A 458,811-nucleotide genomic window follows, 5' to 3' on the forward strand; every position below is an offset into this window, starting at 1 on the left:
GTACGACTCCAAGTTCGATCCTGGTGCCGGCGCGCCTGCCGTCATCGTCACCAATGCCGATCAGACGGACGCGGTCATCGCGGCCGTGAGCGGTGTGGACGGGGTGTCGACGGATCCCGGCGCGGTGTGCCCGCAGGTCGATGTCGAGAAGCTGTCTGCACTCGTCAAGTCCAATCCGGCCGCGGTGGCGTCGGCGGCCGGGCAGGGGTGCGCACCCGACTTCCTCACGGCCGCACCGATCGACGGCCGCATGGTCGTCAACGTGACGCTCGCGGACTCGTACGATTCCCCGGAAGCCCTCGAGACGGTGAAGCGACTGCGCGACGCAGCGCACGCCGTGCCCGGTGCCGATGCGCTCGTCGGTGGCAGCACGGCAACCACTCTCGACGTGCAGACGGCGTCGGTGCACGACCGGAACCTGATCATCCCGATCGTTCTCGTCGTCATCTTCGTCGTGCTGGCCCTCCTGCTCCGGGCCCTGCTCACGCCCATCATCCTCATCGCCACCGTGGTCCTGTCGTTCGCAGCCACCCTCGGGGTGTGCGGACTCTTCTTCACCCACGTCTTCCATTTCGCGAATGCAGATCCGGCGTTCCCCCTGTTCGCGTTCGTGTTCCTCGTGGCGCTCGGCATCGACTACAACATCTTCCTGATGACCCGGGTCCGCGAGGAAACCGAGGAACACGGCACCAAATCCGGTGTGCTGCGTGGATTGGCAGTGACCGGTGGCGTCATCACGTCGGCCGGTGTCGTGCTCGCCGCGACGTTCGCGGTGCTGGGTGTGCTGCCCCTGGTGTTCCTCGCCGAGGTCGGTTTCGCGGTCGCGTTCGGTGTGCTGCTCGACACGATCATCGTGCGCAGCATCCTCGTCCCGGCGCTCTCCCACGACATCGGCAAGAAGATCTGGTGGCCGTCGGCGCTGGCGAAAGCAAAGGATTAATACGCTTCGTCCGTCCACAGGTGGAACAGCGCGTAGGCCCGCCACGGCCGCCACGGCTCGGCCAGTTCCGCTGCCTGCCTGCCGGTCCTGACCCCCAGCGCGCGCTTGAGGACGAGGTCGTCGGGTGTGAACGCATCCGGGTCGGCCAGCACCCGCACCGTCAGATAGTCCGCCGTCCACGGACCGATGCCGGGCAGTGCGAGCAGACCGGCCCGGAATTCGGCCGGGTCGGTGTCCGCGCCGAGACTCAGACCGTCGGACGCCGCCTCGGCCAGCGCGAGCACCGTCCTGGCCCGGGCGCCGGTGAGGCCGAGGGTCGAGCGCAACTGTTCGGGTGAGAGCACCGCTAGCGTCTCCGGTTCGGGGAACGCGAAGAATCCGTCGTGGACCGGCCGGCCGTATGCGTGCACGAGCCGGCTGCCGAACGTCCGGGCCGCTGCCAGCGAAACCTGTTGTCCGAGAACAGTCAGAACGGCCGTCTCGAACCCGTCCACGCTCCCCAGGCGCCGCAGACCCGGACGCAGCGCCACCAGCGGAGCCAGTTGCGGATGATGGCTCAACGCGGCGTCGATCGGCAGCGGATCCGTGTCGAGGTCGAGCCAGCGCCGGACCGCGGCTGTCACAGCCTCGACGTCTCCGGGATCCGCCGGTGTCAGGTGCGCCTCGACGTACCCGTCGGCGGGACGGACGACGACGGACACCAGAGCGGGCCCGTGCGGACCGTTCACCACCCGGGTGTGTGTTCCGTCGGGGTCGTGTCGCTCGAGTCCGGACACGGTGTGGGCGCGGAGCGCGCGCCACAGCGGCGCATGGGTGAACGGACCCCGGTAGGGCAGTTGCACTCTCATGCGTCCTCGAGTCCCGTCACCCGCAGTGTGATGTTCAGTCGGCCCGTTGTCAGCCCACAGGCCGGATCACTCGTGCCGGGAAACACTTTCGGCACTCCGTGATACGCGAACCGGGACTCGCCACCGAACACGAAGAGGTCGCCCGACAGCAACTCGACGTCGGTGTACGGCTTGGTGCGGGTGGTGGTGTTGCCGAAGCGGAATGTGCACGTGTCGCCGATGCTCAACGACACGACGGCCGCATCGGACCGCTCCTCCTTGTCCTGGTGCATGCCCATCTTCGCGGTGTCGTCGTAGAAGTTGATCAGCGCGGCGTCGGGTGTGTACCCGTCGGCGGGCTGCCCGTAGGCCTCGCTCACCGCCCGCCGGCCGAGTTCGACCAGCCAGCCGGGCACCGGCGCGACGCGGCCACCGCCCGCGTCCTCGGCGGTGCGCGAGTAGGAATACGGTTTCCAGTGCCAGCCTAGGCACACGGTCTGCACCGACATGCGATGCCCCGTCGGCAGTTGCGCGGCCCGCATCGGGACCGGTGCGGTGGCCCAGCGCCGGCATTCGGCCACCAGGTGGCGTTGCGCGGCCGGCGTGAGCCAGTCGGGTACGTGGACGGCGCCGGGCGCCACCTCGGTTCGGGGGCGGGGTATCAAGGCGGACATCACGGTCACTCGGCGTCGTGCAGGACCAGGCCGAGGGTTCGGCGGGTGCCGCGCCGAACGGTGCTGACACCGTGCCGTACCGGTCCCGTCGACCAACCGCGGGTCGAGCGCACGGGTCTGTCCCTGGTGGTGAAGATCAGCGCGTGCCCCTGCTGCAGCGTCGTCACCGTGCCCCGGGACTGGGCGCGGGGCCGCTGCTCGACGAGCATGAACTCGCCGCCCTCGTGGTCCACTCCCGGACGGTCGAGGCCGATCACCACCTGCAACGGGAACACGAGGTCACCGTAGAGGTCGCGGTGCAGCGCGTTCCAGTCGTTCGCGCGGTAGCTGAGCAGGATGGGTGTCGCTCGTTTCTGGCCGGCGTCGTGGCACATGTCCAGCCATTCGCCGAGGGTGTCCGGCCACGGCGAGGGATGCCTCAGCTTGGCGGCCCAGTCCCGTGCCACGGGAAGCAGTTTCGGGTAGAAGGCGGCGCGGAGTTCGGCCACGACCTCCGGTAGCGGGTAGTCGAAGTACCGGTACTGTCCCGAGCCGAAACGGTGCCGGGCCATGTCGACGGTGGACCGGAAACGCTCGACCTCCTCGTACATGTCCGCGATCTGCCCGCATTCCGCGGCGGTCAGGATCTGCTCCGATTGCGCGCATCCGGCGGCATCGGTCTCGGCGTGGAGACCCTGCCAATCCAGGTCGTTCACGCGTTGCGTCAAAATGGTCATGCCGCTGCCTCCAATGTCAGCAGGATCGACTTGGCCTCCGGCCCACCCGCGTACTGCCCCATGCTGCCGTCACTGCGGACCACCCGGTGGCAGGGAACCACGACGGGGAGCGGGTTGAGCGCGCAGGCGGTTCCGACCGCGCGCACAGCTTTCGGACTGCCTGCGGCCGCCGCGACCGCGGCGTAACTCGCGGTGTGCCCGTAGTCGATCTCGGGAAGATGGTGGAGAACCTCGAGCCGAAATCCCTTGGACAGCCTGAAGTCCAGCGGGATGTCGAAACTCGTGCGCTCGCCGAGGAAGTATTCGTCGATCTCGTGGGCCACCCTGTCGAGTCGGGCGGGTGCGCGCAGGATCCGGGGGCTGATCTGCTCGGCGAGGGTCTGCAGTACGGCGTCGTGATCCTGGCTGGGGAAGGCGACCCGCACCAGCCCGCGATCGGTGGCGGCGAGCAGGAGCGAACCGACGGGGGTGTCGAGTGTCCGGTACGCGACGTCGAGGAGACCTGCCTCGGCGGCGAGGGCGGCGAGCCGCTCACGCAGTTTCTGCTCGACCGCGGAGTCCGACGTGGACAGGGCGTAGACGATGTCGGGGATGTTCATGTGATGTCTCCACTCACAGAGATCGAGAGGGTCTTGCGTAGCGCCGCAATGCCGTCGGCGGCCGCCCGCCGCGACGCGTCCGGGGAGTTGCCGAGGATCACCGCGATCTCGGTGTACGGCAGCCCGGCCAGGTAGTGATACGCCACCGCAGCCCGCTGCTTCATCGGCAGGGCGCCGACCGAGTTCCACAACTCGGCGTCGTGACCGCCGGGAAGTCCGCGGTCGGTGGTCTGCTCGGGAAGCTCGTCGGTGGGGACGGGCCGCCGGTCACGCGCACGTATGTGGTCGAGCGCTTTCCGGTGCGCGATCGTCACCAGCCATGCTTCGACGTTGCTCCCGGGACGCAGGTCGGGGTACGCCCGCATCGCGGCGATGAACGTCTCCGACCAGGCGTCCTCGGCGTCCACCGGACCGACCACGGCCCGGCAGACCCGCAGCACCGTCGGGCCGTGCTCGGCCACGACGTCTTCGAACGGTTTCAGGGTCATCGGCTCAGCCGGACGCCCGTTCCGCTTCGCGTTCGAGCAGGAACCGTTTGCGGTCGAGCCCGCCCGCGTACCCCGTCAGGCTGCCGTTGCTCCCGATGACGCGGTGGCACGGAACGATGATGCTGATCGGATTTCTGCCGTTCGCCGCCGCCACCGCACGAACCGCGGTCGGGGTGCCGAGGGAGTCGGCCAGCTGACCGTACGTCCACGTCTCGCCGTACGGGATGGTGCGCAGGGCGTCCCACACTCGTTGCTGGAACAGGGTGCCACGCGCGGCGAGCGGGACGGTGAACTCGGTTCGCCTGCCGTCGAAGTATTCGGTGAGCTGGGTGATGGCCTCGTCGAAACCTGCGGTGTCGCGTTCCCCGAACGTAGCGGGATTGGGCTGATGCCGGTGTTCGACCATGTAGATGCCGCTCAGCACCCCGTCGACGCTCACCAGCGTCAGGGGGCCGATCGGTGAATCGATGACTGTGTGTGCTGCTCGGTCGGCATTCACGGTGCCAATCCTTCCAGGTGTACGGGCCTCTGAAAGGTAGACGTCTGCCACGACCGAAACGTGAGGTGCGAAAAGCATCAGGCAGGATGGGCCGATGGCTCTCGTACAACTCGGCACCCGCGACCTGGTGCGTACCGTCACCGGGATCGTCCGGTGGTCGGCGGACACCGCTGAACTCGTCGTCTCCCTTCCCGGCCGGATCGGCACCCTTCTGGACCAGGTCGAAGTGCTGATTGCACGCATCGAGGCGATCAGCGACGGCGCCGAGATCGCCGTGTCGAGGGCGAACGCGGTGGCGGAATCGGCGGCGACCGTCGTCTCCACCGCCGACCACGCGTCCGCGTCGGCGCAGACCCTCATCGGCCTGTACGAGCCGCTGGCGACGAAGGCCGCCCCACTGGCACAGCGGTTCGTCGACGACCTCACCGAGGAGGAGATTCACGCCGCGATCGGGTTGGTGAACCACCTGCCCGAGCTGACCCTCCGCATGGAGGGGCTGCTGCCGATCCTGGCCACCCTCGACACCGTGTCGCCGGAGATCCACCAACTCCTCGAGGAGGTCCAGGGCGTGCGCCAGGCGATCCAGGGCGTCCCCGGGTTCAAGTTCTTCCGCAAGCGCGGCGAGGCCCAGGAGGACGAGGACTACGCGCGGTAGCCGTCCGTTCCGGCGCGTCCCACGACGATCTTCGGGACCACCGCGCGCGACGACAGCCGCAGCAGGGCGTCGACGAGTTCGACGATGTCGTCGACCTCGATCATCGCCTCGGGCGGGATCGTGTCGTGGATCCACGCGGACATGTCGGTGTCGACGTACGCCGGGGCGAGCGCGGTCGCGGAGACGCCGTTGCCCGACTCCTCCACGTTCAGCGTCTCGGTGAGGGAGATCAGCGCGGCCTTGGTCGCCCCGTAGACGGCGAGCCCCGCCTCGGCGTACACGCCGGTGATCGATGCCAGGGCCACGACCTTGGACCCGCGCCCCGGGTTCTCCGCCGCACCGGTCCGGAGCAGCGGCAGCGACTGCTGCAACAGGCTGAACGGCGCCCGCAGGTTGACTCCGAGGCTCTTGTCGAATCGGCTCAGTGGGAACTCGCCGATGGGGCCCGCGGTTCCGACCCCGGCATTGAGTACCAGCGCGTTCAGCGAACCGTAGGCGTCGGCGTGCGCCTCGACGACGCGTCCCGCGGATTCCTCGTCAGCGAGGTCACCGGCGACCACGACGACGTCCTTCGCGCCTGCGGTCCGCAGGTCGGCGGCCACGGACTCGAGCCGATCACGATCGCGGGCGGTGATCGTCAGTCCGTACCCCTGTTCGGCGAGACGGGTGGCGATGCCGAGTCCGATACCACGTGAGGCACCGGTGATCAGTGCGGTGCGACTCATACGGTCTGTCCTTTCAGGGCGCGCAGGCCGGCCGCGATGAATTCGGGCACCGCGTCGCCCGCCTTGTCGAACCCCTCACCGACGGTGGCGCCGACACGGTAGCGGTGGTTGATGCCCTCGGCGATGACGGCGAGTTTGAAGTTCGCGAGCGCCAGGTAGAAGTTCCAGTGGACCAGTTCGCGCCCCGACGCCACGGTGTAACGCTGCGCGAGGTCGTCGGCCGACGGCAGTCGCGGGCTCGTCCAGGCCGCCGGTTCGCCGAGCACCAGGTCGAGAGCCGGATGCCGGTAGACGCACATCAGGGCGACATCGGTGAGGGGGTCGCCGAGGGTCGACAGTTCCCAGTCCACGACCGCCGCGACGGTGCTCACGTCGCCGGACGCGAGGATGGTGTTGTCGATGCGGTAGTCGCCGTGCACGATCGACGACTCCGACTGCTGCGGAATCGATTCGACCAGCGCGGCATGCAGGCGGTCGACGTCCGCGGAGTCCGTCGTCTTCACCCGCCCCCACTGACTCGCCCACAATTTGACCTGCCGGGCCACGTACCCGTCCGGGCGGCCGAGCTCGCCCAGGCCGACGGCGTCGTAGTCGACGTTGTGCAACGCACCGAGCACACGGACCAGTTCGTCGGTGCACGAGTCGATGTCGTCGCCGGACAGCGCCTCGAGATCCGACTTGGTCCGGATCACCTGACCCGTCACATGTTCCACCACCGTGAACGGCGCGCCCATCACACTGTCGTCCTCGCACAGTGCGACGGTGGCGGCCACCGGGACGTCGGTGCCCTGCAGCGCCGACGTGATGCGGAACTCGCGGGCAACGTCGTGCGCCGACGGTGTGAGCCCCGCGGTGGGCGGCCTTCGCAGCACCCACCGCGAGGAGTCGTCGAAGATGGCGTACGTGAGGTTGGACTTGCCGCCGGCGATCAGGTCGGCCCGCAAGTCACCGTCGAGAGGAACGCCCGACTCGGACAGGAACTTGCGCAGCGCAACGAGATCGAGCCCCCGATGTTCGCTCATGCGCCCGCCTCCCGCGCGGCCTTCTTCGCGGCACCCACGACACGCTTGGCGATGGCCCAGCGGTGCACCTCGGACGGTCCGTCGTAGACGCGGAACGGTCGCACCTCGCGGGACAGCCGGGCGAGGGGCAGGTCGCCGGACACGCCGAGACCGCCGCACATCTGGATGGAGCGGTCGACGATCCGGAAGATGGCCTCCGATGCGTAGGTCTTGGCGATGGACGTGGAGTTGCTCGCGTGGCCGCCCTGATCGAGTTCCCAGCATGCCCGCGTCAACAGCGCCCGGCTGGCGGCGATGTCGATCTCGTTGTCCGCGACCATCTTCTGGACCATGCCCAGATCGCCCAGCTTGCCTCCGAAACCGTCACGTTGCGCGACGTGTGCCACGGCGACGTCGTGGCCGCGGCGCGCCGCACCGAGCCAGCGCATGACGTGTGTCATCCGGGCGGGCCCGAGCCGGACCTGGGCGTAGGCGAATCCCTGGTCCACCTCGCCGAGAACCCCGCTGTCGGGGACGAACAGATCCTCGAAGAACACCTCGCAGTGCCCACCGATCATCGCCCGGTCGAGGGTGTCGATGTGGCGTCCCACCCTCAGCCCCTCGGCGTCGGCCGGTGTGAGGAACATCGTGGCGCCGCCGCGGTCGCCGGGCACGCCGGAGGTGCGGGCGAAGATGATGAAGAATCCCGCGCCGTCGGCGCCGGTGATGAAGTACTTGTGGCCGTTGATCTTCCACCCGCCCGGCACCTTCTCGGCGCGCGTGGTCAGCGCCGAGGGGTCGGAGCCGGCTCCGGGCGACGGCTCGGTCATGGCGAACGCCGACCGCATGTCGCCGTGCGCCAACGGGGCGAGGAACCGCTCCTTCTGCTCCGGGCTGGCGATGTGCGCGAGCATGTGGACGTTGCCTTCGTCAGGTGCCCCGATGTTCAGGGCCGTCGGACCGAACAGCGAATAGCCCGCAGCCTCGAAGACGGGCGCGCGATCGGTCATGTTCAGGCCGTGCCCGCCGTACTCGACGGGTGCGTGCGGGGCGAAGACTCCGGCGTCCTTGGCTGCCTTCTGCAGCTCCACGCGCAGGGTGTCGCCACCGGCAGCTGTGATGTCGCCGCCGTGCTCGTCCTCGATGGGCAGCACGACTTCGCGGATGAACGCCTCGGTCTTCTCGACGAGCGCGGTCACCTCGGGTGCGTAGGACAGATCGATCGCCACAACTACCTCCAGTCAGTACGACGACTCCGGTACCGACCGATCACTCGCTCGGTCGAAGTCGTCCCCGACAATTCCACACCTTCGAAGGCCGGTCAAGACTCAGCCGGACGCGCCGACCGTGCTCCTCGCGATCGCCAGGTACCGCTCGACCAGTTCGTCGGGCGACAGCGGCCCGTCCTCCCGGTACCAGGTGGACACCGCGACACACATCGTGACGACGGCGCGGCTCGCGTCCTCCGGGAACGGCGTCCGGAACAGCCCGGCCGCCACCCCCTCGCGGACGATGTCGTCCAGCATCTCCTGCTGCTCGTCGCGCAGCGCGATGTACGCCTTCCGGCTCTCCGGTTCCATGCTCCGCGTCTCCCGGGACGCGACGAACGCCTGCTCGCGCCGGTACATGTGGAACCGCAGCAACGACTCGACGACCGCGTCGAACCGCTCGCCCGGTGTCGGGCCCGCCTCGGCCACCGCCGCGTGGCTGCGATCGAGGAGTTCGCGCATCACCGCGTTCGTCAACCCCACCAGCAGCGCCTGCTTGGAGGGGTAGTGATGATAGAGACCGGGGACCGACAGACCGGCGCGGGACGCGATCTCACGGATCGACGCGCCGTCGTACCCCTTCTCGACGAACGCCGCCAGCGCCGCGGCCAGAACCTTGGACAAGCCCTGGTCGGTGTACTCACGCCAGGAACTGCCGCGCTGGGTGCCCTCTACCGTCATGGGTCCTACGGTAGAACAGGCACCCGCCGCTCCCCTGCTGCGGTCGCGGGAGTTGACTAGAGTCGAACGAGGTCGCCCAGATCGACAGCCTTCTCCGACAGAGAGCCAGGGACCACCTGATGATCCACGTCCGCCACTCCGCGATCGCAGCCGTGCCCATCCATGTGGCGTTCGCGTACATCGACGATTACCGGACGGTCCCCGACTGGATGTTCGGAGTCTCGGAGTTCCGTCCGATCGGGGAATTCGACCAGGGGATGGAGTCGACATTCGACGCCGCGATCCACATCGGCCCCAGCACGCTGCGGTCCCGGTTAGAGGTCACCGAGTGGGAACAGGACCGGGTCATCACCCTGGCGTCGCTCGACGGCGCCGCCAACTCCTCTACCTGGGAGTTCACCGCTCACGGTGAGGACAAGACCGAGATCAGCGTGGACTTCGCGTACAAACTCCCCGGCGGTCTCGCCGGCAAGGCCCTCGGCCTCATCGTCGAACCGTTCGTCGAAACGGCCGTGAAGAACACCGAGGTGACCTTGCGGCACAACCTCGAGGAGCTGTACGCGAAGCGCAACCGCTAGCGTCCGGGCAGGAAAGCCAGCCGTCCGACCGTTGTCCCCTCGCCGAGTCTCGCGATGCCGTCCGCGACGTCGGTGAGTCCGAGCCGCTCGCTGATCATCGGCTTGATCTCGCCTGCCGCGGCCATCCTCGTCAGCTCGTCGTGGCACTCCCGGATCGCAGCGGGGTTGTAGGCGTTGTACAGCCCCCAGTGCAGCCCGATGATCGAGTAGTTCTTGATCAGCGCATGGTTCAGCCCGGGCGACGGGATGGTGCCACTCGCGAACCCGATCACAATGATGCGACCCTCGAACGCGATGCACTTGGTCGACTTCGTGTAGGAGTCGCCGCCCACCGGATCGAACACGACGTCGGCACCGCGGCCGTCCGTGAAGTCCTTCACGGCCTGGACGAAGTCCTCGCTGTGCCGGTCGAGCACGAGGTCGGCTCCGAGTTCCCGCGTATACGCCGCCTTCTCGGGTCCGCCGACGACGCCGATCACCTTGGCGCCTGCCGCCTTACCCAGCTGCACGGCCGCGCTGCCCACACCACCTGCCGCAGCATGCACGAGCAGCGTTTCGCCGGGCTGGATCTGCGTCCTGCGGTGCAGCGCAAACCATCCCGTCTGGTAGCCGATCGACAGCGCCGACGCCTCGGCGTCGTCGAGGGCCTCCGGAGCGGGGAACGCGGTGGCCGAGGACATGACGGCCAGCTCGGCGAACCCGCCGTTCGGCAGGCTCGGCATGCCGATCACCCGGTCGCCGACGGCGAACTCGGTGACACCCTCACCCAGGCCCACCACCTCGCCGCACAGCTCCACACCGGGAGTGAACGGAAGCGGCGGCTTGATCTGGTACTCGCCGCGGCACAACAGCACATCCGGGAAGTTGGCGGCCGCCGAGAGCACCTTGACCAGCAACTCGCCGGGCTTCGGTTCGAGGTCGGGGACGTCCTCGAACGTCAGAACGTCCCGCGGCTGGCCCAATTCGTGTACACGCCACGCCTTCATCGATCAGTCCTTCGGTCCACCGGCGACGTAGACGACCTGACCCGACACGAATCCGGCGCCCTCGCTCACGAAGAACGATGCGGTGTGCGCGATGTCCTCGGGCTGCCCGACGCGGTTCACGGGGATCTGCGACGCCGCGGCCTTCTTGAAGTCCTCGAATCCGACACCCACCCGCTCGGCGGTCGCGGCGGTCATCTCGGTCTCGATGAAGCCGGGCGCGATCGCGTTCGCGGTGACACCGAACTTGCCGAGCTCGAATGCCAGCGTCTTGGTGAAGCCCTGCATGCCCGCCTTGGCGGCGGAGTAGTTGACCTGCCCGCGGTTACCGAGCGCCGAGGTGCTCGAAAGGTTCACGATGCGCCCGAACTTGGCGTCCACCATGTACTTCTGCACGGCCCGCGACATCAGGAACGCACCACGCAGGTGCACGTTCATCACGGCGTCCCAGTCGTCGACGGTCATCTTGAACAGCAGGTTGTCGCGGGTGATCCCGGCGTTGTTGATCAGGATCGTCGGGGCGCCCAGTTCGGTCGCCACCCGCTCGACTGCCGCAGCGACCGACTCCTCGTCGGCGACATTCGCGCCCACGGCCAGCGCTTTTCCGCCGGCGGACGTGATCGCGTCGACGGTGCCGGCACATGCGGACTCGTCGAGGTCGAGGACGGCGACCGCGTAGCCGTCCTCGGCCAGCCGCTTCGCGACGGCGGCGCCGATTCCCCGGGCCGATCCGGTGACGATGGCGGTTCTACGTTCCTGGCTCACTTGTTTCCTCCATGCTGGTTGTTCTCGGTCTTCGTGCGGTATTTACGCAGTTCTCTTCTCGCGATGGACATCTTGTGGACCTCGTCCGGTCCGTCCGCGAGACGCAATGCCCTCAGATGGGCGTACATCATGGCGAGGGGGAAGTCGTCGGTCACGCCGGCCCCACCGTGCACCTGAATCGCCCGATCCACAATCTCGAGCGCAATATTCGGAGCCGCCACCTTGATCGCCGCGATCTCCGTCCGCGCCTCCTTGTTCCCCACCGTATCCATCAGATACGCCGCCTTCAGCGTCAACAACCGAATCATCTCGATCTCGATCCGCGCCTCCGCAATCCAATCCTGAACATTCGCATTCTCACTGACCGGCTTACCGAACGTCACCCGCGACGACGCCCGACGACACATCAACTCCAACGCCCGCTCCGCCATCCCGATCGCCCGCATGCAATGGTGAATCCGACCCGGACCCAGGCGCGCCTGCGAAATCGCGAAACCCTCCCCCTCCCCCTTCAGCACATCCTCGACCGGAACCCGCACATCCGCGAAATCGATCTCCGCATGCCCCTCACGATCCTGATACCCGAACACCGGCAACCCCCGCATCACCGTCACCCCCGGCGCATCGATCGGCACCACCATCATCGACTGCTGCCGATGCGGCGCCGCCGACGGATCCGTCTTCCCCATCACGATCAACACCCGGCAATTACGATGCAACGCATTCGACGCAAACCACTTCCGCCCGTTCAGCACATACTCGTCACCGTCCCGGACCATCGACAACTCCACATTCGTCGCATCCGAACTCGCCACCGCCGGCTCCGTCATCGCGAACGCCGACGCCATCGTCCCCTCCAGCAACGGCGTCAGATACTTCTCCTTGTGCTCGGCCGTACCGAACAACTCCAGCACCTCCATATTGCCCGTATCCGGCGCATTACAATTGCACGCCTCCGACGCAATATGACTGCGCCCCATGATCTCCGCCAACGGCGCATACTCGAGATTCGTCAACCCCGCACCCGTCCCCGGATGCGGATGAAACAGATTCCACAACCCCCGCCGCCGCGCCTCCGCCTTCAACTCCTCCAACACCGGCGGCTGGAAATGCGGATCCCCCGACTCCCGCATCTGCTCCTCGTACACCGCCTCCGCCGGATACACATGCGAATCCATGAACTCCAGCAGATCGGTCTGCAACTGCTGGGCGCGATCGGATAGGTCGAACAGCGACATGCGGGCTCCTCGTGCGGTCGGGTCAGGACGGCTGGGCGAGGAGCGAGGCCTGGTAGCGGCGCATTCCCCGGATCCATCGGTCGTAGTCGGCGCCCTTGTGCCGGTACATCTCCAGCACTTCGGGGTGCGGAAGGATCAGGAACTGTTCGGCTTCCATTGCGGCGAGCACACATTCGGCCACCTCGGACGCTTCGAGAACCGTACCCGCGGTGGTGACGGCGCGTGCGGCAGTGGCCGACAGGGCGGCGTCGTCGGTGAGCAGCTTGGTGTTGACGCCCATCGGGCACAGGCAGCTGACACGGACGCCCTTGTCGCCGTACGTGACGGACAGCCATTCGGCGAATCCGACGGCCGCATGTTTGGTCACCGAGTAGGGGGCGGAACCGATCTGGGTGAGTAGCCCGGCGGCCGAGGCCGTGCTGACGAAGTACCCCTCGCCGCGCTCGATCCAGCCGGGGACCAGCCGGCGTGCCGCCCGGATGTGCGCTCGGACGTTCACGTCGAGGGCGAGGTCCCACACCGCGTCGTCGGGTTCGAGATCCTCCCCCGCCGCGACGCCCGCATTGGCGAAGTAGAGGTCGACGGCGCCGAAAGCCTTCTCCGCAGCGTCGATGACCGAGCCGATCTGTGCGTCGTCGGACGCGTCGGCACCGCGGGCGATCGAGGCCCCTGGACGCGTCGCGTTGATCCGGTCCGACACTGCCTGGGCCGATGCGGCATCGAGATCGGTGACGACGACCCTGGCCCCCTCGGCGGCGAGCCGCTCCGCGAGTGCGCCGCCGATTCCACCTCCGCCACCGGTGACGATGGCGACCTTCTGCGCAACCTGCACGAGATTCCTCCTCGAGGGGACACGGATGTGATCCCAGTCTTCCACAGAAATCACCTGAATCCGGTGTCGGATTCAGTTTCGTTGACCTGGGTGCCCCACGCCCTCACGCCGTCGGGTGGCGCTCAGCTCCGCTCGGGGAACCTCAGCCCGTTTGCCCAGATGCGCGTCGTGGTGAACACGACGTCGTCGAAGTCGACGGGAGTGCCGTCGGTCCCATTCACGCTGGCCACGAACACGTTGTAGGCCAACCGGCTGACCATCCCCGACAACGCACGCGACGCCAGCATCGGGTCGAGTTCCTTGTCGGCGATGCCCCGCGCCTGCAGTTCCGCGATGCCCCGCGCGTTCCGCGCGATGAACGCGTCGGCCCGCTGACGCCGCAGGTCCGCGAACGCCGGGTCGATGTGCGCGACCTGCTCGAGCAGCCCCATCAGCTTGGCGTTACGCCGGTAGGCCTCCAGGTAGGCGCGGTTACTCGCCTCCAGGACGGCGTACGGGTCGTCGGTGTCCTGCACCCGCTTCATGCCCGGGTGCATCATGTCTTCCTGCGCCACCTCGAGCACAGCGGCGAACACCTGCTCCTTATTGTCGAAGTAGGTGTAGAACGACCCCGTCGAGCAGTTGGCTTCCTTCGTGATGTCGGTGAGCCGGGCATCGAGGTACCCGGACCGCTCGAACACCGTCCGCGCGGCCGCCACCAACGCCGCGCGCGTGCGTGCACCACGCGGTGTCGCCGGAGGCTCCCGCAACAGATCGGTGGCCGCCATCGACGGGGCGGGCTGGTCGTCCCACTCTTCATGGACGGTGCGCGTGGTCATTTCCTACTTATACGCCAGCACCGCAGCCCCGCCCAACCCGACGCTCAGGTGATGGTGATGCCGCCGTCCACCGCGATCGTCTGACCGGTGACGTACGCGGCAGCGTCCGAAGCGAGCCAGACGACGGTCGCGGCGAGCTCCTCCGGGTCACCGAGGCGACCGAGAACGAGCCGCGATTTCATCGATTCGAGGTACCCGTCCTGGTACTGGTCCGTCATCTCCGTCTCGAAGAATCCGGGAGCGATCGCATTCACCCGGATGCCCTTGCGGGCACCCCACTGCTGCGCCAGGTCGCGGGTGAGACCGATGACCCCGGCCTTGCTCGCGGCGTACGCGGCCTGCGGAAGTCCCGCGGTGGTGAGACCGAGCACGCTCGCGATGTTCACGATCGCGCTGCCCGGCTTCATGACCTTCCCCGCCGCCTGCGCGGCCCAGTAGGAACCGTTCAGGTTGATGTCGACGACCTGCCGGAACTGCTCCGGCGTCTCCCGCGTCGCGGGGACTGCCGTACCGACGCCGGCATTGTTGACGAGCACGTCCACCCGGCCGAACTTCTCCATGGCCGCGTCGATCATGTTCTGCGCCTGAGCCGGGTCTGCGATATCCGTCGCAACGCACAGCGCCTGACGTCCGGCGGCCCGCACCAGTTCGGCGGTCTTCTCGAGACGGTCGGTGCGGCGCGCCGCCAGCACCACATCGGCGCCGGCCTCCGCCGCGGCCTGCGCGAACGCCACCCCGAGACCCGACGACGCACCGGTCACGACGACCACCCGATCGGTCAAGCTGAACTTGTCGAGAACGGACATACGAAGCGACTCCTTTGTCGTCGGGCTACGGGGTACGGTTTCAGAGGCCGAGGTCGCGACCGATCAGTTCCTTCATGATCTCGTTGGAACCGGCCCAGATCTTGGTGACACGGGCGTCCATCCATGCACGGGCGGCACGGTACTCGGTCATGAATCCGTAGCCACCGTGCAGCTGCACGCAGTGGTCGAGGACCTCGTTCTGCACCTGAGCAGTCCACCACTTCGCCTTGGCGGCGTCCACTGCGGTGAGCTCACCGTCGGCGTGTGCGGCGACGCAGTTGTCGACGTAGGCCTGGGTGACCTCGACACGGGTGACAAGGTCCGCGAGGAGGAACTTGTTCCACTGGAGCGAGCCGATTGGCTGGCCGAATGCCTTGCGGTCCTTGGCGTACTGGATCGTCTCCTCGAGGATCGGCGCGGCGTGCGCGATGTTCGAGACGGCGGCGCCGACACGCTCCTGCGGCAGCATCTCCATCATGTGGATGAATCCGCGGTCGATCTCACCGATGATGTTCGTCGACGGCACACGCACGTTCTCGAAGAACAGCTCGGCGGTGTCCGACTCGTGCTGGCCGACCTTGTCGAGCTTGCGGCCGCGCTCGAAGCCCTCCATGCCCGTCTCGACGGCGAACAGGGTGATGCCCTTGGACTTCTTCTCGGGACTGGTGCGCGCCGCGACGATCACCAGGTCGGCGTTGTAGCCGTTGGTGATGAACGTCTTGGAACCGTTGATGATCCAGTCGTCGCCGTCCTTGACCGCAGTGGTCTTGAGCGAGGCGAGGTCGGAACCACCGGAAGGCTCGGTCATGCCGATCGCGGTGAGCAGTTCACCGGTGCAGAACTTGGGTAGCCAACGCTGCTTCTGCTCCTCGGTCGTGAGCTGCACGAGGTACGGCGCAACGACGTCGGCGTGAATGCCGAAGCTCGACGACACGGCGGCACTTGCCCGCGAAAGCTCCTCGGCGAGAACCGCATTGAACCGGTAGTCGCCGGCCTCGCTTCCGCCGTATGCCTCGGGGACCTCGAGGCCGAGGAATCCGTTGCGGCCCGCTTCGAGCCAGATCTCGCGGTCGATGAAGCGTTGCTCGATGAGCTTGTCGGCCACCGGCAGGAGGTTGCGGTTCACGAACTCCCGGGCCGATTCGCGGAATGCCTCGTGATCGGGGCCGTACAGGGTGCGTCGCATGACCGCTCCTTTGTCGAAATCCAGCTGACTGTGTCCACGCTTTCCAGCATGTAAGCGTGTGCTTATTTTCTAAGCGCTTGCTTATACTGAGGGTGCGGCGCGGTATTGTCAACAGCCGCGCAGCCGAGGATGGAGAAAGACATGAGCGAATCACCGAACCAGGTGATCAGCCCTTCCAAGGCTGCCGCCCGCATCCGCGCCGCAGCCGTCGACGCGTTCGCGACCAGCGGTTACGGGGGCACCACCACCCGCGAGATCGCCGCCCGCCTCGAGATGAGCCCCGCCGCGATGTACCCGCACTACCGATCCAAGGAAGAGCTGCTCTTCGCGATCAGTTACGAAGGCCACACCGCAGCGCTCGACGTTGTCGTGAGTGCAGACCTCCCCGACGAGGCGCCCTCCATCAGGCTGCAGGCGCTGATCGGCGCATTCGCGAGCTGGCAGGCCACGCACCACGCACAGGCTCGCGTCGTGCAGTACGAACTCAACGCCCTCACGCCCGAGCACTACCGCGACGTGGTCAAACTGCGCCGCGACATCACCCACATCGTCCGCGCCGTCGTCGACGCAGGGGCCGCATCCGGCGAATTCACGGTCCCCGACGGCGAAGGCGTCACCCTCGCCCTCATGTCTCTGTGCGTCGACATCTGCCGCTGGTTCCCGGCCGGCGCCTACACCGAGCCCGAGGCCGTCGCAGACCTCTACGCCGACCTCGCCATGCGCATGGTGGGTGCCGGCTAGGTATTGCCAAGGTCCCGTGGGGTCGGCTAATGTAGAACATACGTGGCGCTCCTGAGGTTTGTGTGGGCGTCATTTCTGCTGTTCAGGGTGGGTTGTGTTGTTGGACGCAGTGGTCGGCGAGTTGCCGGTGAAATGAGGGACGCGCACGTGTTGGGTCTCTAGATTTCGGGGTTCCTACACCAACCTCAACCCGGAGGACCGCTACACGTGCGCGTCAGTACTGCATTTAACCGTCTGCTTCAAATCCCCGGTGCATCGGTGTCGGATGTGTCGATCACAGACGACTCCGTCGAGGTCACCCTCAGGCTCGCAGCACGCCGTGTGAAGTGCCCATGCGGCTACACGAGCGCCGCAGCCTACGACCACGCGCCGCGGCGCTGGCGCCATCTCGACTTCGGCCGCCACAAGGTGTGGTTGAAGTATCCGATCCGACGGATCGAGTGCCCGACCTGCGGCGTCCGGACCGAGGACATTCCGTGGGCGCGTCCGACAGCACGGCATACACGCGACTTCGAGGACATGGTGCTGTGGTTGGTCACCCGCACCGATCGGACCTCGGTGTCGACCTTGATGCGCTGTGCATGGCGAACGGTCACCTCCATCGTCACGCGGGCGGTCGATGCGTTGATCGACTCGCGCAGGCTCGAGAATTTGTATCGAATCGGAGTCGACGAAATCTGCTACCGACATCCGCACAAGTACCTCACCATCGTCGGCGATCACGACACCGGCAAGGTCGTCTACATCACCGAGGGCCGAGGCCGAGACTCGTTTTCGGAGTTCTTCGAGCAACAGTCGGCGAAGGAGCGCGACAAGGTGCAGGTGGTGTCGATGGACGGCTCTCCCGCCTTCCGAGCCGCCGCAGAGGATCACGTCCCGCGGGCTCGTCAGTGTATGGACCCCTTTCACGTGATGCAGTGGGTGAACCGAGCATTGGATCGTGTGTTCTCCGACGCGGCGTCTGTTCGCCGGACCTTGTCGATGCAAGCCCCGGAATGGCGTCAAGCTCGCACAGTGTTGCGGCTCGGTAAGAATCGGCTCACCAAGAAACACAAGTCGTTGCTGCGGACGGTGACCGCAGCCGATACCGAGGTCGGGACAGCGTGGCGTCTGAAGGAGCAGTTCCGCGATCTCTACCGCAAGATCGCGCCCCGGAACGCTGCACGGTATCTACGGCGGTGGATCGAAGAAGCGCGGTCCTGCGGGATCGATGCGTTCGTACAACTGGCGCGCATGATCGACAAGAAATCCGAGCAAATCTGTGCAGCAATCGAGTTGGGGATATCCAATGCCCTTATCGAGGGGATCAACTCGAAGATCAGACTGATCAATGCCCGCGGTTACGGTCATCATTCAGCAAAATCACTCACGGCGATGATCTATCTCAATCTCGGCGGAATCGAGGTAAAACTGCCCACACAAACGTAAGGAGGGGCACATACGTTCGATTCGGGGGAATCGACGGCAGCCGGGGGGTCGGGGTGGATTCAGCAGCGGTGAACGCGTTTCTGGCCGAATTGCCGAAACTCGACCTGGATATCGACGATGCGACGCGCATCGACGTACTTCGCACACTCGAAGAGGTGAAAGCCGCCTGTGCGGGCGTGCAAGCCCGGGTGACCGCAGACCTCGACGCCTCCATCCGCACCGCACGAGCAGACCGCCAAGTGCCGGTCGCACATCGAGGGCGCGGTATCGCCAACCAGGTGGCGTTGGCGCGACGGGACTCACCGTTTCGAGGTGGCCGTCATCTCGGCATGGCCACCGCTCTTGTCCACGAGATGCCCCGCACCTTGGCACTGCTCGAACGAGGGGTCCTCAGCGAGTGGCGGGCAACGATCCTCGTCCGCGAAACCGCGTGCCTCACCCGAGAAGACCGCACCGCACTCGATTACCTGCTGTGCGCCGACCCGGCAACATTGGACGGGCTCGGCGACCAGGCGGTGTGCGCGAAAGTTCGCGCGGCCGCCGCCGAAGTCGACGCCGAGGCCATGGTGCGACGGGCCCGCAAGGCGGTATCGGACAGGAGGGTTACCTCCCGTCCCGCACCGGACACCATGGCGTACGTCAGCGCCCTACTGCCGGTGGCACAAGGGGTCGCGGTGCACGCGACTCTCACCCGTGACGCCGATTCCATCCTCGCCGCCGGTGACGAGCGCACGCGGTCGCAGATCATGGCCGACCTCCTCGTCTCCCGAGTGACCGGCGCGCCCCACACCGCGACGGCACCTCCGATCACCGTCAACCTCGTGATCTCCGACCGCGCGCTCCTCGACCGAGGGTCCGAACCCGCCTACGTGCAGGGGTACGGTCCCGTCCCCGCGGCACTGGCAGGGCACTGGATACATGAGGCAGTCCAGGCCACGATCGATCCGGAAACCGGGAACGAGGCACGGGTGACTCTGCGCCGCCTGTACGCGAACCCGCACTCCGGAGCCCTGACCGCAACCGAGTCCCAGGCCCGCCGCTTCCCCGCCGGGTTGGCGAGGATGATCGATCTGCGCGATCGAACGTGCCGGACACCATGGTGCGATGCGCCGATCCGGCATCACGACCACATCCAACCCCGCGAATACGAGGGCCCGACCACCGCACACAACGGCGCCGGCCTGTGCGCGGCCTGCAACTACGCCAAACAAGGCGCAGGATGGAACGCCAGGCCCCACCAACTGCCCGGCGGACTGCACAAAATCGAGATCTGCACCCCCACCGGACATCGGTACCGATCAACCGAACCACCACTACCGAAACCGTTGCCGCTCCGTGAGGTTCAGATCAGCTCACCAGTGGAACGCATCCTCATCGAATACCTCCACGCGGCCTGAACATCGGGGCGCTGCGCACTAGACCGAGTGACACACCTGTGCGGTAGCATCTCCGCACGCGGCCGTGGGGGTCCTGTCGAGTACTGGGGGGATGGGGATGAGCAAAACACTGCGTCTGGAAGATGACGCAATCCAACGATGCGTGGGCATCTGCAACACGATGATTGAGCAGCTCGATGACGCGCTCAAGAAGTCCAGAGCGCTAAGCAACGTCACAGGCTTCGGCGGCTTCGACTCCGCGATTCAGCTGCAATCGCGATATGAGGAGAAGCTGAACGGGGGCAACGGGTCTGGCTCGGTAGTCGAGCGCCTGGACCAGTTTCGGAAAGTTATCGAAGTAATGCGCGACACATTCATCGCGGGTGGCGAGGAGTTCGCAGATGCCGATAGCGCGATTAGCCACGCCTTGGGCACAATTGAAGGGGAAGTCAATCGATGAGCCGTGTCATCGCATGCACAGGGTCGGTATTGGCACTCGCCTTCTTAGCTGGGTGCGGTTCGCATCCAGCGGACGGCCAATCGAGCCCCGATAGTGCATCTACCCCAACAACACGTATACCCAGGCATGTAGATCAGTCCGATCGCCCACCAGTGTCGTTCGACCCTTGCCTAGACGTCCCGGATGAAACGCTGGTAACGGCTGGATACGATCCCACGAGCGAAATAAACGTCGACTTCACACCTGATTCTTACACGTTCCTCGGATGCAGTTACGACACGCAGCAACGCCGCTACGGTTTGAATGTTCTGTCAGGAAATATCTCCTTCGCCGAGGAGCGAGAGAAAACCAATGAATACGCAACCCCGACCGAGATTAATGGGCGGCCAGCGCTTTTAAAATGGGAAGCCAACAAACCAAACGCGTGCGCAGTCTCGATCGAAACCTCGTATGGAGTGCTCATTCTTGACCGCAGTGTTTTCCAAGGGCACGGAGTTGACGCGCCTGAGGCCGAGTGGTGCGCGGGGCTGGAGGACACCGCCCGCATCATTGAGCCGCTCATTCCGAAGGGGGCCTGACCATGGCACCGAAGGACCCGCTCGCTCCCTTCTTCGATGCCGTGCTGCCGAATGGCGCCGGCGATCAACACCGCAGCAAGCTGCAGAGGTCGGCGGAGCAACTTGGATCGGATGCGATCGATCCGCCTTATATCACCGCGATGGAGAGCTTCGAGGGCTGGCAGCACTCGGATATTTATGCGAAGACTCAGGATATGGATCCGAGCATCATCGGGGATCTCGCTCAAGCTTGCCATGCCATCGTCGGCTCCCTACCTATCGGGTTCGGGTTTGCCCTGCTCAAGAACACGATTGCCGAAAAGTGGGAGGGCGCTGCCGCCGACGCGGCGCTCGCGGCGACGGATACCCTTGCGGGCGCGAGTGACCAATTGACCTCGGGGGTTCAAGCAATTGGCGTGAAGCTCGACATTCTCAGCAGTGCTGCGCAGGATGTGAAAAACAGCATTCCAGCACCGACGTCTGAGCAACCGCTGAGCCTTCTCCCCCTGACACCCACCGCCGCCGAAGCACAGGAAGCAGCGCGGGATGCGACGAGGGAAGAGGCCATTCGGAAGCTGCAGAACATCTACGTCCCGAACTACCAGGACGTCGGCACGAACGTGCCGGTCCTCCCGGCACCACACTCACCCAACGGCAAGATCGATTCCGTCGACCCGAATGTCACTGTGCCGAGCTCAGGCAGTCCCGGTTCGAACCCCTGGGGCACAGCCGACAGCAATACTTCTTCCGCTTGGGGCGAGGGCGATTCGTCGGCGGACGGGGAGAACCCCGCGGACGGGGATTCCGCAGTGGATGATGCCGCGGCCACGTCGGCGGCGAATGCCGAAGCCGCTGCCAATCAGGGCGCCGGGGCTGGATCCGGCTCGGCCGCACAGACTGCGGCCGCGAATGCGCAGAATGCGGCCGGCGCGGGTTCGCAGTCGGGTACGGGCGCGGGCGCCGCGGGTTATGGCGGCGGACTCGTCGGAGGTTCACGGTCCGGTGCCGGCGGATCGGGTGTCGGGGGTTCGGCGTCGAGCGCGCGCCGGAAGAATGACAAGCGCGATTTCGAGTCCACCTCGAGCGGTGTGGTTCCGGGTGGCCCGATCCTGTCCGGTGGTGCCGCGACCGGCGCAGGAGCGGCTGCCGCTGCTGCCGCGGCGACTCCGGTGAAACCGAGCATGAGTCGACCCGGAATGGGTATGGCACCCGGGATGATGGGTGCACCCGGCCGAGCAGGCGGCAACGGCGATGGTGACACGGAGCATCAGACGCCGAGCTACCTGATCACCGTCGACAACGGCAACGAACTGATCGGCACACTCGACCCCGTCGCACCCCCGGTGATCGGCGCATGAACTGGCGGCTGACGTCAGCCCAATTCATGTGCCTTTGGGAGGCAACCGATCTCGACCGGATGCCGTACCCGCTGCAGTACCGGTCCGCGGCCACGACGGAAGACCAGTATGCCGTCCAGCAACGCGAGCTGGAGCAGTGGCGGACTGCGCTCGACGAACCGAAAATGATTGCCGCGATCCAGGCGCTCCGGGACCCGCACCTGTCCATCACGGTGTTCGCCCCCTCCCCCGAACTCGACTCGGGGCTTCGCCGGAGGGGCAGCATCCGTGGCCGGGTCGCCGTCGTCGCCGAACAGCTGCGCGGGGCACCGGGCCGCGGCGACATCCGGATCGACGCAGGTACCGAGGGCGTCGACTGGCTGACCACCCAACTCCTGAAAGACCTGCCCGGCTGCGCGCCCGGACGGACCCCGTCCCTGACCGCGCACCCCGACGACCTCGAGAACCGAAGCAGCGGTACTTCCGTCCTGCAGAACGCCCGAGCCTCCGACGGCACTCTCCTGCGAAGGATCGTGGGCCGACCGCGGACCGGAATCGGATACATCTGCATCCGGGGTGCTCGCAGCGGGCTCGACGAGCCCGTTCTGGGTGAACTGACGTGGATCGACGTCGAAGCGGACGGCCGGTACCTCTATCACCAGGACGACCGTGTTCACCTGCGGTCCGCGACAGTCCGGTTGGTTCGCGACGAGCTGTCGAAACGCGTGTCGGCGGCCCTCGCCAACCCTTCGCCGACCCGCAACTGAGCGTTACCCTTGTCCCATGACCGATCGGGACAGGGACGGGACGGGGAAACCCCTCAACGCACGCCCCCGCGATGAACTCGGCCGACCCCTGCCGCACGACGCCGAGGGTGTACCGCGTATCCCCGACGACCTGCGGTTACCGCCCGACGAGGCGATCACCGAGGCTCAGCGGCTCCTCGACCACGGCATGCCGTTCCATGCACACGAGATCCTCGAGGGTACGTGGAAGATCGCCCCCGAGGACGAGCGGGAACTGTGGCAGGGGCTCGCCCAGCTCGCGGTGGGTCTCACCCATCTGATGCGGGGCAACAAGACGGGCGCGCGGTCACTGCTGCGCCAAGGCCACGACCGGATCCGGCATTACGAGGTGGAGGCGCCGCACGGCCTCGACATCGCCGGCCTCCTGACGTGGTCGGAACACCTCACGGACGAGATCGATCGCGTCGACCCGCTGCCGGCGACGCCCGTACCCCGATTGAGAATCCCCTGATGACTCTGCTTCCCATGTTCCCGCTGGGCTCGACGATGCTGCCCGGTCAGCAGCTCCCCCTCCACGTCTTCGAACCCCGCTACCAGGAGCTGGTCCGCGACTGCCTGGACGCACCGGACGGTCCCCGCTTCGGTGTCGTTCTCATTGCCCGCGGCAACGAGGTGGGCGGCGGCGACATCCGCCACGATGTCGGCACTATCGCGCGGATCGAGTCGCACGCGTCGATCGGCGAGGGGCGGTACGAGCTGTTCTGCCGCACGGAGGAACGGATCAAGGTGTCGAAGTGGTTGCCCGACAACCCGTATCCGATCGCCGAGGTCGATGTGTGGCCGGACGAGAACACCGGCACCCAGACAGCGGACTACGAATTCCCCTCCCTCATCGAGAGACTCGAATTCCTGTACGGCCTCCTCCGCCGTCTCGCGACGGAAACCGGCAACGTTCCGCCCGACGTTCCCGTCATCGGCGGTTTCCGCGGGTCGCTCGGCACGAGGCTCTACGAGATCGCCACCTACATTCCGATGGGGGACGCCGACCGCCTGCAGATCCTCGCGGCTGCGGGCGCGGACGAACGCCTGCGGGAGGTGTCCGAGGCGATCGAGAACGCCATCGAAATGGTCCAGTTCCGGCTGATGTGACCTAGCCCTCCCCGGGGTTGGTCAAGAGCACTCCGGGAAGGGTGTAGTGTTGTCAATGCAACGCGGGGTGGAGCAGCTCGGTAGCTCGCTGGGCTCATAACCCAGAGGTCGCAGGTTCAAATCCTGTCCCCGCTACCAGTGGAAACGGCTCCGGAGATTCAATTCTCCGGAGCCGTTTTTCGTTGTTCCACATCCTCCAGGACTAGAACGTATTCTCGTACGTGAGGCCTCAGGAGGGACAGTGCAGCTCGCCGACGTCGATCTCTACAACCCGGACACCTTCGCGAAGGGCGTGCCCCACGAGATGTTCGCCGTGTTGCGGCGGGAGGCCCCGGTCTACCGGCACCTCGACGAGCGCGGCGACCCGTTCTGGTGCGTTACCCGGCACGCCGACATCGTGACGGTGAACCGGGACGCCGAGACCTATTCGTCGTGGCGGGGCGCCACCTACATCGACGACCTGAGCCCGGACGACCTGGCGGGCCAGCAGTTGATGATGCTGAACATGGACCCACCGGACCACACGGCGCTGCGGAAGATCGTGAGCAAAGGTTTCACGCCCCGCCGCATCGGCCAACTGCACGAGATTCTCGCGCGGCGGGCCACGACCATCGTCGACGCGGTGATCGAGCGCGGCGAGTGCGACTTCGTCGTCGATGTCGCGTCCGAACTCCCGCTTCAGGCGATCGCCGATTTCCTGGGCGTGCCTCAGGAGGATCGCAAGCTGATCTTCGACCTGACGAATCAGATGATCGGCTCGTCCGATCCGGAATTCCATCTCGAGGACGGTCAGGAACGCGCGGCGGCGGCCCAGATGTTCGCGTACAGCCTGGAGATGTTCGAGGACCGCAAGAAACACCCCCGCGACGACATCGCGACAGCTCTCATCCAGGCCGATGTGCACGGCGAGAAGCTGGGCGAACTGGATTTCAACATGTTCTTCATGCTCCTCGCGGTCGCGGGTAACGAGACTACCCGCAACGCCATCTCACACACCCAGTTGGCGCTGATGGAGCATCCCGAGGAGCGCAGGAAGGTGCTCGAAGATCCGTCCAAGCTCGACGCTCTGATCGAGGAGGGGTTGCGCTGGGCCACACCGGTCATGCAGTTCCGCCGGACAGCAACCACGGACACCGTGCTGCACGACGTCGAGATCTCCGAGGGCGACCGGGTGGTCATCTGGCACATGTCGGGGAACCGGGACGAGGCGGTGTTCGACGACCCCTACACGTTCGACATCGACCGACCCACCGGCCACTACTCCCAGCACATTGCGTTCGGCGGCGGCGGTCACCATTTCTGCCTCGGCGCCAACCTTGCTCGCGCGGAGATGAAGGTGATGCTGAGCGAGATTCTGCGTCGCATGCCCGATATGGAACAGACCGCACCGGCGCAGCGCCTGCGCTCCAACTTCATCAACGGGCTCAAGCACATGCCGGTGACGTTCACGCCCTCGTCCCTCTGAGCGGAGCGCCGCCTTTCCTGACAGCCTGGTCGGGTGAACAACGTCGACGCAGTGGTCATCGGATCCGGTCCCAACGGACTCGTCGCGGCCGCGACCCTGGCAGATGCGGGCTGGGATGTGGCGGTCAGTGGAGGCGCAGCCGACGCCCGGCGGTGCGGTGAGGTCGGCGGAACTCGTCCCCGGATTCACGTCGGACCTGTTCAGCGTGTTCCATCCCCTGTCCACCGTGTCGCCGGTGCTCCGCGGTCTCGATCTCGAGTCGCACGGACTGCGCTGGAGTCACGCGCCCCGCGCGCTCGGGCAAGCCCGCTCGGCCGCCGGCGAGGACGCGCCGGTGATCCATCCTGACCCCGCGGACACGGCCGCCGACCTCGAACGCCGTCAACCTGGTGACGGTGCCGCGTGGTCGGCGCGCCGAGGACGCGGGCGCGCACTTCCACTCGGCGACGCCGTGACCGGGATCGACGTTCGATCGGGTCGCGCCGTGGGGGTGCGGACGGCGTCGGGTGTCCGCTACACGGCACGTCGGGCGGTGATCGCCGACGTCTCTGCGCCCGCACTGTACGGGTCGCTGCTTCCGGACCACGCCGTCCCCGCCTGCGTGCGGGCCGACCTCGAGCACTTCGAGTGGGACACGCCCGTCCTGAAGGTCAATTACGCCTTGTCGCAGAAGATTCCGTGGCGTTCGCCCAGCCTGAGCGGTGCGGGCACCGTCTACCTGGGTGCCGACGACAACGGACTCGTCCGCTGGATGGCCGACCTGACCACCGGCACCGTCCAGGCCAGCCCGTTCCTGCTGTTCGGACAGATGACGACCGCGGATCCCCCAGGTCGGCGGAGGGCACCGAAAGCGCCTGGGCGTATACGCATCTACCGCGCGACATCACCGACGACGCGTCCGCCGACCTGCTGGCCGCACGAGTCGACGAGGTCCTCGAGGCGCATGCACCGGGTTTCTCGGAGCGGGTCGTCGGACGGGTCGTCCAGCGCCCGTCGGATCTCGAGGCGGCCGACGCGAATCTCGTGGGTGGCGCCGTCAACGGCGGGACGGCGCAACTCCATCAGCAGCTGGTCTTCCGCCCGGGGCCGGGCACGTCCCGTTCGGAGACCGCGCCGCGCTCGGCGAGGACGGACCGCGCGGGTGGCTGCGGTGGCGCACGTCGCGCGCCGTGATCGACCTGTTGTCGACGGGACCGATACCCTAGTTTGTCGCGTGTCGGGGTACCTCACCGTGCAATGATCTGAGTCGTCGAATTCGGACCACGAAGGGGCATCATGCAGCATCGAGAATCATCCTTCGCCGGCGTCGGCGGAATTCCCATCGTCTACGACGTGTGGCTCCCCGAGCGGCGCCCGCGCGGCGTGCTGGTTCTGTGCCACGGCTTCGGCGAGCATGCCCGGCGGTACGACCATGTGATCGAACGGCTCGGGGAACTCGACCTCGCGATCTACGCGCCCGACCACCGTGGGCACGGGCGGTCGGGCGGCAAACGGGTCCATCTGAAGGACTGGACCGAGTTCACCGACGACCTGCACCAGTTGTTCGGCATCGCGTCGACGGACTGGCCCGGCACCGACCGGTTTCTCCTCGGGCACAGCATGGGCGGTTCCATCGCGCTGACCTACGCACTCGACCACCAGCAGGACCTGAAGGCACTCATGCTGTCCGGGCCTGCGGTCGACGTGACGAGCGGCACGCCGCGCATCGTGGTGGAGATCGGCAAGCTGGTGGGTCGCTTCCTTCCCGGAGTGCCCGTCGAGTCGCTCGACGCGAAGTTGGTCTCCCGCGATCCTGCGGTCGTGTCGGCCTACGAGGAGGATCCCCTCGTCCACCACGGGAAGGTGCCTGCCGGGATTGCGCGCGGGATGATCCTCGCCGCCGAACGGTTGCCGGAACGTCTGCCGTCGCTGACGATTCCCCTGCTTCTCCAGCACGGCCAGGACGACGGACTCGCGAGTGTGCACGGCACGGAACTGATCGCGGAGTACGTCGGTTCGGAGGATCTCACGGTGGAGATCTACGAAAACCTGTTCCACGAGGTGTTCAACGAACCGGAGAACGAGGAGGTACTCGACGACCTCGTCGAGTGGTTGCGGCCGCGCGTGCAGGCCTGACTTCGTCGGGGGTGTTCTGCACCCGTGGACGATGGATGCCAGGATGGGCTGATGAAACGTCACGTCAGCGCCACTCTCGATATCGAGGTCACCGACGCCACCAGTCTCGAATTCAAGATCGCGGTGGCCCGGACCCCGGGTTCGGAGTTGTCGGAATCGTTGACGTTCACCCTCGACGGTAACCGTGTCGAGGCACGAGAGATGGTGGCGGAGCACGGTACTCGTGTCCACCTCCTGGACAGTGCTCCCGGCTCGCTGCGCGTCGAGTACTCGGCTTCGGTTGTGGGTAAGGCCGATTCGCCTCCGGTCACCGACTACGACCTGTCGAAGTATCTGCGCCCGAGCCGATATGCGGAGGCGGACAAGTTCTTCGGTTTCACCGGCGGCGAATTCAATCTGTCCAAGCCGCAGCCGGAACTACTGCAGGACATCACCTCGTGGGTGGGATCGCGACTGCTGTACCAGGCGGGTTCGAGCAGATCCACCGACAGCGCCGTCGACACGATGCTGTCCGGGGCGGGCGTGTGCCGTGACTTCGCCCACCTCACGGTGGCGCTTCTGCGGGCCGTCACCATTCCGGCGAGGCTGGTGGCCGTGTATGCGCCGGGGTGCGATCCGATGGACTTCCATGCTGTCGTCGAGGCGTTCGTCGATGACGAATGGCGTGTGGTCGACGCGACCCGACTGGCTCCGCGTTCGGCACTCCTGCGGATCGCGACAGGTCGCGACGCCGCGGACACCGCGTTCCTGGACAATCACGGAGGGGCGATCACGCTCGAGAACACCGTGGTGACCGCTGTCGTCGACGGCGAGTTCCCGTATGACGACTATGCGACACCCACCTCGCTGACCTGACGGGTCAGGTTGCGTCCGAAAGCTTTTCGGTGAGCACGCCCACCTGAATCTTCTTGGCGTCGGCGTGCACCTCACGGCCGGCGTCGGTGACGTCGACGAACACGCCTCGCCGGTCCGCCTCGCACAGCGCCCTCGCGACCAGGCCCGCCTTTTCCAGCCGGGCCACGCTCCGGGACAGGGCGCTGGGGCTGAGGTACATCTCGGCCGCGAGGTCCTGCATCCTGGGTCGCTCGCAGGTGGCGTCCATGAGTCGATCGAGCGTCTCGAAATCGCTCATGCTCAGGCCGTGGGCGTGTTGCATCTCACGATCCAACTCGCAGGCGATGGAGTTGTATCTGCTCGCGAGCAGCCGCCACGTGCCGCGCAGGTCTGCTTCAGAGCTCATGTCCCGCACCCTAGCGCGCGTACGCAAAAGGTGCAAGCGAATTAAATGCAAACGAAATTAGTGCTTGCGCATTGATTGCACGTGCATCTACATTCTCCCTGTGACTATCAGCGACGCCACCCCGGACCTCGCCATCTCGTCGGGCGCCACCGCGACCCCGTCGACCGACCAGGCCTGGACACCCCGCCTCTGGGGCGTCCTGGCCGTGCTGTGCCTCGTCATGTTCCTCGACGGTCTCGACGTCTCGATGGTGGGTGTTGCGTTGCCCTCCATCGGAACCGAGCTGGGGCTGTCCACCACCTCGCTCCAATGGATCATCAACGGATACGTACTCGGATTCGGTGGTCTGCTGCTGCTGGGCGGACGCACTGCCGACCTCCTCGGCCGCCGCCGGGTCTTCCTCATCGCACTCACCGTGTTCGCGATCGCGTCCCTGGTCGGCGGACTCGTCGACAACGGCACGCTGCTGATCGCGAGCCGCTTCGTGAAAGGACTCGCCGCGGCGTTCACCGCACCGACCGCGATGTCCATCCTCACCACCACGTTCAAGGAGGGGCCCGCCCGCAACCGGGCGCTGTCGATCTTCTCCGTCTTCGGAGCCAGCGGCTACTCGTCCGGCCTGATCCTGGGCGGACTGCTGACCAGCGCCGGGTGGCGCTGGACCTTCCTGATGCCGGTGCCTTTCGCGGTCCTCGCCCTGGTCGCGGGCGCCGTCCTGATCCCCCGCGACCGCGCCGCCGACAACGGCGGACACGACATCGTGGGCGCCGCCACGCTGGTGTCGGGAATGCTGCTCGCCGTCTACACCGTGGTGTCGGCACCGGCCCGCGGCTGGGCCGATCCGCTCACGCTGGGCTCGTTCGCACTGGCCGCGGCCCTGCTGGCGTCGTTCTTCGTCGTGGAGAACCGGGTGGCGCACCCGTTGGTGCGTCTGAGCATCCTCCGCGTCGGCTCGATCGTGCGGGCGAACCTCAGCATCGTCGCACTGTTCGGCTCCTACCTGAGCTTCCAGTTCATGATGACCATCTTCCTGCAGTCGGCGCTCGGATGGTCGCCACTGGAGATGGCGCTGGGCCTCCTGCCCGCCGGCATCATCGTGGCCTTCGGATCGCCGTTCGTCGGGCGCCTGATCGACGCGTTCGGCACGGCACGCATGATCATCGCGGCACTGACCTCGTTGAGCCTGGGCTACCTGTGGTTCCTCTTCGCAGGGAGCGACCAGCCCCACTACGCGGTCGCGATCCTGCCGAGCGTGCTGCTGCTGGGCGTCGGTTTCGCACTGGGCTTCACGTCGATCATGGCCCAGGCCACGTCGGGCGTCGACGACTCCGAGCAGGGGTTGGCGTCGGGCCTCGTGCAGACGTCCGCGCAGGTCGGTGCCGCACTCGTGCTGGCACTCACCACCGCACTCGTCACCGCCGGCTCGCACACGGCCACGGGTATCAGTGGCACCGGGTTCCACCAGTTCCACTCCGGCCTCGTACTCGTCACGGGAGTCGCGTTGCTGGGACTGCTGATCACGCTGTCACCGCTGCTGCGCAGGGTGCTCAACCCCGCGTGAGGCCCGAACGGCAGAACGGGTGGGCACAGGCCCACCCGTTCTGCCGTTCACGTCGTTCAGGCCGAGTGCCGCTTCGAGTCCGTGAGCGCGCGGGACGCGAAGTCGACGGTGAGTCCGATAATCGTGCGACTCTCCCGCAGCACCTTGCCGATCACCGGGAACGCGTGGATCTGCCCACTCCAGATGTGGGTCTCGATCTGCCGCCCCTCCCGATCGAACCTGTCCGTGATGATCTCGACGTCGGGCCGCATGATCTCGTATTCGGCGGCGGTGAGGAAGACCGGCGGGAACAGCGCCGGATCCGCGTTCACCGGAGACTGGGCGCCCGGAATCTGATCGGGCCCGGCCAGCCAGCGATCCTTCAGCTTGGCCACCTGCGACATCGGCAGGTACGCGTCGCGTTTCATGAAATCGGGGTCGTGATCCTCGAGGTCGAGGTTGAGCAGCGGGGAGTACCCGATGACGGCCGCCGGGCGGGTGAGGCCCCGCAACGCTGCAACTTCCGCGACCTTCATCGCGAGATATCCGCCCGCCGAGTCCCCCGCGACGATCACCCTGCTGGGGTCGTCGCAGACCTTCAGCACCTCGGTGTACGCGGTCATGGCGTCCACCAGCGACGCACCGATCGCACCCTTGGGAAGTTGCCGGTACTCGACCGAGACGACGGGCGCACCCGAACGTGCGGCGAGCAGTCCGCATAGTGCCCGGTGGGTGGCGAGCCCGCAGAACACGAATCCGCCGCCGTGGAAGTAGAGGATGGTGGCGCCGTCCATCGACATGATCGTGGGGCGCGGATGGGTGATCTTCTCGCACGGCACCCCGCCGAGCGAGATCGCCTCGATGTCGAGGCCCTTCGGCTTGGGAAGCCGGTCGATGAGCTCGTCGAGGGTCGCCAGCAGTTCGATGCCGCGGTCCGTAGTCGGCCATATCGTGAACAGCGGTTTGACGAAAGCCCTGGCAAACCAGAACGTCATGCGCGCCCGGCGACTGACATCCCAGTGCCACACGATCGATTCACGCGTTCGCATACTGCCCTCCGTTGTATCGGACGCTTGTCCAGCCAAGTGGACACCCTAGGGCGATCCGGAGAGAAACGCACCCGAAACTCCTCACGTCCGCTCCCCGAGACCCCCCGCCACGGTAAGTCGAAGTCGCCCGTTGCCGAGCGACTTCGACCGATTTCGTCCGATTGCCCGAGGTTCACCGACCCAGTCGCTGCTCCAGCCGAGCGATGATCTCGGTCGCCACCTGGGTGGGCGATCCGCCCACGTCCACCACGATCGCATCCTCGTCCGGTTCGATCGGTTCGAGCGTCGAGATCTGTGTGTCCAGCAACGACGGGGGCATGAAGTGGTCGAGCCGGGCGGTCAGCCGTTCCCCGATCTGCGCCCGCGACCCGGCGAGATGCACGAAGACGACGTTGTCGCCCCGCAACACGTCGCGGTAGCTGCGCTTCAGCGCCGAGCAGGTGATGACCCCGGGAAGACCGTTCTCGGTGTGTTCCCGAATCCACCCCGCGACGACATCGAGCCACGGCCAGCGGTCCTCGTCGGTCAACGGCTGCCCCGACGCCATCTTCGCGACATTCGCGGGTGGGTGCAGGGCGTCTCCCTCCTGCAGGTCCCAGCCCATGGCGCCGGCGATGATTCCCGCGACCGTCGACTTCCCGGACCCCGACACCCCCATGAGCACCAGGACCGGGTCTACGGTCTGCGGCGTGCGTCCTGCAGGTTCGCGCGTACTCACGTGCATCTCACCAACCTCACTCGACATTTCTCAGCCCCCTTTAGATGAATACGCTCAGTGCGAGGACCCCGGCGAGACCGGTGACGGAGATGATGCATTCCATCACCGTCCACGTCTTCAGGTTCTGTACCACCGTGACGCCGAGGTATTCCTTCACCAGCCAGAATCCCGCGTCGTTGACGTGCGACAGGAACAGCGAGCCGGAGCCGATCGCCAGCACCATCAGCGACACGTGCGTCGAGGTCAGTTCGGCGGCGACGGGCGCGAGGATGCCGGACGCGGTGACCGTCGCGACGGTGGCCGATCCGGTGGCGACGCGGATGAGCACGGCCACGAGCCAGGCGAGGAACAGAACGGGCAGGGCGCTGTCCTTGATCGCGTCGGCGATCACATCGGCGATGCCGGTGTCGATCAGGACCTGCTTGAATCCGCCGCCGGCGCCGACGATGAGGAGGATTCCGGCGATCGGGGGCAGCGAACTCTCCAGCGAGACGGCGATGGCCTTGCGGTCCATGCCGCCACCGCGGCCGAGAAGCGCCATCCCGGCGAGCACCGCGAGCCCGAGGGCCACGACCGGTGTACCGAGGAAGTCGAGCAGCGCCTTCGCGGGCGACTCCGAGTCGGCGGCGATGACGTCGGCGATCGCCTTGCCCAGCATCAGGACGACAGGCAGCAGGATCGCGGACAGGGTGGCCGCGAAGCTGGGCCGGCGACGCTCGGCGGCAGCCTCGGCGCCTTCCCGGTCTTCGACGGTCACGTAGAGCTCGGGGACGGGGACGTCCACCCAGCGTGCCGCCAGCTTGCTGAACAGCGGTCCGGCGATGACGACGGTGGGGATCGCGACGAGGACGCCGAGCGCGAGGGTGAGTCCGAGGTTGGCGTTCAGGGCCGCCACCGCGACCAGGGGCCCGGGGTGCGGCGGAACGAGACCGTGCATGGCCGACAGACCTGCCAGCGTGGGAATCGCGATCCGCATCAGCGACAGTCCCGAACGCCGCGCGACCAGGATGATGACGGGCATCAGCAGCACGAGGCCGATCTCGAAGAACATCGGCAGGCCGATCACTGCGCCGACCAGCGCCATCATCCACGGCAGCGTCCGCGGACCTGCCCGTCCGACGAGGGTGTCGACGACGCGGTCGGCGCCACCGGAATCGGCGAGCAGCTTGCCGAACATGGCACCGAATCCGATGAGGATTCCGACGCTGCCCATCGTGGCCCCGAAGCCCTCGACGAAAGACTTCACCGAGTCTTGCCCGCCCAGACCTGCGGCGATACCGACGCCGACGGCGCCGATCGACAGCGCGAGGAACGGGTGGAGTTTGAGCCAGGTGATCAGCGCGATGATGACGGCGACGCCGACGACGGCAGCCGTGATCAGCCGCGCGTCGTGGCCGGCACTGTCGGCCGCTGCGAGTAGTGACGCGGTACTCATTCTGTTGCTCCAGGGAGATCGGTGATGGAATGACCCTTGTTCGTGACTCAAATCACTCTGCCTCATAAACCATATGATTTCAAGGCTGTACTCGATTAAGTACTACTTAGAGTCAGTATCGCGCGCCAACGTGTGTTCAATGGGGGCAACCGTGGGAACATCGGCGGATGACCAACGCAGACGGCGGCGAGTACCGGCAGTTGCACGAAACGGTGCTCGATCGGCTGGGGAGCGACATCGTGGCCGGTGTCGTCGCACCCGGCACCCGGATCTCCGCCGACGACGTGGTCACCCAGTACTCCGTCTCCCGCACCGTCGTCCGCGAAGTGGTCCGCGTCCTCGAATCCCTCGGACTGCTGGCCGTCCGACGGCGCGTCGGGATCACCGTCCTGGGCGAGGAGCACTGGAATTCACTGGATCCGAGCGTGATTCGGTGGAAACTGGCCGGCCCGCAGCGGTTCGAACAGCTGTCGAGCCTGAGCGAGCTGCGATCGGGTATCGAACCGCTCGCCGCGCGTCTCGCGGCGACACGGGCGACGCCGGAACAGTGCGGGGCGCTGACCGCCGCCGTCATCGGAATGTCGTCGACGTCCCGCGCCGCGGACACGGACGCCTACCTGGCCCACGACTCCGACTTTCACCGCACACTGCTGACTGCGTCGGGGAATCCGCTGTTGCGTGCGATGTCGCAGATCGTCGTGGAAGTGCTCGAGGGCCGCACCCGGCACTCACTGATGCCGCACGTCGCCGAGACGGAAGCAATCCGCCTGCACGGCGTCGTGGCGTCGTCTATTCAGATGGGCGACGCCGACGCGGCGGAGACGGCCATGCGCGCCATCGTCAGCGAATCCGCGACGGCGGTCGAGCAGATGAAGGACGAAGAAGACACCCGCGAGTGAGGTACTCGCGGGTGTCTCCTGCGCTGCGCGGTAGGTCTTACGCGACCGAATCCGAATGCATGGCTTCGAGTTCCACGCCCTTCGTCTCCTTGACCCAGCGCAACACGAAGACGAGGGACAGCACCGCGCACACCGCGTAGAAGCCGTACGAAATTCCCAGCGAGAAGTCCTTCATGGACGGGAACGTCACGGTGATCAGCCAGTTCGCTGCCCACTGGGCGCCCGCGGCGAGCGACAGGGCGGCGGCCCGGATGCGGTTGGGGAACGCCTCGCCGAGCAGGACCCACACCACGGGGCCCCACGACATTCCGAAGGCCACCACGAAGAGGTTGGCGGCGACGAGGGCGATCGGACCCTGCAGTCCGGTCAGCTGCGGCGTCGTGACGCCGTCCACCACGGTGGTGGACGCGGTGCCGAAGATGAACGCCATGGTCGCGAGTGTCACAGCCATACCGGCGGAGCCGATGATCAGCAGCGGTCGCCGGCCCACCCGGTCGATGTAGGCGATGGCGATGAGGGTGGTGGCGATGTTGACCACCGACGTAATGACCGTGATCTGCAGTGAGCTGCCCTCGTCGAAGCCGACGGCCTGCCACAGGACGCTGGAGTAGTAGAAGATCACGTTGATACCGACGAACTGCTGAAAGACGGAGAGTCCGATACCGATCCACACGATCGGCATAAGGCCGAACGCGGAGCCCTTCAGATCACGGATCGACGGTTGCGTCTCCCGGGCCAGCGTCGAGCGAATGCTCTCGATCTTGAGGTCCAGACCCTTCTCGCCGAGCAGGACCGCGAGGATGCCGCGGGCCTCACCGAGGCGGCCCTGGGCGATCAGGTAGCGGGGAGATTCGGGAATCGTCAGCGACAGCAGTCCGTAGGCCAGTGCGGGTACGCACATCGCGAGGAACATCCAGCGCCAGGCCTCGAGCCCGAACCAGAGTTCTTCCTGCGACCCGCCGGCGATGGCCGCGAGAGCGTAGTCGACCAGGAGCGAGACGAAGATGCCCGTGACGATCGCGAGTTGCTGCAGCGACCCGAGACGTCCACGCACCCGGGCGGGCGAGATCTCGGCGATGTAGGCGGGTGCGATGACCGAGGCCAGACCCACACCGATGCCGCCGACGATTCGGAACGTCACCAGCATCTCGACGTTGGCCGCGAATCCGGTGCCGATGGCGCTCAGCAGGAACATCACCGCGGCGGCCCGCATGGTGACGAGGCGTCCGTACCGGTCGGCGATCCGCCCGGCCAGCATCGCTCCCGCCGCGGCGCCCAGCAGTGCCGAGGCGATCGCGAATCCGAGGAGAGCGGAATCGACCTGGAACTTGCCCTCGATCGCCGACACCGCGCCGTTGATGACTGCGCTGTCGTAGCCGAACAGCAACCCGCCGAGTGCGGCGACCACCGCGATACGGACGGGAACCGAAGTGCCCTCTGCTGTGTCGCCGGGCGATTCCGCGCCGGGCAACAGGACGTTTTCAGTCATGGGACTCCTCGTGAGCAAGGGGGTGATCGGGTCTCGGATCGAGCCGAGGCCTGCGTGAGAGCGCATTCGTTGTGGTGCGGAACACAGTAGGCAACGAAACGGGGAACCGTCAAGATGTGAACACAAACAGACGAGTGTCACGGTATAAATGTTCACGAATGAACTCGCTTGCCGTGACGAGCGCAGAGTTCACCCCACAAACTGGTGGGAGACTTCAGCGGCGAACGGTCAGGCCGGAAGCGCGGATCGCAGACCCAGCGCGACGGCGCCGAGCACCTGCGCCCGGGGGCCGAGTTCGGCGACGCGGATGTCCAGGGAGCGAACTGCGCTGGGCACCGCGTAGCGGCCGACGACCTCGCGCATCGGCCCGAGCAGCAGTTCACCGGCCAGCGCGAGTTCGCCGCCGATGACGAGCCGTTCGGGATTGACGAGGTTGCACAGACTCGCCGCCGCGACCCCGACGTGCCGCCCCGTGTCGGCGAGCACCCGGATGCAGGCGGCGTCTCCGCCCTCGGCCATCGCGACGATGTCGGCGATGGTGAGATCGGGGCCGCGACTCGGTGCGAGCAGCCCGATCACGACGTGCGAGGCGACGAGGGTCTCGAGGCAGCCGCGGTTGCCGCAGCGGCAGACCTGACCGAACTCGTCGAGTGTCAGGTGGCCGATTTCGCCTGCGGTGCCGCCTCTTCCGCGGTACAGCCGGCCGTCGAGGACGAGCCCGGCTCCCACACCGTCGGACAGTTTGATGTAGGCGAGATCGGTTGTCCCCCGGCCCGCTCCCCACATGTGTTCGGCGAGCACGCCGAGGTTCGCGTCGTTGTCGACGTGCACCGCGGTGCCGAGATACTCCGACGCGATGGCCGCCGCGTCGACACCGACCCACCCCGGGAGGATCGACGGGCCGCCGACCTCGCCGGTGTCGGTCTCGAGCGGCGCGGGCAGACCCATGCCGACCGCGAGGACGGACGAACGGTCGCAGCCGAGTCGATCGAGGGCCGCGTCGAGAAGAGCGCCCGCCAGCACCACGCCGTCCTCGGCGCGGTGCCCCGCACCGAGTTCGACGCGCTCCTCGGCGAGCACCTGGTGTGCCATGTCGGCGACGGCCACGGTGAGGTGCCGGTGCCCGAAGTCGATCCCGACCGCGAGCCCCATCTTGCGGGTCAGTCTCACCGCGCGGCCCCGCTGGCCGGGGTGGTCGCCGCCCGGCACGGCAACCATCCCGGCCGCGGTCAATTCCTTGACCATGTTGGACACGGTGGCGGGAGCCAACCCGGTGCGACGCGCGATCTCCGCCTGGGTGAGCTCACCCGACGTCTGGAGTGCGCGGACCACACGGTGCTGGTTGGCGGACTTCAGCGAGGACTGAGAACCCGGCCTCTGAGAGTCACCGTTGTCACTGTCGCGCACGAATTCACCGTACCGCGCCGCTTCTCCTGCTATCGGGCGAGTGCCGCCGCCTCACGCGCGAGGCCGCTGATCCGGTCCCAGTCCTTCTGCTTCACGGCATCGGCGGGCGTGAGCCAGGATCCGCCGACGCAACCGACGTTGGGCAGCGACAGGTAGTCGCCGACGTTCGACGTCGAGATGCCGCCGGTGGGGCAGAATCGTGCCGCCGGAACGGGTGAGTGGATCGAGCCGAGGAACTTCGCGCCACCCGACGCCTCGGCGGGGAAGAACTTGAGTTCGCGGTAGCCGTGCTCGAGCAGGAAGAGGACCTCGGAGACGGTGGCCGCGCCCGGGAGGTGCGGCAGTCCGGTGTCCGTCATGGCCTTCAGCAGAGTTTCGGTGCTACCCGGCGAGACCAGGAACTGTGCTCCCGCGTCGGAGGCCTGCGCAGCCTGCACCGGTTCCACGATGGTGCCCGCGCCGACGCAGATCTCCGGCACCTCGCTCGCGATCGCCTTGATGGCGTCGAGGGCACACGGCGTGCGCAGGGTCAGTTCGATCATCGGGATGCCGCCGGCCACCAGCGCGCGAGCCACCGGCACCGCGTCGCCGAGGTCGTCCACGACGACGACGGGGATGACCGGGACGCGGTCGAGGAGGGAGGGGCTGTTCGTCACTGAAATTTCTCCTTAGACGGGTTGGGGGTGGAAAACGCTGGCGCCCTGGGTCGCCGGTCCGACAGCGGCGCGCAGACCCGCGAAGAGTTCGCGCCCCGTGCCGACCCATTCGTCGGCACCCAGTGCACGACCGGTCGCCGGGCGGGCGGCCAGTTCCTCGTCGTCGAGGTGCACGTTCACGGATCCGGTGACGGCGTCGACGGTGAGGACGTCGCCGTCCCGCACACGCGCGAGCGGTCCGTCGGCGGCCGCCTCGGGGGTGAGGTGGATGGCCGCGGGGACCTTTCCGGAGGCGCCGGACATCCGGCCGTCGGTGACCAGCGCGACCTTCCGGCCCTGGTCCTGCAGAACGCCGAGCACCGGGGTGAGCTTGTGCAATTCGGGCATGCCGTTGGCGCGTGGGCCCTGGTACCGGAGTACGGCCACGAAATCGCCGGTCAACGTGCCCGCCTCGAACGCGGCGAGGAAGTCGAGCTGATCGTCGAAGACCTTGGCCGGAGCGGTCACCACGCGGTGATCCGGGTGGACGGCGGACGTCTTCATCACGCACGAACCCAGGTTTCCGGTGAGCATCTTGAGCCCGCCGTTGACGTCGAACGGATCTTCCGGTCCGCGCAACACGTTGGTGTCGAGGCTGATTCGTGTGCCCGGCTGCCATTCGACGCCTTCGCCCGACAGCTTCGGTTCCTCGGTGTAGCGGCGGAGCCCGGGGCCGACGACGGTCTTCACGTCCTCGTGCAGCAGTCCCGCGTCCAGCATCGAGGACACGACGTAGCCGAGTCCGCCGGCCGCGTGGAAGTGGTTCACGTCGGCCGAGCCGTTGGGGTAGATCCGGGCGAGCAGCGGCACCACCGCGGACAACTCGGACAGGTCGTCCCACGTGAGCGTGATTCCGGCGGCGCGGGCGATCGCCACGAGGTGCATCGTGTGGTTGGTCGAACCGCCGGTGGCGAGCAGCGCCACGCAACCGTTGACCACGGCCTTCTCGTCGACGACCTCGCCGACCGGCGTGTATTCCTCGCCGAGTGCGGTGAGACCGGTGACGCGCCTTCCTGCCTCCGACGTCAGTGCGTCACGCAGCGGGGTACCGGGGTTCACGAAGCTCGATCCGGGCAGGTGCAGGCCCATGACCTCCATGAGGAGCTGATTGGAGTTGGCCGTGCCGAAGAACGTGCACGTGCCTGCGCCGTGGTAACTCGCCGCCTCCGCGTCGAGCAGCTCCTCGCGTTCGGCCTTGCCCTCCGCGTACAACTGCCGCACACGCGACTTCTCGTTGTTGGGCAGACCGGACGTCATCGGCCCGGCCGGGACGAAGATCGTCGGTAGGTGACCGAAACCCAGTGCGCCGATGAGCATCCCCGGCACGATCTTGTCGCACACACCGAGCATGAGGGCGCCGTCGAACATGTCGTGGGACAGTCCGATCGCCGTCGCCATCGCGATGACGTCGCGGCTGAACAGCGACAGCTGCATGCCGTCGCGGCCCTGGGTGATGCCGTCGCACATCGCGGGGACACCGCCGGCGAACTGGGCGATGCCACCGGCCTCCATGACCGCGGCCTTCAGCTGCCGCGGGAAGTGTTCGAACGGCTGGTGCGCCGACAGCATGTCGTTGTACGACGAGACGATCGCGATGTTGGGCTTGACGAAGCTGCGCAGCGCCTTCTTGTCGGCCGGGCCGGATGCGGCGAAGCCGTGCGCGAGGTTTGCGCAGGCCAGCTTGCCGCGCGCCGGGCCGCGGTCGCCCGCCGCCCGGATGCGGTTCAGGTAGACCGTGCGCTCGGGTTTGCTGCGTTCGATGATGCGTTCGGTGACGGCGGCGAGGACGGGGTGCACGTCGGCCGTCGGTGTGGGTGCGTCGGTCATGCGGTGACTCCTTCGTGCCAGGCGCGGCCGTCGCGCTCGATCAGGGTGGTCGCGTCGGTGGGTCCGTTGGTGCCCGCCGGGTAGCGGCGCGGGGCGCGCTCGGACTTCTCCCAGCCGACGAGGATCTGCTCGACCCACTCCCAGGCGGCCTCGACCTCGTCGCGGCGCATGAACAGGGTCGGGTTACCCCGGACCACGTCCATCAGCAGCCGCTCGTAGGCGTCGGGCGACGGACGCTTGAACGTTTCGATGTAGTTGAGGTCCAACGACACGGGCTTGAGCCGGATACCGCCGGGGCCGGGTTCCTTCGCCGTCATGTGCAACCGCATGCCCTCGTGAGGCTGCAACTGGATCACCAGGCGGTTGGGTTCGCTGTGGCCCTCGCTGCCGGGGAACATGGGGTGCGGAACGGGCTTGAACTGCACCACGATCTCCGAGCAGCGCCGGTCCATGCGCTTGCCGGTGCGCAGGTAGAACGGCACGCCGGCCCAACGCCAGTTCTGGATCTCGGCCTTGACGGCGATGAACGTCTCGGTGGTGCTCGCCGGGTTCTCGACGTCCTCCTGGTATCCGGGGACGGCGATCCCGTCGGCCAGGCCGGGGCCGTACTGGCCTGCGACGGTGCAGCGTTCGACGTCCTGCGGGCTCATCGGCTTGAGGGCCTGGAGGACCTTGAGCTTCTCGTCTCGCACGGTCTCGCGGTCGACGTAGGTGGGCGGTTCCATCGCGACGAGGCAGAGCATCTGCAGGAGGTGGTTCTGCAGCATGTCGCGCAGGGCACCCGCCGACTCGTAGTAGCCGCCGCGACTGCCGACTCCGAGCGACTCGGCGACGTTGATCTGCACGTGGTCGATCGACGAGGAGTTCCACAGCGGTTCGAGGAACGTGTTGGCGAATCGCGTGACCAGAAGGTTCTGGACGCTCTCCTTGCCGAGATAGTGGTCGATGCGGAAGATCTGCGATTCCTCGAACACGGCGCCGACTGCGTCGTTGACGGCGCGGGCCGAGGCGAGGTCGTGTCCGATCGGCTTCTCCAGCACGACGCGGGACTGTGCGTCGGCGAGACCGTTCAGGGCGAGGTTGTCACAGATCGGCCCGAACAGTCCGGGAGCGCAGGCCAGATAGAAGACCCGGATCGCCCCTTCCCGCGCGGCGAGGCACTCGCTGAGGCCCGCCCAGTTCTCGGGGTCCCCGGCGTCGACGGAGACGTATTCGAGGCGATTGAGAAATCGCTCACAGGTGTCCGAATCCAGCTGATCGCCGGAGACGAACCGCGCGAGTTCTCCTCGCACCTTGTCGCGGTAGCCGTCGGTGTCGAGACCGGCTCGCGAGGCACCGATCACGCGGGTTTCTGCGGGCAGCTGGCCGTCCCTGTCGCGCAGGTAGAGCGCAGGAAGCAGCTTACGAACCGCCAGGTCGCCGGTCCCGCCGAACACGACGAAATCGCACGGTTCCACGGTGGTCGCTGGTGACATGTCATCTCCCTCTGAAAGCCGGATGTGTGGGCCGTCACAGACGACAGTAGGCGACCTTTGGCTTTCGATCAATACAGACTTACGTATTTCTGAGAACAAAGATCACGGCCTTACGTTGTCAGACGCGTGTCCGGTTGGTTGAATGGCCTGCATGCGGACGCCTCGCTCGACGACCTCCCCGGCGACGGGTGGCGACGTCTTCGCCCTCATTCGCGCAGGGCAAGCAACGACGCGCACGGAGATCGGCACCCTCACCGGCCTCTCCCGCACCGCGGTCGCGGCGCGGGTTTCCTCGCTGCAGGCGTCGGGGCTCGTCGTCGAACGCGAGGAGGGCGTCTCGACCGGGGGTCGCCCGCCGGTGAAGCTCTCGTTTCACGTTCAGGCCGGTGTCGTGCTGTCGGCGGCCATCGGCCGGAGCCGCACCCAGCTGGCCATCTGCGACCTCGCGGGCGACGTCATCGTCGCCGAGGACGTGGAGCAGGAGATCGGCACCAGCCCGGCCGAGCTGATGCCCGTCATCGCGCAACGCCTCATCGCGCTGCGCGAGAGTCTGGGCGAGACCGCGGGACGGACGGTCGGGATCGGGATCAGCCTCCCCGGCACCGTCGACACCGAACGCGGGTGCAGCCTGAACTCCCCCATGATGTCGGGCTGGGACGGCGTCCCCCTCCAGCCGTTCCTCGCCGACGTCACCGACGCACCCGTCTTCGTCGACAACGACGCCAACGTCATGGTCCTGGCGGAACGGCGCGGAGAACGCCGCGACTTCGCCGACATGCTGCTCATCAAGGCGTCGACCGGCCTGGGCGCGGGACTCGTGTCCGGCGGCGTTCTCCAGCGGGGCGCCCTCGGCGCGGCGGGCGAGATCGGGCACACGAAAACCGCAGCGGCACAAGGAGTGGTGTGCCGCTGCGGTGATGTGGGGTGTATCGAGGCCGTGGCCGGCGGGTGGGCGCTGGTCCGCAATCTGCAGGAGCAGGGACGCGAAGTCACCCACATCCGCGACGTCATCACCCTCGCCCTGGCCGGGGACGCCGAGGCCCGGCGGATGATCCGTGAGAGCGGACGGCAGATCGGCGAAGTGCTGTCGGGCGCGATCAACCTCCTCAACCCGGAGGTCGTGATCGTCGGCGGCGACATGGCGCAGGCCTACGACACGTTCGTCGCGGGGCTACGCGAAACCCTCTACGGCAACGCGATCGCCGTTGCCACCCAACAGCTTCAGATCCTCCCCTGGACGCACGGGGAACTGTCGGGAGTGGTCGGAAGCGCAACCATGGCGCTCGACCACGTCCTCAGCGTGCGCGCCGTCGATCGGCTACTCGCAGGCGCTCCGCGCCCGTGAGCGGTTGACGAGTCCAGAGACTCGCTGACCACACACGGGCCCGGAGGGCCTACTTGACGTCGGAACCGTGCCGGGTGAGCGGCATGATCTCGATCGTCATGTACGGGAACAGTGGAAGGTTCCACAGGATCTCGTGCAGTTCGTCGGCCGACTCGACGTCGAAGATGCTGATGTTGCTGTACTGGCCGACGATCCGCCAGATCTCGGGCCACTTGCCGGAGCGTTGGAGCTCCTGCGAGTACGCCTTCTCCTTGGCGATGGTCTCGTCCCGGACCTTCGGGTCGAGGTCACGGGGAATGGCGACGTCCATGCGGACGTGAAAGAGTGCCATCGGGTGGGTGTGCTCCTTAGTTCCTGGTCCAGGTCTTGACTGCGTCCATGTTCAGCTCGATTCCGAGGCCGGGTCCTTCGGGCAGGAACACCTGGCCTTCGGCGTAGCGGATCGGTTCCTGCAGCAACTCCTCACTGAACAGCAGCGGTCCGAACAGTTCGGTGCCGAAGTCGATGCCGGGTTCCGCGCACGCGAAGTGGATGGACGCCGCGGTTCCGATCGGGCCTTCGATGGACGTGGCTCCGTGGCAGGCGATTCCCGCTGCCTTGGCGATCGCGACCACCTCGCGGCTCTTCTTCAGTCCGCCGCATTTGGTGGTCTTGAGGGCGATGACGTCCGCGGCGCCGCGGCGTGCGACCTCGAGGGCGTCGTGCGGAGTCTGCACGCTCTCGTCCGCCATCACCGGGACGGGGACGAGGCGGTTGAGCTCGGCGAGGACCTCGAGCTGCTCACCTGGCGTGGGCTGCTCGATCAGTTCGACGCCGCCTTCGACGAGGCGGGGCACGTACTTCAGCGCGGTGAGCCTGTCCCAGCGGGCGTTGACGTCGATGCGGACGCCGGCCTTGCCCTGCAGAGCCTGCGCGATCTGGACCACCCGCGCAGTGTCGACGGCGGGATCGAGCGCACCCATCTTCAGCTTGAAACTGAAGTGCCGCTTCGACTCGACGAGACCGAGGGCCTCCTCGATGATCTCCTCGGCGGGTGCGGCGCCGAGGGCCCATGTGACGTCGACGCCCTTGCGGAAGGCGCCGCCGAGCAGCGTGTGCACGGGCACACCCAGGCTGCGGGCCCAGGCGTCGTGCAACGCGACGTCGACGGCGGCCTTCGCGAAACGTGCATTGGCGACGACTCGTTCGATGTCCGACATGATGCCGGTGATCTCGTCGACGCCCCGCCCCAGCAGCACCGGGACGATGTACTTCTCGACGATCGCCTGCATCGTCTCCACCGATTCGCCGCCCCACCACGGGCCGCCGGGGACGACGCCCTCGCCGTAGCCGGTCACGCCGCCCGCGGTGGTGACGGCGACGAGCAACAGCGGCTGCGCCGTCATCGACGTGGTGGCGAACTTGTGGGGACGCACCAACGGCACATCGAGGATCGTCGTTTCGATGGAAACGATCGACAGGTCGGTCATCGGATCACTTTCTCTACGGGTGGAACGGGTCACGCGGGGTCGAGCACGAAGTTGTAGGTGACGTGGTTCTTGCCGTCGTCACCGGTCTTCGGGTCGAGGATCAGTTCCGGCTTGGTCGCCGACGCGACGTCGCTGTCGATCCACTCGCCGCCCTTGAAGTACAGCTGCGTGGTCACCGATTCCTTGCCCGGTGCCGACACGATGAGGTGCAGGTGCGCGGGACGCCACGGGTGACCGTTCTGCGCCTCGATGAACTGACCGGTCGGGCCGTCGGTCGGGATCTGGTAAGGCGCCGGCTGGATCGTGGTGATCTCGTAGCGGCCCTCTTCGTCGGCGATGATGGTGCCGCGCAGGTTCCATTCGGGCAGGTGCGGGGCGAACTGCGAGTAGTAGCCGTCGTTGTCGGCGTGCCACAGTTCGACCTTGGCGCCCGCGAGGCCGTTGCCGTCCAGATCGGTGACCTGGCCGGAGAAGACGAGCGGGGTGATCTTCTCGTCCTCGGGACGCATGGGCAGGGTGCACTTCGACGGCAGTTCGGGGGAGTTCTCGATGTAGTACGGGCCCTCGATGCTGCCCTTGGTGCCCTTGCGGCTGCGGGCGAGAACCTCTTCGACGGAGTGCTCGATGAACACGTCGAGGAACAGCGGCCACTCGCCACCCTCGCCGACGTCGATCAGCCACTGCTTGAACACGCGGTACTCGGGGTAGGTGACGCCGTGCTTCAGGATCACGTCGTTGAGTGCGCCGAGCGCATCCTTGGCGATGGCCGCGAGCCGCTCCGGCGAGGTGTCGGCGGTGACGCGCTCGGCCTTGAACTTGTCGGTGGCGGCGGAGCCGGATCCGGCGGCGGTGGGGCTCTCGGTGGTGGTCATTTGTTTCTCCTTGGGCTGGGAGGGGATCGGATTGGGCTGATATCGAGTTTTGGGCGACGCGGTGGGTGTTCACGCGCCGGAGGCCTTGCATGTGTACGCTATGCGTACTAACATCACGCTGTGCGTACACCACTACTGTGCGCGCAGTCACATTGAAATGTCAACCCCGAGTCCGAATTTGCACACGAAGCGCTGGTGGAGGCCGCAATGACCGAGAGCGATCGCGATTACATCCAGAGCATCGAGCGCGGCTTCGCAGTGCTTCTCGCGTTCGACGCGCAGCGTCCGAACCCGACGCTCGCCGAACTCGCCACCGAAGCGGGACTGTCGCGCCCCGCGGTTCGCCGGATCCTGCTCACCCTGCAGAAGCTGGGGTACGTCGCCGGCTCGGGAGGCCGGTGGTCGCTCACTCCTCGCGTGCTCAGCATCGGACAGCACTACTCGGAGTCGCACGCACTGATCGAGGCCGCGATGCCCCGCCTGCTCGAGGTGGCCGAGAAGACCCAGGAGTCCGCGTCGCTCGGCGTGCTCGACGGCGCCGACGTGGTCTACGCGGCGCGCGTTCCCGTCCGCCGGATCATGAGCATCAACGTCTCCGTCGGCACCCGCGTCCCCGCCTACGCCACGTCCATGGGCCGTGCGCTCCTGGCCTGGGCCCCCGCGGATGTCGTCGAGCGGGTGGTCGCCGAGTCCACGTTCCAGAAACTCGGACCCGAGACCATCGGCACGGCAGCCGAACTCGAGCGGGAACTCGCCAAGGTCCGCGAGCAGGGGTTCGCCCTGACGTCCGAGGAGTTGGAGAAGGGTTTGATTTCGCTGGCCGCCCCCGTCCACGACGCGGGCGGCACAGTGGTCGGCGTGGTCGCGTGCTCCACGTCGTCCGCACGGAACACTCCGGCGCAGTTCCGGGAACAGGCCGTTCCCTGCGTCCTCGCCGCCGCGGCCGCCCTGAGCGCGGACATGGGTTTCGCCGGCTGACGGCGTCACGTCGGTCAGATCGGGTCGAGCACGAAGTCGCAGGAGACCTGTCCGCCGGCACCGAGGTCGACGGGCGACTCGACGGCGGACGCGACCACTTCTCGCGACGCGCCCGGGGTCGGCACCAGGCGTGTCTCGAGCGGCCGGAAGCCGCGCGCGTGCACGACGACGTTGACGTGTCCGATATCGGCTTCGCCTCGGGCGCTGGAGAATTCACATGGCGCGGGCTGCACGGTCGAGATGTCGAAGCGGCCCCCGGCGCACGTGACGACGATGCCGCGCAGGTTGTTGCGCAGAATTTCGACGGAGTACCCGGAGTAGCAACCGTCGGCGTCCGCGTGCCAGATCTCGAGCTCCGCCCCCGACAGCGGTTCGCCGTCGCGTGAGCGCACGATTCCCGCGATGCGGAGCGGAGTTCCCGGTTCGCCGGGAAGTGCCGCGAGGTTCGCCTTCCACGGCAGCACTCGCTGCGCGGGGAGGTAGAACTCCCGGTCGACGTGGTCGAGGCCTGCCTGGTCCACGTGAGGTGCGGTCGTCGTCGATGTCGAGGTCATCACCTGATCCGATCCTCTCGTACGCTGTGCGTACATTTAGAACGCTGTGCGGTCGATGTCGAGTGTGCGCGTGGTCACACGCATTCGTCAACCTCGGTCCGTTCACATCGCGGACGGGTCGGCCCGGTGCATCTGTGGGATAATTTCCCCGCCACCGGCGGACAACGACGTTTCGCCGTCCCCGGTTCGCGCCCTCGTGCCGGCCACGTCGAATTCCCGAGGATCACATCGATGACCACGCCTCCCCGCAGCATCACCCTCCGCTTCCTGGCCGCACCCACCGAGGTGGCGACGCTCGGAGGGGCCGTCCAAGGGGGCCGGATCCTCGAATGGATCGACAAGGCCGCCTACGCCTGCGCGGTCGGTTGGAGCGGGAGCTATTGCGTCACCGCCTACGTGGGAAACATCAAGTTCACCCGGTCCATCGAGTCGGGACACCTCGTCGAGGTCGAAGCCCGGCTCGTCCACACCGGGCGCTCCAGCATGCACATCCAGTGCACCGTGTCGTCGGCCGACCCGCGCACCGGACAGTTCACCGAGGCCAGCAACTGCCTGATCATCTTCGTCGCCGTCGACGATTCCGGTAAGCCGACGAGTGTGCCGCCGTGGCAGCCCGTCACCGCCACCGACCGCGCCGAGTCCGAGGAGGCGGTCATGCGAATCGGCCTGCGGGCCGACATCGAAGAGGCGATGAGCAAGCAGAACTACACCGACGCGGGCACCGCACCGGAATCGCTCACCCGTTTCCTCGCCGCGCCCACCGACGTCAACTGGGGCGGCAAGACGCACGGTGGAACCGTGATGCGCTGGATCGACGAGGCCGCCTACCTGTGCGGCACGTCGTGGAACGGCACGCCGTGCGTGTCCGTCTACGCCGGCGGGGTGCGCTTCTACCGCCCGATCCAGATCGGTCACGTCGTCGAGGTCGACGCCCGCCTGCTGCACACCGGTGCGCAGACCATGCACATCTCGGTGCACGTGCGGTCCGGCGACCCGCGCACCCGCGAAATGAACCTCACCACGCATTGCCTCACCGTCGTCGCCGCCGTCGACGAGGACGGCGCCGCGACGGCAGTGCAGCAGTGGGTGCCCCAGTCCGACGAGGACCGCAAGCTGGAGGCGCACGCCCGCGAACTCATCGCCCTCCGCGACCGGGCGCGAATCGGCGCCCTGGCGTAATCCGCCCGAGTAGCGTCACGGGAAACGGTCTACCCGCGGAAGGAGCGGGGGATGCCCGGGAACCGTCCACTCGACCCGCAGTTGTCCCGGCGGCGTGTGCTGCAGTGGGGAGCGGGAGCCGCACTCCTCGGGCTCACCGGGGCCTGCGCCCGCAGCGACGACACCGAGGCTGCGATCGGACCCGACTCCCCGGAGGTGCGCGCGTACGCCGAGTCCGAGGAACGCCGGTTTCCCGGCGGCAGACCGATCGCCTATGAACTCTCCGCGACGCAGTCCGACGTCGACATCGCAGGTACCCGCACCGCCGCATGGTTGTACAACACGCAACTGCCGGGCCCGATCCTGCGGGCCGACGTCGGGGACAGGGTCCAGGTGCGGTTTCGCAATCAGCTCCCGGATCCCACCACCGTGCACTGGCACGGGCTGGCCATCCGCAACGACATGGACGGGGTCCCGGACGTTACCCAGGCTCCGATACCGGCGGGCACAGAGTTCGTGTACGACTTCATCCCGCCCGACTCGGGCACGTACTGGTACCACACGCACGGCGACCTCCAGCGCGGCCGGGGGCTGTACGGGGCCCTGATCGTCGACGATCCCGCGGCACCCGCGAACTACGACGCCGAATTCGTGGTCGTGCTCTCCGACTGGTTGACCGACCGCACGCCGTCGCAGGTCTTCGACGAACTCCGCGGCGGGCGGATGACGTCCATGGCCGAGATGACGTCGCCCGTGCTCAGCGGCGACTCCGGCGACGTCCGGTACCCGGTGTACCTCCTGAACGGGAAACCACCCGGCGATCCGGCCGTCTTCACGGCACGGCCGGGGCAACGCGCCCGTATCCGGCTGATCAACGCGGGTGACGACACCGCGTTCCGGGTCGCGCTGGGTGGCCACCGGTTGACCGTCACGGATACGGACGGTTTCCCCGTCGAACCGGTCGACACCGACTCGGTGCTGATCGGCATGGGCGAGCGGTACGACGCCGTCGTCACCCTGCAGGACGGGGCGTTCCCGCTGGTTGCGGTCGCCGAGGGGAAGGGCGCGCAGGGATTCGCGGTGGTGCGCACCGGCGGTGGCGCGGCCCCCGACCCTGCCGTGGTGCCCCGCGAACTGGGCCCTCCCCCGCTCACCGTGGCCGACCTGCGGGCCACCGACGCCGTCCGGCTCCCCGTCGTCGACCCGGGTGTCACCCTGGAGGCGTCGCTCGGCGGCGACATGAAGCAGTACGTGTGGACGGTGAACGGCCGGGCTTATCCCGACCACACGCCGCTGACCGTCCACCGGGACCAGCGAGTGCGGCTGGTCTACACGAACCCCACGATGATGTTCCACCCCATGCACCTGCACGGGCACACGTTCGCCGTGGCCCGGCCGGACGGCTCCGGACCGCGGAAGGACACCGTGATCGTGCTTCCCGGGCAGACCGTCGCCGCCGACATCGACACGACCAACCCTGGTCGGTGGATCACGCACTGCCACAACGACTATCACCTTGCCGCCGGGATGGCGACGATCTTCTCCTACGTGAGCTGACGCCGCACCGTCAGCCCCGGAGCGCTTCCGAGGGCGCCACGCCGTACTTCCGGCGGTACGCCGCCGCGAACCGGCCCGTGTGGGTGAAACCCCAGCGCATCGCGACCTCGGCGACCGTCGACGAACCGTCCGCGCGCAGCAGGTCGTCGTGGACGCGTTCGAGCCGCACGTTCAGCAGGTAGTCGCGGGGGCTCACCCCGACGTACTCCTGGAATCCCTCCTGCAGGCGGCGGACCCCGACACCCGCGATCCCGGCCATCTCGGCCGCCGTCCACGCCCGCGCGGGGTCGGCGTGGATCTCGTCGATGACGCGCTTGACGATGCGCGGCCGGGTACCGGCACCGGCCGTCTCGTCGTCCGGGATCGCCGCCAGGACCAGTGCCGTGGTGACCGCCCCTGACAGTTGCTCGGCGACGAGCGGGTTCGTGTAGATGCCGCCCGACCGCAGCATCTGGTCGAGCAGTGACCGCACCAGGGCCAGCCAGCTGGCACCGTTCTCGCTGGTCAGGTCCAGCTGCGGGGGAAGTCGCAGCCCTGGCCGCGCCAGGATCCGCGCCATCTCGCGGTGCAGGTAGTCGCGGTCGACGCGCACGCCGATGATCGAGCAGTCCTTGCTCCAGTCGGTGATGAGCGTCGTCGTGTCGGGTGGGCATATCGTTCCCTCCCCGGGCACGGACGACACCTCGTGCTTGCCGGTCACCGATTCCAGATGTCCCGACAGCGGCACGTTGATCGCATACGCGCCAGGGTGGTCGGTTTGGATCGACACGTCGGCGCCCCAACCGATATGGGTGATCTTCACGGGCCCGAGTTCCACCGCCTCCGCGACGGTGTTGCCCGCGTTCGACCTGTTCAGCGGGGTCAGCCGGTGCGGGAAGTACACGTCCGACACCACGTGCGACGCTTCGTCCCAATCTTCGGGGCGAATCAGCTTGGACGCGGGCAGCATGGCACCAGTGTGACTACGGACACCTTCGATTGCAATTTTCGGCGTGATCCAAGTCACCGCGCAAAGCGGATCACCTCCGCGCTCAGCGGATCGACGCACCGTTCCCACGGTCGTACTTTCGTCCGTATCTCATCAGCGCCCCGGACAGGAAGGGAGGCTCCGACCATGGAGCAACGCGAACTCCGGAACATTTTCGGGCAGTTTGCCAGCGGAGTCACGGTCATCACGTGCGCCAACTCCGAGGGCCTGCCGCACGGAGCGACGGTCACCGCCTTCACCGCCGTCTCGATCGAGCCGAGACTGTGCCAGATCACCCTGACCCGAAAGTCCAAGGCCTGCAACTACTTGAGCAAGGCGCCGTTCGCTGTCAACATTCTCGCCGCCGACCAGGTGGACACCGCGATGCATTTCGCCGGGCGACCGCAGAACCCCGAACCCGTGTGGGCCGACGGACCGACCGCCCCCATCATCTGCGGTGCCGCCGCCACGTTGTCGTGCCGGCCGTGGGCCGAGTACGACGGCGGCGACCACATCATCTTCATCGGTGAGATCGTCGCGGCCGAATCCAGCGGCAAGGACCCGCTGCTTTTCTACCGGAGCACCTTCCACGACCTCGGCTCACCGTCCGCGTCGGCCGCGTGGAACGGATCGATGGACGATCCGAACAACGGCTGGTTCGACTCCACCACCTCCTTCACCCCATTCCATCTTCAGCCCGCCAACTGACCGCCCGATCCGAAAGGACATTCCATGACCACCACCGAAAATGCTCCCGAGACCGCGCTCGACCCGACGAAGGTCAACCCGGCCGCAGACTGCGAAGCCAACCGCACCGCCAACTTCGCGTCGCGCCCGATGACCGGCGACGAGTACATCGAGTCGTTGCGCGACGACCGCGAAATCTGGTTGCACGGCGAGCGTGTCGAGGACGTCACCACGCATCCGGCGTTCCGCAACCCCATCCGGATGACCGCACGCCTCTACGACTCGATGCACACCGGCGAACACGTCGACAAGGTCACCACCCCCACCGACACCGGCAACGGCGGCGTCACGATGCCGTTCTTCAAGGCACCGAAGTCCTCGGACGACCTGCTGAAGGAACGCGACGCCATCGCCACCTGGGCGCGCATGACGTACGGCTGGATGGGCCGGTCCCCCGATTACAAGGCCTCCTTCCTCGGCACCCTGCATGCCAACAAGGAGCTGTACTCCCCGTTCCAGGACAACGCAGAACGCTGGTACAAGGAATCGCAGGAAAAGGTTCTCTACTGGAACCACGCGATCATCAACCCGCCCGTCGACCGCCAGCTCCCGCCCGACGAGGTCGGCGACGTGTTCATGAAGGTGGAGAAGGAGACCGATGCCGGCCTCATCGTCAGTGGCGCCAAGGTCGTGGCCACCGGCTCGGCCATCACCAACTACAACTTCATCGCCCACTACGGCCTGCCGATCAAGAAGAAGGAATTCGCCCTCATCTGCACCGTCCCGATGGACGCACCGGGCGTGAAGCTGATCTGCCGGTCCTCGTTCACCCAGAACGCGGCCGTGATGGGCACCCCGTTCGACTACCCGCTGTCGAGCCGCATGGACGAGAACGACACCATCTTCATCTTCGACAAGGTGCTCGTACCGTGGGAGAACGTCTTCATGTACGGCGACGTCGACAAGATCAACGGCTTCTTCCCGCAGTCCGGATTCCTGCCCCGCTTCACGTTCCAGGGCTGCACCCGTCTCGCCGTGAAGCTCGACTTCATCGCCGGCATGCTGATGAAGGCCCTCGACGCCACCGGCGCGGGCGGTTTCCGCGGCGTGCAGACCCGCGTCGGTGAGGTCATCGGCTGGCGAAACCTGTTCTGGTCACTCACCGAATCGATGGCACGCAACCCCGAGCCGTGGATCGGCGACACCGTCATCCCCAAGCTCGAATACGGCCTCACGTACCGCATGTTCATGATTCAGGGCTACCCGCGGATCAAGGAGATCATCGAACAGGACGTCGCGTCCGGTCTGATCTACCTGCCCTCGAGCGCCCGCGACTTCAAGAGCCCCGACGTCCGCCCGTACCTCGACAAGTACGTCCGCGGCTCCGACGGCATGACCGCCGTCGAACGTGTCAAGATCATGAAGGCACTGTGGGATTCGATCGGCAGTGAGTTCGGCGGCCGGCACGAACTCTACGAGCGCAACTACTCCGGCAACCACGAAAACGTCAAGGCGGAACTGCTGTTCGCCGCCGAGAACCGTGGCGACGTCGCCTCCATGAAGGGCTTCGCCGAGCAGTGCTTGTCCGAATACGACCTCGACGGCTGGACGGTCCCCGACCTCATCGGCAACGACGACGTCTCGTACTTCGGCAACAAGTAACCGCACAGCCGCGCAATCCCCGTCAGAAGCGAATCAGCTCTGACGGGGATTTGCCGTATCGCCGGCGGTACGCGGCAGAGAACCGGCCCGCATGGGTGAACCCCCACCGGGCAGCGACTTCGGAGACCGTGACACCGGGTTCCAGTGCCCTCAGGTCGGCGTCGGCGCGACTCAGGCGGATGTCGAGGAGGCATTCCGACGGACTGCGCCCGACGTACTCGCGAAACCCTTCCTGCAACCGGCGGACGCTGGTACCCGCCAGCTCGGCCATGTCGGCTGCCGTCCAGGCGCGGGCCGGGTCGTCGTTGAGTCCGTCGAGCACTCGTTTGACGATTCGCGGTCGGGGTGCGCCGCCGCGCACCTCCTCGTCGGGCGTGACGGCCAGGATGAACGCCGAGGTGATCGCGCCGGCGAGCTGTGGGCCGACCACCGGGTTGGCCAGGAGGTCGGCCGGCTCCCGCAGTTGCGCGGTCAATGAGCGCACCAGACGAAACCAGCTGTGTCCCGGGGCCTCGGTGAGATCGATCTGCGACGGTAGGTGCAGCCCGGGCCGCAGGTCGGAGCCGAGGATCCGGTCAGCCTCCTGCTCGAGGTAGGCGCTGTCGAATTTGACGCCGAGCACCGAGCAGTCGCCGCTCCACCGGGTGATCAGGGTCGGCTCGTCCGCCCGGAAGACCGTGGCCTGACCGGGCCGAGACAGCACCGTGTCGCCCTGCGAACAGGACTCCAGCGAACCGGACAGCGGAATGTTGATCTCGTACGCATCCGGATAGTCGCACTCGATCGACACGTCGGCACCCCAGCCCAGCCTCCCGAGAGTGACGGGGCCGAGGTCAACGGTCCGCATCGACAGCTTCATCGCTCCGTTCGGCGACAAGTCGGTCAACGTGTGGGGAAAGTACGCACCGGCCACCGCCCTCGACGCCGCATCCCAGTCCTGGGTTTCGGTGATCGTCGATGCCATCGTCATGCACCTGCCTCACTGAAGAATCGTTCCGACCTCATTGAAACCGTGTCGTCACGCCTAGTCGAGGATAACTGAGACCGCAATCACAAGTAGTCGCGCAGATGGTCCAGAGACCGCGCAGAGTGGCTAGACCACCCTCCTGCGACGGCCTACCTTCTTCCTCACCCCGCTCACACAACGAAAGTTGTTTCCGAGCAGTTGCTTTGAATGAGGAGATTCAGATGACCGCCACCCTGTCTTGGATCGACGAGATCACGATGACGGAACTCGAGCGCAACCCGTACCCCGTCTACGAGCGGCTGCGCGCCGAGGCGCCGCTGGCCTACGTGCCGGTCCTCGGCTCGTTCGTCGCGACCACCGCCGACCTGTGCCGCACCATCGCCAACAGCCCCGACTTCGAGGGGATCATCACCAAAGCCGGCGGCCGCACGTTCGGTCACCCTGCGGTGATCGGCGTCAACGGCGAGATCCACCGCGATCTCCGCTCGATGGTCGACCCCGCACTGCAACCGTCGGAGGTGGACCGCTGGGTCGACGGACTCGTCCGCCCCATCGCGCGGCGCTACGTGGAGCAGTTCGAGAACGACGGCAAGGCCGATCTGGTCTCGCAGTACTGCGAACCCGTCAGCGTGCGCGCGCTCGGTGACCTCCTGGGGCTGAACGAGGTCAGCTCGGACACGTTGCGCGACTGGTTCCACCGGCTGTCGAACTCCTTCACCAATGCCGGAGTGGATGCGGACGGCGAGTTCACGAACCCGGAGGGATTCGTGCAGGGCGACGAGGCCAAGGCAGAGATCCGGGCCGTCGTCGATCCGCTCATCGACAAGTGGACCGTCCACCCCGACGACAGCGCCATCTCGCACTGGCTGCACGACGGCATGCCCGAAGGACAGGTCCGCGACCGCGAGTACATCTACCCCACGCTCTTCGTCTACCTGCTGGGCGCGATGCAGGAACCCGGGCACGGAATGGCATCGACACTCGTGGGCCTGTTCACCCGCCCCGAGCAGCTCGAGGCCGTCATCGACGAGCCTGCCCTGATTCCGCGGGCGATATCCGAGGGAATGCGCTGGACCTCCCCGATCTGGTCGGCCACGGCCCGCATCAGCACCAAGGACGTCACGCTCGGGGACGTGTTCCTTCCCGAAGGATCCGTGGTCCTGTTGTCCTACGGTTCGGCCAACCACGACACCGCCGTCTACGACGCCCCCTCCGACTACGACATGACGCGCCCTCCGCTCCCCCACCTGGCGTTCGGTTCCGGCAACCACGCGTGCGCGGGTATCTACTTCGCGAACCACGTCTGCCGCATCGGCCTGGAGGAGTTGTTCGAGGCGATCCCGAACCTCGAACGTGACTCCGGCGCGGACGTGGAGTTCTGGGGCTGGGGTTTCCGCGGCCCGACCGCCCTCCGGGCCACGTGGGAGGTGTAGCCGTGACCTTCACCGTTTCGGTCGCCGCGGACAGGGTGGAATGCCGCCCCGACCAGCCGATACTCGACGCTTTCCTCCGGGGCAGCGTGTGGATGCCGAACTCGTGCAACCAGGGCACGTGCGGAACGTGCAAGCTGCGGGTCGTGTCGGGATCGGTCGATCATGGGCGTTCGCCCGAGGACACGCTCACCCAGGCCGACCGCGAGCAGGGTTTCGCCCTGGCCTGCCAGGCCACACCGTGCAGTGACACCGTGGTGGAACGCCTGGACACGGCGCCGGCGGGCACCGTCCACGCCCTGCGGGACCTCATCGGCACCGTGAGTGCGATCGAGGACGTCGCCCGTGACACGCGGCGGGTTCTCGTCACGCTCGACAGCCCGCTCGAATTCTCCGCAGGGCAGTACGTCGAACTGCGAGTACCCGGCACCGACCACTGCCGCCAGTACTCGATGGCGAACACGCCGGGCGAGTCGAAACAGCTCGAGTTCCACATCCGCAGGCAACCGGGTGGAGTCGCGACGGACGGTTGGGTCTTCGGCACGCTGTCCGTCGGCGAGCGAGTCGAGATGACGGGGCCGCTCGGCGACTTCCGTCTCGATCCGGAGGACGAGGGTCCGATGATCCTGCTCGGCGGCGGAACCGGGCTTGCCCCGCTGAAATCGATGGTCCGCCAGGCACTCACGGTCACACCGGAACGCGCGATCCACCTCTATCACGGCGTGCGGGAAGCAGCCGACCTGTACGACGTCGACCTGTTTCGGGAGTGGGAACGCGCGCACCCGGGGTTCCGATACGTTCCGTGTCTGAGCGATTCGACGTGGTCCGGCCGGACGGGCTTCGTCACCGACGCGTTCGTGGAGGACTTCGACACCTGTCGCGGCTACTCCGGGTACCTGTGCGGGCCGCCGGCGATGGTCGACGCCGGAGTCAAGGCGTTCAAGCGCCGGCGCATGGCTCCTCGACGCATCTTCCGGGAGAAGTTCACGCCCGCCGCGTGACGACCGCACCCCGATGCGTACGCCGAGGCCCTCCGAGCCTCGGCGTACGCATGCCGGACACGTCCTAGTCAGTACTCGGTAAATGCCTAGTGTGATGCAGCGCACAGGCTGCAAGAGTGGAATTCATTGCCGGACCCGGGCGCCCTCGCAGGGCGCAAGCCCCCGGAGATCTTGGAGGATCCCATGACTGACACCCTGTACACAGCGCCGTCCGACGACGTGCGCGCCAAGCTGGCCGACGCGCTGATCGAGGACGCGGAAACCGGCCGCTACCAGGTGCGACGCAGCGTATTCACGGACGAGGACCTGTTCGAACTCGAGATGAAGCACATCTTCGAGGGCAACTGGATCTACCTGGCCCACGAAAGCCAGATCCCGAATGTCGGCGACTACTTCACCACGTACATGGGCCGCCAGCCGATCGTGATCTCCCGCAACAAGGAGGGCGAACTCAACGCCCTGGTGAACGCGTGCAGCCACCGCGGCGCCATGCTCTGCAGGCGCAAGACGGACAACCGGACCACGTTCACCTGCCCGTTCCACGGCTGGACGTTCAACAACTCCGGCAAGCTCCTCAAGGTCAAGGACCCGCGTGAGGCCGGCTACCCGGAACAGTTCAACAAGGACGGCTCCCACGACCTCACCAAGGTCGCGCGGTTCGAGAACTACCGCGGTTTCCTGTTCGGCAGCCTCAATGCCGACGTCCCGCCGCTCGAGGAGCACCTCGGTGACACCACGAAGATCATCGACATGATCGTCGACCAGTCGCCCGACGGCCTCGAGGTCCTGCGCGGTGCGTCCACCTACACCTACGACGGCAACTGGAAGCTGCAGACCGAGAACGGTGCCGACGGCTACCACGTGTCCGCCACCCACTGGAATTACGCCGCGACCACGTCGCGCCGGGAGTCGGGCGAGTCCACCAACGCCACGAAGGCGATGGACGCCGGCAAGTGGTCGAAGCAGCAGGGCGGATACTACTCGTTCGACAACGGTCACCTGCTGCTGTGGACCAAGTGGGCCGACCCCGCCAACCGTCCCCTCAACGAGCGTCGCGACGAACTCGTCGCCGAGTACGGCGAGGACCGCGCCGACTGGATGATCGGTGTGTCGCGCAACCTGTGCCTGTACCCGAACGTGTACCTGATGGACCAGTTCGGTTCGCAGATCCGGCATTTCCGTCCGATCTCCGTCGACAAGACCGAGGTCACCATCTACTGCATCGCCCCCAAGGGTGAGAGCCGCACGGCACGCGCCGCCCGCATCCGCCAGTACGAGGACTTCTTCAACGCCACCGGCATGGCCACCCCGGACGATCTCGAGGAGTTCCGCTCCTGCCAGAAGACGTACCAGGCCGGCGCCGCCCCGTTCAACGACCTGAGCCGCGGTGTCACCCACCAACTCCAGGGCCCCGACGAGGACGCGAAGAAGATCGGCATCAACCCCATCTCCAGCGGTGTGAAGACCGAGGACGAGGGCCTGTACCCGATCCAGCACGGCTACTGGGTGCAAGCGCTCACCAAGGCGCTCGACGCCGACGTTGCCGCGAACAACCGCTGAGGGAGACGAGAAACATGACCGCAGTAGCCGAAAGCACTGTCACCCAGCACGACATCGAACAGTTCCTCTACCGTGAGGCCCGCTACCTCGACGACCGCGAGTTCGAGAAGTGGATCGAGTGCTACCACCCCGCCTCCGAGTTCTGGATGCCGGCGTGGGCCGACGACGGTGAACTGACCACCGACCCGATGACCGAGATCTCCCTGATCTACTACGCCAACCGCGGTGGCATCGAGGACCGGGTGTTCCGCATCAAGACCGACCGGTCGAGCGCGACGAGCCTGCCGGAACCCCGCACCGGTCACAACATCTCGAACGTCGAGGTCATCGAGCGTCGCGGCGACGTCGTGGACGTCCGGTTCAACTGGTTCACGCTCTACTTCCGGTACAACACGGTCGACACGTACTTCGGGAATTCGTTCTACACCATCGATTTCTCCGGTGAGCAGCCTCTGATCCTGAAGAAGAAGGTCGTGCTCAAGAACGACTACATCCACCACGTGGTCGACATCTACCACATCTGAATTCTTCCCCATTCTTCGCGAATCGAGCTGTTTTCCATGACTTTCCAAGTTGCACTGAGTTTCGAGGACGGGATCACCCGCTTCATCAAGTGTGACGGCGACGAGACGGTCGCCGACGCGTCCTACCGCGCGCGCATCAACATTCCCCTCGACTGCCGAGACGGGGCGTGCGGCACCTGCAAGTCGCTCTGCGAATCCGGCACGTACGACGGCGGCGACTACATCGAGGAGGCGCTCACCGACGAAGAGGCGGAGCACGGTTACTGCCTTCCGTGCCAGATGATGCCGGAAAGCGATCTGGTACTGCAGATCCCGACCACGTCCGACGTCGCCAAGACCGCCGCGGGCACGTTCACGTCGACGGTCACGGAGATCCGCAAGTTCTCCGACACCACCATCGGGTTCACGATCGAGATCGCGAACCGGGACGACCTCGTCTTCCTCCCCGGCCAGTACGTGAACATCACCGTTCCCGGAACCGAAGCGACGCGCTCGTACTCGTTCAGCACCGGACCCACGTCGAAGGAACTGTCGTTCCTGGTCAAGATCACCGACGGCGGCCTGATGTCGGAGTACCTGCGCAGCCGCGCACAGGTCGGCGACACGCTCGAGTTCACCGGCCCGATGGGAAGCTTCTTCCTCCGCGAGCAGAAGCGTCGCGCCCTGCTGCTGGCCGGCGGCACCGGGCTGGCCCCGCTGCTGTCGATCCTCGACAAGATGCGCACCGACGCCGCCGACCACCCCGTGCACCTGGTCTACGGTGTCTCGTCCGACGCGGACCTGGTGGAACTGGACAAGCTCGAGGAATACACGAAGTCCCTGCCCCAGTTCACGTTCGACTACTGTGTGTCCGACCCGGCGAGCAGTGCGCCGAACAAGGGTTACGTCACCGGACTGTTCGAGCCCGCACACCTGAACGACGGCGATGTGGACGTGTACCTGTGCGGTCCGCCTCCCATGGTCGAGGCGGTGCGCGACCACCTGAAGTCGGAGGGCGTCACGCCGGCGAACTTCTACTTCGAGAAGTTCAACAACGCGGCGACGCCCAGTGGGTCCGAGGCGTCCGCACCGCCGGCGGCCGAGACGGTCGAGGCGGCCCCCGAGTACGAGATCGGCGAGGAACACCAGCCTCTGTCCGAGTCGGACGCACAGTTCGACGCCCGCATGGCGCTCGAACTCGGTGCGATGGAACTGACCATCGGCCGGATGACGCAGGAACAGCTGTCCGAGTACCGGATCCTCGCCGAGACCTCGTGCGAATCGATCGAGAACGACCACTTCACGGACGCCGGCGCGTTCACCGACACCAACGCCGCCTTCCACGAATTCCTGTTCCGGTGCACCGCCAACGACGTGCTCCTCGAGGCGTACAACCGCCTGGAGGTCACGCAGCTCATGACGAAGGTGCTCCGCACCGCGGACTGGGTGGACGAGCACATCCAGCACGACCACCTCGACATCGTCACCGCGTTCGAGAAGGGCGACCGGGCCGCCGCCCACGACCTGATCGTCAGCCACAGCGCGCACGCGAAGGCCACCATGTGCCGCGCCATCGAAAGGAGTGCCGTCGCATGAGCGGACTCGTCACTCCGCACCGCTTCGACGGCAAGGTCGTCGCGGTCACCGGCGCAGCGCAGGGCATCGGCCTGACGGTCGCGACCCGACTCGCGGCCGAGGGTGCGTCGCTGATCCTGATCGACCGGGCCGAAATCGTCCACGAGGTCGCGAAGGGGTTGCGCGAGAACGGCACCGACGCGCACAGCATCACCGCCGACCTGGAACAGTTCGCCGACGCCGAGGCGGCGATCGACGAGGCGCGGCAGCAGCACGGCCGGCTCGACGTACTGATCAACAACGTCGGCGGCACCATCTGGGCCAAGCCGTACGAGCACTACACGGCGGAGCAGATCCAGGCGGAGGTGCAGCGGTCGCTGTTCCCGACCCTGTGGACGTGCCGCGCCGTCCTCCCCCACCTGATCGCGCAGCAGTCGGGCACCATCGTCAACGTGTCCTCGGTGGCCACGCGGGGCGTCAACCGCGTGCCCTACGCGGCGTCGAAGGGCGGGGTCAACGCCCTCACCGCCTCCCTGGCTCTCGAAGCCGCGCAGTACGGAATCCGTGTGGTCGCCACCGCTCCCGGCGGCACCGAGGCGCCCGCTCGCCGTGTTCCCCGCGGTCCCGGCGCTGAGACCGACCAGGAAAAGGCCTGGTACCAGCAGATCGTCGACCAGACCGTCGACTCGTCCCTGCTGAAGCGGTACGGAACGCTGGACGAGCAGGCCGCGGCCATCGTCTTCCTGGCCTCCGACGAGGCCACCTATATCACCGGGACGGTGCTGCCCGTCGCCGGTGGCGACCTCGGCTAGCAGCCCACAGATCTCGACCGCCTCATCGGCGGGGCGCATTGCATCGTCTCGCCGTTGGGGCATTTCTTTAGCCGAATTCGATTGTGACACAGCGCACTTACGAGTACTACCCGGTTCCCCGTCACACCCACCGAGCGGAGATTACCATGAACCCATCCACCACCCCCGAAAGCTGGGCAAGTCCGAGACACCGTAGTGCCGTCACGTGGGTCGTCGCGATCGCCACGATCGCGATCATCTTCGACGGCTACGACCTGGTCGTGTACGGCACCATCCTCCCGACGTTGATGAACGATCCCGGCGAACTCGGGGAGATCTCCGCGCAGCAGGCCGGGGCGCTGGGCTCGTACGCGCTGATCGGGGTCATGGTGGGCGCACTGACGGCCGGCGCCGTCGGCGACTACCTCGGCCGGCGGCGCATGATGCTCGTCAACATCGTCTGGTTCTCCATCGGAATGGGACTCGCCGCGCTGGCCACCAATGTGACCATGTTCGGCCTGCTGCGATTCTTCACCGGCATCGGAGTCGGTGGCCTCGTCGCCACTGCCGGGGCGATGGTGGCGGAGTTCGCACCGCCCGGGAAGCGAAACCTGTACAACGCCATCGTCTACAGCGGCGTCCCCGCCGGCGGGGTGCTCGCCTCCCTCCTCGCGATCGTCCTGCGCGACACGATCGGCTGGCGCGGCCTCTTCTGGATCGGCGCACTGCCCATCGTGATCCTGCTTCCGCTGGCTCTCGTGAAGCTGCCCGAGTCGCCGAAGTGGCTCGTCGCCCGCGGCCACGAGGACAAGGCACGCCGCATCTCCGAACGCACCGGCATCCCGATGCCCGACGCCGACGAGATCGCCGCGGAACGGGCGTCGGTCGAGAAGGTCGGCTTCGCCGCACTCGCGACGCGCCGTTACGCCTGGGGCACTGCTCTTCTCGGAATGATGAGCTTCTCCGGTCTGCTGCTCACGTACGGACTCAACACGTGGCTTCCGAAGATCATGGAAGACGCCGGTTTCAACGCGAAGGGTTCGCTGTCGTTCCTGCTCGTCCTCAACGGCGGCGCGATCCTCGGCGGCCTGATTGCCTCCAAGGTCGCCGACGGCATCGGACCGCAACGCGTCGTCGCCACGACGTTCGGTCTCGCCGCGCTGGCCCTGATCCTGCTGACGCTCGGATTCCCGCTCCCGGTGCTCCTCGCGTCCGTCGCCGTCGCCGGAGTCGGCACCATCGGCACCCAGGTCCTGATCTACGGCTTCGTCTCCAACTATTACTCGACGTCCGCGCGCGGCGCCGGGGTGGCCTGGTGCGCCGGATTCGGCCGGCTGGGCGGCATCTTCGGCCCCCTGATCGGCGGAGCACTGATCAGCGCCGGAATCAGCAGCCAGGTGGCGTTCTACGTCTTCGCGGGCATCGCCGTCCTGGGCGGGATCGTGACATTCTTCGTTCCGCGCGCACGGGTCACCCGCGCTGCGCCGGCAGCCGCCTACTCCACCGTCCAGGTGTCGTGACCGGTCAGCAGTCGCTGCAGCGAGCCGTCGTCGACGGGGTCCTTCTCCTGCGCGATCTCGTTCTGCAGGCGCACCATGTCGTCGTACGTGTCCCGCGTGACGCTGCGGAACACACCGGTCACGGTGTGGGTGAGGTCCTGGTCGGAGAGCCTCGACAGTGCGTACGCGTAGTCGGGGTCGTCGGTGTGGGCGTCGTGCACGACGATGTCGTCCCGGTCGACGTCGGCGGTCGCAACCACCTTCAGACCGAAACCCGATCGGACGACGCAGTATTCGCCTGCTCCGCCGAAGACGATCGGCTCGCCGTGGGTCAGCGGGATGAGGCGCTGCTCGGAACCGTCCTTGCGTAGGACGTCGAACGAGCCGTCGTTGAAGATCGGGCAGTCCTGGTAGATCTCCACGAACGACGTGCCGCGGTGGGCCGCAGCCTGCCGCAGCACCTCCGTCAGCCCCTTGCGGTCCGAGTCCATGGCGCGGGCCGCGAAGGTGGCCTCGGCTCCCAGCGCGAGGGACAGTGTGTTGAACGGGTGGTCCACCGACCCCAGCGGAGTCGACTTGGTGACCTTGCCGACCTCCGACGTCGGCGAGTACTGCCCCTTGGTCAGTCCGTAGATCCTGTTGTTGAACAACAGGATCGTCATGTTGACGTTCCTCCGCAGGGCGTGGATGAGATGGTTGCCCCCGATCGACAGTGCGTCGCCGTCGCCGGTCACCACCCACACCGACAGGTCGGGGCGCGTCACCGCGAGACCCGTCGCGATGGCGGGCGCACGACCGTGGATCGAGTGCAGGCCGTACGTGTCCAGGTAGTACGGGAACCGGCTCGAGCATCCGATGCCGGAGACGAACATCAGATTCTCGCGTCGGAGTCCCAACTCCGGCAGGAAACTTCGGATCGTGGCGAGGATGACGTAATCGCCGCACCCCGGACACCAACGGACCTCCTGGTCCGTCGTGAAGTCCTTGGCCTTCTGCGGTTCGTCAGTCCTGGGCACGTGCGCGGTGGCGCTCAGGCCCAGATCCGCACCGACACGACTGATCATCCGTGTCACACCGATTCCTCCTGCCGGGGTCCGGTCGATCGGTAGGTAGCCGACGCGAGCGCGTCGGCGGTCTTCGCGAGCTCGTGCTCACGCAACGTTCCGGCCAGCGCGGAATCGATCACCTCGTGCAGTTCGTCGCCGAGGAAGGCGAGCCCCTGCACCTTGGTCACCGAGTGCACGTCGACGAGGAACCTCGAGCGGAGAATCATCGCGAGCTGGCCCAGATTCATCTCCGGTGCGACGACGGTCCCGTAGCTGCGCAGCACCGCACCGAGATTGGCGGGCAGCGGGTTGATGTTGCGCACGTGCACGTGGGCCACCTTCTTGCCCTCACGGCGAGCACGCCGGCAGGCCTCGCCGATGGGTCCGTACGAGCTGCCCCACCCGACGAGCAGCAGGTCGGCCTCACCCGACGGGTCGTCGACGACCGCGTCGGGAACGTCGATTCCGTCGATCTTGGCCTGGCGCAACCGCACCATGAGGTCGTGGTTGGCGGGATCGTAGGAGATGTCGCCGCTGCCGTCGGCCTTCTCGAGTCCGCCGATGCGGTGTTCGAGCCCGGGCGTTCCCGGTATCGCCATGGCACGGGCGAGCGTCTCCCGATCGCGGGCGTACGGTGCGAACTCGCCGTCCATCGGTGGTGCCGTGTCGCAGCCGGGGTCGATCCGGACCAGTTCGGACACGTCCGGGATGGCCCACGGTTCGCTGCCGTTGGCGATGGCGCCGTCCGACAGCAGTAGCACCGGTGTGCGGTACGTGAACGCGATCCGGGCGGCCTCGACCGCGGCATCGAAACAGTCCGCGGGTGAGCGCGGCGCGATCACGGCGACCGGAGACTCGCCGTTGCGCCCGTACATCGCCTGCAACAGGTCCGACTGTTCGGTCTTCGTCGGGAGCCCAGTGGACGGGCCACCGCGCTGGACATCGATGACGAGCAGCGGGACCTCCGTCATCACCGCCAGCCCGATGGCTTCGCTCTTCAACGCCAGTCCGGGTCCGGACGTGCTCGTCACGCCGAGCGCACCCCCGATCGACGCGCCCAGCGCCGCGCCGATTCCGGCGATCTCGTCCTCCGCCTGGAACGTGGTGACGCCGAGATTCCGGTGCTTGCTCAGCTCGTGCAAGATGTCCGATGCCGGGGTGATCGGATAGGTGCCGAGGAAGACGTCCCGAGACGCCAGCCGTCCCGCGGTCACCACCCCGTAGGCCAGGGCCGTGTTCCCGGTGACCTGGCGGTACGTGGCCGGTGGGAGCGTCGCCGCGGACACCTCGTAGGTGGTCGCGAAACTCTCCGTCGTCTCCCCGTAGTTCCACCCGGCCTTGAACGCGAGCAGGTTGCCCTCCGCGATCTGCGGCTTCGCTGCGAACTTGGTCTGCAGGAACCGCTCGATGCTGTGGGTGGGACGGTTGTACATCCACGACAGCAGTCCGAGCGCGAACATGTTCTTCGCCCGCTCGCCGTCCTTCCGGCTCAATCCGGCGGGTTCCACCGCGCCGACCGTCAACGTCGACATCGCTACCGGATGCACCACGTAGTCCTCGAGGGAGTCGTCGTCGAGGGGGCTCGTGGCGTATCCGACCTTCGCGAGATTCCGTTTGGTGAACTCGTCCGTGTTCACGATGATCATGCCGCCCCGCGGCAGATCGTCCAGGTTCGCCTTCAACGCCGCCGGATTCATGGCGACCAGGACGTCCGGGCGGTCGCCGGCGGTGAGGATGTCGTAGTCCGCGATCTGGATCTGGAACGACGACACCCCGGGGAGGGTGCCCTGAGGCGCCCGGATCTCGGCGGGGAAGTTGGGCTGGGTGGCGAGGTCGTTGCCGAACGCCGCCGCCTCAGACGTGAACCGGTCGCCGGTCAACTGCATGCCGTCGCCGGAGTCTCCGGCAAAGCGGATCGCCACCCGTTCCAGCTTCGTGGAGTTAACCTCCGTCGTCATGAATGCACCGAATCCTTCGACTCGTAGTCGTTCTGACCAGCAGCTTCTAACCTCACGGTACAAGCGTTCCCAGTTTTCGCCAGGAACACGCCGAAATCAGGCGTCGCGATACGGTGAGTGGTGTGAGTGACCCGGGGAACATCGAGCTCGTCGGGCGTTCCCGCGAACTCGCCGAACTAGAGTCGATCCTGCGTGAGGCGGGCGAGAACGCGCCCGTCGTCGTGGTCGTCGAAGGCGTGCCGGGCATCGGCAAGACCACTCTGGTGGAGCACTTCCTCGCGGCGCATCCCGACCTGCCGGCGTTCTCCGCGGTCTGCGCCCCGTGGGCGTCGGGCCATCCCTTCGGCGTCGCCGAACAGCTCCTCGGTGCGGCAGTCACGTCGAAGGACCCCCTGGACGTCGCCCGCGAACTCGTCGCGGCGGTGGATCCGCCTGCTGGTGACGCGCCGTTCGTCTTCGTGCTCGACGATGCGCACTGGGCAGACCTCGCCTCACTGCAGGCGCTGACCTCCGCCGTGCACCTGCTCGACCGACCGGCGATGATCGTCCTCGTCACGAATTCGGAACCTCCCGACGGTGTTCCTGCGGACGTCCTCGACCTCCTCGACCGGCATCGCAGGCATCGGCTCCACGTCCGTCCGCTCGACGCGTCCGACACCCGCAGACTTGCGAATACCCTTGCGCATATCGACCTTCCGGCCCCGGTGGCGCACCAGCTCGTTCAGCACACGGGCGGGAATCCGCGGCACCTCACGCAACTTCTGCAGGAAGTCGATCCCAGCGCGTGGAGCCAGTGGCAGCCGGTGCTCCCCGTACCCCGCACGTTCGCCGCGAAAGTGCAGTCACAACTGTCCGCGTGCTCGGCGCCTGCCCGGGCCCTCGTCGAATCGGCGGCGGTACTCGCCGGGGATCCCCGATTCGCCGACGCTGCCGCGCTCGCCGCCATCGAGAACCCGGTGGAAGCGCTCGACGAAATCCATCGGATCGGCCTCCTCACCGTCGGCGAGCATCGCGGCGTGACCGTGCTGACCTTCCCGTCGCCGCTGACCCGGGCCGCCGTCTACCGCAGCCTCGGGCCCATCCGGCTGCGTGACCTGCACGATCATGCCGCACGGATCGTCGAGGACGAGGGCAGGCGACTGGACCATCGCGCCGCAGCCGCCCCGTTCGCCGATCCGGCGCTCGCGGACGAACTGGACACCTACTCTGCGCAGAGGGCGACCGTCGGGGCGTGGTCGACCGTCGCGGACGCATTGATCAAGTCGAGCCGCCTCACCGCGGACCGCGGCGAACGCGAACAACGCCTCATCCGGGCCGTCGACGCTCTCGTCGGCGCCAGCAACCTTCCCCAGGCACTGGCCTTCGCGCCGGAGATCGAGAGCTTCCCCGAAAGTCCGTTACGCGACGCCGTACTCGGCTACCTCGCCATCCTCCGAGGACGACCCGCGGAAGCCGATCTGCTGCTCACCCAGTCGTGGACCGCATGCGACCCCGATACCGATCCGGCCACCGCCGCGCTGATCTGCCAGCGCCGCGTCCTGGACTCCCTCGTCCGCTGGCACGGACCGGACCTCGTCGAATGGGCCAGCCGGGCCGTAGCTCTCGTCGATCCGGGCGATCCGTCGGCCGTCGAATCCGCGGCGATCATGGGACTCGGACTCGCCGCCACGGGTCGGATCGTGGAGGCACGGGCCGCCTACGACACGCTGTCCGCGAAGATCGCCCTCGGTGCCCAATCCCAGCGCTTCGACATGGCCAGGGGCTGGCTCGACCTGGCGCTGGACGATCCCGAATCGGCGCGTCAGGAACTCGAGAGCGCCGTCCCCACGGCCTTCCGGATGGGCTCGACCCGCATCTCGTTGTGGGCGCAGGCCTGGCTGGCGCGAACGCAATTCGCCCTCGGTGACTGGAGCGGCGCGATCGCCACGGTCGACCGTGCGGCACACCAGCTCGAGGACGCCGCGCTCGACCTCGTCCGGCCCCTCGTGCACTGGACCGGCGCACAGACACACGCGCTGCGCGGAAACTGGCCCGCCGCGCAGGAGCACCTCCGCCTCGCGGCGGCGAGTTCGCACGACTACCCGATGATGTTCATTCCGTCCTCCCTGGCCCGCGCCCAGTGCGCCGAAGTGCAGGCCGACTACGCCGCCGTGATCAGGGCGCTCGAGCCTCTCACCCGCCTGCACCCACGGGAGGGCATCGACGAGCCCGGCTTCTGGCAGTGGCCCGACGTCTACGCGAACGCGCTCGTGATGGCCGGTCGCGTCGACGACGCAGATGCCTTCCTCACCCCGCACGAGGAACGCGCCTCGGAGCGCGGGCACCGGTCGGCGATGGCTCGTCTCGGTTATGCCCGCGGTCGCGTCGCCGGTGCGCGTGGCGACATCGATGCCGCCCGGGACGTGTTCGAGACGGCGTTGACGCACCTCGACACCCTTCCCCTCCCCTACGATCGGGCACGCGTGAACTTCGCGTACGGCCAGACTTTGCGCCGGGCAGGCAAGCGGCGTGAAGCGGACGCCGTCATGCAGGCTGCCCGGGAGGGATATTTCGCGCTCGGAGCCACGTCCTACGTGCAGCGGTGCGACCGCGAACTCAAGGCGGGCGGCCTCAACCTCAAACGCAGCCGGTTCACACTCGAGGAACTGACTCCGCAAGAGCGGGCCGTGACCGAACTCGTCGCCGGCGGAGCCAGCAACAAGGAGGCGGCCGGCGAACTGTTCCTGTCCGTCAAGACCGTGCAGTACCACCTCACCCGGGTCTACGCGAAGCTCGGCATCCGCTCGCGCAGCGAACTCGCGGCGCAGTTCCGCGAGCAGGACTGACAGCCGAGGTGACGGGAACCTAACCCGAGGGTGCCTGTTCCGGGCACCGCCGTCCGGCCAGGCTGGATCTCGACCGATGCAGCCGACCCGCCGGAGTACCGAAATGGATGACACGATCGACGCAGTCCAAGCCGACCGCGACCTGAAGAACAAACACCGCGCCATGTGGGCTCTCGGCGACTACCCCGCCCTGGCCACCGAGATCATCGCCGGCCTCGGGCCCGCCCTGGTCCGCGCAAGCCGGGTCAGGCCCGGTGACCGTGTTCTCGACGTCGCGGCAGGCTCAGGCAACGCCGCCATCCCCGCGGCGCTGTCCGGCGCGAGCGTCGTGGCCAGTGACCTCACCCCCGAACTGTTCGACGCCGGACGCCGCCGGGCCGCCGAACTCGGAGCCGAGGTGGAGTGGCGCGAGGCCGACGCCGAGGCCATGCCGTTCGCCGACAACGAGTTCGACACCGTGCTGTCGTGCGTCGGCGTCATGTTCGCCCCGCACCATCAGGCGAGCGCCGACGAACTCGTCCGCGTCTGCCGGCCGGGAGGAACGATCGGTCTACTCAGCTGGACACCCGAAGGCTTCATCGGCCAGATGTTCGCAACGATGAAACCGTATGCACCCCCGCCCCCTCCGGGCGCGCAGCCCCCGCCACTGTGGGGTCGCGAGGAACACGTCCGGGCATTGTTCGGCCATCGCGTCACCGACGTCGTGGCAACCCGGCACACCGTGCGCATCGATCAATTCCGGTCGCCGGAGGACTTCCGTGACTACTTCAAATCCCACTACGGTCCGACCATCGCCGTGTACCGGAACATCGCCGACGACCCCGCCCGGGTCGCCGCGCTGGATCACGAACTCGCCGACCTCGCACGCCGTTTCGACCACGGCACCGGCGGCACCGTGATGAACTGGGAGTACCTCCTCCTCACCGCACGGAAGTGGTAGCGAGGTCGACCACGATCGTGCTCTCGTTGCCCGGGTCTGCAGCGTCGTACCAGATCGTCGTCGTCTGACCGTCGACGACCGGTGCGTCGCTGCTGATCAGCATTTGCCGCCGGACCCAGCGCTGCACATTGTTCGCGTCGACGAACGTGAACGTCACGACTGTCAGGATCGTGCTCGGACCGAACGGGCGCGGCGTGAAGTCGCGATACCCCTTGCCCGTCACGGTCCCCACCGTCGGCGTTCCCGATCGCACCGTGCGTGCCGCTTCCCGTCGGCGTCGCCCGCGGCGGACGGAGGTCGCGGCAGCCAACGCCGTCAACACCGCACCGAACCCGAGAACAGCGGTCGTCGGACCGTACAGCAGACCTCCGCGACCGTACTTGACGCACATGCTGATCCAGCTGATCAGCCCGAGCAAGGTGAGCGGACAACCGACGAGGAACGCCCCCAACCTCTGCCAATGCAACCCGCCTGCAGCAAGAAAGGACAGTGCGTAACCGATCGCCGCGCCGGCGACGAACAACATCACCAGCACGGCCGCCGCCTTCTTCGCGGACGGACGCCGGCCGAGCTTGGTGGCACCCCGTCGGTCGGCCGGGTCGATGATGCTCACGGCTCGACGCCAGGTGTGGTGGCGATGAACTCGAGTGATGGCGCACCGGGCGGCCGCGTGACCGTCACGTCCATCCAGATGCTCTTGCGCCACTTCGACTCGACCCGCTGGGTCATCGCCCTCCCCCTCCACCCCGACCACGCACACGTTACCCAGTCGGCAACTTGGGTATTGCCCGGTCCGGACCGGGTTGCTAGAGTCGAACAAGTATTCGAACGACCTTGGGGGAGGTTGGTTGTGGGGGCATTACTTCTCGAGGAATTGCGCGCATTCACGGCGCGGTTGCAATGTGCCGAGGCGGCAAGTGGCGATGCGGGATTGGGCATCGATCTGCTCGACGCGATCGAGACGTTGAAATCGGTCGGGTGCGCGGCGCAGGAGGTGATCACCGACGACGTCGCCACGAGTATCCGCGCGGACCGCAAGGCTGCCGGGTTACCGCGGGCGGAGTGGGACCGCGGCATCGCCTCGCAGATTGCGTTGGCGCGCAGGGAATCCCCGAACCGCGGCGGCCGGCATCTGGGTTTTGCGCAGGCTCTGGTGCACGAGATGCCGCACACCCTGGCGATGTTGCAGACCGGCCGGCTGAACGAATGGCGAGCCACCCTGCTAGTGCGCGAAACAGCGTGCCTGTCCGCGGCCGATCGGGCGATCGCGGACCGCCGGTTGTGCTCGGACCCGGCCACACTCGACGGCGCCGGCGACCGCGGTCTGATCGCACGGGCGAAAGCATTGGCGGTGGAACTCGATGCCGCGGCGGTCGTGGCCCGGCATCGCAAAGCGGTGTCGGAGCGTCGGGTCACGACACGGCCGGCGCCGGACTCGATGGCCTACCTGAGCGTGCTGATGCCGGTCGAACAGGCGATCTGCCTGCAGGCCACGCTGGGACGGGACGCGGACAGTCTCATCGCGACCGGGAACAGCCGTGGCCGCACCCGCAATCAGCTGATGGTGGATCTGTTGTTCGACCGCGGCACCGGCCGGGCCGCTGCTAGTGGTGTTCCAGTGGCGGTGAATCTGGTGCTCTCGGACGAGACCCTGCTGGCGGGCGGGCACGAGGCGGCGCAGTTGCAGGGGCTCGGGCCGGTGCCGGCCGGGATCGCGCGGCAGCTGGTGGCCGACGCCATCGACAGTGACACCGAGACAGCATTGCGGCGGGTGTACGCGTGTCCTCAGTCGGGGGCGTTGACGGCGATGGAGTCGCAGTCGCGCACGTTCCCGAAGGGCCTGCGAAAGCTGATCGACCTGAGGGATCGGACGTGCCGCACCCCGTGGTGTGACGCGCCCATCCGGCACCACGACCACATCCGGTCACGCCGAAAGCACGGGGCGACCAGCGTGCACAACGGGTCCGGGCTGTGTGAGGCGTGCAATTATGCGAAGGAGGCACCGGGATGGACGGCCCGCCCGATACACCGCCCTGGCCGCACCCATCTCCTCGACCTGGGCACCCCGACCGGGCACCACTACCGGTCGGCGGCCCCGCCGCTCCCGGCCGCAGCGCGGCAGTCGGAGGTCGAGGCGATGCTCATCGCACACGTGCGTGCGTCGTGACAGCGCGATCATGCCTGGACGACGCCGACCACCGGGGCGTAATCACATGGCGGCAATGCCCGGCTGGTGTTGTCGAGGATGCTCCCGAAGACGACGAACACGATTGTGCCCCTGCCTGTCTCGAGGGTATTGGACAGCGTGACGATGTAATCGGCCGGCCGCTCCTGATACAGCGGCGCTCGCCCCGACTGCATGGTGGTGAGGTTCAGCCAGGCGACCTCGACGAGGTCGCCCTGCAGTGGCGACGACATTGCGGTGTTCATCCCGCTGAAGAAGACATTGACCTTCCCCGGCGGAATGACTGGGACAGGAAGGTTCTCGTCGACGGCGGGGCCTGCTATCGCGCGAGCTATACCGACCGAATCGTTCTGCTCACCGAAGCCTGCAGGGAGGCAGTCGGCAGCGGTGGTGTCGTACAGGAACGGTTGGGCTGCGCCCTCGACGAGATGAACCGATCGGGGGAAGTAGTTGTAGCGCGGTGTACCGGCGGCGACGCGCTCAATGGTGGTCGTGATCGACTGCGCGGTGCGAGTGCTGATCGGCATGGCGGCCGACTGGAGGGCGGCTCGCACTGCCGCCACGTCGCCGAGCGGCGGGGGCGCGGCGTGCGCTTCACCGGCTGCCATGGAAACGAGCACACCGACACACGCCGCAAGTCCTGCAATTCGTCCACGCATGAATGGATGTTAGCGGCCACCGGGACTTGCCGAATCAGCTTCGTGAACGCCCGGCAAGTGCCAGGCTTGAGGTCATGGACAGCATCAACTCGATGGGTGACCGGTAATGGCCCGCCCGGTACGCGTCGTCGTGCTCGGCGCCGGCTCGTGGGGGACAACGGTGGCAGGTCTCGCCGCCCACAACACACCGACTCTGCTGTGGGCGCGGAACTCGGATACGGCCGACGAGATCAACAACGAGCACCGCAACTCCCGCTACCTCGGCGACCGCCCGCTCCCCGACTCCATGCGCTCCACAGCCGACCTGGTCGAAGCGGCCCACGAGGCCGACGTTCTCGTGGTCGGGGTGCCGTCGCACGCGGTCCGCAGCACCCTCGCCCAGATCGCCAACGAGGTGCGGGCGTGGGTGCCGGTGCTGTCTCTGGCGAAGGGGCTGGAGCCGGGAACACGGCTGCGACCCACCGAGGTGATCGCCGAGTGCCTGCCCGGGCATCCGGTCGGGCTTCTCGCGGGCCCGAATATTGCGCGGGAGATCGTGGACGGACTGGCGGCCGCGTCGGTCGTTGCCACCCAGGACGTCCGGGTGGCCACCGCCTTGCAGCCGTTGTTCGCGTCCGCCGTGTTCCGGGTGTACCGGAACACCGATGTGCTGGGCTGCGAACTCGGCGGCGTGCTGAAGAACATCGTGGCCATCGCCTCGGGCATGGCCGACGGACTGGACGTCGGCGACAACACGCGCGCGATGGTCCTGGCGCGAGGGTTGGCCGAGATGACCCGGCTGGGTGAGGCGATGGGCGCGAACCCGCGGACGTTCGCGGGACTCACCGGGGTCGGAGACCTGATCGCCACCTGTATGAGCCCGAGTTCGCGTAACCGGCGGGTGGGCGAGTACATCGCCCGCGGCATGACGGTCGACGAGGCGGTCGCCAAGTTGGGGCAGGTGGCCGAGGGCGTGAAGACGGCCCCCACCGTGATGGAACTGGCCCGCGACTACAACGTGGAGATGCCCATTGCCGCCGAGGTCGAGGCGGTGGTCGCGGGTCGGCAGACGCCGGAAGGCGCCTATCGTGGCCTGCGGAAAGTCGCTGCCGGCGGAGAGCACGAGGTGGCGTGACGGCACAACTGCAACCGGAAGTAGCACTATCTAGACGTTTCTAAGCAATCTCCTAGAAAACTGGGGCAGACTCCTGAATGGAGGCACCCCAGCAAGCAGCGTCGTGCGGGGACGTATGCGTGAGAGAAGTCAGCGATGAGTTCACCGACCTCGGTTGGTCCCGGAGACTCGTCGGCGCGCGCGTTCCCCCTGTCACCCGCGCAAACGGGGATGTGGCTCGCACAGCACGTCGACCCCACGGTTCCGGTGTCGGTCGCCCAGTACGTCGACATCCACGGCGACCTGGACCGGGGCGTCCTGACAGACGCGTGTGTCCGAGCGGCCGCCGAGTTCGAGTCGTTTTTCCTGAAGGTCTCCGACATCGACGGGCAACCGCTGCAATGGGTGGACCCGAGCCTGGACGCCTCCGTCGGCTACCTCGACTTCCGGGACAAACCGGACCCGGAGGCGTCGGCGCACGCGTGGATGCGCACCGAGACCGCCGATCCGATCGACATCCAACGCGACCGTCTGACGGTCTCGTTCCTTCTCCATGTCGGACACGACCATTACTTCTGGTATTCGCGCGCCCATCACCTCGCGATGGACGGTTTCGGGTCCGTCACGATGCTCTACCGGATCGCCGCGCTCTACACCGCCGCGGTGCACGGACTGCCACCACCCGCGAGCAGTCCGGTCGGTCTGCGGCGCATCCACGAACTCGAGACCGACTACCGCACCTCCGCCCGCCGGGAATCCGACAGGGACTACTGGACCGAGACGATGCGTGGTGTCACCCACGCGAGCACCCTCGCGCGCGGCTCCGCGCCGGCGACCGCCGGTTCCCGGAACGTCGGCGGAACGTTGACCACCGAGGCCGTCGATCAACTCGAGAAGTGCGCGGCAGCGCACGGGGTCAACCCTGCGACGCTCACCGTCTGCGCGGTCGCGGGCTATCTGGCGCGAATGACCGGCGCCGACGACGTCACGCTCAGCCTGCCGGTGTCGGCCCGCACGACCGCGGCGCTACGCCGGTCCGGTGGCATGGTGTCCAACGTGGTGCCGCTGCGCATCACGTCCGCGGGAACGGGGACTGTCGGCGATCTGGTGTCCCGCACGCGCCTCGTGATGTCGGGTGCCCTACGACATCAGCGGTACCGGCACGAGGACATTCGCGCAGACCTGGGAAGCGCGGTGTCCGGGTCGCGACTGTTCGGCCCCGCCGTCAATATCATGCTGTTCCCCGAGGAGTTGGATCTCGGTTCGCTGCGCAGCCAATTGCATGTGCTGTCTTCGGGTCCGATCGAAGACCTCCTGGTGAATCTGTACCGGTACGGTCCCCGCGGACGTGTGCACCTCGATTTCAAAGCGAACCCGCGACTGTATTCGCAGGACGAGCTCGAGGGCCATCACACGAGATTCCTGCGGTACTTCCGGCACTTCCTCGACGCCGATGCCGCCCATCCGATCGGTGAACTCCCGGTCCTCACGGAGAACGAAACCGCGGCACTGGTCCCCTTCCCTGGGCCGCCCGACAGCGTGCCCGTCACGCTCGCCGACGTGTTCCGCGCCGCCGCCACACAGCATCCGGACGCGACCGCCGTCGTCACCGCCGGCAGCGAGATCACCTACCGCGAACTCGACGGACGATCGGATCGGATCGCTGCGACGCTGGCACGGCTGGGCGTCGGGTCCGGCGACGTCGTCGCGGTGGCTTTACCTCGGTCCTCCGGTCACGTCTGCGCGGTCTGGGCCGTCGCGAAGACGGGGGCGGCATTCCTTCCGGTGGATCCGACCTACCCGGTTTCCCGTGTTCGGCACATGCTCGGCGACTCCCACGCGGCAGTCGGGTTGACGTCCGCCGAATACACGAACACGCTGCCGGACAGCACCGAGTGGTTACTGCTCGACGAGTCGGGCGGCTCGAACGTCCACGATTTTCCCACGCCGACAATACGACTCGACGACGCCGCCTACCTCGTCTACACGTCCGGATCCACCGGAGTTCCCAAGGGAGTCGTGGTCACCCACCGCGGGATCGCCAATCTGGTCTCCGCGCAGCGCACCCGACTCGACCTCGACAGTGCGGCGAGAGTCCTGCATGTCGCATCGCCGAGCTTCGACGCCTCCGTCTTCGAGATGCTGATGGCCTTCGGCTCCGGCGCTGCGCTCGTCATCGCCCCACCCGCAGTGTTCGGTGGATCCCCTCTGGCGCGGCTGATGACCACCGAACGCGTCACACACGCGGTGATCACCCCGTCGGTCCTGGCGTCGATGGACCCCGGGGAGGTCGGAGGCCTGCGCACACTCGTAGTCGCCGGTGAGAAGTGTCCACCGGAACTGGTGTCTCGGTGGGCATCCCGATGCCGGATGATCGACGCGTACGGTCCGGCGGAGACCACCGTCATGGCGACCGTCAGCGAGCCCCTCGCCGAGCCGGGACCCGTCACCGTCGGCCGGCCGATCCGAGGAGCGAGGGCGGTGGTCCTCGACCACCGGCTCCGTCCGGTCCCCGTCGGAGTGGTCGGCGAGCTGTACGTCGCGGGGACCGCCCTGGCCCGCGGGTACCACCGCAACGCCCGGCAGACGTCGGAACGGTTCGTCGCCGACCCGTACGGACCACCGGGCACCCGCATGTACCGCACCGGCGACACGGTCCGCTGGACCTACGACCACGAACTCGAGTACCTCGGACGCAGCGACGAACAGGTGAACCTGCGGGGTCTGCGCGTCGAGCCCGGCGAGATCGACGCGACACTCCTCCGGTATCCGGCGGTTCGGTTCGCTGTCACCGTAATTCGCTCGCGGGGGGCCGGCGATCAACTCGTGTCGTACGTGGTGGGCGCCGACACCGTGACCGAGCAGGACTTGCTGTCGTTCCTCAGCACCGAGCTGCCACCGCATCTGGTGCCGGCCGCCGTCGTCGTGCTCCCCGACATTCCGTTGACCCCGTCGGGCAAGCTGGACCGCACTGCCCTCCCCGAGCACAGCCGCCGGTCACGCTCCCGGACCGCCCCCAGAAATGAGCGCGAACGTACACTCCACGCCCTGTACGCCGACATTCTCGGGACGTCCGCTTTCGGTGTGGACGAGTCGTTCTTCGCGCTCGGCGGCGACAGCATCATGGCCATCCAATTGGCTTCTCGCGCACGAAGTGCGGGAATCTCGTTCACTCCGCGCGACGTATTCGAGAATCGCACGATCTCCCGTCTCGGCCAAGTCGCGGGGGGCGCCTGCGACAGACCGGTCCTCGCGGAACTGCCCGGCGGCGGGGTCGGCGACCTGCCGCTCACCCCGGCGGCCCGATTCCTCCTCGACCGGGCGGGCGTCATCGACCGGTACGCACAGGCGGTGGTGGTGGAACTGCCACGCGCTATAGATCCCGACACGCTGGACAGTGTGATCGGCGCCGTCGTCGAACGGCACGACGCACTGCGCGCGCGCCTCGTGTGCGGCGCGGACGGCACGGCGTTCCTCACTGTGCGTCCGGCAGGCGCACCGCTGCCGGTGGGCACGATCCTGCGGGTCCCGCTGCCCGCCCATGCCGACCCGGCGCAGCGTACGCGGGACGAACACGAGGCCGCAGTCTGCCGGTTGAATCCTGCTGCGGGCGTAATGGTGCAGTGCGTCTGGCTCGATCCCGGGCCGGATGACACGACCCGCCGCGGGCGCCTCCTCCTCGTCGCCCATCACCTGGTGATCGACGGGGTCTCGTGGCGAATCCTGATCGGCGATCTCGCCGCAGCGTGGACGCAGGTGAAGGCGGGGGTACCGCCTACTCTGGCATCGATCGGCACATCCCTGCGCCGGTGGTCGCACGGCCTGGTCGAGGAGGCGCAGCGGCCGGGCCGCAGGTCCGAGCTGTCGTTCTGGCGTGAGATGACCGCGTACGAGGATTCGCCGCTCGGCTCCCGCCCACTCGACGCGGGGCGTGACGTGAATTCCACCGTGGATCGGGTCCACACGGAAGTCTCTGCGGACGTCACACACTCGTTGCTCACCGATCTCCCGGCCGCCTTCCGCTGTGAGGTCAACGACGCACTGCTCACCGCGCTCACCCTCGCCCTCGCGCAATGGCAGCGCCGCCGGGGACGACCGGCCACCGCGCCGGTGATCCGGCTCGAAGGGCACGGCCGCGAGGAAGCGGTGCTCCCCGGCGCCGACCTTTCCCGCACCGTCGGGTGGTTCACCAGTATCTTCCCGATCCGCCTCGACCTCGGGGACGTCGACCTGGACGACGCGTTCGCGGGCGGCCATGCCGCGAGCACCGCGATCAAGTTGGTCAAAGAACAGTTGCGTGCGGTGCCCGACAAGGGCATCGGCTACGGGCTGTTGCGGTATCCGGGGGGCGACCCCGGCCAGGTCGCCTTCAACTACCTCGGCCGGCTCGATACCGCGGAGACCGAACACGATTGGCGCCCCGTACGGGACGACGCCGCCGTGTTTTCGTCGGCGGAGCCGTCGATGCCGGTCACCGCGCTGATCGATATCACCGCGTTCACCGCCCGCGGCGTCCTCGACGCCACCTTCGCATACCCGACGGGTGCGATCGCGTCCGAGGACGTGCGGGCCCTGACCGATCTCTGGGAGCAGGCGCTGACAGCGCTCGCCGCGGTGCCGCGGTCTCCGCACGCCGGTGGGCTCACCCCGTCCGATCTGCCGCTCGTCGCCGTGGACCGCAACGACATCGACGAGTGGGAGCGTGACCGTCCGGGTCTGCTCGACGTGTGGCCGGTGACGCCGTTGCAGTCGGGCCTGCTGTTCCACGCAGCGCTCACGGGCACGGATGCCGATCCGTATGCGATGCAGGTGATCCTGAGCCTGTCCGGACACCTCGATCAGGATCGACTCCGGCGCGCATGCAGCGCCGTGCTGGCGGGGCACGCGAACCTGCGCACCGCGTTCGTGCGCGACAGTCGCGGCGTCCCGGTGCAACTCGTGCTCGACGACGTGCCGCTGCGGTGGCGGCAGATCGACCTCACGGACGTCACGGAGGATCCCGAGGACATCCTGCGCGACGACCGCACCACCCGATTCGACATGTCTGCCCCACCGCTGGTTCGGTTCACCCTGCTGTCGCGGGGGCCGACCCGTGCCGACCTGGCGATCACCGCCCACCACATCGTGCTGGACGGCTGGTCCATGCCGTTGCTGGTGCGCGAACTCTTCACCGCCTACCCACGCGACGACGTCCGCACCGAGTCACCGGATTCGAGCCCGTACCGCGACTACCTGGAATGGCTGACGGCGAAGGACACCGAGGCCTCGGCGCGGGCGTGGGTTGCGGCTCTCGACGGCATCACCGAGCCCGCCGTCGCGGCAGAGCCGACCCCCACCACGTCCGAGGCGGTGCTGGAGCTGAGCGAGGAGGGCACACGGAAGCTGACCGCGCGAGCGACCGAGGTGGGAGTCACGCTGAGCACGATCGTGCAGGCAGCCTGGGGAATCGTTCTCGGGCAGGCGACCGCCCGGGACGACGTCGTGATCGGCGCGACCGTCTCCGGCAGGCCCGCGGACGTCGCCGGGGTGGAGAGTGCGGTGGGATTGTTCGTCAACACCGTGCCCGTGCGGATCCCGCTGGACCCCGATATCGACACTGCCACGCTGGTCACCCGCCTGCAGGCCGACCACGTGCGCCTCCTGGAACATCACCATCTGGGCCTGGCGGATATCCAGCATGCAGTCGGCGTGGCGCCGCTGTTCGACACGCTGGTCGCGTTCGAGTCGTACCCCGTGGACCGCACCGCGCTGCCGGAACCCGTCGACGGACTCACGCTGGACGGGGTCCGCGCACACGATGCGTCGCACTACGCCGTGACGCTGGCGGTGACGGTGTCCCGGACCGTCCGGCTGACGGCGAAGTGCCGGTCACACCGGTACGACGAGAAAGCCCTGCTCGCCCGGGTCGGCCGCGTCCTCGAGTGCATCGGCAGGGATCCGCACGTCGTCCTCGGCGGGCTCGATCTCCTCGGCGATCAGGAGCGCGAGCGGGTGCTGCGCACCTGGAACGCGACGGATGCACCGGTCCCCTCGCAGACCCTGGTGGACCTGTTCGACGCGCAGGTCGAGCGTTCTCCGGAGGCCGTTGCGGTGATCTTCGGCCCGGATCGACTGACGTACGCGGAGTTCGACGCACGGGTGAATCGGCTCGCCCGGTATCTCGTCGCGAAGGGAATCGTACCGGAAACCGTCGTCGGTGTCGCGGTTTCCCGCTCGATTCAGCTTCTCGTCGCGCTGCACGCGGTACTGAAGGCCGGCGGTGCCTACCTGCCGATGGACCCCGAGCACCCACTCGGACGAACGGCGCTCGTCATCGACTCGGCCGCACCCGCGCTGGTCCTCACGTCCGGTTCCCACAATCGCGCGGTCCCACACGGAGTCGCCGTCGTGGATCTCGATCTGCTCGACCTCACCGGGTACGACGCCCGATCTATCACGAATTCCGAGAGACGCGCACCGCTGCATCCGGCGAACGCCGCGTACGTCATCTACACGTCCGGTTCCACGGGCCGGCCCAAGGGCGTGACGGTGACGCACGAGATGATGGTGAACCAGTTCCGCTGGGCGCAGACGCTCACGCCGCTCGACGGTTCCGATGCGGTACTCCACAAGACGCCTCTCACGTTCGACATTTCCGCGTGGGAACTTCTGTGGCCCTTGCACACCGGTGCGCGGGTGGTGATCGCCGCACCCGACGGCCACCGCGATCCCCGCTACCTCGCGCGGATGGTCGCGCAGGAGTCGATCACGACCCTCCATGTCGTGCCGTCGATGCTCGACGCCTTTCTGGAGCAGTGCGGGCCGCGGGAGCTCGCCCCGCTGCGCCGCGTGTACTCGGCGGGCGAGCCCCTGTCCGCGGCGACGGCATCGCGATTCGAGGAGCGCAGTGCCGCCGCGCTGTACAACTGGTACGGCCCGTGCGAGGCGGCGGCGGCGACCTCGGAGTCGTTGGACGGCAACGAGTTCGGCACCTCGGTCGCCATCGGCCGCCCCATTCACAACATACGTACGTATGTACTCGACAGCCGGCTCCGACCGGTGCCAGTCGGAACGAGGGGCGAGTTGTACCTCGCCGGTGCATACTTGGCGCGCGGGTATGCCGGACGTCCCGACCTGACGGCCGAACGCTTCGTCGCCGATCCCTTCGGCGAAACCGGTGGACGGATGTACCGCACCGGCGACGTGGTGCGGTGGAACGAGTCGGGCCGGCTCGAGTATCTCGGGCGCACCGACTTCCAGATCAAACTCCGCGGCCAACGCGTCGAACCCGGCGAGATCGAGTCCGCGCTCACGTCCGACCCGGCGGTGACCCACGCGGCGGTCACGGTGCACCGTGACGCGGAAGCGGGAGATCGGCTGATCGCCTATGTCGTGGCCGCGGACGGTGTGCCGCCGGACGAGCGCCGGATCGTCGACCGTCTCGCCGGTCTGCTCCCCGCCTACATGATTCCCTCCGCCGTCGTCCCGCTCCCGGCACTGCCACTCACCACCAGTGGAAAGCTGGATCGCGCCGCCCTACCGGAACCGGCGCCCGTCGCGTCCGCTTTCGACCCGCCCGCCACCCCCACCGAGGACGTGGTCGCGTTCGTGTTCGCGGAGGTCACCGGCACCGGCCGGGTGGGCAGGCACGACAACTTCTTTGCGGCGGGCGGAAACTCGCTGACCGCGGCGCAGGCCGTCGCCCGCGTCGGAGCGGCGCTGGGAACCTCCGTCGACATCCGCGCACTGTTCGACCACCCGACGGTCGCGGAACTGTCGGAGTATCTCGCGAACGGATCGCACCGGACCGGGCGGGCGCCCCTGGTCCCCCGCGCCCCGACCGCCCACGTGCCGCTGTCCCTGGCACAGCAGCGACTGTGGTTCCTGAACCGGCTCGACGGGCGCTCGGCCACCGACAGCATTCCCGTCGCGCTCCGCCTCACCGGCACGCTCGACGAATCGGCACTGTGCGCGGCGGTGGGTGACGTGATCGAACGGCACGAACCCCTCCGCACCGTCTATCCCGAGCACGACGGGATCCCCTGCCAGCAGGTTCTTCCCGCCTCCGCGGTGCCGCCGTGCACGGTGCGGACGACGACGGACCCGGTCGGCCGGGTCCGCGACCTGCTGTCGACCGGATTCGACCTCGCCACCGAACCCCCGTTTCGCACCGAACTTCTCGCGGTGAGCGCCGACGAGTGGGTGCTGGCCCTCGTCGTCCACCACATCAGTGCGGACGGGTTCTCGCTGGGACCGCTCGCCCGGGATGTGATGGCCGCATATCGCGCGCGGGCGCAGGGCAACTCGCCTGTCTGGACGCCCCTTCCCGTCCGCTACGCCGACTACGCCCTCTGGCAGCGTGAACTGCAGGACGGGCAACGCGGACTGGCGTATTGGACGCAGACCCTGTCCGGGCTGCCCGAGCTGCTCCCCCTGCCGTTCGTCCGTGGGCGCCCGTCCGTCGCGACGCACCGCGGCGCGAACGTGGAGTTCATTCTCGACGCCGAGATTCATCGGCGGATTCGTGCTCTCGCGCGTGCACACGACGCCACTCCGTTCATGGTGGTGCACACGGCGCTGGCCGTCCTCGCAGCCAGACTCGGCGACACGTCGGACATCGTCGTCGGCACGCCGATCGCGGGACGCGGGCCCCGCGCACTCGACGATCTCGTCGGGATGTTCGTCAACACACTGGTGCTACGGACAGACGTCCCGCTGCACACCACGTTCGCCGACACGCTCGGCCGCGTGCGGGACGTCGATCTGGCCGCGTACGCCCATGCGGACGTCTCGTTCGAGGAGGTTGTGGAGGCGGTCGCACCCGCTCGGTCCCGCGGTCGTAATCCGCTGTTCCAGCTGGCGCTCGCCTATCACAACACGGCGCCGGTCGTGATCGACCTGCCGGAGGTCTCCGCCACAATCGTCGAGATCGAGACGCACACCGCGAAATTCGACCTCCAGCTCACGGTCACCGAATCAGTGGACGACGCAGACGCCCCGGCACCACTGTCGTGTGTCTTCACCTACGCCACCGACTTGTTCGACGACGCCACGGTCTCGGGATTCGCGGACCGGTTCCAGCGGATTCTGCGGGCCGCGCTCGCACAGCCGTCCGTCGTGATCGGCGACATCGACGTGCGGGACCTCGCGGAGCAGCAGGCGCGGCATCACGGACCGCCCTCGGTGCCGCAGCGCACCCTGCCCGACCTGATGTCCGCCGCCGCCCGGCAGAACCCGGGGGGACCGGCGCTGACGGCGGACGGCCGGTCGATGGCGTATCGCGAACTCGACGCCGAATCGAATCGGCTCGCCCGCGCCCTGATGCGGCGCGGGGTGGGACCCGAGGCGTTCGTGGCCCTCGGGGTGCCGCGCTCGGTCCTGTCCGTCGTCTCCGTGTGGGCGGTCGCGAAGACGGGTGCCGCGTTCGTGCCCGTCGACCCGCACTACCCCGCCGCGCGGGTTCGGTATCTGATGGACGACTCCGGCGCCGTCCTCGGGCTGACCACCGCCGCGGACCGCGAGGCCCTGCCCGACGGTACCGACTGGCTGTTGCTCGACGACCCGGACTTCCGAACCGAATGTCGCGGATACTCGTCGGCCCCGGTCACCGATGCCGACCGTGCGCGGCCGCTGGATGCGCGCCACCCCGCGTACGTGATCTACACGTCCGGTTCGACGGGAAACCCCAAGGGAGTGGTGGTGACCCACACCGGTCTCGCCGACTTCACAGCGGAACAGCGGGAGCGGTATTCGGTGACGGCGTCGTCGCGCACGCTGCACGCTTCGTCTCCCAGCTTCGACGGCTCGGTGCTGGAGATACTGCTCGCGCTCGGTGCGGGCGCCTGCATGGTGCTCGCACCACCGGCAGTCCAGGCCGACGACCAACTCACGGACCTGCTGGCCCGCGAGCGGGTCAGCCACGTGTTCACCACGCCGACGGTTCTGGCGACGGTCGACCCGCGCGGCCTGCACGACCTCCGGGTCGTCGTGGCCGGCGGCGAACCCTGCCCACCGGAACTCGTCGCGGTGTGGGCGGCGCAGGAGCAGATGTACAACGGATACGGTCCGACCGAGACGACGGTCATGACGAGTATCAGCGATCCCATGGCGGCCGGCGGTCCGGTCACCATCGGCCGTCCGATCCGCGGCGCCGCCGTACTCCTGCTGGATTCGCGTCTGCACCCGGTTCCGACGGGAGTCGCCGGCGAACTCTACATCAGTGGTCCGGGCGTCGCCCGCGGCTACCATCGCAGGCCCGCGCTCACCGCCGCACGCTTCGTCGCCTCCCCGTTCGGCGCCTCCGGGGAGCGGATGTATCGGACGGGCGACGTGGGTCGATGGCGTCGCGACGGGTCGATCGAGTATCTGCACCGCAACGACTCGCAGATCGAACTGCGCGGCGTCCGAATCGAACTCGGCGAGATCGACGCCACCCTCCTCGCCCATCCGACCGTGCGATTCGCGGCGACGGATGTGCGTGAGCTGCGGGACGGCGTCGACGCACTCGTGTCGTACGTGGTCCCGGCACGGAACGAGACGGTCGATCCGGATCAGCTGATCCGCTTCGCGGCGACGCGTCTGCCGATGCCGCTGGTACCCGCGATCGTGGTCGTGGTAGACGCCGTCCCGCTCACCGTGAACGGGAAACTGGACCGCTCGGCGCTGCCCGACCCCGTTCCCGCGGCGACCGAATTCGAGGCCCCGCACACGCCCGCCGAACGGGTGGTGGCCACAGTGTTCGCCGAGGTGCTCGGGCTCGATCTCGTGGGTCGTGAGGCCAACTTCTTCGCGTTGGGCGGCAGTTCCCTGTCCGCCACGCGCGCCGCGTCCCGGATCGGTGCCGCACTGGAGACGACGGTGCCGGTGCGCGCGGTTTTCGACACGCCGACCGTCTCGGCGCTCGCGGCGTCCGTCACCGAGCAGACCGACGGCGCGACGCACGTCGCACTCACCGTGCGTCCGCGCCCGGCCCGTGTGCCGCTGTCGCCTGCGCAGCAACGACTGTGGTTCCTCGCCCGCCTCGCACCCGGCTCCCCCGAATACAACATCCCGATGGCATTGCGGCTGACCGGGGCACTCGACGTCGCCGCGCTCACCGCGGCCGTCGCGGACGTGATCAGCCGTCACGAACCGCTGCGCACCGTGTATCCCGACAAAGACGGCGTGGCGTACCAGCAGTTGATCCCGGTGTCGCGGGCCGCTCCCATACTCCGACCGATACCCGTGTCCCGCGGCGACGTCGCCGCGCGGGTTGCGACGTTCGCATCGAAGGGTTTCGCCCTGGGCGCCGAACCGCCGTTCCGCGCACGGCTGTTCGCCCCGGCCCCCGACGAATGGGTGCTCGCCATCATGGTCCATCACATCAGCACGGACGGATTCTCGGTGCCGGTGCTCGTCCGCGACGTGATGACCGCCTACGAGGCGCGGGTCTCGGGAGAGGCACCGCGGTGGGCCGACTTACCGGTCCAGTACACGGATTACACCCTGTGGCAGCACGAGCTGCTGGGCGACCGCGACGACCCGCAGTCCGTTGCCGCGCAGCAACTGTCGTACTGGAAGGACACGTTGTCGGGTGCGCCGGAACAGCTGTCCCTCCCTGCAGACCGACCGCATCCCGCCATTGCGTCGCACCGCGGCGGCACAGTCGAATTCGCGATTGACGACGCTCTCTATCGCGCGGTCGAGCACACCGCTACAGCCCTTGCCGTCACCCCCTTCATGATCGTGCACGCGGCATTCGCGGTGCTGCTCGCGAGACTCAGCGGATCCACCGACATCGTGATCGGCACTCCCGTCGCGGGACGCGGGGATCAGGCCCTCGACGACCTGGTGGGCATGTTCGTCAACAACCTGGTCCTGCGCACCGAGGTGATTCCCGCGGAAAGCTTCGCGGAACTACTCGGCCGGGTGCGAGAGGTCGACCTGGACGCGTTCGCGCACTCCACCGTTCCGTTCGAAACCGTGGTCGAGGTGCTCGATCCCGCCCGGTCACGTGCACGCAATCCACTGTTCCAGGTGGCCCTGGCGTTCCAGAATCTCGACCACACCCCGCTCACCCTGCCCGGACTGCGGGTGTCGGCGATGACGCCCCCTACCCGGTCGGCCCGATTCGACCTGCAACTCACCGTGACCGCCGATCCGGACCCATCGACGGAACGTACCCGGCATGCGGCGGTGTTCACGTACGCCACCGATCTATTCGACCACCACACCGTCGCGGACATCGGTGAACGGTTCATCCGGATGTTGAGCGAGGCCGTCGCACAACCGGATACGGCCGTCGGCGACCTCGCCCTCCTCGATCCGGACCCGGATGTCCCCACCGCGACGCCGTCCTCCGGCGAGACCCTCGTCGATCTGTTCGAGCGGCAGGTCGCCGCCGCACCCGACGCGATCGCCGTCGTCTCCGGAGACCGAACACTCACCTACCGTGAACTCGACGAGCAGGTCAATCGCCTGGCCCGGCACCTGATCGGCGCAGGCGTCGGCCCGGAGTCCATGGTGGGACTGGCGATTCGCCGCTCCGTCGACCTCCTCGTCGGAATGTATGCCGTCGCGACGGCGGGTGGGGCGTACGTGCCGATCGACCCCGATCAGCCCGGGCAGCGCAATGCCCAGGTCATCCGGTCGTCCGCCACGCGTGTCGTCCTCACCACCGAGCGCGATCGGTTCGACCTCTCCGACGTCCTGCCCGCCGAGACACGGCTCGTCGTCATCGACCGGGTGGACCTGTCCGGCGTCGATCCGTCGCCGATCTCCGACCTCGACCGGATCGCTCCCCTACTCGCTCAGCACCCCGCGTACGTGATCCACACGTCGGGATCGACGGGCACCCCCAAGGGGGTCGTCGTGACCCATGCTGCCGTCGTGAGCTTCCTCAGCTGGCGCCAGGACACCGACCCGCTCGGCGCGGACGACACGGTGATGCTCAAGTTGCAGTACACGTTCGACGCCTCGGTCCGCGAGTTCTGGTGGCCGCTGATCGCCGGTGCGCGGATGGTGATCGCTCGACCGGACGGCCACCGCGACCCGCGGCATCTCGCCGAGCTGATCGGACGGCACCGGGTGACCGCGGGATACTTCCTACCCCTGATGCTGGCCGAGATCCTCGCGATCCCCGAGGCGGACCTCACGTCTCTACGGCAGGTGTCCTGCGGCGGGGAGGTCCTGCCGCCCGGCACGGCACACAGTGTCCACGCGCGGTGCCCGGATGCCGTGCTGTACAACGAGTACGGCCCGACCGAGACGGCGGTCGCCGTGACCCGCACGGTCGTCGGCACGGAGGCCGCGACCGTCCCGATCGGTGTGCCGCAGAACGGCGTCGGCGTGCTCGTGCTGGATTCGCGACTGCATCCGGTGCCCATCGGCGTTCCGGGTGAGCTCTACCTGGCCGGTGCCCAGTTGGCGCGCGGCTATCTCGGGCAGCCGGGGGCGACAGCCGCCCGATTCCCCGCGAATCCGTGGGGACCGCCCGGTCAGCGGATGTACCGGACCGGCGACGTGGTGAGTCGCCGCAGAGACGGGACGATCGACTATCTCGGCCGGCGCGATCTCCAGGTGAAGATCCGCGGCCAGCGCGTCGAACTGGAGGAGATCGAGACGGCGCTGCGACGCCATGCCGCCGTCGCGCAGTCCGCGGCGGCCGTGTACGAATCAGCCGGCACGGGGGCCCGGCTGGTCGGCTACGTGGTGCCGCATCCGGACATGGTGGTGGACACCCGTGCCGTGTCGGCGGAACTGGCGCAGCGGCTGCCCCGGTACATGGTGCCCAACCAGATCGTGGTGCTGGGAGCGCTACCGTCCACACCCCACGGCAAGCTGGATCGGCGAGCACTTCCCGACCCGGGGGTGCCACGGGCGCAGCGGTTCCGTCCCCCGACGACCCGCACCGAGAAACTGGTCACCGCGGTATTCGCGGACGTTCTCGGTACGGGTCTGGTGGGACTGGACGACAATTTCTTCGAACTGGGCGGCAACTCCCTGTCCGCGACCAGGGCGGCGTCGCGGCTGCACACATCGACTCGCGTCGAGGTCCGGCTCGATTGGTTCTTCGCCGACGCGACCGCGGAGAGCATCGCCGCGCGAATCTCGTCGAGTTTCGCGGCGGCCTCCGCCGCCTCCGCCGGGCTCGGGGTGCTGCTGCCGCTGCATCCGGACGGCGGACGGGAGCCGCTGTTCTGCATCCATCCGGCCATCGGGTTGGCCTGGTGCTATGCGGGATTGGGTGCGCATCTCGGCCCGGACCGCCCGGTCTGGGGTGTGCAGTCGCCCGCCGTGACCGTGCCCGGCGAACGATTCGCGTCGATCACGCAGCGGGCCCATCGATACGTGGAGGAGATTCGCCGTGTGCAGCCAAGGGGGCCGTATCACCTGCTCGGGTACTCGGTGGGCGGCGTGATCGCGCACGCGATGGCCGTCGAGTTGCGCTCGCGCGGCGAGGAGGTCGGCGTGCTCGCGATGATCGACAGCTACGCGGCGGCGGAGCGGGACACCCCGGCACCGACACTGCCGGAACTGCTCACGGAATTCGGCGGCGGAGCGTCGGAGCACCTCGGGCCGGAGCAGCTGACCCGGTTGTACGAGGACTACGTCGACGTCGTCGACGCGGCCGCCGACTTCGTACCGGGACACTTCGACGGCGACCTGGTGTTCTTCGGCGCTGCCGGGAACGGATCCCAGCCCGCTCCGGCGAGCGAGACGTGGCGGCCGTGGATCGATGGGGACGTCATCGCGCACACCGTCGACCGCCCACACACGCGGATGACCGACCCGGAGGCACTGGCCGTCATCGGACCGATCCTCGCCGAATACCTCGCGGGCGCCTCAGCCACCGACGGGACGGAGAATCCACCACCCACCCAGCGCGAGACAGCTCAGCGTCACGAGTAGGGACAGACCCACCCAGACGATGCCGGGAACGCGGGTGAGTCGCGCCAGTTGATCCGCATCCGACTCCGGTGCTGCGCCGCGGGCGCGTTGCCGCTGCAGTTCGAGGACCGGGCGCGGCGCGGCGACGAGCATGAACAGGGTGATCAGATACGCCGCGGCCACCTGCTGGTCCTGCGTCCCGAACCACACGAGTCCGAACAGCAGCGCCCCGACCACGGTGAGGGAGAACAACCCGTACAGGTTCCGGACGAGGATCAGCATCGCGACGAGAGCCACGACACCGATCCACAGCACCGCGACCGCGTGCTGGGTGCCCAGCACCCAGGCCGCGCCGAGCCCCAGAACGGCGGGGCCCACGTAGCCCGCGAATGTCATGAGGACCACACCGAGCCCGGTCGGTTTGCCGGACGAGATGGCCACACCCGACGTGTCCGAGTGCAGCCGCACCCCCTTCAGGGTTCGGCCGAACAGCAGGGCGACCACCAGATGCGCGCCCTCGTGCACGATGGTCACCACGTTGCGGGTGAGTCGCCAGGCGTGCGGTTCGAGGACGAGTATCACCGCCACCACCGCCGTGACCTGAACGATCCAGGGAGCCGGCGCAGGGCTGACGGCGCTCATGCGCTCCCACAACGAGTGAATTCCATTCATCGGCGCCGAGTGTACGGCGACCGGCTGATCACTCCCTGCGTGCCAGCTGTGGAATCAATCCGCCCGCGAGCACGTCGTCGACCTGACGTGGGGACAGCCGATGACGCACCGGGATCTCCACGTCACGGGTCGAGTCGAACAGGGTCAGACGGGGGCCGGAACGAATGGCCTCCCGAACTCCGTCGAGGATCAGCACGTCGTCCTGCCGGATCGTGTCGTAGTCGTCCGGGTTCTCGAATTCGAGCGCGAGCACACCGAAGTTGGCGAGGTTCTGCCAGTGGATACGGGCGAACGAGGTGGCGATCACCGCGTGCAACCCGAGGTACCGAGGGGTGATCGCGGCATGCTCACGTGAGGACCCCTGCCCGTAGTTGTCGCCGCCGACGATGAAATGCCCGGTGGTCTTCGCCGTCTCCTCCGCGCGCGCCGGATAGGTCTCGTCGACCTGGGTGAACGTGAACCGGGCCAGCTTGGGAATGTTGGAGCGGAACGGCAGGGCCCGCGCCCCGGCCGGAGAGATCTCGTCGGTGGAGATGTTGTCACCGACCTTCAGAAGGACCGGTGCCTCGATGCGGTCGGGCAGGGGCGGAAACTCGGGCAGGGACGAGATGTTGGGTCCCTTCACGACTTCGACGTGCCGAGCCTCCTCTTCCGGCAGCGGAGCCACCAGCATGGCCGTGTTGACGGTGGCCTCGTCCGGAAGCGTGAGTTCCGGGTACGGCATCCCCACTTTCTCCGCCCAGTCCCGCGGGTCGGTGATCACCCCGGTGAGAGCCGACGCGGCCGCCGTCTCGGGTGAACACAGCCACACGGAGTCCTCGCGGGTGCCCGAACGCCCCGGGAAATTGCGGGGCATCGTCCGGAGTGAATTCCGGCCGGTCGCCGGCGCCTGGCCCATGCCGATACAGCCCATACACCCGGATTGATGAATTCGCGCGCCCGCCACGACGAGTTCGAGCGTGGCGCCCATCTTGGTCAGGTCGGAGAGGATCTCCCGCGAACTCGGATTGACGTCGAAGCTCACACTCGGGTCGGTCTGCCTCCCCGACACCATGGCCGCAGCGATCGCGAAGTCGCGCAGTCCGGGATTGGCGGACGACCCGATCACCACCTGGCTGACGTCCTCACCGGCAACCTCCCGGACGGGCACCACGTTTCCCGGCGACGACGGCTTCGCGATCAGCGGCTCGATCGTCGACAGGTCGAGGTGTTCGTGCACGTCGTACGCCGCGCCTGCGTCGGCGAGCAGTTCCACGAAGTCGTCTTCCCGGCCCTCGGCGCGCAGGAAATCACGGACGGCGTCGTCTGCGGGAAAGATGGATGTCGTGGCGCCCAGTTCGGCTCCCATGTTCGCGATGACGTGGCGATCCATCGCCGTCAACGTCGCGAGCCCCTCACCGTGGTATTCGATGATTCTGTTGAGCCCGCCCTTGACCCCGTGGCGGCGGAGCATCTCGAGGATGACGTCCTTCGCCGAACTCCAGTCGGGGAGCCTGCCGGTCAACTCCACACCCCAGATCTGCGGCATCCGCAGATGCAGGGGCTGACCCGCGATCGCCATGGCGACCTCGAGCCCCCCGACGCCGATCGCGAGCATGCCCAGCGATCCCGCCGCTGGTGTGTGCGAGTCGGACCCGACCATGGTCTTGCCGGGAACACCGAAGCGCAGCATGTGGGTGGGATGAGAGACCCCGTTGCCCGGCTTCGAGAACCACAGCCCGTACCGCAGGGCAGCCGTCCGGAGGAACTCGTGGTCCTCAGCGTTCTTCTCGTCGGCCTGCAGCAGATTGTGGTCGACGTACTGCGCGCTCAACTCGGTTTTGATGCGATCGAGGTGGAGCGCCTCGAGTTCCTGCATCACCAGGGTTCCGGTGGCGTCCTGGGTGAGGGTCTGGTCTATCCGGATCGAGATCTCCTCCCCCGGTTCCATCCGGCCGTCGAGGAGGTGCGCACCGATGACCTTGCGGGCGACAGTGTCCGACATTGCTGATCCCTTCGTCGTACCTCCAGGATGCGCCGGAGCCACGGCAACGGCCAGCGCCCGGAACACGTCCGGCACTCGACAGGACAATCTTTGGCTATCTAGGCAAATTCGTAGAGAAAGCTAGATTCCGCTAGTCGTTCTGCGCGCGCAGATACTTGCCGAAGTGCGGCACGGTGAATCCGATCGACCCGCGCTCGGCCGAATAGATCAGGCCCTTCTTGATCAGCCCGTCCCGCGCCGGTGACAGCGACGCGGGCTTGCGGCCGAGCTCGGACGCGATCGCCGACGTGGCGACCGGTCCGTCGTCCCCGGACAGGTCGGCCATCGCCCGCATGTACTCCCGCTCGGCAGGCGTCGCGCGCTCGTATCGCGATCCGAAGAACCCGACCGCGAGTTCCTCCTCCGCGGTCGGCGCGGCCACCCGCACGTCCTCCTCGGTGATCGGGCTGGCTGCGGCCACGTCCCACGTCGCCTTGCCGTAGGCCTGGACGAAATAGGGGTAGCCGTCCGCGGCGGCATACAACGCGTCGAGCGCCTCGTCCGTGAACTTCACGTCCTCCCGCTCGGCGGGCGCGATCAATGCCCGGTCCGCCGACACCCGGTCCAGCCGGTCGATGCGGTGGTAGCTGAACAGCCGCTCCGAGTAACTCTTGGACGCCGACAACACGGCGGGCAGGTGCGGCAGTCCTGCCCCGACCACGATCAGCGGCGCCGCGTCCTGGCTGAGTTCGTGGCACGCCCCGCACACCGCCGAGACGTCCGCGGCGCCGAGGTCCTGCATCTCGTCGATGAACAGTGCGATCCCGACCCCGACGTCGCGGGCCAGGGACGACGCGTCGAGCAGCAGTTCCACCAGGTCGATCTCGATGTCCCCGGAATCGGCGCGCCCCTTCACCGCGGGGGCGTCGATGCCCGGCTGCCACCGCTCCCGCATGCCCTTGTCGGCCGTCGCGCGCAGGGCGAACGACTTCAGGACGCCGAGGAACTCCTCCACCCGGTCGGGGTCGCGATGCGAACCCGCGATCTCCCGCACCGCCATGTGCAACGCCGACGACAGCGGCCTCCGCAGATCCTGATCCGGTCGGGCCTCGATCTTCCCCGTGCCCCACCGCCGCGAGATGGCGGCCGACCGCAGGTGGTTCAGCAGGACCGTCTTCCCGACGCCGCGCAGACCCGTCAGCATCACACTGCGTTCCGGGCGACCGCGCGCGATCCGTTCGAGCACCACGTCGAACGCGTCGAGCTGCCTGGTTCGGCCCGCGAGCTCCGGCGGGCGTTGCCCCGCGCCGGGCGCATAGGGGTTACGGACAGGGTCCATGGCCACGAAGGTAACAACCTCTGTTGGCGAATCTGCGCTCATCTAGCGCGTGTCCTAGATCCCGCTATGAAGTCGTAGCGGGGGTGGCGACTTCCGCACCCTTCGGTGCCTATCGACGATCGCGTGTTCCCCCGAGGCTGGATGCAGCCGCAGGAACAGGGAGAACACCATGATCGAATTGGACGCCAGAGCCGAGTTGGAACGACTCGCGCCGTACGCCGCGACGGGCGACGAAGACGCCGTCGAAGAGGTTCTCCGCATCGCGCACCCCCTCGTGCACCGCTACTGCACGAGCAGGCTCGAGTCGGTGGATCACCCGCACGCCACCGCCGACGACGTCACCCAGGATGTGTGCCTCGCGTTGATGAGCTCCCTACGGACATACGAGAACCAGGGGAAGTCGTTGCTGTCGTTCATCTTCGGCATCGCCGCGCACAAGGTGTCCGACGCGCGGCGCCGCGCCACCCGGTTGTCCGCACCGACCACCGCACGCGGCGCTGCCGCACATCACGTGGTGGACGTCGAGGACGGCCCCGAGCATCACGTCCTGCGCCGCGAACTGCGCGGCGAGATGGGCCAGCTCGTCGAGACCCTTCCGGTCCGGCACCAGCAGATCCTGTTCATGCGCGTCATCGTGGGAATGTCGGCCGAGCAGACCGCACGGGTCCTGGACACCACGCCGGGCGCCGTCCGCGTCGCCCAGCACCGGGCGCTGAGCCACCTGCGGGCGAGGATCGGGCACGGGCCTGCCCGCTGAGAGTTCCCGCCCCGTCGTTGCCAACTGCGAGGGCCGAGTGGTCCGATGGATTCATGAGCGCACCCGACACGGTCCTGGTCGCGATCGGAACGAAGAAGGGCCTGTGGCTGGCCACCAGCCGCGACCGCACCACCTGGACGTTGTCGGGCCCGCACTTCCTGATGAACGAGATTCCGAGTATCGGGATCGACACGCGGGCCGGCCGCACCCGCATTCTGGTCGGGGTCCGGTCCGAGCACTGGGGTCCCACCGTCGCGCACTCCGACGACCTGGGTGCCACCTGGACCGAACCGGACCACGGGGCCATCCGCTTCGGCGACGGTGACGGCGCCGCGCTCGAGCGGGTGTGGCAGCTCCGGCCCGACACGGACGACCGTCCGGGCGTCGTGTGGGCGGGATGCGAACCCATCTCGGTGTGGCGGTCGGTCGACGGCGGCGAGCATTTCGAGCTCGAACGCGGGCTGTGGGACCATCCGCACCGGCCGGAGTGGGGAGCCGGATACGGCGGCGCCGCAGCGCATTCCGTCGTCCCTCATCCGCAGGACGAGAACACGGTGCATGTCGCGATGAGCACCGGAGGTGTCTACCGCACCACGGACGGGGGCGCGTCCTGGGAGCCGCGCAACACCGGGATCACGGCCTACTTCCTGCCGGACCCGAACCCGGAGTTCGGCCAGTGCGTCCACAAGATCGCCCGCGACGCCTACGTTCCCGACCGGCTGTACGCCCAGAACCATCACGGCGTCTACCGTTCCGACGACAGCGGCGACACTTGGAAATCGATTGCGGACGGACTGCCGACGGACTTCGGCTTCGTGATGCTCACCCATCCCCGCCGCGAGGGAACCATCTGGGTCGTTCCGATCGAGGCGGACGGCAAACGGATCCCACCCGACGGCCGGCTGGCCGTATACCGGAGCGAGGACGCCGGGAACAGCTGGACCCGCCTCGACAGCGGACTGCCGGAACGCGACTACAACGTGGTGCTCCGCGACGCCGCCGCAGTGGACACCGCCGACCCGGTCGGCGTGTATTTCGGCACGCGCGGCGGCGAGGTCTACGGGAGCGCCGACGAGGGTGCCTCGTTCGGCACGGTCGCGGCGCATCTGCCCGACGTCCTGTGCGTGCGGGCCGCGGTGGTCGCATCATGAGCGAGGGAGTCACCGTGCGGGTTCCGCGGGCGCTGGCGTCGATCGTCGGCGGTGAACGCTCCGTGCACGTGCCCCTCGACGCCGCCTCGACGGTGTCCCACGTGCTCGACGTCCTCGCGGGCGAGTTCCCGATTCTCGGCCGCCGGATTCGCGACGAGACCGGCGCCCTGCGGCGGTACGTCAACGTCTACGTGGACGGCGAGGACGTCCGGCTCCTCGGCGGTGTCGGCACCGAGGTGACGCCCGGGCAGGAACTGCAGATTCTGCAGTCCGTGGCCGGCGGCTGAGCGCGACTACTCCGCCAGCTCCATCGCCACTGCCCGAGTGGGTGCTCCGTCGCCGGCCGCCAGGGCGATCGGCAGGAGGCTGAGGAGCGGGTCGGGGAAGTCGATCCGGTCGAGCCGACACAGATTCTCGCCGATCACTCCGCCGGCGTCGGCGATCAGATGGTGAACCGGGTATCCGGCGTCGGCGTGGTCCTCGTCCGGCGTCTCGTCGATGCTCGGGGCGTCCAGGCAGAACGTCCGCACTCCCCGGTCGAGCAGCAGTGTGCACGCCTCGGGGTCGAGGAACGGATGCGTGTAGTAGGCATCCGTTCCGTAGTGGCGAGACCACCCGGTATGGAACACGGCGATGTCGCCCGGCCCGACGTCGTCCGCCCGGGACATGATCAGTTCGCGGGTAATCCGCTGTCGCGCAACGAGCTCGCGCAGGTCGAACACGACGCCGCGGCCGACGAACAGGTCCGGTGCCAGCCGTTCGACGGTCGCGGCCCCCGCCTTCAGATGCGCCGGTGCGTCGACATGAGTCCCGGACTGCGAACCGATCCTGACGTCCAGCACGTTGTAGCCGTCGCGCTCGAGGGTGCAGTGCCGGATCAGCGTCGGCACCGGGTCGCCGGGATACACCTGCATGCCCGGCCCGATGGTGTGTGACAGATCCACGATTTTCCGCACGTGTGGCATCGCTCGATTGTCCGGCCTCGGGGTCACGCGTACCGCGATATGCTCGATGACGAGCGAAGAGGTGGTGGAATGACCGATTTTGACCCGCTCGCCACCCAGCGTGAGTCTGTGTCGAAAACCCTCATATCCGAGCTGTCCGCAGTCGGTCTCGAGGACGCCAGGGAGATCGGGCACGGTGGGTTCGGGGTGGTCTATCGGTGTGCGCAACCGGAACTCGATCGAACCGTGGCGGTCAAGGTCCTCACCGCGGCGCTCGACGCCGAGAACCTCGAGCGGTTCCTGCGGGAGCAGCGCGCCATGGGCCGGCTGAGCGGCCACCCGCACATCGTCAACATCATGCAGGTCGGGACGACCGACACCGGCCGTCCGTACATCGTGATGCAGTACCATCCCCACGATTCGCTGGACGCGCAGATCCGCAGGCGCGGGCCCATCCCCTGGAGCGACGCCCTGCGTGTCGGGGTGAAACTTGCCGGTGCGCTCGAAACCGCGCACCGGGTGGGCATCCTCCACCGGGACGTCAAACCTGGAAACATCCTCCTGACGGAGTACGGCGAACCGCAGCTCACCGATTTCGGGATCGCGCGGATGTCGGGGGCGTTCGAGACGACGGCGGGCACGGTCACCGGCTCCCCCGCGTTCACCGCTCCCGAGGTGCTGTCCGGGCGGACCCCGACCGCCGCCTCCGACGTGTACAGCCTCGGTGCGACCCTGTTCAGCGCGATCACCGGGCACGCCGCCTTCGAACGGCACAACGGCGAGGAGGTGATCGCGCAGTTCCTGCGCATCACCACCCAACCCGTCCCGGACCTGCGGACCGAGGGTTTCCCCGAGGACCTCAGCGCCGTGATCCAGCGGGCGATGTCCGGTAAACCGGAGGATCGCCCCGCGTCCGCCGCCGCGTTCGGGGACGAACTGCGGGAGGTCGAACGCCACCACGGATTGGCCGTGGACGAGATGGCGATGCCCGTCGACGCCGGGGTCCACCACGTCGAGGATTCCGCACACGGGGCCGTCTCGACCATCTCCGGTCCGTTCCGCACGTCCACGACGGGACGGGCGCGATACCCGTCGACGCCGCCGCCCGCGCCGGCCACCCGGTTCCGGCCGCCGGCCGCGACCCGTCAGCTCGTCGAGCGGAACCGGCTGATCGATTTGCTGCGGGCCGGACGCCGGCGCCTGCTGACCGTGATCCACGGCCCCACCGGATTCGGCAAGAGCACCCTGGCCGCCCAGTGGCGGAACGTCCTCGCCGACGAGGGAGTGGCCGTCGCGTGGCTCACCGTCGACAACGACGACGACAACGTGGTCTGGTTCGTCGCGCACCTCATCGAGGCGATCCGCCGCGTGCGTCCCAACCTGGCAAAGGAACTCGGCCAGGTCCTCGAGGAGCACGACGACGAGGCTGAACGCTACGTGCTCACCTCACTGGTCAACCAGATCCACGAGAGCGGCGAACGGATCGCCCTGATCATCGACGACTGGCAGCGCGTGTCCGAACCCGCGACGATCGCCGCCCTGGAGTTCCTCCTCGACAACGGGTGCCACCACCTGCAGGTCGTGGTGACGAGCCGAACCAGGGCCGGGTTGCCGATGAGCCGCATGCGCGTCAAGGACGAACTCGTCGAAATCGACTACTCGGAACTGCGTTTCGACGATTCCGAAGCCCGCTCGTTCCTCGTTGACCTCGGTGGCCTGCCCCTCGACAGCGAGGACGTCACCGAGCTCCGCGACTCCACCGACGGGTGGGTCGCGGCTCTCCAACTGGCGTCACTGTCGCTGCGCGGGCGAGCGGATCCCTCCGAGCTGATCGCCGGACTGTCCGGCCGTCACCACGCGATCGGCGAATTTCTCGCCGAGAACGTCCTCGACACCCTCGAACCCGAGATGCTCGACTTCCTGCTGGCCACCTCGATCACCGAGCGCACGTGTGGCGGCCTCGCCGGCGCCCTCGCACACACCGCGCGTGGGCAGGCGATGCTCGAGGCCGCCGAGGACCGGGACCTGTTTCTGCGCCACATCGACGACGAGCGAACGTGGTTCCGGTACCACACCCTGTTCGCGGAGTTCCTGCGCCGCCGGCTCGAACGCGACCAACCCGACCGCGTCCGGGAACTGCACCGCATCGCGTCCCGCTGGTTCTGCGACCACAGCCTGCTCCGCGAGGCCGTCGACCACGCAATCGCCGGCGGCGAAGAGCAACGCGCCGTGGAACTCGTCGAGGCCGACGGACTGATACTGCTCGAGCAGTCCCAGGCGGCGACGTTGTCGGCGGTGGTCGACAAGCTGCCACCGGCTCTCGTCGCCGCGAGTGCCCGGCTGCAGGTCACGACGGCGTGGGCGCATGCGATGGCGAACCGGACCATGGCCGCCGAACGCGCGCTCGAGCGAGCCGAATGGGCACTCGAACACAGCGGCGCGAGCGCGAGCGACACGGCGGATCTGCGGGCGGAGGCGGGCGTCGTCCGTGCGGTCGCCGAACTGCGCAACGACCGCAGCGACCGGATCGACGAACTCGCCGCCGACTGCCTGGCGCGGCCGGAGGCCATGTCCCCGTGGGTGGTGTGCGCCGCTTTCAACGTCACGACGTTCGCCGCCGTGTACCGGTTCGACTTCGCGGAGGTGCGCAGGATCCAGGAGGTGGCCCGGCCCTACTACGAGCGGAACACCGGACCGCACAACGTCGTTCACGGTCAGAGCTATCTGGGTGTCGCATCCTACGAGCAGCTCGACATCGACGACGCCGTCGACCGTTTCCGGCGGGCCCGCCGAGCCGGGCGGAAACTGGGCGGGCCGCGAGCGCCATCCGCCCGGCTCGCGGGGTCGCTGCTCGGTGAGGTGCTCTACGAACGCGGGGACGTCGAAGAAGCCGAACGACTCCTCGACGACGGTTACACCCTCGCCGTCGAGACCGGTGGGGTGGACTTCAAGGTCGCCCGCTTCGTCACCGGTGCTCACGTCAAGGCGCTGCGGGGTGACCGTGAGGAGGCGACGACACGCCTGCACGCCGGACTCGAGGTGGCCGAGACCTACTCCCTCGCCCGCCTGCGGGCCCGCATCGAGAACGAACGCCGGCGGCTCGGCATCACCCCGCATCCCTCGCTGGGGGCTCCGGACCCGATCCGGCACGAAGACCGGCGGCGCCCGGTGTCGGGCATCGACGAGATCGTCGCGCAGGTCGAGGAGACCACCGCGATTCGGATGCTGCTCGCCACCGGGGCGCGCGAAAACATCGAGCTGGCGTGCACCTGGGCGCAGGAGTGGACCGATCGGCTGGCCGGCACCGGCCGCAACCGCGCCCACCTGCTGGCCGAACGCCTCCGGGTGGCGTGCCTCGCCGCCGCGGGCCGCGACGACGAGGCGAAGCAGGCCCTCGCCTCCATCGCCTCCATCTGCGCGGCACGTGGACTCCACCGCGTGCTTCCCGACGGTGGACCCTTCGTCGTCGCGCTGGTCGCGGATCTGCGGGCCGATCAGCTGGCCGGAGAGTGGCGGCCGGACTGGGCGACGGTGCCCTCCGACTTTCTCGAGGAGCTACAGAACGCGACGTCTCCGTACACGATGTGACCCGCGGTCAGGCGGCGCCCATGTCTGCCGATCGCCAGTGCTCGGGGCGGAGGTAGATCGCGACCTGTTCGCCGAGTTCGGCCCGGGCGAAGTCGAGGTAGGCGTCGACCTTCTCCGGCGCGAGGTAGCGCTCGGTGATCTCCCGCAACTGGGCGTCGGTTCCCGGGACAGTGCGCGCCACGGCGCCCTCGACGGAGACGTACCGGACGGTGGGGTCGACTCGCTCGACCATCATGGTGAATCGCCCGGCCGCCTCGATGAGGCGCGCCTTCTCCGAACCGGCGCCGGTCAGTACCCACAGATCACCGCCCGCGGCGTACTGATACCAGATCGGGACCGTCAGAGGTCCGCGGCTCTCACCGGCGGAAACCGACAGCGCCGCGATGTGCGGCTCGGACAGGAACTGTTCGCGCTCGGACACAGACAATGGCATGACCCCGACGATAGGAGCCACCACCAACAGATTCCGGGGCCCCGCACCGGCGCGGCGAACCGATTGAATGGAACCTGGCGGTTCGAAACGGTTAGATGGGACGTGAGGTTCCGGACAGTGCAGCGTCGTACGTCGAGGTGAACGGAGACACAGATGCCAGGCCCAGTCGCGAGATTGGCACCACAAGCAGTCCTCACTCCGCCCAGCGCCGCCTCCCTCTTCCTGGTGCTCGTCGCCGGGGACTCCGACGACGACCGCGCGACGGTGTGCGACGTGATCTCCGGGATCGACGGACCGCTCAAGGCGGTGGGATTCCGCGAACTCGCCGGTTCCCTGTCCTGCGTGGTCGGTGTCGGTGCGCAGTTCTGGGACCGCGTGAGCGCGTCGTCGAAGCCGGCGCACCTGCATCCGTTCGTCCCGCTGTCCGGGCCGGTCCACAGCGCGCCCTCCACGCCGGGTGACCTCCTGTTCCACATCAAGGCCGCCCGCAAGGATCTGTGCTTCGAACTGGGCCGCCAGATCGTCTCCGCGCTGGGCTCCGCCGCCACCGTGGTCGACGAGGTGCACGGCTTCCGCTATTTCGACTCCCGCGACCTCCTCGGATTCGTCGACGGCACCGAGAATCCCACCGACGACGACGCCGCGGACTCCGCCCTGATCGGCGACGAGGACCCCGACTTCCGGGGCGGCAGTTACGTGATCGTGCAGAAGTACCTGCACGACATGAGCGCGTGGAACACGCTGAGCACCGAGGAACAGGAACGGGTCATCGGGCGCACCAAGCTCGAGAACGTCGAACTCGACGACGACGCCCAGCCCAGCAATTCGCACGTCACCCTCAACACCATCGTCGACGACGACGGCGTCGAACACGACATCCTCCGCGACAACATGGCATTCGGCAGCCTCGGCGAGGCGGAATACGGCACCTACTTCATCGGGTACGCCAAGGACCCCGCCGTCACCGAGCTGATGTTGCGACGCATGTTTCTCGGCGAGCCGCCCGGCAACTACGACCGCGTCCTCGACTTCTCCACGGCGGCCACCGGCACATTGTTCTTCGTGCCGAGCCGGGACGTGCTCGAATCGCTCGGCGACGAGCCGGCCGGCGCGGAGTCGGCACCCGAAGACCCGGTCGAGCCCGCCGCGGCCGGCCCGTACGACCTGTCCCTGAAAATCGGTGGTCTCAAAGGAGTATCGCAATGAGTGATTCGAGCAATCTGCACCGCAACCTGGCACCCGTCACCGAGGTTGCCTGGCAGCAGATCGGCGAAGAGGCCGCCCGCACGTTCAAGCGCCACGTCGCCGGTCGACGCGTCGTCGACGTCGCGGGACCGTTCGGATACTCCTACTCGGCCCACAACCTCGGCCGGGTCACCCCGATCAAGACGTCGGACAGCAGGATCCGGGCGCAGCAGCGGCAGGTGAACCCGCTCGTCGAACTCCGATTCCCGTTCACCCTCAGCCGGGCCGAGGTCGACGACGTCGCCCGGGGTTCCCTCGACTCCGACTGGCAACCCGTCAAGGACGCCGCGAAGGCCGTCGCGTTCGCGGAAGACCAGTCGATCTTCCAGGGATTCGACGAGGCGGGCATCCGCGGTCTCGGTCCGTCCAGCGACAACCCGGTTCTCAGTCTGCCGGAGGATCCGCTGCTCATCCCCGACGCTGTCGCGTCCGCGTTGTCGGCGCTGCGACTCGCCGGTGTCGAGGGACCGTATTCGGTGGTACTCGACGCCGACGCGTACACCGCGGTCAGCGAGACCCGCGACGAGGGACATCCCGTGTTCCACCACCTGCGCGACCTGGTCGCCGGCGACATCATCTGGGCGCCCGCCATCAGCGGCGGATACGTGCTGTCCACTCGCGGCGGCGACAACCAGCTGACCCTCGGCACGGACCTGTCGATCGGCTACGACAGCCACACCGCCACCGACGTCACGCTCTACCTCGAAGAGACGTTCACGTTCGCCTCGCTCACCGCGGAGGCGGCGGTCGTCCTCGCACGCTGACGCACGCCGGGGTCGTCAGCCGCCGAACAGCAGGTACAGCCCACCGAAGGTGTACGTCACCATCGTGAACAGCAGTGCCAGCTGCCCGGTCAGCTGATGACCCCGGGGCAGGACCCGTACGGATTTGTCGTGTGCCGCAATCACTCCGAGGACGTGACCGGCAAGGACGCACAGCACCTTGATCGACGCCGTCGCGGCCGGATGCTCGGACAGGACGTACCAGACCTCCGCGTCGCCGAGTCCCAGTGGGTTCCATCCCCGACCCATCGGATCGGCCAGCAGGATCACCGTCGCCTGCCCCTTCTCCACCAGATACGTCAGGTAGTGGGCGAAGACGTAGCCGATGATGATCGGGATCAGCGAATGCGACAGCAGCCCCGGGAGGGCGGCGCGCTGCTCCGGCCGTAATCCACCCGCGGCCCGCGAAGCCACCCAGAACGACACCCCGACGAAGCCGACGAACACCAGCAGCCCGGCCGTGCGCGCGAGAGTCGCGCCGATCGGGGAACCGATTCCGTCCACCAGCCGCGCCCACCACGGGAACGCCGAGAAACTGTCGAAGGCCGTGGATCCCAGCAGCGTTGCCATCAGCGCGACGGAGCCGGCACGAACGGGCATCGACCCCAGGTGGTCCAGCGGATTGCGCAGCACGATCCGGCCGTCGTGTCGATCCCGGCTCAGTGGAGACAACCGCGACGCCAGCGTGCTGTACACCTCGAACGGATCGCCCCGCTCACACCAGCGCTCACCGCAGGTGAAGGCCCCGGCCGTCGTGACCACGACGTACACCAGCAGCCAGGTACGTACGGCGGCAACGGAACCCGGGTCGCCGGAGGCGAGCTCGAGCCAGACGAAGGCGAACAGTCCCGCGACCGCGGGCCAGTACCCCCACGAGTTGCGGTACCGCGCAGTGCCTTCGGCCGGGGAGCGCCCGCTCACCGCGCACACCGATCGGTGAAGCGTGCGGACCGGGGAGAACACTCGCCACACCGGTCCGAACGCCAGCGACACCGCAACCAGCCCCACCCAGAGCAGCACGTAGAACACGCCCGGCAGGGCATTCGCCGAGGACTCCGAGGGTCCGAAGAACGCCGCGAGCGCCACCCACACCGCGAACACCACACCGAACGCCGCCAGCACGTTCCGCGTGATCGGCGCGTCGGCGAACCGCGTCACCCAGCCGGGCAATCGGCGCCCGGGACTGTCCGGGTCCAGTTTCGGTGTGCGCCAGGCGAACACCAGGACCACGAAGGACACGGTGAGCGCCCAGCTCGCCCCGATCAGCGCATACGTGAACGGGATCGGAAGGTCGGTGGATCCGCCGAGGCCGTGCGCGAGAACAACGGTCATGGACGCACGAGCAGGGTGGCCACCGTCTTACCCGTGTCGTGCAATTCCACCGCCACCTGGCCCGGAACGTCCACGGAGAACTGGGTTTCCTGGGTTCCGGGGTGAATCTCGAACGAATGCTCCGGCACGGCGTGCACGTGCAGTTCGTCGTCGGCGTCGCTCTCGATCCGCACGGTGACGGTCTCCCCCACCGCGGCCTCGATGCGCTCGTTGCTCGGTGTGACCGAGCCTGCGTCGATCACGACGTCGATCACGACACCGTCGTCCGTTGCCGGCGTGTCGTTGTCGCCTCCACAGCCCGACACCAGGGCGACGACGACAGCAGGTACCACGACAACTCCGGCCAACCGCCTGATCACCTAATTCTCCTCGTCTTTCTCACTCGGGCCGTGTTTCGCGCTCTCGGCATTCTCGGCCGCTTCCGCCTTGCGGTCCCGGACCGCCAGGTAGATGACCAGGCCTGCCACCAGGAACGCAGGGACGAACGCGGGAATCGCCAGCAGCACCGAGTGATCGGCGAGGTAGACGACGTCCGGGTCGGTCACCGGATTCATGTCACCGTCACGTCCTCGCGGGTGCCGGTGGCCGCCTGCCCCTGCGTGTACTTGCTGATCCGGCCCGCTCCCCAGGCCAGCGCGGTGATCAGCGCAAGAGTGCACAGGAGTACGACCAGCGACGCGGCACCGAACAGCCAGGTCGGGTGATCGAAGTTCCGTTCCCGCTGCAGGATGGTGATCTCCGGGACGAAGTCGCGGGTCGAGGATGCGACGGCGGGGAGTTCCTCGGCGCCGATGCCCGGATCGCTGGGCAGGTAGATCGGGACGGCCGTCATCGTGCGCCCGTCCTGCACGCGCAGCAACGTCTTCCACGTTCCGTGGACCGGCACCGGTTCGTGTGTCCGGTAGGTGCCGGGCCCGGTGCGTTCGAGTCGGTCGACCGTGAATCCGTTGCCCAGTCCGGTGCCGCCCTGCCAGGACAGAATGGACACCCAGGCGGGATTGTCACTGGCGAGATCGGGTGGGTCGATGCGCACCTCCGCGTCGACCATCCGGCCGCCGTCCGGCGCGGCCTCCGTGAGAGCGATTGTCGCCGTGGCGTTCTCCGGGACGGTCGCGACGAGCCCGTTGGCCGTGGCACCGGCGATCACCACGACCGTGGCGACGACGATGGTGCGACTGATCGCGGGACGCGGAAGTCCCTCGGATCGGAGCACCCGCCCGAGCAGGGCGCCGCAGGCCCCGGCCGCGATGCCCACGGGCACGGCCATGGCCAGCGCCTCCGGCCACATGCTGGTGGGCCAGGGGTAGATGTACACGGCGTCGATCCACAGCGACTCGAGCCACAGCCCGACCGTTGCGACGAGGAGTCCGCCGACGGCACCGAAGGCCACCCGATTCTTGATCAGCGGTGTCAGGGCGAGGAGTTCGATCAGCACCGCGGCGCCGAGACACAGTTCGAACACGTTCGTGGGGGCGCCGAGAACCGGCCCCACCATCAGTGCCGTGATCGCACGCACGACGCCGGCCACCGCCACGGCCACGATCGCCGCGAAGGGTCCGAGAACGATGCGCGCCGCCACCAGGGTGAACGCGGCGGCGCCGGCGATCATCATCGGCTGCAGGACGAGGCGGAATTGTTCGACGCCGAAGTCGTATTCGATCTGGAAGACGGACAGGCCGATGAGCAGGCCACCGAATGTGCCGCACCGCAGGAACCAGATCAGCCTGCTGTCCTGCTTCGTGTCACCGGGGGTCGCCATCCGGCCCTCGTAGTCCAGGAGCAGGACGCCGATCAGCGACAGTCCCGCACCGCCGATCAGCATCAGGTGCGTCGGCCCCCACAGCGTGACGTCCTGACCGAAGATGCGGTGCCAGACGTCGTCGAGGGGGAACCCGATGAGGGCGTACAGCCCCGCCCCGGCCACCAGGACGCCGCCGACCGGGACGTACCAGGTGCGCGTGATCTTGATCGCCGCCGGACCGGGTTTCTCGTCGCGCGGCAGGATCATCGCCAGCATTCCGGTGATGAACAGCAGGAAGAGTCCGACGAGGATGAAGTAGTGCGCGGGGTTCGCGAGCGGCCCGTCGTCGCGGCCTCGCCCGATGTGCAGGCTGACGTCCCAGATGAAACCGAAGAACGCCGTCAGGATGGTCCCGACGAACGTCACCAGGGGCAGGGCCACCCACGGGGGCCGGTCGAGCGCGCGTGCCGCCGTGTCGGCGGCCGTCTGCAGCCACGTGATCTTGCGTGTGCGGTGCAGGTACGCGATCCACAGCAGACCCACAGTGATGATCGCCGTCGCCACCGAGATTCCGATGATCTGATCGAACGCCGCACCGCCACCCTCTCCGCCCGATTGAGCAAGAATGGGTGAACTCGGAGTAACAGTTACTTGGCTCACGTGGTGATTATGTGCGCCTCGCGCCGAAAACGCCAGACCCTCGACCCGGCACACGGCGGTTCGTAGGCAAATCTATTCAGATCTGCGATCAGACGTAGATATGGCTAGATTCCCCTATCGATGCCTCGAGCAGCGATAACTGCCACCGCCCGCACGAGCAACCGAGGTACGTGACAACTCCTGTGCTCGTCCGATGTCGAGATAATTCCTGCCAGTCGTGTTCGTGATGTTCGCTCATGCACCCAGCGTGATGTAATGGCATTGTGCATCTCAACCCTTACGGCGAGTACGCGGTCACACTCGCCGCCGACCTCACGAATCACCCGCCCGGCTCGACCGGCGAACTCGTGGACCGATGCGTCGACGCCGGCATCGTCGTCGACTTCCCCGTCACCGACGACGACCTCGCCGACGTGCTCGCGATGCTCCACCGGTGGGCGTCGATCGCGGACACCACCACCGACGAAGCCCGCGCCGAACAGGTCAACCTCATGCTCACGAAGGCATCCGCCTACCCGCGACTGACCAACCACGCCGGCGACGGCTGGCACCTCCACTATCGCGACGACCAGCAGTCGCTGGCAGGGGTGCTCGAGGCGCTCTTCTCCGTCGGCACCGCATTGCACCTCGTGGGCCGCGGCATGCACCGGCTAGGCCGCTGCGCACTCGAGGAGTGCACCGCCATCTACGCCGACACATCCCGCAACGGCCGTCAGCGGTACTGCTCACCGAAGTGCGCGAACCGTGACGCCGTTCGACGCCACCGGGCGCGCTGACCCGTATCGCTCAGTGCGGGAAGTCCTCTCCGGTGAACTCCCGCTTCTCCACGAGCACCAGCCAGTTGCCGGAGTTGTCCCGCATCACCGCCTCTACGCCGTAGGGGCGTTCGGCAGGCGGCTGGGTGAACTCGACGCCCTTGGCAACCAGATCCTTGTACGTCTCGTGACAGTCCGTGGTGGTCAGCCCGAATCCGCCCATCGTCCCCGCGGCCAGCGACCGACGGATCGCCTCGGCCATGTCGGCGTCGAGCGGCGGCCCGGGCTTCATGAGCGTGACCTCGAGTTCCGGGTGATCGGGGTGCAGGATCGTCACCCACCGGAACCCGTCACCCATCGTGACGTCGGTGCCCTCGGCGAAACCGAGCGTGTCGATGTAGAACTTCTTCGCATCGTCCTGGTCGGTGACCCACAGGGTGACGAGAGAAACGTTGGTGATCATGCGACCAACCTATGTCCGGCGCGACCGACCGCGCTTCTCGGAAATTGCGGCATTTCGATCGCTCAGCCCGTGCATGAACACATAGCAGCCGGGAATGCGCGGCGCCCCGTGCTCGGCGAACTTCGCCTGGTACACCGACGGTGACGTGCCGACCAGCTGACGGAACTTGGCGCTGAACGACCCGACGCTGGTGTACCCGACCAGGTGGCAGATCTCGGTGACCGTCAGGTTCGTCGCCCGCAGCAGGTCCTGGGCGCGCTCGACGCGGCGCTCCGCGAGATAGACACCCGGCGTCCTGCCGTAGACCGCCGCGAAGCACCGGAGGAAGTGGTATTTCGACACCCCTGCCGTCGCCGCGAGTTCTCCGAGGTCGAGCGTTCGGGCGTAGTCACGGTCGGCGAGGTCGCGGGCACGGCGCAGGTGCGGGAGCAGTTCCCCCGGCACTCGCGCAGTCTCTACCATGCCCCCAGTCTGGCAGTGGCTACCGACTCGAGGACAGGAACGCCGTCGACCCGGACAGGTCGCCGGGACGGTGACTGCGCGACTGCACCAGCCCCCGGCGTTCGAGGATCGGCCGGACCCCTTCGCCGAAGTTGAAGGCCTCTTCGAGGTGCGGGTAGCCGGAGAGGACGAAGTGGTCGAGTCCGAGCGCCGCGTATTCGGCGATGCGGTCGGCGACCTCCTCGTGGGAGCCGACCAGCGCGGTGCCGGCGCCGCCGCGGACCAGCCCCACACCGGACCACAGGTTGGGGGACACCTCGAGCGCGCGCGCTCCGGCGTCCTTCGAGTAGGCGCTTCCCCCGCCGTGCAGTTCGCGCATGCGGCGCTGACCTTCGGAACCCGACCGGGCGAGGCTCTGCTGCGCCTGCTCGACCGTCGCCGGGTCGAGGGCGGAGAGCAGGCGATCGGCCTCGGCCCACGCCTCCTCGGACGTGTCGCGGCTGATCACGTGCAGCCGGATGCCGTAATCGAGCGTGCGGCCCTGGACGTCGGCGAGGTCGCGAATCCAGGCGATCTTCCCGGCGACGGCGCTCGGCGGCTCACCCCAGGTCAGGTAGGTGTCGGCGAACTGGGACGCGACGGTGCCCGCGGCCGGCGACGACCCGCCGAAGAAGATCGGCGGCACCGGGTCGGGGATGCGCTGCAACTGGGCGTTCTCCACCCGGATGTAGTCGCCCGCGTAGTCGACAGGTCCGGTTCCCGCCCACAGCTGACGGATGACGTCGAGGAACTCGCCGCAGCGGGCGTAGCGCTGGTTCTTGTCGAGGTAGTCGCCGTACGTGCGCTGCTCGTGGTCCTCACCACCGGTGACGACGTTGAGCAACAGCCGCCCCTGCGACTGCCACTGGAACGTGGCCGCCATCTGTGCGGCCAGCGTGGGGCTGAGCAGGCCCGGCCGCAGCGCGACCAGGAACTTCAACGTCTCGGTGGTCTCCAGCATCATGGCCGTGGTGAGCCAGGCGTCCTCGCACCACGCACCGGTGGGCGTCAGCACCGATTCGAAGCCGTTCGACTCCGCCGCCGCACCGATCTGATTGAGGTACCGCAGCGTGGCGGGACGGTCTCCTGCCATGGAACTCCCGTGACCACCCGCCATCAGGTTGCGGGAATCACCGTAGGTGGGAAGGAACCAGTGGAAATGCAGAGACACGCGCGATCCTCTTGTCGACGACAGATGGGCACCACAGGACAGTTCATCAACGACGAAGCCGGGGCGTGAGGGTTTCGATCACCATGATTCGGAATCGTGCCCGACGGCAGTGGGCAGGGTTACTGTCGCCGCGCTATGACTACGCTGTCCGACGCCCCGTACACACCTTCGACCGAATCCGACCTCGAGCGGCGCAAGCGGCTCCGCACCGTCGTCGCCGCCAGCCTCCTGGGGACGACAGTCGAGTGGTACGACTTCTTCCTCTACGCGACGGCTGCCAGCCTGGTGTTCAACCAGCTGTTCTTCCCCGATCAGAGTTCGTTCGTCGGCACCATGCTGGCGTTCGCCACGTTCGCGGTCGGTTTCGTGGTCCGGCCGATCGGCGGAGTCGTCTTCGGCCACATCGGCGACCGCATCGGACGCAAGAAGACACTCGCGCTCACCATGTTCATCATGGGCATCGCCACCGCCCTGATGGGTGTGCTGCCCACGGCCGCGCAGGTCGGGGTGATCGCGCCGATCCTGCTGCTCCTGCTGCGCATCCTGCAGGGGTTCGCACTGGGCGGTGAATGGGCGGGCGCCGTGCTGCTCGCCGTCGAACACAGTCCCGCGAAGAAGCGCGGCATCTTCGGCAGCATCCCCCAGATCGGCCTGGCGCTGGGCCTGGCCCTGGGCACCGGCGTCTTCGCCGCGTTGCAGGTGATCTTCGACGACGCACAATTCCTCTCCTACGGGTGGCGGATCGCCTTCCTGCTGAGCCTGATTCTCGTACTCGTCGGATTCGTGGTCCGGCTGAAGGTCGAGGAGACCCCGGCGTTCCAGGAAGTGCACGACCTCTCGAAGCGCTCCTCCGCTCCACTGAAGGACGTGTTCCGCGGCCGGGTGCGCCGGGGCACCATCCTCGGCCTGCTCTCTCGCTGGGGTGAGGGCGCCGCGTTCAACACCTGGGGCGTCTTCGCGATCACGTACGCGACCAAGAATTTGGAGTTCGCGAAGATTCCCGTCCTCCTGGTCGTCACGATCGCGGCGACGGTCATGGCCGTGCTCCTGCCGTTCTCCGGACTGCTGGTCGACCGCTACGGCGCCAAGAGGATCTACCTCATCGGCATCGGGGCCTACGGGCTCGCGGTCTTCCCCGCGTTTTCCTTGTTCGGCACGGAGAATCTCATCCTGTTCGGCGTCGCGATGGTGCTCGTGTTCGGCGTCGTCCATGCCCTCTTCTACGGAGCGCAGGGCACGCTGTACGCAAGCCTGTACCCCACCGAGATCCGCTACACCGGCCTGTCCGTCGTGTACCAGTTCTCCGGAATCTACGCGTCGGGCATCACGCCGATGATCCTCACCGCCCTGATCGCCGTCGCCAGCGGAACTCCCTGGCTGGCCTGCGGATACCTCGTCGCCACCTCGGTCGTCAGCGTCGTGGCCACAGCTCTGATCCGAAAGCAGGACCTCTACCTCTGAGGGCGCCGAACGCTCCGAACGGGCTCTGACAGCCGAGATCGATACACTGGTGTATCCGATACGCTAGTGTATCGACGGCTGCTGTCGACCCGATCGGAGGAGTGCCCATGCCGACGCCGCCGGCGCGCTCCACCGAGCCTGCCACCGACACACCCCGCCGGGTGACGAAACGGCGCGGCCAGACACGCAGGCGTCTGCTCGACGCCGCGGTCGAGGTGTTCGCCGAAAACGGCTTCGGACGGTCGACGGTCGAGCAGATCTGCGAACGCGGTGGCTACACCCGCGGCGCCTTCTACTCCAACTTCGCATCGCTGGACGAGATGTTCTTCGCCATGTGGGAAGAGCGCTCCAGCGCGATGCTCGCACAGATCCGGCTCGCCGCCGACTCGTCCAGCATCGACCTGTCCGGGCTCACGCCTGCCGAAAAGCTGCGCGCCGGCACCGAACTGGTGCTCGGAGTCGTCCCCGTCGACGACCAGTGGTACCGGATCAACGCGGAATTCACCGCCCACGCCCTGCGCAACCCGTCGCTGAAGAAGGCCCTCGCAGCACGTGAGGACACCATTCTGGCGACCATCGTGCCGATCCTCGAGAAGGCGCTGCACCGGCTCGGGCGGCGCGTAGTCGGCGATCCGCGGGTGCTCGGCCGCGCGCTCGTGGCCCTGCACGACGGCACGAGCGTCCAGTGCCTCATCGAGGACGACGACGCGTCCGCCCGGGAACTACGTCTCGAATTGTTCACCCACGTCGTGGCCGCGTACACCGAACCCGAGACCACCCATACCCACACACACCGGAAAGAGGGGTCCTCGTGACCGAACAGGCAGATGTGATCGTCGTCGGCGCCGGACTGGCCGGACTCGTCGCCACCTACGAGATGGTCAAGGCGGGCCGGAAGGTCCTCGTCGTCGACCAGGAGAGTTCCGCGAATCTCGGCGGGCAGGCCTTCTGGTCGCTCGGCGGCCTGTTCCTCGTCGACAGCCCCGAACAGCGGCGCCTCGGCATCAAGGACTCGTACGAACTGGCGATCCAGGACTGGATGGGCACCGCGGCCTTCGATCGAGCCCGCGAAGACCAGTGGCCGCGGCTGTGGGCCCAGGCGTACGTCGAGTTCGCGGCAGGCGAGAAGCGGCAATACCTGCACGACCTCGGACTGCGGTTGATGCCGAACGTCGGGTGGGCCGAACGCGGACGCGGATCCGCTCTCGGACAGGGCAATTCCGTTCCGCGCTTCCACATCACCTGGGGCACCGGACCGGGGGTCGTCGAAGTCTTCCTCACCCGCGTGATGGCCGCGTCGAAGCGGGGCCTCGTCACGTTCAAGCATCGTCACCAGGTCGACGAGATCGTCGTCACCGACGGCGCCGCCACCGGCGTGCGCGGCACCGTCCTCGAACCGTCCACCGAAGCACGCGGTGTGAAGAGTTCGCGGACCCCGGTCGGGGAATTCGAATTCGCCGCGCAGGCCGTGGTCGTCACGTCCGGCGGCATCGGCGGCAATCCCGAACTGGTCAAGAAGAATTGGCCCGCGCGCCTCGGCAAGGCTCCCGAGAACATGCTCGCCGGCGTCCCCGCGCACGTCGACGGCCGCATGCTCGAGATCACCGAGAACGCCGGCGGCAACATCGTGAACCGCGACCGGATGTGGCACTACACCGAGGGGATCCAGAACTGGGACCCGATCTGGCCGAACCACGGCATCCGCATCATCCCCGGACCGTCGTCGATGTGGTTCGACGGCAACGGCAAACGCCTGCCCAGCCCCAACTTCCCCGGTTTCGACACCATGGGAACCCTCGACCACATCATGAACAGCGGCCACCACCACACGTGGTTCGTCCTCGACCAGAAGATCATCGAGAAGGAGTTCGCGCTGTCGGGCTCCGAGCAGAACCCCGACATCACCGGGCGCGATTTCAAACTGCTCGCCGAACGCCTGAAGAAGGGCGCGCCCGGTCCCGTCGAGGCGTTCAAACAGCACGGTGCGGACTTCGTCGTCCGCGACAATCTCCGTGACCTCGTCGACGGCATGAATGCCCTCACCCCCGAGGCGCCGCTGAAGTACGAGGACCTCGAACGTGAAATCGTGGCCCGCGACCGGGAGGTGAAGAACAGCTACACCAAGGATTTCCAGATCATGGCGATCCGCAATGCACGGAACCTGCTGGCCGACAAGATCACCCGCGTCGTGAGCCCCCACGAACTGCTCGACCCCAAGAACGGCCCCCTGATCGCGGTCCGGCTGCACCTGCTGACCCGCAAGACCCTCGGCGGCCTCGAGACCAACCTGGATTCGCAGGTGATCAGGCCCGACGGCACACCGTTCGAGGGTCTCTACGCCGCCGGTGAGGTCGCCGGATTCGGCGGCGGCGGCGTCCACGGTTACAGCGCACTCGAGGGCACTTTCCTCGGCGGCTGCATCTTCTCGGGCCGGGCCGCGGGTCGCGCGCTGGCCCGGCACCTGTAGGCGGCTCCGCCGCCCGTGCGCGGTTGACGAGTCCCTGGGCTCGTTAACCGCTCACGGGCGCGAGCCTCTCGGAAGCTTCGAGTTCGCGGACCAGCGGCAGGACGTTGGCGCCGAAGTATTCGATCTCCTCCTGGAAGTGCAGGAATCCGCCCAGGATGAGGTCGACTCCGCGGCGGCGGTATTCGACGATGCGCTCGGCGATCTGCTCCGGCGTCCCGATCAGCTGGGAGCGGAATCCGTCGTTGTACTGGACGAGATCCTCGAACGTGGAGTCGGCCCACATTCCCGACTTGTCGGCGGTGGACGCGCCGGCCTGCTGGACGGCGGACCTGAATCCCTCGACCGCGGGTTTGTTCGCCTTCTCGATGATTTCGCGGAGGGTGTCGCGCGCTTCCTTTTCGGTGTCGCGGGCGATGATGAATCCGTTGAGCCCGAACTTCACTTCCCGGTTGTGCTCGCGCGCCACCTTCCGCACGTCGACGAGCTGTTCGGTGACGCCGTCGTAGTCCTTGCCGTTGCTGAAGTACCAGTCGGAGTACCGGCCCGCGTTCCGCCGTGCGGCGGCCGAGTTGCCGCCCTGGAACAGTTCGGGGTTCGGACGGTCGGGCGTGTTCAGCGGCTTCGGCTTGAGGGTGAAGTCGTGGATGCGGTAGAAGTCGCCACGGAAGTCGACGTCGTCCTCGGTCCAGATCTTGCGGAGCACCTGCAGGAACTCGGCGCTGCGCCGGTACCGCTCGTCGTGCTCGAGCCACGGCTCCCCGAGGTGGGTGAATTCGTCCTTGAACCAGCCGCTCACGACGTTGACGGCGAACCGGCCGTTCGACAGATGGTCGGCCGTGGCACCCAGCTTCGCCAGCACGGCGGGCTGCCACAGACCCGGGTGGACGGCAGCGATCACCTTCAACCGTTCGGTGGCCAGCAGCAGTGCGAGGCTGAAGCTGGTCGACTCGTGCTGGTACTCGGCCCCGTAGCTGGCCTCGTACCGGACCTGGCTGAGCGCGTACTCGAAACCGTTGTTCTCGGCGGTCTGGGCGAGCTTCTTGTTGTACTCGTAATCCCAGCTGGTCCGCTGTTCGATGTCGGACGTGACGAGCCCGCCACTGACGTTGGGCACCCAGTAGGCGAACTTGATCTGCTCAGCGATGTGTTCGGTTGACATACCCAGCATGCAACCCGCCCATACAGCGCACGCCCACCCTTCCAATCAGTGCGCGTACAACCCTTCACCCGGCTCGCGGGTCCGTGTGAGGTTCGACGGCATGACAGCAGTACAGGGAGGTCAGGCATGACCGCCGTCCAGAGCGCCCACCGCATCAGTGACGAGGCCGAAGCGCTCGCCGTTGCTGCCGATCTCGCCGCACAGTTCGCCGAGGAGGCGGCAGGCCGCGATGCCGGCCGGCAACTCCCCTACGAACAGGTAGGCGCTCTCGCCGCGTCCGGACTGCTCGCGCTCGGCGTTCCCCGCGAGCACGGTGGCATCGACGCGCGGACCGAAACCCTCGCCGAAGTCTTCCGCATTCTCGCCGAGGGCGATCCGAGCATCGCGCAGATCCCGCACAGCCACTACACGTTCCTCGAGGTGCTGCGTCACCAGGGCACGCCCGCGCAGCAGGAATTCTTCTACTCCGAGGTGCTCGCGGGGCGCCGGTTCGCCAACGCCCAGAGCGAGCGCGGAACCAAGACGATCGATATCGACGCCACGACGCTCACCGAGCAGGGCGGCGACTTCGTCGTCGACGGTCGCAAGTTCTACAGCACGGGCGCACTGTTCGCCGACTGGATCGCGGTACGGGCCACCCTTCCGGGGACGACGACGCCGACCGGGAAACCCGCCAAGGCCGTCGCCTACCTGCCGAGCACCGCCGCCGGGCTGTCGATCGTCGACGACTGGGACGGCATGGGGCAGAAGACCACGGCGAGCGGAACCGTCACTCTGGACGCCGTCCGGGTGCCCGCATTCCACGTCGTGCCGTTCTCCCCCATCTTCGACGCACCCACCACGTACGGGTCGCAGGCCCAGATCCTGCACGCCGCCATCGACGCCGGGATCGCCGCAGCGGCCCTGAACGAGGGCGTGCGCTCCGCGCGTCAGGCACGGCCCTATTTCGAGGCGGGCGTCACCGACGCCGTCGACGATCCCCTGCTGATCCAGTTGGCCGGTGAGGCGGCGGTCACCGTCCGGTCCGCGACGGCACTCCTCCGGGAGGGTGCGCGCAGCATCGACGCAGCGCGGCGCGACCTCACGGAGCAGAGTGCCGCGGTCGCCTCGATCGACGCCGCCGCAGCCAAGGTCGCTGCCGCCCGCGCGTCACTCGAGGCGTCGAGCGTGCTGTTCGAACTGGGCGGCACCCGCAGTGCGTCGGAAACGTCCAACCTGTCGCGGTACTGGCGCGACGCCCGCACCCACACCCTGCACGACCCCACGCGGTGGAAGATCCAGCACATCGGCCGGTGGACACTGTCGGGCACCGTCCCACCCCGTCACGGCCTGCTGTAGGCGGCTCCGCCGCCCGTGAGCGGTTAGCGAGTCCCTGGACTCGTCAACCGCGCACGGGCGCTACGCGCCTATGTCCGCCTTCATGAGGAAGACGTTGTAGTCGGACCACGTCGACATGGTGAAGTACAGATCGTCGCCGCTCGACCACGGGTGGATGAACCCGCCGTACAGTTCCGGGTACTCGACGGCGCTGACCATCGGCGCCCCGCCGGACCAGGCGCCCTGCGGCGAGTCGGACTCCCGGAGAACGATGGCCGCCTTGGACGTGTCGAGGTACGCCATCTGCCATTTGCCGGTGGCCTCCTCGTAGCGCACGGACAATTCGGCGGCGGGGGCGTCCACGATCGGCGTCGCCTCCGTGTAACCACCGACGGGCGTCCAGTTGCCGTTCTGCCAGTACTGGTACGCGGATGTGTTCAGCACATCGGCGGCCGGGACGCGGGCCAGACCGATGGCACCGAGCCTCGTGTTGGGGGTGCCGAACATGTACACGTAGTCGCCGGCCGGGACCATCGACGCGACCTGGAACTTGGTGACCCCGAAGATGTTGTCCCACTTCGCGTACGGATCCTTGGTCCACGTCGATCCGCCGTCGTCCGAGTAGGCGATGCCGCCGTAGTTCGTCCACCACGTGGCGGGGATGCTGTTCCAGGTGCGGATCGACATGTAGCTCATGTACTGCCGGTTCCCGACGGCGAAACCCGAGGTCGGGATGGTGGTGATCTCGATGTTGTCGAGCTTGCGGCTGTCGAGCAGTTCCGCCGCGTGGCACCGGCTGTCCTGGACCATGCTGTCGAGGCTCATGCCGTCGGACAGGTTGCGGTCGGAGCTGAAACCGAGGACGTTGCTGCGCCAGTCGTCGCCCTGGCCACCGGGTGGCTGGAATCCCTTGCCGACCGTGTCGCCGAACGCGACGGCGATCTGGTCGGGGGCGCTCTCCCACATGATGCCGAGGTCGGTGCCGTTGACCTGGTAACGCTTGTCGGTGCGGCTGACGGAGCCGGATCCGGTCACCTTGGCCACGCGGGTCACGTCGCCGATCTTCGGGGTGGCCGGGGCCGCGCTGCGCGGCGCCTCCTCGGTCGCGGGGTGCACGAGAGGCGGCGGTGGGGGCAACTGGATGTCGGCGCCCGGGACGGGAATGCCGAAGTGGAAGGGTGTGAATTTCACGCTGACGTCCGGGATGTTCAGCACGCTCGACAAGTTTCCCGGGGCCTGTCCGGTCTCGTCGGTGAGGTCGGGGCACGGATCGGTGCACGTGTCGGCGGGCAACGCCTGCGACACGCGGACGGGCTCGGTGACGGGGGCGGGGTACGGCACCGTCGTGATTTTCGGGTACGGGATCGGAATCTCGAGCTTTTCCGGTATCAGCGAATGCGTTTCGTTCGACACTTCGCTCGCGCAGGGACCGCTGCCGGGTAGGCCGTTGGACACCGGCTCTGGTTCCGCGACAGCAGCGTTCTGGTTCGAGTAGGCGATCATGCCCGAGCCGATCGCCACTGCCGCGACCGACGCGACCCACCTCTTCGACATCCCCGACCCCTCCGTCAACTCCGGCCACTCCCGGCGAGGGGAACATAGCATCGCCCTTCTACGCTCGCCGGTTACCACACGCCATACCTGGCGGTAACATTTCCGTCCCGATCCGGAGCCGAGGCTGTGACTCCTGCCACGCGACGGTGGAAGTTACTCGTACGCGGAGTCACCGATACCGCAGGTCAACGACTTTCGACCAGTGTGTTCGCGTGCCGACACCGTCAAGGGATCGGTGAACACCGGATTGCATCTGTTGACGCTCCGGATCGCCCGGTATTCACTGATCGTGCGCATCCACCGGATTCCCCGGTCCGCGACGAGACCCCGAGCTCCTCGCCCTCTGCGCTGCGGGCCCGCCCGCGTTCTTCCGCTCCAGCGCGAACCACCGCTCTGCACGGGTCCCGCATTCCACCGATCACCGCCGTCGTCGCTCGGCGGCAACGACCCGTGCGAATTCCGCTGTCAACGAAAGGAATCGACATGACCGCCGTCTTGGAACCGACCCTGTCCTATTCGTCGTCCATCCCCCGCGCGCACGTGCACCGCGCCGCGATCTGCGAGGTCTTCCTCACCGACATCATCTGCGAGAGCGACCCACAGTTTCGTCTCGGTGTGCAGCTCCCCAGAGTCCACAGCTACTACAGCGATCACAATATCGACCTCGACTCCGTGAGAGTGGGCCCCGCACCCGCCGCGGGGGTCCTGGACGCCACGATCACCGCGGAGAAGCGACGGGGCGCCGACATCGTCGGAATCACGCTCGCAATGACACTGGCGCTGGACGGATCTGCCGCGGCCACCATGAGCATGACCATCCAGTGGATGCCCGGCGACGCGTGGGACCGCCTCCGGCAAAAGGGTCGGGCACCGCTGCAGCTCGATCCCGCCCGTCCGCATCCGTTGCACGAGCGGGTCGAGCCTCGGGAGGTGGCTCGACATTCGTTCGACAACGTGGTCGCCCGTGCGCGGTTAACGAGTCCCTGCACTCGTCAACCGCGCACGGGCGGGCGGAGCCGCCGAACGTCTCCGCGAGCCGGGCGACGAGTTCGCTGCCGTCTCCCAACTCCCCCGACCAGGCCACTTCGCCGTCCGGTCGCACGAGCACCGTGGTGGGCCCGAGGTTCCGCGCCTGAATCAGCCGCACCCGTTCACCCCACGGGGGTTCGACGACTGCGCGGACGGATTCGGATGCGTCCTCGCACAGCAGGAGCCCCCGGTCCCCCGCCGCGACGTGCAACCGGATCAGGTCGGTGATCCCGGTGTCCGTCTCGATCACGGTGTTCGCTGCGAAGTCGCCGCGCGCCGCGTCCTGGAGAGCGCTGGGCGCCGGCTGACTCTGCGCACTGATCGCGGAACCCAGCGCCCGGTTGCGGTCGCGGTCCTCCAGCAGGACGCCGAGTTCGTGTCGCAGGCGGTCACCGTCCACTCCGATTCGCATACGCTCACGCTGATCCGCGACGTTGGCGATCACCCCGGCCGCGCACGCGTGCCGTTCCCGCGAGTACACGTCCAGCACCGACGGGTCGGCCTGTCCCCGCGCGACGAGGGCGAGGCGCCAGCCGAGGCCGATCGCGTCGCCGATACCGAGGTTCAGGCCCTGCCCGCCGAGCGGAAAGTGCACGTGCGCAGCGTCACCGACGAGGAGGACCCGGCCGAGCCGGTAGTCGTCGACCAGCCGCGAATAGTCGCTGAAGCGGGACAGCGACCGCGCGTCGCGGAACGGAACGGGACGGCCCGCGAATCTGTCGACCGTCTCCTGCAATTCCTCCGCGGTGAGGGGCCGGCGATGATCCTCGTGCGGACCACCGAGGTCGAACGTGATGATGCGACTGAAGTCGGCGTGATTGACGTTGAGGACGGTCCAGCCCCGTTCGGTGCGCACCCACCCCTTGGGGGCGTTCGCGGGGTCGTCGAGGACGGCGAGACCCAGGAGCGCGGCGGCGGTCGGCGCCGTTTCGGTCGCCGTGAAGCCCGCGGTTCGCCGCACGATGCTGCGGGCGCCGTCCGCGCCGACCACCCAGTCGGCCGTGACCACCCGGGTGCGTCCCTCGTGGGTGAAGGTCACCGTCGCCCCGCCGTCGACCTGGTCGACGTCCGTGACCACCGCCGCCTTCACCACCGGGGTGCCGAGACCGATCAGCCGTGCGGTGAAGAGTCTTTCGAGATCGCTCTGCCCGATACCGGCGATGGCCGGTCCCTCGCCGGGCGGGACCGTGATCTCCAGACCCCAGACCCCGGCGTAGTGAAAAGTGGTCGACACGGCTCCTGCGTCCACGTCCGGCGCCGCGAAATGCCCTCGACGAGTGAGCAGCTGAATACTCCGCGCGTGAATCGTCCCCGCCTTCGGAACGTCCGTGGTGTGCTGGGCCGCCTCGAGGACGAGGACGTCGATTCCGCTGCGCGCCAGCTCGAGTGCCGTCAGCGATCCCACCGGGCCGCCGCCGACCACCACGACCTGATAGTGCTGTCGCAGGTCGTCCGCCTCCGTCACCGCGCGCCCGCCCCGCGTCGGAGCAGCACCGCGATGACACCCGACAATCCGGCGACGACGACCGCCAGAAGGACCAGCGTCGTGTGGAACGCGCTGTTGTAGGCGTCGATCACGAGCGGCGCCACCCGTTCCCGGACGTCCGGTCCGGCCGCCGCCAGGGCCTGCTCGAGATCGCCGCTGGCGGCCTTGCCGACGACGTCCGCCGCATTGCCCACGCCGTCGACGCCGGCCAGCGCTTCCTCGCCCCTGCGGGTGACGAGACCGGTGAGCAGCGCCGCGTACACCGCGACCGCGATGGCCTCGCTGCCCAGTCGCATCGTATTCACCACTCCCGCAGCCATACCCGCCTTCTCCTCGGGGACGAGGGCGAGCGCCTGACCGTCGACGAGACCGGCGGACAGTCCCATTCCGCAGCCCGCGAGGAGCAGCGGCACCGCGATGACCGCGACCACCGTGTCGGGTCTCGCCAACAGAAGTCCCAGGTCACCGGCGATCAAGGCTCCCAGGCTGATCCAGATCACCACGAGCGGGTTCACCCCGGCGCCCACTGCACGGCCTGCGGCGAGCGGTCCCACCACGACCGGAATGGTGAGGAGCACGATCACCAGACCCGCCTTCGCCGAAGACTGACCGGCCACGAATTGGAGGAAGGTCGGGAAGTAGGTGAGCAACGTGACGAAGCCGAACGAGGCCGCCACCGGGACCAGGCACAGGGCCATGAACCGGGCGTGGGTGAGCAGTTCGAGGTCCAGCAGCGGGGCCGGACGTCGCGATTCGACGCGGGCGAACGCGACCAGCAGCGCGACCGCGAGGACGAACGACGCCACGACCGCCGGGCTGCCCCAGCCCCAGGGTTCGCCCTGGACGATGCCGACCATCGCGGCGAGCAGACCCAGCACCAGGAGGACGGTGGCGAGGAGGTCGAACTTCGCGGCCACCTCGCCGGCCGGTCGTGCCAGTCCGATCACCGGGGTCGCCGCCGGCACCACGAGCAGCACCGCGGCCTGGACCGCGAAGATGGGCCGCCAGCCTGCCGTGTCGACGAGAAGCCCGGAGAGCGTCGGTCCGAGCGCCACACCGATGCCCGCGGTCGTCCCGAACAGGGCGAACGCACGCAAACGGGCGGGCCCGTCGAAGGCGGAGGACAGGATGGCCGCGCCGCACGAGAAGATGGCGGCGCCACCGAGACCGGCGACGCCGCGGGCGACGTCGAGGACCACGATGTTCGGGGCCAGCGCGCTGGCGACGCTCCCGACCGCGAACGTGGCGGCACCGGTGGCGAACAGGCCGCCGCGACCGAAACGGTCCGACAGCGACCCCCAGACCAGGGTGAAGCACGCAAACGACAGGTTGAACGCGTTCACCACCCACTGCTGGCCCGATGCGCCCCCGCCGATGTCGGAGGAGATGGCGGGCAGCGCCACCGCGGTTCCGGAGATCGACATCGGGACGACGAGAACGGCCAGCAGTACCGCGGCGAGGGTGAGGTTCCCGTGTCGCGGGTCGGACGGTGTTGCGTCGGGTGGTGACGTCGGTGTCGTGGCATCCGACGTGGTCAGCTCCGAGGTCATGTCGATCCTTCCTGAAGAGTGCGGCCCCCGTGCACCAGAGGTTCGATACAATACGAACCATGCACCAGAGTTAGGTTCGATGCAAGACGAACCTTCACTCTGGTGGTCGACGACCCGAACCTGGAGGTGCGCCGTGCCCGACGCCGAGGGACATCCCGCGGTCGACGAGATCGAATTGGTCTCCGTCCTGGCCGCTCTCGCCGACCCCCTGCGACTGGAGGTCGTGCAGAAGCTCATGGTGGAGGCGGACGGGGCGGAACGTCACTGCACGTCGTTCGGGCTGCCGGTGTCCAAATCGACCCGCAGCCACCACTTCAAGGTGCTGCGTGAGGCCGGGCTGATCACGCAGGTCGACCGCGGCAATTCGCGGATGGCTCAGCTGCGCAGATCCGACATCGAATCCCGCTTCCCCGGTCTCCTGGACGCCGTCGCGGCCGCACCGGACTGAACGCCGTCGCAGCGAAGTCTCGCCGAGCATCCGGATCGCCGCCGTTGCGATGATCGTGCGCCATGAGGGGGGCGGTACGAGTGGAACAACGGGGAAGCGGAGACGGCTGGATTCTGGTCGAAATCCTGGGGGACGCACCGACGGTGATCGCGGAGGGCATCAAGCAGCGGCAGTGCCGGCCGCTCGGGAACGTCTACCGCGGCAGGATGCTGACGCTGGTGGCGGGAGCCATCGACACGGTCAAGTCGTCGGGACAGCCGGTGCAGGTGACTCTCGGTGAGACGGTCGGCGACATCGATCTCGTCGTGGGGAAACCGGTGCTCGGTCCGGGCGGAGACGTCCTCGCGGTGCAGATCTTCACCGGTCGTGCGGACAGTCCGGTGCCCCAACCGCACCGGGCGGCGGGGTGGGAGTGGAACCTGTCCGTGTCGGCGGGTCCGCGACGCACACGATGGACGAGTGAGTTCCGGTTTCTGTACGGGGTGGCGGACACCCGGCCGGACCACGGCCATTTCGGTCTCGCCGACCTGTACCGGAGGGTGCCGCGACTCTCGGACATCGCGGTGCTGATGGAACGCGTCGACAATGCGCGGGACGGCGAGTTCCTGTCCGGCGAACTGGCGATCCGGGTGGTGGACTCCGATATCGCGTCGACCGTGCACGCGGTCGCGGGGGTTCATGCGGCACTGGTCGATTCACAGCACGGGTACGCCATCAAATGGATCACCGCACCGCTGGCGGGTTTGTCTGGCGCGGCGGAGGGCGGGCAGATCGGACTGCTGCACGGCGAAGACCTTGCCGCGGTGCGGCAACGGATCACGGCCGGTGTTCCCGGTGTCGCCCGTGTCGCCCTGTCCGACGGGTCCTGGTCCCGGCACACGGTGCGCACATTTCCCGTCCCCGGCTACGGTTCCACACCCGTGGTGATGATGACGTTCTCAGGCGCCTGTCCCGAACAGCATGCCCAGCAGGTAGGTGGCGGCGGCTGCGCCGTACCCGATGGCCAGCTGGCGTAACGCGCGCTTGACCGGGGGGCCACCCGACAGCAATCCCACCACCAGACCGGTCCCGAGCAGTGCGACGCCGACCAGCGCGGCCGCGACCACGAGCGCGGCGGTGCCTTCCATGCCGAAGAGATACGGCAGCACGGGGATCACCGCACCGGACGCGAAGAAGCAGAAACTCGCGGCGGCCGCACCGAGCCCGGTGCCGATGGCCTCGTGCTCGTCGGCGGTTTCCGTACTCGAAATGGGGTCGGGCTGAACGGCTCTCCGCAGCACGTCGGCCGCGCGCTTCTCGGCGTCCTCCGCGGGCATGCCCCGCGCCCGGTACACGAGTGCGAGTTCGTTCGCGTCGACGTCGAGGAGCGGCACCGCCTCACGGGCGCCCTGCCCCGGCGCCGACGCCTCGAGCAGTTCACGCTGCGAGCGCACGGACACGTACTCGCCGGCACCCATCGACAACGCGCCCGCGAGGAGGCCGGCGAGGCCGGTCAGCAATACGATGTGGTTGTCGACGCCGCTGCCACTGATGCCGAGCACGAGGGCGAGGTTGCTGACCAGGCCGTCGTTGGCACCGAACACGGCGGCACGAAACGTGCCGGACAGCCGATTTCGCCCGCGCGCCGCCAGCGCCCGCACCACCTCTTCGTGGATCCGCTCGTCCGCGCCCATGGCGTCGGTGGCGTCGACGTCGGTCGGGTACGGCGACCGGGTCTCCGCGCGCTGCGCGAGGGCGAGCACGAACACCGATCCGAACCGCCGGGCCAGCACACCGAGGATGCGTGTGCGGAGATCACCGCGCACGGGCTTGCCGACGTGTTCGCCGAGCAGCCCGCGCCAGTGCGCCTCGTGCCGTCCCTCTGCGTCCGCGAGTGCCAGCAGAATCTCGCGTTCCTCACCGCTCCGGCGTTTGGCGAGGTCGCGGTAGACGGCCGCCTCGGCGCGTTCGTCGGCGAGGTAGCGACGCCATTTCCGGACTTCCCGCGGACCGGGATCCGGTCGTGCACCAACCATCGTCAGCCTCCCGATCGTCGACGGGAGAAGCGTACCGACCAGCCACTCCCCGCGCGGCGGTTCGAGGTCAGCCCTCCGCGGCGAGCGCCTTCCCGAGTGAGTCCTCCGGTTCGGAGATCACCACGGGATCGCGCCCGGACAACAGGTCGAGGACGGCCTTCGGCCGGGCCAGCGATTCGCGCACGGTGTTCCTGGCCATCGTGATCGGGCGGCATTCGCATCCGGCGTTCACACCGGCGACGTCGATCCCGGCACCGCGGCACAGCGCGACCGCGCGGGGAACGTGGAAACCCTGCGTGACGATCAGCGCCTTGGTCACTCCGTACGTCTGGACGGCGCGAGCGCACGTGTCGTAGGTGTCGAGCCCGTACCGGTCGCCGACGATCTTGTTGCGGTCGATGCCCTTCTCGACCAGGTAGTCCGTCATCGCGGCGATCTCGTCGCCGGATCTGCCTGCGCCGTCGCCCGAGACGAGGACCGCCCGCGCACGACCGTCCTGCACGAGACGGACGGCGACGTCGAGGCGTCCGGCCAGATACTCGCGGGGTTTGCCGTCGCGCACCTGCGCACCGAGGACGATGACCACCGGCGCCTCGGGTGCGTCGTCGACGTCGTAGACGTGGCCGGAGGCCTCCCGCGATATCCACACCGTCGAGGCCGCGACGACGAGGACGGCGAGCGCGCCGAGACCCGCTCCGATGCCGACCAGTCGGCGGACGATCCGTCGTTCCCCCATGCCGCCATCAAACCACAGCGTCAGGCGACGGCCGGTTCTTCCCTGGCGCGCCGCTCACGCAGTCCGGATGCCAGGCACAGGCCGAGCCCGAACAGAACCCAGCAGGTCAGCACGAGTACCGCCGCACCGGCTCCGTGTCCGTCGAAGAACGCCGTCGATCGCACCACGGTTCCCGCCGCTCCCGGTGGCAGCAGCTGACCGAGTGCGCCCCACCCCGACGGCAGCCACGCCGCGGAGGTCGCCAGTCCGGACAGCGGGTTGGCGAGGAAGATCATCGTCACCGCTCCGAGCGCGAACCCCGCTGTGCCCAGCACCGATTCGAGCCCGAGAACGGTCAGCGAGATGGCGGCGATGCCGAGCACGACGGCACCGGTGGTCGTCCAGTAGTTGCCGTCGACGCTTCCGAGGCCGAACTGCAGAATTGCCGTCAGCACCGCCCCGGCGCTCACCGCGAACAGCACCGCCCCGGCCACCCGTCGACCGACACTGCGCGGAAACAGCCGCATTAGCGCGAGCGCGGGGATCATGCCGCCGAAGACCAGGGGAAGCGCCAAGGCGCCGAGACCGACGCCGGCGGGGTCGTCGACCGTCAGCGGAACGACGTCCTCGACCGGAACGGGTTGTCCCGCAGTCTTGCTCATTCCCGCCGCGAGGCCGTTCATCGTCTGCGCGACGGGCGCCCCGCCTGCGCCGGCGGACAGGACCGCCATGCCGTCCGGTGTCGCGACGATTCCGCCGACCACCTCCCGGTGTTCGATCGCCGTCCGGACCGCATCGGCGTCGGGGAAGCGCTCGGTGACGAACGCGCCCGGGTGTCCCGCGGCGAGCGCGCTGTCGATCCGGGTGACGGCCGCGTCGGGTCCGGCGACGCCCAGCCGGAGGTCGCGCGGGCCGCTGTTGACGGCCGGCAACGCGAACGCCAGCAGCATGAGCGCGATCACCGCGGTGAGCCCCAGCACGACAGCGGTCAGTTTCACGGGATCGGACGGGCCGTGCGCCGACCGCCCGGCGGGCTCCGTGTGCGGCGCGAGTGTCCCGGTATCCGAGGTGGTCATCGGACTCCCCTTCATGAAGTGGAGGAAATTCCTCCGTTACTTGTGGAGAATATTCCTCCGGTTATGCTGGGTTGTCAACGGAAGAGGTGGAATCGTGCGGGCAGACGCGCTGGAACGACGCAACACCCTGATCAAGGCCGCCCGCGTGGTGTTCGCCGACCGCGGGCACGACGCCCCGCTCGACGCCATCGCCGCGAGAGCCGGCGTCGGGATCGCCACCCTCTACCGGAACTTTCCGAGCCGGGACGAGCTCGCCCACGCCGTGGCCCGGACGACGCTCGCCGAAGTCCGCGAACTCGCCGTCCGGGGACTGGACGACTGCGGCGACGACCCCGAGGGAGCGTGGCGGCGGTTCGTCGACGCCGTGGTCGAACTGCGGATGGGAGCGCTGGTTCCCGCACTGGTCAACAGCCTCGACGAGCTGCCGCCCGACGTCCGCGAGGCGAGAGAGCTCACGAAGGCGACGGTCACCGACTTCATTCGCCGGCTCCAGGACGTCGGGCTGGTGCGCGAGGACGTCGTGCCGCTCGAGATCATCATGGGGATCGCCATGCTCACCCGGCCCCACGTGCTGATGTTCGAGGACACGACGGCCAACCTCGTTCCGCGGCTGATCACGGTGTTCCTCGCCGGGTTGCGCCCGGACGGGGCTGCGCTGCCACCGCCGATCCCCCCGAAGTAAACTGTGACGCGTATGCAGCCAGGGGGGGCCTCAGTCACATCCATGGAATCACCCGCGTACGGGTGACGATCAGCCGCGGCTGAACGGCTGGGACGTGGCGTTGTCGGCGGCCGCGCTCGTCGTCGCGGTCGCCGTCGCCAGCATCTCCGCAGTCGCGGGGCTGTTCTGGCTACTGTTCCTCGACTACTGCCCGCCCGCCACGTGCAGCGCCGAGAACGCGTGGATCGCGGTGTGCGTGGCGCTCGCGGTCGCCGCACTCGTGACGGTGATCGGCGGAATGGTCACGATCGCACGCATCGCGCGGCGCACGATCGCATGGCCGGTGGCGTGCGGAACCCTGATCCTCTGTGCGGGCGCATGCGCGATCGGATTCGCCGGTTACGTCTCCGCGACGGGGATCTGAGCGGCCTCAGCCCACGTGATGGTGGTCGGTCCGGCTGATCGCGACAGCGGAGACGATCACCCCGACCACCACACCGACGAGCGTGTCGACGATGCGGCTCACCGCGATGTCCGGTGCGACCGCCGACCCGAGGCCGGTGAGCAGCAGAGCCATGGGCGTGATGGCGACGGATGCGAACGCGTAGTTCTTGATGACCACCAGCTCGGTGACGGTCTGCAGCACCACGATGACCACGACGGTCTGCCAGTACCCCATCGCGGCGGCGATCAGCCCGGCGGCGAGGACGGCGCCCGCCACGTTACCGACGAGCCGCTGAATTCCCCGCTGCACGGTCTGGCTGAAGTTGAAACCCTGCATCGCGGCCATCGCACCCATCGACGCCCACAGCGGATGCTCCAATCCGATTGCCACACAGATCCATCCGGCCAGCGCGGCGGCAGCGGCGATACGGGCCGCGTTGACGATCCCCACTCGCGACCGCAGCGCCCGGAGACCGTCTGCGAAGAAGCCACCCGGCCGCGGCAGCACCGCGGTCTCCGCACCGAAGGCCGAAAGATCGCTGCGGCGCTTCACCTTACGCAGTTCGGACTCGTGATCGACGAGCGCACGCAGGGTGTCGTGGTCACGCTCGTGCGCCCACCGATCGACGACCGTGTCCGCTTCGGCGAGAAGCGCGAACAACTGGTGGGAGTGCCCGTCCCGGCCCCGCCCGCTGTGGGCGATCACGTCACGCGCGTTGTCGATGGCCTTGCGTGCGGACGCGATCGCGGAGGCGTCGTGTGCACGCTGCAGTTCCGCGGCCGCGGCGAGTGCCCGCGCCACCGCCAGCCGGGCGGGACCGAGAGGAACGAACAGGCAGGGCGTCATGGCGGCGAGCCAGCCCACGACGACACCGATCGCCACGGCCACGACGGCCGGTCCGAGATCGGAGAGATGGGTCGCGTGGCCGACCGCCGCGGTCGCCGCGAAGACCAGGATGACCGGGCCGGGACCGGCGATACGGAACGCCGCCAGCAGCCACGCGGCGACTCCCGACGCGACGGACATGACCGCTATCTGGAGCCAGAGTGACAGTCCCGCTGCACCGAGGAGCGCTCCACCGGCAACGAAGGCGATGAGCGCGACACCGACGAGTCCCGCCTTGCGGGCGAGCCGCGGGTACGGCTCGTATCGACCGAACGCGGCGGTCAGCGCACCGAGTGCCGCGAAACCCGCGAGGTTGCCGTGCCCGAGAAGACCACCGATGACCAGCACCAGAGCCGTCGCCGCACCCACCCGCAGTGCGGGAGCGATGGTGGCATCGGCGTTCCGGACCTCGAACGCACGACGCCACGTCGACGGCGCCACCGAGTAGGCCAGCGCCCCACGGGAGTGATGGAGCCGGCTGAGGTCGGGTGCGTATCGAGGGGAAGCCTGCATGACCTCAGCGTACCTTATACTTCACTAGTAAAATAGTTCTGAATTAGTGTGAAGTTGGTCGCTACGATGGTTTTCATGAGCACTGCCCCACGTCCGGATGAGGACTTCACCGATCGCGTTCGACGCGAATGGGCCGAGACCCATCCCGAAGTGGACACGTCACCGATCGAAGTGATGGGCCGTATCACCCGGATCGGATCCCAGGCCTTGCAGCAACTCGACCGCGCCCTGGACGCGAGCGGGGTCTCGCGCGCCGAGTTCGACGTCCTGTGCGTACTCGCCCGCAGCGATCGGCCACTGCGGGCCAGCGAGGTCACCGCCGTGACGATGCTCAGCGGCGCATCCACCACCAAGCACGTCGACCGCCTCGCCCGGCTGGGCCTCGTGGAACGGCTACCGTTCGAACGCGACGGGCGCGTCGTGTTGCTCCACCTGACCGAGTCCGGGCGGCAACTCGTCGACACCGAGTTCCCGCAGCGCGTCGAACGCGATCGGCAATTTCTCGCCGGGCTCGACGAGGACGAATGCGCCGTCCTGGCCGGGCTGCTCCGGCGGATCGCCGCCAACGTCGAATCCGGGATTCGCCGGTAGTTCCTTGTCTTTCAGGGGATGATCTTCCGGGCCCGAAGGTCGCGGAAGATGTCGAGGAACATCTGCTCGGTCTCGACGTGACGGTGGAAACCCAGCCGGCGCGCCTTGGAACCGTCGGCGATGACGTCGTAGTCCCAGCCGAAGACGAAGTCGCCGAACGCCCACGACGAGACGTCCGAGTACGGCGTCGGCTCCAGCCCGTGCTTCGCGACGAGGTCGTTCCACACCGGCTCCTTGTCGGCCATGACGACGTCCATCGACATCGGCAGCGGCGGTGCGACGTCCAGGTCGAAGAAATCCGCGATCTTCGGCAGCATCTCGTCCCAGCGGAACAGATCGCCGTTGTTGATGTTGAAAGCCTGATTCGCACACTCGGGGGTGGTCGCGGCCCAGACGGTCGCCTCCGCCAGCAGTCCGGCGTCGGTCATCTCGATCAGACTCGTGTACGCGCCGGGCTTACCCGGGAACCGCAGTGGCACGCCGAGTTCCTTCGACATCGTCGCGTAGACGGCAATCACCAGCGCGAGATTCATCGGATTGCCGAGAGCGAATCCGCACACGACCGAGGGGCGGATCGCGGACCACGTCCACCTCTTGCCACGCTGACGGCCTTCGAGGAACTGCTGCTGATCCACGTTGAACTCGGGCGGCATGTGCGGCGGGTCGCTCTCGCGCGCCGGCGTCTTGAACGGTCCGAGGTGGGCGCCGTAGACCTTGTACCCCTGCATCAGGCTGATGTGCTCGAGCCCGGCAGCCACGGGTTCGAGCGCGTTCACCGTGTTGACCAGCATCGCGAAGTTGGGCGCGACGAGCTCAGCCCACGACGGGCGGTCCTGGTAGGCGGCGTAGAAGATGTGGGTCACGTCGCGCAGTTCACCCAGCTTCTCGGCGGCGTCGCGCTGGTCGAGCAGATCGACCGCGATGTGCCGCACCCGGTCGGTGTCGGATCCGCCGCGTCGCGACAGTCCGATGATCTCCCACTCCCCGGTTGCCTCGAGGTGGTCGATCAGATTTCCGCCGATCACCCCGCGCGCACCGACGACCACTGCCACTCTGCGCTTCGCCATCATTCGACTCCTATCGGTATATCGCGAATTTGCGATATACCGAGTGAAGCACACATATCGAAAAATCGCGATATGACGGTACGGTGGGGCTGTGAATGAACTTCCGGACGCGACCGACCTGGCCCTCGTCTTCAAAGCGTTGTCGAACCCGACCCGCGTACGCATCCTGCAGTGGCTGAAGGACCCCGACAGCTTTCCCCCGCAACTCGAACCCGCGGAAGAGGTGGGCGTGTGCCTGAAGCACATTCAGGCGAGGGCCGAGGTCTCCCAATCGACGGCCTCGCAGTACATGGCCGCCCTACAGAGCGCCGGACTGGTCACCAGCCATCGGATCGGCCAGTGGACCCACTACCGCCGCAACGAGGACCGGATCGCCCGGCTGGCCGATCACATCCGCACCGAACTCTGAACGAATCAGGGCATCTCGACGGTTTCGGCGCGCGCGATCTCGTCGAGCGCCCGACGGACGTAACCGTCGGCGGGAACCTCCGCAGCACTCAGCAGATCGGCGATCACCAGGATCGCGGCCTCCACCGCACGCTCCGGTCTGCGCGGGTTCTCCTCGACATCGGCCACGCCGAGGGCACCGGTCAGCACCGTGACCAGCGAGTCGACGTCGACGGCCGGAAACCAGAGTGCCGCCGCTCGCGCGCAGCGGGTCAGGACGTCCTGCACGTCCTCCCCCGTCAGACCGTCCGGGTGCAACGTCTCGAGCAGTTCCCGGACCACCCCCGCCAGCACCGCACCGACCTGCTCCGCAGGCAGGGCCGCCAGTTCCTCCGTCGCCTCGGTCAGCGCCGCCGCGTCCGACGCACGCGCTGCGACGATGGCGGCGTCCAATGCTTCGGCGATGTCACGCGCGACAGCAGGCCAATGAGTGGGCCACATCCGGTAGATCCTCTTCTCGTCTTCGTCGAACCGAAGCTCACTGTGCCACGAGGCTCCGACACTCAGCGCAGCCGCTCGATCAACCGCAGCGCGTCGAACGGCGCGTACCCCTTCATGTCGTTGTCGAAGTACGCGAAACAGTCGAGGCCCTGCCCGAGCCATCGCTCGAACTTGCGGGCCCACTCGTCCAGCGCCTCGTCCGTGTAGCCGCTGGCATACAACTCCTTGTCCCCGTGCAACCGGGCGTAGACGAAATCGCTCGTCGCCGCCTCCACGTACGGGAACCGGCCTGCCGTGTCCGCGACGACGAACGCGACGTCGTGCGCGCGGAGCAACTCCCTCGCCTCCTCCGTGTCGAAACTGGGGTGCCGGACCTCGAGGGCGTGGCGGACGGGGCGATCGGCGTCCGTCTCCGTCCATGCCCTGTCGTCGGTGAGCTTGTCGTCGTGTCGAGACGCGAGCGTCGCGGCATCGGTGGTCGTCCGCGGCAGCTGGTCGAAGAACGCTGCGAGACTCGTCGAATCGAACGCGAGCGTCGGGGGCAGTTGCCACAGCAGCGGTCCGAGCTTGGGGCCCAACGCGAGCACCCCGGATGCGAAGAAGTTCGCCAGCGCCGTCTCGGCGCCGACCAGCCTCTTCATGTGCGTGATGTAGCGACCACCCTTGACGGCGAAGACGAAATCCTCCGGTGTCTCGTCACGCCACTTCGCGTAACTCGTCGGTCGCTGCAACGAATAGAAGGACCCGTTGATCTCGATGGATGTCAATCGCCCCGCGGCGTAGGCCAACTCCTTGCGATGGGCCAGACCGTCCGGGTAGAAGTCACCGCGCCAACCGGGATACGTCCAGCCGGAGATACCTATGCGGGCCTCAGCCATCTCACGACCCTAGCGCCGGAACCTATTGCATGTGGCCCGTCCCGGGAGAACCATGAGAGGACCCCACAATCGAGGAGGCACTGATGCCGAGATATCTCTGGCAGGTCACGTACTCACCCGAAGGCGCGAAGGGTTTACTCGCCGAAGGCGGCACCGCACGACGCGAGGCGATCACGCAGATGGTCGAAAGCGTCGGGGGCACAGTCGAATCCTGTTACTTCGCACTGGGTGGCCGGGATCTGTTCGTCATCGGTGACGTGCCGGACGACGTCGCGGCCGCCGCGCTCGGGATCCGCACCACCGCTTCCGGTGCGGCGAGATCCGAATCGGTGGTGCTGCTGACGCCGGAGCAGGTGGACGACGCGGTGCGCCGGGACGCCGAGTACCGGGCGCCCGGCAGCTGATCGACCACCCTGCGGTAGCGAATATCGTTCTGCAGGATGATGTGCGGCGGCGGAGTCGGTCGATAGCGTCGAGCCATGTCAACTGACCAGGCCGACTCGACGTCGGTGAACCCGTTCACCACCGAGTTATGGTGGCCTGGTTTTTCGCGTTTCTCGGGCTGATCGCCGCGCTCCTGTTCCGCTCCTGGCCGCATCAGGCCTGAGAGCCTCAATCCGAAACACCGGAATGAATGTCCACGAGGGAAGGTTGCACGTCACATGACGGAGACCACAGCAGAAACCCCGCAGCTCGGACAGTTCGGCGTTTGGCGTCACGCCGGCGGACTGGCCCCTGAGGTGGGTGCGGCGATCGAATCGGCAGGCTACGGCGCGATCTGGATCGGCGGCTCCCCGCCTGCCGACCTCGACGTCGCCGAGCGCCTGCTCGACGCGACATCCACCATCACGGTCGCGACCGGAATCGTGAACATCTGGACCGCCCCCGCCGACGAGGTCGCTACCTCGTTTCACCGGCTCGAAGCGCGTCATCCAGGGCGCTTCCTCCTCGGCATCGGCGTCGGCCATCCCGAACAGCCCGGCCTGAACTACAGCAAGCCGTACGCCGCGCTCGTGGAGTATCTCGACGCCCTCGATGGTGCCGGCGTCCCGGCGGGACGACGCGTCCTGGCCGCCCTCGGTCCGAAGGTTCTCGAACTGTCCGCAGCCCGCGCCGCCGGGGCCCATCCGTACCTGACCACGCCGCAGCACACCCGTGAAGCGCGGGAACTGCTGGGCCCGGGCCCGGTGATCGCGCCGGAGCAGAAGGTCGTGCTGGACACCGATCCGGAACGCGCTCGCCCCATCGGACGTTCGGCCGTCGAGGATCCGTACCTGCACCTGCGCAACTACGTCAACAATCTGAAACGGCTCGGGTACACCGACGAGCAGATCGAGAACGGCGGCAGCGACGACCTCATCGACGCGCTCGTCGCCCACGGCGACACGCAGTACGTCGCCGGTCGCCTCCGGGAACACCTCGACGCGGGCGCCGATCACGTGGCCATCCAGGTACTCCCCGCAGGTGACGATCCGGTGCCTGCCCTGCGGGAACTCGCAGGCGCGCTGGGACTCTGAGTTCTGCTAACGAAATGATGTGATGGCGGGTACCGCATACCGAAAGGGGTTCGCCGAAACGGTCGGGGTATGGTCCCCTTCTGAACGGCAGGCGGGACTGAACGCAAGGTAGGAACTGTGCAAGAGCCAACGGCACGTCCAGTCGGCCCGTACGCTTCGGGGCCGCCACCTGCAGCCCTGACCGTGCACTCCGCGAGCCTCGACCATTTCCGTGCCGCGGAGTTGTGGCGGGCGCTCGTCATCGGCGTGGTCGTCGTCGCCTACACCCTGTTCGCGCTGGTCACCTGGCCTGTCCGACGTCGCGGCCGCACCCTTGCGGACGCGGCGTCGGAGGGCCTGGTCAACGGTTTCGAAGTGCTGGGGCCGACATTCGTCAAGGTCGGTCAGCTGATGGCGTCGTCCTCCGGGGTGTTCCCCGCCCCGCTGGCCAACGCGTGTCTGCGATGTCTCGACGACGTGCCGCCGGTGCCCGCCGAGGAGGCCCGCCGGGTCATCGAAGCCGACCTGGGCCATCCCGTCGACGCGCTGTTCGCGTCGTTCGACGACGTCCCCCTCGCCGCCGCCTCCGTCGCGCAGGTCCACGGCTGCGTACTCCCCGACGGCAGGGAAGCCGTCATCAAGGTGCAACGCCCCGACATCTTCCGGCGCATGGTGGTGGACCTGCGCACCGCGTACTGGGGTGCGCGGATCCTCGAGAAGCTGTTCGAGTTCTTCCGCATCGCCAACGCCACCGCCATCATCCGCGACCTCCACGCGGCCACGATGACCGAACTCAACAGTGCGGTCGAGGCCGACCGGCAGGCCCGGTTCCGGACCAACATCGGGGCGTTCGGCGACAACAAGGGCGTCACCACCCCCGAGGTGTACTGGGACTACTGCGGCCCGCACGTCATCTGCATGGAACGCATGTACGGCCTGCCGCTCGACCGGTTCCCCGACCTCGTCCACATGGACACCCGCATGCTGATCCGCCGCGGCGTCAAGGTGTGGATCGAGTCCGTCATCCTCCACGGCCCGTTCCACGGCGACGTGCACGCCGGCAACCTGTGGGTCCTCGACGACGGACGCATCGCGATGCTCGACTTCGGCATCGTCGGTGAGCTCCCCGATTCGTGGCGGCAGATCCTGCGCGACATGTTCTACGCGACTCTGATCGACGGCGACTTCTCCCGGATGGCACGCGGAATCCGGAGCCTCGGCTACGCGACGGACAACGACGCCACCGACGACGAGATCGGACTCCAGGTGGCCGCCGCCCTCGCACCGCTACTGGGCCGGGACCTCGGTGAGCTGCGGCTCAGCGAACTCATCATGGCGCTGATCGGCATCGGCAAGAAATGGGGCGTCGCCAGCCCCGAGGAACTCGTCCTGTTCGGGAAGCAGCTCGGCTACTTCGAGCGCTACGCCACCGAACTCGCCCCCGGCTGGGTGATCGGGCAGGACCTGTTCCTGTTCCGCAACGTCTTCCCGGACGCCGTCGCCGCGAAGGCCCTCGAACTCGGGGTCGAACTGCCCGACGAGTGACGCGAGTTCGCGGCGAGGGATCTACTGCCCGGTCAGTGAATCCAGCACCGAGGCTCGGTGGAGGGGGTGGTCCGGGAGCCGGTCGGGTGTCAGGATCCAGTCGTTGCCGGTCCACGGGTCGGAGACGGTGAGGACCCCCGACGTCGGAACCTGCTGCGCGATGCGTTCGAGTACCGCGACACCCGGATCCGAATCCGCGGAGGCACTGTCGCCGACGATGATCAGCGACGTCCCGACCGCGGGACCGTGATCGGCGAGGTGCACGATGCGGGCGGCGTCCTCGGCGCCGAACCCGTGCGGGAAGTCGCCCAGGATCACCAGCCGCGGCTCCGGCAGGGTGTCGCGGATTCCGCTGCGGGCCGCCATTTCTGCGAGGTCGACGCTCTCGGACAGCGCGGTGAGGCGGGCGGTGATGTCGGACGCCGAGGACACGACGGGCGAAGCCAGAAGTGCGCCGAGGGGTTCGGTGAACGTGCGCAGCGAGCCGCTGAGGTCGACCACCTCCAACCGCTGTGCCGCAGGTGACGCGACCAGCATGCGCGCCGCCAGCGCCGCGACCACCGGTGCGGCCTCGGCCGGATCGCCGACGATCCAGAGCGGACGCCCCAACGGGTAATGGACGCAGAACGGCACCCGCAGCTCACCGAGATCGGGTGCGGAGAGCTCGCCGAGCCTCAGCCCGTCCGTTACCGCGCTGCCGGTGACGGGGCTCGTCCAGGCGGCGGATTCGAAGGTGGCCAGTGACCGCGGCAGCAGCGGGTCGATGGCGCGGAGTTCGTCGGCCAGTTGCGAAGTCTCGCCGTCGAATTTGCGCTGAGCCTCGGCGACGAGGGCATCGCACCGCTCCTGCGCCCTGGCCTGCGATTGCACGACCGCCGGACTGTTGCGTGTGGACGGGTCGGCCACCGACTCGGAGAGTTCGTCGTCCAGCCGCGCCTGCGCGTAGTCGCGGGAGGATCGGAAGGAGGCCGCGGACCGGGCGGCGTCCTCGAAGATCATCCACGCTCTCTCGAACGAGTGGGCCGGGTCGAGCGGTATGCCCGCAGGACCGGGTGTCGCCGGAACCTCCTCGGCGACAGGGTGTGCGGGTTCGTCCACCTCGACGCCGTGCCGGGTGACGAGTTCGGCGAGGCCGCCGTCGTATCCCTGCCCGACGGCCCGCACCTTCCATTCGGTGCCGCGCCGGTAGATCTCGAGGCAGATCGCGGCCGCCTCGGAACCGACCAGCGGAACATCGAAAACGACCAGCGGACGACCATTTTCGTCGGTGAGAGTGGCCGACAGCCCCTCCCGGGACAGCGTCGACGGACCGTTCGGGGACGCCGGATCGACACTGACCACGCAGAGCACACCGGCCGCAGCGGCGTCCACCTCGTCCAGCTGCAGCCGGACCGTTCCGTCCGCCTCGAGTTCCACCCCGGCGGCGCGCCGCTGGTTGTAGAACACGAAGTGGTCCGAGGACAGCGTGCGGAGATCGCCGTCCACGATCAGCGCGGAAACGTCGATCGGCGTCGCATCGACCGCGCGGAAACGCAGGACGCGCGACGGCAGCGGGGCGTTCTGCCCCGGAACGAGGTGGACCGTCACCGCCGCCCCTACACGCCGAGGAAGCGGCCGAGTTGAGGCGCAGCCTCACCGGCGTGCTTGGCCTGAATACCCTCACCGATAGCCTGCAGCTTCCACTCGCCGCCCACCCGGTACACCTTGGCCATCACCATTCCGGTGAACGGCATCCCGCCCTGCAGCGTGAACCGGGCGAGTTCGGCCGACGACGTGGTGTCCACGAGGCGGCAGAAGGCGTTCTTCACCTGCTCGAACGTGTGCCCGCGGTACGACGTCACGATGAACACGATGGTCGAGATGTGCGGCGGAATGCGGGTGAGATCCACGAGGATCACCTCGTCGTCGCCGGCGCCCTCACCGGTGAGGTTGTCGCCCTGATGCCGGATCGATCCGTCCTTCGACGCCAGCTGGCCGTAGTAGGCGACGTCGACCATGTTGTTGTCCGCGAACAGGACCGCCGACGCGTCGAGGTCGACGTTGGCGGAACGGTTCCCGAACATGCCGCGCTTCTCGATCGGATCCCAGCCGAGTCCCATCTGGATGTACGTCAGTGCGACGCCACCGTCCTTGCGGAGCGTGACCTTCTGCCCCTTGGAGAGGCTGACCGGTCGCGCCTTGGTGAGACTGACCTCGGCCGGAGCAGACGGAGCGGCTGGCGCGGGGGGTGCAGCGGGAGCCGGGGGCGCGACCGGTGCGGCCGGCGGCGGGTAGGCGGCCTGCGGTGCCGGTGCGGGAGCCGGCGGCTGCTGGACGGGAGCGGCGGCGGGTGCGGGAGCGGCGGCGGGTGCGGGAGCGTCGTCAACGGACACGCCGTGATCGGTGACGAGTGCGGCGAACCCGCCGGCGTAGCCCTGCCCCACGGCCCGCACCTTCCAGGCGCCCTGGCGTCGGTACAGCTCGAGCGCGATGACGATCGACTCGGAGTTCAGCCCCTCGATCTTGTACTCGTACAGCGAGTTTCCGGCGCCGTCGGCGACCCGGGCGGTCGGCGGAGCGGAGCGGCCGAAGCTACTGGTGGCGTCGTCGAGGGTGATGACCGCGCGCACCTGCGCGATGTCGGCAGGCACCGCGCCGAGCGACACCTTCAGCGAGGCCGCCTGTCCGGTGGCTCCGGGGACGAGTTGCACCCCGGGACCGGTCGGCTGGTTGAAGAAAACGAAGTCGGCGTCCGAGCGGACCTTCCCCGAGTCCGTGACGAGCAGCGCGGACAGGTCGGCGGCGGCCGTCAGTTCGAGGGAGACGATGACGTCGTCGACGCTCAGCGGGCCGTTCTGACCCTTGGCTAGCGGAGTGGACACTGCGTGGTTCCTTCACTGTGGGAGCGTCGGGTTTGTCCCGTTTGGTCTGTTTGCCTACAACCTACAAAAGAGAGCCGACGGCCGTCGTCCCCGCACCCCGCGCGACCCGGTCCGCGAACCAGCGCAGGATCTCCTCACCAGCGGCGATACCGCTACTGCCGGTGACCGACAGGGTCGGGTGCTGCCAGTCGAGGGTTTCGAGTTCGCCGTGCCGGGGGCGGATGGCGGCGTCGGCGGCACTGAGCATGTTGGCGTCGAGGGCCCCGTCCCCGGCCGCCAGCAGGGGCGCTTCCGGCTCGAGCACTCCGTCGTCGACGAGCCTCGTACGGACCTCCGCGACCGCGCGGCCCTTGCACACCGCGTCGGGCATCGTGTAAATCTTGCGACCCTGCCGGGACGCTCCCCATCCCCGGTCGACGCACCAGTCGTTCCACTCCTCGACGAAGCCGGACGGCATCGCGTCGAGGTCCACGACCAGGTAGGAGAACAACTCGTCCGCCACCCGGGACGAACGCACCCAGCTGTCGTCGATGCGGCGGCTCAGCTCGGCGCCGACCTCCACCAGCGAGGCTCCACCTTCGGCCATCGCGATGTCGACACCCGACCGCCAACCCGCATCGGGCACCCCGTCGACGAGGATGTTGCCGCCGTTGGTCGTGATCGCGTACCGCCACGGCGCCCCCGGCAGGTCGATGCGCTGGAACTGGGCAACGGTGCGCGTCGTGGTGGGCACGATCACGGCGGACGCGGTGAGCCGGCGCAGCATGGCCTCGGCGGCCGACGTGACGTAGGACAGCGGCTTGCCGTCGTACACCTCGACGCAGAGGAGGTCCTCTTCGCCGGGCCGCTCGGCCACGTCGCTCTCGGTGACGGCGAGTTCCATGGCCCCGCGCGAGTAGATCATGGTGCGGTCGAGGTCGGTCGCGATCAGCGCGGTCATGTCACATCCTTGATCAGGCCCATACACGAATATGCCAGGCCGGGAACCTCTTCGACGGGGACCGCACGCGCGGCGGCGAGTAGCCGGATGTGTGCGTGCTCCGGGGCGTCGAGGTCGCGGACGAGCACCCGCCACGGCACCCGGCGCAGCAGCACCCGGGTGGTCTCGCCGACGCCCGGCTTCACGAAGTTCACACTCGAGATCCCGTACTGCTCCCGGACCGCCTCGACGGACTTCCAACCGTCCCAGGTGGGGGTGCGGTCCGACCGCAGCAGGTCCTCGACGTCGCCGGGAACGTGCTCGCGCACGTCCCCGAAGGACGCGCTGACGGAATCGAGGAGGTGGTTGGACACGTCCTCGCCCGCGAGGTGCGCGTAGAACTTGGCGCCGTGGAAGTCGCCGGGTCCGATCAGCGTGTCGTTGAGGACGGTCCGCGACACCAGGCCCGACACGGTGGAGTTCAGGCACGCGGAGGCGATCAGGAAGTCGTCGCGGGTGCCGAACGTGCGAGCGCAGTGCCCGGGATCGGCGAGGACGGCGAGGTCGTCGTCGAAGTCGGCGCCACCGGCTTCGCGGTACTCGGCGAGTGCCTGCGACAGCTCGCGGGCGATGGCGCCCTTGCCCGTCCAGCCGTCGACGAACACCACGTTCTTCGAGTCGTGATGACGCGCAAGGTAGTCGAGCGCGACGGCGTCGATCCCCCGGTCGCGGACGATGGAGACGGCGTAGTGCGGCAGCGTCAACCCGTGGACGTCCCGCGCCCAGCGGCGCATGAGCACCCCCACCGGGGTTCCCGCACGCGCCAGTGACACGAGGGTGACGTCGCGGCCCCGCTCGGCCAGCACGAGGTCGGTGACCGTCCCCACGGCGCGCGCCAGCCGGATGGAGCTGTCCTGCAGCACCTTCTCGAACAGCTCGCGGTACTCCGCGTCGGGCTGGTACTCGATGGGCAGCGTCTCCGCGTAGTGGGACTCACCCGACTGGATGCGGCGCTCCCGCTCGGCGACATCGGCTTCGAGGTCGACGTGCGACAGATCCTTGAGCAGCCAGCCCACCTCGTCGGTGGAGTACGAACCGAACGCCGGGCCGGTCAGCGGCGCCGTCACGTCGACGCTCCCGCACGTGCGGCGCGCAGCGACCGCGGGTCGGCGCCGGACACGGCGGCCAGGAGCACATCCGTTCCCGACGCGGTGAGCACGTCGAGGAGTCCGCCGGCCGCAGTGAGCCGGTCGGTGTCGGCCGCGGTGTCGATCACCGCGACCACGACGGCGTCCTCGCCCGGCCACTGGGCGTTGTAGACGAAACGCGGCTGCTCTTCACCGTTCTCGGGCGCCGTGAAGCGGAATCCTCGGCGCAGCGGGTAGCCCGGCTGGTCGAGCACGTAGGCGGGTGACCGCGTCGTCGTCTGGAATCGAACCCGGAAACCGGACGTGGCGAGCGCGTCCGCGATTCGCAGGGGCAGGTACATCAGCTCTTCGTGTCCGACGACGATCACCGGCCGCTGCGGGTCGAGCCGGTCCCGGAGCACCGCGGCCGCCGACGCGACGGCCGCATCGAACTCCTCGGTGTCTTCCCGCAGGAATCCGTGCCGACCACCTTCCGGAACCGCTGCGGGCCACGGTATGTCGGCACGATCGACGGTCCCGGTCCGCTCACCGATGGGGTTGAGCACCGGTTCCGGAAGGGCACCGACCGAGTCGATCAGGCCGTCGGGAAGCTCGGTGCGCCCCACCGCCAGACTCACGCTGTCGATCTGCACTCCCAATTCGGTGGCTGCGGCGTCGACGGCGTCCCGGTGGCCCTGCTCGCACATGTCGACGAGCGACGCCACGACGTAACGGCTACGGGGATTCTGCCGGTGCAGCGCGCGGATCGCGTCCACAGCGGTGGCGCCGGTGGAGATCTCGTCGTCCACGAGGACGAGAGGGCGATCGCCCGTGAACAACTCGACGGACGTCGGCTGCAACTGGTGGCTGGTTGCATGCGAGTGCCCCTCCTCGAACCCGGCGGACGTCCCGATCTCGGGTACGTCCCGGCGCGTGGAGTGCAGGTAGCACCGGGCGCGCAGCCGGGCCGCGACACAATGCCCGAGACCTGTTGCGGTTTCGGCGAATCCGAGCACCACGGGATCTGCATCCGGTCCGAGAACCTCGGCGACCAGATCGCCGAGGCGGTCGCCTGCGCCGATCACGGCACCCGGGTCGGTGGGCACGTGCTTGCCGAGGACCGTCGAGACGAGCAGGTGGGCACGTCGCGGGTTGCGCCGCAGGCCGGGCTCGACGAGTTCGGGGATGGTCAGCCCCGTGCCCGAACCCACGTGGGCGAGCGTCAACCCCAGGTGTTCCGTGGCCCAGGGCACTGCGCACACGGCAGTGGGTGAGCTCATCGGACGGCCAGTGCGGTCAGTAGATCCACGAACGTGATTCCCTCGTTTGTCACGCCGAACACCTTCGCCCGGACGAGTGTCTTCTCGGCCCAGCTGCGGTGCGGGCGCATTTCGTTCATCTTGTTGCGATACCCCGACGCCTGGACGCCGCCGACGCTCTCGGCGCCGAGAATGTCGAGCGCATCGTGGTACTCCTCGTGTGTCACCGCGGACAGGGCGTGCACGGCCGCGACGTGCGTGGGGTGGATGACCGTCTTGCCCTGGATGCCGTTGGCGCGGTCGAGGGCGATCTCCCGCAGCAGACCGTCCAGATCCCGGCTGACCAGCTGCTGACGGAACCGCACCTCGTTGTGCTCCTCGAACGGCGTGGCGCGCAGGGTCGGCCGGAACATCCGCTCGTGGTCGGCGAAGTACTCCCACACAGGACCGGTGATGACGTGTCCCGTGTCGTCGGCGCGGCCCAGGAAGTTGACGATGCCGGCAATCGCGTCCGCGACCACTCGCACGTCGTAGATCGTCAGGTCGCGGTCGCGGCGGATGCCGAACGTGGCACACATGTCGGTGGCGCCGATGCGCACGGCGAGGATCCGCTCGCGGTGTTCGACGAGCAGTTCGCCGATCTTCGCGAGTTCGTCGTCGCGGGTCTCCCGGTGCACCAGTGCCGGCGATTCGAGCACCGGCATCGCGTACAGGTGCTTGCCGAGCCGCTCCGACGCCGCGGCCAGCTCGTCGAGGAACGCACGTCCCGTCGCACCACCGAACTTCGGAATCACGAATCCGGACAACACCTCGACGCCGGTGGTCAGCAGGTCGGCGATCCGCCGAAGGTCCTCGGCAGCCCGCACCCGGACGAACAACTGCATCCGCGCACCACCATGGGTCGCGAGCCGATCGAGCGCGTCGACGGCGTTGAGCAGCGCCGCTTCCACCTGGTCGTCGGCCACCGCGTCCTCGAGGTCCAGGACCATCGAGCAGACACCGTCACCGGACCGGCGAAGGATCGTGTCCGCGAGGTCGGACCTCGTCGCAGGCACGTACAGCGTCGCGCCCAGCGCGACGGCCAGCACCGTCCGATCCTCGTCCGGCCCGAGCGCCTGCGGAGTGTGCAGGAACAGCCGGCCGTGCGTCTCGGGATCGAGGTGGTGGAAGTGCCGAACATGCCGCACCGCCGCCGTCGTGACCTCTTCGCTAATGCTCATCGTCCCCCCGTGTCATCGCTGTCCTGTGTGTCCTCTCATCTTCTGAACCACCTCGGCGATGAACGCCGACACGGCATCGAGCTGGGCGACGTACGCCCAGTAGTCGGGATGCCTCCCGGTCAGTGTCCCTGCAATTCGGTCTATCCGCTCGAGCTGAGCGTCGAGGACCGACCCCCATTCCCGCACGAGACCACGATTGACAGCCAGCATCTGGGCGTCGCGGAGGCGAAATCTAACCTCGTTCTCCTTGGCCCGCGGGTTCTCGCGGACCTCCCGCAGCAACAGCAGGCGATCGGTGACGCCGTCGACGTTCGCCTCGGCGTCGACCAGATGGGTCCGCGCGGCGGCGGTCAGATCGAGCGCCCCCTCCGGATTTCCGGCGGTCAGAGCCTTCTGTGCCTGCTGCAGATCGGTTTGCGCCTGCTCGATGTGCCTGCGGCTCTCGCGGTCGTTGTGGACGAGATCCGCCGAACTGGCCGCGTTGAACTCGCGCAGCAGGGCGGAGTAGGCGGGCGCGAGCCGTTCCGCCCGCGTCTGCACCGCGGCGATCCTCGTCGTCACCGACGACACGGCGTGAGCGGCGTCCAGTTCCTTGGACGGGGCCGCGGCCAGTGCCTTCTCGAGCGCCGCAGACTCTTCCCGCACACGCGCTGCCGCTTCGCGGACCGGGTTGGCTCCACGGGCACCCTGCAGCGCCACGACTGCGGCGTCGAGTGCCGCACCCCGATCGCGCACCGACGGGTAGCCGGCGTACGCGCCGCCCTCGGTCTGCACCCGCTGCTGCGCCGCGGAGGCGACCTGAAACGCCTGCTGGGCGAGTTGGGGTACGGCCGCCAGCATCGCGGTCGACTCCTCGAGATGGCCCCGATGTGTGCGATAGAACTCGTCGAGAGACTGCGTCGCCGCCACCAACTGCCGCGTCACCTGCTCGTACGCGGCGGCCGCCGCGGGTGTCTGCACGTTCTCGAATTGGTCTTCCGCCGCCAGATACGCCGTCGCGGCCTGGTAGCACCCGTCGCGAACCGGTTCCCAGGCCCGCCGGATTCCGCGTTCCGGAGTCAGCTGGTCCGAGGCGTCCACGGCCGCGGCGGCGATGCTCTGCCGGTTGTCCATATCGAGAAACGCTGCGACCATCGTGTCGTGGGCGCGACGAGCCGAGTCGTCGCCCCGGGCTCTTCCTCGGAAGCGCCCCGCCCATCCGCTCGTCACGTCCTGAATCGTACTGGTCGGGCCGACAACACCGAGTGGTCCGGAATTGCCTGTGCACAAACCTGTGGACAGTTCGCGGGATGGGACAAGTCGGACAAATTCATTATCGTGGTGTTGCACGACGAACCCGGAACTTCGACAGTTGTCGAGGGTCCACCCACCTCCTCTCGAAAGGACCCCTGAATGGGCGTCAGCTTGACCAAGGGCGGCAATGTTTCTCTCACGAAGGAGGCGCCGAACCTGACCGCGGTGGCTGTCGGACTCGGATGGGATGCCCGCTCGACCACCGGCACCGACTTCGACCTCGACGCCAGCGCCATCGGTGCGGGTGCCGACAAGAAGGTCGTGTCGGACCAGCACTTCGTGTTCTTCAACAACCTGCGTTCCCCCGACGGCTCGATCGAGCACATCGGTGACAACACCACCGGTGCGGGCGAGGGTGACGACGAGGTGATCAACGTCAACCTGGCGGCGGTCCCCGCGAACATCGAGAGCATCCTGTTCCCCGTCTCGATCTACGATGCGGAGACCCGTTCGCAGTCGTTCGGTCAGGTCCGCAACGCCTACATTCGCGTCGTCGACCAGGCCAACGGCAACGAGCTCGCCCGCTACGACCTGTCCGAGGACGCGTCGACCGAGACCGCTATGGTTTTCGGCGAGCTGTACCGCAACGGCGCGGAGTGGAAGTTCCGTGCCATCGGCCAGGGCTACGCGTCCGGGCTGGCCGGTATCGCGCGCGACTACGGCGTCAACGTCTGACAGTCGTTTCGTTCTCCAGCCGGGGGAGGGTTTCACGGCCCTGACGTGAAACCCTCCCCCGGTGTTCGTCCTCCTGCAGTAGCCACCCTGCATGCCCACTAGAGAAAGGCCACGCTTCGTGGTTCTGCGAATATTCGGTCTCTCCTTCGCCGTGACGGTGATCTCCCTGATCATCGCGGCGATCTACGGAGGCCCCCAGGCCGTCCTCCTCGTGGTGATCCTGTCGATCCTCGAGATCTCGCTGTCCTTCGACAACGCCGTCATCAACGCCACCGTGCTGCGCCGGATGAGCGAGTTCTGGCAGAAGATCTTCCTCACCGTCGGCATCGTCATCGCGGTGTTCGGCATGCGCCTGGTCTTCCCCCTCGTCATCGTGTGGCTCGCGTCCGGCCTCGGCCCCGTCGCCGCCCTCGACCTGGCACTCAACCCGCCCGCCGACGGTGCCGCGTACTTCCCCGACGGCAGCGCCAGCTACGAAACCCTGCTCACCGACGCCCACCCGCAGATCGCGGCGTTCGGCGGCATGTTCCTGCTGATGCTGTTCCTCGGTTTCATCCTGGAAGAGCGGGAGATCACCTGGCTGTCCTGGCTGGAGAAGCCCCTCGCCCGCGCGGGCAAGCTCGACCAGCTCGCCGTCATCATCGCCGGCGCCCTGCTGCTGATCACCGCTGCGTACATCGCCCCCGAGGACACCGTCTCCACGGTGATGATCGCCGGCGTCCTCGGCATGGTCACCTACATCGCCGTCAACGGTCTCGGTGAGCTGTTCAACACTCCCGAGGGAGACGAAGACGGCGAACTGGTCGAAGGGTCCAAGGGCGGACCGACCGAGCTGGCCAAGGCCACCGGTAAAGCCGGGTTCTTCCTGTTCCTCTACCTCGAGGTCCTCGACGCGTCGTTCTCCTTCGACGGTGTGATCGGCGCGTTCGCGATCACGTCCGACCCGATCATCATCGCCCTCGGCCTCGGCTTCGTCGGCGCGATGTTCGTCCGTTCCATCACGGTGTTCCTGGTCCGCAAGGGAACCCTGTCGGACTACGTGTACCTCGAGCACGGCGCCCACTGGGCCATCGGCGCACTGGCCGTGATCCTGCTGGTGTCCATCGGCTACCACGTCAACGAGAACGTCACCGGACTCGTCGGCGTCGCCCTCATCGGTGCCGCCTTCATCTCCAGCATCGTCCGCAACCGCAAGGCCGTCGCGACGGCGGGTCGAGCGGAAGACGACGTGGACGAGCAGGACCCGGTGTCCGTCGGCTAGGTTCTGCCTGTACTCACATCCAGCGGCAGTGCTCGTGACCCGGTCACGGGCACTGCCGCTCGACACTGGAAAGGGCACCCATGGGGCGGCTGCTCGACAAGTCGAAGAAGGTGGTGGAGGCGCAGCTCGCCGGAACCACCATCCGGGCGATACAGGGTTCGATGATCGCCTACGAGGGCAATGTCAGTTTCAAGTCGGCAGGTTTCGGTGGCGGTGACGGTGTGCTCGCCGGAATGAAGAGGCGCGCCACGGGCGAGGCGCTGTCGCTGATGGAATGCTCCGGCCACGGTGTCGTGTACCTCGCGGTGGGCGGTCAGTACGTTTCCGTCGTCGACCTGGCGAACGAGACCCTGCAGGTGGAGTCGCAGCAGCTGCTCGCCTTGAGCGGCAACCTGAACACCAACGTCACGTTCACCGGACTGCGCGGCGGGGTCGGCGGTCAGGGCCTGTTCACCACGACGGTCTCCGGCCAGGGGCAGGTGGCACTGCTGTCGGCGGGCGGGCCACTCATCCACCTCGAGGTGTCGCCGCAGTACCCGCTGGTGGTCGATCCCGACGCGTTCGTCTCGGCGCGCGGGCAGGTGACGCAGTCGTTCGTGACCGACGTGTCGTGGCGTAACGCCGTCGGCCAGGGCAACGGTGAGGCCTTCTCCCTCAAGTGGGACGGTCACGGCGTCGTCTCCATTCAACCGGCAGAGCGGTGAGCCCCATGGTCTTCTCGAAAGTGAACTCGAAGGTCGTCAAGGTCGACGTCGCCGCCGCCGGCGGTGTGGTGGCGCGCACGGGTGCGATGCTCTTCTACACGGGTCAGGTGCAGTTCTCGCCGCATCAGGTGCCGGGTTCCCAGTCGATGGCGGGCATGGGTGGATTCACCCGGATGGCCGGACGCATGATGCAGGGTGAGCACGAACGCACGATGCTCGCGCAGGGGCAGGGCGAGGTGCACTACGGTCACGCCGGGCTCGAGGTGCACGTCGTCGACATGTCGCAGGGCGGCGCGCTGTGCGTCGAGGCCTCCCGGCTGCTCGCTCACAATGCGGGACTGCAGAGTTCGGTGATCTCCGTGACGAGTCAGGGCGGTGGTGGCGGCGGACGCGGCATGCTCGGCGCCCTGCGCGGCGCGGCGGCAGGCGCCCTCTCCGGTACCGGAATGTTCACCACGCAGTTGTCCGGATACGGGTCGGCGGTCCTCCTCGCACACGGCGGCTTCATCGAACTCCCTGTCAGCGGCCCGAATCCGGTCTTCGTCGACCCCGACGCCTTCGTCGGCACGTACGGGAGCGTCCAGGTGGAACTGAAATCCGCCGTCGGCTGGCGTGAGGCCATGGGCCGCGGGGTCGGGGAAGCAATGCAATTGCAGTGCACGGGTCAGGGCATCGTCTACGTTCAGGCTTCGGAGGAGAAACTGTGACCGCCATCCACAATCCGTCGACTCTCGGCGCCAGCGACAACATTCCCGACAACAGCTACGCATTCTGCATCGACCTCACCGCGCCCTGGTTCATCCGCAAGGGTGCGATGATCGCCTACTACGGGCAGATGCAGTTCCAGGCACTGACCCACGGATTGCACGGCGCCGCACTGCACATGGTCGCCAACCAGTTCTCCGCGCCGCTGTACATGGGCGATTACGCGGTGGCCGAAGGATTCGGGAAGTTGATCATCGGCGACCGCGGTTACGACATCAACTCGTACGACCTCGACGACGGCAACCTCACCATCCGGGCGTCGAATCTCCTTGCGTTCGAACCGGGTCTGGCCCTGAACCAGTCCATCGTGCCGGGCTTCCTGACGCTCATCGGGACCGGCAAGTTCCTGGCGTCGTCCAACGGCCCGGTGATGTTCGCCGAGCCGCCGCTGCGGATCGACCCCGAGGCGCTCGTCGGGTGGGCCGACTGCCCGTCCCCGAGCCACCATTACGACCAGGGGTGGATCAGCAACTTCCTCGCGGCGGGCGCCCACATGATGGGAATCAACTCCGGGGAGGAACGGCAGTTCGACTTCACCGGCGCCGGAACGGTTCTGATCCAGTCGAGCGAGAAGGTCCTCAGCGACACGCATGTCGTGCGCAGCATCGAGGGTCAGATCCACGGCATCACCCCGAGTGGTCTGCAACGGCTCAACGGCGTGATCGCCGCCAAACTGGCGGAGCAGCCTCGCTGACACCCAGGAGATTGACAGGCTGAGCGAAGAGTTGTGGCAGGGACGGGGAGCAATCTCATCTGTGTCAGGAAGTTCTGACACCGCATCCGATACGTTCCAGGAGGAACCGCATGAAGTCCGTCGTGACCAAGGCCGTCGCAACCGGTGGTATCGCCCTCGCAGCCCTCGGCATCGGAGCCGGCGTTGCCAGCGCCGACCCGGTGGGCCACAACCCCGCCCCCGCCCAGCAGCAGCAGGCACCGCAGCCTCAGGCGCAGCAGCAGCAGCACGCTCCGCAGCAGCAGGCCCCCGCGCCGAGCCCGCACGGATTCTGGTTCTTCGGCACCTGGGTTCCCCTGCCCTGATCTGCGTTCCCCTCGCAGGGCGAAGGTGCCCTTCGACGCTCCCACGGCGCCGAAGGGCACCTTCGTATGTCTACCCGCGACGACTAGCGGGCGGGTCGCATACTCGGATTCGGGCCGAGCGTGATCGTCCGGGTTCTCGGCAGAAGTCCTATTTCCTTCCACCCCGCGGTCAGCGTGATCGTCCCCGACTCCGGGTAGTCGCTGATCCAGTAGTGCGGCGCGGAGTGATATTCGGACGCGTCCGCGGCGTCGGACTTCGACGTCGAATGCGGGTAGCGTGGATCGGCGACACCCTCCATGTCGTCGACCTGCACGTTCACCGCGAGATACGACCACCGTGCCGAGGGGTCGTCGGGATCGTCCAGCGGACGCGTCTCGTGCCGCGCGAGATCAGCGGATCTGCCTCTCGCCGTCAGCTCGACGCGCAGCAGCATGCCCGTCGGGTGCGCGACGACCTCCGCCAGTCGCAGGCTCAAGTCGCGGCTCGTCACGAGCTCCACCGGCCCGTGTACCACGATTCCCTCCGTGGCAGGCGGCGGTGCCGCCGGCCACCGTCTCCTGCGCATGACTCAATCGTCCCACCGGCTCCGACCGGCTGCCACAGCTACGTTTCGCACACTCAGGACAACTGGGCCATGCCGTACACCTTCGACGCGCGGACCCGGAGTACCTGCCGGTGCTCGGACACCATCGCACGGCGGAACTCTTCCCAGTCGTCGTGCTCTTTTCCGGACGCGAACCGGAACACGTCGACGAGCTCGTCCGCCGCCGGATCGTGCGGATCGGCCGCGACCGCGCTCAGTTCCGCGTCTCCCTCCACGACCGCGTAGCTCCAGAAGTCGGTCGCGCTGACGTGCAGCGAGACCCGCGGGTCGCGGGCGGCGTTCCGGGTCTTGGCCCGATCCGCCGTCACCGACACCCTCGCGGTCTGCGTTGCGGGGTCCCAGGCATAGATCACGTTGGACAATTGCGGGCGCCCGTCGCGTTTGATCGTCGCGAGGACCGCACGGTTGTGTGCGGCAACGAGGTCGAGAAGTGGGCGCCGGTCGTCATTCGCATCGAGGGTCATATCTCACCCAACCACGGTCACCGAGGCGGTGTTCCCGGCGACCCTCGGCAGACTCGTCCTGGCGATACAGGGCGCTCCTACCGACGAGTAGAGCGGACATGTCGCAAAATCATTGGCCGATAACGTGTTCCGGCTACTCACCGGTAGACGTTCTCGTGTGGGATCTGCGGTTCTTCTCGGGTACGCTCTCGTGATCCCGAGCCGGAAGGACCACACGTGAACGACTCATATCTCGTCATCGGCGAAACCACCGTGGCCCGACGGGTCTGTGCATCCCTCCGCGAAAGGGACTTCGACGTACGCCATCTCGTCGCCCCCGACGACGACGAACTCCGCCTGGCGATGGCGGACGAGCCTCGCGGTATGGCCGTACTGGTGCGCGACGACGTCGTCGCGCTGCGCTACGCGCTGGCGGCCGCGCACATCTCGGCGTCGATCCCGTTGGTGGTGACGATCTTCGACCGCACGGTCGCGGACCAGCTGTCGCAGCTGCTTCCGCAGTGCGAGGTGACGTCACCCGCAGATCTCGCCGCACCGACGCTCGCCGGTCCGTGCCTGGAACCCGAACTCGTCGCGGCCAGGCACGCGGGCGAGCACATGCTGACGGTCCGCATGATCGACGGCCACCCCGAGGGCGCGCACGTCGACCTGCCCCGGCGGAACTGGTGGCGCACCGCGGCGACCGGCGCGACCGGACTGTTGCGGTCGCACGACATCGGCACGCGCATCCTGCTCGGTGGGCTCGCGGGACTTCTCGCGGTCCTGTTCGCCGACTGGCTGTGGCTGATGCTCGGCCAGCACGTGGCACCGCTCGACGCGTTCAACGAGGCGGTGCGGGTGGTGACCACCGTGGGACCGGGAACCGATACCCACGGCAGCCCCGCCTACGCGGTGTTCGCCTCGGTGGCGATGCTGTTCACCGTCGTTTTCACGGCCATGTTCACCGCCGGAATCATCGAGCGCCTGCTCGGCCCCCGCCTGGTCGGCCTGGTGGGCAGCCGCGTCCTGCCCCGCTCCGGCCACGTCATCGTGGTGGGCCTCGGCCAGGTCGGGCTCCGGCTGTGCCGGGAGCTACAGGCTCTCGGTGTCGCGGTGGTGGGCGTCGAACGCGACCCCCAGGCGAAGAACCTGCGGCTCGTGCGGTCGATGAACATCCCGACCGTCGTCGGGCACGGCGGCGACCGTGAACTCCTCGAGCGACTGGGCGTGGGCCGCGCCCTGGCGCTGGCAGCCGTCGGCTCCGACGACCTGGACAACATTGCGGTGTCCGTGGCCGCACAGGCCTTGTCGCCCGGGCTGCGGCTGGTCCTGCGGGCCGGGGAGCAGGAGGCGATCGCCGAGACGCGGTCGTTGCTGCGGCTCGGCATCATCCGCGACGTCACCAGCCTGAGCGCCACGTACGTGGTGGCCAAGCTGATCGGCCTGCAACCGCAGGGGGTCGTGGCGGACGGCAGCCACCTCTACCTGGAGGTGCCGACGACGGAATCGTCCGAGCCCGTGTTCACCGAGCTGCCCGTGTCGCCGCGGATGAGCTGTCGGCACCTCGTCACCGCCTGACGACTAGCCGGTCACTGCCAGCGCGTCGATCTCGACGAGCATGACCTCGTGCGGGAGGTCGACGAACACCGTGGTTCGGCACGGCAGCTGTCCGCTCGGCACATTCGCCGCGATGAACTCTCCGTACACGTCGTTCATCGCGGCGAAGTCGTCCCGGGTGGTGAGGTAGACGCGGAACATCAGCACGTCTTCCACGCTCGCGCCGCCGGCTTCGAGGATCGCCTTGACGTTCTCGAGGGTGCGACGGGTCTGCTCGCGCACGTCGCCCTCCGCGATGTACTTGTTGGTGACGGGGTCCATCGGACCCTGCCCCGACACCTGGAGCAGGTTGCCCTTCTTGATGCCCTGGCTGAACGTGTGCGCGGGGGCGGGGGCGCCTTCGGTGCGGATGACGGTGGTGTCGGACATATCGATTCTCCTGTGTGTCGTTATTTTTCGGGTGGACGGGGGACGGTCAGGGCTGGGCACGGTATCCGCAGTCGCGGGAGATCCGCGCCCCCACGGCCTGAAGGGGTTCGAGCAGGTCGAGGACGCCTTCGTAACTGAGCACGACGTCGGGCACCGAGACGGAGACGGCGGCGACGACGCGGCCGGACGCGCCACGGATGGGCACCCCGATGCAGTTGACGGACGGCTCGTTCTCCTCCTGATCGTGCGCCCAGCCCTGCTCCCGGACCGTGCGGATCTCGTCGAGGTAGCGTTCGGGCGTCGTGATCGTGTTGGCGGTGCGGGCGGAGAAGTCCATCGAGTCGACGATGGGCCGCAGTTCCGAGTCCGGCAGATCGGCGAGGATCACCTTCGCGACCGCGGTGGAATTGAGGTTGGCGCGCAGTCCGATTCGCGAGTACATCCTGATCTGGTCGTGCGATTCGAGTTTGTCGATGTACACCACGTCACCGCCCTCCATCGCCGCGAGGTGCGTGGTGCGCCCGTATTCGCGGTTGAACGCGACGAGGTGCGGCGACGCGATGCGCCGGACTTCCCGCTGATCGGTGGCCTGCGCGGCGAGCTCGAAGATGCGGGAACCGAGGTGGTACTGGTTGCTGTTGTCGCGGAACGTGAACCGCTCGTCGGACAGCGTTCGCAGCAGCCGGAGCACGGTGGTCTTGTGGACCCCGGTGGATTCGGCCAGCTGGTCGAGATTGGCGGGACCGTTGCCGAGTTGCACCAGCAGGTGCAGGGCGCGGGAAACACTCTGACTCATCCGTTCACTCCACTTTCTCGGGGGGAGAAACCGTCGGCGGTGACGCTCGTTGCCGCCCAGTCCGATTCGGAGCACCGGAGCAGCTCGTCCAGCAGTTCGGCGGCCGGCGGTGGCGCCGAGTCCGCGGCCACCGTCAGGGTGGCGGCGGCACCGATGTGTCCGCGGCGCAGGCACCGCGCCTGATCCTCGCCGCGCACCACACCGCTGAGATATCCGGCGGCGAAGGCATCGCCCGCGCCGACGGGTTCGACGACGTCGACGCGGAGCGCGGGAACAGCCACACTGCGGCCACTGCGGTCGACGGCCAGCGCCCGGTGCGCTCCGTCCTTGACGACGACGGTGGCCGGGGCGGGCAGGATGAGCCGCAACTCGTGCGGATCCGCGGTGCCGAGAACACGGAGGGCCTCGTCCGCGCCGACGAGAACAAGATCGGCGAGATTCGCCAGTTCCACGACGATCCGCGGGTCGCCGTCCGGCCACAGTTGCTCACGCCAGTTGACGTCGAAGCTGACCACACCGGAGATTCCCGGCCGGTGGCGGAGCAGTCTCCGCATCAGCGCGAGGCACGAATCGGACAGGGCCGGTGTGATTCCGCTGCAGTGGACCACGGCGGCGCGGCCGAACAGGTCCGCGACCGCCGGCCGGTCGAGGAAGCCGGGATCCATGGCCGACGCCGCCGAACCCGCGCGGGAATACAGGCTGTCCGTTCGCGGCTCGCCGTGCTCGTCGAGGGCGGTGGATTTCGAGTAGTGCCCGGTGGGCCTGTCGGGATCGACCTCGATCGCGCGGACGTCGACACCCCGGGCCTGCAGTTCGGTGCGGATGAGGGTGCCGAACTCGTCGTCGCCGAGGCGTCCGACCCAGGCGGCGGGGACACCCAGCGTGGCGAGCCCGGCGGCGACGTTCGCCTCGGCGCCGGCCAGGTGGAGTGTCGAGTCCGGGGCCACCAGGACCATCGCCTCACCGAGGCACGCGACACCGGACTCGGGGGTGGGGGTCGATTCCTGCACTTGTTACCTCTACGACTGCTCGGACCGGCACTGGAGTTGCGTTTCGAGAGCCCTCGCCCCGGCGATGCATGCCACACCGGACCGTTGACGATGACCCAGGCCAATGCTAGACATAGGTGACTCAAAAACGCAATCAACGTTGCATAGAGTGCAACGTTGCACTTCACGGCACTCCCCCGATGAAGGCCAGCCCCACAGAACCCGAACGACAGGATCGACGATGACGATCAGCGGACCGGACACACTCGATTCCGGTGCCTTGGCGGAGCTCGACGAGTTGCGCTTGTCCGACGTGGACAAAGCTCTCCCCTCCACGGCGAACGGCCTCACCAAGACCGAATTCCTCGGAACGCAGCCGCGGCTGTCCGCCTTCAGCACACCCGTGATGGTCCTCGACGAGACGGCCATCGCCGGCAATCTCGACACCATGGCGGCCTGGTGCGAGGCGCACGGGGTCGACCTCGCTCCGCACGGGAAGACGACGATGTCTCCGGTGCTGTGGGACCGGCAGATCCGCAGCGGCGCGTGGGGCATCACGCTGGCGAACTTCGGTCAGCTCCGGGTGGCGGTGCGATTCGGCGCGCGCCGGGTGCAGATCGCGAACTCGCTCGTCGACCCGACCGCGCTGCGGTGGCTGGCCGAGCAGATGGACGCGAATCCGGAACTCGAAGTATTGATGTGGGCCGACTCCCCGCAGACGGTCGATGCGATGACCGCGGCGCTCGCGGACGTCACGGTGGTCCGACCGCTGCCCGTGCTCGTCGAACTCGGCGGGGAGGGAGGACGCACCGGCGCACGCTCCGTGGCCGAGGCCGTGAAGGTGGCCGAACGTATCGGGGAGAGCCCCGCACTCCGGTTGGCCGGCGTCTCCGGTTACGAGGGAGCCCTCGCACACGATGCCTCCGAGGAGTCCCTCGCCCGGGTCCGCACATACCTCCGGTCGATGGCCGAACTGCATCGCCGGCTCGAGGCCGAGGGCCGCTATCCCGAGGGTCGCGACGTGTACGTGACCGCGGGCGGCAGCGCCTACTTCGACGTGGTCGCCGAGGTGCTCGCCGAACTTGCCGGTGGCAGAACCAAAGTGGTGGTCCGCGCCGGCGCATACATCATCCACGACGACGGCTTCTACACCGGGATCTCACCGTTCGGCCGCGGCGAAGACAGGCAGGCGCGTCGGCTCACGTCGGCGATGCACACGTGGGCCCGGGTGGTGTCCCGCCCCGAGCCGGGCCTCGCCCTGCTCGACGCCGGCAAGCGCGACGTCCCGTTCGACGAAGGACTCCCCACCGCGCAGGCCGTCGCCGGCCAACTCGGGGCGACGCCGCGGCCCCTCGACGGCGCCGAAGTGACCGCCGTCAACGATCAGCACGCGTTCCTGCGGCTCGATCCCGCACGACCCGAACACGATCTGCGTGTCGGGGACGTCGTCCGGCTCGGTCTCTCCCACCCGTGCACCGCGTTCGACAAGTGGCGCTGGATTCCCGTCGTCGGTGACGACTCCGACGATCCCGTCGTCGTCGACCTGATCCGCACGTTCTTCTGATCCCCGGCCGAGGACTCACATCATGACCACTCTGATCCGTTCCGCCACCGTCGTCGACGGTTCGGAGGCGCCGCGGTACCGCGCCGACGTGCTCGTCGACGGTGACCGGATCGCCGAGATCCGGCCCGAGGCAGATCACTCCGAGACCGGACACCCCCGCGCGGATCGTGTGATCGACGCCGACGGCCTGGTGCTCGCGCCCGGTTTCATCGACATGCACGCCCACTCGGATCTGCAGATCCTGCTGAACCCCGAGCACCCGTCGCGGATCACCCAGGGCGTCACCACCGAGGTGCTCGGGCAGGACGGGCTGTCCTACGCACCCGTCACCGACGACGTGCTCGCGGTGGTCCGGCGCAAGATCGCGGGGTGGAACACCGATCCCGAGGATTTCGACTTCTCCTGGCGGAGTGTGGGCGAATACCTCGACCGACTCGATCGCGGTATCGCCACCAACGTCGCGTATCTCGTCCCGCACGGGGTCGTGCGGGCGCTGGTGGTCGGCTGGGACGACCGATCGGCGACACCGTCGGAGATCGAGGAAATGCAGCGGATCGTGGCGCAGTCCATGGCGGAGGGTGCCGTCGGGTTGTCCGCAGGGCTGACCTACACGCCGGGGATGTACGCGGACAACGAGGAGTTGCTGGCACTGTGCCGGACCGTCGCCGAGTACGGCGGCTACTTCTCTCCGCACCACCGGTCCTACGGCGCCGGCGCCATGGAGGCCTACGCCGAGATGGTCGACCTGACGTCGCGGGCCGGGTGCGCTCTGCATCTCGCCCACGCCACGCTGAACTTCGGACCCAACAAGGGCCGCGCCCCGGAACTGCTCGCCCTGCTCGACACGGCCGAATCCGCAGGCGCGGACATCAGCCTCGACACCTACCCCTATCTTCCCGGCGCCACCACGCTGTCGGCGATCCTGCCCAGCTGGGCGTCGGCGGGTAGCATGGAACAGACGCTCGATCGACTCCGGGATCCGGTTGCGCTCGAACGCATCCGGGAGCATCTCGAGGTCACCGGCTCCGACGGCTGCCACGGGGTGATCGCCGAGTGGCACACGCTCGAGATCAGCGGCGTGCAGAACACGGAACTCGACGACTACGTCGGGAAGACCGTCGCGGACATCGCCGCCGCCGAGAACCGCGACCCCTTCGACGTCTGCATCGACATCCTGATCCGCGACCAGCTCGGCAGCGGCATCCTGCAACACGTCGGCCACGAGGAGAACGTGCGCGCAATCATGCAGCACCCCCGGCACACCGGCGGCAGCGACGGACTGCTGGTCGGCGCGAAACCGCACCCGCGCGGGTGGGGAACGTTCGCACGCTACCTCGGGCACTACAGCCGCGACCTCGGCCTGATGTCCCTAGTAGTACTTTGTTAGCTCGGCGTGTCGGCTCGAGTTTTCGTGGTTTTCTCGAGAGCATGCGGGCATGGATACAGCCGCTCTCGCCCGGGTCGGGGAACAGTTGGATACGTTTGTCGGTGAGGTGTTCTCGTCGCTGGCACGGAAGGATCAACGGGAGAAGGCGGGGCTGTATGCGCGGGGGTTGATGCTCGACGGCCGGCGGAAGTCGATGCAGCCGATGGCGCAGCGGTTGCAGGTCGACCATCAACAGTTGCAGCAGTTCGTGACGACCTCGCCGTGGGACGTGGTTCCGGTACGGAAAACCCTCTCCCGCAAAGCGTGCGATCTGATCGCCCCGGATGCGTGGGTCATCGACGACACCGGGTTCGTCAAGGACGGCGACCGCTCGCCGGGTGTGGCCCGGCAGTACTCGGGCACCCTCGGCAAGGTCGGCAACTGCCAGATCGCGGTCAGCGTGCACGCGGCCACCGATGCCGCGTCGGCCCCGTTGGACTGGCGACTGTTCCTGCCGCAGAGCTGGGACGATCGGTCCACCACCGATCCCGATGCGGTCGCGGAGATCGCCGCCCGCAGGAAGCGGTCCGCGATCCCCGACGCGGAGCAGCACCGCACCAAGTGGGAGATGGCGATCGAGATGATCGACGAGCTGATCGAGTGGGGCCGGATTCCGCCGACCACGGTGGCGGACGCCGGCTACGGCGACGCCACCGCCTTCCGGCTCTCGCTGACCGAGCGGGGCATCGACTACGTCGTCGCCGTCAAGGGGTCCACCAGCGCCTTTCCCGGCGACGCGGTCCCCGAGACACCTCCCTACAGCGGGCGCGGACGGCAACCGGCCCCGCGCTACCCGGGACCGGCCGCCAGCTGCAAGGACCTGGTCCTGGCCGCCGGACGGAAGGCCCTGCGGACGGTGACCTGGCGCCGCGGCGGCAAGGCCGACCCGACCAATCCGACCGCGGCGATGCGCTCGCGGTTCGCCGCACTGCGCCTCCGCCCGGCGAACCGCGACATTCCCCGCGCCGACGACGGCACCCTGCCCGAGCTCTGGTTGCTCGCCGAGTGGCCCGCCGGCGCCGACGAACCGACCGACTACTGGCTCTCCACCCTGCCCGCCGACACCCCACTGAAAGAACTCGTGCGCCTGGCGAAACTCCGCTGGCGCGTCGAGCACGATTACCGGGAGCTGAAAACCGGTCTCGGACTGGATCATTTCGAGGGTCGTTCCTGGCTGGGCTGGCATCACCACGCCACCCTGGTCACCGCCGCTCACCTATTCCTCACCACCCTCCGACTCACCGACCCAAAAGCAGCTGGGCAGGACTGAGCCTCTACGCCGTTCTCCGCGAACTCCAACGCGCACTTGCCCGTTGGATCGGTACCTGCCCACTCTGTGACCACACCTTCCCAACCTAACAAAGTACTACTAGAGGAGTGCGTCGGTCACCTCAGCGGCCGAGCCGCGACCCGGTTGCGGCTCGTCGACCGCGGCTTCGTCCGCCGCGGCTACGCCGCCGACCTCGTGCTCTTCGATCCGGACACGGTCAGCGACACCGCGACCTACGCGCAGCCGCGCCAGGCGGCGGCCGGTATTTCCCACGTATTCGTCCGCGGCCGCCTCGCCCTCGAGGACGGCCGCCTCACCGGCGCGACCGCCGGAAGATCGTTGCGCCGCGAAGAAGGAGGAGCAGTTCGATGACCGAGATCGACATTCTGCGTGCCGACCGGGTACTGACGGTGGTGCGAGCGGAGACCATCCCCGACGCCGCGGACCTGTGCCACGCACTCGCCGAGGGTGGAATCCGGACGGTCGAGCTGACGTTCACCACGCCCGATGTGCTCCATCATCTCGGCCGCGCCGCCGACGCCGCAGCCGCGGCAGGCAGCATCCTCGGCGTCGGAACCGTGATGACCGGCGATCAGGCCGCCGCCGCGATCGACGCCGGCGCCCGGTTCCTCGTCACCCCCGGCATCCGTCCGGACGTCGCGAAAGTCGCGACGGGACGGTCGGTTCCCGTCTTCCTCGGCGCGTTCACCCCCACCGAGGTGGCCATGGCCGTCGACCTCGGCTCGGCCGCGGTCAAGATCTTCCCCGCCAAGCGGCTCGGCCCCGACTACCTGTCGGACCTGCACGGCCCGTATCCCGGCGTGGAACTCCTGCCGTCGGGTGGGATCAACGATTCCAACGCCCGCCAGTTCCTCGACGCCGGCGCGCTGGCCGTGTGCGCGGGCACCAGCGTCGTCCCACCGTCCAGCGTCGCGGCAGGCAACTGGACCGACATCACCGACCGCGCACGATCGTTCGTCGCCGCGCTCTCGAACTAGACCCACTCTCGCCCGACCCCACCCACCTCCCCTGGAGACGCAATGACGTCGTTCGTCGACTGGCTGCAGCACGACACAGCCGGACTACTCACTCTCGCAGCGGTATCCATCGCCGTGCTGTTGATCCTCATCATCAAGCTGAAGCTCGAACCGTTCATCGCGCTGATCGTCGTCGGTGTCGGCGTCGCGCTCATCGCGGGAGTGTCGGTGGTCGAACTGGTCGGCACACCGACGTCGGCGGCCGACTCGATCCTGGAGAAGGGGTTCGGCGGCATCCTGGGGCATATCACCCCGATCATCGGCCTGGGCACCGTCCTCGGCGCGATGATGGAACGCTCCGGGGGCGCCGACGTCCTGACCGAACGACTACTGAAGTTGTTCGGGCCCAAGGGCGCTCCGCTCGCGATGGGTGTCACCGGCCTCGTCCTCGGCATCCCGGTGTTCTTCGACATCGGCATCTTCATCCTCGCCCCGCTCGTGTACGTGGCGGCGAAGCGCGGCGGCAAGTCGCTGGTGATGTACGCGATGCCGATGCTCGCCGGTCTGTCCATGACGCACGCGTTCCTGCCGCCGCACCCGGGCCCCGTCGCCGCGGCCGGGCTGCTGCACGTCGACATGGGCTGGATCATCATCATGGGCCTCGCCTGCGGTATCCCCGCCTGGTTCGTCAGTGGCGTCGTCTGGGGTAGCTGGATCGGCAAGCGGGTGATCATCGAGGTCCCCGACGAATTCATCCCGGAGGAGAAGGAAGCCGACAAGAACCCGCCGCCGCTCTGGCTGATCTCGTTCATCATCCTCGTGCCGATGGTGCTGATCCTCGGTGCGACGGTCGGCAACGTAATCCTCGAAGAGGGCTCGACGCTGCTGTCGGTCCTCATCTTCCTCGGCACGCCCACGATCGCGCTGACCATCGCCGTCCTGCTGGCGCTGTACCTGCTGGGGACCCGGCGCGGAATCACGGCGCGGGAGATCGGTGCGATGTCCGCGGCGGCGTTGAAGCCCGTCGGCATGATCCTGCTGGTCGTCGGTGCCGGTGCGTTCTTCGGCGCGGTGCTGCGGGCCACCGGAGTCGGGCAGGCCCTGGCAGACTCGATGGATGCGCTCGGTCTCCCGGTCATCCTGTCCGCGTACCTGATCAGCTGCGCACTCCGCATCGCCCAGGGTTCGGCGACCGTCGCCATCGTCACCACCGCAGGCGTCATCGAGCCGTCGATTGCAGCCGGAAATTATTCGTCCCCGCAGATCGCCCTGATCGTGATCGCCGTGTCGGCCGGATCCATCATCGCCAGCCACGTCAACGACGGCGGATTCTGGATCGTGTCACGGTATTTCAACATGTCGGTGAAAGACACCCTGAAGACGTGGACGGTGCTCGAAACCATCCTGTCGGTGGTGGGCTTCGCGATGGCCTCGCTGATCTGGGTGCTCGTCTAGCTCCCGGAGTCCGCATCGCGCAGCACCCGCGCCGCACCGGCGAACGTCCGCACCTGCCGGTCGTCCCAGACATGGGCAGGCACACCACCGCCCAGCAGCGTGCGGACGAGCGCGGGGTCGTCGCCGATCGGCACGTCGCTGCCCGCGATCACGATGTTGCCGTAGCGGCGGCCCTTGAGCATGGCGGGATCGGCGATGATCGTGGTGTGCGGGAACACGCTGCCGATGGTCGCCGCCTCCCGGCGCGCCAGGACGAGGTCGCGGGTGTCGCCGCAATTGACTGCATAGATCCCGCCGGGTGCCAGCACCCGTCGCACATGTCCGGTGAACTCCGTCGTCGTCAGCGGCGCCGGAGTCGTGTTCCCGGCGAACACGTCGCGCACGATCAGGTCGCGGCTGGACTCCGTCAGCGTCTCCGTGACCGCCCGCGCCTCACCCACCCGCAGTCGCAGCAACGGTGCCCGCGGGAGGTCGAACCATTCACGGACCAACTCGGCGAGCTTGCCGTCGAGTTCGACCACCACCTGCCGGGCGTCCGGATACCGGGCGGCGAGATGCCGGGCAAGGGAGCAGGCGCCGCCACCGAGGTGCAGGGCCCGCACCCGCTGATCCGTCCCCCAGTGCGAAGCGACCAGTTCGGCGATCCACCGCATGTACTCGAAATCGAGGTGCGTCGGGTCCGACAGGTCGATGTGGGAACTCTCGACCCCGTTCACCTTCAGCACCCAGCCGTGCGGATTGAGGTGGTCTTCGGTGAGCTCGCACGTGCCCGTGTCGATCGGGTACACGCCGGCGACGGGACCCCCGTCGGTTGTCCGGGCAGCCTGACCGCCGCGCTGCCTGCCCATCGTCCGTCTTCCCTACTGCTCGCGCCGTCCGCTCGCGTCTGCTGCGAGAATCGTCATCCCACGATACCGGGACGAGACACGGGTGACCTACCGTGGTGACGCGCACGAGAAGGGAAGACGATGGAACCTCAGGAAGTCGACTTCGCGCACACCGAAGGCGCTGCGAAGCGACGTCGCGAGAAGGCGATGGGACTCGCGCGGTACGTGTGGGATCGCGGAATCAGCGGTCAGGAGCTCCTCGACCTCACCGACGGCACGCTGCGGAAACTCGCCCGGGCGGCCGGATCGAACCCGCCGAGCACCATGGAGACGTGGCTGACCGTGGTCGAGTTGCTCGACCAGAAGTCGGCGTGGGCGGAGCGCCACCCCGACCATCCCGCCGCCACCCCGGCGCACCGCGACGAGAAGATCATGTGGGTGAAGCCGCCGATCGTCCCCTGGACCGACTGACCTGTGAGTACTTATTAACCACGGGCGGTTAACAAGTACTCACGGGCGGAGCATGAGGATTCGGTCGTCGCCCTCCCCCGGATCGCCGCGCCCGTCACGGTTGCTGGTGCTGAACCACACGGCACCGTCCGGTGTCGCGACGACGGTACGCAGTCGCCCGTACTCGCCTTCGAGCAGCGACTGCGGTTCGCCGAGCGAGCCGTCACCGGCCACGGGGATCCGCCACAGGCGTTCGCCGCGCAGCGCCGCGACCCACAGCGCGCCGTCCTGGAACGCGAGCCCGGACGGGGACGCCTCGCCGGTGGACCATTGGACCACCGGATCGACGAAGCCCGCGTCGCCCGACCGCCCCTCGACCTCCGGCCATCCGTAGTTGCCGCCGGGTTCGATGAGGTTCACCTCGTCCCAGGTGTTCGCCCCGAATTCGGTGGCCCACAGCCGGCCGGCGTCGTCCCACGCGAGGCCCTGCACGTTGCGGTGCCCGAGCGACCACACGGGTGATCCGGGGGTGGGGTTGTCGGCCGGGATCGACCCGTCGGGATTGATCCGCAGGATCTTGCCGCCGAGCGAGGACGGGTCCTGGGCGCGTGGCCGGTCGCCGGCTTCACCGGTGGCGACGTACAGCTTGCCGTCCGGACCGAACGCGATCCGCCCGCCGTCGTGGATGGATCCGGCGGGGATGCCCGTCAGGATCGGGGCCGGCTCGCCGAGGCTGCGACCGTCGAAGCGCAGGGCGACCACCCGGTTGTCGTCGCCGGTGGTCAGGTACGCGTAGATCGTCTGGTCCGTTGCGTAGGCCGGTGAGACGGCCAGGCCCAGCAGTCCCGATTCGCCCCGCGCCGCCACACCGGGCACCTCGCCGATCACGGTCGTGTCGCCGTTCGCCTGCAGGTGCCGGATCGCGCCGCTGTCCCGTTCCGCGATCAGCGCCGTCCCGTCCGGCAGGAGCGCGATCCCCCACGGCACGTCGAGGTCGGCGGCGATCACCGTGGGCTCCGTGCCTGCCGGCGCGGCGACGGCGGTGGTCGTCGACGGCTGTGCGGAACTCCCCTCCGACTGGCAAGCCGCACACGTGACAACCACCAGCAACGCCGTAGCCGAGAAAAGTCGCCGCCCCATGGGTGTCCTCCCGTCACGTGACCGCACCCTGTCCATCCTCCCCCAAGCGAGTGGCAAAGTATCCTCGACCACGCATCGCCACTCACGTGAGGAGGTGACGGCGGGTGATCCTTCCGCAGAATCGCGCAGGGGGTCCGGGGCCGCCTCCGTCGCCGACAACCCCGGCCGCCGCGCACCCGATCTCGCCGCAAGCCTCGGCCGCGAGACGGAGCCGTTCAAGCGGGACGTCCGGAAGCTGAAGAACCTGGGGCTGACGCACAGCCTCGACGTCGGGTACCGGATCTCGCCGCGCGGCGTCGCCTACCTCGCGGCAACACCCGACGGCCCCTGATCGGTCATTCGCCGCACTTACACTGTGCTCCATGGCCACTGCGGGCGATCTGAATCTGGAGCGGTACTTCGACCGGATCGGGTACGACGGCGACCGATCCGCGTCGACGGCGACGCTGAACGAGCTTGCCGCACATCACGCCCGCTCGATCCCGTTCGAGAACCTCGACCCGTTCCTCGGCACACCGAACCGGCTCGATCTACCGTCACTGCAACAGAAATTGGTCGAATCACGAAGAGGCGGTTACTGCTTCGAGCAGAATCTCCTGCTGCGGGCTGTCCTGCTCAAACTCGGATTCGACGTCACGCCGCTCGCCGCGCGGGTTCTGTGGGGATCTCCGATCGATGCGATCACTCCGCGCTCGCACATGCTGTTGCTCGTCGACGTCGCCGGCGAGCGGCGGCTCATCGACGTCGGGTTCGGCGGCATGACCCTCAACACCACGCTGCGCCTCGAACTGGACACCGTGCAGGACACTCCGCTGGAACCGTTCCGCCTGGTCGACATCGATGGCGACTACGCGATGCAGGCACTCGTCGGTGACGAGTGGCGGACCATCTACCGGTTCGACCTCACCAGGCAGTTTCCCGTCGACTACGAGGCCCCCAACTGGTACCTGTCGACCTGGCCCGGATCGCATTTCGTGACCGGACTGATGGCGGCGCGAGCCACGGAAAACCGCCGCTACGCCCTGGCCGGTACGCGCCTGACGGTGCACCACCTCGGCGGGACGTCCGAGCGGCGCGAACTGGCGACCGTCGACGAACTGCGAGGCAGTCTCGAAACCGATTTCCTCATCGACACGAGCGGACTACCCTCACTGGACGCGGCGTTCAGCCGACTCCGGCACGCCTAGCCGCCCGGTAACATGACGGCGTGTGCGAAACAGGTGGCTGCTGAGGTGGCCGAGCAGCCGGCGTCGGGGGAACGGTATTTCCTCGAGTCCCTGGACCGTGGCCTGAGCGTTCTCGAATGCTTCGACGAGCAGCACCGGGAACGCACGCTGAGTGAGGTGGCGCAGGCTGTCGGGATCACCCGGTCCACGGCGCGCCGTATTCTGCTCACCCTGGTGGACAAGGGTTTCCTGCGTCTCGACGGACGAAACTTCTCGCTCACACCGCGGGTGCTGCGGTTCGGCTTCTCGTACCTCGCCGCGCTGCGACTGCCGCAGGTCGCCGACCCGCACATCGAGGCTCTCGCGAAGGAACTGGGCGAGACCATCTCCGTCACCATCCTCGACGGTCCCGACGTGGTGTACGTGGCACGGGTCCGCTCGCCGAGGATCATTCGTATTTCGATCACGGTGGGCATGCGGTTCCCCGCGTATGCGACGTCCACGGGACGGGTTCTGCTGGCGGGACTTTCGGCCGACGCGCTCGACGACTACCTGAAGACCACCGAATTCCAGGCCTTCACACCGCACACGATCTCCGACGTCGACCAATTGCATGCCGAGGTCCGGAAGGTCGCCGAGGACGGCTGGTCGATGTCGGAGAACGAGCTCGAGATCGGCATTCGCGGCGCGGCCGTTCCCATCCGGGATCGGACGGGCGCCGTGGTCGCCGCCCTCAACTCCTCGCTGCAGGGCACCCAGTACACGCGGGACGACGTCGCGGTATCGGTGGTGCCGAAACTCGTCGCGACCGCGGAGCGGATCGGTTCCGACCTGTCCCTCGGCTGATCGCTTACGCGGCGCGCCTGCTCTGCCGTTCGACGAGTTCCAGCACGTGCGCGTACATGCGCTCGAAATCCGGTGCGACACCGGTGAACAGCTGGAACGAGTCGGCCGCCTGGAAGACGTTCATGCCGGCTCCGCCGAGGGTGGGGGCACGCCGCCATGTTCAGTGCGCGTTCTCGAGCTTCGCGGGTGTGGCGGCGTCCGTCGTGTCGGCACTGGCATCGGGCTGCAGTCGCCACGCGATCAGGGCGCTGACGATGCAGCCGCCGGCGAGGTACACGGCCACGAGGTGCCAGGACCCGCCGCTGGCGGTGACGAGGGCGGCCGCGATGAACGGGGTGAAGCCGCCGCCGATCGCGCTGGCCACCTGGTACCCGACACCCGCGCCGCTGTAGCGGTATTCGGCCCCGAACATTTCGGTGAACAGCGGCTGCTGCACGCTGACGACCATGTCGTGCGAGATGTTGACGAGGAGCACGGCGAGGATGACGGTGCCGATCATCGACCCGTTCTCGAGGAAGATGAAGAACGGGAACGCGCACACCGCGCCGATCAGGGCGCCGAGGATGTAGACGCGCCGCCGGCCGTGCTTGTCGGACAGCCACGCGAACAGCGGGATGGTGCCGATACCCACCGCACCGACGAGCAGGCCGACGTTGAGCATGAAGTTGCGCTCCATCCCCAGTTCCTGGGTGGAGTAGCTCAACGCGAACGTGGTCACGATGTACATGGAGAACAGTTCTGCGAAACGCAGACCGATGATCTGGAGGAATGCCTTCGGGTGGTTGCGCAGTGCCTCGACGAGCGGAATCCGCTTCTTGTCCTGGGCGGTCTGCTCCTCCTCGACCTTCTCGACCTTTTCGACGAACTCGGGGCTCTCCTGCACGCCGGCGCGGATCCACAGACCGATACCGACCAGGACGACGCTGGCGACGAACGGAACCCGCCAACCCCACTGGCTGAACGCGTCCTCGGTGGTCAGGTTGCTCATGAGCATGACGAATCCGGTGGCGAGGATGAGCCCCACCGAGTAGCCGACCTGCACTCCGCTGCTGTAGAACGCCTTCTTCTTCGGCGGCGCGCTCTCGACGGCCATCAGCGCGGCTCCACCCCACTCGCCGCCGACGGCGAAGCCCTGGACGGCGCGGAGGGTGACGAGCAGGACCGGCGCCCACCAGCCGATCGACCCGAACGACGGCAGCAGCCCGATCAGGGCGGTGCTCGTGCCCATGATCAGCACGGTGAGGATCAGCATCCGCTTGCGTCCGATGCGGTCTCCGTAGTGGCCGAACACGACGCCGCCGAGCGGCCGGAACAGGAATCCGACGCCGAACGTCGCGAACGCGGCGAGCGTGCCGATCGCCGGGCTGACGTTCGGGAAGAACTCCGAGTTGAAGACCAGTGCTGCGACCAGCCCGTAGAGCAGGAAGTCGTACCAGTCGATGACCGCGCCGACGAAACTGCTCAGCGCTGCTCTTCGCGCCTGCTTCTCGGCTGCCGGGGTGAAGGCGTGATCGCTCATTCCGATGTCCCGTCTACGTTGGTGCCGGACAAACCGCGTTCGCCTACCGAACAAATGTCCGCTGGTTGAATAATATGACGGTAGGCATAGCGTTTCCGCGTTGTCAAGAAGGCGCAGGTGCGTGGTACTGCCGTTTCGTCTATCTCGCCGGCCCGAAATTCACCGAATCGGCGGTTCCGGAGCCCACGCCACTCGTACACACTTTTCCGAATCAGCGACGCACATCACACCCGGAGTAGCGCCGAAGGGATTTCTCCATGTCAGGAACCACCGATCCGCAGCTTCAGCACACGCTGAAGAAGCGGCACCTCTCGATGATCGCTATCGCGGGGGTGATCGGCGCAGGCCTCTTCGTGGGCTCCGGGGTCGCGATCCGCGAGACGGGCCCCGGCGTTCTCGTGGCCTACGCGCTCGCGGGCATCGTCGTCATCCTCGTGATGCGCATGCTCGGCGAGATGTCGACCGCCAACCCCGAGACGGGATCGTTCTCGGCGTACGCCGACCGCGCGATCGGCCGCTGGGCCGGCTTCAGCATCGGCTGGCTCTACGCCTGGTTCTGGATCATCGTCCTCGGCATCGAGGCGACGGCCGGTGCCGTCATCATGAACCGCTGGATCCCCGACGTCCCGCAGTGGAGTTGGGCACTGATCCTGATGGTGTTGCTGACGCTGACGAACATCGCGTCCGTGAAGTCGTTCGGCGAGTTCGAGTTCTGGTTCGCGTCGATCAAGGTCGCGGCCATCGTCATCTTCCTGGTGCTCGGCGTGCTCGCGATCTGCGGAGCCCTGCCCGGCGTCGAAGCGCCCGGGCTCACCAACCTCACCGGCCACGGCGGGTTCTTCCCCAACGGGGCAGGTGCCGTGTTCGCGGCGGTCCTCGTGGTCGTGTTCTCGTTCTTCGGCGCCGAGATCGCCACCATCGCCGCCGGTGAATCCGCCAACCCCGTGGCGGCAGTGCGCAACGCCGTGCGTTCCGTCGTGTGGCGCATCCTCATCTTCTACATCGGCTCCATCGCCGTCGTCGTGACGCTGCTCCCCTGGGACGACGCCTCCGTCGCACTGAGCCCGTACGTCGCCGTCATGGACTCGTTCGGCATCCCGGCGGCCGGCAACATCATGGACGTCGTCGTGCTCACGTCCGTGCTGTCCTGCCTGAACTCCGGCCTGTACACGGCGAGCCGCATGATCTTCTCGCTCTCCCGCCGCGGCGACGCCCCGGCCTCGTTGTCGAAGATCGGTTCGTCGGGTGTTCCCCGCCAGGCCGTCCTCGTCTCGACGGTCGTGGGGTTCCTGACCGTGGGTCTGAACTACCTGTACCCGGACACCGTGTTCCTGTTCCTCGTCAACTCCTCGGGCGCGATCGCCCTGTTCGTGTGGCTGGCGATCTCGGTGTCGCAGCTGCGCATGCGGCGCAGCCTCGAGGCGGAGGGCAAGGACCTGTCGCTGAAGATGTGGTTGTTCCCGTACCTGACGTGGTGCACCATCGCCGCCATCATCGCGCTCTGCGTCGGCATGCTGGTGCTGTCGGAGACCAGGAGCCAGATGTACGTCTCGATGGGACTCGCCGTGGTCGTGGTCGGAATCGGGATCTACCGTCAGCACACTCGCGGGACCACGGACGAGACGCCGGATCCCTCGCCGTCCGGCGAAGAGGTCGACGCCCTCCGCCCCTGAGCTCGGATCCGCCGAACTGTTCGTATATCGAACAGTAGTGCGCTCTCGGAACTCGGCGTACAGTCCCGCCGAGGAAAGGCCGGACCCACCGGCCCGAGGAAGGACCGAAGCTCATGAGGTGGGCGATTCTCGGCGCGAGCAACATCGCTGCCACACGCGTGCTCCCCGCGTTGCGGGAGTGCGGGCAGACCGCAGCCGTCGTGCTCAGCGGCGACGCGGCACGCGCCGACGACTACCGGCGGACCCACGACATCGAGTCCGCCACCGGTGACCTGCGCGACGCGGTGGGCGGCGACGTCCAGGCGGCCTACATCTCCTCGACCAACGACAAGCACTTCGACCACGCCATGGCCGCGATCGACGCGGGTCTGCACGTGCTGTGCGAGAAGCCGCTCTCCTTCGACGTCACTCAGGCGCAGAAGATGGTCGACGCGGCCGCGGCCGCGGGGGTGGTCTTCGCGACGAACCATCATCTCCGCACTCATCCCGTTCATCGTGCAGCGCGAAAGTTGCTGGCGGAGGGTGCGATCGGCGACCTCCTGTCGGTGCGCGTCAGCAACGCCATCCTGCTGCGCCAGGCCCTGCGTGGGTGGCGCCTCGACGGCGTCGGCGGCGGGGTCGTCCTCGACCTCGCGGTGCACGACCTCGACACGCTCCGCTTCGTCACCGGGATGGAACCGACCACGGTGACGGCGGTGGGCGTGTGCCAGGGACTCAGCGAGGGTCCGGCGGACGCCGTGATGACCAGCGGCGTGCTCGGCACGTCCACCCTGTTCTCGCTCCACGACGCGTACACGGTCCCGGGCGCCGTGACCGGATTCGAAATCCACGGAACATCGGGAACTCTCGTCGCCACCGACTGCATGCGCCCCGATCCCACCGGAACGCTGCGGGTCGTCGCGGACGGTCAGGACACGACCGTCCCGCTCGAGATCGTCGACAACCTGTACGCACCGGGGATCCGGGCGTTCGTCGACGCCGTCCGCGGGGACGGTACGCCCGTGGCGACCGGACACGACGGACTGCGCTCGGTGACCGCGGCACTGGCCGTCCTGCAGTCGATCGACGAGGGCCGGGCGGTGCGCCTCTGAGGAGAGGCCGCTACATGATCAGCCCGCTGGGGCGACGCCGCAGCGGCGACTGTTCCTGCACGGGCATCGAATTCGGCGGGACGGGGTAGGGCGCACCGGCGTTGAGCGTCCCCGCGGCCACGTTCGGCCCGCACTGCGCGATCGCCGCCTGCAGGCGTGGCCCGGGGTCCGTCATCGCGGGAACGCCGGCGTTCGGTGCCGACGAGAAGTCGAACGCCGACGTCATGTCGCCGACGGCGCCGCGGCGCCACTCGGTGAGATTGGGGACGGGCACGCCGAACCGCTTCTCCAGCAACCGGAGCTGCGACGTGTGGTCGAACGTGTCGGACGCGACGAGGCCGCCGCGACTGTACGGCGAGATGATCAGCGACGGCACCCGGAATCCGAGGCCGATCGGTCCCGGATTGTTCTCGCTCTCCGACACGGTGTTCAACGGAACCGTCAGATATTCACCCGGGGTGCCCGGCGGCGGCGTGGGTGGAGTGACGTGGTCGAAGAAGCCGCCGTTCTCGTCGTAACTGATGATCAGCGCCGTCTTCTCCCAGATCGCCGGGTTCGACGTGAGGATGTCGAGCACCTCGACGATCCCGACCGCGCCCGCGGCCGGGGGCAGCGCCGGATGCTCGCACGTGAAGATGTTGGGCACGATCCAGGACACCGCGGGCAGGGTGCCGTTCGCGACGTCGGCCCGGAAGTCGTTCGGGTACGTCGGATCGAGACCGCGGCGAGCGAGTTCCGAATTCGGGTCGCTGTACTGCGTGAAGCAGCCGAGCATCCCGTCGAGCGCGACACTCGACACGGGGCCGAGGTCCTTGTTGGCGTACACCTTCCAGCTGACGCCCGCCTCCTGCAGGTTCTCCGGATAGGTGCGCCAGGAGTAGACGAACTTGGGGATCACCGTCGGCGTCTCGACCAGCGGCCCGCCGGCCAGCCCGTCCGGGTCGATCGTGCCCGTCATCCAGTACAGCCGGTTCGGGTCCGTCGGCCCGAGCACCGAGCAGAAGTAGTGGTCGCAGATCGTGAAGGCGTCGGCGAGGTCGTAGTGCACCGGGATGTCGGCGCGCGTGTAGTAGCCCATCGTCGCGGGACCGTTGAGCGGCCCCTCGTGCGCGATGTGCACCGGCATCCACCGGTCCATCGCGCCGCCGTTCCACGCGTCGTGCTGCGGACCCCACGAATGGGTGGGGTCGTTGATGCACTCGCCGTCGAGGTGCGCGCCCTGCGTGGTGTCGAGCCGGAACGGGTTGAGAAACCCGGTCGGGGTGGGCCCGGCACCCGGCGTCCAGCCGTACTGCTGCCACGCCGGTGACGGGTCGTCGAAGCCGCGCACCCCCGACAGCGTGCCGTAGTAGTGGTCGAACGAGCGGTTCTCCTGCATGAGGTAGACGAAGTGCTCGATGTCGTTCAGCGACCCGCTACCGCCCGGGTCCTGCGCGTAGGCGCGGTCGATCACCGGGCCCGCCCACGAGCTGAGGAAGGCGGCGCCACCGGCCGCCGCGGCGGAGGCGAGGAACTTGCGTCGTGAGATGTCCGATGCCGGGGTCACGGATCGTGACGGTAGTCGCTGCGGACGCCGCCCGCCCGGCGAATGCGCAGGTTGCTCTACTGCGGGCCGACGGGCACGTCACCTTCCAGCGTGATGCGGTGCATGACGCGGTGCTGGGTTCCGTAGTCGCGGTTGGCGTAGTGCGCGGTGCTGCGGTTGTCCCACAACACGAGGTCGCCGAGGCGCCAGCGGTGCCGCACGATGTGCTCGGGTTTGGTCAGGTGCGCGTAGAGGAAGTCGAGGATTCCCCGGCTCTCCGCCTCGGACACTCCGGCGATGTGGGACGTGAAGCCCGGGTTCACGAAGATTCCCTTGCGTCCCGTCTCCGGGTGAACCCGCACGACAGGATGCTCGACGGGCACGAGCGCGGTGACTTCCTCACCGTCCCAGACGTTTCCCTTGCCTCCACGCTTCTGCGCGAGGTAGTACCCGAACTCGCGGTTGCCGTCGTGCACCGCGGTCAGCTGATCGATCATCTGCCGGACCGGCAGCGACAGCGACTCGTACGCGAGTTGGCTGTCGGCCCAGTTGGTGTCGCCGCCGTGCGGCGGGAGGACGACGGGACGGAGGATCGACCCCAGCGGCGGCCGCTTCATGAACGTCACGTCCGTGTGCCACACGTCGGCGAAACCGTTGTCCTGGCTGTCGAGCGCGTACACCTCCTGCGCGACGTCGCCGCTGTCGTGGACGGGATGCCCCGCGGTCAGCCGGCCGAGACGGCGACCGAACTCGATGTGGCTCGCGTCGCCCAGTGACTGACCGCGCAGAACCAGCACCTTGTGTTCGGTCAACGCCGAACGGATCGCGGCCACCTCGTCGTCGGTGGCGGACGCGACGTCCAGGCCGATGATCTCGGCGCCGAAGTGGGGGCCGAACTTGTCGAGGGTCAGCGACGGTGTTCTGGTTTCGAATGCAGTGCTCATGATGTCTTTCCGCGAAGGTGATGGTGCCTGGAGACGGGCGTACCGGCCCGGACCTGCGAACGCGGAGAATGCGTGAGGAATGACCGGATGCCGGAGGCTACCGAGGAGTGGACAGCACGCGGTACGCGCGCCGGACCATCAGCAACAACAGATGTTGGCGCACGTACGGCACAGGTCGACGGTGAGGCGTCGCACCAGGTGAGTCGTATGCACGAAGCAATTCCTACCGGATGGGAGGGAAATGAGCAAGCTCGGGGCAATCGGCGGCGATCAGCTCCAGCGCGCCTGGCCGCCGTCGAGCGGGATGGTGGCACCGGACAGGTACCCGGCGTCGGGGCCCACGAGGAAGACGACGGCACGTCCGATGTCCTGCTCGCAATCACCGATCCGGCCGAGTGGGATCGACTTCACGAACTCGGCGGCCTCCTCGGGATTGTTTTCGGTCCACCATTTCAGGCCCGGGGACAGTGCGTGCGGTGCAATCGCGTTGACGCGGATTCCGTCGGGTCCCCATTCGCTGGCCGCGGTCCGGGTGAGCGAGCGCATCGCCTCCTTGGTGGCCGCGTAGAGCCCGTAGCCGCTGGTGTCCCACCGCACGGCCGAGGAGCTGACGAGGTTGATGATCGAACCGCCGCCACGGGCTTTGAGGTGCGGGTAGCACAGCTGCATGAGGAGCAGGGTGGCTACCGGGCCGACGGCCATGGCGCGGTCGAGAAGTTTCGGAGTGATGTCGAGGAGCGGTCCGAGTGCGCTCGCGTTGGCGTTGTTGACGAGGATGTCGATGCCACCGAATTCATCGACGACGCGGTCGACCATCGGGCCCAGCTGATCGCGTTTGCTGACGTCGCAGACGATCGGCTCGGCGACGCCGCCGAAGTCGGCGATGCCAGCGCATGTGTCGACGAGTTTCGCCTCCGTTCGCCCGACCACCGCGATCCGGGCGCCCTCCTTGGCCAGTGCGAACGCCATCCCGGCGCCGACTCCCTGACCGGCGCCGGTGATCAGTGCGACCTTGCCGTCCAGTGTCCCCATCACGAGTCTCCTTTGCCGGGTTCCGTATCGGCTGCCCACCGGTTGGACGTCAGCCGGAAGCTGGGAATGTCGGACAGCGACATCACCGCCTCGTAGGTGCGCTCGTATCCGGTGTGGGCGATCCGCCATCGGCCGTCCGGTCCGCGGACGTAGCGGTCGGAGTAGAACGCCGCCCCGCGCAGCACCATGTCGTGTTCCGGGATGAGCACGGTGTCGGAGAGGTACCAGTGTCCGGTCGCCGTGTCGCCGTCGACGTCGATCTCCGGGTGACCGCAGTGGTGTTCGGTGATGGTCTGCGGCCCCAGATTCGACTTCATGAATTCGACCAGCGCGTCCCGCGACTCGAACGCGAGATGCTCACCGTAGTTCGCCGTTGCGTCGGGAAGGAGCGTGTCGGCGAACTCGTCCCAGCATTTCGTGTCCAGGGCCCGCAGATACGCGTACTTGAGCCTGCTGATCGCGGCGACGGCCTCGAGATCCACGGAATTCACCCTTCGTCCGCCCCCAAAACTGACACCTGTTCTACCACGGATCGCCAGGTGTGGGGGCGGACTCGGGGATTACCGGCCGACGCTGCCCGAGGCGGTCATCGGCTGACGCTGCCGGCGTCGACCGGCAGGGCGACGGAAGTGATGTATCGCGACTCGTCCGAGGCCAGGAACAGCGCGGCGTTGGCCACGTCGACCGGCTCGATCCACGGAATCGGCAGCATGTTCATCGTCACGGCGGCCGCCGCGAACTCTTCACGGGTGGGGTGCTCGAGGTCGGGCCGGAACGCCCTCCGCACCATGTCGTTCTGGATCATGTCCGTGTCCACGTTCGTGGGATGCACACTGTTGACCCGCACCCGGTGCGGCGCGAGCTCCTTGGCCAGCGACCGCATCAGCCCCACCACCCCGTGCTTGGCCGCGGTGTAGTGGGCGACGCCGACGAGCCCGCGCAGACCCGCGATGGAACTCGTGAGGATCATCGCCCCGCCGCCCCGCTCGATCAGGTGTGGAGCCGCCGCCGTGCACGTGCGCCACACCCCCGTCAGATTGACGTCGAGCATCGTCTGCCACGTCTCGGAGTCGAGCTCCAGCGCGGCACCCGAGGACGTGATGCCCGCCGTGGCGCACACGAAGTCCAGCCCGCCCAGCTCGCCGGCTGCCGCGGTGACCGCCTCGGCGAGCGCCGTTCCGTCGCGCACGTCCACCTGCGCGGTCACGATCCGGCGACCGGTGTCCCGGACCAGTTTCGCGGTCTCCTCGAGATCCTCCGGACTCGCCGGTGGCGTCACCACCGTGCCGACCGGGCCGCACAGGTCGACGGCGACGACGTCCGCGCCCTCCTGTGCGAACCGCAACGCCTGCGCCCGGCCGATCCCGCGTGCGGCACCGGTGACCAGGACGACTCTTCCGTTCACTCGACCTGTCATCTCTACACCTTCTGGGTCAGTCCGGCGTCGACCACGAGTTGTGTGCCGGTGATGTATCGCGATTCGTCCGAGGCCAGGAACAGCAGCGCATTGCTGACGTCCCGCGAGTCCAGCCACGGAACGGGCAGCATGTGGTTCGCCGCGAGGACGGGGACGACGTCGTCCCGGGTCGGATTCGCGAGGTCCGGCCGCAGCCGTGCCATCGTCTCCGGGTTCAAGGTCATGCGGGTGCCGACGGCGCCGGGGTGCAGCACGTTGACCCGGATGAACTGCGGGCCGAGTTCGTTGGCGAGGGTCCGGGCCAACCCGACCACCGCGGTCTTGGACGCCGAATAGTGGGCGGCCCCGGCCACCGCCTTGATTCCGGCGGTCGAACTGACGATTACGACGGAACCGCCGCCGTCCCGCATCGCCGGGACCGCGGCCTTCGCCGTGTTCCACACACCGGTGAGGTTGACGTCGAGCGATCGGTGCCAGACCGCGTCGTCGATCGTCCACGCCGGGCCGGGGTTGTCGCAGACACCCGCGTTCGCGACGACGACGTCGAGAGGGCCCAGTTCCGCGACTCCGGCGTCGACGGCCGCGCACAACGCCGCCGGGTCGCGCACATCGGCGTGCGCGAGCACCGCCCGCCGGCCGAGTTCGCCGACCAGCCTTCCGGTTTCGGCGAGATCTGCCTCGGCCGACGGCAGATCGACGACGACGACGTCGGTGCCCTCCTCCGCGAGCCGGACCGCGTGACTGCGTCCCATGCCGTTCCCGGCACCGGTGATGAAGGCGACCTTGCCTGCCATCCGTGACATCGGTTTGTCCCTTCTAGTCCAGGCGGCCTGGAGTCGGGTAGCTGCGCAGGGAGAGCCCCACCCGCCCGTCCTCCACCGCGTCGTCGATCGAGCCGCGCAGCGCGCCGCAGGTGGGGACGAACATCGAGTGCTCCCCCTCCTGCGCACGCCGGGCGAACTCCGGGCAGGTCTGCTCGGCGTCGTCCAGCCACTGCACGCTCGTGTGCGCCTCGCTGTATTTCTCCACGAGCACCGCGTTACCGCAGCGCCGGCATTCGACCGGAAGCACTCAACTCACCACCCCGGCTGCATGCCGAGCGCCGACCCAGCCGAACACCATCGCGGGACCGATCGTCGCGCCCGCCCCGGCGTAGTCGTTGCCCATCACGGACGCCGACGTGTTGCCGGTGGCGTAGAGGCCGGGGATCGGTTCGCCGCTGCTGCGGCACACCTGGCTGTGCTCGTTGCAGACGAGCCCGCCCTTGGTGCCGAGGTCGCCGGCTTCCATCCGCACCGCGTAGTACGGGGCCTTCTCCACCTCGTCCATGGTCGGGTTGGGCAGTCGCGGGTCGCCGTAGTACCGGTCGTAGGCACTGTCGCCGCGGCCGAAGTCGGCGTCGACCCCCGCCCGCGCGAATCCGTTGAACCGGGCGATCTCCGCGGTCAGCGACTCCGCGGGAACGCCCATCTTCTGCGCGAGTTCGCCAAGGGTTGCGGCGCGCTGCATCAGCCCCGTCTCGAACCATTCCGCGGGGAACTTCTGCCCGGGCATCACACCACCGAACTGGTAGCGGCTCTTGGCCTTCGAGTCGAACACGAACCACACCAGGTCGTGGCCCCCGGCGATCTGGTCGTGAACGAACGACACGTACGGGGACGCCTCGTTGGTGAACCTCTTGCCGTTCTGGTCGACGATCAGCGACGGCGGAATCGACCGCTCCGATACCAGGACGTGCATGATGCCGTCCGGCCGCCGGAACGACGGCATCCACCAGGCGTCGTCCATCAGATCGACGGCCGCGCCGACCTGCTCGCCGGCGACGATTCCGTCTCCGGTGTTGTCGGGTGAGCCGGCGCTGTAGTTGTCCTTGCCGCCTTCCCGGAGGTACCGCTTGCGCATCTCCTCGCTCTGCTCGAATCCGCCGGTGGCCACCATGACGCCGCGGCGGGCACGGATGCGCAGTTCCCGTCCCCCGGACTCGACGACCGCGCCCGTGACAGCTCCGGATTGGTTCGTGACCAGACCCTTCAGCGGGGAGTTCAGCCACAGCGGAACCCCGGCCTCCTGGAGCGTGAGCCGCAGCCGGCCGACGAGGGCCTGCCCCAGAGTCTCCATCCGCCTGCGCCGCAGCATCGCCACGACCGAACGCCAGCCGACACCCAGCGCGGTCCTGCGTCCGGCCCAGGTGCGGAAGAACATGTTGAGGTGGCGGAATTCGGTGGACGTCATGTACAGCCCACCCGGCATCGCGAGGGAGTTCGGCCGCTGCAGGTCGCCGTCGGCACCGAGCTGGTTCATGTCGAACGGCAACGGTTCGACCGTCCGCCCCTTCGGCCGTCCGCCCACGTTCTCGGGGTGGTAGTCGGAATAGTCCTCGCACCAGGAGAACCGGAGATGCGGGCAGTTCTGTTCGAAGAACCTCATCATGGCCGGGCCCTGCTCGATGTACGCGTCGAGGCGTTCGGCCGGCACGCTGTCGCCGACGATCGACTCCAGGTACTTCCGGACGTCGCCGGGGTCGTCGGCGCGGCCTTCACGGACGAGGATCGGCGAGTTGGGAATCCACAGGGCGCCACCCGACAGTGCCGTCGAACCGCCGTACACCCCGGACTTTTCGACGACGAGGGTGTCGAGCCCTCGCTCGGCCCCGGCGAGGGCGGCGGTCATTCCACCGGCACCGCTGCCGATCACCAGGAGATCTACCTCCCGGTCCCAGTTCTGCTCGTCTACGCTCATCGTGCACACCTTCCGAAGTGGTCTCGATCACACCCTGCCGGTGTCAATTGCTTTTTCCCACAGCCCTTCCCGCGGAGCGGGAGAAAGCGGCGCCGCCGCCGGGCGGGAGAAAGCGGCGCCGCCGCCGGGCGGGAGAAGAGCGGCTACGTGGCCGCGGTGAAGATGCCGAGTCCGCCGCGGTACACCAGGAGCGGCGGCGCATCCCTGAGCACGTCCAGGCCGGTGACGCGCGCGACGACGATGGTGTGGTCACCGGCGTCGTGCTCGAATTCGACGGTGGCCTGCACCCGGGCCAGCACGCCATCGAGCGCCGGGGCACCGTTGCGGGCGTGCGACCACCCGACGTCGGCGAACTTGTCGGCACCGCTGGTCGCGAACGTCCCGCACACGTCGCGCTGGTCGTGGGCGAGGACGTTGACGCAGATGTGTTCGCTCGCGCGCAGTCGCGGCCAGCTGGTCGACGTCCGTGCGGGGCTGAACGACACGTACGGCGGGTCCAGCGACAGCGACACGAAGGACTGGCAGGTGAAGCCGTGGGGGCTCTCGCCGTCGTGCGCGGTGATCACCGTGACGCCGGTGCAGAAGTGCCCGAGCACGGACCTGAGCTCGGCGGGGTCGATGCGTCGTGCCGTCGGCGGCACGGGTTCTTCGGTTCGGGTCATCGTGTCTCCTCGGATCGACGGGTTGCGTTCAGCCTGGCCGCGGCGTCTGCCGGCGGGGAATGCCCCGTCCCGCCCAGCGGCAGGGTTTCGCGTGTCCGGCGGTCGGCGCACGGTTGATAGGCTCGGGAAATGCCATCGTCCGACCCCACACAGAGCTCCGGGTTCGCCGGCCTCCGATCGACGAGCTGGCCGGTACTCGGCATCCTGTCGTTCGGCGAGGAACTGTCCGGTTACGACCTGAAGAAGTGGGCGTCGTACAGTGTGCGTTTCTTCTACTGGAGCCCGTCCTTCAGCCAGGTGTATTCGGAGCTGAAGAAGCTGGAAGACCTGGGATACGTGACGTCCCGGACCGTCGTGGACGACGAGGCACGGGTGAAACCCAAGCGCCTGTACAAGATCACGGACGCGGGCATGGCCGTCATGCGCAGCTGGGCGCGGGAGGCGCCGATCGATCCGCCCGTCCTCAAGCACGGCGTGATGCTGCGCATGTGGCTCGGTCACCTCACCGAGCCGGAGCAGCTCAAAGATGCCCTGAAGGAGCACATCTCGTACGTGGAGGGGATGAGCAGGCAGGCCGCGCTCGACGCCCGCGATTCCGACGTCGAACCCACGTGGGCGTTCGCGCACATGGTCAACAAGTGGTCCGAGCGGTACTACGCCGCCGAGAGCGAGCTCGCGAAGCAGATGCTCGCCGACATCGACGAGGCAGTCGAGCGTATGCACGGTGAAGGGACGCCGGAACATCCCGGTGTGCCGAAACCGACCGCATCACATTCGATCCGGCGCTCCCGCGAGGCGCAGAAGGAGTACCAGGCCGCAATGAAGGCGGCTCAGGACGCGGACGACGAGGCCGAGCGCGAAGACTAGTCGACCGGAGTCGACGCCGGTTCGGCCACCAGAGTCCGGAGCCGAGGCCACAGCTCCCGCCGCGCGGTCTGCGCCGCGGCCATCGCGTCGATCGTCAAGAATCCGTGGAACATTCCCTCGACCCGCCGGCACTGCACGGGAACACCGGCGTCGGCGAGCGCCCCGGCATACTTCTCCCCCTCGTACCGGAGGGGATCGCGTTCGGCGGTGATCACGATCGCGGGTGGGAGCCCGCCGAGGTCCTCGGCCCGGACCGGGGCGGCATAGGCGGGTACGGTCTCGCGGTGGGTGGGCAGATACTGATCCCAATACCATTGCATCGCAGAACGGGTGAGGAAATGATCCTCCGCGAACAGCTCGTAGGACTCGGTGTCGAAGACCGGTTCGATGACGGGGTAGATCAGTAGCTGTCCGGCGACGGCGGGGGCCTCCCGGTCCCGGGCCATCAGCGCCGCGACCGCCGCGAGGTTGCCCCCACTGCTGTCGCCGGCGACGAGAAGACGGTCCGGATCGCCGCCGAACTCACGGGCGTGCTGCGCGACCCAGCACGTCGCGGTGTAGGCGTCGTCCGCTGCGGCGGGCCACTGCGATTCCGGGGCGAGTCGATAGTCGACGGAGACGACGACGGCGCCGATCCCGTTGCACATCGCGCGGCAGAAGCCGTCGTGGCTGTCGAGGTCGCAGATCACGAACCCGCCGCCGTGAAAGAAGACGACGACGGGCAGGGATTCCGCGCGATGCCCTGCCGGCAAATAGATCCGCACGGCAATCGGTCCGGCGTCGCCGCGGATCTCCCGGTCGCACACACTACCGACCGGCTCGGGGTCGGCGACGGCCTTGCGTCCCGCCCTCGTCGCCGCCCGCGCCTGCGCGCCCGTCATGGTCTCCACCCGGGGGAAGTTCTCGTTCAGTCCCCGGAGGATGGTTTCGGCCTGCTCGTCGAGCGGCATTCGTGCTCCTTCGTCCCGCCTCAGGCGGAGTATCGGTCGGCCCGTCCGGCGGCCGGCGTCGCGGTCGACATGTAGTTGCGCCAGGTGCCCTTGGCGGACATGCGGATCGGCGCGGTCAGGCGGTGATCGAGCTTGATCTGGCTGCTCGGACCGCACACGGAGATGGCCGCGACCACGTTGTCCTCGGTGCCCACCGGCACGGCGACGCAGCTGACGCCCACGAGATCCTCTTCCCGGTCGTACGCCGCTCCGCGTTCCCGGGTCTTCTGCAACTCGGCACGGAATGCCGCGGGCGAGTCGATGCTGAATCGTGTGCTGCGGGGCAGACCCGCTTCGACGACGCGGTCGACCACGGACTCGGGCGAGTGGGCCAGCAGCACCTTGCCGACGCTCGTACAGTGCGCGGGTTGGCGGCCGCCGACGCGGGACGGCAACCCGACCCCGAACCGTCCGGCGATCTTCTCCAGGTACACGACATCGATCCCCTCGAGCACCGCGAGGTGCACGGCGTGCCCGGTGAGCCGGTGGAGTTCGTGCAGGAACGGCAGGGCGGCCCGGTGCAGACGGTCCTGGTGCACGGCCAGCGACCCGAGTTCGAACAGCCGCATGCCGAGTTCGTAGTCCCGGCCTTCCCGGCGGAGCCAACGCAGCTGGACGAGACGTTCGAGCATCCGGTGCGCGGAGGAGCGCGGAAGCCCCGTGCGGCGCACGATCTGCGCGAGCGTGAGCCTGCCCGGGCCGTCGAAGGCGTCGAGGAGAAGGGCGGCGCGATCGAGGCCGGCGGTGGGGGTGGGGCTGAGTGTCGTCGTCATGGGGACCTCCGTAGCGGCGCTGCTCGGTGCGGCGACGCGGTGTGTGACTGGCGACACTTACTATAAATAGGCATATGCCTATTTGCAATAGTGGTGCCTGAACGACCCCGTACAGCCCAAAGGCCCGGCGCACGCATCGAGTGGATACGCACACCGGGCCCGGACACCCCTTACATGGCCGCCAGCGGCTCGCTTCCGGACCAGTCGTGGCCCCAGTAGCTGTCGGCGGTGATCTCCTCCGCGGAGTAGTACTTCTCGTCCACCTTCATACCCTCGGTGCCGAACTCGATGTCCCAGCCGCCGGGGGCACGCACGTAGAACGACACCATCTTGTCGTTCGTGTGGCGGCCGAGGGTCGAGGAGACGGAGAACCCGTCCTTGACGACGCGGTCGAGCGCCTGCCCGACGGCGTCGAGCGTGTCGACCTCCACCATGATGTGCACCAGTCCCGGCGCCCCGCCGTGCGGTGCGGGGCACAGCGCCAGGCTGTGATGCCGCTCGTTGACACCCAGGAAGCGCACCCGCATCGGACCGAACTCCGGCGGTGCCGGGATGCGGAAGGCGCCGCGGGGCAGGAAGCCGAGCACCTCGGTGTAGAAGTCGAACGCCCCGCTGAAATCCATCACCGGCAGCACCACGTGGCCGAGACCCTGCGCCCCCGTCACGAACTTCGCACCGAACGGGGTCACCACCGGACTGTGGTCGAGTACGGCGCCATGGAAGATCTCGATCGTCACACCGGTCGGATCCTGGAACGTGACGACCTCTTCGACGCGGCGGGCATCGGCCTCTTCCACCGACAACGGTTTGACGGCGATCCCGGCACCCTCGACCGCCTCCTGGACGCGGACCAGGCCCGCATGATCGCGGACCTCCCACCCGATGGTGACGACCTCGTCCGTCTCACCCGGCACGATCACGATGCGGGCCGCACGCTCGTCCATGCGGAGGTACAGGGCGTCCTCGTCCGGGCCCGATCCCTCGGCGAATCCGAGCACGTCGAACGCGAACGTGCGCCACCGCTCCAGGTCGTTGGTCTGGATCTTGACGTAGCCAAGCCCCTTGATGTCTGTCATGTGTTGTCCTTCTACTGTTTTCGAGGTCCGACGGCGGTCAGATCATCGACTTGAGGTTGTCGGCCGGGTCGAGGCCGAGGGAGCTGAGCGCCGAGGCGTGGTAGACGGTGCTAGGCACGTGGATGGCGTGCGCCAGGCCGGCGTGCGCGTCCCGCCAGTACCGCTGCAGCGGCTTGTCCATGCGTAGCGCGTTGCCGCCGGAGCGGGCGAAGATCTGGTCGACGGCGGTGACCGCACGCCACGCGGCACGCACCTGCGTCCGGCGCCCGGCCGCACGGTCCTCGAACGTGACTTCTCTGCCCGATTCGACGAGGTCCCAGATCCTGTCGACGTTGGCGAGCAGTTCCTGGCGTGCGGCGTTGATGTCGGCGGCGGCCTCGCCCACGGCGAACAGGACGTAGGGGTCGTCCTTGATCGCGGTGCCCTGCGCGCCGACGCGGTCGCGCTGGTAGTCGAGGTGAGCGGCCAAGGCGCCCTCGGCGATTCCCACCACGGCGGAGGAGATCCCGAGCGGGAACATCGTCGACCACGGCATGTTGTACAGCGTCTCGGTGCGCCCGAACTTCTGCACCGTGGTGCCGTTCATGACCTCGTCGGCGTCCATCACCCGGTAGTCGGGGACGAACGCGTTCCGGACGATGATGTCCTTGGAACCGGTGCCCTTGAGCCCGACGACGTTCCACGAGTCCTCGACGATCTCGTAGTCGCTGCGCGGCAGGATCATGTGCAGCATCTTCGGCGGCAGGGCCATGGCGCCGTCCTTGTCGCCGAGCATCGCGCCGAGGAAGATCCAGTCGCAGTGATCGGTTCCCGACGAGAACTGCCAGCGTCCAGTGAAGAGGTAGCCGCCGTCGACCGGGGTCGCGATCCCGGTCGGCGCGTACGGCGAGGCCATCCAGGTGTCGTTGTCGGCCGCCCACACCTCGTCCTGCACCTTCGGGTCGGCGAACGCCAGCTGCCAGGGGTGCACGCCGACGATGCCGCACACCCAACCGGTCGCCGGGTCGAGGGACGCCGCGGCCATCACCGTCTCCGCGAACTCGCGCGGATGAGCCTCGTAGCCGCCGAACTTGCCGGGCTGGAGGAGCTTGATCGGCCCGGCCTCGCGGAGCTTCTTCGCCGTGTCGTCGGGCAGCCGGCCGATCCGCTCGGCCTCGGGCGCCTGATCGCGGAGCTGATCCGCGATCGCCATGATGTTGTCGAGAACCTCGTGGGTCATCTGTCGTGTCCTTCTTCTCGGAGCCGGCTCAGGCGTTGGTGTCGAGCGGCACGACGCCGTTGGCGAGGTTGTCGGCAACCTCCGCCTCCCAGCTCTGCACCGCCCTGGTGGTGTCGATCTCGAATTCGAAGCGCTTGGTCATGTCGTCGGTGATGTCCTCGACGTCCACGTAGAACTGCTGGTACCAGCGACGCAGCTGGTACACCGGCCCGTCCTCCTCCGACAGCAGCGGGTTGTCGATGCGCGACTTGTTGAGCCAGATGTCGACGTCCTGCTTGAATCCGAGTTCCACGCCCTCGGCGAACTGCGCCGCCATGCCGTTCGCCACCTCGTCGGACAGCCCCTCGGGCTTCTTCACCATGGCGCCCCACTGCAGGACGAACGAATTCGCGGTGACCGGGTAGTGGCAGTTGATCAGCACCGTCTCGATCATCATGCCGTTCGCTTCGCTCCACAGCTTGTCGATCATGTAGGACGGGCCGAAGTACGACGCGTCCGAGCGCAGCGTCGAATTGGGGTCGTCGTAACTGGTGCCCACCGAGATGTCGTGGCGGGGCGTCGACTGCATGTACTGGGTGGCCACGTGCCCTTCGAAGACGTTCTTGAAGTAGCGCGGGAACGAGAAGTGGACGTAGTAGAAGTGCGCCATGTCGACCACGTTGTCGACGATCTCGCGGCAGTGCGAGCCCTCGACGAGCAGCGAATTCCAGGTCCAGTCGGTCCATTCCGGGGAGCCGAATCCCTCGATCTCGGGGATCGTCACGTCGGCGGGCGGCGGGTTGCCCTGCGGGTCGTTCCAGACGTAGAGCTGCCCGTTGCGCTCGATGGTCGTCCAGGCCCGGGTCCGCGCCAGCGGCGGGACACGTCGCGCATACGGGATTCCCGTGCACTTGCCGTTGCCGCCCCAGCGCCAGTCGTGGAACGGGCAGGCGATGGAGTCGCCCTTCACGGTGCCGTGCGCCAGGTTGCCACCCATGTGGCGGCAGTAGGCGTCGAGCACACTGAGGGTCCCGTCGGACGTCTCGAACACCACCAGCGACGTCCCGAACGCATCGATCTGATGCGGGGTGCCGTCCCTGAAGGTCTTCGCCAGACCCAGGCAATGCCACCCCCGCGCGAAACGCGTTGGTGCCGATCCCACTTCGATCATCCGGACTTCGTCGCCGTCAACGGCACTGTTGCGCGCCATGTCTACCTCCGCCTCGCTGTACGTCAAGAACACCCTCGGGGTGTGGTGTAGCTCATAGTCGGCGTACGCGGTCGGCTGCGGTACCCGACTCTCCCACTCAGCGAGAGGCTTTCGTATCCACGCCTCGGAGCGGAAGTTCGGCGTCCCGATCACAGGGACCACACCCCCCGTTTACGGGCCGCGGCGACTACCGTCCGGATCACATACCCGGAAATTGGGAGGAACGATGGCCGCACTCATCTCTTCGCAGCCGTACACAGCGGAGGTTCGCCGGCTCTGCGCCGACGCCGTTCCGAGCGGGGTGGTCGTCGCACCCGAGCCGGGGGCGGCCGTCGAGCACGACTTCCTCCTGCTGCGACCGCACCGGACCTCACACGACGCCCTGTCCCCGCAGGTCCGGAGGGTGGGCGACCACGACCTGCTCGTCCGCTTCCGCAACCGCGACGAGCAGCTGGTCTTCGAGTTCTGGACGAACAGCTTCACCGGAACTCCGACGTCCGACGACCAGTCGGTGGACCTGCTGGAGCGCTACTGCGCCGAGCAGTTCCCAGGGACTCTCCGCAGGTTCCGCACCCGCATCCGGCAGGCCGTGCCGTCCGGGGCAGACTTCTCCGCGTCGCTGCGGCAGACGTACGTCCAGGACGGCGCACGCATGGCGGACGTCACCGTCACGTGCACACGGGGCGATGCCGTGCTCGCTCAGGCGTGGGCCACGTACGCGCTGCCCGACTGAGCTCGACCTCGTTCTCCCACGAATTGGTCAGCCGCGCAGGCAATTGCCTGCGCGGCTGACCATCGTCTGTGAAACTACCCCACCGGGTCGGCCAGCCTCGTCCGGGACCGGCTGAACTCGAAACCGCGGAACCCCTCTTCGGCGACGTCCGCGCAGATCCGCCCGTACGCGCCGAAGCCCCCGAGGTACGGCATGAACACGCGGGGCTTGCCCGGGATGTTCGCGCCCATGTACCAGGAGTTTGCCAAGGGGAACAGGGTCTGCGCGGCAAGGTCGCGGCAGTGCTCCACCCACTGCTCGGTGGCGGGGACGGACGCCTCGATCGCGTCGTAGTCCTTCTCCCACAGGTGCTCGATGCAGTCCGCGATCCAGTCGACGTGCTGTTCGGCGCCGAGCACCATGTTCGCCAGCACCGACGGGCTTCCCGGCCCCGTCACGACGAACAGGTTCGGGAACCCCGGAACACCCAGACCGAGATAGGTTTTCGGCCCCTCACTCCAGTACTCGGAAAGCGGCACACCGCCGCGTCCGACGATCCGCATGCGGTCGAGGGCGCCGGTCATGGCATCGAATCCGGTGGCGAACACCAGCGTGTCGAGGGCGTAGTCGGCGTCGGCGGTGGTGATCCCCGACGGGGTGATCGACTCGATCGGCGCCGCCTTCAGATCCACCAGGGTGACATTCGGCCGGTTGTACGTTTCGAAATAGTGGGTGTCGGTGACGATCCGCTTGGTCCCGATGGGGTGATCGTTCGGGATCAGCTTGTCCGCGACGGCGGGGTCGTCGACGAGCAGGCGGATCTTTTCCTCGGCGAACTCGCGTGCCGTCGCGTTCGCGGCCTCGGTCTTCGTCTGGTCCGGAAAGGTTTTCGCGAACAGCACCCCGCCGAGCTTCCACCGCGTTTCGTAGGCCTCGCGACGTTCCTCGTCGGAGACGTCCAGCGCCGACTTCGGGTGGGCGTTGTACGGCGAGCCGCCACCGCTTTCCCTGGACAGCCTCCGGCGCTCCTCGTAACCCGCCTTGATCGCGCGCCGCATCTCGTCGTCCCACGCCTGGTTGCCCGCCGGGACGCTGTAGTTGGCGCTGCGCTGGAACACGTACAGGTGTTCGGCCTGCTCGGCGATGAGGGGAATCGACTGAATTCCCGAGGAACCGGTGCCGATGATCCCGACCCGCCTGCCGGTGAAGTCGACACCCTCGTGCGGCCACTGACCGGTGTGATGGGTGTCCCCGGTGAACGATTCACGGCCGGCGATGTTCGGCATGTTCGCGGTGGACAGCGCACCGGTCGCGAAGATGCAGTACCGGGCGGACAGGACGTCGCCGCGGTCGGTGCGTACCTCCCACCGCAGCGACTCCTCGTCCAGTTCCGCGGAGGTCACCCGGGTGCCGAACAGGAAACGGTCGCGCAGGTCGAACCGGTCCGCGACATGATTGATGTACGCCAGGATCTCGGGCTGGGTGGCGTACTTCTCGCTCCAGTCCCACTCCTGCTCGAGTTCCCGCGAGAACGAGTACGAATAGTCGACGCTTTCCACGTCGCACCGGGCGCCGGGATAGCGGTTCCAGAACCACGTTCCACCGACGCCTCCCGCCGCCTCCACACCCTGGACGGTCAGACCCAGGCTCCGCAACTTGTGGACGGCGTACAGTCCCGCGAATCCCGCGCCGACGACAACCGCGTCCACGTCGCCGATCCGATTCGCACGAGCATCAACTTCGGTGCGTGCACTCACGGGCGCGCTCCTCTCCCATTCGACAGACACATTCGGCAGCAAAGGCCTGTCTGGGACGGTAGGTCGCGGCACCGGGGCAGCCACAGGTTCGTTCCCGGTGAGCGGTCGGGCAGCGCCTAGCTCGACACGACGGGAGCGAGAGCGGGGTCGATCACGTCGGCCAGGGCGTCCCACGGCACGGTGACGGTGACGAGTCCGATCGCGTGCGGTCCCACCTGGTAGTCGTTGAAATGAATCTCCATGCCTGCCGGGGTGGCAAGCCAGTTCGCGAAGTTCGCCTCGGTCGGCTCGATGCCGCTGCGCTCGAAGTCCGCTCCGGCGACCGTCGTGGGGAGCAGGCGCGCGGATTCGTCCGACAGCGTCTGCAGTCCCGCCGGCAGGTCGGGGAAGAGATCGCCGAGCGTGATCGGCGCGGCAGTATCGGCATTCACCACCACCGTCGCGACGATCGGTGTCGGATGCGCACCGGGTGGGTCCGCGTTCCACGACGTCACCAGCAGCCCACTGATCACGTGCTCGCCGATGTGCGCGACGCTGTGCTCCTGGCTGCTCAGCGTGAAGGCGTCGGTGCCCCAGCCGTCGATCTGGTCCTGGAGTGCGGCGCGCATCGATTCGTTGAACTCGGCGGTGACGGCCGGATTTCCACCCTCGATCTGTGGGATGAGCACGTCGTAGCCGACGCGGCCGGTGGAACCCGTGACCTGCAACTCGGTCTCCGTGTAGGGCAGGCCCGCGGACGTGGTCGCCTCGGTGCCGGGCGTGTCCGCGGCGGTGACGGTCGTCGTTGTCGACGGCTCGCTCACCGCGGTGCCCGTCTGGTCGGAGCAGGCGGCCGAGGCGAGGACGACCGCAACGAGCGCCGCTGCCCGACTACATCTCCGGATGCCGCTCATGAGCTATCTCTACCACGTCGATTCCCCGGGGTCACCTACCGATCGGGTCGACGATGGTGTGCAGCGTGTCGACGAAACCCTGTGCGGTGGACGCGTCGTAGAGGTCGGCGGAATACACCAGTTCGGCATCGATTCCGGCGGGCCTCCCGTCGACGTCGTGACGTTCGGTGAAGTGGAAGTGCAGATCGCACTTGGCGATGTCGAGTGGACGGGGTGTGACCTCGAAGTCGAGCCCGGACACGTTCAGGGCCGCGGGAGCGAAGTTGTTCAGCGACAACGCAACCTGGAACAGCGGGTGCAGGGACGGCGACCTCGGCGGGTCGAGTACCTGGACGAGTCGCTCGAATTGCACGTCGGCATTCGCCAGAGCCCGAAGCTCCACGCCGCGTGATCGATCGACGATGTCGCACAGCGTCATCGTCGGGTCCACCCGGGTTCGCAGAACCAGCGTGTTGACGAACATTCCCACCACGTCGTCGAGCGCCGAGTCTCCCCGGCCGGCGATCGGAGTTCCGATCGCGATGTCGGGGTCGCCGCTGACACGGGCGAGCAGTACCGCCACTGCCGACCTGAGCGCCGTGAACAGGCTGGCGTGGTGCTCGTGCGCTGTGGCGAGCAGGCCTCGGTGCGCATGCTCGTCGAGGGAGAACGGAAGTCGTCCCGCTCGGTAGGTCCACCGGTGCGGCCTGGGGCGATCGGTGGGCAGCGCGAGCTCCCCCCGAAGTCCCGACAGCTCCTTCGTCCAGTGGGCGATCTGCCGGGACGCGACACTGCCCGGGTCGGCCTCGTCACCGAGCAATGCCCGGCGCCACACGGTGTAGTCGGCGTAGTGCACGATCGGCGGCTCCCACACGGGCTCACTGCCGTTCGCCCGGGCACGGTAGGAGTCGGCGAGATCTCGTGCCAATGGTGCAAGCGACCAGCCGTCGACGGCGATGTGGTGGATGACGCAGGCCAGAAGGTGGTCGCAGTCGCCGATCCGGAACAGCCGGGCGCGCAGCGGAGGCTCGCGCCGCACGTCGAATCCTGCGGACAGCAGTTCCGACGTCTGCGCCGCCACGTCCGCGCCGCCGGACTCCACCGGAGTCAGGTCGGGCAACACATCGGCCACGTCGAGCACACGCTGGTACGGCCCCGACGGCGAGTCGGGAAACACCGTTCGCAACGAGCGGTGCCGGTGCAGGACGTCCGCCATCGCCGAGCGCAGGGCGTCGACGTCGAATGCGCCGCGTACTCGTACCGTGAACGGGATGTTGTGGAGAGCGCGTTCCCCTCTGGCGCGGTCGATGAAGTACTGCGACGGGGACAGCGGCACCCGGTCCGGCAGTGGTGCGGCGCCCAACTTCGGTCCGCCGGACCGCCCCGCGCTCTGCGGGCGTGCCCCGGCGTCCGCGATCGTCCGCGCGAGCGCCGCGACCGTCGGTGCATCGAAGAGTTCGCGCACGCCCAGCGTGGTTCCCAGCTCGGCGTTGATCGTCGCGACCACCCGGATGGCCGACAGCGAATCGCCGCTGAGATCGAAGAAGGAATCGTCGGCGCCGACCGTATCCACGCCGAGTACCGCGGCGAACACCCGCGCGACGCGGCGCTCGGCCGGGGTCTCGGGGTCACGATGAGGCACCGAAACCGAGCCGAACTCCGGCAGCGGGAGCGCCGCCCGGTCGAGCTTCCCCGTCGGTGTCAACGGGATCGAGTTCACGAGCATGATCGATTTCGGAACCATGTAGTCCGGCAGCAATCGCGCCAGGTGCGCCTTCAACGTTTCGCGATCGATCGACGCGTCCCCCTCGGCCATGATGTAGGACACCAGGGTCGGATCTCCGGCCGAATTCCGTTGCACCACCGTCGCGGCGAAGGCGACGCCCGGATGCGCGTTCAGCGTGGCGTTGATCTCGCCCAGCTCGACACGGAAACCTCGGATCTTGATCTGGTCGTCCGCCCTGTCCAGAAACTCGAGCGTTCCTGCCGCCGTCCACCGCACCACGTCCCCGGTGCGGAACATCCGGGAGCCGCTGCGGCCGAACGGGTCGGCGACGAACCGGGACGCGGTCATCCCGGGGCGCCGATGGTAGCCCCGGGCGAGTGCCGGGGTGGCGAGGTAGAGCTCACCGACAGCACCCGGCGGAAGCGGGCGTAGACGGTGATCCAGAACCACCGCGTCCACGCCCCGCATGAGCGAGCCGATCGTCATCCGCTCGTCCGGTGACAGCGGATCCGTGAGAGTGACACTGCACGTCGTCTCCGTCGGACCGTACGCGTTCCGCATGGTCCGGCCACCGGCCCACCGCCGCGCCAGCTCCTGCGGACACGCCTCCCCTCCGACCAGCACCACCTCCAATTCGTCCAGGACGCAGGAGTCGACGGCGGCCAGGGCGGACGGCGTCATCAGGAGGTGGGTGACGTGTTCGTCACGCAACAGCCGTGACAGTTCCTCGCCGCCGAACACCCCGGGTGGGGTCACGACGAGCGTCGCGCCGCCGACACAGGCCGCGAGCACTTCGACGAGCGCGGTGTCGAAGCTCGGCGAGGCGAATTGCAGGACACGCGAACGCGCGGACACCGCGTACTTGTCCCGAATCTCCTGGGCGAGGTTGGCAAGGCCGCGATGGGTGACGACGACGCCCTTCGGCGCCCCCGTCGACCCGGACGTGTAGATCAGATACGCGGGATGGTCCACGAGCAGCGGACGGGTCCGTTCCGCATCCGGGAGGGCTTCTTCACAGAGGTTTTCGAGGTCGTCGATATCCGTGGTCAACCATGCGACGGTGCCGGGCAGTCGGGCGCGCTCTGTGCGGACGGTCAGCCCGACTGTCGCACCGCAATCGTCCAGGGCGTACGCGATGCGAGCGCTCGGGTGCGCGGGATCGATCGGAACGTAGGCCGCGCCGGCCTTCGCGACGGCCCACAACGCCAGCACCGACTCGAGCGACCGCGGGATGGAGACCGCGACGATGCTCTCGGGTCCGATGCCCCGGCCGGTCAGGAGCCGGGCGAGCCGGCAGGCGAGCCGGTCCAGGTCACCGTAGGACAGTTCGCGGCCGCGGTCGCGGATCGCGATCGCCTCCGGGTGGTCGGCGACGGTCCCCGCGAGGAGACGGTCGAGTGTGATCGGGTCGGCATCCGGAAGTCCCTGCGCGGGAGCGAATTCTCCGCACTCGCCGGCGAGGAAGACGTCGAGGTCGGCGACCGGTCGTTCCGACTCGACCGATGCGGTGAACCTGTCGAGGTAGGCGAGGAAACGCACATGATGTCCGGTCAGTTCGGCGTGGTCGTACAGTGCCGGATTTCCCTCGAAGTCGATGCGGGCGGCACTGCCCTCGGCCCCGGGATAGATGTTGACGGCGAGGTCCGCGACGGGACCGGTGGTGAGTACCCGAACCGTCCCGTTCACGGAGCCGAGCGTGATCTCCTTCGTGAACATCATGACGTTGACCACCGGACCGAAATGCAGGAGTTCGACACCGCCCGTAGCGAGGTCCCGGCCGATGTCCTCGCGGCGGTAGCGTTGATGCCGCAGTGCCGCTGTCAACGCCGTCTCGGCGGTTCCGACCGCCTGACGGACGGTGGCAGAGCCGATTCCGCTCAGCCGCAACGGAATCACATTGGAGACCGAGCCGCCCGAATACCTGAGGCGGGCCGTCGTTCTCGCCGACACCGGAAGCGACAGGACCACGTCGTCGACGCCGGTCATCCTGGCGAGGTACGAGGCGAAGGCGGCGACCGTCACCGCCGTCGAATTCCGTGAGCTCCCGCTCGGGCTCGTGTGCCCGGTCGCCGTCCGGGCGTCGATGTCCGGTCGCGCCGTGCGACCGCTGAGACTGAGGACCGACGCCAGGTCGCCGCCGGAGTCGCGCCAGTAGTCGCGGTCCCGGGCGAACCGGGTCGAGGCACGGTAGGTCGCGTCCTCCCGCACGAGACGTTCCGGCCCCACGATCCGGCTGTCCGGCGGCTCCCTGCCCTCGGTGGCGGCGACATACAGTTCGGCCGTGCGGCTCATCAGCATCATCGCGGCGTACCCGTCCGACACGATGTGGTGAGCGCGGGAGTACCAGTAGTAGTGATCGTCGCCCAGCTGCAGAATGCGCGAGACGAGGAGCGGTCCGTCGTACATGTCGGTGCGAGCGCTCCGGTCGTTCCGCATCCAGCGGTGGGCAGCGTCCACGGGATCGTCCTCGCCGCGAAGGTCCGTGGTGGGCACCCGGTCGTCGACGGTCGGGTCCACGACCTGATGCGGCTGCCCGTCGATGTCCACCAGGCGCACCGCTCCCCAGCCGAATTCGCGATTCGCGCGCCGGGTGGCTTCAGACAGAACGGCAAGGTCGACCGGACCGCGCAGATCGACGTAGTGGGCGATGACGTACGGAATCTCCGGCGTGAGCTGTTGCGCGAACCAGATGGATCTCTGCGCCGCGGTCAGCGGGAAGGCGCCCACGGCCGCTCGCGCCGGGCGCGCCGGGCGCCCGAGTGGGCGTTCCACGATGGCGACGTCGGGCCGGACAGGTGCGGGCCTTTCCGGGCAGGCGCACGCCGTGCCGCCGGATTGCTGCTGCGAATCGAAATCGAAATTCATCTTTCCCCCTCAGGCTGCGCTCTGCACTCCATCACCCCACTGCGCAGAGTCGTCGCGGATGTCGGATCGGCGACTGCTATGGCACCAACCATCAGCCTCCTCGCCCCACACCGCCTTCACCAGGCACCCCAGGGTGCGCACCCGCCTACCCTCGAATTTGGGGAGGTGCCCGCGCCGCCATCCGAGTAGCGTCGAACGGGTGACTATTCGCCTTGGATACCAGATGCCGAATTTCAGTTACTCCACCCCCGTCGCGGACCTGTTCCCGACCGTTATCGCGCAGGCCCGTGAGGCCGAATCCGCGGGCTTCGACACCGCGTTCGTGATGGACCACTTCTATCAACTGCCGGGCATCGGTGCGCCCGACGAACCGATGCTCGAGGCGTATACCGCCCTCGGCGCCCTCGCCACGGCCACCGACAACATCCAGCTGTCCGCACTGGTCACCGGCAACACCTACCGCAACCCGCCCATGCTCGCCAAGGCGGTGACCACCCTGGACGTCGCCAGCGGCGGGCGGGCCGTCCTCGGAATCGGCGCCGGCTGGTTCGAACTCGAGCACACGCAGTACGGATACGAGTTCGGCACGTTCACCGACCGATTCGAACGGCTCGAGGAGGCACTGCAGATCATTGCGCCGATGCTGCACGGCGAACGTCCGACGTTCGACGGCAAGTGGTATCACGTCGAGAACGCGATCAACGAGCCGCGGATCCGCGACGACCTGCCGATCATGCTGGGAGGTGGCGGTGAGAAGAAGACGTTCGGGCTCGCCGCCCGGTTCGCGGACCATCTGAACATCATCTGCAACGCCCGCGAACTGCCGCGCAAGCTCGAGGCTCTCGATACCCGGTGCTCGGAGATCGGTCGCGACCGGTCCACGCTGGAGACCAGCTACCTGGCCTTCGTCATCATCGACGAGGACGGCGACCGCGCCCGGCAGCTCCAGCACGAGTTCCTGCTCACGCAGGGCGTCGACCTGTCGACGGCGTCGGACGAGGAACGCGCCGCCGCCACCGACCGGCAGTTCTGCGGTGCCCCCGACGAGGTGGCCGAACAGCTGAAGACCCGTGTCCTCGACGCGGGAATCGACGGCATCGTCCTCAACCTCGTCGCCAACGGGCACGAACCCGGCATCGTCGAACTCACCGGGCGCACGTTGCGTCCCCTGGTCGACGCCTGACCGCTCCGGCCGCCCGGAATACGCGCACTACCTCTGCGGTTACACCCAGAGGTAGTGCGTGAGGCTGACCTCTCGCGCCTGTTCTTGGTGACGAAAGGTAACGAATCTCGTGAGCGCTGTTCTGTCGATTCTCGATCTGGCCTACATCCGCGAGGGCGACACGGCGCGGGACAGTTTCGATGCGAGCGTGAAGCTCGCGCAACTCGCGGAGACCCGCGGGTACCGCCGCATCTGGTACGCGGAGCACCACAACATGCCGTCGATCGGCTCGTCCGCGACGAGCGTCCTCATCGCGCACGTCGCCGCGCACACCGAGAGCATCCGGCTCGGCGCAGGCGGCATCATGCTGCCGAACCACGCGCCGCTGACGATTGCGGAGCAGTTCGGCACCCTCGAGACACTGCACCCCGGTCGCATCGACCTCGGACTCGGACGCGCCCCGGGCAGTGATCAGAAGACGATGTATGCGCTGCGCCGCGACCCGGCGTCCGCGGACCGCTTCCCGCAGGACGTGCTGGAACTCCAGGCATACCTCCGCGGTGTGTCACGGGTTCCCGGCGTCGACGCGATCCCCGGCAAGGGTACGAACGTTCCCCTCTACATCCTCGGGTCCTCGACGTTCGGCGCACAGCTCGCCGCGAAGCTCGGACTCCCCTACGCCAACGCGTCCCACTTCTCCCCCGACTCGCTCGTCGACGCCGTCACGCTGTACCGGGAGAGATTCGAGCCCTCCGAGGATCTGTCCGAGCCGTACGTCATCGCCGGCGTCAACGCCATCGCCGCGGACACCACCGAGGACGCGCACCGGCAGTTCGAGGCGTCCCTGCGGCGGCGGGTGGTGCAGATGGTCGGTCGCGGGCAGAAATTCACCCCCGAGGAGGTCGACCTCATCATGACGTCCCCGGCAGGTCAGCAGGTCGCGCAGATGGTGCGCTACTCCGCCGTCGGAACGCCGACCGAGGTCAAGACGTACCTCGACGAGTTCGCCGAGCACGCGCAGGCCGACGAGCTGATCGTCGCCTCCCATGCCGAGAACACCGAGTCCTGGCTGAAGACGTACGACCTGCTCGCCGACGTGTGGCGCGGAGCTCCCGTGCGCCCTTCTGGTAGCTAGCACAACCAGAAAGGCGCACGGGCGGCGAAGCCGCCTACTGCTGGTGGACGATCACGCCACGCAGGTTCTTTCCGTCCCGCAGATCCTGGTAACCCTCGTTCACCTGCTCGAGCGTGTACTTGGTGGTGATCAGCTCGTCGAGCTTGAGCTGACCCGCGTCGTACAGGCGCAGCAGGCGGACGATGTCGTACTGCGGGTTGGCCGAACCGAACAGCGAACCCTTGATCGTCTTCTGGTTCAGGGTCAGGTCGGTTCCCGAGATGTGCACGGTGAGCTTGGCGGGGTCGGCGAGGCCGGTGATGACGACGGTGCCGCCCTTGCCGATGACGGCGGTCGCGTTCTGCACCACCTCTTCGTCGACGGTGCCCACCAGGATGAGGGCCTGATCGGCGCCCTGACCCCAGGTCAGTTCGTTGACCTTCTCCGCCGCGGTCGCGGCGTCCGCGAACGCGTGGGTGGCGCCGAACTTCAGCGCGGCCTCCCGCTTCATCGCCACCGGATCCACCACCACGACGTACTTGGCGCCGGAGCTGACCGCGCCCTGCACGGCGTTGATGCCGAGACCGCCGATGCCGTAGATGACGACCGTGTCACCGGCGCGAACTCCGCCGGCGTACACCGCGGTGCCCCAACCGGACGGCACACCGCAGCCGACGAGGACGGCGGTCTCCAGGGGGAGCCAGTCGTCCACCTTCACCACCGAGTGCTGCGAGATGGTGGCGCGCTCGGCGAACGTACCGAGCATGCACATGGCACCGAAATCCTGCTTGCCCGAGTGGAACCGGAACGAGCCGTCGGGCATCGACCCCTCGAGGATGGTGGCGCCCATGTCACACAGGTTCTGGCGGCCGGTGGCACAGTACCGACACGTGCCGCAGTTCGGGATGAAGCTGCAGACCACGTGGTCGCCGGGCTTCACCTTGGTGACACCGGGGCCGACTTCCTCGATGATGCCGGAACCCTCGTGCCCGCCGACGATCGGGAAACGCGGCGGCAGATCGCCGTCGGTGAGGTGCAGGTCCGAGTGGCACAGGCCTGCCGCGACATACTTGATGAGCACTTCGCCAGGGCCCGGACCGTCGAGCTCGAGTTCCACGATTTCGAACGGCTTGTGCGTTTCGAACAGAACCGCTGCTTTGGTCTTCATGTCTTCTCCTCGTTGAGTGACGGTCAGAGTGCGATGTTGACGGCTTTGGTCTGGGTGTAGAGATCGATGGCGGTCGCCCCGAGCTCACGTCCCCAACCGGACTGCTTGTATCCGCCGAACGGCATGGCGGTGTCGAACCCGTTGTACTGATTGATCCACACCGAACCGGCCTTGAGCTGACGGGCCGTGAGGTGCGCCTTGGACAGATCCTTGGTCCAGATTCCGGCGGCGAGGCCGTAGATGCTGCTGTTCGCCGCCTTCGCGACTCCCTCCTCTGCGTTGAACGGGAGCGCTGCGACGACGGGGCCGAAGATCTCCTCCTCCACGATGCTGAACTCGGGTTTCACGTCCACGAACACCGTCGGCTCGACATAGAAGCCGGTGTCGCCCCAGCGCTTTCCGCCGGTGAGGGCGCGGGCGCCGTCGGCGAGTCCGGCGGCCAGGTAGCCGGTGACCTTGTCGAACTGCTCCTGCGACACCAGCGGTCCGAGCTGGGTGGTGGGGTCGAGTCCGGGGCCGATCTTGACCTGGCTGGCGGCCTCGGCGACCGCTGCGGTGAAGTCGTCGAAGATGCTGTCCTCGACGAACATCCGGGTGCCTGCGACGCAGCACTGGCCGTGGTTGAACAGCCAGGCGTTGAGCGATCCGGTGACGGCGGCGTCGAAGTCGGCGTCCGCGAACACGACGTTGGCGCTCTTGCCGCCGAGTTCGAGCGACACCTTCTTGAGGTTGCCCCGGGCGGCGTCGACGATCTTCTTCCCGACCTCGGTGGAGCCGGTGAACGCAATCTTGTCGACGTCGTCGTGGGCGGACAATGCCGCGCCGGCGTCGCCGTAGCCGGTGACGATGTTGACGACGCCGGGCGGGAAGCCGGCCTCCTCGAACACCTCGCCGAGCAGGATCGCGGTGAGCGGGGTCTGCTCCGCGGGCTTGAGAATCACCGTGTTGCCTGCGGCGAGCGCGGGCGCCAGCTTGAATGCGGCCATGAGCAGCGGGAAGTTCCAGGGAACGATCAGACCGCAGACGCCGACGGGTTCGCGCAGCGTGTACGCATGGAACTGGCCGCCGGGGACGAACGGCATGCTCACGTTGACCGTGCTGCCCTCGATCTTGGTGGCCCAGCCCGCGAAGTAGCGGAAGATGTCGGCCGACCAGGCGACGTCGACAGCCGCGGCGATGCCCGCCGACTTGCCGTTGTCCAGCGCCTCGAGCTGACCGAATTCCTCGGCGCGCTCGGAGAGGATGTCGCCGACCCGCCAGATCAGCCGTTCCCGCTCGTTGGGCTTCATGGTGGCCCACGGGCCCTCGTCGAATGCCGTACGAGCGGCCCGGACCGCGCGGTCTACGTCTTCGGCACCACCGCGTGCGACGGTGGTCAGCACCTGCCCGGTGGCCGGGTCGATCGTCTCGAACGTCTCGCCGCTCGCCGATTCCACCCACTGCCCTCCGACGAGAAATCGCTTGGTGCCGGACAGAAAGTTCCGTACCGACGGCAAGAGTTCCGCTTGGCTGGGTTCGATCGTCGCTGTCATCAAAACCTCCGAAGTTGTGAATGTGACGTGGCTCATAGTGCACTGGTTGCCATATCACTAACTGTCCTGACTTCGGACACCTCCGGACGGTCGCGGATCGGTGGATGAAACTGCAGCTAGACGGTGATATCGAGGGCTCGAATCCGGACGTAGAGCGTGCTGCGGCTGATGCCCAGCGCGGCCGCGGCATGCACCTTGTTGCCGCCGCACTCCTGCAGTGCGTCGACGATGGCCTGGCGTTCGGCGCGCTCGCGGCCGGCCAGCCGGGACACCCGGGTCGGCGTCCGATACTGGTCGGGTAGATCCGCGACAGCGATGTTCGCGCTGCTGCGTCTGCCCGCGGCGGCCTGCAGCACGACGGACAGTTCGGCGATATTGCCCGGCCAGTCGCGGGCGATCAGAGCGTCGAGCGCGCTCGCGGTGAGCCGGAGACCGGGATCGACGGAATCGAGGATTCCCTGCGCGATGTCCGCGAATTCGCGGGTGCGTTGACGCAGCGGCGGGAGCACCACCTGTCCGGGGCAGCGGCCGACGAGACCCGCAACGCCCGGTGGCAGGTCGCCGAGGGGAGAACTCGTCATCACGATTCGTGGGCCCGCGTCGGCGGCCAGCATCTTCACGACCAGCGGCAGCATCGACTCGGGTAGCAGTTGCACTTCCTCGATCGCCAGGACCGCGGCGGGTCCGGCCGCCAGCGTGAGAAGTCGGTCGATCCAGGCGTCGGCGCCGTCGAGGGCGATGGCGGCCGCGTCCATACATACGAGCGACTTGTCGCCGGCCAGATCGCGAACCGCCGTCGTCCTGCCGATGCCCGGTTCGCCGCTGATCACCACCGGATCCCGGGTCTCGCGCAGCCGCGACAACTCCGACCTGCTGCGTTCGACGACGGAACTCGACGGGGACTTGCCGCGCCGGATGGGGGTGCTGGTCCGGCGGTCCGGCCGGACGACGAACACGGCCCCGCCGTCCGTGCCTGCCACGTGGTCGGCCCGGACCAACGCCGGTTCGCCCGAGGACAGTTGGATCCGCACCGTCTTCGACTGATCCGGACGCAGGTCCGCGGCAAGCCCCCGCAGCGTCGCGTGATCGGACACCTGGAGCAGGTCGAGCGCCACCCGGTTGCTGAGCAGAATGTCCTCGCCAATCGCGGTGACCGCCATCAGATTCTGCGGCGACACCCGCTGAAACGCGTCCACGAGCCGCTGCTGCGACACCCGGGCCCCCTCGAGCAAACGTCGTTCGATGTCCGCGGCCGCTCGGGCCAGGAACGGGGCGAACAGCGGGTTGGCGCGCGACGCGACACCCGTCATGTCGAGGATGCCCTCGACGCGGCGCGTCACCGGATGGACGATCGGGTGTCCGTAACAGCTGAGTTCCTTGAACCGCTCGAGGTAGTGCTCCTCGCCGTGTATGACGACGCCACGCCGGACCTCCATCGGCGTCCCCAGCGCCGTGGTCCCCACGCAGTCCTCGTCGAACCGCGACCCCAGCACCGCCCCGGCGCCGTCGATCAGGCGCTCGAGTCGGGGGCCGTCGAAGAGCCGGGCGACGATGCGGCAGTCACGGTCGGCGAGCAGGACACAGAAGCCGGTGCCCTGGATCTGCTGTTCCATCTCATCGAGCACGGGACGGGCCGCCTGCAGCAGGCGACTGGACTTGTCCAGGTCGGAGCAGGGATCATCGGTCGGCGTCGAACTCGGTTCCAGACCGCTGAGCGCCGAACGCTTCCAGGACAACGCGATCTCCGGCCGCATCGCCACGTGCCCGGTCATGCCGCCAAACTCCAACCTCGACTCCTTGCCGCGCGCGGGTCCGGTCGTGCACCGGTGCACGACTCACACCCGAACGTACCCACACAGTGTGACCCACGCCATAGTGCCTGTGGGCGCGGCGAGCAACTGTCCGGATTCTGGACAGTGCCGCCTTCTCTCAATCGAACAGCCCACGCACGAACGCGATAGTGTCCGCCTGGGAATCGACGAGCGTGCCGCTGTGGTCGGTGGGATACGTCTTGAACGTGACCGGCTCACCGTTGGCGGTCAGTGCCGCGACCAGCGAGAACGCCGACGGTGCGGGCACGTCGATGTCGGTGAGCCCCTGCCCGATGAACAGGGGACGGTCGTACCCACTCGTCGGGACACCCATGTAGTCCACGAGCAGCCCGTGAAAGTTCGGGATCTGGTTCAGCGGCTTGCTGAACAGGTCGCCGACCACCACACCTTCCGCGGCATCGTGAAGGTCGTTGACGCACAGCTGCTCGGCGGCGTTCACGTACCGGGCGCCGAACGGAGTGAGGTAGGAGTCGAGGTCGATCTCGGGATGCGCCGACCGCAGTCCAGCGAGGATGTAGAACAGGTACGACGTGAGGCCGGCGGGGATCGCCGTGGGCGGCACCCCCGGCCCCAGCGGCAGCAGTGTCAGCTCGATGTTCGCCGGCACACCCGTTCCCACCGCCCCGCGGTAGTCCAGCGTCTCGCCGCCGTACTCGGTGGCGTAACGGGCGGTGGTGATCGCGGCGCCGCCGCCCTGCGACTGGCCGACCACCACCCACTTGTTCGACAGGGACTCGTCGACGGCGCGGGCGGCCTTCACCGAGTCGACGACGCTGTGCGCCTCGACCTTTCCGTCGAGGTACGGCATCACACCGGGCGTGCCGAGGCCGACGTAGTCGGTGGAGACGACGGCATATCCCTGTTCGAGCCAGTGTCCGAGGTACGGGTAGTCACGCTCGGGGAGCGCGGGCCCGACGAGCGAGGGAGCACAGTCGTCCGCGAGCCCGGACGTGCCGTGCGCCCACGCGACCACCGGCCATCCCCGGACGGGCGCCTCCCCCGGTGGCACGTACACGGCGCCGCTGCTGAGTGCGGGACTCCCGTCGGACCCGATCGACCAGTAGGTGATTCGCTGCGCGTCGGCAGCGCCGGGGAGCCAGAGGTCGGCCGGTAGCGGCTCGACCTCCACGACGCTCCCCGGCGCGCGTTCGGCCTCGTCGGCGAACGCGGCCGGGGAGGCGAGGCAGGTGCCGCCCACCGTCAGGGATGCAATCGCGACACTTGCCGCGGCTCGCGCCATACGTACCGAGTGTGTCTTCACCGCTTCAAGATAGAGCCTCCCCGCACGTGAGTGGCAAAGCGTGTGGGAGCACACTTTGCCACTCGCGTGCGCTACGTCTGGGACGCGAGATCCCGTCCCCGGGTCTCCGGGATCGTGAACAGTGCGGCGATCGAGACCGCAACCAGGGCGAGCGCGTACCACTCGAACAGGTCCGGCGTACCGCGGTCGGCGAAGAACGTCTGGACGTACGCGGCCGTCCCACCGAACGCGGCCACACCGACCGAGTACGGCACTCCGACGCCGGCAGCACGTAATCCGGTCGGGAACAGTTCGGCCATCATCGCGGGCATCACCGACAGGATCGCGCCCATCACGAACAGGGCGATCGCCATCGCGAAGAAGAGCGTGACCGCACTGTGCCCGATCATGGCGTTGAGCGGGAACAGCAGGGCAGCGATACCGACGTTGCCGATGTACAGCACCGGTTTGCGACCGATCCGATCCGACAACGCACCCCAGAACGGCAGCGACGCAATCAGTACGAGGTTCGCGCCGACCCCCGCCCACAAAGCGCCGGACGGATCGATGCCCCGGACGGCGATCGCGTACGCCGGCGCCGACACGGCCCACACGTAGTAGACGACGGTGCCGCCGACCGTGAAGAACAGGATCTGGAACACCTGCCGCCGGTGCGCCACGAACAGCTGCCACATCGACTGCTTTGCGGTCTCGTCACCCGACTCCTCGTAGACTTCGGTCTCCTTCATCCGCGACCGCATCCACAGCACGAACAGTCCGAGCACGCCGCCCAGCAGGAACGGCACCCGCCAGCCCCAGTCGGCCATCTGCTCCGAACTCAGCGTCGTCGTGAGCAGTGCGCCGAGAAGCGTGCCGACGACGACTCCGGTGGTGTTGGAAATGTAGATGAGACTGGACCACAGTCCACGCCGGGCCGTCGGCGCGAATTCGACGATATAGGTCTGCGCGGACGGCAATTCACCGCCGTGCGCGACACCCTGCGCGAGGCGCGCCACGACGAGGACCACCGCCGCCGCGACACCGATCGTCTGATGGGTCGGGGTCAGGCCGATGATCAGGCTGCCGACCGCGGCCAGTCCGACGGCGAGCGTCATCGACAGCTTGCGTCCCCGCCGATCCGACAGCCAGCCGAACAGCAGACCGCCGAACGGCCTGGCAACGAATCCGACAGCGAAGACGCCGAACGACGCGAGCAGGTCGGAGACCGCGGAGCCGGTGTGGAAGAACTGCGGGGCGAAGAACGCGGCGAACGTCGCGTAGACGGTCCAGTCGAAGTACTCGATCCCGTTTCCCGTGCCCACGCCGACGATCGCGCGGGCCTTCTCCCAGCGCTCGGACCTCTGCTGGACGGTGTTCACGGTCCCACTCTCGGTGGCGATCTCGTTCATCGGGCGTCACTCCCCGCCGCCACAGCAGCATTGTCGGACCGGGCTTTGTCCAGCCGTCGAACGGCCAGTCCGGCGTAGATGGTGGCGGCATCGGCGAGTACCGCGTCGTCGAATTGCGCTCGGGGCGAATGGTTCATGGGAGCGGCAGCGGGATCCGCGCCGGGCATGCACGCGCCCAGTCCGATGAACGCGCCGGGCACTTCCTGCAGGACGTAGGAGAAGTCCTCGGACCCGGCCATCGGATGCGTGACCGTCTCGTATCGGTCCTCGCCCATGAGGTCGCTGACCACTTCGGCGCCGAACGCGACCTCGTCGATGTCGTTGATCGTCATCGGGAACTCCGGGGCCACGGTGACGTCGACCTCGACCCGCTGTGCGGACGCCACCCCCTCGAGCACCCGGCGCAGCGCCGCCGGCACCTTCTCGTACGTGGTGGGCGAGTAGCACCGGACCGTCGCCTCGAACCGCGCATCGTCGGGAATGATGTTGTGCCGCGACCCGGCCTGCACGTTCGCGACCGTCACGACGACGGGATCGAAGACGTCGAACGTCCGGGTGATCATGGTCTGCAGCGACGTGATCATCTCGGCCATCGCGGTGATCGGATCCCGGGCGGTCGACGGGGACGACCCGTGTCCACCCGCCCCGCGCACCGTGACCGTCAGCTTGTACGACGCCGCGAGCAGCGTCCCCGCCTTGGAGAAGAACCGCCCCTGCGGCTTCTGGCAGGAGAAGACGTGCATGCCGTAGGCGGTGTCGGCGCGGCGGCCGGCGGCGTGGAGGACGCCCTCGTCCACCATCACCTTCGCGCCGTCCCACCCCTCCTCACCGGGCTGGAACATCAGGACGACGTCGCCCGCCAAGTGGTCGCGATGACGGCTGAGCAGTTGGGCGGCGCCGACCAGCGCAGCGGTGTGCAGGTCGTGTCCGCACCCGTGCATGGCGCCGTTCTGCGCCGCGAAGTCGAGTCCGGTCTGTTCGGTGACCGGGAGTCCGTCCATGTCGGCGCGCAGCAGCACCGTCTGCGCGGCGTCGACCGAACGCCTGCCGCCGCGGAGCACCGCGGTCACCGACGTCGTGTTCGTTCCCGTCGAGATCTCGAGAGGCAGGCCGGCCAACGCATCGAGGACACGTTCCTGCGTGCGCGGCAGGCTCAGTCCGACCTCCGGTTCGCGGTGCAGCACGCGACGCAACTGCACGAGGTCGCCCTGGAGGGCGCGGGCGTCGTCCACGAGATTCATTGCTCTCCCTTATGTCGGTGGTCACTTTCTCGACCGAATGCGTCGGTGGTCATATGCTGTGATCCGCGAAACGACGGACCACCGAGAACGTCGAAAACGATCACCTGTGCCGACCCAGAAAGTGTTCTATGCGCGAAATGCTGACCGAATCCGAGCTTTCGCTCATTCACTCGTTGCAGATCCGTCCGCGGGCGACGTGGTCCGAGCTCGCCCCGATCCTGCGGACGACATCCGCGACGCTGGCGAGGCGGTGGGAGTCGATCACCGAACGCGGACTGGCCTGGATCACCGCGTACCCCGCGCCGATGACGAGCGCCGGTGCGTTCACCGCCATGATCGAGGTGACGTGCGATCTCAGCGGCACGAAGACACTGGTCGAGGCGCTCACCCGCGACCCGCGGGTGGCGTCGATCGAACATGCGGCGCGCGGGCGGGACCTCATCCTGACGGTGCAGACGGGATCCCTGCACGAGTTGTCGGACCTGGTGCTCGAGGAATTGCCCGGCCACCCGAGCGTCAATTCGACCCGGACCCACACGTGCACCGCACTCCACGCGGAGGGCAGCCGCTGGCGCCTCGATTCCCTCGACACGGCACAGTCCGCGGCGATCGCCGCACTGGAGAACACTCCGCCGCAGTCCGGATCGGCCCGGCCGGAAAGCCTGACGGACGAGGTCGCCCGCGCGCTCGTCCGCGAGCTCACCCGGAACGGAAGGGCGTCCGCGCGCGAGATCGCCTCGGTCATCGACCGGCCCGCGTCGTCGGTTCGCAGGCAGCTCGCGGGGTTGCTGCGCTCCCGGGCCGTGGTGCTGCGCTGCGACGTGGCCCAGGATGCGACGCGGTGGCCCATCACCGTCACGTGGTGGTGCCGCCTGCCCGTGCGTGCACACCGGGAAGTCGTGGAGATCGTCAACACCCGGCCCGAACTGAGGTTGTGCATGTCGCTCACCGGCCCCGCGAACTTCCTCGTCAGCATGTGGGTGTCTTCGCTGCCCGACCTGTTGCGGGTGCAGGAGTGGCTGGAGAGCCGGGCCCCCAGCCTCGAGATCATCGACTCGTCGGTGACGCTCCGGTCCCGGAAGCGGATGGGGTGGGAACTCGACACCCACGGCCGCGCGACCGGTTATGTCACCGCGCACGGCGGCTGACCGCTACCGTCGAATGCGCATCATCGGACCGGCTGGAGCAGGTGATCACCGTGACCTCTACCGCGAGAACGTCGACTACCGGCGAGCGTGCCGACTTGCTGGAGTCGCTGGCGAAACACCGCTACTTCCTCCGGTACACCGTCCGGGACCTCACCGACGAACAGGCGACCCAGCGCACGACGGCGAGCGAACTGTGTCTGGGCGGACTCGTCAAACACGTGTCGGACGTCGAACGGGTGTGGGCCGACTTCATCGTGCGCGGTACCGACGCCGTGCGTGGCGGTCCCGCGGACGGCACCGGCACCGACAATCGCCAGAAGGAGTTCACCCTCCGCGACGACGAGACGCTGGCCGACGTCCTCGACCGCTACGCGAGGGTGGCACACCGGACCGACGAGATCGTGGCCTCGCTGCCCGACCTCGACATCTCGCATCCGCTGCCGAAGGCGCCGTGGTTCGAACCGGGATCACGCTGGTCCGCGCGCCGGGTCCTGCTCCACATCATCGGGGAGACCGCCCAGCACGCCGGGCACGCCGACATCATCAGGGAGGCCCTCGACGGGTCGAAGTCGATGGGCTGAGTCAGCCGCGTTTGCGGGCCTCGATGAGGAAGCGGGTCGAGTGGGTTGCGGCCCCAGGAAGTACTCGACGAGTTCGAAGACACTCGCATGCCCGACGTGCTGCGAGAAGTACGTGCCTCCGGGTCGCAGGACGCGGGCGATTTCGTCCCACCACACCGTGGCGGGGTGCCTGCTCGTCACCAGGTCGAAGGCGCCCTCGGCGAACGGCAGCGGCGGTTCGTCCGCGTCGGCCACCACGACAGCACCGAGCGGATGCAGCAGCGCCGTCGCCTTCGCGACGTTCGGCGGCCACGATTCCGTCGCCACCATCACGGGAGGCATCGTCATTGCACCGGCGAGGACCTCCCCTCCCCCGGTCTGGATGTCCAGAGCGGCGTTCGCGCGCGCGAGACGTTCACCCATCAGGCGCTGATACCCCCACGACGGCCGCTGTTCGGTGGCCCGGCCGTCCAGCCAGGAGAAATCCCAGCCGTCCACCGACACGGATTCCGCCTCGGCCACCAACTCCTCGAATGTGCGTGCCATGCCGGGAAGCCTGACAGAAAGTCCCGGATCGATCGAGCGGATTACCGGGGAAGCACCGGGCCCTCGTCGATGTTGATCCAGGCATGAACTTGCCGCAACACCGCACCCGAATCGCCGAGGAACGCGCCGACGCAGAACGCCGCATCGCCTCGCTGACCGGCCGTTTCACTGCAATTGTGGAGGGGTCGGAATTCACCACGGACGACGACGAACACGACCCCGAGGGCTCCACCATCGCCTTCGAACGGGCCCAGGTGTCGGCACTGCTGGCCGACGCGAAGCGCGAGGTCGAGGACCTGACGGCGGCGCAGCAGCGACTCGACACTGGGACGTACGGCCTCTGCATTCGGTGCGGTCTGCCGATCGCCGATGTGCGACTCGACGCGCTACCTGCCGCGCAGACCTGTATCGACTGCGCCGGTTAGCCGGTGTCACCGGGCAGGAGGGCTCCCCATTCCCGGGTGGCCACGTCCCGTGCCCGTCGATGGTCGTCGGCGTCGGGGTGCATTCCGTCGGCGAGATCAGCGAGGGCTTCCGCGAGATCCCCGACATCGACCTGATGCCGCATGGAGGAATCGAGTAGTTCGTCGAAGGCCTGGTCCGCGCTGTACGAGCTTCCGCGCGCGGTAATCAGGATCTGGATGGCAGCGTCCAAAGCGGACAGGTGCCGTGTCGCGCGGGTGTCGCGGTGAGCTTCGATCGTCAATATTCCGCCTCTGAGGTGTCGCCACTGGGCGTTGCCGGTCTCTTGTCACCACATCACATCACGATCCGGACGTCCGTGTCGCCGAATCGAGACCGTGTCCGAAAGTTGTTTCTCGACAGCAGGATACGAATTCCGGCAAGATACTTGTAACTCTCGTTACTACTCCGGGGTTCTACCCGTCGGTAGGGGCGGGCGGCGCCACATTTCTGAATGGCTCCAGAACAGCGGATCGAAACCGAACCGTCCGTCCATTCCGCAATACTGGTTTCCGGGTGGAGGTCTCCGCCCGACGCGATCGGACGGCCGTGCGCCGCGCAGTCCCTGTGGACCCGTGTGACCAGAACTGTTCAGAATCGGGATGATTGACGTGAAACTCGTCGTCGACCTCAATCGGTGCCAGGGTTACGCGCAATGCGTGTTCCTCGCACCCGACGTCTTCACCCTGCACGGAGAAGAGGCTCTTCTCTACGACGCGGGCCCCACCGACGACGAACGCGACCACGTGGCGCAAGCCGCCGCCGCCTGCCCGGTGCATGCCATCACCACCGACATCCCCGACCGCCGCGATGGGCAGTGACGTGCGGATCGTCATCGTCGGTGCGTCGCTCGCGGGCCTGCGCGCCGCGGAGGCACTGCGGGGGCAAGGCTTCGACGGTTCCCTCACCCTGATCGGCGACGAACCCTACGAGCCGTACGACAGGCCCCCGCTGTCGAAGGCCGTGCTCCTCGGAATCATGCCGCCCGACCACGCGGCGCTGCCCTTCCGCCCGGACCTCGACGCGCAGTGGCGGCTCGGTGTGCGGGCCACCAGTCTCGATCTGGAGAACAACCGGGTGGTTCTCAGCGACGGCGACACCGTCGAGTTCGACAAGGTGCTGATCGCGACCGGCGTCCGCGCCAGGCCGTGGTCGAATTCGTCCGAGGCCGCACTCGACGGCGTCTTCACCATCCGAACCTGCGACGACTCCCGCCGGCTGAACGAGCGACTGTCTACCGGACCGAGTCATGTCCTGGTGATCGGGGCAGGGTTCACCGGCTCGGAGATCGCGTCGGTGTGCCGGGAGCGCGGGCTGTCCGTCACTGTCACCGAGCGCGGGCCGGCACCGCTGGTCGGTGCGCTCGGCGGAGTGGTGGCAGCGGTCGCGGCCGACATGCAACGCGAGCACGGCGTCGACCTGCGCACCGGGGTCACAGTGACCGGGCTCGACGGGGACGGCGACGGGCAACTGTGCCGTGCGCATCTGTCGGACGGGACCACACTCGACGTCGACGTGGCGATCGTCGCGCAGGGCAGTATCCGCAACACCGACTGGCTGTTCGGCTCCGGTCTCGCCGCCGGGCCCCGCGGAGTCACGTGCGACGCCGGGTGCCGGGCGTTCGACATCAACGGCATCGTCACCGACAACGTGTTCGTCGCCGGTGACGTTGCGCGGCAACCACATCCGCTCTACGACTACCAGCTGCTGGCATTGGAGCACTGGGGAAACGCGATCGGCCAGGCCGAGGTGGCGGCGCACAACATGATCCACGACGGTCTCCGCCGGCGGCCGCACCTCGAGATTCCGGCGTTCTGGTCCAGCCAGTTCGGCGTCAACATCAAGTCCGTGGGCATCCCCACCTACTCCGATCAGGTGGTGATCACGCAGGGGTCCGTCGCCGACCGGCGTTTCGTGGCGGCATACGGCTTCCGCGGACGCGTCACGGCCGCTGTGGCGTTCAATCAGGGTAAGTGGCTCGACTTCTACCGGGGACTTATCGAGTCTGCCGCGGCGTTTCCCCCCGACTTCGACGTCATGGACCGGGCGGAACCGTTCGAGGTGCGTGCGTCGGAGTTGCCGGACCCGGCCGTTCTCAGCCACGGACCCACCGTCGCGGTGACCGGCCACCTACCCACCGAACGTCGCGTCGAGTTCGTCTCGCTACCGAAGTAACAGGGAGAGTGTCCATGTCGCGTGCGCAGCTGTTCCAGCGGATCACCGACCAGGCGAGCCGGCCGAATCCGTATCCGCTGTACGAGGAACTTCGTGAGACTCGGGTGGCGCCGCAGGACAACGGTTCTTTCCTCGTCGGACGGTACTACGACGTGAAGGCGCTCCTGCACGACCCGAGGATCAGCTCCGACCTGCACAACCGTGGGCCCGGCCTCCCCGGAGCGGATCGTGCCGGCGACGGGCCGGAGTCCTTCCTCAAACTCGATCCGCCCGAGCACGATCGACTGCGCAGACTGACGACGCGACAGTTCGGTCCGCCGCACAGCCCCGACCGAATCGACTCCATGCGTGGCGAACTCGCCGCACTCGTCACGAAGCTGGTCGACGGGCTGGACGGTAAGGAGCGCATCGACATCGTCGACGACTTCGCGTACCCCTTCCCCGTCACCGTGATCTGCCGACTGCTCGGGGTGCCCCATGAGGAGGAACCCCGGTTCCACGCCTGGGCCGATGCGTTGGTGGCAGCCATCGACCCTCGGCGTGCCGGCGCCGACAACGAGCAGGTGAAGGTGGCGCAGAAGGCGCAGATGGAGATGGCCATGTTCATGGCCGGTCTCATCGAGGACCGTCGCCGCGATCCCGGTGACGACATGTTGTCGGGGCTTGCCAACGATTCGGGGCCGGACGGTCAGTTGAACACCGTCGAGTTGGTCACCAACTCCATCCTGCTGTTCATCGCCGGGCACGAGACCACCGTCAACCTCATCACCAACGGCATGCTGACGCTGTTGCGTAATCCCGACGTTCTCGAACGTCTTCGCGCCGAACCGGAGTTGATGCCGCAGGCTGTGGAGGAATTGCTCCGCTTCGAACCGCCCGTGCATCTCCTGGGCCAGCGAACGCCGATCGTGGACATCGAAATCGGCGGTGTCACCGTCCCGAAGGGTTCACCCCTCGTCCTCGCGTTGGCGTCGGCGAATCGCGACCCCGAACGCTTCGTCGACGCCGACAAGTTCGTCCCCGACCGCGCGGACAACCAGCACGTGGGTCTGGGCAGCGGCATCCACAGTTGCTTCGGCGCACCCCTCGCCCGCCTCGAGGGGCAGATGGCGCTCGCCGAACTCATCCGCCGCCTCCCCAATCCGCGCCTCGTCGAGGACCCGCCGCCCTACCGGCCCAACCCGGTGCTGCGAGGCCCCCGGCACCTGCTGGTGGACTGTGGGTGAGCTGCCGCCGCGCATGCTCGATCAACTCACCGGGGTGGTGTCGGTGGTTGATGCGCGGTCTTCGGGTGGGGTCGATGTGTGGTGGCGGGATCCATTCGGTCCGGCCCGCGTATGCGGAATGGTGGGGCGCGGACCTCATCGCCCACCCAGCCGGACCGTCGTTGATCTGAGCGTGGCAGGCGTCGCAGACCAGTGCCAAACCCTCGATGTCGGTGTGCCCACCTTTGCGCCAATCCGTGACATGGTGCACCGCACACAGACTCGCCGGCGCCGAACACCCCGGCCGGGTGCAACCCCCGTCCGAGGCGATCAGAGCGAGCCGCTGATCGGCGCTGGCCAGACGGCGCCGCCGCCCCAGGTGCAGTGGACGACCCGCATGGTCGAACAGTGCGAGCACCGGATGTGCGTCCTCGGCCAGTGCTAATGCGTCCTCGATCGGGAGCAGCCCACCGGTGGCCGTCGTGGCAAGACCCCCTACCGCCTGCTCCAACTGCTCGAGAGTCATCGTCACGATCACTGTGGCCGGTAGACCCCGGTGCCGCCCGAGCACCCCCGACTCGAGCAGCGCCCGGAATACCGCGCTGAACGCGTCGTGATTGCGCTGCGCTGCGGTGCGGGTATCGCGTGCGGCCGCGGCCGCCAGCACGTCACGATCGATCGCCGGGTTCTCGCCGTCGCCTGCCGGTGAGTCGGGATCGTCCGGGTTGTTCATTCCGGGCCGCGCCCATTTTGCGAGGATCGGATCGAGCATCGCCCGCGCGACAGGGTCGAGTTCACCGGAGATTCTCGACATCAGTTCGGTGTCCTGACGGCCGATCGAAATGCCCCGCCGGCGTTTCCGGTCGCGGTCGTCGCCGAGGTTCCCGTCCGGATTGAGATATGCCAGCAGCCGATGCCCCGCCTGCTCCACATCCTCCGGGGTACCGCTTCGCGCCAACGTGGCCGGTACGGCCTCGGCGTCGGCCACCGCGTCGTTGTCGACGGCGTGGGGAATTTTGCGCATCACCTTCGCGATCGCCCGCACATGATCCGCGCCGATGTCGCCGTCGGCCTGTGCCGCAGCGGTTTCCGGCAAGACGGGTGGCATCGGTTCGCCGGCCAGGGTGTGCCACACCCCGAGCTCACGGGCTGCGGTGACCCGAGCGAACGCGTCCGCGCCCGAGATCCGCAGCACGTCGATCAGGAGTTTCTTCGGCGAGGTATACCCCAGACTCGCCGGGACCGAGCGTTCGACGCCTTCCACGACCAATCGGTGTGAGATCACCTCCGCACGACGAAGGGACTGTTCCATTCCGCACATCACCTCGACGAGCTCAGTGTCCGACAACTCGCCAGCCCGGAATCGAGCAGCCCGTCGACCGCGGCAGCGAACATCGACAGATACTCCGCCACCCGGCTACCCACCGACCCCCCCCAGCCGAACTCATGTGCGAATACTATCGCGGGGGTCCGACAAGTTTCGGACGCGAACTCCGACCTCTCACCGAACCGATCAGAGCCCGCGATCGCGGAGTGACTCGGACGGCGTCACGCCGTACTTCCGGCGGTAGGCGGCGGCGAATCTGCCGGTGTGCATGATGCCCCAGCGTGTCGCGACTTCGGAAATAGTTGCGCAGGAACCGCTTCCGGTGAGTTCTGCGTGGACACGCTCGAGGCGCACGTCGACGAGGTACTCCATCGGTGTCATGCCCACGTATTCACGGAACCCCTGCTGCATGCGCCGAACACTCACGCCGACGAGTTCGGCCATCTCCCCCGCACTCCACGGGTGGGCCGGGTCCTGCTGGATCGCGTCGATGACCCGCTTGACGATGCGCGGCCGGATTCCCGCGGCACCCGTGTCGTCGTCCGGCATCGCGGTGAGCACGAGCGCGGTGGTCAACGCTCCACACAGTTGTTGCGACACCTGATCGCTGTGCAGGAGAACGCTGTCGCGCAACGCCTGGTCGGCGACGGAGCGGACGAACCTCAGCCAGTCGGCGCCGGCGCCGGTGCGTAGGTCGAGTTGCCGCGGCAACTCCTGCCCGGGCCGTGCGAGCACGCGGTCCATTTCGCGCTGCAGGTAGTCCCGGTCCACCTTGAAACCGATGATCTCGCAGGAACTGCTCCAGTTGGTGATGACGGTCCGGGTGTCGGGCGGGCAGATGGTGGCCAGCCCCGGCGTCGAGGTCACTTCCGTCCCGCCGGTGACGGAGACGATGCGGCCGGCCAGGGGGATGTTGATGCCGTATGCACCGGGATGGTCGGACTCGATCGACACGGGCGCCCCGAAACCGATCCGGGCGAGCCTGGACGCGCCCATCTGGGAGGACTCCAGCGAAGACCGCGCCGCGGTGTCCCGCGACAGCGGACGCAGTTCGTGAGGGAAGTACGCGTCCGCGACCACCTCGTGAACCTCGTCCCAGTCGGTGAAACCGGGACCTTCCAGCTGTCCTCGCATGCGTACGTCCAGACCTCTCACCTCGCGCCACGACCGCGCATGGGCAACTCCCGACCCTAGCATCGCCTGTGACTCACGTCACTGCAAGGGCGTCCGACCCCTGTCCGGCAAACCCGTTTCGCGTTCCGGATCCCGCCTTCGCAATGCGGATCGACGGACTGTGACGGCCGTCATACGTTGTTCAGGTCCCCAATCGCAGGGGTTATCGCACGAATCGTGCAGAAAGGCGGTCAGGAGAAATGGACCAGCGCACTCTGCGTAACATTTTCGGCCAGTTCGCCAGTGGCGTCACCGTGATCACGTGCGCCAATGCCGCCGGCGAGCCGCACGGCGCGACCGTCACCGCCTTCACCGCCGTCTCGATCGAGCCGCGGCTGTGCCAGGTGACGTTGACCCGTAAATCGAAGGCATGCAGCTACCTCGGTGATGCACCGTTCGCGGTGAACATTCTGGCCGCCGATCAGCTCGACACGGCCATGCATTTCGCCGGCAAACCGCAACGGACGGAACCGGTGTGGGACTCCTCGGGCATCGCTCCCGCACTGTCCGGCAACGCGGCGACGCTCACGTGCTCGCCCTGGGCTTCCTACGACGGCGGTGACCACATCATCTTCATCGGCGAGATCGTCGATGCGTCCGTCGACGCAAGCAGGGACCCACTGTTGTTCTACCGCAGCACCTTCCACGATCTGGGTGCCACGTCGGGCACCACGGCGTGGAACGGCTGCCTCGACGACCCCCACAGCGGATGGTTCGACGCCGCCGCGTCGTTCACACCGCTCCACCTGCAGCTCGCCCAGGCTGCCTCGTAATCCTGACCGAAAGGGAACACCATGACCACCACCGAAGCTGCCCCCGATGCCGACGTCGACCGCACCAAGGTCAATGTCGCCGCGGACTGTGAGGCGAACCGGACCGCGAACTTCGCCACCCGTCCGATGACCGGTGACGAATACATAGAGTCGCTGCGCGACGATCGCGAGATCTACCTGCACGGCGAGCGTGTCAAGGATGTCACGACGCATCCGGCGTTCCGTAACCCGATCCGGATGACCGCCCGCCTCTACGACGCGATGCACACCGGCGAGCACGTCGACACCCTGACCACCCCGACGGACACCGGCAGCGGGGGTGTGACGATGCCGTTCTTCCGGGCGCCGAAGAACTCCGACGATCTGCTGAAGGATCGTGACGCGATCGCCACCTGGGCGCGGATGACGTACGGCTGGATGGGCCGGTCCCCCGATTACAAGGCATCCTTCCTCGGCACCCTGCACGCGAACAAGGAACTGTATTCGCCCTTCCAGGACAACGCCGAACGCTGGTACAAGGAATCGCAGGAGAAGGTTCTGTACTGGAACCACGCGATCATCAACCCACCCGTCGACCGGCAGCTCCCGCCGGACGAGGTGGGGGACGTGTTCATGAAGGTGGAGAAGGAAACCGACGCCGGCCTGATCGTCTCCGGTGCGAAGGTCGTGGCGACGGGCTCGGCCATTACCAACTACAACTTCATCGCCCACTACGGGCTGCCGATCAAGAAGAAGCAATTCGCACTGATCTGCACCGTCCCGATGGACGCACCGGGCGTGAAGCTGATCTGCCGCACCTCCTACACCCAGCAGGCCGCAGTCATGGGCTCCCCGTTCGACTACCCCCTGTCTTCACGGATGGACGAGAACGACACCATCTTCGTCTTCGACAAGGTGCTGGTGCCGTGGGAGAACGTGTTCATGTACGGCGACGTGGACAAGATCAACGCATTCTTCCCCCAGTCCGGGTTCCTGCCCCGCTTCACCCTGCAAGGGTGCACCCGCCTGGCGGTGAAACTGGACTTCATCGCCGGGCTGCTGATGAAGGCCCTCGACGCCACCGGGGCGGGTGGGTTCCGCGGGGTGCAGACCCGCGTCGGTGAGGTCATCGGCTGGCGGAACCTGTTCTGGTCGTTGACCGAATCGATGGTCCGCGACCCGGAACCGTGGGTGGGTGACACCGTCATCCCGAAGCTCGAATACGGGCTGACGTACCGGATGTTCATGCAGCAGGGCTACCCGCGGATCAAGGAGATCATCGAACAGGACGTCGCGTCCGGGCTGATCTACCTGCCGTCCTCGTCCGCCGACTTCAAGAGCCCCGACGTCCGCCCGTACCTGGACAAGTACGTCCGCGGCTCCGAGGGCATGACGGCAGTCGAGCGGGTGAAGATCATGAAGGCGCTGTGGGATTCGATCGGCAGCGAGTTCGGTGGCCGCCACGAACTGTACGAACGCAACTACGCCGGCAACCACGAGGGCGTGAAGGCGGAACTGCTGATGTTCGCCGAGAACCGGGGCACGGTCAGCTCGATGAAGGGCCTGGCCGAGCAGTGCCTGGCCGAGTACGACCTGGACGGGTGGACGGTCCCCGACCTGATCGGCAACGACGACGTGTCCTACTTCGGCCGCAGCTAACTCCCAGCATCAGGAGAACGTCATGACCACCATCGACAGTCCCACCGCAGTCGGCTCCGGCAACGCCGCCACCGACAAGTTCAAGGGTGCCCGATTCACCGCCGACACCTCCCCGGAACGGCTGTCGGCGATCGCCACCGAAGTGCTCGCCGGGCTCAGCGCCCTGATCCACAAGCACGCCGTCACCTACCCCGAGTACCGGGTCCTCAAGCAGTGGCTGATCGAGGTCGGGGAGGGCGGCGAGTGGCCGCTGCTGCTCGACGTGTTCGTCGAACACGACATCGAGGAGGTCAACTCCACCAGGTTCCGGGGCACCAAGGGCAGCATCGAGGGACCGTACTACGTGCCCGGCGCACCGGAACTCCCGGCACGGTGCACCCTGCCGATGCGCGAGGAGGACCGGGCGCACCCCGCGCTCGTCCTCCGGGGCGAAGTCACCGACCTCGACGGGGCCGGCCTCGGCGGGGCGATCATCGAGTTGTGGCACGCCGACGACGAGGGCTACTACTCGCAGTTCGCCCCGCACCTGCCCGAATGGAACCTGCGCGGGACCATCGTCACCGACCCCGAGGGCCGGTACGAGATCACCACCATCGAGCCTGCCCCGTACCAGATCCCGACCGACGGCCCGACCGGTCAGTTCATCAATGGCGCCGGCTGGCACCCGTGGCGGCCGGCGCACCTGCACCTGCGGGTGACGTCCCCGGGCAAGCAGCCGATCATCACCCAACTGTACTTCGCCGGCGGCGACTGGATCGACGACGACGTCGCCACCGCAACCAAACCCGAACTCCTTCTCGATCCGCAGCTCGACGACGCCGGGCGTAAGGTTGTCAGCTACGACTTCGCGCTCGATCCCGCCGCGGACTGAGACACCCACCCTCCCCCGGGCGACGCGAAAGTTCGTGTCGCCCGGGGGATCGACGGTTTGTGGAGGAAACATCATGCCGAGCACATCACCGGCGCGGACGACGGAGTTCGTGCACACCGCGACGGCCGTGATCGAGGTGGTCGTCGAGGGCAGCGGTCCGTCGGTGATCCTGCTGCCTTCTCTCGGCCGCGAGTCGTACGACTACGACGACGTCGCGACGGGACTCGCGCAGAACGGTTTCCGGGTGTCCCGCCCCCAGCCGCGTGGCATCGGCCGGAGCACGGGACCGCTGGAGGACATCACGTTGCACGACCTGGCCGCCGACGTCGGAGCGGTGATCGAGGAACAGGACAACGGTGCGGCCGTCGTTCTCGGTCATGCCTTCGGGCACTACGTCGCACGGATGCTCGCCGCCGACCGGCCCGACTTGGTGCGCGGCGTCGTCGTGGCTGCGGCGGGTGCCCGCAACTACCCGGCCGCGCTGACGGCGCTGGCGGTGAAATGCTCCGATTCCTCACTGCCCGAGGTGGAGCGGATCGGCTACCTGCAGACCGGATTCTTCGCCCCCGGCAACGATCCAGCCGAGTGGCTGACCGGCTGGTATCCGGAGGTGTCGAAGCGGCAGCTCGCCGCCTCGGCCGCCACACCCAAGGACGAGTGGTGGGAGGTCGCGCACCAGCCGATCCTGGACCTGCAGTCCGCTCTCGATCCGTTCCGTCCGCGTGAGACGGCGAACGAGTTGCGGGATCGGTTCGGCGAGTTGGTCACCGTGACCGTCATCCCGAACGCGAGCCATGCGCTCATGCCGGAAGCGCCCGCACAGGTTGTGCGGGCGCTCACCGACTGGATTCAGGCTCTCGACAGCTGAGTGGTCAGACCCTTTCGAAGATCGCGGTCAGTCCCTGGCCACCGCCGATGCACATCGTCTCGAGGCCGTAACGGGCTCCGCGACGGTCCATCTCGCGCAGCAGTGTGGTGAGGATCCGCACTCCCGTCGCGCCGACGGGGTGCCCGAGCGAGATTCCCGAGCCGTTGACATTGGTGCGGTCGAAATCCTGTGCACCGAAATTCCATTCGCGCGTGACTGCCAGCGCCTGCGCCGCAAAGGCCTCGTTCAGTTCGATGAGGTCGATGTCGGCGAGGGTCAGCCCGGCGCGTTTCAGGGCCCGTTCGGTGGACGGCACCGGTCCGATACCCATCTCGGACGGCTCCACCCCCGCGACCGCCCAGGTGACCAGGCGCGCGAGAGGCCGGAGCCCCAGACGCTCAGCCTGCGCCCGGGTGGTGACGAGGCATGCTGCCGCACCGTCGTTCTGTCCGCTGGCGTTGCCGGCGGTGACGGTCGCGTCGGGGTCGGTGCCGCCCATGATGGGTCGCAACCGAGCGAGCGACTCGATTGTCGTGCCGGCTCGGGGGTGCTCGTCCCGGTCGACGACCTGCGGATCGCCCTTGCGGACGGGAACTTCCACCGGAACTATCTCCTCGGCGAACTTTCCCGAGTCGATCGCGGCAACCGCCCGCTGGTGGGAACTCACCGCGAGCTCGTCCTGTTCCAGGCGGCTGATGTCGTACTTGCGGCGCAGGTTCTCCGCCGTCTCGAGCATGCCGCCCGGCACCGGATAATTGCGTCCGCCTGCGGTGACGCGGCCGCGGGCGAGCCGGTCGTGGAGCACTGCCGGCGCACCTTTGGCTCCCCAGCGCATCGACTCGGTGTAGTACTCGGCGCGGCTCATCGATTCCACGCCGCCGGCGATCACCAGTTCGGCGATCCCCGTCTGCACCCGCATCGCCGCGTCGAGCACCGCCTGCAGACCGGATCCGCAACGACGGTCGAGTTGCTGACCGGGAACCGTCACCGGCATTCCCGCGTCCAGGGCCACGACGCGGCCGATGGCAGGCGCCTCACCGTTCGGGTAGCACTGACCGAAGATCACGTCGTCGACGCGGCCCGGATCGACCTTCGTCCGTGCGAGCAGTTCGGACACCACCCGAGCGCCGAGGTCGGCGGCGGGCACGTCCTTGAACTGTCCGCCGTATCGGCCGACGGGGGTGCGCAGGGGCTCGCAGACGACGACATCGTCCGCCTGGGCATTCGTATTTTCAGGCACTGCGGAAATCCCTTTCGTGATCGGTCCAGCGCTGCGCCCATTCACGCAGTTCGACCGCTCGGATCTTGGCTCCGTTGCCGCCCACGGTGGTCGGCATTTCCTCGATCACGTGCACCGCTGCGGGAACCTTGAACGCCGCCAGCGACTCTGCGCACCAGGCCTTGAGCTCGGCTGCGTCTGCCGACGCACCGTCGGTGGGGACGACGAACGCCACCGCCTCGGTGTATCCGCCGGAGCCGGTGATGCCCACGACCTTCGTCAGGTGGACGGCATCGTGTTCGGCCAGCCGGTGCTCGATCTCGGCGGGGTCCACCAGGAATCCGCGTAACCGGAGCACGTCCCCCATCCGGCACACGTACGTATAGCCGCCGTCGCCGGTCGCGACGGCCAGGTCGCCGCTGCGGAACCACCCGTCCCTCGTGAACGCCCGACCCGCCGCATCCGGATTGCCGAGGTAGGCGTCGACGACGTTCGGTCCCCGCACCTGGAGCTCACCCTGCTCACCGTCCGAAAGGAGGGAGTCGTCGAGCGGGTCGACGATGCGAACCTCGATACCGGCTTCGACCGGACGCCCACCGCCGTTCCAGCGCAGGGATTCCGGGTCCGCGGCATCCCACAGCAGCATCAGGGCGAACACCTCGGACGACCCGAAGACGCCCGTGGTGACGGCGTCGAATTCGTCGCGCACCCACGCGGCCACCTCGTGTGACCGGCCGAGGAAGTCGGCGATCCCGAGGCGCTTCAACGACGACAGGTCGGCGCGGTTACCCGCGTGCCACGTGTCGTGGAGCCGGGTGAAGAGATCGTCACCGCCGACGACGTGGGTCACCTTCGCCGATTCCATGCGGGCCAGCGTGGCCGCGGCGTCGAAGACGGGTTCCATCAGCAACGTTCCGCCGCCCGCGAGAGTGGCCAGAGCAGTGGAGTATCCGAATACCCCGGACACCGGCAGGACGCACAGGGTGACGTCGCCCGGTTCGACGGCGAGAACGACGGCGTCGGCGCGCGCGTGCCGGACCACCGCCGATTCGCGGTGGGCCGCGAGTTTGGGAACACCGGTGGATCCGGACGTCGTGAACGCGACTGCGAGCACGTCGTCCGGGTCGGCCCGCTCGCCGGCAGCCGTGACGGTTGCCATGTCGGGTGTCCCCGGCACCTGGACGGTTCCGGTGTCCGCGCTGCCCGCTGCCCAGGCACCGCCGCCGAGGTCGAATCGCGCCGGGTCGGGAGCGGCGCTCGCCGTTCGAGGTCCGCACACGACGGCGACTGCCGGTGCCGGGAGGTCGAGGGAGTGCTGTGCCTCTTCGAGTCGGCCGAACAGGTCGAGACCGTGGAAGTGGCCGGCCACGGCCACCACCGCCGGACGCGCCGAGGTGAGGATGTGTGCGATCTCGTGCGTGTTGTAGCGGGTGTTGACGCCGATGACGTGTGCACCCACAGCGGACGCGGCAAGTTGCCAGACGATCGCGTCCGACCAGTTCGGCAGCAGGACGGCCACACACTGCCCGCGCCGGACGCCTACCCGCAGAAGTTCCGACTTCAGCGCGTCGACGCGGGCACGAAGTTCGGCGCGGCTGGTGACGACCGGCTCGCCCTCGACGACGTCGAGGGTGGCGGCGGCACCCGGGTCGGCGGTCACGAGTTCGTCGAGCAGCGAGGCGAGTGTGTCACGACGCGTCGCCGTATCGTGCGCCGTCACGAGAGCACCACCGCCGCACGCAGTTCGGTCAACCACTCGTCCGCCACCGAGGCGAAGTCGTCGATCTCCTCCATGGGGTAGTGGCCGATGCCCTCGAGCAGGGTGAACGACGCAAGTCCGGGACGGGCGGCGTCGAGCGCCGACACGGACTGCTCGACGCGTCCGGCGTCGATCCACGGGTCCTGCGCTCCGGCGACGAGCCTGAGAGGACAGGTGATCTCGGCGATCCGGTCGCGCACGTCGTGCGTGCCCCAGCCGATCAGGTCGGACGACGAGATCTCCGGGTCCTCACGCTTGTGCATCGTGGCGATCAGGTGCGCTTTCGCCTCGGGCACGGCATGTCCGACGGAGGCGAGCGTGCCCAGGTAGGTGCGGTCGGCACGGCTCGGCCCGGCGACATCCTCGAGTTCGCGGCGCAACCCTCCTACGTTGACGCGACCGGGACCGGCCTCCGCTGCCATCGCAATCGCTCCGGCCAGCGGCCTCGACGACCGCGTGGCGAGCTCGAGTGTCAGTTTGCCACCGATGGAACACCCGACGACGAAGGGTCTTTCGACGGCGAGCGCATCGAGGACCTTCCCGAGCCAGTCTCCGAAGGCGACAATGCTGGTGACGGGACCGTCGACCGCGGGCTCGGAGCGTCCGTGCCCCGGAAGGTCGGGGACGATCACCCGGTAGCCCCGGTCTGCCAGTTCGGACGCGACGTGCCGCCACTGGACTCCGCTCTGGCCTGCGGTGTGCAGGCACAGAACGGTGGGCGCCTCGGTGGCCGGCTGATTGTCGGGGGTGATGATCTCGACGAAGCCGAGCGCTCCGTCGATCTCCAGGTATCGGGCCTCGATCATGGCCGGGCCTCCCTTCCGCGGGCATGGGCGATGATGATGTCGAGTGGTTTGGTGAGGCGCAGGTACTCGTACCCGTCACCGCTGGAGGAGAATTCACCACTGATGGCGCGGCGCATGAATTCGTTCCGTTCGGCGAACACGAGGTCGACCCAGGTGACGGCCGGGGCGATGAGCGTGAACGTTGCCCCACCCGGGACGCGGCGGGCGACGTCGATGATGCGTCCGCGGTAGATCCGCAGCTGCAGTTCGCGGGCCCGGCCCGAGGAGTCGGTGCAACGCAGCCCCACGGTGCCGTCCCAAGTCGACAACGAGGACGCGAAGGCCGTATCGGTGGAGAGTGAGTCGCGGAGACGCTCTCCCCAGGCGGGCGTGCAGAAATCGACAGCGGGATCGAATCGAACGGCGGACGGTTCGGGTGAACGCCACGTCTCGATTCCCTCCTCGCGAATCGACCCGGCCTCGTCGACGAGCCGCACGTGACGATCGAACACGGCTCCGGTCTCGGACTGTTCGACGCGCGTCACGACGGACTCGACGTGGACGACGTCGGCACCCGTCACCGCCAACTGCGAATTCCATTGCAGCCCGGTGCGTGTGGCACCGGACGTCGTCGCCGGAGCAAGTACTCCCGCTACGATGATTCCCGTCAGCGACGCCTCCGGCAGCGACAGTCCGAGTTCGGAGACGCGCCGGGCGTCGCTCACAGTGCGATCGCCGACGGCGATACTTGTGGTGAGTGTGCTCATTCGCCCGCCCTCCCCAGCAGTTCGTCGGAGATGATCCGCATCTGGATCTCGCTGGTGCCCTCGAAGATCTTCGTCAGCCGCGCATCGCGCCAGTGCCGCTCGACCTGGAAGTCGGTGGTGTACCCGGCGCCGCCGTGAATCTGCACCGCCTCACTGGTCACCCGTTCGGCCATCTCCGTCGCCACCAGCTTGCACATCGACGCCTCCAGCGAACAGCGCCGGCCGGTGTCGATATCGGTGGCCACCGAATACATCAATTGCCGGGCGGCCTCGATGTCGGCGGCCATCTTCGCGATCTTGAACCGCAGATGCTGGAAATCGGCCAACTCGTGGCCGAACTGCCGGCGGGTGTGCAGGTACGCGATCGAATCCTCCAAGGCGCCCCGCGCCAGACCGATCGCCCGGGCCGCGGTATGCGCCCGCCCCACCTCGAGACCGGACACCGCCAGGTAGAAGCCCTTGCCCTCCTCACCGAGCATGGCCGTCGCGGGCACCCGGAAATTGTCGAACGAGAGCTCCCACGTACTCCACCCGAAATACCCGATCTTGCGGATCTTCGTCCCACTGATCCCCACCGGGAACCCGCCGCGCTGCTTCTCGATCAGGAACGCGCTGATCCCCCGGTGCGGTTTCGCCGGATCCTTCTTCGGGTCGGTCCGCGCGAACAGCACCAGGTAGTCGGCCTCGTCGGCGTACGTGCACCACATCTTGGTGCCGCTGATCACCCAGTCGTCGCCGTCGCGGGTGGCGCGGCAGGAAATGTTCGCCACATCGGATCCGGCCTCGGCCTCCGACAGGGCGTACGCACCCAGGTACTCACCGCGGGCGACCTTCGGCAGCAACGCCGCCTCCTGCTCCGGGGTGAACCCGCCGCCCATCCCGTTGCCGCGGGCCAGCAGCCCCGATACGCTCATCCATGCCCGGGACAACTCCTCGGCGACCAGGCAGTACTCGAACACTCCGAGACCGAGACCGCCGTGCTCCTCGGGGATCATGATCCCGAAGAACCCGACCTCGGCCATCGCCTTCTTCAACGTGTCAGGGATGGTGCCCTGCACCGGGTCGAGTTCGTTTGCGATCGGGAGCACCTGCTTCATCGCGAAATCGCGTGCCAGGTCGCGGATCGCCACCCGGTCCTCGGTCAGATACCGCGGCGAGTCGGTACGCGGCTGTGACGGCCGGTGAGTCATGGACACTCCTCATCCACTCGAACTACGGGGCGCGTGACTCGGGGGAACTCGCGGTTCCACACCCGGGATCACATTAACGCTTGTTCACCCAGTAGAGCACGGACGGGAACGCACCGTCAATGCCGAATCTCCCTGAGTTAGGCGGGACGGTATCCGACCAGGTTGAGCGCATAAACGCCATATGAGTCCGCGACCGCCTGCGCGGACAACGGTCCGTCCGGGCGGTACCAGAGCGCGATTCCCGCGCACATGGTGAGCACCGCGGTCACCGCCTGGTGAACATGGGGGACGTAGAAGTCACCGCCGGCCACACCCGCCTCCGCGATGGTGACGAACAGGTGCTCCTGCGCGTCGCGCGAGCCCACGACCCGTTTACGGTCCACCTCGTCGAGGTACCGCAGCTCGGTATTCGCCACCAGGCAGGCTTGCTGGTTACGGGCGGTGTACAGCGAATGCGCGACCACCGCGGCCGTCCACTGCTCCGCCGGCGCGGACCCCGCCTTCCGCAGAGCGGTCCGGGTGGCGGTGAACTGCTCGTCACTGGCGGACCGCAGAATCTCGACCAGGAGCTCGTCCTTGTTCTCGAAGTGGTTGTACACGTTGGCGGCACTGCAGCCCGCGCGTTTGGCGATGGTGCGCATGGTCGCCGCATGAAAGCCGGCGGTATAGAACTCCTCCAGCGCCGCGTCCAGGATCCGCTGCCGGACGGAGGGAATCACCGCACCGCTTGACCGAGTGTTCATCCCTCGGAGGGTAGGGGCCGCGCACAGCGCGGGCAATACACCCGGCAGAAAATGCAGCTCACCATGCTTCACGCACGTCGAACGGGGCGAACGGCGCACGGTGTTGACCGACGGTAGCGCGTCGGTTATGGTCCAGATCACGTGAACGGTTGTTAATTGCCGGTTCGCGCATTCCGCTCCTCACACCGTGGAGGTATGCCACCTTGAGCACCCTCGAAGAACGAATCCGCCGCCTCGAAGACCTGGAGGCCATCCGGTACCTCGACGCGCAGTACTGCCGCCATCTCGACGACGGCAACTGGGACGCCCTGATGGATCTGTTCACCGACGACGGCGAATTCGACGGGCTGTCCAACCCGAAGGGCAAGAGCGAGATGCGGGCGTTCTTCGCCGGCCTCGCCCCCGGCGGGCTCACCGCGTTCTGGCACTTCATCACCAACCTGGAAATCGACCTCGACGGCGATCGCGCCACCGTCCGCTCGTTCCTGTGGCAGCCCTGCGTGTCCGACGGCAACGCCTCCATCGCCGCCGGCCGCTACACGGACGAGGCCGTCAAAGTCGACGGCCGCTGGTTGTACCGCGTCAAGCAGGTGCGCTTCCACTACTTCGGTCCGCTCGCGGAGGGCTGGGACGAGAACCAGTTCGCGCTCGACTCGGCGCGACGTGCGGCGGTGAACGCGTGACCACCGAGTCCCCCGCCACCGCGGCGAGCGCAGCAGTCTGGTCACCGATTCTCGTGTTGCCGGAGTTCGTCGAACTGCGGCGTCGACGCCGGGCGGTCACTGCCGGACTCGGCCTGATCGCGATCGCACTGTTCTCAGGCTTTCTCGTCGGATTCGCGTTCTTCCCCGAATTCCTCGGCGACAACTCGGCGTTCGGCATTCCGCTGTCGCTGTGGGTGGTCTTCTCCCAGTTCGCCGGCACCTGGGTGCTCGTGTACGCGTACTTCCGGCTTTCCCGAACCTATATCCAACCCGCAGCCGATGCCGCAGTCCGGGCCATCGCGCAACGTGATCAGGAGGTTGCCTCATGACCGGCGACGCCGATTTCCTCGCCATCGGCATCTGCGCTGCCGTTATCTCACTCACGCTGTGGGTGACCTTCGCCGCATCGCGCCGAAGCCGGAGCGCCACCGGGTTCTTCGCTGCGGGACGCTCGATCACCGGCTGGCAGAACGGTTTCGCGATCGCCGGCGAATTCATTTCCGCCGGTAGCTTCCTGGGCACCACCGGCTTGATCTTCTACAAGGGCGTCGACGGCGCCGTCATTCTGTGCACGTCCGTGGTCTCCTTCCTCCCCGTCCTCTTCCTCCTCGCCGAGAAGATGCGGAACGTCGGAAAGTTCACGCTCGCGGATGTTCTGGTGTTCCGGACCGGCGCACGACGCGTCCGGGTGGTGGTTGCGCTCAGCACCATCGTCACCGGCACGTTCGTGCTGCTCGCCCAGCTCGTGGCGGCGGGTGTCCTGCTCGAGTCCGTCTCGGGGATCCCGTTCGGGCTCTCCGTCGTGGTGGCCGGATCACTCATGGGCATCTACGTCTTCGTCGGCGGAATGCTGGCGACCACGTGGGTTCAGGTGATCAAGTCGTCCATCCTGTCGATCCTGGCGATCGTGGTGTGCCTCGGGATCCTCGCGAAGTTTGGCTTCAGCGTGCCCGGCATGCTCGGGGCGGCAACCTCGAACGCGGCAGCCGGAGACGCGATCCTCTCGCCGGGTCTGATCTTCGGGCAGACCGGTGCGATCAACCTGATCTCGTACTCCCTGGCGTTCGCGCTCGGCACGGCCGGTATGGCACACATCCTGATTCGCTTCTTCACCGTCCCCGAGGCCGCGACGGCCCGGAAGTCACTGGGCTGGACCGTCGCACTGTGCAGCATCTTCTATCTGATCGTCATCGTCATGGGCTTCGGCACCGCCGCGCTTCTCGGTCCCGACGGGGCGGATCGTGTCGGCGCCGGCGGCAATCTCGCGGCACCCACGCTGGTCACGGAACTGGGCGGAGGCGTCGGCACCATCGGTGGTTCGATAGCGCTGGCCATGGTGGCTGCCGTCGCGTTCGCGAGCATCGTCGCCGTCGTCGCGGGCGTCGTGATCTCGGCTGCGGGAACGTTCGCCCACGACGTGTGGCCCACCCTCACCCGCCGGAAGTCGGCCGACGCCGGCACGGAGACTGCGGATGCCCGCGAGGCGAAGATCGCCCGGTATGCGGCGGTCGCGTTCAGCGTCGTCGCGATCGGACTGACGATGGCGATCGGCGACACTACAAATATCACCTACTTCATGGGTATGGCCTTCATGGTCGCCGGCAGTGCGCACCTGCCCAGCCTGCTGCTCAGCCTCAACTGGCGGCGGTTCAACAGCACAGGCGCCGTGTGGGGCATCTCGGTCGGATTGGCATCCACCGTGGTCAGCCTGATGTTCACGGAGGCGCTCTGGCTCGGTAGTGGTCCGGCGCCGCTGACCATTCAGTTGCCGGTGATCATCACGATGCCGCTCGGGTTGGCCGCCGCTGTGATCGGCTCACTCGCCGGCGAACGCTTTCACGGACGTTCGGTGGATCGAGACGAGAAGTTCGCCGAGATGCTGGTTCGAGCCGAGACCGGTATCGGCGCGGAACTCGCCGAGACGCACTAGGTTTCACGCTCGGCCGCTGCCGTCGCCATCGCGGCGGGGGCAGCGGCCGTGACGTGGTTCCGGCGCGACCCTGGACAGCTCCTGTACCTATCGGTACAGTCTGTACTGAAAGGTACAAGACCTACCGAAGGAGCGCTCACCATGTCCGTTCGACCACCCGTCCCACCGTTCACGCGCGACACCGCGATCGCGAAGGTTCGCGCCGCCGAGGACGGCTGGAATTCTCGTGATCCCGAGAAGGTCGCGCAGGCTTACACCGAGGACAGTTGGTGGCGCAATCGGTCCACCTTTCTGCAAGGGCGCCGCGAGATCGTAAACTTCCTCGCCGGGAAGTGGGACCGCGAACTGGAATACCGTCTGATCAAGGAACTGTGGGCGCACGACGGGAATCGGATCGCGGTCCGGTTCGCGTACGAGTTCCACAACACCGACGGGCAGTGGTTCCGCGCGTACGGCAACGAGAACTGGCAGTTCGACGACAACGGTCTGATGCGGTGGCGTCACGCCAGCATCAACGACGTGCCGATCGACGAATCCGACCGCAAGTTCTTCTGGGACATGTCCGGCGTGCGACCGTCGGATCATCCCGGGCTGAGCGATCTCGGCCTCTGACCGGCACACGAGGAGTAGTCATGCCCCGAGCAGTAGCCGAGCGCGGCGACGTCGTCCCCGTGCTGGCGGAGGTGTTCCGATCCCACGGGTTCGACGGCGCGAGCCTGGCCGTCATCACCGAGCACACCGGACTCGGCAAAGGCAGCCTGTACAACTTCTTCCCCCGCGGCAAGGACGAGATGGCCGAGGCCGTCCTCGACGAGGTCGACGCCTGGTTCCAGACCGCCGTATACCTGCCGCTGCGCGGGTCCGAGCCCGCCGCCGCCCGTCTGGAGCGGATGTTCGACGAGGTCGAGACGTACTTCCGGTCGGGTCGCCGAATCTGCCTGTTCGGCGCGTTCGCGCTCGGCCTCGAACGCGACCGCTTCGCCGACCGGGTCCGCGCCTACTTCACCGATTGGGTCGATTCGCTCGCCGGCGCCCTCGCCGACGCCGGCCACGGCAGGCCGTCGCGGCCGCTCGCCGAGGAGGTCGTCGCGGGAATCCAGGGCGCGCTCGTCCTGGCGCGTGCCCTGGACGACCCCGACAGCTTCACGCGCATCCTCACCCGGCTACGCCGCTCGGTCGGGGATCCGACGACATCGCGCGCGTAGGATTCGAATGCGTCAACTCGAGAAGTGAGGCAGCCGTGATCTTCATCGTCGTCAACTTCACCGTGAAACCGGACCACGCGGACGGCTGGCTCGACCTGGTGCAGCCGTTCACCGACGCGACCCGAAACGAACCGGGCAACCTGTGGTTCTACTGGTCGCGGGCGGTGGAGGATCCGGATCTGTACGTCCTCGTCGAAGCATTCCGTGACGACGACGCCGCCGTCGCCCACGTGCAGAGCGAGCATTTCCGGAACGCCATGCGCGAGTTGAAACCCGCCCTCGCGCAGACGCCGCGGATCATCAACACCACGATCGACGGCACCGAGTGGTCGCTGATGGGTGAACTCGAAGTCGACTGACCCCGCCCGGCTTCACCCTGAAGTCGCGTGCACAGCGCGTTAGCCTGGACACGTGGCTTCCGATCTCACCGAATTCGACGCAGTGATTTTCGACTTCTCCGGCACACTGTTCCGGCTGGAGGAGGACGACAGTTGGATGGCCGATCTCACCGACCACGACGGTGAACCGTTCGACCTCCACCAGCAGGCCGAGTTGATGCGGCGCATGACGGCGCCCGTCGGTCAGACCGTCGAGATGGATGCCGCCGAGCACCACGCGTGGACGAACCGCGACCTCGACCCTCGGTTCCACCGGCAGGCGTACCTCGACGTCCTGCGCAAGTCCGGGGTCGCGCACGAGGACCAGGCGGTCGGGCTGTACGAGCGGGTCATCGACCCGGGATGCTGGAGCGCATACCCCGATACCGCAGAAGTGCTTGCGTCACTGAAGGACCGGGGAATCAAGGTCGCGGTGCTGAGCAACATCGCGTTCGACATCCGGCCCGCGTTCGCGGACCTGGGAGTCGAGCATCTCGTCGACGCGTTCGTGCTGTCGTTCGAGGTGGGCGCGATCAAACCGGACCCGAAGATCTTCGAGCACGCCCTCGCCGCACTCGGTTCCGAGCCCGAACGAACTCTCATGATCGGCGACAGCGAGGAAGCCGACGGCGCGGCCCGAAACGTGGGCTGCGCGTTCGCACTCGTCGAACCCCTTCCCCTCGCGGAGCGCCCGGACGGCCTCCGAACAGCCCTCGGTGCCTTCGGCCTGTGAGTACTTATTAACCACGGGCGGTTAATAAGTACTCACGGGCGCGAAGCGCGACCGGTGATGAGAGGAAGATCGAGTGCGGTCACCAGCCCGGGCTTCGCCTCGACCACGGCGTGCACCGAATTCACCAGCCGCATCGCGGTGACGATCATCCCTGACACGTTGTGGTCGCCGTGCTCGCCGTGGTGAGTGAACTCGACGGTCATCACGGGCTCGCCCGTGATGTCGATGCGGTAGCACCCGTCGCCGCGGGTGGGTTTCGGCCAGTCCGGTTTCTGTTCGGGGTGGGTGCGGGTGACGTGTTCGAGGACCACGCGGGGCACCCCGTCGACCGTGCCGACGACTTCGAACCGCACCGCCGCCGCCGTTCCCTTCGCGATGTGGCACGAGAGAATGTCCAGGTCCTGCTCGGCGGGGATGCGTTCGAACTTCTCCACCAGCGGTTCGTCGAGCGTGAGGTCCAGTCCCGCAGCGATCTGGCGGACGACGCTCCCCCACGCCAGCGACAGCACGCCCGGCTGGAACAGCATCGGCGTCTCCTCGACGGGTTTACCGAAACCGAAGATCTCGGTCATCACCACCGGCTGGTAGTAGGTGGAGTAGTCGGCGATCTCGGAGCATCGCACCTCGTCGATCCGCTGCGACAGGCTCGTCATGGCCAGCGGCAGAAAGTCGTTCGCGAATCCGGGGTCGATACCGTTCACGTGGAGGCTCGCGTCTCCCTGCTCGCCGGCGTCGTGGATGCGGTCGACGAGTTCGTCCGGGACCACACCGATCGGGTACTGCAACAGAACAGGTCCCGAGGACACGACGTTGATACCCGCCTCGAGGAAGGAGATCAGGTCCTCGATGGCGTCGAAGATGCGGTCGTCCGTCATCGCGGTGTGCACGATGCAGTCCGGCTTCAGGGCGAGAAGTGCCGCCTTGTCGCCGGTCGCCTTCACCCCGAGTTCTCTTCCGAGACCGGCCAGCTCCCCGGCGTCCTTCCCGACCTTCTCCGGATTGGACACCCACACGCCGACCAGTTCGAGGTCGTCGCGGGCGTCGATCCCTGCGATGGCGTGACGCCCGACCGTACCGGTGGACCATTCGACGACGCGGTATCTCATGAGTTCTCTCCGAGTTCCAGAAGTAGCACCCCTCCCGCGAATGTAACAGGTTCTAGTTTACCCGGGTGGACGATTGACGAAGAGCGCCGTCGCGGTTCGGCGTCAGGGAGAATCCATACGTATGACACCCACCGACGTCTACCGCGCACCGATGCGTTCCCGTCGCGACGACGTGGACCCAGAGCTCGCGGTGCAGCGCGCGCTCGCGATGGACGTGTGTGGAATCGGCGGGTTGCTGGCCCCACCTCCTGCCGATCTGAGCGAGGCGCTCGATGCGACCGAGCGCACCTACGGCGATCCGGCCGCACGCCGGCTCGAACGCTTCACGCAGGTGCTGGACGGATCGTTCGTCTGGTCGCGTGACGCCGACGGGCTCTACCTCCTCGGCCGGATCGACGGTCCGTGGCGCTACGACTCGAGTCCGGAGGCCGCGGCTGTGGATCTGGTGCACCTCCGAGACTGCGAGTGGCTCGACGCACCCGTCGCCGAGCTCGACGTACCGCCCGCGACCGTGCACACCTTCGCCCGCGGTGGACGCAACTTCCAGCAGACCCACCACCCTGACATCGCCGAGCAGACGCAGCGCGTGTGGGACCGCGGAAGGCGGTGACCCGACGATCCGCGAGGCACAGTGCGGGTGTGCCGGATCTTGAACTGCCGACGAACCTCGTGCGAGAGATGGCCGAGTACGACGCACCCGACGCGCCGTGCCGAACGTGGCTGGCCGACCTCCCCGCCGTCGTCGAAGCGGTGAGTCGGGAGTGGTCGCTGGACGTCGGTCGCCCGTTCCAACCCGGCGGCGTGACGTCCTGGACGGCGCCCGCACGCACCGCCACCGGCGAACGCGTGGTGCTGAAGATCGGCTGGCGACACGACGAGGCACTGCACGAGGCGGACGGACTCGCGGCCTGGAACGGTAAGGGCGCCCTCCGACTGCTCGACCACCGCGTGCTCGACCACACCACGGCGCTGCTCCTCGAAGCCTCCGAACCCGGCACCCGCTCACCAGCATGTGCGACGTGTGGGCCGACGAGTTCGAGGAGAAACTCGCCCGTGCACCGCACCTGGATCCGAGCCTGGCGCGAACCGGTATGGAGCTGTTCCGCGAACTACCCAGGACGGCAACACAGTCGCGGCTGCTGTGCACGGACCTTCACCCCGACAACGTGCTGTCTGCCGCGCGCGAGCCGTGGCTGGTGATCGATCCCAAACCGTATGTCGGCGATCCGACGTACGACGTGCTGCAGCACATGCTCGACCATGTCGACCGCCTCGCCGCCGACCCCGTCGGATTCGCGAGCCGGATAGCGGGCCTGCTCGGCCTCGACCGCGAGCGGTTGCGCCTGTGGCTGTTCGCGCGCTGCGTGGAGGGGTCGATCGACCAGCCCCGGCTCTGGCACATTGCCGCGATGCTTCACCTGTGAGTACTTATTAACCGCCCGTGGTTAATAAGTACTCACAGGTGAAGCTACCAGCGGTACCCGAGCAGGCCGAGGACGAATTCGAGCCAGTCGGGAAGTCCGGGGTCGCGGAACATCGAGGGCCTCCTCAGTACGGTGCAACGGTGTCGATCTCTCTATCGGCAGCGAAGACCCCGGCGTTAGAGCACTGCACCCCGCGGGATTTACAAATCTTCATATTTGTCTAGACCCTGGATCAAAGTCCGTGTACTGTCCAAATGAGAGTGAGCTGGTTCATACCGGTACGGCCACTGGACGAGGAGGTTCGGATCGTGACGACGTCGAATATCAGCAGGATGACAGGAGAGGCACCACCGGAAGCGTGGCGTGACCGCAAGCGCTACCTGTGGTTGATGGGATTGATTCCCCCGACCTCACTGTTCCTCGCTGCGGGGCTCGTGTGGGCTTTCAACCAATTGGGATGGTCGGCGGCGGCTCCGGTGTGGTGGTGGATCGGCGCCCTGCTGCTGTTCGGACTGCTTCCACTCCTCGACAGGTTCTTCGGGCCCGACGGCCAGAACCCTCCCGAGGAAGTGATGGAACAGCTCGAGAACGACAGGTACTACCGGTACTGCACCTACGTGTTCATCCCGTTCCAGATGGCGAGCCTGGTGTTCGCGTGCTACCTCTGGTCGGCGGACAACCTCTCCTGGCTCGGCATCGACGGCGGCCTCGGGCTGGTGTCGAAGGTCGGCGTCGCGTTCACCGTCGCCGTCATGGGCGGCATCGGCATCAACACCGCACACGAGATGGGCCACAAGAAGACCGAGCTCGAACGGTGGCTGGCCAAGATCACTCTCGCGCAGACCTTCTACGGTCACTTCTACATCGAGCACAACCGTGGCCACCACGTTCGGGTTGCCACGCCGGAGGATCCGGCGAGTTCACGCTTCGGTGAGAGCTTCTGGACTTTCCTGCCCCGCAGCGTCTGGGGAAGCCTGAAGTCGTCCTGGGAGCTCGAGAAGACGCGGATGCAGCGACTCGGCAAGAGCACGTGGAGCATTCACAACGATGTGCTCAATGCCTGGCTCATGTCGGTCGCGTTGTTCGGTGTGCTCATCGCCATCTTCGGTCCGGTCGTCATCCCGTTCCTGATCATTCAGGCGGTCTACGGTTTCTCTCTCCTCGAGACGGTCAACTACCTCGAGCACTACGGCTTGATGCGTCAGAAGACCGCCAGCGGCCGCTACGAGCGCTGCGCTCCCTCACACAGCTGGAACTCCGACCACATCGTGACCAATATCTTCCTGTACCACTTGCAGCGTCACAGCGACCATCACGCGAACCCGACCAGGCGGTACCAGACGCTCCGGAGCATGGACGGCGCCCCCAACCTGCCCAGCGGCTACGCCAGCATGATCACGCTCGCGTACTTCCCGCCGCTCTGGCGCAAGGTGATGGATCACCGCGTGCTCGACCACTACGACGGCGACATCACGCGCGTGAACATCCAACCCGGCAAGCGCGAGAAGGTGCTGGCCAAGTACAGCGGCGGAGTTCGGTGATGGCCGCCTACCAGTGCCCGGTCTGCGACTACGTCTACGACGAGGCGTCCGGCGCACCGCGTGAGGGATTCCCCGCCGGCACCGCGTGGGCCGATGTGCCCGACGACTGGTGCTGCCCCGACTGCGGGGTCCGCGAAAAGATCGATTTCGACCCGAAGGTGGCGTGACATGAGTACCGATTTCAAGCTCTACCGCTGCGCCCAATGCGGATTCGAATACGACGAGGCCGAGGGATGGCCGGAGGACGGCATCGAGCCCGGCACCAGGTGGGACGACATTCCCGAGGACTGGTCGTGCCCCGACTGCGGGGCCGCCAAGGCGGACTTCGACATGGTCGAGGTCAGCCGGGCGTGAGCGCACTGTCGAACCTTTCCACGGAACTGTCGACGGTGGTCATCGTCGGGTCCGGTATCGCAGGAGCGAGCGCCGCACAGACGCTCCGGTCGGAAGGCTTCAGCGGGCGCGTCGTCCTGATCGGAGACGAACCCGCACCGCCGTATCGGCGGCCGACGGTGTCGAAGGACTTCCTGTCGGGTGCCACGGCCGCGGAGAAGACCGCGCTGAAACCGGACTCTTTCTGGAAGGAAAGAGATATCGAATTGATCACCGGTGCAACGGCAGTCGAACTCGACACCCGGCGGAAGTTGCTGACGCTCTCGTCCGGAGTAACACTGTCGTACAGTGCCCTGCTGCTCGCGACCGGCGGCCGGGCCCGGAAACTCGAGGGTGTCTCCGGTGCGCACGTGTTCACTCTGCGGTCGATGGCCGATGCCGATTCCCTTCGCGAGTCGATTCGGCGCACCGGTTCCCTGCTCGTGATCGGCGGAGGTCTCATCGGATGTGAGGTCGCGGCCACGGCGCGGTCGCTCGGCGCGGAGGTCACCGTCCTCGAACGAGACCCGTCGCTCCTCAGTCGAATTGTGCCCCCGGAAATCTCGACGATGATCGCGTCGCTGCACTCCGAGAACGGCGTCGACGTCCGCACGGATGTCGCCCTGTCCTCGCTCGACGTGAGCGACGACGGCTCCGCCCGCGCCACCGCGGACGACGGTCGAAGTTGGAGTGCCGGCACCGTCCTCGTGTCGGTCGGAACGGTCCCCGAGGTCACGCTCGCGGTCGCGGCGGGACTGCGCGTGCACAACGGCATCACCGTCGACGGGCAGTTTCGCACCTCGGCCGACGGCGTCTACGCGGCCGGAGACGCGGCCAACATCCCCGGTGCGCGTGACTCCGAGCGATACCGTTCCGAACATTGGAACGGCGCTCAGGCGCAGGGGATTGCCGCCGCGCACTCCATCCTCGGAGAGCCCATGCCGTTCACCGACGTTCCGTGGGGGTGGTCCACGCAGTACGGCCACAACGTGCAGTTCGCCGGCGCGACCCGTTTCGACGACGACTACGTGATCCGCGGTTCGATCGACGATCGCGATTTCACAGCGGTCGCGGTCCGTGGGAGCACGCCGGTCGGGGTCATCGCCGTGGGCCGCCCGAAAGACCTCCGAACCGCGCGCACGATGATCGCCCGGGGCGGCACAGTCGACCGCGCCGCGCTGGCGGACGAGTCGGTTGCTCTGACCGACGTGCTCGCCGGCGAGCGGGAAGGTCGGGTCGCGGCCGCCCGCTAGCATCGAGGTCATGTCCGCAGACGACCGCACCGAGCGACAGAGTCGATACCGGCTGGCCGCGACGTCGCTGATGCGGGAGACAACCCTCGATGCGCTTCGGGAACTGCTGCTCGAACGTCCCTGGCCGACAATCACCATGACCGACGTCGCGGTCGCCGCGGGGCTGAGCAGGCAGACGATCTACAAAGAGTTCCGATCGCGGCGCGGGTTGGCGGAGGGGTACGCACTTCGGCTGACCGACAGCCTCGTCACCGTCATCGAATCCGCTCTGTACGAGAACCCCGGCGACGCGACAACTGCTCTGCGGGAAGGTTATGCGACGTTCTTCGAACTCAGCGGAGCCGATCCCCTGGTGATGTCGCTGCACCAGGGGAAGGCACCCGAGGATCTGCTGCGCCTGATCACGACGGACAGCAACATCATCATCCGCCCCGCGGCCGAACGGCTGGCACAGACGTTGCAACGGTCGTGGGTGAACTCGTCCCCGGACGACGCGGACATCATCGCGCACGCCATCGTCCGGCTCGCCTTGAGTTTCATCGCCAACCCACCCGAGGACACCGCGGCGGCGTCGGCGAACACCGCCCGGCTGTTCGCCCCGTTCGTTGCGGCTCCGCCACCCGTGAGTACTTATTAACCGCCCGACGTTAATAAGTACTCACGGGGGCGTCAGCCCAAAGGCGTGCCGACGTAGTTCTCGGCGATGAGGGTGCGGCCGGCCACGGAGCGGGTGACCATGTCGAGTTCGGCGACCTGCCGCTTGTGGCCGAATCCGGTGTCGTCGGGGAGTCGGTGCAGCATCGAGGACATCCACCAGGAGAAGTGTTGGGTCCGCCACACGCGTGGGAGGACGCTGTCGGTGTAACCCTCGAGCCCAGCCCGACTGCGGGTGGCGAAGTATTCGGCCATCGCCTTGGACAGGAAGTACACGTCGGCGATCGCCAGGTTCATGCCCTTGGCGCCGGTGGGGGGCACGGTGTGGGCGGCGTCGCCGGCGAGGAAGAGGTTGCCGTGCTGCATGGGTTCGCACACGAAGCTGCGGAACTGCAGGATCGACTTCTGGAAGATCTTGCCGTCCTTGATCTCCGCGCCTTCGCCGTCGACGCGGGCGTGCAGTTCCGACCAGATGCGGTCGTCGGACCAATTGTCGACGGAGTCGTCCGGGTCGACCTGCAGGTAGTGCCGCTGGACCTCCGGGGTGCGGGTGCTGATGAGCGCGAAGCCGCGGGGGTGGTTGGCGTAGATCAGTTCCTCGGACGACGGCGGGGCCTCGGCGAGGATGCCGAACCAGGCGAACGGGTACTGGCGGAAGTGGTCGGTGCGCACGGTGGTCTCGGGGATGAGACCGCGGGTGGTGGTCCGCGAGCCGTCGCAGCCGGCGACGAGTGCGCAGGTGAGTGTCTGCTCGTTGCCGTCGGCGTCGAGGTAGGTGATCTTCGGGTTGTCGGACGTGTGGTCCAGAACCTGCACGTCGGAGACGCCGAAGCGGATGTCGCCGTCGTCGTCGAGACGCCGGGCGATGAGATCCTTGAGGACCTCGTGCTGCGGGTAGACGGTGACGGCGCGGCCACCGGTCAGTTCGTCGAAGTCGATGCGATGGCCGCGACCGCCGAACCGCAGTTCGATGCCGTGGTGGGTAAGTCCTTCACGCTTGACGCGGTCGCCGAGCCCGGTGTCGACCATCAGGTCGACGGTGTTCTGTTCGAGCACACCGGCCCGGATCGTGCCCTCCACCTCCTCGCGGGTGCGGCTTTCGAGCACGACGGAATCGATGCCCTTCAGGTGCAGGAGATGGGACAGCATCAGTCCTGCGGGACCCCCGCCGACGATCCCGACCTGTGTGTTCATGAGCAGACTCCTCGCGTAGTTCGTGACACCAGTCACTGTGCTGCCCGCCGTGTGATCGCAACACCCCCTCTTTCACTGAGTGAAAGGCGAGCTACGCGACACCGCGGGAAATGCCGCGCGCGGCCGCCCGCACCGCCGGGATCAGGGGGGCGGGATCCTTCTCCGCCGGAACCACGACGGACACCGCGGCCACCACCTCACCCGTCGACCGCGACACCGGCGCGGCCACGGCCAGCGTTCCTACGTTGAGGTGTTCGCGGCAGGTGACCCACCCGGTCCGGCGGATGTCGTCGAGGGTGCTGCGCAGCCGATGTTCGGTGGTGATGGTCGACGGGGTGAAGCGTTCGAGGCCCGCCGCGAGGACCTCGTCGAGCAGGTCTTTGCCGCCGAACGCCAACAGCACCAGGCCGCCGCTCGACGCGTGCAGCGGCAACCGGCCACCGGCCCTCCCGACGACGGTCACGGCACCCCGCGCCGACAGCCGTTCGATGTAGAGCGCCTCGAGATCTTCCCGGACCACGAGCTGGACGTTCTCGCGCGTCGCCTCGTACAGGTCCTCGAGGTACGGCAACGCCACCTGCCGCAATCCGTGGGCGCGGGGCGCGAGCGCACCCAACTCCCACAGCCGCACCCCGATCTCGTAGTGCCCGTCGTCGACGCGTTCGAGGGCGCCGTTGTCGACCAGTTGACGGCACAGCCGGTGCACCGTCGGCAGCGGCAGTCCGGTGCGCCGGCTCAGCTCCGACTGCGACAACCGAGGGCGCTCCGAGGTGAACGAACCCAGCACCAGGAAGGCACGTCCCAGCATGCTGCGGTCGTCTTCGGCCATGCCGCCAGTATCCCGGTCACCACCAGCGGGTGGCGATGCCGATCTGCCGGTCGAGTTCGGGGACGAGGCTCCGGACGTACGTCGCCGAGAGGTGATGCGAATCGTGGTACACGAGAATGTTTCCCTGCACGACGCGGCAGATCGCCACGTCACACACGGCGTCCGTGAGATCGAGCGGATACACCGACGGCAGGTCGCGGGCCGCCTCGAGTGTGGGGTTGTCCGTGGCCAGCACGTCGTCGCGGGGCATTCCGCAGCTGTCGGCGTCGCCGCCGTCGGCCAGGCAGTCGACGGCCGAGTACGGGACGCCGTCGTCGTGCAGCCACGGAGTGTCGCGGATGCCGAGGAACGGGAGCCCGAAATCCGCGAGCCGCGCCCACAGGCCCACGTAGTCGTCGGGGGTGACGTCGCCGGCGCCCTCCTCGTTGGGGCGCGAGGACGTCGAGAACACCCAGTCCGGCCGGTGGTCACGAAGACGGTCGAGGACGTCGCGGGACCAGTCGCCGCAGTCGGGATACGGCTCGCCGGCGAGCAGCGGGACGTCCGCGACCGTCAGCGGGCACCCCATCTTGAGGTACGTCTCGACCCGGATGCCGCGCTGCTGCCCGATCCGATCGAGCGCGGGCACCCAGTGCTCGGCGTGGGAACTGCCCACCACGGCGATCGCCCGGTCGGCGGTGAGATCGCCGTACACGCAGGTGACGACGTCGCGTGTGCTCAGATCGGAGATGCAACCGTGGAGGGTCGGCTGCGGAAGATCTCCCGACGCCTCGAGCAGGGTGGGTCGCATGTTCGTGCGCGGCGCGAACGCGCCGTCGGTCAACGACGCCGCACCCGGGTACAGCCACGGGTCCAGCTCACCGACCCGGGCGGTCGTCTCGGGGTTGCGCACCAGATACACGTGCCAGCCGGACGCGGTCCCGACCACGGCGACGCCGAGGATCGCGACCAGCGCGGTCATCACCCGCCTCGGACGGGCGAACCCGGTCTGGAACCGCGCTTCGATCAGCCGCTGGGTGAGCCAGGCCAGCACCATCGACACGAGGATCACCGCGAGTCCGCCGAGCGCTCCGACCGCGGGCCGCTCCCGCCACGTGAGGTAGAAAATGAGGATCGGCCAGTGCCACAGGTACAGCGAGTACGCCAGGCCACCGAGTTCGACGAACGGCCGCGACGCCATCATCGTCACGACCCCCGGCTGCTCGGACCGGCCGGCGCCCGCGAGGATCAGCGCCACCGCCGCACCGACCGGGATCAGGGCCGCCGGTCCGGGGAACAGGGCAGCGCCGTCGACGAGGAACCCACACCCGAGGACAACGGCGAACCCCGACACCGCGAGGACGGTCCGCCACCGCCGGGGCAGCGCGACGCGGTGCACGACGAGCGCGAGCAGTGCGCCCGCGAGCAGCTCCCACAGTCGCGCGAACGTGTCGAAGTACGCCCACGACTGCCGGTCCTGCGACAGCACGGCCGCGTAGGTGAAGGACGCCACGAACCCCGCACCGAGCACACCGCCGAGGATGGGACGCACGAGACCGATCCGGCGGCGGCAGATACAGGCCACACCTGCCACCACCGCGAGGGCGAGCACGTAGAACTGCCCCTGAACGGACATCGACCACAGGTGCTGCAGCGGACTGACCGACGCGTCGGCGGCGGCGTAGTCGGACGCCGTCCGGGCCAGCTGCCAGTTCTGCACGTACAGCAGTGACGCGAGGAGTTGGTCCGCGATCGCCGACCACTGCGTGAACGGCCGCTGGATCACGGTCACGACCGCGGTAGCGGCCGACACCACCACGAGTGCGGGCAGCAGCCGGCGGGCGGTGCGCCGCAGGACGGCGGGAATCGACGGACCCGAATCCGCCCCGGCACGTCGCACGAGCATGCCGGTGAAGAAGAACCCGGAGAGGACCAGGAAGATGTCGACGCCGCCGGACACCCGCCCGAACCACACGTGATAGACCACGACCAGCGCGATCGCGATTCCGCGCAGACCGTCGAGGTCGTACCGGTAACCGCTCACGGCCGACGCCGCGGCGTGGCTCGGACGGCTCGCAGCCACCTGGGGGTTGGGTCTCACAATCCGTCCTGGCTCATCGACTCGGTACCCGATCGATTATCCACACGGGGTTTACCAGTTCTTGACCAACCGGGGTGTGGAGTAGCCGATGTTTGACAGGCAACTATGGCGCGCCACACAATAAGTCCGCCTATAGAACTAGGGTTCGCATCGCGAACAGCGCACATCACCGCCGAACGTCGAGGACACCATGACCACTTCCCAACGAAGCGCCGCCCGCGCCTCCACCGCCCTCTGGGTCGCGCCCCTCTGCTGGGTAGCCGTGCTGCTCGACGGCTTCGACCTGGTGGTCCTCGGCGCCGTCATCCCTTCCCTCCTCGACTACGAGGACTGGGGTCTGACCACGGGAACGATCACGTTCATCTCGACTTTCGGCCTGGTCGGCATGACCATCGGCGCGCTGGTCATCGGAACGCTCACCGACGTCATCGGACGCCGGCGGGCCCTCCTGTATGCCGTTGCGGCGTTCTCCGTTCTCACGCTCCTCTGCGCGGTGGCACCCAATCCGTTCTTCTTCGGACTGTTCCGTTTCCTTGCGGGAGTCGGACTCGGCGGCGCACTGCCGACGGCGCTGGCCCTGGTCAACGAGTTCTCGAAGAGACAGGGTGGCGGCTCCGCGTCGACGCTGCTGATGACCGGATATCACGTGGGTGCCGTCGCAACCGCTGCGCTGGCGATCGTGCTGATCGAACCGTTCGGCTGGCGTTCGATGTTCGTCGTCGGCGCCCTGCCCGCCCTGGTCCTGATTCCGCTGATGCTGCGCTACCTCCCCGAGTCCCCGTCGTACCTGCTGGCGCACGGCAAGCGCGCCGAGGCCGAGGCCGTCGCGAAGCAGTACGGCCTGGAACTGGAGGCGGCACCCGCCGCCGACGCTCCCGTCGCGGCCTCGGCGAACCCGGTGCGCGCCCTGTTCTCGCGTCCGTTCCTGCGCAACAGCATCGCCATCTGGGTCACGTCGTTCATGGGACTGCTGCTCGTCTACGGCCTCAACACGTGGCTGCCGACGATCATGCGCGAGGCGGGCTACAACCTCGGCGCGTCGCTGACGTTCCTGCTGATCCTCAACGCGGGCGCGGTGGTCGGACTGCTGATCGCGGGCGGCGTCGCCAACAAGATCGGCCCGCGCACCGCAGCCATCATCTGGTTCGCGGGCGCCGCGGTGTTCCTCGCCCTGCTCAGCGTCAAGGTGTCGTTCGGCATCTACGCCCTGGTGTTCCTCGCCGGTTGCTTCGTGTTCAGCGCACAGGTTCTCGTGTACGCGTTCACGAGCGCCAACCACCCGCCGCAGATCCGCGCCACCGCCCTCGGCTGGTCGGCCGGTGTGGGCCGGGTGGGCGCGATCTGCGGTCCGATCCTCGGCGGCGTCCTGCTGGGCGCCGGCTACGCGGTTCCGTGGGGCTTCTACGCATTCGCCCTGGTAGGACTGTTCGGAGCGATCGCCATCTCGTCGACGCGGACGGTGCGCTGAACTCCTGACAGCCGTCCGATGAGTTTCGGGGGTGGGCGCGGTCTATATCGGCGAGGATGAATCGACGAGGACCTGCGAGAGGAACTGCGCCATGAAACCCATCACCCCCTGCCTCTGGTTCGACACCGAAGGCGAAGAGGCCGCGAAGTTCTACACGTCCCTGTTTCCGAATTCGCGGATCACGGAGGTCACCCACTACGGTCCGAACACTCCCGGTCCGGAGGGGGCGGTGTTGACGGTGTCCTTCGAGATCAACGGGCAGCCGTTCATCGCGCTCAACGGCGGCCCGCAGTTCACGTTCGACGAGGCCATCTCCTTCGAGATCCTGTGTGCCGACCAGGAAGAAGTGGACCGGTACTGGGACGCCTTCACCGACGGAGGCGAGGAAAGCCAATGCGGTTGGGTCAAGGACCGTTTCGGCGTGTCCTGGCAAGTGGTGCCCGAGCGGCTGTACGAACTCATGCGCGACCCGGACGACGCGAAGGCGCAGCGCGCCATGCAGGCCATGCTGAAGATGCGCAAACTCGACGTCGCCGAACTCGAGAAGGCGGCCGAGCAGGCGTGACGCCTGCCGACGAGAAGGTGGACGGCATGAACGCGGACGGCAAGACCCACATCAACGGGGTACACACGGTCGCGGTTCCCGTGACCGATCAGGATCGGTCGCTCGAATTCTATGTGGACACACTCGGTTTCGAGCGCCGCATGGATGCAGAGTTCAGCCCCGGTCAGCGGTGGGTGGAGGTGGCGCCGCCGGGTTCGGCGACGTCGATCGCCCTCGTCCCGACCCGTGACGGCGTCCCGGTGGGCGTCGAGACGGGCATCCGCCTGACCACCTCGGACGCCGACGCCGACCGTGCGACCCTGTCGGCGAACGGCGTCGACGTGGACGCGGAGGTGCTGCGGATGGGCGACTACGTGCCGCCCATGTTCTACTTCCGGGACCCGGACGGCAACAAATTGGTCATCGTCGAAGTGGGGTGAGTTGCACCCCCGACGACAGGGTCAGCACCTGGTCGGCGCGTTCCGCGTCGTGGGATTCGTGTGTGGCCACGACGACGGTCGCACCGCGCGCGGCCTCTTCGCCGACGATGTCGCCGATCACCGCGCGGGCTTCCGCGTCGACACCGGTGGTCGGCTCGTCGAGGAGTAACAGGTCGCCGCGTTGCACGAGCGCCTGCGCGAGCAGGGCACGTTGACGCTGGCCGCCCGACAGTGTGCCGATCCGCCGCCGGCCGAGGTCTGCGAGACCGAGCCTGTTCAGCGCCTCGTCGACGGCCTCCCGGTCTCCGGGCGTGAGTCGTTGCCACAAGCCACGCCGGTGCCAGGCTCCCATGGCCGCCACCTCGCGCACTGTCAGCGGTAGCTGATCGCTCACCGCATTGCGTTGCGGCACATACGCCGTGCCCAACCCCTTCGTGCCGTCGATCCGTCCCGCCGTCGGTCGCGCGATGCCCGCGAGGCACTGCAGGAGCGTCGATTTTCCCGAGCCGTTGTGCCCCACGACGGCCGTGACGGTGCCCGGCGTGAGCCGCACGCTCACACCGTTCAACGCCGGGGTCGGGCCGTACCGAACCGCGATTTCGCTTACGACAATCATTATCGTTAGATTAGCAGAGTGCAGTGGCTACTCGACCCCCTGATGGTGTCCTTCGTCCGGCGTGCGCTCTTCGCGGGAATGCTGGTGTCCGTCCTCTGCGGGCTTGTGGGCACGTGGGTCGTGTTGCGCGGCATGGCGTTCATGAGCGAGGCCATCTCACACGGCATGCTGCCCGGAGTGGCCGTCGCCTATCTCGCCGGCGCGAATCTCCTCGTCGGCGCGGCCGTGAGTGCGGTCGTCATGATCCTCGGCGTCGCCTGGGTCTCGAAGAACTCGCGACTGTCCGAGGACACCGGGATCGGCCTGCTGTTCGTCGGCATGCTCGCGCTGGGTGTCGTGATCGTCTCGCGCGCACGGTCGTTCGCGGTCGATCTCACAGCCTTCCTGTTCGGCGATGTCCTGTCGGCGGCGCCGGGAGATCTGCTCTGGCTCGCGGCGGCGGCCGCGGTCGCCGGGATCGTCTCGGTGATCGCGTACCGCCCGTTCGTCGCCCTCGTCTTCGATGAACGCAAGGCCCACACCCTGGGCCTGCAGCCGCGATGGGCGCACCTCGCACTGCTCGCACTGGTGGTCCTCGCGGTGGTCGCCTCGTTCCGCATAGTCGGCACCCTGCTCGTGTTCGGCCTCCTCGTCGCCCCGTCCGCCACCGCAGCACTGTTCGGCAGGTCGATCGGCGCGACGATGGCAATTGCCGTGCTCCTCGGCTGGTCCGCCACGTTCGCCGGGCTGATCGTGTCGTGGAACGCCGACACCGCTGCGGGCGCGACGATCGCCGGATTCGCCGTGCTCCAGTTCTTCGTCGCGGCCCTCGCCCGGTCGGCGGCGCGGCGATTTCGGCCTGCCCTTGTGCCGACCCCGATACCCATTCGATAGATGGAGACCCTGAATGCCGAACACGACCCTCGCCCGCGCAACAATCGCCGCGGTCGCCGCACTGGCCCTAGGGGGCTGCGCATCTCCACAGGAGGAGGCCGCGTCCCCCGACGGCCGGAGCCAACCGGGTAGCGACCTTGTCGCCGAGGCCGGATCCACCGAGGTCGAGGGACCCGAACCCCGGCTCGTCGTGTCGGACGCCGATTCCGGCCGCGTGGACGTGCTCGACCTCGCGACGGCAGAGACTCTCCAGTCGTTCGAGTTCGACAACCCGACGCGGGTAACGACGGTGAAGGACCGCTACGCGTTCGCCGTGGACGGCGCGGGCGGCGCGGTGCATGTCGTGGACGCCGGTTCCTGGACCATCGACCACGGTGATCACACCCACTCGTACACCAAGCCACCGGTCGAACTCGGCGCCTTCGAGGGCGGCAAGCCGGCGCACGTGATCGAAGGCGACGACAAGGTGGCGACGTTCTTCGACGGCGACGGACTCGCCCGCGTGATCGATTTCGCCGACCTCCGCAAGGACAGCATCGACGTCAAGGCTGTCGTGGACGCCAACGCACCGCACCACGGCGTCGCCCTGCCGATCGCCGACCGATTCGTGGTGTCGCACTCGGTCGCAAACGGAACCGACTCCCGCCCCGGCACGTTCGAGCTCCACACCGCGGACGGGGAGGTCGAGCAGAGCTTCGACACCGCCTGCCCGAACATGCACGGCACGGCGGTGTCCGACACGAACGTACTCGCCGCGTGCGACGACGGGCTGTTCCTCGCGACCACCGCCGCCGAGGCGTGGACGTCGGAGAAGGTTCCCTACCCGGCAGGCATCGGCGCCGCCACCCGGCCCACGTCGATCCGCGGACACGACGGCCTGCCGATCCACGTCGCCGCCGCCGGACCCGCCGCCACCAACGACGGGGTGCTGGTCTTCGATGCCCGCACCCGCGGGTGGACGCACGTCCGGACGCCGGATCGCGCGCTGAGCGTCGCACTGGCGGGCGACGGTCGCTCCGTGTTCGCGGTCCTCGCGGACGGCACCTTCCGCGTGTACGACACGACGACCGGCGCGGAGACCGCGTCCTCGCACGTGTTGTCCGCCCCCTACGACGGGAGCGACGAGTCCGCAACCCTGCCTGCCGTCGTCGTCGGCGGCACTCGCGCGTACGTCTCGGATCCCGCATCGAAGACGGTCGCCGAGATCGACTTCCGCGACGACGCGCGGGTGGCGCGAACTCTCGACGTCGGAGTCGGCGCGTCCACCCTCGGCGTGGTCGGGCTGTGACCGGGATGCGGCGCCTGCTGCCGCTGACCCTGCTGGCCGCAGTCGTGACGCTGTCCGTGGCGGCGTGTTCCCCGGGCGCCTCCGACGGACCGATCGTGGTCGTGACCACGAACATCCTGGGTGATGTGGTGAAAAACGTCGTCGGCGACCAGGCCGACGTGATGGTGCTGATGCCGAGAGGCGCCGATCCCCATTCGTTCGAGATCTCCGCGTCGGACGCCGCGCGGGTGGAGCGCGCCGACCTCCTCGTGTCGAACGGTCTCGGACTCGAGGAGGGAATCGGCAAGACCGTCGACACCGCACACTCCGAGGGAGTTCCGATTCTGCAGGTCGGTGAGGCCGTGCGGCCGATCGAGTACCGTTCCGGAAAGTCCACGGGCACCCTGGATCCGCACGTCTGGACCGATCCGGACCGTATGCGAGAGGCCGTCGCACTGATCCGCGACGCGGTGATCGACCACGTGCCGGAGATCGACGCGGGGGCCGTCCGCACGAACTCGGACAGCTATGCCCGGCAGCTCGAAGAACTCACAGCCCGGATGTCGGACAGGTTCGCGACGGTCCCCGCAGACCGGCGAAAGCTCGTGACCAATCATCACGTCTTCGGTTATCTGGCCGAGCGTTTCGGCTTCGACACCGTGGGGGCGGTGATTCCCAGCGGGACCACCCTGGCGTCGCCCAGCGCGTCCGACCTCTCGGACCTCGCCGCGACGATCACCGCGTCGCGGGTTCCCGCGATCTTCGTCGACTCCTCCCAGCCCGATCGGCTCGCGCAGGTCTTGGCCTCGGAGGCCGGTGTTCCCGTCGACGTCGTCGCGCTGTTCACGGAATCACTGGGCGAAAACGGCTCGGGCGCGGGCACGTACATCGAGATGATGGATTCGAACTCCCTGGCGATCACGGAGGGGTTGAAATAGCGATGCATTCACACATGCACACTTCCGACTTTGACAACCGTTTGCAATAAGAGTTAATTCTCTTGAGTGACCCTTATGCGTAGTCCTCTCCCCACCGCCGTTGCCGCCGTGGCACTCTCGGCGACACTTCTCACGTCCTGCTCCACCGACTCCGGCACGGCCGAAGCGACCACCACCGACTCGGCCACACCGCGGCTGGCACTGAGCTACGACGGCGGCGTGCTGGTTCTCGACGCGCAGAGCCTCGACGTGGTCGGTTCGGCCGAGGTGGACGGCTTCACCCGACTCAACCCCGCAGGCGACGACCGGCACGTACTGGTCAGCACCGGAAACAGCTTCACCGCCCTCGACACCACCGAACCCGCCCTCACCGACGTCACGTTCGAGGCGAAGACGCCCGGCCACGTGGTCCGGCACGACGGCAAGACCGTGCTGTTCGACGACGGCACCGGACTGGTGCGCGTGTTCGATCCGGCCGGACTCTCCGAAGGCACACCCGACACCACCGAGTTCACGACGCCCGAGGCGCATCACGGAGTGGCCGTGGAACTCTCCGACGGCAGCCTGCTCACCACCGTCGGCAACGAGGACGAACGCACCGGCATCGTCGTACTCGACCGCGACCGCAGGGAGATCGTGCGCAACGAGGACTGCCCCGGCGTGCACGGTGAGGCCGTCGCCGCCGACGAGACGGTAGTCGTGGGATGCCAGAACGGTCTGCTGATCTACCGGGACGGCGTCATCACCAAGGTCACCAGCCCGGACCCCTACGGGCGCATCGGCAACCAGGCCGGCGACGAGGATTCACCGATGATCCTGGGCGACTACAAGACCGATCCCGACGCCGAACTCGAACGCCCCGAACGGGTCTCGCTCACCGACACCGTCACCGGACAACTCACCCTCGTCGACCTGGGCACCAGCTACACGTTCCGCTCGCTCGGGCGAGCCCCGCACGGTGAGGCCCTCGTCCTCGGCACCGACGGCGCCGTGCACGTGATCGACCCGAACACCAAGGCGGTGAGCCGCACCGTCGACGTCCTCGATCCGTGGACCGAGCCGGACAAGTGGCAGTCGCCGCGGCCGGCGCTGTACGTGCAGGACCACACCGCCTACGCGACCGACCCCGCGCACAGGAGGATCCACGCGATCGACCTGGACACCTGGACCGTATCCGGGCAGGCCGACCTGCCGGAGACCCCGAACGAGATCACCGGCGTCACTGGCTGATTCGCGTCGCGCGGCCTCAGCCTTCGGCTTCCAGCGGTCCCAATTCCGCGTCGAGCGCCTCCTGCACCACCGCCATCGCCGACAACCCGGAGGGGGCGCCGCAGTAGGCGCTCGCGTGGATCACCGCCTCGACCACCTCGGTGCGGGTCAGACCGTTTCGCAGTGCACCCCGCACGTGGCCCTTCAGTTCACCGTGCGCACGCAGCGCGATGAGCATGCCGAGGTTGAGGAGGCTGCGGCTGCGCCGGTCCAGCCCCGGCCGGTTCCACACGGCGTCCCAGACGTGCTCGGTGACGAACTCCTGCAGCTGCTCGCTGTCGGTCCCCGCCGTGCGAGTGAGCGCCCGCTCGACGAAGTCGGGGCCCATCACCTCACGCCGCACCGTCAGCCCCGCCTCGACGGCCGGACTCCGCTTCCCGGGTTCTTCACTGGTCATGGGTTCACTCCTGTTCACAACGCCTACGTGTTCGGGAGTCACTCTACGAGTCGACGACGAAGCACCCACCGGCCTCGGACCACTGAGTGTCAGCCCTACCGCAGTCCGGGCTGTCGGTGGCCGGGGATATAAAGGTCCCGGACCACCGACCGCCGGCCCAGGAGCTGTGATGCCCACCGAACACGACGTGCGCGCGATGATGCTGGCGTTGCCCGAAGCGCACGAGGTGGTGATCGCCAACTGGGGCGACCAGCCGACGTTCCGTGTGCGCAAGAAGATGTTCGGTCTCGTCGGTTACGGCGCCCCCACCGTCTGCCTCAAAGCGACGAAGGAAACGCAGGCGGCCCTGCTGCAGGAGGATCCCGACGTCTTCCTGGTCGCACCGTTCTTCGGGCGGTGGGGCTGGATCGACGTCGTCCTCGACCGAGTCGACGCCGAAGAACTGGCCGAACTCGTCGAGGAGGCGTGGCGTCTCACCGCCCCGAAGCGGGTCGTGGCGGCGTACGACGCGGGGCGCACTACCCCTCGTCGGTCTTGAACCGCCCGAGCTGGTGGCGCAGCGCCGTGTCGAGGTCGGGGCGCCGGAACCGGTGACCGCGGTCGAGGAGCTTGCCCGGGGTGACGCGCTGATCGGCGAGGGCGAGTTCGCGCGCACCCTGCTCCCCGAGCAGGAGCTTCGGCCCGAAATCGGGAACCGGGAGGAAGGCCGGACGGTGCAGCACCGACGCCAGGACTGCGGTGTACTCCTCGTTGCGAACCGGATTCGGCGCTACCGCGTTGACCGGACCGCTCAATCCCGAATCGACGACGGCGCGGTGGTAGACGTCGATCAGATCGTCGATGTCGATCCACGACAGCCACTGCGTTCCGGCACCGAGACGGCCTCCGAGCCCGACCTCGAACAGCGGCCGCTGCAGTCGCAGCACGCCGCCGCTCGGCGATTGGACGATCCCGGTGCGGACGTGGACCACCCGAAGTCCGGCATCGGCGGCCGGCGTCGCCGCGGCCTCCCAGTCCGCCACGACGTCGGCGAGGAAGCCGTCGCCCCGCGGGTCCTGCTCGTGCAGCACCTCGTCGCCCCGGTCGGGGCCGTAGTACCCGATCGCGGACGCACTGACGAAGATCTTCGGCCCCTGCCCGGACGTGGCCGCCACTTCCGCCAGCCGACGGGTGGGCTCGATACGACTGTCCCTGATCGCCCGGCGGTGACCGTCGGTGAACCGACCCGCGATGGACGCGCCGGCGAGGTGGATCACCGCGTCGACTCCGTCGAGCAGATCCGCGGCGGGAGCGTCCGGGTTCCAGCGCCGCTCGTCGGGTGTGCTGGGAGCACGCCGGACGAGACGGATCACGCGGTGCCCGCCGGTGCTGAGGAACGCGGTGAGGGCGGAGCCGACGAGACCGGAGCTCCCCGTCACGGCGATGGTGAGGGGACCGGGCAGCAGGGTGGACGCCCAGTGGTGCCGGCCGATGTCGTCGGCGAGCTGGCGGTGCCGGTAGACGAACGTCGAACGGAGGAAGTGGCCGGGCACGATGGTGTCGACCCGGTCGGTGACCCGGGTCCGGCCCTCGGACACGACGTCGAACGTGTGGGTGTGCCGCCACGGCACCAGCAGGCGCAGCGGCAGCGCGGCCGAATAGTCGACGAACCGGTGCGAGGGGTCGTACTCCTTGGCGTCGTGCTGCGCGATCCATGTCAGGCCGCCGGGCAGGCGCAGTTCGGCACGACCCGCTTTCAGTGACTCGGATTCCTTCGCGAGGCTGAGCGGCTGCCACGGCGGGGAAAGCCGGGTGAACGCCCCGGCCCTCGTGTGCCAGGCGAACAACTCGTCCCGCGAGGCCTCGACCACACTCGAATGCACGATGCCCATGACCCGACCTTAGCCGCGATGGCGGGCGAGGCGGTGACAACGACGGGTAGCGTGTGGGAATGACGCAGTTACGTGTACTGGTCACCGGTGCCACCGGATACATCGGCGGACGCCTCGCTCCCCGGCTCTCGCAAGCCGGCTATCGGGTGCGGGTGCTGGTGCGTTCACCCGAGAAGCTGACCGACGTCCCGTGGGCGTCCGACGTCGAGATCGCCCGCGGCGACCTGAGCGATCCCGAAACCCTTTCTGCCGCTTTCACGGACGTGGACGTCGTCTACTACCTCGTGCATTCGATGGGTGGTGCGGACGAGTTCGAGGAGGCCGAACGCGTCAGCGCGGAGAACGTGGCCGAGGCGGCCCGCACGTCGGGTGTCGGCCGGATCGTCTACCTCGGCGGGCTGCATCCCGACTCGGTGGACCTCTCTCCGCACCTGCGCTCCCGCACACAGGTGGGGCAGATTCTCGTCGACTCCGGTGTTCCCACAATGGTTCTGCAGGCCGGGGTGGTCATCGGCTCCGGTTCGGCGTCGTTCGAGATGATCCGTCATCTCACCAACCGGCTCCCCGTGATGACCACCCCGCGGTGGGTGAACAACAAGATCCAGCCGATCGCGGTCCGCGACGTGCTGCACTACCTCGTTGCCGCGGCCGAGGCATCGTTGCCGCACAGTCGCACGTTCGACATCGGCGGCCCCGACGTCATCCGCTACGGCGAGATGATGCAGACGTACGCCGAGGTCGCCGGTCTGCGTCAGCGTCGCATCCTCGTCCTTCCCGTGCTGACCCCGAAGCTCGCCGGTCTGTGGATCGGTCTGGTCACCCCGATCCCCCGCTCGCTCGGCCGGGCGCTGATCGAATCGCTGCAGAACGACGCCGTCGCCTCCGAGCACGACATCGACGACGTCATTCCACCGCCGAAGGCCGGCCTGACGACATACCGGGACGCCGTGCGACTGGCGTTGCGGCGCATCGACAACGGTGAGGTGGAGACGACGTGGGCGAGTGCGTCCCCGGTCGGCGCCCCGTCCGATCCGTTGCCATCCGACCCCGATTGGGCCGGTGAAGTCGTCTACACCGACGAACGCACCAGGGACTGCGACGCGGACGCCGGAACGCTGTGGAGCGTCGTGGAGAGCATCGGCGGTGAGAACGGCTGGTACTCGTTCCCGCTCGCGTGGTCGGTGCGCGGCTGGCTCGACCGCGTGGTCGGCGGTGTCGGTCTCACCCGCGGACGCCGGAACCCGAAGCAACTCAACACCGGCGACCCCTTGGACTTCTGGCGAGTCGAACGCATCGACCGGGGGTCCCTGCTACGACTGCGCGCCGAAATGCGGGCGCCGGGCGGGGCGTGGCTCGAATGGTGCGTCCACAGTGTGGATTCCGACCGGTCCCGACTCGATCAGCGGGCCATCTTCTTCCCGAAAGGCCTCGCCGGACGGCTGTACTGGTACTCCATCATGCCGTTCCACGGAATCATCTTCAAAGGCATGATGGAGAACATCACCGGATCCGCAGCCCGTCAGACCGTGCAGAGCGGCTGAATTCCTTCTCGGCCGCCGGTGGTCGGGGACGTCAGCAGCAGGCACGAGTTGTAGCCACGCGATTCCACCACCTGCCGGATCTGCGTCCATCCCGCGTCGTCGACCGCCGGGTTGCGGGAGAGGACGAAACCCGAAGCCCGTGCCGGGTCACCGACGAGCGCCCACGAGTAGTCGTCGGCGATGTAGGTGACCACATAGTTGGTGGGACCGTCCGGTGAACTCTGGAACGGCACATCCGGGAAACTCACGTGGAGTTGCGCATTGGTGACCGGGTCGTTGACACGCGCATTGCCGTTGATGCCGTTCGTCCCTCCCGCCCAGGTGGTGCACGAGTTGGCGACGCTGACGTTCGACGAGTCCACGAGCCCGTACGTCGCCCTGGTGTCCCGCGCACAGTCCAGGTTGAACGGCTGTGGCACAGCGGCCAACTGATACCACGTGCCGAGGTACCGCGGCACGTCGAGGGACGGGACGGGTGCGAGCGCACCGGGCTGAGCCTGTGCCGGGCTCGCCGCCAGCACCACGGCCGCAGCGGCGGTCAGCAGTCCTGCGGCGAATCCACGTGCCTTCGAGAGTCTCATCTCGGGTCCTTTCACGATCATGCGTCGACGAAACGGGCAGCCTGAACAGAGGGCCTGTGCAGCACCCTCTCTCGGGGCATTCGACGCCACTTCCGGATCGGATGGGCCGATCCGGGAAAACGTTCCACCCATCCGTTCTGGAGACCGCTCCGAATGCCTGTCGATGGTGCTCATCCGCACCCACACCGGAGAGAGGCAATAACCCATGAACATCACCACACGAGTTCTGGCAGTCGCAGCGAGCACGTCCCTCGTCCTGCTTGGCGCAGCGTGTTCGTCGGACGACAGCGACTCGTCGAGCAGCGGCTCCGCCTCGGAGGCGATGACGTCCGAGTCGATGTCGTCCGGTTCGACGACCTCGTCCGCGATGGCCGATCCCGCCGCCAACCTGGTCGGTCCGGGCTGCGCCGAGTACGCGAAGACGGTGCCCGACGGCGCCGGTTCGGTCAGCGGCATGGCGCAGGATCCGGTCGCGACCGCCGCGTCCAACAACCCGCTGCTCACCACCCTCACCGCCGCCATATCCGGTCAGCTCAACCCGCAGGTCAACCTGGTGGACACGCTGAACAGCGGACAGTTCACGGTGTTCGCGCCGGTGGATGCCGCGTTCGCGAAGGTCGACCCCGCCACGATCGAAACTCTCAAAACCGACCCGGCGCTGCTCACCAAGGTCCTCACCTACCACGTGGTCCCCGGCCAGATCGCGCCGAGTGACATCGACGGCCAGCACACGACCGTCGAGGGTGGCACGGTCACCGTCACCGGTTCGGGCGACGACCTGAAGGTCAACGACGCCGGCGTCATCTGCGGTGGCGTCCAAACCGCCAACGCCACCGTGTACCTGGTCGACACCGTCCTGATGCCCCAGTAAGCACGCTCGTCTCACAGATCTCCGCGCCCGGCGGCATCGGTCCCACACCGATGCCGCCGGGTTCTTGCGTGCTCCCACGTGAGTGCCACGGTGCGCTCGGGCACGCTTCGCCACTCACGTGAGCGGGTGCGGGTCCGCCCATCCGACACAAACTCAGCTCCGAATAACGGTTATGGAGAAAGGCTCACCCACCGCCCCGGCGTACGTACTGGTACTGCCCGGCGGCAAACCACGCAGTCAGGCACCCTCGCGGTGCTGGCACCTGTCGAATCTGCGCATGGCCTGGATGGCCTGGTCTCTGAGGGCGAGGCTCGGGCGGCACGGAATCGTCGTGGAGCGGTTGCAGTACCGGGTCCGCGGATGGAACGCCCCCGAGGCCAGTCCGGTGCACGACGCCCGGGTGGTCGTCGAACGGGCCCGGCTGCGGTTCGGGAACGTCCCCGTCGCCGTCGTCGGGCATTCGATGGGCGGCCGCGTCGCCGCCCACCTCGCCGCCCTCGACAACGTCCGGGCGATCGCCGCGCTCGCACCCTGGTGGCCCGCGTCCGACGGCGAACTGGTGCCCGCCGACCGCAGCCTGATGGTCGCGCACGGAACCGCCGACCGCTGGACGGATCCCACCTCGTCCCGGGTGCAGACCGAGCAGGCGCTGGCTCGCGGGGTGAACGCCTCGTGGACTCCCCTGACGGGAGCCGGACATTTCATGCTCACCCGGCCGCGCTGGTGGCATCGCATCACCGCCGATTTCGTTCTCGACGCCTTCGCCGCGGAAGGTGTCGTCGCCGCACCGACTGACCGGAAAGCAGGTCGCCATGCATGATTCGGAGAAGCTCGAACGCAGGAACGTCGCGGTGATCGGCAGCGGCGTCGCCGGGTTGACCGCCGCCTACGTTCTGTCCCGCCACGACCGCGTCACCCTCTACGAGGCGGACGCCCGTCTCGGCGGTCACGCCCACACCCACCATCTGACGCTCGACTCGGGCGCAGAAGTGGACGTCGACACGGGCTTCATCGTGCACAACGACCGCACCTACCCCACGCTGCTGCGCCTGTTCGCCGAACTCGACGTGGCCACCCAGGATTCGGACATGTCGATGTCGATCCGATCCGATGCGAGCGGGCTCGAATACGCTGGTGCGAAGGGGATCCGCGGGCTGTTCCCCACTGCCCGCACCCTGGCCAGGCCGCGGTATTGGCGGATGCTCGGCGAGGTTCTCCGGTTCCACCGCCGCGCCCGTGCCGTGCTCGACACCCCGGCCGACGAGGCGTGCGCGCAGGAACCGCTGGGCGAGTTCCTGCGCCGCAACGGTTTCAGCCGGTATTTCGTCGAGAATTTCATGACTCCGCTCGTCGCGGCGGTGTGGTCGTGCGATCCCACGACGGCCGCGCACTACCCGGCCCGCTACCTGTTCACGTTCCTCGAGCACCACGGAATGCTCACCGTCTTCGGATCACCCACGTGGCGGACCGTGACGGGCGGCTCTGCCCGCTACGTCGAGAAGGTGGCGGCACACCTCGACGAGATACTTCTCGGCGCCCCCGTGCAGCGGGTGGAACGCACTCCGGACGGCGGCGCGTGCGTCGTCGACGGCAGCGGCGACGTCCGGTACTTCGACGCCATGGTGGTGGCCGTTCACCCCTGTCAGGCGCTCGCCCTGCTCGGCGACGCCTCGGACCTCGAGACCGAGATCCTCGGCGACATGCCGTACTCGGTGAATCACGCTCAGCTGCACACCGACGAGTCGCTGCTCCCCCGCGCGGAGAACGCCCGGGCCTCGTGGAACTACCTGACTCCCGCCGACAGCACGGACGCGACGGGCGTCATCGTCACCTATGACATGACCCGGCTGATGCGCCTGGACACCGTGCACGACCGGCGGTTCCTCGTCACGCTCGGCGGCAAGCACCTCGTCGACCCGACGACGGTCGTCGCCGAGATGACGTACGAGCACCCCGTCTACACCCCCGAATCCGTGGCGGCGCAGTCGCGGCTGAGCGAACTCGGCTCCGGCACGTTCGCTTTCGCCGGCGCTTACCACGGCTGGGGGTTCCACGAGGACGGGGCGCTCTCGGGCCTGCGCGCCGCCGAACGGATCGGTGGATCGTGGGATACGCACGCCGGACGACACCGCGAACGGGAGACGGTGTCGTGACCGCGCCGGCGATCTACTCGACGACGATCCGGCACGCCCGCACCGAACCCGTCCGCAACAGTTTCGAGTATTCGAGCTACTGCTGGTACGTCGACGTCGACGACCTTCCGCACCTGCCCGGGTGGCTCGGCCCGTTCGCCCGCTTCCGCGCCGAGGATCACTTCGAGCCGGTCCCCGGTGCCGGCGCGGACACGCTGCGCGCCAGGGTGGATGCGTTCCTCGCCACCCACGGAGTCGACCTCCGCGGCGGGACGGTGACGGCGCTCCTCAACGCGCGGGTGCTCGGATACGTGTTCAACCCGCTCAGCGTGTACTGGTGCCACGACGTCGACGGCACCCTCCGCTGTGTGATCGCCGAGGTACACAACACCTATGGTCAACGGCACAGCTACCTGATCCGGCCCGACAGCCGCGACCGCGCCGAGGTGGACAAGCAGTTCTACGTCTCCCCGTTCAACGACGTGAGCGGCCGCTACGAGATGCGGTTCCCCGAGCCCGGCGACACGCTCTCGCTGAACGTGGTACTCCACCGGGACGGACACGCCCCGTTCACCGCGACGGTGCGGGGAACGCGGCAGCCCGCCACCCACCGCACGGTCCTGAAGACCCAACTACGCACTCCCCTGGCACCTCTCGTGGTGTCGGCTCGCATTCGCATCCAGGGAATCACTCTGTGGGCCCGTGGACTCCCCGTCACGACTCGGCCCGACGGCCGGCAGAAGGAGACAGTTCAGTGAGAAGGAACAAGGACACCGACATGGACGCATCGCCTGCCGTCAGTACCGCCGACCTCGCGTTCACCGTCGAGGATCCGCGGATCGACAACCGGATCTGGCCCGGGCTGGCCGACGTGCCGACCGGTCTGCGTGCCTCGGTGTCGGCGAAGGTCGCCGACCGCCTGTTCCGCCGCGCGGCCGCCGACCTCGACGTCCGCATCGAGTACCCCGACGGCACCCTGGTGGGGGCGCGCCGGGAACCGGAGATCCTGCCGCGCATGATCATCCGCAACCCGGGCGCGTTCGCCCGGCGCGTCGGAACGAGCGGCCTCATCGGTTTCGGCGAGTCGTACATGGCCGGCGACTGGACGTCGCCGGATCTCGCCGCGGTGCTGAGCGTGTTCGCCTCCAGGATGGCCACCCTCGTTCCCCGCCCGCTGCAACGGTTGCGCGCACTCTATGTCGCCAAACACCCCGCCCAGGAACGAAACACCGAGCAGAACACCCGCTCCAACATCTCCCGGCACTACGACCTGTCCAACGAGATGTTCGAGACGTTCCTCGACGAGACCCTGACGTACTCGAGCGCACTGTTCGCGTCGACGCCGACCCGGGTGGGTCAGGTACGGGACGTGACGGTCCTGCGGGCACCCGTCCCACAGGTCTCCCCGAAGTGGGGGGATTTCGCGGACGCGCAGCGCCGCAAGATCGATCGGCTGCTCGACGAGGCCGGCGTCGGTGCGGGCACCAGGCTGCTCGAGGTCGGGACAGGCTGGGGAGAACTGTGCATCCGGGCGGCGGAACGCGGCGCCGTGGTCCGCTCGGTGACATTGTCCAGCGAACAGCAGAGCCTGGCCCGCCTGCGGGTGGCCGAGGCCGGCCACTCGGACACCGTGCAGATCGACCTGCTCGACTACCGCAACGTCGACGGCGAGTACGACGCCATCGTGTCGGTGGAGATGATCGAGGCCGTCGGACATCAGTACTGGGCCACCTACTTCCGGGTGCTCGACAAGCTCCTCGCCCCGGGCGGAAGGGTGGCGCTGCAGGCGATCACCATGCCGCACGATCGGATGCTGCAGACCCGCAACACCTACACCTGGGTGCACAAGTACATCTTCCCGGGCGGTTTCCTCCCGTCGACCGAGGCGATCGAATCCGTCACCGCCGAACACACCGCGCTGCGGGTACGGGAACGCCTGAGCATGGGACAGCACTACGCGGAGACGCTGCGGCTGTGGAAGGAGCGGTTCGCCGCGCACAGCGCGCAGGCGGAAGAACTCGGATTCGACGAGACGTTCCGCCGCATGTGGCATTTCTACCTCTGCTACTCGGAGGCCGGGTTCCGCTCCGGCTACATCGACGTCCAGCAGCTCGTCCTCGACAAGACGGGAGCACGACCGTGACCGTTGCCGCCGAACTCGACAAGGCGTTGCGCCCGCTCGTCCGCGGTGAACTGCCCGTGCATCTGACCGCGTGGGACGGCAGCACCGCCGGGCCGGCGACGGCACCGAAGGTGGTGCTGCGCAGCCCGGACGCCGTGCGCCGATTGCTGTGGAGCCCCGGGGAACTCGGGGCCGCACAGGCCTACGTGACCGGTGAGATCGACGTCGAGGGCGACCTGGGCGAGGCCCTGGCACACGTGTGGGCGGTGGCGCGCGAGCGAGGACTCAGCGGAGTCCGGCCGAGCCCGTGGACGGTCGCGAAGGTGCTGCGCGTCGCCGCGAAGCTGGGTGTCACGGGCGGGCCGCTTCCCACACCCGCCACACAGGCGAACATCCGCGGCCCGCTGCACAGCCTGATGCGCGACCGTGCCGCGATCAGTCACCACTACGATCTCTCCAACGACTTCTACGCGCTGATCCTGGACCCGCAGATGGCCTACTCGTGCGCCTATTTCACCCGGAATGCGCCGGGAACGCCGCAGGATTCGGACTACGGACTCGAGGATGCCCAGCGGGACAAGCTCGACCTGGTGTGCCGCAAGATCGGACTCGAACCCGACATGCGGCTGCTCGACGTCGGATGCGGCTGGGGATCGCTGAGCCTCCACGCCGCGGCCGAATACGGTGCACAGGTCGTCGGTGTCACCATCTCCCGTGAGCAGAAGGCATTCATCGACAAGCGGATCGCCGAGCGTGGGCTGCAGGACCGCGTCGAGATCCGTCTGCAGGATTACCGCGAGGTCCCCGACGGTCCGTTCGACGCCGTCGCGTCCCTCGAAATGGGTGAGCACGTAGGCGAGAAGAACTACGCCCGGTATGCGCAGGCCCTCTACGACAACGCGAAACCCGGTGCGCGGGTGCTGATCCAGCAGATGTCGCGCACCGGACGCCATCCCGGCGGCGGCCCGTTCATCGAGTCGTTCATAGCTCCCGACATGACCATGCGTCCCGTCGGTGAGAGCGTCGCGTACCTCGAACGAGCCGGGCTCGAGGTGCGCGACGTGCATGGTCTCCGTGAGCATTACGTCTGGACCGTCGATGCCTGGCTGGAGAAGTTCGAGTCCCGCTGGGACGACGCCGTCGAGATGGTCGGGCTCGAGATGGCCCGGGTGTGGCGGCTGTACCTCGTCGGCGGCGGGATGAGCTTTGAGCAGGGCCGCATGGGTGTCGATCAGATCCTGGCCGTGAAGCCGACCGCGGCGGGTCAGTCGATGATGCCTGCTGTGCGGGTCGATTCCGCGGGATCCGGCGTGCTCCGATGAACGGATTCGACTGGTCGAACTTCGGCGCCGTCACCGCGGCGAGCCTTCTCGTGCTCGCCGTCTTCCAGGCCGCGACATTCCTCGTCGGCCGGCGGATCGGACGCTACAACGTCGTCGATGTGTCCTGGGGCCTCGGTTTCGTCCTGGTAGCGCTCGTGGCCGCCGTCATCGGCGACGGCGACGCACTGCGCCGCTGGCTGGTGGTGGTGCTCGTCGCGGTGTGGGGTCTGCGACTGACCTGGCACATGTACGCCAAGTCGGCGGGCAAGGGCGAGGACCCCCGCTACGTGGAGATGCTCGACAGGGCGGGCGGCAACTCGCCCTGGGTCGTCGTCAGGAAGATCTTTCTCACCCAGGGACTCGCGCAGTGGTTCGTGTCGCTGCCGCTGCAGGTGTCGGCAGTGCTCGGTCCCGCATCCGGGCTCGGCGCGGTCGTCGGGGTGCTCGGCGCCCTCCTGTGGGTGGTCGGTGTCGTGTTCGAAGCGGTCGGCGACCACCAGTTGATGGCGTTCAAGGCAGACCCGTCCAACAAGGGCGAGATCATGGACGTCGGCCTGTGGGCATGGACGCGGCACCCGAACTACTTCGGCGACTCCTGCGTGTGGTGGGGACTGTGGCTCCTCGCGGCGAGCGTGTGGCCCGGCGCCGTCACCGTGCTGTCTCCCGTGGTCATGACGTACTTCCTGGTGTTCGCAACCGGGGCGAGGCTGCTCGAGAAGTCGATGTCGCAGCGTCCCGGCTACCCCGAATACCAGCAGCGCACCAGCTATTTCCTCCCCTTGCCGCCGAAGCGGTGAGTGCCATGCCGGCATCGCTCGCATCCCCTCGGATCCCATCGTGGTCACACCGGCCGCAACCTGCTATTAGGCTGTGGATCGATGAACGGAATGGGCCGATGACCGGTGTCGACAGGGACACGGAGAACGTGACGCTGACGGCGTTGCTGGCGCGTATCGCGCAGGGCGAGCGGGATGCCTTCAGCGACTTCTACGAACGCACCAGCGCGCGGGTGTACGGCATGGTGCTGCGGGTACTGCGCGATCCCGGATACAGCGAGGAAACCACCCAAGAGGTGTACCTGCAGGTCTGGAACAACGCGGACAAATTCGATCCGAAGCAGGGGTCACCGCTGTCGTGGCTGATCACCCTCGCACATCGCCGTGCCGTCGACCGGGTGCGGTCGGAGCAGTCCGGCACCGAACGGGAAGCCGCCTACGGCGCCTCGAGTTGGTACGGGCCGTTCGACGCGGTGTCGGAGGAAGTCACCCGACGCGGCGACACCAGCGACGTCGTCGACTGCCTCGGCACGCTCACCGAAGTCCAGCAGAGAACCGTGGTCCTCGCCTATTACGGAGGCCTGACGTACCGAGAGGTGTCGGAACGGCTGTCCGTGGCGCTTCCCACGGTGAAATCACGAATTCGAGACGGACTGATCAGGCTCAAGCAATGTCTGGGGGTGCAGTTCGATGGATGAGTCCCAGCACGAAATCCTCGACCTCGCCCAGGTGTACGCCCTCGACGCCGTCGACGATCAGCAGCGCCGCGAGATCGACACCGCGGTGCAGAGCGCACCGCCCGACGTTCGCCTCGAATTCGACACCGCCGTGCGCGATGTGCACGAGACGATGGCCGCCCAGTCCGCGTCCACCGCGGTCGAGCCGCCCGTTCACCTGCTCGGGCGCATCCTCGATGCATTGCCCGGCACCGCCGCTGCACCCGCACCGATAGCACTGGACGAGGTTCGTGCGCGCAAGCGCAGGCGTCTCGTGGCGGCACTCAGTGCGGCGGCCGCGGTGATCGTCCTCGCCGTGGGTGGCATCACCGTCGCCCAGCAGTTGCAGAGCGAGGACGGCCAACCCGTGCCCGCGCAGATCCTCGCGGCCGACGACGTCCGCACGGCGGTGGCACCGATCGCCGGTGGCGGTTCGGCCACAGTCGTGTACTCCAAGGACGTCGACGCCGGAGTGCTGGTGATGAACGACGTCCCGCCGCCCGCACCGGGTTCGGTGTATCAGATGTGGCTGCTCGGACCGTCACACGAGCCGGTGTCCGCCGGAATCATGGAAGCCGATGACGTGTCACCGTCGACCACCGCGGTCGTGAACGACATCGACCAGTCCACGGAACTCGGATTCAGTGTGGAACCGCCCGGCGGTTCCACCCAGCCGACCGGCGACATCTTCGCGACGGTGAACCTCACCTGACACGTGAGTGGCGAAGCGTCCCGCGGGACGCTTCGCCACTCACGTGGGGAAACTACCGGTCAGGCGTTGGCTGCTTTGTATTCGCGGCGGCGGCGGTGCAGGATCGGTTCGGTGTAGCCGGAGGGTTGGGTGGTGCCGTCGAGGATGAGTTCCTTCGCGGCCTGGAAGGCGATGTTGGTGTCGAAGTCCGGGGCCAGGGGCCGGTAGGTGGGGTCGTTCTGGTTCTGCCGGTCCACGATCGGGGCCATCCGTTGCAGTGACTGCACGACCTGGTCGGCGGTGACCACGCCGTGCCGGATCCAGTTCGCCAGCAGCTGGGATGAGATGCGGAGGGTGGCGCGGTCTTCCATCAGGGCGACGTCGTGGATGTCGGGGACCTTGGAGCAGCCGACGCCGGCGTCGATCCAGCGGACCACGTAGCCGAGGATGGACTGGCAGTTGTTGTCGAGTTCTTCCTGTTTCTCGGCGTCGGACCAGTCGGTGCTGGGGGCGAGGGGGATGGTGAGGATCTCGTCGAGGGTGGCCCGCCGGGTGCCCTTCAGCTGGTTTTGGACGGCGACGACGTCGACCTGGTGGTAGTGGGTGGCGTGCAGGGTGGCCCCGGTCGGGGACGGCACCCATGCGGTGTTCGCGCCGGCCTTGGGGTGGCCGATCTTCTGGTCGAGCATCTCGGCCATCAGCTCGGTCATCGCCCACATGCCCTTGCCGATCTGCGCCCGCCCCTGCAGCCCGCAGGCGAGTCCGGTGTCGACGTTCCAGTCCTCGTAGGCGGTGATCCAGGTCTGCTTCTTCATCTCGGCCTTGCGGATCATCGGCCCGGCCTCCATCGAGGTGTGGATCTCGTCGCCGGTGCGGTCGAGGAACCCGGTGTTGATGAACACCACCCGCTCCCGGGCTTCGTTGATGCAGGCGGCGAGGTTGACGGTGGTGCGGCGTTCCTCGTCCATGATGCCGACCTTGAGGGTGTTGGCGGGCAGCCCGAGGACCTGCTCGACGCGGCCGAACAGTTCGGTGGTGAACGCGACCTCGTCGGGGCCGTGCTGCTTGGGTTTGACGATGTAGATCGACCCGGTGCGGGAGTTGACCAACGGCCCCGTCGCCTCGCCCGTGCTGAGTCCGTGGACGGCGCACAGGGAGGTGATCAGGGCGTCGAGGATGCCCTCGGGGATTTCGGTGCCGTCGCCGTGCAGGATCGCCGGGGTGGTCATCAGGTGCCCGACGTTGCGGACGAACAGCAGCGACCGCCCGTGCAGGGTGAGCTCGGACCCGTCCGGGGCGGTGTAGGTGCGGTCCGGGTTGAGGCGGCGGGTGAACGCGGTGCCGCCCTTGGTCATCTCCTCGGTCAGGTCGCCGCGGTTGAGGCCCAGCCAGTTGCGGTAGCCGATCACCTTGTCGTCGGCGTCGACGGCGGCGACGGAGTCCTCGAAGTCCATGATGGTGGTGACCGCGGACTCGAGCACCACGTCCTTGACCCCGGCGGTGTCGGTGGACCCGATCGGGGAGGTGGGGTCGATCTGGATTTCCGCGTGCAACCCGTGATTGCGCAGCAGCACACTGGTCGGGGCGGCCGGGTCGCCGAGGTAGCCGACGAACTTACCCGGCTCCGCCAGCCCGGTGACGGTGCCGTCGGCGAGCTGCACGGTCAGCGCGGTGCCGTCGACGGTGTAGCGGGCGGCGTCGGCGTGCGACCCCTGCGCGAGGGGGGCGGCGGTGTCGAGGAAGGTGCGGGCCCAGGCGATGACCCGGTCGCCGCGGACCTTGTTGTAGGTGGCGCCCGCCTCCGCGCCGCCGTCGTCGGGGATGGCGTTGGTGCCGTACAGGGCGTCGTACAGCGACCCCCACCGGGCGTTGGAGGCGTTCAGCGCGAAGCGGGCGTTGAGGACCGGGACCACCAGCTGCGGGCCGGCGGTGGCGGTGATCTCGGTGTCCACGTTCGCCGTGGACACCTCGAAGGGGGCCGGTTCGGGCACCAGGTACCCGATCTCGGTCAGGAACGCCTTGTACTCGGCCGGGTCGATCGCCGTCCCGGCCCGGTCGCGGTGCCAGCCGTCGATCCGGGCCTGCAGGTCGTCGCGGGTGGACAGCAGGGCCTTGTTCTTCGGCGCCAGCTCGTCGATCACCGTGGCCGCACCCGACCAGAACCCGTCGGCGTCCACCCCGGTCCCGGGCAGCGCCTCCTCGTTCACGAAGTCGTAGAGCACCTTCGCGACCTGCAGACCGCCGACCTCAACACGCTCAGTCATGAAATGACTCACCTTCCGCACTTGGCAAACTTCCACGATGCGAAAACACAGTTTCGTATCTTGACATCAAGAAAACCGTGTCCATCGAGTTCTGTCAATAGCGGACGGGCGTACGGTTACAGCGTCACATCCGATCAGTGGTCTTCCTCGCCGATCCTGTGAACGTGGATCAGGTTCGTCGAGCCGACGGTGCCCGGAGGCGATCCCGCGACGATGACGACGAGGTCACCCCGCTGGTACCGTCCCAGGCCGAGGAGCGCGTGGTCGACCTGATGGATCATCTGGTCGGTCGATTCGACGGGGTCGACGAGGAACGTCTCGGTCCCCCACGTCAGCGCGAGCTGAGCGCGCACCGCCGGGAGCGGGGTGAACGCCAGCAACGGCAGCGGAGTGTGCAGTCGCGCCAGCCGCCGCACCGTGTCCCCGGATTGGGTGAACGCGACGAGCGCCGCCGCGCCCAATCGTTCCCCGATGTCGCGCGCCGCGTAGGACAGCACTCCGCCCTTCGTGCGGGGTACGTGCGCCAGCGGCGGAACGTGCGTGGACTTCTCCTCGACTGCGCTGATGATGCGGCCCATGGTGCGGACCGTTTCCATCACGTGCTTCCCGACGGACGTTTCGCCCGACAGCATGACGGCGTCGGCACCGTCGAGGACGGCGTTGGCCACGTCGGACGCCTCGGCGCGGGTGGGCCGCGAGTTCTCGATCATCGACTCGAGCATCTGCGTCGCGACGATGACCGGCTTCGCATTCTCGCGGGCTATTTGGATGGCCCGTTTCTGCGCGAGCGGCACCTGTTCGAGGGGTAGTTCGACACCCAGATCGCCGCGGGCGACCATCACCGCGTCGAACGCCAGCACGATGGCCTCGAGGTTGTCGATCGCCTCCGGTTTCTCGAGCTTCGCGATCACCGGGACCCTGCGGCCGACCCGATCCATCACGGCATGGACGAGTTCGATGTCTGCGGCCGATCGCACGAACGACAGGGCAATGAGGTCGACGCCGAGACGCAGCGCGAACTCGAGGTCGGCGATGTCCTTGCCCGACAGGGCCGGAACCGACACGTTCATCCCCGGCAGGGACACACCCTTGTTGTTGCTGACCGGTCCGCCCTCGGTGACCCGGCACACCACGTCGTTGCCGTCGACGTCCGTGACGACCAATCCGATCTTGCCGTCGTCGACGAGCAACCGGTCACCGGGCTCGGCGTCCTCGGCCAGCTGCTTGTAGGTGGTGGAGACCCGGTCGTGGGTGCCCTCGCACTCGTCGACGGTGATCCGCACGAGGTCGCCGTCCGACCAGACTGTGCTGCCTTCGGCGAAACGCCCCAACCTGATCTTCGGGCCCTGAAGATCGGCGAGAATACCTACTGCCCGGCCGGCGAGTTCGGACGCGTCCCGCACCCGGAGGTAGTTCTCCTCGTGATCGGAATGTTCGCCGTGGCTGAAGTTGAGCCGTGCGATGTCCATTCCGCAGTCGACGAGTTCGCGTATGCGGTCGCCGGTTGCCGTTGCGGGCCCGAGGGTGCACACGATCTTCGCGCGCCTCGCCGACGCGGGCGCCTCCCGGCCGGGTGTGCCGAGGTATTCGGAAACTGTTGCTGTCATCGGATTTTCGATTCCGTTCTATGCACTGCCGGTGTCGGCGTAGGAGACGGCGGCGGCGCGGACGTCGTCGATGCGGTACCGGTTGGCGGCTTCGACGGCCTTGGAGCGGTCGAGGGTGCCTTCGCCGGCGAGGGCGGACAGGACGGCGACGACGATGGATTCGGCGTCGACGTTGAAGTACCGGCGGGCGGCGGGGCGGGTGTCGGAGAAGCCGAACCCGTCGGTGCCGAGGGTGGTGTACGAGCCGGGCACCCACTGACGGATCCGATCGGCGACGGCGCGCATCCAGTCCGAGGCCGCCACGAACGGGCCGGCGGCGTCGGACAACGCCTGCGTGACGTAGGGCAGCGGGGCGTCGGTGCCGGGGTCGCGCAGCGCCTGGCGCTCCGATTCGATGCCGTCGCGGCGCAGCTCACCCCAGGAGGTGACCGACCACACGTCGGCGGCCACACCCCACTCGTCGGCGAGCAGTTCCTGCGCACGCAGCCCCTCGGGCATGGTGACACCGGAGACCAGGATCTGCGCCCTGGGCGCGGAGCCTGCGGAGTGCGCGTGTTGTGGCGCGGAGCCTGCGGAGTGCGCGTGTTGTGGCGCGGAGCCTGCGGAGTGCCCGTGTTGAGGCGCGGAGCCTGCGGAGTGCCCGTGTTGAGGCGCGGAGCCTGCGGAGTGCCCGTTATTAGACGCGGAATCGCCCGAAGCCTGCGACTTCTTGAACAGGTACATGCCCTTGAGCAGGCCCTCGACGTTGAGGTCGGCGGGCTCGGCGGGCTGGGAGTAGGGCTCGTTGTAGAGGGTGATGTAGTAGAAGATGTCCTCGCCACCGAACCCCGGCTTCAGCGTTCCATCGGCCGCCGGTGTGCCGCCGTACATCCGGCGCAGTCCGTCCTTGACGATGTGCGCGATCTCGTAGGAGAACGCCGGGTCGTAGGCGACGGCGGCCGGGTTGGTCGAGGCCAGCAGCAGCGAGTGCCCGTCGGCGTGCTGGAGGCCTTCGCCGGTGAGGGTGGTGCGGCCGGCGGTGGCGCCGAGGACGAATCCGCGGGCCATCTGATCCGCCGCCGCCCACAACCCGTCGCCGGTGCGCTGGAACCCGAACATCGAGTAGAAGATGTACAGCGGGATCATCGGCTCACCGTGGGTGGCATAGGAGGTGCCGACCGCGGTGAACGAGGCGGTCGAGCCGGCCTCGTTGATGCCCTCGTGCAGGATCTGCCCGATCTCCGATTCCTTGTAGGCGAGCATCAGGTCCGCATCCACCGCCGTGTACAGCTGGCCGTTGCGGTTGTAGATCTTCAAGGAGGGGAACCAGGAGTCCATCCCGAAGGTGCGGGCCTCGTCCGGGATGATCGGCACGATCCGCTTGCCGATCTCCTTGTCCCGCAACAGCTCCTTCATGATCCGCACCAACGCCATGGTGGTCGCGACCTGCTGCTTGCCGGAGCCCTTGCGGACCACGTCGTAGGTCGAATCCGGCGGCATCGGCAACGGCGCCGGGCTGGTGCGGCGCTGCGGCAGGAACCCACCGAGCGCGCGGCGGCGGTCGAGCATGTATTGGATCTCCGGGGCATCGGGGCCGGGGTGGTAGTACGGGGGCATCTTCGGGTCCTTCTCCAACTCGGCGTCGGAGATCGGGATGCGCTGCAGGTCCCGGAAATTCTTCAGATCGTCGAGGGTCAGCTTCTTCATCTGGTGGGTGGCGTTGCGGCCCTCGAAGTGCTTGCCCAGGGTGTAGCCCTTGATGGTGTGCGCCAGGATCACCGTCGGCTGCCCCTTGTGCGCCATCGCCGCCGCGTACGCGGCGTAGATCTTGCGGTAATCGTGGCCGCCGCGCTTGAGGTTCCAGATGTCCTGATCCGACAGGTTCGCGACCAGTTCCTTCGTCCGCGGATCCCGGCCGAAGAAGTGCTCGCGCACGTACCCGCCGTCGTTGGCCTTGTACGTTTGGTAGTCACCGTCCGGGGTGACGTTCATCAGGTTGACCAGGGCGCCGTCCCGGTCCGCGTGCAGCAGCGCGTCCCACTCGCGGCCCCAGACCACCTTGATCACGTTCCAGCCGGCGCCGCGGAAGAACGACTCCAACTCCTGGATGATCTTGCCGTTGCCGCGGACCGGGCCGTCGAGGCGCTGCAGGTTGCAGTTCACCACGAACGTCAGGTTGTCGAGGCCCTCGGTGGCCGCCACGTGCGCCAGGCCGCGGGATTCGGGTTCGTCCATCTCCCCGTCACCCAGAAACGCCCACACGTGCTGATCGGCGGTGTCCTTGATGCCGCGGTCGTGCAGGTAGTGGTTGAACCTCGCCTGGTAGATCGCGTTCATCGGGCCCAACCCCATCGACACGGTCGGGAACTCCCAGAAATCCGGCAGCAGCCGCGGGTGCGGGTACGACGGCAACCCGCCGCCCTGATCGGCGTGCGAGTGTTCCTGCCGGAACCCGTCCATCCGCTCCGCCGGGATCCGCCCCTCCAAAAAGGCGCGGGCGTAGATGCCCGGCGAGGCGTGGCCCTGGATGAAGATCTGATCCCCACCCCCGGGATGGTCCTTGCCGCGGAAGAAGTGGTTGAACCCCACCTCGTACAGGGCCGCCGACGACGCATACGTCGAGATGTGACCACCGACCCCGACCCCGGGGCGTTGCGCGCGGGTCACCATCACCGCCGCGTTCCACCGGATGAACGCCCGATACCGGCGCTCGGTCTCCTCGTCCCCGGGGAACCACGGCTCGTTCTCCGTCGGGATGGTGTTCACATAATCGGTCGACGTCAACGCCGGCAACGCGACGTGCTTCTCCCCGGCCCGCTCGAGCATCCGCAACATCAGATACCGGGCACGAGTCGGTCCGGACCGGTCCAACAGTCCGTCGAACGATTCCAACCACTCCGTGGTCTCGTCCGGGTCGATATCCGGCAGATAAGACGCAACACCCTCACGGATGACGCGAACCGAACCGGCGCGGCCAGGGTCTACGGAGGTCGTGGTCTGTTCGAGCAAAGGGATACTCCATCGTTGCGGGCGCGGGATAGGCGCCGTGTCGGCCGTCCGGGGTGAGGACGAAGCTGTACAACTCACTACATCAGGTGACTACTGCGGTTTCGCGAGCGGCCATCCCGTGATCTGCTTGGGACGCGGGGGCGCGTAGGTGCGCACCTTCGAGGTCGAGAGACCCAACCCTACAAGAGATTCCGCCAATTTCACAGCCGCACTGACTCCGTCGACCACCGGAACGCCGGTGCGCTCCCCGATTCGGTCGTCGAGGCCGGCCATTCCACCGCAGCCGAGGCAGATCACCTCGGCCTTGTCTTCGCGCACAGCAGCTTCGGCCTCGTCTACGATCGCCTCGATCGTGCGCTCGGGGTCGGTTTCCAGGGCGAGGACGGGCAGACCGCTCGCACGTACACTCGCGCACTTGGTGTCGAGGCCCGCGAGCCGGAGCCGATCTTCGATGAGCGGGACGGTGCGGTCGAGGGTGGTGACTACGGAGTACTTGTGTCCCAGCATCATTGCGGTACTTGCGGACGCCTCGGTGATGTCGACGACGGGGACGTCGAGCAGTTCCTGCAGGCCCTCCCGGCCGTGTTCGCCGTACCCGGCCTGGATCACCGCGTCGTACGGTTCCGGGTACGACCGCACCCGGTCCATCACCGCGATCGCGGCGAGGTAGCTCTCGAAGTTTCCTTCGACGGATTCCGCACCGATCTCCGGTGTGAGCCCGACGATCTCGGTGCCGGGTGCCGCGACGGCCTCGGCCTGTTTGGCGATGGCGTCCGTGATGGACGTGGTGGTGTTGACGTTGACGACGAGAATACGCATCGAAAGCTCCTGTCAGTGGTCGCCGTGGCCGCTGTCCACGGCGATGGACTCGCCGGACACGTCCACGTACCGCCGGGTGCGGTCGCCGACGACCGCGTAGATGGCCGCCGCCAGGCCGGCGCCGATGAACCACGAGAACGGGGCGACGAGATGGAAGGCGGGGACGATCGCGAACAGGGTGCTGACGAGCGCGGCGGGAACGAGGGCATAGATCGCCCGAAGGTTGAATCCCTTGCGGTAGTAGTAAGTTCCGGTCGGACCGTCCGAGTAGAGGGCGGGTACGTCGACCTTCGTGCGACGGATGAACCAGTAGTCGACGAAGATGATGCCGAACAGCGGGCCGAGGACGGCACCGAGGCCACCGAGGAAGTAGTTGATCACCACCGGGCTGTCGTAGAGATTCCAGGGCAGCAGGACCACGCCGATGCAGGCGCTGATGATGCCGGCCTTGCGGAAGCTGATCTTCTCGGGGGCGAGGTTCGACAGCACGTACGACGGTGCCACGAAGTTCGCCATGACGTTGACGGCCATCGTCACGATCACGAGGGCGAGGCAGGCCAGCGACAGGAACAGGGTGTTCGGGATCGCCGCGACGATGTCGGTGGGGCTGTCGATGATGGTTCCATCGATCTGGAACTGGGCGCCGCACAGGATGAACGCGATGACGGCGAACGCGAGGACGTTGACGAACAGGCCCCAGAAGTTGCCGCGCACGACGGCGGTCTTCGACGGGGAGCGCCGCGAGAAGTCGCAGAAGTTGAGGATCAGGGTGCCGTAGATCGACATCCAGAGGGCCGCGCCTGCGAAGACCTGCCGCCACATCTCCCCACCCGAGGCGGGCTGATCGGACGTCCACGCGATGGAGAAGTCGGTGCGGAACAGCATCCACAGGGCGAGCGAGCCGACCGTGACCAGGATCAGCGGACCGGCCAGGCTTTCGAATCGGCGCACGGCCTCCATCCCGTAGACGAGGACGACGATCTGGATCGCCCAGATCCCGATGAAGCAGATCCATCCGAGGCTGGAGAGTCCGAGGATCGAGTTCTGGTCGAAGCGGTCGAGCGACGGCGCCACGGCGACGAGGAAGATCCGGAAGACGATCGACGCGAGGTAGGTCTGGATTCCGAACCAGACGATCGCGATGACCGCGCGGACGATGGCGGGAATCTGGGCGCCGCGGATTCCGAAACTGATCCGGCTCATCACGGGGAAGGGCACACCCGTCTTCTGGCCCATGAACCCGGCGTAGGTCATCGCGACGCAGACGATGACCGCGCCGATCATGAGCGACAGGATCATGTGGCCGCCACCCAGCCCGAGCGCGAACAGGCCGATGGCGAAGGAGTAGTTGGCGATGTTGTGGACGTCGTTGGTCCACAGCGTGAAGATGCTGTAGCTACCCCAGCGGCGACCCGAGGCCTTCGTTGGCGCCAGGTCCAGGTTGTAGAGTGTGGTACTCGTCTGGGTCGCTGGCGGCGCCGGCGGCGCGACGGTGGTGGTGTGCCGCGAGACTGTGTCGTCTATGAGCATGTGCCTGTCCTTGCGTGGCGGCGAACGAACTTCCGTATCACGGAAAGTTTGTTCCATTGGTCCCTTCGAGTGTGAGCCAGGCAACAGTGGGCGGTCAATGATTTCGGCAGGATATATCTTGGTGCCGTACCGCCTGGAACACGACAAACCCGCTGTAGCACTAGATCTTTCGGACCCATCGCCATGCAAGGGTGCGGCGGCGTCAGGCCAGTCCGCGGCTGAGCAGTCGGCCCCGGGGCGCCTCGTCGAGGTCGATCCGCTTGCCGGCCAGCCAGGTACTGCGCACGACGCCGGCGAGGGCTGCGTGCACGATTACGCCGCGCCGAACCCGGCGATCTCTTTCAGCGCCAGTTCGCGCGTCGACGTCGGATTCCTGGCCGCGCCGTACCCCCAACGTCCCGGACTTTACGGGCCCTGCACGACGCGGGCGTGTTCGAGTCCAAATGAGCTATCAGCGGAATACCGCCCGTCCAAGCCCGTGAAGAAGCTGATCTGTGGTGCGGGGCCGCTTCGGGAGGGAGGTGGGTGGGTGTGGTTGGCGAGTCGAGTCGTTTCTGATGGTAAGGCTTGCGGCAATGATCGACAGCGCGCTCCACTCGCAGCGCGACGAAGTATGCGACGACCAGAAGTGGTTGCCCCACAATTATTTGCGTATGGGAACTCCCATCGCAGTGCACGTGACGGTGTCGCCGTCGAATTCGGTGAGGGTACCCCGGACTTGTCGGACCCCTCTGTCATGATCTGGTGACACCGCGTCGGCATCGGAGCGGTGAAGGCTCCTCGGCCATCAAAGGTGTTGAGTGCGAAGTGAAACGGATTGTCGTGGTCAAGCTCGTCCCCAGTCCTGATCAGTCTGCGGCGCTGGAATCGACGTTGGTGTTGTGCCATGAGGTTGCCAATGAGTTTGCCGGGTGGGCTCACTCGAGGGGATTGCGGTCGCGGCGGGCGTTGCAGGTCGCGCTGTATCCGATGGTGAAGACCCGGGGCCTCTCCGCGCAGCCGGCGTTGCATGTTCTGCGGAAAGTTGCCGACGCGTACACCACCCGGCAGGCGAACCTGAGCAACGGAAACTACGGTCGACCAGGGTCGACTCGGTATACGGCGGTGGCCGGGACCGCGGTCGAGTTCCGGCCGCATGCTGCGCAACCGTTCGACGACAGGTGCCTGTCGTGGCAAGTGGATTCCTCGACTGTGTCGATCTGGACCACGGCGGGCCGGATGCGGGGTGTGCGGTTCGTGTGCGCGCCGTGGCAACGCACACTCCTGGCCGCCCGTAAGGGGGAAACGGACCTCGTCTACCGCGACGGCCTGTTCTACCTGTATGCCACTGTCGACGAACCCGCACCGGAACCGGTCGAGCCGCCGGACACCGCCGCTGGCTGGTTGGGTGTGGATCTGGGGATCGTGAACCTCGCTGTCACCACTGACGACGATCCGACCGCCCTCGACGTGCGGTGGTCCGCCGGGGCAGTGACGGCGCGCCGAAAGAAGAACGCCGCGATGCGCGCAAGTTTGCAGCGAGTCGGCACGAAATCAGCGAAACGGAAATTGAAGACACGGCGACGAAAGGAACAGCGGTTCGCCACCGACATCAACCATCAACTGTCGAAAACTATTGTTGCCCGAGCACAACGCACCGGTCGTGGGATCGCGATACGCGATAGAAGACCTGTCAGGTATCCGCGACCGGGTACGGCTAGCCCGACGGCAACGGACCCAACTCCACTCGTGGGGATACGCCCAGCTACGGGCACAGATCACCTACAAAGCCGAGAGGGCTGGGGTGCCCGTCGCTGTCGTCGACCCCCGGAACACATCGCGGACCTGCTCACAATGCGGGTACTGCGACAAAGCGAACCGGGTCTCGCAAGCAACATTCCGATGCCGATACTGCCAGTGGACCGGTCACGCCGACCACAATGCGGCCCGCAACATCGCCGCACTCGGACATCGCACCTACAGGGCCGCCCAATCAACCGCGCCCATAGCAGCCACCCCTCCCACAGCCAGTGGGAACGTGAGCAGCAAACCCGGCCCCTCACGGCCGAGTAGTTGATATGCTTCCTATTGCACTCGACGAGTTGCCACCGTTAACCGACGTACGCCTGATCGGCGGCGACCCGGCGTTTGACGTCCAGTGCCGCGACGTCGACGGTCGGCGGGATGCTGTTGAGCGGCATGTCGACGATCGTGGTCACCCCGCCTGCGGCCGCGGCCCGGGTCGCGCTCGCGAACCCCTCCCACTCGGTGCGGCCCGGTTCGTTGACGTGCACGTGCGTGTCGACGAGACCGGGGATCAGCACCTCGTCGTCGCCCAGTTCGACCACGACCTCGGCGTCGAGTTGGGCGCCGAACGGTTCGATGACGACGATCCGGCCGTCCCGCACACCCACGCAGCGGGCGACCTCCCCCGCCGCGGTGATCACCCGCGGGGCGCGGAACAGCAGGTCGAGCCGGTCAGACATCGTGTTCACCACCTGCGTCGGCAACGCTGCGCACCGCCGCCGCCACGGCCGGGGCGACTGCGGCATCGAACACACTCGGCACGATGTACGTCGGGTTGAGTTCCGACGGAGACACCGAATCGGAGATCGCGCGGGCGGCCGCGATGAGCATGTCGTCGGTGATCTCGACGGCGTGCGCGTCGAGCAGGCCCCGGACCACGCCCGGGAACGCGAGCACGTTGTTGATCTGATTCGGGAAGTCCGACCGTCCGGTCGCGACGACGGCCGCGTGCCTGCCGGCGGCGACGGGATCGACCTCGGGCACCGGATTCGCGAGGGCGAACACGATCGAGTCGGGACCCATCGTCTCGATGTCGTCGCCGGTCAGGATGTCCGGCGCCGAGACACCGATGAACACGTCCGCGCCGACCACTGCGTCCCGCAGCGATCCGGACCGCGCTTCCGGGTTGGTGTTGTTCGCGATCCAGGACCGGAACGAGTCGGATGTGTCGTCGGGCGAGAGGATTCCGTTCCGCCCGCACGCCACGATGTTCGTCGCCCCCTGCGCGACCAGCAGGCGGATGATCGCGTGTCCGGCGGCGCCGACACCCGACACCACGATCTTCACCGTGTCGAGGCTCTTCTCGACCACCCGCAGGGCGTTGGTCAGCGCGGCGAGAACCACGATGGCGGTGCCGTGCTGATCGTCGTGGAACACCGGGATGTCCAGCATGTCGCGGAGCCGTGCCTCGATCTCGAAGCAGCGTGGGGCGGAGATGTCCTCGAGGTTGATTCCGCCGTACACCGGTGCGAGGGCCCGGACGATCTCGACGATCGCGTCCGTGTCCTGGGTGTCCAGGCAGACCGGCCACGCGTCCACGTCCGCGAACTGCTTGAACAGGGCCGCCTTGCCCTCCATCACGGGAATCGACGCGGCGGCGCCGATGTTGCCCAGCCCCAGCACGGCCGAGCCGTCGGTGACGACCGCGACGGTGTTGCGCTTGATCGTCAGCCGCCGCACGTCCTCGGGGTTCTCCGCGATCGCGGTGCAGACCCGGGCGACGCCGGGGGTGTACGCGCGGGACAGGTCGTCGCGGTGCTTGAGCGGAACCTTCGGCACCACTTCGAGTTTCCCGCCGAGATGGAGCAGGAACGTGCGGTCACTGACCTTGCCGACCACGACGCCGGGCACGTCGGCGATCGCGGACGCGATCTGCTCGGCGTGCTCGACGTCGGAGGCGTCGCACGTCACGTCGATGACCATGTGGTCGGGGTGGCTCTCCACCACGTCCAACGCGGTCATGGCGCCCTTCACGGAGGCCACCGCCCCCGCGAGAGTCGAGGTGGTACCTGCGCCGACCGGGGCCGTGACGCGAACGGTGATGGAGTAACCGGGACTGGGATTGGGCATGCGTGTTTCCTCGGGTTCGTCAGGTAGGGGTGGAGAGCGCGCCGGTGCTCGGACTAGCGCGGCGCCTGGTCGGCGACGAGCGCTTGATGGCTCTGGGGAAGGGCTTCCCACCAGGTGCGTCGGGTCTCCGACAGCGCTGTCGCGTCGAGGTCGCCGAACAGCCGCAGCCGGGACAGGCCACCGTCGGGGTAGACGTCGAGTCGCAGGTGCGTGGCCGCGTCGGTGGCGTCCAGAACGAAGCGGTGCCTCGTGTCGGGCTGCACGGCTGTGCGGGACAGCAGTTCGGTCCACGCGCTCTCGTCGGCGATGTCGGCGGTCCGCGCGTCGGCGGTGCTCAGCCGCACCCAGCCGGGCGCGTTCCCCACGTAGTAGCTGGTGTCGATCTCGACGTGCCGGGGATTGCCTGCCGCGGCCAGCGAGAACACAGCGAAGTCGTTGCCGCCGCCACGACGCCGGGAGTTCTCCCAGCCCTCCCCCATGTTCCGGGCCCGGCCGGGAAGGATGATGTTCGCGGGCGACGCGTAGAACGCGTCGGAGCAGCCGACGAGGCGTCCGCCGTTCTCCGCGGCCAGCAGGTCCACCGTCCCGTCGAGGAACCGGGCGTCGGGCACGACCTCACCGTGTACCCGCAACCGTGCGACGCCGCCGTCGGGGTAGATGGACAGCCGCACGTGTGTCCACCGGTGCCGGTCGGCGACGGCGTAGGCGTTCGCGGCGTGCCCCTCGGCCGGGGACTTCTCGACGATGGTCTGCCAGTCCGCCTTCATGACCTCCTCGATGGACGGGTAGCCCTCGATCGACGCCGCCTCGATGGAGATGAAGGGCGGGTAGTTGCCCTTGAAGTGCGCGGTGTCCACGATGATTCCGTGGATGATGCCCGCGGCCCCGAGGCGGACGATCGCGTAGTCGTGGCCGTCGTCGCGGCGGCGGCGGGTCTCCCACCCGTCGTACACCTTGCCCTTGTGCCCGAAATCGGACGGGTCGAAGAACGGGGCCTCCGCCTTGATGAGGTTCTCCCGCTGGGCGAACAGTTCGTCGTTGGCCGCGGAGACGCTTCCGCCGAGGGCGCGTGAGGCGAGGTCGGGTAGTGCGGTGAAGTCGGTTGACGTCATGATTCTCCTCGTGTGCTGAGTGGTGCGAGTTCGGCAGTCGATGCCGCGATCGTGCAGCCGATCCGGCGCAGTAGTTCCGCCGCATCTCTGATCGATCGATGAAGGTCCGGTTCGAGGTCCGCGAGCGCGTATGCCGCGGAGATGCCGGCGCTGTGCAATTGGATGTCGCTGAGCAGGTTTCGGCCGCAGACGGCCAGGACGGGGATTCCGGCCCTGCGTGCTTCGGTGGCGACGCCGATCGGTGCCTTGCCGTGGAGACTCTGCTCGTCGAGCGACCCCTCACCGGTGATGACGAGGTCTGCCCCGGCGAGCCTCCCGGGAAAGTCGACGAGCCCGAGGACCGTGTCGATGCCGGGCCGGGTGTCCGCCCCCAGCACCGAGATCGCGCCGAACGCCGCGCCTCCCGCGGCGCCCGCTCCCGCGATCCGGCTGTCGTCGCGGCCGGTCGCGGCGCGCACGACCTGCGCCCACCGGGTCATGGCGTCCTCGAGCACGACCAGTTCTCCTGCGGCGGCGCCCTTCTGGCTTGCGTACACGGCGGTGGCGCCGGTCGGGCCGAGGAGCGGATTGTCGACGTCGCAGGCGAGCCGGAAGTGCGCCGCACGCGCCGCCGGGTGGAGACCGGTCAGGTCGACCCGGGCGGCCCGGAGCAGCGCCGCTCCCCCCTGCGCGACCTCGTTGCCGCCGGCGTCGAGGACATGCACGCCGAGGGCCTGTAACAAGCCGGCACCGCCGTCGGTTGACGCGCTGCCCCCGAGACCGACGATGATCTCGCGGGCTCCCCCCTCCAGCGCGTGCCTGACGACGGTGCCGAGTCCGAATGTACTGGCACCCAAGGGATCCGCCACACCGTTCGGGAGCAGTACCAATCCCACGGCCGATGCCAGTTCGACCACCGCGGTCGAGCCGCGCACCGCGTAGGACGAGGTGACGGGTAGACCCGTCGGCCCCGTGGTGGCGACCGCGACCGGAGACCACCCTGCCGCGACGGCCGCCGCAACGGTACCGTCGCCGCCGTCCGCGACCGGGACACGATCGATCACCCAGGAGGGATCACCGGCAACGAGTCCGGCGGCGAGGGCGTCCGCCACTTCCGCGGCGGTGAGGGATCCCTTGAACTTGTCGGGTGCGACCAGTACACGTGTCACGGTGCCCCCTAGTCCAGCAGCATGAGGGCTGTGGGAGCGTGCGCCCAGCTCTCCGCCAGGTCCTCGAACTCGGCGACGTTGTCGAGCTCGGTTCCCATCGCGATGTTGGTGACCCGCTCGAGGAAGACCTCGACCACCACCGGCACCTTGTGCTCACCGGCGAGTTCACGGGCCTTCTCGAGTGCGCCTGCGATCTCGCCGGGCTCGGTGACCCGCAGCGCCTTGCAACCCAGACCCTCGGCGACCTTGACGTGATCGACGCCGTAGCCCTTCGGGACCGCGGGCAGCACATCGTGTTCGGTGGTTTCCTGGGTGTTGATGTTGTCGAATCCGAGCGAGACACAGAAGTTCATGTCGAACTGGCGCTGGGCCTGCCGGATCAGTCCCAGGTAGGAGTTGTTCACCACGACGTGGATGTACGGCAGGTTGAACTGGGCGCCCACCGCCAGTTCCTCGATCATGAACTGGAAGTCGTAGTCACCGGACAGCGCCACGACGGGGGTCTCCGGCTCCGCGGCAACCACTCCGAGAGCGGCGGGGATGGTCCAGCCCAGCGGGCCGGCCTGCCCGCAGTTGATCCAGTTCCGCTCCTTGTACACGTGCAGGAACTGCCCACCCGCGATCTGCGAGAGCCCGATCGCGCTGACATACCGGACGTCGCGCCCGAAGACGCGGTTCATCTCCTCGTACACCCGCTGCGGCTTGACCGGGACGTCGTCGAAGTGGGTCTTGCGCTGCATGGTCCGCTTCCGGGTGGCACAGTCCTCGACCCAGGTGCTGCGGTCCGGCAGGGTTCCGGCGGCCTTGCGCTCCTTCGCGACGGCGACGAACAGTTCGAGCGCCGCCTTGGCGTCGGAGACGATCCCGTAGTCCGGTGCGAACACGCGCCCGATCTGGGTGGGTTCGATGTCGACGTGAACGAACTTGCGCCCCTTGCGGTAGGTGTCGAGGCCGCCCGTGTGCCGGTTGGCCCAGCGGTTGCCGATGCCCAGGACGAAGTCCGAGGCCAGCATGGTCGCGTTGCCGTACCGGTGGGCGGTCTGCAGACCGGCCATGCCCGCCGCGAGGCGGTGGTCGTCCGGGATGGTGCCCCAGCCCATCAGCGTCGGCACCACCGGAACGTCCAGCAGTTCCGCCAGTTCCACGAGCAGATCCGCGGCGTCGGCGTTGATGATGCCGCCGCCGGCGACGATCAGCGGGCGGTCGGCGGCCCCCAGCATGTCGAGGGCCTTCTCCGCCTGCGCCCGGGTCGCCGCCGGCTTGTACACGGGCAGCGGCTGGTAGGTGTCCGGGTCGAACTCGATCTCCGCCAGTTGCACGTCGATCGGCAGGTCGAGGAGAACCGGTCCGGGCCTGCCGGACCGCATCAGGTGAAATGCCTGCGCGAACGCACCCGGAACCTGGGCGGGCTCGAGCACCGTCATGGCCATCTTCGTGACCGGACCCGCGATCGCGGCGATGTCGACGGCCTGGAAGTCTTCCTTGTGCAGGCGTGCGACCGGGGCCTGCCCGGTGATCGCGAGGATCGGGATCGAGTCCGCCATCGCCGAGTACAGGCCGGTGATCATGTCGGTCCCGGCCGGCCCGGACGTCCCGATGCAGATACCGATGTTTCCGGCCTTGGCGCGGGTGAATCCCTCGGCCATGTGGGATGCGGCCTCGACGTGGCGGGCGAGGACGTGCTTGATCCCACCGTGGTCGCGCATTGCTGCGTAGAACGGGTTGATCGCCGCACCGGGGAGGCCGAAGGCCTGGGTGGCACCTTCGAGTTCCAGAATCTTGACCGCTGCATCAGCGGCGCGCATACGAGGCATATCAGTTCTCCATCGAGGATTACGAGTTGAGGCGGGTCACTGGGAGGGGCGGCCGGACAGCCGCTCCACTCCGCGCAGCAGGCCCGAATGATCCAGGCCACCATCACCGTTCGCACGGGCGGAGGCCATCAGCTGGGCGAGGACGGCGCCGAGGGGTGTCACGACGCCTGCCTCACGGGCAGCGCTGGTGACGATGCCGAGGTCCTTGTGGTGCAGGTCGATGCGGAATCCGGGTTCGAACGACCGGTCCAGCATCTTCTGCGCCTTCTGGTTCAGGACGGCGGATCCGGCGAGCCCGCCGCCGAGTACCTCCACGGCGGCCGCGGTGTCGACACCGTAGGCCTCGAGGAAGATGATCGCCTCCGCGAGGAGCTGGATGTTGCCGGCGACGATCAGCTGGTTCGCTGCCTTCACCGTCTGTCCGGAGCCGTTCGGGCCCACGTGGACCACGGTCTTCCCGACGACGTCGAGGATCGGGCGGGCCGACTCGAAGTCTTCCGGGGCGCCGCCGACCATGATCGACAGTGCGGCGTTGACCGCCCCGGCCTCGCCACCCGATACCGGGGCGTCGATCAGCCGGAATCCACGCTCGGTCGCCTGCGCGGCGAGTGCGGTGGTGACGTCGGGCCGGATGCTGGAGAAGTCGATGATCAGCGCGCCTGACGGGGTGTGCTCGAAGACTCCGTCCTCACCGGTGAGTACGGCCTGTACGTCGGGGGAGTCGGGGACCATCACGGCCACGACGTCGGCGCCGGCAACGGCCTTGGCGATGGAGTCCGCTGCGGTGCCGCCGGCCTCGACCAGTGCCGCGGTGCGCTCGGGCGAGCGGTTGTATCCGACCACCTGATGGCCGGCGTTGGCGAGATGAACGGCCATGGGGCTGCCCATGATTCCGAGTCCGATGAATGCGATAGTGCTCACGAGTGTCCTCGATTCCGTCGAAAGTGGTGGTGTGTCAGTGGCCGGCGCGGGACGCGCGCTGTTCGCGGGGCAACCAGTCGAAGGTGTCCGGTCGGGTGGACTTGTACTCGAGCCCCACATATCCGCGGTAGCCGTGTCCGGCGAGCCTCTTCAGGTAGCCGTCGATGTCGAGTGTTCCGGTGCCGGGTTCTCCGCGACCGGGAGCATCCGCGATCTGCACGTGCCCGATGCGGTCCGCGTACGTGTCGATCGCGGCGCCGACGTCGTCGCCGTTGACCTCGAGGTGGTAGAGGTCCGCGAGGAGCCGGAGCGAATCGACACCGTGTTCCGCCTTCACCCGGTCGATCACGGCGATCGCGTCGGCCGCGCTCTTCAGCGGGTACGCCGGCGTGCCGCTGACCGGTTCGACGAGTACGACGGCACCGATGCGATCTGCCGCCTTGCCGGCCTGGGCGAGGTTCTCGGTGGCCGTGCCGTCTTGAATCTTCGGATCCGTCCCGTCGATACGATTACCATACAGGGCGTTGAAAGCTTTGGTGCCCAGCCGTTCTCCGATTCCGACGGTGATGTCGATGTTGTCGCGGAACGCCGAGACCTGCGCCGGGTCGGACAGCAGTCCGCGGTCCCCCGCCGGCATGTTGCCCGCCGCGAAGTTCAACCCGGTGAGCTGCACTCCGGCGTTCTCGATCGCGGCCACGAACGCGTCGACGTCGCTGTCCCGCGGCACGGCGGTGTCGAAGGGCCACCAGAATTCGACGGCGTCGAATCCGGCATCCCGGGCAGCCTGTGGGCGCTGCAGGAGTGGGACGTCGGTGAGCAGGATCGAGCAGTTCAGGGTGTAGGCCAAGGTATCCATCGGTTGTTCTTTCGCTTTCGGGGTGTTCAGGAGACTGCGGTGTTGTCGGGCTCGGGCAGGCCTCGGTAGCGTCGCCAGCCGCCGTGATCGGTGATCTCGGTGAGCTCGCCGGCCCGGCTCTCGAGGAGGCCCGGTCGCAGGCCTACCGCCAGAACCGAACGTCCGTCGGACAGTTCGATCACGGTGAGCTCGAGTTCCTCGGGCTCCTCGGGGAGGAAGTCGGTGCGAATGTCGCCGATCGGTACGTCGTAGAGTTCGCCCTCGATCGAGGCTCCCCCGGTCTCCGTCAGCAGCAGTGCGGGGAATTCGTCACGTACGGAGAAGAATCGGTACTTCGGTGCGGTCCGAACCGTGCCGAGGAACGTGTGTGCAGACACGTTGTGATGCAGGTTTCCGCCACGCATCGCTCCACCGTTGCAGAACAATTCGGTCATCTTGTCAGCTCCTTCTTCCGTAAGCAGGTGTCGCCGCGTCGGACGTGCCTGCGAGTTCGATCGCTACCTGAAGCAGGGCTTCGCGTAGTCGTTTGGTGTTGGCGTCGAGCCCCTCGCGTACCAGGTCCTGGGTGACCGGCCACGGGGTGTCGCTGATGACGTCGTGATCGGTGACCAGAGCGATGCAGGTGTAGGACATGCCCAGTTCGCGGGCCAGCGCCGCCTCGGGATACGGGGTCATGCTGATCAGGTCCCATCCCTGGGCCGCGTACCAACGTGATTCGGCGCGGGTAGAGAAGCGCGGGCCGCGGATCGCAACCATCACACCGCCGTCGTTGACCACCCAGCCGTTCCTGCGGAGCGTCGACACCACCGCTCGGCGCCCGTGGGCGCAGAACGGGTCCGCGAAGGAGATGTGGACGTCGTCGTCGTGGAAGGTGTCGTCGGTGCGGCCCGTGCGGTCGACCAGCTGGTCGGGCACGACAACCGAGCCGACGCCGATCGCCGGGCGCAGCGAGCCGGACGGGGTGGGCGCGAGGATCGTGCGCACGCCGAGGCTGTGCAGGGCCCAGATGTTGGCGCGGGCATTGATGCGGTGGGGCGGGATGTTGCGGTGTCGCCCGGTGCGGGTCAGGTACGCGAGCCGGCGGCCCCCTGACGACCCGAGGACGATGCTGTCCGACGTCGGCCCGTACGGGGTGTCGATGTCGACCTGTTCGGCGTCGTCGAGGAGTCCGTGGTATCCCCAGGTGCCGAGCACTCCGACGGTGGGCTGGGTGTCAGGCATGGTGGTTCACCGTTCCTTCCGAGGCCCCGTTCGCGGTCAGCGCTTCGGGCCTCTCGATCGCCGGCCGTGCCGAGGCGTCCTGGAGGTGTTCGTGCCCGGGGTGCGGGTGGATGGTGACGTCGTCCGGGTCGTCGGGCGTGACCTTCCCGTCGAGAACCGCTCGCATCTTGTCCTTGTCGAGCATGCCCTCCCAGTTCGCGACCACGAACGTGGCGAGGCAGTTACCGAGCAGGTTCGTGAATACGCGCATGGAGTCCATGAGCCGGTCGGCGCCGAGCAGCAACGCGACGGCGGCCACGGGGAACGCGCCGATCGCGGCAGCGGTCGCGGACAGGGCGACGAAGGCCGACCCTGGCACACCCGCCATTCCCTTGGAACTGAGAATGAGGATGCCCATGATCGCGAGCTGCTCGCCGAAGCCGAGGTCCACCCCGACCGCCTGCGCCAGGAACATCATCGCCAGCGACAGGTAGATCGCGGCGCCGTCGAGGTTGAACGAGTAGCCGGTAGGGATCACCAGACCGACGACCGCGCGGTCGCATCCCGCGTTGTCCAACTTCTTGATGATGCGGGGCATGACCGCCTCGGACGATCCGGTGCCCAGGGCGAGCATGAATTCTTCGCGGCAGTACTTGATGAACTTCCACGCGTTCACTCCGGTGATCAGCTTGACCACGATCGACAGCACGACGATGAAGACCAGTGCCGCTCCGTAGCACGCGAGGATGAGCATTCCGAAGGATTTGAGGGAGCCGGCTCCGTAGTTGCCGACGGTGAATGCCATCGCACCGAACGCACCGAGAGGTGCCAGGTACATGATGTAGCCGACGATGCGGAAGATGACGTGCAGCGTCTGGTCGATCACATCCATCAGGATCGGCGGAGCCGATTCACTGAAGGACGCCAGCGCGACACCGAACAGGATCGCGAACAGCAGCACCTGCAGCAGGTTGTTCTGCGCGAACGCATCGAACACGCTGGTCGGGATGATGTGCATGACGAACTCGACGCCACCCGGCAGGTGGCCGCCCTGCGTCTTCTCGTCCAGGGCGCTGGTGTCCAGCGTGGCCGGGTCGATGTTGAGCCCGCTGCCCGGCTTGACGAGGTTTCCGACGAGCAGGCCGAGCCCGAGCGCGAAGGTCGTCGCGGCCGTGAACCAGAGCAGCGCCTTGCCGCCGATCTTTCCGAGCGCTTTCATGCTGCCGACCTTGGCGATGCCGGTGACGATCACCAGGAAGATCAGCGGGGACACGACCATCTTGATCAGCTTGATGAAGCCCTCACCCAGTGGCGCCAGGTGATGGGAAAACTCCGGAAACAGGATTCCGGTGGCGATGCCCAGGGCGATTCCGATCAGGACCTGGACGAAAAGTGATCTGTACCAACGCTGCTTTGTGGGTTTCGCAGCGATTTCGACTTCAGACACGGGCCCTCCCTCGGGGCAGTGTTTTCCATATTATGGAAGTTGTATTTCGTATCTCGATATAGTGAACGCCGTCACACCGAGTTTTGTCAACCGATGTAGCGAAGGAATCGTCGCGATCCGCCACTCCCGCGCTATCGTCATACGGAGCGCCCTTTCCGCCTGACGGAAAGAATGTGGGGGCTCTCGGGCAGTCAGAGGATGGAGACAGACATGACGAACGGTCAGAGTCCGGCCGGCGGCGTGCAGTCGGTCGAGCGCGCATTCGACATACTCGAGATAATGGCGAGCGCCGGCGGGTCCATCGGGGTCAGCGAACTCGCCGACCTGGCCGGACTCCCCCTCCCGACCATCCACCGGCTCATCCGCACCCTGATGAACCGCGGATACGTGCGGCAGCTACCCACCCGGCGGTACGCGCTCGGGCCCAAGCTCATCCGCCTCGGCGAGAGCGCCACCCAGCTGATCGGCGCCTGGTCCCGACCGCACCTGTCCGAACTGGTGCGAGGCACCGGCGAGACCGCGAACATGGCCGTCCTCGACGGCACCATGGCCGTCTACGTCGCGCAGGTGCCGTCCGAACACGCGATGCGCATGTTCACCGAGGTCGGCCGACGCGTCTACCCGCACTGCACCGGCGTCGGCAAGGCCATCCTCATGCAGCTGTCGAATGATGCCGTGCGCTCACTGGTCGGCCGGACCGGAATGACGACGTACACCGAGAACTCTTTGACCGACCCCGACATGTTGATTGCCGATCTCGAATTGAGCCGAAACCGCGGGTTCGCGATCGACGAGGGCGAGCAGGAGATCGGCGTCCGGTGCTTCTCGGTGCCGGTGCCGAACGCTCCGACCCCCACCGCCATTTCCGTCTCGGGGCCTGCGGCCCGCGTCACCCTCGAGTCGGCGGACCACATCGTGCCGCTGCTCAAGCGCGTGGCGAAGGAACTCGGCACCGAGTTCGACAAGAACGCCGCGCTCTGATCGGAACCCCACCTCAGCGGTACGCGGATTCGACCATCGGTTCGGTCGCGATGACCTGCCCGTCGCCACCGACGATGGTCAGCGCCGTCGGCGTCACACGATATTGGGTGCCGTTGCCCGCGTTGGTGGCGACGAACCCGGACCCGTTCGGAACGGGGTCGTCGACGGAAATGGCGGCACCGTCGCTGATGCGTACGCCCTGGTAGTAGTACCGTCCGACCCCCGTCTGGCAGACGACGACGAGTGATTTCGTGGTGCGCCCGATGAACGCCGCCGGGTTGGTGTGGTTGCAGCGCGCGTCCGCGGGCGACATGAAGCCCTGCCCGTCCGTGCCGGACACCTCCCCGACCAGCGGCGGCGCCGCCACCGTCGTTCGCGTGGTCGTCGTCCTCGTGGTCGTCGTCCTCGTGGTCGCGGACGGAATTGTCGGAGGCGGAGCGGGTGCCGCGGACTCGGTCGACGTCCGCACGACGGGTGGTTGCGCAATGGTGGTGACCGCGGCTGTCAACGGGTCGTCCGACCGGTTTCGGTCCAGGACCAGCCAGCCGACCACCCCTCCCAGCGCAAGGACCGCCACCACCAGCAGCGTCACCATCACGGGCACGGCGGTGGATCGCCTCTTCTGCGGAGGCGGACCGGCCGCGTAGCTCGAACGCGGCGGCGGGTGGTGCGGGGGCGGAGCGAGCGGGCCTTGCGGAACGCTGGTCGACGGGTACTCCGGTGGCCGTCCGACACTGTCGATCCGGGTCGGTGCGTGCAGGCCCGCGACCTCGGTCCGGGCAGGCGGCCGCCCCGACAGCGCGGCGCGCGCGGCGGCGGCCAATGCGCCCGCGGTGCGATAGCGCGCATCGCGACTTTTAGCGAGACCCGTCGCGACGACGCCGTCGAACGCGGCGGGGATGTCGGGCCGGACGGCGCTCGGTCGCGGGGCAGGAGCCGCAAGGTGCGCCCGGATCGCGCTGCTGATGCTGTTCGACGGGAACGGGATCGCCCCGGTCAGGCACTCGTGCAGCACACACGCCAGCGAGTAGACATCGGCCCGACCGTCCACCGGGGCGTTGTCGAATCGCTCCGGCGCCATGTACGCGTAGGAGCCGACAGCGCTGCCGAGCGTGGTGAGCCGGAGGTCCGAACTCGAGTGGGCGATTCCGAAGTCCACGAGGTAGGCGAAATCGTTGGCAGTGACCAGGATGTTCTCGGGCTTCACGTCCCGGTGGACCAAGCCGTCCGCGTGTGCAGCGTCGAGGGCGGACGCGATTTGCTCCATGATGACGACTGCTCGCGACGCGTCCATCGGGCCCTGCGAACGCAGCAACGACCGCAGATCCTGGCCCGGAACGAGGCGCATGTCGATGTAGAGGACGCCGTCGATCTCGCCCCAGTCGTGGATTGGGATTACGTGCGGCTCCTGCAACCTCGCCGCGACGTGTGATTCGCGGCGGAAACGCTGCTGAAAGGTCGCGTCGTTCGCCAGTTCCAGGTCGAGGAGTTTCACGGCCACGGTGCGCCCCTTGACCGTGTCGAACGCTTCGTAGACCTCGCCCATCCCGCCGCGTCCCAGCAGCGCGCGCAGTTGGTACTGCCCGAACTGCGTGCCGACCCGCGACCCTGCCGCCATTCTTCCGTTCCCCTCGACGACCGCGTGTGCGGCACGGACCTCCCGACCGGAGCTGATTCTTCCCCATCGCGGCGGGATGCGACACCGCCGGCGGGGCGGCGGGCGCCAGGGCCGGTATCAACGAAGGTTGACGGATTCGACTCATCAACTTAAGTTGATACCGTGAGTGACGATCCGAACCCGGCAACCGCTTTCGCTGCCGTCGTCGCGCTGCGGCGTCAGGCCGATCAGCTCGAGCGTGACGCCGTCGCACACGCACTGTCCGCCGGCTGGACCTGGGCGGACATCGGCCACGCTCTCGGCGTCTCGGGTCAGGCGGCGCACAAACGCTTCGGTCCCGGACGATCCTCCGCCAAGAAGACGAGGGGCACACGATGAAACTCACCCGGGCATGGCGCGACATGCGGACGATGAAGACGCTGTTCTCCGAAACGGAAGCCGAGGCCGACCGGCTGGGCGACCGGGAACCGGGTCTCGAGCACCTGCTGCTCGCATCGTTCGCGCTGCCGGACGGTACGGCAACCCGAGTATTCGAGCGTCTCGGATCGAACCGGGACGCACTGCGCGAGGCGGTCATTCGCGTGCACGGGGAAGCCCTCGCGGCGGCAGGCATGACGGACGCGGGCGTCGCCACCAGCGCACTGAGCCGCCCCCGCACCGGACCGCTGCGACTGACCGAACCGGCCCAGGCCGCGTTCCGCAATGCGGTGGCTCTCGCGAAGTCGGAACGGAGACCGATCGTCGGAGCCGACCTCGTCGCAGCCGTCGCCACCATCACGCACGGCACCACGGCGCGGGCACTGGAATTGCTGGAACTCGTCCGATCCGACGTCGTCGACGCCGCCCGCGCCGAGCCGGCACCGTGAGCGGACGGCCCAGGCCCGGCAGTCGCCGCCTGCGCGGATAGGCTCGACACGTGGTTCTTCCCAGCTCGACTTCTGTGTCCCCTGCAGATGTTCTCGGTTCCATGCGGGACGTCATCGACGGTCCGCTGCCCGACATCGCCGTCCGCTTCTCCAAGTTCCTCGCCGACATCTGGCCGCACACCGCGCTCGTGATCTTCACCCGGGAATGCACGGGACGTCCCCGCAAGGTCAGCGGAGATCCGTCGGTGGTCGAGCGCGTCACCATCGCCGAACTGGATGCGTTGCGCACCCGCATGACGGAAGGCACTCCTTTCGACGACCAGACCGTGATTGCCGGCGCGAAGCGGAAGGTGTGGGCGCTGCTGGACGCGACGGGCACTCTCCTCCTCGTTCTCCCGAAGCCGCGGCAGCGCATTCGTGAGGTCCCGCTGGTCGCCGGCGCGTTCGGCGTCGTCGCCGTGTCGATCCGGCACCAGGTGGCGCAGGCGAGCCCGGCGTACCTGGCGGAGTCGCGGGCGGCGTCGAGCGAACGGGCCAGGACCATCGTGGAGCTGACGGACCTGCACGCGGCGACGCTCGAATCGATCCTGTCGACTCTCCGGTCCAAGGACCTCGACGACCGTCGGTCGCGGATCACGGCGAGCGAGACGGCGTCCTCGGCGCTGGTGACCCTGCGCTCCGCGGGCGAATCCGACCGCAACCTCGCGGAGGAAGCGGTCACCACCGCGTTCGCCCGGCTGCAGGGCGAATTGCGGCCGCTGCTCCAGCACCGTCCCGTGCGCGTCGACTACGTCGATCCGCCGGTGGACGGCCGGGCGTTGCCCGGCGAAGTGGCCAGTGCGGCGCGGGCCGTCGTCCGGAGCGCCGTCCTGGCATTCGCGGCGCAGGCCGCCCTCGAGCGAATCCGCATCGCCTGGGACTGTGACGGCGCGAACCTCCTGGTCGAGGTCCGCGACGACGGCGACGGCGGTCTCGACACCGATGCGCTGGTGCGGCAATTGTCCGGCCGGGTGCACACGCTCGGTGGCCGGATCGACGTCGAGTCGGTCGACGGGTGGGGGTCCCGGGTGGCCGTCGCGATCCCCCTCGACGTACCGGTGGCGCGACCGGACGAACAGCAACTCGGCGACCTCAACCCCCGCGAACTCGAGGTCCTGGGTCACCTCGCGACCGGCAAGCGGAACAAGGCGATCGCCGACAGCCTCGGCATCAGCGAGAGCACGGTCAAATTCCATGTCGCGGGTGTGCTGAAGAAGCTCGGGGTGGCGTCCCGAGGTGAGGCGGGCGCGATCGCCCTCGAGGCGGGCATCCGCGCCGACACCACCGGCAGGCACGCATGAGCGTCGCGACGCCGCCGATCGGGCGCTGACCCCCGCACGTGAGTGGCAAGTATGTGGGCGCACGCTTTGCCACTCACGTCAGGTGATGCGGTCCGGGTGGGTGTAGATGTTCATGGTGGTGCCGCGGAGGAACCCGATGAGGGTGAGCCCGGTGTCGTGGGCGAGGTCGATCGCCAGCGACGAGGGTGCGGACACGGCGGCGAGGATCGGGATGCCGGCCATCACCGCTTTCTGCGCCAGTTCGAACGACGCCCGGCCGGACACGAGCAGGATGCTCCCCCGCAGCGGAACCCGGTTCTGTTCGGTGGCCCAGCCGATCAGCTTGTCGACGGCATTGTGCCGTCCCACGTCCTCCTTGATCGCGAGCAGTTCCCCGGTGCGGGTGAACAATCCGGCCGCGTGCAGGCCCCCGGTGGTCTCGAACACCCGCTGCGCGGCCCGCAGCCGGTCGGGCAGCTCAGCGATCGTCGCGGCCGGCACCCGCACCGTGTCGGTGGCCGGTGAGTGCTTCGTCCGCTGCCGGATCGCGTCCAGCGACGCCTTCCCGCACACCCCGCACGACGAGGTGGTGTAGAAGTTGCGTTCGATACCGGTGTCGGGCAGGAACACCCCGGCCGCGAGGTCCACGTCGAGGACGTTGTAGGTGTTGACACCGTTGTCGTCGACGCTGTTGCAGTAGCGGATCGACGCGATGTCCGCGCGGTCGGCGATGATGCCCTCGGTCAGCAGAAACCCCTGCGCCAGTTCGACATCGGAACCGGGGGTGCGCATGGTGACCGCGAGCGGTGTCCCGTTCACCCGGATCTCGAGCGGCTCCTCCACCACCACGGTGTCCGGTCGGGTGGACTGCCGGGTGTCGGTGATCCGGGTGACCGGGGTCCGGGTGGTCACACGCCCCATCAGAGACGCCGTTCGAGACGGATCGTGATCGCCTTCGACACCGGGGTGTTCGACGTGCGGGCCACGTGATCGAGCGGGATCAGCGGATTCGTCTCCGGGTAGTAGGCGGCGACATTACCCCGCGGCGTCGGGTACTGCACCAGCCGGAAGTCGTCGGCGCGGCGCTCCTGCACCGTCCCGTCGGGGGTGGTCCATTCGGAGACCAGGTCCACCCGGTCCCCGTCCGCGTACCCGAACGCGGCGATGTCCTCGGGCGCGATGAACAGCACCCGCCGACCGCCCTTCACGCCGCGGTAGCGGTCGTCGAGACCGTAGATGGTGGTGTTGTACTGATCATGCGACCGCATCGTCTGCAGGATGAGCTTCCCCTGCGGGACCGGCAGCCAGCACAGCTCGTTGACCGTGAAATTGGCCTTCCCCGTGTCCGTCACGAACCGGCGCTCGTCGCGGGGTGGATGCGGCAACCCGAACCCATCCGGTTGACGGACCTTGCGGTTGAAGTCCTCGAACCCGGGAACGACCCGGGCGATGGAATCCCGGATGCGGTCGTAGTCGGCGGTAAATTCCGACCACGGCACCGAATGCCCGGGACCGAACAGGGCCTGCGCGATCCCACACACGATGGCGACCTCACTGCGCAACTGGTCACTGGCGGGTGTGAGGCTGCCGCGGGACAGGTGCACCATCGACATCGAGTCCTCCACCGTGACCTGCTGTTTCTTACCGGACCGCACGTCCTTGTCGGTGCGGCCCAGCGAGGGCAGGATCAACGCGGTCCGCCCCGTCACCAGGTGCGAGCGGTTCAGTTTCGTCGACACCTGCACGGTCAGCGCGCACCCCCGCAACGCGGCCTCCGTGGTCTCGGTGTCCGGGGTCGCCGAGACGAAGTTGCCGCCCATCCCGATGAACACCGACGCCTTCCCGTCCCGCATCGCCCGGATCGAGTCGACCGCGTCCAACCCGTGCTCGCGCGGCGACCGGATGCCGAATTCGGCGTCCAACGCGGCCAGGAACGACTCGGGCATCTTCTCCCAGATCCCCATCGTCCGGTCGCCCTGCACGTTCGAGTGCCCGCGCACCGGACACACCCCCGCCCCGGGTTTACCGATCATCCCCTGCAACAGCAGCAGGTTCACCGCGTCCTGGATGGTCGCGACCCCGTGCGTCTGCTGCGTCAGCCCCATCGCCCAGCAGATGATGGTCTTCTTCGAGGAGATCAGCGCGTCCGCCGTCTGCTGGATCTGCGCGAGCGTCAGCCCGGTCGCCGCCGCCACCGTGCCCAGATCGACCTTCCGCAGATGCGCCGCACACTCCTCGAACCCGGCAGTGTGCCGGTCGATGAACTCCCGGTCCAGCACCGTCCCGGGATTGCGGTCCTCCGCCTCGAGCAGCAAACGGCCCAAACCCTGGAACAGGGCCTGGTCGCCGCCGATCCGGATCTGCAGGAACTCGTCCGCGATCTGCACACCGTCACCGACCACCCCGTGCACCTTCTGCGGGTCCTTGAACCGCATCAACCCCGCCTCCGGCAACGGGTTGATCGCGATCACCTTCGCCCCGTTGGCTTTCGCCTTCTCCAGGGTCGAGAGCATCCGCGGGTGATTGGTGCCCGGGTTCTGCCCGGCGATCAGGATCAGGTCCGCGTTCTCGAGGTCGGGAACCGACACCGAGCCCTTCCCGATCCCGATCGTCTCCACCAACGCACTGCCCGACGACTCGTGGCACATGTTCGAGCAGTCCGGCAGGTTGTTGGTTCCGAACGCCCGGATCATCAACTGGTACACGAACGCCGCCTCATTGCTGGTGCGCCCGGACGTGTAGAACACCGCCTCGTGCGGCGACGCCAACGCCCGCAACTCCCCGGCGATCATCGCGAACGCCGCGTCCCAGCCGATCGGCTCGTAGTGCGACGACCCCGGCAGCAGCACCATCGGATGCGTCAACCGGCCCTGCTGCCCCAACCAGAACTCGGTCCGACCCAGCAGATCCGACACCGCATGCGCCGCGAAGAACTCCGGGCCGACCTTGCGGGTGGTCGCCTCCTCCGCGACCGCCTTCGCACCGTTCTCGCAGAACTCCGCATGCTTGCGGTGCCCCGGAGTCTCCGGCCACGCACACCCCGGACAGTCGAACCCCTCCCGCTGATTCAACTTCATCAACGTCCGGGCCGTGCGCACCGGTCCCATCTGCTCGAGCCCACGACGCAACGACACCAACACCGCAGGAACACCTGCCGCATAGGATTTCTCGTGCGTGACGACGACATCGTCCTCGTCGAAGGTGTACCTGTCGGTGGTGTCGGTCATGGAGTCAGTTTCCTCGTGCAATCCATTCGGCGAGGTGTGGGGCCTCGGTGCCGATCGTGGTTCCGTCACCGTGTCCGGTGTGGACGAGCGTTTCTTCGGGAAGAGCGAACAGCCGGTCGCGGATCGACCCGATGATGGTCGGGAAATCCGAGTACGACCGGCCCGTGGCGCCGGGACCGCCCGAGAACAGGGTGTCGCCGGAGAACAGTGCCCCGGCCTCGGGCAGGTACAGGCACACCGACCCCGGTGAGTGACCGGGCGAGTGGATCACCTGGATCTCGGTGCCCGCGATGGCGATCCGCTGTTCGTCCTCGAGATGCCAGTACTTGGCGTCGGGGTGGCTCATCTTCCACAGCACGTCGTCGCCGGGGTGCAGCAGCACAGGGGCGTGCAGACGCTCGGCCAGTTCGGGGGCGACGGTGACGTGGTCGTTGTGACCGTGCGTGCAGATCACGGCATTCACGTGCCTGCCTCCGACCGCGTCGATGATCGGCTGCGCGGTGTGGGCGGCGTCGACGATCACGACGTCGGTGTCGTCACCGATCAGCCAGATGTTGTTGTCGACGTTCCACTCTCCGCCGTCGAGGGCGAACGTTCCCTCGGTGACGACCCGCTCGATCCGCAATTGCCCGCTCACAGAACGACCACCGAACGCAGCACCTCACCGGCGTGCATGCTGTGGAACGCCGCTTCCACCTCGTCGATCTTGATGCGCTCGGTGACGAACTTGTCCAGCGGCAGCCGGCCCTGCTGGTACAGGTCGACGAGCACCGGGAAGTCGCGCTCGGGCAGGCAGTCGCCGTACCACGAGGACTTCAGGGATCCGCCGCGGGAGAAGAAGTCGATCAGCGGCATCTCGAGGGTCATGTCGGGGGTCGGGACACCGACCAGCACGACGGTGCCGGCGAGGTCGCGGGCATAGAACGCCTGCTTCCACGTCTCCGGGCGGCCGACCGCATCGATCACGACGTCGGCGCCGAAACCGCCGGTGAGTTCCTGCACGGCCGAGACGGCGTCCACCTGGCCGCCGTTGATCGTGTGCGTCGCGCCCAGGTCCTTCGCCCATTCGAGCTTCTTGTCGTCCCGGTCGATCGCGATGATCTTCACGGCGCCTGCCAGGCGGGCGCCCATGATCGCGGCGTCGCCGACACCACCGCAGCCGATGACGGCGACGGTGTCACCGCGGGAGACGTTGCCGGTGTTCACGGCGGCACCGAGGCCGGCCATTACGCCGCAGCCGAGCAGTCCGACGACTGCCGGGTCGGCGGACGGATCCACCTTGGTGCACTGTCCGGCGTGGACGAGCGTCTTGTCGGCGAACGCGCCGATCCCCAGGGCGGGAGTCAGTTCGGTGCCGTCCTCGAGCGTCATCTTCTGCGCGGCGTTGTGCGTGTCGAAGCAGTACTGCGGGCGGCCGCGCTTACAGGCGCGGCACTGACCGCAGACGGCGCGCCAGTTCAGGACGACGAAGTCGCCGACCGCCACGGACGTGACGCCTTCGCCGACACTCTCGACGATGCCGGAAGCCTCGTGGCCCAGCAGGAATGGGAACTCGTCGTTGATCCCGCCGTCGCGGTAGGTGAGGTCCGTGTGGCACACACCGCATGCCGCGATGTCGACTACCACCTCTCCGGGACCGGGGTCCGGAATGTTGACGGTCGCGATCTCGACGGGGGCACCCTTGGAGCGGGCGATGACGCCTCGTACCTGCTGCGGCATTGGACTCATTCCTTCGGTCGATCAGTCATAGCGGGATCGATGCATGGCCATAAATGCACCTCTCCCGAGACCTTACGTCCCGGAAGTTCACGGAGGGACTGATCGAAGTGAGAGGTTGACCTAGCCGGAATGCCAGCCGCTCACTGAGGTCTTGCGGCAGAGGTCATGGCAGGAAACTGACGGTTGACACGCCGCGGTATATACAGGACTATACATCTCGAAGAGTGAGGCACACCACATCGATCACGGAGTTCTGATGACCCGGAGAGATTCCAGCTCGACCGAGGAACCGCACCCGCCCCTTCCGGTGGTGCTCGACGGCGCCCAGCTCACCGTCGACCAGCTCACGGCGCTCGCCCGGGAACCCGTCGTGATCGAGCCCGACCCCGCAGCGCTCGACCACGCACGCCGTTCGTGGGAGACAGCCGTGCGCATCGCCGAACGACAGCCCATCTACGGACGCACCACGGGTGTCGGGGGCAACCGGGACACCTCCGTCTCCGACGGCGTCGACCAGGATCTTCGACTTCTCCGCAGCCACGCCACGGGTTCGGGCCCCGCGCTGCCGGATCACGTCGTCCGCGCCGCCATGATCATTCGCGTCAACCAGATTCTCAACGGCGGATCCGGTCTGCACCCCGACATCGTGACCGCGCTGATCGATGCCGTCGCGGCGGACGAACAGCCCACCGTGCACGCTCGCGGGGCGATAGGCACCGGCGACCTCAGCGCGTTCTCCGAGATCGCGCTCGGGTTGATGGGCGAGGCACCGCTGCGGGACGGTCGACTCGTCACCCGGTGGACCGCACACCAGGGTGACGCACTCCCACTGATCTCGACCAACGCGATGACGGTCGCGCTCGCGGCGTCGGCCACCGACAGCGTGGCGAACTGGCTGGAGCACTCGCTGATCGTCGGTGTGCTATCGCTACTGGCGACGCGCAGTTCCGTCGAACCGTTCGCGGCACGGGTGCAGGCTGCCCGCAGGCACCTCGGCCAGGAGGAGGTGGCCGGCCGGGTCCGGGAACTCCTCGCGGGCCACCGCGTACAGGCTGCCCGCGTGCAGGATTCCTACGGGTTCCGCGCCCTGCCGCAGATCCTCGGGGCGACCTGGCAGGCGCTGCAGCGGTTGCGGGGCACGCTCGCGATCGAGATGAACTCGTCCTCCGAGAACCCTCTCATCTCCGTCGAGGACGACGCCGTGTTCCACAACGGGAACTTCCACGGAATGCCGATCGCCCTCGCCGTGGACGAGGCGAAACTCGCGCTGTCGAGCGCGGCGCTGTTGTCGCAGTGCAGACTTGCCAATCTCTCCGATCCGGTGGTCACCGGTCTCCGGCCGTTCCTGGCCGACGGTCCGGCGGGCAGCAGCGGCACCATGCTGCTGGAGTACACGACGTCCGCGGCCATCGCCGAGATCCGGATGGCCGCGGCGCCGGGCTCTCTCGGACACACCGTGATCTCCCGCGGAACCGAGGACCATGCGAGCTTCGCGTCGCAGGCCGCCACACAGCTCACCGACATCCTCGCCCAGTCTCGCATCGTGCTCGCGTGCGAACTGATCTCGGCGGTGCGCGCCCTCGGCCAGCAGGACCACGACCTCGACACGACCACCGAACTCGGCGCGTACCTGGACCGGGCACGCGCGTGCCTGGACCCGCGGACGACCGACCGTCCTCTGAGCGACGACCTGAAAGCAGCGGTGAAGTTTCTGGAACAGATGCCCAATCCGGAGAAAGACACAACTCGGTAAAGCAGTCCCACGACACCGAACTTCCGAGTGTGTCTCCACTCGGATTACACGAAAGTAGCACGCGGATGATCACATTCGACAAAGTCACCAAGGCATATCCGGACGGCACAACAGCGGTGAACGAACTGGACCTCGAGTGCCCGAGCGGGAAGATCACAGCACTCGTCGGGCCGTCGGGATGCGGCAAGACGACGTCGCTTCGCATGATCAACAGATTGATCGAACCGACGTCCGGAACCATCTCCCTCGACGGCGAATCCACGGCGGACATGGATCCCGCGCTGTTGCGCAGGCGGATCGGGTACGTCATCCAGCACGCCGGACTGTTCCCGCACCGCACCATCGTGGACAACGTCGCGACCATGCCCAGATTGCTGGGAAAGACGAAGAAGGAGGCCCGAACCCGGGCGATGGAGCTGCTCGAGACGGTCGGTCTCGCGGCGAACTTCGCGGATCGGTATCCGTGGCAGCTCTCGGGTGGCCAGCAGCAGCGAGTGGGGGTCGCGCGCGCCCTCGCCGCGGACCCGGCCTTCATGCTGATGGACGAACCGTTCAGCGCTGTCGACCCGGTGGTCCGGAGCCAGCTCCAGGACGAATTCCTGAGACTGCAGAAGGACATCGGCAAGACGATCATCATCGTCACGCACGACATCGACGAGGCACTCCAGCTCGGCGACCAGGTGGTCGTGTTGCGGACCGGCGGGATCCTGGCGCAGGCGGCGACGCCGCTGGAGTTGCTGACCGAACCCGCCGACGAGTTCGTCGCCGACTTCGTCGGACGCGACCGCGGCTACCGTTCGCTGGGTTTCTCGAACCTCGGCGGCCGCGTGGAGACGATCGCCGAACCCGTTGCCCGTCTCGGTGATTCGGCATCCGACGCCCTCACCCGGACCACGGACGACTGGCTGCTCGTCGTCGACCCGGCGAACAAGCCGATCGGCTGGGTGCAACCGGCGAAGGTCGTCGACCGCATTCGCCCGGACGACGTGAATCTCAGCGGGACGGTCGCCGATGCGCACGGAACGATGCGGGCCCTGCTCGACGCCGCCCTGTCCGCACCCAGCAAACGCGGTGTCGTCGTCGACGGCGACGGTGTGCTCGTGGGAACCGTGACGGCACACGCGGCGGTCGCGGCGATCGAGTCGGCGGATCTCGTGGCCACGGAGGCGATGGCCCGATGAACATCGAATGGCTCGGCCGCCAGTCCGATCGCATCGCCGAACTGGTCGGCTGGCACATCCTTCTCTCGCTCGTGCCGCTCGTCGTCGGTGTGATCGTCGCGTTGCCGATCGGCTGGCTGGCGCATCGCAGTCGCCGGATCAACCCCTATGTGGTGGGGACGGCCGGCCTGCTCTACACGATCCCGTCGCTGGCGCTGTTCGTCCTGCTCCCGCCGATCCTCGGAACGAAGATCCTCGATCCGATGAACATCGTCGTCGCACTGACGATCTACACCGTCGCCCTCCTCGTGCGCGTCATCGCCGACGCCCTGGATTCGGTGCCGCAGGAGACGGTGCTCGCCGCCACCGCGATGGGCTACCGGCCGTACCAGACTTTGCTGAAAGTCCAGCTGCCGGTGGGTGTTCCCGTCATCTGCGCCGGACTGCGCGTCGCGGTCGTGTCGAACGTCAGCCTGGTCTCACTCGCCGCGCTGCTCGGAATCCCGCAGATCGGTTCACTGTTCACCCAGGGCTTCCAGCTGCGTTTCTACACACCGATCATCACCGGTATCGCGCTCTGCCTGCTGCTGGCGCTGGTTCTCGATCTACTCATCGTGCTCGCCAATCGGTTACTCACACCGTGGACCCCGAAGGTGGTCTCATCATGATCGACTTTCTGCTCGACGGTGCTCATTGGACCGGACCCGAAGGCATTCCCGCTCTCCTCCTCCAGCACCTGATGTACACGTTCCTCGCCCTGTTCGCGGCGGCACTTATCGCGGTTCCGCTCGGCCTGTACATCGGGCACACCGGTCGCGGAGCGGTCGTCGTCGCGGGCCTGGCCAACTCGCTGCGCGCCCTTCCCACCATCGGTTTGCTGATCCTGCTGGTGCTCGTCATCGCACCGTCGTTCTCGACCAAGCTGGCCTATCTGATTCCGAGCCTGATCGTGCTGGTGCTGCTGGCCATCCCCCCGATTCTCACCAACACCTACGCGGGCATCCGCTCGGTCGACCCGGCCGCCGTGGACGCTGCGCGGGGCATGGGGTTCCGGTCGATGCGCATCCTCACCGAGGTGGAGATGCCCTGCGCGCTGCCGCTGATGCTGTCGGGTGTGCGCAGCGCCGTGCTGCAGATCGTCTCGACCGCGACCGTCGCCGCCTACATCTCGCTGGGCGGACTGGGACGTCTCCTCATCGACGGCAAAGCGCAGAGCGACTACGCCCAGATGGCCGCCGGAGCGGTCCTCGTGTCCCTCCTCGCGCTCGCATTCGACCTGGCGATCGGATTCCTCACGGTTCGGGTCGTCTCACCCGGTCTGACGCGACGCGACCGGAGCGGCGCGAAGAAGCGATCCGATTCCGAAGACACCGCCGTCGCAGCCCGACCCGCGTCCGCTCCCGAGCCCTCGCTGATCTGAAGGACATCATCATGAAGAAGGCATTGATCGTCGCGCTGACCGGCGCCACCCTGATGTCGTTGACGGCATGCGGGATCGGCAAGGACCCGTTGGCATCCGACGACGGCGGAAGCAGCGACGGTGCCATCGTCGTCGGCTCCGCGGACTTCCCCGAAAGCCAGCTGATCGCGACCATCTACGCGGAGGCGCTGCGCGCGAACGGCATCGACGTCACCGAGAAGCTGAACATCGGAAGCCGGGAGGTGTACGTCCCGGCCATCCGTGACGGCTCCATCGACCTGCTGCCCGAGTACTCGGGTGCGTTGCTCCAATACCTCGACAGCGCCACCACCGCGACCGCGTCGGACGAGGTGACCGAGGAGATCAAGGCCAAGCTGCCCGCCGGGCTCATCGCACTGGAACCGTCCCCCGCCGAGGACAAGGACGTGCTCGCGGTGCGACAGGAAACCGCGGACGAGTATTCGCTCGAGACGATCGAGGACCTCGTGCCCCACGCCGACGAGCTGACCCTCGGCGGCCCGCCCGAATGGAAGACCCGGGAGAACGGCGTCGCCGGCCTGCGGGACAAATACGGCCTGACGTTCAAGGAGTTCCTGGCACTCGACGCCGGCGGTCCCCTGACGCTCAACGCCTTGCTGAGCGGTCAGATCGAAGTGGCGGACGTGTTCAGCACCGACCCGGCGATGCGTTCGGAGAACCTCGTGGCACTCGAGGACACCAAACACCTGTTCCTGGCGGAGAACATCACACCGATCATCAACGAGAACAAGGCAGGCGACGATGTCCGCGGCGTCCTGGCCGACGTGTCGGCGGCACTGACCACCGACGATCTCATCGAGATGAACCAGCGGGTGGCCGACCTCGAGGACATGGGCGACATCGCCCGGGAATGGCTGCAGGACAAGGGGCTGGCGTCCTGATCACGCCCCGGCGTGACATTGCCGGTGCAGTGCGTGGATCGCCTCCTCGAGTTCGGGAATTGGACCCTCCACCTCGACGTCGGGCGCGATGTCCTGGACGGGGATCGGCCGAACGGGTGCCGGCGGGACACCCAGTTCGGCGAGCCACTGCGCCGTCTGCGCGGCAGAACTGACGTAGACGATGCGTCCGAGCCCCACCCAGCCGTGCGCGGCGGAACACATCGGGCAGTGTTCGCCCGATGTGAAGACGGTGGCTCTCGCGCGTTCCTCGGGCGGCATGTTCTCCGCTGCCCACCGGGCGAGCTCGAACTCGGGGTGGCGGGTCGCGTCGCCGCCGGCGACCCGGTTGCGATCCTCGGCGAGAGCGACGCCGTCCGCGGAGGCGAGGACGGAGCCGAACGGTTCGTCGCCCGCCTCCACCGCCTCCCGTGCCAACTCCACGCACCGCCGCAGATGCCCCAATTCGACGTCGTTCTCCATGCCTGCCTCCGAGGTCGCTCGCGCCCGTGACTCCTTGCATGGTGCCACGGACGGGTGCGTCAGCTCAGCGCATCGAACGTCGCCGTCGCATACTGGGCGGTCCGGTCGGAGCCGAGAAGTCCCGGCCCCATCTTGTTCATCACGTACGTCATGGTCATCCGGCGTTCGGTGTCGACGACGACCTGTGAGCCGCCCCAGCCACCCCAGAAGCAGATGCGTCCCTCGGGTACGAACGGCACGGACACGGGCGTCGGCAGACCGTACCCGATGCCGAATCGAATCGGTTGCCCCAGAGCCAGATCCACGCCGTTCGACTGCTCCTCGAAGATCAGGGAGATGGTGTCCGGCGACAGCAGGCGGACGCCGTCGAGTTCTCCCCCGCAGGCCACGACGGACTGGATCCGGGCGAGCGACCGGGCGTTGCCCTGGCCACCGGCCGCGCCGTTCTCCGCCTTGCGCCATTCGTCGGACCAGGACGCGGACGCGTCCGGTCCGGGGCCGGTGAACGTCCTGACGATGACACTGGCGGGGTCGAGGGAGGCCAGATCGATCGGCAACGGCGGCGGCGGGACCACGTTCGACACCCGGCCGAACTCCGACGGGTCCAATCCGATGTGGAAGTCGGCCCCCAGCGGCCCGGCGATCTCCTCGGCGACGAAACGGCCGAGCGTGCGCCCGTCGATTCGGCGGACGACTTCACCGATCAGATGGCCGTAGTTCAGCGCGTGATACCCGGACGCCGTGCCCGGCTCCCACCACGGCGCCTGGGCGGCAAGCCGTTTCGTGGACTCTGCCAGGTCGTACGTGTCCTCGACCGTGATCGGCTGATCCCACCCCGACACACCCGACGTGTGTGACAGGAGATGGCGGACCTCGACGCGTTCCTTGCCTGCCGCGGCGAATTCCGGCCAGTACTTCGCGACGGGCGCGTAGACGTCCAGCAGTCCGCGGTCCGCGAGCACCAATGCGGCGAGCGCGGTAACCGTCTTGGTGCACGACCACACGTTCGTGATGGTGTCGCGCTCCCATTCGGTGGTGTGATCGGTGTCGGACCATCCGCCCCACATGTCGACCACCGGCTCTCCGTCGAGGGTCACGACGATCGACGCGCCGAGTTCCTCACCGGAGTCGAGATTGTCCTTCAGTGCCTCCTGCAACGCCGTGAAGCGCTTGTCGCACACTCCTCCGAGTTTGGTCACCTGTGGTTCCTCTCAACCAGCCGACGCAATATTGATCTTGACATCGGGTTCAATTTAGGGTTCCAGTGTGGGCCAGGCCCTCCTGTGATGTCAATCACTTCGATGCCCATTCTCGCGAGGTCCCGCCGCGGTCGGGCGCTCACCGGGTTCACCCGTGCCGGGTGAGGTTCGCGACGGCGCGGCGGCCGACGCTGAAACCCAGGACTACACGTGAGGAGCCGTGCCATGGGCAAGCCATTTCGGGGTGTCGTCAACGTCGACATTCGCGACTCGGTACCGGACTGGGCCCCCTTCGAGCCACCCAAGGCTCCCGCCGATGCGCCCAACGTCGTCTATATCGTCCTCGATGACGTCGGTTTCTCGGCGATGCGCTGTTATGGCGGGCCGATCGAAACGCCGAACATCGACCGGATCGCCGCCAAGGGTGTTCGCTACACCCAATGGCACACCACGGCGCTGTGCTCACCCACCCGCTCCTGCCTGCTGACGGGACGCAACCACACGCGCAACAGCATGGCCTGCATCACCGAGGCTTCGATCGGATTCCCGAACGCGAGTGGAACGATCCCGCCGGAGAACGGCATGCTCCCGGAGATACTCGCCGAGCGCGGCTGGAACACCTACATGGTGGGCAAATGGCACCTCTGCCCGACCGATGAGATGAATTTGGCCGCCACTCGCCGGAACTGGCCGAGTGGGCGAGGTTTCGAGCGTTGGTACGGCTTCCTCGGCGCGGAGACCAACCAGTGGTATCCGGATCTGGTTTACGACAACCACCCGGTCGATCAGCCGCGTTCACCGGAGGAGGGTTATCACCTCACCGAAGACATCACGGACAAGGCACTCGAGTTCATCAAGGACGCCAAGGTGATCGCGCCGGAGAAGCCGTTCTTCCTCTACTACGCGCCCGGCGCATGTCATGCCCCGCATCACGCCCCGAAGGAATGGATCGAGAAATTCGCGGGCAAATTCGACATGGGCTACGACGCGATCCGTGAACAGACCCTCGCCCGGCAGAAGGAGCTGGGGATCGTCGCCGCGGACACCGAGCTTCCGCCGATCAACCCGATCGGCACCCCCGAAACCCGGTCGGGACCCGAGGGCGAACCGTTCCCCGAACTCGATTACACCCGCCCGTGGAGCACCCTGAACGACGACGAGAAGCGCCTCTTCGCGCGAATGGCCGAGGTCTACGCAGGTTTCCTGGCCCACGCCGATCATCACATCGGGCGTCTGCTCGACTATCTCGAGCAGAACGATCAGTTGGACAACACCGTGATCGTGGTCGTCTCCGACAACGGCGCGAGCGGTGAAGGTGGTCCGAACGGTTCCGTCAACGAGATGAAGTTCGCCAACGGCATCCCGGACGACCTCGCCGAAAACCTCGCGAAGCTCGACGATCTCGGCGGACCCAAGACATATAACCACTACGCCAACGGCTGGGCGATGGCGTTCAACACCCCGTTCAAGATGTGGAAGCGCTACGAGTTCAACGGCGGAACCGCCGACCCCTGCATCATCTCGTGGCCGGCCGGAACCAAGGCCCGGGACGAGATCCGCGACCAGTACCATCACGCGATCGACGTGGTGCCGACGATCCTGGACATCCTCGGGATCGACGCCCCCGAGACGATCAAGGGACACGTCCAGAGCCCGTTCGACGGCGTCAGCATGCGGAGCAGTATCGACGACAAATCCACGTCCTCGGCGCGCAAGTCACAGTTCTACGCGATGCTCGGGTCGCGGTCGATCTGGCACGAAGGCTGGAAAGCCGTCACGACACATCCGACTCTGGCGGGCTGGGGCCACTTCAACGACGACGAATGGGAGCTCTACCACACGGACATCGATCGCGCCGAGGTGAACAACCTGGCTGCGAAGCACCCGGACAAGCTGCGGGAGATGGTGAACCTCTGGTTCGCCGAAGCCGGTGCGAACGCGGCGTTCCCGCTGGACGATCGATCAGGTGTCGAGATCATGAACACGCCCCGACCCCAGCTCACAGCGACGCGGAACCGGTACGTGTACTACCCGGACGTCGCCGCAGTGTCCGAGTGGCAAGCGGTCAACACCCGCGGCCGATCGTTCGTGATCGGTGCGCTCGTCGACATCCCGGCGCCGGGAGCCGAAGGCGTCCTCTTCGCGATCGGATCCCGCTTCGGTGGCCACGCACTGTATGTGAAGAACAAACGGCTGCATTACGTCAACAACTTCGTGGGCAGTGAAGAACAGATGATCGTCGGCTCCGAGGACATCCCCTTCGGAACGGATCTGATCCTGTCTGCCTCGTTCGACAAGGATGGGCAGGAGCCGACGTTCACCACAGGAATTCTGTCGCTGTACCACGCCGACCGAAAGGTCGGAGAGGGGCGAATCAAGACGCAGCTCGGTGCGTTCGCGATCGCGGGTGCCGGGGCGTACGTCGGCCGCCACCCAGGCGAGCCGATCACCGACGACTACCCGGGCGAATCACCCCACCGCTTCACCGGTGGCACGATCAATCGGGTCGCGATCGACGTTAGCGGCGAGCCCTACCTCGATCTCGAGCGGGAAGCCGCCCTGATGATCATGCGGGAGTGAGCAGGACGAGCCCGAACCTCAGCTGCCGGTCACCGGCAGCACCAGCGCCTGCCCCGGGTCACCGGACGCGATGGTGACCTGGTGCGGCACCAGGCTTCCGCGGAAGCTCGGATCTCCCCCGGACACCACGAGGCGAACGCGGTGCCCCTCGTCGAAGCGGTGGACGATGGCCGGCATCGTGACCTCGAGGGGCTCACCGGGTGCCACGATGCGCACCGGAGCGACCTGTCCGTTGATCAGCGTTTCGGTGCCGTCGGGAGCCACGTCGTACAGCTTCGCGAAGACCACGACCGAGTCCTCGACCCCGGTGACCGCGGGTGCAGCGGTGACACGGACGTCGAGCGTCGGGGCGCCCACCACGTCCAGCGGGGCATCGAGGATGCCGGACGACCATTCGGCCTGGGTGCCGGAGATCATGCCCTGCGGGACCTGGTTCCCCGGCCGGGTGTCCGGCGCCTCCCGGTCGGTGGGGAGGCCGCCGGGCAGCGTGTTCAGCGTCTGCGAGCCGGGAACGATGCCGTCGAGTCGGTCGGTCAGTGCGCCGTCGCCGGAGAGGTAGAGCGAATAGTCTTGGCCTACCGCAATATCCGAGGATTCGGCGTACGCGGGTGCGGCGTTGCCGGTGTAGTCGATCCAGTTGCGGAAGTAGCTGAACACCGGCCCGGTGTCGACCGCGCTGTCCTTCAGATAGTGGTCGAACCAGTCGACCATCCGGCCCGTCTCGTACTGGGTGTCGGGGTTCGGATCCTTCATGCTGATCTCGCCCTCGGCGGGAGTGAGATCGGAATGCCCCCAGCTGTGCCAGATCATCTTCACGTCGTCGCCCTGCGCCTGCAGGGTCTCGAACGTGGCCGTCGCTTCGTTGAGATCGAACAGGGTGTCCTGCTGGCCCTGCATGATCAACGCCGGAATCTTCACCCGGTCCGCGTACGAGACCACGGACGACCGGCGCAGGAAGTCGACGGACCCCGGGTCCGGATAGCCCTGCACCGCGGCCTGCGTCAGCGCGGGGCACGCGGGGTCGGCGAAATTGGGACAACCCAACGCCCGCACAGGGTCCTGCGCGTAGCCCTCGGCCCGGGGGTTGGTCACGCCGATGGCCCCGAACATGAGCGACCACACCACCTTCGACGCACCGGGAACCGACGTGCTGACCCCGGTGATCTGGTCGGTGCCGTTGGGCGCGAGCGAGTAACTGAGGTCGTTCCACGTGATCATCGGGATGATCGTGTCGATCCGGGGATCCACCGAGGCCGCAGCGAACTGCACGGCCCCGCCGTAGGAACCGCCGATCATGCCGACCCGCGGATCGTGCGCCTCGGCGACGCCGTGGTGAGCGGTCGGGTCCTGCACCACGTAGTCGAGACCGGGGACGGGGACGGTGTGCGCGGGATCGACGAACGCCATGCCGTCGCGTCCACCGAGGAAGCTCACCAGTTCACTCGCCGCGCGCCCGTCGTAGTCGGGGTGGTCCATGTGAATCTTGCAGCCGGAACCGCCGAAGCCCAGCCCGGAGTACGCGAGCACCGCGTAACCGCGGGACGCGAGGAACGAGGCGATACCGGCCTGATCGTTCTTGGAACCGCCGAAGCCGTTGGTGGTGAGGACGGCGGGCACCCGATTCGACGCCGACGCCGAGTCGGGTTTGTACACGTCGCCGATCACGTCGCACGGCTCGTCCCGGTTCGGTCCGACGAGAACCTGGAAATGGAGCGTGGTCTTCGTGAACCCGACCGGATCCGCTGCCACCGGGGCCGACGCCACGATCGGTGTCAGTACCGCGGCCGCTGCCGTCACCACCACCAGAGTTGATCTACGCGCCCTGTGTTTCACAGCCCACCCGCCGTCCGTCACTCCGCCCCGAGCACCTCCGACGAGCGTAAACGCTCTGGACGCACGACCAACTCAGGCTGCCGGTGTGTCGCGGCACCGGTGTGCGGCGCGGCTCGCAGACTCGCGCAGGTCGTCTGCCGCACAGCTGCGCCCCTCGTGCGGTTTATATTTGAGCTGTGGTAATGACCAAGCGCGCCGAAACGTCCCTGTTGACCGACCAGGTCTACGAGACGATGCACGAGGCGATCATGAACGGCGATCTGCCTGCCGGCTCCCGCCTGCGCATTCGCGACATCGCCGCGCAGGTCGGGACGAGCGTGATGCCGGTGCGCGAGGCGATCCGGCGGCTCGAGGAAGCCGGTCTGGCCGAGCGCGTCCCCCACAAGGGCGCGGTCGTGAAAGGCCTGACCCTGGCCGAACTGGTCCACGTCTACGACGTGCGACGGTTGCTCGAGGTGGAAGCCGCACGATTGGGCGCCCAGCAGATCAGCCCCGCGGACGTGGAGCGGATGCACACCGAGTACGAGCTCATGCAGGCCGCTATCGCCGAACGCCGGGTGGTGGCGCTGCTCGATCACGACGAGGCGCTGTTGACGATTCTCTACGAAGCATCAGCGAACCCCGTGCTGGTCGATTCCATCCGCACCCTGTGGCAACACTGCCGTGCCTACAAGATCGTCGGTGCGCAGGGCACCCTCGACACGCCCGGAGACGACTCGTTGTGGAGGTACCAGGAACGTCTCGTCGAGGCCGCCCGCAAGGGCGACGCCGACGCTGCGGCCGCCGTCAACAATGAGTCGTTGATCAACGCGACGTCGCGGATCAGGGTGCAACTCGCCGCCCAAGAGGATGCCGGTTAGCCGTAGCGACAACGGTTTTCGCGGACCCGCCGGGTTCCTCCCGTCGACCTGCGCGGTGAGCGTCAGGGCACCTTCGGCGGGTTGTCGGGGAAGAGGAGGGCACCGATCTCCTTGCCGATCGGCACAGTGTTATTGGCGTTGGCATTGGCCGTCGGTCCGAGCGTGGCGTATACGACAATCGTGGTCTTCGACTCCGTTTCGTAGAGGGCGATGCCGTTGTAGCCCCCGAATGCCGGGTTCATGAGCAGCCAACTGCCCAGGTGAACGGTTCCGAATGCGAAGTACTTGTCCGCAGTCAGCGGGCCCAGCCCGGCGGTCTTGTCCGCCATCATCTCCGTGAACGCCGTGTCGGACAGGAGTTCGCCGGTGCCGAGCGCACGAACCCACCGCGCGACTTCGGCCACCGTCGAGTTCATGTTGCCGCTGTTGAGGAACGCCGTGGGATTCCAGAACGTGGAGTCCTCGAAGACGCCACGTTCGTTGGTATAGCCGTGCAGGGTCGGTTCACTCATCTGGGGTGTCAGCACCACGCTGCTCGCGTCCATCCCCAGCGGCGTGAAGATCCGCTCCTTCAGGAGGTCGCCCAACGGCTTTCCCGCCGCCTTCTCGAGTACCACACCGAGCAGGCACAGGTCGCTGTGCGCGTAGGCAAAACTGGTCCCCGGTTCGAACAGCGGCGGGCGGGCGTTGGCCAGGTCGAAGATCTCCTGAGACGTAAAGCCTTTGATCGGATTTGCGTAGAAGATCTTCAGGAAATCGGGGTTGGTCACGTAGTCCGAAATGCCGGTGGTGCTGTTGGCGAGCATCCGCGGGGTGATCTTGTCGGCCCGCGGAAAGTCGGGCACCCACTTGGCGATCGGCTCGTCCAGACTCAGCGTTCCGGCCTCGCCCAGCTGCAGCAGAACGGTCGACAGCATCGGTTCCATCGGCTGGCCGACTCGCAATTGCATGTCACGCGTCGCGGGAACGCCGAGCGGCGACTCTCCCACCGCCCCGGCGACGATCTCCTCGTCGCCGCGCCACACACCGAACACGGCGCCGCTGAGATCGAGCTCCGTCAGCTTGTCGCGAACGATATCGACGATCTTGTCGGCGTCGGGAGCATCGGTGTGCGCGACGTCGGGACCGTGCTCCGCTGCTTGCTGTTCGCCGCCGCGATCGTCCGATCCGCACGAAACGGTGGCGAGGGCAAGAACGATGCTGAGCGCGGTGGCCGTTCGACGCAGCCGGCTACGAGTCGACAAGCTCATGGGGTCGATCCCTTCGTACGCAGAGGTCGAGTGGGAGTCGCTGCTCACTGGGATTCTAGGCGCAGACTGCCGTTGCCCAGGGAGGTTCCGGCCGTTATTCGCAGGGCACCGTGCCGTTGACACGCGCCGCCCGGTCCCCGACATTCGTACTCATGGGCGATCACCTGGTCGACGGCAAGGTCGCGCTCGTGACCGGCGGCAGCCGCGGAGTGGGCCGAGGCGTAGCGGAACATTTGGCATCGGCCGGAGCGACGGTGTACGTCACCGGACGCACGGTGCACGACGCGCACTTGCCGGCCGGATGCATCCCGGCCACCTGCGATCACACCGATGACGAACAGGTCTCCGCTGTCTTTCGCCGCGTGACCGCGGAGACGGGGCGACTCGATCTACTGGTGAACAACGTGTGGGGTGGCTACGAGCGCATGGTCGACGACGGCCGGTTCACGTGGGGCCTTCCCTTCTGGGAGCAACCGATCTGGCGATGGGATGCGATGTTCGCCGCCGGGGTCAGAGCGCATTACGTCGCCGGCACATTCGCGGCCCGCATGATGGTCCCCCAGCGATCCGGGCTCATCGTGAACATCTCGTTCTGGGCCGCGCAGAAGCACATCGCGAATGTGCCGTACGGCGTCTCGAAGGCCGCGACCGACAAGCTGTCCGCTGACATGGCATACGAACTCCTGTCACACGACATCGCCGTCGTCTCGCTCTATCCGGGACTCGTTCGGACGGAGAAGGTGATGGAGGCTGCGGCGTACCTCGACCTGTCGAACTCCGAGTCGCCACAGTTCATCGGCCGTGTCATCGCCGCGCTGGCCGCCGATCCCGAAATAATGACGCATTCCGGACAGGTGCTGGTCGCGGCCGCCATGGCCGAACGCTATGACATCACGGACGTGGACGGCGCTCGGCCGTCACCGTTGACCTCGAGAGACGTCTGATCGACTGGCCGAGGGGCAACAACCAGCAATTTTCATCCGAGAGGAGCCCGGTGGTGCCATGTGGCACCGCCATTGAGCCACTAAACCCTTGCCATGGTGCCATCGCTGTGCCACGATGGCACCATGGATTTGACACCGTATGTGAGCAACCTCGGACGTGAATTCGCCACCCTCGCCGAAGCCGGCGGTGACGAATCCCGTGCGTTGGTCGAGCGCCTGACCGGGTCGCTCGAATCGGCGATCCGGATGACGCTGCTGGACGCACTGTCCGCCGCCACGGACGAGATCACCCAGGATCTGGCCCCGGGATCGGTGGAGTTGCGCCTGCGCGGGCGCGACCCGAACTTCGTCGTGACCGCGCGGCCCGCCGAGCCGATCGAGGAACCGGCCGATGACGATGCCGCACCGGCGGACGGTGGCACCCCGATCGCCGAGGACGGCCCGACCGCGCGGATCAACGTGCGCCTACCCGAACAGCTCAAGGCCGCGGTCGAGGAGGCCGCAGCCAAGGAGGGGCGCTCGGTCAACGCCTGGCTGGTCCGCGCGGCCTCGTCCGCGCTGCAGCAACCGGACCGCGTCCAGCACGCCCAGCAGCGCGGCAAACCGACCAAGCAGAGCCTCACCGGCTGGGTGCGCTAGCCGCACCGCCTTACCCACACCACGTCCCCGACCTGCGGGGATGTTTCACCAACTCATCCTGAGGGGACAGCTATGCCCAATTTCGATACACCCGAACCGATTTCCGTCACGATCGAGCTCGGCGTCGGCAATGTGCGGATCACCGCGAGCGACCGCACCGACACCACCGTCGACGTGCGCCCGAGCGACGAATCCGACGAGTCGGACGTGCAGGCCGCCCAGCGGGTCCGCGTCGACTACGCGAACGGCGTGCTCCAGGTCATGGGGCCGAAAGCGCGCGTTCTCGACTTCTCCCGCAAGTCCAGGTCGGTGGAGGTGTCCATCGACCTGCCCAGCGGTTCGCAGGTTTCCGGCGAGGTGCAGGTAGGAGACCTCAGCGGCACGGGCCGGCTCGGGCAGTGCCGGTTCAAGACCTCCACCGGGAACGTCCGGCTCGAGCAGACCGGTCCGTTGCGAGTGGACACCGCGGCCGGTCACGTCACCGCGGACGGTGTCGCGGGCAACGCCGAGATCCGCACCGGCTCCGGGAAGGTCCGCATCGGCGAGATCGAGGGCTCCGCAATCGTCAAGAACTCCAACGGTGACACCGTGATCGCCGCGGTCACCGGCGACGTCCACGTGCGCTCGGCGAACGGCGACATCTCCGTCGACCGGGCCGGCGCGAGTGTCGAGTCGAAGACGTCCAACGGCAGCATTCGCCTCGGCGAGGTGGCCCGCGGTTCGGTCGAGCTCGGGACCGCGATGGGCGACCTGGAGATCGGCATCGCCGAGGGCACCGCCGCCTGGCTCGAGGTGAACACCAAGTTCGGCCAGGTACGCAACCTGCTGGACAACACCACCCGGCCCGAGGCGTCCGACGAGACCGTCGAGATCCGCGCGCACACCTCGTTCGGCGGCATCACGATCCGTCGTTCCTGATCCACTTCTGGACTTCGAGAAAGGGAAACCATGACCACCAGGCAATCTCAGCCGGCCATCGCGGTGACCGGGTTGCGCAAGTCGTTCGGCGACCACGTGGTGCTCGACGGCATCGATCTGACCGTCCCGCAGGGAACGGTCTTCTCCCTACTCGGCGCGAACGGCGCCGGGAAGACCACCACGGTCAACATCCTGTCCACCTTGATCAGCGCCGACGCCGGTGACGCCCGAGTCGCCGGCCACGACCTCACCCGCGAATCCGACGCGGTGCGCGCCGCAATCGGTGTCACCGGCCAGTTCTCGGCGGTGGACAACCTGCTCACCGGCAAGGAGAACCTGCTGCTGATGGCGGATCTGCACCACCTCGCCCGCAGCGACGGCCGGCGGCGCGCCGCGCAGCTGCTCGAACAGTTCGACCTGGCCGACGCGGCCTCGAAGCCGGTCTCGACCTACTCCGGAGGCATGCGGCGGCGGCTCGACCTCGCGATGACCCTGGTCGGCAGCCCGCGCGTGATCTTCCTCGACGAACCGACCACCGGCCTGGACCCACGCAGCCGCCGGGCCATGTGGCAGATCGTCCGGGACCTGGTCGCCACCGGCGTCACCATCTTCCTGACCACCCAGTACCTGGAGGAAGCCGACGAACTGTCCGACCGGATCGCGGTCCTCGACCACGGCTGCCTGGTCGCCGAGGGAACCGCGGACGAGCTCAAGCGCCGCATCCCCGGGAGCCACGTCCGCCTGCAGTTCGCCGACCCACGCGGCCTCGAAGCGGCCGAGCGCGTCCTCGACAAGGTCTCGCGCGACCCCGACGCGCTCGCCCTCCGTGTACCCAGCGACGGCAGCCTCCGCTCGCTCAAGACCCTGATCGACCGGCTCGACGACGAGGCCGTCGAGGTCGTCGAGCTGTCCGTGCACACCCCCGATCTCGACGACGTCTTCCTCGCCCTCACCGGTAACCCCCGCAACGAGAAGGTGACCTCATGATCAGCGCCCCCGCCCACACCCTCGCCGAGCCGGCCCCCGCGGACCTCCGGTTCCACCCGCTGCGCGACTCGGCAACGATGCTGCGCCGCAACCTCGATCACATGCTGCGGTACCCGTCGATGACCGTGACTCTCGTCGGAATGCCGGTCGTCTTCCTGCTGCTGTTCGTCTACGTGTTCGGCGGCACGTTGGGCGCAGGGCTCGGCGGGGTGTCCGGCGGGCGCGCCGAGTACGTCAACTACGTTGTGCCCGCGATCATCCTGATGACCGTGACGGCCGCGGTCCAAGGCACAGCGATCTCGGTCGCGATGGACATGACCGAGGGCATCATCGCCCGGTTCCGCACCATGCACATCGCACGCGTCTCGGTGCTGACCGGACACGTGCTGGGCAGCGTGATCCAGGCGATGCTCAGCGTCGCGATCGTGATCGGAGTGGCACTGCTGGTCGGCTTCCGGCCGACCGCGGGGGTGGGCGCGTGGCTGGCCACTGCCGGCTTCCTGGTGGTGGTGACGTTCGCGCTCGTCTGGCTCTCCGTCGCGCTCGGCCAGGTGAGCAAGACCGTCGAGGCCGCGAGCAATGTGGGTATGCCGCTGGTTCTGCTGCCCTTCCTCGGCAGTGGGTTCGTCCCCACCGACTCCATGCCTGCCGGGTTGCGCTGGTTCGCGGAGTACCAGCCGTTCACCCCGATCATCGAAACCCTGCGCGGCCTGCTCATGGGTACCCCGATCGGGAACAACGCATGGATCGCGCTCGGCTGGTGCGCCGTCATCGCCCTCGGCGGATACCTCTGGTCGAAAAGGCTTTTCAACCGGGAGTACTCGCGGTAGCGGCACGGCCCGCAACTGACACTGCCACGAAAGGACATCCGATGAGTAAAACGGTCGCCGTCCCGTACGGCCTCCCCATGGAACGCGATGCGGGCCCCTTCGACCCGCCCCGGCGGATCACCCGGCTGCGCGAGACTCGTCCCGTCAGTCCCATGGTCTTCCCCGACGGTCACGAGGGCTGGCTCGTCACCGGCTACGACGCGGTCCGCCAGCTCATGGCCGACACCCGGTTCAGCTCCCGCCAGGACATCGGCATTCTCCACGTGCCGTACGAGACCCCCGGCATGCCCGCCGCCACCGAGCCGTCCCCGCAGATGCCGGGCGTGTTCATCGCCATGGACCCGCCGGACCACACCCGGATGCGGCGCAAACTCGCCGGCGCCTTCACCGTCAAACGCATGAAGCAGCTCGAAGACCACATCATCGACGTCGCCGAGCGGCAACTGGACGCGATGGCGCGCCTGACCCCGCCGGTCGACCTGGTCAAGGAGTTCGCGCTGCCGGTGCCCTCGCTGGTGATCTGCGAACTGCTCGGTGTCCCCTACGCGGACCGGGACAACTTCCAGGTCAACTCCGCCAAGTTCCTGATCAAGGACCAGCCGCTCGACGACAAGATGGCCGCGTACGGCGCACTGAGCACGTACCTGGCCGATCTGGTCACGCGCAAGCGCGCCGCCCCCGGCGACGACATACTGTCCGATCTGGCCCGCGATGACGACCTCACCATCGAGGAGCTGACCGGTGCCGCCTTCCTGCTGCTGCTCGCCGGCCACGAAACCACCGCCAACATGCTGGCGCTGGGCGCCTTCGCGCTGCTGGAGAACCCCGAGCAGCTGACGGAACTTCGCACCGACCCGGACCTGCTCCCCGATGCCGTCGAGGAACTTCTGCGCTACCTGTCCGTTGCCGACATCTTCTATCGCTACGCCACCGAGGACATCGAACTCGGCGGCGAAACAATCCGCGCGGGATCGACGGTCGTCGTCTCGTTGCTGGCCGCGAACCGCGACCCGCAGCGCTTCGACAACCCCGACACCCTCGACATCCGCCGCAAGGCCCGCGGTCACCTGTCCTTGGGCCACGGCGTCCATCTGTGCCTGGGCCAGCAACTGGCCCGTCTCGAGATGCGCGCCGGATTCGAGGGACTGCTGCGCCGCTTCCCGACCCTGGGGCTCGCCATCCCCGCCGGCGACGTGAAACTCAGGACCGACATGAACATCTACGGCGTCCACGAACTGCCGGTCACCTGGACGGAAACGTCCCGGTAGAACCATCGGCCGAGCACGTCAGCCGATCCAACCAGTCGCCGAACAGGGCGGCAAGTAGTTCGGGCCGCTCGTGCATGAGTGCATGACCGACGCCATCGACGACGGCCAGGGTGGCGTGCCGGTAGCGCTCGAGCAATTCGGCCGCGTCGGTGTACCCGACGACCGAATCGCGGCGGCCCGCCACGATCAACGTCGGTCCCGAGAACGCACTCGACCCGACGTCGACCGTCCACCCGGCGAAGATGCGCCCGAGGGCATCCTCGTCGACGAGCGTCGTACCCGGCAGAACATGGTCCCGGTAGCGGCGAGCGGTGGCCGGCGTGCGCACGACGAAGTACTCGTCGAACCCCGCCCTCTGCGCATGTTCGAGTTCGTCGTAGGCATCGGCGTCCTGGCGAACCACGGCGTGATCGGGCACGTGTCGTGACCGCTCGGTGACCGGACACAACAACGCCAGGCCGCGCACCGTGTCCGGTCGCTGTGCGGCCACCCCGCGTGCCAGGTACGCGCCGTAGGAATGTCCGACCAGCAACACCGGGCCCGCACCCAGACTGTGGATGAAGTCACCGAGCAGCGTCACCACATCGTCGTTGCAGGTCAGGCCGCCGGTTGTCGAGAGGCCCATCCCCGGCAGGTCCGGGTAGATCCGTCGGTATCCCGTGCCGGGAACGACGGCCTCGATCGCCGCCTCGATCTCACGATGATCGACGCCGGCTCCGTGCAGAGCCACGAGCGGCACGCCGATGCCGTGCTCGACGTAATGGACCAGGGCTTCGTCGATCCGGCGTTCCATGTCGACACCTTAACGATCCACGCGACCACACGCGCCGCGCTCGACCAATTGCCCGATCCCACGTCGACGACTGAAATATGCTGTGTGAGGTGGACATTGTCGATGCTCATCATCATTTCATCAACCTGCCCGACCTCGCGTACCCGTGGATCGACAGTCGCCCACCCCCGCTCACCGCCTTGCTGCCGAACTACTATGACGCTGCGCACCGGTACCTGCCGCACGACTATCGGGCACAGGTCGAGGGAACGCCCGTCACGGCCTCGGTCGCGTGCGAGTTCGGTGCTGCAGACGGAGTCGCGGAGGCCGTCTGGATTCAGCATTGCGCCGACCGTGCCGGTGTGCCGAACGCCTTCATCGCGGCCGTGCAGCTCGATTCAGGCGATCTGACAGGCGTTCTCGCGCGATACGGGGATCTCCCGGTGGTCCGGGCTGTGCGTCAGCCGCTGTACTGGGCGGCCGACCCGATCAAGCGCCTGGGTGCGCGCAGCGACTACCTGTCAGACCCGGCCTGGCTGCGTGGATTCGAGCAGGTCGCCGATGCGGGGCTGGTGTGGGATCTGCTCGTCTACGACGAGCAGCTACCCGCCACGCACGAACTCATCGCCGCGTATCCCGACACCACGTTTGTATTGGAAGCGGCCGGTTGGCCGGTCGACCTCACTACGGAGGGCTTCACCCGTTGGGAGGAACGCCTCGCGGCAGTGAGTCAGTTTCCGAACGTCGTCCTCAAGTTGCAGGGAATCGCCCTCATTTTCGGAACATCCCTGGAGGCGATCGGTCGGTGGGTCCGGACGGCCCTCAGCATCTTCGGCGCCGGGCGATGCATGTTCGCCTCTCACTACCCGATCGACCATCTGCTGTGGGATACCGAAACCATGGTGTCCACCGTCCAGGCAGCACTCGGCGGCTTGCCGTCGACAGAACAAGCACTCTTCTTCGGCGAAACCGCACGACGGGTGTACCGCCTGCCCGCCGGTGATGTCTAATGGGGATTGATCGGAGTACCTGCAGTTTCGACGCCGCCAATCCACTTTCGGCGTCCGGCCAACGCTGTGAGGAGTCCACGTGATGCGAGAGGGCAGTATCCGGGTCGGCGACCGGACCATCACGTATCTCGAAGCCGGTGACCCGGGCGGACCACTCGTGCTGCACAACCACGGCGGACCCTCGAGCCGACTGGAGGCCGAGCTGTTCGATTCGCATGCGAAGGCCAACGGACTGAGATTCGTGTGCGCGGACAGGCCTGGCATCGGCGGGTCCGATCCTCAACCGGGCCGCACCTTCGAAGGCTGGACCGATGACCTCCTGTTGCTGGCCGACTCCTTCGGCGCACAGCGATTCGCGGTGACCGGCTGGTCCGAGGGTGGACCGTGGGCCCTGGCGGCCGCCGCGTATCTGGACCCCGCGCGCCTGGTGAATGTCGTGTGCATCGCCGGTGGCAATTACGGAACGTTCGGATCGAACTGGGCCGCCAAGTATCTCAGCAGCGTCGACGCGCTGGGCGGCCGCCTGGAACTTCACTTCCACCCTGGTTTCACACTGATGTACGACGTGCTCGGTATCAGTGCCACCCACTTCGCGGACCGCTACGCGAAGGCGATCACGCAGTCGGCGTGCACCGCGGATCGGGAGGTGCTGTCTGACGAGAAGGTCCTCGACGCGTTCCTGAGGGCAGGGCGCGAGTGCTTTCGGCATGGCGCGGACGGACTCGTCGTCGACGCCACGATGCTCTACAAGGCCTGGCCGTTCGACATGACGAAAGTGACGCGCCCCGTGCACTTCTGGCAGGGCAGCGCTGACACCCTGGTGCCTGAGATCATCAACAAGACGGTAGCGGACAAGACTCCCGGCGCTGTCTGGCACCCGATCAGCGGTGGTGGTCATTTCATTGCCGTCAGTCACGCGAACGACATTCTCGCACTGGTGGCGAACGATCTTGCGCCAGTGCAAAACTAATCCTCTCCGTCAGGCCGGGACTTCTCGAGCGTCGAGCCGAGTCTGGTAGAACAGCACCGTCACGGAGACGACCGCTTCGAGTGCGGCCGTCGCGAGTGCCGCCGCCATCGGAGTCGACATCGAATGACCCATCGGAGCCGACGCCGCCGCGTGCATCGCGTGCCCGTGGTGGCCGCCGCCACCGGATCCGGGACTCATCACGGTGACGTGCAACGCGATCATGCCGACGTTCATCAGCGCGACGAGACCCCAATCCCGGTGCGATCCGCGCATCCACAGGTGCCGCGCGCAGTACAGGCATCCGAAGATCATCGCGACGGTCACCAGGCCGACCATCGGCGACGACGTCGCATGCTCACCGAGCGACGCGGCGTGGAGCCCTGCCGCGGCCACCGCGAGGACCGCGGCCGCCCGCCGCAACCAATGACTGGTGCGGCGGGCGATCGGAGAAAAGACGGCGGACACGACTTCTAGCCTTCGCAGCAGTGCTTCGCGGTGCTCGCCGGCACGTCCAGCGCGGGGTTGCGGTCGAAGAATCCGACCGGCTTCAGCGTGAACCCGGCATAGTCGACCGGCATGACCGGCCAGTCCTCGGGCCGGGGGAAGTGCGTCAGCCCGAACGTGTGCCACAGCACCAGGTCTTCGCCCTCGATGTCCCGGTTGCCCGCCACGAACGTCGGCAGGCCCGCCTGTCCCGGGTGCTGGTTGACGAAGTCGCCTGCGGGATAACGCTCGGACTCGTCGTATTGCGTGACCCACAGGTGCTTGGTCGCGAACGCGGCGCGGGAGGCGATCGAACTGGACGGGTCCGCCAGGAGCACCGGCTGACCTTCGGGGTGCAGCGCGTACCCGACGTCCTGCCCCAGCCGGTTCTGCTTGGTGGGATTGGTGATGTGCCAGACCCGGGCCTTGAGGTTGTCGGCGGTGCGTTGCCCCTCTGATTCGGTGGTCAGCTTGGTCTTCTGGCAGCGGAAGGCATTGCCCCACGGGTTCTCCGGACCCATCGGGACGGGCACGGCATCCACTTCCTCGACGGTGTTCACGTTGCCGTCGACGGCCATGTCGAGCCGGGCGGAGAAGAGGTGCTGGTGGAACGGGGCGCCGAGCCCGGGTGCCATCTGGGTGGAGAATCCCTCGGCGCCGCGGTAGGCGGAGGTGAAGACGATTCCGGTGGCCTTCGCCTCGAGTTCGATGGTGCCGTCGAGGTAGAGGTACCAGTAGAACCCGTAGTCGTAGTTGCCGATGGTGAGGAAGAACGAGATGACGAGGCGGCGCGAGCGGCGCGTCTCGGTCATGCCGTTGAACATGTCCGTGTGCTTCCACAGGACACCGTAATCCTCCTCGTGGAGGCAGATCGCGTTCTTCATGACGCGCGGGTCACCGGACTCGTCGGCGATCGTGACGTCGAAGTACTGGATCTCGCCGAGGCAGTCGCAGCCGAGTTCGAGCGAGTTGGTGTACCGGCCGAACAGGTACTCACCCTGGTCGAAGTAGTTCTGCCAGTACCGGACCGGGGACGGATCGGCGTAGGGAACCACCATCTCGGCGATCGAGGCACGATAGATCACGGGACGTTCCACTCCCCCGTCGTCGAACGAGAGCTGGTGCAGCGTCAGGCCCTCGCGCACATCGAAACCGAAGCGGAACTTCCAGTCGGCCCACGTGATCTCGTTGCCGTCGACGGAGAAGCTGGCGCCCTCGGGTTGAGTGATCTCGATCGGCTTGAGGTCGGTGCGGGTGGTTGTCGCGTGCGGTTCGGCGTTCCATTCGCCGCGCTCGGCGGGCACGGGAAGCTCGATCTCGTCGACCACCTTCACGACGCGACGCGCGGTGAGATCGACGTAGGCCACGACCCCGTCGATGGGGTGCGCCCACGGCAGGTCCGCCTTGTCCTCCTGGTGGAAGGCGAGGACGCGGACGATGCGGTGCCCGACCTCGTCCTCGTGACCGAACACGCCCGCCGACAGGGGAACCGCCCGGACCTTCGACGGTTCGATGCCGCGCTTGGACATCGCCGCGAGCCAGTCGGAGCTGCCGAGCAGGAACGCCTCGATGTCCTCGAACTCCTCGTCGAGGATCGGCACGTGGCCGTCGGTGGCGGAATCGACAGTAGTCGAGCTGATCACGCGGTTCTCCGTCACCGACACGACGAGGTCGGTGCCGATGCCGGTGGAGCGGTCGAGCAGCAGGATCCGGGCGCGTCGCTCGATCGGGTCGCCCGCGGTGAACGCGAGGACCGTCGACTTGTGCGGCTCGGCAAGCGCGACGAAGACGAAGCGCACGTTCTCGCCGATCAGCCCTTCGTCGGTGAGGAGTGCCTTCGCCGAACGGATCTCGTCCGCAGACAACGGAGTGAGCGGATGATCCGGGGCGGCGGAACCGACGGTGGCCGGGGTCTCGGTGGTGGCGGTACTCATCGTGCGATCTCCTTGTCGATGATGGTGTCGTTCGTGTCGTGCTGCGGTAGAGCGGTGTCGTGGCGTGCGGCGTGGGGTCGGAGTACGGCGACGGCTGCCCCGCCGGCGAAGGTTCCGACGAGCAGGACCCCGATGACGGCGGCGAGAGTGCTCGACCCGCCGACGAGAAGGGGAAGGTTGGCGACGGTCATGATCAGGAGCCCGGCCAGGCCGACGAGGCCGAGCAGGGGTGCGATGACGGTGTTCCACACCCGCCGGTCCACCCGCGTCCTGCCGAAGTAGACGAGGACGGCCACGGAGGTCAGGGTCATCAGTGCGACGATGCCGACCGAGGACACGCCGGCGAACCAGGCGAACACCTCGGTCACCGGGTCGAGTCCGGCGACGGCGGACGCGGCGATCAGGACGAGAGCGGATGCCGTCTGCACGACCGATGCGATGTACGGCGACGCGTGCTTGGCGTGCGAGCGGCCGCATCCCGCGGGCAGGGCCGCACTGTTCCCGAGGGAGAAGATGTACCGGGAAAGCACGTTGTGGAAGGACAGCAGGGCCGCGAACAGGCTCGTGATCAGGAAGATCTGAACCAGGTCGCCGGCGATCGCGCCCACATAGCGGGTGGCGGTCTCGGTGATCATCCCTTCCGGATTCTCGGTCGCGATGGCCACGGCACCCTCGTCGCCCCACGCACTGACCATCGCCCAGCTCGACAGTGCGTAGAAACCGCCGATGACCAGCAACGCCAGGTAGGTGGCCCGGGGGATGGTGCGGCCCGGGTCGCGGGCCTCGTCACGGAAGACGGCGGTGGCCTCGAATCCGATGTACCCGGCGATGGCGAAGATCAGTGCGATGCCGGGTGCTCCGGAGAAGAACTCGGCGGGGTGGAACGCCGCCGTCGAGAATCCTTCGTCGCCGCCGCCCCGGACGATGACGGCGGCGTCGATGACGAGGACGATTCCGACCTCGCAGACGAGCAGTACGCCGAGCACCTTGCCGGACAGGTCGATGTGCCGGTATCCGAGGATCGCAACCACGGCCGTCACAGCCAGGGCCCACACGTACCAGGGAAGTTCGGGGCCGCCGTGAGCGGTGACGAAATCGTTGACGGCGGCTCCGATGTATCCGTACACCGCACCCTGGACTGCCGTGTAGGACAGCAACGCGAGGAATGCGGAGCCGAGACCGGCATGCCGGCCCAGGCCCTGCGTGATGTAGGTGTAGAACGCGCCGGCGCCGGGGAGGTGCTTGGCCATCGCCGTGAATCCGACGGCGAAGAACAGCAGCACCACCGTGCAGACGATGTACGACGCGGGATAGGCGGCACCGTTGCCCGCTGCGATGCCCAGCGGGACGGTTCCGGCGATCACGGTCAACGGGGCCGCCGCCGCGACGACCATGAACACGATGGCACCCGGACCGAGGGTGCCTGCCAGTCTGCGAGTGGCGCCGTCGCTGACCGCACTCGAGTGCGTGGGGGCGTTGGTTGTCATGGCTTCCTTCGACTTTCACGAGGAGAGGGTCTGCGTGGAGGATCCGCGGTGAGCTCTGGAACGAGCATGTGACTGCGAGTTGTCGGCGCAGTTGCCGCTGCGTCACAGTCCGTCGACAGCAAATGAGAACGCACGCAGGACGATTCTCATTTCGAGTCCGGTCGAGGAATCTAGAGTGCGATGTTGACGGACTTGCTCTGGGTGTATTCGGCGATGGCGCCTTCACCGAGTTCGCGTCCCCACCCGGACTGCTTGTAGCCGCCGAACGGAAGCGCCGTGTCGAACGCATTGTGGCAGTTCACCCACACCGTGCCCGCCTTGATCTCGGCGGCCACCTCGTGGGCGCGGGACACGTCCCGGGTCCACACGCTGGCGGCGAGGCCGTAGGGGGTGTCGTTGGCGGCCGCGCGGACGCCTTCCTCCCGGTTGAACGGCACCGCCACCGCGACCGGGCCGAAGATCTCCTCCTGGTACACGCTGAAGTCGCGGTTCACGTCGACCAGCAGGGTGGGCTCGACGTAGAAGCCGGTGTCGCCGTGCCGGTGCCCACCGGAGAGCGCGCGGGCACCGTCGGCGAGTCCGGCGTCGATGTATCCGGTGACCTTGCCCAACTGCTCCTGGGAGATCAGCGGGCCGACGTCGTTGGTGGGGTCGAGCCCAGGCCCGATCTTCTGCGACTTCGCGAAATCGGCTACACCGGAGGTGAATTCGTCGAAGATCCGGTCTTCGACGAGCAGGCGCGTTCCGGCCGTGCAGGCCTGGCCGTGGTTGAACAGGAACCCGCCGGCCACGCCGGGGATCGCAGCCTCGAGGTCGGCGTCGGAGAAGATCACCTGCGGGCTCTTGCCACCGAGTTCGAGGGACACCTTCTTCAGGTTCCCCGACGCGGCATTGACGATCTTCTTTCCGACCTCGGTCGAACCGGTGAACGCGACCTTGTCGACGTCGTCGTGACTCGACAGCGCCGCGCCGATGTCGCCGAAACCGGTGAGCACGTTGAACACGCCGTCGGGGACGCCGGCCTCGGCGATCACCTCGGCGAGGAGCAACGCGGTGAGCGGGGTCTGCTCCGCAGGCTTGAGGATCATGGTGTTCGAGCAGGTCAGCGCGGGCGCCACCTTGAACGCAGCCATCACCAGCGGGAAGTTCCACGGGATGATCTGTGCGCACACACCGACCGGTTCACGGGTGGTGAAGGCGTGGAAACGTGCTCCGGGCGCCCACGGCACCGACACGGGGATGGTGCGGCCCTCGATCTTGGTGGCCCAGCCGGCGTAGTAGAAGAAGATCTCCGCTGCCCACGTCACGTCGACGGCCTTCGCCACCGCCACGGACTTGCCGTTGTCGATCGACTCGAGCTGCGCGAACTGATCGGCCCGGGCCAGGATCCCCTCGCCGATCTTCCAGAGGATCCGCTGACGTTCCGCGGGGGTGAGCGAGCGCCACGGCCCGGATTCGAAGGCCCGCCGGGCCGCCGCTACCGCCCGGTCCACGTCTTCGATTCCGGCGTGCGGCACTGTCGTGATCACCTGTCCGGTGGCGGGATCGACCGTCTCGAACGTCCTGCCCGACGCCGAGTCCACCCATCGGCCGTCGACGAACATGCGCTTCGGCGACGAAACGAAGTCGACGACCCGGGGGTCGAGTCCGGCTGGGGTGTGAACGACTGCAGTCATCATGTCCTCTTCGGTGGAGTGAATGAATCTGTGAATGAATCCGGCTTCTGCAGAACACTTTTGGCGGATGAGTTCACCTCGTCGTGCTGCGGCCTGAACCCACGATAAACCCCGGATGTGTCGCCGGTCACTACTAAATCCGGATGGGAATCAGCGGCTGCGGCATTCTCATTCGACTTTTCCGGCCGCCGCGCCGCCGATTCTCATTCCGGCTTTTCGGGTCGGTGCAGCTGATCCGCCGTGTGCGGCGTCGCAGGCCCCGGAATCGGGAACGAATTCCCCGGCCATTCTCATTCGAGGTGATCGAAAATTAATTCCGATCGGCGCATCGCGCTCGTCTCCTGCGCTAGCGTGCAACTCATGCAGCCCCGGGTTGATCACTCGCGCTGGACCGGCCGGAAAGTGTGGAGAGCAGGTGCGTGGTGTCCGGTACACCGAGAATCAGAACTAGATCACCGGTCGCCGGTCTCGAGCGGGCGCGTCTGAGTTTCGTCCAGGTGCTCGGACAGTCCGTGTCCGCGGTCGCACCGTCGGCCGTGATGGTCACTTTGCCTGCTCTCGTCATACCCGACGCGGGCCGGGCCACCATCGCGGTGTTCGTCGCGGCGGCGATTCTGATGACGGCGGTCGGCTACTGCATCGGACAGTTCGCCACCCGCATGGTGGCGGTCAGCGGTCTCTACAGCTACATCGTGAAGGGACTCGGGCCGGTGCCCGGTTTCGGCGGGGGCTGGTCGCTGCTCGTCGGCTACGCGGCCGCGGCCATGGCGAGCACGCTCGGTGCCGCGAGTTACCTCGCCGCGCTGCTCGGGCGAGTCGGGCTTCCGGCGGGGACGCCTCTCATCGCGGTCCTCGCCGCGATCGTCGGGCTTCTCGCCCTTCTCCTGATGGTCCGGGGCGTGACACTGTCGGCGCGGATCATGCTGGCCATCGAGGTGTTCGCGATCGTGGCCGCCTCCGCCGCGCTGGTGGTCGCGTTCGTGCAATCGGTTCGCGAAGGCGCGACCCCGACCGCGGGCGGCGCGAAATCGGGTTCCGCGGTCGGGTTCGCCGTGCTGCTCGCGATCACGTCGTTCGTCGGTTTCGAGAGTGCGGGCACGGTGGCGCGGGAAGCCCGCAACCCGTTCGTCGCCGTCCCGCGCGCCATCCGGTGGACCCCCATCGCCCTGGGCGTTCTCTACGTGTTCGCGGCCGCCCTGCAGTTGCCGGAGCCGGTGCGGCAGGGAGTCGATTCGCTGCCGATCGTCCTCACCTTGCCCGACCCGTCGGGCGCCGGTTCGTCGGCGCTGTCGATCGTCATGGAACTCGGCATCACCGCCTCCTGGTTCGCATGCGTCCTCGGTTCGACGACGGCGCTGTCGCGGACCCTGTTCGCGATGGGACGCGAAGGGGTGGTCCCGAGCGTGTTCGGCCGGACGCACCACAGGTTCCACACCCCGCACGTGGCATTGACGGCGGCGATGCCGGTCGTCGTCGCGGTGCCCGTCCTCTACTTGTTCGTCAGCGGTTCGAGCCGCGAAGTCCTGATCGGACTCCTCGCCGTGTCCGCCCACGGTTACGTCCTCGCGTACGTGCTGCTGTGCGTCGCGACGCCGGCGTTCCTCCGGCGGATCGGCGAACTCACTCGGCTTCCCCTGATCATCGGTGTGCTGACGGCGACGGCGATGGTCGCCCTGGTCGGGTGGGCGGCGTTCTCGCGCACGTATGTCGCGGGCGCGGCGACCGCCGTCTACGTGCTTCTGATGCTTGTCGGCGCCGCGGTCTTCGCGATCCGCGCCAGGAGATCCCCCGGAATCGGAGAACGGATGGGTGTGTACGACGAGGCCGTGGCCGAAGACCTGCTGGGCCGGTACCGCCCGTGGGAGGTCCGCCGGTGAGCGCCGACGACAGAGCCCTGTCGGGGCGGCAGCCGAAGGCCGTCACCAGCGCGCTGCGGGTGCTCGAGGAGGTGGCCCGGGCCGGCTCGGGTGTGACCGCGAAAGACATCGCGGCCCGCCTGTCGATGCCGTCGGCGACCACGTATCGACTGCTCAACATTCTCGTGGGCGAAGGCTATGTGGTGCGGCTCCCCGACCTGTCCGGGTTCGCGCTGGGCCAGAAGATCGGGATCCTCGTCGACGCCGCCGTCGTGCCCACCGTGTGTGCGGCGGCGCGTGAGGTTCTCGCCGAACTACGACTGTCGGTGCGCTTCGGAGTCCACCTGTTCTACTACACCAACGTGGCCGTCCGCACAGCCGACGCCGACCCCGAATACCCGCCGCCGGAGGACGAGTCGTTTCTCAACCAGCACCTCTACGCGTGCGCGGTCGGCAAACTCCTTCTCGCGGAGAAGTCGGAACTCGAATCCGTGATTCCGCGGTGGGAGCCACGGGCGCTGACGGCCCGCACGATCGTCGCGCGGAGCGAGCTGCTCGCGAATCTGGACCTGATCCGAAGCGAGGGCTTCGCCACCCAACTCGCGGAGCTCCGGGACGCGTCGGCCTGCGTCGCGGTCCCCCTCCGGTCCGGCACGGGCGCACTCGTCGGCAGTCTCGCCCTGTCGGGACACGTCGATCACGAACACCTCATGCTGCGCCACGTCCCGTCGCTGCGCGAGCACGCGGAACGACTGGCCCCGCTGATGGCGTAGCGCTACGGCGTCTGCGACTGGCGGGCGAGCCGGCGGTCGTAGTCGGCCCGCCCGACGGGGTCGACGGCAGTGAGCGCCCGCCGGTCGTCGATCAGACGGCGGCCGAGATCGAGGAGACGCTCCGGGACCACGGCGTCGATCAGATCCCACCCGGCGAGGTAACGGGGCACAGCGGTTTCGGCGCGACGATGGTCGAGCGTTCGGACGATGGCCTCCGCCACATCCTCCGGGTCGACGGTCGGCATCCCGCCGCCCAGCGGCACACCGGAAGACAGTCCGGTGCGCACCGCGCTGGGAAGGATGGTGCTCACACTGACTCCGGCGGGAGCGAACTCGGCCCGGACGGCGGCGGAGAGTCCCACCGCCCCGAACTTGCTGGCGTTGTAGACGGCCATCCCGGGCACGGGCAGCTTGCCGGCCATGGATGCGACGTTGACGATGTGACCACGCCCGCGCTCGACCATGCCGGGCAACACCATTCGCATCCCGTGCAGCGGACCCCACACGTTGACGTTCATGGTCATCCGGCTGGTTGCGTCGGATTCCTCGAGGAAGCCACCGAGCGGCATGACGCCGGCGTTGTTGACCAGCACGTCGATGCGGTCGCAGTCCGCCAGCACCGCATCGACGAACCGCCGCCACGACTCCGCGGACGTGACATCGACTGTGTACGCGCGGGCACCGATCTCCGCCGCGGTCTCGTCGGCGACCGCGCGATCGAGGTCACCGATGCACACGGTTGCGCCCCTGGCCGCGAACAGTTCGGCGGTGGCGCGACCGATGCCCCGCCCTCCCCCGGTCACGACGACGGCAGCGCCGTCCAGGTCGATCCGGGGATAGTTCCGACCGCCGAAGATGTTCATATTTCGGAGACTAGCAGTATCTGAGTTACGTCGGTAGCCCGAATCCCTCCTGGAGATCTCGCTCGACCTGCCGACGTCAGGCGCCGACGGCCACTCCGCGCGGTGCGGGAGTGAGACTCGCGCCGCCCAGACCGAGGTGGTCGCGCAAGGTGCTTCCGGTGTAGTCGGTGCGGAAGAGTCCACGCCGCTGCAACTCGGGAACGACGAGGTCGACGAAGTCGTCGAACGTTCCCGGCGCCTGGGCCGCCGACAGGATGTACCCGTCCGCCTCCCCGCCGAGGAATCCTTCCTCGATCTGATCGGCGATCTGCGACGCCGTCCCGACGAACTGCGGCAGCAGCACACCCTGGGCATACAGCTTGCCGATGTCGCGCAACGTGAGGTTGTCCTTGACGCTGAGCCGGCGCGCGACGTCGAACAACCCCTGGGTGCCCGGCACGACGACATCCTCGATCGGGGCGTCGAGGTCGTACTGCGAGAAGTCGTGATCGGTGTGCACCGACATCGTGATCAGGCCGGAGATGGGGTCGGCGAGTTCGTTGTGGAACGCCTGCTTCTCCCGCGCGATCGACTCGGTCTCCCCGACGAACGGCACGAACGACGGGAAGATCTTGATGTCCTCGGGGTTGCGCCCGAAGTTCGATGCACGCGACTTCACGTCGTCGTAGTAGGCCTTGCGGCCCTCACTCGTCGGGTCGATCTCGAAGATCGCCTCCGCCCAGCGGGCAGCGAAGTCTTTACCGACCGAGGAGGACCCGGCCTGGATGATCACGGGACGGCTCTGCGGTGATTGCGGCACCGTCAACGGTCCGCGCGTCTTGAACCACTCGCCCTCGTGGTCGACGGTGCGCACCTTGTCGGGATCGGCGAACACACCCGACGCCTTGTCCCGCACCAGGGCGTCACGATCCCAGCTCCCCCAGAGCTTGAATGCGACCTCGAGGAATTCCTGGGCGCGGTCGTACCGCTCGTCGTGACCGAGGTGGTTCTCGATGCCGAAGTTCTGGGCCTCCGCCTGATTGAGCGAGGTGACGACGTTCCAGCCCGCCCGGCCCCGGGACAGGTGGTCGAGGGTGGCGAAGATCCGCGCCACCTCGTACGGGTGGAAGTAGGTGGTGGACTTGGTGATCGCCAGACCGATCTTCTCGGTCACGTTGGCCAGGCCAGCCGCCACCAGCGAGGGATCGATGGTCGCCGACGCCTGCGTTCCACTGCTCAGCGGGACACGGATGTCGTTGCCGTATCGAACGGGCGTGGCGAGGAGATCGGCGAAGAACAGGAAGTCGAACTTTCCGCGTTCGAGTGTCTGCGCCACGCGCCGGTAGTAATCGGGTCCGAGGTAGTCGGTCTCCGACGCCGGGTGCCGCCAGGCGGCGTGGGAGTGGGTGACGTGCGAGGCGATGAGGAAGCCGGCGAGGTGTAGTTCACGAGACATGGTGTGGCTCCTTGATCGGTCGGAAGTCTTAGTTCAGCCTTCAACAACGCGGCGACGGATGTCACCGATTGGACTCAGCGTGACGCGAAGTCCGCGACTTTCGCAGACTCGCATGGAGCCGAGTCCGTCGAAGTCAGGTCGATATCCGGTGCACCGCAATATGATGAGTAATGACGAAAAACCCGCCGGTCCCCCACCATCCGGTCGTCCTCGAAGCGTTCCCGTGAGGTCGGCGCTGTCGGCGGCCCTCGCCGGGTGCGTGGTGGCGCTCGCACTCCCGTGGTCGCATGTCGCCATTGCCGACGCCGCGCCGGACTCCGCCATCCGGTACGTCGCGTTGGGTGATTCGCGGGCCACGGGGTCGCCTCACGACCCGCTGTCGATTCGAGACGGGTGCTTCCGCACATCGGACGCGTACCCGCAGATCGTCGCCGACACTCTGGGCGCGGCATCCTACGTCAGCCGGGCGTGCGCCGGGGCGAAGACCGAAAACATCACGAATACACCACAATTCACCATCACCGGAGCGCAGCCACCGCAGATCGGGGCACTCCAGCCGGACACGACGCTCGTCACCGTCAGCATCGGGGGAAACGACATCGCGTGGTCGTCCTTGGTGGAACCCTGCTACACATTCGTCCCGGGACTCGACGCGAACTGTCGCTCCGACGCCACCACTGCCCGGCGCATGAACGACGCCCTCACTGTGCTCGGCCCGAAGGTGTCCGCCACCCTGGCTGCGATCACCGGGAAGTCCCCCGCCGCAACGGTGCTCGTGGTGGGGCACGGGGGCATCTTCGGCGACCGCGGTTGCTGGCCCTACATCCCCACGAGCGACGCCGACGCCGCCTTCGTCGTGCAGTTCTTCGTGAAAATGAACGACGTTCTCGCCGACGCGGCGCGGCGCAATGGCGCGTACTTCGTCGACGTGGCCGCCGCCGCGGTGGGACACGATGCGTGCGCCGGATCCGACCGACGGTGGTTCGAAGGCCTCGTACCCCGATCGTTCACCATGCCCCTGCACCCCACCCACGAAGGACTGAGGGCGATGGCGTCGCTCGTCGTCGCGGCCCGTCCATGACCTGCATCGCGGAAACCGGCTTCCACCGGCTCCCGCACCCCGCACTGCTGGACATCCGACCCGGTGGCGCAGGCGAGTGGTCGTCCGGTATACCTTTGAAACAGGCCGTCCGGTTTGTTACTGGAAACGCCCGTAACCGATACCGACGCTCACACGAAGAACATCGATATCTGTTTCCCGACACGTGGCCCTGTTCCACGAGCCGGGAACGGAAGGAACGCAGTTGCTGTTGGCAGAAACGTCACGAACACCGGCCCCCGAGGCCGCACCCGATGCCGAGGACTGGCGCGAGCTGGCCTCATGCCGCGGAGTCGCATCGTCGGTGTTCTTCTCCCCCGACGGCGAGCGCGGTCATGCCCGCGCCCGTCGCGAAGCGAACGCCCAGCAGATCTGCCAGGACTGCCCTGTGCTCACCCAGTGCCGCGACCATGCCCTGGCAGCCGACGAACCGTACGGAATCTGGGGCGGGATGACCGAAGCCGACCGTAGGCGGCACGCCCGACGACTCCGTTCCGGCGGGCGCCGTTGACCGCTTGCTCCTCTCCGCGGATCAGCGTGCCTCCAGCTTGTCGATGTCGGCGAGCACTTTCTTGTGCCAGGCGATCTCGGTCTGGATGCGCATCTTGGCGTGGGCGACGATGAGATCGTCCGCCGCACTCTGGTCGGGCCATCGGCGATCGAGCTGGTGATCGAACTGCAGCTCGCGTGCCGCGAGGACCGCGATGCGGTCCTCGACGTAGCCGCGAAGCACCCCTCGGTCGAGATCTTCGCTCACAGCCAGTGCGAGGTCGACGGGGTCCGGTTTGAGTTCGAACTCGGTGAACGCCTCGTCGCGAAGCGCTCGTAGTTCCCTGGCGCCTTCCGCCGTGATCTCGTACACGGTTCTCGCGGGCAGCGCACCGTCCTGCTCTGTCCGCAACGGCCGGATCAGACCCTCGTCCGCGAGCCGATGCAACGCACCGTAGAGCGACCCGGGCTTCACCTGTGACCACAGTTCGGCTCGATCCAGACGCGCGTCTCGACGCAGTTGGTGACCGTGCATGGGTCCCCGCTTGGCGAGAGCGCCGAGGACGAACAGCCGCGTGGGATTCATGCCATCAGTTCTACTGGAGTACTCATATTTGAGTACCCTCTTTCGCATGGCTATTCGACCGATCCTCATTGCCGGAGACACCAGACTGACCACACCAGCGGTGACGGTCACCGCGTTCGACAGCGAACTCGCCGCCTTCGTCGACGACCTGCACGAGACCAACACCGCCGCTCACGGGGCCGGACTGGCCGCCAACCAAGTCGGAGACCCGAGAGCGATCTTCGTGTACGACCTGATCGACGACGCCCGACGGCATCGAGGGCACGTCATCAATCCGGTACTCGAGACTTCGCCTCGGCCCGAGACCATGCCCGACCCGGACGACCTCGAGGGATGCCTTTCCGTTCCGGGCGAGCGTTACCCGACGGGCCGAGCCGACTGGGCGCGAGTGGTCGGCGTGGACGTCGACAACAAACCGATCTCCGTCGAGGGCACCGGCTATCTGGCCCGCTGCCTGCAGCACGAAACCGATCATCTCGCGGGGCACCTCTACCTCGACCGGCTCATCGGACGCAATCACCGGGCAGCCCGCAAGATGATCAAACAGCGTCAGTGGACCGACACCGGCAATACGTGGGTGCCCGGCGCGGACCGTGATCCCTTCGGCTGGTGACCGGCGGTCCACACCAACCAGTACGCCCCGAAGTCGTTGGCGCAGAGTCTGTTCAACGGCGATGTCGCGAATACCCTGGTCGAGTTCCTCGTGATTGTCGCCGTAGACCCTGTGCGGTGCTCCGGGATACACCTCCGCTAGAACCCACCGTGACCGAAGTGACCGAAGCCCCCGAATTCGCCGAACCCTCCGTGGAAAGGCCCCACATCCCCCCGTCCGGGTCCGAAAGGACCTGTCGCTCCCGGCCAGCCCCACGGGAAGCCCGAATTCGGAACGTCCGTCACGGGACCTGCATCCGGCACGACGCGAGCAGCAGGTGTAGCCACTCCATTGGGTACTGTTGCGGCGGTAGCGGTTCCGGCACCGAGGGCGATCAGCGGTGCGATTGCAGCGACGGCTACCGACGCGCGGATTGCGAACTTGTTCATTGTTCTCACCTTCATTTTCTTTCTGTGCTGCACCGACTTGCGGGGAGCAGGTGATGGGTTGATGATCGAACGACCATTGATGTAAATCGTCGCGGAAACGGTGCCCGTCGTCGCCACTGCCAGCAGGAGCTTGCGGGTGCAACCAGCTGCAATCTCGGTATTCCAGGTAGCTGCAATTCCATGACTGTTCGGTGTGTGCAAGCCGGCGTCATGGCGTGTCGGGCCGGGAGCCGATGAAGTATTCTCGAAGTCGGTCACTCCGACGGTGATCGGGCGTTTTTCTCACAAACGGGGACACTCGGGGTCGACGATGGCCGAATTCCAGGCGGAAGTCCGGAGAGCGGTCCGGTGACGACACGGCTGCGCGTGATCCTGGCCGAAGACGACGTCCTGCTCCGCGAGGGTGTGGCGAGCCTGCTCACCCGCTCCGGCTTCGACGTCCTGGAACAGGCAGGCGACGCAACCACACTCCTCGACCTGGTCCGGGAGCGAGCGCCCGACCTGGTGATGGTCGATATCCGAATGCCCCCGACCCACACCACCGAAGGCCTCGACGCAGCCCGGGCGATCCGCGACGAGTTCCCCGAAGTCGGCATCCTGGTCCTGTCGGCGCACGCCGACGTCGAACACGCGATGGAGCTACTGGCCAGCGGCCGGGGAATCGGCTACCTGCTCAAGAGCCGCATCACCGACGTGGACGATTTCATCGATACTCTCCAGCGCATCGCCGCGGGGGCCTCCGTCGTCGACCCTGCGCTGGTGCAGGAGTTGGTTTCCGCCCGCAGGCGCAACGACCCGCTCGCCGCACTCAGTGCGCGGGAGCGGGAGGTACTGGCCCTCATGGCGGAAGGACGTTCCAATGCCGGCATCGCTCGCCGGCTGTGGGTCACCGAAGGCACCGTCGAGAAACACGTACGCAGCATCCTCACCAAACTGAACCTCCCGGAGACCGGCGACGATCACCGACGAGTACTCGCGGTCGTCACCTTCCTCGAGGCCCGCTGACCGGGGCCACCCGCTCCCCTTCGGTTCCGTCACCGGCGCGGAGCACGTCCCGGATCGCGTCAGACGACAGATCGGACTTCGACACGAAGCCCACCGCGGGGCTCCCGGAGATCAACTCCGCCAGGTCCTGCTCGGCGTGGGTGGAAATCAGGATCACCGCTGACGGGTGCGCCCGGTCGTCGAGCCGCTGGGCGAGGTCGAATCCGCTCTCCGCGCCGAGTTCGACGTCGACCAGAATGACGTCGGGGTGTAACTCCGCAGCCGCCCGGACCGCGTCGGCGGTGTTCGACGCCGTGCCGACGACCGTGATGTCCTGCTGCTCGAGCAGTCGCCGGGCAGTATCCGAGAAACGTGGGCTGTCGTCGACGATCAGGCACCGTAGACGACCGAGTTGCAACACCATGAGTTCCATGGTCGACCCGGTACTCACCGGTACGCATTCCCGCTAACAGGAAGATCTCCTCGGTCACTCGCCGACCACCGGGATGGTGATGTCCAGCGTGGTCCCGTGACCTGGTGGACTCGTGATCCGCATGTGGCCGCCGAGTGCCTCGACACGGTCGTGCAGTCCGATGAGCCCGGAGCCCGCACCGGACGAGGCGCCGCCGACGCCGTCGTCCCCGATCACCAGGTGCAGAGTGCCGTCCTCCGCCCGCAGGGACACGGCCACCTCGGAGGCGCGGGCGTGCTTGGCGGCATTGGTGAGCGCCTCGGCGACCACATAGTAGGCGGCCACCTCGACCGATTCGGTGAACCGGCCCTCGAGCGCGACATCGAGAGCAACGGGGACCGCCGAACGACGGGCCAGCGTCCGCACCGCCGATCCCAGCCCGCCCTTCGACAGGATCGCCGGATGGATTCCGTGCGAGAGCTCTCGCAGATCCTCCGACACGCCCGTGAGCCCCGACGCGATGGCCGACAACTGCTCCCTCACGTCCACCCACTCGGCCGGCACCGACGCCTCCGCCATACGCACCTCCAGTCCCAGCGACACCAGCCGCTGCTGGGCCCCGTCGTGCAGATCGCGTTCCAGGCGGCGCCGCGCGTCGTCGGCGGCCGCGACGATCCTGGCCCGCGACGCGATCAGTTCGGCACGGGTTGCCGCATTGGCGACCGCGGTCGCGACGAGATCGGCGAAATCACCGAGTCGGGTCTGGGTGTCCGCGGGCAGCGGCACGGTGCGCCGCGATCCGACGATCGCCGCGCCCCACACCCGTCCGTCCACGACGATCGGGACTCCCACGATCGATCCGAAGCCCTCGGCACGAATGCGCGTCGCGACTGCCCCACCGACGTGTGCGTGGTTGTCGATCCTGGCGCCGTGGCCGGTGCGCAATACGATCGCCCCGACGTCGTCGCCCTCCGTCGAGATCGTGTCTCCGGTGACGGGCATCCGACTTTCCCCCGGCTCGTATCGAACGGCGACCAATGTCCCGGTTCCGTCTCCCTCGTAGCGAAGCAACACGGCGTCGACCACATGCAGCCACAGCGCGAGTTCTTCGGCCACCGCTGTGAACACCTCTGTCGGGCTCACACCACGCGCTGCCAATGTTGCCACTCGGCGTAGCGCGGCCTGGTGTTCAGCGAGGATCGCGAGTTCGTCCCGGCTCGCCTCTGCCTCTCGGCGCCGCAATACCGCTTCCGCTGTGCGCAATCTGGCCTGTCCCGCCATGAGGTTGGCTACGAGTGCGACGGGCAGGAAGACCACGACGGCCACCCAGTCGCTCGCTTTGGCCGGAACGAGGGTGCCCTCCACCTGGAGGTGGAAGTAGACATAGACGAGTGCGCTCACCAGCGTCGTCATCACCGACAGCGCGAATCCCCACCGGGCCGAGACCACCAGGACTCCGAGCAGGAACACCGCACCGAATGCATTATGCGGCGCGACCTTGTCGAGTTGATGCACCACAACGGTTTCCACGGTGATCACGGTGGCGGCGACCACGATCCCCAGCCACAACGGCGGGGTGGTCGGGCGCACCAGGAGAGATATCAGACGTGCAGGCATCTGGTGCGCGTCCGCATCGAAAACCGCTCGTGGGGACGCTGCGCCGCGCCGGGCCAGCGCTCCGATTGACCGCCGTGACCACTGTCGCGTCATCGTGCATGCTCGGATCAGTCGTGGAGTTCTCGGACAGACCTCGATGAGCATCATATCGAGCTGCCGGTCCGGTCTCATCCGATCGAGTTCCCGTCACTCGGCTGACACCCGCCGATGTCGCTACGCTGGGCCTAGGCCGATGCAGTAGACCTTGGGAGGAAGCGGTGGTAGCCGTACAGATACAGGTGGGCGATCTGGTGCAGGCGTCCGGTCACGCCGGTCCCTGGCTGGTGGTCGAGGTCAGCAAGGGCATGGCGTCGCTGCAGCATCCCGACGGACATCGGCTCTCGGTTCGGACGACCACCCTGTCCGTGGTGCACAAGGCGACGAGCCCGGCAGGCGAGGTCGAACCGGCCGACCGGGAACAGCCGGGTGAGGCCCCCACCCTCTTCGACTAGTCGACGATCGTGGTGACGATCGACGTGGCAGCCGGGGTCCGCGGCGTCGAGCCGAACCCGAAGCGGACGGGCGGATCCACGGGCCGCAACGGGCCGAGGTCCCGGCCGCGCCAGGATCCGGACATTCCCACCAGCCGCCGCTGATCGACGGCGCCGTAGTACTCGCGACGCCCGTTGCCTGCGGTGCCACGGGTGCGCACACCGCGGAGAGCGACGCGGGCGATCGGGTCGCTGACCACACAGAACCACGGTGCACTCGCGACGGCGCGCGGAATCAGGTGCAGCAGGCGCCCGAGCGTGGTGCGGGCGCCGACCTGGACGCTCACGCGCAGGTCCCCGGCGTCGACGGTCCGAGTGCCGCCGGACCGCGAGCGCCGCACAGGCGTGATCACGGTCTCGTCGAAGACGTAGGTCGCGGTGACGAAGTCACGCACCGCGTCGGACGGGGCGAGGAGCACGCGGTGACCGTCGGCGAGTTCGACCATGACGTCCGTGAACTCACCGAACGGCGATCGCGACCAGTGTCCGACGACGATGCGCACGCCCGAGCCGGTGCCCAGGCCCGTGATCTCCCCGTCGAACTGCCATCGGGTCATCCGGCCAGCGTATGCGCGGTCACTCCGTCAGGTGTCGGTACGTGTCGGCGCTCCGGTCCGACAGCACGGTGCGGAGAATGAATCGTGTTTGCGCCGTGATGTATTGGTCCACCGTGTAGCGGGCCGCGAAGTGCCAGTGCTTGAGCGCCCACCCGTGCGCGAGCATCATCATGTCGAACGTCGTCAGGTCGACGTCGAGATCGCTCGCGATACCCGCGGCGATCGCGGCGTCGAGGGCGTCGTGGAGCGGCTTGGACGTCGCCACCTCGAGTTCCTTGATCCGCTCACGCCCGTCCTGGTCGAGTGTCCGACTCTCGCGGTACGTCAGCACGACGGCATCCAGATTCTCGTCGACGATCTCCACATAGCGCCGGAACCCGGCCACGAGCCGCTCGACGGGGTCGGTTCCCGCTGCGTCCATCGCGGGTTCGAGCTGATCGCGGAAGGCGTCGAGGATCTCGACGATCGTGGCGAGGAGGATGTCCTCCTTGCCGCCGAAGTACTTGTAGATCAGCCCGACACTCACCTGGGCCTCGTCGGCCAGCGCCTGCATGGACATCTGGTGGAAGCCGGTCCGCTGCATCACCGTGACCGCGGCGTCGAGCACCTGGCGTCGCCTCGAGCTGACGCGGACGGCGCGGACGGCTTCGTCGAGTGGAAGGGCGGGCGTGTCCTTCGCCATGACAGATGACCTCTCCTTGCCGGCAGAACCTGCGATGAACGAGTATTCACAGTATCCCGCACGGGTCCGGAGCCGCAGTCCGGCCCGGGTCAGATACCGAGATCCTTCGCCACGATGGTCTTCATGATCTCGGTGGTACCGCCGTAGATCGTCTGGATCCGGGAGTCCACGAACGCGCGCGCCACCGCGTACTCGCGCATGTACCCGTAGCCGCCGTGCAGCTGCAGGCAGCGGTCGGCGACGCGAACCTGCAGTTCGGTGGTCCACCACTTGAGCCGCGCCGCACGGGCCGGCGTCAGCTCTCCGCGTACGTGCTGCCGGATGCAGTCGTCGAGATAGGTGCGGGCCAGATCGAGTTCCGTGGCCAGTTCCGCGAGAACGAACTGGGTGTTCTGGAAACCGGCGATCGGCTTTCCGAAGGCGCTGCGTTCCTTCACGTATTCCAGGGTCTGCTCAAGCACGCCCTCGGCGGCCGAGACCGCGCCGACGGACAAGGACAGTCGCTCCTGCGGCAGATTGTGGACGAGCTGATAGAAACCTTGCCCCTCCTCGCCGAGGAGGTTGGCGACCGGCACGCGCATGTCGGTGAACGTCAGCTCGCTCGTGTCCTGGGCGTGCAGCCCGATCTTCTCGAGGTTGCGGCCCCGGGAGAACCCCGGTGTGTCGGATTCGACGACGAGCAGCGAGAGCCCCTTGTGTTTGTCCGCCGACGTGCGCACGGCGACCACGAAGAGCGTGCCGTTCTGACCGTTGGAGATGAACGTCTTGCTGCCGTTCACCACGTAATGGTCGCCGTCGCGCACTGCCGTGGTGCGGATTCCGGTGAGGTCGCTGCCGGTGCCCGGCTCGGTCATCGCGATACCGAGAATTGTCTCACCGGTGACGGTTCCGGGAAGCCAGCGAGCCTTCTGCTCCTCGGTCGTCATGTCCGTCAGGTACGGCAGCACGACGTCGTTCTGCAGAGAGAACGCGATGCCCGCGGCGGCGGCGCCCACCCTGTTGACCTCGTCGACGACGATCGCGTTGTAGCGGAAGTCCTCGACGCCGGGGCCGCCGTAGGCTTCGGGAACCGGGAAACCCAGCAGCCCCTGCTTACCCGCGTCGGTGAACAGTGCCGGGTCGAGGCAGCTTTCACTTTCCCACTGCTCGTGCCGCGGGACGATCCGCTCGCGCACGAAGCTGCGGACACTGTCCCGGAACTGGTGGTGCTCGGACTCGAATTCGATGGTCATGACGGTGTCCTTTACGAGCTGAGGGTGTGGGATCCGCGGGCACTCGGGACCACGAATGCCCCGCTCTCGAATTCCCGGCGCGCGGTGTCGGTGGCCTTGTAGTGCAACTTCTTTCCCGTCGCCGACACGGGGAGTGACTCCACGAAGCGGTAGGCGCGGGGGCGCTTGAACTGCGACAGCATCGGGTGCCTGCGGCAGAAGTCGTCCAGATCGTCCGCGGAGGGGGCCGGTGCGGCGGTGACGACGTATGCGACGACGACCTGCCCCCACTTGTCGTCGGGAACCCCGACCACCAGCGAATCCGTGACCGCCGGATGTTCGCCCAGTGCTTCCTCGATCTGCACGGGGTGCACGTTCTCGCCGCCGGACAGGAGCATGTCGTCCTTGCGGCCGACGATCGTCACGAACTCCTTGTCGTCCCACGTGGCCAGATCGCCGATGTGGAGCCAGCCGTTCCGGAACTTCCGTCTCTCCTGTTCCGGGGCATCGAAGTAGGCGTTGGCGCCCTTCGGTGAGCGGACGATGACCTCACCGATCTCGGTGCCGTCCTTGGCTACCGTCTCGTGAGCGTCGGCGAGGCGGTCGTCGAACAGCCGGACCACGGCGACGTCGTCGTCGATGCAGGCCCGCCCGGCGGTCCCGGCCATTTCCGGCAGATCGGTGGGCCGGAGGAAGGTGTTCCAGAATCCTTCGGTGCTGCCGTACCCGTTGAAGATGCGGGGATTCAGCACCTTCTGATAGTGCAGTGCCGCTTCCCGTTCGAGGGGCGCGCCCATCGTCACGATGCCGTTGAGGCTCGACAGGTCGCGGGGCTTCTTCTCCTGTGCGCGAGCGAGCATCGCCAGGTTGGTCGGGGCACCGATCAGGAACGTCAGCCCGTACTCCTCGACGTAGTCGAGGGTGACCTCGGCGTCGAAGCTGCGCTGCGCCACCAGCGAGGCGCCGAGATAGAACGTGGGATTCGGCCCGGCGCAGTACAGTCCGCCGCGGTGGAACCACGGAGTCATGTTCAGGGTCTTGTCTTCCGCGGTCATCGGGAAGTGCATGATCACGTCGTGGGCACTGAAGATCTCGATCATGCTGTTCAGCGGAACACCCTTGGGCATCCCTGTGGTTCCGGACGTGAACAACCGGGTGGTTTCGTCCCACACCGTGCGACTCACGTTCGGCGGTGAGGCCGACTCCGCCACCAGTTCTTCGAAGCGAATCACCTCGAAACCGTTTCCCGGCAGTGGTTCTCCGGGTCCGACGGCGACGACGAGCGCAGGCTTGTGTGTGGCGCGCGACAAAGCATCCCGCACCATCTCGCCGATCTCGGTGTCGTAGACGAACACCGTAGGGCGGTTCGCGTCGAGGATGCACGCCGTCTCCCCGGATGCGAGCCGGAAGTTCATCGGGGCTCCGACCGCACCGCAGGCCTGCCCCGCCAGGTAGAGCTGGGCGAATTCGGGACCGTTGAACAACTGGTAGGCCACGACGTCGCCCGGTGCGACGCCGGCGTGGGCAAGCCCGGTGGCGAGCCGGTCGACGCGATCACCGAGTTCGGCGTACGTCCAGCTCTCGCCGGTCGACGGGGACTGCATCGCGAGTCGATCGGCATACCGGTGGGTGTTGCGCCGGAAACCGTTCAGATAGGTGAAATCGTGCTCGAAGTACTGACGATAGGCGTGCGCATCGTACGTGTACGTCATGATGAGTCCTCCGTCCCGGTGCCGGTCAGCCGGCCATGGTGAGGCCACCGCTGACGCTGATCACCTGGCCCGTGATGAACGATGCGGATTCGGACGCGAAGAACAGGACCGGCGCCGCCACCTCCTCGGGGCGCGCGAGCCGACGGAACGGAATAGCCTTCACCAGAGCCTCTTTGAGTTTCTCGGCCTGCGCCTGGAACAGCGGGGTGTCGGTCGGACCGGGGCACACGCAGTTCACGTTGATCCGGTACCGGGCCATCTCCCGGGCGAGCGACTTCGACAGCGCGATCACACCGCCCTTCGCACCGGCGTAGATGCTCTCCCCCGCACTGCCGACACGGCCGGCATCGCTCGCGAGGTTGACGACGCGCCCGCCGTTCCCCGCCTCCACCATGCCGGGGAGGAATGCACTGCACATGTGCACGGGCCCGAGGTAATTGATGGCGACGACCTTCTCCGCGAATTCGGTGGTGGCATTGAGGAACTGGTCGGTGCGGTCCCATCCCGCCGCGTTGACGAGGACGTTCGCGACGCCGACCTCGGCCGTCACCCGGTCCCGCAGGGCATCGACCTGCGCCCGGTCGGCGACGTCGACGGTCATCGGAAGGAGCCGGTCGGGCCGTTCGGCTGCCGTCTTCTCCGCGGCCTGCAGGTCGAGGTCGGCGACGACTACCGTGTCGCCCTGCTCGGCGAGCGCGAGCGCGATGGCGCGGCCGATGCCGGATCCCGCGCCGGTGACCACTGCGATGGTGTTGCTCATGGTATTTCCCACTTCCCGTGCTGTCGGACTCAGGCGTTCACGTATTTGTTGAAATCGGGCTTGCGCTTCTCCGCGAACGCCGCCGCCCCCTCGAGACCCTCGGGCGAGTGCGTGAACAGGTCCAGCGCAGACATCGCGAGGTTGCTCAGTCCGGCCTGGTGGTCGGTGTCGGCGTTGAACGACTGCTTCAGGAAACGCAGGGTGGTGGGGCTCTTCTCGGCGATCTCCGCGGCGACGGCCTTGGCCTCGTCGAGCAGTCGGTCGGCGGGGACCACCCAATTGACCAGGCCCCACCGTTCGGCGGTGACGGCGTCGTACTGGCGGCAGAGGTACCAGATCTCCCGGGCGCGCTTCTCGCCGACGACGCGCGCCAGGAACGCGGACCCGAAGCCTGCGTCGAACGAACCGACTCGGGGACCCGCCTGGCCGAACTTCGCGGTCTCGGACGCGATGGTGAGGTCGCAGAGCACGTGGAGCACATGTCCCCCGCCGACGGCGATGCCGTTCACCGCCGCAATGACGGGCTTGGGGACGTCGCGGATCAGCTTGTGCAGGTTGCCGATTTCGAACATTCCGCTCTCGGTCGGGCCGTAGTCGCCGGTCTCCGCGCGCTGCTTGACGTCGCCGCCGGTGCAGAACGCCTTCTCCCCCGCACCGGTGAGGATGATCGCCTGCACCGCGTCGTCGGCCCACGCCGAGCGGAAGGCCTTGATCAGCTCCTCGACGGTCTTGCCACGAAAGGCGTTGTAGCGCGCGGGGCGGTTGATCGTCACGACCGCAGCCGGGCCGTCGACCTCGTAGGTGATGTCTTCGTAGTCGGTCACGGTGATTCCTCTCTGTGAATTGTGCAATGAGGTTGCGTTCATGAATTGTGAACAGCTATTCGATACGATTGAACGTACATTCACGCCGAAGTATGTGTCAAGGGTCACTCGGCGCTCGGTGCGCTACAGGAAAGCGCTGACCCCGGTCTCCGCACGGCCGATCAGCAGCTTCTGGATCTGACTGGTGCCCTCGTAGAGCGTCATCACCCGCGCGTCACGCAGGTACTTGGCGACGGGATACTCGTCGACGTACCCGTACCCCCCGAAGATCTGAATTGCGTTGTTGGCGGCGCGAACCGCGGCCTCGCTGCAGAAGTACTTCGCCTTGGACGCAGCCGTCCCGAACGGTTCACCGCGCTCGATCAGGTCGGCCGCCCGCCAGGTGAGCAGCCTCCCCGCGTCGGCGTCGACGGACATGTCGGCGATCAGGTCCTGCACGAGCTGGAACGAGGCGAGCGGACGGTTGAACTGCGTGCGCTCGCGGGAGTAGTCGACCGCAGCCTCGAGGCAGCCCTGGATGATTCCGACGCAACCCGCACCCACCGAGACACGGCCCTTGTCCAGCGAGTGCATGGCAATGGAGAAACCCTGCCCCTCGGATCCGAGCAGGCAACTCGCCGGCACGCGCACGTCCGTGAAGGACAACTCGGCCGTCGCCTGCCCGCGCAGTCCGAGCTTTCCGTGGATCTCGCGCGATTCGAATCCCGGGGTGTCCGTCGGAACCAGAAAAGCCGAAACCCCCTTGGGCCCCGAACCTCCGGTGCGCGCGAACACCAGGCACAGCTTCGCCCACGTGCCGTTGGTGATGAAAATCTTGGAACCGTTGATGACGTAGTCGTCGCCGCTGCGTACCGCCCGGGTCTTCAGGTTGCCGGGGTCGGAACCGTTGTCCGGCTCGGTGAGCCCGAAACAGGCGAGCGCCTCACCGGACGCGATGCGGGGCAGCCATTCGCGCTTCTGATCCTCGGTGCCGTGCGACAGGATCACCTTGCCCACGAGCCCCATCGACACCGACACGATGCCCCGGACCGCGGAGTCCGCCCGCCCGAGTTCCTCCATGCCGAGGCAGTACGTGATGTAGTCGCCGCCGAGGCCGCCGTACTCCTCCGGAATTGTCATGCCGAAGAAGCCGATGTCGGCCAGTTTCTCGACGATCGCGGTGTCGACCGATTCGGCGCGGTCCCACGCGGCGCGGTGCGGGACGACCTCTTTGTTCAAGAAGTCGCGGGCCAGCTGCCGGAACTCCTCCTGCTCCGCGGTCAGTGTCAGGTCCATGGATACTCCTCGATGCCGTGTTGAATACACGATCACTATTTGTGAGCAACTACTCACTTAAAGTGAAGCTATATTCACCCCGGGGTGTCGTCAACCCCCGACCACTGGCCGGGTGCCGCATCGGCTGAGTAGGCTCGACTCATGCCGATCACCTGGTCGGGCGAGGTCGATGACGTCATAGGCGGCGATCTGACCTGCGGGTTCGCGTACATCACGCCCGCAGGCGGGGCCGTGGTGACGGCGGTGGCGCCCCTCGGGCTGCGCGACCGAGAGCGGGGAACAGTCGGCTTCACCACCTCACTGGGGTTCGGCCGCAAGCTCGAACGCATCACCGGTGAGCCCCGGGTGGCGCTCGCCTACCACGCCCGCGAGCACGGGATCGGCGACTCCACCAATCAGCGCTACGTGCTCGTGCAGGGAGACGCGACGTTCGACCCCACCCCCGACCCGGAACTACTCGAAGACATCGGCCGGCGCTCGACCCCCTACACGGGCGAGCCACGCCGCGGCGTGTTCTGGGACCGGTGGCTCAGCGCGTACTACGCCGACCGGGTACCGGTGACCGTGACGGTGACACGAGTAGTCGCCTGGCCCGACCTGCACCTGACCGGTCCGCCCGAGGTGTTCGGCGCACCGCTGCCCGCGGTCGACGCGGAAACCCAGACCCCGCCGAAGAAGGGCACCGGCCCCCGCGTGGATGCGACCAAGACCGGGGAGCGCGCGGCGAAGCTGTCGCACCGGCTGCTCGCCTACCGTCAGGCGGACGGCTATCCGTCCGTCGTACCGGTCGACGTGACCTCTTCGAGCAGCGAGGGCGTGCGTCTGACAGTGCCCGCAGGAGTGCCGCAGGGCGGCCGCCGCGCAGGGCTGCTCGCCCACGCCTATCGCGCCGAGCTCGTCGGCCTCGAGTCACGTCAGAACACCGGCTGGATCGAGGTCACGGGCACCGAGGCGCTGTATGCACCCCACACCCAGGCCGGGTTCGCGGCGCCGCCGAACAAGACCCTCCTGCTCCTCGCCAACGGCTTTCTGGCCCGGCGAGGGCTGGCGAAGGCCCGCAAGGAGGGCCGGGCCCAGACCACGGGCCGCTGATTCGGACGCCATACGTGGTTCACCGCCGACGCGGTCGTCACGGTATTCTCACTTCAACCGAACCTTCGGTCGGCTACCGTGGATGACGGCGCACCGATGCGGCGGAGTTCTGCACCTGGAAGGATTGCGCGCATGACGACGGCACGCCCCGCACGGAAGACCGGTTCACCCGGACGTCCCGGCTACGACCTCGACTCGCTGCTCGCTGTCGCTGTCAAGGTCTTCAACGACAAGGGTTACGACGGCACCAGCATGGAGGTGCTGGCCCAGCGCCTGGGAATCACGAAGTCGTCGATCTATCACCACGTGTCCGGGAAGTCGGAGCTGCTCGAACTGGCACTGTCGCGGGCGCTCAACGCCCTCTTCGCGGTCACCACCGAGGAGAAGGCGACGAGCGGCCGGTACATCGATCGTCTCGAATACCTCGTCCGCCGCAGCGTCGAGGTCCTTGCCGCCGAGCTTCCCTACGTGACGCTCCTGCTGCGCGTTCGGGGCAACACCGCGGTGGAGCGTCGCGCGCTCGCCCGCCGCCGCGAGTTCGACGCGTTCGTCAGCGATCTCGTCGTCGCGGCGGCGGAAGAGGGAGACCTGCGGCCGGGCATCGATCCCGCGCTCACCAGCCGGCTCGTGTTCGGCACGGTCAACTCGCTGATCGAGTGGTACCGCCCGCGCACCGGCGGGACGGTCGCCGACCTCGCGGACGCCGTCGTCGAGCTGACGTTCGATGGGCTACGCCGCACCTGAGCTGTCAGGCCTTCCAGTCGGGCCTGCGCCCGAGGTACCGCAGCAAGCCGGCGACCTCGTCGCCGTCCGATCCGTCGACCACCGGGGCGTACGCACCGTACTGCCGTAGCGGCTCGACGATCTCGCGCGCCACGAACAGGAGCTCAGTGGCCACCAAGGGAGACAGGGGCGACGGCTGCCCGGTCGCGACGGCGATGTCCCAGGCGTGCACGGCGGCGTCGAGGGCGCACGCTCCCGCACCGATCCGCGGGGCGAGTGCGCCTTGCGGCAGCGGGGTCGCGGCCGACTCGGCGGTTGCGTCGATGCCCGCCCACGCGTCTGCCGCGGCCAGGAGCGAGGTGTCGAGGAATTCCAGGGGGTCCGCGTCGAGGGTTCCCGACGGAGCGAACGGATTCTCGGCAGGACCTGGGCCTCCCGTAATCGCTGCGGCGAAGGCGAGTTGATCGCCCGCCGCATGCTGCAGCACCTGGGTCACCGTCCACTGTTCGCACGGCGTCGGGCGGGTCCAGCCGTCGGCGTCCACTCCACGCACCACCGTCCGCAGCATCGCGTGCGCGGCATTCAGCACGTCCCACGTCGTCGAGTTCTTCGTGGCCTGATCGAGCCCGTCGTTGGTCATAATCTACAGCGTAGGGATCAAAGAGGTCGGAAACGGCCCGCGTGACACCATTCCGTCGCCTGCCCTCCGCGCGACCGGCGTCAGCCGCCATCGCTCGGGAACGAACCGGAATCCGAGCCGCACTGCCGCGCCGAATCGCCGGAGCCTGCGCTCGTCGTCCGCAGACCACTCCCAGCCGAGCTTGTCGCGGGCGGCCGGAGGCAGCGTTCCGCGGGCGATCCACACGAGCAGCCGTCCGAGCACGGGACCGACGAGACGCCACAGGACCGCGGGGATCCGATCGTCGGGACGGGGTGTCGGCTGCCCGTTGAGCACGCGCGATCTGCGCACCGTCTCGGTCTTGTCGAGAACCGTGCAGACCATCTCGTCCCAGTAGTCCACGAAATCGGCGTATGCCTCGGGCAGGTTGGTAGCCGACACCCCGTAGAGCGCGTACCACTGCTTCGACTCCTGATACAGCTGTTCCTTCTCGGAGTCGCCGAGCGGTTCACCGAAGTATTCGGCGACCACGTACTGGGTGCCCAGGAACGTGGCGTGAGCCCAGAAGTAGGGACCGGGATTCAGCGCGTGATACCGCCGCCCCTCGTCCGTCGTGCCCTTGATGTCCTTGTGCATGTCGCGGATCATCTGGGCCTCCGCGCCCGTCGGATCGTAGAGCGCGCGGATGATCGGCCCCGCGGAACGGGCCAACCGGGCGAACTCGTTGCCGAATACTGCCGAGTGCTGCACGAGAGCGGTGTCGATGACGGGATGCATCACCTGCAGCGTGCCCGACCACGAGATCAGCAGCGCGGTTCGCCAGTCGCCGAACCGGTGCCACGTCAGCGAGTCGGGCCCGAGCGACGGCAGCGCCGAACGGCGTTGGGACGGAAGCTCCGTGGTGGTCATGGCGATCTCCAGATGCCGCTCGATATGGAACGTGGTGCAATTCAGAATGACTGTTGACATCGCATGATGTCAACAGTGGAGCGCGGGGGTTCCCCGATCGTTACCGGGATCGATGAGACGATGACGGAATGACCGACAGCGACAACCCTCGCGGAGCGCCGCGCAAATGGCGCGGCCAGGAGCCGGACGACCGGCGCGCGGCGAGGCGTGCGGCACTGATCGAGGCCGGCCTGCAGCTCATGGGAACCGAGGGAACGGCCGCGACGACGATGCGAGCGACCTGCCGCCAGGCGGGCCTCACCGAGCGCTACTTCTACGAGAGTTTCGACAATCGGGAGGCGCTACTCGTCGCCCTCCTCGACCACGTCGTCCTGGGCGCGAGGGACACCCTGATCGGGGCTCTCGAGACGGGCCCTGCCGATCCGGGCGAGCTCGTCCGCCACGTTGTGAAGGCGTTCACCGGCTACATCGCCCAGGACCGGCGGCGGGGACGCATCATGTTCGTCGAAGCGCAGTCGGTGCCGGAGTTGGCCCAGCGGGGCGAACAACTCGTCACCGAGTTCACGACTCCCATGGCTGCGGCACTGACAATCCTGGGTGTCGACGGCGCACCTCGCGACGCCGTCAACACCCAGCTGAACGCGATTGCCCTGTTCGGGGCGATCGCCTTTCTGTACCAGCGCTGGCTCACCGGGAGCCCGAAGATCTCGCAGAAGCGGATCGTCGAGCACATCGCACTCACCATCGAGGCTCATGCGCCGGTGAACAGCACCCCCTAGACGTGCTCGCCGCGAACCAGGGGTCGCCGCATCGCTTCCAGGCCCGCGACGACTGCCACGGCGATCACCACGTGCATGGCCGAGAGCGCGGTGGTGCTGGCGGTGTCGAAGTCGGCCTGAATGGTCAGGGCGATCGTCGCGAGCGGCAGCAGGGCGCCGATCACTTCGGCCGGCCGGATGACGGCCACCCATTTCAGCGAGATCAGCGCGGCCAGTGTCATTCCGATCAGTATCGGAACGACCGTCAGGATGACGACTCCGCCGGGCGCCACGCTGCTGGTCTTGCCGGCATCCGTCATCTCGAACGAACCGCCGGCAGCCAATCCCAGCAGCCAGATCACCAGGTTGGGGACGAGCGCGCCGATCGTAGTCGCGGCGATCGCCCACGGGCGGCTCAGTTCGAGCGTCATCGGGTTGATCCGCGAGGTCGTGGTTGCAGAAATCGTGGTTCCGGTGCTGGACATGTTCGTTTCTCCCTGTCGAGTGGCTCGAAGTGCTACTGACCGATCCTGCAACCTCAACCATTGTTTGGGTCAAGGCCTGAAATCGAGGACTCTCGGTGAGACCCGAACAGGTAGACCCGGGCGGAACGCAAAACTCATCGCGGTCGGCCCCGGTCGGTCATCTGAGGGATGATGGCGACTATGAACTCTGCCCCCAAGCCACCCTCCCGACCGCGGGGGCTCCGCAACCCCCTCCGCATACTCGCGCGCTGGCTCGGCACCCGCGAATGGGTGATGCGGATGGCGCCGATCATCATCTGGCTGGAGTCGCACCTGCGCGCGTGGACCGGGAACCGGGTGAGCCTGATCGGCATCGCCGGACTGCAGTCCGTGCAGGTGACGGTCCCCGGACGCAAGAGCGGAACCCCGCGCACGACGGCCCTTCTGTGCATTCCGTACGGGGACGGGTACATCGTCACCGGCTCGAATTGGGGACGTCCCGAGCATCCGACGTGGTCGGTCAATCTGCGTGCGGCCGACGAAGCCCAGGTGAAGGCCGGGTCGCACAAATCCCGGATGAGCGTCCGGATGATCACCGGAGACGAACGCGAGAATCTCTGGAAACTGGTGGTCGACTACTGGCCCGGCTACCTCATGGAGCATCGCCGGTCCGGTGGACGTGAGTTCCGGCTGTTCGTGCTCGAGCCCACCCGCTCGGCTACCGAGAGTCGCGAATCCTGAAGACCGGCTCCACGAAGCGTTCGACGGCGCGACGCTCGGCGGCCGCATCGCCCAACGGCCAGGTCAACAGCGACAGGACGACGCCCACGATCCGTTGCGAACTCGGAATCCACGACATCACCCGCGAACAGGATCCCGGCATTGTTGAACACCGCATCGACGCGGCCGAACTTGTCCCCGACATCCGAAGCGTGCTCCAACACCGCATCTCTGTCCGACACATCCACCGCGGCAGCGAAAACGGAACCCGACACCGTACCAAACAGATCCAACGTGTCCTTCACCGCCGACGCCTCCAGATCCGCGAGAGCCAACCGCGCTCCCGCCCGTGCGAGCTGCACGGCAAGCTCACGACCGATCCCGGCGCCGGCACCCGTCACCGCGACGACACGGCCCCCGAAGTAGCCCAACCAACTTCCCCTCCCGCTCATGAACCCAGGTAACAATCCCCACGATCGACATCAGAAGATAAGTACGGGGAAAGCTGTGCACGCCCGTCCTCTCGCACCGTTGTTCGACCCCGAAACGCACTGCGAACTTAGACGATTCGCAAATTGAGGCCTCACCATGCTCGCGGGCCGATCTCCCCTCGCCACTAGCCAGTGTGCCGGCAAGTGCTGGTGGACGCGGACGATCGTCGAGTCGATCAAGAGCACATGTTCGCGCTGTGCGTCGCGTTCGGGGCTGCCGCGAGCACCGCGGCGAACATCCGACCGTAGAGTTCCCTCGTCCAACCAACGGCCGTGACGCTCCCACATTCTTCCGGCACATCGCGCCACGGTGACCCGGTATCGCCAGTCGATCCCTCCCCCGGTCAACCGACGGTCCTTCCACGGACATTCCCTGCGCCCGGTGGGGCAGGTAACACGGGCTCCTCACGGCGCCACAGGTCTTTGGATATTCTCTACTGCGCACGACACTCTCACACGATCCCGCACTCGGGCCCGGTCATTTGGCACAAATGCTCTACGGGACCGGGAAGGTGCCCAACCCCGGGTGGACCAGAATCTGGTACCCGTCGACAGGAGGGTGTGCGCCGACGTCGGCGACCGCGGTGATCGTGCCGCTGCCAGTGATAACCGTCGCGGGGGCGTATCGGCACCGATCCTCCGGTCCGGTGGGCGGACTGTAGTCGGGCCCCACGAGCCCAAGAGCGGTGGTGCCGGCGACGCCGGTGGTCAGGTTCCGCCAGTTCACCGACACGGCGACGCAGTAGGTCGAGGTCGTCGCGGAGCGCTCCGCCGCAAAGGTCACCATCCCGGATGTTCCCGTCGTCGCTGACGGTGTCACGGTCGACAGCGGCGGCGGGTAGTCGCAGGCCAGCACGGTCAGCAGCAGGCATCCTGCGACGAACCGCACCGGGACCTGGAACGCCGTGGTCGTCGCTGCCGGGACCGGCGGCGTGTCCGCGATCGCGGTGGCGGACGAGCAGAGCGGGATCGCGAGGACCGCCATCAATGCCGCGGCCCAGGCTACGAACGAACGACGAATCGCTGCACGACACACGGCGTCAGCCTCTCGTGGGGATCTTCCCGACCCTGGTGCAGTGTCACGCTACTCGCTTGGCGTCAGCGCGGACCTGGCTATGGCGGGCGGAACAGGCCCCAGGATACCTTCTACGCGGCGCTCGTCATCCATCATCGGGTCCGCACTAGGCAGCCACGCTCTAGTCCCACGGGAATGGACTCCGCTCACCGACCTGCCCGCAGCGCGTTATGCCGCGCACGCGTCAAGGACAGTTCGGTCAGGACCGTGCCCATCGTCGTGCATGCGGTTCGCGCCTGCGGCACCGGGCAGGTTCGTGTCGATGGCTGTGCGAGTGCGTCACAATGCGGGCAGTTCGTCGATCAGGCTGTCCAGCAGGTCCCTGTCGTGGCGATTCGAGCGCGACGGAGGCAGCATGGCAGTGTCGAGCTCGAGAGGGAACCTGTCGATGACGCGGCCCGGGTCGAGTCGATCCAGCGCTGCATACCATTCGGCCAGCGGTGCGGCGAGGCGGCCATGCAAGTCACCATGCAGCCACACCGGCGCCCCCCTGCCAGCCCGGCGCCGCGACGGCCTCCTGCCACACCTCCCGCGCGCCCTCCGCGCTCGCGTGGTCGGCAATGACCTCGAACCCGACCTCGGCCTCTTCCTGCAATCCGGCCAAGGGGATACCGCGCGTCGGGATGGCCGGCGCATCGGCGGGCGCCGGCACGTGCAGCGCACCAAGGAACCCGGCGAGGACCTCGGCCACATCGACACGTGTGACCGGCACATGATCGGCCGGCTCCCCCTCGACCCAGCGCCCGATCGTCCACGTGTGCTCGAACAGCCCGAAGGTTTGCCGACACGCACCGGGGCAGGCGTGGGCAGCGGCAACCGCACCGCCAACTCCGGCAACCACCTCTGCTCAACGCTCAACAGAGCAGGCGCACGCTCGGTACGCAATCCGGGGTATCAAAGACGTCCTGAAGGTCTGGGCGCACGCCGACGTCCAGTCCTGGACCATCGCCTCGTGGCTGTCGAGCCCACAAACCGAACTCGACGACCGCACCCCGAGACAGGCCCTCCTCGACGGCGACACCGCCGATGTCGTGACGCTCGCCCGGCAGGCAGCCGAACGGCTGGCTTCGTGACCAAATCCCGCGCGACACAACACCTCGGCGTCTCACCGTCCCCGGACACACTCCGGGGACGGTTCCCTGTGTGCACGGTGCCCGCCAGCACGACGACGTACCGCACCCACGGGGCCAAGTTCGCCCCGTGGTGGTTCGGCACCAGCCTCGGGGGCCGCTTCGACCTCCCCGGCCCCGACTGAACCTGCTACACCGCAGAATCCGGACTGATCACCCTCATCGAGACCTGGTGCGGCATCGCGATCATCCCGAGCCCGGAGATCGCACACCGCGTCATCTCCGCGGTAGCAGTCAACCGAGACCTGCACCTCGCCGACGCAACCTCGAACGCCGCAATCGGATTCGGCATGACATCCGAGGTCTCGACCACCACCGACTACGCCCTCACCCAGCAATGGGCGCACGCGTTCCGTGCAGCCGGGTTCGACGGAATCCGCTACTGGGCGCGGCACGAACTGACGCACGTGCACGCCTGCTACGCCCTGTTCGCGCCCAGTGGGGACCAGACCAGCACGGTGGCGATCCCCACAGACTTCACCGTGCTCGGCACCGACGCGTTGCCCGATCGCACCGACCTCTGGGATGCGCTGTACGAGACGGCCGGCATCGAAGTCCTTCACATCCCCGGCAGCATCTGAAGCCAGGCCATCCCGAGACACCGGTGAGCGCCTCGGGATGGGCGTCTCGGGGTGGCGTCGAAGGCACCATCCCGAGCCTGCGCTAGAGAGCCGTAGAGAACGCAACAGAGGCTGGTCAGCGCACCGCCCATCCGAAAAATCCGCAATCGCATCAAGGAAGCGCACCGTCCACGAGGAGGTCGAGCAGCTGCTCTTCGGTGGACTCTCCAGACCCGCGACGCCGACTTCGACGGGAACAGCCCGACGATCCGGTCGCCCGGGCGGTGGCCGGCACTCTCACGCAGGGGCCTGGGTGCAGGTCGCCGCGCCGTACGATCCACCACCGTGCCGGTCAGCGGAAGATCGTCCACACCGCGGCGGCGGCGAGCGCCACGACGACCACAACCATCACCACGGTGACGAGGGATTCGTGAGCGGCGAGAAGTTGCTGCATGACAAGAAGTCTCCCAGCCCGGCCCCCGTCAGAGCACGCTCGCGAGACCGAACACCGACATGGGCACTGACCGCATGCGAGAAACCGGCACCGACCGGAAAAGCCCAGACAACGGCAACGGCAACGTGTCGAGCCGAACCTGGCGACTCGCGATCCCCTCACCGCCCCAAAAGGTTAACCACAGCACACCAGACCACAAGGGCGTGACGCGGCCCGCCGGACCCCGGTGGGTGGCGGTCCGAACACCCCAGAAAATGAGAAAGCAGCAGGCACGGCCACCGACCTGTCACCGAATCCGACGAGCCGGACACCTCCCTCGAACAGTTCACCGCCGGTCGGAAAGACACCCAGTCCCCCGTCGTCGACGTCGAAGACACTGACACCGCCGAGTCTTTCGAACTGCCCGGCGCCGACCTCTCCGGTGAAGAATTCACCGTCCGCGCCATCATCAAGCAGCGGACGAATTCACCTGCGCCAGTTGCTTCCTCGTCCACCACCGCAGCCGCGTCGCCGACGCTGGGCAACAACTTTGCCGCGACTGCGCCTGAACAGGATCAGTCTCCGGCAGCGGGAGTGGATCGCCCGCCTCGAGCGTGAACTGCCGAATCTGCGCGAGGTGATGGGATCGTGTCTGTCCGAGCCCGGCGACGACGCCACCGCAGGGCTCGCGATGGCCGCCGCCCTGTTTCAGTTCTGGCTCTCCCGCGGCCTGCTCAGCGAGGGGCGGCACTGGCTCGACCGCGCCCTCGCCCGTGTGTCCGGGCTGCCGACCACGGCACGAGTCGAAGCTTTGTACGCCGACAGCGTGCTGGCGGACGTACAGGGCGACCTTACGGCGGGCAGCCTCCTGGTTGAGGAGGCGCAGGCCCTGGACGAGCAGCTGGCCGACCCCGTGGTCCACGCGCGCATCGCCCACGCCGATGGACTGCTGGCCCTCTACAGCGGCGACATACCCCGCGCCTGCGCCCGGTTGGAGGAAGCACTCGCGGTGTTCGGCGCACGCAGGAACCTGTCAGACCAGGTGTGGATTCTTTTGATGCTCGGGCTGGCCTACGAATTGCAGGGTGACGCTCCCCGTGCCATCGCCTGCCATGAGCGAGTGCTGGACACCACCGAAGCCCACGGCGAATCAGTGTTTCGATCGTACTCACTATGGGCCAGTGTTCCCTCGGACACGGGGCCGCCGAATACGACCGCGGGTGTCACAAACTCCTTTGCGATGACGCGTAGCTCGGCGCGAAGGGCATCGTCATCTCGCGGTCGGAGCAACCGTGCTGAGCCCTCAGCGCAGTAAGGGGGACCCTCGGCGCGTGAAGCTGCCACCTCTACCTCCTCGTGGCGGGTCTCGTGACTAGTGGCGCGTGATCCGAGAACGAAGTCCCTCATCTTCTCTTCATTCGCGCAAGGACGGGTGCAAGAGCGGCGCGTATTGCGGGGCAGCGAATTCGTGCGCTGCACCCGGCGGATTGATCAGCGGGTGTACATCGATTTCGTGCGGACGTATGCGTCCAGACCTTCCGGTCCCAGTTCACGGCCGAGACCACTGGCCTTGACTCCCCCGAACGGGGCTCCGATGTCGAGATCGAAGAAGTTCACACCCACGCTGCCGGTCTCGATCCGACGGGCCAGGTCGAGGCCCTTTTCGGGATCGGAGGTCCAGACCGTTCCGCCCAGCCCGTACTCGGAGTCATTGGCGATTGCGACGGCGTCGTCGAGGTCGTCATACGGCAGGACGGTCAGGACCGGCCCGAAGATCTCTTCCCGCGCGACGGTCGCCGAGTTGTCGAGGTCGGCGAACACGGTCGGTTCCACGAACCATCCCCGGTCGAGGTGTTTCGGCCGGCCGCCTCCGGCCGCGACGGTGGCGCCTTCTCGTCTACCCGTGTCGATGTACGCCTCCACACTGCGCCGTTGGCGCTCGGACACCAACGGTCCCACCCGGGTGGCGGGGTCGGCAGGGTCCCCGACCACGAGCTCCGACGCGAGGTGTGCGACCGCGTCGACTGTTTCGCGGTAACGAGACCGGGGAGCAAGGATTCGAGAGGACAGATAGCAGGTCTGGCCATTGTTGAGCAGGCTCGCCCAGGACAGTCCCCTGGCGACGCTCACCAGGTCCGCGTCGTCGAGGATGATGGCGGCGCTCTTGCCTCCCAGTTCCAGGGTCACCGGTCGCAGCAGGCGACCGCAGGTCTCCCCGATCACCCTGCCGGCGGCGGTCGACCCGGTGAAAGCGATTTTGTTCACCTCGGGGTGAGCCACCAGATAGGCACCGATCTCTCGGCCGCCGGTCACGATGTTCAGCACACCGCCGGGCAGCCCGGCTTCTTCGGCCGCGTCCGCGAGTTGGAAGGCGTCGAGCACGGTTTCGGGTGCAGGCTTGAGGACCACGGTGCATCCGGAAGCGAGTGCGGGGGCAAGCTTGAACATGGTCAGCGACTGGGGAAAGTTCCACGGAATGATCGCGGCGACAACGCCGATCGGCTCGCGGCGCACGATCGTGGTGGACCGACCGTTTGCGGCGATGCGCGGGGTCTCGACGGGTGTCTTCTCGGTCAGATCGGCGTAGTACCGGAGCGTCGCTGCCGGGCCGCTCCCCTCGGCCGCTAGGGATATCGCTGCCGGCATGCCGTTCTCGTCGGTCACGATGGCGGCGGTGTCTATTCGGCGCCGGTCGAGCGCATCGGCGAATCGCCGCAGGAGGTCGGCACGTTCAGCCGGTTCCAACTCAGACCACTCGGGTGCACGCAGGGCCCGGCGGGCTGCGGAAACTGCGGCGTCGACGTCGGCTGGGGTACTGTCCGGCGCCGACCCGACGGGTTCCTCGGTGGTCGGCGAGATAACCGTGATGCGGTCGGAGGTGGACGGCGTATGCCATCTGCCGTCGATGAACAGATGCGATCGGGTGTACTTCATGTGGGGAACCTCGGTCGTCGTGGTGCGCGGTCAGGGATGTGGGAGAAGAACCGGTTTGATGGCGTCGCCACGGGCGGCGTCCGCCTCGGCGACTGAGATCTCGGCGAGCGGGTAGGTGCGGATCAGCCGGTCGAACGGAAACCGGCCTTGACGCCAGAGTTCGATCAGTCGGGGCAACAGCAACTGCGGGACAGCGTCCCCTTCGAGGATTCCCATGATGTTCTTCCCGGCTGCCAGCACGGCCGGGGCGAGGACCAGTTCGCGGGTTGCGGCGCCGACGAGGCCGACGGTTCCGGTGGGCCGGAGGCTGTCGATCGCCGACGCGATGACCTGCGGGACCCCGGTGGTGTCGAGGGCGGCGTGCACTCCGCTTCCGGTCAGCTTCCGAATCTGTCGCGCGATATCGTCAGCGGACCCTTCGATCACGTCCGTCGCACCGAGTTCGAGGGCGAGATTCAAGCGATTCGCGTGCAGGTCGACGGCGATGATCCGGGAGGCGCCGGCGACGCGGGCGGCCATGATCGCCGACAGACCCACCGCGCCGGCACCGAAGACGGCGAACGTCGTGCCCGTGCCCACCTTCAGGGCGATCAGCGCGGACCCGGCGCCGGTCTGGATCCCGCATCCCAGCGGCCCCAGCAGATGCAGCGGTAGATCCTTGTCGACAACTACGACGTTGCGGGCACTGACGACCGCGTGGGTGGCCAGGGAGGACTGACCGAACCACCGTGATGTAAGGGCGTTGCCGTTCAGGTCGGTGAGCGGGCCGGGCCCTTCGGGGCCGCGGCCGGACAGATTGCGCGCGAAGAACGCGAAACAGTACGCCGGGTGCCCACCCGCGCAGTTTTCGCACTGCCCGCAGGAATCGAACGACAACAGAACATGGTCACCGGCCTCGATGCCGGTGACGCCGGCGCCGACTTCCTCGACGACTCCGGCGCCCTCGTGGCCGACCACGATCGGCGGCTGGGCGAGGAATGACAGGTCTCTGGGCAGGACGTCGGTGTGACAGAACCCGACACCGGCGATGCGAACCCGTAGTTGGCCGCCGGTCGGGTCGGCCAATTCCACCGTCTCGATCTCGAACGGTGCGTCGTGGTGACGTAGCACTGCGGCTTCGATGCGCATCGGAATGCTCCCTCTGTTCGGTGCGTAACCAGAACGTACAGACTGACCGTCTGTACGGTCAATAGTCGTTGACGAGGTCGCTAGACCAGGTCCATGCGTTTCGATATCGTGCAGGACTGCGAGGACGCGATCGAGCGCCTCTTCAACGCATTCGCCACGAGGGACGCCCAGGGGATCGCGACGCGAGCCCCTCCCCCATCGTCGTCACGACACCCGCTGCCGCTGTCACGTAAAGCAGTTGAGCAACACTGCGATTCGTAGTTCGTCGAACATGTGGTCATCACTTATCGACCATCGGGGCGCTACCCTGCCCCACCGCGTGCTGCACGTCTCATTATGCGAGAAGTTGTGCAACCGCCTCGATCGAGGAGTAACCGAGGCCCTGAAGTAGCAGCGTTTTGACCGCAGTCTTCTCCCATCGAACGAGGTCTTCTTTGATCTTGTCTCGTGATCCGACGAGGGCGACATCCTCGACCATGGCCAGGGGCACCGACGCGATTGCTTCGGATTTGCGCCCCTCCAGGTAGAGACGCTGAATGCGTGCGCATTCCGCTTCGTAACCCATGCGCACAAACACTTGATTGTGAAAGTTGGCCTCCTTCGCGCCCATTCCACCCACGTAGAGCGCAATGTTGGGCCGGATCACGTCGGCTGCCTTCTCGATGTCGTCGTCGATGACAACGGGGACCGTGGCGGCGATGTCGAAATCGTCGAGAGATCGGCGAGCCCCGGGTTTCGAGAATCCTTCCTCCAGCGCTCCTCGATAGAAGTCGTCCATTCGGGGCGAGTAGAAGATCGGCAGCCACCCATCGGCTATCTCGGCGGCGAGTGCGATGTTCTTTGGCCCCTCGGCCCCGAGATAGATCGGGATCTCGGTACGAATGGGGTGGATCATGGACCGAAGTGGTTTTCCGAGGCCGGAGCCACCTTGCAGCGGGAGTTGGTAGAACGAACCGTCGTGACTCACGGGTTCGTCTCGTCGCACGAACTTACGGACGAGTTCGACGTATTCACGTGTGCGAGCGAGCGGCCGGGGATACGGCTGCCCGTACCATCCCTCGACGACCTGTGGCCCGGAGACGCCCAAACCCAGAATGAAGCGGCCTCGAGACAGGTGGTCCAGTGTCATCGCCGCCATGGCAGTCGCCGCTGGGGTCCGCGCCGACATTTGCAGGATATTGGTGCCCAACCTGACGGTACTGGTTGAGGCGCCGTACCACGCCAAGGGGGTTAAGCAGTCGGATCCGTAGGTCTCGGCAGTCCAGACCGAGTCGTAGCCGAGACTCTCCGCAAGGGAGAAGGCCGCTCGTTCGTCGTCCGACGGCGCGGTAGACCAATAGCCCAGGTGGAATCCCAATTTCATTGTTTGCTTGTCCTTACTTCGTCGTCATTGGTGTGTCTTGTTGTCGAGGTATGCGGATCCGGTGGTGGTGCCTACTGAGATGGTGGAAGCGCGCTGTCGCTCGTCCGGACAGTCCGCAGGTCGTTGACCACCAATCCGTCGGCGTCGTAGCTCCGGCGCAGGTCCTTCTTGTCCAGCTTGCCGACACTGGTCTTGGGAAGGGTGTTGACGAAGGCCCACCGTTCGGGGAGCCACCAGCGGGCGACCTTGCCGTCGAGGAAGGCGAGCAGTTCGGGTGCGGTGGCGGTAGCTCCGGGCGCCAGTTTGATGCAGACGAACGGGCGTTCCTCCCATTTCGGGTCGGGTACTCCGATCACCGCGGCCTCGGCGACGGCGTCGTGCTCGAGCAGTGCGTTCTCGAGTTCGACCGTGGAGATCCATTCCCCGCCGCTCTTGATGCCGTCCTTGAGCCGGTCCTTGAGCTGGATCCAGCCGCCCTCGTGCAGGACCCCGAGGTCACCGGTGCGCAACCAGCCGTCGTCGAACTTGTCCGGTGCGGCGGTGCGAAAATAGGTGCCCGCGATCGTCGCGCCGCGCAACTGGACTTCCCCGATGGATTCGCCGTCCCAGGGCAACTCGTCGCCGTATTCGTCGACGATGCGCGCCTGCACTCCGGGGACGATGCGCCCCGTCAGGCTCGCCCACTGCGCCACGTCGGCGTCGGGTGTGTTGTGGGGTGGCCGGGAGAAGGTCAGGAGGGGGCTGGTTTCGGTCATCCCCCATCCCTGGGTCAACCGGACGCCGTGGCGGGACTGCATACTGCGGACCAAGGCAGCCGCCAGCGGGGAGCCGCCGGATACGGCCAGACGCAGGCTGCTGAAGTCGACCGGGTGGGTTCGGGCGTACTCGTCGAGGCCGGTCCACAGTGTCGGCACGGCCGCGGCGGCGGTGGGCGCGAGGTCGGTGATGATGCGGGCCAGGTGGTCGATCTGGAGATATCGGTCGTTGAGGATGATGTCGGCCCCGCTCGTCCAGGCGGCGTGGGGCCAGCCCCAGGCGTTGGCGTGGAACATCGGCACGATCGGCAGGACCCGGTCGGCGTCGGAGAAGCCGAAGGCACTTCCGGTGGAGATCTGCAGGCTGTGTAGGTAGATGGACCGGTGACTGTAGGCCACCCCCTTCGGGTCGCCGGTCGTCCCGGTGGTGTAGCAGAGCGCGGCGGCGCTGCGCTCATCGAGGCGCGGCCACCGGAAGTCGGTCTCGGTGTCCAGCATGTCGTCGAGGCGGTGCAGTTGCACACCGGTGGGAACGGCCAGGTCCGCCTCGCCCGCGACGATCACGTGCTCGACGGTGGGCAACCGGTCGATCACCCGCTGCAGCTGGGGCACCAGGTCCGCGTCGACGAGGATCACCTTGTCCGCGGCGTGGTTGGCGATGTAGACGATCTGATCGTCGTGCAGTCGCAGGTTCAGTGTGTGCAGCACCGCCCCCATTCCCGGTACCGCGAAATAGGCGGCCAGATGCGCCGGGCTGTTCCAGCACAACGTGGCAACGACATCGTCCTCGGACACGCCGAGGCGGCGCAGACCGGCGGCCAGGGAGGTCACCGCCGTCCCGAACTCCCGGAACGACCCTCGCCGTACCTCGCCCGCCCGATAGTGCAGAACCGCACTGTCGGGGTGTGTGCGAAGGCCGTGCAGGAACAAATCCGACACGAGGAGATCGACATCTTGCATGGTGCTGTGCATGGCAGGTCCGTCCTGGCTGTGAGGAATCAGTGTCGTTCCGCTGCCCCGTCGGCCGGATTTACGGAACCGAGCCGGTCTTGACCCGCGGACAGCTGCTCTCTACCCTAGACCGTACGTACGGTCAGTCAAGATGTTCTGCTGATCCTCTGCTCGACCATCCCCTTCCTGCCAGCCCCTGAAGGAAACGCCATGACGTTATCGGCCCTGCACACCGACCTCGGAAGTCCCGACGCGTACATCCACGGAGTTCCCCATCAGGTATTCGCCGAGCTCCGTCGCCACGAGCCGGTGGCCTGGATCGAGGAGCCGGCCGGTGAGGGTTTCGCCGGCGGTCCCGGGTTCTGGGCAGTCACCCGCTACGACGACGTGATGACGGTCTCGAAGAAGCCGGACGTCTTCTCCTCCCACAAGGGTGCGTCGTTCCTGCGCGATCAGAGCCCTCAGGATCTTGCCGCCCTGCAGCAGATGATGCTCAACCTCGACCCCCCGGACCACTCGCAGATGCGGTCGATCGTCAGCAAGGTTTTCACTCCGAAGATGGTGCGCGGGATGTTCGACAGCATCGCTGATCACGCTCGCGCCATCGTCGATGCATTGCCCGACGACGGTGAGATCGACCTCGTCGAACACGTCTCGGCGGAGATGCCGCTGCGGGTCCTCGCCGACGTCCTCGGTGTGCCGTCGGAAGATCGGCACCTGCTCTACGACTGGACCAATCGGATGGTCGGCCTCGACGATCCCTCCTACGGAGGCCGCGAGGCTTTCCTTTCTGCATTCATCGAAATGTTCGAGTACTCCGCGGCTCAGACCAGGGCCAAGCGCACCGAACCCGGGTCGGACGTGTGGTCGTTGATCGTCAATGCCGAGGTCGACGGCACCCAGCTGTCCCCCGAAGAGCTCAACCGGTTCTTTCAACTACTGGTCATCGCCGGAAACGAAACCACCCGCAACCTGCTGACCGGCGCGATCCTCACCCTCGGCGAACACCCCGGTGAACGTGAGAAGCTCGCCGACGATCCGGCGCTGCTGCCGAACGCCATCGAAGAGGTGCTGCGGTTCCACTCCCCCGTCATCCAGTTCCGGCGCACGGTGACCCGGTCGACCGAACTCGGCGGCAAGCAGATGCACGAGGGACAGAAGGTCGTCATCTTCTACGTCTCGGCCAACCGGGACGAAGCACAATTCGATGACCCGGACACCTTCCGCATCGACCGCGGCGCCGCCAATCACCTCGCCTTCGGCGCCGGCACCCATTTCTGCCTGGGCAACAGCCTCGCCCGCCTCGAGGCGAAGGTGCTGCTCGAAGCCCTGTTCACGCGCTTCCCGCACTGGCAGGTCACCGGACCCCCGGACCGGTTCCGGTCGAACTTCATCCACGGGATCAAGAAGCTCCCCGTTCACCTCGGAAAGGCCACGTCATGAAGATCTGTGTCGACCGCACCAAGTGCACCGGCCTCGGTATCTGCGAATCCCTCGCCCCGGACATCTTCGAGATCGACGATGCCGGCGGGCTGCTGCTGCTGCGCGAGGACGCCGATGACAGTGTCATCGACGACGTCCGCGCCGCCATCGAGGGGTGCCCCACCGAGGCACTCACGCTCATCGAGGACTGACCGACCATGACCGAACAGAATCTCGTGGTAGTCGGGGCGTCACTGGCGGGCCTGCGCGCCGCCGAGGCGGCCCGCAAGGCCGGCTTCACCGGATCGGTGACCCTCGTCGGCGCCGAGGAACACCTGCCCTACGACCGTCCCCCGCTGTCGAAGGCGTACCTCGACCCGTCGCCGACACCACCGGACACCACCTTCAGGGCGCGCAACGCCCTCGACGACGTGGGAATCGACCTCCGTCTCGGCACCGTCGCCACCCGGCTCGACCCGGACGAGCAAATGATTCACACCTCGCGCGGCTCACTGCCCTACGACATCGCCGTCATCGCGACCGGATCGTCGGCGCGGATGCTGCCGGGCACGGCTGCCATGGCCGGCGTGGTCACCCTCCGCACACTCGACGACGCAGTCACCGTGCGCACCGCCCTCGACAACCGGGCCCGCACAGTGGTCGTCGGTGCCGGATTCATCGGCTCCGAGGTTGCCTCGGGGGCACGCAAACGAGGCCTGGACGTCACCGTGGTCGAGGCCCTGCCGGTCCCCCTGGTGCGCGCGATCGGTACGGACATGGGCCGTGCCTGCGCGGACCTTCACCGGCGCAACGGAGTCGACCTGCGCTGCGGCGTCGGGGTCGAGAAGGTCCTCGGCAACGGACACGTCGAGGCAGTGCAATTGTCGGACGGCTCAACTCTCGAGGCAGATCTGGTCGTGGTCGGGGTCGGCGCGGACCCCGCCACCGAGTGGCTCGAGACCTCGGGCATCACACTCGAAAGCGGTGTCGTCTGCGACGAAACCATGGCGACCTCGCTGCCGGGGGTCTACGCCGCCGGGGACGTCGCCCGCTGGCACAATCCGCTGTTCGATGCATCCATGCGGCTCGAGCACTGGACCAGTGCCGCAGAGCAGGGAGCCCTCGCCGTCCGCAACGCGCTCGACCCACAGGCCGCGAAGCCGTACAGCACCGTGCCGTATTTCTGGTCCGACTGGTACGACACCCGGATCCAATTCGTGGGAGTGCCCGAGGCCGACGAAATACGCACCGTCACCGGACATCTCGAGGACGGCCAGTTCGTGGCGCTCTACCGCCGCGGCGACCGGGTCGTGGGCGCGCTGGCCCTCGACCACCAGACCCACATCATGAAATATCGTGCCCTGATCGCCAAGCGTGCGAGCTGGGAGCAAGCGCTCGATTACGCGCGCACTCGCCAGCACAAGGACGAGCCGCTCGACGCGGCCCGCTGACTCATCAGGGCTCACCCGGACACACTGCAGAAAAGAGGGTCGATGCCAGAGCGCAACGCCACCATCGTCGGATACGGCCTCACCGAAGTGGGCAAGGTCTTCGGGAAGACCGCGCGTGGATTCGCCGCGGAGGCGGTCCGGTTGGCTGTCGCCGATGCCGGGTTGTCCCTCGGCGACGTCGACGGGCTCCTCGTCAACGCCCGAGCGGGCACCGATCTGAACCTGACCCTCGCTCGCACCCTGGGGCTCGGGAATCTTCGGCTGCTCAGCGAGATCAATGCATTCGGCGCCTCGGCCGCCATCATGATCGCCCAGGCCTCGAAGGCAGTGCTGTCCGGCGAAGCGGAGGTCGTGGTGTGCGTGTTCGCCGACGACCCCAAGAAGCAGGACACCGGCGGAGCGCACGCGTACCGGACCAGCTCCCTGACGGCGACGGGCTTCCGCAGCGCCGAGACCGCCGCCGGGTTCACCAGCGTCAATCACCGCTACGCACTGGCCGCGCGCCGCTACATGGACCACTACGGGCTCACCTCCTCCCACCTCGGCGCCGTAGCGGTGTCTCAGCGGGCGTGGGCACTCGACAATCCGGTGGCCCAGATGCGGACGCCGTTGACCCTGGGCGAGTACCACCAGTCGCGCTGGGTGGTCGAACCGCTGCATCTGCTCGACTGCTGCCTCGTCTCCAACGGTGGTGCCGCAATCGTGGTGACCACCCCGGAGCGGGCACGGGATCTGCCGAACACACCGGTGTACGTCCGCGGGTGGGGTCAAGCCCACCCGGGATACGTCCTCGAACGTGACAGCGATTTCGGCCTCGTGACCGGCGCCGCCGCATCCGGGCCGGCGGCGCTGAAGATGGCCGGAATGACCGTCGACGACATTGATCTGCGGGAAATCTACGACTGCTACACCTACACCCTCCTGGTGACGCTCGAGGACTACGGATTCTGTGGCAAGGGCGAAGCCGGGGAGCTCGCCGCCAGCGGGGCACTCGCCCCCGGCGGCACCCTGCCCACCAACACCGGCGGCGGGCAACTGTCCTCTTTCTATCTGTGGGGCATGACCCCGTTGATAGAAGCCCTCACGCAATTGCGAGGAGAAGGCGGCCGACGGCAGGTCCGTGAGCACGCCACCGCCATCGTCAGCGGCAACGGCGGCATTCTCGACCACCACGGCACCCTGGTTCTCGCCACCAGCTCGGCGTGAACACCCGCAACGGAGAAGGAACACGATGACATTTCCCGCCGTCCGGGACGAGACCTCGGCACCGTACTTCGAGGCCCTCCGGGAGGGCAGGTTGATCTTGCGGTCATGCACCCGATGTGGGCACGTCTGCCGGCCCGACACCCTCAGCTGCAGCTCATGCCACAGCGACGAGATCACGTGGGTCGGCTCCACTGGTGACGGGGTGGTGGTGTCCGCAGTCGTCGACCACGCGAGTGCGCCCGAGCCCACCGTCCTTGCGCTGGTCGAGCTCCGAGAAGGACCGTGGTTTGCCAGCCGCATCCTCGACGTCGCCACCGCGTCCGACGTCCCGGTATCCACACCGGTGCGGTTGCGCATCACCGAATTTGCCGACGGTGAAGCGATTCCCACGTTCGTTCTCGCCACCTGACCATCACATCGACGGTGCGCCGGATCCACGAGTGATCACACAGCGCTTAGACTGACTGCACAATCAGGACCGTGAACGAGGTGGAGGTAGCGAAATGGCAAAGGCCGGTACCCGGCTGGCCGGAAAAGCCAACGCGATCCTCGAGGTCTTCACGCACAACGTCGCGCAGTTCGGCTACGACGGGACGAACCTGAGCGACATCGCCAACGAGTTGTCGATCTCCAAGGGCACGATCGTCCATCATTACGGCACCAAGGATCGCCTGCTCGCCGCCCTGCACACGTCCTACATGCGCCGCCGCCTCACCGAAGCGAAGCTACTGATCGGCAAACTCGATCATCCCGAGCAGCAACTCGCGGGACTGCTGTTCGCGTTCATCCTCTACCAAGAGCACGACCGCGACGCCACGATCGCGTTCCAGCGCGAGGTCATGCGCCTGGCAGCGCTCGATATCGACACCGAGGGACTCGAACTACGCGCCGAATACATCCAGCTGGTGCGTGACGTAATCGAAGCCGGAATCGCCGCGGGACGGCTTCGAAAAACGGATCTGCGGATTCAGTCACTGCTGATGTTCGGATCCGCGCAATGGGCCTACACCTGGTTCGATCCGAGCGGTGACGAATCCGTCGAAGAGGTCGGGGCAGCACTGGTCGATCTCGTGCTGGGCAGTCTCCTGGTCCGTCGCACGGCACTACCGGGGTTGTCGGACCCGAGAGGACTGGCCGCCCAGACCGCGCGCCAGTGCCTGCTCGAAACGTCCGCCGAATCCGACAGCGGGCTCGCTGCATCCTGATCACAGTATCGTGACCGCCGCCGATACCAACATCAGCGCCGCCGACGACGGTCGACCAAGCCTGCTTATTCGGCACGCACATACATAGCGGGAAAAGGGGCATGGGCATCGGCCCCGCTCGATACTGCGCCTTTTCGGGTGAAGGCTGTCTCCCGCCACCCGGTACCGCCGCTCGGGTTCGGTCAGTCCGCTGCGAGTAGAGCCGTATCGAGCTAGCTCGCTGCACCGCCCGGGTGCCCGGAGCGCTCGCCACCGCACTTCGAACGCTTCCGATCTGCACCCAAAAGCATTGGGGTACTCACCACGGCGACACCCGCTAGAGATCGCACGCCGTAGCTTTGTCAGGCGGCCGCGGCCGAGCGTACGCATCCCTGCCGACCCGGCGGCAAGAACACAGCGACGAACCTGGTTGCGCAGCAATAACTTGCGAACGAGACACGATTTCTGCCGGTAGGTGTCCTCGCGGCAAATCGGCAATGCGTCGACTGTGCGGCGCAATACCGATCGCCCTCCATGTTTGGTTTTCCGCCCAAACCGTTCAGCGGCCCCTTGTGCTGCACGTCACGATTCTGCTTTACTGACCGTGCGTACGGTCACTAGTTGAGCCGGGCGAAACGGACTGAACAATCCCCTCGAGAGGTGCCTGATGGCTTCACCCATCCACCATGTCTTCGACCCGATCACATACTGGGTATCGCAGGATCCCACCCGAGTCGCGCTGCGCTTCGAGGACCAGTCGTGGACATGGCAACAGTTGTCGGACCGGGTGCGGCGTAACGCCGCAGCACAGTCCGCACTCGGGCTGGCGCCCGGTGACCGGGTCGCGTTCCTGGACAAGAATCACCCCGCCAGCCTCGAGACCACACTGGCGTGCGCCTTGGCCGGAACGGTGAACGCGGTACTGAACTACCGCCTCGCACCGTCCGAATTGGCCTACGTCATCAACGACAGCCGTGCCGAACTGCTGATCCTCGGCGCCGAATTCGTCGACGTCGTCGACGCGATCAAGCCGAACCTCGACCACGTGCGCACCATCATCGTGCTCGGTGGCGAGGCGGACGAGTACGAGGCATGGCTCGGCAAGGCCCCGCCGCGCGAGATCGCTCATCCAGCCCATCCGGAGGATTGCTTCCTGCAGCTCTACACCTCCGGCACCACCGGGCACCCGAAGGGAGCCATGCTGACACACCGCTCCGTGGGCGCCCACAGCATTGCGGCCAGCGCCGCCTTCGGCTTCGCCCGGGACAGCGTGAACATGGTCGCCATGCCGCTCTTTCATGTGGGTGGCACCAGCTGGGCACTGGCCGCAATGTCGCAGGGCGCGGAGACGATCCTCGTACGCGAGGTCGTTCCCGCGGTAGTTCTGGACCAGATCACCCGCCAGTCGGTCACCCACGCGTTCTTCGTCCCCGCCGTCATCCGGTTCTTCCTGCAGGTCCCGGGTGTGTCCGCACGAGACTTCCGATCGCTGCGCTGCCTCGGATACGGCGGATCGCCCATGCCCGAAGCCCTCCTACGAGAGGCGATGAGCACCTTCGAGGTCGACTTCTACCAGGTCTACGGCATGACCGAGGCGTCCGGAGTGTTCTGCGTACTCGGGCCGCAGGACCACCGCGACCCCGCCCGGCCCGAACTGCTCCGCGCGGCAGGCCGGCCGGTCGAGGGTGCCGAAGTCCGGGTGGTCGACCCGGCCACCGGCGACGAACTGCCCAGCGGAGAGGTCGGGGAGTTCCAGATCCGCGGACCGCAGGTGATGGCCGGGTACTGGCAGCGCGAGGCGGACACCGCCGCCAGTTTCGATGGGGAGTGGTTCAGGACCGGTGACGCCGGCCGACGGGATCCCGACGGGTTCTTCTTCGTCGAAGACCGGGTCAAGGACGTGATCATCTCCGGCGGTGAGAACATCTACCCCGCCGAGGTGGAGCGCGTGGTCAGTGAGTTTCCCGACGTCGCGGAAGTCGCCGTCATCGGCGTCCCCGACGACAAATGGGGCGAAGTGGTCCGCGCGGTCGTCGTCGCGAAGAGCGGCGCCGACATCGACGAGAACAAACTGCTCGACTTCTGTGCCGCTCATCTGGCCGGTTACAAGCGGCCCCGCACCATTGACATCGTCACGAGCCTGCCGCGCAACGCGACAGGAAAGATTCTCAAGCGCGATCTGCGCGCACCACATTGGGCCGGCCGCAGCCGATCGGTCTGATCCGAATCCGGACAAGCACCAACCACAGACCCCAATCCGAAAGGGAAAACACCATGAGCTACTTCACCGACGCCTCCGAGGTCTACCGCTACCTGGGCGGAGTCTTCCGCGCAGCCAACGACGAACCGACCGCCGGCCCTGCGCTCAAGGACGCCGACCTCATCCTCCGACTCGACTACACCAACCCCGATTCGTCGCTCACCGTCACACTGAAGCCAGAAGGCATCGAGGTGATCGAAGGCGAAAACGACCTCATCCCGGACGTCCGGTTGGCGATGTCCGCCGACAACGGCAACAAGTTCTGGCGCGGTGAATACAACGTCGCGGTGGGGTTGGCCAAGGGCCAGGTCAAGGCCAAGGGCCCGGTGTCGAAGATCCTCAAGCTGATTCCGATCTCCAAGCCGCTCTTCCCGATCTACAAGAACCTGGTCGCCGAGAAAGACGCCCAGCACAGCTGATCACACGGCCTCGAGCAAGGACATCCCAACCATGACAGCCATACCGCACTACACCCAGTTCATCGACGGTCAATGGGTCGATACCGACCGCACGTTCGACATCATCGATCCCGCGAACGGCGAACTGGTCGCCACCGCCGCCCGTGGCTCCGTCGAGAACCTCGACCAGGCGGTCGCCGCCGCCAAAGCTGCCCACGCCCGGGGTGAGTGGCGCACGAAGACGCCGGACGAACGCGCCGACATCCTGTCGGCGATTGTCGCCGACCTGTCCGAGCGCATGGAGGAGCTGGTTGCTCTGCACGTCAAGGAGAACGGCGTCACCATCCGCCAGGCGATGGCCTTCCACGTCGGCTACTCGATCTCGCATCTGCAGTACTTCGCCGACCTGGCCCGCACCTACGAATTCGAGCGGTCAGGGCCGCAATTGTCCTACCCGACATTGGCATCCGGGATCGTGCGCCGGGAACCGATCGGTGTGGTCGCCGGCATCGTGCCGTGGAACTTCCCGCTGCTGCTTGCTGTGTGGAAACTCGGTCCCGCCTTGGCGGCCGGCAACACCATCGTGCTCAAGCCCGACGAGAAGACGCCGCTCACCCTGCTCGAACTGGCCAAGTCGGCGGAACGGGCCGGGCTGCCGAAAGGTGTCCTCAACATCGTCACCGGTGCCGGCGAAGAGGTCGGAGCCCGTCTCGCCGCACACCCGGACGTACGCAAAATCGCCTTCACCGGGTCGACGGCGGTCGGCCGGGAGATCAGCAAGCTTGCCGCGGAGAACATCAAGAAGGTCACCCTCGAACTCGGCGGCAAGGGACCGAACATCGTGCTCGCCGACGCCGACATCGACTCCGCGGTCGACGGGGCACTCTTCGCCTGCTTCCTCTACGCTGGTCAGGCATGCGAGTCGGGAACCCGGCTGCTGCTGCCCGAGAGCTTGCACGACGAATTCGTCGACCGCCTGGTGCAGCGGGCGGCGACCATCAAGGTCGGCGACCCGTCGGAGTTCGACACCGACATCGGTCCGGTCATTTCCGCCGAGCAGCACGCCCGGATTCTCGACTACATCGAAATCGGCCAGAAGGAGGGCGCAACCCTCGCGTTCGGCGGTGAACCGCCCACCGGAACGCAATTCGAGCAAGGGCACTGGGTGCGCCCGACGATCTTCACCGACGTCACACCCGACATGCGCATCGCCCGCGAGGAGATCTTCGGTCCCGTCCTGTCGGTTCTGAAGTACCGCACCGTCGACGAAGCCGTCGCGATCGCCAACGACTCCGAGTACGGATTGTCGGCCGGGGTGTGGAGCGAAGACCTCGAAGCGGCACTCGTCGTCGCGGCGCGAATCGAGTCGGGCACCGTCTGGATCAACGACTGGCACATGGTCAACGCTCTCTACCCCTTCGGTGGTTACAAGCAGAGCGGAAACGGCCGCGAACTCGGACCCCACGCGCTCGACGAGTACACCGAGGAGAAGTTCGTCCACGTCGACCTCTCGCGCTCCGTCGACCGCAAGGTGTACGACCTTGTCCTGCCCGCGGCCCAGGCGGCGGTGAACCGATGAGCCGCGCACGTGTCGCGCTGTTCGAGGCGCCGGACGAGAAGCTCACGGTTGTCGATGTGCAGGTCGGTCCGCTCGCCGAGGACGAGATCCGGATCCGTGTCGCCGGCGTCGGGATCTGCCACACGGACCTCACCGCTCTGCGTGGCGGTGTTCCGCTCCCGTTGCCGGCGGTGCTCGGACACGAAGCATCCGGGATCGTCGAAGAGGTCGGGGCCGAAGTGACGGCCCTCGTACCCGGCGATCACGTCGTGGTCAGTTTCGACTCCTGCCGAACCTGCACTCAATGCACCTCGGGTCGGCCGGCCTACTGTGAGTTGTTCGCGGCGCTGAACTACTTCGGCACACGCCTGGACGGCTCGACCACCATGAGCCGTGACGGCGAACCGGTCCACGGCAACTGGTTCGGCCAATCCTCGTTCGGAACCCACGCCGTCGCGAGCGCACGCAACGCCGTCAAGGTCGACGAATCCTTGCCCCTGCAACTGTTGGGGCCCCTCGGCTGCAGCTTGCAGACCGGGGCCGGCACCGTAATGAGTGTCCTGCGGGCAAAACCCGGGCAGAGCATTGCGGTGTTCGGTCTCGGCGCGGTCGGGCTCAGCGCTCTCATGGCGGCCAACGCGCTCGGCTGCACACCGATCATCGCGATCGATCCGAATCCGGAACGCCTGAACCTGGCCACCGAACTCGGCGCCACCCACACCCTCGACCCCTCTGCGATCGACGACATCGTGTGGGCGGTCACCGACATCAGTGCCAACGGTGTCGATTTCAGCGTCGACGCCGTAGGACTCGAGTCCGTCGTGCAGCAGGCGCTGGGAGTGCTGCGATCCCCAGGCATCTGCGCCACCCTCGGACTACAAGGCCTCGAAAACGAAGTTCGGATCGACCAAGGCCATCTCCTACTCGGTCGCACACTCACCGGGGTCATAGAAGGCGACGTCGACCCCCACCAGTTCATCCCACAGTTGGTCGATCTGTGGAAGAACGGACAGTTCCCCTTCGACAAACTCATCGAGACCTACACACTGCCCGAGATCAACGAGGCCCTCGCGGCAGCTGCCGCGGGGTCGGTCATCAAACCGGTGATCGTGTTCGACTGAGCACTAGATGCCGGGAAACATGTTCGATCCTCGTGGCGAGGGTGTTCCTCCCGTCGTGGCCGGACGAATGACGAAGCTGCCGATGTCCACACGTGGGACAAGTCAACGGTGCACCTCCGAGACCCCCAGTCACGGGAGCGTGGCCTGCGCGCTCCTCCGTGTGACGCCGCGTGGGCGGTCCGCAACGGGACCGCCCACGCCACCTCGCACCAACCGGCGCAGTGCCTTTCTGGGCTCAGGACCCACGGCCCCAACCATTGGTACACAAACCCCATCCACCAACACATCACCGTGTTCAACCACGAAGGATCTGACTCGATGCCTATCGACACCCCTGCTGTCACTGCTGACTTCATCCAGCGCTTCTTCGCGTCCGTCGATGCGCACGACTTCGACCGGGTCGAATCGATGCTCGACCCCGAGTGCGAGATTGTCGCTCCTGGTTTCACCCAGGTCGGCGCCCCCTATGTGTGCCTGTGGATGGCGGGGTTCTTCGCCACGTTTCCCGACCTCCGCCATCATCCACGCCGCGTTGTGGTCGATGGCGACGAGATCGCCTTCGAACTGCGCGTGACCGGGACACACACGGAAGACCTCCCGCTGCCGGACGGCTCGAGCATTCCACCGACGGGTCGGTCCCTCGACATCACCCTGGGAGAATTCTGGACACTCGCCGACGGTCGGGTGAAGAACTACACCGTCTACTACGACCACCACGACTTCCTCACCCAAATGTCCGCACTGGGTTGAGACTTGGCCAGAATTACATCGGATAGACCGGGACCGATGCGAACGGTACACACGCGTCCGCCACAGAACCCTCCCGCTAGCGGCCGTGCTTTTGACCAGGCTTTCGGCGCCGGCGATCGGTCGTGAGTGCGACCACAACCACGGGACCGGCGAAACTGAGACGTCCCGGTGGTGGGGCACGGGACGGGCAGCCGCCGGTGGCACGTGTCATAAAGATGAAGCCGATCGCCCCCATATCGGCGCAAAATTGTTGCCGTGGAGTGAAACAGCCATGCCGGTTGCTCATGCTCGGCAGCTACGAACACCGCGGATACTCATGCTGCGTTGCCAGCCCGTCTCCGAGTACCAGAGAATGTCGACCTCCACACGGCATACCCGGAACCGCGGCGCATCGCCTGCAGCAGAGGTTCTTCCGCGCCCCCCATTCGGGGGTTTGGGTGCTATATCGAGCCATGCCGGAGTTGTGATCCATATCACCAATACCCCTAGGAGGGTTCGGATGAAACGTCATCGTTTTCGCGCCGTGACCGCCGCGGCAGTCACGCTCGCTGCGGTGGCCATGTTCGGGTCGGCTGGACAAGTGGTGGCCGAACCGCTAACCGCCGCAGCCGCGGCGGACTTCTATCTTCCACCGCATCCGTTGCCCGCCGGCAACAGTGGGGATCTGATCCGCAGCGAACCCTTCCGCCCGCTGGGTGCTTCGCCATTGGCGGCTCTGGTACCGGCCGCGTCCGCAACCCGAATCATGTATCTCTCCTCCGACACCGTCGGCGCGCCGGTCGCGGTCACCGGAACGATTCTGGAGCCGACCGCGGCGTGGCCTGGGTCCGGGCCACGCCCCCTCGTCAGCTATACCTACGGCACCATCGGCGCGGGCGACAATTGCGCCCCCTCGAAACTGATCGCCGACGGCATCACTACCGATGGCGCCGGAACACCGATGCCCAACCTATACATTCTCGACGTCGTGTCGCTGTTGGCACGCGGCATCACGGTCGTGGTCACCGACTATGAGGGGCTCGGTACCCCGGGCGCACACACGTACCTGCAACCGGTACCCGAAGCGCACGCCGTGCTTGACGCAACACGGGCCGCCATTCGCTTCGGCGCGGCGACACCGCGTGCGCCGGTGGGAATTTGGGGATACTCGCAAGGCGGCTCGGCAGCCGGTGGCGCCGCACAACTCGCCCACAGCTACGCTCCGGAACTCAACCTCGCGGGCACCGTTGTCGGCGCACCGCCGGCGAACGTCGCCTCTACCCTGTCGAACGTCGACGGCAAAGCGCTCACCGATGTAATCGGGTTCTTCCTCAACGGCCTGCTGGCCAGCCACCCGGAATTCACGGAGGCGGTCACCACGATGCTCAACTCCGACGGGATCGACTTCCTGCACCGCACCGCAACCGAATGCGACGTGAACGCCCTATTCCATGCCTATCAGCCCACCAGCTCGTTGACGGTCAGGGGCCGACCCATCATCGACGAACTGCAAGCCCATCCCGCGATCCGGGCTGTTCTCGACAGCTTCAACCTGGGCACACCAGCCCCCGCTGATCCCGTTCTCCTCGCTCGGAACGTCAACGACGACGTCACCCCCGCCGCGGACACCTACGACTTGGAGAACGCCTGGCGTGGTGCCGGCGCCGACGTAACCGTGGCACATCTCGACACGCCTCCGCTGCTACCGCAACTCGGGGCCGCGGGGCATGGGGTCGGGCTTCTCCTCGACAATCCGACCGCCGTGCAATGGCTCATCGACCGGTTCAACCATTGACACCCTAGCCGATTCGGCTAGAGGCGCCGGCCTGGATCGCGTCCGAGTGGCGCGACCCAAACCGGGCCGCACTGCTAGGCGATGAACGCAAAGACATTGGCCGAGGAGAAGCTCGCGCCCTTCATCAAGGAGCGCGGTTACGACTGGGAGATCTACATCGACGAGACCCCCATGGACCTCTGGCGCACGCAGGGTCTGGTGCCGCCGCCGCCGGAGTCGGACATGGAGAAGCTCTGGGCCAAGGAGAACCGACCCATTCCGTACGACGTCGCTGCCTCGTGACTGAGGATCCCGGGGTACGGCGTCGCCGTGCCCCGGGCCTTGTCTGTCCGGGCTCCGGGCACTGATCCCGACACGGGCCGACGGTCCGGCTCCGGCCTGTCGGCGGTTCCCGACGATCGATCGTGACGGTCGCGGGCGCATTCGTGCCGGCAGAAAGCGGTCAGCTCGTAGGCGTTCTCCGCGAAGGGCTGATCCTGGACGCGGCTCGTCCCGGCCTTTGCGGCGATCACGACTATTTCGGCAGTGTCGCCTTCCAAATGCGCTGGCAGACAGGAATTTCTATTTGCTCAGTAGCAATATTACGTAAACTGGTAAGTTGGTTATTCGCATGGCCCGCGAATAACCGACCACTCGTGGTAACGCTACTCCGCTGCCGTCTCCGAGGGTATTCACCTGCGGCCCTGGTGAATTGGGCGAGGCGGTGACATTTGCGATACGCAGTACGTGGGCAGCCGAGCCGAGCGAACGAAACAGCCTCTGACCTGTGTGTTCACCTCGCGCCATTGCAGGATATGCATTTCGAATGCAGAATTTGCAGCGACTGAGGGACTGGATGGGTGCCCGGGCGTTGCGGGAGAGATCGACCAGCTGCAGGTGCCGGACTTCGTTGCGGCGCAGGCCCCTCCGTAGAGGGTTTTGAACGCCACCGCATCACGCCACACCGCCAAGGCACCCTTGCGGCCGGACCGCAAGATTCGCTCCGGTTCGAGGTCAGCTACCCCCGCGATCAAACACCCCAAACGATGAGCGACTCTCCGCCATGAGATCGACAGAACTTGATAAGTCCCTTATCCAGTCAACTCGCGTATCTGGATCAGATTCCTCATTCCCCAGTGCCCTTGTCGTTTCCTCAGTTCATGGAGGGGTGAAGGAGGTTCGGAAGATCGATTCCACCACCACCCAACATTGCCGGGCAGAGCAGGGAATTCAACGCCACGATATGTCGAAGGTCAAGGAGTTCATCGAAGGGGGTGAGGATGATCTCGCGCCGGGCCGCGCGGGGCCCGAGGAGGTGGGTTCGATCATTCGTCCTCGGTCCACGCGCGACGGGTGACGGCCCTCGGCCGAAGGGGTCAGCGGTCGAGGGTCTCGCCGCCTGCGGACTGCCGTCGGGCCGCGGTTCCCGGGGAACGGTTTCCCGGGAAGTCCGCTGTATTTCGCCGGGCATTGAATTATGGTGACCTCACGTTGGACTCCCGTGACACAACCCATCCTATGAACTTTTCAGAACAATTGGCTCGTGAAACCGCCGTCGACGGTCAAGGCACTCCCGGTGATCATCGAAGCTTGGTCCGAAGTGAGGAAAAGAGCCGCATCTGCGATATCCTCTGGGGATATCAACCGCCCCTGCTTCTGGTCGATTACCTGAGCGAAACCGCCAGGGGCGAGGCCCATGGTGGACTCCCAAACTGGGACTTCAGAGTCAATGAGCGGAGTATCAACGTAGCCGGGCACCAGGGCGTTGACTCGGACGTTCTGTGCTCTGAGTTCACCTGCAGCTGTTGCGGTGAGGTTACGAACTGCAGCTTTCGACGCCCCGTAAGCCGCCGCGAGAGGTGTGCCCCCGGTCCCCGAAATGGACGAGAGGGTGAGGATCGATCCACCACCGGAATTCGCGATAGCCGCCGCGCTGTGCTTGATGGTCAGGAAGACACCGTCAAGGTTCACTGACATGGTGGATCGCCAAACATCGAGCGGCGTCTGCGCGATCGGATGCGATGCGCTGATTATCCCAGCGTTGGCGACCACGTGATGCAAAGCCCCATGCTCTTCGACAGTCCGTTCTATCAGTGCAGAAACGTCCTGCTCGCGGGTCACATCAGCCGGGATTGCGCTCGCGCCGGGGATGCGGGAAACAACTGCCTCGGCGGCTCCGCGGTGTCGATCGGAGACGACAACCCGAGCGCCTTCCTTCGCGAACCGGGCGGCGATCACAGCGCCGATTCCGCCGCCCGATCCAGTGACGATCACGACCTTGCCTTCGAGTGATGCAGGCATGGCCACCTTCCTTTCCATTAGACGATGTAGCTGGTTCCAGTCAGTCCGGTGCACTCGACCTGAATGTATGCACGATGGGTCGGTTTGGCGCAGTTCACGAGTAGCGTCAGCACGGCCAAGTCCGCGTTCAGGAAACTGCCGGCTTCGTGAGACGATTCGTGCGACTTCAGCGCCAGGACGGACGCGCGTATTGTTCCTACCGGCTATAAGTACTCAAATATCCTGAGTCCTTGGATAGAAGTGACAGCTCGTTGCAAACCCGTGCCCTACCCGAGTTGCACCAATGTGCCAATCCTGCCGGAGATTCGGGGTTTCGAAGGAATGAGGGAGGCTCGCGGCATCAGCCGTGAGTGGATCGAGGGCGGTGTGCGCACAATCTTGCGGATCGACATCTCGGCCTGCAGATTGCGCGAGATCGCTAACGCAGCGAACAGATAGTCAAGTGCGCCTCGCTCGAATCTCGGGTGTGGCCGAAAATCGGCCCGCCCGCGTGTTTTCGCCTTCCGAAATGGCTGCTCGACCTCCCACAGAAAGTGATACTTCTCCATCAATTCAGGTGGATTCATCAGCAGAAACAGGAAGGTTGATCACGTGGCCGTTCAATCCCATGAGGGAACGAGCCCTGGCTATGCCTTCGGTATCGAGGGTGTGGCGATCGCTCACCGACCCGCCGCTGCGAACGCCTTCCTCGCGGCCGACGCGATCATCGACCGACATACCGAGGCTCGCGCTTCTCGAGGAATGAGCGGACACCCTCACGGTGATCTACGGTGGTGAACAACGACGTCTGAGTGGCGGTCACCCAGCGTCCGAATTCATTCCAGTCAGGATCCAGTGCAAGGCGGAGGCCGCGCTTGGTCGCGGCGACAGCCAACGGCGGGTTCGCCGCGATCTTCTCCGCCAGCTCGAGTGCGACCGGCATCACCTGCTCGTCGTCGACGACTCGGCTGACAAGCCCAATCTGCCGGGCCCTCTCCGCGTCGATCATCTCGCCAGTGAAAAGCAACTCTGCTGCCAGCTCGCGCCCGACGATCTGCGTAAGGCGGCCGAGCCCCGCTACGTCACTGCACAACCCCCGTTTGACGAACAGCTCGCCGAAACGCGCACTCCGTGCCGCGATGCGGATGTCGGCCAGCAGCGCAAGCTCCATCCCCCATCCCACGGCGGTGCCATTCACAGCCGCGATGACCGGAATATCTGTGGCCAACAGGGCCCCCGCGGCCGGAGTGATTTCTTCGTCAAACACCGGACCTGCGCCACCGCTCACCGCTCGGACATCGTCGCCCGAGCAAAAGGATCGTCCGGCACCGGTGATGACCAATACGCGAGCCGTCGCGTTGTGCACGAGTTCGGTCAGCTCGGCGTAGGTCTCGAGCCGTAACGCGTTGTGCACCTCGGGCCGCATCAGCGTGATCACCCCGACGTGGCCTATTTCTTCGTAAGAGATATCTTGCATTTCGCCGTACAACCTTCCCAGCCGAATATCCAGACAGTCTGTTGAGAGCAACCGCCGGAGTCGACCAAACCGCTATGGCAGATGAGCCGTGAAATGGTCGCAGGCTGCCCGCGCGGCCTGGTCGAAGATCACGCCCATACAGGGATCGAAGTGCCCACCGTCCGTGACGACAAGCCGCTTCGGTTCGAGCGCTCGTTCGTAGGCTTGAAAGGCGAGCTCGGCGGGCGCGCTGTCGAACGGTCTTCACGGAGTCGGGGCGAACGAGCCTGGTGAGATTGCCGGAGCCGCTGATGAACGGAACCTGGGCGACCGCAGCGCGGATGCGGCGGTCCACGGCCGCCACACTGAGCGCGTGTCCGCCGGCAAGGCTGGACCCCCCAAACTCCGATGGCATGCGGGTTCACATCTCGCCGTCCGGAGACGTACCCCGGGATCCTCAGTCACGAGGCAGCGACGTCGTACGGAATGGGTCGGTTCTCCTTGGCCCAGAGCTTCTCCATGTCCGACTCGGGCGGCGGCGGCACCAGACCCTGCGTGCGCCAGAGGTCCATGGGGGTCTCGTCGATGTGGATCTCCCAGTCGTAGCCGCGCTCCTTGATGAAGGGCGCGAGCTTCTCCTCGGCCACTGTCATCATCAAGGCGCGAACCTCTGCGGTCTCCATCTGCCGGGCGATGTGGTCGAGTCGGATCCGGACGAAGTTGTTGTTCGCCTTTCCCCCGACATACATCGTCTCCTTCGGCATGTCCTTGAACAGGACGACCACGTAGAACCGTGGCAGGTTGACGTAGTCCACGTAGATCGACGTGATCGCCTCGGACAGCTGCTCCTTGTCATCGGGGGTGAAGGCGTTCTCGGGCGTGAAGATCTCCCAGTACGGCATGGCGCGGTTTCCTCTCATTGGATTGGTGCGGCGGGACTTGTGCCGCGATAGCGATTGCTTCGGTCGGGCGGTCCGAATGGGCTCATCTAACTGAGGTCTGATGTTGCCTGCACGAAGGTTCTTTATGGACCCGTAGTCGCGGACGGGTCCTACGCCAGGGCGCGCACAAAGTGCTCGCCCGCAGCCTTTGACGATGCTTCGAACGCGGCACCGGTATACACGTCGAAGTGGCCACACGGCAGTACGAGCAACTGCTTGGGCTGCAGGGCCCGTTCGTAGGCCTCGAAGGCGAGTTCTGCGTATGCACTGATGTCTTGGTCGGCCACGATCATCAGTAGTGGGGTCGGTGAGATCCGGTGGATTCCGTCGCCGGGCTCGAACTCGACGATCCGCTCGAGCGACCCGAGGGTCACCTCGTTGCGCCAGGACGGAGCCCTGTCCTGCGCGGTTTTGGTGAAGAACTCCCAGGATTCGGTGCTGGACATCAGCGCGGGAGCCAGCGGATCGGCGTCGACGGCCGGCATGAGCGTGGGCTCCCCGCCGTGGTAGAGGTTGCGTCGTTCGCCGTCCAGCTGGGCGCGCACCGTTGGCAGGAAGTCCGGACGAACGAGCCGCGTCATCTGGCCGGACCCGCTGATGAAGGGGACCTGGGCGACAACGGCTCGCACCCGACGATCGACCGCAGCCACGCTCAGCACGAGGCCGCCGCCATGGCTCGATCCCCAGATGCCGACACGGCCGGGGTCGACGTCCTCGCGGCCAGTCGCATACGTGATGGCGTGGCGAAGGTCGCGGGCCTGGGTGATCGAATCGATGTGCTGGCGCGGAGCGCCGTCACTGGCGCCGAAGTTTCGGTGGTCGTACACCAGAACGTTCAGTCCCGCTTGGGAAAAGGACTCGGCGTAGTCGTCGAGATACATTTCCTTGACGGCGGACAGTCCATGGACCATCACCACCACTGGGCCCTTGGACTGGGCCCCTTCCGCGGGATAGAACCACCCGCGCAAGGTGACATCGTCCGCTGAGAATTCAATATCCTCACGTGGCATTGGAGATCCTTCCGAAATTTGTACGCTTGTTGAAGAAGGTAGTGACGTGGGACACACCGTTGAAGGGATGCTTGCGCCCAATCCGAGTACACGTCCGCCACGTGCGGTTTGCCGTTACCCCGGCCGCGAAATCCCATCGGAATCCGTTTCGGGAGGGGGCCGGCCGTCGAGACGCACCCGGTTCGGCCTGGCCTGTTTCACGGCGCGACGTACGACTCGACCGTGGTGCCGTTGCGCGGTGAGCGCGTTGCACAATGTCTCGCGGCCACCGCGCGGTATCGAGTGGCGGTGCTCGAGCCGAACGCCTAGAACTGCACCCCTCGCGGCGATGGGCCGGGGCAGGAGGGACCCGCGTCGAGGCGTGGGGCTCGCTGTTCTGCGAGTCCCGAGCTGCGGGCGTCATTCGCTGCGCGCGGGGTCCAGCCTGGGAAGTTACGGCCGGATGTCCGCCACGGTCGAACCTGCGTCTCGAAGCTGGATCGCGTTCATGGCCGAGAACTGCAAGGTCCAGAGGTTTCCGTGCCCCGGGTACTTCGCCGACATGATGCGGACCAGATCCTCCGCATCGTCCGCAACGTCGTAGGCAGCGGCGAAGTCCTGGATGTAGGACCGTGTTTCGGCGATCATGGAATCGACGGCGTGGTCGTCGCCGTCGGGCCTGCGGTGGCCGGCGACGATCACCTTGGGTGCCAGCTTCTCCACCAGGTCCACGGTCTCGAGCCAGTCTTGCCATTCCTCGGGCGTCGACAGACCGAGCATCGGGTGGATCTCGTTGTAGATGGAGTCACCGGCCACGACGACATCGATCTCCGGGATGTGCACGATCGTCGTGGGATGGATGTCGGCCTGCTTCACCTCGACGATGTTGAGAGGCGAGCCGTCGACGTAGAGCGTGTTGTCGTCGATCGGGTCGGGGAGCGCATCACTGACGACGCAGGCGTCGCCGAACAGCATCGCCCACTGCTGTCGTTGTAGTTCCATGGATTCCTTCATGGCCTCGACCACGTGGGGCAGCGCAACGCACTTCGCGTCCGGGAACCGCTCCATGAGGGGACCGATGCCAAGGTAGTGATCGGCATGGGCGTGCGTCACGTAGATCGTGGTGAGGGTCTTCCCGGTGCGTTCGATCAGGTCCCCCAGGTCCCGGACGTCATCCTCGAGGTACTGGGCGTCGATGAGCACAGCTTCGGTCGGACCGCTGATGAGGGTCGCGGTGGTGGGCGAGAACGTCCCGCTGGGAACATCAGGCCAGTCTCCCGCGGGGATCTCGGGCCAGCGACCGACGTACACGGTCGCTCGGATCGGCGGGGCGGCTGCGGCGGGCGGGCGAGTGTCGGTATCCATGAAGCGCCTCCAGAATGGGAGTGATTGGTCAGTGGCATCGGGTGGGCCTCCGGCCCACCGCGGTTAGTTCAACGGTATGAGCGCACCGTTTCCGGGACATAGGTCGACCGTGCCGGACACGGGTACACAGCCGCCACGATTCGCTGGGCGTGACTCAACCGACAGGCCCAACGCCAGCGGGTCGTGGTTCTCACGCGCCCTGCACCGGTGAGGTCGCAGCACGAGTGGCTGCGTAGCGGGCGAAGGTTTCCAGCAGGGACGGGTCGTCGATCGATCGTGCTTCGGCGACCGCGGAGACGTCGTTCCCTTGCAGGATGCGCTTGACCGGGACTTCGAGCTTCTTGCCCGTTCGGGTGTGCGGGATCGCCCTGACGACGATCACGTCGTCCGGTACGACGCGGGGCGAGACCGCCTCGCGGATCCGCCCGACAATGCGCTCGCGGAGCGCGTCATCGAGATCGGCGTGATCGGACAATGCGACGAACAGCGGCATCCAGTACTCGCCGTTCTGCTGCTCCGCCCCGATGACGAGGGCTTCCGCTACCTCCGGGAGTTCTTCGACGACGCGATAGATGTCGGCGGTACCGAACCGGATCCCGTTACGGTTCAGCGTGGAATCAGAGCGTCCGTGGACGATCACGGTGTTTCGTTCGGTGATGGTGACCCAGTCACCATGCCGCCAAACTCCCGGGTAGCTCTCGAAATAGGTCTCTCGGTAGCGGGCCCCGTCGCCGTCGTTCCAGAATCGGGTCGGCATGGACGGCATCGGCTGGGTGACCACCAGCTCGCCCACGGCATCGCGCAGGCTTCGGCCGTCGGCGTCCCACGAGTCAAGGGCCACGCCCAGGTATGGGGCTGTGATCTCCCCGGCCCGCACCGGCAGGATCGGCACGAAGCCCGCGAAGCCGCTGGCGACATCGGTGCCCCCTGTCACCGAGGCGAGCGGCACATCGCGGCCGATGTGATCGGCAACCCAGGAGTGCAGCTCGGGAGGGACCACGGATCCGGTGGCCCCGAGGGTCCTCAGCCGACGCAGATCGTGGTCGGTGCCGGGTGACCGACCCGCTCGGGCGCAGGCCTGGAGGTATGCCGGGCTCGTGCCCAGCACGGTGACCTTGTGGCGGGCTGCGAGCGCCCACAGCGCGTCGTCGGTCGGGTACGACGGACTTCCGTCGTAGCAGACGATCGTCGCGCCGGTCAGCAGGCCGCTCACGAGGGAGTTCCAGACCATCCAGCTCGGCGAGGTGTACCAGAGATACGTGTCGGAAGGCCCCAGGTCGAGATGGAGAGCCAGGGCTTTGAGGTGCTCGAGCACGACTCCACCGTGGCCGTGAACAAACCCCTTCGGCTTCCCGGTCGTACCCGAGGAGAACAGCACCCAGAGGGGGTGGTCGAACCGCACGTGCGCGGGGGTCATGGCCGGCCCACCCCCTGTGACTGCCTCCACCCACGGCGTGGTGCCTGCGGGAACACTCGTACCAGAGTGAAGTCGGCCGACGACGAGTACCTCACGCAGCGTCGGCATCCCAGCCTGCAGGGCTGGCAGGGCCGCGAGCCGGTCGACCTCGCGTCCGCCGAAGCGGTAGCCGTCGGCCGTGACGAGGACCACCGGTTGGAGCTGTCCGAGGCGGTCGACAACCGCTTCGGGTTGGTAGTCCTGTCCGCAGCACGACCAGGTCGCTCCGACGCTCGCGGTGGCGAGGAAGGCGATGACTGCCTCGGCAACGTTGGGGAGGTATCCGACCACACAGTCGCCCTCTCCGACGCCCCGGGCGCGCAGCCAGTTCGCCAGCGCGGTCACCTGGCGGGCGAGTTCGGTCCAGGAAACCGTCCGCGGCCCGGCCCCGCCTGGTTCGGAGTCGTCGATGATCGCCGGGCGGGACGACTGGGCGTGGCTCAGCACCGTGTCCACATAGTTCAGCCGCCTGCCGGGAAACCATTCGGTAAAGGGCATCTCCCGTGTTGCCAGCACCGGGCCAACGCCGGTCATGCGCACTCCGAAGTAGTCCTTCATCGACGCCCAGAATTCCTCCGGGCTGGTCACCGACCAGTCCCACAAGGACTGGTAGGAGGTGGCCTCGAATCGGCCCGTCGCCTGCAGCCAGTCGATGAAGTCACTGATCCGGGCGTCGGCGATCCGTTCTGCCGAGGGCGACCAGGCGACGTCCCCGGGTCCGATCGAACTCAACTCCACGATCGCGTCCATTCCGAAATCCATATCTGCACCCTTCTTCGCTCGTTGCTAGTCAGGACGGGCATCAGCAACCGTGGCTTTCCCGGTACTCGCTCGGCGAGACCCCGAAGCAGCGGTGGAACTCCCGGCGAAGGTGGCTGGGGTCGTAGTAGCACCATCGGTGAGCGATCGTCGCGATGGTCATGTTGGAGTTCACAAGTTCCTCGCGGACCGCGGCCATTCGCCGTGCGCGCACGACCGCGGTCATGGTGTCCCCGGTCAGGGAGAAGGCCCGGTGGATGGTTCGTGTCGAGACGTTGTGGGCGGCCGCAAGATCCTCGATATGGATCGGACCGCTACGAAGATTGCGCGTGATCCAGTTGTCAATCTGCGCGCGCAAAGCAGCCAAGGCCGATCGACCTGTGACAGAGCCGGTCTCTGCGCGGATGATGCCGGCAGTCAGTGCCACCAGCGCCCGGCGGGTCGCCTCGATCTCCGAGGGATGCATGGCTGGTAGCCGGCTCCAGACCTGGTCAAGGGTCGTAAACAGGACGCCGACCAGCGGCCGGTCCTGCTCGAGCACGAGGCAGCCGGGAATGTTCGCGTCGCAACCAGCTGCCAGCAGCGCGGCCCGCGGCAGGGTCAGCGTGCGTTTCCTGACCCGCTCCGGCACCGCGAAGCCGTCACCGTCGTAACCGCCGGTGGCCACGACCACTGTCCCGCTCACCAGCGCGGCATCCGTGCCAGCGAAGGAAAGTCGCTCGTCGCCCCAGTCACCTGCCACGACCACGACGACATCGCGCTCAGCGTCACGATCTTTACCCAGCGACAGCACGCTGTGCAGGGGCGGGCAGTCCCAGTCCGCGAGCTGGAGGTCGCCGACGTCTCGCGAACGCAAGCGAGTGGCATTGCCCCACCTCTTGCGGTGTTGCACCGTCATGGGCCCCGAGACATCGCGGACCGCAGTCTCCCAGCGGGCCCCAGGCCCGGCCGCCTCGACGTCGAGGACTTCGATTTCGGTGGCTGCGGTCGCGGTCATCGGGGCCTCCCAAAGCAGTGGACTAGGTTTGATGTGCCTGTACAGCCTGCCTGTGGACCACCACGGGGGGCATTGTGTGAATCACGTATTCCATTACCTATTCGCGCTGCGGCCCGACCGCTCCCGGTCGGACGTGAGCGTTAGTCTGGTCGGACCATGGCTTCACTGTCGGCGAACCAGCCGGACAACCTGCCCGCGGATCTGACGAGTTTCGTAGGCCGTCGATCCGAGACCCAGACTGTCCGAAAGCTTCTCTCCGCCGACCGGCTCGTCACGTTGACCGGGGTAGGCGGGGTCGGCAAAACCCGCCTCGCACTGCGGGTTGCCCGTGATGTCTGCCGCGCCTTCCCGGATGGGGTTTGGCTGGTCGAACTGGCGTCCCTGAAGGACCCAGACCTGCTGCCGCACACGCTGATAGATGCACTCGGGATTCGCGAGCAGTCAGCCCCTGCCCCGTTGGTCCTTACCGACTACTTGCGCCCCCGGCACACCTTGTTGGTCCTCGACAACTGCGAGCACATACTCGAGGCAGCCGCGGACCTGGTGGACCGGCTGCTCCGGGCGGCGCCGAAACTGCGGATCCTCGCCACGAGCCGACAAGCGCTGATGATCGCCGGTGAGCATGTGTACCCGGTTCCGACGCTCCCGGTGCCCGACGTCGATGTCCGTCTCGCTCCCGGCTCGGCGACGCAGTTCGCGGCTGTCGACCTGTTCGCCGCCCGGGCTGCTGCGGTCGTTCCCGGGTTCGAGATCACCCCCGACAATGAACAGGCGGTCATCCGGCTCTGTCAGCGGCTGGAGGGGATCCCGTTGGCGATCGAACTGGCGTCGGTACGGTTGCGCGTGCTCACGGTGGAGGAGCTCGCGCATCGGCTGGATAGTCGGTTCGAGCTGCTTCGCGAGGGCAGTCGTAACTTGCCGAAGCGGCATCAGACTCTTCAGGCACTGATCGACTGGAGCTACGAGCTGTGTACTCCGGCGGAGCAGACGCTGTGGGCGCGCGCATCAGTGTTCGCTGGTGGGTTCGGCCTTGACGCGCTCGAGGCTGTCTGCGCGGACGAGTTGCTTGCCGAGGAGGTCATTCTCGACACGGTGGCCGGGCTGACCGACAAGTCGATCTTGATCCGAGGCGAGCACGGCGGGCGCGTCAGGTTCCGCATGTTGGAGACTATCCGGGAGTACGGTCACGCCCGACTACGAGAGTCCGGCTCCGAAGCGAAGGTGCAGCGCAGGCACAGAGATTGGTACTGGCGGCTGATCGAGAAGGCTGCCGCGGAGTGGTTCGGTCCGGGACAGGAGGCCTGGGCGGCCCTGCTCCGTGTGGAACATCCGAACGTGCGCTCGGCGCTCGAATTCTGCCTCGCGCGGCCAGACGAGGTGCGCGTCGGACTGCGGATGGCGGGCCTGCCCTGGTTCCTCTGGACTGCGCTCGGCTTCATGACCGAAGGCCGCCTGTGGCTGGACCGGGCTTTGGCAATGGATCAAGAACCGAGTCTCGAGCGGGTTTGGGCGCTGGGCACCGCCGCCGACATCGCTGTCTTCCAGGGCGATGAGGCTGCTGCTACTGCACTGATCGACGCCGTCCACGATCTGGCGGGCCGACTGGGCGACCCACAGGGCCTGGCTTACGCAACCCATATGCTCGGCCTACGCGAACTGGGCACCGACCCGAGCGCTGCGATTCCACTGTTGGTTGAAGCGCTCGAGCGATATGGGTGCGCCGACGTACCCGCCGACTACCCCAACAGTGTGCGGCCTGCACTGACCATGGCCTACGTGCTGTCGGGCGAGCTGGACAGAGCCGCCGAAGTGGTCGAGGAGGCATGCGAACAGTGCAAGCAGGCCGGCGAGCGTTGGCTGTTGTCCTACGCCATGTGGGCGAAGGGGTTCTTGAGGCTCCTCCAAGGCGAGCTCGAGCAGGCCGAAGCCGATCTGTGCGAGGCGCTCCAGCTCAAGCGGTTCACCCAGGACAGTCTGGGCCTGGCGTTCATCCTGGACGTTCTCGCCTGGACCGCCGCGGCGAGCGGCGACTGCGAGCGGGCCGCCGTGCTCCTCGGCGCATCGGACCAGGCCTGGCAGACCATTGGCGTCCCACTGCTCGGAGCGAAACACCTGCTCGCGCGGCGCGAACACTTCGAGAACATGGCTCGGCAGGCGATGGGCAACCCCGGCTTCGACACCGCGTTTGCGCGCGGAGGCCAGCTCACCGTCGAGGACATGCTGAGCTTCGCGCTCCGAGAGCACCGAGTCTCCCCCGTCGAGCCCCGACAGGCCGACAGCTTGTTGACACCTCGAGAGCGCGAGGTCGCGGAGCTGGTGGCGCAGGGAATGTCGAGCAAGGACGTGGCAGCCAAGCTGGTCATCTCCCGGCGCACCGTCGACGTACACGTGGAGCACATCTTCGGGAAACTTGGGTTCAACTCCCGCACTCAGATCGCGACCTGGGTGGCACAACGGCGCGCGCCGGAATCGCCAAATCGGTGATAGTCATCTCCGCCCTCATCAGCGGCTGCGGCGGCGGCGCGCCGTCCAGCAGCACGTCGCCCACCACCACGGCCTCGTTGGCCCGGCTGGTCGACGCATCGACCGCACGACCCACGACCACCACCAGCGCGGCGCCCGCCACGACCACCGCCGCCCTGCCGATGACCACGACGTCGGCCGTCGCCCCGCCGGTCGCGCCCACGACAACGGTGGCCGTTGCTCCCCCGCCCGCCCCCGCCGTGATCCCGGCCGCCCCGCAATCATCGGTCAGCTACGCGTCCTGCGCCGACGCAAAAGCAGCCGGCGCCGCGCCGATCTACCAAGGCGAGGCCGGCTACTCGACGAAACTCGACCGGGACAAGGACGGTATCGCCTGCGACAAGTGAGGCGGCGTCACCGTCGCCCGACGCCGTGCCGTCGTCGACGGTGCGGGTCACAGGGGGCACAGGGTTTGCCGGGTCCTGTTCCAGAACGGAAACAACTCGGGGCTGCCGGCGTCCGGGTGTTGCCGTTGCGCTTGTTCGTCGAATTCGAGGACCGTCTTTCCGGTGGTGTGCGACAGTGCGCAGGCGTCCAGACTCAGCTTCGCCGACGCCACGAACCCGATCCGCTCGGCGTACGGGCCCAGGACCCCGGAATCGACGAACGGGCCGAGGCCTGGCCCCCACCGGTTGAAGGCGGACTGCAACCCGAAATCACAGGGCTGCCCGAAGAGTTCACTGCACGTCGTCGGCCGGCCGTGGACCATGACCGCGGTATCGGGCAGCGGGCGCGGCGGCTCGGGCGAGTCCGGTCGCGACGCCACCGCCCACACCACCAGCACCGCGGCGCCGACGACCAGGCACACCAGCACCGCCTTCAGGACCTGCTTCATCGCTCACTCACCTCGTCACACACCTTCATTGCACCACTCCTGCCCTCCGGCCCGCTGACACACGGCCCGACGACAACCAGAAGGCCAGAACTGGAGCGTCGTCGTAGGTCACCGCCGGGCCCCCAACGCGAGCCGCTCCTCGCATGACGCGCGCACTGCACCGTGTGCTCGGTCGCAGGCGATAGCCGCCGGGCGCCTGCCCCGACCGATACCGATGACACCCGACCCGTGAGGTCACCGGGTGCCGACGCACTCCCCCGGCGCCCGAGTCAGCACCCGGGCCAGCGATAGTGACATCAGAAGACCTCCTGCATCGGGCGGACCGAGTCCGAACCCTGCCACTATCGCGCATCACGAGCCGTGGGCGCCGAAGAACCCCGGTCGGCGCCCACGGAACTTCACCGCGACCGGCTGCCGTGCACCCGGCACGACGCGTTGCTCACGGGTCGGCACACGTCGCTATCCGACCGATGATCGTCACAAATGCACTGGCAGGCAGTACTTTCGATGTGCCGACAACAAATATTATGTCAACTAGTGGATTGCAGGGCCCGCCCCCGCAGCATGCAGGGTCCATCCGCCCTCCGCCGCGCACCCGTGTTCGTCCGCGACAACAGCCAGATGCTGTTCGGTGATGCGAAGCAGCGGATCGAAGACATCCTCAGCGTGCTGTGACCGTACGACCTCGTCGACCAGCAGCGTGGACACAAGCGCGCGGCGTTATGTGCGGCTCGCCCGGGCGAGCCGCGGTTAGCGTGAGAGTCGCAGGCAGCCCCCTCGCCGAAGAGCCGAGTGGGCAAACTCACCACAAGAGAGCGAGCCATCTCTCTTGCAGGGTGGCAGAATGGCCTACATCGTGTTCGACGCCGAGAAGCGCATCGGGTTTCCGAACCATCACGTCGCTGTCGACCTCGAGTCGCCCCGAAACCAAGGAGGAACAAATGTCCATCGCGTCAGATGCGGTACGTACTGCGCAGGTTCTCGGCCGCTCCTTCAGCGTCGGCAACCTCACCGTGCCCAACCGCATCGTCATGGCTCCGCTGACACGGTTCTTCTCCCCAGACGGGGTTCCCGGCCACGACGTGGCGCAGTACTACGCACGCCGGGCCGCCGCGAATGTCGGCCTGATCATCACCGAGGGGACTTTGGTCCAGCACCCCTCGTCGGGCTCCAGCGACCGGGTCCCGCGTTTCTGGGGCGAAGAATCGCTCGCTGGCTGGCGCGGTGTCGCATCGGCCGTCCACGAGGCCGGCGGAAAGATCATTCCGCAGCTCTGGCATGTCGGCTCCACGCGTACCGAGGGGGTCGGACCCGTCCGTACGGCGCCGCCCGTCGGACCCTCCGGTCTCGCCCTCGACGGCTTGCCGGCGGGGGTTGCCCTCAGTACAGCCGATATCGACGATGTCATCGGCGCTTTCGCGACCGGCGCTGCCGCCGCGCAGGAGCTCGGCTTCGACGGCGTCGAATTGCACGGTGCCCATGGCTACCTCGTCGATCAATTCCTCTGGGGACGGACGAATCAGCGTACGGATTCCTACGGCGGTGACCTCGCCTCCCGGGTCCGCTTCGCCGCCGAGGTCGTCGCGGCCGTCCGGGAATCCATCGCGCCCGACTTCCCGGTCTTCTTCCGACTGTCGCAGTGGAAGACCGGGCAGTACGACGCGCGTATTGCCGAGACACCCGCGGAATTGGAGGCGATTCTAACACCTCTCTCCGACGCAGGTGTCGACGTCTTCCATGCGTCCACTCGACGGTACTGGATTCCGGAGTTCGAAGGCAGCAACCTCAACCTGGCTGGCTGGGCCAAGAACGTCACCGGGAAGGCTTCCGTCACAGTCGGATCCGTCGGTCTCGACAAGGAGTTCGTGGGTCCGGCTGGACGTCCGGACCGGTCAGCCGTTACGAGTATCGAAGAACTTCTCGACCGTGCCGGACGTGATGAATTCGACCTCGTCGCGGTAGGACGTGCCCTGATCGCCGACCCCGAGTGGGCCCGCAAGGCGCTCGACGGGCGGCTCGAAGACGCCGAACCGTACGACGCGGCACTCCTCGAGACCCTTCACTGAGGTGATTTCCGAAGCCCACGGTTGCAGAACGCCAGCGGAAGTGTCTGCCGCACAGGTACGCTCGACCTCACGATACGGTGTTGCGACCACCGATGGAATCGCCCTGGCCACCCCGATCGGAATGAACCACGTGCCGTCCGGGTTGCGGAGCGCGATCGCGTTCTGTGGGCGCCGAACACGCGCCAGGTCCGCAGTCATTCGGTCGACGATCGAATGACCAACGATCCGAACAGATTAGCAATCCTTGATCGCAGAAATAGGTGAGCGTCATCTGTCGAGTGCTCGGTGATGTTCTCACCCACAGCCGATTCGGCTGCTGGACGCTGAACTGGCCCCAGACGAGGTCGTCACGGACCGGCGGCCCGGATCGACGATGAAGTCCTCACTACTTGGCGAACACCGAGAGGACCCGCTGCTGCGAGCACAATCGGCGGACACGGTTCTCGCCGGCGACGATCCAGTGCGCGGGTAGTTCGTCGGCGATGAACCGCTACCCGAACTCTGGATCGTCGCCGGGGATAGCGAACGCGGCGTTGATCAGATGGTCGTCGTCCCGCTCCCGTCGGGACACGGGATCGGGTCCCCTCGTAGAACGCTTGCCGGGAGAATCCCGGCATCCGGCAGCACGCCGCGACGGGGATTCCGGCGGCGGAAGGGTCCCGGGCCAGCGAGAACATTCCTCCGAGCACGGCGTGCAAGGGTTGTAGAAGTCAGGAGTCGACCGATTCTGCAGGCGCGGACTGCATGACTTGGGAGTTCTTGATCGTCGATGCTGCTCTCCTGATCGAGAGCAGAGCAACGAAACCGAAGAAGCAGGAAGCAGTGATAAAGAATCCCGGGGATACAGCGCTACCGGTTTCTCTGATCAGCCATGTGGATACGTAAGCTGCCGTTCCGCCGGTCACGAGATTCGCGAAGTTATTGGCCAGAGCGACACCGGTTACTCGTGTGCGCGAGTCGAATAGAGATGGCAAGACAGCCGATACGGCTACGACCACTATCGCCATTGCCAGTCCAAACACCAGGAAGGAACCGACCGCAACCGTTCGACTTCCCGTCGCTGTCAGGTGGAGAACCGGGAAGACCAACACGACGCACGCGATAATCCCACCTGTATACGCCTTGAGCGCCCCGACACGGTCGGTGATCAACCCGTACACCGGCATCAGGATCGTAATGCAGGCGATGATGCCTGCTGAGATCCATGCAACTTCGCTGGTCCCCAGATCATTTTCCCTCGCGAGATGTATACCGAGGTACGTGAAAACCATATACAGGCAGGCGCTGGCGGGGATCGAAATACCAATAGATTGAAGGACTCTCACGGTCTGTGTCTTGAGTAATGTCAGAAGTGGAGAATTCTCCACCGCGCCATCCTGAACAGACTTTTCGTGCTCGGAACTATCGTCGATTTTGCTTCTAGCCCATAGACAGATCGCAAGAAGGGGAACGCCCAACAGGAACGGGATGCGCCAACCCCACGACGCCATCTGCGACGCGGACAGCAGGCTCGACACCGAACCAACGCAGATTGCGGCTAGCGCAAACCCCCCGGTTACACCCAGGAAGACGAAGGAAGCCGCCAACCCTTTCCGCTTCGGTCCGGTGATCTCGTAGGCATACGTCATGGCGCCGCCGAATTCGCCGCCGGCCGAGAAGCCCTGAGCGAGGCGGGCCAGCACGAGCAGAATGGGCGCAATAATGCCTGCGGTCTCATACGTCGGAAGAAAGGCCATCAAGAGACTCGAGGCTCCCATGAGCAGCACGGACAGCAGCAGCACCGTCTTCCGCCCGCTGCGGTCGCCTACTCGACCGAAGAAGATGCCGCCGAGCGGACGCATGAGGTAAGCCGACGCAAAAACGGCCAGGCTGGCCAACAACGCAGCAGTCGGATCACTTCCGGGGAAAAACAACGGAGCCACTACCACTGCAAGATAGGCGTACACGGTGAAGTCGTAGTACTCGACGATTGTTCCCGTGGACGCGGCAATCAGGCCGCGTATTTTTCCTCTTTTCGCTACTTCGTCCGTTTTAGGTATGTCGTGCCGGTTCGTCATTGGTCTCTCTCACTCTGCGGTGGCGTCTAAACATGTGTGCATAGCTGTGATCGCCCTGAATGTCCGATACGCGGATTGATCCGCCCTGACGTAATTGGAGACATCGTTCAGACCATCTCGAGGATCGAGGCGGCGACGGGGCTGTTCACGGTAGCGCGTGTCGTAGTCGTTCGGTGGAAATTAATCGATTGACGAATGGAGTCGGTCCGTGTTGAACAGCGGACCGACTCCATTCGGCAGTCTCCCACTCAACCTCGACGGTTAGCATCCGAGTAATGCCTCAAACCTGTTGAGGTGAACCGGAAATCTGTTCTCCTGCAGGTGCACAGTGCTTGTCCGAGAACGCCGCTGACCAACGGCGTGGTCTTGGCAGTCATCACTCACCAGCCCAGAACCCGAGTCAGATTCCGGCTCGGGCTGCTACGTCGCACGCCTTCGCCACGAGCGCGACCATGCGGTCGACTCGTTCGGTGGCGGCGACCGGCTTCCGATGTCGCGCCTGGTCAGGCATAGGGGTCTGCGAGCCCGACGTACCGGATGTCGAGGTATTCGTCGATTCCTTCGAAGCCGCCCTCGCGGCCGAGACCCGACTGCTTGACCCCGCCGAAGGGTGCGGCCGGGTTGGACACGACGCCGACGTTGATTCCCAGCATCCCGGATTCGAGTTCCTCGCTCATGCGGAGGGTGCGCGCGGTATCGCGGGTGTAGACGTAGGCGACGAGTCCGTATTCGGTGTCGTTGGCGACCTGGATGGCGTGCTCCTCGTCCTGGAAGGTCATGATCGGGGCCACGGGTCCGAAGACCTCTTCGCGGAGGATGCGCGCATCGGTGGTGACGCCGGTCAGCACCGTCGGGGAATAGAAGTAGCCATCGCCCGGCACCGGTCGACCGCCGGTGACGATCGCGGCGCCGTGTGCGACGGCGTCCTGGACCAGGTCGTGAACCTTGGCCCGGGACTCCTCGTCGATCAGTGGGCCGAGTTGGGAGTCCGCGTCGATACCGGGTCCGACGACCAGGCGCGCCATCTTGCCGGCGAGCTTGGTCGCGAACTCGTCCGCGACGGACTCGTGCACGATGAACCGATTCGCCGCCGTGCAGGCTTCCCCCATGTTCCGGAGTTTGGCGATCACGGCGCCGTCGACTGCTGCGTCGATGTCGGCATCGGCGAACACGAGAAAGGGCGCGTTGCCGCCAAGTTCCATGGAGGTCCGCAGCACCTGCTCCGCCGAGTCCGCGAGCAGCCGCCGGCCGACTTCGGTCGATCCGGTGAACGAGAGCTTCCGCAGCCGGGGGTCGGCGATGAGCGGGCCGGTGACCGCTCCGGCGCGCGAGGTGGGGATGACATTGAGCACGCCGGCCGGCAGCCCGACCTCTTCGAGGACCTGCGCGAACAGCAGGGTGGTCAGGGGCGTGAGCGTGGCGGGCTTGACGACCATGGTGCAGCCGGCGGCGATCGCGGGGGCGATCTTGCGGGTCGCCATGGCCAGCGGGAAGTTCCACGGGGTGATGAACAGGCAGGGGCCCACGGGACGCTTGTGGACCAGCAGTCTGGTCTTCCCGTCGGGTGCTGCCGAGTATCGGCCCGACACGCGGACGGCCTCCTCGGAGAACCACCGGAGGAACTCGGCGCCGTAGGTCACTTCGCCGCGCGCCTCGGCGAGCGGTTTGCCCATTTCCAGGGTCATCAGCATCGCGAAGTCGTCGGATCGAGCGATGACGGCGTCGAACGCCGCCCGCAGAAGTTCGGCACGTTCGCGGGGAGCTGTTCGTGACCAGGCCTTCTGAGCGGTGGCCGCGGCGTCGAGGGCGGTGGCTCCGTCGGCGACGGTGGCGTCGGCCACGACGGCGAGTTCTCGGCCGGTCGCCGGATCGTGCACGGGGAAGGTGTTCCCCGTCTCGGACGGACGCCACTGCCCGCCGATGTACAGTCCGGTCGGGACCGCTTCGAGTAGCGCCTGCTGGGAGGTCTGGGTGCTGGTCAAGGCTTCCTCACTTCTCATCGAAGATGATGACTTGCCGGATGGCGTTGCCGTCGGCGAGTTGGTCCATGGCGGAGTTGATGTCCGACAGCGCGATCCGGGACGAGATCAGCTTCTCGACCGGGAGTTTTCCGTCGCGCCACAGCTGCGCAAAGACCGGAATGTCGCGGGCCGGTACCGCGGAGCCGAGGTAGCTGCCGATGATGGTCCGCGCGCCGGCCACCAGAGCGAGCGGCGAGATCGAGGACCGGGCGTCCGGGGCCGGGAGGCCGACGGTGACGGTGGTGCCGCCGGGGGCGGTGGCGGCGAGGGCGGTCTCGAAGGCGCGTGGGTGCCCTGCCGCCTCGATGACGATCGGCGCCTGGATGTTCAACTCGGCGACATCTTGGGGAGTGTAGGTCGCGGACGCACCCAACTTTGTTGCCTGGGTGAGCTTGTCAGGATTCGAGTCGACGCCGATCACCTCGCCCTCCCCGAGGGATAGCGCGGTGATCAGCGCCGCCATGCCGACACCGCCGAGCCCGACGACCATGACCGCTTGGCCCGGGGTAGGGCGACCGGCGTTGATGACCGCGCCGCCACCGGTGAGGACGGCGCACCCGAGTACGGCGGCGATGTCGGGTGGAACGTCGTCCCCGACGGGTACGACCGAATGCTGGTCGACGACAGCGTGTGTGGCGAAACCGGAGACGCCGAGGTGATGTTTGATGTCAGTGTCGTCGCGGTGCAGGCGGATACCGCCGCAGAGGAGGGTGCCCGCGTTGTTCGCTGCGCTGCCTGGGGAGCAGGGCAGTTTGCCGTCGGTTCGGCATTCGGCGCAATTGTTGCAGCGCGGCAGGAAGGCCATGACGACGCGCTGCCCGACGACCAAACCGGATACGCCGTCGCCGAGCTGTTCGATCCGGCCTGCCGCCTCGTGGCCGAGCAGCATGGGGATCGGCCGCGGCCGGTTGCCGTCGACGACGGACAGGTCGGAATGGCAAATTCCGGCCGCTTCGATCCGGACGAGGACCTCGCCGGGTCCCGGCGAATCGAGTTCGAGCTCGGTGATCGAGATCGGTGTGGAGTCCGCGTACGGCCGTGGACGGCCGCTCGCCTCGAGAACGGCTCCGCGAATCTTCATAATGTGTGTGTTTCCCTTCTGCGGCGTCTCACAGCACTGGCTGCGGACCGCTCTACCGGCAACGCGGATGTGCGGAATCAACGGGACTAGTCGGCGACGACTGATTGTGGACGGTGCAGCCGGTGGCGTTGAATCTTCCCGAGCCGGTACGTGGAATCCCTGGTACGGCAATGAATTCAGCGGGGACTTTGAAGTAGGACAACGCCGCCGGGCAGCGACTCCGCAGATCGTCCTCATCGATGCCGCTGTCATCTGCTGCGACGATAAACGCGATGGGAACCTCTCCGAGCGCGTCGCGCGGCCGCCGCGACGCCGCGTCGGCCACCCTCTCGCATGGGCTGTGGTGGACCGTCGGTACCGCAATCGGCGCACCGGCTGGGCTGTGTGAGCACTGCAGCGACGCGGGTTGTTTGGGCACCGGAGGGTGGCTCGTTCAGGCACCCACAGGTACGTCAGGAGAGCGTGATTTCGTCACGGGACGAGGTCGGCTGCGGAGCTCTGCGCGTCGCGAAGCGCGATGACACTCATGGCGGAGAACTCCAGCGACCAAAGATTTCCGTGGTCCGGGTACTTGGCTGACATGGCGTCGATGAGGTCTTCGGCGCCCTTCGCGGTCTCGTAGGCGGCCGCGAAGTCCTGGATGTAGGCGCGGGTCTGCGCGATCATCGTCTCGACCGCGTAATCGTCGCCGTCCGGCCGGCGGTGGCCGGCGACGATCATCCGAGGGTTGAGCTTCTCTACGAGCTCCACGGTCTCGAGCCAGTCCTGCCACTCCTTGGGCGTCGCCAGGCCGAGCATCGGGTGGATCTCGTTGTAGACGGCGTCACCGGCCACGACGGCATCGATCGCCGGGATGTGCACGATCGAGGTCGGGTGGATGTCGGCCTGCTTGACCTCGATGATCTTCAGTGGTGAGCCGTCGACGTATAGCGTGTCGCCCTCGATCGGGTCGGGGAGCGCATCGCTGACGACGCAGGCGTCGCCGAACATCATCGCCCACTGCTGACGGTGTTCCTCCATGTTTTCCTTCATGGCCTCGACGACCTGGGGCAGCGCGACACACTTCGCCTCCGGGAACCGCTCCATCAGGGGACCGATGCCAAGGTAGTGATCGGCGTGCGCATGCGTGATGTAGATCGTGGTGAGGGTCTTCCCGGTGCGTTCGATCAGATCCCCGAGATCCCGGACGTCGTCCTCGAGGTACTGGGCGTCGATGAGAACTGCCTCGGTCGGGCCGCTCACGATGGTGGCGGTGGTCGGCGAGAAAGTCCCGGTGGGCATTTCGGGCCAATCATGCGGGATCTGGGGCCAGCGGCCGACGTAGGTCGTCGCACGGATCGGCGGTGCAGCCGGCGACGATCCTGAGCCTGCGCTAGGTGAGTGAGCGTCGATGGTCACGGAGTACCTCCAGGGTTGCGGGTTGGGCAGCGCGTCTTCGCGGGGGCGTCGGGTCGGCGAGGCCACTTAGAGAGAGTAATCTCTACCACACGGCAGGGCAAGAGCATGACGCGGCTGCCCCATCCAGCAGGACCGCCTTGTACCGTCAATTGCCGCGACATCGGACCCAACGAACGCATCCTTGACCTGATAGTAATCACTCTCTATCGTATGAGAGCAGCGGAGGCATGGGGAGCGGAAATGGCGACTTCCCATGACCGGCGGTCGGTTCCAGCGTGTCTTTCTCGCACACCCCTTCCCGCACTGCACCTCTCGGTGCATCGAATGCTCGGGTGTGCCTCCGCCGGGTGGGCTGATCAGTTCTTTGACACGAAAACGCACGGGCCCGGCCGGGCACGTCACCAACGAAAGGACGCGGATGCTTTCGACACGGTTCACCGAGGAATTCGGGATCGAGCACCCCATCGTGTGCGGTGGAATGACCGCCGTCGGCACCGCCGACCTGATCGCGCCGGTGGCCAACGCCGGAGCCCTCGGGTTCCTCACGGCACTCACCCAACCGACTCCGGAAGCCCTGGCCAAGGAGATCGCACGCTGCCGAACCATGACCGACCGCCCGTTCGGCGTCAACCTCACGATCCTTCCGACGCTCACCCCCGTGCCCTACGACGAGTACCGCGAAGCGATCATCGACAGCGGCATCACCATCGTCGAGACGGCCGGGTCCAATCCGGCAGAGCATGTCGCAGCGTTCAAGAAAGCGGGCGTCAAAGTCATCCACAAAGCGGTGGCCGTGCGGCACGCCCTCAAAGCGGAAGCGATCGGCGTCGACGCAATCAGCATCGACGGCTTCGAGTGCGCCGGCCACCCAGGCAACGACGACATCCCCGGACTCGTTCTCATCCCCGCAGCCGCCCGCCAGGTTCGGATCCCCCTGATCGCCAGCGGCGGCTTCGCCACCGGCAGCGGCCTGGTCGCCGCCCTCGCCCTGGGCGCATCCGCAGTCAACATGGGCACCCGCTTCGTCGCCTCCACCGAAGCCCCCGTCCACCAAAACGTGAAAGACCAAATCGTCGCCAACGACGAACGCGCGACCCAACTGGTATTCCGCGAGTTCAACAACACCGCACGAGTGGCCCGCAACACGATCTCGGAGGAAATCGCCCGCCGCTCCGCACAACCCGGCGCCACCTTCGCCGACGTCGCCGACCTCGCCTCCGGAGCACGCGGACGCGACCGCGTCCTCACCCACGGCGACATGCACGACGGCATGTGGTGGGCCGGCCAAGCCCAGGGCCTGATCGACTCCGTGCAGAGCTGCCAGGAAATCGTCGACGGCATCATCGACGAGGCCGACCGCATCATCACCGGCCTCGGCCACACCATCCCGGCAACCGCCCGTACCGCATCCCAGGCGGTCTGAGCATGGACTTCCAGACAATCCGGCACGACGTCAACGACGGCATCCTGACGATCACCCTGAACCGACCCGAACACCTCAACGCCTTCACCGTCACCATGGCCGAGGAACTCGAGCACTCCTTCCGCGCCGTCAACGACGACGACTCCGTCCGCGCCGTCATCGTCACCGGAGCCGGTCGCGCGTTCTGCGCCGGCATGGACCTCAGTCGCGAGGGCAACGTGTTCGGCCTCGACGAGCAACGCACACCAGGCCTGAGTGACATGGCCGACCTCGACGATCCGGCCATCGCCGCGGTCCGCGACACCGGCGGACGCTGCACACTCGCCATCCACGACTGCCGCAAACCGGTCATCGCCGCCCTCAACGGCCCAGCCGTGGGCATCGGCGCCACGATGACACTGGCAATGGACCGCCGACTGATGTCCACCTCCGCCCGAATCGGACTCGTCTTCGGCCGCATCGGCATCGTGCCCGAGGCCTGCTCGACCTGGTATCTACCCCGACTCGTCGGCCCCTCCGCAGCGCTCGACCTGGTCCTGCGCGCCGACATCCTCGACGCCGAAACCGCACTGGCCGTCGGACTCGTCGACGAAATCCACCCCGGCGAGGACCTGCTCACCCAGGCCGCCGCAATCGCCGACGCCTGGACCCGGGACCGCTCCCCCGTCGCCGTGGCCCTGAGCCGACAAATGGTACGACGCAACGCCACCCTGACCCACCCCGACCAGGCCCACCGAATCGACTCACTCGCCATGTTCTGGACCAGCATCGGCGACGGCAAGGAAGGCGTCACCGCCTTCCTCGAGAAACGGAAACCCCACTTCCACGGGCGCGCCTCCGAGATGCCCGACTTCTACAACGACTGGGTGGCGGGCCGGGCCTCTGCTTCAGCGCCTGCGCACCCGAAGTGATGCGGTCGCGACCGCTCGAAGGCGAGATTCGCTCCGCGTCACTGTGATGCCTGCAGACGCGAACGCCTTTGGTTTCGTGCCCCTTCCACGTTTGCCGCACGACTCTCCACGTCATCCGAGGTGTCATGCCTACCTATGGCGACGGCACGACACCTCGGATGACGTGAGCAACTCCGCGCCAGCCTGACACTCACTGACCCACGAGAACAGAAGTAGCAGCACGGTCATCAAAACTGCCAATAAGAACATGCCCCCGCGAACATCCAGCCATGTCGGAGGTCCTCCAGTCCCCTGATCGGTCAGGCGGCGTGCATCGGTGACGGCAAGCCGTACAACATTGCGTTGATCGCCCTCGATCCCGACGCCGCCGCCGGGAAGTCGGCGAGCGATCCCGCCACCATCGCCGAGATCGCGGCGGTGTGGGGTTCGCCAACAGCCAACTTTCACTGTCGAGCAGATCAGGAAGTTCAAAGTCGTCGACGAGCAGTGGCTGCCCGGGAGCGACGAACTCACGCCCCACGTTGAAGGTCAAGCGCGAGAACGTGGCGGCGAAGCATGCTCCCAGATCGGTGAGCTCTATGCACAGTAGGCAATCTCGAACCAGTCATTGGGGTCCAATGTGGTGCCGACGAGGCTCTTCAACCCGTCGACGGTGGTGGTTGTGGGCATGGCGGCTACTTTCGACGCGATGGGCTTGTGGGTACGGTGCGATCAGGTGATGGTCATACCGCCATCGACGCGAGGGTTTGTCTGGTTACGTACCCGGCGGCATCGGCATCGGCATCGGCATCGGCGACATCCAACGGCGCCGCACGAGAACCGGCATCCACCACACGTCCGCATCGATCTATCCGGAGCCGGTCAGAATTTCGCGGATGGTTCACCCGACGACGATTCCCAACGCCCTAAGGACGTTCAGTGACCGAAGACACCGCTCGCAGGCCACCGGTGACACGCCGGGGCATCCGCACCCGCCAAGCCCTTGTCGACGCTGCGCGGGTCATCTTCGAGCGCGACGGCTATCTCGCCGCTCGGTTGACCGACATCACCGCCGAAGCCAGCTGCTCCACCGGAACCTTCTACACGTACTTCAACGATAAGGAGGCGATCTTTGCCGCTGTCATGGAAGCGACGAAGAACGAGATGCTCCACCCCCGGATGGAGCACGTCGATGGGGTCGATCACCCGGCCGCGATCATCGAGGCGAGCAATCGTGCCTATTTCGAGAGTTACCGCCGCAACGCGAAGCTCATGCAGCTACTCGAGCAGGTGGCGAACATCGATCCCAATGTCCGGGAGTTGCGGCAGGCTCGCAGCCAGGTCTTCGTCGAACGCAACGCTTCTGGGATCAAGGATCTCCAGGAGCGAGGTCTTGCCGATCCCGACCTCGATTCCGTGATGGCCTCGCGCGCGCTCTCCGGTATGACGAGCAGGATTGCGTTCTCCACCTTCGTGCTCAACGAAAGGGTCGACTTCGAGGAGCTCGTCTACACCGCGACACGGCTGTGGTGCAATGGGTTGCGCATCGCGCATCACCCCTCCAGGAGGAAAGCCACCGACAAGAGCTGACAGCCGGCTGGGGCCTACGTCAGTCGGCTATAAGTCGGGATCTTCGGGGCACGCCGGGCACCCGCTCGGGAGACGGTTACGACTCGTTTTGCCCGCTCCTGTACGCCGGATGCTGTCATGCGCAGCACCCGGGTCCAAAAGGAGGTGGAGAGTCGGAGCCTTGTAGAGCGCTCCTCATCCTCGGACAACGATCGCGCCCTCGAGCGCGTTCGTTCCGGACCCTCCAACACCACTAGGCCTTGGATCCACAGTTGTCCGCCCATCGTCAACCACGCGTTCGCGTCGAATGGGTATGCCTCGGGAGTGTGTGGAGTTGGTTGGCGCCTGCGTGCTGGCCTAGGAGGAATGTACGAACTCATGCACGTCCTCGTGCTCCTCGGTGAATGCAAGCCCCACGGCGCTCCCGCCTTCCACACCGGGTGGTGGGCGGACAGTCTTTGGTAGCGTGTTCGGCAGTTGTGAGAACTCGGGCGTTCCCCACGACCGGGGTGACGCGGGTTGATCTCGGACGCGAATACGCACTCGCCGCGCGCAATACGCCGTTGACACGGCGCAGTCCGGCACCAGCCCATCGCAGGCTATTCCAGCAAGAGTCGGGCGACTTCGCCGCTTACTTGTCAGATTTTGTGCACTTATCAGGTGACTGCGACGCTTGCGTCGGGATATACCCTTTCGCGCCGCGGCAGGAACCAGGCGATGGCGAGTGCTCCCAACGCCGCGAGCCCGGCCGCCGCGAAAGCAAGCCGCAAACCAGTTGCGGTGGTGTACTCGTGGCCGCCCACCGCCACCACATTCTGCGCGAGGAGCACGGCGACGACAGCACTGGCGGTGGAGGTACCGATCGACCGCATCAAGGTGTTCAAGCCGTTGGCGGCACCAGTCTCATGCTCTGGAACCGAATGGATGATCAGTGTCGGCAGCGCCGCATACGCGAAACCGATCCCGACACCGATGAAGCAGCCGACGAGCACGATGTGCCACACCTGCGTCATCAACACCAGTGCCACACCATATCCGGCCGCGATCGTCGCAGCGCCGATGATCAGACTGGTGCGGGGCCCACGGGCGGCGGAGACCCGTGCGGCGAGCGGCGAGACGGCCATCATGATCAGACCGGTCGGGACCATGCACAAGCTCGCCACCACCATCGACTGCCCCAACCCGACCCCGGTGACGGCGGGCATCTCGAGCAGTTGCGGCAGCACCACCGACGACGCGAACAGACCGAAACCAACAGCGACCGACGCGAGGTTCGTCAGCAGCACCGGACGACGGATGCTGACGCGTAGATCGACGAGCGGACTATGTGAGCGCCATTGGTAGCACCCCCAGACCACCAGCACGAGTAGTCCTCCCACGGCGCAGACGAGGGTCGGCGCGGCGGCCCAGCCCCAATCACTGCCCTTGGAGACCGCCAGCAGCAGTCCCGTGAGCCCGACGGCCAATCCGAGCGCCCCCGCAATGTCGAAGCGCATGTCCAGATGCCGTGGACCCGCCGGCACGATCACCCACAGCGCCCCCGCACCGAGGACGCTGAGCGCACCCGACATCCAGAACAACATGTGCCAGTTGTAATGCTGTGTAGCGAACGCCGACAGCGGCATTCCCACGGCCGCACCCACTCCCAGTGTGGAGCTCATCAACGCAACGGACCGGCCCAGTCGCTCGGGCGGGATGGTATCGCGCAGCATGCCGATTCCCAGCGGGATCATGCCCAGGCCGGCACCCTGGAAGGCTCGACCCACGACCATCGGGATAAGGGTGGTAGTCACTGCCGCCAGGAGCGAGCCGACCAGGATCGCGCCGAGCAGGACGAGCGCCACCCTCTTCTTACCGAAGATGTCGCCGAGGCGTCCCGAGATCGGGGTGAAGACGGCGCCCGCCAGGAGCGTGGTGGTAACGATCCACGACGCATTGGAAGGGCTCGTCGAGAGCAACCGCGGAAGTTCGGGGACGAGTGGGATCATGAGCGTCTGCATGAACGAGCAGATCACCCCGCATCCGGCGAGCGTCGCGGTGATTAGAACAGGGCTACCGGTACTACCGGTGACAGGCGGAGCTAGTACGTTCGCGGACATCAATCACGACCATTTCACATCAACTAGTTAGCACATGCATCTTCTTCCGCTCATCAAGACCTGCTGCGATGAGAAGGCGAAGGCCAGGAAGTCGAACGTATCGCTGTCGTGCGAGCCCGGTGGCACGCCACCTCGAGGGACCGCCACAGGGCGCTGCGGTTCACACAGATGCTCGTGGACGCCGGCATCGCCCCGTCCATCGGCAGCGTCGGAGACAGGCTCGACAACTCGCTCGCGGAAAATCTGTGGTCAGCACGAGATCGAATCATCTACTGACCCGCAACTACATTCCCGACCAGAGCGGAGGGGAAAAACAACGGAGCCACTACCACTGCAAGATAGGCGTACACGGTGAAGTCGTAGTACTCGACGATTGTTCCCGTGGACGCGGCAATCAGGCCGCGTATTTTTCCTCTTTTCGCTACTTCGTCCGTTTTAGGTATGTCGTGCCGGTTCGTCATTGGTCTCTCTCACTCTGCGGTGGCGACTGAACATGTGTGCATAGCTGTGATCGCCCTGAATGTCCGATACGCGGATTGATCCGCCCTGACGTAATTGGAGACTTCGTTCAGGCGATCTCGAGGATCGAGGCGGCGGTGGGGCTGTTCACGGTAGTGCGTGTCGTAGTCGTTCGGTGGGAATTGGTCGATTGACGAATGGAGTCGGTCCGTGTTGAACAGCGGACCGACTCCATTCGGCGGTCTCCCACTCAACCTCGGCGGCTAGCATCCGAGTGATACCTCGAACCTGTTGAGGTGAACCGGAAATCTGTTCTCCTGCAGGTGCACAGTGCTTGTCCGAGAACGCCGCTGACCCACGGCGTGGTCTTGGTAGTCATCACTCACCAGCCCAGAACCCGAGTCAGATTCCGGCTCGGGCTGCTATGTCGCACGCCTTTTCCACGAGCGCGTCGATACGCTCCACCGTCGGCGTTCCTGCTGCTGCTTTGTTCTGCGGTTCATCTCGCGCCCGACGCATGACACCCTCGGCGATGACCGCGACCTTCCACATTCCGAGCGCATGCCAGAACCCGAGGTCTTTCAAATCGCGCCCGGTCTCGTCGAAATACACCTGGGCGATCTCGGCTCGGTCGGGAAAGCCGTCGAGCGTCGAAGCCGGGAATTCACCACCGAACGTCTCGCCGGGCTCGGGCCAGTAGGCGAGCAGACTGCCGAGATCGGCGAGTGGATCGCCCAGGGTGCACAATTCCCAGTCGAGTGCCGCGGTGACGTCGCCGGTGTCAGTGGACGTGATGACGTTGCGGAGATGAAAGTCCCCGTGCACCAATGTCAGTTCGTGTTGTTCGGGCACAGACTCGACGAGCCGACGCGTCAGATCATCGAGGGCGGGCAACTCGCGGGTCTTCGATTGCTCCCACTGCCCCGCCCACCGTTTGAGTTGACGCTGCGCATACGGCTTGTGGCTGGCCAGATCGATCAGCCCCGTCTGCTCGAGGTCGACCGCATGAATCTTCGCGAGCGTGCGGGGTAGGGACAGGCCGATCGCCCGCCGTCGCTCGGGTGTCAGCGCCTGCGCCTCCGACATCCGGTCGACCACCTGCCCCTCGACGAACTCCATCAGCAGCAGCGGCACGTCGGTGACCGCCTGGTCTTCGGTGAAGCCGAACACCCGCGGGGTCGGCACCGCGGTGTCCTGCAGTGCGGAGAGTATTCGGGCCTCACGGGCCACGTCGTGTGCCGACGCGAGAAGGTGCCCCAGCGGTGGGCGCCGCAGCACCCACCGCCCACCGACGCTGTCGCGAACGAGGTAGGTGAGGTTCGACTGACCGAGACCGATCCGGTCGAAAGTCATTGTGCCCGTGTAATCGACGCCCGTGGTGTGCAACCATCGGGCCACGGCGGCGGTGTCGATTCCGACGATACCCACGCTAGACACCGAGCTGGACCTCCTGCCGGAACGGGAGAACGTCACCGAGCACCTGCCCGCCATCGATGACCAGAGTTTCGCCGGTGACCCAGCTGGCTGCGTCGGAGACGAGGAACGCGACAGCCGAGCCGATGTCCTCGGGTTCACCGATCCGCCCGAGGGCCGTTGAGGCGGACACCGCCGACTCGTGTTCCTTCCACAGTGCCTCGGCGAGCTTGGTCCGCACCACGCCGGGGGCGACGGCGTTGACCCGCACCTTCGGTGAAAGTTCCAGTGCCAGTTGTTTCGTGAGGTGAATGAGCGCCGCCTTCGACGCGTTGTACACGCCGATGTTCGCCTCGGCCGCCATCCCACCGATGGAGGCGGTGTTGACGACGGCGCCGCCGTGCTCACCCATCCACGCCTTTGTGGCGAGCCCCGTCCACAGCACCGGAGCCCACACGTTTATATCGAAGGTCTTGGTAAAGCGCTCGTGGTCCTGGTCGATGATCGGACCGTACGCACGGTTCGTTCCCGCGTTGTTGACGAGGATGTCCACACTGCCGAACCGCTCGAGAGTCAGATCGATGCACCGCCGGGCCGCGTCCTCGTCGACGGCATGGGCGGCAACGCCGATCGCGGTGCCCCCGACCTGTGCTGCGGCGGCGTCCGCCGAGTCCTGCGACCGAGAGGTGAGTACCACGTTGGCGCCGGCGGCGGCGATGGCCTGGGCGGCCGCGAGGCCGATGCCCCGCGAGGCGCCGGCAACAATGGCGGTGCGTCCGGTGAGGTCGAGTCCGGTCATCTCAGCTCACCGCAACCTTGTGGCCGTTGGTCGAGGACGCCGGCGCCGAATCGCGGTACCGCCGGAGTTCCTGGCGCGCGATGGACCGCTTGTGCACCTCGTCGGGGCCGTCCGCCAGTCGCAGTGTGCGCTGGTGCGCCCAGGCCATGGCGAGCGGGAAGTCGTCGGTGACACCGGCGCCGCCGTGCACCTGGATCGCCCGATCGATGATCTTCAACGCAACGTTCGGCCCCACCACCTTGATCGCCGCGATCTCGGTGCGCGCCTCCTTGTTCCCGACCGTGTCCATGAGGTGAGCCGCCTTGAACGTGAGCAATCGGATCATCTCGATCTCGATCCGGGCCTCGGCGATCCAATCCTGGATGTTCGCGTTCTCGCTGACCGGTTTCCCGAACGTCACCCGCGACGACGCCCGCCGGCACATCAGCTCGAGCGCCCGCTCGGCCATCCCGATCGATCGCATGCAGTGGTGGATCCGGCCCGGCCCCAGGCGCGCCTGGGAGATCGCGAATCCCTCGCCCTCACCCTTGAGCACATCCTTGGCCGGAACCCTCACGTCGGCGAAGTCGATCTCCGCGTGGCCCTCTCGGTCCTGGTATCCGAACACCGGAAGTCCCCGCATCACCGTGACACCGGGTGCATCTATGGGGACGACCATCATCGACTGCTGCCGGTGCGGCGCCGCCGACGGATCGGTCTTGCCCATCACGATCAGCACCTTGCAGTTGCGGTGTAACGCATTTGACGCGAACCACTTTCGGCCGTTGAGCACATACTCGTCGCCGTCGCGGACCATCGAGAGTTCGACGTTGGTGGCGTCGGAACTTGCCACCGCCGGCTCGGTCATCGCGAATGCCGAGGCCATCGCCCCGTCGAGCAGCGGCTTGAGGTACTTCTCCTTGTGCTCCTCGGTGCCGAAGAGTTCGAGCACTTCCATGTTCCCGGTGTCGGGTGCGTTGCAGTTACACGCCTCCGGGGCGATGTGGCTGCGGCCCATGATCTCCGCCAACGGGGCGTACTCGAGGTTCGTCAGCCCTGGCCCGGAGTCGGGATGGGGGTGGAAGAGGTTCCACAACCCGCGGCTACGCGCCTCCGCCTTCAACTCCTCGAGGATCGGCGGCTGGAAGTGCGGATCGCCCGATTCGCGCATCTGCTCTTCGTACACCGCCTCCGCGGGATACACGTGGGAGTCCATGAACTCCAGCAGATCGGCCTGGTACTTCTTCGCGCGGTCAGAAATGTCGAACAGGGACACGGGAACTCCTTGTAGGTAGGGAGGGAAATGTGGGTGTGCGCTTGTCGAGGTGGCTCTGTACACCCTCAACGAGGTCTTCGCGTCGGAAAGAGTCGAACATCAGACCTTCCGCGCGGGACACGGAGTCGGCGTAGGTGCCGTCCGCGTCGGTCTGTAGTTGTTTGATCACGGCCATCGAGGTCGGTGAGCACTGCATGGCCAGCTGCTGGGCGTACGACACCGCCGCGGCGAGCACGTTTCCATCGACGATCAGGTGATCGACGAGTCCGATCCGAAGCGCTTCCTCTGCGTCGACCATCCGACTCGACAGCAGCAGATCCGCCGCGCGGCTTCGTCCGACCAACCGTGGCAGCAGCCAGGAGATGCCGTATTCGGCGATCAGCCCACGCTGAGCGAAGGCGGTGGTGAAACGCGCAGCCGGTGAAGCAAACCGGACATCGCAATAGAGCGCCTCGACCATCCCGAGCCCTGCCGCGACGCCGTTGACCGCACCGATGAGCGGCTTGCGCAGCCGCAGCGGGACGTCACGCGGCCGACGATCCAGCAGGTCGGTGGCATCACCCACCGCCTGCAGATGCGTCAGGTCGGCACCGGCACAGAACCCGCGACCTGCCCCCGTCACGACGACAGCACGCACGTCCGGGTCGTCTTCGGCTGCGTCGAGCAGATCGAAATAACGATCCTCGAGTTCGTCCGTCCAGGCATTAAGTTTCGACGGCCGGTTGAACGTCAGAACCAGCACCGGTCCGCGACGCTCGGCGAGTACGAAATCCTGTTGCCCACCCGTCATGCGTGTTCCAGCAGTGAGCTCTGGTAGCGGCGCATCCCGCGCAGCCAGCGGTCGTAGTCGGAACTCTTCTGCCGGTACATGGTGAGGACGCGCTCGTGGGGCAAGATCAGGAATGTTTCCCGTTCGACGGCGTCCAGCACAATGTCGGCGACCTCCGCCGGCTGGAGCACGTCCCCCGCAGAGATCACGGCCCGTGTGGCCGCAACACCGAGCGGATCCCCCGAGTCTTCACCCGAGCGCATCAACTTCGTCTCCACTCCCATCGGACAGAGGCAGCTCACCCGGATTCCTCGGTCTCCGTACGTCACCGACAGCCATTCGGCGAATGCGACAGCCGCGTGCTTGGTGACTGCATAGGTGGCGGAGCCGATCTGTGTGAGTAAGCCCGCTGCAGACGCCGTCGTGACGAAGTAACCCTCACCGCGCTCGATCCACATGGGCACCAACTGCTGGGCGGCGCGGATGTGGGCGCGGACGTTGACGTCAAAGGCTCGATCCCAGGCGGTGTCGTCGGCATCGAGGCCCGGCGCTCCCCCGATCCCGGCGTTGGCGAAGTACAGGTCCACCGGACCCAATTCGGTCTCTGCCCGCTCGATGACGCGCCGAATCTGCTCGGAGTCTGCGATATCCGCACCTTCCGCGAGAGCCGATCCGGGGTGCCGTTCATTGATGCGGTCCGCAACCGCGGTGGCTGCTTTCGGGTCGAGATCGGCCACAAGTACCCGCGCACCCCGTTCGGCGAGACGTTCGGCGATCGCTCCGCCGATCCCGTTTCCACCGCCGGTCACGATGGCGACCTTCCGTGCAACCTTCACGAGGCTCCCTCTCCTTCGCCGTGCACTGTGACTCGCGTCCCTTTTCGTATAGTCCGAATCTGGCGTCAAGTTCAAGTGCAAAGGCCGCAATATTTGCGCGATAGTTATCGCTCTCTATCGTAGCGGTGAATGACGATAATGGAAGGGGCAGGCGCGTCTCGTACAGGCAGCCGGCACCGTCGAGGCTCCTGTCCGTTCGAAGTCGCGCTGCGAGGCGGTCCACACCACCGGTCGCCCGGGCCCAGCAGATCGATACACCGGTTCCTCGTGGAGCCTGCACCACATCGCATGACCGACGCAGCGCAGGGACGCGCCGATCGATGCCTGACTTCCTGTGACCGCCAAGACGGATTCATCTCGTCCCGTCGACAGTTCCTGACAATCCGCCTCGTGGCGGATCGGGTCGTCGGAGCGCCCCCTGCCGGGTCGGCCGTGGGGTGGTTGGAGTGAGGACGCACGGCCCGGCCGGGCTCAGGCACGAATGAAAGGACGCCATGCTCTCGACACGGTTCACCGAGGAGTTCGGGATCGAGCACCCATCGTGTGCGGTGGAATGACCGCCGTCGGCACCGCCGACCTGATCGCGGCGGCGGCCAACGCGGGAGCCCTCGGGTTCCTCACGGCGCCGACCCAACCGACTCCCAAGGCGCTGGCCAAGGAGATCGCGCGCTGCCGAACCATGACCGACCGCCCGTTCGGCGTCAACCTCACGATCCTCCCGACGCTCACCCCCGTGCCCTACGACGAGTACCGCGAGGTGATCGTCGACCCGTCCTTCGAGACCATGTAACTGATCACGAGTTCGCGGGGACGTAGGTCGTCTTTATTCTCGGGTTCGACCCCGAGCATCAGGTGCCCCCACACCGCAGTCCCAGGTGATCATCTCTGCGTCGACGGCCTTCTGCAGAAGCCAATGTCCGGCGAGATAGTAGCCGTCGCTGACTTGGCTGGGGGTGAGTCGGTCGAGTCGGTCGGTGTGCAGTGTCAGCAATACCATTGCGGTCCTTTCAGAGTGGATTTCGGTCGAGGACGTCGTGGCCCGGCTCGCCGGAGCCCACAGGGCGTCATCGACCTTCCGCCGGAGTCGGTCTGCCGTTTCGGCCCACTCGAGAGTCGATCCCGGATTTGTGCCAGTTCTCCGTGCACGTCGAGTGCCGTCAGTGATTCGGTGCCACGACGAAGGCGCCGACTCCTTGGCGGGCTTCGAGCAGTCCTTCCTCGGCGACACGCTGCTGCGCGGCGCGCACGGTATTCAGGCTGCGGATCCCGTACTCCTCTTGCAGTTCGCTGATACCACTACGGTCCTCGCCGCGATGGACAGCGCAACAAAGTCCTACTAGCTGCTCGCGTGACCGCCCGCTGAAATGGCACCGGCATTGGGGCGCGACGAGCGCACGCACGTAATACTGCAACGACAGTTTGCGATGTCGATGTTTGGAGTGGCTGGCGCGCGCTCCGGCCTGGCTGGCGCGGCGCCAGTTCGATCGGTGCCAGACATGCACGAGGGCGTGTTCGACCGGAGGGGCGACACGGCCCAAACAATCGCCGGATCTCGTTGACTATCAGAGGTATTAGATCTCGGGCGCCGACTGGAGATCCCCCTTTTGAGCGCCGCGGCGCAGGATCGTCAGGAAGGCAGCCGCAGTCATCGACAAAGTGATGTGCCGGTACCAGGCCGAGTACGCACGCACCTGGAGTGGTCGAGTCCGGTCTCGTTCTTGGTGGTTCGGAAGCACTCCTCGATCGCCCAGAACGCGGTGAACCCCGCTGACCACTCCAGCACCTCTGACTGCCCATTGGATCAATTACCACAACGGTCTCGGTCACAAACTGTCGTTGCAGTACCAAAGACCGAGCCGCCGCACCCGTTCCCGTCGTCGTTCTCGGCGGACCATGACCCGTTGCTCCAGCGCGGCAGCACCGCCACCGCGTCGCGGCCGTGGCGACGATGGGCCCCTCAACAGGTACCTACGTAGGTATATACCCGCGTGTGCCGCAGCAGGCCCAGCGGGCATGCTCGAGCCCAGTACGCAATGTGGTTTTGCACACTTTTACGCCCGTCAGATAGAAGCAGCACACCAATGCCGCTGTGGCAGCTGTTCACCCCGTAGAACGCCTACACCGTTGAAGGAACCATTTGAATTATTGGCCCGCCGCCGGAGTCGGCCGTCGAGGCCTCGCTGGTTCGAGGAGAACCGGAGCTCGTCGAACAGCGCCGAAGAACTGATCGTGGCGCCTGCCTGAACAGGCAATCCACAAGACACCTACTGGAATGGAGAAGCCGATGCGTGAAGATATCGAGTTCGACGCTGAGGGAGTGACGCTGCGCGGCTGGTTCTACAAACCTGACGACGCGTCCGGTGAGCTGCCGTGCATCATCTTGACGCACGGGTTTTCGTGTACCAAGGAGATGGGTCTCGAACCCTTCGCCGAGGTGTTTACCGCCGCGGGGTTCGCTTGCGTGGTCTACGACCACCGGGGGTTCGGTGCCTCGGACACGGCGCCGGGCAAGCCCCGACAGGAGATCGACCCGTGGGACCAGATCCACGACTGCCAGCACGCGATCACCTACGCGCAGGGCCGGCCCGAGGTCGACGCCTCGCGGATCGGGGTGTGGGGTTCGAGCTACTCGGGCGGGAACGCGTTCGTGGTCGCGGCGATCGATCGCCGCGTGAAGGCCGTGTGCGGTCAGGTGCCTGGTGTCTCGATGCGGCGCGCATTCGAGGCGGGTGTGCCCGAGGAGTTCTGGCAGGCGGCATGGGACGGGCAGGCCGCCGATCGGCTTGCGCGAGCCCGAGGAGAGGCACCGGCGATGATTCCGGTGGTCACCGCGGACCCGACGCAGCCGGCAGCCCTGCCGACGCCCGATGCCTACGAGTTCTTCTCGGCTTACGAGGGGACCGCGTGGCGCAACGAGGTGACGATGCGCTCGTTGGAGCTGAATTACGAGCCGGGCCAGTTTCTCAAGTTCGTCGCTCCTACCCCGCTGCTGATGGTGGTTGCCGAGGACGACAACGTTGTGACGCCGGCGGAGTGGGCCAAGGAGGCGTTCGAGACCGCGGCAGAACCCAAACGTCTCGTCTCGATCCCCGGCGGCCACTTCGACGCATACACCGGTCACCCCTTCGAGCTCTCCTCGGGCGCGGCACGCGACTGGTTTCTTGAGCACCTGGCACAGAAGGTCGCCCCGGCATCGGTCTGACATCCGGGGTCTACCCCGCTGCGGTCCTGGCAATAAGCGGGTACGGAGCGGGACTACGGCTGGGAAATGATCATCAGCGAGTTGCCGGCCGATCCGGAAGATCAACGGGTTCTCCCCGCCGCCGTTCCGCTCGTCGCGGAGGTGCTGTGGCGGTAGGAAACAACCCAAGCGCCGCGACGGCAACTACATCGGTGCATGAGGCCCTCGACAAGATGCCCCGCTTCTTGCGATCTCGCGGTGATTGCAGTCCGCATCCCGAATCAACACGCCTCGTCCGATCCGGGCGTGGTCATCGAAAGTGTGAGCACTCGGCTCACGACGAAAAAGGAGAAATAGTCATGCCGTTCTGGAGAATCCACCACCCTGTTGGGGCCTACACCGACCAGGACAAGGAGGACTTCGCGAAGGCCATCACAGCTCGCTACGCGGCAGAAATGCCGGCCTTCTACTGCGACGTGTTCTTCTACGAGGTGGAGAAAAGGAACGCGTTCAGGGGTGGCGAGGCCGTCGACAACTTTGTTCGCCTCCAGGTGGAACACATCGCACGAGCGATAGACGGCAAGGTGATGCAGGAGTTCATCATGGACATGCTGACCGAGACCATCCGGCCTTGGCTCGACGGCCGGGGACACGATTGGGAAATGAGCATCGGGGAGATGCCGGCCGAGCTGTGGAGGGTCGACGGGCTCACCCCGCCGCCGTTCCGCTCACCGGCGGAGAAGCGGTGGATGAAGGACAACAAATCATCCCCGTACGACTGGACCGAAACGGTCGGTCTTAACGCGGATGGCCAGATCGTGGGGTTGGTCGATCCCAGGGGCTGAATACCTAGCGACCCACAGTCTGACCAACGCTCCGTGATCCCGGCCCGGGTCTCTGTGCCCCCACCGACCCGGGCCGTCGGCCCGTTCGAGCAACTGCAGAAGGCGAGAACCGATGCCTTACGTGCCCCTCAACCCGGCCACCGGTAGGCAACTGCTCACGTTCGAGACCACCAAGGATCCCGACCTGGCCGTAAGTCTGGTGCGCTTGCGTGGTCGTGGTCGTGGCCGATGTTCGAGTGTGAGGCGAAAGTTGGACCGATCAACATTTTCCGGCTCCGCGCATGCTCGTCACGGGCGGCTCATCGGACATCGAGTGGTCGGTAGCCCGGATGCTTGCGTTGCCGGGTCAGCTGTCGGCATCTTCGGTCGAAATTCGACACGCTCAGCAAGGCCGTCGAGGAACTCGGCGGATCTGGTGAGGGCCCCGTGTTCTCGGCAGTAGCCGACGTGGCAGACGAATGACACTATTGGCTTTTAAAATGGTAGGGATCGCTCTCTACGGTAGCGGGCGATCACATGGAGAGGCAGAAATCACAATGCACGCACTCGAAGTCGCCAACGATCCCGGCGAGGCGTTTACTCGCGCACTACACGCTGCGACCCTGTGCGAGGCGTTCCAGATCACCGCGGCCGCGCGGGCCGACCAAGTCGCTCTGCGCACTGTCGACGGAGGCGTCTCACTGACGTTCGCCGCACTCTCGGAGAGAGTCCGACGCCTGACGGCCGGCTTGGCGGCGCTGGGTGTTCGGCGCGGCGACACCGTCGGCATCATGCTCACGAATCGGCCGGAGTTTCACATCGTCGACCTGGCCGCCATGCACCTCGGTGCCCTGCCGTTCTCGATCTACAACACGTCCGCACACAATCAGATCGAATATCTGTTCGGTGATGCCGGAAACCGGATCGTGATCACCGAGCGAGCGTTCGTCGACCGCCTCGTGGCCGTGCGCGATGGCGGCACCCCGCTCGACCTGATCGTCGTGGTCGACGGCGCACTGGAGGGGACGCTCAGCCTCGAGGACGTGGAAGCAGCGGGCGACCCGGACTTCGATTTCGACGCAACGTGGTCGGCGGTCGCTCCTGATGACCTCCTGACACTCATCTACACCTCAGGCACCACAGGCCCACCCAAGGGTGTAGAACTCACTCACCACAACCTGATGAGTCAAGTTCGCGCGCTCCAACAGGCAATGCCCACCACACCGGGCGGTCGCTTCGTCTCCTTCCTTCCCTCCGCGCACATCGGTGATCGGTGGGGTGCGCACTATTGCGCTCTGATGATCTGGGGATTCACGGTCACGCCACATCCGGTCGGCGGCGAGATACTGGACGTCGTGGAGCAGGTGCGTCCGACGGTGTTCCAGCCGGTGCCCCGTATCTGGGAGAAGGCCAAGGCCAAAGTGGAGGCTCAGCTCGAGGCCGACCCCAACTGGGCACGGCGCGCACTGCTGCGCTGGGCCATCGACATCGGGATCAAGAAGGCACAGGCCGCACGCGACAACCGTTCTCTCGGCAAGATCTTCGACATTCAGGCATCGGTCGCGGCCGCGCTCATCGGCGACAGGTTTCGTCGAATGCTGGGCTTGGAGAAAATAGACTGGGTCCTCTCTGGATCGGCCCCGACTCCCCGCGACGTGTTCGCGTTCTTCTCGGCAATCGGTATTCCCATCTGCGAAGTGTGGGGCATGAGCGAAACGTCCCTTGCCATCACCGTCAATCCGCGCGACGCCATCCGGGAGGGCACGGTGGGGCTACCCCTGCCCGGAATCGAGGTGAAAGTCGCCGAGGACGGGGAGCTGCTCGTCCGTGGGGCGACAGTCATGCGTGGCTACCGGAACAAGCCCGACCAGACCGCCGAGGCGATCGACAAAGACGGGTGGCTCCATACCGGTGACATCGGGACGGTCGACGAGGATGGCTACGTGCGGATCGTCGATCGCAAGAAGGAGATCATCATCAATGCGGCCGGTAAGAACATGTCCCCGGCGAATATCGAGTCACGGTTGCGGTCGAGCAGCCCGTTGATCGGGCAGGTCGCCTGTATCGGTGACGGACGGCTGTACAACGTCGCGTTGATTACCCTCGACCCCGACGCGGCTGCCGGGAGATCGGCAAGCGATCCCGCCGTTATCGCCGAGGTTGCAGCCGGGGTCGATCTTGCAAACTCTCAACTTTCCAGGGTGGAGCAGATCAAGAAGTTCAGGGTGGTCGAGGATTACTGGCTGCCCGGAAGTGACGTGCTCACACCCACGATGAAGATCAAACGCAGGAATGTCACGACAAGGTACGCCACTCAGATCGACGACCTCTACTCGACATAGACGTGCCCGGCACAGGGGGCGACGCTGAACGCACGAACACCCGTCGACGAACGAGTCGTGCCGGTGGTGACTTCCTGAGAAGGGCAGTTTCGTTCTGCCGTTCCACCTTCGGTGACTCTTCACCATTCTGCCCGACGGGCACTGTGACGCAACATCACGAAAGCGGTGTGTGCTCAGGCCCCCGCGATATGCGAAAGTCCTGGGCCCCTTGCTTTTTGAGTGTGATAGAGATTACTCTCTCCATAACGCTGGCCGGCAAACCACGGCCACCCAAGGCAAACCAACCCCGAACCTCTGGAGGACACATGACCATCGACGCTCACCCCACTGCGGTCGCACCGCCAATTCGCGCGACGGTGTACGTCGGTAGGTGGCCCGAATTTCCCAGCCCGTTCCCGGGGCCGGAAACCGGTACCTTCCCGCCCTGCACGTCCACCATCGTGAGCGGTCCTACCGAAGTAGTACTCATCGATGCCCAATATCTCAAAGAGGACGTCCGGGACCTCGGCGATCTGATCGAGCGCACCGGGAAAACACTCACCACGATCTACGTCACCCATGCACATCCCGACCACTACCTCGGGATCGGCCCGCTGATGGAACGGTTCCCCGATGCGAAATGCATTGCGCTGCCACACATCGTGGAGGCCATGAAAGAGAACAACGAAGAGTACGCCGAACAGTTTGGACAGATGTTCGGCGACACGGTCGTGACGGGTAACGCTCTTCCCGACCCGTTCGACGGTGACACGTTCTTCGTCGACGGCTCGCCGCTGAAGATCATCGAGGTGGAACAAGCCGACATCAGCCCCACTACGATCGTGCACATACCGGCCATCGACGCTGTTGTGTCCGGCGACGCGATCTACAACGAGATCCACCCCATGCTCGGGTTGTCGACAGCCGACGAATGGCCGGACTGGCTCGGAACCGTCGACGTCGTGGAGAACCTGAAGCCGCGAATGATCGTCGCCGGACACCGTCGACCCGACGGCGACGATTACGCAGTAGACATGATGATTCAACAAACCCGTTCCTACATCAAAGAATTCGCGGCCGCGTACAACGTAGCGAAGGATGCTCAAGACCTCATCGGCATCATGTCGGCGAAGTTCCCGCACCACGGCAACGTATGGACCCTGACGTTCTCGGCCTTCAGCGCGATAGAGATGCGAACCACGGCTGGCGCGACCTCCGGCCAATAGTCGCCCAGCTGACCCCTCGTCGACGCTCAAAGGTTCGAAACTCCTTCGAGGCGGACCGCGAGATCGGCAGCGTGAAGCCTGTCCGTGCGCTTGTCGTGGACGGCAGTGACGACCCGGACGGTGCGGCGCGGGTGCACACCGCGCCGTCCGGGGCCCCGACGCAGACGACCGGGGACTCCGCGCCGATGAGGAGTTCATTCTCCATCCATTCGCTCGCAACCGACGCATTCAACTACACAGTTCACAGCGAACCGGGAATCTACAAGTCCCTTGACGGACCAACGGTCCGAATTAACATCGAGGCGCCGTTCCGCCGGAACGGTCCCGGGTCCCGCCCCTTCCTCGTTCTCATCCCCGCAGCCGCCCGCCAGGTTCGGATCCCCCTGATCGCCAGCGGCGGCTTCGCCACCGGCAGCGGCCTGGTCGCCGCCCTCGCCCTGGGCGCATCCGCAGTCAACATGGGCACCCGCTTCGTCGCCTCCACCGAAGCCCCCGTCCACCAAAACGTGAAAGACCAAATCGTCGCCAACGACGAACGCGCGACCCAACTGGTATTCCGCGAGTTCAACAACACCGCACGAGTGGCCCGCAACACGATCTCGGAGGAAATCGCCCGCCGCTCCGCACAACCCGGCGCCACCTTCGCCGACGTCGCCGACCTCGCCTCCGGAGCACGCGGACGCGACCGCGTCCTCACCCACGGCGACATGCACGACGGCATGTGGTGGGCCGGCCAAGCCCAGGGCCTGATCGACTCCGTGCAGAGCTGCCAGGAAATCGTCGACGGCATCATCGACGAGGCCGACCGCATCATCACCGGCCTCGGCCACACCATCCCGGCAACCGCCCGTACCGCATCCCAGGCGGTCTGAGCATGGACTTCCAGACAATCCGGCACGACGTCAACGACGGCATCCTGACGATCACCCTGAACCGACCCGAACACCTCAACGCCTTCACCGTCACCATGGCCGAGGAACTCGAGCACTCCTTCCGCGCCGTCAACGACGACGACTCCGTCCGCGCCGTCATCGTCACCGGAGCCGGTCGCGCGTTCTGCGCCGGCATGGACCTCAGTCGCGAGGGCAACGTGTTCGGCCTCGACGAGCAACGCACACCAGGCCTGAGTGACATGGCCGACCTCGACGATCCGGCCATCGCCGCGGTCCGCGACACCGGCGGACGCTGCACACTCGCCATCCACGACTGCCGCAAACCGGTCATCGCCGCCCTCAACGGCCCAGCCGTGGGCATCGGCGCCACGATGACACTGGCAATGGACCGCCGACTGATGTCCACCTCCGCCCGAATCGGACTCGTCTTCGGCCGCATCGGCATCGTGCCCGAGGCCTGCTCGACCTGGTATCTACCCCGACTCGTCGGCCCCTCCGCAGCGCTCGACCTGGTCCTGCGCGCCGACATCCTCGACGCCGAAACCGCACTGGCCGTCGGACTCGTCGACGAAATCCACCCCGGCGAGGACCTGCTCACCCAGGCCGCCGCAATCGCCGACGCCTGGACCCGGGACCGCTCCCCCGTCGCCGTGGCCCTGAGCCGACAAATGGTACGACGCAACGCCACCCTGACCCACCCCGACCAGGCCCACCGAATCGACTCACTCGCCATGTTCTGGACCAGCATCGGCGACGGCAAGGAAGGCGTCACCGCCTTCCTCGAGAAACGGAAACCCCACTTCCACGGACGCGCATCCGAGATGCCCAACTTCTACAACGACTGGATCGCCGACCAACCCTGACCCATGACGCCTACGACACCGAACCGACGCCCACGCGGTGCCCACCCACCTGAGTCCCGCCAAGTCGCCACAGAACCCAGGCTCGAAGACCCGGTCGCACAACCCTGAGACCCACAACGCACGGCCCGATCCCAGGGTGGTGGCCGCGGACCGGGACTCGGACCCAGACCATGTCACGGGTCTCCAGATCTTCCCCGGGATGACTTACCCGGCGTACTCATCGGCGCTGGTGCGCATCTCACCGGCGACCGCGCGCTGACTCGGCGCGCTCAGGGGACCCTCCGTGGCGCACATCGGTGTGTAAGCAGAAGTGGGCACACTCGATGACAATCTAAGGACCGGCGTCCGAGATCGTCGAGAGGGTCGGCACCAACACCTGGTGGCGGGTTCATCGCCTGATAACTCATCGGATCCCGAATCCCGGCAGGCACCGAGGCGAAAGCTCCTCTTACCACTTGTACGGACCCGGCGTCGTTCTCCTCGCTTCAACGACAGGAGTGCGCTCGCGGTGCCGTCACCCCCTTCTTCACGGTATTGACGCGGTAGTGATCGCTCTCTATCGTAGCGGCCGTGGCACTAAGCGAGAGGCAGACATCACACATGCAGGCAACCAGCACCGCCGACACATCTCCCGGTGAGGCGTTCGAACGCGCGCTGCACGCGAACACCGTGTGCGAGGCGTTCCAGATCACCGCGGCCGCCCGCGCGGACCAGGTTGCCGTGCGCACCGCCGATGACAGTGTCTCGATGACGTTCGGCACACTCGCCGAGCGGGTGCGGCGGGTCGCGGCCGGTCTCGCGGCCCTCGGCCTCGAGCGCGGGGACACGGTGGGCATCATGCTCACCAACCGGCCCGAGTTCCACCTGGTGGACCTCGCCGCCATGCACCTGGGCGCCCTTGCCTTCTCGATCTACAACACCTCGGCGCACGATCAGATCGAATACCTCTTCGCCGACGCCGGTAACCGCATCGTGATCACCGAGCGTGCGTTCGTCGACCGGCTGACCGCCGTCCGCGACGGCGGCACCCCGATCGATCACCTCATCGTCGTCGACGGCGCACCGGACGGCACCCTGAGCCTCGAGGACGTGGAGGCGGGAGGCGACCCGCACTTCGACTTCGAGGCAGCGTGGTCGGCGGTCGGCCCCGACGAGCTCCTCACCCTGATCTACACCTCCGGCACCACGGGTCCACCCAAGGGAGTCGAACTCACCCACCACAACATGATGACCAAGATCCGCGCCCTACAGCAGATATTGCCGGTCACGCCGGGGGGCCGCACCATCTCGTTCCTGCCCGCCGCGCACATCGGCGACCGGTGGAGCGGACACTATTCGCCGCTGGCGGTGTGGGGCTTCACCGTCACCACCTGCGCGGACGCGCGCAAGGTGATGGAGATTGCGCAGCAGGTTCGCCCGACGGTGTTCCTGCCGGTGCCGCGGATGTGGGAGAAGGCGAAGGCGGCCCTGGAGGCGGAAATCGACGCCGACCCCAGCACTGCGCGCCGCACGCTGACGCGCTGGGCCATCGACACCGGGATCAAGAAAGCCCGCGCCGAGCAGGACGGCCGGTCCGTCGGTCCGATACTCGACCTGCAGGCGAAAATCGCCGACGCACTCGTCGGCTCGAAGATCCGCCGGAAGCTGGGGCTGGACCAGTCCGAATGGTTCCTGACCGGATCGGCGCCCACCCCGCGCCATGTGTTCGAATTCTTCGCGGCCGTCGGGATCCCGATCTGCGAGCTGTGGGCCATGAGCGAGACGTCATGCGTCATGACCGTCAACCCGAAGGACCGCAACCGGGTGGGCACGGTCGGAGTGCCGATCCCCGGGCTCGAGGTCAAGCTCGCCCCCGACGGAGAGCTGCTCGTACGCAGCCAGACCGTCATGCGGGGCTACCGCAACAAGCCCGAGCAGACCGCCGAGGCCATCGATTCCGAGGGGTGGCTGCACACCGGTGACATCGGGACGATCGACGACGACGGCTACGTGCGGCTGGTGGACCGCAAGAAGGACATCATCATCAACTCGGCCGGCAAGAACATGTCGCCCGCGAACATCGAGACCTGGCTGAGGACCTCGAGCCCCCTGATCGGCCAGGCTGCGTGCATCGGCGACGGCCGGCCGTACAACGTCGCGCTGATCGCGCTCGACCCCGACGGTGCCGCAGGGAAAGCGGCAGACGATCCCGCCACCATCGCCGAAATCGCGGCCGGCGTGGAGCACGCCAACAGCCACCTCTCCCGCGTCGAACAAATCAAAAAGTTCACGATCGTCGCCGAGCCGTGGCTACCAGGCAGCGACGAACTCACCCCCACCATGAAGATCAAACGCAGGAACGTCGTCACCAAGTACGCCACACAGATCGAGGAACTCTACGCGAAGTAACCATCGGACGAGCGCGGCGACAGCTCCCACAACCCCAACGGCGAAGCACGCGCCCACTGAAGCGTGGCATGCACCGGGACGCGGATCACTGACCCGGCGAAGCGCCCGTCCTCAACGGGCCGACGGGTCCACTGCTGATCGTCGAGCAGGTCTTGGAGATCAGCTTCTACCGTGGGTGGAAGCAGTTCGTCAGAAACGACTGCAGCGCCCATACCAGTTGAGCTCCAACAATTCCGTCTCGGTGCCATAGCGCTAGTAGCCGATCACGATCCGCACGATCGCCCAGCTCTTCTGCTCCGCGTGGCAGCCGTCGTACCCACTTCTCGGCCTTGGTGCGCATGCTGCGGTCCCCGCCAGCCCGGAGCGATTGTCGGTGACGGTCGGCGTCCCGGTGATCCCCGACGGTGTTTCCGTCGCCGTGGACACCGGTCGATCCCGAAAACCTCGACGCCGCGTCATCCAGGTCACCCAATTCGACACCAGCACAATGCTTTTAAGCAGTGTGCTCGGTCGGTGCACCAACGCCCTTGCGCTGATGTTTCCTGCATCCGGCAGCCAGACGGCGGGCGCTGGTGGCCGCCGACGTGTCTCACCGCAGCGCGGCGGTGTCGTTGTCGATGCGAGTGGAACGGTGCCGGATCGCCACCAGTTCGGGCGGAATCGAGGCCGGCCGCTTGCCGGCACACGTACCCGACACCGCTCACTAGAACATCAGTGCCGCATCCCCTTTCGGTTCATACCAATGTGCGCGACGGTCGGAGGTGTGACGATTTTCGCCGGCAGCGGGCTCTCCTGCGCCGTGCGGGCAGTTACACGGGCCATCTGTGACGAAGTCAACGCAAATCATTGACAAGAGAGATTGCTCACTCTACTGTCGGGAATGTGCTGATGACGACTCCCGGTCAGACCCCACGAGGGAGCTTGACCGTCGACCCGATCACCGAATAGGCACACCGGCGCACCCCGCGCGATCCCGCTAAACGTTCACCACGGCGAAGAGTTCGAGGTCGGCGCCGCTGACGAACCGTTTGCATTTTTGGCCCACCAGATCACAAGGAGCACCAATGCCGCTGTGGCAGCTGTTCACCCCGAAGAATGCCTACACGAAGGAAGAGAAGGCTGATCTGGCGAAAAAGATCAGCGATATCTATTCCGGACCCACGTCGAAGGGGAACTTCGGCTTCGAGCTCCCGCGGTTCTACACCACGGTGGTCTTCCACGAGATCGAAGCGGACTCGTTCTTCGTCGGCGGTCAGTCCCATGACAAATTCATCCAGATCGAGGTTGTCCACATCGCCCGCACCAACGAGGGGGCCGCGGCGCTGATGGGGATTTCCGTCGAGCAGATCCTGGAGAACTACTTCGCGATGGTCAGCGAGGTGCTCAAGCCGTACATCGCGGACCGTGGATACGAGCTGGAGTTCCACGTCGAGACAGCGCCGTTCGAAACCTGGAAGATCGACGGCATGACGCCGCCGCCCCCGGAGTCACCGGCCGAGCGGCGCTGGTTCGAACAGAACCGGAGCTCGTCGTACAGCGCCGACGAACTGATCGTGGCGACTTCCTGAACAGGCACCTTCTCAGTACCAACCTGACCGATCCTTGGGGTGCGTGCCGCGGCGCGGCACGCACCCCACACCATCCTGAGAAGCATTCACATGACGTTTACTGAAAGCGAGACGCCGATGCGTGAAGATATCGAGTTCGACGCTGAGGGTGTGACGCTGCGCGGCTGGTTCTACAAGCCCGAAGGCGTGTCCGGTGAGCTGCCGTGCGTGATCATGACGCACGGGTTTTCGTGCACCAAGGAGATGGGTCTCGAACCCTACGCCGAGGCGTTCAGCGCCGCGGGGTTCGCCTGCGTGGTCTACGACAACCGCGGGTTCGGTGCCTCGGACACGGCACCGGGCAAGCCCCGGCAGGAGATCGACCCGTGGGACCAGATCCACGACTACCAGCACGCGATCACCTACGCGCAGGCCCGGCCCGAGGTCGACGCCTCACGCATCGGGGTGTGGGGCTCGAGCTACGCGGGCGGCAACGCCTTCGTCGTCGCGGCGATCGACCGGCGCGTGAAGGCCGTGTGCGGTCAGGTGCCGGCGGTCGCAGGGCGACGCACCTTCGAGGCGAACGTTCCGAAGGAGTTCTGGCAGGCGGCGTGGGACGGGCAGGCCGCCGACCGCCTGGCGCGAGCCCGAGGAGAGGCGCCCGCGATGATCCCGGTGGTCACCGCGGACCCGACACAGCCGGCCGTCATGCCGACGCCCGATGCCTACGCGTTCTTCTCGGCCTACGAGGGGACCGCGTGGCGCAACGAGGTGACGCTACGCTCGACGGAGCTGGGCTACGAGGCCGGTGAGTTCCTCAAGTTCGTCGCTCCCACCCCGCTGCTGATGGTGGTTGCCGAGGACGACAACGTTGTGACGCCGGCCGAGTGGGCCAAGGAGGCGTTCGAGACCGCGGCGGAGCCCAAGCGTCTCGTCTCGATCCCCGGCGGCCACTTCGACGCATACACCGGTCACCCCTTCGAGCTCTCCTCGGGCGCGGCACGCGACTGGTTCCTCGAACACCTGGCGCAGAAGGTGGTCCCGGCACCAGTCTGAGATCGGGGGCTGTCATCGCGGCGGCCTCTCCTCGTTCCCCCATCAAGGCGCGGGCACGAGGAGAGGTCGCCGCGATGCTGTCGGTGGTCGACGCCGAGCCGACCCCCGCGCCCCCCGCGGCGCACGCAACATCCCCTGCCCGACCCGGGGCCCGTACGCCGCGAGGGCGAACGTGCCCCGCTGCTGACGCGCCGGTGCGCAACAGTCCGAAGTGCCCGGCGACTACCTCCTGCTCCGGATCAGTCTGCTACCGCAGGAGCGCATACGTCGTCGCCGGTCGAGCCAGTCGAGGCGGCGGCCAGCGCGGCGTCGACCAGGGCCTCGGCAGCCGAGCGGGCGTACGTGGCACCCGAGGAATCCTGATACAGGGCCGCGGCCGCGGCCGCACCGTCCAGCAGCACCGTCAGCTGGATAGCGAGTCCCGCCGGATCAGGCACCCCGGCCTCGGCCGCGAATTCGGCGAACCATTGTCGCCCGGCCTCCTTGTAGCGGCGCGCGATCTTCGCGACCTCATGGTCCGGTGACGCCATCTCGACGGTCGCGTTGATGAAGGGACAGCCCCGGAACTCTCCCTGTTCGAGACCTTCGACGATGATGTCGAAGGTCGCCAGTATCTTCTCCCGCGGCGTGGACGCACGTTTCGCGAGCTCGCTGGCGACCTCCTCGGCATTACGCTCGCCGCGACGCTCGAGGTATGCCGCGGCCAGCCCATCTTTCGACCCGAAGTGGCGGTACAGCGTCATGATCGGCGTCTGCGCCTCGTCCAGAATGCGGTTGATCCCCACAGCGCGGATGCCCTCCTTGAAGAAGAGATCATCCGCGGCCTTCAGGAGGCGATCTCGCGGTGAGATTTTCGTTGCTGTCATGCCACCATCTTAGCGAGCGAGCACTATCTCACACATGAAAGCGAGCGCTATATCACACATCGAATGTGTGAGGCGCACGCGTCGGGGCCCGTTGTCGTGTGGGGCCGGGACCGCCCCGGGCGGTCCGGCTGGATGGGGCAGCCGCGTCATGCTCTTGCCCTGCCATGTGGTAGAGATTACTCTCTCTAAGTGGCCTCGCCGACCCGACGCCCCCGCGAAGACGCGCTGCCCAACCCGCAACCCTGGAGGTACTCCGTGACCATCGACGCTCACTCACCTAGCGCAGGCTCAGGATCGTCGCCGGCTGCACCGCCGATCCGTGCGACGACCTACGTCGGCCGCTGGCCCCGGGTCCCGCATGATTGGCCCGAAATGCCCACCGGGACTTTCTCGCCGACCACCGCCACCATCGTGAGCGGCCCGACCGAGGCAGTTCTCATCGACGCCCAGTACCTCAAGGACGACGTCCGGGATCTCGGGGACCTGATCGAACGCACCGGGAAGACCCTCACCACGATCTACATCACGCATGCGCACGCCGATCACTACCTTGGCATCGGTCCCCTGATGGAGCGGTTCCCGGAGGCGAAGTGTGTCGCGCTGCCCCAGGTCGTCGAGGCCATGAAGGAAAACATGGAGGAACACCGTCAGCAGTGGGCGATGATGTTCGGCGACGCCTGCGTCGTCAGCGATGCGCTCCCCGACCCGATCGAGGGCGACACGCTGTACGTCGACGGCTCACCACTGAAGATCATCGAGGTCAAGCAGGCCGACATCCACCCGACCTCGATCGTGCACATCCCGGCGATCGATGCCGTGGTGGCCGGTGACGCCGTCTACAACGAGATCCACCCGATGCTCGGCCTGGCGACGCCCAAGGAGTGGCAGGACTGGCTCGAGACGGTGGACCTCGTAGAGAAGCTCCACCCTCGGATGATCGTCGCCGGCCACCGCCGACCGGACGGCGACGATTACGCGGTCGAGACGATGATCGCGCAGACCCGCGCCTACATCCAGGACTTCGCGGCCGCCTACGAGACCGCGAAGGGCGCCGAAGACCTCATCGACGCCATGTCGGCCAAGTACCCGGACCACGGAAATCTGTGGTCGCTGGAGTTCTCCGCCATGAGTGTCATCGCGCTTCGCGACGCGCAGAGCTCCGCAGCCGACCTCGTCCCGTGACGAATCACGCTCTCCCGAGGTACCTGTGGGTGCCTGAACGACCCACCCTCCGGTGCCCGAACAACCCGCGTCGCTGCAGTGCTCACACAGCCCAGCCGGTGCACCGATTGCGGTACCGACGGTCCACCACCGCCCACTGAACCGTTGGATCAGTCCGTGTTCGACGCGCCGGCAACAACGATAGCGAACCTGAACGGCGATCCGACTCGGGTAGTGCTCTTGCCGGTCGAGGGCAAGACGCCCTCGGCCGGGGCCGAGGTGCACCTCTTCGACGGACTCCTCCCGAGCAGGCGCCGCGTTGTGGAACGATGTTCGATGCATCCGCTCGAAGGCCTGCCGCTCGTCTTCGCCGCACACGGCCTGACACCGCCCGCGGCGTTCGATATCGCGCTGACATGTCATCCCATCGTGCAGCCCGACGGCAGGATTCAGGCTGTCGAGACGGTGGCCGGCCTGACTCCCTCCATGGGCGGCGGTTCACCGAGCCCTCGGGGTGCGGCGGCCCCGCCCGCGAATTGGTATGTCCGCGACCTGCGCAACGCCGTGCGCACCTTACTTACCGCCGGTCCGGTCCGGCGCATGACCGTCAACCACGCCTGAAAGGTACTTCTAAATGCGGCGCAGTTTGTTCGATTCCGATCATGAGGCGTTCCGGGATTCGGTACGCGAGTTCGTCAACCGTCATCTGGTGCCCAACGAGGAGAAGTTCATCGAGCAGCGCTACATCGATCGTGAGATCTGGCTCGAGGCCGGCGCCAACGGCTACCTGGGTCTGGAGGTTCCCGAACAGTACGGCGGTAGCGCCGCTGGCGACTACCGGTTCAATGCCGTACTCGGTGAAGAGCTAGCCCGCTCCAGCGCCGCCGCCGCATCGTCTTTCGGCATCCAATTCGACGTCGTCGCACCATATCTGGTCACCCTGACCACCGAGGAACAACGACAACGCTGGCTACCGAAATTTTGCACCGGCGAACTCATCACCGCCATCGCCATGACTGAACCGTCGGGCGGCTCGGACCTGGCCGGGTTGAAGACCACCGCCGTCAAAGACGGCGCTACCTGGGTTATCAACGGCTCTAAAACATTCATCACCAACGGCACCCAAGCTGATCTGATCATCGTGGCCACGCGCACGACACGAGAAAAGGGCTCCAAGGGCATCACCTTGTTCGCTGTGGACGCCGACACTGCCGGCTTCACCCGCGGTCGCAAACTCGACAAGGTCGGCCAACCCGAGTCCGATACCGCCGAACTGTTCTTCGAAGACGTCCGTGTCGACGACACGGCCATCATCGGCGAACTCGACCGGGGATTCATCCACATGATGAACCTGCTCCCCCAGGAACGCATCAGCGGCGCAGTCGCCTACCTCGCCCACACTCGCCGCATCCTCGAAGAAACCGTTACCTACGCCCAGGACCGCAAGGCCTTCGGTAAGACCATCGGCTCCATGCAATGGAATAAATTTCTGCTCGCCGAACTGGTTACCAAACTCGACGTCGCCCAGGCTCACGTCGACACCTGCGTGGCCGCCCACATCGCCGGCGAACTGACCGCCGTCGACGCCGCCAAGGCCAAGTGGTGGAGCTCCACCATCCAAAACGACATCCTCGACCACTGCGTACAAATCCACGGGGGCTACGGCTACATGAACGAATATCGCGTCGCCCGTGCTTGGAAAGACGCCCGCGTCACCAAGATCTGGGCGGGCTCCAACGAAATCATGCGCGAAGTCATCGGCCGCGATCTCGGCCTCTAACTGACTAACAGGAAGCACCGCCGCAAGTGTCCGGATCATCTCGGTCACGTTCAACACTCGGTGGTGTCCCGCAGCAATTACCGTCGTGCCCCACCCCGTGGCGTGTCTGAGGGTTGGTTACTGTCGGGCCGCTTTCACGTCTCGTCCGCAACTCGCCGAAGACGGGCTACCGCCAACACTCGCGGCGAGTGCAGCGAGGTCGATGGCGGCGTCGTGATGGCGGTCATCTTCCGTCGACCATAGAGCACTTCGGCGGTGCCGGCAGTCTCACGCAGGGCGTTCGTAGCGGCAGGATAGTGCTCGACCCTGACGTGTGTGGCGTGGTCGGTCAGGGGCGCTCGTCCTGCGAATGCTCCACGACCCAGCCCGCGATCTGTGTTCGTGAGGTGAACCCAAGCTTGGTCAGGATGTGTTCGACGTGCCCCTGCGCGGTGCGCGGCGATATCACCAGCTTGGCGGCGACGGCCTTGTTGGTCAGGCCCTGTGCGACCAGGTCTGCGACCTCCCGCTCCCGCTTGGTCAGGCCCGTCGCGCTGCTACCGGCGGGCTCTGTTGTGGCCTCGGTGCGCTCGCCGAGGGCGTAGGCGACCGCTCCCTCGAATCCGAGGAGCGCACCCTCTCTGCGGGCCGCCTCGAACGCGCGCTCACCCAGTGCAGTGCGAGTGAGCCGCTCGCAGTCCTCGTGGCGGACGAGCAGGGTGGGAAACAGCACCGAGGAGCTTCCCAGGGCGCGGCCCAGCGCATCTGCGGCCCCCATCAGGGTGGCGGCACGTCGTGCACCGTCCTCGGTGCCGGCGATCCACGCCATTGCCTCCAGGGTCATCGCGGCAGTGAACGGATCGTCGACCAACCGGGTCAGCCGCAGGCACTGTTTCAGCAGGTCCGCCGCCTGACCGCGATCGCCCTGCTGCAAGGCGGCGACTCCCAGCGCCCACAGTGAGTACGACCGGTATACGGATTCACCGTGCGCTTCCGTGACACCGAGAACCTGCTGATGGCAGCCGACGGCCCGGGGAACGTCTCCTTGCAATTCGTACACCAACCCGAGGATCATCAGCGCCCACACCCGCAATGCCAGGTCGCCGCGGCCCCCGAACACCTCCAGGGCCTCTTCCATGCAGGTACAGGCGCGGGGAAGGTCGCCGCTGACGAGGCCCAGGAGACCGTCGGCATGGGTGATGCGTGCGCGGTCCAGTGGGTCGGTTATCTGCGGGATCAGCGCCTGCGCTTCGTCCACCAGGGCCCTCGAGGCCGGAAGGTCACCCTGCACGCCGGCGAACACGCTGGCGGCGTACAGCGCCCCGACTCGTGAAGCGGTCGGCTGCCCGGGCCCACGGACCAGGGCCCGGTCGAGCCAGTGCCGCCCCTCCCGGAACAGTCCGCGGGAGAACCAGAACCGGAACAGGGCCGCCGCTATCCGCAACCCGGCCTCGGCACCGGTGTCAGTCTCCTCCGACAGGCAGAATTCCATCGCCTCACGCAAATTCGATTGTTCCCTCTCGAGCCGCGCAATCCAGTCCAGTTGCTGTGGACTGATCCATTCGGCTTCCACCTGCAACACCAAGTGCTGATACCAATCCCGGTGCCGTCGTCGCAATACCGGACGGATACCGGTCTGCTCGGCCTTTTCCTTGCCGTAGTCGCGCAGGGTCTCGAGCATCCGGAACCGCACCGCCGAGCCGGCGTCTTCCCGGATCAGGATCGACTTGTCGACCAATGCCGTCACTGTGTCGAGCAACTCCTCTGAAGTCAGGTCCTCCCCGCAGATCGACTCGGCCGCATCCAGTTCGAAACTTCCCGCGAACACCGACAGCTCGGCCCACAGCTGCTGTTCCCGAGATGTGCAGAGCTCATGACTCCAGTCGATGGACAGCCGCAGGGTCTGCTGGCGCGTCGGGGCACCGCGATTGCCGAGAGTCAGCAGCGTGTACCGGTCGGTCAGCCGCTGCAGGATCTGCTCGGGCGACATCGCCCGCAACCGTGCCGCCGCCAGCTCGATCGGCAACGGTAGGCCGTCGAGTTGGTGGCAGATTCGGACCACCGTCATCCGGTTGTCGTCGGTAAGTTCGAATCCGGGGACGGCGGCCGCGGCGCGCTGTGCGAACAACGTCACCGCGTCGTACCCGGTCAGCCCGCGCAGCGACGGCTCGCGGTCCGGGGCCGGGACCGTCAGCGGGGGAACCCGCAGCACCGCCTCCCCGCCGATACCCAAGGGTTCGCGGCTCGTGGCCAAGATCCGCAGCTGCGGACAGGTGCGCAGCAGCATCTCGGCCGATGCCGCGACCGCCTCCACCACCTGTTCGCAGTTGTCCAGTACAAGCAACAGGTGCCGGGAGGCGAGGAACTCCGCCACCACGTCGTCGAGCTGTCGCGCGGGCTGATCCCGCAGCCCCAGGGCCGCGGCAACCGTGTCCGTCAGGAGGGACCCGTCCCGCAACTCGCCCAGTTCGACCAACCAGACTCCGTCACCGAATCCCGGCCGGACATCGGCAGCTAGCCGAAGCGCCAGACGCGTTTTCCCGACACCACCGATCCCGGTCAACGTCACCAGACGCGCAGCCGACAGCAGCTGCTTCGCCTCGGTGGACTCACGGCGGCGCCCAACGAAGCTGGTGAGCTCGAGCGGCAGATTACTCACCGGAGTCCTCACGGCGGGTGCCATCGACGGTGAAGGTGGCGGAGCCGCTGTGGTCCCTGCACGTTGGGCGCGGGCCGGGTCCGGATCGCGCCGTGAGGCGCCCTGTTTCGCGGACAGGGCCATCTCGTCGACGGGGAAGCCGTGGCGGAGCTGGATCCGCCGCAGTTCATCGCCGAAGTCGGCGGCAGTGGCAGGACGCTGCCGCGGATCGGCGGCCATGGCGCGGTCGACGATCTCGGACACGTCGTCCGGGACGCCGTGCTCGCGCAGGTCCGGGACCGGTTGGGTGGTGATCCGTAGGAACTGGGCGACCACATGCTCGCCGCTGTGGCGCTCGAATGCGGCGTGACCGGTGACGGCGCAGAACACCGTCGCACCGAGACCGTAGATATCGGAGGCCTCAGTCGGCGGTTCGCCGCTGAGCACCTCGGGCGCGGTGAAGGCCGGTGACCCGGTCACGGTGCCGGTGGCGGTCTCGAATCCGCCGACGATATGGGCGATGCCGAAATCGGTGAGCGCCGGCTCCCCGTAGTCGGTGAGCAGGATGTTTCCGGGTTTGAGGTCTCTGTGCAAGACGCCGAGACGGTGTGCGGTCTCGAGGGCACCGGCCATCTTCACCCCGAGCCGGAGTGCTTCCTCCAACGGCAGTGGGCCGTCGCGGCGGATCCGGACGTCGAGCGAATCCTGCGAATGGTAGGGCATCACGATGTAGGGGCGACCGCTGTCGGTGGCACCGACATGCAATGCGCTCACAATGTGCGGATGCCCGGTGAGGCGGCCCATCGCCCGCTGTTCCCGGAAGAACCGAACCCGGTTCTCCTCGTCGAGGTCCGCAGCAAGGACCTTCACCGCCACAGTGCGGTCCAGCGCCGGCTGCACGCAGCGGTAAACGATACCGAACCCGCCCCGGCCGATCTCGTGGGCGTCCTCGAACCCCTCAGCGCTCAACTCCGCCGTGACCGTGTGGGCCACGCCGCGCTGCGTCTCGAACGGATCACCTGCGGCCATCGGAGGGTCCTCACCGTCTCCCCGCAGAGCGAGAACAGGACTGAACGATCCGATCCTCGATGAGGCAACCTGCCACACCTCGAGGAGAATGCGCCTTCAGGATATCGCCGCCTGGCAAGCAAACGAGACCACGATAGAGCATCGGGGCAACACACGGGCTTCGACGATGCAGGGCAGCCGACGAGGGCCGCTGGCCACGGCATCTCCACAAGATGATCACGTCGTCGCCGAGGGCGAGTGTTCTCGGGGAACGGCCTGATCCGAGCGACCACCGCGCACCACCCAAGCCGCTTGACGACTTACAGCCCGGATGTCTGGCTGGCGTAGAGGCCGTTGGCACCGTCCCGACGTCGTTATCGAGTAGTTCGGCTACTCACGCGTCGGACGATCTGCGATGTTAGCGTTGACAGTAGAGACCCCTTACGGTTGCTCGCCAACGTGCCTCAGCCAACGTGTGTGGAGTAGAGATGCCCGATCCCAGCCCTACCTCGACCCCTCTCGCCCCGCCGAACGACGTCACCAACGCGCAACTCGTCCAATGGGCTTTCGACCGCATCAACGCCCAGGACGTCGAGAGCCTGCGCAATTTCTTCTGGACCGCTGATTCCACCGTGCACTTCCCGACCGGGACATGTCACGGGAGCACCGAGATCGCCGCCTACTTCGACCAGGTCTTCGCCGCGGTCACCGACTTCGCCTTCGAGATGGTCTCGATCGCCGAGTCCGGCAACGACGTCTTGGCCCACTGGCACCTGACCGGACGACACGTCGGCACCTTTGTCGGCATCGCCGCCACCGGGCGGCGAATCGACTTCGATGGATTCGACCACTTCGTCATCGAGGACGGGAAGGTCGTCACCAATACGGTGCGCTACGACCAGATGGAGTTCGCCCGCCAGATCAAGCTGCTACCGCCCGACGGATCGATTGCGGATCGCGCGTTGAAGGCCGCCTTCAACGCCAAAACGCGTGTAGTAAGCGTCGCTCGCCGTCGCTAGCGGAGAACCATCGCGCAATCCCACGGCGAGTGGCGGGCCGGTGGCCGATCGCCCTCGTAATGTGACAGCCCATTGGGAGAATCGGTCCAATGGACCGGCAACCGCCGCGGATGCCATCGTCCAGATCCTCGAGCAGCGAATCCAGATTAAGGCACTGCCCAAACGTCGGCGCCCGGTAGCAACGTCGTGGACCGGGCGCCGCGGACAAGGCGCCCCCTTTCACGCCCACGGCTGACATTCTCGGCATACCCGGTGCTCATGGGGGTCAGCCCAGCGAGTCACTTCAGGGCGTCAGCCGTGACGGCTGCCCGGAGCGCGGCTACTCGAGGAGACCAGCCAGCGCATGTGGGATATGTCCGACTTCCCATCAGCACCCCACCAATCCGCTCGCCAGCGCGTTCCCGACCGACAACGCGTTCCCGACCGACAATGCGTTCCCGACCGACAATGCGTTCCCGACCGACAATGCGACCACCATGCGTGACCACATCGTGAAGACCATCGACGTGATCGACGCCGAACGAAACTCCGAGTCCGCCAGACACAAACGTTCGATGCAGCTGGTCGACTCAAGCGTGAGCGCCCATTGCAGGGCCCACATTCACCCGATCGGTTCGGCGGCGTCTACACGTCCTCGAAGGTCACAGCACGCTGAGGATGTCGTCGACCCGCTGCTTCGCATCACCGAACAGCATCTGGCTGTTGTCGCGGAAGAACAGGGGGTTCTGCACCCCGGCGTAGCCGGCGGCCATCGATCGCTTGAACACGATGACATCCTTGGCATTCCACACCTCGAGCACCGGCATCCCGGCGATCGGGGAGGAGGGGTCCTCGGCCGCGGACGGGTTGACGGTGTCGTTCGCGCCGATGACAAGAACCACGTCGGTCTCGGAGAAGTCGTCGTTGATCTCGTCCATCTCCAGGACGATGTCGTAGGGCACCTTCGCCTCGGCCAGCAGCACGTTCATATGACCGGGTAGGCGCCCCGCGACCGGGTGGATGCCGAAGCGCACGTCGACACCCCTCGCCCGCAACTTCGCGGTGAGGTCGGCGACCGGGTACTGCGCCTGCGCGACCGCCATGCCGTAGCCCGGGGTGATCACGACCGACGTCGCGCCGGAGAGCAGCTCCGCCACGGCGTCCGCCTGGATCTCGCGGTGCTCGCCGTAGTCGACGTCGTCCGCTGGTCCGGCCACCACGCCGAACCCGCCGGCGATCACCGAGATGAAGGAGCGGTTCATCGCTTTGCACATGATGTAGGACAGGTAGGCACCGGAGGAGCCGACCAGTGCGCCGACGATGATCAGCAGGTTGTTGTTGAGCAGGAAGCCGGAAGCCGCCGCGGCCCAGCCGGAGTAGCTGTTGAGCATCGAGACGACGACCGGCATGTCGCCGCCGCCGATGGACGCGACCAGGTGCCAGCCCAGGGCGAGCGCGAGGAGCGTGATCACGATCAGTAGCCACAGCTGCGGGTCGATGACGAACCGCACGGTCAGGGCCGCGAAGACCACGAGCGCGCCGAGGTTGATCACATTCTTGCCCGGCAGTACCAGCGGCGCGGACTTGATCCTCGCCGAAAGCTTGAGGTAGGCGACGATCGAGCCCGTGAAGGTGACCGCGCCGATGAACACGCCGATGAAGACCTCGGCACTGTGGATGCCGAGCAGTCCGGCGGCCTCGAGCACCGCCGACTCGTGGCCGCCGGGGTGGTTCTCGACGTGCAGGTAGCCGTTCCAGCCGACGAGCACGGCGGCCAGGCCGACGAAACTGTGCAGCAAGGCGATCAGTTCCGGCATGCCCGTCATCTCGACCCTGCGGGCCAACGTGATGCCGATGGTGGCGCCGAGGATGACCGCGACCACGAGCAGGACGGCGCCGAGGCTGTCGACACCGCCATCGAAGGCCAGCGCGGTGGTCGCGACCAGAGCGACCGCCATGCCGAGGATGCCGAAATAGTTGCCGAGCTTGGCGGACTCGTGCCGAGCGAGCCCCGCGAGCGTGAGCACGAAGAGGAGGGCGGCGACGAGAAAGGCCGCCACGGATGCAGAAGATATGTCCATGCCGGTCAGCTCCTGGAGAACATGGCGAGCATGCGACGCGTGACCGCGAACCCGCCGAAGATGTTGATGCAGGCCAGCAGGACTGCCACGAATGAGATCACCGTGATCGCGGTGTCGCCCTTGCCGATCTGCAGCAGAGCGCCGACGACGATGATCCCGGAGATCGCGTTGGTCACCGACATGAGCGGGGTGTGCAGCGCGTGGTGCACGTGCCCGATCACGTAGTAGCCGATCACGATGGCCAGCGCGAACACGGTCAGGTTCAGCTGGAGCTGCGCGGGTGCGACGCCGATCAGCAGGAACAGGACCGTAGCCGCGGCCGCGACGACGCCGAGCCGCTTGCCCGGGCTCATCGGCTCCTTTGGTTCGGCGGCGGGGACTGTTGCCGCGGCGGGCGTGCGGGGTGCGGCCGAGACCTGCACGGGCGGTGGCGGCCAGGTCGACTTGCCGTCGCGTACGACGGTGATGCCACGCTGCACGACGTCATCGAAGTCGAGGACGAGCTCCCCGTCCTTATCGGGCGTGAGCAGCTTGAGCAGGTTGACGATGTTGGTGCCGTACAACTGTGACGCCTGGGCGGCGAGCCGGCCTGCCAAATCGGTGTAGCCGAGGATTCGGACGCCGTTGTCGGTGACGATGCGCTCGTCGGTCTTCGTCAACGCGGCGTTGCCTCCGTTGGCAGCAGCCATGTCGACGATCACCGAGCCGTTACGCATGGCGGCGATGGTCTCCTCGGTGATCAGCTTCGGGGCGGGGCGACCCGGGATCAGCGCGGTGGTGATGACGATGTCGGCCGCACGGGCTTCCTCGTCGTACATCGCCGCGGTGGCGATCTCCTGCTCGGCGGTCATCTCCTTGGCGTAACCGTCGGCGCTGACCTCGGCCTCGAAGTCGATCTCGACGAACTCCGCGCCCATCGACGCGACCTGCTCGGCCACCTCGGGGCGCACGTCGAAAGCACGCACGATCGCGCCCATGGCGGACGCCGCACCGATCGCGGCGAGTCCGGCGACGCCCGCTCCGACGACGAAGACTCGTGCGGGCGGAATCTTGCCGGCCGCGGTGACCTGCCCGGTGAACATCCGGCCGAACTCGTGGGCGGCCTCCACTACGGCGCGGTAGCCCGCGACGTTCGCCATCGAGGACAGCACGTCCATCGACTGTGCGCGTGAGATCCGCGGCACGGCGTCCATCGACAGCGCCGTAATCGGGCGCTGCGCCAGGTCCGCGACGATTCCGTCGTCCAGCCGCGGGTTGAGCATTGCGATCAGCGTGGCTCCCGGCTGCAACCGGTCCCGCTGCGGGAGCGTCGGTGGGTTCACCCCGATGACCACGTCCGCCGCCAGCGGATCCCTCAGCTCGGCGCCCGCCCCGGCGTACGCGCCGTCGGTGAAGCCGGCAGGTTCGCCGGCACCGGGCTCGACCACCACCTGGTAGCCGAGCTTCTGCAGCGCGGCGACGGTCGTCGGCGTTGCCGCGACCCGAGTCTCCCCGGCACGCGCTTCCTTCAGCACTCCGACAATCATCGCGTCTCCCCTACCGTGAGGTCGACGAGGCCGGCGAGCGCGGCGCGGTGTGCGCCTGCGGTGCCGAACGCGACCTGGTCGGCCTTCGCCTTCTTCAGGTACAGGTGCGTCGGGTGTTCCCACGTCAAGCGGTGCTCGAGCTCCTGGAAGCCCATCAGGGGTTCTCCTTCAGTGCGTTGAGGCCTGCGTCGAGCAGCAGGTGGACCGATTCGCCGACCCCGTCGAAGCCGCCGCCGACGGTCTGGCCCTGGAGGTGGCGGTAGTGGATGCCCTCCAGGATCGCGGCGAGCTTGAAGGCCGCGAGGCCGAGGTAGAAGCCGAATCCGGAGAGGTCGCGGTCGCTGCCGCGCGAGTACCGCTGGATCACCGCACGCTCGTCGAGGAACCCGGGCGCAGTCGACACATTGCCCGCCGAGTCGCTGCCGGCGTCTGCATCGAGTCGGAAGTAGACGAGCATCAACGCCAGATCTGTCAGCGGGTCGCCGAGCGTGGCCATCTCCCAGTCGAGGACGGCGGCCACCTGATCGGAGTTGTCTACCAGAACGTTGTCGAGCCGGAAGTCGCCGTGCACGATGCCCGCAGCGGACTCGGCCGGCACCGACTCCGCGAGTCTGCGATAGAGCTCGTCGGCGGCGGGCAGGTCACGGGTGTACGACGCGTCGAGCTGCTTCTTCCAGCGGGCGACCTGGCGGCCGAGGAACCCCTGCGGGCGCCCGAAGTCACCGAGTCCGACCGACGCCGGCTCGACCGCGTGCAGCGCGGCGAGCGTGTCCACGAGGCGTTCGGAAATCGTACGAGTTCGCTCGGTGCCGAGCAGTTCGAGCTCGGACGCGGTCCGGTACGGCGTACCGGCGCACCGCTCAATGACATAGAAATCCGCGCCCAGCACCGCAGGATCGGTGCACAACGCGAAGGTCCGTGGGACCGGTACCCCGGTGTTCTGGAGCGCGGACATGACCCGGTACTCGCGGTTCATGTCGTGGGCGGTCGCGAGTACGTGACCGAGCGGTGGCCGACGGACGATCCATTCTTGCTGGCCGTCGGTCACGATGTAGGTCAGATTGGACCTCCCGCCGGCGATCAGGGTCGCCCGCAGATCGCTGCCGGAGCCCGGGATTTCGGACGCGAACCACGCGCCGAGGACGTCGAGATCGAGGCCGAGGGGCGTTTGTGCGGTTGTCATCACGGCACCACGACCGCGAGCATGTCGACGACGCAGGCCGGCTTGTCGCCGCCGTGCCGTTCGATCGTCACCCGGGTGGCGACCTGGTAGCCCAGCTTGTTCGGCGTGACCGAGGTCAGCTCCACGCCCGCCCGGACGCGCGAGCCGACCGGCACCGGTGAGGGGAAGCGGAGCTTGTCGGCGCCGTAGTTGACGCTCATCGTGACGCCCTCGACCTTGTACACCTGCCAGGTGAGCATCGGCACCAGGCTCAGTGTGAGGAAGCCGTGGGCGACGGTCGATCCGAACGGCCCGTCGGCCGCCTTCGGCGGGTCGACGTGGATCCATTGGTGGTCGCCCGTCGCCGCCGCGAAGGCGTCGATCTGGTCCTGGTTGACCGTGTGCCACTCGGAGTGACCGAGGTGCGTGCCCGCGGCCTTCTCGAGGTCGGCGATGCCGTCGAAGACTCTCATGACTTCGGCCCGCCCGCGAGGTAAAGCACCTGACCGGACACGAAGCCGGCGCCCTCGCTGGCGAAGAACGAGACCGCGTGCGCGACGTCGGCGGGCTGGCCGGCGCGCCCGACCGGGATCTCCTTGACCAAGACGGTCCTGAAGTCGTCGAACGGCACGCCTATCCGCTCCGCGGTGGCCTTGGTCATCTCGGTCTCGATGAATCCCGGCGCGATGGCGTTGGCGGTCACGCCGTACTTGCCGAGCTCGATGGCCAGTGTCTTGGTGAAGCCCTGGATCCCCGCCTTGGCTGCGGCGTAGTTGGCCTGGCCCCGGTTACCGAGCGCGGAGGTGCTCGACAGGTTGACCACGCGACCCCAGTTCGCCTTGGTCATGTAGGCCTGCACGGCGCGGGTCATGAGGAAGGCGCCGCGCAGGTGGACGTTCATCACCGCGTCCCAGTCGGTGGTGGTCATCTTGAAGAGCAGGTTGTCGCGGAGGATGCCGGCGTTGTTGACCAGCACGGTCGGCTCGCCCAGCTCGGCGGCGACCCGCTCGACCGCGGCCTGGACCGCCTCCTCGTCGGCGACGTCGACGCCGACCGCGAGTGCCCGGCCCCCGGTCGTCTCGATCTCGGCCACAACTGATTTACAGGCGGTCTCGTCGAGGTCGAGGACGGCAACGGCGAGGCCGTCGGCGGCGAGGCGCTGCGCGACACCGGCGCCGATGCCGCGGGCGGCTCCGGTCACGATGGCGGTCCGGGTCGTGGTGGGTGTGGTCATGCGGTGACTCCTGTGCGGTGGGAATTGAGGCCTGGCACCAGTTCGGCCAGGGCGGCGCGCGTCGACGCGTGGTCGATGTGCAGCAAGGATTGGAGGCCGGCTGCCCGCGCACCGAACACGTTGGGCTCGGCGTCGTCGATGAAGAGCACCCGGTCGGCGGGTACGCCGAGTTTGTCGAGGGCCAGTTCGTAGATGGCGGCGTGGGGTTTGCGGAGTCCCACCTCGCAGGAGATCACGACCGGATCGAACAGTTCGTCGATCCGTGCGCGCGGGTAGGTGTTGCCCCAGCTGTTGGAGAGAAGGCCGACCTCGAGACCGGCTTCGCGCAGGTCTTCGACCAGCCCGAACATTGCCGAGTCGGCCTGCATGCCCGCGAAGAGGCGGTCGAGGATCCCGTCCGGCGTGACTGCGCGCCCGTCGGTGGTCTGTAACTCGGCTGCGAGCAGAGCCTCGAAATCCGCGATCGTGAGCTCGCCGGTCTCCAGCCGGTGGACCGGCGTACCGTCTGCGGCATCACGGGACATCCAGGCGCGCAACGTGTGCGAGAACGATTCAGGCTCGATTCCGTCCGCTGCCAGCCAGCCGGCGATCGAGTGCTTTACCGGACTGGTGAGCACGCCGCCGTAGTCGAAGAGGACCGCATCGATTTCTCGCACCGGCTCACTCACCCATGCTCTGGAGACTGACGCCGCCATCGACGACGACGGTTTGTCCGGTGACCCATGCGGCATCGTCGGAGAGCAGGAAGGCGACGACGCTGCCGATGTCCTCCGGTACGCCGAGCCGCTTGAGGGGGTACGCCGCGGTGACCGCGTCTTCGCGGCCCTCGTACAGCTTCGTGGCGAACCGCGTCTTCACGACCGCCGGAGCGACCCCGTTGATCCGGATGTCCGGGCCGAGTTCGACCGCCATCAACTCGGTGAGCGAGTTCAGCATCGCCTTGCTGGCGCCGTAGAACCCGATGCCTGGTGCCGTACGAATACTGGAGAGCGACGACACGTTGACGATCGCGCCGCCATGCTCCTTCATCCAGGCCTTGTGGACCTGCTGGACCCACGAGAGCGCGGCGATGCAGTTGACCTCGACGATCTTCCGGGCAGCCGCCAGGTCGAGGTCGACGAGCGAACCGTACACGGGGTTGATCCCAGTGTTGTTGACCAGGAAGTCGATGCTGCCGAAGGTTTCGACCGCCTGCCGCACCGCGTCGCCCTGGTGGTCCGCGTCGTCGGCGCGGCCCGCGACGGCGAGCGCGACATCCGGACCGCCGAGGTGGGTCACGGCTTCGTCCAGGGCCTCTTTCTTGCGCGCCGTGATGACGACGCGGGCGCCGTCGGCGACCAGCCGCTCGGCGATGGCGAGCCCGATACCGCGGCTCGCTCCGGTGACGATCGCGGTCTTACCCTCGAAACGCTTGTTCATGTCAGTTCCTCTTACTTCAGACGTTCGATGATCGTGGCCATGCCCAAACCGCCACCGACACACATGGACTCGACGCCGAAGCGCTTGTCGTGCCACTGCAGGGAATTAATGAGCGTGGTGGCGATGCGGGCTCCGGCCATGCCGAACGGGTGGCCGACGGCGATTGCGCCGCCGTTGACGTTGAGCTTTTCCAGGGAGAGGCCGGTGACCGCCGTCGAGCCGATCCGGGCCAGCGGCGTGAGCCCCAGCTCCTCGACTCTCATGTCGCGGCCGGGTTCACACGTACACGAAGCGGAAGTCTCCGATCGAGGCGTCGGCAGTTACTCCGGCGATGTGGAAGGCGGCGATGTTGTCGCGCTCGCCCTGGACGAAGCGGAGCTCGCCGCCGTCGAGCGCGATCCGGTCACCAACGGCGTCCACGCCGAGTACGGCTGCCCATGTCTTCGCGAGCGCAGCGGGCTCGCGGGCGGTCACCGTCGCTCCGGTCACACGGCCCGGGCCGAGCTCGGCCGGTGCCGTTGCGATCCATTTCGGGCCGGCCCAGCGCCACGACTCCGGCAACTTCATCGAGTCGATCGCCACGATCGCGCCCCGCACGTCGCCGGGATGGAGATGAATGTCGGTATCGCCGTCGCGTTCCAGGTCGTAGACGGTGCGCAATCCGAGCTGGTCGATTCGCGTGCGGGCGGCGGCGATGTCGTCGACCTGGAACATGACCATGTAGGCGCCGTCACCGCCCAGCCGATCGAGATGGCGGCCGGACGCGGTCCCCTCCTCGAACGGTGAGATCACCTCGACGAACGTGTCACCGAGCGGCATGACCGCGTTGTGGACTCCGAACTGTTCGACCTCGGGATCGTTGAACGGGTCACCGAGTGGGAGCTGAGCCCGCAGCGCCTTGACGGCAGATTCGCGGTCACGGGCAACAAGTACGGCTTGACGGATTCGGGGCAGGGAGGAAGTGGTCATCACCGCACTATAGCAAGCGCTCTCTATCGCCGGAAGGGGGTAGTCGGCCCCACATCCCGCGCGACGGACCGGGTCCCGACGAGGCCGAGGTCCGCGGGCTCGACCCGTCGGGATCGGCACGCCAGCGCCCGAAACCGTGAAATCCGCAGCACCGCAACCCGTCTCCGGCGCAAACCGACTCCTTCGCAGGAGCTTGGAGAAGCTGCGAAGGAGTCGGTTTGCGAGGGAACGTCGCCATGCGGCCGCGAGCCGTGGGATAGACCGTAGATGCGTTGTCAGCCGGGGATCGCCGGAGTGGCGAACCAGAACCCGAGGATCAGACATGTCACCAGCACGATCCATCCCTCGAACGCGACCCGTACCGGCAGCGGCGCATGTCGCAGCTCCATGAAGTCCAGCATCACGAACCGGACTTTCACGGCAGCGATCAGGAAAATGCCGACGACAGCGATGGTCGGACTGAAGGCATCCTTCGACAACAGCCACGTGGAGGCGCACGTAACTGCCAGCAACAGTGCCCAGACTGCTGTCACCCGCTGACGCATCACCAACATGGCTCTACCCCGGCAGTAGATACAGTAAGGGGAACAGCACGATCCATAGCAGGTCCACGAGGTGCCAGTAGGCACTAAATACACAGTCGGTCTCCTTAATGTTGACTTTCTTTCGGCGCCGCGCCAGCCAGGCCGGAGCGCGCGCCAGCCACTCCAACATCGACATCACAAACAGTCGTTGCAGTATCAATTGCGTGCGCACGTCGCGCCCCCGATGCCGGTGCCATTTCAGCGGGCGGTTACGCGAGCAGCTAGCGGGAGTCGTTGATCGATGCGAAACGCTGTGCTGCCAACCAGTTCACGATCTGCGCACGGGACGTGAAGCCCAACTTGGTCAGGATATTTTCCACATGCCCTTCGGCGGTACGCGGAGAAATGAAGAGCCGTGAGGCGATCTCACCGTTTGTCAATCCGTCCGTCACCAGTTCGGCAACCTCACGCTGGCGCCGGGTAAGCTCGCTGGGGTCTGGCTCCGCTTCGGAGCGACCTGCGCCGGCCCGTTGCCGCTCGCGGAGGGGTTCGCCCAAGGCGAATGCCACCGCAGCGTTTCCGTCTAGGCCGTGTCCCCGCTTGAAAGCGCTGTCGAACGCGTCGTCGCCGATGGCCTTTCTTGCGGTAGCCTCGTATTGTCGGCGCCGGGCCTGGAGTTGGATTGATCCGAATAACGGCGCACCGATAGTCTGCCAGAGCGTGTCGGCGCTGCCCAGAATCACTGCTGCGCGTTTGCAATCGCCCTTCGCGACGGTGACCCACCCAAGGAAGTTTAAAGCCATCGCACGCCAAAAGATGTCGTGGATGGGCCGCCGGACTCTCAGTGCATCAAGCAGAAGTGTCTCTGCTTCCGTTAGGCGGCCACTCAGCAAGTGGAGGAAGGCGCGGACACATTTCGCATACGAGAGGAGCCAGCGTTCGCCGGCTACGTTGCACAGCCGCTCGAGTTCGTCGACCACGGCCGAGCCCTTGTCCAACTCGCCCAGCAGCAAGTACGTGATGGCCAGTGGAATGCGAAGTGAATTGGGGTAGTCCTGGGGTACGTTGACGGCGGCGTAGCGTTCCAGGGCTTCGACGAATAGCGGAATCCCGGCTGCGAGCTCGCCACTGAAGTTGCCCTGCATTGCGAGCAAGTGCGTCGCGTAGGCGCGAGCGGCATCGTCGTCGAGTTCCACGGCAAGCCGATGGGCTTCCGCGAGAAGCGCTGCTTGGGCTTCCGTATCCCCTTGGAGGGTTGTGATGTAACCGCAGGTCGCTAAGGCCCAGGCGCGCTCGTGGCTGGGCGTCTTGTCTGCCTGAAGGGCCCGTTCGATCCAGTGGCGACCCTCAGTCATGAATCCGAGAGCGAGCCACATGAACCAAGGAAGACCAGCCATGCGAAGGGCGACGCCGATCTCGCTTGGCTCCGTGAGGGAGTATTCGAGTGCGCCACGCAGGTTCGCGTGCTCGTCCTGAAGAACACTCGCCCAGTCCTCCTGTAGTGGGCCGAACCATTCGGTGGCGGCTTGCTCCACCAGCTGGAGGCACCAGTCCCTATGGCGGCGGCGAAACACCGGTTCGGATCCGCTCTCACGTAACCGAGCCTGCCCGTACTCTCGAATGGTCTCGAGCATGCGGAAACGGACGCGTCCCCCATGCTCCTCGCGCACGAAGATTGACTTTTCGGTCAACTCGGCAACCGTGTCGAGAATGGTCTCGGGGGGAATTTGTTCGTCCGCACAGACGGCTTCGAGGGCACTGAGTCCGAAGCCGTTTGCGAAAACTGCGGCACGCGCCCACAATTCCTGCTCGCGCACGGCACAGAGGTCGTAGCTCCAGTCGATTAGTGCCTTTAAGGTCTGGTGCCGTTTCGGTGCACTCCTGCTCCCCGAAAGAAGTAACTCGAACCTGCTGTCGAGCCGATTTGCAAGGTCCGAGACATCCAGCACGCGCAGTCGGACGGCGGCCAGCTCGATCGCGAGCGGGATGCCTTCCAGCCTGTGACAGAGGCGAATGACTGCCGCTTCATTGGCAGGACTGATGGTGAAGCCGGGCACTGCCGACGAGGCTCGGTCGGCGAACAGAGAAACTGCCGGAAAGCCGGTAGCCATGCCAGGTGTGTGCGGAGCTCTCGGGTCTGGGACTGGGAGAGGTGGGACAAGATAGATGTGCTCGCCAGTGATCCGGAGGGCTTGCCGGCTGGTAGCGAGGATCTTCAGTTCCGGTGCCATCTTGAGCAGAAGCTCAGCGAGGTCAGCGACAGCCTGCAGCAAGTGCTCACAATTGTCGATGATCAGGAGCATCTGCCGACCGCGTAGATGGTCCGCCAGGACGGTTGTGGGAGGCCTCGTGGACTGCTCCAGCAACTCGAGTGCGTTCACCACGGTGTGTGGCAACAGGGCCGCATCCTTCAAGGCTGCCAGTTCGACCAGGCAGACCCCGTCGGGGAAGGCGCGGCGGACGTCGCTTGCCACCCGCAGCGCTAGCCGCGTCTTCCCGACGCCACCTACGCCGGCGAGAGTCACCAGCCGCGCAGTCGATAGGAGTGTCCGTACCTCAGCAGCCTCCGTCCGGCGGCCGACGAAACTGGTCAGCTCCGCTGGAACACCGGACGGTCCATTCCCAGACCGTACTGCCATGACACACTCCACTCGCACAGCCTGAGCAACGACCAGGTGCCGGACACGTTACCCGCGGGTTATCGCGTCGACGACGCGGCTCACTGAAGTGGCGACCAGTCTGACGTGGCCTCTACAGTCCCCGCCATGTGCGATCAGCTCCTCTACGTGTAGCGGTGAGGGCAGGTTGCGCTTGCCGTGAAGATCCAGCGTAGGCCGTTCGACCAAAGATCACCATCGGCGTCTACGGCATGACCGCGTTGTGCACGCCGAACTGGTCGACTTCAGGATCGTTGAACGGGTAGCCGGGCGGGAGGTCGACCCGAAGATCGTTCACGGCTCCGTCGCGTTCGTGTCGACGAGCACGGCTCCAGAGTGGACTGCACACTACTCAGCGTGGACGAGTGTTTGTTCGCAGGTGACGCCGACGCGGGTATACGTTCGCAAATTTAAGCGTCTCCTCGTGAGCGCAGTGGGATTCAGGAATGATTTGCCACAAACGCTCAATGAAGCGGGGCCTTGTCAGGCCGAAGTGAACGAGGATCTCTTCGTCGCTCGGGCCCCCGTATGGAGCCCACCTACTGGCGAACTCGATGAGGAACTCCGCGTCGGTGTCGCGATGCTTGCGGTCGACCTCGACCCATGCGGCATGTCGCCTCTGAAGCCATCGGCGATGCTCGTGTGAATTCATGGACGGAAACCATCTACTCGGGCCGCGGGAGGCCATTCAATTTATTTGGTCGCGCCCCCGCAAGGTGTGAAGGCAAGGGCCCCAACTAATTTCGAGCCGACGCACACGGCCGGCGCCGACGATCGGCTGGTCAAGACACCGCGGCGGACTGGCTCGGTCACGACGCCAGTCCGCCGCGGTGTTTCGGCGTCGCGAAGCTCGCGGTGTCAACCACCGCTCGATCATCTCGCCGATCCCGCCTGCTCGAAGTCAGGACGGGTCGGCCACGTGGATCATTCGCTTGCCGACATTGTTCCCGTTGAGAAGCCCGATGAGGCCTTCCGGCGCCTTCTCGAGTCCCTCGAGGGTGTCCTCGCGGACCTGCAAGGAGCCGTCGTCGAGCCACCCCTCCAGCACCTTCAGCCCCTCGTCCCACCGATCGGCAAAATCTGTCATCACCAGGAATCCGCGCATCGTGATGCTCTTGATGATCAGCACGCCGGGGACGCCGCGCGCACCGCGCACGGGAGAGGTGGTGTCGTACTGCGAGACGACGCCGCAGCAGACGACGCGTCCGCGGTACGCCATGGACCCGAGAACGGTGTCGAGCGTCGTGCCGCCGACGTTGTCGAAGAAGACGTCGATGCCGTCGGGACATGCTTCGCGCAGTGATTTCCGGAACGATTCGTCACGGTAGCTCACCGCCGCGTCGAATCCGAGCTCGGAGGTGAGCCACTTCTGCTTCTCGGGGCTCCCGCAGATGCCGACCACACGACACCCCTGCTTCTTCGCGATTTGACCGACGAGGGTGCCCGTTGCGCCGGCCGCCCCGGAGACCACGACGGTCTCCCCCGGCTTGGCCTCGCCGATGTCGAGCAGGCCGAAGTAGGCGGTCAGGCCGGTGATTCCCAAGACGCTGAGGTAGTTGGACAGCGGCCGGTTCGGAACGATCCGACGCAGAGTGTTCGGCTCGGCGATGACGTAGTCCTGCCATGCAAGATCACCGGCAACGATGTCGCCGACCGCGAAATCGTCGCAGCGACTCTCCACCACCTGGGCGAGCGAAAACCCGGGCATGGCATCGCCGACCTGGATCGCCGCACGATAGGTTGCCGCCTGGAACCACGCTCGTTGCGCCGCGTCCATGGAGATCCACAGCACCCGACACAACACCTGCCCGTCGCCCGCCTCGGGCCGGTCCGCGGTCTCGAACGAGAAGTGGGAGGTCTCCAGATGTTCTCTGGGCATGCCCGCGACGCGCCACGTCCGGTTCAACACACTCATGAGACGACGACCCCCGGGATACGCGGAAGGAAGGTTCGCAGTCCCTCGTAGTGCATGACTTTGAGCGTGTCGAGGTGCTCGACGACCTCGGTGATCTTGCCGTCACGCCCACGCACGAAGAGCACGTACTCGTTCTCGTAGGTCTCGTCGGTCGCCGAGACGGTCGAGCGGCACGTGAAGCGGGCCACGCTGTATTCGCCGTCACCGAATTCGTGATGGATGTCGACCTTGAAGCCCGCGGACTTGCTGTAGGCCGCAAGGGAAATCTTGTTGAACTTGATGACGGCGTCTTTGCCCTCATGGGTACCGCCGATCCGGCCCAAGGTGACAGGCAGTGTCCAGCTGATGTCGCCGGCATACAGCTGCTGCATCGCTTCGACATTGCCCAGCGCGCGCGCCAGGTCTCCTGCAAGCGTGCTCATGTAGTGCTCTCCTTCAGACGAGGCTGGATTCGCGACCGGCGAAGTACTCCTCGCGCAGGATGCGCTCGAACAAATTGCCGTTGTGCCACTTCTCGAACGATAGAGAACGATCACTTTCATGTCAAAGATCGGCGGCGTCGAGGGTGAACCGCTCCTTCATCGCCGGCGGGTTCGGCATAGCGGCTGGACCGGTCGACGACACCGAATACGGCGAGCACCGCGAGATCCAAGCGGACGCCGCGGCGGGGCTACACCGGCGCAGGTCTCGCCAACTTCGGTGACAGCCGTTCTCGAATCCTGCAGTTCAGCAACATGTGTCACGAAGGCTTGTCGAGGGGTTGCCGGTCGGCGCACCCGACCATTCGAAGGGCAAGTTCGACGTAGCGAGCCGCGATAATGCGTGGGTCGGAGTAGGTGTGGGAGGGGAACCACCTGCTGACGTCGATGCCGAGGGATGTGATTGCCAGCGCGGCGGCCTCGATGTCGAAGGGGTGAAAGTCGCCTGCCGTTGCGCCCGCTTCGATGATCCGCGTGAACACCTTCGTGGTGGACCGGCGGATGTCCGCAATGATGGCGAAGTGCTCGGGCGAGAGCGAGCGTAGTTCGTACTGCCCAACCCGGGCGCTGGCGCGGTTGTCGGCATGCCAGGTCACGTAGGCCGTCACGGTCGACATCAGCCGGTCGGGCGCCGCGATGTCGGGGAAATCAGCGGCGGTGATGGCCGCCAGTACCGAATGGTGGCCTTCGAGGCTGATGGCGTAGAGAAGGGATTCCTTGGTCTTGTAGTGCGGGTAGACCGCTCCTGGACTCATGTCGAGGCTGGCGGCGATCTCCCGGGTAGTGGTGGCGCCGTACCCCTTGGCGGCGAACACCTCGATGGCCGCGGCGCGTATCCGCGCAGCGGCTTTCGAGGTACCCAGCTCGGCGACCGCTCCGGTCAGTGATGCGTCCATCACACTGTTGCCTCTCGGTTGGCGGGGGTTGACAGGTCTCCTCCGACACAATCAGTATATGCAAGCGCATAGTAAATATGCGCATGCATATTTCCCGCTATCCGCCGTAGCTTTCCCATCACCGTCGCCAGACGACCCGCACCCAGGAGTTCCTCATGCCCGAGGCTGTCATCGTTTCCATCGCCCGTTCGCCGATCGGTCGCGCCATGAAGGGATCGCTCAAGGGCATGCGCCCGGACGACCTGGCCGCGCAGATGGTCCAGGCGGCACTGGACAAGGTGCCCGCACTCGACCCGACCGACGTCAACGACCTGCTCCTGGGCTGCGGTCTGCCCGGCGGGGAGCAGGGGTTCAACATGGGCCGCAACGTCGCGGTCCAGCTCGGCTACGACTTCATTCCCGGCACCACCATCACCCGGTACTGTTCGTCGTCGCTGCAGACCACCCGGATGGCGCTGCACGCGATCAAGGCCGGTGAGGGCGACGTCTTCATCTCCGCCGGTGTCGAGACCGTGTCCCGGTTCATCGCGGGCAGCTCCGACTCGCTGCCCGACACCCAGAACCCGCTGTACGCCGACGCCCAGACCCGCACCGAGAAGCTCGCGCAGGGCGGCCAGACCTGGGTCGACCCCCGCGAGGAGGGCCTGGTCCCGGACACCTACATCGCGATGGGCCAGACCGCGGAGAACGTCGCGCAGATCACCGGCATCACCCGCGAGGAGCAGGACCGCTGGGCGGTGCGCTCCCAGAACCGCGCCGAGGAGGCCATCAAGAACGGCTTCTTCGCACGGGAGATCACCCCGGTGACCCTGCCCGACGGCACCGTCGTGACGAAGGACGACGGCCCCCGCGCCGGCACCACCTACGAGGCCGTCAGCCAGCTCAAGCCGGTGTTCCGCCCGGATGGCACCGTCACCGCCGGTAACGCGTGCCCGCTCAACGACGGTGCCGCCGCCCTGGTGATCATGTCCGACATTAAGGCCAAGGAGCTGGGGTTGACCCCGCTGGCCCGGATCGTGTCCACCGGGGTGTCCGGGCTGTCGCCGGAGATCATGGGGTTGGGCCCGATCGAGGCCACCAAGCGGGCCCTGGCCATCGCCGGGATGGGTATCTCCGACATCGACCTGTTCGAGATCAACGAGGCGTTCGCGGTGCAGGTGATCGGGTCGGCGCGGGAGCTGAACATCGACGAGGACAAGCTCAACGTGTCCGGCGGCGCGATCGCCCTCGGTCACCCGTTCGGCATGACCGGTGCCCGCATCACCGCCACTTTGCTCAACAACCTGACCACCCACGACAAGCAGTTCGGTATCGAAACCATGTGCGTCGGAGGCGGACAGGGCATGGCCATGGTCCTCGAACGCCTCAGCTGACAACCAAGACAGGAAACCTCAATGGGCAACATCACGTACGACTTCACCGGTAAATCGGTCATCGTCACCGGCGCCGCCCGCGGCATCGGCCAGGCCCTGGCCCGCCACTTCGCCGAGGCCAAGGCGACAGTGTTCATGGTGGACTTCGACAAGGACGAACTCGACAAGGCCGCCCGTGAGGTCGGCGCCATCGGCATCCCCGCCGACGTCAGCGACACCGGTGACGTCGAGAACGTTGTCTCCACCGTGATCGCCGAGACCGGGCGGGTTGACATTCTGATCAACAATGCCGGGATCCTGCGCGACAAGGTGCTGTGGAAGCTGACCGACGAGGACTGGGACCAAGTCCTGAATGTCCACGCGGGCGGCACGTTTCGGTTCACCCGGGCCTGTGTTCCGCACTTCCGGAGCCAAGAATTCGGGCGGGTCGTCAACATCACCTCCTACACCGGGCTGCACGGCAACCGCGGGCAGGCCAACTACGCCACCGCGAAGGCCGGGATCATCGGGTTCACCAAGACTGCCGCGAAAGAGCTCGCTGCTTTCGGGGTCACCGTGAATGCGATCTCCCCGAACGCTGCGACCCGGATGACCGCCTCCATTCCGAAGGAGAAGATCGGCGAGGTCACCGGTCCGATCTCGCGGTTCGCCGACCCCGCCGAGATGGCCGACGCCATCTGCTTCCTCGCCTCCGAGGAAGCCGGCTACGTCACCGGCGTCGTCCTCCCGGTCGACGGCGGCATCTCCATCTGAGCGAGCTCACCTTTGAACGGAACTGATTCTCATGACTGATGTACTTTCTCGCCGCGATCTCGATTTCCTGCTCTACGAGTGGCTCGACGTCGTCGCGTTGACCTCGCGTAAACGCTTCGCCGAACATTCGAAGGACACCTTCGACGCGGTGCTCGACCTCAGTGCGGACCTCGCGCACAAGCATTTCGCCACCCATAACAAGAAGGCCGACGCGAACGAGCCGACCATGCGCCCGGACGGCACCGTCGAGATGATTCCGGAGGTCAAGACGGCGCTCGACGCTTACGCGGCGGCCGGTTTGATCGCCGGGTCATTCGACGAGAGCGTCGGCGGGATGCAACTGCCCACCACGGTGGCGCGGGCGGCGATGGCCTGGTTTCAAGCGGCTAACGTCAGCACCTCGGGCTATCCGTTCCTGACGATCGCCAACGCGAATTTGCTCGCCGAGTACGGCACCGAGCAGCAGATCGACGACTACGTCCGTCCGATGCTCGAGGGCCGCTGGTTCGGCACCATGTGCTTGTCCGAGCCGCAGGCCGGATCATCGTTGGCGGACATCACCACCCGCGCGGTGCCGCAGGACGACGGCAGCTACCGGGTCACCGGAACCAAGATGTGGATCTCCGGTGGCGATCATGAACTCACCGAGAACATCGTGCACCTGGTGCTGGCCAAGACCCCGGGTGGTGGCCCGGGCGTCAAGGGCATCTCGCTGTTCATCGTGCCCAAATATCTCCCCGGCGCCGACGGCGGCCTCGGCGAGCGCAACGACGTCACCTTGGTGGGCCTCAACCACAAGATGGGCAACCGCGGCACCACCAACACCCTGCTCGCCTTCGGTGACGGTACCCACACCCCCGCAGGCGATGCCGGGGCAGTCGGCTTCCTGGTCGGCGAGGAACACCGCGGCCTGTCCTACATGTTCCACATGATGAACGAAGCCCGGATCGGTGTCGGGTTCGTCGCGATCGCCCTCGGCTACGTGGGATACCGCAAGTCGCTCGACTACGCGAGGGTGCGGACCCAGGGCCGCCCTCTCGGCGCCAAGGACCCCGCCGCCCCACCGGTTCCGATCATCGATCACGCCGATGTCCGCCGCATGCTGTTGGCACAGAAGTCTTATGTCGAGGGCGCGCTCGTGCTCGGCCTCTACTGCTCCCGGCTGGTCGACGAACAGGACACTGCGCTCGACGCGGCCACCGGCGACCAGGCGACGTTGCTTCTCGACGTGCTGACCCCGATCGCGAAGAGCTGGCCCTCGCAATGGTGCCTCGAAGCGAACAGCCTCGCGATCCAGGTCCACGGCGGATACGGCTACACCCGCGACTACGACGTCGAACAGTACTACCGCGACAACCGATTGAACCCGATCCACGAAGGCACGCACGGGATCCAGGGTCTGGATCTGCTGGGCCGCAAGGTCACCATGCAAGACGGTGCCGGGCTGAGGTTACTCGGATCGAAGATCGCCGCGACCGTCGCGCGGGCTCGGTCCCTCGGTGGCGACGCCACCGGCTACGCCGACACCCTCGACACCGTCTGGAACCGGATCGTCGACATCACCGCCGCCTTGTGGGCGGCCGGTGACGCGACGACCGCGTTGGCGAACTCATCGGTCTATTTGGAAGCGTTCGGACACACCGTCATCGCGTGGATGTGGCTCGAACAGCTCATCGCCACCGAGGGTAAGAATGGTGACTTCTACGACGGAAAGCGCCACGCCGCCCGCTACTTTTACACCCACGAGGTGCCCAAGGTCGGCCCGCAACTCGATCTCTTGGCCAGCGGAGACCGGACAACTCTCGACATGAACCCCAGCTGGTTCTGACCCAGGAGGCATCACACATGAGTGTGCTCGACAAATTCCGCCTCGACGGCCGCGTCGCCATCGTCACCGGCGCCTCGTCCGGTCTCGGTGTGGCCTTCGCCAAGGCCCTCGCCGAGGCCGGCGCGGACATCGTCCTCGCGGCGCGGCGCGTCGACAAACTCGGCGACACAGCCGCACTGGTCCGTGCCACCGGCCGACGGGCCCTGCCCGTGGCCACCGACATCGCTGATCCGGATCAGTGCGCCGCCCTGGTCGACGCGGCAATGACCGAGTTCGGCCGCGTCGACGTTCTCGTCAACAACGCCGGCGTCGCCAGCGCCCACCCCGCCACCCGCGAAACCCCCGACCAGTTCCGCTCGGTGGTCGACATCAACCTGGGCGGCTCCTACTGGACCGCCCAGGCGTGCGGGAAGGTCATGCAACCCGGCAGTTCCATCGTCAACATTTCCAGCGTCCTCGGGCTCACCACCGCCGGTCTGCCCCAGGCCGCCTACAGCGCCAGCAAAGCCGCAATCATCGGTCTGACCCGAGATCTCGCCCAACAATGGGGCACCCGCATGGGAATTCGCGTCAACGCGCTCGCGCCTGGCTTCTTCGCCTCCGAGATGACCGACCAGTATCACGACGGCTACCTCGACAGCCTCGCGTCACGGATGGTGCTCGGGCGCACCGGCGATGCCGCCGAACTCGCCGCCACCCTTGTCTGGCTCGCCTCCGACGCCGCCGGCTACGTCACCGGACAAACCCTCGCCGTCGATGGCGGCATCACCATCACCTGACCGCACCACGCCCCGCAAGCCCATCGCGTCGAAAGTAGCCACCATGCCCACCACCACCACCGTCGACGGGTTGAAGAGCCTCGTCGGCACCACACTGAACCCCAGTGACTGGTTCGAGATCACCCAAGACCGAATCGCCACCTTCGCCGACGCCACCGACGATCACCAATGGATCCACGTCGACCCGGAACGGGCCAGCACGGAAAGCCCGTTCCGGCGTACCATCGCCCACGGTTACCTCACCCTGTCATTGCTCAGCGTCATGTTCGCACAGGTTCTCGACGTTCAGGGCACGTCCCTGGCGGTGAACTACGGCCTGAACAAGGTCCGGTTTCCCGCCCCGGTCCCCGCGGGATCGAAGGTCCGGCTCAACGCCGAGATAATTTCGGCCGAGGACATCAGCGGCGGGGTCCAGATCGTGGTCGCCGCCACCGTCGAATGCAGCGCCACCGACAAACCCGTCTGCGTCGCCGAACCACTCTACCGATACCACCGTTAATCCCGGATCGGGAATCAACGTCGCGCTGCTCGTCGGATTGGCGTTGTCGATCGCAGCGAGCGCGAACTTTCCGGCTCTCAGGTCAGTACATCTAGCGCTCAATCTGGGGTGGAAACGCTTCAACACCCTCGGCGCCGTGACCGGAATCGACACCGGACCGGCCTGGTCACCACCGTCACCCTGATCATCCTCTGCCCTCAGGTGTGGCCGGGCGACGCGGACAATGCCCCCGTCCCGCTGACCTTCCCGGTGCTGGTATCGATCCCAGTCGGATTCCTGGGCTGCTGGATCGGGACCATTATCGGCAAACCCGACCCCAGTCAGGGCAACGCCTTCACCAAACTGCGAGTGCGCTCCCAGGTCGGGCTCGGTGCGGAAGAATCCCCACCCGCCCGAATCCCCACCCGTCCGCAACTCGTGCGGACCGACATGACAGGAGAAATGGAATGAGCGCTGAGGCGGTCGATGTACGCGAAACCCCTACCGTGGCAGACTTCACGGTGCACCGCACGGCTACCACACGGTGGTCCGACAACGACATGTACGGCCACCTGAACAATGCCGTGTACTACCAACTCTTCGATGCAGCGATCAACGGCTGGATCATCGAGCACACCGGCCTCAACCCGGTCGCGGCTCCGGCCTTAGGCGTCGTCGCCGAGTCCGGATGCCGGTATTTCGAGCAGCTGCAGTTCCCTCAGGCCCTGGCGGTAGGAATCCGTGTCGCCAGGCTGGGCCGCACCAGCGTCACCTATGACCTCGGACTCTTTCCTACTGGGCTGCCCGAGACGGCGGCGGTCGCCGCGCGGGGGCGGTGGGTGCACGTCTATGTCGACCGTGACACCCGGCGCCCGGTGCCGATCCCTGACGGGCTGCGGCGGCTGTTCGAATCGGCCACCGGATAGCCGCGGCGATCCCAGGGATGGTTCGCCACCGACGCGAAATCTGGAAACCGACACGGAACCGTGGAACCTACAACCGCAACTGTAGGTTTTCGCCGATCTTGTCAGTCGCACGCCGCACTGACCTGCGACGTTACAAAGCCTTGCCACCAAGGGATTCTCACTAGATTGTCAGAATCCTCGAACAGTCCGGAGACGACCAGGTCGCTGAACTGAGGGTGACGCCGAAAGCTTGTGGCCTACTGACACCAAACTCAGAAACTGACACAGCTCGCGAAAACCTACAGGCAACGCCGGATTCGGCGACAAACCGACTGCCTCCGTGTCCCTCATGGTTTGTGCGCACTGGGGCACGATAATTTCAGTTATTGCAACGTTTCCGGCAATCATCTTTCGGCGGGCAACCGCTGCAGCTCGGTGCACCCGTCGTCGAGAATGGCGAACAAGTCGGCGAGCAGCTGGTCGGCCTCGTCTTCGATCCCGTCAAGGATGTCGGTGACGTCCTCGAGCTGGCTGTGGGCGGTACGACCGCGCGGATAGCGTCTACGTAGATCTCATAATGTCTGCCACTGGTGTGGCGTGTGTCGGAGATGTACGTGTGTCACGGCTACCCGCATCACCGTGCGGTGGTGCGGGTTTGACCGTGTCCCACACCGACGCTCGAGGTGCAGGAACATGCTGTTTCGGAGTCACCCCAACCGTCGCGTTGCACGCGGCCCGATCATCACGAAGCGATGGTCTACATCGCCATGATCGCGACCACGTCGCGCCGGCTCGCCCGGGCGTCGTAACCCGTACCCGAGTTTCAGATGCACTCTGAGGGATGTTGGCGTCGAATCGAATCCATGCGGGCGAGGTCTAACTCCCCCGTATACGAGTCGAGATCTCGCTCAACTGCTGTTTGGGCGGATTCGGGCCCGTCCGGGGGTGCCGGTAGTTAGGTGCAACTTCATCCAGATCCACGCCCCGTTGGGGGACAACGTTAGAGTCGGGCTTGTTTCGCCGGGCCTGACGAACCATCCGGCTTGCTCGGGGTTCGTCGGATTCTTATCCGCCTTTCGGAATAAAAGACTCGCGAGAAGGCGGCGAAAATGGCCAAAGTAGTCTCGAGGATCTACATCTGAGGAGCGCCTGTCATCGAGGACGGACGTGAAGGGCCTCGCCATTCATTTCGTCCTGGGTTGTCACGACGTGCGGGAATCATGGTTCTACTCACTGGATTTTCGCCGGTTCTGTCTTATCGGTTTTCGCTTCCATCAGAAGTCGGGCGGTTCATGTTCGAGCTGAGATTGGACGGATTTTTCGTTTGTGGTCATAGGATGCGGCGGGCCTTCATTTCGGGAAAGACGTCCGCGATGCGCACGACGTCACCCGTGGTGGGGCGTGGATCATCTGTCCGTTGCCGATGTAGATGGCGACGTGCCCGGGACCTTCGGACTGCCAGTTGCCGAACAGCAGGTCGCCCGGCCGGGCCTGGTCCATCGGAATCTCCTGCCCGATGGTCCACTGGGTCTCGGACGTGCGGGGCAGGGTGATGCCGGTGGCGGCGTGGACCGCGAACGACGTCAGTCCCGAGCAGTCGAAGCCGCCACCCGACGGACCGTCGACGTTGCCGCCGCCCCATACGTAGGGCGCGCCGAGGTAGCGGATCGCCGATTCGACCACCCGCCCGCCGACGCCGTCGGCCAGGGGTAGTCCGATGAGCGGCGCGAGCAGTTCGGCGAAGGACGGCTCGCTGCCCCGGATCTTCGCCACATACGGTTTGGTCTGGTTCTCATAGTCCGGGCTGCCGGAGGGCATTCCACCGGACCGCAGTACGGCACCGGCGCCGGCGTTGTACGCCGCGATGGTGAGGTCGAGTGTGTTCCCCGAAACTCTGCCCTGACGTTTCCAGGCGTCGATCTGTTCGTACGTATCGCACAGCAGATGTCCCGACGCCATCACGGGGTCGGCGATGCCGAGCACGTCGGCCTTGCCGTCGTCATCGGCGTCCTTGCCGTAGATCGCCCAGGTGCCGGGCATGAACTGGCCCGGTCCGAGTGCGCCGGACGGGGACACCGGCGCGGTGGGCCCGTACCGGAATCCGTTCTCCGCCGCGTACAGCGCCGCCAGTGTCGCGGGCTTGATTCCGTCGCAGATCGCTCCGGCCTTGCGCAGCCAGGGGGCGAACAGTGCGATCGCGCCGACCGGGGCGAGCGACGCGCGGGGAAACGTGGCCGGAATCGGTTGCAGCACAGTGCTGGTGCCGACCGAAGGCGCGTCGTCGTAGACGGGTGGACTGGACAGGAACACCGATGCTGGTGGCACCGGTTCCGGCACCGACTGTGGAGCGACCGGCTCAGGGGGTGTCTGCGGCCCGGGTTCGGGTGCAGGCGGCGCCAGGGCGCCGGCCGGCAGGTGCGGTTCCAGCACCGCCGCCGCGGCGGCGGTGACGTCGTCCACCGCCTGCTGCGCCGGTACGCGCACCGGTTCGGGCAGTGCCGCGATCACGTCGGACACCTGCTGGTCGACGGCCGGCGCCGGGTACGACTCGAGAATCTGCGTCGCCTGATCCTCGACCTCCGGTGGCGCGTCCATACCTTGGACGAACGCACCGGCCGCCGCGACCACGGCGACGATCAGGGTCGACGGATCAACGGACATCGCCTACCGCTTCCAGCGGAGCGGTGGATTCGTCGTAGAACCCGTAACCGGAAGTCTCGTCGAGGCTTTCCTGGATGGCGATCTGGGCGTTCTCGGGCAGGGTGTGCATGATGTGCCGGACGCGTTCCTGCCGGCGGGCGACGGCCTGCCGGAACGACATCGCCGGCGTCGCCTTCATCTGCGGGACGATGCCCTCGACGTCGTCGACACCACCCGCATGATGGCCAGCGTCGACCATGGCCTGTTCGGCGGCCATGGTGGCTTCGTCTTTTTCTTCGGACATGCCGATCGGGCCGATCATGGTGCCGTTCAGGAACTGCTTGACCACCGGCTGCTCCGAGGTGAGCAGCACCTCCCGCGGACCGAACATCACCAGATGACGACGGAAGAGCATGCCGATGTTGTCCGGCACCGTCCGCGCGAGATTGATGTTGTGCGAGACGATCAGAATGGTCGCGTCGATCTCGGCGTTGATGTCGATCAACGTCTGCGAGATGTAGGTGGTGCGAACCGGATCCAGACCCGAGTCCGGCTCGTCCACGAGGATGATCTGCGGGTCCAGCACCAGGGCGCGGGCCAAACCGGCCCGCTTGCGCATTCCACCGGAGATCTCACCCGGCAGCTTGTCCTCGGCCCCGAGCAGGCCGACGAGTTCCATCTTCTCCATCACGATCTTGCGGATCTCGGACTCGGACTTCTTGGTGTGCTCGCGCAGCGGGAACGCCACGTTGTCGTAGAGGTTCATCGAGCCGAACAGGGCGCCGTCCTGGAACAGCACACCGAACAGCTTGCGGATCTCGTAGAGCTCCTTGCTGGAGCACTCGAGAATGTTGGTGCCGTCGATCACGATCGAGCCCTGCTCGGGGCGGAGCAGACCGATCAGCGACTTCAGAAACACCGACTTACCGGTGCCCGACGGCCCCAGCAACGCGCTGACCTCACCGGCGGGAAGGGTCAACGTGACGTCCTGCCAGATCCTCTGCGAGCCGAACGACTTGGTCAGTCCCTCGACGGATACCTCGACACCCATGGGTTCCTCGTTCCTGCTGCGAATATGTTTGTTGTGTGGTGGGGATCAGACCGGTGTGATGCCGGAGATCAGCCAGTCACCGGCAATGGGGGTCATCTCCACCGTGACTCGGCTGCCGTCGAGGCGGGGCGCCTGGAGTTTGGTGCTGGTGGTGTTCTGATTGAGGAACATCAACACGGTCACCTTGTCCGAGGTCGCGTCGACGACGGATGACTCGACGACTTCGGCTTTCGTGACGATCGAGTCCGCTCGCGCTGCGGGCACGATCACGGTGCGGGCGAGCTCGGCGAAATCGTCGCGAAACGGGCCGGTCAGGTTCGTGGTGGCGGACGAGAATTCGTCGTCGAGTGAACCGAACTCGTAGGAGAGCACCGCGGGTATCTTCTCGCGTGCGGCCGCAGTCGCCTCCGCGGATGCGGTGCGCGCACGGTCCTGGTTGTGCAATTGCACGACCAGGACGGCCCCGGTGGCCACGGCCGTGACGGTCAGTACTGCAACGGCCGTAATCAAGACGCGTAGCTTCGTGTTCGACAGGCCGGTCAGTCGCCGCGCGATACTGCCAGGGAGAGAAAATGCGCGCCTGCTCCGGCTGGTGTTCGCGGCAGACTCCGGTGCGGGTGGGACACTCTGTTCCTGTACTGAGGTGCTCATGCGACGAACTCCACACTTGCGACCAGCCATTGGTTGTCGATGTGGTTCAGTGTTGCTTTCATCCTGTAGACCCTCGGTTGACCTTCTGGAGCTTCGGAGTTCTTGACCAGTGAGGTGACGGCGGCGAGAACTGTCGCCGTGTCGTCATTGGCGTCGACGATGCCGGCGGCTTTGACCTCCCCGGTGGATTCGACTTGTCCGTTGCCGAGGACTTGGGCGAAACTGTCGGCGACAGAGTCGAACTGGTCACGAAACTGGCCGGTGGCGTTGGCGGCGATGCGGTCGAGATCTTGCTGGGCGGAAGTGTGGTTCAGCGACACAAGTTCGGCCAGTACGGTCCGGGTCGTGTCGAGGACCTGCGCGTCTCGCTCGGCCGCGTGCCGACTGTCCTGGATGCGGACACCGAGAACTGCGCATGCAGTGACGAGCACGCAGAGCACAAGTGTGAGTCCGAGGAGGAAATAGGCCGGTCGCCTCGAACGAGGGCCTTCGGAATCGGGCGTGGGGGGTTCATGGGGTGCGGGCGGGGTTGTCAGCTCGGGTGCATCGTCCGCTGTTGTCATTTGATCACTAGCGATTGCCATCGATCGGCCTCCTTTGTTGGTGCGGATGGGTCTGGGGCGGTGCCGATGATGTAGGACGCCCCTTGGGGGCTGAGGAAGCTCTGGTCGGTGTCGTTGTAGGGGACGGCGGCTGGGGCTGGATTCGGCAGCGCCGCAGGTGTTTCGGGTGTCGGGCTGGCACCGGGGCGTCGGAGCATTCCCTCCCAGGTCGACGGCAGGCCTTGGGGGCAGTTCGCGACGTCGGGTGCCCGCACTGCGGGGTCGGTGGCGCAGGGGGTGTTGCGAAGTCCGCGGCTGACCTTCGGGTCGTCGGGGGCGACATCGCAGTAGGAGGCACCGGGTACCTGGGCGGGTGCGGTGTCGGAGGGATCGCGGCGTTCGGTCGCCTGGTAGCCCTCGGTGCACGGTGGCGGGTTGAGGGTGTTGCCGAGTTTGATGTCCAGCGGGGCCTGTGGGCCGCGTTGGTCGTCGTCGAGTTGGAATCCGGTGACCGAATGGTTGGTCACCGCGCTCAATGCGGGGTAGATGACGAGGATCTGGCGCAGTTCCGGGATGTTCATCCGGAACACCTGACCGACGGTTTGCAGGTTGGCCATCAGCAGCGGGAAGGTCGGTTGGAGGTCGGTCAGCGTTGTTGTGGTGGTCGCGGCGGCGGACGGTCCCTGATCGAGCACCGCACGGATCTGTCCGTCGCTGAGGACGAGTTGCTCGGTGAACGCGGACAGGTCGGTGGTGAAGGACGTGATGTCCTCGCTGACCTCATTGCCGGTCGTCAGTAGCGGCTCGGCATCGTTGATCAGGGTGCGTGTGGGCTCGAGGTCGGCTTGCGCCAGTCGGACGAGTTCGGCGGACGAGTCGATCAGCTGCGCGATCTGTGGACCTGTTCCGTCGAAGGTGTTGAAGGTTTCGTCGACGGCTTTGTCCAGAGAATCCTTCGGGATGCTCTGCAGCAGCTGGTTGGCGGATTCGATCACCTCGCCGGCGGGTACCGGGGTCTCGGTCTGGTCGGTCGGGACGGTGTCCCCGTCGACGAGATATGGTCCCTCGTCCGTCGTGGGGACGAAATCGACGAACTGTTCGCCGACCGCGGACATGCTGCGGATGTGCGCGGTGCTGGCGGTGGGGACCTGGTAGGCGTCCTCGATCTGCATGGTGACGCGCACGTGTGCGTCCTGCGCAAGGTCGATCGAGGTGACCAGTCCGACGTCGATGCCACGGTAGGTGACCAGCGCGTTCTCGTAGAGGCCGCCGGCATCGGCGAAGTCCGCCGTGACCGTGTATGTGCGCAGGCCGGTGATGCGTTCGATGCTCACGTACGAGATGAGTGCGTAGGTCAGGCTGAGGATCGAGAGCACCGTGAAGGTGACGAGTTGGAATCGGACGAGTGCACTGCGATTCATCGAGGGGCTCCCGCCGCGAAGGGAAGTGGCGCCGGTGTGGGCTGGGTGGGTGCCAGCAGGGGGTTCACCGCTCGGTTGGGCAGGACAGCACGCGCGAGGTCGCCGGCAGGGATGCTTCCGAGGATTTTGTTGTTGATGGCTTCTGCACTGAGGTCGAGGGTGAGGAACAGGTTGAGGTAGTCCCCTCGCATGCCTTTGTCGGCGGTGGTGACGGGGAATGGAAAGGAAGCAGCCACGGCGAGCGACTCGGGTAGGTCTGTGTCGGAGTTCGCCAATTCGGTCAGGGTGGGCTCGAGATCGTGCAGGTTCGAGAGGAGATCGTCGCGGCTGCTGTTGAGGACAATGCGGGCCCGGTCACCGAAGCGGCCCATGCTGTCGAGCATCTGTGTCAGTTGGACCCGTTGTTCGTCGAGGACTGCCAGGGCCGGGGTGATGGCGTCGATTCCGGTGGCGATCGTGGTGTTCTGTTCGGCGAGTTCGTGGGAGAAGCGGTCGAGGCTGTCGATGGCGCGGACGATGTTGCCCCGCTGGCTGTCCAGGCCGTCGACGAAGGTTTCCATTCGTGCCAGGGACTGGTTGAGGGTGTGTTCGCGGCCCCCGGCGGCGGCGTTGAGTTCTGCCATGATGGTGCGGAGCTGTTCGAGCCCGCTGCCGTTGAGTACCAGCGACAAGGCGGACAGCACTTGTTCGGTCGAGGGGTATTCGGCGGAGTTTTCGAGCGCTATGACGTCGCCGTCACGCATCTTTTCCGTGGTGTCCCCGTTCGGGGGTGTGGAGATTTCGAGGTATTGGGCGCCGAGGATGCTGGTTTGCGCCAGTCGGGCGGTCGCGGTGCGCGGTAGATCGACGCTGTCATTGATGTCCAGGACGGCCTTGGCGATCAGCCCGTCCACCACCACTCGTCGCACGGTGCCGACGGTGACGTTGTCCGCTTTCACGATGGAGTTGCCGACGAGGTTCTGTGCGTCGCGCAGTTCGACGGTGATGGTGTAGGTCGGGCCGTCGTTGGCGTTGCCGGGCAGTGGCAGCGAATTGATGCCGTCGAAGCGGCAGCCGGAGACGGCCAGGAGTGTGCCGAGCATGACGATGCCGGCCAGTGAGCGGCGGTGGTTCATCGTGTGCCTCCCGATCCGGGGACGGCCAGTTCACCGAGTTTGGGAGCTGGGCCGGTGGGCGCGGATCCTTGTGCGGCGCGGACCGCGGCGCCGAACATGTCCCCGAACTTGTCGCTCATGCGGGAGCATTCCTCCTGCGGTGCATCGACGGTGGTGAGCAAGGCACAGATGAAGGACATCGGATCCGGTAGATCGGGGATCGCGAGCGCACCGGTCAATGAGTTCGAGGCCGGGTCGTAGATGTTGTAGAGGTCGGCGAGTGCGGTCGGGGTGACGTGCAAGATTTGTGCCAGGTCGTCCTGCTTGTTCATGAGCAGGGTCGCAATCGAATTGAGAGATTCGACATCGGTGGTCAGCGCCTCGTTGTTGTCGTCGACGTATCCGCGGATTTCAGGGAGCAGGGCCGCGATGGATGCCAATGCCGCGTCGAGTTCGGTCCGGTTGTTGTTGAGCAGCGTCGACACCGATCGCAGCTCACCGCTGAAGCCGACGATCTGTTGATCACTGGCCGCGAGCGCAGAGACGAGCACCTGCAGGTTTCGGACGGTGCTGAACAGGTCCGGGCCGCCGTCGGAGAGTGTCTGCATTGCGGCCGAGACGTTGGACAACGCCAGTTTGAGGCTCTGCCCGTTTCCGTCCAGCGCCGTCCCCGTAGACGCCACCAGCTCGCTCAGTGAACCGTCGACGTTGTAGCCCTGCGGACCCAGCTCGGTGGACAGTTCGGTCAGTTGCTTCTTGAGTTGGTCGTATTCGACTGGCACCGCGGTCTTGTCGAGGGGAATTTCGGCTCCGTCCTCGAGGCGGGCGCCGCCGTCGTAGGTCGGTGCGAGCTGCACGTATCGTCCCGTGACCAGCGTCGGAGCGATGATCGCGGCGCCGGCGTCTGCCGGGACGGGGTGATCGCCGGTGACGGTGAGCGTGACGCGCACCCGGTCCCCCATCGGGTCGATCGCATCGACGGTGCCGACGGGGACCCCGCGAATCGTCACGCGGTCTCCTTCGTAGAGCCCGATCGAGTTGCGGAAGTAGGCGGTGAAATGAAGCGTCGAATCGCGGGTGGCGATCGCCACGACGGTGGTGGAGATCACCGCCAACAGCAGTAGGGCCGCGAGCGCCTTTCCCGGGGTGGGGATTCGCCGTGCCAGGTGCCGGGTGCGGGTGGTCATCAGTTCACTCCTCCTGGGCTTCCGGGCATTTGGCCACGAAGGTTGGCCGGTGCGATGTTCTGCAACAGGACGCCGAAGAAGGGGCCGCTGCCGACCACCTCACCGAGTTGGGTCACGAAGGGGCGCAGCCCGGTGATGGCGTTGTCGATGTTCGTGTAGTTCTGGTTCAACGTGGTCAGCACCGTGTCGAGTTCGGCGAGCATGGGCGCGGTGCTCTCGCGGTTGTCGGCGACCACGCCGCGGATCTGTTCGCTGACGGCGCGGATCTGGACGAGCAGGCTGCGAATCGTGGCGGCGCGGTCGTTGAGTGCCGCGAACAGCGTTTCACCGTCGGTGATCAGTGCGGTGAGGTTGTTGTTGCGCTCGGACAGGACACCGGACACTGAGGTCGACAGGTCCAGTAGCTGCCGGATCTGTGTGTCTCGGGACGCGACCGTGTCGGCGATCCGGGCGATGCCGTCCGACGACTGTTTCAGGTTGTCCGGCAACGCATTCATCAGTTCGGAGATACTGGTCAATGCCTGCGAGGCGGTTGATTTGTCGGTTCCCTCCAGGGTTTCGGTGACGCGGGAGAGGGAATCGGTGATGTCGAATCCGGAGGTGGTGCGGTCGGCGGGGATCGTGTCTCCGAGCTCGCCGTCCCCGTCGGGGACGAGTTCGACGTAGCGCCGGCCGAGCGCCGTTTCGACCTTGATCGTCGCACGTGTCCGGGCTCCGAGCGTCCGCCCGTCTGGATCGATTCTCAGCTCGATATCGACATAGTCCGGGCGCAGGGTGATCGATTGGACCTCGCCTATCTCTACGCCGCCGATCTGCACGTGATCGCCCGCGGCGAGGCCGCTGGCGTCGGCGAACTCGCCCGTCACCGTTCGTCCACCGGTCAGGAAAGGTATTGCCTGGTAGTTGAACACGGCGACCATGAGCACAGCGATGACAGCCGTGCCGATCAGTCCGAGGTGAAGGGGGTTGCGTTCCTTGAACGACTTCGTCGCCATCACTTGCACCTCTCTGCGGGGGCGGTGAACATCGGTGTCGTCTCGGGGCCGTTGAGCCCGGGATAGCGGATGGCGAGACCGCAGACGAAGAAGTTCAGGAAGCTGCCGTATCCGGTGTTGCGACCCACCAGCCGATACATCTCCGGCAGCTTGCCCAGGGTCAGGTTCAGGGTGTCGGTACGCGAGTTCAGGTTCGCGGCGGTCCGAGACAGCTGTTCGATGTCCGCCTGCAGCGGGGGCCTGGCTTGTTCGAGCACCGATTGCGTTTCCGCGCTCGCGTTGTCCAGTTGTTCGAGTGCCCGTGTGAGCGTGTCGCGATCCGCGGACAGGCCGGTGGTCAGTTGCTGCAGTTCGGTGACGAGGGAGCCGAATTGGTCGCTGCGGCCGTCGACGGTCGTTAATACCGTATTGAGATTGTCGACGGTGTTGCCGATCACCTCGTCGCGATCGGCGAGCGCGTTTCCGAGCGAGCCGAGCTGCTCGACGAGAGTGCCGATGCTCTCCTGCCGGCCGTTGAGTACCTCGATGATCGAGGCGGAGAGGCGGTTGGTCTGATCTGGCTCGAGACCCTCCAACAGGGGCCGGAATCCGTTGACCAGGGTGTCAATGTCGAGTGCGGGTGTGGTCTGGGCGACCGGGATCGGGTCGTGTTCCCCTCGGGGTGAGCGTCCGTCCGGCAACACGGTCAACTCCAGGTATCGGTCACCGATCAGGTTCTTGTACTTGATCGCGGCGGTCGACGTCGGTGACAGCGCAATGTCCTCGGACAGGGAGAACGAGACTTCGGACACCGAATCGGTGGCCGAGAGCTGCACATCGCTGACCTTTCCGACCGGGACGCCCGACACCTTGACGTCGTCACCGGGCTTGAGTCCGGAGGCGCTGGTGAACAGGGCCGAGTAGTTCCGGCCGCGCCTAGGCGGATGTCTCCGATCACCATCACCAGCGCGGCGGTGATCAGCGAGGTCACGGCGATGAACACGGTCAACTTCAGTCCGGGGTGGCGCGCGTTCATCGGGTCAGTCCGTAGATCAGGGAGGCAAATGGATTACCGAGCAGGTCTCCTGGGGTCTGCACCGGGTCGTACACCCGGGTGCCGACGTCGAAGGGAGTGTGTCCGGGCGGTGGGTTTCCTGCGCCGTAGGAGTAGCACTGGGCGGGACCGTCGGCGCCGTTCTCGGGCAGGTCCTCGGGGTAGGTGTACGGCGGATCGCCCATCAGAATTGTTCCCAGGATGTCGAGACCGGGCCGGTCGCGCCGGCGCCGAGATCGCGTCCGTAGAACCGACCCACCACGGGCTTCTGGCCACAATCAGGGTGACGATCGAATGTGCCGGGTCGGACAAACCAGCATGTGTTGCTGACACCGTCACCCTATTCGCGTGAGAACACAGCGCGGTGAGCAATTCGCCTTCACATAATATCTTCCGGGAGAATGGAGAACCGGCTGTGAGTGGTTCAATCCAGCGAGTCGCGCGTGCCGTTGCCGACCTCGTCGACGGCAACGCCATCGTCCTTGTCGGTTGCGGGAGTACGGACCCGGACGGATACCTTGTTGTCGCGGCAGAGAATGCCAGCACTTCCGCTCTCGACTTCATGGTTCGTCACACATCAGGATTCATTTGCGCCGCAGTGACCGACGACGCATGTGCGCGGATCGACCTGCCACCTATGGCCGGAACCCGCCCGACCCCCGGAGACGACTACACCGTCGCGGTCGATGCCGCAGGGGTGGGCACGGGCATCTCCGCCAAGGACCGAGCCTGGACTCTCCGTCAGATCGCGGACCCGTTCAGCACTCCGGGCGGGTTCACCCGCCCGGGACATCATCCTATTCGGGCCCACAGCGACGGGGTGCTCGGTCGTCGCAGGTCGGCAGAGGCGGTCATCGATCTGATGCGTGCGGCCGGACTTCGGGAGGTGGGCGCACTCGCGGCACTTGTCTCGGTCGTCGACCCCACTGGTATCGCGGATTCGACCGAGTCGCTCGCGTTTGCGGACGCGCACCAACTGAATTCGATTTCAGTACAGGATATCGTGAACTATCGGAGAAGTACCGAGGTCCACGTCCGTCAGACCTTCCGTACCCTGCGTAACACATCCTGTGGCACCGTCGAGGCGTTGGGCTATCACAGTGACGTCACCAATGCCGACTACATTGCCTACTCCTCCGGCGATCCGTCAACACTGAGTCGCGCACGAGTGCACGCACGCTTCGAGACGGACTTCGCCCCGCATGCACCTTCGGTAGACCAGGCCGAGCCCGATATCACCGACGCACTGGATGACCGCGACGGCCTGGTCGTGATCGCCCGACGCGCGAATGACGCGGATGACGCGCATGACATGGAGCAGTCCGACCGCCCGGACTGCTTCTTCCACAATCGATACGGCGAGCGGATTGCTGATATCGCGCAAATACTACGTGCCCGCGAAGTCCTCGAGCCCCGCCTGGTCAACCCACCGCCGGGACTGTTCGAGGCATGGAGCACCTTGAGCAACTCGGCATCGACCGCAGTCGGTCAGACTGCACCGCAGTGCGTATCGCCGGCTTCACCGACACGAGGGTAACGACCCCAGCGCCAGGGCATGAGTACAAATCGTCCCCTTCCCGGACGACTACGGCGACGATGCGTCGACTCGGCCCGACTACTCACTCTCCCCCAATTGCGCTAGCGAACAGTAGATTCGCCCCGGTGCAGGTGTCGATATCGTCCGACCCAGCAAGTGCATCGCGAGACGCCACCCGGCCAGAACCAATCCCCTGAACCATTCGAACGGCACATAGAGAGTCGACATGAAGAGATCAGCCTTCACTGCAGAACACGACCAGTTTCGAGAATCGGTGCGTGACTTCCTGAACCGGAAGGTGGTGCCCAACGTTGACTCCTACGCGGAAAAGCGACTGATCGAACGCGAAGTATGGCGCGAAGCCGGAAAGCAGGGCATCCTCGGCCTCGAAGTTCCGGAGACATATGGTGGCGGTCAGGCCAACGACTACAGATTCAACGCCGTCGCCACTGAGGAGCTTGCCGCCGTCAGCATGGCACTGGTATCAAGCTTCAGTATCCACTTCGATATCGTGACACCCTACATCGTCGACCTCGCAACGGAGGAAACCAAGCGAGAGTGGTTGCCTCAGATGGCCGAGGGAGAGGTCGTCGCCGCTATCGGCATGACTGAGCCCGCCGGCGGGTCCGACTTGGCAAGTCTCAAGACATCAGCCGTCCGCGACGGTTCGGACTGGATACTCAACGGCTCCAAAACCTTCATAACCAACGGTTATTCCGCCGACCTGGTGGTCGTGGCCGCACGAACCGATCCTCAGCAACGTTCGAGAGGGATCAGCCTGTTCCTTGTCGATTCGTCCCTACCCGGCTTCGAACGCGGACGTAAGCTGGACAAGGTTGGCCAACCGGAGTCAGACACAGCTGAGCTCTTCTTCGACGGACTGCGCCTACCTGCCGCCGCAATGCTTGGCGAACCCGAAACAGGATTCGCAGCAATGATGGAACGACTTCCTCAAGAACGTCTCGGCACAGCCGTGGCGAACGTTGCACATGCCAAGCAGATCCTCTCCGAGACAATCGACTACGTCAGGAATCGGAAAGCCTTCGGGCGATCAATCGGCTCCTTCCAGCACAACAAGTTTCTGCTTGCCGAGTTGGTGACGAAGATCGAGGTCGCCCAGGCATTCGTCGATGCCGCAGTAACTGAGCACGCGGAGTCCGGCCTGAGCCCCGTGGACGCGGCCAAGGCAAAATGGTGGTCCGCTCACGTTCAGAACGAAGTGTTGGATCACTGTGTCCAACTCTACGGCGGCTACGGATACATGCGCGAATACCGGGTTGCGCGAGCGTGGATGGATGCTCGTGTGACAAAGATCTGGGCCGGCTCCAATGAAATCATGAAGGAGATCATCGGCCGAGACCTCGCTGTGTGACTCCGCTGTTCATCCGTACAATCGAACCCCATCATTCTCTCGAGAGAGCGGTTGCTAGAGATATGACTTCCGACAGATCTGCACACATTGCACGCTTCGGAACGCACGGGGTCTGGGCAGGATGGGACAAGTTCTCCCCCGAGCAGGCCCGGGCCATCGAGGAGCTCGGTTACGGAACCATCTGGCTCGGGGGTTCACCCAAGCATCTGCGACCAATTCGCAAAATCCTGGACGCCACCGAGGCCATCACCGTCGCCGCCGGCATCGTGAACATCTGGAACACCGACGCCGCGGTGATCGCCGACGAGTTTGTCGAACTCGAAGACGACTTCCCGGGACGCTTCTACCTGGGTATCGGCGCCGGCCACCGAGAGGCCATCGCCGGCTACCAGAAGCCCTACACCGCAGTAAACCACTACCTCGATATCCTCGATGCCAAGAAGGTCCCGACCCAACGTCGCATCCTCGCAGCGCTCGGACCGCGGATGCTGCGACTGTCGGCGGACCGGGCCCTCGGCGCGCATCCGTACCTCACGCAGCCGACTCACACCGCACTCGCCCGGGCCGAGCTGGGTGATGGGGTCCTGCTCGCGCCGGAGCACAAAGTCGTCATCGACATCGACCCTCAGAAGGCCCGTGCGATCGGTCGACCCCCGGTCGACCAGCCATACCTACATCTGACCAACTACGTGTCCAACCTCAAGCGGCTCGGTTGGGCGGATGTCGACATCGCCGATGGTGGTAGCGACGCACTGATCGACGCGCTCGTGGCTCACGGCGACGCGGCCACTGTGCGCGGACAGGTCGATAAGCACCTCACCGCCGGCGCCGACCACGTTGCTATTCAAGTCCTCGGCGAGGGTGACCCGGTCGGCCCGTTGGCCGAAATCGTCAAGGCCGCCATATAGCGTCAGCTCAGGCGAAGTAATCACATTGCACCGCAGTGGGTCTACTCGGGCTCAATCGCTGTGGCCGCCGACGACGTGTCGCGCTGCAACATCTGAGCGAGCGGCTCCTGGGCACAGATGGCGATCACCTGCGCCGTAGAGCGATGTCGGCAAAGTAATCCAACTTCGAGTGTTTGGCGTGACGCTGTCTCCCGGATACAACTACGTCCGGGGCGTCGAGGAGGCGGTGCGCGTGGTTCGCCACGCCCAGCGCCTGCCTCTACACGGTCTGCCCTCTCCCCCGCTGCAGAAATCGCAGGTCGAGACTCTCCGAAGCACTATGCAGACCAAAGCGCGTTGAACAGCGCTAATGGTATGGACTCACCCAGATCGGGCTCCGTTCACGAGCACACGAGGGAACCGCTGCGCTGTCCGGCTTCACCCAATCCGCCGGCTACCTCATAGCAACACCTGGGCCATTTCTCATCGGAATGTTGTACGACGCGACCGGGAACTGGACCGCTCCACTCCTCGCGCTCACCGCCCTCACCGTCCTCCTCGCCCTCGTCGCACGGGTCGTCGCCCGGCCGACGTACATCGAAGACCAATTCGCCGTATCCGCCATAGCAACGTGCCCCGCCCGGACTGCGCTCCGGCTGGGACAGTGCCCTGACAATTGGCGAAACCTCGCCACTCCCCTAAAAAACGCCGCTGTCTCCGAGCAGGCTGGCCGCCCGGTTACACCACGCCGAGCGGCGAGCGGCGAGCGGCGAGCGGCGAGCGGCGAGCGGCGAGCGGCGAAAAATACCCGACCTACAGCGACACTGCTTCACGCACACCACATGTTCTCCCCCTGCGACGTACTGAGGTTCCCCCGCTTCTCCGGAGACCTTTCTACATGGCTCCGGTGAGCTCGGGTTGGATAATATCCGCCTCCTTCAGCTCCGGCTGTCATGGTAGGCGAGTTCGTACTCGTCGGGTGAGAGTCCCGCGAGACCGGCCTGGATCCTGCGGGGGTTGTACCAGGTGTCGATATACCGGAACAACGCCGACTCCGCCTCCGCCCTGGTCGCGAATATAGTTGTGGGCCAATAGATCAACTCGACCTTCAGCGTCGACCACAGATTTTCCGCGAGCGCGTTGTCGAAGCTGTCCCCGACGCTGCCTGTGGACGGGGCGATGCCGGCGTCGACGAGCCGCTGGGTGAACCGCAGCGCGGTGTATTGACAGCCTTTGACGCCCTTCTGTGTGTCAAGCCGCCGGTGCGAGTTGCCGGGTGGCTCGGTCGCGGTCTTTGAGCAGGTAGTAGATCTCGCGGGCGATGAAGCGTTTGAGGCATCGCAGGATTTCGGGATTGGAGTGCCCGGCAGCGCGTTTACGGGCAACGTAGGCCTGGGTCTTCGGATCCATGCGCCAGCGGCTGACGGCGATCATGTGTAGCGCGGAGTTCGCAGCCCTGTCGCCGCCGCGGTTGAGTCGGTGGCGGGTGGTCATTCCGGAGGACGCGGGGAGCGGTGCGGCCCCGCACAGCATGGCGAAAGACGCCTCCGAGGTCAGTCGTGCGGGATTGTCACCGGCGGTGATGAGGAGTTTTGCGGCGGACTGGTAACCGACTCCGACGCGCTCGAGGAGGGTGGGCACGAGTTCGTCGACGAGGGCATGGATGAGACGGTCGAGGTCGGCAATCTCGTCGTGCAGTTCCAGGTATCGACGGGCGAGGTGCTTGAGCGCGATCCTGGTGGCGGTGGTCGGATCGCGGAAGTCGGTCAGGTCGGGCCGCCAGGCGGCGAGGGTGCGGATCAGCTGCATCCGGGTGAGGTTGCGGATCTGATCACGCAATTCCTCGGGCGCGGAGATGGTCTGCGACTTGATCATCTCCGAGCGCGACCCTGCGGGCACAGACGGCAGTCTTGCGGGTGACCTGCAGAACCCGTAGCGACTCGACCATCCCGTCACGGGTTTTCGGTGTGACGGTTCTGATCTGGGCGAACGCCGCGTGGGCAGCGTTCTCGGCGTCGATGGTGTCGTCCTTGCCGCGCCGGCGCCGATCGGATTTGTCGGGTGCAGTGACCTCGAGAACCTCGAGCCCGGCATTGTCGAGGAACCGGAGCAGGCCGGCACCATAGGAACCGGTGCACTCGACCCCGATCCGGGCGAGGTCGCCGTGGCTGCGCATCCAGCGCAGCATGGCCCGATAACCGGCACGGGTGGTGGAGAAGAATTCGGTCGCAACCACCTTGTCGGCGGCATCGACGATGGCGGCGACGTGGAGGTCCTTGTGCGTGTCGACCCCGCCAACGATTACCGGGGAGACGGCAGAAGACGGGGCGGGGCGTGTAATCGGGGAGTCGGTCATGCACGTGCCTCCAGTTCGGTCGGGACAACAACACACAGGTTCGCCCTCAGCCGGACCGGAGGCCTGGACAAGACAGTAAGGAGACGGAAGTCCGTCAGGCCCTTCTTGAGTCACATGGCTCCAGCGAGACCGAAGGCCTCGCCGGAGGCGCTCCCGAGCAACCGACATGTCCGAGGAATGACACCGACAACGGGTCGATCGGAGTGCGGGTCAGGATGCTGCGAGAACACCTCCAGCACCACGATAGAACCCGAGCTGGTCGATCGCTGTGCGAGTCAGGAAACTCGGGAGCACCTGGCAAGAACAGTCTTACTGTCGCTGTGGAAAATTAGTTCCCCACCACGGACGTCGCGGGAGAAGAGAGCGTAGTCGAGCGCGGAGAGCACCAGATCGGTGTCCGCACGTGGCCCGGTGCGCCAGCCGACCACCTTGTTCGAGAACGCGTCGCGCACACTGGCCAGCCACAGCACCCCCTCACCGGTCGGGATCCGCGTCAGATCGGCGACCCACTTGCGGTTCGGGGCGGTCGCGGTGTCGACCTACTACGACTGGCGGGCACGAGCGACCCTGCCCGCTCGGTGGCGACGGGAGGACGCCGAGCTGCTGGCGTTGTCATGGGCGTCGATGAACCTCATGACCGCCTCCGGGTCGGGTCGATCTCGGACGCGAAAAATGCACTCGCCGCGCGCAATACGTCGTTGACACGGCGCAGTTCGGCGTTCTCCTTCGCCAGTCTCCGGTTCTCCTCCAGCATCGACGTCGACGGCCAAATCGTTGCGCTCGCCGTGGTCGGCCTCGGCCTGGCGGATCCGCAACGCCTCCGGGTGCACGTTCAGCTGCTCGGCCAGCCGCCGGATCACAGGTCTCGGCTCCGACTCGCGGTACAGCCGCACCGCACGCTCCCGCAGCTCCGGCGGATACTTTCTCGTTCCCACAGTGACATCCTCCTCCATCTACCCAGGATCAAACCTGGCTCGGAAGTCTCCGGGAAAACGGGGGAAGCTCACACCCTCCGCACACGGCGAGGCACTCGCCGCTCGATGAAGCTGGCCGGCGCCGGTATCGCCACGCTCGCCGTCCTGGCCGCCTCGGCCTGCTCCTCCTCGGCCGCCCCTGTGTCGCCGGTGGCGAACCTGGCCTCCGGCGATCTGTCCCACGGCGCCGACAACTTCTACACCAGCGACTAGGTCACCATGGAGAAGGTGACGTTCAAGTACCAGTACCAGATAGAGGTCGCCGGCAACCTGTTCGTTCCCAGGAACCTCGACCGCAACACCAAGAACGCAGCCATGGTGGTCGGGCACCCGATGGGTGCGGTCAAGGAACAGAGCGCCAACCTCTACGCCACCAAGATGGCCGAGCAGGGTTTCGTGACGCTCTCGCTGGACCTGTCGTTCTGGGGCGAGAGCGCCGGCGAGCCCCGCAATGCCGTCGCCCCCGACATCTACACCGAGGACTTCAGTGCCGGCGTGGACTTCCTGCGCACCCAGTCCTTCGTCGACACCGAACGCATCGGCGCGCTCGGAATCTGCGGCAGCGGCAGCTTCGTCATCAGCGCCGCCAAGATCGACCCCCGCATCAAGGCCGTCGCCACGGTCAGCATGTACGACATGGGCGGTGCCACCCGCAACGGGCTGGGCCACTCGGTCACCCCCGATCAGCGCAAAGCCGCCCTGGCCCGAGCCGCAGCCCAGCGTGACGTCGAATTCACCGGCGGTCCCACCGAATACACCGGCGGCACACCCGAGCAGCTGACCGATCAATCCAGCCCGATCGAACGCGAGTGGCTCTCTGACCCTTTGATGAGTGATCTCCGCGAGCCTGATAGACGCAACGCCGTCCCTCACATAGGTTTTGGTTTGCGAAGACAAGACCTAAGGGAGAAGGCGTTGCGCGCTGCCAGAATACTGCAGAAACTGCTGGGAATCGACAGGGCCCGGATAATCGATGTCGCATTCACGGATGACGAACGAGGGCCCGCGATCGTGGTGACCCTCGAGCCACACGCGTCGGTGCGGTCCCGCTGCCCGCATTGTGAACAGCGCTGCCCTGGATACGATCGCCCGAATCGACCTCGACAGTGGCGTCACCTGGATATGGGCGGCATGCGGTGCTTCGTACGAGCTTCGGTATCGAGGATTCGATGCCCCGACCACGGCGTGGTGACCGAGATGGTGCCGTGGGCACGGCCGGCTGCGAACATGACCAGGGCGTTCGACGACAACGTGGCGTGGTTGGCCGCACACAGTCCGGCTACGTCGGTGTGCGAGTACGCCCGAGTGGCGTGGCGATCTGTGACCAGGATCGTCACCCGTGTCGTCGGCGATGCTGTCGGGCGTACTGATCGGCTCCAGGGATTGCGGCGCTTGGGGATCGACGAAATTGCCTACCGGAAAGGTCACCGATACCTCACCGTGGTGGTCGATCATGACACAGGCCGACTCGTATGGGCAGCCGAAGGGCACAACGAGAGCACCTTGAATCGATTCTTCGACGAGTTGGGTGAAGAACGCACAGCTCGTCTGACACACATCAGTGCTGATGCTGCGAAGTGGATCGCCTCGACCGTGCGCAGTAGGGCGCCGCAGGTGAAGCGGTGTATGGATCCGTTTCATGTTATTCAGTGGATGACGCGGGCTCTGGACCGACTGCGGTCGCGTGTGTTGTCGCGGCTGTGGGGATTCACCGACCGGGATCGACGGCACCTGCGGTGGGCATTGTTGAAGAACGTCGAGAATCTCAACCCCGCGCAGATATCAGTCCGAGCAAAGATCCTCGAGGACAGAAACAGCGAACTGTGTCGAGGCTATGTCATGAAAGAACAACTGCAACATGTCTATTCCGGATCGAAGAAGAGAGCCTCGGCACGACTGCGAGCATGGAGGCAGATGGCCCAGGACAGTCGGATCCCGGAACTTGTAGGCCTGGCTAAGAGCATCGCTCGCTATCGGCGCGAGATCCTCAACGCAATCGAATACGACCTGTCCAATGCCCGCGTCGAGGCTAACAACACCCACCTGCGGTCACTGACGAAGCGATCCTACGGATTTCGCAGCCCCGAGGCCTTGATTGCGATGGCGACCCTGACACGAGGAGGGGCGTGCCCAGCTTTGCCACAACGTTAATCGCCCACCAAAGGGTCAGGACGGCCACGCGAGTTCTACGACTTCTACCGCACCGCGCGCGGGAACAGCCCCGACACCACCACTCAGCCGACACTGTCGAGCAACGTCAAATTCATGAACTTTTACCCGTTCAACGACATCGAGACCATCTCACCCCGCCCGATGCTGTTCATCGCCGGCGAAAACGCGCACTCGCGCGAGTTCACCGAAGAGGCTTACCGCCTCGCCGGGGACCGCAAGGAACTGGTGATCGTGCCCGGTGCCGGTCACGTCGACCTCTACGACCGGGCCGAGATGATCCCGTTCGACAAGCTGACCGAGTTCTACACCCAGAACCTCACCTAACGGGTGGGCGAGCACTGACCGGACCCGGTCAAGCACACGTACCCCAACCCCGAGATGCCGGCGTACACCAACGACGCACGCCGGCATTACCCCATCACCATCAACCTCGGGCATCTGGTGCCAGGGACACCGAGACGCTTCCACAGGTGCACGGACAAACCCGTTCTCACCATGACACGCGCGCACCGCACCGCGGTTGCCGAACCGGAGTGACGAAGTACGGACGGAAGGGGCACCGATGGCCGCGAACAGTGCCGACAACAATGAACGAGCGGGAACGATCGCGATCGGACTGACCATCGCGATCACCGCCCTCCTGACCTACCTGGAGGCACTGGCCCGTTGATTGCCTTGTCAAGACAAGAGCGGTAGCGGACTCTCACACTCGCAAGGCACAGTAGTCCGCTACACGGGGTACAGCCATCACCGCGCCGCACTCGCCTACGAGGCGCCTGGACGTAGGCCGTACCGGCCCGCGACCCAGCACAGGGATGAATTCCGTCATCAAGCGGTTTGCCGCCCAGGACTGATCCGGTGCCCGTCCGAGAGCAAACAACGCTCGACCGATGCTCGACCCGAATCTCGTCGAACCTCCCGTGAACCACCGCGGTGACATGCCGACGACCAACCCCAACCCCATTGCCACACAGCGGAAGCGACGTTCGATGGCAGGGCCCAAGAGACCGCCGGAACCCGCGGGCCAGTGGTGGCGCCGAAAGCTGATGTCAACCCACTCCCCTCGAGGGGCGCGGCCGCCGTCGCCCTCCGTGTGGGCGGCGCAATGGGTGCGCTCGAAAGGGTCAGCTGGTGGCGAGAAGGGTGAC

General features: G+C 66.8%; 417 protein-coding genes, 1 tRNA gene and 19 pseudogenes (2 of these 437 running past the window's edge). 207 read left to right on the forward strand and 230 right to left on the reverse strand.

The genetic code is table 11. The features are described 5' to 3' along the window. Positions 1–940 carry the end of an MMPL family transporter gene (locus tag RHA1_RS11355; protein ID WP_009474994.1) on the forward strand. Its footprint begins 1,283 nt before the window's first position, so the window shows 940 of its 2,223 coding nt (coding positions 1,284–2,223); its start codon lies beyond the left edge, outside the window; its stop codon occupies positions 938–940. On the opposite strand, the gene RHA1_RS11360 is transcribed toward RHA1_RS11355, so the two are convergent. The 6 genes from RHA1_RS11360 to RHA1_RS11385 are packed head-to-tail and all read right to left on the reverse strand — an operon-like array spanning position 937 to position 4,743. Continuing rightward, the gene (locus RHA1_RS11360) at positions 937–1,788 is read right to left on the reverse strand and encodes a DNA-3-methyladenine glycosylase family protein (RefSeq protein ID WP_011595098.1); all 852 of its coding nucleotides are present in this window, start codon (positions 1,786–1,788) and stop codon (positions 937–939) included. The two genes, RHA1_RS11355 and RHA1_RS11360, sit on opposite strands and share 4 nt — an antisense overlap. Next, positions 1,785–2,441, reverse strand: a complete 657-nt coding sequence (locus RHA1_RS11365) for an alpha-ketoglutarate-dependent dioxygenase AlkB family protein (protein WP_011595099.1) — start codon at positions 2,439–2,441, stop codon at positions 1,785–1,787. The genes RHA1_RS11360 and RHA1_RS11365 overlap by 4 nt, the downstream gene beginning before the upstream one ends. 5 nt (positions 2,442–2,446) lie before the next feature. Continuing rightward, positions 2,447–3,157 carry a 2OG-Fe(II) oxygenase gene (locus RHA1_RS11370; RefSeq protein ID WP_009474997.1) on the reverse strand — a complete coding sequence of 237 codons (711 nt, stop codon included), beginning with the start codon at positions 3,155–3,157 and terminating at the stop codon, positions 2,447–2,449. Continuing rightward, positions 3,154–3,756: a methylated-DNA--[protein]-cysteine S-methyltransferase gene (locus tag RHA1_RS11375; RefSeq protein WP_009474998.1), complete on the reverse strand. Its 603-nt coding sequence runs from the start codon at positions 3,754–3,756 to the stop codon at positions 3,154–3,156. The genes RHA1_RS11370 and RHA1_RS11375 overlap by 4 nt, the downstream gene beginning before the upstream one ends. Then, entirely contained in the window at positions 3,753–4,244 is a 492-nt protein-coding gene (locus tag RHA1_RS11380; RefSeq protein ID WP_009474999.1) for an RNA polymerase sigma factor, read from the reverse strand. Before RHA1_RS11380 ends, RHA1_RS11375 begins: the two co-directional genes overlap by 4 nt. Before the next feature lie 4 nt (positions 4,245–4,248). After that, positions 4,249–4,743 carry a methylated-DNA--[protein]-cysteine S-methyltransferase gene (locus RHA1_RS11385; protein WP_011595100.1) on the reverse strand — a complete coding sequence of 165 codons (495 nt, stop codon included), beginning with the start codon at positions 4,741–4,743 and terminating at the stop codon, positions 4,249–4,251. Positions 4,744–4,837: 94 nt separating this feature from the next. Here RHA1_RS11385 and RHA1_RS11390 point away from each other — a divergent pair, with 94 nt between their 5' ends. Beyond that, positions 4,838–5,398, forward strand: a complete 561-nt coding sequence (locus RHA1_RS11390; protein WP_009475001.1) for a hypothetical protein — start codon at positions 4,838–4,840, stop codon at positions 5,396–5,398. On the opposite strand, the gene RHA1_RS11395 is transcribed toward RHA1_RS11390, so the two are convergent. From RHA1_RS11395 to RHA1_RS11410, 4 genes are all read right to left on the reverse strand, one after another. Continuing rightward, the gene (locus tag RHA1_RS11395) at positions 5,386–6,123 is read right to left on the reverse strand and encodes an SDR family NAD(P)-dependent oxidoreductase (RefSeq protein WP_011595101.1); all 738 of its coding nucleotides are present in this window, start codon (positions 6,121–6,123) and stop codon (positions 5,386–5,388) included. The genes RHA1_RS11390 and RHA1_RS11395 overlap by 13 nt on opposite strands. After that, a complete protein-coding gene (locus RHA1_RS11400) occupies positions 6,120–7,145 on the reverse strand; it encodes a phosphotransferase family protein (protein ID WP_011595102.1) in 1,026 nt (341 codons plus the stop codon). Before RHA1_RS11400 ends, RHA1_RS11395 begins: the two co-directional genes overlap by 4 nt. After that, entirely contained in the window at positions 7,142–8,353 is a 1,212-nt protein-coding gene (locus tag RHA1_RS11405) for an acyl-CoA dehydrogenase family protein (protein ID WP_011595103.1), read from the reverse strand. Before RHA1_RS11405 ends, RHA1_RS11400 begins: the two co-directional genes overlap by 4 nt. Positions 8,354–8,452: 99 nt before the next feature. After that, positions 8,453–9,073, reverse strand: coding sequence for a TetR/AcrR family transcriptional regulator (locus RHA1_RS11410; protein WP_009475005.1), 621 nt, complete (start codon positions 9,071–9,073; stop codon positions 8,453–8,455). A 119-nt stretch (positions 9,074–9,192) separates the two neighbouring features. On the opposite strand from RHA1_RS11410, the gene RHA1_RS11415 reads away from it, so the two are divergent. Beyond that, positions 9,193–9,651 (forward strand): SRPBCC family protein, encoded by a 459-nt coding sequence (locus RHA1_RS11415; protein WP_007296546.1) that lies wholly within the window; start codon positions 9,193–9,195, stop codon positions 9,649–9,651. Here the strand turns inward: RHA1_RS11415 and RHA1_RS11420 are convergent. From RHA1_RS11420 to RHA1_RS11450, 7 genes are all read right to left on the reverse strand, one after another. Continuing rightward, positions 9,648–10,637, reverse strand: a complete 990-nt coding sequence (locus tag RHA1_RS11420) for an NADPH:quinone oxidoreductase family protein (protein WP_011595104.1) — start codon at positions 10,635–10,637, stop codon at positions 9,648–9,650. The two genes, RHA1_RS11415 and RHA1_RS11420, sit on opposite strands and share 4 nt — an antisense overlap. A gap of 3 nt (positions 10,638–10,640) precedes the next feature. Continuing rightward, positions 10,641–11,399, reverse strand: a complete 759-nt coding sequence (gene fabG / locus RHA1_RS11425) for a 3-oxoacyl-ACP reductase FabG (protein WP_009475008.1) — start codon at positions 11,397–11,399, stop codon at positions 10,641–10,643. Next, positions 11,396–12,637: an acyl-CoA dehydrogenase family protein gene (locus RHA1_RS11430; RefSeq protein ID WP_011595105.1), complete on the reverse strand. Its 1,242-nt coding sequence runs from the start codon at positions 12,635–12,637 to the stop codon at positions 11,396–11,398. Before RHA1_RS11430 ends, fabG (RHA1_RS11425) begins: the two co-directional genes overlap by 4 nt. Before the next feature lie 22 nt (positions 12,638–12,659). Continuing rightward, on the reverse strand, positions 12,660–13,469 hold the full coding sequence (locus tag RHA1_RS11435) for an SDR family oxidoreductase (protein ID WP_009475010.1): 810 nt from the start codon (positions 13,467–13,469) through the stop codon (positions 12,660–12,662). Positions 13,470–13,591: 122 nt separating this feature from the next. Then, positions 13,592–14,287, reverse strand: coding sequence for a TetR/AcrR family transcriptional regulator (locus RHA1_RS11440; protein ID WP_005569496.1), 696 nt, complete (start codon positions 14,285–14,287; stop codon positions 13,592–13,594). Between the two features lie 44 nt (positions 14,288–14,331). Further along, complete coding sequence (locus RHA1_RS11445; RefSeq protein WP_005251443.1) at positions 14,332–15,093, reverse strand: SDR family NAD(P)-dependent oxidoreductase; 762 nt, start codon at positions 15,091–15,093, stop codon at positions 14,332–14,334. Positions 15,094–15,133: 40 nt separating this feature from the next. Next, positions 15,134–16,279: an acyl-CoA dehydrogenase family protein gene (locus RHA1_RS11450; RefSeq protein WP_005251441.1), complete on the reverse strand. Its 1,146-nt coding sequence runs from the start codon at positions 16,277–16,279 to the stop codon at positions 15,134–15,136. A gap of 141 nt (positions 16,280–16,420) precedes the next feature. Between RHA1_RS11450 and RHA1_RS11455 the strand changes: the two genes are divergently transcribed. The 14 genes and pseudogenes from RHA1_RS11455 (at position 16,421) to RHA1_RS11520 (ending at position 28,508) form a co-directional block, all read left to right on the forward strand. Continuing rightward, positions 16,421–17,020 carry a TetR/AcrR family transcriptional regulator gene (locus tag RHA1_RS11455; RefSeq protein ID WP_009475011.1) on the forward strand — a complete coding sequence of 200 codons (600 nt, stop codon included), beginning with the start codon at positions 16,421–16,423 and terminating at the stop codon, positions 17,018–17,020. Between the two features lie 207 nt (positions 17,021–17,227). After that, the gene (locus tag RHA1_RS11460) at positions 17,228–18,448 is read left to right on the forward strand and encodes an ISL3 family transposase (RefSeq protein ID WP_011593348.1); all 1,221 of its coding nucleotides are present in this window, start codon (positions 17,228–17,230) and stop codon (positions 18,446–18,448) included. Positions 18,449–18,501: 53 nt separating this feature from the next. Continuing rightward, entirely contained in the window at positions 18,502–19,845 is a 1,344-nt protein-coding gene (locus RHA1_RS11465; protein ID WP_041811351.1) for an HNH endonuclease, read from the forward strand. A 97-nt stretch (positions 19,846–19,942) separates the two neighbouring features. Beyond that, a complete protein-coding gene (locus tag RHA1_RS11470) occupies positions 19,943–20,284 on the forward strand; it encodes a hypothetical protein (protein ID WP_237726868.1) in 342 nt (113 codons plus the stop codon). Next, positions 20,281–20,862 (forward strand): DUF3558 domain-containing protein, encoded by a 582-nt coding sequence (locus RHA1_RS11475; protein WP_011595110.1) that lies wholly within the window; start codon positions 20,281–20,283, stop codon positions 20,860–20,862. Before RHA1_RS11470 ends, RHA1_RS11475 begins: the two co-directional genes overlap by 4 nt. A gap of 2 nt (positions 20,863–20,864) precedes the next feature. Beyond that, the gene (locus RHA1_RS11480; protein WP_011595111.1) at positions 20,865–22,199 is read left to right on the forward strand and encodes a hypothetical protein; all 1,335 of its coding nucleotides are present in this window, start codon (positions 20,865–20,867) and stop codon (positions 22,197–22,199) included. Continuing rightward, positions 22,196–22,945: an ESX secretion-associated protein EspG gene (locus RHA1_RS11485; RefSeq protein WP_011595112.1), complete on the forward strand. Its 750-nt coding sequence runs from the start codon at positions 22,196–22,198 to the stop codon at positions 22,943–22,945. Before RHA1_RS11480 ends, RHA1_RS11485 begins: the two co-directional genes overlap by 4 nt. A 16-nt stretch (positions 22,946–22,961) precedes the next feature. Continuing rightward, positions 22,962–23,435, forward strand: a complete 474-nt coding sequence (locus RHA1_RS11490; protein ID WP_007297214.1) for a DUF309 domain-containing protein — start codon at positions 22,962–22,964, stop codon at positions 23,433–23,435. Next, positions 23,435–24,073, forward strand: coding sequence for an LON peptidase substrate-binding domain-containing protein (locus tag RHA1_RS11495; RefSeq protein WP_009475017.1), 639 nt, complete (start codon positions 23,435–23,437; stop codon positions 24,071–24,073). The genes RHA1_RS11490 and RHA1_RS11495 overlap by 1 nt, the downstream gene beginning before the upstream one ends. Before the next feature lie 61 nt (positions 24,074–24,134). After that, positions 24,135–24,211 (forward strand) — tRNA-Met (locus RHA1_RS11500). 103 nt (positions 24,212–24,314) lie between these two features. Further along, entirely contained in the window at positions 24,315–25,538 is a 1,224-nt protein-coding gene (locus tag RHA1_RS11505) for a cytochrome P450 (RefSeq protein ID WP_011595113.1), read from the forward strand. Between the two features lie 33 nt (positions 25,539–25,571). Continuing rightward, a pseudogene (locus RHA1_RS11510) lies at positions 25,572–26,651 on the forward strand (phytoene desaturase family protein); the annotation flags it as partial. Positions 26,652–26,813: 162 nt separating this feature from the next. Further along, positions 26,814–27,653 (forward strand): alpha/beta hydrolase, encoded by an 840-nt coding sequence (locus RHA1_RS11515; RefSeq protein WP_009475020.1) that lies wholly within the window; start codon positions 26,814–26,816, stop codon positions 27,651–27,653. A gap of 51 nt (positions 27,654–27,704) precedes the next feature. After that, entirely contained in the window at positions 27,705–28,508 is an 804-nt protein-coding gene (locus RHA1_RS11520; protein ID WP_011595115.1) for a transglutaminase-like domain-containing protein, read from the forward strand. Positions 28,509–28,512: 4 nt separating this feature from the next. On the opposite strand, the gene RHA1_RS11525 is transcribed toward RHA1_RS11520, so the two are convergent. After that, positions 28,513–28,893, reverse strand: a complete 381-nt coding sequence (locus tag RHA1_RS11525) for a MarR family winged helix-turn-helix transcriptional regulator (protein WP_011595116.1) — start codon at positions 28,891–28,893, stop codon at positions 28,513–28,515. A 64-nt stretch (positions 28,894–28,957) separates the two neighbouring features. Between RHA1_RS11525 and RHA1_RS11530 the strand changes: the two genes are divergently transcribed. Beyond that, complete coding sequence (locus RHA1_RS11530) at positions 28,958–30,454, forward strand: MFS transporter (RefSeq protein ID WP_011595117.1); 1,497 nt, start codon at positions 28,958–28,960, stop codon at positions 30,452–30,454. 56 nt (positions 30,455–30,510) lie between these two features. On the opposite strand, the gene RHA1_RS11535 is transcribed toward RHA1_RS11530, so the two are convergent. The 3 genes from RHA1_RS11535 to RHA1_RS11545 all read right to left on the reverse strand — a co-directional run bounded on the left by RHA1_RS11535 (position 30,511) and on the right by RHA1_RS11545 (position 33,635). Further along, positions 30,511–31,482, reverse strand: coding sequence for an alpha/beta hydrolase (locus tag RHA1_RS11535; protein ID WP_009475024.1), 972 nt, complete (start codon positions 31,480–31,482; stop codon positions 30,511–30,513). 172 nt (positions 31,483–31,654) lie between these two features. Next, on the reverse strand, positions 31,655–32,206 hold the full coding sequence (locus RHA1_RS11540) for a gluconokinase (protein WP_009475025.1): 552 nt from the start codon (positions 32,204–32,206) through the stop codon (positions 31,655–31,657). 34 nt (positions 32,207–32,240) lie between these two features. Then, on the reverse strand, positions 32,241–33,635 hold the full coding sequence (locus RHA1_RS11545; RefSeq protein WP_009475026.1) for a GntP family permease: 1,395 nt from the start codon (positions 33,633–33,635) through the stop codon (positions 32,241–32,243). Between the two features lie 167 nt (positions 33,636–33,802). Between RHA1_RS11545 and RHA1_RS11550 the strand changes: the two genes are divergently transcribed. Continuing rightward, positions 33,803–34,534: a FadR/GntR family transcriptional regulator gene (locus tag RHA1_RS11550; protein ID WP_009475027.1), complete on the forward strand. Its 732-nt coding sequence runs from the start codon at positions 33,803–33,805 to the stop codon at positions 34,532–34,534. A gap of 37 nt (positions 34,535–34,571) precedes the next feature. On the opposite strand, the gene RHA1_RS11555 is transcribed toward RHA1_RS11550, so the two are convergent. The 5 genes from RHA1_RS11555 to zwf form a co-directional block, all read right to left on the reverse strand. Continuing rightward, the gene (locus RHA1_RS11555) at positions 34,572–36,023 is read right to left on the reverse strand and encodes a sugar porter family MFS transporter (RefSeq protein WP_009475028.1); all 1,452 of its coding nucleotides are present in this window, start codon (positions 36,021–36,023) and stop codon (positions 34,572–34,574) included. A gap of 228 nt (positions 36,024–36,251) precedes the next feature. Continuing rightward, on the reverse strand, positions 36,252–37,430 hold the full coding sequence (locus tag RHA1_RS11560; RefSeq protein WP_009475029.1) for an ROK family transcriptional regulator: 1,179 nt from the start codon (positions 37,428–37,430) through the stop codon (positions 36,252–36,254). Positions 37,431–37,459: 29 nt separating this feature from the next. After that, on the reverse strand, positions 37,460–38,086 hold the full coding sequence (gene eda / locus RHA1_RS11565; RefSeq protein WP_009475030.1) for a bifunctional 4-hydroxy-2-oxoglutarate aldolase/2-dehydro-3-deoxy-phosphogluconate aldolase: 627 nt from the start codon (positions 38,084–38,086) through the stop codon (positions 37,460–37,462). A 12-nt stretch (positions 38,087–38,098) separates the two neighbouring features. Continuing rightward, the gene (edd, locus tag RHA1_RS11570; RefSeq protein WP_011595118.1) at positions 38,099–39,952 is read right to left on the reverse strand and encodes a phosphogluconate dehydratase; all 1,854 of its coding nucleotides are present in this window, start codon (positions 39,950–39,952) and stop codon (positions 38,099–38,101) included. Then, entirely contained in the window at positions 39,949–41,427 is a 1,479-nt protein-coding gene (gene zwf / locus RHA1_RS11575; RefSeq protein ID WP_011595119.1) for a glucose-6-phosphate dehydrogenase, read from the reverse strand. Before zwf ends, edd begins: the two co-directional genes overlap by 4 nt. Positions 41,428–41,578: 151 nt before the next feature. Between zwf and RHA1_RS11580 the strand changes: the two genes are divergently transcribed. Next, entirely contained in the window at positions 41,579–42,772 is a 1,194-nt protein-coding gene (locus tag RHA1_RS11580; protein ID WP_009475033.1) for an ROK family transcriptional regulator, read from the forward strand. A gap of 49 nt (positions 42,773–42,821) precedes the next feature. Here RHA1_RS11580 and catC read toward each other — a convergent pair whose 3' ends face one another. From catC to catA (RHA1_RS11595), 3 genes are read right to left on the reverse strand one after another with little or no spacing between them, the layout of a single operon-like run. After that, a complete protein-coding gene (catC, locus tag RHA1_RS11585; RefSeq protein WP_009475034.1) occupies positions 42,822–43,103 on the reverse strand; it encodes a muconolactone Delta-isomerase in 282 nt (93 codons plus the stop codon). Positions 43,104–43,119: 16 nt separating this feature from the next. Then, positions 43,120–44,241, reverse strand: coding sequence for a muconate/chloromuconate family cycloisomerase (locus tag RHA1_RS11590; protein WP_009475035.1), 1,122 nt, complete (start codon positions 44,239–44,241; stop codon positions 43,120–43,122). A 29-nt stretch (positions 44,242–44,270) separates the two neighbouring features. Next, positions 44,271–45,113: a catechol 1,2-dioxygenase gene (gene catA / locus RHA1_RS11595; RefSeq protein ID WP_009475036.1), complete on the reverse strand. Its 843-nt coding sequence runs from the start codon at positions 45,111–45,113 to the stop codon at positions 44,271–44,273. 207 nt (positions 45,114–45,320) lie between these two features. On the opposite strand from catA (RHA1_RS11595), the gene RHA1_RS11600 reads away from it, so the two are divergent. After that, a complete protein-coding gene (locus RHA1_RS11600; RefSeq protein ID WP_009475037.1) occupies positions 45,321–46,091 on the forward strand; it encodes an IclR family transcriptional regulator domain-containing protein in 771 nt (256 codons plus the stop codon). A gap of 14 nt (positions 46,092–46,105) precedes the next feature. On the opposite strand, the gene RHA1_RS11605 is transcribed toward RHA1_RS11600, so the two are convergent. Continuing rightward, complete coding sequence (locus RHA1_RS11605) at positions 46,106–46,645, reverse strand: dioxygenase family protein (RefSeq protein ID WP_011595121.1); 540 nt, start codon at positions 46,643–46,645, stop codon at positions 46,106–46,108. Positions 46,646–46,876: 231 nt separating this feature from the next. Between RHA1_RS11605 and RHA1_RS11610 the strand changes: the two genes are divergently transcribed. Then, on the forward strand, positions 46,877–47,824 hold the full coding sequence (locus tag RHA1_RS11610; RefSeq protein WP_005573872.1) for an acyl-CoA thioesterase: 948 nt from the start codon (positions 46,877–46,879) through the stop codon (positions 47,822–47,824). Positions 47,825–47,875: 51 nt separating this feature from the next. After that, positions 47,876–49,360 carry a multicopper oxidase family protein gene (locus RHA1_RS11615; protein ID WP_011595122.1) on the forward strand — a complete coding sequence of 495 codons (1,485 nt, stop codon included), beginning with the start codon at positions 47,876–47,878 and terminating at the stop codon, positions 49,358–49,360. A gap of 10 nt (positions 49,361–49,370) precedes the next feature. On the opposite strand, the gene RHA1_RS11620 is transcribed toward RHA1_RS11615, so the two are convergent. Continuing rightward, positions 49,371–50,309 (reverse strand): AraC family transcriptional regulator, encoded by a 939-nt coding sequence (locus RHA1_RS11620; RefSeq protein WP_011595123.1) that lies wholly within the window; start codon positions 50,307–50,309, stop codon positions 49,371–49,373. A 165-nt stretch (positions 50,310–50,474) separates the two neighbouring features. Between RHA1_RS11620 and RHA1_RS11625 the strand changes: the two genes are divergently transcribed. Together RHA1_RS11625 and RHA1_RS11630 are read left to right on the forward strand one after the other, a co-directional pair. Then, positions 50,475–51,035 (forward strand): flavin reductase family protein, encoded by a 561-nt coding sequence (locus RHA1_RS11625; protein ID WP_009475042.1) that lies wholly within the window; start codon positions 50,475–50,477, stop codon positions 51,033–51,035. A 24-nt stretch (positions 51,036–51,059) separates the two neighbouring features. Continuing rightward, positions 51,060–52,676, forward strand: coding sequence for a 4-hydroxyphenylacetate 3-hydroxylase family protein (locus tag RHA1_RS11630; protein WP_009475043.1), 1,617 nt, complete (start codon positions 51,060–51,062; stop codon positions 52,674–52,676). Between the two features lie 22 nt (positions 52,677–52,698). Here the strand turns inward: RHA1_RS11630 and RHA1_RS11635 are convergent, their stop codons facing one another. Next, on the reverse strand, positions 52,699–53,646 hold the full coding sequence (locus RHA1_RS11635) for an AraC family transcriptional regulator (protein ID WP_011595124.1): 948 nt from the start codon (positions 53,644–53,646) through the stop codon (positions 52,699–52,701). 218 nt (positions 53,647–53,864) lie between these two features. Between RHA1_RS11635 and RHA1_RS11640 the strand changes: the two genes are divergently transcribed. The 7 genes from RHA1_RS11640 (at position 53,865) to RHA1_RS11670 (ending at position 62,023) form a co-directional block, all read left to right on the forward strand. Further along, positions 53,865–55,076: a cytochrome P450 gene (locus RHA1_RS11640; protein WP_011595125.1), complete on the forward strand. Its 1,212-nt coding sequence runs from the start codon at positions 53,865–53,867 to the stop codon at positions 55,074–55,076. Positions 55,077–55,078: 2 nt separating this feature from the next. Continuing rightward, positions 55,079–56,074, forward strand: a complete 996-nt coding sequence (locus tag RHA1_RS11645) for a 2Fe-2S iron-sulfur cluster-binding protein (RefSeq protein ID WP_011595126.1) — start codon at positions 55,079–55,081, stop codon at positions 56,072–56,074. Positions 56,075–56,257: 183 nt separating this feature from the next. Continuing rightward, positions 56,258–57,634 (forward strand): benzoate 1,2-dioxygenase large subunit, encoded by a 1,377-nt coding sequence (benA, locus tag RHA1_RS11650; RefSeq protein ID WP_009475047.1) that lies wholly within the window; start codon positions 56,258–56,260, stop codon positions 57,632–57,634. A 14-nt stretch (positions 57,635–57,648) separates the two neighbouring features. Next, positions 57,649–58,158, forward strand: a complete 510-nt coding sequence (benB, locus tag RHA1_RS11655) for a benzoate 1,2-dioxygenase small subunit (RefSeq protein WP_009475048.1) — start codon at positions 57,649–57,651, stop codon at positions 58,156–58,158. Positions 58,159–58,194: 36 nt separating this feature from the next. Next, positions 58,195–59,733, forward strand: a complete 1,539-nt coding sequence (gene benC / locus RHA1_RS11660; protein WP_011595127.1) for a benzoate 1,2-dioxygenase electron transfer component BenC — start codon at positions 58,195–58,197, stop codon at positions 59,731–59,733. Next, positions 59,730–60,524, forward strand: a complete 795-nt coding sequence (locus tag RHA1_RS11665; RefSeq protein ID WP_009475050.1) for a 1,6-dihydroxycyclohexa-2,4-diene-1-carboxylate dehydrogenase — start codon at positions 59,730–59,732, stop codon at positions 60,522–60,524. The genes benC and RHA1_RS11665 overlap by 4 nt, the downstream gene beginning before the upstream one ends. A 146-nt stretch (positions 60,525–60,670) precedes the next feature. Continuing rightward, a complete protein-coding gene (locus RHA1_RS11670; RefSeq protein WP_011595128.1) occupies positions 60,671–62,023 on the forward strand; it encodes an MFS transporter in 1,353 nt (450 codons plus the stop codon). Here RHA1_RS11670 and RHA1_RS11675 read toward each other — a convergent pair. Further along, a complete protein-coding gene (locus tag RHA1_RS11675) occupies positions 61,999–63,066 on the reverse strand; it encodes a 2-oxoacid:ferredoxin oxidoreductase subunit beta (RefSeq protein ID WP_011595129.1) in 1,068 nt (355 codons plus the stop codon). The two genes, RHA1_RS11670 and RHA1_RS11675, sit on opposite strands and share 25 nt — an antisense overlap. Positions 63,067–63,071: 5 nt before the next feature. Beyond that, positions 63,072–65,006 carry a 2-oxoacid:acceptor oxidoreductase subunit alpha gene (locus RHA1_RS11680; RefSeq protein WP_041811360.1) on the reverse strand — a complete coding sequence of 645 codons (1,935 nt, stop codon included), beginning with the start codon at positions 65,004–65,006 and terminating at the stop codon, positions 63,072–63,074. 122 nt (positions 65,007–65,128) lie between these two features. Here RHA1_RS11680 and RHA1_RS11685 point away from each other — a divergent pair, with 122 nt between their 5' ends. Next, complete coding sequence (locus RHA1_RS11685; RefSeq protein ID WP_011595131.1) at positions 65,129–67,831, forward strand: helix-turn-helix transcriptional regulator; 2,703 nt, start codon at positions 65,129–65,131, stop codon at positions 67,829–67,831. Between the two features lie 103 nt (positions 67,832–67,934). Next, complete coding sequence (locus RHA1_RS11690; protein WP_011595132.1) at positions 67,935–68,771, forward strand: class I SAM-dependent methyltransferase; 837 nt, start codon at positions 67,935–67,937, stop codon at positions 68,769–68,771. On the opposite strand, the gene RHA1_RS49335 is transcribed toward RHA1_RS11690, so the two are convergent. Then, a complete protein-coding gene (locus RHA1_RS49335; protein WP_148228379.1) occupies positions 68,752–69,384 on the reverse strand; it encodes a DUF3592 domain-containing protein in 633 nt (210 codons plus the stop codon). The two genes, RHA1_RS11690 and RHA1_RS49335, sit on opposite strands and share 20 nt — an antisense overlap. A 237-nt stretch (positions 69,385–69,621) precedes the next feature. On the opposite strand from RHA1_RS49335, the gene RHA1_RS11700 reads away from it, so the two are divergent. Further along, positions 69,622–70,938 carry an HNH endonuclease gene (locus tag RHA1_RS11700; RefSeq protein ID WP_041811362.1) on the forward strand — a complete coding sequence of 439 codons (1,317 nt, stop codon included), beginning with the start codon at positions 69,622–69,624 and terminating at the stop codon, positions 70,936–70,938. An 8-nt stretch (positions 70,939–70,946) separates the two neighbouring features. Here the strand turns inward: RHA1_RS11700 and RHA1_RS11705 are convergent, their stop codons facing one another. Then, the gene (locus RHA1_RS11705) at positions 70,947–71,615 is read right to left on the reverse strand and encodes an Rv1157c family protein (RefSeq protein ID WP_050787285.1); all 669 of its coding nucleotides are present in this window, start codon (positions 71,613–71,615) and stop codon (positions 70,947–70,949) included. 106 nt (positions 71,616–71,721) lie between these two features. On the opposite strand from RHA1_RS11705, the gene RHA1_RS11710 reads away from it, so the two are divergent. Next, positions 71,722–72,729: an NAD(P)H-dependent glycerol-3-phosphate dehydrogenase gene (locus RHA1_RS11710; RefSeq protein WP_009475061.1), complete on the forward strand. Its 1,008-nt coding sequence runs from the start codon at positions 71,722–71,724 to the stop codon at positions 72,727–72,729. Positions 72,730–72,864: 135 nt separating this feature from the next. Continuing rightward, complete coding sequence (locus RHA1_RS11715; RefSeq protein ID WP_011595136.1) at positions 72,865–87,576, forward strand: non-ribosomal peptide synthetase; 14,712 nt, start codon at positions 72,865–72,867, stop codon at positions 87,574–87,576. Here RHA1_RS11715 and RHA1_RS11720 read toward each other — a convergent pair. From RHA1_RS11720 to RHA1_RS11730, 3 genes are all read right to left on the reverse strand, one after another. After that, positions 87,511–88,227 carry a M50 family metallopeptidase gene (locus RHA1_RS11720; protein WP_011595137.1) on the reverse strand — a complete coding sequence of 239 codons (717 nt, stop codon included), beginning with the start codon at positions 88,225–88,227 and terminating at the stop codon, positions 87,511–87,513. The two genes, RHA1_RS11715 and RHA1_RS11720, sit on opposite strands and share 66 nt — an antisense overlap. Before the next feature lie 28 nt (positions 88,228–88,255). Beyond that, complete coding sequence (locus RHA1_RS11725) at positions 88,256–90,211, reverse strand: aconitate hydratase (protein ID WP_011595138.1); 1,956 nt, start codon at positions 90,209–90,211, stop codon at positions 88,256–88,258. Positions 90,212–90,341: 130 nt separating this feature from the next. Then, a complete protein-coding gene (locus tag RHA1_RS11730) occupies positions 90,342–91,529 on the reverse strand; it encodes a DUF8462 domain-containing protein (protein WP_029539211.1) in 1,188 nt (395 codons plus the stop codon). Between the two features lie 169 nt (positions 91,530–91,698). On the opposite strand from RHA1_RS11730, the gene shbA reads away from it, so the two are divergent. From shbA to RHA1_RS11745, 3 genes are read left to right on the forward strand one after another with little or no spacing between them, the layout of a single operon-like run. Beyond that, the gene (gene shbA / locus RHA1_RS11735) at positions 91,699–92,286 is read left to right on the forward strand and encodes an RNA polymerase sigma factor ShbA (RefSeq protein WP_009475065.1); all 588 of its coding nucleotides are present in this window, start codon (positions 91,699–91,701) and stop codon (positions 92,284–92,286) included. A gap of 53 nt (positions 92,287–92,339) precedes the next feature. After that, the gene (locus RHA1_RS11740) at positions 92,340–93,437 is read left to right on the forward strand and encodes a WD40/YVTN/BNR-like repeat-containing protein (RefSeq protein ID WP_011595140.1); all 1,098 of its coding nucleotides are present in this window, start codon (positions 92,340–92,342) and stop codon (positions 93,435–93,437) included. Continuing rightward, positions 93,434–93,724, forward strand: a complete 291-nt coding sequence (locus RHA1_RS11745; RefSeq protein WP_009475067.1) for a MoaD/ThiS family protein — start codon at positions 93,434–93,436, stop codon at positions 93,722–93,724. Before RHA1_RS11740 ends, RHA1_RS11745 begins: the two co-directional genes overlap by 4 nt. A gap of 6 nt (positions 93,725–93,730) precedes the next feature. On the opposite strand, the gene RHA1_RS11750 is transcribed toward RHA1_RS11745, so the two are convergent. Next, complete coding sequence (locus RHA1_RS11750; RefSeq protein WP_041811365.1) at positions 93,731–94,402, reverse strand: cyclase family protein; 672 nt, start codon at positions 94,400–94,402, stop codon at positions 93,731–93,733. 69 nt (positions 94,403–94,471) lie between these two features. Here RHA1_RS11750 and RHA1_RS11755 point away from each other — a divergent pair, with 69 nt between their 5' ends. Continuing rightward, entirely contained in the window at positions 94,472–97,969 is a 3,498-nt protein-coding gene (locus RHA1_RS11755) for a serine/threonine-protein kinase (RefSeq protein ID WP_011595142.1), read from the forward strand. A 7-nt stretch (positions 97,970–97,976) separates the two neighbouring features. Here RHA1_RS11755 and RHA1_RS11760 read toward each other — a convergent pair whose 3' ends face one another. Beyond that, on the reverse strand, positions 97,977–98,402 hold the full coding sequence (locus RHA1_RS11760) for a pyridoxamine 5'-phosphate oxidase family protein (RefSeq protein WP_011595143.1): 426 nt from the start codon (positions 98,400–98,402) through the stop codon (positions 97,977–97,979). Between the two features lie 153 nt (positions 98,403–98,555). Between RHA1_RS11760 and RHA1_RS11765 the strand changes: the two genes are divergently transcribed. Both RHA1_RS11765 and RHA1_RS11770 read left to right on the forward strand, forming a co-directional pair. Beyond that, the gene (locus tag RHA1_RS11765; protein WP_011595144.1) at positions 98,556–99,608 is read left to right on the forward strand and encodes a Dyp-type peroxidase; all 1,053 of its coding nucleotides are present in this window, start codon (positions 98,556–98,558) and stop codon (positions 99,606–99,608) included. Continuing rightward, a complete protein-coding gene (locus RHA1_RS11770; RefSeq protein ID WP_011595145.1) occupies positions 99,605–100,411 on the forward strand; it encodes a family 1 encapsulin nanocompartment shell protein in 807 nt (268 codons plus the stop codon). The genes RHA1_RS11765 and RHA1_RS11770 overlap by 4 nt, the downstream gene beginning before the upstream one ends. A 15-nt stretch (positions 100,412–100,426) precedes the next feature. On the opposite strand, the gene RHA1_RS11775 is transcribed toward RHA1_RS11770, so the two are convergent. From RHA1_RS11775 to RHA1_RS11790, 4 genes are read right to left on the reverse strand one after another with little or no spacing between them, the layout of a single operon-like run. Then, on the reverse strand, positions 100,427–101,761 hold the full coding sequence (locus RHA1_RS11775) for a hypothetical protein (RefSeq protein WP_011595146.1): 1,335 nt from the start codon (positions 101,759–101,761) through the stop codon (positions 100,427–100,429). Continuing rightward, the gene (locus RHA1_RS11780) at positions 101,758–102,120 is read right to left on the reverse strand and encodes a hypothetical protein (RefSeq protein ID WP_011595147.1); all 363 of its coding nucleotides are present in this window, start codon (positions 102,118–102,120) and stop codon (positions 101,758–101,760) included. The genes RHA1_RS11775 and RHA1_RS11780 overlap by 4 nt, the downstream gene beginning before the upstream one ends. Continuing rightward, positions 102,121–102,315 (reverse strand): hypothetical protein, encoded by a 195-nt coding sequence (locus RHA1_RS11785; RefSeq protein ID WP_009475094.1) that lies wholly within the window; start codon positions 102,313–102,315, stop codon positions 102,121–102,123. Then, complete coding sequence (locus RHA1_RS11790; protein WP_050787475.1) at positions 102,312–104,162, reverse strand: hypothetical protein; 1,851 nt, start codon at positions 104,160–104,162, stop codon at positions 102,312–102,314. Before RHA1_RS11790 ends, RHA1_RS11785 begins: the two co-directional genes overlap by 4 nt. 263 nt (positions 104,163–104,425) lie before the next feature. Here RHA1_RS11790 and RHA1_RS11795 point away from each other — a divergent pair, with 263 nt between their 5' ends. Next, positions 104,426–104,938 (forward strand): CGNR zinc finger domain-containing protein, encoded by a 513-nt coding sequence (locus RHA1_RS11795; protein ID WP_011595149.1) that lies wholly within the window; start codon positions 104,426–104,428, stop codon positions 104,936–104,938. Positions 104,939–104,948: 10 nt separating this feature from the next. Here the strand turns inward: RHA1_RS11795 and RHA1_RS11800 are convergent, their stop codons facing one another. From RHA1_RS11800 to RHA1_RS11810, 3 genes are read right to left on the reverse strand one after another with little or no spacing between them, the layout of a single operon-like run. Continuing rightward, a complete protein-coding gene (locus RHA1_RS11800; protein WP_011595150.1) occupies positions 104,949–105,380 on the reverse strand; it encodes a VOC family protein in 432 nt (143 codons plus the stop codon). A 9-nt stretch (positions 105,381–105,389) separates the two neighbouring features. Next, positions 105,390–105,842 carry a helix-turn-helix transcriptional regulator gene (locus RHA1_RS11805; RefSeq protein WP_011595151.1) on the reverse strand — a complete coding sequence of 151 codons (453 nt, stop codon included), beginning with the start codon at positions 105,840–105,842 and terminating at the stop codon, positions 105,390–105,392. Positions 105,843–105,861: 19 nt separating this feature from the next. Beyond that, positions 105,862–107,031: an LLM class flavin-dependent oxidoreductase gene (locus RHA1_RS11810; protein ID WP_011595152.1), complete on the reverse strand. Its 1,170-nt coding sequence runs from the start codon at positions 107,029–107,031 to the stop codon at positions 105,862–105,864. Positions 107,032–107,166: 135 nt separating this feature from the next. Here RHA1_RS11810 and RHA1_RS11815 point away from each other — a divergent pair, with 135 nt between their 5' ends. The 3 genes from RHA1_RS11815 (at position 107,167) to RHA1_RS11825 (ending at position 110,959) form a co-directional block, all read left to right on the forward strand. Further along, positions 107,167–108,492, forward strand: a complete 1,326-nt coding sequence (locus RHA1_RS11815) for an MFS transporter (protein ID WP_011595153.1) — start codon at positions 107,167–107,169, stop codon at positions 108,490–108,492. Between the two features lie 107 nt (positions 108,493–108,599). Beyond that, positions 108,600–109,307 (forward strand): TetR/AcrR family transcriptional regulator, encoded by a 708-nt coding sequence (locus tag RHA1_RS11820; protein ID WP_011595154.1) that lies wholly within the window; start codon positions 108,600–108,602, stop codon positions 109,305–109,307. Further along, complete coding sequence (locus RHA1_RS11825; RefSeq protein WP_011595155.1) at positions 109,304–110,959, forward strand: FAD-binding dehydrogenase; 1,656 nt, start codon at positions 109,304–109,306, stop codon at positions 110,957–110,959. Before RHA1_RS11820 ends, RHA1_RS11825 begins: the two co-directional genes overlap by 4 nt. Positions 110,960–111,002: 43 nt before the next feature. On the opposite strand, the gene sfnG is transcribed toward RHA1_RS11825, so the two are convergent. Then, positions 111,003–112,118, reverse strand: coding sequence for a dimethylsulfone monooxygenase SfnG (gene sfnG, locus RHA1_RS11830; protein ID WP_011595156.1), 1,116 nt, complete (start codon positions 112,116–112,118; stop codon positions 111,003–111,005). Positions 112,119–112,244: 126 nt separating this feature from the next. On the opposite strand from sfnG, the gene RHA1_RS11835 reads away from it, so the two are divergent. Beyond that, a complete protein-coding gene (locus RHA1_RS11835; RefSeq protein WP_011595157.1) occupies positions 112,245–113,456 on the forward strand; it encodes an SfnB family sulfur acquisition oxidoreductase in 1,212 nt (403 codons plus the stop codon). A 60-nt stretch (positions 113,457–113,516) separates the two neighbouring features. Here the strand turns inward: RHA1_RS11835 and RHA1_RS11840 are convergent, their stop codons facing one another. Beyond that, complete coding sequence (locus RHA1_RS11840) at positions 113,517–114,989, reverse strand: glycoside hydrolase family 183 protein (protein ID WP_011595158.1); 1,473 nt, start codon at positions 114,987–114,989, stop codon at positions 113,517–113,519. A 483-nt stretch (positions 114,990–115,472) separates the two neighbouring features. Here RHA1_RS11840 and RHA1_RS53970 point away from each other — a divergent pair. Then, positions 115,473–115,640 (forward strand): annotated as a pseudogene (locus RHA1_RS53970) (AfsA-related hotdog domain-containing protein); the annotation flags it as partial. A gap of 106 nt (positions 115,641–115,746) precedes the next feature. Here the strand turns inward: RHA1_RS53970 and RHA1_RS11845 are convergent. Next, positions 115,747–117,483, reverse strand: coding sequence for an FAD-dependent oxidoreductase (locus RHA1_RS11845; protein ID WP_237726869.1), 1,737 nt, complete (start codon positions 117,481–117,483; stop codon positions 115,747–115,749). Next, the gene (locus RHA1_RS11850; protein ID WP_011595160.1) at positions 117,480–119,054 is read right to left on the reverse strand and encodes an MFS transporter; all 1,575 of its coding nucleotides are present in this window, start codon (positions 119,052–119,054) and stop codon (positions 117,480–117,482) included. Before RHA1_RS11850 ends, RHA1_RS11845 begins: the two co-directional genes overlap by 4 nt. A 133-nt stretch (positions 119,055–119,187) precedes the next feature. Between RHA1_RS11850 and RHA1_RS11855 the strand changes: the two genes are divergently transcribed. After that, positions 119,188–119,502 (forward strand): ArsR/SmtB family transcription factor, encoded by a 315-nt coding sequence (locus tag RHA1_RS11855; RefSeq protein WP_016882598.1) that lies wholly within the window; start codon positions 119,188–119,190, stop codon positions 119,500–119,502. Positions 119,503–119,582: 80 nt separating this feature from the next. Next, a complete protein-coding gene (locus RHA1_RS11860) occupies positions 119,583–120,518 on the forward strand; it encodes a GAF domain-containing protein (RefSeq protein ID WP_011595162.1) in 936 nt (311 codons plus the stop codon). On the opposite strand, the gene RHA1_RS11865 is transcribed toward RHA1_RS11860, so the two are convergent. The 3 genes from RHA1_RS11865 to RHA1_RS11875 form a co-directional block, all read right to left on the reverse strand. Further along, positions 120,441–121,517, reverse strand: coding sequence for a VIT1/CCC1 transporter family protein (locus RHA1_RS11865; RefSeq protein ID WP_011595163.1), 1,077 nt, complete (start codon positions 121,515–121,517; stop codon positions 120,441–120,443). The two genes, RHA1_RS11860 and RHA1_RS11865, sit on opposite strands and share 78 nt — an antisense overlap. 67 nt (positions 121,518–121,584) lie before the next feature. Next, on the reverse strand, positions 121,585–122,253 hold the full coding sequence (locus tag RHA1_RS11870) for a SanA/YdcF family protein (RefSeq protein ID WP_011595164.1): 669 nt from the start codon (positions 122,251–122,253) through the stop codon (positions 121,585–121,587). 20 nt (positions 122,254–122,273) lie between these two features. Next, entirely contained in the window at positions 122,274–123,308 is a 1,035-nt protein-coding gene (locus RHA1_RS11875) for a hypothetical protein (RefSeq protein ID WP_011595165.1), read from the reverse strand. A 94-nt stretch (positions 123,309–123,402) separates the two neighbouring features. On the opposite strand from RHA1_RS11875, the gene RHA1_RS11880 reads away from it, so the two are divergent. Beyond that, entirely contained in the window at positions 123,403–123,990 is a 588-nt protein-coding gene (locus RHA1_RS11880; protein WP_029539198.1) for a TetR/AcrR family transcriptional regulator, read from the forward strand. A gap of 94 nt (positions 123,991–124,084) precedes the next feature. Further along, positions 124,085–124,393: a hypothetical protein gene (locus RHA1_RS11885; RefSeq protein WP_016882594.1), complete on the forward strand. Its 309-nt coding sequence runs from the start codon at positions 124,085–124,087 to the stop codon at positions 124,391–124,393. Positions 124,394–124,399: 6 nt separating this feature from the next. Here the strand turns inward: RHA1_RS11885 and RHA1_RS11890 are convergent, their stop codons facing one another. Continuing rightward, positions 124,400–125,812, reverse strand: coding sequence for an FUSC family protein (locus tag RHA1_RS11890; RefSeq protein WP_011595168.1), 1,413 nt, complete (start codon positions 125,810–125,812; stop codon positions 124,400–124,402). Between the two features lie 66 nt (positions 125,813–125,878). On the opposite strand from RHA1_RS11890, the gene RHA1_RS11895 reads away from it, so the two are divergent. Beyond that, positions 125,879–126,403, forward strand: a complete 525-nt coding sequence (locus RHA1_RS11895; RefSeq protein ID WP_011595169.1) for a MarR family winged helix-turn-helix transcriptional regulator — start codon at positions 125,879–125,881, stop codon at positions 126,401–126,403. Positions 126,404–126,414: 11 nt separating this feature from the next. On the opposite strand, the gene RHA1_RS11900 is transcribed toward RHA1_RS11895, so the two are convergent. After that, complete coding sequence (locus tag RHA1_RS11900; protein ID WP_011595170.1) at positions 126,415–127,473, reverse strand: SDR family oxidoreductase; 1,059 nt, start codon at positions 127,471–127,473, stop codon at positions 126,415–126,417. 88 nt (positions 127,474–127,561) lie between these two features. Between RHA1_RS11900 and RHA1_RS11905 the strand changes: the two genes are divergently transcribed. After that, entirely contained in the window at positions 127,562–127,879 is a 318-nt protein-coding gene (locus tag RHA1_RS11905; protein WP_011595171.1) for an ArsR/SmtB family transcription factor, read from the forward strand. Between the two features lie 5 nt (positions 127,880–127,884). On the opposite strand, the gene RHA1_RS11910 is transcribed toward RHA1_RS11905, so the two are convergent. Together RHA1_RS11910 and RHA1_RS11915 are read right to left on the reverse strand one after the other, a co-directional pair. Then, on the reverse strand, positions 127,885–128,358 hold the full coding sequence (locus RHA1_RS11910; protein WP_011595172.1) for a hypothetical protein: 474 nt from the start codon (positions 128,356–128,358) through the stop codon (positions 127,885–127,887). Positions 128,359–128,420: 62 nt separating this feature from the next. Next, entirely contained in the window at positions 128,421–129,236 is an 816-nt protein-coding gene (locus RHA1_RS11915) for a DUF72 domain-containing protein (protein WP_011595173.1), read from the reverse strand. Positions 129,237–129,319: 83 nt separating this feature from the next. Between RHA1_RS11915 and RHA1_RS11920 the strand changes: the two genes are divergently transcribed. The 3 genes from RHA1_RS11920 to RHA1_RS11930 all read left to right on the forward strand — a co-directional run bounded on the left by RHA1_RS11920 (position 129,320) and on the right by RHA1_RS11930 (position 132,277). Continuing rightward, entirely contained in the window at positions 129,320–129,640 is a 321-nt protein-coding gene (locus RHA1_RS11920) for a GYD domain-containing protein (protein ID WP_009475126.1), read from the forward strand. Positions 129,641–129,898: 258 nt separating this feature from the next. Further along, a complete protein-coding gene (locus tag RHA1_RS11925) occupies positions 129,899–130,753 on the forward strand; it encodes an LLM class F420-dependent oxidoreductase (RefSeq protein ID WP_011595174.1) in 855 nt (284 codons plus the stop codon). 117 nt (positions 130,754–130,870) lie between these two features. Further along, on the forward strand, positions 130,871–132,277 hold the full coding sequence (locus RHA1_RS11930) for an ABC1 kinase family protein (protein WP_011595175.1): 1,407 nt from the start codon (positions 130,871–130,873) through the stop codon (positions 132,275–132,277). Positions 132,278–132,298: 21 nt separating this feature from the next. On the opposite strand, the gene RHA1_RS11935 is transcribed toward RHA1_RS11930, so the two are convergent. The 7 genes from RHA1_RS11935 to RHA1_RS11965 all read right to left on the reverse strand — a co-directional run bounded on the left by RHA1_RS11935 (position 132,299) and on the right by RHA1_RS11965 (position 140,797). Next, positions 132,299–133,864 carry a TerD family protein gene (locus RHA1_RS11935; RefSeq protein ID WP_011595176.1) on the reverse strand — a complete coding sequence of 522 codons (1,566 nt, stop codon included), beginning with the start codon at positions 133,862–133,864 and terminating at the stop codon, positions 132,299–132,301. Positions 133,865–133,872: 8 nt separating this feature from the next. Next, positions 133,873–135,138 carry a TerD family protein gene (locus tag RHA1_RS11940; protein ID WP_011595177.1) on the reverse strand — a complete coding sequence of 422 codons (1,266 nt, stop codon included), beginning with the start codon at positions 135,136–135,138 and terminating at the stop codon, positions 133,873–133,875. Between the two features lie 61 nt (positions 135,139–135,199). Next, positions 135,200–136,078 (reverse strand): HAD family hydrolase, encoded by an 879-nt coding sequence (locus RHA1_RS11945; protein ID WP_011595178.1) that lies wholly within the window; start codon positions 136,076–136,078, stop codon positions 135,200–135,202. Next, positions 136,075–137,184, reverse strand: a complete 1,110-nt coding sequence (locus tag RHA1_RS11950) for a cysteine protease StiP family protein (RefSeq protein ID WP_011595179.1) — start codon at positions 137,182–137,184, stop codon at positions 136,075–136,077. Before RHA1_RS11950 ends, RHA1_RS11945 begins: the two co-directional genes overlap by 4 nt. Next, the gene (locus RHA1_RS11955; RefSeq protein WP_011595180.1) at positions 137,181–138,464 is read right to left on the reverse strand and encodes a phosphoribosyltransferase family protein; all 1,284 of its coding nucleotides are present in this window, start codon (positions 138,462–138,464) and stop codon (positions 137,181–137,183) included. Before RHA1_RS11955 ends, RHA1_RS11950 begins: the two co-directional genes overlap by 4 nt. Next, complete coding sequence (locus RHA1_RS11960; protein WP_011595181.1) at positions 138,461–139,663, reverse strand: HpcH/HpaI aldolase/citrate lyase family protein; 1,203 nt, start codon at positions 139,661–139,663, stop codon at positions 138,461–138,463. The genes RHA1_RS11955 and RHA1_RS11960 overlap by 4 nt, the downstream gene beginning before the upstream one ends. A 12-nt stretch (positions 139,664–139,675) precedes the next feature. Further along, on the reverse strand, positions 139,676–140,797 hold the full coding sequence (locus RHA1_RS11965; RefSeq protein ID WP_041811370.1) for a hypothetical protein: 1,122 nt from the start codon (positions 140,795–140,797) through the stop codon (positions 139,676–139,678). Positions 140,798–141,055: 258 nt separating this feature from the next. Here RHA1_RS11965 and RHA1_RS11970 point away from each other — a divergent pair, with 258 nt between their 5' ends. The 6 genes from RHA1_RS11970 (at position 141,056) to RHA1_RS11995 (ending at position 145,399) form a co-directional block, all read left to right on the forward strand. After that, entirely contained in the window at positions 141,056–141,631 is a 576-nt protein-coding gene (locus RHA1_RS11970; RefSeq protein ID WP_009475137.1) for a TerD family protein, read from the forward strand. A 118-nt stretch (positions 141,632–141,749) separates the two neighbouring features. Continuing rightward, positions 141,750–142,892: a DUF475 domain-containing protein gene (locus RHA1_RS11975; protein ID WP_009475138.1), complete on the forward strand. Its 1,143-nt coding sequence runs from the start codon at positions 141,750–141,752 to the stop codon at positions 142,890–142,892. Between the two features lie 80 nt (positions 142,893–142,972). After that, the gene (locus RHA1_RS11980) at positions 142,973–143,596 is read left to right on the forward strand and encodes an AIM24 family protein (RefSeq protein WP_009475139.1); all 624 of its coding nucleotides are present in this window, start codon (positions 142,973–142,975) and stop codon (positions 143,594–143,596) included. Between the two features lie 5 nt (positions 143,597–143,601). After that, positions 143,602–144,303 (forward strand): AIM24 family protein, encoded by a 702-nt coding sequence (locus tag RHA1_RS11985; protein ID WP_011595184.1) that lies wholly within the window; start codon positions 143,602–143,604, stop codon positions 144,301–144,303. Beyond that, positions 144,300–145,055: an AIM24 family protein gene (locus tag RHA1_RS11990; RefSeq protein ID WP_011595185.1), complete on the forward strand. Its 756-nt coding sequence runs from the start codon at positions 144,300–144,302 to the stop codon at positions 145,053–145,055. The genes RHA1_RS11985 and RHA1_RS11990 overlap by 4 nt, the downstream gene beginning before the upstream one ends. 110 nt (positions 145,056–145,165) lie before the next feature. Next, entirely contained in the window at positions 145,166–145,399 is a 234-nt protein-coding gene (locus RHA1_RS11995) for a hypothetical protein (RefSeq protein ID WP_011595186.1), read from the forward strand. Positions 145,400–145,482: 83 nt separating this feature from the next. On the opposite strand, the gene RHA1_RS12000 is transcribed toward RHA1_RS11995, so the two are convergent. Together RHA1_RS12000 and RHA1_RS12005 are read right to left on the reverse strand one after the other, a co-directional pair. Next, complete coding sequence (locus tag RHA1_RS12000; protein ID WP_011595187.1) at positions 145,483–145,965, reverse strand: hypothetical protein; 483 nt, start codon at positions 145,963–145,965, stop codon at positions 145,483–145,485. Positions 145,966–146,018: 53 nt separating this feature from the next. Next, the gene (locus RHA1_RS12005) at positions 146,019–146,468 is read right to left on the reverse strand and encodes a PPOX class F420-dependent oxidoreductase (protein WP_011595188.1); all 450 of its coding nucleotides are present in this window, start codon (positions 146,466–146,468) and stop codon (positions 146,019–146,021) included. 216 nt (positions 146,469–146,684) lie between these two features. Here RHA1_RS12005 and RHA1_RS12010 point away from each other — a divergent pair, with 216 nt between their 5' ends. Continuing rightward, entirely contained in the window at positions 146,685–148,025 is a 1,341-nt protein-coding gene (locus RHA1_RS12010; RefSeq protein ID WP_011595189.1) for a potassium channel family protein, read from the forward strand. A 3-nt stretch (positions 148,026–148,028) separates the two neighbouring features. On the opposite strand, the gene RHA1_RS12015 is transcribed toward RHA1_RS12010, so the two are convergent. From RHA1_RS12015 to RHA1_RS12025, 3 genes are read right to left on the reverse strand one after another with little or no spacing between them, the layout of a single operon-like run. Further along, complete coding sequence (locus tag RHA1_RS12015; protein WP_011595190.1) at positions 148,029–148,433, reverse strand: RidA family protein; 405 nt, start codon at positions 148,431–148,433, stop codon at positions 148,029–148,031. Between the two features lie 46 nt (positions 148,434–148,479). Next, on the reverse strand, positions 148,480–149,229 hold the full coding sequence (locus RHA1_RS12020) for an IclR family transcriptional regulator (protein WP_011595191.1): 750 nt from the start codon (positions 149,227–149,229) through the stop codon (positions 148,480–148,482). Beyond that, entirely contained in the window at positions 149,226–150,239 is a 1,014-nt protein-coding gene (locus RHA1_RS12025) for a sugar kinase (protein WP_011595192.1), read from the reverse strand. Before RHA1_RS12025 ends, RHA1_RS12020 begins: the two co-directional genes overlap by 4 nt. A 220-nt stretch (positions 150,240–150,459) precedes the next feature. Between RHA1_RS12025 and RHA1_RS12030 the strand changes: the two genes are divergently transcribed. The 6 genes and pseudogenes from RHA1_RS12030 (at position 150,460) to RHA1_RS12055 (ending at position 156,910) form a co-directional block, all read left to right on the forward strand. Next, positions 150,460–151,782, forward strand: coding sequence for an amino acid deaminase (locus RHA1_RS12030; protein ID WP_011595193.1), 1,323 nt, complete (start codon positions 150,460–150,462; stop codon positions 151,780–151,782). 22 nt (positions 151,783–151,804) lie between these two features. Continuing rightward, a pseudogene (locus RHA1_RS12035) lies at positions 151,805–153,154 on the forward strand (N-acyl-D-amino-acid deacylase family protein); the annotation flags it as partial. Positions 153,155–153,218: 64 nt separating this feature from the next. After that, entirely contained in the window at positions 153,219–154,478 is a 1,260-nt protein-coding gene (locus RHA1_RS12040; protein WP_011595195.1) for an IS701 family transposase, read from the forward strand. Positions 154,479–154,577: 99 nt separating this feature from the next. Further along, positions 154,578–154,850: pseudogene (locus tag RHA1_RS12045) on the forward strand (D-aminoacylase); the annotation flags it as partial. Further along, positions 154,847–155,476: a bifunctional 4-hydroxy-2-oxoglutarate aldolase/2-dehydro-3-deoxy-phosphogluconate aldolase gene (locus RHA1_RS12050; protein WP_009475152.1), complete on the forward strand. Its 630-nt coding sequence runs from the start codon at positions 154,847–154,849 to the stop codon at positions 155,474–155,476. The pseudogene RHA1_RS12045 and the gene RHA1_RS12050, both read left to right, overlap by 4 nt. 42 nt (positions 155,477–155,518) lie before the next feature. After that, a complete protein-coding gene (locus RHA1_RS12055; RefSeq protein WP_011595197.1) occupies positions 155,519–156,910 on the forward strand; it encodes a GntP family permease in 1,392 nt (463 codons plus the stop codon). On the opposite strand, the gene RHA1_RS12060 is transcribed toward RHA1_RS12055, so the two are convergent. Continuing rightward, positions 156,907–157,758 carry a spermidine synthase gene (locus RHA1_RS12060; protein WP_009475154.1) on the reverse strand — a complete coding sequence of 284 codons (852 nt, stop codon included), beginning with the start codon at positions 157,756–157,758 and terminating at the stop codon, positions 156,907–156,909. The two genes, RHA1_RS12055 and RHA1_RS12060, sit on opposite strands and share 4 nt — an antisense overlap. 120 nt (positions 157,759–157,878) lie before the next feature. Here RHA1_RS12060 and RHA1_RS12065 point away from each other — a divergent pair, with 120 nt between their 5' ends. Then, a complete protein-coding gene (locus RHA1_RS12065; protein WP_005251221.1) occupies positions 157,879–158,208 on the forward strand; it encodes a hypothetical protein in 330 nt (109 codons plus the stop codon). A gap of 39 nt (positions 158,209–158,247) precedes the next feature. Here RHA1_RS12065 and RHA1_RS12070 read toward each other — a convergent pair whose 3' ends face one another. Next, positions 158,248–159,327, reverse strand: coding sequence for a PQQ-dependent sugar dehydrogenase (locus tag RHA1_RS12070; protein ID WP_011595198.1), 1,080 nt, complete (start codon positions 159,325–159,327; stop codon positions 158,248–158,250). Between RHA1_RS12070 and RHA1_RS51700 the strand changes: the two genes are divergently transcribed. The 3 genes from RHA1_RS51700 to RHA1_RS12085 are packed head-to-tail and all read left to right on the forward strand — an operon-like array spanning position 159,230 to position 161,339. Further along, a complete protein-coding gene (locus RHA1_RS51700; protein ID WP_237726870.1) occupies positions 159,230–159,658 on the forward strand; it encodes a hypothetical protein in 429 nt (142 codons plus the stop codon). The genes RHA1_RS12070 and RHA1_RS51700 overlap by 98 nt on opposite strands. A 31-nt stretch (positions 159,659–159,689) precedes the next feature. Next, on the forward strand, positions 159,690–160,514 hold the full coding sequence (locus RHA1_RS12080) for an arylamine N-acetyltransferase family protein (RefSeq protein WP_011595200.1): 825 nt from the start codon (positions 159,690–159,692) through the stop codon (positions 160,512–160,514). Between the two features lie 45 nt (positions 160,515–160,559). Next, on the forward strand, positions 160,560–161,339 hold the full coding sequence (locus RHA1_RS12085) for an IclR family transcriptional regulator domain-containing protein (protein WP_011595201.1): 780 nt from the start codon (positions 160,560–160,562) through the stop codon (positions 161,337–161,339). A gap of 4 nt (positions 161,340–161,343) precedes the next feature. Here the strand turns inward: RHA1_RS12085 and RHA1_RS52885 are convergent, their stop codons facing one another. Then, entirely contained in the window at positions 161,344–161,463 is a 120-nt protein-coding gene (locus tag RHA1_RS52885; RefSeq protein ID WP_009475158.1) for a hypothetical protein, read from the reverse strand. A 36-nt stretch (positions 161,464–161,499) separates the two neighbouring features. Then, a complete protein-coding gene (gene shiA, locus RHA1_RS12090; RefSeq protein WP_011595202.1) occupies positions 161,500–162,858 on the reverse strand; it encodes a shikimate transporter in 1,359 nt (452 codons plus the stop codon). 257 nt (positions 162,859–163,115) lie between these two features. Between shiA and RHA1_RS12095 the strand changes: the two genes are divergently transcribed. Then, complete coding sequence (locus RHA1_RS12095; RefSeq protein WP_011595203.1) at positions 163,116–164,531, forward strand: amino acid permease; 1,416 nt, start codon at positions 163,116–163,118, stop codon at positions 164,529–164,531. A 113-nt stretch (positions 164,532–164,644) separates the two neighbouring features. Then, a complete protein-coding gene (locus tag RHA1_RS12100) occupies positions 164,645–165,622 on the forward strand; it encodes a Gfo/Idh/MocA family protein (protein ID WP_011595204.1) in 978 nt (325 codons plus the stop codon). Positions 165,623–165,632: 10 nt separating this feature from the next. Here RHA1_RS12100 and RHA1_RS12105 read toward each other — a convergent pair whose 3' ends face one another. The 9 genes from RHA1_RS12105 to RHA1_RS12145 form a co-directional block, all read right to left on the reverse strand. Next, positions 165,633–167,168, reverse strand: coding sequence for a phospholipase C (locus RHA1_RS12105; protein WP_011595205.1), 1,536 nt, complete (start codon positions 167,166–167,168; stop codon positions 165,633–165,635). A gap of 56 nt (positions 167,169–167,224) precedes the next feature. Continuing rightward, positions 167,225–168,091, reverse strand: a complete 867-nt coding sequence (locus tag RHA1_RS12110) for a TauD/TfdA dioxygenase family protein (protein WP_009475163.1) — start codon at positions 168,089–168,091, stop codon at positions 167,225–167,227. A gap of 270 nt (positions 168,092–168,361) precedes the next feature. Next, positions 168,362–169,123 carry an SDR family NAD(P)-dependent oxidoreductase gene (locus RHA1_RS12115; RefSeq protein ID WP_011595206.1) on the reverse strand — a complete coding sequence of 254 codons (762 nt, stop codon included), beginning with the start codon at positions 169,121–169,123 and terminating at the stop codon, positions 168,362–168,364. Then, positions 169,123–169,605: a nuclear transport factor 2 family protein gene (locus RHA1_RS12120; protein WP_011595207.1), complete on the reverse strand. Its 483-nt coding sequence runs from the start codon at positions 169,603–169,605 to the stop codon at positions 169,123–169,125. The genes RHA1_RS12115 and RHA1_RS12120 overlap by 1 nt, the downstream gene beginning before the upstream one ends. Positions 169,606–169,709: 104 nt before the next feature. Then, a complete protein-coding gene (locus RHA1_RS12125; RefSeq protein WP_011595208.1) occupies positions 169,710–170,540 on the reverse strand; it encodes a mycofactocin-coupled SDR family oxidoreductase in 831 nt (276 codons plus the stop codon). Positions 170,541–170,542: 2 nt separating this feature from the next. Continuing rightward, positions 170,543–171,343, reverse strand: coding sequence for a mycofactocin-coupled SDR family oxidoreductase (locus tag RHA1_RS12130; protein WP_011595209.1), 801 nt, complete (start codon positions 171,341–171,343; stop codon positions 170,543–170,545). Between the two features lie 13 nt (positions 171,344–171,356). Next, on the reverse strand, positions 171,357–171,611 hold the full coding sequence (locus RHA1_RS12135) for a hypothetical protein (RefSeq protein ID WP_011595210.1): 255 nt from the start codon (positions 171,609–171,611) through the stop codon (positions 171,357–171,359). Further along, positions 171,612–173,279, reverse strand: a complete 1,668-nt coding sequence (locus RHA1_RS12140; RefSeq protein WP_011595211.1) for an FAD-binding protein — start codon at positions 173,277–173,279, stop codon at positions 171,612–171,614. Between the two features lie 143 nt (positions 173,280–173,422). After that, entirely contained in the window at positions 173,423–173,941 is a 519-nt protein-coding gene (locus RHA1_RS12145; RefSeq protein WP_009475170.1) for a flavin reductase family protein, read from the reverse strand. A gap of 129 nt (positions 173,942–174,070) precedes the next feature. On the opposite strand from RHA1_RS12145, the gene RHA1_RS12150 reads away from it, so the two are divergent. Further along, a complete protein-coding gene (locus tag RHA1_RS12150; RefSeq protein ID WP_011595212.1) occupies positions 174,071–174,808 on the forward strand; it encodes a PadR family transcriptional regulator in 738 nt (245 codons plus the stop codon). Here RHA1_RS12150 and lipP1 read toward each other — a convergent pair. The 5 genes from lipP1 to RHA1_RS12175 form a co-directional block, all read right to left on the reverse strand. Beyond that, positions 174,805–175,758, reverse strand: a complete 954-nt coding sequence (gene lipP1, locus RHA1_RS12155) for a LipP1 family hormone-sensitive lipase (protein ID WP_011595213.1) — start codon at positions 175,756–175,758, stop codon at positions 174,805–174,807. The two genes, RHA1_RS12150 and lipP1, sit on opposite strands and share 4 nt — an antisense overlap. Before the next feature lie 20 nt (positions 175,759–175,778). Further along, positions 175,779–176,570 carry an IclR family transcriptional regulator gene (locus tag RHA1_RS12160; RefSeq protein WP_007297613.1) on the reverse strand — a complete coding sequence of 264 codons (792 nt, stop codon included), beginning with the start codon at positions 176,568–176,570 and terminating at the stop codon, positions 175,779–175,781. A 170-nt stretch (positions 176,571–176,740) separates the two neighbouring features. Next, positions 176,741–177,646, reverse strand: coding sequence for a biphenyl-2,3-diol 1,2-dioxygenase (gene bphC, locus RHA1_RS12165; RefSeq protein ID WP_011595214.1), 906 nt, complete (start codon positions 177,644–177,646; stop codon positions 176,741–176,743). Between the two features lie 37 nt (positions 177,647–177,683). Then, complete coding sequence (locus tag RHA1_RS12170) at positions 177,684–178,865, reverse strand: acyl-CoA dehydrogenase family protein (RefSeq protein WP_011595215.1); 1,182 nt, start codon at positions 178,863–178,865, stop codon at positions 177,684–177,686. Between the two features lie 28 nt (positions 178,866–178,893). Next, the gene (locus RHA1_RS12175; RefSeq protein ID WP_016882564.1) at positions 178,894–180,054 is read right to left on the reverse strand and encodes a 3-ketosteroid-9-alpha-monooxygenase, oxygenase component; all 1,161 of its coding nucleotides are present in this window, start codon (positions 180,052–180,054) and stop codon (positions 178,894–178,896) included. Between the two features lie 226 nt (positions 180,055–180,280). Here RHA1_RS12175 and RHA1_RS12180 point away from each other — a divergent pair, with 226 nt between their 5' ends. Beyond that, the gene (locus tag RHA1_RS12180) at positions 180,281–180,787 is read left to right on the forward strand and encodes a hypothetical protein (RefSeq protein ID WP_011595217.1); all 507 of its coding nucleotides are present in this window, start codon (positions 180,281–180,283) and stop codon (positions 180,785–180,787) included. 74 nt (positions 180,788–180,861) lie between these two features. Here the strand turns inward: RHA1_RS12180 and RHA1_RS12185 are convergent, their stop codons facing one another. The 3 genes from RHA1_RS12185 to RHA1_RS12195 form a co-directional block, all read right to left on the reverse strand. Beyond that, entirely contained in the window at positions 180,862–182,484 is a 1,623-nt protein-coding gene (locus RHA1_RS12185; RefSeq protein WP_029539178.1) for a flavin-containing monooxygenase, read from the reverse strand. A gap of 155 nt (positions 182,485–182,639) precedes the next feature. Further along, the gene (locus RHA1_RS12190) at positions 182,640–183,416 is read right to left on the reverse strand and encodes an RsiV family protein (RefSeq protein ID WP_011595219.1); all 777 of its coding nucleotides are present in this window, start codon (positions 183,414–183,416) and stop codon (positions 182,640–182,642) included. A 31-nt stretch (positions 183,417–183,447) separates the two neighbouring features. Continuing rightward, positions 183,448–187,986 carry a non-ribosomal peptide synthetase gene (locus RHA1_RS12195; protein ID WP_011595220.1) on the reverse strand — a complete coding sequence of 1,513 codons (4,539 nt, stop codon included), beginning with the start codon at positions 187,984–187,986 and terminating at the stop codon, positions 183,448–183,450. Between the two features lie 199 nt (positions 187,987–188,185). On the opposite strand from RHA1_RS12195, the gene RHA1_RS12200 reads away from it, so the two are divergent. Together RHA1_RS12200 and RHA1_RS12205 are read left to right on the forward strand one after the other, a co-directional pair. Then, a complete protein-coding gene (locus tag RHA1_RS12200; protein WP_011595221.1) occupies positions 188,186–189,169 on the forward strand; it encodes an LLM class F420-dependent oxidoreductase in 984 nt (327 codons plus the stop codon). A gap of 109 nt (positions 189,170–189,278) precedes the next feature. Further along, positions 189,279–190,283 (forward strand): LLM class flavin-dependent oxidoreductase, encoded by a 1,005-nt coding sequence (locus RHA1_RS12205; protein ID WP_009475182.1) that lies wholly within the window; start codon positions 189,279–189,281, stop codon positions 190,281–190,283. Positions 190,284–190,317: 34 nt separating this feature from the next. Here the strand turns inward: RHA1_RS12205 and RHA1_RS12210 are convergent, their stop codons facing one another. The 6 genes from RHA1_RS12210 to RHA1_RS12235 form a co-directional block, all read right to left on the reverse strand. Next, positions 190,318–191,430 carry an NDMA-dependent alcohol dehydrogenase gene (locus RHA1_RS12210; RefSeq protein WP_009475183.1) on the reverse strand — a complete coding sequence of 371 codons (1,113 nt, stop codon included), beginning with the start codon at positions 191,428–191,430 and terminating at the stop codon, positions 190,318–190,320. A gap of 23 nt (positions 191,431–191,453) precedes the next feature. Beyond that, complete coding sequence (locus RHA1_RS12215) at positions 191,454–192,962, reverse strand: aldehyde dehydrogenase family protein (RefSeq protein WP_011595222.1); 1,509 nt, start codon at positions 192,960–192,962, stop codon at positions 191,454–191,456. A 116-nt stretch (positions 192,963–193,078) separates the two neighbouring features. After that, a complete protein-coding gene (locus RHA1_RS12220; protein ID WP_011595223.1) occupies positions 193,079–194,734 on the reverse strand; it encodes a sigma-54-dependent Fis family transcriptional regulator in 1,656 nt (551 codons plus the stop codon). A 157-nt stretch (positions 194,735–194,891) separates the two neighbouring features. After that, positions 194,892–196,034: a lipase family protein gene (locus RHA1_RS12225; RefSeq protein ID WP_011595224.1), complete on the reverse strand. Its 1,143-nt coding sequence runs from the start codon at positions 196,032–196,034 to the stop codon at positions 194,892–194,894. A 92-nt stretch (positions 196,035–196,126) separates the two neighbouring features. Beyond that, complete coding sequence (locus tag RHA1_RS12230) at positions 196,127–197,443, reverse strand: MFS transporter (protein ID WP_011595225.1); 1,317 nt, start codon at positions 197,441–197,443, stop codon at positions 196,127–196,129. After that, positions 197,440–198,684, reverse strand: a complete 1,245-nt coding sequence (locus RHA1_RS12235; RefSeq protein WP_011595226.1) for a M20 metallopeptidase family protein — start codon at positions 198,682–198,684, stop codon at positions 197,440–197,442. Before RHA1_RS12235 ends, RHA1_RS12230 begins: the two co-directional genes overlap by 4 nt. A 128-nt stretch (positions 198,685–198,812) precedes the next feature. Between RHA1_RS12235 and RHA1_RS12240 the strand changes: the two genes are divergently transcribed. Continuing rightward, on the forward strand, positions 198,813–199,832 hold the full coding sequence (locus tag RHA1_RS12240) for an Lrp/AsnC family transcriptional regulator (protein WP_011595227.1): 1,020 nt from the start codon (positions 198,813–198,815) through the stop codon (positions 199,830–199,832). A gap of 41 nt (positions 199,833–199,873) precedes the next feature. Beyond that, complete coding sequence (locus RHA1_RS12245) at positions 199,874–200,413, forward strand: DinB family protein (RefSeq protein WP_011595228.1); 540 nt, start codon at positions 199,874–199,876, stop codon at positions 200,411–200,413. 36 nt (positions 200,414–200,449) lie between these two features. Here the strand turns inward: RHA1_RS12245 and RHA1_RS12250 are convergent. Next, positions 200,450–200,938: pseudogene (locus RHA1_RS12250) on the reverse strand (class I SAM-dependent methyltransferase); the annotation flags it as partial. An 83-nt stretch (positions 200,939–201,021) separates the two neighbouring features. Between RHA1_RS12250 and RHA1_RS12255 the strand changes: the two are divergent. Next, the gene (locus tag RHA1_RS12255) at positions 201,022–201,363 is read left to right on the forward strand and encodes a TraR/DksA family transcriptional regulator (protein ID WP_011595230.1); all 342 of its coding nucleotides are present in this window, start codon (positions 201,022–201,024) and stop codon (positions 201,361–201,363) included. On the opposite strand, the gene RHA1_RS12260 is transcribed toward RHA1_RS12255, so the two are convergent. After that, positions 201,360–201,644, reverse strand: coding sequence for an ANTAR domain-containing protein (locus RHA1_RS12260; RefSeq protein ID WP_011595231.1), 285 nt, complete (start codon positions 201,642–201,644; stop codon positions 201,360–201,362). The two genes, RHA1_RS12255 and RHA1_RS12260, sit on opposite strands and share 4 nt — an antisense overlap. Before the next feature lie 358 nt (positions 201,645–202,002). Here RHA1_RS12260 and RHA1_RS12265 point away from each other — a divergent pair, with 358 nt between their 5' ends. Genes RHA1_RS12265 through RHA1_RS12275 form a run of 3 tightly spaced genes read left to right on the forward strand, consistent with a single transcriptional unit; the run spans position 202,003 to position 204,801 of the window. Beyond that, a complete protein-coding gene (locus RHA1_RS12265; protein WP_011595232.1) occupies positions 202,003–202,221 on the forward strand; it encodes a ferredoxin in 219 nt (72 codons plus the stop codon). Continuing rightward, positions 202,211–203,575 (forward strand): NAD(P)/FAD-dependent oxidoreductase, encoded by a 1,365-nt coding sequence (locus RHA1_RS12270; RefSeq protein ID WP_009475197.1) that lies wholly within the window; start codon positions 202,211–202,213, stop codon positions 203,573–203,575. The genes RHA1_RS12265 and RHA1_RS12270 overlap by 11 nt, the downstream gene beginning before the upstream one ends. A 14-nt stretch (positions 203,576–203,589) precedes the next feature. Continuing rightward, positions 203,590–204,801: a cytochrome P450 gene (locus RHA1_RS12275; RefSeq protein ID WP_011595234.1), complete on the forward strand. Its 1,212-nt coding sequence runs from the start codon at positions 203,590–203,592 to the stop codon at positions 204,799–204,801. Here the strand turns inward: RHA1_RS12275 and RHA1_RS12280 are convergent. Both RHA1_RS12280 and RHA1_RS12285 read right to left on the reverse strand, forming a co-directional pair. Continuing rightward, positions 204,698–206,092 (reverse strand): HNH endonuclease signature motif containing protein, encoded by a 1,395-nt coding sequence (locus RHA1_RS12280; protein WP_011595235.1) that lies wholly within the window; start codon positions 206,090–206,092, stop codon positions 204,698–204,700. The two genes, RHA1_RS12275 and RHA1_RS12280, sit on opposite strands and share 104 nt — an antisense overlap. Positions 206,093–206,293: 201 nt before the next feature. Continuing rightward, on the reverse strand, positions 206,294–207,241 hold the full coding sequence (locus RHA1_RS12285) for an AraC family transcriptional regulator (protein ID WP_011595236.1): 948 nt from the start codon (positions 207,239–207,241) through the stop codon (positions 206,294–206,296). A 239-nt stretch (positions 207,242–207,480) separates the two neighbouring features. Here RHA1_RS12285 and RHA1_RS12290 point away from each other — a divergent pair, with 239 nt between their 5' ends. The 4 genes from RHA1_RS12290 to RHA1_RS12305 all read left to right on the forward strand — a co-directional run bounded on the left by RHA1_RS12290 (position 207,481) and on the right by RHA1_RS12305 (position 211,430). Further along, a complete protein-coding gene (locus tag RHA1_RS12290; protein WP_011595237.1) occupies positions 207,481–208,053 on the forward strand; it encodes a flavin reductase family protein in 573 nt (190 codons plus the stop codon). A 21-nt stretch (positions 208,054–208,074) separates the two neighbouring features. Beyond that, positions 208,075–209,691, forward strand: coding sequence for a 4-hydroxyphenylacetate 3-hydroxylase family protein (locus RHA1_RS12295; protein WP_011595238.1), 1,617 nt, complete (start codon positions 208,075–208,077; stop codon positions 209,689–209,691). A gap of 22 nt (positions 209,692–209,713) precedes the next feature. After that, positions 209,714–210,562 (forward strand): catechol 1,2-dioxygenase, encoded by an 849-nt coding sequence (catA, locus tag RHA1_RS12300; RefSeq protein ID WP_011595239.1) that lies wholly within the window; start codon positions 209,714–209,716, stop codon positions 210,560–210,562. A 73-nt stretch (positions 210,563–210,635) separates the two neighbouring features. After that, entirely contained in the window at positions 210,636–211,430 is a 795-nt protein-coding gene (locus RHA1_RS12305; RefSeq protein WP_011595240.1) for an alpha/beta fold hydrolase, read from the forward strand. A gap of 4 nt (positions 211,431–211,434) precedes the next feature. Here RHA1_RS12305 and RHA1_RS12310 read toward each other — a convergent pair whose 3' ends face one another. The 6 genes from RHA1_RS12310 to RHA1_RS12335 all read right to left on the reverse strand — a co-directional run bounded on the left by RHA1_RS12310 (position 211,435) and on the right by RHA1_RS12335 (position 217,893). Then, positions 211,435–212,670: an acetyl-CoA C-acetyltransferase gene (locus RHA1_RS12310; protein ID WP_011595241.1), complete on the reverse strand. Its 1,236-nt coding sequence runs from the start codon at positions 212,668–212,670 to the stop codon at positions 211,435–211,437. Then, complete coding sequence (locus RHA1_RS12315) at positions 212,663–214,369, reverse strand: AMP-binding protein (protein WP_011595242.1); 1,707 nt, start codon at positions 214,367–214,369, stop codon at positions 212,663–212,665. The genes RHA1_RS12310 and RHA1_RS12315 overlap by 8 nt, the downstream gene beginning before the upstream one ends. Then, a complete protein-coding gene (locus RHA1_RS12320) occupies positions 214,366–215,214 on the reverse strand; it encodes an alpha/beta fold hydrolase (RefSeq protein ID WP_011595243.1) in 849 nt (282 codons plus the stop codon). Before RHA1_RS12320 ends, RHA1_RS12315 begins: the two co-directional genes overlap by 4 nt. Then, positions 215,211–215,960 (reverse strand): hypothetical protein, encoded by a 750-nt coding sequence (locus RHA1_RS12325; RefSeq protein ID WP_011595244.1) that lies wholly within the window; start codon positions 215,958–215,960, stop codon positions 215,211–215,213. The genes RHA1_RS12320 and RHA1_RS12325 overlap by 4 nt, the downstream gene beginning before the upstream one ends. After that, positions 215,957–217,150, reverse strand: coding sequence for an acyl-CoA dehydrogenase family protein (locus tag RHA1_RS12330; RefSeq protein WP_009475209.1), 1,194 nt, complete (start codon positions 217,148–217,150; stop codon positions 215,957–215,959). The genes RHA1_RS12325 and RHA1_RS12330 overlap by 4 nt, the downstream gene beginning before the upstream one ends. Before the next feature lie 137 nt (positions 217,151–217,287). Further along, the gene (locus tag RHA1_RS12335) at positions 217,288–217,893 is read right to left on the reverse strand and encodes a TetR/AcrR family transcriptional regulator (RefSeq protein ID WP_011595245.1); all 606 of its coding nucleotides are present in this window, start codon (positions 217,891–217,893) and stop codon (positions 217,288–217,290) included. Positions 217,894–218,096: 203 nt separating this feature from the next. Between RHA1_RS12335 and RHA1_RS12340 the strand changes: the two genes are divergently transcribed. The 7 genes from RHA1_RS12340 (at position 218,097) to RHA1_RS12370 (ending at position 222,842) form a co-directional block, all read left to right on the forward strand. After that, positions 218,097–218,576, forward strand: a complete 480-nt coding sequence (locus tag RHA1_RS12340; protein ID WP_009475212.1) for a nuclear transport factor 2 family protein — start codon at positions 218,097–218,099, stop codon at positions 218,574–218,576. Further along, a complete protein-coding gene (locus RHA1_RS12345; RefSeq protein ID WP_009475213.1) occupies positions 218,573–218,926 on the forward strand; it encodes a DUF485 domain-containing protein in 354 nt (117 codons plus the stop codon). Before RHA1_RS12340 ends, RHA1_RS12345 begins: the two co-directional genes overlap by 4 nt. Next, the gene (locus RHA1_RS12350; protein WP_011595246.1) at positions 218,923–220,527 is read left to right on the forward strand and encodes a solute symporter family protein; all 1,605 of its coding nucleotides are present in this window, start codon (positions 218,923–218,925) and stop codon (positions 220,525–220,527) included. The genes RHA1_RS12345 and RHA1_RS12350 overlap by 4 nt, the downstream gene beginning before the upstream one ends. 141 nt (positions 220,528–220,668) lie before the next feature. Continuing rightward, positions 220,669–221,139, forward strand: coding sequence for a nuclear transport factor 2 family protein (locus RHA1_RS12355; RefSeq protein ID WP_009475215.1), 471 nt, complete (start codon positions 220,669–220,671; stop codon positions 221,137–221,139). Between the two features lie 20 nt (positions 221,140–221,159). Continuing rightward, the gene (locus RHA1_RS12360) at positions 221,160–221,732 is read left to right on the forward strand and encodes an LmrA/YxaF family transcription factor (RefSeq protein ID WP_009475216.1); all 573 of its coding nucleotides are present in this window, start codon (positions 221,160–221,162) and stop codon (positions 221,730–221,732) included. Positions 221,733–221,767: 35 nt separating this feature from the next. Then, complete coding sequence (locus RHA1_RS12365; protein WP_011595247.1) at positions 221,768–222,091, forward strand: putative quinol monooxygenase; 324 nt, start codon at positions 221,768–221,770, stop codon at positions 222,089–222,091. 52 nt (positions 222,092–222,143) lie between these two features. Continuing rightward, positions 222,144–222,842 carry an HAD family hydrolase gene (locus RHA1_RS12370; RefSeq protein WP_011595248.1) on the forward strand — a complete coding sequence of 233 codons (699 nt, stop codon included), beginning with the start codon at positions 222,144–222,146 and terminating at the stop codon, positions 222,840–222,842. 32 nt (positions 222,843–222,874) lie between these two features. Here RHA1_RS12370 and RHA1_RS12375 read toward each other — a convergent pair whose 3' ends face one another. Then, a complete protein-coding gene (locus tag RHA1_RS12375; RefSeq protein ID WP_011595249.1) occupies positions 222,875–223,948 on the reverse strand; it encodes an NAD(P)H-dependent amine dehydrogenase family protein in 1,074 nt (357 codons plus the stop codon). 121 nt (positions 223,949–224,069) lie between these two features. On the opposite strand from RHA1_RS12375, the gene RHA1_RS12380 reads away from it, so the two are divergent. The 7 genes from RHA1_RS12380 to RHA1_RS12410 all read left to right on the forward strand — a co-directional run bounded on the left by RHA1_RS12380 (position 224,070) and on the right by RHA1_RS12410 (position 229,175). After that, positions 224,070–224,558: a hypothetical protein gene (locus tag RHA1_RS12380; protein WP_011595250.1), complete on the forward strand. Its 489-nt coding sequence runs from the start codon at positions 224,070–224,072 to the stop codon at positions 224,556–224,558. A gap of 400 nt (positions 224,559–224,958) precedes the next feature. Beyond that, positions 224,959–225,372, forward strand: coding sequence for an aminoglycoside phosphotransferase family protein (locus RHA1_RS51705; protein WP_081437424.1), 414 nt, complete (start codon positions 224,959–224,961; stop codon positions 225,370–225,372). A 308-nt stretch (positions 225,373–225,680) separates the two neighbouring features. After that, a complete protein-coding gene (locus RHA1_RS12390; protein WP_011595253.1) occupies positions 225,681–226,913 on the forward strand; it encodes an alkane 1-monooxygenase in 1,233 nt (410 codons plus the stop codon). Further along, on the forward strand, positions 226,913–227,080 hold the full coding sequence (locus RHA1_RS12395; protein WP_005251085.1) for a rubredoxin: 168 nt from the start codon (positions 226,913–226,915) through the stop codon (positions 227,078–227,080). Before RHA1_RS12390 ends, RHA1_RS12395 begins: the two co-directional genes overlap by 1 nt. Position 227,081: 1 nt before the next feature. Continuing rightward, positions 227,082–227,267 (forward strand): rubredoxin, encoded by a 186-nt coding sequence (locus tag RHA1_RS12400; protein WP_009475223.1) that lies wholly within the window; start codon positions 227,082–227,084, stop codon positions 227,265–227,267. After that, positions 227,264–228,538 carry an NAD(P)/FAD-dependent oxidoreductase gene (locus RHA1_RS12405; RefSeq protein WP_011595254.1) on the forward strand — a complete coding sequence of 425 codons (1,275 nt, stop codon included), beginning with the start codon at positions 227,264–227,266 and terminating at the stop codon, positions 228,536–228,538. Before RHA1_RS12400 ends, RHA1_RS12405 begins: the two co-directional genes overlap by 4 nt. 10 nt (positions 228,539–228,548) lie before the next feature. Further along, positions 228,549–229,175: a TetR/AcrR family transcriptional regulator gene (locus RHA1_RS12410; RefSeq protein WP_009475225.1), complete on the forward strand. Its 627-nt coding sequence runs from the start codon at positions 228,549–228,551 to the stop codon at positions 229,173–229,175. A gap of 32 nt (positions 229,176–229,207) precedes the next feature. Here RHA1_RS12410 and RHA1_RS12415 read toward each other — a convergent pair whose 3' ends face one another. The 3 genes from RHA1_RS12415 to RHA1_RS12425 form a co-directional block, all read right to left on the reverse strand. Beyond that, positions 229,208–230,386 carry a 4-hydroxybenzoate 3-monooxygenase gene (locus tag RHA1_RS12415; protein ID WP_011595255.1) on the reverse strand — a complete coding sequence of 393 codons (1,179 nt, stop codon included), beginning with the start codon at positions 230,384–230,386 and terminating at the stop codon, positions 229,208–229,210. 91 nt (positions 230,387–230,477) lie between these two features. Then, positions 230,478–231,215 carry an IclR family transcriptional regulator gene (locus RHA1_RS12420; protein WP_009475227.1) on the reverse strand — a complete coding sequence of 246 codons (738 nt, stop codon included), beginning with the start codon at positions 231,213–231,215 and terminating at the stop codon, positions 230,478–230,480. A gap of 16 nt (positions 231,216–231,231) precedes the next feature. After that, a complete protein-coding gene (locus tag RHA1_RS12425) occupies positions 231,232–233,295 on the reverse strand; it encodes an acyltransferase family protein (RefSeq protein WP_011595256.1) in 2,064 nt (687 codons plus the stop codon). A 190-nt stretch (positions 233,296–233,485) separates the two neighbouring features. Between RHA1_RS12425 and RHA1_RS12430 the strand changes: the two genes are divergently transcribed. The 3 genes from RHA1_RS12430 to RHA1_RS12440 all read left to right on the forward strand — a co-directional run bounded on the left by RHA1_RS12430 (position 233,486) and on the right by RHA1_RS12440 (position 235,747). Further along, a complete protein-coding gene (locus tag RHA1_RS12430) occupies positions 233,486–234,763 on the forward strand; it encodes an MFS transporter (RefSeq protein ID WP_011595257.1) in 1,278 nt (425 codons plus the stop codon). Positions 234,764–234,854: 91 nt separating this feature from the next. After that, a complete protein-coding gene (locus RHA1_RS12435) occupies positions 234,855–235,328 on the forward strand; it encodes a VOC family protein (protein ID WP_009475230.1) in 474 nt (157 codons plus the stop codon). Between the two features lie 26 nt (positions 235,329–235,354). Beyond that, positions 235,355–235,747 carry a VOC family protein gene (locus RHA1_RS12440; protein ID WP_041812378.1) on the forward strand — a complete coding sequence of 131 codons (393 nt, stop codon included), beginning with the start codon at positions 235,355–235,357 and terminating at the stop codon, positions 235,745–235,747. Here the strand turns inward: RHA1_RS12440 and aztA are convergent. Then, positions 235,728–236,363 (reverse strand): zinc ABC transporter ATP-binding protein AztA, encoded by a 636-nt coding sequence (aztA, locus tag RHA1_RS12445; protein WP_011595259.1) that lies wholly within the window; start codon positions 236,361–236,363, stop codon positions 235,728–235,730. The genes RHA1_RS12440 and aztA overlap by 20 nt on opposite strands. Positions 236,364–236,381: 18 nt before the next feature. Between aztA and aztB the strand changes: the two genes are divergently transcribed. The 4 genes from aztB to aztD all read left to right on the forward strand — a co-directional run bounded on the left by aztB (position 236,382) and on the right by aztD (position 240,671). Then, positions 236,382–237,236: a zinc ABC transporter permease AztB gene (gene aztB, locus RHA1_RS12450; protein WP_011595260.1), complete on the forward strand. Its 855-nt coding sequence runs from the start codon at positions 236,382–236,384 to the stop codon at positions 237,234–237,236. Positions 237,237–237,249: 13 nt separating this feature from the next. Continuing rightward, a complete protein-coding gene (locus tag RHA1_RS12455) occupies positions 237,250–238,524 on the forward strand; it encodes a hypothetical protein (protein ID WP_011595261.1) in 1,275 nt (424 codons plus the stop codon). A 5-nt stretch (positions 238,525–238,529) separates the two neighbouring features. Next, on the forward strand, positions 238,530–239,441 hold the full coding sequence (gene aztC / locus RHA1_RS12460) for a zinc ABC transporter substrate-binding protein AztC (protein WP_011595262.1): 912 nt from the start codon (positions 238,530–238,532) through the stop codon (positions 239,439–239,441). 75 nt (positions 239,442–239,516) lie between these two features. Next, entirely contained in the window at positions 239,517–240,671 is a 1,155-nt protein-coding gene (gene aztD / locus RHA1_RS12465) for a zinc metallochaperone AztD (RefSeq protein ID WP_011595263.1), read from the forward strand. A gap of 16 nt (positions 240,672–240,687) precedes the next feature. Here aztD and RHA1_RS12470 read toward each other — a convergent pair whose 3' ends face one another. Then, positions 240,688–241,107 carry a carboxymuconolactone decarboxylase family protein gene (locus tag RHA1_RS12470; RefSeq protein WP_011595264.1) on the reverse strand — a complete coding sequence of 140 codons (420 nt, stop codon included), beginning with the start codon at positions 241,105–241,107 and terminating at the stop codon, positions 240,688–240,690. A gap of 169 nt (positions 241,108–241,276) precedes the next feature. Here RHA1_RS12470 and RHA1_RS12475 point away from each other — a divergent pair, with 169 nt between their 5' ends. Next, positions 241,277–241,645, forward strand: coding sequence for an MmcQ/YjbR family DNA-binding protein (locus RHA1_RS12475; RefSeq protein WP_011595265.1), 369 nt, complete (start codon positions 241,277–241,279; stop codon positions 241,643–241,645). Here the strand turns inward: RHA1_RS12475 and RHA1_RS12480 are convergent. Next, positions 241,626–242,978, reverse strand: a complete 1,353-nt coding sequence (locus tag RHA1_RS12480; RefSeq protein WP_011595266.1) for a TIGR01777 family oxidoreductase — start codon at positions 242,976–242,978, stop codon at positions 241,626–241,628. The two genes, RHA1_RS12475 and RHA1_RS12480, sit on opposite strands and share 20 nt — an antisense overlap. A gap of 59 nt (positions 242,979–243,037) precedes the next feature. Between RHA1_RS12480 and RHA1_RS12485 the strand changes: the two genes are divergently transcribed. Continuing rightward, complete coding sequence (locus RHA1_RS12485; protein ID WP_011595267.1) at positions 243,038–244,519, forward strand: SDR family oxidoreductase; 1,482 nt, start codon at positions 243,038–243,040, stop codon at positions 244,517–244,519. On the opposite strand, the gene RHA1_RS12490 is transcribed toward RHA1_RS12485, so the two are convergent. Next, a complete protein-coding gene (locus tag RHA1_RS12490; RefSeq protein WP_041812379.1) occupies positions 244,498–245,100 on the reverse strand; it encodes a lipocalin family protein in 603 nt (200 codons plus the stop codon). The two genes, RHA1_RS12485 and RHA1_RS12490, sit on opposite strands and share 22 nt — an antisense overlap. A gap of 205 nt (positions 245,101–245,305) precedes the next feature. Between RHA1_RS12490 and RHA1_RS12495 the strand changes: the two genes are divergently transcribed. The 9 genes from RHA1_RS12495 (at position 245,306) to RHA1_RS12535 (ending at position 253,751) form a co-directional block, all read left to right on the forward strand. Then, the gene (locus tag RHA1_RS12495; protein ID WP_011595269.1) at positions 245,306–245,971 is read left to right on the forward strand and encodes a fasciclin domain-containing protein; all 666 of its coding nucleotides are present in this window, start codon (positions 245,306–245,308) and stop codon (positions 245,969–245,971) included. Positions 245,972–246,143: 172 nt separating this feature from the next. Continuing rightward, complete coding sequence (locus tag RHA1_RS12500; RefSeq protein WP_011595270.1) at positions 246,144–246,791, forward strand: alpha/beta fold hydrolase; 648 nt, start codon at positions 246,144–246,146, stop codon at positions 246,789–246,791. Further along, positions 246,784–248,124 carry an NAD(P)/FAD-dependent oxidoreductase gene (locus RHA1_RS12505; RefSeq protein WP_011595271.1) on the forward strand — a complete coding sequence of 447 codons (1,341 nt, stop codon included), beginning with the start codon at positions 246,784–246,786 and terminating at the stop codon, positions 248,122–248,124. Before RHA1_RS12500 ends, RHA1_RS12505 begins: the two co-directional genes overlap by 8 nt. Then, on the forward strand, positions 248,121–248,861 hold the full coding sequence (locus RHA1_RS12510; RefSeq protein ID WP_011595272.1) for a DUF1365 domain-containing protein: 741 nt from the start codon (positions 248,121–248,123) through the stop codon (positions 248,859–248,861). The genes RHA1_RS12505 and RHA1_RS12510 overlap by 4 nt, the downstream gene beginning before the upstream one ends. Then, on the forward strand, positions 248,858–250,246 hold the full coding sequence (locus tag RHA1_RS12515; RefSeq protein WP_011595273.1) for a class I SAM-dependent methyltransferase: 1,389 nt from the start codon (positions 248,858–248,860) through the stop codon (positions 250,244–250,246). The genes RHA1_RS12510 and RHA1_RS12515 overlap by 4 nt, the downstream gene beginning before the upstream one ends. Beyond that, positions 250,243–251,547, forward strand: a complete 1,305-nt coding sequence (locus tag RHA1_RS12520) for a class I SAM-dependent methyltransferase (protein ID WP_011595274.1) — start codon at positions 250,243–250,245, stop codon at positions 251,545–251,547. Before RHA1_RS12515 ends, RHA1_RS12520 begins: the two co-directional genes overlap by 4 nt. Beyond that, entirely contained in the window at positions 251,544–252,344 is an 801-nt protein-coding gene (locus RHA1_RS12525) for a DUF1295 domain-containing protein (protein ID WP_011595275.1), read from the forward strand. The genes RHA1_RS12520 and RHA1_RS12525 overlap by 4 nt, the downstream gene beginning before the upstream one ends. Before the next feature lie 98 nt (positions 252,345–252,442). Beyond that, the gene (locus RHA1_RS12530) at positions 252,443–253,021 is read left to right on the forward strand and encodes a sigma-70 family RNA polymerase sigma factor (protein WP_011595276.1); all 579 of its coding nucleotides are present in this window, start codon (positions 252,443–252,445) and stop codon (positions 253,019–253,021) included. Further along, on the forward strand, positions 253,014–253,751 hold the full coding sequence (locus tag RHA1_RS12535; RefSeq protein WP_011595277.1) for an anti-sigma factor: 738 nt from the start codon (positions 253,014–253,016) through the stop codon (positions 253,749–253,751). Before RHA1_RS12530 ends, RHA1_RS12535 begins: the two co-directional genes overlap by 8 nt. Positions 253,752–253,810: 59 nt before the next feature. On the opposite strand, the gene RHA1_RS12540 is transcribed toward RHA1_RS12535, so the two are convergent. The 5 genes from RHA1_RS12540 to RHA1_RS12560 form a co-directional block, all read right to left on the reverse strand. Then, positions 253,811–255,994, reverse strand: coding sequence for a malate synthase G (locus RHA1_RS12540; protein ID WP_011594112.1), 2,184 nt, complete (start codon positions 255,992–255,994; stop codon positions 253,811–253,813). Positions 255,995–256,128: 134 nt separating this feature from the next. Beyond that, positions 256,129–257,601 (reverse strand): pyruvate kinase, encoded by a 1,473-nt coding sequence (pyk, locus tag RHA1_RS12545; RefSeq protein ID WP_011595279.1) that lies wholly within the window; start codon positions 257,599–257,601, stop codon positions 256,129–256,131. An 18-nt stretch (positions 257,602–257,619) separates the two neighbouring features. Then, on the reverse strand, positions 257,620–260,595 hold the full coding sequence (gene aceE, locus RHA1_RS12550; RefSeq protein WP_050787477.1) for a pyruvate dehydrogenase (acetyl-transferring), homodimeric type: 2,976 nt from the start codon (positions 260,593–260,595) through the stop codon (positions 257,620–257,622). A gap of 84 nt (positions 260,596–260,679) precedes the next feature. Beyond that, on the reverse strand, positions 260,680–261,408 hold the full coding sequence (locus RHA1_RS12555) for an aspartate/glutamate racemase family protein (RefSeq protein ID WP_011595281.1): 729 nt from the start codon (positions 261,406–261,408) through the stop codon (positions 260,680–260,682). 12 nt (positions 261,409–261,420) lie between these two features. Beyond that, a complete protein-coding gene (locus RHA1_RS12560; RefSeq protein WP_041811383.1) occupies positions 261,421–262,938 on the reverse strand; it encodes an NCS1 family nucleobase:cation symporter-1 in 1,518 nt (505 codons plus the stop codon). A gap of 807 nt (positions 262,939–263,745) precedes the next feature. Between RHA1_RS12560 and RHA1_RS45915 the strand changes: the two are divergent. Continuing rightward, positions 263,746–264,994 (forward strand): annotated as a pseudogene (locus tag RHA1_RS45915) (RNA-guided endonuclease InsQ/TnpB family protein). A 40-nt stretch (positions 264,995–265,034) separates the two neighbouring features. Here RHA1_RS45915 and RHA1_RS12565 read toward each other — a convergent pair. From RHA1_RS12565 to dctA, 10 genes and pseudogenes are all read right to left on the reverse strand, one after another. Continuing rightward, positions 265,035–265,403: pseudogene (locus RHA1_RS12565) on the reverse strand (amidohydrolase family protein); the annotation flags it as partial. Next, a complete protein-coding gene (locus RHA1_RS12570; RefSeq protein WP_011595285.1) occupies positions 265,396–266,793 on the reverse strand; it encodes an NAD-dependent malic enzyme in 1,398 nt (465 codons plus the stop codon). The gene RHA1_RS12570 and the pseudogene RHA1_RS12565, both read right to left, overlap by 8 nt. A 53-nt stretch (positions 266,794–266,846) precedes the next feature. Next, positions 266,847–267,905 carry an allantoicase gene (gene alc / locus RHA1_RS12575; protein ID WP_011595286.1) on the reverse strand — a complete coding sequence of 353 codons (1,059 nt, stop codon included), beginning with the start codon at positions 267,903–267,905 and terminating at the stop codon, positions 266,847–266,849. Beyond that, entirely contained in the window at positions 267,902–269,053 is a 1,152-nt protein-coding gene (locus tag RHA1_RS12580) for a glycerate kinase (RefSeq protein WP_011595287.1), read from the reverse strand. The genes alc and RHA1_RS12580 overlap by 4 nt, the downstream gene beginning before the upstream one ends. Positions 269,054–269,061: 8 nt before the next feature. Further along, on the reverse strand, positions 269,062–270,867 hold the full coding sequence (gcl, locus tag RHA1_RS12585) for a glyoxylate carboligase (RefSeq protein ID WP_011595288.1): 1,806 nt from the start codon (positions 270,865–270,867) through the stop codon (positions 269,062–269,064). Between the two features lie 36 nt (positions 270,868–270,903). After that, on the reverse strand, positions 270,904–271,788 hold the full coding sequence (locus tag RHA1_RS12590) for a 2-hydroxy-3-oxopropionate reductase (protein ID WP_011595289.1): 885 nt from the start codon (positions 271,786–271,788) through the stop codon (positions 270,904–270,906). Positions 271,789–271,822: 34 nt separating this feature from the next. Further along, positions 271,823–272,644 (reverse strand): hydroxypyruvate isomerase family protein, encoded by an 822-nt coding sequence (locus RHA1_RS12595; protein WP_009475268.1) that lies wholly within the window; start codon positions 272,642–272,644, stop codon positions 271,823–271,825. A 26-nt stretch (positions 272,645–272,670) separates the two neighbouring features. Further along, positions 272,671–273,078, reverse strand: coding sequence for an allophanate hydrolase-related protein (locus RHA1_RS12600; RefSeq protein ID WP_011595290.1), 408 nt, complete (start codon positions 273,076–273,078; stop codon positions 272,671–272,673). Positions 273,079–273,082: 4 nt separating this feature from the next. After that, complete coding sequence (locus RHA1_RS12605; RefSeq protein ID WP_011595291.1) at positions 273,083–273,865, reverse strand: MTAP family purine nucleoside phosphorylase; 783 nt, start codon at positions 273,863–273,865, stop codon at positions 273,083–273,085. Next, the gene (gene dctA / locus RHA1_RS12610) at positions 273,858–275,291 is read right to left on the reverse strand and encodes a C4-dicarboxylate transporter DctA (protein ID WP_011595292.1); all 1,434 of its coding nucleotides are present in this window, start codon (positions 275,289–275,291) and stop codon (positions 273,858–273,860) included. The genes RHA1_RS12605 and dctA overlap by 8 nt, the downstream gene beginning before the upstream one ends. 210 nt (positions 275,292–275,501) lie before the next feature. Between dctA and RHA1_RS12615 the strand changes: the two genes are divergently transcribed. Further along, entirely contained in the window at positions 275,502–276,272 is a 771-nt protein-coding gene (locus RHA1_RS12615) for an IclR family transcriptional regulator (RefSeq protein WP_005260937.1), read from the forward strand. A gap of 13 nt (positions 276,273–276,285) precedes the next feature. On the opposite strand, the gene RHA1_RS12620 is transcribed toward RHA1_RS12615, so the two are convergent. Further along, positions 276,286–277,890 carry a serine/threonine-protein kinase gene (locus RHA1_RS12620; protein WP_011595293.1) on the reverse strand — a complete coding sequence of 535 codons (1,605 nt, stop codon included), beginning with the start codon at positions 277,888–277,890 and terminating at the stop codon, positions 276,286–276,288. Between the two features lie 162 nt (positions 277,891–278,052). On the opposite strand from RHA1_RS12620, the gene RHA1_RS12625 reads away from it, so the two are divergent. The 3 genes from RHA1_RS12625 to RHA1_RS12635 all read left to right on the forward strand — a co-directional run bounded on the left by RHA1_RS12625 (position 278,053) and on the right by RHA1_RS12635 (position 280,096). Further along, positions 278,053–278,268 (forward strand): hypothetical protein, encoded by a 216-nt coding sequence (locus RHA1_RS12625; RefSeq protein WP_041811386.1) that lies wholly within the window; start codon positions 278,053–278,055, stop codon positions 278,266–278,268. Continuing rightward, entirely contained in the window at positions 278,265–278,756 is a 492-nt protein-coding gene (locus RHA1_RS12630; protein ID WP_011595294.1) for a Clp protease N-terminal domain-containing protein, read from the forward strand. The genes RHA1_RS12625 and RHA1_RS12630 overlap by 4 nt, the downstream gene beginning before the upstream one ends. A 101-nt stretch (positions 278,757–278,857) precedes the next feature. After that, a complete protein-coding gene (locus RHA1_RS12635) occupies positions 278,858–280,096 on the forward strand; it encodes a helix-turn-helix transcriptional regulator (RefSeq protein WP_007301542.1) in 1,239 nt (412 codons plus the stop codon). 78 nt (positions 280,097–280,174) lie between these two features. On the opposite strand, the gene fdhD is transcribed toward RHA1_RS12635, so the two are convergent. From fdhD to RHA1_RS12655, 4 genes are read right to left on the reverse strand one after another with little or no spacing between them, the layout of a single operon-like run. After that, complete coding sequence (gene fdhD, locus RHA1_RS12640) at positions 280,175–280,996, reverse strand: formate dehydrogenase accessory sulfurtransferase FdhD (protein WP_011595295.1); 822 nt, start codon at positions 280,994–280,996, stop codon at positions 280,175–280,177. Further along, on the reverse strand, positions 280,996–283,302 hold the full coding sequence (locus tag RHA1_RS12645) for an FdhF/YdeP family oxidoreductase (RefSeq protein WP_011595296.1): 2,307 nt from the start codon (positions 283,300–283,302) through the stop codon (positions 280,996–280,998). The genes fdhD and RHA1_RS12645 overlap by 1 nt, the downstream gene beginning before the upstream one ends. 4 nt (positions 283,303–283,306) lie before the next feature. Further along, complete coding sequence (locus RHA1_RS12650) at positions 283,307–283,939, reverse strand: MBL fold metallo-hydrolase (protein WP_009475279.1); 633 nt, start codon at positions 283,937–283,939, stop codon at positions 283,307–283,309. Further along, positions 283,936–285,021: an S-(hydroxymethyl)mycothiol dehydrogenase gene (locus tag RHA1_RS12655; protein ID WP_009475280.1), complete on the reverse strand. Its 1,086-nt coding sequence runs from the start codon at positions 285,019–285,021 to the stop codon at positions 283,936–283,938. The genes RHA1_RS12650 and RHA1_RS12655 overlap by 4 nt, the downstream gene beginning before the upstream one ends. A gap of 256 nt (positions 285,022–285,277) precedes the next feature. Here RHA1_RS12655 and RHA1_RS12660 point away from each other — a divergent pair, with 256 nt between their 5' ends. The 5 genes from RHA1_RS12660 to RHA1_RS12680 all read left to right on the forward strand — a co-directional run bounded on the left by RHA1_RS12660 (position 285,278) and on the right by RHA1_RS12680 (position 290,274). After that, positions 285,278–286,774 carry an aromatic amino acid ammonia-lyase gene (locus RHA1_RS12660; RefSeq protein ID WP_016882513.1) on the forward strand — a complete coding sequence of 499 codons (1,497 nt, stop codon included), beginning with the start codon at positions 285,278–285,280 and terminating at the stop codon, positions 286,772–286,774. A 65-nt stretch (positions 286,775–286,839) separates the two neighbouring features. Next, a complete protein-coding gene (locus tag RHA1_RS12665) occupies positions 286,840–287,955 on the forward strand; it encodes an ABC transporter ATP-binding protein (RefSeq protein WP_009475282.1) in 1,116 nt (371 codons plus the stop codon). Then, positions 287,952–288,602 (forward strand): ABC transporter permease, encoded by a 651-nt coding sequence (locus RHA1_RS12670; RefSeq protein ID WP_011595298.1) that lies wholly within the window; start codon positions 287,952–287,954, stop codon positions 288,600–288,602. Before RHA1_RS12665 ends, RHA1_RS12670 begins: the two co-directional genes overlap by 4 nt. Further along, positions 288,599–289,354, forward strand: coding sequence for an ABC transporter permease (locus RHA1_RS12675; RefSeq protein ID WP_011595299.1), 756 nt, complete (start codon positions 288,599–288,601; stop codon positions 289,352–289,354). The genes RHA1_RS12670 and RHA1_RS12675 overlap by 4 nt, the downstream gene beginning before the upstream one ends. 11 nt (positions 289,355–289,365) lie before the next feature. Beyond that, positions 289,366–290,274 (forward strand): ABC transporter substrate-binding protein, encoded by a 909-nt coding sequence (locus RHA1_RS12680; protein ID WP_011595300.1) that lies wholly within the window; start codon positions 289,366–289,368, stop codon positions 290,272–290,274. Here the strand turns inward: RHA1_RS12680 and RHA1_RS12685 are convergent, their stop codons facing one another. Both RHA1_RS12685 and RHA1_RS12690 read right to left on the reverse strand, forming a co-directional pair. Next, entirely contained in the window at positions 290,275–290,754 is a 480-nt protein-coding gene (locus RHA1_RS12685) for a nucleoside deaminase (RefSeq protein ID WP_011595301.1), read from the reverse strand. Positions 290,755–290,813: 59 nt separating this feature from the next. Then, a complete protein-coding gene (locus RHA1_RS12690) occupies positions 290,814–291,953 on the reverse strand; it encodes an EstA family serine hydrolase (protein ID WP_011595302.1) in 1,140 nt (379 codons plus the stop codon). 225 nt (positions 291,954–292,178) lie between these two features. On the opposite strand from RHA1_RS12690, the gene RHA1_RS12695 reads away from it, so the two are divergent. Continuing rightward, positions 292,179–294,533: an arylsulfatase gene (locus RHA1_RS12695; RefSeq protein ID WP_011595303.1), complete on the forward strand. Its 2,355-nt coding sequence runs from the start codon at positions 292,179–292,181 to the stop codon at positions 294,531–294,533. Positions 294,534–294,551: 18 nt separating this feature from the next. Here RHA1_RS12695 and RHA1_RS12700 read toward each other — a convergent pair whose 3' ends face one another. Further along, positions 294,552–296,333 carry a CocE/NonD family hydrolase gene (locus tag RHA1_RS12700; RefSeq protein WP_237726871.1) on the reverse strand — a complete coding sequence of 594 codons (1,782 nt, stop codon included), beginning with the start codon at positions 296,331–296,333 and terminating at the stop codon, positions 294,552–294,554. 215 nt (positions 296,334–296,548) lie between these two features. Between RHA1_RS12700 and RHA1_RS12705 the strand changes: the two genes are divergently transcribed. Beyond that, complete coding sequence (locus RHA1_RS12705) at positions 296,549–297,226, forward strand: GntR family transcriptional regulator (protein WP_011595305.1); 678 nt, start codon at positions 296,549–296,551, stop codon at positions 297,224–297,226. 62 nt (positions 297,227–297,288) lie between these two features. Here RHA1_RS12705 and RHA1_RS12710 read toward each other — a convergent pair whose 3' ends face one another. Next, positions 297,289–298,476 carry a serine hydrolase domain-containing protein gene (locus RHA1_RS12710; RefSeq protein WP_011595306.1) on the reverse strand — a complete coding sequence of 396 codons (1,188 nt, stop codon included), beginning with the start codon at positions 298,474–298,476 and terminating at the stop codon, positions 297,289–297,291. Between the two features lie 152 nt (positions 298,477–298,628). Between RHA1_RS12710 and RHA1_RS12715 the strand changes: the two genes are divergently transcribed. The 6 genes from RHA1_RS12715 to RHA1_RS12740 all read left to right on the forward strand — a co-directional run bounded on the left by RHA1_RS12715 (position 298,629) and on the right by RHA1_RS12740 (position 304,062). Further along, a complete protein-coding gene (locus tag RHA1_RS12715; RefSeq protein ID WP_041811392.1) occupies positions 298,629–299,420 on the forward strand; it encodes an SDR family NAD(P)-dependent oxidoreductase in 792 nt (263 codons plus the stop codon). Positions 299,421–299,543: 123 nt separating this feature from the next. After that, a complete protein-coding gene (locus RHA1_RS12720; RefSeq protein WP_029539147.1) occupies positions 299,544–300,059 on the forward strand; it encodes a YlcI/YnfO family protein in 516 nt (171 codons plus the stop codon). 72 nt (positions 300,060–300,131) lie between these two features. Further along, positions 300,132–300,977 (forward strand): DUF4097 family beta strand repeat-containing protein, encoded by an 846-nt coding sequence (locus RHA1_RS12725; protein WP_011595309.1) that lies wholly within the window; start codon positions 300,132–300,134, stop codon positions 300,975–300,977. A gap of 30 nt (positions 300,978–301,007) precedes the next feature. Further along, positions 301,008–301,964, forward strand: a complete 957-nt coding sequence (locus tag RHA1_RS12730) for a daunorubicin resistance protein DrrA family ABC transporter ATP-binding protein (RefSeq protein WP_011595310.1) — start codon at positions 301,008–301,010, stop codon at positions 301,962–301,964. Next, positions 301,961–302,794 (forward strand): ABC transporter permease, encoded by an 834-nt coding sequence (locus RHA1_RS12735; RefSeq protein ID WP_011595311.1) that lies wholly within the window; start codon positions 301,961–301,963, stop codon positions 302,792–302,794. Before RHA1_RS12730 ends, RHA1_RS12735 begins: the two co-directional genes overlap by 4 nt. Before the next feature lie 41 nt (positions 302,795–302,835). After that, complete coding sequence (locus RHA1_RS12740; protein ID WP_011595312.1) at positions 302,836–304,062, forward strand: cytochrome P450; 1,227 nt, start codon at positions 302,836–302,838, stop codon at positions 304,060–304,062. Here the strand turns inward: RHA1_RS12740 and RHA1_RS12745 are convergent. Next, positions 304,037–304,855 carry an alpha/beta fold hydrolase gene (locus tag RHA1_RS12745; RefSeq protein ID WP_011595313.1) on the reverse strand — a complete coding sequence of 273 codons (819 nt, stop codon included), beginning with the start codon at positions 304,853–304,855 and terminating at the stop codon, positions 304,037–304,039. The genes RHA1_RS12740 and RHA1_RS12745 overlap by 26 nt on opposite strands. 77 nt (positions 304,856–304,932) lie before the next feature. On the opposite strand from RHA1_RS12745, the gene RHA1_RS12750 reads away from it, so the two are divergent. Next, positions 304,933–305,844, forward strand: coding sequence for an amidohydrolase family protein (locus RHA1_RS12750; protein WP_011595314.1), 912 nt, complete (start codon positions 304,933–304,935; stop codon positions 305,842–305,844). A 79-nt stretch (positions 305,845–305,923) separates the two neighbouring features. Continuing rightward, positions 305,924–306,814: an alpha/beta fold hydrolase gene (locus RHA1_RS12755; protein ID WP_193384930.1), complete on the forward strand. Its 891-nt coding sequence runs from the start codon at positions 305,924–305,926 to the stop codon at positions 306,812–306,814. Positions 306,815–306,823: 9 nt separating this feature from the next. Here the strand turns inward: RHA1_RS12755 and RHA1_RS12760 are convergent, their stop codons facing one another. The 4 genes from RHA1_RS12760 to RHA1_RS12775 form a co-directional block, all read right to left on the reverse strand. Then, positions 306,824–307,279 carry a hypothetical protein gene (locus tag RHA1_RS12760; RefSeq protein ID WP_041811394.1) on the reverse strand — a complete coding sequence of 152 codons (456 nt, stop codon included), beginning with the start codon at positions 307,277–307,279 and terminating at the stop codon, positions 306,824–306,826. 5 nt (positions 307,280–307,284) lie between these two features. Then, positions 307,285–309,231 (reverse strand): primary-amine oxidase, encoded by a 1,947-nt coding sequence (locus RHA1_RS12765; protein ID WP_011595316.1) that lies wholly within the window; start codon positions 309,229–309,231, stop codon positions 307,285–307,287. Then, positions 309,228–310,718 (reverse strand): APC family permease, encoded by a 1,491-nt coding sequence (locus RHA1_RS12770; protein WP_011595317.1) that lies wholly within the window; start codon positions 310,716–310,718, stop codon positions 309,228–309,230. The genes RHA1_RS12765 and RHA1_RS12770 overlap by 4 nt, the downstream gene beginning before the upstream one ends. Positions 310,719–310,888: 170 nt before the next feature. Then, positions 310,889–312,394, reverse strand: coding sequence for an aldehyde dehydrogenase family protein (locus RHA1_RS12775; RefSeq protein WP_011595318.1), 1,506 nt, complete (start codon positions 312,392–312,394; stop codon positions 310,889–310,891). 422 nt (positions 312,395–312,816) lie between these two features. Between RHA1_RS12775 and RHA1_RS12780 the strand changes: the two genes are divergently transcribed. Both RHA1_RS12780 and RHA1_RS12785 read left to right on the forward strand, forming a co-directional pair. Then, positions 312,817–314,271: an APC family permease gene (locus RHA1_RS12780; RefSeq protein ID WP_011595320.1), complete on the forward strand. Its 1,455-nt coding sequence runs from the start codon at positions 312,817–312,819 to the stop codon at positions 314,269–314,271. Beyond that, the gene (locus tag RHA1_RS12785; RefSeq protein WP_011595321.1) at positions 314,268–315,023 is read left to right on the forward strand and encodes an IclR family transcriptional regulator; all 756 of its coding nucleotides are present in this window, start codon (positions 314,268–314,270) and stop codon (positions 315,021–315,023) included. The genes RHA1_RS12780 and RHA1_RS12785 overlap by 4 nt, the downstream gene beginning before the upstream one ends. Before the next feature lie 2 nt (positions 315,024–315,025). Here RHA1_RS12785 and RHA1_RS12790 read toward each other — a convergent pair whose 3' ends face one another. Both RHA1_RS12790 and RHA1_RS12795 read right to left on the reverse strand, forming a co-directional pair. After that, the gene (locus tag RHA1_RS12790; RefSeq protein WP_011595322.1) at positions 315,026–315,886 is read right to left on the reverse strand and encodes an SDR family oxidoreductase; all 861 of its coding nucleotides are present in this window, start codon (positions 315,884–315,886) and stop codon (positions 315,026–315,028) included. Positions 315,887–315,962: 76 nt separating this feature from the next. After that, a complete protein-coding gene (locus RHA1_RS12795) occupies positions 315,963–317,321 on the reverse strand; it encodes an LLM class flavin-dependent oxidoreductase (protein WP_011595323.1) in 1,359 nt (452 codons plus the stop codon). 223 nt (positions 317,322–317,544) lie between these two features. Between RHA1_RS12795 and RHA1_RS12800 the strand changes: the two genes are divergently transcribed. After that, complete coding sequence (locus RHA1_RS12800) at positions 317,545–318,402, forward strand: SGNH/GDSL hydrolase family protein (RefSeq protein WP_029539143.1); 858 nt, start codon at positions 317,545–317,547, stop codon at positions 318,400–318,402. 223 nt (positions 318,403–318,625) lie between these two features. Beyond that, positions 318,626–318,931 (forward strand): WhiB family transcriptional regulator, encoded by a 306-nt coding sequence (locus RHA1_RS12805; RefSeq protein WP_011595325.1) that lies wholly within the window; start codon positions 318,626–318,628, stop codon positions 318,929–318,931. A 21-nt stretch (positions 318,932–318,952) separates the two neighbouring features. Here RHA1_RS12805 and RHA1_RS12810 read toward each other — a convergent pair whose 3' ends face one another. Continuing rightward, positions 318,953–319,495, reverse strand: coding sequence for a PadR family transcriptional regulator (locus RHA1_RS12810; RefSeq protein ID WP_016882491.1), 543 nt, complete (start codon positions 319,493–319,495; stop codon positions 318,953–318,955). 46 nt (positions 319,496–319,541) lie between these two features. On the opposite strand from RHA1_RS12810, the gene RHA1_RS12815 reads away from it, so the two are divergent. Then, entirely contained in the window at positions 319,542–320,108 is a 567-nt protein-coding gene (locus tag RHA1_RS12815; RefSeq protein ID WP_011595327.1) for a peptide deformylase, read from the forward strand. A gap of 137 nt (positions 320,109–320,245) precedes the next feature. Here the strand turns inward: RHA1_RS12815 and RHA1_RS51710 are convergent, their stop codons facing one another. After that, the gene (locus RHA1_RS51710; protein WP_237726872.1) at positions 320,246–320,794 is read right to left on the reverse strand and encodes a hypothetical protein; all 549 of its coding nucleotides are present in this window, start codon (positions 320,792–320,794) and stop codon (positions 320,246–320,248) included. A gap of 90 nt (positions 320,795–320,884) precedes the next feature. Between RHA1_RS51710 and RHA1_RS12820 the strand changes: the two genes are divergently transcribed. After that, positions 320,885–321,541, forward strand: a complete 657-nt coding sequence (locus RHA1_RS12820) for a response regulator (RefSeq protein WP_011595329.1) — start codon at positions 320,885–320,887, stop codon at positions 321,539–321,541. On the opposite strand, the gene RHA1_RS12825 is transcribed toward RHA1_RS12820, so the two are convergent. Both RHA1_RS12825 and RHA1_RS12830 read right to left on the reverse strand, forming a co-directional pair. Beyond that, entirely contained in the window at positions 321,519–321,953 is a 435-nt protein-coding gene (locus tag RHA1_RS12825) for a LytR/AlgR family response regulator transcription factor (protein WP_011595330.1), read from the reverse strand. The genes RHA1_RS12820 and RHA1_RS12825 overlap by 23 nt on opposite strands. Positions 321,954–322,007: 54 nt before the next feature. Further along, positions 322,008–323,549, reverse strand: a complete 1,542-nt coding sequence (locus tag RHA1_RS12830; protein WP_050787288.1) for a sensor histidine kinase — start codon at positions 323,547–323,549, stop codon at positions 322,008–322,010. Between the two features lie 257 nt (positions 323,550–323,806). Here RHA1_RS12830 and RHA1_RS12835 point away from each other — a divergent pair, with 257 nt between their 5' ends. After that, on the forward strand, positions 323,807–324,040 hold the full coding sequence (locus RHA1_RS12835) for a hypothetical protein (protein ID WP_009475315.1): 234 nt from the start codon (positions 323,807–323,809) through the stop codon (positions 324,038–324,040). Here RHA1_RS12835 and RHA1_RS12840 read toward each other — a convergent pair. The 7 genes from RHA1_RS12840 to RHA1_RS12870 all read right to left on the reverse strand — a co-directional run bounded on the left by RHA1_RS12840 (position 324,037) and on the right by RHA1_RS12870 (position 331,100). Further along, on the reverse strand, positions 324,037–324,636 hold the full coding sequence (locus RHA1_RS12840; RefSeq protein ID WP_011595332.1) for a condensation domain-containing protein: 600 nt from the start codon (positions 324,634–324,636) through the stop codon (positions 324,037–324,039). The two genes, RHA1_RS12835 and RHA1_RS12840, sit on opposite strands and share 4 nt — an antisense overlap. A gap of 19 nt (positions 324,637–324,655) precedes the next feature. After that, entirely contained in the window at positions 324,656–325,318 is a 663-nt protein-coding gene (locus RHA1_RS12845; protein WP_009475317.1) for a TetR/AcrR family transcriptional regulator, read from the reverse strand. Positions 325,319–325,407: 89 nt separating this feature from the next. After that, positions 325,408–326,550, reverse strand: a complete 1,143-nt coding sequence (locus tag RHA1_RS12850; RefSeq protein WP_009475318.1) for an acyl-CoA dehydrogenase family protein — start codon at positions 326,548–326,550, stop codon at positions 325,408–325,410. Between the two features lie 11 nt (positions 326,551–326,561). Next, positions 326,562–328,241: a class I adenylate-forming enzyme family protein gene (locus RHA1_RS12855; RefSeq protein ID WP_050787289.1), complete on the reverse strand. Its 1,680-nt coding sequence runs from the start codon at positions 328,239–328,241 to the stop codon at positions 326,562–326,564. Positions 328,242–328,266: 25 nt separating this feature from the next. After that, on the reverse strand, positions 328,267–329,001 hold the full coding sequence (locus tag RHA1_RS12860; RefSeq protein ID WP_011595334.1) for an SDR family NAD(P)-dependent oxidoreductase: 735 nt from the start codon (positions 328,999–329,001) through the stop codon (positions 328,267–328,269). A 29-nt stretch (positions 329,002–329,030) separates the two neighbouring features. After that, a complete protein-coding gene (locus tag RHA1_RS12865) occupies positions 329,031–329,825 on the reverse strand; it encodes an enoyl-CoA hydratase-related protein (protein WP_007301580.1) in 795 nt (264 codons plus the stop codon). Positions 329,826–329,948: 123 nt separating this feature from the next. Continuing rightward, the gene (locus RHA1_RS12870) at positions 329,949–331,100 is read right to left on the reverse strand and encodes an acyl-CoA dehydrogenase family protein (RefSeq protein ID WP_011595336.1); all 1,152 of its coding nucleotides are present in this window, start codon (positions 331,098–331,100) and stop codon (positions 329,949–329,951) included. Positions 331,101–331,241: 141 nt separating this feature from the next. On the opposite strand from RHA1_RS12870, the gene RHA1_RS12875 reads away from it, so the two are divergent. Continuing rightward, entirely contained in the window at positions 331,242–332,192 is a 951-nt protein-coding gene (locus tag RHA1_RS12875) for a hypothetical protein (protein ID WP_011595337.1), read from the forward strand. Between the two features lie 132 nt (positions 332,193–332,324). Beyond that, positions 332,325–332,936 (forward strand): TetR/AcrR family transcriptional regulator, encoded by a 612-nt coding sequence (locus RHA1_RS12880; RefSeq protein WP_005250938.1) that lies wholly within the window; start codon positions 332,325–332,327, stop codon positions 332,934–332,936. Positions 332,937–332,940: 4 nt separating this feature from the next. Here RHA1_RS12880 and RHA1_RS12885 read toward each other — a convergent pair whose 3' ends face one another. Next, positions 332,941–333,555, reverse strand: coding sequence for a TIGR03086 family metal-binding protein (locus RHA1_RS12885; RefSeq protein ID WP_011595338.1), 615 nt, complete (start codon positions 333,553–333,555; stop codon positions 332,941–332,943). Between the two features lie 3 nt (positions 333,556–333,558). Then, positions 333,559–334,503 carry an oxygenase MpaB family protein gene (locus RHA1_RS12890; RefSeq protein ID WP_011595339.1) on the reverse strand — a complete coding sequence of 315 codons (945 nt, stop codon included), beginning with the start codon at positions 334,501–334,503 and terminating at the stop codon, positions 333,559–333,561. A 68-nt stretch (positions 334,504–334,571) separates the two neighbouring features. Between RHA1_RS12890 and RHA1_RS12895 the strand changes: the two genes are divergently transcribed. After that, positions 334,572–335,222, forward strand: a complete 651-nt coding sequence (locus tag RHA1_RS12895; RefSeq protein WP_009475326.1) for a TetR/AcrR family transcriptional regulator — start codon at positions 334,572–334,574, stop codon at positions 335,220–335,222. On the opposite strand, the gene RHA1_RS12900 is transcribed toward RHA1_RS12895, so the two are convergent. Then, positions 335,219–335,686, reverse strand: a complete 468-nt coding sequence (locus RHA1_RS12900) for a DUF6069 family protein (RefSeq protein ID WP_009475327.1) — start codon at positions 335,684–335,686, stop codon at positions 335,219–335,221. The two genes, RHA1_RS12895 and RHA1_RS12900, sit on opposite strands and share 4 nt — an antisense overlap. A gap of 180 nt (positions 335,687–335,866) precedes the next feature. On the opposite strand from RHA1_RS12900, the gene RHA1_RS12905 reads away from it, so the two are divergent. After that, positions 335,867–336,406: a nitroreductase family deazaflavin-dependent oxidoreductase gene (locus tag RHA1_RS12905; RefSeq protein ID WP_193384931.1), complete on the forward strand. Its 540-nt coding sequence runs from the start codon at positions 335,867–335,869 to the stop codon at positions 336,404–336,406. Here the strand turns inward: RHA1_RS12905 and RHA1_RS53540 are convergent. The 4 genes from RHA1_RS53540 to RHA1_RS50420 form a co-directional block, all read right to left on the reverse strand. Beyond that, positions 336,313–336,837, reverse strand: a complete 525-nt coding sequence (locus RHA1_RS53540) for an SDR family NAD(P)-dependent oxidoreductase (RefSeq protein ID WP_081437426.1) — start codon at positions 336,835–336,837, stop codon at positions 336,313–336,315. The genes RHA1_RS12905 and RHA1_RS53540 overlap by 94 nt on opposite strands. Positions 336,838–337,372: 535 nt before the next feature. Next, positions 337,373–337,912, reverse strand: a complete 540-nt coding sequence (locus RHA1_RS12910) for a hypothetical protein (RefSeq protein WP_011595343.1) — start codon at positions 337,910–337,912, stop codon at positions 337,373–337,375. 318 nt (positions 337,913–338,230) lie between these two features. Further along, entirely contained in the window at positions 338,231–338,413 is a 183-nt protein-coding gene (locus RHA1_RS44535; RefSeq protein ID WP_148228381.1) for a hypothetical protein, read from the reverse strand. Position 338,414: 1 nt separating this feature from the next. Next, positions 338,415–338,792 (reverse strand): protein kinase family protein, encoded by a 378-nt coding sequence (locus RHA1_RS50420; RefSeq protein WP_050787291.1) that lies wholly within the window; start codon positions 338,790–338,792, stop codon positions 338,415–338,417. Between the two features lie 228 nt (positions 338,793–339,020). Between RHA1_RS50420 and RHA1_RS51725 the strand changes: the two genes are divergently transcribed. From RHA1_RS51725 to RHA1_RS53545, 4 genes and pseudogenes are all read left to right on the forward strand, one after another. Next, the gene (locus RHA1_RS51725; protein ID WP_237726873.1) at positions 339,021–339,206 is read left to right on the forward strand and encodes a hypothetical protein; all 186 of its coding nucleotides are present in this window, start codon (positions 339,021–339,023) and stop codon (positions 339,204–339,206) included. Between the two features lie 63 nt (positions 339,207–339,269). Then, a complete protein-coding gene (locus RHA1_RS51730) occupies positions 339,270–339,662 on the forward strand; it encodes an RES family NAD+ phosphorylase (protein WP_337505194.1) in 393 nt (130 codons plus the stop codon). A gap of 721 nt (positions 339,663–340,383) precedes the next feature. Next, positions 340,384–340,643 (forward strand): annotated as a pseudogene (locus RHA1_RS51735) (DUF4193 domain-containing protein); the annotation flags it as partial. Further along, on the forward strand, positions 340,625–341,389 hold the full coding sequence (locus tag RHA1_RS53545; protein WP_050787292.1) for a hypothetical protein: 765 nt from the start codon (positions 340,625–340,627) through the stop codon (positions 341,387–341,389). The pseudogene RHA1_RS51735 and the gene RHA1_RS53545, both read left to right, overlap by 19 nt. 176 nt (positions 341,390–341,565) lie before the next feature. On the opposite strand, the gene RHA1_RS12930 is transcribed toward RHA1_RS53545, so the two are convergent. From RHA1_RS12930 to RHA1_RS12945, 4 genes are all read right to left on the reverse strand, one after another. Then, the gene (locus RHA1_RS12930) at positions 341,566–343,008 is read right to left on the reverse strand and encodes an aldehyde dehydrogenase (protein ID WP_011595349.1); all 1,443 of its coding nucleotides are present in this window, start codon (positions 343,006–343,008) and stop codon (positions 341,566–341,568) included. 30 nt (positions 343,009–343,038) lie between these two features. Beyond that, positions 343,039–344,136 carry an NAD(P)-dependent alcohol dehydrogenase gene (locus RHA1_RS12935; RefSeq protein ID WP_011595350.1) on the reverse strand — a complete coding sequence of 366 codons (1,098 nt, stop codon included), beginning with the start codon at positions 344,134–344,136 and terminating at the stop codon, positions 343,039–343,041. A gap of 334 nt (positions 344,137–344,470) precedes the next feature. Beyond that, positions 344,471–345,499: an LLM class F420-dependent oxidoreductase gene (locus tag RHA1_RS12940; protein WP_011595351.1), complete on the reverse strand. Its 1,029-nt coding sequence runs from the start codon at positions 345,497–345,499 to the stop codon at positions 344,471–344,473. Positions 345,500–345,570: 71 nt separating this feature from the next. Continuing rightward, positions 345,571–347,226 (reverse strand): fatty acid--CoA ligase, encoded by a 1,656-nt coding sequence (locus RHA1_RS12945; protein ID WP_011595352.1) that lies wholly within the window; start codon positions 347,224–347,226, stop codon positions 345,571–345,573. 189 nt (positions 347,227–347,415) lie between these two features. Here RHA1_RS12945 and RHA1_RS12950 point away from each other — a divergent pair, with 189 nt between their 5' ends. The 14 genes from RHA1_RS12950 (at position 347,416) to RHA1_RS13015 (ending at position 361,665) form a co-directional block, all read left to right on the forward strand. Then, positions 347,416–348,648, forward strand: a complete 1,233-nt coding sequence (locus RHA1_RS12950; protein WP_011595353.1) for a cytochrome P450 — start codon at positions 347,416–347,418, stop codon at positions 348,646–348,648. Then, positions 348,645–348,839, forward strand: coding sequence for a ferredoxin (locus tag RHA1_RS12955; RefSeq protein WP_011595354.1), 195 nt, complete (start codon positions 348,645–348,647; stop codon positions 348,837–348,839). The genes RHA1_RS12950 and RHA1_RS12955 overlap by 4 nt, the downstream gene beginning before the upstream one ends. A 6-nt stretch (positions 348,840–348,845) precedes the next feature. Next, positions 348,846–350,078: an NAD(P)/FAD-dependent oxidoreductase gene (locus RHA1_RS12960; protein ID WP_011595355.1), complete on the forward strand. Its 1,233-nt coding sequence runs from the start codon at positions 348,846–348,848 to the stop codon at positions 350,076–350,078. A gap of 42 nt (positions 350,079–350,120) precedes the next feature. Next, positions 350,121–351,284, forward strand: coding sequence for a thiolase family protein (locus RHA1_RS12965; protein ID WP_011595356.1), 1,164 nt, complete (start codon positions 350,121–350,123; stop codon positions 351,282–351,284). A gap of 25 nt (positions 351,285–351,309) precedes the next feature. Further along, positions 351,310–351,693 carry a Zn-ribbon domain-containing OB-fold protein gene (locus RHA1_RS12970; protein WP_011595357.1) on the forward strand — a complete coding sequence of 128 codons (384 nt, stop codon included), beginning with the start codon at positions 351,310–351,312 and terminating at the stop codon, positions 351,691–351,693. Between the two features lie 94 nt (positions 351,694–351,787). Next, a complete protein-coding gene (locus RHA1_RS12975; protein WP_011595358.1) occupies positions 351,788–352,489 on the forward strand; it encodes a TetR/AcrR family transcriptional regulator in 702 nt (233 codons plus the stop codon). A gap of 646 nt (positions 352,490–353,135) precedes the next feature. Continuing rightward, positions 353,136–354,689 (forward strand): long-chain-fatty-acid--CoA ligase, encoded by a 1,554-nt coding sequence (locus RHA1_RS12980; protein WP_011595360.1) that lies wholly within the window; start codon positions 353,136–353,138, stop codon positions 354,687–354,689. 53 nt (positions 354,690–354,742) lie between these two features. Further along, entirely contained in the window at positions 354,743–355,147 is a 405-nt protein-coding gene (locus tag RHA1_RS12985; protein WP_011595361.1) for an SCP2 sterol-binding domain-containing protein, read from the forward strand. A gap of 31 nt (positions 355,148–355,178) precedes the next feature. Further along, complete coding sequence (locus RHA1_RS12990; RefSeq protein ID WP_011595362.1) at positions 355,179–356,705, forward strand: aldehyde dehydrogenase family protein; 1,527 nt, start codon at positions 355,179–355,181, stop codon at positions 356,703–356,705. Further along, a complete protein-coding gene (locus RHA1_RS12995) occupies positions 356,702–357,805 on the forward strand; it encodes an NAD(P)-dependent alcohol dehydrogenase (protein ID WP_011595363.1) in 1,104 nt (367 codons plus the stop codon). The genes RHA1_RS12990 and RHA1_RS12995 overlap by 4 nt, the downstream gene beginning before the upstream one ends. A gap of 318 nt (positions 357,806–358,123) precedes the next feature. Further along, the gene (locus tag RHA1_RS13000) at positions 358,124–358,555 is read left to right on the forward strand and encodes an ester cyclase (RefSeq protein ID WP_011595364.1); all 432 of its coding nucleotides are present in this window, start codon (positions 358,124–358,126) and stop codon (positions 358,553–358,555) included. Between the two features lie 499 nt (positions 358,556–359,054). Next, positions 359,055–360,329: a lipase family protein gene (locus tag RHA1_RS13005; protein ID WP_011595365.1), complete on the forward strand. Its 1,275-nt coding sequence runs from the start codon at positions 359,055–359,057 to the stop codon at positions 360,327–360,329. Between the two features lie 81 nt (positions 360,330–360,410). Beyond that, complete coding sequence (locus tag RHA1_RS13010) at positions 360,411–360,611, forward strand: tautomerase family protein (RefSeq protein WP_011595366.1); 201 nt, start codon at positions 360,411–360,413, stop codon at positions 360,609–360,611. A gap of 865 nt (positions 360,612–361,476) precedes the next feature. Continuing rightward, entirely contained in the window at positions 361,477–361,665 is a 189-nt protein-coding gene (locus RHA1_RS13015) for a hypothetical protein (RefSeq protein ID WP_016882460.1), read from the forward strand. A gap of 170 nt (positions 361,666–361,835) precedes the next feature. On the opposite strand, the gene RHA1_RS13020 is transcribed toward RHA1_RS13015, so the two are convergent. The 8 genes and pseudogenes from RHA1_RS13020 to RHA1_RS13050 all read right to left on the reverse strand — a co-directional run bounded on the left by RHA1_RS13020 (position 361,836) and on the right by RHA1_RS13050 (position 370,551). Beyond that, positions 361,836–362,609, reverse strand: a complete 774-nt coding sequence (locus RHA1_RS13020; protein ID WP_011595369.1) for an SDR family oxidoreductase — start codon at positions 362,607–362,609, stop codon at positions 361,836–361,838. 365 nt (positions 362,610–362,974) lie between these two features. Further along, positions 362,975–363,260 (reverse strand): annotated as a pseudogene (locus RHA1_RS53550) (IS1634 family transposase); the annotation flags it as partial. Positions 363,261–363,312: 52 nt separating this feature from the next. Next, positions 363,313–364,065, reverse strand: a complete 753-nt coding sequence (locus RHA1_RS13025) for an enoyl-CoA hydratase/isomerase family protein (protein ID WP_011595371.1) — start codon at positions 364,063–364,065, stop codon at positions 363,313–363,315. Positions 364,066–364,505: 440 nt separating this feature from the next. Further along, positions 364,506–364,946: a tautomerase family protein gene (locus RHA1_RS13030; RefSeq protein ID WP_011595372.1), complete on the reverse strand. Its 441-nt coding sequence runs from the start codon at positions 364,944–364,946 to the stop codon at positions 364,506–364,508. A gap of 149 nt (positions 364,947–365,095) precedes the next feature. Then, positions 365,096–365,995, reverse strand: a complete 900-nt coding sequence (locus RHA1_RS13035; protein ID WP_009475391.1) for an alpha/beta hydrolase — start codon at positions 365,993–365,995, stop codon at positions 365,096–365,098. Positions 365,996–366,427: 432 nt separating this feature from the next. Then, a complete protein-coding gene (locus RHA1_RS13040) occupies positions 366,428–367,339 on the reverse strand; it encodes an MBL fold metallo-hydrolase (RefSeq protein WP_009475392.1) in 912 nt (303 codons plus the stop codon). A 190-nt stretch (positions 367,340–367,529) separates the two neighbouring features. Next, the gene (locus RHA1_RS13045) at positions 367,530–369,557 is read right to left on the reverse strand and encodes an acetoacetate--CoA ligase (RefSeq protein WP_011595373.1); all 2,028 of its coding nucleotides are present in this window, start codon (positions 369,555–369,557) and stop codon (positions 367,530–367,532) included. A 40-nt stretch (positions 369,558–369,597) separates the two neighbouring features. Beyond that, positions 369,598–370,551 carry an AraC family transcriptional regulator gene (locus RHA1_RS13050; RefSeq protein ID WP_011595374.1) on the reverse strand — a complete coding sequence of 318 codons (954 nt, stop codon included), beginning with the start codon at positions 370,549–370,551 and terminating at the stop codon, positions 369,598–369,600. A 606-nt stretch (positions 370,552–371,157) separates the two neighbouring features. Between RHA1_RS13050 and RHA1_RS13055 the strand changes: the two genes are divergently transcribed. Together RHA1_RS13055 and RHA1_RS13060 are read left to right on the forward strand one after the other, a co-directional pair. After that, complete coding sequence (locus tag RHA1_RS13055) at positions 371,158–373,035, forward strand: ATP-binding protein (protein ID WP_237726874.1); 1,878 nt, start codon at positions 371,158–371,160, stop codon at positions 373,033–373,035. Then, positions 373,032–373,421, forward strand: coding sequence for an excalibur calcium-binding domain-containing protein (locus tag RHA1_RS13060; RefSeq protein WP_011595376.1), 390 nt, complete (start codon positions 373,032–373,034; stop codon positions 373,419–373,421). Before RHA1_RS13055 ends, RHA1_RS13060 begins: the two co-directional genes overlap by 4 nt. Before the next feature lie 47 nt (positions 373,422–373,468). On the opposite strand, the gene RHA1_RS13065 is transcribed toward RHA1_RS13060, so the two are convergent. After that, positions 373,469–373,909, reverse strand: coding sequence for a hypothetical protein (locus RHA1_RS13065; protein WP_011595377.1), 441 nt, complete (start codon positions 373,907–373,909; stop codon positions 373,469–373,471). A 941-nt stretch (positions 373,910–374,850) separates the two neighbouring features. On the opposite strand from RHA1_RS13065, the gene RHA1_RS13070 reads away from it, so the two are divergent. Continuing rightward, complete coding sequence (locus RHA1_RS13070; RefSeq protein ID WP_011595379.1) at positions 374,851–375,975, forward strand: NADH:flavin oxidoreductase; 1,125 nt, start codon at positions 374,851–374,853, stop codon at positions 375,973–375,975. A gap of 710 nt (positions 375,976–376,685) precedes the next feature. Here the strand turns inward: RHA1_RS13070 and RHA1_RS13075 are convergent. From RHA1_RS13075 to RHA1_RS13090, 6 genes and pseudogenes are all read right to left on the reverse strand, one after another. Further along, positions 376,686–378,032 carry an MFS transporter gene (locus tag RHA1_RS13075; RefSeq protein WP_011595382.1) on the reverse strand — a complete coding sequence of 449 codons (1,347 nt, stop codon included), beginning with the start codon at positions 378,030–378,032 and terminating at the stop codon, positions 376,686–376,688. Positions 378,033–378,295: 263 nt separating this feature from the next. Then, positions 378,296–378,430: pseudogene (locus RHA1_RS49360) on the reverse strand (IS3 family transposase); the annotation flags it as partial. Between the two features lie 105 nt (positions 378,431–378,535). Beyond that, positions 378,536–380,032 carry an NAD-dependent succinate-semialdehyde dehydrogenase gene (locus RHA1_RS13080; protein ID WP_011595383.1) on the reverse strand — a complete coding sequence of 499 codons (1,497 nt, stop codon included), beginning with the start codon at positions 380,030–380,032 and terminating at the stop codon, positions 378,536–378,538. Continuing rightward, positions 380,022–381,134 (reverse strand): alcohol dehydrogenase catalytic domain-containing protein, encoded by a 1,113-nt coding sequence (locus RHA1_RS13085; RefSeq protein WP_011595384.1) that lies wholly within the window; start codon positions 381,132–381,134, stop codon positions 380,022–380,024. Before RHA1_RS13085 ends, RHA1_RS13080 begins: the two co-directional genes overlap by 11 nt. Before the next feature lie 52 nt (positions 381,135–381,186). Continuing rightward, positions 381,187–381,552 (reverse strand): AMP-binding enzyme, encoded by a 366-nt coding sequence (locus tag RHA1_RS53555; protein WP_011595385.1) that lies wholly within the window; start codon positions 381,550–381,552, stop codon positions 381,187–381,189. A gap of 53 nt (positions 381,553–381,605) precedes the next feature. Continuing rightward, positions 381,606–382,532: an MBL fold metallo-hydrolase gene (locus RHA1_RS13090; protein ID WP_011595386.1), complete on the reverse strand. Its 927-nt coding sequence runs from the start codon at positions 382,530–382,532 to the stop codon at positions 381,606–381,608. 418 nt (positions 382,533–382,950) lie between these two features. Here RHA1_RS13090 and RHA1_RS13095 point away from each other — a divergent pair, with 418 nt between their 5' ends. Continuing rightward, a complete protein-coding gene (locus tag RHA1_RS13095) occupies positions 382,951–383,955 on the forward strand; it encodes an NAD(P)H-dependent flavin oxidoreductase (RefSeq protein WP_011595387.1) in 1,005 nt (334 codons plus the stop codon). Positions 383,956–383,957: 2 nt separating this feature from the next. Then, a complete protein-coding gene (locus RHA1_RS13100) occupies positions 383,958–384,866 on the forward strand; it encodes a crotonase/enoyl-CoA hydratase family protein (protein WP_011595388.1) in 909 nt (302 codons plus the stop codon). Between the two features lie 299 nt (positions 384,867–385,165). Here the strand turns inward: RHA1_RS13100 and RHA1_RS50430 are convergent, their stop codons facing one another. After that, positions 385,166–385,306, reverse strand: a complete 141-nt coding sequence (locus RHA1_RS50430; protein ID WP_167540931.1) for a hypothetical protein — start codon at positions 385,304–385,306, stop codon at positions 385,166–385,168. A 478-nt stretch (positions 385,307–385,784) separates the two neighbouring features. On the opposite strand from RHA1_RS50430, the gene RHA1_RS13105 reads away from it, so the two are divergent. Continuing rightward, the gene (locus tag RHA1_RS13105; protein WP_011595391.1) at positions 385,785–386,435 is read left to right on the forward strand and encodes a TetR/AcrR family transcriptional regulator; all 651 of its coding nucleotides are present in this window, start codon (positions 385,785–385,787) and stop codon (positions 386,433–386,435) included. Between the two features lie 635 nt (positions 386,436–387,070). Here the strand turns inward: RHA1_RS13105 and RHA1_RS13110 are convergent. The 8 genes and pseudogenes from RHA1_RS13110 to RHA1_RS13135 all read right to left on the reverse strand — a co-directional run bounded on the left by RHA1_RS13110 (position 387,071) and on the right by RHA1_RS13135 (position 394,044). Next, positions 387,071–388,429: an MFS transporter gene (locus tag RHA1_RS13110; RefSeq protein ID WP_081437428.1), complete on the reverse strand. Its 1,359-nt coding sequence runs from the start codon at positions 388,427–388,429 to the stop codon at positions 387,071–387,073. Positions 388,430–388,812: 383 nt separating this feature from the next. Continuing rightward, positions 388,813–388,974, reverse strand: a pseudogene (locus RHA1_RS53560) (MFS transporter); the annotation flags it as partial. Between the two features lie 263 nt (positions 388,975–389,237). Continuing rightward, positions 389,238–389,372: pseudogene (locus RHA1_RS51750) on the reverse strand (IS3 family transposase); the annotation flags it as partial. 2 nt (positions 389,373–389,374) lie between these two features. Next, positions 389,375–390,409 (reverse strand): phosphotransferase family protein, encoded by a 1,035-nt coding sequence (locus RHA1_RS13115; RefSeq protein WP_011595394.1) that lies wholly within the window; start codon positions 390,407–390,409, stop codon positions 389,375–389,377. Then, positions 390,402–391,184, reverse strand: a complete 783-nt coding sequence (locus RHA1_RS13120; RefSeq protein WP_011595395.1) for an SDR family oxidoreductase — start codon at positions 391,182–391,184, stop codon at positions 390,402–390,404. The genes RHA1_RS13115 and RHA1_RS13120 overlap by 8 nt, the downstream gene beginning before the upstream one ends. 1 nt (position 391,185) lies before the next feature. Next, positions 391,186–392,439, reverse strand: a complete 1,254-nt coding sequence (locus RHA1_RS13125) for an acyl-CoA dehydrogenase family protein (RefSeq protein ID WP_011595396.1) — start codon at positions 392,437–392,439, stop codon at positions 391,186–391,188. Continuing rightward, complete coding sequence (locus tag RHA1_RS13130; protein WP_011595397.1) at positions 392,417–393,229, reverse strand: enoyl-CoA hydratase-related protein; 813 nt, start codon at positions 393,227–393,229, stop codon at positions 392,417–392,419. The genes RHA1_RS13125 and RHA1_RS13130 overlap by 23 nt, the downstream gene beginning before the upstream one ends. Next, on the reverse strand, positions 393,226–394,044 hold the full coding sequence (locus tag RHA1_RS13135) for an SDR family oxidoreductase (RefSeq protein ID WP_011595398.1): 819 nt from the start codon (positions 394,042–394,044) through the stop codon (positions 393,226–393,228). The genes RHA1_RS13130 and RHA1_RS13135 overlap by 4 nt, the downstream gene beginning before the upstream one ends. Positions 394,045–394,538: 494 nt before the next feature. Here RHA1_RS13135 and RHA1_RS13140 point away from each other — a divergent pair. After that, positions 394,539–394,813, forward strand: a pseudogene (locus RHA1_RS13140) (nitronate monooxygenase); the annotation flags it as partial. A gap of 54 nt (positions 394,814–394,867) precedes the next feature. On the opposite strand, the gene RHA1_RS50435 reads toward RHA1_RS13140, so the two are convergent. Then, positions 394,868–395,041: a hypothetical protein gene (locus RHA1_RS50435; protein ID WP_167540933.1), complete on the reverse strand. Its 174-nt coding sequence runs from the start codon at positions 395,039–395,041 to the stop codon at positions 394,868–394,870. Positions 395,042–395,204: 163 nt separating this feature from the next. On the opposite strand from RHA1_RS50435, the gene RHA1_RS51755 reads away from it, so the two are divergent. Beyond that, entirely contained in the window at positions 395,205–395,384 is a 180-nt protein-coding gene (locus tag RHA1_RS51755) for a hypothetical protein (RefSeq protein WP_041811401.1), read from the forward strand. 231 nt (positions 395,385–395,615) lie between these two features. Here the strand turns inward: RHA1_RS51755 and RHA1_RS49375 are convergent. Continuing rightward, positions 395,616–395,794, reverse strand: a pseudogene (locus RHA1_RS49375) (IS701 family transposase); the annotation flags it as partial. 534 nt (positions 395,795–396,328) lie between these two features. Here RHA1_RS49375 and RHA1_RS13155 point away from each other — a divergent pair. The 7 genes from RHA1_RS13155 to RHA1_RS13185 all read left to right on the forward strand — a co-directional run bounded on the left by RHA1_RS13155 (position 396,329) and on the right by RHA1_RS13185 (position 405,740). Beyond that, positions 396,329–397,246, forward strand: coding sequence for an alpha/beta hydrolase (locus RHA1_RS13155; protein WP_011595401.1), 918 nt, complete (start codon positions 396,329–396,331; stop codon positions 397,244–397,246). Positions 397,247–397,584: 338 nt separating this feature from the next. Further along, positions 397,585–398,070 (forward strand): tautomerase family protein, encoded by a 486-nt coding sequence (locus tag RHA1_RS13160; protein WP_011595402.1) that lies wholly within the window; start codon positions 397,585–397,587, stop codon positions 398,068–398,070. Positions 398,071–398,606: 536 nt separating this feature from the next. Continuing rightward, positions 398,607–400,391, forward strand: coding sequence for an AMP-dependent synthetase/ligase (locus RHA1_RS13165; RefSeq protein ID WP_011595404.1), 1,785 nt, complete (start codon positions 398,607–398,609; stop codon positions 400,389–400,391). Between the two features lie 305 nt (positions 400,392–400,696). Next, positions 400,697–401,596, forward strand: coding sequence for an MBL fold metallo-hydrolase (locus tag RHA1_RS13170; protein WP_041811403.1), 900 nt, complete (start codon positions 400,697–400,699; stop codon positions 401,594–401,596). A gap of 71 nt (positions 401,597–401,667) precedes the next feature. Then, positions 401,668–402,468: an NAD(P)H-dependent flavin oxidoreductase gene (locus RHA1_RS48930; RefSeq protein WP_011595406.1), complete on the forward strand. Its 801-nt coding sequence runs from the start codon at positions 401,668–401,670 to the stop codon at positions 402,466–402,468. Positions 402,469–402,470: 2 nt separating this feature from the next. Further along, complete coding sequence (locus tag RHA1_RS13180) at positions 402,471–403,352, forward strand: crotonase/enoyl-CoA hydratase family protein (RefSeq protein WP_011595407.1); 882 nt, start codon at positions 402,471–402,473, stop codon at positions 403,350–403,352. 600 nt (positions 403,353–403,952) lie between these two features. Next, positions 403,953–405,740 (forward strand): AMP-dependent synthetase/ligase, encoded by a 1,788-nt coding sequence (locus tag RHA1_RS13185; protein WP_011595408.1) that lies wholly within the window; start codon positions 403,953–403,955, stop codon positions 405,738–405,740. Here the strand turns inward: RHA1_RS13185 and RHA1_RS50445 are convergent. Both RHA1_RS50445 and RHA1_RS50450 read right to left on the reverse strand, forming a co-directional pair. Next, a complete protein-coding gene (locus tag RHA1_RS50445) occupies positions 405,728–405,952 on the reverse strand; it encodes a hypothetical protein (protein ID WP_041811405.1) in 225 nt (74 codons plus the stop codon). The two genes, RHA1_RS13185 and RHA1_RS50445, sit on opposite strands and share 13 nt — an antisense overlap. 40 nt (positions 405,953–405,992) lie before the next feature. Next, positions 405,993–406,166, reverse strand: coding sequence for a hypothetical protein (locus tag RHA1_RS50450; RefSeq protein WP_167540935.1), 174 nt, complete (start codon positions 406,164–406,166; stop codon positions 405,993–405,995). A gap of 638 nt (positions 406,167–406,804) precedes the next feature. Between RHA1_RS50450 and RHA1_RS13200 the strand changes: the two genes are divergently transcribed. After that, positions 406,805–407,308 carry a tautomerase family protein gene (locus RHA1_RS13200; protein ID WP_011595410.1) on the forward strand — a complete coding sequence of 168 codons (504 nt, stop codon included), beginning with the start codon at positions 406,805–406,807 and terminating at the stop codon, positions 407,306–407,308. 117 nt (positions 407,309–407,425) lie between these two features. Further along, positions 407,426–408,343, forward strand: coding sequence for an alpha/beta hydrolase (locus RHA1_RS13205; protein WP_041811407.1), 918 nt, complete (start codon positions 407,426–407,428; stop codon positions 408,341–408,343). 239 nt (positions 408,344–408,582) lie between these two features. Here the strand turns inward: RHA1_RS13205 and RHA1_RS13210 are convergent, their stop codons facing one another. Continuing rightward, positions 408,583–409,209 carry a TetR/AcrR family transcriptional regulator gene (locus RHA1_RS13210; protein WP_011595412.1) on the reverse strand — a complete coding sequence of 209 codons (627 nt, stop codon included), beginning with the start codon at positions 409,207–409,209 and terminating at the stop codon, positions 408,583–408,585. Positions 409,210–409,464: 255 nt separating this feature from the next. On the opposite strand from RHA1_RS13210, the gene RHA1_RS13215 reads away from it, so the two are divergent. The 3 genes from RHA1_RS13215 (at position 409,465) to RHA1_RS13225 (ending at position 412,150) form a co-directional block, all read left to right on the forward strand. Beyond that, complete coding sequence (locus tag RHA1_RS13215; protein WP_011595413.1) at positions 409,465–410,391, forward strand: MBL fold metallo-hydrolase; 927 nt, start codon at positions 409,465–409,467, stop codon at positions 410,389–410,391. Positions 410,392–410,604: 213 nt separating this feature from the next. Beyond that, positions 410,605–410,991, forward strand: coding sequence for a hypothetical protein (locus RHA1_RS44540; RefSeq protein WP_050787294.1), 387 nt, complete (start codon positions 410,605–410,607; stop codon positions 410,989–410,991). Between the two features lie 13 nt (positions 410,992–411,004). Further along, positions 411,005–412,150, forward strand: a complete 1,146-nt coding sequence (locus RHA1_RS13225; protein WP_011595415.1) for an acyl-CoA dehydrogenase family protein — start codon at positions 411,005–411,007, stop codon at positions 412,148–412,150. Positions 412,151–412,478: 328 nt separating this feature from the next. On the opposite strand, the gene RHA1_RS13230 is transcribed toward RHA1_RS13225, so the two are convergent. Next, the gene (locus RHA1_RS13230; protein WP_011595416.1) at positions 412,479–415,796 is read right to left on the reverse strand and encodes a protein kinase domain-containing protein; all 3,318 of its coding nucleotides are present in this window, start codon (positions 415,794–415,796) and stop codon (positions 412,479–412,481) included. A 467-nt stretch (positions 415,797–416,263) separates the two neighbouring features. Here RHA1_RS13230 and RHA1_RS13235 point away from each other — a divergent pair, with 467 nt between their 5' ends. Further along, complete coding sequence (locus RHA1_RS13235) at positions 416,264–416,794, forward strand: ester cyclase (protein WP_011595418.1); 531 nt, start codon at positions 416,264–416,266, stop codon at positions 416,792–416,794. A 641-nt stretch (positions 416,795–417,435) separates the two neighbouring features. Here RHA1_RS13235 and pntB read toward each other — a convergent pair. From pntB to RHA1_RS13300, 12 genes and pseudogenes are all read right to left on the reverse strand, one after another. Next, the gene (gene pntB, locus RHA1_RS13245; RefSeq protein ID WP_011595419.1) at positions 417,436–418,854 is read right to left on the reverse strand and encodes a Re/Si-specific NAD(P)(+) transhydrogenase subunit beta; all 1,419 of its coding nucleotides are present in this window, start codon (positions 418,852–418,854) and stop codon (positions 417,436–417,438) included. Positions 418,855–418,859: 5 nt separating this feature from the next. After that, positions 418,860–420,380, reverse strand: coding sequence for a Re/Si-specific NAD(P)(+) transhydrogenase subunit alpha (locus RHA1_RS13250; RefSeq protein ID WP_011595420.1), 1,521 nt, complete (start codon positions 420,378–420,380; stop codon positions 418,860–418,862). Then, positions 420,377–420,535 (reverse strand): hypothetical protein, encoded by a 159-nt coding sequence (locus RHA1_RS13255; protein WP_011595421.1) that lies wholly within the window; start codon positions 420,533–420,535, stop codon positions 420,377–420,379. The genes RHA1_RS13250 and RHA1_RS13255 overlap by 4 nt, the downstream gene beginning before the upstream one ends. Further along, positions 420,535–421,563, reverse strand: a complete 1,029-nt coding sequence (locus RHA1_RS13260) for a phosphotransferase family protein (RefSeq protein WP_011595422.1) — start codon at positions 421,561–421,563, stop codon at positions 420,535–420,537. The genes RHA1_RS13255 and RHA1_RS13260 overlap by 1 nt, the downstream gene beginning before the upstream one ends. Then, positions 421,563–422,015, reverse strand: coding sequence for a MaoC family dehydratase (locus RHA1_RS13265; protein WP_011595423.1), 453 nt, complete (start codon positions 422,013–422,015; stop codon positions 421,563–421,565). The genes RHA1_RS13260 and RHA1_RS13265 overlap by 1 nt, the downstream gene beginning before the upstream one ends. Then, complete coding sequence (gene fabG / locus RHA1_RS13270) at positions 422,012–422,776, reverse strand: 3-oxoacyl-ACP reductase FabG (protein WP_011595424.1); 765 nt, start codon at positions 422,774–422,776, stop codon at positions 422,012–422,014. Before fabG (RHA1_RS13270) ends, RHA1_RS13265 begins: the two co-directional genes overlap by 4 nt. After that, positions 422,773–423,444, reverse strand: coding sequence for an HAD family hydrolase (locus RHA1_RS13275; RefSeq protein WP_148228383.1), 672 nt, complete (start codon positions 423,442–423,444; stop codon positions 422,773–422,775). The genes fabG (RHA1_RS13270) and RHA1_RS13275 overlap by 4 nt, the downstream gene beginning before the upstream one ends. Beyond that, a complete protein-coding gene (locus tag RHA1_RS13280; protein WP_011595426.1) occupies positions 423,437–424,195 on the reverse strand; it encodes an SDR family oxidoreductase in 759 nt (252 codons plus the stop codon). The genes RHA1_RS13275 and RHA1_RS13280 overlap by 8 nt, the downstream gene beginning before the upstream one ends. Before the next feature lie 11 nt (positions 424,196–424,206). Further along, positions 424,207–424,461 (reverse strand): annotated as a pseudogene (locus tag RHA1_RS13285) (acetyl-CoA C-acyltransferase); the annotation flags it as partial. A 10-nt stretch (positions 424,462–424,471) separates the two neighbouring features. Further along, positions 424,472–425,164: a VOC family protein gene (locus tag RHA1_RS13290; RefSeq protein WP_050787296.1), complete on the reverse strand. Its 693-nt coding sequence runs from the start codon at positions 425,162–425,164 to the stop codon at positions 424,472–424,474. Positions 425,165–425,439: 275 nt separating this feature from the next. Next, on the reverse strand, positions 425,440–425,718 hold the full coding sequence (locus RHA1_RS13295; RefSeq protein WP_041811411.1) for a cytochrome C oxidase subunit IV family protein: 279 nt from the start codon (positions 425,716–425,718) through the stop codon (positions 425,440–425,442). Between the two features lie 251 nt (positions 425,719–425,969). Then, the gene (locus tag RHA1_RS13300) at positions 425,970–428,327 is read right to left on the reverse strand and encodes a LuxR C-terminal-related transcriptional regulator (RefSeq protein WP_011595429.1); all 2,358 of its coding nucleotides are present in this window, start codon (positions 428,325–428,327) and stop codon (positions 425,970–425,972) included. Positions 428,328–428,769: 442 nt separating this feature from the next. On the opposite strand from RHA1_RS13300, the gene RHA1_RS53230 reads away from it, so the two are divergent. Next, positions 428,770–428,991, forward strand: a complete 222-nt coding sequence (locus tag RHA1_RS53230; RefSeq protein ID WP_167540937.1) for a hypothetical protein — start codon at positions 428,770–428,772, stop codon at positions 428,989–428,991. 255 nt (positions 428,992–429,246) lie between these two features. Here RHA1_RS53230 and RHA1_RS13305 read toward each other — a convergent pair whose 3' ends face one another. From RHA1_RS13305 to RHA1_RS13315, 3 genes are all read right to left on the reverse strand, one after another. Beyond that, positions 429,247–430,260, reverse strand: coding sequence for an NADP-dependent oxidoreductase (locus RHA1_RS13305; protein ID WP_011595431.1), 1,014 nt, complete (start codon positions 430,258–430,260; stop codon positions 429,247–429,249). After that, positions 430,257–430,682, reverse strand: a complete 426-nt coding sequence (locus RHA1_RS13310) for a nuclear transport factor 2 family protein (protein WP_011595432.1) — start codon at positions 430,680–430,682, stop codon at positions 430,257–430,259. The genes RHA1_RS13305 and RHA1_RS13310 overlap by 4 nt, the downstream gene beginning before the upstream one ends. Before the next feature lie 317 nt (positions 430,683–430,999). Further along, complete coding sequence (locus RHA1_RS13315) at positions 431,000–431,635, reverse strand: TetR/AcrR family transcriptional regulator (protein WP_011595433.1); 636 nt, start codon at positions 431,633–431,635, stop codon at positions 431,000–431,002. 155 nt (positions 431,636–431,790) lie between these two features. Here RHA1_RS13315 and RHA1_RS13320 point away from each other — a divergent pair, with 155 nt between their 5' ends. The 7 genes from RHA1_RS13320 to RHA1_RS13350 all read left to right on the forward strand — a co-directional run bounded on the left by RHA1_RS13320 (position 431,791) and on the right by RHA1_RS13350 (position 437,772). Then, a complete protein-coding gene (locus tag RHA1_RS13320; RefSeq protein WP_011595434.1) occupies positions 431,791–433,008 on the forward strand; it encodes an acetyl-CoA C-acetyltransferase in 1,218 nt (405 codons plus the stop codon). A gap of 21 nt (positions 433,009–433,029) precedes the next feature. Continuing rightward, positions 433,030–433,761: an SDR family NAD(P)-dependent oxidoreductase gene (locus RHA1_RS13325; protein ID WP_011595435.1), complete on the forward strand. Its 732-nt coding sequence runs from the start codon at positions 433,030–433,032 to the stop codon at positions 433,759–433,761. A 31-nt stretch (positions 433,762–433,792) separates the two neighbouring features. Continuing rightward, positions 433,793–435,589 carry an acyl-CoA dehydrogenase gene (locus tag RHA1_RS13330; RefSeq protein WP_011595436.1) on the forward strand — a complete coding sequence of 599 codons (1,797 nt, stop codon included), beginning with the start codon at positions 433,793–433,795 and terminating at the stop codon, positions 435,587–435,589. Positions 435,590–435,606: 17 nt separating this feature from the next. Further along, complete coding sequence (locus RHA1_RS13335; protein ID WP_011595437.1) at positions 435,607–436,368, forward strand: SDR family NAD(P)-dependent oxidoreductase; 762 nt, start codon at positions 435,607–435,609, stop codon at positions 436,366–436,368. A gap of 43 nt (positions 436,369–436,411) precedes the next feature. Continuing rightward, a complete protein-coding gene (locus tag RHA1_RS13340) occupies positions 436,412–436,867 on the forward strand; it encodes a MaoC family dehydratase (protein WP_011595438.1) in 456 nt (151 codons plus the stop codon). A gap of 108 nt (positions 436,868–436,975) precedes the next feature. Continuing rightward, positions 436,976–437,317, forward strand: coding sequence for a Na+ dependent symporter protein (locus RHA1_RS13345; protein WP_011595439.1), 342 nt, complete (start codon positions 436,976–436,978; stop codon positions 437,315–437,317). Continuing rightward, complete coding sequence (locus RHA1_RS13350; protein ID WP_011595440.1) at positions 437,314–437,772, forward strand: acyl-CoA thioesterase; 459 nt, start codon at positions 437,314–437,316, stop codon at positions 437,770–437,772. The genes RHA1_RS13345 and RHA1_RS13350 overlap by 4 nt, the downstream gene beginning before the upstream one ends. A gap of 540 nt (positions 437,773–438,312) precedes the next feature. Here the strand turns inward: RHA1_RS13350 and RHA1_RS53565 are convergent. The 11 genes and pseudogenes from RHA1_RS53565 to RHA1_RS13405 form a co-directional block, all read right to left on the reverse strand. Beyond that, positions 438,313–438,468, reverse strand: a pseudogene (locus RHA1_RS53565) (zinc ribbon domain-containing protein); the annotation flags it as partial. 613 nt (positions 438,469–439,081) lie between these two features. After that, a pseudogene (locus RHA1_RS13360) lies at positions 439,082–440,412 on the reverse strand (C40 family peptidase). Next, entirely contained in the window at positions 440,402–441,442 is a 1,041-nt protein-coding gene (locus RHA1_RS13365) for an ABC transporter ATP-binding protein (RefSeq protein ID WP_011595444.1), read from the reverse strand. The pseudogene RHA1_RS13360 and the gene RHA1_RS13365 overlap by 11 nt, the downstream one beginning before the upstream one ends. Before the next feature lie 45 nt (positions 441,443–441,487). Next, positions 441,488–442,093, reverse strand: a complete 606-nt coding sequence (locus tag RHA1_RS13370) for an Rv1363c family protein (RefSeq protein WP_011595445.1) — start codon at positions 442,091–442,093, stop codon at positions 441,488–441,490. Then, positions 442,090–442,677, reverse strand: a complete 588-nt coding sequence (locus RHA1_RS53975; protein WP_041811417.1) for an Rv1363c family protein — start codon at positions 442,675–442,677, stop codon at positions 442,090–442,092. The genes RHA1_RS13370 and RHA1_RS53975 overlap by 4 nt, the downstream gene beginning before the upstream one ends. After that, positions 442,653–444,056, reverse strand: a complete 1,404-nt coding sequence (locus tag RHA1_RS13380) for an MlaD family protein (protein ID WP_011595447.1) — start codon at positions 444,054–444,056, stop codon at positions 442,653–442,655. The genes RHA1_RS53975 and RHA1_RS13380 overlap by 25 nt, the downstream gene beginning before the upstream one ends. Next, entirely contained in the window at positions 444,053–445,171 is a 1,119-nt protein-coding gene (locus tag RHA1_RS13385) for an MCE family protein (protein ID WP_011595448.1), read from the reverse strand. The genes RHA1_RS13380 and RHA1_RS13385 overlap by 4 nt, the downstream gene beginning before the upstream one ends. Next, on the reverse strand, positions 445,168–446,337 hold the full coding sequence (locus RHA1_RS13390) for an MCE family protein (protein WP_011595449.1): 1,170 nt from the start codon (positions 446,335–446,337) through the stop codon (positions 445,168–445,170). Before RHA1_RS13390 ends, RHA1_RS13385 begins: the two co-directional genes overlap by 4 nt. Continuing rightward, a complete protein-coding gene (locus tag RHA1_RS13395) occupies positions 446,337–447,332 on the reverse strand; it encodes an MCE family protein (RefSeq protein WP_011595450.1) in 996 nt (331 codons plus the stop codon). The genes RHA1_RS13390 and RHA1_RS13395 overlap by 1 nt, the downstream gene beginning before the upstream one ends. Next, entirely contained in the window at positions 447,332–448,225 is an 894-nt protein-coding gene (locus RHA1_RS13400) for an MCE family protein (protein ID WP_237727011.1), read from the reverse strand. The genes RHA1_RS13395 and RHA1_RS13400 overlap by 1 nt, the downstream gene beginning before the upstream one ends. Before the next feature lie 118 nt (positions 448,226–448,343). After that, positions 448,344–448,550, reverse strand: a complete 207-nt coding sequence (locus tag RHA1_RS13405; RefSeq protein WP_011595452.1) for a hypothetical protein — start codon at positions 448,548–448,550, stop codon at positions 448,344–448,346. A 179-nt stretch (positions 448,551–448,729) separates the two neighbouring features. On the opposite strand from RHA1_RS13405, the gene RHA1_RS13410 reads away from it, so the two are divergent. From RHA1_RS13410 to RHA1_RS13420, 3 genes are all read left to right on the forward strand, one after another. After that, complete coding sequence (locus RHA1_RS13410; RefSeq protein WP_081437430.1) at positions 448,730–449,902, forward strand: 3,4-dihydroxy-2-butanone-4-phosphate synthase; 1,173 nt, start codon at positions 448,730–448,732, stop codon at positions 449,900–449,902. Positions 449,903–450,128: 226 nt separating this feature from the next. Beyond that, the gene (locus RHA1_RS13415) at positions 450,129–451,274 is read left to right on the forward strand and encodes an acyl-CoA dehydrogenase family protein (RefSeq protein ID WP_011595454.1); all 1,146 of its coding nucleotides are present in this window, start codon (positions 450,129–450,131) and stop codon (positions 451,272–451,274) included. Between the two features lie 62 nt (positions 451,275–451,336). Beyond that, positions 451,337–452,182: an LLM class F420-dependent oxidoreductase gene (locus RHA1_RS13420; RefSeq protein ID WP_011595455.1), complete on the forward strand. Its 846-nt coding sequence runs from the start codon at positions 451,337–451,339 to the stop codon at positions 452,180–452,182. A 917-nt stretch (positions 452,183–453,099) separates the two neighbouring features. On the opposite strand, the gene RHA1_RS53570 is transcribed toward RHA1_RS13420, so the two are convergent. The 4 genes and pseudogenes from RHA1_RS53570 to RHA1_RS45965 all read right to left on the reverse strand — a co-directional run bounded on the left by RHA1_RS53570 (position 453,100) and on the right by RHA1_RS45965 (position 455,470). Then, a complete protein-coding gene (locus tag RHA1_RS53570; RefSeq protein ID WP_423816274.1) occupies positions 453,100–453,531 on the reverse strand; it encodes an IS3 family transposase in 432 nt (143 codons plus the stop codon). After that, positions 453,413–454,517: pseudogene (locus tag RHA1_RS44545) on the reverse strand (IS110 family RNA-guided transposase). Before RHA1_RS44545 ends, RHA1_RS53570 begins: the two are co-directional and overlap by 119 nt. Positions 454,518–454,792: 275 nt before the next feature. Then, positions 454,793–455,032 (reverse strand): annotated as a pseudogene (locus RHA1_RS53575) (DDE-type integrase/transposase/recombinase); the annotation flags it as partial. Positions 455,033–455,059: 27 nt separating this feature from the next. Further along, entirely contained in the window at positions 455,060–455,470 is a 411-nt protein-coding gene (locus RHA1_RS45965) for a transposase (RefSeq protein ID WP_011595460.1), read from the reverse strand. An 87-nt stretch (positions 455,471–455,557) separates the two neighbouring features. Here RHA1_RS45965 and RHA1_RS51770 point away from each other — a divergent pair, with 87 nt between their 5' ends. The 3 genes from RHA1_RS51770 (at position 455,558) to RHA1_RS51295 (ending at position 457,987) form a co-directional block, all read left to right on the forward strand. After that, positions 455,558–455,704, forward strand: a complete 147-nt coding sequence (locus tag RHA1_RS51770) for a hypothetical protein (protein WP_237726877.1) — start codon at positions 455,558–455,560, stop codon at positions 455,702–455,704. A gap of 6 nt (positions 455,705–455,710) precedes the next feature. Continuing rightward, the gene (locus RHA1_RS13445) at positions 455,711–457,642 is read left to right on the forward strand and encodes an ISL3 family transposase (RefSeq protein ID WP_011595461.1); all 1,932 of its coding nucleotides are present in this window, start codon (positions 455,711–455,713) and stop codon (positions 457,640–457,642) included. Positions 457,643–457,756: 114 nt separating this feature from the next. Continuing rightward, on the forward strand, positions 457,757–457,987 hold the full coding sequence (locus tag RHA1_RS51295) for an alpha/beta hydrolase (RefSeq protein WP_011595462.1): 231 nt from the start codon (positions 457,757–457,759) through the stop codon (positions 457,985–457,987). Positions 457,988–458,491: 504 nt separating this feature from the next. Here the strand turns inward: RHA1_RS51295 and RHA1_RS51180 are convergent. Continuing rightward, positions 458,492–458,811: the 3' end of a DMT family transporter gene (locus RHA1_RS51180; protein WP_011595463.1), read on the reverse strand. It continues 613 nt past the right edge of the window; the window shows 320 of its 933 coding nt (coding positions 614–933); its start codon lies off the right edge, out of view; its stop codon occupies positions 458,492–458,494.

The sequence above is a fragment of the Rhodococcus jostii RHA1 genome (assembly GCF_000014565.1).
Taxonomy (GTDB): domain Bacteria; phylum Actinomycetota; class Actinomycetes; order Mycobacteriales; family Mycobacteriaceae; genus Rhodococcus_F; species Rhodococcus_F jostii_A.

Bases quoted from the DNA above. Each gene is read 5' to 3' on its own strand.
- RHA1_RS11775 (WP_011595146.1), bottom strand. From the start codon at position 101,761: ATGACCGTTGTTCTCGCGCACGGCCTCGGCGGATCCACCGACCTTCCG.
- RHA1_RS51770 (WP_237726877.1), top strand. From the start codon at position 455,558: ATGAAGCTGGCCGGCGCCGGTATCGCCACGCTCGCCGTCCTGGCCGCC.
- RHA1_RS11900 (WP_011595170.1), bottom strand. From the start codon at position 127,473: ATGATGGCGAAGCGCAGAGTGGCAGTGGTCGTCGGTGCGCGCGGGGTG.
- RHA1_RS11745 (WP_009475067.1), top strand. From the start codon at position 93,434: ATGAGCGAGGGAGTCACCGTGCGGGTTCCGCGGGCGCTGGCGTCGATC.
- RHA1_RS13370 (WP_011595445.1), bottom strand. From the start codon at position 442,093: ATGAGCACCTCAGTACAGGAACAGAGTGTCCCACCCGCACCGGAGTCT.
- RHA1_RS12945 (WP_011595352.1), bottom strand. From the start codon at position 347,226: ATGCACAGCACCATGCAAGATGTCGATCTCCTCGTGTCGGATTTGTTC.
- RHA1_RS12290 (WP_011595237.1), top strand. From the start codon at position 207,481: ATGGACCAGCGCACTCTGCGTAACATTTTCGGCCAGTTCGCCAGTGGC.
- RHA1_RS12335 (WP_011595245.1), bottom strand. From the start codon at position 217,893: ATGAACACTCGGTCAAGCGGTGCGGTGATTCCCTCCGTCCGGCAGCGG.
- RHA1_RS12705 (WP_011595305.1), top strand. From the start codon at position 296,549: ATGACCAAGCGCGCCGAAACGTCCCTGTTGACCGACCAGGTCTACGAG.
- RHA1_RS13380 (WP_011595447.1), bottom strand. From the start codon at position 444,056: ATGAATCGCAGTGCACTCGTCCGATTCCAACTCGTCACCTTCACGGTG.
- RHA1_RS13210 (WP_011595412.1), bottom strand. From the start codon at position 409,209: ATGACAGCAACGAAAATCTCACCGCGAGATCGCCTCCTGAAGGCCGCG.
- RHA1_RS11995 (WP_011595186.1), top strand. From the start codon at position 145,166: ATGAAGTCCGTCGTGACCAAGGCCGTCGCAACCGGTGGTATCGCCCTC.
- RHA1_RS11630 (WP_009475043.1), top strand. From the start codon at position 51,060: ATGACCACCACCGAAAATGCTCCCGAGACCGCGCTCGACCCGACGAAG.
- RHA1_RS11680 (WP_041811360.1), bottom strand. From the start codon at position 65,006: ATGACGACGGAGGTTAACTCCACGAAGCTGGAACGGGTGGCGATCCGC.
- RHA1_RS12535 (WP_011595277.1), top strand. From the start codon at position 253,014: ATGGATGAGTCCCAGCACGAAATCCTCGACCTCGCCCAGGTGTACGCC.
- aztC (WP_011595262.1), top strand. From the start codon at position 238,530: ATGCGGCGCCTGCTGCCGCTGACCCTGCTGGCCGCAGTCGTGACGCTG.
- RHA1_RS12215 (WP_011595222.1), bottom strand. From the start codon at position 192,962: ATGACAGCGACGATCGAACCCAGCCAAGCGGAACTCTTGCCGTCGGTA.
- RHA1_RS11555 (WP_009475028.1), bottom strand. From the start codon at position 36,023: ATGACTGAAAACGTCCTGTTGCCCGGCGCGGAATCGCCCGGCGACACA.
- RHA1_RS45965 (WP_011595460.1), bottom strand. From the start codon at position 455,470: ATGGAGGAGGATGTCACTGTGGGAACGAGAAAGTATCCGCCGGAGCTG.
- RHA1_RS52885 (WP_009475158.1), bottom strand. From the start codon at position 161,463: ATGAACGTCTTCCAGGCGGCCGACTCGTTCCAGCTGTTCACCGGTGTC.
- RHA1_RS13310 (WP_011595432.1), bottom strand. From the start codon at position 430,682: ATGAGCACGCTTGCAGGAGACCTGGCGCGCGCGCTGGGCAATGTCGAA.
- RHA1_RS12140 (WP_011595211.1), bottom strand. From the start codon at position 173,279: ATGAGCGTAGACGAGCAGAACTGGGACCGGGAGGTAGATCTCCTGGTG.
- RHA1_RS12660 (WP_016882513.1), top strand. From the start codon at position 285,278: ATGACCCGGAGAGATTCCAGCTCGACCGAGGAACCGCACCCGCCCCTT.
- RHA1_RS12050 (WP_009475152.1), top strand. From the start codon at position 154,847: ATGACCGAGATCGACATTCTGCGTGCCGACCGGGTACTGACGGTGGTG.
- RHA1_RS11420 (WP_011595104.1), bottom strand. From the start codon at position 10,637: ATGAAGGCGTGGCGTGTACACGAATTGGGCCAGCCGCGGGACGTTCTG.
- RHA1_RS12845 (WP_009475317.1), bottom strand. From the start codon at position 325,318: ATGGCGAAGGACACGCCCGCCCTTCCACTCGACGAAGCCGTCCGCGCC.
- RHA1_RS12355 (WP_009475215.1), top strand. From the start codon at position 220,669: ATGTCCGTTCGACCACCCGTCCCACCGTTCACGCGCGACACCGCGATC.
- RHA1_RS11495 (WP_009475017.1), top strand. From the start codon at position 23,435: ATGACTCTGCTTCCCATGTTCCCGCTGGGCTCGACGATGCTGCCCGGT.
- benA (WP_009475047.1), top strand. From the start codon at position 56,258: ATGACTGACACCCTGTACACAGCGCCGTCCGACGACGTGCGCGCCAAG.
- RHA1_RS13250 (WP_011595420.1), bottom strand. From the start codon at position 420,380: ATGATTGTCGGAGTGCTGAAGGAAGCGCGTGCCGGGGAGACTCGGGTC.
- RHA1_RS13390 (WP_011595449.1), bottom strand. From the start codon at position 446,337: ATGACCACCCGCACCCGGCACCTGGCACGGCGAATCCCCACCCCGGGA.
- RHA1_RS12410 (WP_009475225.1), top strand. From the start codon at position 228,549: ATGTCCGCAGACGACCGCACCGAGCGACAGAGTCGATACCGGCTGGCC.
- RHA1_RS11955 (WP_011595180.1), bottom strand. From the start codon at position 138,464: ATGAGCTCACCCACTGCCGTGTGCGCAGTGCCCTGGGCCACGGAACAC.
- RHA1_RS11415 (WP_007296546.1), top strand. From the start codon at position 9,193: ATGATCCACGTCCGCCACTCCGCGATCGCAGCCGTGCCCATCCATGTG.
- RHA1_RS13050 (WP_011595374.1), bottom strand. From the start codon at position 370,551: ATGACCGCGACCGCAGCCACCGAAATCGAAGTCCTCGACGTCGAGGCG.
- RHA1_RS12060 (WP_009475154.1), bottom strand. From the start codon at position 157,758: ATGGGCAGGCAGCGCGGCGGTCAGGCTGCCCGGACAACCGACGGGGGT.
- RHA1_RS12735 (WP_011595311.1), top strand. From the start codon at position 301,961: ATGATCAGCGCCCCCGCCCACACCCTCGCCGAGCCGGCCCCCGCGGAC.
- RHA1_RS11450 (WP_005251441.1), bottom strand. From the start codon at position 16,279: ATGCGACGCACCCTGTACGGCCCCGATCACGAGGCATTCCGCGAATCG.
- RHA1_RS11865 (WP_011595163.1), bottom strand. From the start codon at position 121,517: ATGGTTGGTGCACGACCGGATCCCGGTCCGCGGGAAGTCCGGAAATGG.
- RHA1_RS12305 (WP_011595240.1), top strand. From the start codon at position 210,636: ATGCCGAGCACATCACCGGCGCGGACGACGGAGTTCGTGCACACCGCG.
- RHA1_RS12710 (WP_011595306.1), bottom strand. From the start codon at position 298,476: ATGAGCTTGTCGACTCGTAGCCGGCTGCGTCGAACGGCCACCGCGCTC.
- RHA1_RS11545 (WP_009475026.1), bottom strand. From the start codon at position 33,635: ATGAGTACCGCGTCACTACTCGCAGCGGCCGACAGTGCCGGCCACGAC.
- RHA1_RS11395 (WP_011595101.1), bottom strand. From the start codon at position 6,123: ATGAGTCGCACCGCACTGATCACCGGTGCCTCACGTGGTATCGGACTC.
- RHA1_RS13405 (WP_011595452.1), bottom strand. From the start codon at position 448,550: ATGGGCGATCCGCCGTACACCTACCCCGAGGACCTGCCCGAGAACGGC.
- RHA1_RS12295 (WP_011595238.1), top strand. From the start codon at position 208,075: ATGACCACCACCGAAGCTGCCCCCGATGCCGACGTCGACCGCACCAAG.
- RHA1_RS12715 (WP_041811392.1), top strand. From the start codon at position 298,629: ATGGGCGATCACCTGGTCGACGGCAAGGTCGCGCTCGTGACCGGCGGC.
- RHA1_RS12095 (WP_011595203.1), top strand. From the start codon at position 163,116: ATGTCAGGAACCACCGATCCGCAGCTTCAGCACACGCTGAAGAAGCGG.
- RHA1_RS13420 (WP_011595455.1), top strand. From the start codon at position 451,337: ATGACTTCCGACAGATCTGCACACATTGCACGCTTCGGAACGCACGGG.
- RHA1_RS12795 (WP_011595323.1), bottom strand. From the start codon at position 317,321: ATGTCTCGTGAACTACACCTCGCCGGCTTCCTCATCGCCTCGCACGTC.
- RHA1_RS11720 (WP_011595137.1), bottom strand. From the start codon at position 88,227: ATGAATGGAATTCACTCGTTGTGGGAGCGCATGAGCGCCGTCAGCCCT.
- RHA1_RS12395 (WP_005251085.1), top strand. From the start codon at position 226,913: ATGGCCGCCTACCAGTGCCCGGTCTGCGACTACGTCTACGACGAGGCG.
- RHA1_RS13305 (WP_011595431.1), bottom strand. From the start codon at position 430,260: ATGAGTGTGTTGAACCGGACGTGGCGCGTCGCGGGCATGCCCAGAGAA.
- RHA1_RS12885 (WP_011595338.1), bottom strand. From the start codon at position 333,555: ATGACCAACGACGGGCTCGATCAGGCCACGAAGAACTCGACGACGTGG.
- RHA1_RS11590 (WP_009475035.1), bottom strand. From the start codon at position 44,241: ATGACCGACCTGTCGATCGTTTCCATCGAAACGACGATCCTCGATGTG.
- RHA1_RS12500 (WP_011595270.1), top strand. From the start codon at position 246,144: ATGGAGAAAGGCTCACCCACCGCCCCGGCGTACGTACTGGTACTGCCC.
- RHA1_RS12265 (WP_011595232.1), top strand. From the start codon at position 202,003: ATGATTGACGTGAAACTCGTCGTCGACCTCAATCGGTGCCAGGGTTAC.
- RHA1_RS12195 (WP_011595220.1), bottom strand. From the start codon at position 187,986: ATGAATTTCGATTTCGATTCGCAGCAGCAATCCGGCGGCACGGCGTGC.
- sfnG (WP_011595156.1), bottom strand. From the start codon at position 112,118: ATGTCAACCGAACACATCGCTGAGCAGATCAAGTTCGCCTACTGGGTG.
- RHA1_RS13290 (WP_050787296.1), bottom strand. From the start codon at position 425,164: ATGACCACTTCCTCCCTGCCCCGAATCCGTCAAGCCGTACTTGTTGCC.
- RHA1_RS12280 (WP_011595235.1), bottom strand. From the start codon at position 206,092: ATGGAACAGTCCCTTCGTCGTGCGGAGGTGATCTCACACCGATTGGTC.
- RHA1_RS12525 (WP_011595275.1), top strand. From the start codon at position 251,544: ATGAACGGATTCGACTGGTCGAACTTCGGCGCCGTCACCGCGGCGAGC.
- RHA1_RS11445 (WP_005251443.1), bottom strand. From the start codon at position 15,093: ATGTCCGTTCTCGACAAGTTCAGCTTGACCGATCGGGTGGTCGTCGTG.
- RHA1_RS13165 (WP_011595404.1), top strand. From the start codon at position 398,607: ATGCACGCACTCGAAGTCGCCAACGATCCCGGCGAGGCGTTTACTCGC.
- RHA1_RS13395 (WP_011595450.1), bottom strand. From the start codon at position 447,332: ATGGCGACGAAGTCGTTCAAGGAACGCAACCCCCTTCACCTCGGACTG.
- RHA1_RS12285 (WP_011595236.1), bottom strand. From the start codon at position 207,241: ATGCGAGGACAGCTGGAAGGTCCCGGTTTCACCGACTGGGACGAGGTT.
- RHA1_RS13340 (WP_011595438.1), top strand. From the start codon at position 436,412: ATGCCCACCACCACCACCGTCGACGGGTTGAAGAGCCTCGTCGGCACC.
- RHA1_RS11815 (WP_011595153.1), top strand. From the start codon at position 107,167: ATGACTACGCTGTCCGACGCCCCGTACACACCTTCGACCGAATCCGAC.
- alc (WP_011595286.1), bottom strand. From the start codon at position 267,905: ATGACGTCAACCGACTTCACCGCACTACCCGACCTCGCCTCACGCGCC.
- RHA1_RS11540 (WP_009475025.1), bottom strand. From the start codon at position 32,206: ATGCACGTGAGTACGCGCGAACCTGCAGGACGCACGCCGCAGACCGTA.
- shbA (WP_009475065.1), top strand. From the start codon at position 91,699: ATGATCGAATTGGACGCCAGAGCCGAGTTGGAACGACTCGCGCCGTAC.
- RHA1_RS12435 (WP_009475230.1), top strand. From the start codon at position 234,855: ATGAAACCCATCACCCCCTGCCTCTGGTTCGACACCGAAGGCGAAGAG.
- RHA1_RS13260 (WP_011595422.1), bottom strand. From the start codon at position 421,563: ATGACAACCGCACAAACGCCCCTCGGCCTCGATCTCGACGTCCTCGGC.
- RHA1_RS11375 (WP_009474998.1), bottom strand. From the start codon at position 3,756: ATGAACATCCCCGACATCGTCTACGCCCTGTCCACGTCGGACTCCGCG.
- RHA1_RS12065 (WP_005251221.1), top strand. From the start codon at position 157,879: ATGGAACCTCAGGAAGTCGACTTCGCGCACACCGAAGGCGCTGCGAAG.
- benB (WP_009475048.1), top strand. From the start codon at position 57,649: ATGACCGCAGTAGCCGAAAGCACTGTCACCCAGCACGACATCGAACAG.
- RHA1_RS13325 (WP_011595435.1), top strand. From the start codon at position 433,030: ATGGGCAACATCACGTACGACTTCACCGGTAAATCGGTCATCGTCACC.
- RHA1_RS11725 (WP_011595138.1), bottom strand. From the start codon at position 90,211: ATGTCGGACACTGTCGCCCGCAAGGTCATCGGTGCGCACCTCCTCGAC.
- RHA1_RS12190 (WP_011595219.1), bottom strand. From the start codon at position 183,416: ATGAGCGGCATCCGGAGATGTAGTCGGGCAGCGGCGCTCGTTGCGGTC.
- RHA1_RS11870 (WP_011595164.1), bottom strand. From the start codon at position 122,253: ATGGGGGAACGACGGATCGTCCGCCGACTGGTCGGCATCGGAGCGGGT.
- RHA1_RS12210 (WP_009475183.1), bottom strand. From the start codon at position 191,430: ATGAAGACCAAAGCAGCGGTTCTGTTCGAAACGCACAAGCCGTTCGAA.
- RHA1_RS12505 (WP_011595271.1), top strand. From the start codon at position 246,784: ATGCATGATTCGGAGAAGCTCGAACGCAGGAACGTCGCGGTGATCGGC.
- RHA1_RS11600 (WP_009475037.1), top strand. From the start codon at position 45,321: ATGACCGAGAGCGATCGCGATTACATCCAGAGCATCGAGCGCGGCTTC.
- RHA1_RS12455 (WP_011595261.1), top strand. From the start codon at position 237,250: ATGCCGAACACGACCCTCGCCCGCGCAACAATCGCCGCGGTCGCCGCA.
- RHA1_RS13025 (WP_011595371.1), bottom strand. From the start codon at position 364,065: ATGCAAGATATCTCTTACGAAGAAATAGGCCACGTCGGGGTGATCACG.
- RHA1_RS13010 (WP_011595366.1), top strand. From the start codon at position 360,411: ATGAACGCAAAGACATTGGCCGAGGAGAAGCTCGCGCCCTTCATCAAG.
- RHA1_RS11690 (WP_011595132.1), top strand. From the start codon at position 67,935: ATGGATGACACGATCGACGCAGTCCAAGCCGACCGCGACCTGAAGAAC.
- RHA1_RS12005 (WP_011595188.1), bottom strand. From the start codon at position 146,468: ATGACCCTCGATGCGAATGACGACCGGCGCCCACTTCTCGACCTCGTT.
- RHA1_RS11840 (WP_011595158.1), bottom strand. From the start codon at position 114,989: ATGTCGAAGAGGTGGGTCGCGTCGGTCGCGGCAGTGGCGATCGGCTCG.
- RHA1_RS13160 (WP_011595402.1), top strand. From the start codon at position 397,585: ATGCCGTTCTGGAGAATCCACCACCCTGTTGGGGCCTACACCGACCAG.
- RHA1_RS11675 (WP_011595129.1), bottom strand. From the start codon at position 63,066: ATGATCAGTCGTGTCGGTGCGGATCTGGGCCTGAGCGCCACCGCGCAC.
- RHA1_RS12490 (WP_041812379.1), bottom strand. From the start codon at position 245,100: ATGAGACTCTCGAAGGCACGTGGATTCGCCGCAGGACTGCTGACCGCC.
- RHA1_RS11835 (WP_011595157.1), top strand. From the start codon at position 112,245: ATGACCGCCGTCCAGAGCGCCCACCGCATCAGTGACGAGGCCGAAGCG.
- RHA1_RS11670 (WP_011595128.1), top strand. From the start codon at position 60,671: ATGAACCCATCCACCACCCCCGAAAGCTGGGCAAGTCCGAGACACCGT.
- RHA1_RS12665 (WP_009475282.1), top strand. From the start codon at position 286,840: ATGATCACATTCGACAAAGTCACCAAGGCATATCCGGACGGCACAACA.
- RHA1_RS51705 (WP_081437424.1), top strand. From the start codon at position 224,959: ATGTGCGACGTGTGGGCCGACGAGTTCGAGGAGAAACTCGCCCGTGCA.
- RHA1_RS12475 (WP_011595265.1), top strand. From the start codon at position 241,277: ATGCCCACCGAACACGACGTGCGCGCGATGATGCTGGCGTTGCCCGAA.
- RHA1_RS11920 (WP_009475126.1), top strand. From the start codon at position 129,320: ATGCCGAGATATCTCTGGCAGGTCACGTACTCACCCGAAGGCGCGAAG.
- aztD (WP_011595263.1), top strand. From the start codon at position 239,517: ATGCGTAGTCCTCTCCCCACCGCCGTTGCCGCCGTGGCACTCTCGGCG.
- RHA1_RS13350 (WP_011595440.1), top strand. From the start codon at position 437,314: ATGAGCGCTGAGGCGGTCGATGTACGCGAAACCCCTACCGTGGCAGAC.
- RHA1_RS12985 (WP_011595361.1), top strand. From the start codon at position 354,743: ATGAGCTACTTCACCGACGCCTCCGAGGTCTACCGCTACCTGGGCGGA.
- RHA1_RS11665 (WP_009475050.1), top strand. From the start codon at position 59,730: ATGAGCGGACTCGTCACTCCGCACCGCTTCGACGGCAAGGTCGTCGCG.
- RHA1_RS11455 (WP_009475011.1), top strand. From the start codon at position 16,421: ATGAGCGAATCACCGAACCAGGTGATCAGCCCTTCCAAGGCTGCCGCC.
- RHA1_RS13230 (WP_011595416.1), bottom strand. From the start codon at position 415,796: ATGGCCGCAGGTGATCCGTTCGAGACGCAGCGCGGCGTGGCCCACACG.
- RHA1_RS12670 (WP_011595298.1), top strand. From the start codon at position 287,952: ATGAACATCGAATGGCTCGGCCGCCAGTCCGATCGCATCGCCGAACTG.
- RHA1_RS12015 (WP_011595190.1), bottom strand. From the start codon at position 148,433: ATGTCCGACACCACCGTCATCCGCACCGAAGGCGCCCCCGCCCCCGCG.
- gcl (WP_011595288.1), bottom strand. From the start codon at position 270,867: ATGCCTCGTATGCGCGCCGCTGATGCAGCGGTCAAGATTCTGGAACTC.
- benC (WP_011595127.1), top strand. From the start codon at position 58,195: ATGACTTTCCAAGTTGCACTGAGTTTCGAGGACGGGATCACCCGCTTC.
- RHA1_RS13080 (WP_011595383.1), bottom strand. From the start codon at position 380,032: ATGAGAAGTGAGGAAGCCTTGACCAGCACCCAGACCTCCCAGCAGGCG.
- RHA1_RS12725 (WP_011595309.1), top strand. From the start codon at position 300,132: ATGCCCAATTTCGATACACCCGAACCGATTTCCGTCACGATCGAGCTC.
- RHA1_RS12850 (WP_009475318.1), bottom strand. From the start codon at position 326,550: ATGACCATCGAATTCGAGTCCGAGCACCACCAGTTCCGGGACAGTGTC.
- RHA1_RS12040 (WP_011595195.1), top strand. From the start codon at position 153,219: ATGGATACAGCCGCTCTCGCCCGGGTCGGGGAACAGTTGGATACGTTT.
- pyk (WP_011595279.1), bottom strand. From the start codon at position 257,601: ATGACAGCAACAGTTTCCGAATACCTCGGCACACCCGGCCGGGAGGCG.
- RHA1_RS13365 (WP_011595444.1), bottom strand. From the start codon at position 441,442: ATGGGTGTCGAGGTATCCGTCGAGGGACTGACCAAGTCGTTCGGCTCG.
- RHA1_RS13000 (WP_011595364.1), top strand. From the start codon at position 358,124: ATGCCTATCGACACCCCTGCTGTCACTGCTGACTTCATCCAGCGCTTC.
- RHA1_RS12235 (WP_011595226.1), bottom strand. From the start codon at position 198,684: ATGAATCTCGTGGACGACGCCCGCGCCCTCCAGGGCGACCTCGTGCAG.
- RHA1_RS12890 (WP_011595339.1), bottom strand. From the start codon at position 334,503: ATGTCAACAGTCATTCTGAATTGCACCACGTTCCATATCGAGCGGCAT.
- RHA1_RS12440 (WP_041812378.1), top strand. From the start codon at position 235,355: ATGAACGCGGACGGCAAGACCCACATCAACGGGGTACACACGGTCGCG.
- RHA1_RS13075 (WP_011595382.1), bottom strand. From the start codon at position 378,032: ATGACGAACCGGCACGACATACCTAAAACGGACGAAGTAGCGAAAAGA.
- RHA1_RS11475 (WP_011595110.1), top strand. From the start codon at position 20,281: ATGAGCCGTGTCATCGCATGCACAGGGTCGGTATTGGCACTCGCCTTC.
- RHA1_RS12870 (WP_011595336.1), bottom strand. From the start codon at position 331,100: ATGGACCTGACACTGACCGCGGAGCAGGAGGAGTTCCGGCAGCTGGCC.
- RHA1_RS12960 (WP_011595355.1), top strand. From the start codon at position 348,846: ATGACCGAACAGAATCTCGTGGTAGTCGGGGCGTCACTGGCGGGCCTG.
- RHA1_RS12070 (WP_011595198.1), bottom strand. From the start codon at position 159,327: ATGGGGCGGCGACTTTTCTCGGCTACGGCGTTGCTGGTGGTTGTCACG.
- RHA1_RS12110 (WP_009475163.1), bottom strand. From the start codon at position 168,091: ATGAGCACTGCATTCGAAACCAGAACACCGTCGCTGACCCTCGACAAG.
- RHA1_RS11470 (WP_237726868.1), top strand. From the start codon at position 19,943: ATGAGCAAAACACTGCGTCTGGAAGATGACGCAATCCAACGATGCGTG.
- RHA1_RS12170 (WP_011595215.1), bottom strand. From the start codon at position 178,865: ATGACCCACGAGGTTCTCGACAACATCATGGCGATCGCGGATCAGCTC.
- RHA1_RS11770 (WP_011595145.1), top strand. From the start codon at position 99,605: ATGAGTGATTCGAGCAATCTGCACCGCAACCTGGCACCCGTCACCGAG.
- RHA1_RS11715 (WP_011595136.1), top strand. From the start codon at position 72,865: ATGAGTTCACCGACCTCGGTTGGTCCCGGAGACTCGTCGGCGCGCGCG.
- RHA1_RS12745 (WP_011595313.1), bottom strand. From the start codon at position 304,855: ATGGAACGCCGGATCGACGAAGCCCTGGTCCATTACGTCGAGCACGGC.
- RHA1_RS12645 (WP_011595296.1), bottom strand. From the start codon at position 283,302: ATGACCGACACCACCGACAGGTACACCTTCGACGAGGACGATGTCGTC.
- RHA1_RS12555 (WP_011595281.1), bottom strand. From the start codon at position 261,408: ATGCGTATTCTCGTCGTCAACGTCAACACCACCACGTCCATCACGGAC.
- RHA1_RS12175 (WP_016882564.1), bottom strand. From the start codon at position 180,054: ATGGCGCGCAACAGTGCCGTTGACGGCGACGAAGTCCGGATGATCGAA.
- RHA1_RS11740 (WP_011595140.1), top strand. From the start codon at position 92,340: ATGAGCGCACCCGACACGGTCCTGGTCGCGATCGGAACGAAGAAGGGC.
- RHA1_RS11635 (WP_011595124.1), bottom strand. From the start codon at position 53,646: ATGACGATGGCATCGACGATCACCGAAACCCAGGACTGGGATGCGGCG.
- RHA1_RS12995 (WP_011595363.1), top strand. From the start codon at position 356,702: ATGAGCCGCGCACGTGTCGCGCTGTTCGAGGCGCCGGACGAGAAGCTC.
- RHA1_RS12600 (WP_011595290.1), bottom strand. From the start codon at position 273,078: ATGACCGAATTGTTCTGCAACGGTGGAGCGATGCGTGGCGGAAACCTG.
- RHA1_RS11980 (WP_009475139.1), top strand. From the start codon at position 142,973: ATGGGGCGGCTGCTCGACAAGTCGAAGAAGGTGGTGGAGGCGCAGCTC.
- RHA1_RS12160 (WP_007297613.1), bottom strand. From the start codon at position 176,570: ATGACGACGACACTCAGCCCCACCCCCACCGCCGGCCTCGATCGCGCC.
- RHA1_RS12530 (WP_011595276.1), top strand. From the start codon at position 252,443: ATGACCGGTGTCGACAGGGACACGGAGAACGTGACGCTGACGGCGTTG.
- RHA1_RS13085 (WP_011595384.1), bottom strand. From the start codon at position 381,134: ATGAAGATTCGCGGAGCCGTTCTCGAGGCGAGCGGCCGTCCACGGCCG.
- RHA1_RS12810 (WP_016882491.1), bottom strand. From the start codon at position 319,495: ATGAATCCCACGCGGCTGTTCGTCCTCGGCGCTCTCGCCAAGCGGGGA.
- RHA1_RS12940 (WP_011595351.1), bottom strand. From the start codon at position 345,499: ATGAAATTGGGATTCCACCTGGGCTATTGGTCTACCGCGCCGTCGGAC.
- RHA1_RS11550 (WP_009475027.1), top strand. From the start codon at position 33,803: ATGACCAACGCAGACGGCGGCGAGTACCGGCAGTTGCACGAAACGGTG.
- RHA1_RS11620 (WP_011595123.1), bottom strand. From the start codon at position 50,309: ATGCTGCCCGCGTCCAAGCTGATTCGCCCCGAAGATTGGGACGAAGCG.
- RHA1_RS51295 (WP_011595462.1), top strand. From the start codon at position 457,757: ATGAACTTTTACCCGTTCAACGACATCGAGACCATCTCACCCCGCCCG.
- RHA1_RS12080 (WP_011595200.1), top strand. From the start codon at position 159,690: ATGGCCACTGCGGGCGATCTGAATCTGGAGCGGTACTTCGACCGGATC.
- RHA1_RS13295 (WP_041811411.1), bottom strand. From the start codon at position 425,718: ATGTTGGTGATGCGTCAGCGGGTGACAGCAGTCTGGGCACTGTTGCTG.
- RHA1_RS12360 (WP_009475216.1), top strand. From the start codon at position 221,160: ATGCCCCGAGCAGTAGCCGAGCGCGGCGACGTCGTCCCCGTGCTGGCG.
- RHA1_RS13320 (WP_011595434.1), top strand. From the start codon at position 431,791: ATGCCCGAGGCTGTCATCGTTTCCATCGCCCGTTCGCCGATCGGTCGC.
- RHA1_RS11515 (WP_009475020.1), top strand. From the start codon at position 26,814: ATGCAGCATCGAGAATCATCCTTCGCCGGCGTCGGCGGAATTCCCATC.
- RHA1_RS13035 (WP_009475391.1), bottom strand. From the start codon at position 365,995: ATGCCACGTGAGGATATTGAATTCTCAGCGGACGATGTCACCTTGCGC.
- RHA1_RS13330 (WP_011595436.1), top strand. From the start codon at position 433,793: ATGACTGATGTACTTTCTCGCCGCGATCTCGATTTCCTGCTCTACGAG.
- aztA (WP_011595259.1), bottom strand. From the start codon at position 236,363: ATGATTGTCGTAAGCGAAATCGCGGTTCGGTACGGCCCGACCCCGGCG.
- RHA1_RS12560 (WP_041811383.1), bottom strand. From the start codon at position 262,938: ATGCTCATAGACGACACAGTCTCGCGGCACACCACCACCGTCGCGCCG.
- RHA1_RS13030 (WP_011595372.1), bottom strand. From the start codon at position 364,946: ATGCCGTACTGGGAGATCTTCACGCCCGAGAACGCCTTCACCCCCGAT.
- RHA1_RS12130 (WP_011595209.1), bottom strand. From the start codon at position 171,343: ATGTCACGGATGGCAGGCAAGGTCGCCTTCATCACCGGTGCCGGGAAC.
- edd (WP_011595118.1), bottom strand. From the start codon at position 39,952: ATGACCGACGCACCCACACCGACGGCCGACGTGCACCCCGTCCTCGCC.
- RHA1_RS11945 (WP_011595178.1), bottom strand. From the start codon at position 136,078: ATGACCGCGCTGATCGCGACCGACCTCGACCGCACCATGATCTACTCG.
- RHA1_RS13020 (WP_011595369.1), bottom strand. From the start codon at position 362,609: ATGCCTGCATCACTCGAAGGCAAGGTCGTGATCGTCACTGGATCGGGC.
- RHA1_RS53540 (WP_081437426.1), bottom strand. From the start codon at position 336,837: ATGAGCGGGAGGGGAAGTTGGTTGGGCTACTTCGGGGGCCGTGTCGTC.
- RHA1_RS12975 (WP_011595358.1), top strand. From the start codon at position 351,788: ATGGCAAAGGCCGGTACCCGGCTGGCCGGAAAAGCCAACGCGATCCTC.
- RHA1_RS12900 (WP_009475327.1), bottom strand. From the start codon at position 335,686: ATGTCCAGCACCGGAACCACGATTTCTGCAACCACGACCTCGCGGATC.
- RHA1_RS13335 (WP_011595437.1), top strand. From the start codon at position 435,607: ATGAGTGTGCTCGACAAATTCCGCCTCGACGGCCGCGTCGCCATCGTC.
- RHA1_RS12905 (WP_193384931.1), top strand. From the start codon at position 335,867: ATGAACTCTGCCCCCAAGCCACCCTCCCGACCGCGGGGGCTCCGCAAC.
- RHA1_RS13225 (WP_011595415.1), top strand. From the start codon at position 411,005: ATGCGGCGCAGTTTGTTCGATTCCGATCATGAGGCGTTCCGGGATTCG.
- RHA1_RS11875 (WP_011595165.1), bottom strand. From the start codon at position 123,308: ATGACCACCTCGGATACCGGGACACTCGCGCCGCACACGGAGCCCGCC.
- RHA1_RS12970 (WP_011595357.1), top strand. From the start codon at position 351,310: ATGACATTTCCCGCCGTCCGGGACGAGACCTCGGCACCGTACTTCGAG.
- RHA1_RS11520 (WP_011595115.1), top strand. From the start codon at position 27,705: ATGAAACGTCACGTCAGCGCCACTCTCGATATCGAGGTCACCGACGCC.
- RHA1_RS12230 (WP_011595225.1), bottom strand. From the start codon at position 197,443: ATGAACGAGATCGCCACCGAGAGTGGGACCGTGAACACCGTCCAGCAG.
- RHA1_RS12470 (WP_011595264.1), bottom strand. From the start codon at position 241,107: ATGACCAGTGAAGAACCCGGGAAGCGGAGTCCGGCCGTCGAGGCGGGG.
- RHA1_RS12485 (WP_011595267.1), top strand. From the start codon at position 243,038: ATGACGCAGTTACGTGTACTGGTCACCGGTGCCACCGGATACATCGGC.
- RHA1_RS12815 (WP_011595327.1), top strand. From the start codon at position 319,542: ATGGCTATTCGACCGATCCTCATTGCCGGAGACACCAGACTGACCACA.
- RHA1_RS12540 (WP_011594112.1), bottom strand. From the start codon at position 255,994: ATGACTGAGCGTGTTGAGGTCGGCGGTCTGCAGGTCGCGAAGGTGCTC.
- RHA1_RS12350 (WP_011595246.1), top strand. From the start codon at position 218,923: ATGACCGGCGACGCCGATTTCCTCGCCATCGGCATCTGCGCTGCCGTT.
- RHA1_RS12325 (WP_011595244.1), bottom strand. From the start codon at position 215,960: ATGAGCACACTCACCACAAGTATCGCCGTCGGCGATCGCACTGTGAGC.
- RHA1_RS13130 (WP_011595397.1), bottom strand. From the start codon at position 393,229: ATGACGGGTGGGCAACAGGATTTCGTACTCGCCGAGCGTCGCGGACCG.
- RHA1_RS12570 (WP_011595285.1), bottom strand. From the start codon at position 266,793: ATGCCCAATCCCAGTCCCGGTTACTCCATCACCGTTCGCGTCACGGCC.
- pntB (WP_011595419.1), bottom strand. From the start codon at position 418,854: ATGGACATATCTTCTGCATCCGTGGCGGCCTTTCTCGTCGCCGCCCTC.
- RHA1_RS12020 (WP_011595191.1), bottom strand. From the start codon at position 149,229: ATGAGTCAGAGTGTTTCCCGCGCCCTGCACCTGCTGGTGCAACTCGGC.
- RHA1_RS12685 (WP_011595301.1), bottom strand. From the start codon at position 290,754: ATGGAGAACGACGTCGAATTGGGGCATCTGCGGCGGTGCGTGGAGTTG.
- shiA (WP_011595202.1), bottom strand. From the start codon at position 162,858: ATGAGCGATCACGCCTTCACCCCGGCAGCCGAGAAGCAGGCGCGAAGA.
- RHA1_RS13185 (WP_011595408.1), top strand. From the start codon at position 403,953: ATGCAGGCAACCAGCACCGCCGACACATCTCCCGGTGAGGCGTTCGAA.
- RHA1_RS11365 (WP_011595099.1), bottom strand. From the start codon at position 2,441: ATGTCCGCCTTGATACCCCGCCCCCGAACCGAGGTGGCGCCCGGCGCC.
- RHA1_RS12180 (WP_011595217.1), top strand. From the start codon at position 180,281: ATGGCCGCACTCATCTCTTCGCAGCCGTACACAGCGGAGGTTCGCCGG.
- RHA1_RS12840 (WP_011595332.1), bottom strand. From the start codon at position 324,636: ATGACCCGATGGCAGTTCGACGGGGAGATCACGGGCCTGGGCACCGGC.
- RHA1_RS11800 (WP_011595150.1), bottom strand. From the start codon at position 105,380: ATGATCACCAACGTTTCTCTCGTCACCCTGTGGGTCACCGACCAGGAC.
- RHA1_RS12955 (WP_011595354.1), top strand. From the start codon at position 348,645: ATGAAGATCTGTGTCGACCGCACCAAGTGCACCGGCCTCGGTATCTGC.
- RHA1_RS11850 (WP_011595160.1), bottom strand. From the start codon at position 119,054: ATGACCTCGGAGCTGACCACGTCGGATGCCACGACACCGACGTCACCA.
- RHA1_RS12430 (WP_011595257.1), top strand. From the start codon at position 233,486: ATGACCACTTCCCAACGAAGCGCCGCCCGCGCCTCCACCGCCCTCTGG.
- RHA1_RS11960 (WP_011595181.1), bottom strand. From the start codon at position 139,663: ATGAGCATTAGCGAAGAGGTCACGACGGCGGCGGTGCGGCATGTTCGG.
- RHA1_RS12880 (WP_005250938.1), top strand. From the start codon at position 332,325: ATGACGACGGCACGCCCCGCACGGAAGACCGGTTCACCCGGACGTCCC.
- RHA1_RS11915 (WP_011595173.1), bottom strand. From the start codon at position 129,236: ATGGCTGAGGCCCGCATAGGTATCTCCGGCTGGACGTATCCCGGTTGG.
- RHA1_RS11615 (WP_011595122.1), top strand. From the start codon at position 47,876: ATGCCCGGGAACCGTCCACTCGACCCGCAGTTGTCCCGGCGGCGTGTG.
- catA (WP_011595239.1), top strand. From the start codon at position 209,714: ATGACCACCATCGACAGTCCCACCGCAGTCGGCTCCGGCAACGCCGCC.
- RHA1_RS12720 (WP_029539147.1), top strand. From the start codon at position 299,544: ATGGATTTGACACCGTATGTGAGCAACCTCGGACGTGAATTCGCCACC.
- RHA1_RS11390 (WP_009475001.1), top strand. From the start codon at position 4,838: ATGGCTCTCGTACAACTCGGCACCCGCGACCTGGTGCGTACCGTCACC.
- RHA1_RS11370 (WP_009474997.1), bottom strand. From the start codon at position 3,157: ATGACCATTTTGACGCAACGCGTGAACGACCTGGATTGGCAGGGTCTC.
- RHA1_RS12255 (WP_011595230.1), top strand. From the start codon at position 201,022: ATGAACTTGCCGCAACACCGCACCCGAATCGCCGAGGAACGCGCCGAC.
- RHA1_RS12790 (WP_011595322.1), bottom strand. From the start codon at position 315,886: ATGAACATCTTCGGCGGTCGGAACTATCCCCGGATCGACCTGGACGGC.
- RHA1_RS12240 (WP_011595227.1), top strand. From the start codon at position 198,813: ATGCGCGAAATGCTGACCGAATCCGAGCTTTCGCTCATTCACTCGTTG.
- RHA1_RS11970 (WP_009475137.1), top strand. From the start codon at position 141,056: ATGGGCGTCAGCTTGACCAAGGGCGGCAATGTTTCTCTCACGAAGGAG.
- RHA1_RS12400 (WP_009475223.1), top strand. From the start codon at position 227,082: ATGAGTACCGATTTCAAGCTCTACCGCTGCGCCCAATGCGGATTCGAA.
- RHA1_RS12990 (WP_011595362.1), top strand. From the start codon at position 355,179: ATGACAGCCATACCGCACTACACCCAGTTCATCGACGGTCAATGGGTC.
- RHA1_RS12480 (WP_011595266.1), bottom strand. From the start codon at position 242,978: ATGGGCATCGTGCATTCGAGTGTGGTCGAGGCCTCGCGGGACGAGTTG.
- RHA1_RS12220 (WP_011595223.1), bottom strand. From the start codon at position 194,734: ATGACCGGGCACGTGGCGATGCGGCCGGAGATCGCGTTGTCCTGGAAG.
- RHA1_RS50435 (WP_167540933.1), bottom strand. From the start codon at position 395,041: ATGGTATTGCTGACACTGCACACCGACCGACTCGACCGACTCACCCCC.
- RHA1_RS11805 (WP_011595151.1), bottom strand. From the start codon at position 105,842: ATGGTAGAGACTGCGCGAGTGCCGGGGGAACTGCTCCCGCACCTGCGC.
- RHA1_RS12965 (WP_011595356.1), top strand. From the start codon at position 350,121: ATGCCAGAGCGCAACGCCACCATCGTCGGATACGGCCTCACCGAAGTG.
- RHA1_RS13120 (WP_011595395.1), bottom strand. From the start codon at position 391,184: ATGACCGGACTCGACCTCACCGGACGCACCGCCATTGTTGCCGGCGCC.
- RHA1_RS11710 (WP_009475061.1), top strand. From the start codon at position 71,722: ATGGCCCGCCCGGTACGCGTCGTCGTGCTCGGCGCCGGCTCGTGGGGG.
- RHA1_RS12320 (WP_011595243.1), bottom strand. From the start codon at position 215,214: ATGATCGAGGCCCGATACCTGGAGATCGACGGAGCGCTCGGCTTCGTC.
- RHA1_RS12775 (WP_011595318.1), bottom strand. From the start codon at position 312,394: ATGACTGCAGTCGTTCACACCCCAGCCGGACTCGACCCCCGGGTCGTC.
- RHA1_RS12875 (WP_011595337.1), top strand. From the start codon at position 331,242: ATGCCGATCACCTGGTCGGGCGAGGTCGATGACGTCATAGGCGGCGAT.
- RHA1_RS12930 (WP_011595349.1), bottom strand. From the start codon at position 343,008: ATGAAGTACACCCGATCGCATCTGTTCATCGACGGCAGATGGCATACG.
- RHA1_RS11440 (WP_005569496.1), bottom strand. From the start codon at position 14,287: ATGACCACGCGCACCGTCCATGAAGAGTGGGACGACCAGCCCGCCCCG.
- fdhD (WP_011595295.1), bottom strand. From the start codon at position 280,996: ATGGGGCGTGTGACCACCCGGACCCCGGTCACCCGGATCACCGACACC.
- RHA1_RS13045 (WP_011595373.1), bottom strand. From the start codon at position 369,557: ATGGATTTCGGAATGGACGCGATCGTGGAGTTGAGTTCGATCGGACCC.
- RHA1_RS11580 (WP_009475033.1), top strand. From the start codon at position 41,579: ATGCGGACGCCTCGCTCGACGACCTCCCCGGCGACGGGTGGCGACGTC.
- RHA1_RS53975 (WP_041811417.1), bottom strand. From the start codon at position 442,677: ATGGCAATCGCTAGTGATCAAATGACAACAGCGGACGATGCACCCGAG.
- RHA1_RS13155 (WP_011595401.1), top strand. From the start codon at position 396,329: ATGCGTGAAGATATCGAGTTCGACGCTGAGGGAGTGACGCTGCGCGGC.
- RHA1_RS12225 (WP_011595224.1), bottom strand. From the start codon at position 196,034: ATGGCGCGAGCCGCGGCAAGTGTCGCGATTGCATCCCTGACGGTGGGC.
- fabG (WP_011595424.1), bottom strand. From the start codon at position 422,776: ATGACCACACCCACCACGACCCGGACCGCCATCGTGACCGGAGCCGCC.
- RHA1_RS12620 (WP_011595293.1), bottom strand. From the start codon at position 277,890: ATGGCGGCAGGGTCGCGGGTCGGCACGCAGTTCGGGCAGTACCAACTG.
- RHA1_RS12615 (WP_005260937.1), top strand. From the start codon at position 275,502: ATGACGAACGGTCAGAGTCCGGCCGGCGGCGTGCAGTCGGTCGAGCGC.
- RHA1_RS12595 (WP_009475268.1), bottom strand. From the start codon at position 272,644: ATGGATACCTTGGCCTACACCCTGAACTGCTCGATCCTGCTCACCGAC.
- RHA1_RS12145 (WP_009475170.1), bottom strand. From the start codon at position 173,941: ATGACCCGAACCGAAGAACCCGTGCCGCCGACGGCACGACGCATCGAC.
- RHA1_RS11605 (WP_011595121.1), bottom strand. From the start codon at position 46,645: ATGACCTCGACATCGACGACGACCGCACCTCACGTGGACCAGGCAGGC.
- RHA1_RS13065 (WP_011595377.1), bottom strand. From the start codon at position 373,909: ATGAAGCAGGTCCTGAAGGCGGTGCTGGTGTGCCTGGTCGTCGGCGCC.
- RHA1_RS11525 (WP_011595116.1), bottom strand. From the start codon at position 28,893: ATGAGCTCTGAAGCAGACCTGCGCGGCACGTGGCGGCTGCTCGCGAGC.
- RHA1_RS12860 (WP_011595334.1), bottom strand. From the start codon at position 329,001: ATGAGCAACACCATCGCAGTGGTCACCGGCGCGGGATCCGGCATCGGC.
- RHA1_RS12950 (WP_011595353.1), top strand. From the start codon at position 347,416: ATGACGTTATCGGCCCTGCACACCGACCTCGGAAGTCCCGACGCGTAC.
- RHA1_RS12740 (WP_011595312.1), top strand. From the start codon at position 302,836: ATGAGTAAAACGGTCGCCGTCCCGTACGGCCTCCCCATGGAACGCGAT.
- RHA1_RS11400 (WP_011595102.1), bottom strand. From the start codon at position 7,145: ATGAGCGAACATCGGGGGCTCGATCTCGTTGCGCTGCGCAAGTTCCTG.
- RHA1_RS13005 (WP_011595365.1), top strand. From the start codon at position 359,055: ATGAAACGTCATCGTTTTCGCGCCGTGACCGCCGCGGCAGTCACGCTC.
- RHA1_RS13255 (WP_011595421.1), bottom strand. From the start codon at position 420,535: ATGGGCTTCCAGGAGCTCGAGCACCGCTTGACGTGGGAACACCCGACG.
- RHA1_RS11890 (WP_011595168.1), bottom strand. From the start codon at position 125,812: ATGCAGGCTTCCCCTCGATACGCACCCGACCTCAGCCGGCTCCATCAC.
- RHA1_RS11910 (WP_011595172.1), bottom strand. From the start codon at position 128,358: ATGTGGCCCACTCATTGGCCTGCTGTCGCGCGTGACATCGCCGAAGCA.
- RHA1_RS12980 (WP_011595360.1), top strand. From the start codon at position 353,136: ATGGCTTCACCCATCCACCATGTCTTCGACCCGATCACATACTGGGTA.
- RHA1_RS12730 (WP_011595310.1), top strand. From the start codon at position 301,008: ATGACCACCAGGCAATCTCAGCCGGCCATCGCGGTGACCGGGTTGCGC.
- RHA1_RS12150 (WP_011595212.1), top strand. From the start codon at position 174,071: ATGCCATCGTCCGACCCCACACAGAGCTCCGGGTTCGCCGGCCTCCGA.
- RHA1_RS11410 (WP_009475005.1), bottom strand. From the start codon at position 9,073: ATGACGGTAGAGGGCACCCAGCGCGGCAGTTCCTGGCGTGAGTACACC.
- RHA1_RS11785 (WP_009475094.1), bottom strand. From the start codon at position 102,315: ATGAATCCGGTGACCGACCCGGACGTCGTCTACCTCGCCGATCACTCG.
- RHA1_RS11430 (WP_011595105.1), bottom strand. From the start codon at position 12,637: ATGTCGCTGTTCGACCTATCCGATCGCGCCCAGCAGTTGCAGACCGAT.
- catC (WP_009475034.1), bottom strand. From the start codon at position 43,103: ATGGCACTCTTTCACGTCCGCATGGACGTCGCCATTCCCCGTGACCTC.
- RHA1_RS12675 (WP_011595299.1), top strand. From the start codon at position 288,599: ATGATCGACTTTCTGCTCGACGGTGCTCATTGGACCGGACCCGAAGGC.
- RHA1_RS12630 (WP_011595294.1), top strand. From the start codon at position 278,265: ATGAAACTCACCCGGGCATGGCGCGACATGCGGACGATGAAGACGCTG.
- RHA1_RS12420 (WP_009475227.1), bottom strand. From the start codon at position 231,215: ATGGCCGAAGACGACCGCAGCATGCTGGGACGTGCCTTCCTGGTGCTG.
- RHA1_RS12895 (WP_009475326.1), top strand. From the start codon at position 334,572: ATGACCGACAGCGACAACCCTCGCGGAGCGCCGCGCAAATGGCGCGGC.
- RHA1_RS12830 (WP_050787288.1), bottom strand. From the start codon at position 323,549: ATGCCTGCACGTCTGATATCTCTCCTGGTGCGCCCGACCACCCCGCCG.
- RHA1_RS13095 (WP_011595387.1), top strand. From the start codon at position 382,951: ATGCTTTCGACACGGTTCACCGAGGAATTCGGGATCGAGCACCCCATC.
- RHA1_RS11965 (WP_041811370.1), bottom strand. From the start codon at position 140,797: ATGGTCGCAGCGTTTCTCGATATGGACAACCGGCAGAGCATCGCCGCC.
- RHA1_RS12270 (WP_009475197.1), top strand. From the start codon at position 202,211: ATGGGCAGTGACGTGCGGATCGTCATCGTCGGTGCGTCGCTCGCGGGC.
- RHA1_RS12275 (WP_011595234.1), top strand. From the start codon at position 203,590: ATGTCGCGTGCGCAGCTGTTCCAGCGGATCACCGACCAGGCGAGCCGG.
- RHA1_RS11985 (WP_011595184.1), top strand. From the start codon at position 143,602: ATGGTCTTCTCGAAAGTGAACTCGAAGGTCGTCAAGGTCGACGTCGCC.
- RHA1_RS11760 (WP_011595143.1), bottom strand. From the start codon at position 98,402: ATGCCATTGTCTGTGTCCGAGCGCGAACAGTTCCTGTCCGAGCCGCAC.
- RHA1_RS13300 (WP_011595429.1), bottom strand. From the start codon at position 428,327: ATGGCAGTACGGTCTGGGAATGGACCGTCCGGTGTTCCAGCGGAGCTG.
- RHA1_RS12055 (WP_011595197.1), top strand. From the start codon at position 155,519: ATGACGTCGTTCGTCGACTGGCTGCAGCACGACACAGCCGGACTACTC.
- RHA1_RS50445 (WP_041811405.1), bottom strand. From the start codon at position 405,952: ATGGGCGCTGCAGTCGTTTCTGACGAACTGCTTCCACCCACGGTAGAA.
- RHA1_RS13170 (WP_041811403.1), top strand. From the start codon at position 400,697: ATGACCATCGACGCTCACCCCACTGCGGTCGCACCGCCAATTCGCGCG.
- RHA1_RS13445 (WP_011595461.1), top strand. From the start codon at position 455,711: ATGGAGAAGGTGACGTTCAAGTACCAGTACCAGATAGAGGTCGCCGGC.
- lipP1 (WP_011595213.1), bottom strand. From the start codon at position 175,758: ATGCCGCTCGACGAGCAGGCCGAAACCATCCTCCGGGGACTGAACGAG.
- catA (WP_009475036.1), bottom strand. From the start codon at position 45,113: ATGACCACCACCGAGAGCCCCACCGCCGCCGGATCCGGCTCCGCCGCC.
- RHA1_RS12380 (WP_011595250.1), top strand. From the start codon at position 224,070: ATGACACCCACCGACGTCTACCGCGCACCGATGCGTTCCCGTCGCGAC.
- bphC (WP_011595214.1), bottom strand. From the start codon at position 177,646: ATGACAGACATCAAGGGGCTTGGCTACGTCAAGATCCAGACCAACGAC.
- RHA1_RS12935 (WP_011595350.1), bottom strand. From the start codon at position 344,136: ATGCGCATCGAAGCCGCAGTGCTACGTCACCACGACGCACCGTTCGAG.
- RHA1_RS11380 (WP_009474999.1), bottom strand. From the start codon at position 4,244: ATGACCCTGAAACCGTTCGAAGACGTCGTGGCCGAGCACGGCCCGACG.
- RHA1_RS11485 (WP_011595112.1), top strand. From the start codon at position 22,196: ATGAACTGGCGGCTGACGTCAGCCCAATTCATGTGCCTTTGGGAGGCA.
- RHA1_RS11820 (WP_011595154.1), top strand. From the start codon at position 108,600: ATGCCGACGCCGCCGGCGCGCTCCACCGAGCCTGCCACCGACACACCC.
- RHA1_RS12415 (WP_011595255.1), bottom strand. From the start codon at position 230,386: ATGAACACACAGGTCGGGATCGTCGGCGGGGGTCCCGCAGGACTGATG.
- zwf (WP_011595119.1), bottom strand. From the start codon at position 41,427: ATGTCACCAGCGACCACCGTGGAACCGTGCGATTTCGTCGTGTTCGGC.
- RHA1_RS12100 (WP_011595204.1), top strand. From the start codon at position 164,645: ATGAGGTGGGCGATTCTCGGCGCGAGCAACATCGCTGCCACACGCGTG.
- RHA1_RS12330 (WP_009475209.1), bottom strand. From the start codon at position 217,150: ATGACTCACCGGCCGTCACAGCCGCGTACCGACTCGCCGCGGTATCTG.
- RHA1_RS11895 (WP_011595169.1), top strand. From the start codon at position 125,879: ATGGTTTTCATGAGCACTGCCCCACGTCCGGATGAGGACTTCACCGAT.
- RHA1_RS12695 (WP_011595303.1), top strand. From the start codon at position 292,179: ATGGGCAAGCCATTTCGGGGTGTCGTCAACGTCGACATTCGCGACTCG.
- RHA1_RS12000 (WP_011595187.1), bottom strand. From the start codon at position 145,965: ATGCGCAGGAGACGGTGGCCGGCGGCACCGCCGCCTGCCACGGAGGGA.
- RHA1_RS11490 (WP_007297214.1), top strand. From the start codon at position 22,962: ATGACCGATCGGGACAGGGACGGGACGGGGAAACCCCTCAACGCACGC.
- RHA1_RS13200 (WP_011595410.1), top strand. From the start codon at position 406,805: ATGCCGCTGTGGCAGCTGTTCACCCCGAAGAATGCCTACACGAAGGAA.
- RHA1_RS13205 (WP_041811407.1), top strand. From the start codon at position 407,426: ATGCGTGAAGATATCGAGTTCGACGCTGAGGGTGTGACGCTGCGCGGC.
- RHA1_RS11755 (WP_011595142.1), top strand. From the start codon at position 94,472: ATGACCGATTTTGACCCGCTCGCCACCCAGCGTGAGTCTGTGTCGAAA.
- RHA1_RS11640 (WP_011595125.1), top strand. From the start codon at position 53,865: ATGACCGCCACCCTGTCTTGGATCGACGAGATCACGATGACGGAACTC.
- RHA1_RS12825 (WP_011595330.1), bottom strand. From the start codon at position 321,953: ATGGAACTCATGGTGTTGCAACTCGGTCGTCTACGGTGCCTGATCGTC.
- RHA1_RS11625 (WP_009475042.1), top strand. From the start codon at position 50,475: ATGGAGCAACGCGAACTCCGGAACATTTTCGGGCAGTTTGCCAGCGGA.
- RHA1_RS12655 (WP_009475280.1), bottom strand. From the start codon at position 285,021: ATGCCGCAGCAGGTACGAGGCGTCATCGCCCGCTCCAAGGGTGCCCCC.
- RHA1_RS11925 (WP_011595174.1), top strand. From the start codon at position 129,899: ATGACGGAGACCACAGCAGAAACCCCGCAGCTCGGACAGTTCGGCGTT.
- RHA1_RS12115 (WP_011595206.1), bottom strand. From the start codon at position 169,123: ATGGGGACACTGGACGGCAAGGTCGCACTGATCACCGGCGCCGGTCAG.
- RHA1_RS13385 (WP_011595448.1), bottom strand. From the start codon at position 445,171: ATGAACCACCGCCGCTCACTGGCCGGCATCGTCATGCTCGGCACACTC.
- RHA1_RS11610 (WP_005573872.1), top strand. From the start codon at position 46,877: ATGACCACGCCTCCCCGCAGCATCACCCTCCGCTTCCTGGCCGCACCC.
- RHA1_RS12030 (WP_011595193.1), top strand. From the start codon at position 150,460: ATGACGATCAGCGGACCGGACACACTCGATTCCGGTGCCTTGGCGGAG.
- RHA1_RS12770 (WP_011595317.1), bottom strand. From the start codon at position 310,718: ATGACAACCAACGCCCCCACGCACTCGAGTGCGGTCAGCGACGGCGCC.
- RHA1_RS11765 (WP_011595144.1), top strand. From the start codon at position 98,556: ATGCCAGGCCCAGTCGCGAGATTGGCACCACAAGCAGTCCTCACTCCG.
- RHA1_RS13280 (WP_011595426.1), bottom strand. From the start codon at position 424,195: ATGAACAAGCGTTTCGAGGGTAAGACCGCGATCGTCACCGGAGCGAGC.
- RHA1_RS13055 (WP_237726874.1), top strand. From the start codon at position 371,158: ATGATCGCCGGTGAGCATGTGTACCCGGTTCCGACGCTCCCGGTGCCC.
- RHA1_RS12125 (WP_011595208.1), bottom strand. From the start codon at position 170,540: ATGACAGGTCGAGTGAACGGAAGAGTCGTCCTGGTCACCGGTGCCGCA.
- RHA1_RS12750 (WP_011595314.1), top strand. From the start codon at position 304,933: ATGCTGTGTGAGGTGGACATTGTCGATGCTCATCATCATTTCATCAAC.
- RHA1_RS11730 (WP_029539211.1), bottom strand. From the start codon at position 91,529: ATGGACCCTGTCCGTAACCCCTATGCGCCCGGCGCGGGGCAACGCCCG.
- RHA1_RS11750 (WP_041811365.1), bottom strand. From the start codon at position 94,402: ATGCCACACGTGCGGAAAATCGTGGATCTGTCACACACCATCGGGCCG.
- RHA1_RS11705 (WP_050787285.1), bottom strand. From the start codon at position 71,615: ATGCGTGGACGAATTGCAGGACTTGCGGCGTGTGTCGGTGTGCTCGTT.
- RHA1_RS11535 (WP_009475024.1), bottom strand. From the start codon at position 31,482: ATGCGAACGCGTGAATCGATCGTGTGGCACTGGGATGTCAGTCGCCGG.
- RHA1_RS12375 (WP_011595249.1), bottom strand. From the start codon at position 223,948: ATGAGATACCGCGTCGTCGAATGGTCCACCGGTACGGTCGGGCGTCAC.
- RHA1_RS12495 (WP_011595269.1), top strand. From the start codon at position 245,306: ATGAACATCACCACACGAGTTCTGGCAGTCGCAGCGAGCACGTCCCTC.
- RHA1_RS12680 (WP_011595300.1), top strand. From the start codon at position 289,366: ATGAAGAAGGCATTGATCGTCGCGCTGACCGGCGCCACCCTGATGTCG.
- RHA1_RS12605 (WP_011595291.1), bottom strand. From the start codon at position 273,865: ATGCCTGACACCCAGCCCACCGTCGGAGTGCTCGGCACCTGGGGATAC.
- RHA1_RS13100 (WP_011595388.1), top strand. From the start codon at position 383,958: ATGGACTTCCAGACAATCCGGCACGACGTCAACGACGGCATCCTGACG.
- RHA1_RS11480 (WP_011595111.1), top strand. From the start codon at position 20,865: ATGGCACCGAAGGACCCGCTCGCTCCCTTCTTCGATGCCGTGCTGCCG.
- RHA1_RS13235 (WP_011595418.1), top strand. From the start codon at position 416,264: ATGCCCGATCCCAGCCCTACCTCGACCCCTCTCGCCCCGCCGAACGAC.
- RHA1_RS12635 (WP_007301542.1), top strand. From the start codon at position 278,858: ATGCGGGACGTCATCGACGGTCCGCTGCCCGACATCGCCGTCCGCTTC.
- RHA1_RS13265 (WP_011595423.1), bottom strand. From the start codon at position 422,015: ATGAGAGTCTTCGACGGCATCGCCGACCTCGAGAAGGCCGCGGGCACG.
- RHA1_RS13415 (WP_011595454.1), top strand. From the start codon at position 450,129: ATGAAGAGATCAGCCTTCACTGCAGAACACGACCAGTTTCGAGAATCG.
- RHA1_RS13040 (WP_009475392.1), bottom strand. From the start codon at position 367,339: ATGGATACCGACACTCGCCCGCCCGCCGCAGCCGCCCCGCCGATCCGA.
- RHA1_RS12855 (WP_050787289.1), bottom strand. From the start codon at position 328,241: ATGACGTACACGTACGATGCGCACGCCTATCGTCAGTACTTCGAGCAC.
- RHA1_RS13180 (WP_011595407.1), top strand. From the start codon at position 402,471: ATGGACTTCCAGACAATCCGGCACGACGTCAACGACGGCATCCTGACG.
- RHA1_RS13315 (WP_011595433.1), bottom strand. From the start codon at position 431,635: ATGGACGCATCACTGACCGGAGCGGTCGCCGAGCTGGGTACCTCGAAA.
- RHA1_RS13070 (WP_011595379.1), top strand. From the start codon at position 374,851: ATGTCCATCGCGTCAGATGCGGTACGTACTGCGCAGGTTCTCGGCCGC.
- RHA1_RS12765 (WP_011595316.1), bottom strand. From the start codon at position 309,231: ATGAGTACCGCCACCACCGAGACCCCGGCCACCGTCGGTTCCGCCGCC.
- RHA1_RS11360 (WP_011595098.1), bottom strand. From the start codon at position 1,788: ATGAGAGTGCAACTGCCCTACCGGGGTCCGTTCACCCATGCGCCGCTG.